The organism is Pseudomonas sp. B21-036, from assembly GCF_024748925.1.
Taxonomy (GTDB): domain Bacteria; phylum Pseudomonadota; class Gammaproteobacteria; order Pseudomonadales; family Pseudomonadaceae; genus Aquipseudomonas; species Aquipseudomonas palmensis.
Map to the genome: position 1 here is coordinate 352837 of NZ_CP087178.1, position 329664 is coordinate 682500.

A 329664-nucleotide genomic window follows, 5' to 3' on the forward strand; every position below is an offset into this window, starting at 1 on the left:
AGCGCCGCTGCGCATGCTGATGAACAACCTCGACCCGCAAGTTGCCGAGAACCCCAAGGAGCTGGTGGTGTACGGCGGCATCGGCCGCGCCGCGCGCAACTGGGAGTGCTACGACAAGATCGTCGAGAGCCTCACCCACCTGAATGACGACGAGACCCTGCTGGTGCAATCCGGCAAGCCGGTCGGCGTGTTCAAGACCCACAGCAACGCCCCGCGCGTACTGATCGCCAACTCCAACCTGGTGCCGCACTGGGCCAACTGGGAACATTTCAACGAACTCGATGCCAAGGGCCTGGCCATGTACGGCCAGATGACCGCCGGCAGCTGGATCTACATCGGCAGCCAGGGCATCGTGCAGGGCACCTACGAAACCTTCGTCGAAGCCGGCCGCCAGCACTACAACGGCAGCCTCAAGGGCAAGTGGGTGCTCACCGCGGGCCTGGGCGGCATGGGCGGCGCGCAGCCACTGGCCGCGACCCTGGCCGGCGCCTGCTCGCTGAACATCGAATGCCAGCAGAGCCGCATCGACTTCCGCCTGAGCAGCCGCTACGTGGATGAACAGGCCACCGACCTGGACGACGCCCTGGCGCGCATCGCCAGATACACGGGCGAAGGCAAGGCCATCTCCATCGCCCTGCTGGGCAATGCCGCCGAAATCCTGCCCGAGCTGGTCAAGCGCGGCGTGCGCCCCGACATGGTCACCGACCAGACCAGCGCCCACGACCCGCTCAATGGCTACCTGCCGGCCGGCTGGACCTGGGAGCAGTACCGCGACCGCGCGCAGACCGAACCGGCGGCGGTGGTCAAGGCTGCCAGGCAGTCGATGGCCGTGCACGTGCAGGCCATGCTCGACTTCCAGAAGCAGGGCATCCCGACCTTCGACTACGGCAACAACATTCGTCAGATGGCCAAGGAAGAGGGTGTGACCAACGCCTTCGACTTCCCCGGCTTCGTACCTGCCTATATCCGCCCGCTGTTCTGCCGCGGCGTGGGCCCGTTCCGCTGGGCCGCGCTGTCGGGCGACGCCCAGGACATCTACAAGACCGACGCCAAGGTCAAGGAGCTGATCCCCGACGACGCGCACCTGCACAACTGGCTGGACATGGCCCGCGAGCGCATCAGCTTCCAGGGCCTGCCGGCACGTATCTGCTGGGTCGGCCTGGGCCTGCGCGCCAAGCTGGGCCTGGCGTTCAACGAAATGGTGCGCAGCGGCGAGCTGTCGGCACCGATCGTGATCGGCCGCGACCACCTGGACTCCGGCTCCGTCTCCAGCCCCAACCGTGAAACCGAAGCCATGCAGGACGGCTCCGACGCCGTGTCCGACTGGCCGCTGCTCAATGCCCTGCTCAACACCGCCAGCGGCGCGACCTGGGTCTCGCTGCACCACGGCGGCGGGGTGGGCATGGGCTTCTCGCAGCACTCGGGCATGGTCATCGTGTGCGACGGCACCGACGAAGCCGCCGAGCGTATTGCCCGCGTTCTGCACAACGACCCGGCCACCGGCGTGATGCGCCATGCCGATGCCGGTTATCAGATCGCCATCGACTGCGCGAAAGAGCAGGGCCTGAACCTGCCGATGATCACGCGCTGAGCGGCGCCCTGGTCGATACTGAATTCATGACGGGCGTGAACGCCTTTCGAGACGGAGCAATAACGTGACCCAACTGACCCTGAAGCCTGGCACCCTGACCTTGGCTCAGCTGCGTGCGATCTACCAGCAACCGCTGACCCTGCAACTGGACGCCAGCGCCGACCAGCAGATCGAAGACAGCGTGGCCTGCGTCGAGCAGATCCTTGCCGAGGACCGCACCGCCTACGGCATCAATACCGGTTTCGGCCTGCTGGCCTCGACCCGCATCGCCAGCCACGACCTGGAGAACCTGCAGCGCTCGCTGGTGCTGTCCCACGCCGCCGGCGTCGGCGCGCCGCTGGACGACGCCCTGGTGCGCCTGATCATGGTGCTCAAGGTCAACAGCCTGAGCCGTGGTTTTTCCGGCATTCGGCGCAAGGTGATCGACGCGCTGATCGCCCTGATCAACGCCGAGGTCTACCCGCACATTCCGCTCAAGGGCTCGGTGGGCGCCTCCGGCGACCTCGCACCGCTGGCGCACATGTCGCTGGTGCTGCTGGGCGAAGGCAAGGCCCGCCACAAGGGCCAATGGCTGTCGGCCACCGAAGCGCTGGCGGTGGCCGGCCTCGAACCGCTGACCCTGGCTGCCAAGGAGGGCCTGGCCCTGCTCAACGGCACCCAGGCGTCCACTGCCTATGCGCTGCGCGGGCTGTTCGAAGGCGAAGACCTGTTCGCTGCCGCCGTCGCCTGCGGCAGCCTCACCGTCGAAGCGGTGCTGGGCTCGCGCTCGCCCTTCGATGACCGCATTCATCAGGCCCGCGGCCAGCGTGGCCAGATCGACTCGGCCGCCTGCTACCGCGACCTGCTGGGCGACGGCAGCGAAGTGTCGGCCTCGCACCAGAACTGCGGCAAGGTGCAGGACCCGTACTCCCTGCGTTGCCAGCCACAGGTGATGGGCGCCTGTCTGACCCAGTTGCGCCAGGCCGCCGAGGTACTGGTGGTGGAGGCCAACGCGGTGTCCGACAACCCGCTGGTATTCGCCAAGGAGGGTGACGTGATCTCCGGTGGCAACTTCCACGCCGAGCCGGTGGCCATGGCCGCCGACAACATGGCCCTGGCCATCGCCGAAATCGGTTCGCTGAGCGAGCGGCGCATCTCGCTGATGATGGACAAGCACATGTCGCAGTTGCCGCCGTTCCTGGTGGCCAATGGCGGGGTCAACTCCGGCTTCATGATCGCCCAGGTCACCGCCGCCGCGCTGGCCAGCGAGAACAAGGCGCTGGCGCATCCGCACAGCGTCGACAGCATTCCCACCTCGGCCAACCAGGAAGACCACGTGTCGATGGCCCCGGCCGCCGGCAAGCGCCTGTGGGAAATGGCCGAGAACACCCGCGGTGTGCTGGCCGTGGAATGGCTGGCCGCCTGCCAGGGCCTGGACCTGCGCACCGGCCTCAAGACCTCGCCCAAGCTGGAGCAGGCGCGCCAGGCCCTGCGCGGCCAGGTCGCGCACTACGACAAGGACCGTTTCTTCGCCCCCGACATCGAGGCGGCCATCGCCCTGCTGGCCGCGGGCACGCTGACCGGCCTGCTGCCGGCCAAGGTGCTGCCCAGCCTCTGACGCCACCGGCTGGCCGTGCAGGCCAGCCGTCTGCCGCGCGAACCCTGGCGGGTTCGCGCTGCTTTTCGCCTACAAAAAAAACAGGAACGCGAAATGCAATCTCAAGCACAAGGTCTCAAGCGCGGGCTTACGGCCCGGCACATTCGATTCATGGCACTGGGCTCGGCCATCGGCACCGGGCTGTTCTACGGTTCGGCCGCGGCCATCCAGATGGCCGGCCCGGCGGTGTTGCTGGCCTACCTGATCGGCGGCGCGGCGGTGTTCATGGTGATGCGTGCACTGGGTGAAATGGCCGTGCACAACCCGGTGTCCGGCTCGTTCGGCAAATACGCCAGCACCTACCTGGGGCCCATGGCCGGCTTCGTGCTGGGCTGGACCTACGCCTTTGAAATGATCATCGTGTGCCTGGCCGACGTCACGGCCTTCGGCATCTACATGGGCTTCTGGTTTCCCGAGGTGGCGCGCTGGGTGTGGGTGCTGGGCATCGTGTTCCTGATCGGCGGGCTCAACCTGTGCAACGTCAAGGTGTTCGGCGAGATGGAGTTCTGGCTGTCGTTGCTCAAGGTCGGCGCGATCGTGGCGATGATACTGGCCGGTTTCGGCATCATGGCCTTCGGCCTGGCCAATGCCGAGGCGGGCAACACGGTGGGCATCGGCAACCTGTTCGATCACGGCGGCTTCATGCCCAACGGTGTCGGCGGCCTGATCGCCTCGTTCGCGGTGGTGATGTTCGCCTTCGGCGGCATCGAGATCATCGGTATCACCGCCGGTGAAGCCAAGGACCCGCAGCGCGTGATCCCCAAGGCGATCAACGCCGTGCCGCTGCGCATCCTGCTGTTCTATGTGCTCACCCTGTTCGTGCTGATGTGCCTGTACCCCTGGCCGCAGATCGGCAGCCAGGGCAGCCCGTTCGTGCAGATCTTCAGCAACCTGGGGATCGGTTCGGCGGCCACGGTGCTCAACATCGTGGTGATCTCGGCGGCGGTGTCGGCCATCAACAGCGATATCTTCGGTGCCGGGCGCATGATGTACGGCCTGGCCGAGCAGGGCCACGCGCCCAAGGGCTTCTCGAAGATCTCGCGCCACGGCGTGCCGTGGATGACCGTGCTGGTGATGGGCGCTGCGCTGCTCGGTGGCGTGGTGCTCAACTACCTGATTCCGGAAAACGTGTTCCTGCTGATCGCCTCCATTGCCACCTTTGCTACGGTATGGGTGTGGCTGATGATCCTGGTGACCCAGGTGGCCATGCGCCGCAGCATGAGCCGCGAAGAGGTCGCGCAACTGAAGTTCCCGGTACCGTTCTGGCCGTATGGGCCGGCCGCAGCCATCGCCTTCATGCTGTTCGTGTTCGGCGTGCTGGGCTACTTCCCCGACACCCAGGCGGCGTTGATCGTCGGCGTGGTGTGGGTGGTGTTCCTGGTGGCCGCCTACTGGCTGTGGTGCAAGCCGCGTGGCACGGTCACGCAGCCGGTGTCGACGCCTCAATAGTTACGGAGACTGTGCATGAAAACCCTCTGGCAGCACTGCCATGTGGCAAGCATGGCGCACGGCGCCTACTCGATCATCGAGGACGCGGCCATTGTCACCTGCGCCGGGCGCATCGAATGGATCGGCCCGCGCCAGGCGCTGGCAGACCCGGTGCCTGACAGCACGGTCGACCTGGGCGGTGCCTGGGTCACCCCCGGGCTGATCGACTGCCACACCCACGCGGTGTTCGGCGGCAACCGCAGCGGCGAGTTCGAACAGCGCCTGCAAGGCGTGAGCTACGCCGAGATCGCCGCCCAGGGGGGTGGCATCGCCAGCACCGTGCGCGCCACCCGCGCCGCCAGCGAAGACGAGCTATATGCCAGCGCCCTGCGCCGGGTGCAGGCCCTGATGCGCGATGGTGTGACCACCCTGGAGATCAAGTCCGGCTATGGCCTGGACCTGGACAACGAGCGCAAGATGCTCAAGGTGGCGCGCCGGCTCGGCGAAACGCTGCCGCTGACCGTGCGCAGCACCTGCCTGGCGGCGCATGCCTTGCCGCCCGAGTACGCCGAGCGCGCCGACGACTACATCACTCACATCTGCGAGCAGATGCTCCCGGCGCTGGCTGGCGAAGGGCTGGTGGATGCGGTGGATGCGTTCTGCGAATACCTGGCGTTTTCGCCGGCGCAGGTCGAGCGGGTGTTTCTCAAGGCCCGCGAGCTGGGCCTGCCGGTCAAGCTGCATGCCGAGCAGCTGTCGTCGCTGCACGGTTCGAGCCTGGCGGCGCGCTACCAGGCACTGTCGGCCGATCACCTGGAGTTCATGGACGAGGCCGATGCCATCGCCATGGCCCAGGCCGGTACGGTGGCGGTGCTGCTGCCGGGGGCGTTCTACTTCTTGCGCGAAACCCAGCTGCCGCCGATGGACGCGCTGCGCAGGCACGGCGTGAAGATCGCGATTGCCAGCGACCTCAACCCCGGCACCTCGCCGGCCTTGTCGCTGCGCCTGATGCTGAACATGGCCTGCACCCTGTTTCGCATGACCCCCGAAGAAGCCCTGGCCGGTGTCACCGTGCATGCCGCCACGGCGTTGGGGCTGGGCGACAGCCATGGCTCGCTGGAGGTCGGCAAGGTGGCCGACTTCGTGGCCTGGGACATCGAACGGCCGGCAGACCTGGCCTACTGGCTGGGCGGCGACCTGCACAAGCGGGTGGTGCGCCACGGCGTTGAACTGACCGATAAAGGGGAGGCTGCATGGACAAGGTCGTGAGTTTTCACCAGGGTACGCTGCCGCTGCTGGTCAGCATTCCCCATGCCGGGCTCAGGCTGACCCCGGCGGTCGAGGCCGGGCTGGTGGACGAGGCCAGGGGCCTGCCGGACACCGACTGGCACATTCCGCGCCTGTACGCCTTTGCCCGTGAGCTGGGCGCCAGCGTGGTGGTGGGCGAGTATTCGCGCTTCGTCATCGACCTGAACCGGCCCGAGGATGACCAGCCACTGTATGCCGGCGCCACCACCGGGCTGTTCCCGGCCACGCTGTTCGAAGGGCAGCCGCTGTTCAAGGCGGGGCTGGAGCCGAGTGCGGCCGAGCGGGCGGGCTACCTGGAGGCCATCTGGCGGCCGTATCACGACACCCTCACCGGCGAGCTGGCGCGCCTGCGCGAGCAGTTCGGCTACGCGTTGCTGTGGGATGCACACTCGATCCGCTCGGTGATCCCTCACCTGTTCGACGGCACGTTGCCGGACTTCAACATCGGCACCTTCAATGGCGCGAGCTGCGACGCGGCGCTGGCCGAGCGGGTCAGGGCGGTGGCGGCCGGCGCGCAGGGCTACAGCCATGTGCTCAACGGGCGCTTCAAGGGCGGGCACATCACCCGTCACTATGGCGCCCCGGCCAACAACGTGCATGCGGTGCAGATGGAACTGGCGCAGTGCAACTACATGGAGGAGGTGGCGCCGTTCACCTACCGCGACGATCTGGCGCAGCCGACCCAGCGGGTGCTGGAGCAGATGCTGGTGGCGATGCTGGGGTGGGGGCGCGAGCGTTACCCGGCATAGGACCGCGGCGCTGCCTTCGCCGGCAAGGCCGGCTCCTGCAGACGGTTGCGAACCGTTAGGAGCCGGCCTTGCCGGCGAAGGGGCCCGAAAGCCGAACACAGGTACATGCTCAAAGCGCATTTCGGGTTTATGATGCCCAACGGCAGCCTATTTCCCCACACGGAGTGCGTAATGCAGACCTTGTACCCGCAGATCAAACCCTACGCCCGGCACGATCTGGCCGTGGAAGCACCGCATGTACTGTACGTCGATGAAAGCGGTTCCCCGGAAGGTCTGCCCGTGCTGTTCATTCATGGCGGCCCGGGCGCCGGCTGCGATGCGCAAAGCCGCTGCTATTTCGACCCCAACCTGTACCGCATCGTCACCTTCGACCAGCGCGGCTGCGGTCGCTCCACCCCGCACGCGAGCCTGGAGAACAACACCACCCAGGCCCTGATCGAAGACATCGAGCGTATCCGTGAGCACCTGAACATCGAAAAATGGGTGCTGTTCGGCGGTTCCTGGGGGTCGACCCTGGCCCTGGCCTACGCCCAGACCCACCCCGAGCGCGTGCACGGGCTGATCCTGCGCGGCATCTTCCTGTGCCGCCCGCAGGAAATCGAATGGTTCTACCAGGCGGGTGCCAGCCGACTGTTCCCCGACTACTGGCAGGATTACATCGCGCCGATCCCCGCCGACGAGCGCGACGACCTGGTCAAGGCCTTCCACAAGCGCCTTACCGGCAACGACCAGATCGCCCAGATGCATGCGGCCAAGGCCTGGTCCACCTGGGAGGGCCGCACCGCGACGCTGCGTCCCAACCCGCTGGTGGTCGACCGCTTCTCCGAGCCGCAACGCGCCCTGTCGATTGCCCGCATCGAATGCCACTACTTCATGAACAACGCGTTCCTGGAGCCCGACCAGCTGATCCGCGACATGCCGCGTATCGCCCACCTGCCGGCGGTGATCGTGCACGGTCGCTATGACGTGATCTGCCCGCTGGACAACGCCTGGGCGCTGCACCAGGCCTGGCCCAACAGCGAGCTGAAAGTGATTCGCGACGCCGGCCACGCCGCCTCCGAGCCCGGCATCACCGATGCGCTGGTGCGCGCCGCCGACCAGATGGCCCGGCGCCTGCTCGACCTGCCGCTGGAAGAAGCGTGAAGGGCCTGCTGCAACGCGCGCGTGGCGCGCGGGTAGAGGTCGACGGCGAGATCGTCGGGTCCATCGACCAGGGCCTGCTGGTGCTGGTCGCCGTCGAGCCCGGCGACACCCCGGCCCACGCCGACAAGCTGCTGCACAAGCTGCTCAACTACCGGGTGTTCAGCGACCCCCAGGGCAAGATGAACCTGTCGCTCAAGGACATCGACGGCGGCCTGCTGCTCGTATCGCAGTTCACCCTGGCTGCCGACACCCAGAGCGGCCTGCGTCCGAGCTTTTCCACCGCCGCGCCACCGGCACTCGGTGCCGAACTGTTCGATTACCTGCTGGCCCAGGCGAGGCTCAAGCACCCCACGGTGGCGAGCGGGCGTTTCGGTGCGGACATGCAGGTTCACCTGGTCAATGATGGCCCTGTGACATTTATGCTACAAATATGAAGGTGAAAAGGCCGCTGCTTGCATGAAAACAGCGGCTTTTCAGCATAAATAGTTGCTTGGCCCTGATGCGTTGTAACGCGGCCTGCTGGATAATCGCGCGAAATGTGGGCCTGCGTTCGCAGGCCCGTTTTACTCTGACTTGAGCATCGTCCGGAACCGTTTGGGGAATCATTGTGCCCTTTCGGAGTCCGAACAGTGCTCGCCAACCCGGCATACGTCGCTGGCCGTTGGTTCTTTGATCTGTTTTCGGCGAGGGTTGCTCGTGATTGTAAGTCCCTGTAATGCACCAAGAACTTCCGCCAATCGGCTGCGCAAGGCCTTCGTGGCAGCCTCTGCACTGGTCTGCCTGCTCAGCGCGGGCCAGCTCTGGGCGTTCAACCTCGACGACGTGGCAGCCAAGGCCAAAGACCTGGCCGGGCAGAAGTACGAAGCACCCAAGAGCAACCTGCCGGCCGTGTTCCGTGACATGAAGTACGGCGACTACCAGAAGATCCGCTTCCTGCAGGACAAGGCCGAGTGGGCCCAGGACAAGACCCCGTTCAAGCTGTCGTTCTACCACCAGGGCATGCACTTCGACACGCCGGTGCGCATCAACGAAGTCACCGCCAACAAGGTGCAGGAGATCAAGTACGACCCGAGCCGCTTCGACTTCGGCGACGTGCAGTTCGACCCCAAGGCCACCGACAAGCTCGGCTACGCCGGCTTTCGCGTGCTGTACCCGATCAACAAAGCCGACAAGCAGGATGAAATCATGACCCTGCTTGGCGCCAGCTATTTCCGCGTGGTCGGCAAGGGCCATGTGTATGGCCTGTCGGCCCGTGGCCTGGCCATCGACACCGCGCTGCCGTCGGGCGAGGAGTTCCCGCGCTTCACCGAGTTCTGGGTCGAGAAGCCCAAGCCGACCGACAAGCACCTGGTGATCTACGCGCTGCTCGATTCGCCGCGCTCCACCGGCGCCTACAAGCTGACCCTGCGCCCGGGCACCGACACCATCGTCGACGTCAAGTCCAGGGTGTACCTGCGTGACCACGTCAGCCGCCTGGGCATCGCCCCGCTGACCAGCATGTTCCTGTTCGGCGGCAACCAGCCGTCCAAGGTGCCCAACTACCGCCCTGCGCTGCACGACTCCGAAGGCCTGTCGATCCATGCGGCCAACGGCGAATGGCTGTGGCGCCCGCTCAACAACCCCAAGCACCTGGCCGTGAGCAACTTCAGCGTCGAGAACCCGCGTGGTTTCGGCCTGCTGCAGCGCCAGCGCGAGTTCAGCCAGTTCGAAGACCTCGACGACAACTACCAGAAGCGCCCGAGCGCCTGGATCGAGCCGAGCGGCGACTGGGGCAAGGGCACCGTCGACCTGGTCGAGATCCCGACCGCCGACGAGACCAACGACAACATCGTGGCCTTCTGGAGCCCGGAAAAACTGCCTGAGCCCGGTGTGGCATCCGAATTCAACTACCGCCTGCACTGGACCATCGACGAGTCCGAGTTCCACTCGCCGAACCTGGGCTGGGTCAAGCAGACCCTGCGCTCCACCGGTGACGTCAAGCAGTCCAACCTGATCCGCCAGCCCGATGGCAGCATCGCCTTCCTGGTCGACTTCGAGGGCCCGGTGCTGGCCGCCCTGCCGGAAGATGCCAACGTGCGCAGCCAGGTGACCACCGACGACAACGCCGAAGTGGTCGAGAACAACCTGCGCTACAACCCCGAGATCAAGGGCTGGCGCCTGACCCTGCGCCTGAAGGTCAAAGACCCGAGCAAGGCCACCGAAATGCGCGCCGCGCTGCTGCGCGACGTACCGGTCGAACAGCCCAAGCCGGCCAAGCCTGCCAAGCAGGACAAGGCCGCTGCCAAGCACGCCAAGCAGGAAAAACCTGCCCAGCCGCCAGCCGCCGATGCGGCGACCACCACCGGGGCACCGGCCACCACCGAACAGGTGTTGACCGAGACCTGGAGCTATCAGTTGCCTGCCGATGAGTAACTCTTCACAAAGGCCGGAATCGCTTGGCGAGTACCTGGCCCATCTGCCCCTGAGCGACGAGCAGCGCGCCGAACTGGCCAGCTGCAATTCGTTCAGTGAGCTGCACCGACGCCTGTCGGCGCAGCCGCCGGTGGGTGAAAACGGTTCGGTACAGGGTTCGGTGGGCAGCCGCCTGACCCTGGACAGCGCCGCGGAACTGGAAGAGGCCGAGATGCTCGCCCTCGACGCCAGTGGCCGGGTGTGCCTGAAGGCCACCCCGCCGATCCACCGCACCCGGGTGATCCCCGAGCCATGGCGCACCAACATCCTGGTGCGCGCCTGGCGCCGGGTCACCGGACGTACCAACGCGCCGGCGCCTGAACAGCGCGAGCTGCCCAAGGCGCGCTGGCGCTGGGTGGGTTCGATGCGCCGCTACATCCTGCTGGCGTTGATGCTCGGCCAGACCGTGGTCGCCGGCTGGTACATGAAGGGCATCCTGCCGTACCAGGGCTGGTCGTTCGTCGACCTCGACGAAATCATGCACCAGTCGTTCATGCAGACCGTCACCCAGGTTTGGCCATATGCGCTGCAGACCAGCATCCTGATCCTGTTCGGCATTCTGTTCTGCTGGGTGTCGGCCGGTTTCTGGACCGCGCTGATGGGCTTTCTGGAACTGCTCACCGGGCGTGACAAGTACCGGATCTCTGGCAGCAGCGCCGGCAACGAGCCGATCGAGGCCGGGGCGCGCACCGCACTGGTGATGCCGATCTGCAACGAAGACGTGGCCCGGGTGTTCGCCGGCCTGCGTGCGACCTTCGAGTCGGTGGCGGCCACGGGCAACCTGGACCGCTTCGACTTCTTCGTGCTCAGCGACACCAACGACACCGACATCGCCGTGGCCGAACAGCAGGCCTGGCTGGACGTATGCCGCGAGGCCAAGGGCTTCGGGCGCATCTTCTACCGTCGCCGTCGTCGCCGGGTCAAACGCAAGAGCGGCAACCTCGACGACTTCTGCCGTCGCTGGGGCGCGGACTACCGCTACATGGTGGTACTCGACGCCGACAGCGTGATGAGCGGCGAATGCCTCACCAGCCTGGTGCGGCTGATGGAAGCCAACCCCGACGCCGGGATCATCCAGACCGCGCCCAAGGCGTCGGGCATGGATACCCTGTATGCGCGCATGCAGCAGTTCGCCACCCGGGTGTACGGCCCGCTGTTCACCGCCGGCCTGCACTTCTGGCAGCTGGGCGAGTCGCACTACTGGGGCCACAACGCGATCATCCGCATGAAACCCTTCATCGAGCACTGCGCCCTGGCGCCGTTGCCGGGCAAGGGCGCCTTCGCCGGTGCGATCCTGTCCCACGACTTCGTCGAAGCCGCACTGATGCGCCGTGCCGGCTGGGGCGTGTGGATCGCCTATGACCTGCCGGGCAGCTATGAAGAGTTGCCGCCCAACCTGCTCGACGAGCTCAAGCGCGATCGGCGCTGGTGCCACGGCAACCTGATGAACTTCCGCCTGTTCCTGGTCAAGGGCATGCACCCGGTGCACCGTGCGGTGTTCCTCACCGGGGTGATGTCGTACCTGTCGGCGCCGCTGTGGTTCTTCTTCCTGGTGCTGTCGACCGCGCTGCTGGCGACCAACACCCTGATGGAGCCGCAGTACTTCCTCGAACCGCGTCAGCTCTACCCGCTGTGGCCGCAGTGGCACCCGGAAAAAGCCATCGCGCTGTTCTCCACCACCATCGTGCTGCTGTTCCTGCCCAAGCTGCTGAGCATCATCCTGATCTGGGCCAAGGGCGCCAAGGAGTTCGGCGGGCGCATCAAGGTCACCCTGTCGATGCTGCTGGAGATGCTGTTCTCCATGCTGCTGGCGCCGGTACGCATGATCTTCCACACCCGCTTCGTGCTGGCCGCGTTCCTGGGCTGGGCCGCGACCTGGAACTCGCCACAGCGTGACGACGACTCCACCCCGTGGAGCGAAGCGGTGCGCCGGCATGGCCCGCAGACCCTGCTGGGCGTGGCCTGGGCGCTGCTGGTGGCGTGGCTGAACCCAAGCTTTCTGTGGTGGCTGGTGCCGATCGTGGGCTCGCTGATGCTGTCGATCCCGGTGTCGGTGATTTCCAGCCGCACCAACCTGGGCCTGCGCGCCAAGGACGAGAAGCTGTTCCTGATCCCTGAGGAATACGCCACGCCGCAGGAGCTGCTGGCCACCGACCAGTACACCCACGAAAACCGCTGGCATGCGCTGAAGGACGGTTTTGTGCGGGCCGTGGTCGACCCGCAACAGAACGCCCTGGCCTGTGCCCTGGCGACCGCGCGCCATGGCGTGGCGGAGGTGGTCGAGCGCAACCGCGCCGAGCGCATCGCCAAGGCTCTGGAAGTCGGCCCGGCCGCGCTGGATGGCGCCACGCGCCTGGCGCTGCTCAGCGACCCGGTCGCCCTGGCACGGCTGCACAGCCGCGTGTGGGCCGAAGACAACCGCGCCTGGCTGGATGTGTGGCGTGAGTCGATTGCCAACGACCCGCACTCGCCGCTGTTGCCGCTGCACCCGCAGCACGAGGGGCAGGCCGCACTCGCCGGGGCCTGATCTGCGGGCCCCTTCGCCAGCAACGCTGGCTCCTACAGGTCATCCGTGCCGTTGTAGGAGCCGGCTTTGCCGGCGATGTTTCACTCCTTTTTCTGATACCAACAACGCCCCCCATGCGTTAGCATCCCCCCGATAATAAAACTCGAAGTTTTCCTGCTGGGGGATCTGGTGATGATGAAAAAGTATCTGTCGATGCTGATGATCGGCGTCGCGGCACTGATGACGGTGAACGCTGCACAGGCAGCCGGCGCCATCGATGACGCGGTCAAGCGCGGCACCTTGCGCGTAGGCATGGACCCTACCTACATGCCGTTCCAGATGACCAACAAGCGTGGCGAGATCATCGGCTTCGAAGTCGATATCCTCAAGGCCATGGCCAAGTCCATGGGCGTCAAGCTGGAAACCGTCTCCACCGCCTACGACGGCATCATCCCGGCCCTGATGACCGACAAGTTCGACATGATCGGCAGCGGCATGACCCTGACCCAGGAGCGCAACCTCAAGCTCAACTTCAGCGAACCCTTCATCGTGGTCGGTCAGACCCTGCTGATCCGCAAGGAGCTGGCCGGCGAGATCAAGACCTACAAGGACCTGAACAACGAGAAGTACCGCCTGACTTCCAAGCTCGGCACCACCGGTGAAATGGTCGCCAAGAAGCTGATCGGCAAGGCCAAGTACCACGGCTACGACAACGAGCAGGAAGCGGTGATGGACGTGGTCAACGGCAAGGCCGACGCCTTCGTCTACGACGCCCCGTACAACGTGGTGGCAGTGAACAAGGCCGGCGCCGGCAAGCTGCTGTTCCTCGACGAGCCGTTCACCTTCGAACCGCTGGCCTTCGGCCTGAAGAAGGGCGACTACGACAGCCTGAACTTCATCAACAACTTCCTGCACCAGATCAAGCACGACGGCACCTACGATCGAATCCACGACAAGTGGTTCAAGGACACCGCCTGGCTGAAGGACATGGAATAAGGCCGCGGCCCCACGCCCGGTTCGAAACCCGACGCGCAGGCTGGCCCTGCGCGTTCGCTTTTACGGAAGTACCCCCGTGATCAAACACAAGAAAGCCCAGTGGCCCTGGCATGGGCTGACGGCGCTGGTCCTGATCGGCCTGGCGCTGAGCCTGTATTACGCAACCTCGGTGATCTCCTACGAGTGGCGCTGGAACCGCGTGCCGCAGTACTTTGCCTATCAGGCCGAAGTTGCCCAGCGCGCCGCCGAAAACGGCGTGATCGAGGCGATCGAGCGCAAGGGCGACATGGCCCGCGTCACCTTGCGTGACGAGAGCGGCGCCGAACAGGTGCTGAACGTCGAGCAGGCCAGCCTGCAGATGGACCGTGGCGACGACGTGGCCGAGGGCGACCTGATCGGCGTGACCCACCAGTGGGCCGCCGGGCCGCTGGCCTGGGGCCTGTTCACCACCTTGTGGATCTCGGTGGCGGCGGGGGTGCTGGGGTTGGTGATCGGCCTGTTCGCCGGCCTGTGCCGGTTGTCCAGCAACCCGACCCTGCGCGACCTGTCGACGGTGTATGTGGAGCTGGTGCGCGGCACGCCGCTGCTGGTGCAGATCTTCATCTTCTACTTCTTCATCGGCACCGTGCTCAACCTGTCCCGCGAGTTTGCCGGGGTGGCGGCACTGGCGCTGTTCACCGGCGCCTATGTCGCCGAGATCGTGCGCGCCGGGGTGCAGTCGATTGCCCGCGGCCAGGGCGAGGCGGCCCGTTCGCTGGGCCTGAGCGCCGGCCAGTCGATGCGCCACGTGGTATTGCCGCAGGCGTTCAAGCGCGTGCTGCCGCCGCTGGCCGGGCAGTTCATCAGCCTGGTCAAGGACACCTCGCTGGTGTCGGTGATCGCCATCACCGAACTGACCAAGAGTGGCCGCGAGGCGATCACCACCTCGTTCTCCACGTTCGAGATCTGGTTCTGCGTCGCCGGGCTGTACCTGCTGATCAACCTGCCGCTGTCGCATTTCGCCAGCCGGCTCGAGCGGAGGCTTGCGCAAAGTGATTGAAGTCCGTGACCTGGTAAAAGTCTTCGACACCCGTGGGCAGGTGGTGCGTGCGGTGGATCACGTCAGTACCGACGTGGCCAAGGGCGAAGTGCTGGTGGTGCTGGGCCCGTCGGGCTCGGGCAAGTCGACCTTCCTGCGCTGCCTCAACGGCCTGGAAACCTTCGACGAGGGCACCGTGGCCATCGACGGCCTGCAACTGGCCGACCCGAAGACCGACGTGAATGCCTACCGGCGTGAAGTCGGCATGGTGTTCCAGCACTTCAACCTGTTCCCGCACATGACCGTGCTGGAGAACCTGTGCCTGGCGCAGAAGGTGGTGCGCAAGCGTGGCAAGGCCGAGCGTGAGGCCAAGGCGCGTGCGTTGCTGGAGAAGGTGGGCATTGCGCAGAAGGCCAACGAGTTTCCCTCGCGCCTGTCTGGTGGCCAGCAACAGCGCGTGGCGATTGCCCGTGCGCTGGCGATGGAGCCGAAGGTGATGCTGTTCGACGAGCCGACCTCGGCGCTGGACCCGGAGATGGTTGGCGAGGTGCTGGACGTGATGAAGACCCTGGCCCTGGAAGGCATGACCATGGTCTGTGTGACCCACGAAATGGGCTTTGCCCGGGAAGTGGCGGACCGCGTGCTGTTTTTCGACCACGGCAAGTTGCTGGAAGATTCGCCACCGGAGGCGTTCTTCACTGCGCCGAAGGACCCACGAGCCCAGGCGTTCCTGCGCCAGGTGCTGTAACCGCAGCGTGGCCTTCGCCAGCAAGGCTGGCTCCTGCAGGGTTTCGCCGTACCTGCAGGAGCCAGCCGTGCTGGCGAAGAGGCCGTTACAGGCTGAACCGCCCGACCAACGTCTGCAACTGCCCCCCCAGCCGCGCCAGCTCCACGCTCGACGCCGCAGTCTGCTGGCTCGCCGTGGTCGTCTGATCGGCAATATCCCTCACCGTCATCACATTGCGGTTGATCTCCTCGGCCACCGAGCTCTGCTCTTCACTGGCCGTGGCGATCTGCTGGTTCATGCCCTGGATGCTCGACACTGTCTCGGTGATCTGCCCCAGCGCCGCGCCCGCCCGCCGGCTCAGTTCGACGCTGTCGCGGCTCAGGTCGCGGCTGCTGTCGAGCAGGTGCACCACCTGCGCCGTACCACTGTGCAGGTTGCCGATCAGCTCCTCGATCTCCTCGGTGGACTGCTGGGTACGCTGGGCCAGGCCGCGCACTTCATCGGCCACCACCGCAAAACCACGCCCGGCCTCGCCCGCCCGCGCAGCCTCGATGGCGGCATTGAGCGCCAGCAGGTTGGTCTGCGACGAAACCGACTTGATCACATCCAGGATGCTGCCGATACGCTCGCTCTCCTGGGCCAGCTGCTGCATGGCCAGGATCGACTCCTCCACCTGCCTGGCCAACTGCTCGATCTGCCCGATGGCGTCGTTGACCACCTGGTTGCCTTCGCGCGCCTGGCTGTCTGCGGCAGTGGCTGCCGCCGAGGCGAACTCGGCGTTGCGCGCCACCTCCAGTACCGTGGCGGCCATCTCGTTCATCGCGGTGGCCACCTGGTCGGTCTCGTCCTTCTGGTTGCCGGTCATCACCTGGGTGCGCTCGGCGACACTCGACAGCTCGCCCACCGCAGCGGTCAGCTGGCCGGTGCCCTGGCCGATGCCACCGATCAGCTCGCGCAGGCTCAGGGCCATCTGCTGCATGCTGTTCTGCAACTGCCCCAGCTCATCCTGGCGTGATACCCGCAGGTCGCTGCGCAGGTCGCCCTTGGCGATGCATTGCGCCGCTTGCAGGGTGCGTCTGAGCGGTTCGGTGATCTGGCGCGTGATCAGCCACGCGGCCAGGCTGCCGAGTACCAGCGCCAGCAAGGCGATGACGCTGAGCATGCTGCGTGCCTCGAGGGCTTCTTCGTCGCGCAGCTGGATCTGGTGTCGGGTCAGTACGCGACTGGCATCGCGCAGCTGGTTGCCCATGGTCTCCAGCCCGCCCTGAAGCTGCTCTACCGCAATGGCGGCCTGGCGGTATCGGTCCAGCAACTGCACATAGCTGGCGAGCGCGGCGGTAGTGGCCTGCAGGTCGCTGGGCGGCAGGTTGCGCCTCAGATCGGCCAGGCTGGCCTGGGCGGCGCCGAGCGCGCTGGCACCCACCTGCTCGAAGGCACTCAGCGGGCTGAAGGTATAGGCCGGGGCGCGGCTTTGCTGGCCGGCGGTCTCGATGTGTCGTGCAAGCGTTGCGAACAGGCGCTGCTCCGAGGCCTGCCGTTCGCTGCCCTGGCGCTCGCCCAGCAGGGTCTTCTGCTCCAGCGTGTCGATGCCGTCGAGCAGGCGCTGCTCCTGTTCACGCAGGGCGGTTTCGTGCGTATGGCGCGTGCCGACGGCCTGCTGCAAGGTGTCGAAGTCGCGCACGAACTGGGCGACCACCTGCTGATTGGCCGTGATCACCTGGCGGTCGGCCGCATCGTCGAACTGCCCCAGCATGCTCTGCAGCAGGCGTTCCAGTTCGGTCAGGGTCGCGCTGATCCTGCGCCTGCTCTCGTCGTCCGCCAGCACCCGGTAGGTGATGCGCTCGGCACGCAGGTCCTTGCTCAGGTCGTTGATCGCGGCAATCTGGGTGAGGCGCTGCGAGCTGTCGATGGATTCGTTCAGTGCATGCCAGCCGCCCAGGGTGGTCGCCAGCGTCAGCAGCAGGACGCTGGCAAATCCCAGGGCCAGCTTGAGCCTGACGCTCAGGTTGCCAAGCATCCGGTACAAAGGTGCGAACATGACGGTTCTCCAGTGAAATGAGGGATGTAGCGCCTGGATAGGGTCGGGCGCAGCTACCTGTGCTCATCGGCCACTGGAGGCCAAGCTGGACCTGCAAATGCTGTAGGAAAATTCCCATCTTGCAGGCGGAAAATTCCACCTAGAGCTGAAAGCGCCCGACCAGCGCCTGCAATTGAACCCCCAGGCGTGCCAGCTCGATGCTGGAGGCCGCGGTCTCTTCGCTGGCGGCGCTGGTCTGGTCGGACACGTCGCGTACGTTGATCACGCTGCGGTTGATTTCCTCGGCCACTGCACTTTGCTGTTCGGCCGCGGCCGCAATCTGCTGGTTCATCGCCTGGATCGACGACACCGTGGTGCTGATGGTGGCCAGCGAGGTGCCGGCGCGCCGGGTCAGCTCGACGCTGCTCAGGGTCAGCTCGCGGCTGTTGTCCAGAATCCCGGCGACCTCGGAGGTGCCGCGGTGCAGGCCGGCGATCAGGCCTTCGATCTCTTCGGTGGATTGCTGGGTGCGTCGGGCCAGGCCGCGTACCTCGTCGGCGACCACGGCGAAGCCGCGCCCGGCCTCGCCGGCGCGGGCGGCCTCGATGGCCGCGTTGAGCGCCAGCAGGTTGGTCTGCTGGGCTACCGACTTGATCACGTCGAGCACGCTGCCGATCTTGTCGCTTTCGGCCTTGAGCTGGGCCATGGCTTCGCCGGAGTGGTCGACCGCCGCCGCCAGGCGCTCGATCTCGTCGATGGCCTCGCTGACCACCCGATCGCCTTCGCCGGCCTGCTGGTCGGCCAGGGTGGCGGCCTCGCTGGCCTGCTCGGCATTGCGCGCCACATCCTGCACGGTAGCGGCCATTTCATGCATGGCAGTGGCCACCTGGTCGGTTTCGACCTTCTGCGTGCTGACCCCGCTGCTGGTCTGCTCGGTCACGGCCGAGAGCTGCTCGGCGGCGCTGGCGATCTGGGTCACGCCCTCGCCGATGCCACCGACCAGCTCGCGCAGGCTCACGGTCATGCGCTGCATCGCACGCTGCAGCTCGCCCAGCTCGTCGCGTCGCTCGGCCACCAGGGTCTGGCTCAGGTCGCCGCCGGCCACCCGTTCGACCAGGCGCAGGGTCTGCTGCAGGGGCGTGGTGATCTGGCGGGTGATCACCCACGCGGCCGCGATGCCCAGCAGCAGCGCAATGGCGATCGCCAGGCCCAGGTTGTAGCGTGCCTGCAGGGCCTGTTGGTCGACCAGCTCGGTCTGCGACTGGGTCAGCTCGTCGCTCACCGCCAGCAGGCTGTCGCCCAGCTGTGCCAGGTGCTGCAGGGCCGAGTCGCTGGCGCTGCGCGCCGCGCTGAAGTCGAGCACGGCGGCGCGGTAGTCGGCCAGTGCCCCCGCGGCGGCACGCAAGGTGTCGCGATAGGTGCTCGGTAGCCTGTCGGGCAGTGCGTCAAGCTGGCTGGCCGCCTGGTCGATGGCGGCCAGTGCCGGTGCCTCGAATTCGGCGCGGCCGCTGTAGGTGTAGCCGCGCAGGTGAAAGCGGGCCTGCTGGATCTGCTGGTCCACCGTCACCAGGCTGGCGTAGGCGCTGAAGTCGGCACGCTCGCGCAGGGCCTGCCCGACTGGCGCCAGCAGCGCCACCGCACGTTCGGCGCTGCTGCCCAGGGCGTCGCGTGCCTGCTGGCGCGCCTGCACCGTGGTCTGCAGCTCGGCGAAGGTGCGCCGGTACTGGTCGAGGGTGTTTTCCTGGCGTTGTACCCGGGCAAGGTTGGCGGGCACGTTGAGGCGCCGCTGCAGGTAGGCCAGGCGCTTGGCCACGTCGTCCAGCTCCTTGTCCATCTGCTGGCCGACGGCAGGCTCAAGGTTGCGCTCGTAGACCAGCCGCTGGTTGCGCACATCCTGGATCTCCTTGTTCACCGCCCCGATGTCGGTGAGCTTGTCGCTACGGTCGGCAAGGTCTTCCAGGGTGGTCCAGCCGATCAGGGCGATACCCAGCGTCAGCAACAGAACCAGGGCAAAGCCCAGGGCCAGTTTCAGTTGAATGCTCAGGTTGCCCAGCATCCGATTCATCGTCACAAGCATGGTGGCTCTCCAGGTACGAGGTTCAGACGCACCCGTGGGTGCGCCAATGCGAACGCATCGGCTGGAGCGCCAAGGTCTGGACCTGCAAACGCTGTAGGACTTTTCGCTATTTGCTCGACGGCCACAGGGGGCCGGACACCGGCAGCGATCAACGCCGCTGCCGGCAGGGCGGGGGGTTACAGGCTGAAGCGGGCGACCAGGGTCTGCAGGTGGGTGCCCAGGCGCGCCAGCTCGACGCTGGAGGCGGCGGTCTCTTCGCTGGCGGCGCTGGTCTGGTCGGACACATCGCGCACCGTCATCACGCTGCGGTTGATCTCTTCGGCCACTGCGCTCTGCTGCTCGGCAGCGGCGGCGATCTGCTGGTTCATGGCCTGGATCGAGGACACGGTGCGGGTAATGGTTTCCAGCGAGGTGCCGGCGCGGCGGGTCAGCTCGACGCTGCTGCCGGTCAGGCTGCGGCTGTTGTCCATCACCGTGGCGACCTGCTGGGTGCCGTTCTGCAGGCCGGCGATCAGCTCCTCGATCTCTTCGGTCGATTGCTGTGTGCGCTGGGCCAGGCTGCGCACTTCATCGGCAACCACCGCGAAACCGCGCCCGGCCTCACCGGCACGAGCGGCCTCGATGGCGGCGTTGAGGGCCAGCAGGTTGGTCTGCTGGGCCACCGACTTGATCACGTCGAGCACGCTGCCGATCTTGGCGCTTTCGGCCTTGAGCTGACCCATGGCTTCGCTGGAGTGTTCCACCTCGGCGGCCAGGCGCTCGATCTGGTCGATGGCCTCGCCCACCACGCGGTCGCCTTCGCGGGCCTGCTGGTCGGCCATCTGCGCCGCCTCCGAGGCCTCTTCGGCGTTGCGCGCCACTTCCTGCACGGTGGCGGCCATCTCGTTCATGGCCGTGGCCACCTGGTCGGTCTCGACCTTTTGATTGTTGACCCCGGCGCTGGTCTGCTCGGTGACGGCCGAGAGCTGCTCGGCGGCGCTGGCGATCTGGGTGACACCATCGCCGATACCGCCGATCAGCTGGCGCAGGTTCACGGTCATGCGCTGCATGCTGTGCTGCAACTGGCCGAGTTCGTCGCTGCGCTCCACGCGCAGGTCGTGGCGCAGGTCGCCGCTGGCGATGCGGTCCACGGCGCCGAGGGTGTGGCGCAGGGGCACGACGATCTGGCGGGTGATGGCCCACGAGGCGAGGATGCCGAAGAACAGCGCCAGCGCCGTGGCCAGGGCCAGCATCGACTGGGCGTGCTGCGATTCGTCGTCGCGCAGCTGGGTGAGGCTGCGGCTCATCTGCTGGCTCAGGTCGATCAGCAGCGTGCCCTGTTCGGCCATGTGCTGCAGGGCCGCGTCATTGGCGGCCTGGGACTGGCTGAACTGCTCCACCGCGTTGCGGTAGGTGGCCAGCGCCTGGGTGGCGGCGGCCAGGGCATCGGCATGCTCGGCCGGCACCTTGGCCGGCAGGCTGCGGATGACGCTCAGGGCCTGGTCGATGGCCTGCAGGGCGGTCTGCTGCAGTTCGGCCTGCCCGCTGAAGATGTAGCCACGCACGTGGAAGCGGGCCTGCAGCATCAGCGCCTTGGCCTGCACGGCGCTGTTGAAGGTCTGGATATCGCCGCCTTGCAGCAGCCCGCGCTCTACTTGATCCAGCGATGCGGCGGTCTTTTCCGCGCTGCTGCTCATGGTCGCACGGCTGGCCTCGCGGGCCTGGGCCGCCTGCTTGAGGTCGGCGAAGGCGCGCTGGTACTGGGTAACCGCCTCGTTCTGGCGTTGCAGGCGGTCGCCGTTTTCGCTGGGCGGTATGTGCTGTTCCACGTTCTTGAGCTGGCGATCCAGCTCTACCAGGGCGTTCTCTACCGCGTCGGCGCTGGCGGCATCGCGTTTGTGCTCATAGGTCTGGCGGGCGATGCGCAGGTCCTGGGTGATCTGGTGAATCCGGGAAATCTCGCCCAGGGTGTCGCCGCGCTGGGTGACACCGTTGAGCCCCTGCCAACCGGTGAGTGCGATCAGCAGGGTCAGCAGCAACACGGTGCCGAAGCCGATGCCGAGTTTGAGCGTGACGCTAAAATTGCCCAGATGGTGGGCGAACCAACGGTACATGGGGTGACTCCATTGCGGTCAGGCGGGGGCGGATGCGTGGTCTGTGGCCAATGCATCGGCCTGGGGTCACAAAACTGAAGGTGTGTATGAAAGGCGTCGCCGGCAAGGCCGGCTCCTACGCACAGCAGCGGACGCGGTGCTAGAACAACCGCGCCAGCAGGGCGGTGACCGCCGTCTCCACGCGCAGGATGCGCTCGCCCAGCTGTACCGGGTTCAGCCCGGCCTTGCCCAGCAGCTCGACCTCATACGGGATCCAGCCACCTTCCGGGCCGATCGCCAGGGTCACTGGCTCGGTCAATGCGCGCGGGCAGGGCGGGTGGTTGCCAGGGTGGCCGACCAGGCCCAGGGTACCCTCGGCAATCGCTGGCAGGCGATCTTCGACGAAGGGCTTGAAGCGCTTCTCGATCACCACCTCGGGCAGCACGGTGTCGCGCGCCTGCTCCAGGCCCAGCACCAGTTGCTCGCGTATCGCCGCAGGCTCCAGGAAGGGGGTTTGCCAGAAGCTCTTCTCGACCCGGTAGCTGTTGACCAGGATGAGCTTGCCCACGCCCATGGTGGCCACGGTCTGGAACACCCGGCGCAGCATCTTCGGGCGCGGCAGGGCCAGCACCAGGGTCAGCGGCAGCTTGGCCGGCGGCGGCTGGGTGAACTCGACCGACAGTTCGGCTTCATGGCCCTCCAGGCGCAGCACCACGGCCTGCCCCATCAGCCCCCCCAGGCGCCCCACGCGCAGGGTGTCGCCCACCGCCACGCGGTGGATCTCCTGCATGTGGGTAAAGCGCCGGTCGCCCAGCACCACACGGTCGGCCGCGACGAAGTCGGCCTCCTCGAGCAGCAGCAGGTTCACGGCTGGGTGGCTGGCGGCTGGTCGTCAGGCTCGTCGGCCTGCACCGGGGCACTGCGCTTGCGGATCAGCCCGCCGAACAGCACGCCGACTTCGAACAGCAACCACATCGGCACGGCCAGCAGGGTCTGCGAGAAGATGTCCGGCGGGGTCAGCACCATGCCGACCACGAAGCAGCCGATGATGACGTAGGGGCGGATCTTCTTCAGGTACTTCACGTCGACCACGCCGATCCACACCAGCAGGATCACCGCCACCGGGATCTCGAAGGCCACGCCGAAGGCGAAGAACAGGGTCATGACGAAGTCGAGGTAGCTGGCGATGTCGGTCATCATCGACACGCCTTCGGGCGTGGCGCTGGCGAAGAAACCGAAGATCAGCGGGAATACCAGGAAGTACGCGAAGGCCATGCCGGCATAGAACAGGAAGATGCTCGACACCAGCAACGGCACTGCGATGCGTTTTTCATGGCGGTACAGGCCGGGGGCGATGAACCCCCAGATCTGGTGCAGGATCATCGGGATCGCCAGGAACAGCGAGACGATCATGGTCAGCTTGAATGGCGTGAGGAACGGCGAGGCCACGTCGGTGGCGATCATCGTGGCGTTGGCCGGCAGGTGGGCGCGCAACGGTGCCGAAACCAGGGTGTAGATCTGCTGGGCGAAGGCGAACAGGCCGGCGAAGATCACGAAGATGACCGCGACGCAGCGCAACAGGCGCGTGCGCAGCTCGGTAAGGTGCGAGACCAGCGGCATCGGCTGGTCGTTTTCCGGGATTTCGCTCATGGGGCTCGCGGCGGCTGTGTCGGTTCGGTGGGCGGTGCTGCTTCGACGGCAGGTGCAGGTGCAGGTGTCGGTGCAGTCACAGGTTCTGGTGCAGGCGCCGGCGCAGCCTCGGTGGCGGTGGCGGCTGGCTCCGCGCCGGGGGTGTGCGCCGGATCGGGCTGAACCGATTGCGGGTTGAGGATGCGCCGGGCTTCCTGCTCCATGGAGAGGATGTGCTCGTTGTGCAGCTGGCGCCGGATATCGTCGGCACCGATCTCGCGCTCCACCTCGTTCTTGATCGCGTTGAAGCTGCGTTTCAGTCGGCCGATCCACAGCCCGGCGGTACGTGCAGCGCCCGGCAGGCGCTCGGGGCCGAGCACCAGCAGGGCCACCAGGCCGACAAGCAACAACTCACTGAAGCTGATCCCGAACATGTGTTCACTCTTTCCTGGTCGGCTCTTCGACCTTGTGCGCCTGGCCATCGAAGGTCTGCGGCTGGTTCAGCGGTGCAGCGGCGGGCGGCGGGGTCGGCTGGGCAGGCTGTACGGTGGGCTGCTCCGGCTTGTCTTCCTCTTCGTTCATGGCCTTCTTGAAGCCCTTGATCGATTCGCCCAGGTCGCTGCCCAGGTTTTTCAGTTTCTTGGTACCGAACACCAGTACAACCACCACCAGCAGGACGATCCAGTGTTTCCAGTCAAAAATACCCATGGTGCAATCCTCGATTGAATTCGTTAGGCCGACGGCTGGCGGGCGGCCTTCTCGTCGTGCCCGGACAGGCCGAAGCGGCGGTCCAGTTCGTCCAGCACGGCCTGCGGGTGCTGGCCCAGGGCGGCGAGCATGACCATGCTATGGAACCACAGGTCGGCGGTCTCGTAGATGACATCGCTGCATTCGCCACTGACGGCGGCGTCCTTGGCGGCGATGATGGTCTCGACCGATTCCTCGCCGACCTTTTCCAGGATCTTGTTCAGGCCCTTGTGGTACAGGCTGGCCACGTACGAGGTGTCGGGGGCCGCGCCCTTGCGCGATTCGAGCACTTCGGCCAGGCGGATCAGGGTGTCGCTCATGTCAGTGTCCTGCGCTGTAGATGGCATGCGGGTCTTTGAGTACCGGGTCGACGGTCTTCCACGCGCCGTTCTCGTACACGCGGTAGAAGCAGCTTTCACGGCCGGTATGGCAGGCGATGTGGCCCAGTTGCTCGACCATCAGGATGATCACGTCGGCGTCGCAGTCCAGGCGCATTTCATGCAGCTTCTGCACGTGGCCGGACTCTTCGCCCTTGCGCCACAGTTTGCCACGCGAACGCGACCAGTAGATGGCACGCTGCTCGGCGGCAGTCAGGCTCAGGGCCTCGCGGTTCATCCAGGCCATCATCAGCACGCGCCCGGTCTTGTGGTCCTGGGCGATCGCCGGTACCAGGCCATCGCTGTTCCAGTTGATCTCGTCCAGCCAGTCTTTCATGTTCGACTCCAAAATAGGCCACGGTCCCGCACCGATGCCACCTGCTAGTGTGCCAGCCACGCAGCAGGCTGGCTATCGGCGCACGATCAGGTAAAGGCCCCCGGCCAGCATCAGCCAGGCCGGCCAGGCTGCCGGGGCGCTTAGGCTCACGGCGCCTGCGGCGAGGGTTGCGCCGCCCGCCAGCAGGCCGGCACCGAGCAGGCGCAGGGCCCAGCGATCGCGCTGCTGCCAGGGTGGCGGCGGGTCGTTCAGGTGCGGTTGCGACATGCGTTCGAGCAGGTCGCGGGTCATGCCGGCCAGGTGCGGCAGTTGCTCGACCTGGCTGTGCAGGTTCTGCAGCACGTTTTTCGGGCTGACCCGCTCGCGCATCCAGCGCTCCAGAAACGGCTGGGCGGTGCTCCACAGGTCCAGGTCAGGGTATAGCTGGCGGCCCAGGCCCTCGATGTTGAGCAGGGTCTTCTGCAGCAGCACCAGTTGCGGCTGCACTTCCATGTTGAAGCGCCGCGCGGTCTGGAACAGGCGCATCAGCACCTGGCCGAAGGAAATATCCTTTAACGGTTTTTCGAAGATCGGCTCGCACACGGTGCGGATCGCCGCCTCGAATTCGTTGAGCTTGGTCTGCGCCGGTACCCAGCCCGAGTCGATGTGCAACTGGGCCACGCGACGGTAGTCACGCTTGAAGAAGGCGAACAGGTTGCGTGCCAGGTAGTCCTGGTCCTCGGGGGTGAGGCTGCCCACGATGCCGCAGTCGATCGCGATGTACTGCGGGCTCCACGGCTTGACGGTGCTGACGAAGATGTTGCCCGGGTGCATGTCGGCGTGGAAGAAGCTGTCGCGAAACACCTGGGTGAAGAAGATCTCGACGCCGCGCTCGGCCAGCAGCTTCATGTCGGTGCGCTGGTCGGCCAGGGTGGCAAGGTCAGTGACCTGCACGCCATAGATGCGCTCCATCACCAGCACCTTGGGCCGGCACAGGTCCCAGTACACCTGGGGCACGTACATCATCTCCGAGCCTTCGAAGTTGCGTCGCAGCTGGCTGGCGTTGGCCGCCTCGCGCAGCAGGTCGAGCTCGTCGTAGATGGTCTTCTCGTAATCGTTGACCACCTCGACCGGGTGCAGCAGGCGGGCATCGGCCGACACCCGCTCGGCGCCGCGGGCGATCAGGAACAGCCAGGCCAGGTCCTGCGCGATGATCGGCTTGAGGCCTGGGCGCACCACCTTGACCACCACCTCCTCGCCGCTCTTGAGGCGCGCCGCGTGCACCTGGGCCACCGAGGCCGAGGCCAGCGGTTCGACGTCGAAGCGGCTGAAGATCTCGCCCACCTTGGCGCCGAGCTGCGATTCGATCAGCGCCACGGCCTTTTGCGGGTCGAAGGGCGGCACGCGGTCCTGCAACAGCATCAGCTCGTCGGCGATGTCGGCGGGCAGCAGGTCACGGCGGGTGGAGAGCAACTGGCCGAACTTGATGAAGATCGGGCCCAGGTCCTGCAGCGCCAGGCGCAGGCGCGCGCCACGGCTCAGGGGCGACGGCTTGCGCGGCAGCCAGCGCCAGGGCATGGCGAAACGCAGGGTCATCAGCCACCAGGGCAGGGGCAGGTCGAACAGCAGGTCATCGAGACGGTAGCGGATCACGACGCGCTGGATGCGCAACAGACGGCGGACGGCAAGCAGCTTCATGCGTTATCGCTGGATTCAAGGGATCGGGCAAGGCGCGCAATGCGTGCCTCGAGGCGTTCTACATCGATTTTCAGGGCATCGAGCTCGGCGAAGCGCGCTTCGGCTTCGCGCTGGCCGACCAGGGTGCGGGCCTCTTCGGCCAGGTATTCGCCAAGGTTCTGGTTGAGGCTGGCCAGGCCCTGGCGGGTCCAGCGCGCGCGGCTGCGCAGGTGGCCGCCGATCAGCTGGGTGGCGACCGGGCCGAGCCAGCGCGAGAGTTCGTACTCCCAGTCCAGCTCCAGGTCCTGCAGCACGCCGACCAGGTCGAGCAGCACCGCGCTGTCGCCTTCGAGTTCCACCTGCGGGCTGTGCAGCACCGCCGGCTTGTCCTGGCTCAGGGCCAGTTGCAGCAGGCTGCTGGCCGGCGCACGCAGGGTGCAGTCGGCCTCGGTTTCCCAGTGGCTGGCGAGCATCAGGCCTTCATCGCCGGGCAGGATGTACAGCTGCAGCGCCGGCTGGCGGCAGTCGATGGCAATGATCTTGCCCTCGAGCGCAGCCAGGCGCGGCAGCGCAGTGCTGTCCATGCGCAACACACGGTTGAGACCGTGTTCGACGCTGGCGAGCAGCCCGGCCAGCAACATCAGGGCTTGATACCGCGGTGCAGGGCCACGATACCGCTGGTCATGTTGTGGTAGGTGACACGGTCGAAACCGGCGTCGACCATCATGGCCTTGAGGGTTTCCTGGTCGGGGTGCATGCGGATCGATTCGGCGAGGTAGCGGTAGCTGTCCGCGTCGTTGGTGATCAGCTTGCCGGCCAGCGGCATGAAGGCGAACGAGTAGGCATCGTAGACCTTGGACATCAGCTTGTTGGTCGGCTTGGAGAACTCCAGCACCAGCAGGCGGCCGCCCGGCTTGAGCACGCGCAGCATCGAGCGGATCGCGTCGTCCTTGTGGGTCACGTTGCGCAGGCCGAAGGCAATGGTCACGCAGTCGAAATGGTTGTCGGGGAAGGGCAGCTTCTCGGCGTCGGCCTGGACGAACTCGATGTTGCCGGCCACGCCCTTGTCGAGCAGGCGGTCACGACCGACCTTGAGCATCGAGGCGTTGATGTCGGCCAGTACCACCTGGCCGGTGGGGCCGACCAGCTGCGAGAACTTGCGCGCCAGGTCGCCGGTGCCGCCGGCGATGTCGAGCACGCGGTTGCCAGGGCGCACGCCCGACAGCTCGATGGTGAAGCGCTTCCACAGGCGGTGCATGCCGCCGGAGAGCACATCGTTCATCAGGTCGTACTTGGCGGCCACCGAGTGAAAGACTTCGGCGACTTTCTCGGCCTTCTGGCTTTCGGGGACATCCTTGTAGCCGAAGTGGGTGGTGGGTTCGGCGTGTTCGCCTTTGCGCTGGTCGTTCATATCGCTTCACCGGAAAAAATTACTGGCCATTCTAGGGCGTGCGGCTGCATTTGTCTTGGCGGGGTGTGTCGCAGGCGGAGGCAGGGGCATAATGGGAGTATGCCCTTCTAGCCAGGATTGATTGAATGACCCAGATCAGCGTCGAACGCAAACACAGCCTGGGGCGCGCAGCGGCCCGGGAAAAGGCCGAAGCCCTGGTGGACAAGCTGACCCGCGAGTACGACCTCAAGGCGCAGTGGAACGGTGACCGGGTAGAGGTCAGGCGCAGCGGTGCCAATGGCAGCATCGATATCGGCGACGACAGCATCCGGGTGGAGTTGAAGCTGGGGATGATGCTGTCGATGATGGGCGGCACGATCAAGGCCGAGATCGAGCGGGCCCTGGACAAGGCCCTGGCCTGAAACCGCTGTAGCGGGTCAAGCGGCTTCCGCAGGTTCACTGCAGGCCCTGTGCGCGCGGGCTTGACCCGCGACAGGGGCCTTCACTGCACAGCAAATCCTGCCCTTAGGGTGAGGATTCTAATTTTTCCCCCTACCTTTGTGCCCAAGCCCAACTTTCACGGGCGTAACTCCATTTCCGTTCAAGCGTGAGGTGCAGAGCATGGCCAAAGTGACCCTGAAGAAAATCGACGACGCCCCGGGCAAGGCCCTGGGCGAGGTGCGCGGCTACGCGCGCAAGATCTGGCTGGCAGGCCTGGGGGCCTACACCCGGGTCGGGCAGGAGGGCGCCGAGTACCTCAAGGAGCTGGTCAAGGCCGGCGAAACCGTGGAGAAAAAAGGCAAGAAACGCCTCGACCACGAACTCGATGCCGCCAACAGCGAGATCCAGTCCGCCAGGCAGGAACTGGGCAGCGTGAAGGGCAAGGTCGAAGTTCAGCTGGATAAAATCGAAAAGGCTTTCGACACACGGGTCGCCAGCGCCTTGAATCGCATCGGCATTCCGTCTAAACATGACGTGGAGGCACTTTCTGCCAAGCTCGAAGAGCTGACGCTGTTGCTCGATCGTGTCGCACGCAAACAATAAGGAGAGCGGGATGGCTGGCAAAAAGACAACTGAGAAAGAGAGCAGCTCCTGGGTCGGGGGGATCGAAAAGTATTCCCGCAAGATCTGGCTGGCTGGTTTGGGTATCTACTCCAAGATCGATCAGGACGGCAGCAAGCTTTTCGAAACCCTGGTCAAGGACGGTGAGAAAGCTGAAAAGCAGGCCAAGGGCAGCGTCAACTCGGCCAAGGCCAGTGCCAAGTCTGCGACCTCGCGCGTAGGCGACGTGAAAGACCGCGCACTGGGCAAGTGGAGCGAACTCGAAGAGGCTTTCGACAAGCGCCTGAACAGTGCCATCTCGCGCCTGGGCGTGCCCAGCCGCAATGAGGTCAAGGCACTGCACCAGCAGGTCGACACCCTGACCAAGCAGATCGAGAAACTGACCGGTGCCTCGGTCAAGTCGGTCTCGGCCAAGGCGCCGGCCAAGCCACTGGCCAAGGCAGCACCTAAAGCGGCGGCCAAGCCTGCGGCCAAAACTGCGGCGGCCAAACCGGCAGCGGCCAAGCCAGCAGCCAAGCCGGCCGCGGCGAAAACCGCAGCCGCCAAGCCTGCAGCGAAAGCGGCGGCCAAACCTGCCGCAAAACCTGCCGCCAAGCCGGCAGCAGCGAAAAAGCCAGCGGTGAAGAAAGCCCCGGCCAAGCCTGCTGCAGCCAAGCCCGCAGCGGCCAAACCGGTAGCGCCAAGTGCCAGTGCGGCACCGGCGCCAAGCCCGGCGGCCACTGCGGCGCCAGCCGCGTCGGCAGCACCAGCACCTTCGAGCCCGGCCAGCCAGGCCTGACTCGAGGTAGCTGTACAGAAAACGCCCGGCCTGTGTGCCGGGCGTTTTTATGTGGGGTGCCTGTGCTGGCCTCATCGCGGGTCAAGCCCGCTCCCACAGGGATCACTGCCTTCCTTGCAGGCGCGGGCTTGTTCCGCGATGGGACCCTCAGCCCTCCAGGTACCTCAGGGCCAGTTGCTCCGCCGCCAGGCGTGACTCCACCTCCAGGTGCGGCGCCACCAGCATCATCACCTGGTACACCACGATCCCGACCTCGCCCTCGCGCGCCAGAATCCGCTGGTAGTCCAGCGAGAACAGCAAGGTCATGCTGATCTGCTCCACCAGTTGCCCCAGTGCGCGGGTATCGCTGGTCACCTGCCCATGCGCCTTGAGGCTCGCCAGCAATGCCGCCAGCGTGCGCTTGAGCGCATTGAGCAGGGTGCGCATGCCCCGCGCCAGCTTGGGCAGGCGCCCGGTAAGGTTGGACAGGTCCTGGAACAGAAAGCGGTACTGCGCCATGCGCTCCACGATCAGGTGCAGGAACAGCCAGTAGTCCTCGGCATCCAGGCGCACCTCCAGGGGCGGGTCGAGCAGGGGCGTCAGCTCCTCCTCGAAACGCTCGAACAGGCCCAGCACCAGCGGCTCCTTGCCGTGGAAGTGGTAGTACAGGTTGCCCGGGCTGATGCCCATCTCGTTGGCGATTTCCAGCGTCGAGACATTCGGCTCGCCCTGACGATTGAACAGGTGCAGGGCGCACTCCAGGATACGGTCGCGGGTCTTCATCCGTTCTTCTTGCTCAGCGCACCAGCACGTAGGTGCCGGGTGCGGGGTCCATGGGAGGGTAATTGGCGCTGCCCAGCGACAGGCGGGTTTCGCGCTGCGCACCGGAGCGCGCCTGTATCCAGTCGAGCCACTGCGGCCACCAGCTGCCCTCGACCTTCTGCGCATCGTGGTACCAGGCCCGCGGGTCGCTGCTCAGCCTGGGGTTCTCGACAAAATGCGCCTTGGGGTGGCCCGGCGGGTTGAGGATGCTCTGCACATGCCCGCTGTTGGCCAGCACGAAGCGCCGTTCGCCGCCCAGCAGCAGGGCCGAGCGGTACACCGCGTCCCACGGGGTGATGTGGTCGTTGCTGCCGGCCACGTGGAAGCTGTCCACCGTGACCTTGTGCAGGTCGATCGGCGTGCCGCACACCTCGAGGCCGTCGGCGTGCGTCAGCGGGTTGAATTTGAAGAAGTCCAGCAGATCGCCGTGCAGCGCGGCCGGCAGGCGGCTGTTGTCGTTGTTCCAGTACAGGATGTCGAATGCCGGGGGCGCCTTGCCCAGCAGGTAGTTGTTGACGAAGTAGTTCCAGATCAGGTCGTTGGGTCGCATCCAGGCGAACACCCGTGCCATCTCGCGGCCCTCCAGCACGCCCTGCTGGTAGGAGCGGCGCTTGGCCGCCTCCAGGGTCTGCTCGTCGGCGAACAGGCTGGCGGGGCTGTCGAACTGGCTGTCGAGCAGGCTGACCAGGTAAGTGGCGCTGTGCACCCGGCGCATCTGGCGCTTGGCCTGCAGGTGGCCCTGCAGGGCCGCGATGGTCAACCCGCCGGCACAGGCGCCAAGCAGGTTGACGTCGCGGCTGCCGGTGATCGAGCGGCACACGTTCATGGCTTCCTCGACCGCCGCCACGTAGCTCGACAGGCCCCATTCGCGATGCCGGGCGTCGGGGTTGCGCCAGCTGATCATGAAGGTCTGCAGGCCGTTCTTGAGGGCGTACTGCACAAAGCTGTTGGTCGGGCTGAGGTCGAAGATGTAGAACTTGTTGATCTGCGGCGGCACCACCAGCAGGGGCCGGGCGTACTGTTTTTCACTCATCGGGCGGTACTGGATCAGCTCCAGCAGCTCGTTGCGAAACACCACCGCGCCGGCGGTGCTGGCCAGGTTCCTGCCCACCTCGAAGGCGTCCGGGTTGACCTGGCGTGGCAGGCCGTCGTTGTGGCGCAGGTCGTCGAGCAGGTGGTTCAAGCCGCGCACCAGGCTCAGCCCGCCGGAGTTCAGCAGCTCCTTGACCGCCGCCGGGTTGAGCAGGGTGTTGCTGGGCGACATTGCATCGTTGAGCAGCGAGAACACGAAGTGCGCGCGGGCGCGGTCATCGTCGTCCAGCTGGCTCTCGTCGATCCACTGGCAGGTCTGCTGCTGCCAGGCCAGGTAGGCCTGCAGGCCGCGTCGGTACAGCGGGTTGAGCTGCCAGGCCGGGTCGTTGAAGCGGGTGTCGCGTGGCGAGGGCTGGTAGGGAGTATCGCCCAGCATCACGCGCCCCAGCTGGCCACCCAGCGCCAGCAGGTGGCGCGCCGTGTGCAGCGGGTGGCGCAGGCCGTGGCGCCCCAGCTGGTGCACCGTCGACAGCAGGTCGCGACCGCGCAGGCCACTGATGGCGCTGCGCACGTTGAGATAGGCAGCGGGGGTCGGTACCCCGGGCTTCGCGGGCTTGTCTTTCATCCAGGCAACACTCCGTCGTCAGGCCATCAACCAATGTTTCAATGCAAGAGCGACACCAACCCGAACTGGCGCTGACATGCCCCGGCGCTCCTGCCGGGGGTGCAAGCGATAGAGGTGCTCAAGCGCTCGGGGCGGGCCGTGGATGCATGACGGCGCGTTGGCGCTCCTGCTGCAGGAATTTCATGATGATCGGGGCAACGGCTTCGGCCCGGGTGATCAGGAACAAGTGACCGTCGTCGATTATGTGTAGCTGGGCATTGGGAATTCGCCAGGCCAGCAGGCGCATATTGATCAGCGGGATCAGCGGGTCGTCGTCGCCGGCCAGCACCAGGGTCGGCTGCTGGATCTTGTGCAGCCAGTGGATGCTGGTCCAGCCCATGCCGGCGAACAGCTGCCAGTAATAGCCCAGCTTGCCCGAGGAACGCACCTTGGCCGCATGCGACGCGGCCAGGTTCGGGTCGCGGCGAAAGGCCCCGCCGTAGATTTCCGGGGCGATGCGGATCACATGGGACGGCTGTATGTAGCGCCTGGGGCTGGCCATCAGCCACAGCACCCGCGGCTTGCCCGGCACCATCACCGCACCGGCGGCGGTGGCCGCCAGCACCAGCTTCTTGCAGCGCTCGGGGTAATCGTGGGCGAACTGCTGGGCCAGCGCTCCGCCCCACGACACGCCGATGGCATTGACCTGCCCGTAGTCGAGGTAGTCGAGCATGCGCGCCGTCAGCTTGGCCAGCCCGGGGAAGCGGTAGGGCCGGCGCGGTGTCGACGAACCGCCCACGCCGGGTACGTCGAAGGCGATCACCTCAAGGTCCGGGTCCAGCGCATCGATGAACGGGAACACCAGCTCCAGGTTGGCGCCGATACCGTTGAAGATCAGCAGCGGCGTGAGGTGCGGCTTGCCGGGGCGAACGGCCGTGCGGATGGACTGGCCATCGAGCTCGACGGTTCTGAAGAGGTACGGTTGCGGCATGCGCGAGCCCTGTCGTGAGTAGCAGCGCCGCCTTGCCTGCGGCGGCGCCGGGTGTTTTCAGCGTTCGTGGACGTAGGTGCCGGGCGACGCTTCGGCGCTCGGGTAGGCCTTGTTGCCCAGCTTGGCGGGTGCCGGCTTGAGTGCGCCGGAGCGCTCGGCCAGCCATGCCTGCCAGTACAGCCACCAGGAATCGGTGTGCTTGGTGGAGTTCTCCTGCCAGTCGTCGGCCTGGGCCGGCATCTCGCTGCTGGTCATGTAGCGCGACTTGGGGTTGCCCGGCGGGTTGAGGATGCTCTGGATATGCCCGCTGTTGGACAGCAGGAACTCGACCTTGCCGCCGAACAGCTGCGCCGACTTGTAGCAGGACTTCCATGGGGTGATGTGATCGTTGGTGCCGGCCACGCTGAAGATGTCGGTGGTGACCTGGCTCAGGTCGATCGGCGTGCCGCACACTTCCAGTGCACCGGGGCGCACCAGCGGGTTGTTCTTGAACATTTCGATCAGGTCGCCGTGGAAGGCGGCGGGCAGGCGCGTGGTGTCGTTGTTCCAGAACAGGATGTCGAACACCGGCGGCTCGTTGCCGAGCAGGTAGTTGTTGACCCAGTAGTTCCAGATCAGGTCGTTGGGGCGCATCCAGGCGAACACCTTGGCCATGTCGCGGCCTTCGAGCACACCGGCCTGGTAGGAATGGCGCTTGGCCGATTCCAGGGTCTGCTCGTCGACGAACAGCGCCACCTGGGTATCGAGGGTGGTGTCGAGCACGCTCACCAGCAGGGTCAGGGCATTGACCTTCTTCTCGCCCAGTGCCGCGTAGTGGCCCACCAGCGCGGTGCAGGTGATGCCGCCGGAGCAGGCACCGAGCATGTTCAGGTCCTTGCTGCCGGTGATTGCCAGCACCACGTCGACGGCCTCCTTGAGCGCATCGATGTAGGTCGACAGGCCCCACTCGCGCTGGGACTTGTTGGGGTTGCGCCAGCTCACGATGAAGGTCTGCACCGTGGAGCGCAGGCAGAAGCGCGCCAGGCTCTTTTCCGGGCTGAGGTCGAAGACGTAGAACTTGTTGATCTGCGGCGGTACCACCAGCAGCGGCTTTTCGTGCACCTGCTCGGTGATCGGGCGGTACTGGATCAGCTCCAGCACGTCGTTGCGAAACACCACGGCGCCCTCGGTGGTGGCCAGGTTCTTGCCCACCTCGAAGGCGTCCATGTTGACCTGGCTGGGCATGCCGCCGTTGTGCACCATGTCCTTGGCCAGGTGCGACAGGCCGTCGAGCAGGCTCTTGCCACCGGTTTCGAAGAACCGCTTGACCGCTGCCGGGTTGGCCGCGCTGTTGGTGGGGGCCATGGCCTCGGTCATCAGGTTGATGACGAAGTGCGCGCGGCTGATGTCCTGCTCCGACAGGTTGCTGTTGCCGATCCAGTCGTGCAGTTCCTTGCGCCAGGCCAGGTAGGTCTGCAGGTAGCGGCGGTACAGCGGGTTCTGGCTCCAGGCCGGGTCGCTGAAGCGGCGGTCGTCGCCCTCCGGCTGCAGGCCGGACTTGCCGAAGATCACGTCCTTGAGCTGCAGGCCGAAATGCGCGACGTGCTTGGCACTGTGCAGCGGTTGCTTGATGGCCTGACGCAGCACCATCCGGGCCGAAGACAGCAAATCCTTTCGGCGCAGGCCAATGATGGGGCTCAGGCCCAGGGTGTTTTCAGAGGCTTGGCGCTGCAGGTCATCGTTGTTCTTGTTACTCATCTACGACGCTCCGTTGTCCTGAGACGAGTACCGGCTGGGCTGTGGGCGTTGCACAGACGAATGCCCGGTACTACTGCTCGGGTGACCAGTGATAACGAACTGCGGTCCTGCGACCGGATGCGCGACGGTGATGAGCCCTGCGGGTTTATGCGTGTGAAGACAACCTGCTTTCGCTCGCGACCTCGGCATACCGGCCAGACCCTGCATCAACCCGCCCATGCAGGGTACTTGCCATATCCATTGGTTACCCGACTTTCATGGAATGCGCAAGCCGGCCAATCGCTGGCCGGCGCACGGGCATTCAAGCAAATAGAATTAGAAAATGCGCTCTAAAACGCCGGAGTGCCGGGCTAGAGCATCAGCTTGACGATCGACTCGGAAGGGTCGCGGGATTTGCCGGCCTTGGCCAGCTCGTCGAGGTACTCGGCCCACAGCTGGTCCTGGCGCAGGCACAGCTGTTCGAGGTATTCCCAGGTGAACAGGCCGCTGTCGTGGCCGTCGTCGAAGGTGAGCTTGAGCGCGTACTGCCCGGCGGGCTCGAGCTGGCTCAGGCCGACGCCGAGCTTGCCAAATTGTAAGATCGGATTGCCGTGGCCCTGGACCTCGGCGGAAGGGGAGTGCACGCGCAGAAATTCGGCGGGCAGGTGATACACCTCGTCGGGCCCGTAGGTCAGGCTCAGGGTCTTGGAGGCTTTGTGCAGATTGATGGCGGTAGGCAGACGGGGCATGGCTATAAGGCTCTTGGGCTTCAAGCTGCAAGCTACAAGCTGCAGGAGAAGGCGTCCAGCACCTCCGGCCTGCAGCTCGCCGCTTGGCGCTTGCCGCTGAGCTACAGAATGTAGCGCGACAGATCTTCGTTCTGTGCCAATTCGCCCAGGTGGCTGTTGACGTACTCGGCGTCGATGCGGATCGGCGCTTCGCTGTGGGCGCTGGCCAGGTCGCCGGCGCTGAACGACACCTCTTCGAGCAGGCGCTCGAGCAGGGTGTGCAGGCGACGGGCACCGATGTTCTCGGTCTTCTCGTTGACCTGCCAGGCGATCTCGGCCAGGCGCTTGATGCCGTCGGCAGCGAACTCGATGTTCAGCCCCTCGGTCTTGAGCAGCTCGCGGTACTGCTCGGTGAGCGAGGCATGCGGTTCGCTGAGGATGCGCTCGAAGTCTTCCGGGCTCAGGGCCTTGAGTTCGACACGGATCGGCAGACGACCCTGCAGCTCGGGCACCAGGTCGCTCGGCTTGCTCAGGTGGAACGCACCGGAGGCGATGAACAGGATGTGGTCGGTCTTGACCATGCCCAGCTTGGTATTGACCGTGCAACCTTCGATCAGCGGCAGCAGGTCGCGTTGCACGCCTTCACGGGACACATCGGCGCCACCGACGTTGCCGCGCTTGGCCACCTTGTCGATCTCGTCGATGAACACGATACCGTGCTGCTCGACCGCCTCGAGGGCCTTGGCCTTGAGTTCTTCCTCGTTGACCAGGCGCCCGGCTTCCTCGTCGCGCACCAGCTTGAGCGCTTCCTTGACCTTGAGCTTGCGGCTCTTCTTCTTGCCCTTGCCCATGTTGGCGAACAGGTTCTGCAGCTGGTTGGTCATCTCTTCCATGCCTGGCGGCGCGGAAATGTCGACGCCGACCGCTTCGGCCACCTCGATCTCGATTTCCTTGTCGTCCAGCTGGCCTTCACGCAGGCGCTTGCGGAACAGCTGGCGGGTGTTGGAATCGCTGCTGTTGACCGGGTCTTCGTTGAAGCCGGTGCGGGCCGGTGGCAGCAGCGCATCGAGGATGCGCTCTTCGGCGGCGTCTTCGGCACGGTGGCGCACGCGCACGATCTCCTGCTCGCGCAGCAGCTTGATCGCGGCGTCGGCCAGGTCGCGGATGATCGACTCGACGTCACGGCCCACATAGCCCACTTCAGTGAACTTGGTGGCTTCGACCTTGATGAACGGCGCGTTGGCCAGCTTGGCCAGGCGACGGGCGATTTCGGTCTTGCCCACGCCGGTGGGGCCGATCATCAGGATGTTCTTGGGGGTGACTTCCACGCGCAGCTCTTCGGGCAGCTGCATGCGGCGCCAGCGGTTGCGCAGGGCGATGGCGACGGCGCGCTTGGCATCGTCCTGGCCGATGATGTGGCGGTTGAGTTCGTGGACGATTTCGCGGGGGGTCATGGACATAATGGTCGATGGTCCTGTGGGCAAGTGTTCAGCGTGGAAAAGCCCGACCGTCGGGGTCGGGCGCCAGAACAGCTGAATTACTCGGCCAGGTCCTGCTCCTCGATGGTCAGGTTGTGGTTGGTGAACACGCAGATGTCGCCGGCGATGTTCAGTGCGGTCTCGGCGATTTCGCGAGCCGACAGGTCGGTTTTCTGCAGCAGGGCGCGGGCGGCGGCCTGGGCGTAGGCGCCGCCGGAACCCATGGCGATCAGGCCGTCTTCGGGTTCGACGACGTCACCGTTGCCGGTGATGATCAAGGAGGCGTCCTTGTTGGCCACGGCCAGCATGGCTTCCAGACGGCTCAGCGAGCGGTCGGTACGCCATTCCTTGGCCAGCTCGACGGCGGCGCGAATGAGGTGGCCCTGGTGTTTTTCGAGCTGGCCTTCGAAGCGCTCGAACAGGGTGAAGGCGTCGGCGGTGGCACCGGCGAAGCCGGCGATGACCTGGCCGTGGTACAGGCGACGAACCTTCTTGGCGTTGCCTTTCATCACGGTATTGCCGAGGGAAACCTGGCCGTCGCCGCCCATGACGACTTTGCCGTGGCGACGAACTGAAACGATGGTGGTCAAGGGAGAGTCTCCACGCAGCGAGGCGAAAATGCCTGATGCAGACTCATATGGGGGTGGGGGGAAAGATTTCAACCTTTGCGGCCCCTTCGCCGGCAAGGCCGGCTCCTACCGGTAGGAGCCGGCCTTGCCGGCGAAGGGTTTGACTCAGGCTTCGTGGCTGATGTGCCCGTCAACCAGGGTGTAACGCACCGCACCCGGCAGGCAGTGCCCGATGAACGGGCAGTTTTCGCCCTTGGAGCGCCATTGTTCGCCAGCCACGGTCGAGGCCTGCGGGTCGAACAGCACCAGGTCTGCCGCCGCACCCACCTGCAACTGCCCGGCCGGCAGGCGCAGGGCCGCCGCAGGGCCTGCAGACAAACGCTGCAACAAGGTCGCCAGGTCGAGCAGGCCGTCCTCGACCAGTGTCATCGCCAGCGGCAGCAGCAACTCGACGCTGCTGATGCCCGGTTCGGTGGCACCGAACGGCGCCAGCTTGGCGTCGCGCTCATGCGGCTGGTGATGGCTGGAAATCGCCTGGATCACGCCCCGCTTGACCGCATCACGCAGGCCGTCGCGGTCGGCGCGGGTGCGCAGCGGCGGTTGCACGTGGTACAGGCTGGAGAAGTCGCGCAGCGCCTCGTCGGTGAGGATCAACTGGTACAGCGCCACATCCGCCGTCACCTGCAGGCCGCGGGCCTGGGCCTGTTCGATCAGCTTGGCACCCCGGGCGCTGGTCAGCTGGCTGAAATGCGCACGCACGCCGGTCTGTTCCACCAGCAGCAGGTCGCGGGCCAGGGCCACGGTCTCGGCGGTTTCCGGAATGCCCGGCAGGCCGAGGAAACTGGCCATCGCGCCCTCGTGGGCGAGGCCGCCCTGGGCCAGGTCGCGGTCCTGGGAATGGAAGATCACCGTCAGGTCGAAGGTGGCCGCGTAGTCCAGCGCGCGGGCCAGGGTGCGGGTGTTGGTGAAGCTGTTCAGGCCGTTGCCGAAGGCCACGCAGCCGGCATCGCGCAGGGCGATCAGCTCGGCCAGTTGCTCGCCTTCCAGGCCCTTGCTCAAGGCGCCGATCGGGTACACCTTGCTGTGCCCGGCTTCACGGGCGCGGTCCAGGATCAGCTCGGTGACTGCCGAGGTGTCGAGCACCGGCCGGGTCTGCGGCGGGCAGCACAGGCTGGTCACGCCACCGGCGGCGGCGGCGCGGGTTTCGCTGGCGATGCTGCCCTTGCGGCTGTAGCCGGGCTCGCGCAGGGCAACGCTCAGGTCGACCAGGCCGGGCGCTGCCACCAGGCCGGTGGCGTCCAGGGTACGGGCGGGCTTGAAGCCGGCCGGGGCAGCGCCGATGGCGACGATCTTGCCGGCGTCGATGTGCAGGTCGCCGACCTGGTCCAGGCCGCTGGTTGGGTCGATGACACGGGCGCCGAGGATACTCAGGCTCACTGGGCGTTCTCCTGCTCGAATTGACGTTGCGCGGTCTGCCCGCTCATGGCCATGGACAGCACCGCCATGCGCACGGCGATGCCGTAGGTGACCTGGTTGAGGATCACCGAGTGGGCGCCGTCGGCCACGGCCGACTCGATTTCCACGCCACGGTTGATCGGGCCGGGGTGCATCACGATGGCATCGGGCTTGGCCCCGGCCAGGCGTGCGGTGGTCAGGCCGAACAGGCGGTAGAACTCGCCCTCGCTGGGCAGCAGGCCGCCGGTCATGCGCTCACGCTGCAGGCGCAGCATGATCACCACGTCGACGTCCTTCAGGCCTTGCTCCAGGTCGGTGTAGACCTTCACGCCATACTGTTCGATGCCGATCGGCAGCAGGGTCTTGGGGCCGATCACGCGGATGTCCGGGCAACCCAGGGTTTTCAGCGCGAGCATGTTCGAGCGCGCCACCCGCGAGTGCAGGATGTCGCCGACGATGGCCACCGAGAGGTTCTCGAAGCCGCCCTTGTGGCGACGAATGGTCAGCATGTCGAGCATGCCCTGGGTGGGGTGCGCGTGGCGCCCGTCGCCACCGTTGATGATCGCCACCTCCGGGCACACGTGCTCGGCGATGAAGTGCGCGGCGCCCGAGTCGGCGTGGCGCACTACGAACATGTCGGCGGCCATGGCTTCAAGGTTGCGCAGGGTGTCGAACAGGGTCTCGCCCTTGCTGGTGGAGGAGGTCGACACGTTCAGCGTGATCACGTCGGCCGACAGCCGCTGGGCGGCCAGTTCGAAGGTGGTGCGGGTACGCGTGGAGTTCTCGAAGAACACGTTGCACACGGTCTTGCCGCGCAGCAGCGGGACTTTCTTGACCGCACGCGCGCCGACTTCGAGAAACGAGTCGGCCGTGTCGAGAATTTCGGTCAGCAGTTCGCGGGGCAAACCGTCGAGCGAGAGGAAGTGGCGCAGCTGGCCCTGGTCATTGAGCTGCAGCGGGCGCTTGGCGTCGATTGGCGTCATCGCGGGGGACTCTTAAAGGGCGGAAGCGGAAGCGAGGTCCTGGCGCTCGAGTTCGAGCGGCGCGGGGCCGGACAATTTTACCCGTTCATGGGCTTGCAGCGACAGGGTGGCGCCCACCACGTTTGGCCGGATCGGCAGTTCGCCGGCATCCAGGTCCAGCAGACACACCAGGGTCACGCTGGCCGGGCGGCCATAGTCGAACAGTTCGTTGAGGGCGGCGCGGATGGTGCGCCCGCTCATCAGCACGTCGTCCACCAGTACCAGGTGCTGGCCTTCGATCTCGAACGGCAGCTCGGACGGGCGCACCTGCGGGTGCAGGCCGTTCTGGCTGAAGTCGTCGCGGTAGAACGACACGTCGAGGGTGCCCAGCGGCGAATCGCTGCCCAGCTCGGCCAGCAGCGCCTGGGCCACCCATACGCCGCCGGTGCGGATGCCGATGAAGCGCGGTTCGGCGATGGCGCGGCGTTGCAGGTGGGCGCGAAGGTCAACGGCCATCTGCCGGATCAGTTCGGCGGGGTTGGGTAGGCTCATGCTTGCTCCTCAAGAGGCCGGGGCAGAGAGCTGGCCCGGCGTGTAACCGATGGTCGGGTTCAGGCCTGTTCGGCGTGGGCGTCGAGCCAGCCTTGCAGCAGCAGGGCGGCGGCAATCGCGTCCACCGGGTTGTCGCGGTAGCTGCCACGCTGGCCGCCACGGGCCATGCGTTCGCCCTTGGCCTCGAAGGTGGTCAGGCGCTCGTCGTGGGTGTAGGCCGGCACGTTGAAGCGGCCGTTCAGGCGTCGGGCGAACTTCTCGGCGCGCGCGCTCATTTCGCTGGGCGTGCCGTCCATGTTCAGCGGCAGGCCGACGACTACCGCGTCGGGTTGCCATTCCTTGAACAGTTTTTCCACCTGGGCCCAGTCGGGTGCGCCGTTCTGCGCCTTCAGGGTGCACAGCTCGCGTGCCTGGCCGGTGATCACCTGGCCGACGGCGACGCCGATCTGCTTGGTGCCGTAGTCGAAGCCCAGCAGCAGTTTGAGCGCCGCCATCAGGCGTGCCCCGCCTGGCTGGTGAGCAGGCTGAGGTTGATGCCCAGGCTGGCTGCGGCGGCTTCGAGGCGTTGCTCGCAGGCCATGCCGAAGATGATCTCGGGGTCGAACGGGCAGTTGAGCCAGGCGTTGTCGGCCAGTTCCGCTTCCAGCTGCCCGGCTTCCCAGCCGGCGTAGCCCAGGGTGATCAGGCTCTGCGCCGGGCCCACGCCGTCGGCGATGGCGAACAGCACGTCCTGCGAGGTCGACAGGGCCAGCCCGTCGAGCTGGACGGTGGCCTGGAAGGTCTTGTCGTTGGTGTGCAGCACAAAACCGCGGTCGGTCTGTACCGGGCCGCCGATATGGATAGGCACGTGGATGCAGCGTGCCGGCGGCTCGGTGTCCGGGCGCAGCTGCTCGAGGATATCGGCCAGGTTCAGCTCCTGCGGGCGATTGACCACCAGCCCCATGGCACCGTTGGCATTGTGCTCGACGATGTAGGTCAGGGTGTGGGCAAAGTTCGGGTCGGCCATGTGCGGCATGGCAATCAGGAACTGATGCTTGAGGTAACTCGGGCTGAGGTTTTTCATGGGGGTTAGTGTGGCGGCGAGCGGCCACGCTGACAAGGTGCGTGTCGAGCCTGCGGGCCGATTATGCCTGTTTCTTGGCGGTGCTAATCGGCACGGGCTGCTGTGTGAGGCGCTAGTTAGGTGACCCTGCGGTTGCTGATGTCGCGGCACTGCGCTGCTTTTTGAAGCGGGTACATTTTTTTCGCGGCGACCTACAACTGGTAACTGTGTCAGGTGACAGGTGGTTTGGATCAACTCATAGTCTCACCGTAAACCGAGCATTTGGCTTATCTAAAGGAGAAGTGCAATGATCACTCGGATGTCTATCAACGAAGCAATCGGAAATTTCTTTACTAGTGAGGTAACGCTTACAGGACGCGGTGACCCCGAACGCGCTTATCTGGTCTGTGTCAGTGGGACCGGAGAATACTGCGGCGAAGGTAAGACGTACGAGAATGGGTGTTTCACAATTACCTTCAAGCCACCTGGCCCAAACCCTCACCATGGCTACCAATTTACGGTTAGGCATCTTGAAGACGATGGCACAGTAGGCAACAACCTGAACTGGTCTACTGCCGTCAACAACCCACTCGAAGGTTAATGATCTGACATGGCGAGTTGAAACTCTTCTCACTGTCTATCAGTTGAGGCATGCCTCGCAGTTATTGTAAGTGCTGGTCCTGCTTCAATTTCGCGACAACATTTTTTGTTGGCCAGCTTCGGTAGTTTTGATTACGAACACTCGTACTTACAGGTGTTGCTTGAGCCGCTTGACGATGTCAGGCGAGTACACCTTCGGCGATCAGTTGCTCGACAACCGATCCCCACGGGCGAAGCGCCACGTTCGAACAATTTCCAGCCGATCGATATCCGACAGGTCCCCGGTAAACGGCGCAAACGGCGCCGCCAGCCTCACGATGCGCTGCGCCGCCTGGTCCAGCAGCGGCTGCCCGGAAGATTCGAGCACCAGCACCTCGTACAGCGAACCGTCATGGTTGATCGACACCAACAGGCGCAAACTGCCATAGATCTGCTGGCGGCGGGCCTCGTCCGGGTAGTTGAGGTTGCCGATGCGCTCGACCTTCTTGCGCCATTCATCCTTGTACCAGGCACCCTTGTCGCGCATGGTCGAAGCCGCGCTCAGGCGGTGGATGCGCGGGCGCTTGGCATACAGCTGCTGTTCGTTGGCCAGCTCCGCCTCGAGGCTGGCGATCTGGCTGGACAGGTCGGCGCTGTCGAACGTCGGTGTGGCCGCCTTGGGTTGCACCTTGGGCTGCTGCTCCTTGGGGCGGGTCTCGACCTTCTGCGGCTTGGGCCTGGTGGTGGCCACCACCGCCTTGGGCGGGGCCGGCTGGGGCGCCACTTCGGGCTTCGCGGCCGGGGGCGGCGTCACCTTGTTGATCTTGCTGTCCTGGAACGGGGCGATCTCGGTGGTCTTGGGCACTGCCTTCTTGTCCAGCGTGCCGCTGCCCTGCTGGTTGTCCTGCGCCAGGTAATCGGCCTTCTTCGGTGGTGCCTCGCTCTTGAAGGTGGCCAGGGTGATTTCCATGGTGCGGCGGATTTCTTCAGGCTTGGCGAAGGTAAACCCCAGGCCCAGGATCAGCGCCAGGTGCAGCAGCGCCGCCAGGAACAGGGTAAAGCCCAGCCGGTCCGCCGCGCGGACACGGGGCGGGGCAAAATCGGCAGGAAGGTCGGCAGGAAGCGTCATCGATTATCCAGCAGCCGGGGCAGGGCCGGCGCAGCGGGGTGCCAGTCGAGAATGGACCGGCATGATACCCCACAACGCGGGCCCGCCACTTGTCGGCGGTCAGCGTGCCTTGAGCTTGCGATCAATGGCGTCCATCAACTGCGCGCCGATCTGCGTGCCGTAGGCGTTGTCGATTTCGCGGATGCAGGTGGGGCTGGTCACGTTGATTTCGGTCAGGTGCTCGCCGATCACGTCCAGGCCGACGAACAACAGGCCCTTCTCGCGCAGGGTCGGGCCCACCTGGGCGGCGATCCAACGGTCGCGCTCGGTCAGCTCGCGGGCCTCGCCACGACCGCCGGCGGCCAGGTTGCCGCGGGTTTCGCCGCTGGCCGGGATGCGCGCCAGGCAGTACGGCACCGGCTCGCCGTCGATCATCAGGATGCGCTTGTCGCCGTCCTTGATCGCCGGCAGGTAGGCCTGGGCCATGATCTGCTGGGTGCCCAGGGCGGTCAGGGTCTCGAGGATCACCGACAGGTTGGGGTCGCCCACGCGGTGGCGGAAGATCGAGGTGCCGCCCATGCCGTCCAGCGGCTTGAGGATCACGTCGCCGTGCTTGGCGGCGAATTCGCGGATGATGTCCGGGCGCCGGCTCACCAGGGTTGGCGGCGTGCACTGCGGGAACAGCGTGGCGAACAGCTTCTCGTTGCAGTCGCGCAGGCTCTGCGGACGGTTGACCACCAGCACCCCGGCGGCCTCGGCCTGCTCCAGCAGGTAGGTGCTGTAGACGAACTCCATGTCGAAGGGCGGGTCCTTGCGCATCAGGATCACGTCCAGCTCGCTCAGCGCGGCGTCGGTCTCGGCCTCCAGCTCGAACCAGTGCTCGGGGTCGGCGAACACCTTGAGCGGGCGCATGCGGGCACGGGCCACGCCTTCGCTCTGGTACAGGTCGTGCTGCTCCATGTAGAACAGCGACCAGCCACGGGCCTGGGCGGCCAGCAACATGGCCAGCGAGCTGTCCTTCTTGTAGGAGATCTGCGCGATGGGGTCCATGACAATCCCGAGGCGAACGCTCATGGGGTATTTCCTCTCGGCGGCGTGCTGCCGCAGTGGCTCGAATTGAAGTGCGTCAGGGTGGCGCCCGGCGGGCTGGCGGTCAAGGGGAAACGTCAGCCGGCAGGCATCGGCGCTGGGCGCGGCGAGGCTCGATGGAATGCACCCCCAGAGTGTGCTAAAAAGGCCTGGCACGTGGCCTGCAAGGCCCTTCCAGGCGATGGTAGAGCAATTATGGTACAGCCCGACACGGCGTTGAAGGTGATGGTGATCGATGACTCCAAGACGATTCGCAGCACTGCCGAAAAGCTGCTGGGCGAAGCCGGTTGCGAAGTCGTCACCGCGGTCGACGGTTTCGACGCCCTGGGCAAGATCGTCGACCACACCCCGGGGATCATCTTCGTCGATGTGCTGATGCCGCGCCTCGATGGCTACCAGACCTGCCTGCTGATCAAGCAGAACAGCGCGTTCAAGGACATCCCGGTGATCATGTTGTCGTCGCGCGACGGCCTGTTCGACAAGGCGCTCAGCCGCCAGGTGGGCTCTGATCAATTTCTGACCAAACCTTTCAGCAAGGAAGAACTGCTGGATGCGATCCGCGCCCATGTGCCGGGTTTCGCCGCAGAAGAACAACCCGCACCCTGACGCTGCCGCCCTCCTGGCTGCGGCGTCATGCCTTTATTGGGGAACAGCATGGCCCGAGTTCTGATCGTCGACGATTCGCCGACCGAAATGTACAAACTGACCGGAATGCTCGAAAAGCACGGGCACCAGGTGCTCAAGGCCGAGAACGGCGCCGATGGCGTGGCCCTGGCCCGCCAGGAAAAGCCCGATGCGGTGCTGATGGACATCGTGATGCCCGGCATGAACGGCTTCCAGGCGACCCGTCAGTTGAGCAAGGACGACGTCACCAAGGGCATCCCGGTGATCATCGTCACCACCAAGGACCAGGAAACCGACAAGGTCTGGGGCCAGCGCCAGGGCGCCAGCGACTACCTGACCAAGCCGGTGGACGAAGACACCCTGATCCAGGTCCTGAACAAAGTTCTCAAGGCTTGACCACGCGGCGCATGGGCGAATCGCTGACCGCCTTCGAGCTGTTGCTCGAAATCGACCGGCGCTGTCGCCTGCTGGCGGCCGACCTCCCATTGCAGGAAACCCGCCTGCAGACCTGGAGCGGCATCGGCTTTCGCATGGCCGAGCACTGGTTCGTGGCGCCCATGGGCGAGGTCGCCGAAGTGCTGCAGGAACCCCGGCTCAGCCGCATTCCCGGGGTCAAGCCATGGGTGGCGGGGGTGGCCAACCTGCGCGGGCGGCTGTTGCCGGTGATGGACCTGTGCGGTTTTCTCGGCCTGGGCCTGTCGGTGGTGCGCAAGCAGCGGCGGGTGCTGGTGCTGGACCACGAGGAGCTGTTCGCCGGGCTGCTGGTGGACGAAGTGGTGGGCCTGCAGCACTTTGCCCTGCACGGCCTGGAGCTGTCGCCGCCGGCGCCGCTGCTGCCGGCTGCGGCCCCCTTCGTGCAGGGGCACTTTCAGCGCGAGCACTGCTGGGGCATTTTCAGCCCCTTCGCCCTGGCCCAGGCGCCAGGCTTTCTCGATGTGGCGTTGTAAAGGGATGCCAGACCTGTGACCAAGTTCAAGACCCGCCCCTCGGTACAAGGCTCGCGCAGCAGCGCGCAGATCGCCGCACTGTTCATCGTGCTGATCCTGTCGATCATTCTGCTGTTCGCCAACTTCGCCTACCTCAATACCCAGGCCAACTACGACAAGCAGTACATCGGCCATGCCGGCGAGCTGCGCGTGCTGTCCCAGCGCATCGCCAAGAACGCCACCGAGGCCGCTGCCGGCAAGGCCGTGGCGTTCAAGCTGCTCAACGATGCGCGCAACGATTTCGAACAGCGCTGGGGTTACCTGAAAAAAGGCGACCCGGCCACCGGCCTGCCGTCGGCCCCGGTGGCGGTACGCGGCGAGATGGATGCAGTGCAACGCGACTGGGAGAGCCTGCGCAAGAGCACCGACGCGATCCTGGCCAGCGAGCAGACCGTGCTGTCGCTGCACCAGGTGGCCGCGACCCTGGCCGAGACCGTGCCGCAGTTGCAGGTCGAGTACGAAAAGGTGGTGGAGATCCTGCTGCAAAGTGGCGCCCCCGCCAGCCAGGTGGCGGTGGCCCAGCGCCAGTCACTGCTGGCCGAGCGCATCCTGGGCTCGGTCAACACCGTGCTGGCCGGCGACGACACCGCGGTGCAGGCCGCCGATGCCTTCGGCCGCGATGCCAGCCGCTTCGGCCAGGTGCTCGACGGCATGCTCGGCGGCGCGCCCTCGATCCAGGTCACCCGCGTCCAGGACCCGGATGCCCGTGCGCGCCTGGCCGAGATCGCCGAGCTGTTCCAGTTTGTCGCAGGCTCCGTCGACGAGATTCTTGAAACCTCGCCCGAGCTGTTTCGCGTGCGCGAGGCGGCCGGCAGCATCTTCAGCCTGTCGCAGACATTGCTCGACGAAGCCTCGCACCTGGCCAACGGCTTCGAGAACCTGGCCTCCGGCCGCACCCTGGATACCGTCGGCGGCTACGTGCTGGGCCTGCTGGCGCTGGCCTCGATCATCCTGATCGGGCTGGTGATGGTGCGCGAAACCAATCGCCAGCTCAGCGAAACCGCTGAAACCAACGAACGCAACCAGCAGGCGATCATGCGCCTGCTCAACGAGATCCAGGAACTGGCCGACGGCAACCTGACCGTCACCGCCTCGGTCACCGAGGACTTCACCGGGGCCATCGCCGACTCCATCAACTATTCCATCGACCAGTTGCGCGACCTGGTGGCGACCATCAACCTCAGCGCCGAGGAAGTCGCCAGCGCGGTGCAGGAGACCCAGACCACCGCACACCTGCTGGCCAAGGCCTCCGAGCACCAGGCCCAGCAGATCACCGATGCGTCGATTGCGGTGGGCGACATGGCCGAGTCGATCGACCGGGTGTCGGGGCACGCCTACGAGTCGGCCAAGGTGGCCGAGCGCTCGGTGGCCATTGCCAACAAGGGCAACGAGGTGGTGCACAACACCATCAACGGCATGGACAACATCCGCGAGCAGATCCAGGACACTGCCAAGCGCATCAAGCGCCTGGGCGAGTCGTCCCAGGAAATCGGCGACATCGTCAGCCTGATCGACGACATTGCCGACCAGACCAACATCCTCGCCCTCAACGCGGCGATCCAGGCGTCGATGGCCGGCGAGGCCGGGCGCGGCTTTGCGGTGGTGGCCGATGAGGTGCAGCGGCTGGCCGAGCGCTCATCCTCGGCCACGCGCCAGATCGAGGCGCTGGTGCGCGCGATCCAGGCCGACACCAACGAGGCGGTCATCTCCATGGAGCAGACCACCGCCGAAGTGGTGCGCGGGGCGCGTCTGGCGCAGGATGCCGGGGTGGCGCTGGCCGAAATCGAGGGTGTATCGCAGACCCTGGCCGAACTGATCCACAGCATTTCCGATGCCGCGCAGTTGCAGACCTCTTCGGCCGGGCAGATCTCCCACACCATGGCGGTGATCCAGCAGATCACCTCGCAGACCTCGTCCGGCTCGACCGCCACCGCCGAGAGCATCGGCAACCTGGCGCGCATGGCCAGCGAGATGCGCCGTTCGGTGTCGGGCTTCACCTTGCCGCCAACCACGGAGCCGCGCTGACCGGCGCGTGGGACTTTATGGCTACTAAAGTGCGTATCGCCGAGCGCCACGACAAGGTGGCCCTGGCCTGGGTCAAGGGCCCCATCGACGACTGCCTGGCCCAGGCCCGCCAGGCGTTGGAGCAGTTTGCCGGCGACGCTGGCGACAGCCAGGTGCTGGAGCGTTTCGACGCGCCGCTGCGCCAGGTGCGCGGCTGCCTGCAGATGCTCGAGCTGGAAGGCGCGGCCTTGCTGACCCGTGAAATGCAGCAGCTGGCCCAGGCCCTGGGCGAAGGCCGCGTGGCCTCTCGCGGTGACGCGCTGGGCGCGTTGTTCAGGGCACTGGAGCAGTTGCCGCAGTACCTGCAACGCCTGCGCGGCGCCCGGCACGAGCTGCCGTTGCTGGTGCTGCCACTGCTCAACCCGTTGCGTGCCGCGCGTGGCGCGCCGGCGCTGGCCCAGGCCAGCCTGCCGGGCGAGCAGGCCGTCGCCGAGCCCGCTGCGGGGCTAGGCCTGAGCCTCGGCGCGCTGCGGGACCCGCTTGAGGCGGTGCCGGGGCGCGATGCGATGCGTTCGGTGGTGCTGGCAGTGCGCGAAGACCTGGTGCGCATCAAGGAGCAACTGGACCTGTTCGTGCGCAGCGACCGCCAGCAGGTCGAGGCGCTGGCCCCGCTGCTGGCGCCGTTGCGCCAGATCGCCGATACCCTGGCGGTGCTCGGCTTCGGCCAGCCGCGCCGGGTGATCATCGACCAGGTGACGGTGCTTCAGGCCCTGGCCCAGGGCCAGCGGGTGCCCGAGGATGCGCTGCTGATGGATGTTGCCGGGGCGCTGCTGTATGTCGAGGCGACCCTGGGCGGCATGGTGGGCTCGATCGAGTCGGTCAGCCAGGCCAGCGTACCCGGCACCGACCTGGACGACATTCGCCGACTGGTGCTGGACGAGGCCCACGGCGTGCTGCTGCAGGCCAAGGACCTGATCGCCGATTGCCTGGAGGCCGGCTGGGATCGCCTGCGCCTGCAACCGCTGCCGGGGCTGTTCACGCAGATCCGCGGGGCGCTGGCGATGCTCATGCTGCCCCGGGCGGCGGCGCTGGTGCGGCGCTGCCATGATTACGTCGAGACCCACCTGCTGTACGCCGAGCGGCTGCCGGACAACGCCGCGCTGGATCACCTGGCCGATGCCCTGTGCAGCCTGGAGCTGTACCTGCAATGGCGTGCCATCGACCCCCAGGCCGACCTGGACGAATGGCTCGAGCGCACCCAGCAGGCCCTGGCCGCACTGGGGTTCCCGAGCCTGCCGCCGGCCCCGCCGGCACCCGCGCCTGCGCCCGAGATGCACGAGGCGCCGCTGGACGACGAGCTGCGCGAGGTGTTCCTGGAGGAAGCCGAGGAGGTGCTGCAGCAATTGCAGCAGCACTGGGCGATATGGCGGGGCAACCCGGCGGCACGTGACGCGCTGGTGGAAATGCGCCGCGCCTTCCACACCCTCAAGGGCAGCGGCCGCATGGTGCGCGCCCAGGTGCTGGCCGAGCTTGCCTGGGCCGCCGAGCACCTGCTCAACCGCATGCTCGAAGGCCGCGTCGAAGCCAGCGGCGATGTGCTGGCCGGGCTCGAGCAGAGCATTGCGCTGCTGACGCCGTTGCTGGACGAATTCGCCCAGGCCCAGGCTCTGCCCCATGCCGAGGTCGAGCGCCTGGCCACGCGCCTGCATGCGCTGGCGATGAACGAACCGCTGGGCGTGACAGCCCCGGAGCCGGCCTTCGACCCGCGCCTGCTGGAGATCTTCCGCAACGAGGCGCAGACCCACCTGGCCAGTGTCGACGAGTTCCTGCAGGCCGCCGAGGCGCAGTTGCCGGTGCCGGTCAGCGACAGCCTGCAACGGGCGCTGCATACCCTCAAGGGCAGCGCCGCGATGGCCGGGGTGGTGCCGATCGCCGAGCTGGCCAGCGCACTGGACCTGCTGGCCCGCGAATTCAAGGCCCACCAGCTGGGCCTGGACCTTGACGAGCTGTACCTGCTGCAGATGGCCGAACCGCTGCTGCGCCGCGGTCTGGCACAGCTCGACAGCACCCCGCTGGCACCCATCGGCGGTGCCCGGACCCTCATCGAACAGATCGACCAGGTGGTTGCTGCGCGCCTGCAGGCACTGCGCGATGCGCCGAGCCAGGGCCTGCGGGTCAAGCGCGACCCGCAACTGATCGCCAGCTTCCTGGCCCAGGGCATGGACATCCTGCTGGACGCCGAAACCCTGTTGCAACGCTGGCAGGAGCACCCCGGCGAGCGCCAGGAGCTGACTGCGCTGCTGGATGAACTGACCACCCTGGGGCAGAGCGCGCACCTGGCCGACCTGTGGCAGGTGGACGAACTGTGCGAGGCGCTGCTGGACCTGTACGGGGCGGTGGAGGAGAGCAGCCTGGCGGTCAGCGAGCGCTTCTTCGGCGAGGCGCAACGGGCCCATGAAGCCCTGATCGACATGCTCGACCAGATTGCCGCCGGCCAGGAAGTGGACCCGCAACCGCAACGCCTGCACGCATTGCGCGAGCTGCTCGAGCAAGGCCTGGCGCCGGATGCCATGGGCCTGGTGCGCAGCCAGGGCGAGCAGCCCGGACAGATCGCCGAACTGGGCGACGCCACCCGCGCGCTGCAACGCCAGGCGCACGACAGCGAGGTGGTCGAGCTGTTTCTGGAGGAGGCCCGCGACATCCTCGAAGGGGCCGACCAGGCCCTGGCGCGCTGGGCCGGCGACCCCGACAACGGCTCGGCGCTGTCGTCGCTGCAGCGCGACCTGCAGACCCTCAAGGGTGGCGCACAGCTGGCGCAGGTGGGTGCGGTCGAGGTGCTGGCCCAGGAGCTGGAGTTGCTCTACGAGGGCCTGGTCGATCGCCGTTACCAGCCCGGCAGCCTGTTGCCGGGCCTGCTGCGTGAAAGCCATGCGTTGCTCGGGCGTCTGCTCGAGCAGGTGCAGCAGGGTCAGGCAACGGAGCTGGTGGTGGAACAGCTGGCAGCCCTGCGCGAGTTCCGTCACACCGCACCGGCACCCGAGCCCCAAGGCAAGCCGGCGGAGCCCCAGCGTCACGAGGGCGACAAGGAACTGCTGGAGATCTTTCTCGAGGAAGGCTTCGACATCGCCGAAAGTGCCGGTGCCGCGCTGCTGCGCTGGCAGGCCGACCCGCGCAACGGGGTGGAGGTGGAGAACCTGCTGCGCGACCTGCACACCCTCAAGGGCGGTGCGCGCATGGTCGAGATCGCGCCCATCGGCGACCTGGCCCATGAACTCGAATTCCTCTATGAACACCTGGCGGCCGGGCAGTTGCAACCCAGCCCGGCGCTGTTCAGCCTGCTGCAGAACTGCCATGACCGCCTGGCGCACATGCTCGATGCGGTGCGCCTGCACCAGCCGCTGCACGCCGCCACGGCGCTGATCGACTATATCCGCAATTTCAGCAGTGCTGCCCTGAGCGACACCGCCGCCGCAACGCCCGGCGCCGAGGTTGCCCCGGTGGAAGTGGCGGCGCCGAGCCCGGAGCGTGCCCCGGCCGACATGGTCAAGGTGACGGCCGAGCTGCTCGACGACCTGGGCAACCTGGCGGGCGAGAACTCGATCATTCGCGGGCGCATCGAACAGCAGGTGAACGATGCACAGGTGGCCCTGGGCGAGATGGAAACCACGCTCGAGCGCATGCGCGACCAGCTGCGCCGGCTCGATACCGAGACCCAGGGGCGCATCCTCAGCCGCCAGCAGAGCGAAGGCGAGGCGCTGGGCTATGACGACTTCGACCCGTTGGAAATGGACCGTCATTCACAGTTGCAGCAGCTGTCGCGGGCCCTGTTCGAGTCGGCCTCCGATCTGCTGGACCTGAAGGAAACCCTGGCCGTGCGTGCCCATGACGCCTACAGCCTGCTGCAACAGCAGGCGCGGGTGAACAGCGAGTTGCAGGAAGGCCTGACGCGCACCCGCATGGTGCCGTTCGAGCGCCTGGTGCCGCGCCTGCAGCGGGTGGTGCGCCAGGTTGCCAGCGAGCTGGGCAAGCAGGTCGAGCTGGTGGTGGGCAATGCCGAGGGCGAGCTGGACCGCAGCGTGCTCGAACGCATGGTGGCGCCGCTGGAACACATGCTGCGCAACGCCGTCGACCACGGCATGGAAAACCGTGCGGCGCGCCTGGCGGCGGGCAAGCCGGAGCAGGGCACCATCGCCCTCAACCTGCTGCACGAAGGCGCCGATATCGTCATCGAAATGACCGACGATGGCGCCGGCGTGCCGCTGGAGGCGGTGCGGCAAAAGGCGATCAAGCGCGGCCTGCTGGACCCGGCCACCGAACTGAGCGACCACGAGGTGATGCAGTTCATCCTGCGGCCCGGGTTCTCCACTGCCGAGAAGATCACCCAGATTTCCGGGCGTGGCCTGGGCATGGACGTGGTGCACGAAGAGGTCAAGCAACTGGGTGGCTCGATGGTGATCAACTCGGTGCCGGGCAAGGGTGCGCGTTTTCTGATTCGCCTGCCGTTCACCGTGTCGGTCAATCGCGCACTGATGGTGAACTACGGCGAAGAACAGTACGCGGTGCCGCTGAACACCATCGAGGGCGTGGTCCGTGTACCGCCGGCCGAGCTCGAGGCCTGCTACCAGCTGGACCCGCCGTGCTACCGCTACGCCGGCCACCGTTATGAACTGCGCTACCTCGGCGAACTGCTGCAGGGCGAGGTGCAGCCGCGGCTGCTGGGGCAGAGCCTGCCGCTGCCGGTACTGCTGGTGCAGGCCCACGACCAGCAGTTCGCCGTGCAGGTGGACAGCCTGGCGGCCAGCCGTGAAATCGTGGTCAAGAGCCTTGGCCCGCAGTTTGCCGCAGTGCACGGGCTGGCCGGGGCGACCCTGCTGGGCGATGGCCGCGTGGTACTGATTCTCGACCTGCTGGCGCAACTGCGTGCGCTGCACCTGCAGTTGTCCAAGGTGGCCCAGGGCGCCGCACGCCTGCGCCTGGAGCACCCTGGCAATGCCGCCGCACGTCCGTTGCTGGTGCTGGTGGTGGACGATTCGGTCACGGTGCGCAAGGTGACCGGGCGCCTGCTGGAGCGCCATGGCATGAACGTGCTGACGGCCAAGGATGGGGTCGATGCCATGAGTGTGCTGGCCGAACACCGTCCCGACATCCTGCTGCTGGACATCGAGATGCCACGCATGGATGGCTTCGAGGTGGCCACCCAGGTGCGCCAGGACCCGCACCTGAAGGACCTGCCGATCATCATGATCACCTCGCGCACCGGCCAGAAGCACCGCGACCGGGCCATGGCCATTGGCGTCAACGACTACCTGGGCAAGCCCTACCAGGAGTCGGTGCTGCTGCAGAGCATTGCCCGCTGGAGTACCCCGCATGCTTGAACAGACCCCTCGCAACAATCGGCGCAACACCCTCACCGGGCTGTTGCTGCCGTTGAGCGACCGCAGCCTGGTGCTGCCCAACGTGGCGGTGGCCGAGCTGATCGGCTACCAGCCGTGCACGCCCTTGCCGCATCAGCCGGCCTGGTTGCTGGGCTGGATCGACTGGCGCAGCCAGCGCCTGCCGCTGCTGAGCTTCGAGGCGGCCTGCGGTGGCCAGACCCAGGTTGGCGAGCGCGCGCGCATCGTGGTGCTCAATGCCCTGGGCGATACGCCGCGGCGTTTCTTCGCCCTGCTGGTGCAGGGCATACCGCGCACGTGCAAGCTCGACAGCCAGCTCAACTACGTCGATGTGCCCCTGGCGCCGCTGGAGCTGGCGGCGGTGCAGGTGGGCGAGCAGGTGGCGCGGGTACCGGACCTGCCCGGGCTGGAACAGCTGTTGCAGACGGCCGGGGCCTAGTACCAACCGCGTAATGCACTTGATGCCGGGCTTGTGTAGGGTAGGGGAGCGAATCATTCTACGGAGGGCATCAATGCATGTACCACGGTGAACGTTTCAATGCCTGGACCCACCTGGTGGGCGCGGTTCTGGCCTGCATCGGCGCGATCTGGCTGCTGGTGGTGGCCGGGATGCAGGGCGACCCCTGGAAGATCGTCAGCCTGGCCATCTACGGCTTCACGCTGATGCTGCTGTACAGCACTTCGACCCTTTATCACAGCGTGCGCGGGCGGGCGAAGGTGATCATGCGCAAGCTCGATCACCTGTCGATCTACCTGCTGATTGCCGGCAGCTATACCCCGTTCTGCCTGGTGAGCCTGCGCGGTCCGTGGGGCTGGAGCCTGTTCGGGGTGGTGTGGGGGCTGGCGGTTATCGGCATGCTGCAGGAGATCAAGCCGCGCTCCGAGGCGCGCGTGCTGTCCATCGTGATCTACGCACTGATGGGCTGGATCGTGCTGGTGGCGGTCAAACCGCTGCTGGCCAGCCTGGGTACGGCGGGGTTCGCCTGGCTGGCGGCGGGGGGCGCGCTGTACACCATCGGCATCATCTTCTTTGCCTATGACAGCCGCTTCCGCCATTGGCATGGCATCTGGCACCTGTTCGTGATTGCCGGCAGCCTGCTGCACTTTATCGCGATATTTTTCTACGTGCTTTAGGGCCCCTTCGCCGGCAAGGCCGGCTCCTGCAGTAGGAGCCGGCCTTGCCGGCGAACGCCGCGACGCGATCTAGAAGTCGCCCCACAGCTGCTGCGCCACCGCCAGCGCCACCACTGGCGCGGTTTCGGTACGCAGCACCCGCGGGCCCAGGCGCGCGGCATGGAACCCCGCCGCCTTGGCCTGCTCCACTTCTACCTCCGACAAGCCGCCTTCCGGCCCGATCAGAAACGCCAGGCTCGCGGGCCTGGCATGGCTGGTCAAGGGTTCGGCCACCGGGTGCAGCACCAGTTTCAGCGCCTCGTCTCGCGCCTTGAGCCAGTCTGCCAGCAGCACCGGCGAATGGATCGTCGGCACTGTCGAGCGCCCGCATTGTTCGCAGGCACTGATCGCCACCTGGCGCCAGTGGGCCAGGCGCTTGTCGGCACGTTCGTCCTTCAGACGCACCTCGCAGCGTTCGCTGACGATCGGGGTGATCACGCTGGCGCCCAGTTCGGTGGCCTTCTGGATCGCCCAGTCCATGCGCTCGCCACGGGACAGGCCCTGGCCCAGGTGCACGTGCAGGGGGGATTCGGCCTGGCCGGGGAGGGCCTGGGCGAGCGTGACGCGCACGCTCTTCTTGCCGACCTCGAGCAGTTCGCCCAGGTATTCCTGGCCGCTGCCGTCGAACAGTTGCACCGCATCGCCCGGCGCCATGCGCAGCACGCGGCCGATGTAGTGGGCCTGGGCCTCGGGCAGGTCGTGCTCGCCCAGGCTCAGGGGGGCGTCGATGAAGAAGCGGGACAGTCTCATGGTTCTGCTCTGAGTAAGATGGAGGCAGTTCGGGCGCCATCGCGGGTCAAGCCTGCTCCTGCAGGGTCACAGGTGATCCCTGTGGGAGCGGGCTAGCCCCGCGATGCTGTTTAGCCCGGATCGCGGAAATCAGGATGGAAATCGGCCGGCACCGCCACGCTCACGCTGCTGCGCGTGGCGATATCGATGCCCTCGCTGGCCACCTCGGCCAGGAAGTCGATCTGTTCGGGGGTGATCACGTACGGCGGCAGGAAGTACACCACGCTGCCCAGCGGGCGCAGCAGCGCACCACGGGTCAGGGCATGCTCGAACACCTTCAGGCCACGCCGCTCCTGCCACGGGTAGGCGGTCTTGCTGGCCTTGTCCTGCACCATCTCGATGGCCAGGGCCATGCCGGTCTGGCGCACTTCGGCCACATGCGGGTGGTCGACCAGGTGCGCGGTGGCCGCGGCCATGCGTGTGGCCAGGGCCTTGTTGGCCTCGATCACGTTGTCCTGCTCGAAGATGTCCAGGGTCGCCAGCGCCGCAGCACAGGCCAGCGGGTTGCCGGTATAGCTGTGCGAGTGCAGGAACGCGCGCAGGGTCGGGTAATCGTCGTAGAACGCGCTGTACACCTCGTCGGTGGTCAGGCACGCGGCCAGCGGCAGGTAGCCGCCGGTGAGGGCCTTGGACAGGCACAGGAAGTCGGGGCGGATGCCGGCCTGCTCGCAGGCGAACATCGTGCCGGTGCGCCCGAAGCCTACGGCGATCTCGTCGTGGATCAGGTGCACGCCGTAGCGGTCGCACGCCTCGCGCAGCAGCCTGAGGTACACCGGGTGGTACATGCGCATGCCGCCGGCGCCCTGGATCAGCGGTTCGACGATCACGGCGGCGATGCTCTGATGGTGCTCGGCCAGGGTCTGTTCCATGGCGGCGAACATCGTGCGCGAATGGTCTTCCCAGCTCACGCCCTCGGGGCGCAGGTAGCAGTCGGGGCTGGGCACCTTGAGGGTGTCGAGCAGCAGTGCCTTGTAGGTCTCGGTGAACAGCGGCACGTCGCCCACCGACATCGCCGCGATGGTCTCGCCGTGGTAGCTGTTGCTCAGGGTGACGAAGCGCTTCTTGTCCGGCTGGCCCTTGTTGAGCCAGTAATGGAAGCTCATCTTCAGCGCCACTTCGATGCACGAGGAGCCATTGTCGGCGTAGAAGCAGCGGTTCAGGCCCTCGGGGGTGAGCTTGACCAGGCGCTCGGACAGCTCGATCACCGGCTGGTGGCTGAAGCCTGCGAGGATCACGTGTTCGAGCTGGTCGACCTGGTCCTTGATGCGCTGGTTGATCTTCGGGTTGGCGTGGCCGAACACGTTGACCCACCAGGAACTCACCGCGTCGAGGTAGCGCTTGCCTTCGAAGTCTTCGAGCCATACGCCTTCGCCACGCTTGATCGGGATCAGCGGCAGGTGCTCGTGGTCTTTCATCTGGGTGCAGGGATGCCACAGGACCTTGAGGTCACGTTCCATCCACTGTTGATTCAGGCCCATGGGCTCTCTCCTGGCGACGCGGGTTCGGGTAACCGCGCAAGCCTATGCAAAGCGCCGGGGCAGGACAACCCATAAGGCGCAAACGGTGCGGGCATTAGTGGCAGGCCCGGGCGGCCTGACGTATCCTTCACCGACGTTTTTCCCGGGGGGTTCACCCCGCATTTCCGCCTTTGATCCGGAGTTCGCCGAATGTCTGCTGGTTGGCTGCGCGCCTGCGCGCTGGTAATGATAGGGCTGTTCAGCGCGGGCGCCCTCGCGGCTGCCAAGCAGCCGACGGCCATCGTGGTCGGTGGCGGCCTGGCAGGCCTCACCGCCGCCTACGAACTGCAAAACAAGGGCTGGCAGGTGACCCTGCTGGAAGCCAAGCCGGGCATGGGCGGGCGTTCGGGCCTGGCCACCAGCGAGTGGATCGGCAACAGCAAGGCCCAGCCGACCCTCAACCGCTACCTCGACACCTTCAAGCTGGCCACCCTGCCGGCGCCGGAGTTCGTGCGCGTACCGAGCTACCTGATCGATGGCGAGTACTTCAGCGCCGCAGACCTGGCCACCAAGCAGCCGGCCACCGCCGAGGCACTCAAGCGCTACGAGAAGACCCTCGACGACCTGGCGCGCTCGATCAGCGACCCTGAAAACCCGGCGGCCAACAGCACCCTGTTCGCCCTCGACCAGCTCAACGTTTCCGGCTGGCTGGACAAGCTGCAACTGCCACCGACCGCGCGCCAGCTGGTCAACCAGCAGATCCGTACCCGCTATGACGAGCCTTCGCGCCTGTCGTTGCTGTATTTCGCGCAGCAGACCCGCGTGTACCGCGATGTGAGCGATCGCGACCTGCGCGCCGCCCGTCTGCCTGGCGGCAGCCCGGTGCTGGCGCAGGCTTTCGTCAAGCAACTGAAGACCATCAAGACCAGCGCACCGGTCAGCGCGATCATCCAGGACAAGGACGGCGTCACGGTCAAGGTCGGCGCGGTGGGCTACAGCGCCGACTACGTGGTGCTGGCGGTACCGTTGCGCGCCCTGGCCAAGATCCAGATGACCCCGGGCCTGGACAACCAGCACCTGGCGGCACTCAAGGGCACCAACTACGGCTGGCGCGACCAGCTGCTGCTCAAGTTCAAGACCCCGGTCTGGGAAAGCCGTGCGCGCATGTCGGGCGAAATCTACAGCAACACCGGCCTGGGCATGCTGTGGATCGAGCCGGCGCTCAAGGGTGGCGCCAACGTGGTGATCAACCTGTCCGGTGACAACGCGCGCCTGCTGCAGGCGTTCGGCGACAAGCAGATGGTCGACCAGGTGCTGATTCGCCTGCATGCGTTCTACCCGCAGGCGCGTGGCGCGTTCACCGGTTATGAAGTGCGTCGCTACAGCACCGATGCCGGTACGGGCGGTGCCTACCTCGCCTACGGGCCGGGGCAGATCAGCAAGTTCTGGCGCCTGTGGGAGCGTCCGGTGCAGCGCGTGGCGTTTGCCGGCGAACACACCGATGCGCTGTACCCCGGCACCCTGGAAGGCGCTCTGCGCAGCGGCCAGCGCGCGGCGGGCCAGGTGGTGGACATGTCCAATGGCAAGTCGTTCGACCCGGCCAAGCTGGCGCCGGTGGCGGCCGGGGCCGCAGCGGCAGCGGTGGCGGCCAAGGACAGCAAGCCTGGCTTCTTCTCGCGGTTGTTCGGTGGCGGTGACAAGCCGGTAGACAAAGCGCCGGCCAAGCCGGTTGATGCGGCGCCAGCTCCTGCGCCAGCCCCAGCCCCAGCCCCAGCCGCTGCACCTGCGCCGGCGCCAACGCCCGCTGCGGCTGCGCCAGTAGCCAGGCAGGCGCCGGCAAAGCCTGCGCCTGCTGCCAAGAAGGCCCCGGCGAAAGCTGCGCCAGCCAAGAAGCCTGCGGCCAAGCCGGTGGCGAAGAAGCCGGCGGCGGCTACCCAAGCCAAGACGCAGTAATGCAGTGACCGCATCGCGGGTCAAGCCCGCTCCCACAGGATCGCCGAAGACCCTGTGGGGGCGGGCTTGACCCGCGATGCGCGTCCAGCAGCACCAGAATTCCTTCCTGCCGAGTTAATGTTTCCTTAACCTGTTCGTCTCACACTAAAGATCATGTTTCTCGATCGTTCAAAGCGAAATTTTCCGCTTTAATTCGATAGATAACCGGTTAGTCTTGGGCACAGTTCTTACAGGGAAACACGGCAATGCAACTGCGCAATTCTCCTTCTCGCTATGGCGTGGTCAGTATCGTCCTGCACTGGGGCGTGGCCCTGGCGGTTTTCGGCCTGTTCGGCCTGGGGCTGTGGATGGTCGGCCTGGACTACTACAGTGCGTGGCGCAAAACGGCACCCGACCTGCACAAGAGTATCGGCCTGACCCTGCTGGCGATCATGCTCGGTCGCGTGCTGTGGCGCTTCATCAGCCCGCCACCACCGGCCCCGGTCAACCACGGCCCGCTTACCCGCTTCGCCGCCAAGGCCGGCCACGGCCTGCTGTACGTGGGCCTGTTCGGGGTGATGATCACCGGCTACCTGATCTCCACCGCCGACGGCGTGGGCATCCCGGTGTTCGGCCTGTTCGAGGTGCCGGCACTGGTCAGCGACCTGCCCAACCAGGCGGATGTCGCCGGGGAAATCCATTTCTACCTGGCCTGGGGGTTGGTGATCTTCGCCGGCCTGCATGGCTTGGCCGCCCTCAAGCACCACTTTATCGACCGTGACGCGACCCTCACCCGCATGCTGGGCCGCAAAGCTTGATGTTCAACCTCAACTCCAAAGGAATAGAAGTAATGTTGAAAAAGACTTTTGCCGCTCTGGCGCTCGGTACCGCCCTGTTCACCGCTGGCCAGGCCATGGCTGCCGACTACAAGATCGACAAGGAAGGCCAGCACGCCTTCATCGACTGGAAAGTCAGCCACCTGGGCTACAGCTTCATCCACGGCACCTTCAAGGACTGGGACGGTACCTTCAGCTGGGATTCCGCCAAGCCGCAGGACAGCAAGATCTCGGTAGACGTGAAGACCGCCAGCCTGTGGTCCAACCACGCCGAGCGTGACAAGCACATCGCCAGCAAGGACTTCCTGGACGTTTCGAAATTCGCCGACGCCAAGTTCGTCTCCACCGCCGTCAAGCCCACTGGCGACAAGACTGCCGACGTGACCGGCGACCTGACCTTCCACGGCGTGACCAAGCCAGTGACCTTCAAGGCCACCTTCAACGGTGAAGGCAAGGACCCATGGGGCGGCGAGCGCGCCGGTTTCAACGCCACCACCACCCTGGACCTGAAAGACTTCGGCATCAAGCTGCCTGGCGACGTGGCACAGACCGCCCAGCTGGACATCTCGCTGGAAGGCGTCAAGCAGAAGTAATTGCCTGGCCTGTAAACAAGAACGCCGCCCCTAGGGGCGGCGTTTTTGTGTGCGCAGTGGCGGGATCAGCGGTTGCGCGTCAGCAGCGCAGGCTTCTCGCCACGTGGGCGGCTTGGCAGCTGCTCGAGCTGTTCGGCGGTCGGGAACCGGTCGATCTTGGATTCCTTGTGCACGATCTTGGGCTGCGACTGGCCGTCACGCGGGTTGCGCACTGCCGGTTCCTGCGACGACTGATCGTCACGGGCCGGGCGACGGTTGCGGTTGTTGCTGCCGTCGCGGCGCGCCTGGCCATCGCGACCACCGCCACCGCTGCGTGCACCACCGCGCTTCTCGCCATTGCTGCCGGCGCCACCGCTACGTGCACCACCACCGGTGTTGCTGCGTGGCTGGCCACCGCGGGGTGCGCCGGTGCCGGTACCGGCGGCTGCCGGTGCGCCCGGGCGACGGTTGCGGCCCTGGCCGCCCTTGTTCTGGTACGGGCTGACGTAGTCGGCACGGTTGCCGAAGTTGTCCACTTCGTCGTCCAGGAAGGCTTCAGGGTCACGGTCGGCCGGGATTTTCGGAACTACTGCTGCCTGACCCGAGGGTGCCTGGCGGGTTTTGCTGTTGTCACGGGGCTTGCGCTCTTGGCGCCCGCCGGCGGCCTTCTCAGTGGCTCTGTCGCCTGCGGGCTTATCCTTTTCCTGGCCTTTGTCCTTGCCCTTGTCCTTGCGCCCGCCGGCATTGCTGCCGTCGGCACGCTGGCCACGGCCACCGCGCGGGTTCATCTGCGGACGTTCACGGGCTTCGGGTTTTTCGGCTTCGACCGTCGAGGCATCGAAGCCCATCAGGTCGCCGTCCTGGATTTTCTGGCGGGTGACGCGCTCGATGCTCTTGAGCAGCTTCTCTTCGTCCGGCGCCACCAGCGAGATGGCCTCGCCGGAACGGCCCGCACGGCCGGTACGGCCGATACGGTGCACGTAGTCTTCCTCGACGTTGGGCAGCTCGAAGTTGACCACGTGGGGCAACTGGTCGATGTCCAGGCCGCGGGCGGCGATGTCGGTGGCGACCATGATGCGCACGGTGCCGGCCTTGAAGTCGGCCAGGGCCTTGGTGCGCGCGTTCTGGCTCTTGTTGCCGTGAATCGCCGCGGCAGTCAGGCCGTGCTTCTCGAGGTACTCGGCCAGACGGTTGGCGCCGTGCTTGGTACGTGTGAAGACCAGCACCTGCTCCCAGGCACCCTGGGTAATCAGGTGGGCCAGCAGGGCACGCTTGTGGCTGGCGGGCAGGCGGTACACACGCTGCTCGATACGCTCGACCGTGGTGTTGGGCGGCGTGACCTCGATGCGCTCGGGGTTGTGCAGCAGCTTGTCGGCCAGGTTGGTGATGTCTTTTGAGAAGGTCGCCGAGAACAGCAGGTTCTGGCGCTTGGCAGGCAAGCGTGCGAGGACCTTCTTCACGTCATGGATGAAGCCCATGTCGAGCATGCGGTCGGCTTCGTCGAGCACCAGGATCTCAACGTGGCTCAGGTCGACGCTGCCCTGGCCGGCGAGGTCCAGCAGACGGCCGGGGCAGGCCACCAGCACGTCGACGCCGCGGGACATGGCCTGCACCTGCGGGTTCATGCCGACACCGCCGAAGATGCAGGCGCTGACGAACTTGAGGTCGCGGGCGTAGATCTTGAAGCTGTCGTGGACCTGGGCGGCGAGTTCGCGGGTGGGGGTCAGCACCAGTACCCGCGGCTGGCGTGGGCCATGGCGCTGGGACTTGTCGGGGTGGCCACCTGGAAACAGGCGTTCGAGAATCGGCAGTGCAAAGCCACCGGTTTTACCAGTACCTGTCTGCGCCGCGACCATCAGGTCGCGACCTTGCAACACGGCGGGAATGGCCCGCTGTTGCACCGGCGTAGGCTGGGTATAGCCCGCTGCCTCGATAGCGCGGACTAGAGCCTCGGAGAGACCGAGGGAAGCAAAGGACATGAGTAATCCTGTTCTAGTGGGGGCTAAGCCCTATGGGAAGTTCGTGCCTGGCGCGACGGGCATCAGGTGATGCTATCGCGTCCGGTCCTGCTGGGCCTTCAATGCGCATCCGGGGGGCGGCGGGCGGGCTCTGGGCGCGCTGTCCTGCCGATCGGGATGCCTTTTGCAAGGCCGAGCGTCCGGGCGTAAGCCTGGCGGGGTTGGCGGAGTATAACAGAGCAATCAGTGCGTGCTGCGTTCCTGCTGCTCAACGGTTTGCGGAATATTCACCTCGGCGCCTGCGTAGCGTGCGTTCAGCTCGGCATAGGCCGGCTCCTGCTTGAAGCGGCGCAGCTCGGCGGCGAAGCGTTGCGCCAGCAGGTCCATGCCGGCATTGCGACGTACTGCCAGGAACTGGGGCTGGCGGTCGATCACCAGCCCCAGTTCGCTGACCTGTTGCTCCAGGCCCAGGCTCTTGATCACATGCCGGCCAACCCGGCGATCGGTGACCAGCAGGTCGATGCGCCCCAGTTGCAGCTTGCCCAGGTTGGCTTCCAGGGTAGGTGCCGGCTCGCGCTTGAAGTCGGGTGAATCGGCAAACGCCGGGCCGTAGGTATAGCCGGGCGCGGTGCCCACGGTCAGCCCCTTGAGGTCTTCCAGGTGCCTGATGGCGTGGGGCCGGGCGTTGGCCTGGAACAGCACGAACTCCACGTGCGACAGCGGTTCGCTGGGGTAGAACAGCTGGGCGTCGCGCTGCTCGGTCTTGAAGATGTCGAGCACGCCATCGGCCAGCCCCTGTTCGACCATCGCCAGGCAGCGCTTCCATGGCAGGAACTGCCATTGCACCTCGATGCCCAGGCGCTTGAACACCTCGGCGGTGACCTCGTAGTCGATGCCCTTGGCCTCTCCGTTTTCCTGGTACACATAGGGCGGCCAGGGGTCGGTGACGATGCGCAGCCTCTCGCCATGAGCCAGGGTACTCAGGCAGGCGAGGAACAGGGCGGCGAACAGTCGGTAAAGATCGGGCATGGCTGGAGAGTACGATGGCTGCTCGAGAATGGCCAGCCTGGCTCGGCCAGCAGCTCAGCCAGGTGCGCAGGCCTGGAGGCGGGCGTCGACAAAAAAGGGCCTTGGCGTGTGCCAGAGCCCTTGTCGTCGGTGCAGCAGTCAGAGTGGCAGCTTGAGGTTGTTCCACACTGCCAGGCTGGGTTCGGCCTGGTTCAGGGTATAGAAGTGCAGCCCCGGTGCGCCGCCTTGCAGCAGTTTTTCGCACATTTCGGTGATGACCTGTTCGCCAAAGGCCTGGATGCTTTGCACATCGTCGCCATAGGCTTCCAGCTGCTTGCGGACCCAGCGCGGGATCTCGGCGCCGCACGCATCGGAGAAGCGCGCCAGCTTGCTGTAGTTGGTGATCGGCATGATGCCGGGTACCACCGGGATGTCCACGCCCAGCTTCTGCACGCGCTCGACGAAGTGGAAGTAGCAGTCGGCGTTGAAGAAGTACTGGGTGATGGCGCTGTCGGCGCCGGCCTTGGCCTTGCGCACGAAATTGATCAGGTCGTCTTCGAAGTGACGGGCCTGGGGGTGCATTTCCGGGTAGGCGGCCACTTCGATGTGAAAGTGATCACCGCTTTCCTGGCGAATGAATTCGACCAGCTCGTTGGCGTAGCGCAGCTCGCCACTGGCCATGCCCATGCCCGACGGCAGGTCGCCGCGCAGGGCCACGATACGCTTGATGCCGGCGGCCTTGTACTGGGCCAGCAGGCTGCGCAGGTCGTCCTTGCTGTCGCCCACGCACGACAGGTGCGGCGCGGCCGGTACCTTCACTTCGCTTTCCAGCTGCAGCACGGTGTTGAGCGTGCGGTCGCGGGTCGAGCCACCGGCACCATAGGTGCAGGAGAAGAAGTCCGGGTTGTAGCTGGCCAGGGTGCGAGCCGTGGCGAGCAGTTTTTCATGTCCAGCGTCGGTCTTGGTCGGGAAGAACTCGAAGCTGTAACGGCGTTCCTGAGACATGGCGAAATCCTGGTAAACCGATCGTGCTGGCCAGCCGTGAGGCTGGCCACAGAAAAAAGCCGGTGACGCTGTGGCAGCGTCACCGGCTTTGGCCCATCAGTAGCGGTAGGCGTCTGGTTTGAACGGGCCTTCAACAGTCACGCCGATGTAGTCGGCCTGTTGCTTGGTCAGTTGGGTTACCACGCCGCCGAAACCGCGGACCATTTCCAGGGCCACTTCTTCGTCGAGTTTTTTCGGCAGTACTTCAACGGTCAGGCGTTCGGCTTTCTGGGCCGGCGACAGGTCGGCGTACTTCTGGCCGAACAGGAAGATCTGTGCCAGCACCTGGTTGGCGAACGAACCGTCCATGATGCGGCTCGGGTGGCCGGTGGCGTTGCCCAGGTTCACCAGGCGGCCTTCGGCCAGCAGGATCAGGTAGTCGTCGTTCTGCGCGTCGAAATCGCCAGGGCCGGTACGGTGGATCTTGTGAACCTGTGGCTTGACCTCTTCCCATGCCCAGTTCTTGCGCATGAAGGCGGTGTCGATTTCGTTGTCGAAGTGACCGATGTTGCATACCACGGCGCGCTTTTTCAGGGCCTTGAGCATGTTGGCATCGCACACGTTGACGTTACCGGTGGTGGTCACGATCAGGTCGATCTTGCCCAGCAGGGCCTTGTCGACGCTGGCTTCGGTGCCGTTGTTGATACCGTCGATGAACGGCGAAACCAGCTCGAAGCCGTCCATGCAGGCTTGCATGGCGCAGATCGGGTCGACTTCCGAGACCTTGACGATCATGCCTTCCTGACGCAGCGACTGGGCCGAACCCTTGCCCACGTCACCGTAGCCGATCACCAGCGCCTGCTTGCCCGACAGCAGGTGGTCGGTGCCGCGCTTGATGGCGTCGTTGAGGCTGTGACGGCAGCCGTACTTGTTGTCGTTCTTGCTCTTGGTGACCGAGTCGTTGACGTTGATCGCCGGGATCTTCAGCTCGCCCTTGGCCAGCATGTCGAGCAGACGGTGCACACCGGTGGTGGTCTCTTCGGTCACGCCGTGAACGCGGTCCAGTACCTGCGGGTACTTCTTGTGCAGCAGCTCGGTGAGGTCGCCGCCGTCGTCGAGGATCATGTTGGCATCCCATGGCGCGCCATCCTTGAGGATGGTCTGCTCCAGGCACCACTCGTATTCCTGCTCGGTCTCGCCCTTCCAGGCGAACACCGGGATGCCGGCGGCGGCAATGGAGGCAGCGGCCTGATCCTGGGTGGAGAAGATGTTGCACGACGACCAGCGCACTTCGGCACCCAGCGCGACCAGGGTCTCGATCAGCACGGCGGTCTGGATGGTCATGTGGATGCAGCCGAGGATTTTTGCACCCTTGAGCGGCTGTTCAGCGGCGTACTTGCGGCGCAGACCCATCAGGGCCGGCATTTCGGACTCGGCGATGATGGTTTCGCGGCGGCCCCAGGCAGCCAGGGACATGTCGGCGACTTTGTAGTCGGTAAAATCTGCAGGCGTGTTTACAGCGCTCATCAAGAGCCTCCATTCGTAGTGTGCGAATGGGCGCCGTTGTGCGTTTAGTGCCCGTGCGGGGAACCCCGTGCAGGCAACGCCCCATCCGAGCCTGACAGGAGAACCTGCTGCAGCGCCCCTCGGACAGGTGGCGGGAACGGCATCGAGTGGTGATGACCGTCTGTGAAGCGTTGGCGATTATAGCTGCGCCCGCGCATCGGCCCAAGGCTTTCTGTCAATTAATCGAGACGATAGTCGATGTTCAATGGAGGCCGCCGGCAGGCTCTGCCATCATTGTCGGCATCGATTGGCAAGACGGTCAGGAGTACGCATGAACTTTCACACCCGCAAATGGGTAAAACCCGAAGACCTCAACCCCAACGGCACCCTGTTCGGTGGCAGCCTGTTGCGCTGGATCGACGAAGAGGCGGCGATCTACGCGATCGTGCAACTGGGCAACCAGCGTGTGGTGACCAAGTACATCTCGGAGATCAACTTCGTCAGCGCCTCGCGCCAGGGCGACATCATCGAGCTGGGCATCACCGCCACGGAATTCGGCCGCACCTCCATCACCCTCAAATGCGAAGTGCGCAACAAGATCACCCGCAAGAGCATCCTCACCGTCGACAAGATGGTCTTCGTCAACCTGGGTGAGGACGGCTTGCCGGCACCCCATGGGCGTACCGAGATCAAGTTCATCAAGGATCAGTTCGATACCTCGGTGGAATGACGGCGGTAGCTGCACAGTTCAAGCTTCAAGCTTCAAGTCGGGGGCAGCGGGGCTGGCGGGGGCGGTTTGGCCAGGTGCCTTGAGCTGGCCCTCCCAGCGTGCGATCACCAGTGGCGCCAGTGCGTTACCCAGCACGTTGAGTGCAGTGACCGGCATGTCCATCAGCCGATACACCCCGGCGATGATCGCCACGCCCTCGACCGGCAGCCCTGCCGCGGTCAGCGTGGCGGTGAGGATGATGAACATGAAGCCCGGCACCCCCGCCGCACCCTTGGAGGTCAGCACCATGATCAGCACCAGCATCGCCTGGTCAGCCAGGCCCAGGTCGATGCCATAGGCCTGGGCGATGAACAGCGTGCCAAGCGCTGCGAACAGCGACGCGCCATCGAGGTTGAATGAATACCCCAACGGAATGACCATGCTGGTGATCGGGCGTGGCGCGCCGTAGCGCTCCATCTTCTCGATCAGTTGCGGCATCACCGTGGCCGAGGCGGCGCTGCTGTAGGCCAGCAGCAACTCGCTGCGTATCTCGCGCAACAGGTGGAAGAACCGCACCCCCGCCAGCCTGGCCACCGCCCCCAGCACGCACAGCGCAAACAGCAGCACCGCGACGTAGGTAATGCCGATCAGCTTGGCCAGTGGCAGCAGTGCGCTCAGGCCGAAGCTGGCAACGGTGACGCCGATCAGCCCGAAGATGCCGATGGGTGAGTAGTGCATCACCAGGTGGGTGACCTTGAACATGGTGTCCGATACGCCCTGCATCACGCTGATCAACGGTGCCTTCTGCTGCTGGGGCAGCATCGACAGGGCGCAGCCGAACAGGATGGCGAAGAACAGCACCGACAGCAGCTTGCCCTCGGCCATGGCCAGCACGATGTTGTCCGGCACGATGGCCACCAGGGTGCGCCCCAGGTTCTGCGTTTCGGTGCTGGATGCCAGCGTGGTGACCGGTGCCTGCAGCGTGCTGCTGAAGTCCGCGCCGGCGCCGGGCTGGGACACGTTGCCGACCACCAGCCCGAACAGGATCGCGATGCTGGTGATGGTGAAGAAGTACACGAACGTCTTCATCCCGACCCGGCCCAGGGCGCGCGTGCTGCCGGCGCCGGCGATGCCGACGGTCATGCAGGCGAACACCAGCGGTACCACGATCATCTTCATCAGCTTGATGAACAGGTCGCCGGCCGGCTGCAGCAGGTTGTCGATGAACCAGACCTTGTGCTCGGGGAACTGGTTGAGAAGGATGCCGACGATCACGCCGGCGACCAGGCCGATAATGATGCGCGTGACCAGGCTGGAAGGTGTGCGAATGCCCATGGGGTGCCCCTTGTTGTTGTGGTTGTGGGGAGTGCGAAGGGTGCGTTACTGCGCGAACAGGCCGGCGAAATCCTTGAAGCCCTTGACCTCGATCGGATTGCCGCTGGGGTCGAGGAAGAACATCGTGCGTTGTTCGCCCGGCTCGCCCACAAAGCGCACCACCGGTGGGATCTCGAATGCCAGGCCGCGCCGGGTGAGGCGCACGGCCAGGGTCATCCACTCGTCCAGTGGCAGTACCACGCCGATATGCGGCATCAGTACCTTGTGCTCGCCAACCTGCCCGGTACGGGTGGTGGCGAACGGCGTGCCCAGGTGCAACGAGAGCTGGTTGCCGAAGAAGTCGAAGTCGACCCAGGTCGCGGTGCTGCGCCCTTCGGTGCAGCCCAGAACATCTCGATAAAAAGTACGCGCCTGTTCCAGGTCGCAAACGTGGTATGCAGCGTGAAAGGGTCTGTTCATGGCGTATCCCCCGTGTGGTTGAGCGTTGAGGGTAAGTAGGCCGTGTGACGGGGTAAAACGGCTTTGCCTTGCTCTGAGCGAAAGAAAAACTTATGGATGTGCGCTTTCTGAAAAGCCTGGTGGCAGTGGTGGAAACCGGCTCGATTGCCGCGGCCGCGCGTCGCGAGAACCGCACGGCAGCGGCGATCAGCCAGCGCGTGCAGGCGCTGGAACGCACACTGGGCTGCACCTTGCTGCTGCGTACTGCGCATGCCATCCGCCCCTCGGACCAGTGCCTGCTGCTGTTGCCCAGAATCCAGGCGATCATCGAGCAGGCGCGTGAACTGCAGCACGACCTGAGCCAGGACGGATTGACGGGGGACGTCAGGGTGGGCGCGGTGTCGACGGCGTTGACCGGGGTATTGCCGGGGCTTATCGAGCGTCTGGCGCGATCGGCGCCGGGGCTCAAGCTGCAGATCACCCCGGGTGATTCGCGCAGCCTGTACGAGAAGGTGCTCGGCGGCGAACTGGATGCCGCGATTCTGGTGCGCCCGCCCTTCACGCTGCCCAAGGCACTGGCGCTGCAGGTGCTCAAGGTCGAGCCGCTGATTCTGATCGCGCCGGCTGCACAGGCCGCGCTGGCCCCCGATACATTGCTGCGCGAGCACCCGTTCATTCGCTATGACGCACAGTCGTGGGGCGGGCAGATCGCCCAGCGCTACCTGGATGAGCAACTGATCACGCCGCAGTTGCTGTGCGAGCTGGATGCGCTGGAAACCATCGTGATGCTGGTGGCCCAGGGCATGGGGGTATCGTTGGTGCCGCAATGGGCCGGCATGCCCCATGAGGGCATCTGTGCCTGGCCGCTGGGCGATGACCCGCGCCACGCGCGGGCACTGGTGGTGCTGCACGGCTCGACGCCGCGCCGGCCAGTGGCCATGCGGCATCTGCTGGGGCTGCTGGGCAGCCCCTCGCCGGTCAAGGCTGCTCGGTAACCCCGCGCACCACGCGACCGATGCTCAGGCCCTGCAGCAGGATCGACGACAGCACCACGATGTAGGTGATGCTCAGCAGCAGGTCACGTTCGGGGCCCGATGGCAGCGACAGCGCCAGGGCCACGGACACACCGCCGCGCAGGCCGCCCCAGGTGAGCACGCGGATGGTGCCGCGCGGCACCGTTCTCCAGCGGCGCAGCATGACGATCGCCGGCGCCACGGTCAGCAGACGCGACAGCAGGATCGCCACTGCCAGCACCCCGGCCGCAGCCAGGTGCATCCACGAGAACGGCAGCAGCAACAGCTCCAGGCCGATCAGCGCGAACAGCAGCGCGTTGAGCATGTCGTCGATCAGTTCCCAGAAGCCGTCCATGTAGCGCCGGGTCATGTCGTTCATAGCCAGGTTGCGACCCAGGTTGCCGATGATCAGGCCCGCTACCACCATCGCGATGGGCGCCGAGACGTGCAGTTCGTAGGCTGCGGCCGAGCCGCCGATCACCAGCGCCAGGGTCAGCATGACCTCCACCTGGTACTGCTCGATGCTCTTGATCATGCGGTAGGTGACGTAGCCGATCACCGCGCCGAACAGCGCGCCGCCGATGGCCTCGCGGGCGAACAGGATCGCGGTGTCGCTCACGCTCGGGGTCTCGCCCAGTTGTGCGATGCCCAGCAGCACGGTGAACACCACGACCGCGGTGCCGTCGTTGAACAGCGACTCGCCGACGATGGTGGTCTTCAGCGGCTTGGACGCATTGGCGGTACGCAGGGCGCCGAGCACCGCAATCGGGTCGGTGGGCGAGATCAGTGCGCCGAACAGCAGGCAGTACAGCAGGTTCACGTGCCAGCCGAACAGGGCGAAGATCCAGTGCGCCAGGTAGCCGATCACCACGGTGGCGATCAGCACACCGACGGTGGCCAGGAGGCCGATCGGCCAGCGGTAGTCGCGCAGGTCGGCCAGGTTCACGTGCAGCGCCCCGGCGAACAGCAGGAACGCCAGCATCCAGTGCATCAGCAGGTCGTTGAAGTCGATCTGGCTCATCAGGCCCTGCACCCGTTCTTCCAGGCCCGGGTAGCCGATGACGCTCAGGCCCTGGAGGATCAGGGAAAACAGCAGTGCAGTGACCATCACGCCAATGGTCGGCGGCAGGCCGATAAAGCGGTAGTTCACATAGGTGAGGAGGGTGGTGAGGCAAATAAACGCGGCAACTAGCTCAAGCATCCTAGGTCCTGTAATGGCTTCCAAGTCAGTGCCCGAATGGCTCGGGCAGGGCTTGGATGCGCCGGCGCGAGGTTCAGGACACACTTTTTCGATCAACGTTGACCGCAGGCTGGCTGTTTTGTTGCGCCTGGTTGAAACTGCGCAGCCGTGCACTACCCAGGAACTCAACCGTGCTCGCCACTTCGCTGGTGCTGATCGCCGCCCTGCTGCATGCCACCTGGAACACCCTGATCAAGTTCAGCGGCGAGCGTCTGCTGGTGATTGCCAGCATGGACGTGGTGGCGCTGCTGTTCGCCCTGGCGATGGTGGCGTTCGTGCAGGTACCGCCGCCCGAGATCTGGCCGTGGATGCTGGCCTCGGCGGCGTTCGAGCTGTTGTACCGCTACCTGCTGATCAAGGCCTACCGGGTCGGCGACCTGGGCCTGGTCTACCCCCTGATGCGCGGGTTGTCGCCGCTGGTGGTGCTGGCGCTGACCCTGACCTTTGCCGGCGAGACGCTGAGCACCCAGCAGATCTTCGGCATTCTGCTGATCCCGTGCGGCATGGCCTGCCTGCTGTGGCAGGGCGGTGGCGGCGAACGTCTGCCCTGGTCGATGCTGCCGGTGGTGGCGCTGATCGGCCTGTGCATCGGCTGCTACACCTGGCTCGACGGCAGCGCGATCCGGCTGTGGTCGCAGCCGCTGGACTACCTGGTGTGGCTGACGCTGATCAGCGCCTGGCCGTTCCCGTTGCTGGCGACGGTGGCCCGGCGCGCGCCGTTTGTGCAGTTCTGGCGCAGCCAGTGGAAGCTGGGCCTGGCCGTGGGGTTGTGCGTGCTGTCCAGCTACGCGCTGGTACTGTGGGCCATGCAACTGGGCTCGGTGGCCGAGGCTGCGGCGCTGCGCGAGGTGAGCGTGATCCTGGTGGTGCTGATGGGCATGCGCTACCTCAAAGAACCTTTCGGCGGGCCGAGGCTCTTAGCTTGTGCACTGGTACTGATCGGCATGCTGATCATGAAACTCTGACCCCAACAACAAGGACCCCTGCCATGACCGTCGCTTTCTGGTGTGTATTGATCGCGTTGCTGCTGCCGTTCGTGTGCACCAGCATCGCCAAGTTCGGCAGTGGTCGCTTCAGCCTGCGACAGAACCATGACCCGCGCGGTTTTCTGGACAAGCTCGAAGGCCTGCCGCGCCGCGCCCATGCGGCGCAGCTCAACAGTTTCGAGTCGACTCCGGCGTTCGTCGCGGCGGTGGTGATCGCCGACATCGTCGGCAATGCCGAGCAGGTCACCCAGGACGTGCTGGCGGTGCTCTACATCACCAGCCGCCTGCTCTACATCATCTGCTACCTGGCCGACTGGGCAGCGCTGCGCTCGGTGGTGTGGTTCGCGGGCATCGGCCTGATCGTCAGCTTCTTCGTGGTCTCGGCCTGAGCTACTTGCCTTCCACCTGCGGCACCACCGGCAGTGCCGCGCCCTTGGGCCACAGCAGCCAGATCTGACCCTGCTGCTTCATGTCCCCGGCCAGAGCGCCGGCCTCGCTGCCGGTACCCCAGAACAGATCGGCGCGCACTTCGCCGGTGATGGCCCCGCCGGTGTCCTGCGCGGCCACCGGGCGTACCACCGGAGCGCCGTCCGGGCGGGTGGTCGACAGCCACAGCAGGCTGCCCAGCGGGATCACCTTGCGGTCGATGGCCACGCTGTAGCCGGCGGTCAGCGGCACGTTCAGCGAACCGCGCGGGCCTTCGTTGCTGTCCGGGCGAGTACTGAAGAACACGTAGCTGGGGTTGCTGGCCAGCAGCTCGGGCACGCGGCTCGGGTTGGCCTGGGCCCAGGCGTGGATGCTGCCCATGGTCACGTCTTCCTTCTTGAGCTGGCCCTGCTCGACCAGCCAGCGGCCCACCGGGCGATACGGGTGGCCGTTCTGGTCGGCATAGCCCACGCGCAGCTGCTGCCCACTTTCGAGCTGGATGCGCCCGGAGCCCTGGATCTGCAGAAACTGCAGGTCCATCGGGTCGGTCAGCCAGGCCAGCACCGGCGCCTTGACGCCTTGCTGCTGGATCACCCCGGCGGTGTCGTAGGGCTTGAGCACGCGCCCGTCCAGGCGACCGCGCAGGCGCTTGCCCTTGAGTTCGGGGTAGATACTGTCGAGCGCCACCACCACCAGGTCATCGGGGATGCCATACACCGGCACGTTGGCCGTGGCGGTACGGGTCATGCTGCCGGGGTACACCGGTTCGTAGTAGCCGGTGATCAGGCCGTTGGCGTTGTTTTCGGCCGAGCGCAGGCCGTACACCTCGAGCTGCGTCTGCAAGAAGCCACGCACCTGGGTGGCGTCGTCGGGCACCTGCACCGCAGCAGCGCAGGGGGTGGCCCAGACCGGATCGTTCTTGAGGCGCTCGCACGCGCTGCGCCAGGCATTGAAGCCGGCCAGCAGGTCGCTGTCGGAGACCTTGGGCAGGTCTTTCCAGGTGGCTGGGCTGTAGGTGGCGAGCGGGTGCGGTGCGGATTTATCCGGGGCGCTGCCGTTGCAGCCGACCAGCAGGGCCAGCAACGCGGCGGTCAGGCCAAGGCGGCTCAGGGCGGTTTTCATGCGGGGTAGTCCTCTACGGTGTGCCTGGCGTTCAGGGCGGCCAGGCAACCCTTGTTTTTGGTAGGGGTATTGGTGTTTGCCGGCAAGGCGGGGATACTGGCCGCCTTTTTCCGTGTGCCGAGCCAAGCATGATGTTCAAGCGAATGACTGTGATCCTGGTGGCCTGCCTGGCCCTGAGCGCCTGTGGCGGTGTCGACCCCAACTCGCCGTTGGGCCAGCGCAAGGCGATTTTCAAGCAGATGCTCAAGACCAGCGAAGACCTCGGCGGCATGCTGCGTGGCCGGCTGGCGTTCGACGGGCAGAAATTTGCCGATGGTGCGGTGAAGCTCGACGCGTTGTCGCACCAGCCGTGGCAGCATTTCCCGCAGGTGCGCGAGGAGGACAGCAGCGCCACGCCCGATGTGTGGCAAAAGCAGGCGCGCTTCCAGGAGCTGGCCCGGCAGATGGAGCAGGTGACCGGCGAGCTGGTCGCCCAGACCCGTACCCAGCCATTGGAGCCTGCGGCGGTCGCGGCCCCGATGGGCAAGGTGGAGGCGGCGTGCAAGGCCTGTCATACCGAGTTTCGCAATCATTGATGGGGTGAGCTGGCCGACCTTTTCGCCGCAGGGCCGGCTCCTACAGGTGGCGCGCTGTACGTAGGAGCCGGCCTTGCCGGCGAAGGGTTCAACGCGGACTACTTCTCCAGCTCATCCAGCGCCTGTTGCAGTTCCTTCTTCGACTCGGCCAGTTTGTCCTTGCGCTTGTTGATCTTGTCGGCGTCGCCTTTCTTCATGGCCTTGTCCAGGTCCTTGGTGCGCTGCGTCACTTCATGACGGGCATCCAGCACCTTCTGTTCACGCTGTTTCTTCAGGCCGGCATCGGTGCAGTGCTCGGTCACTTCGCTCAGGGCCTTCTCGAGGCCGGCCTGCTGGGCGCTGTTGCCGTGGGCGCGGGCCTGTTCGATCTGTTCGCTGATCGCCTGCTTCTTGGCAGCGCAGCCGGTCAGGCCGGGTTGTTCCTCGGCAGCCATCAGCGAAGTGGCGAGCAGCGAGCAGGCGGCGAACAGGGCAAGCGGGGAAAGCAGTTTCATAGTGGCTCCGTGGTCGCGGGCTTGGCAGAAACCCATGATGCTGCCCTGATCCGACAAATTTAGAAACCCTCGATTGTATGTTCACGTAACCGCGCCGCCAGGGCCTGCACCTGCGGGTGAGCGAAAAAGGCCAGCAACTGGCCGGCACGGTGGGCACCCACGCCGGGCTCGGCCTGCCATTGCGCCGCATCGCGGGCAGCCAGTGCGGCCCAGGTGTCCCCCGCTGCCAACGCACGCGGGGCCGGCATACCCAGGGCTCGCGCCCAGGTGGCAAAGGGTCGCTGACGGGCCTGTTCGAGGGCGGGGTACAACGGATGTTCGGCGGGCAGTTCCAGCACATCGGCCAGTGTGCGCAACTGGCCGGCGTCGACCAGGCGCTCCCAGCTGGCCGGCCCGGCACCTGGGAGTGCCAGGCCCTGCTTGCCGCCCAGCCATTGCAACCTGGCCAGGAACTGCTGACGACACCCGGCGCTCAGCTCCCAGCAGCTCAACGGATGAAACGCATCGGCCGCCGGTACCTTCATCTCACGCCGTTCGAGGGCGCGGTGCACCACGCCGTCCAGACGGGGAATGGTCAGGCCTGCCAGGCTGATCGCCACCTGATCGCCCGGGCGAATGTCCAGTTGCTGCCAGCGTCTTAGCGAGCCCACGCTGACCTGGCGCACCGTGCGGTCATCCAGCTGCACCGGTGCCAGTTGCAGCACCGGGGTGATGCGACCGGTGCGCCCCACGTTGAACTGCACGCGTCGCACCTCGGCCAGTACCTGGGCGAAGGGGTATTTCCATGCCGCTATCCAGTACGGCGCCCGGGCCTGCCAGCGCTCGCCGGGCGGACGCCGGCCCTGGCGCAGCACCACACCGTCGCTGGCGAATGGCAGTGGCGTGCGGTACCAGTGCTGGCGCCAGTGGGCGGCCTGGTCGAAGGTCTGCACCGGCTGGCTGAACGCCTCGCTGTAGGCAAAGCCCAGGGCGCTCAGGCGTGCCAGGCGCTCGCGCTGGTCCAGGGGGCCCTGCGGCCAGGCCCAGGCGAACAGCTCGACCACCGCGCCCTGCGCGGGGGTGAGCTGCTTGCGCGCCAGCAACCCGGCGACGTTGCCGCGGGCATTCCGGCTGCCCGCTGCGGCCTGCACATGCCCGTCCAGGCGCCAGAACAGCTCGCCTTGCAGTATCAGGTCCAGAGGTTCGGGCAACGTGTGGGGGAGGGCGCCCAGTGCCGGCAGGTGGCGGCTCCAGTCATGCCCGTAGGCGCCGTCGCCGCGGCTGATCAGGCGCACCAGCCGGCCCTTTGCATAGACCAGCGTGGCGGCCACGCCATCCACCTTGGGTTGTACCCAGAGGTCCTGCTTGCCGTGCATCCAGGCGCGCACGGCGGCTTCGTCGGGCAACTTGTTCAGGCCGGTGTGGGGGATGGGGTGGCGCAACGGGCCGGTGGCGGTTCCGAGCGGGTCTGCCGGGGGTGCACCGGTGCCGGGGAAGCAGGCTTGCAAGTGTTGCAGGCGCGCCCGGCTCTGGTCGTAGAGCTCGTCGCTGATCAACGCGACGCCCAGGCGATGGTAATGATCGTCCCAGTCGGCCAGGCGCTCGCCCAGCTGCTTGAGTTCGCTTTGCGCCACTGCCGGTGGCCAGTCGGGGCAGGGCCGGGCGAGGGCGGTGGTTGGGGTACAGGCGAGCGTGCTGGCGAACAGCAGGCCGGACAACAGCTTGAAGGGCATGGCGAGCGTCCTTGCTCGGCGGGTGGAACTTCAAGCCTAGGCAAGAAAAAGCCCCTGCCAGTCGCCTGGCAGGGGCTCTTGTTTACCGGGTGTTGCTTGTACCGGGTGTTGCTTACAGCCCGGCGGCCGCGCGCAGCGCGTCGACACGGTCGGTGCGTTCCCAGGTGAACGTGGTGAAGGTGTCGTCGCCCACGGTCTTGACCTGCGGGGTGCGGCCGAAGTGACCGTAGGCCGCGGTTTCCTGGTACATCGGGTGCAGCAGGTCGAGCATGGTGGTGATCGCATACGGACGCAGGTCGAAACACTCACGCACGATCTGGATGATCTTCTCGTCGGCAACCTTGCCGGTGCCGAAGGTGTTCAGCGAGATCGAGGTCGGCTGGGCCACGCCGATGGCGTACGACACCTGGATTTCGCAGCGCTCGGCCAGGCCTGCGGCAACGATGTTCTTGGCCACGTAGCGACCGGCGTAGGCGGCCGAACGGTCAACCTTGGACGGGTCCTTGCCGGAGAAAGCGCCACCCCCGTGACGGGCCATGCCGCCGTAGGTGTCGACGATGATCTTGCGGCCGGTCAGGCCGCAGTCGCCCACCGGGCCACCGATGATGAAGTTGCCGGTGGGGTTGATGTGGAACTGGGTGTCCTTGTGCAGCAGCTCGGCCGGCAGCACGTGCTTGACGATCAGCTCCATCACGCCTTCGCGCAGGTCGGCGTAGGACACGTCCGGGTTGTGCTGGGTGGACAGCACGATGGCGTCGATGCCCACCACCTTGCCGTCTTCGTAGCGGCAGGTGACCTGGGACTTGGCGTCCGGGCGCAGCCACGGCAACAGGCCGGACTTGCGCGCTTCGGCCTGACGCTGCACCAGCTGGTGCGAGAAGCTGATCGGGGCTGGCATCAGCTCCGGGGTTTCGTTGCTGGCGTAGCCGAACATCAGGCCCTGGTCGCCCGCGCCCTGGTCTTCAGGCTTGCTGCGGTCAACGCCCTGGGCGATGTCTACCGACTGCTTGCCGATGATGTTCATCACCGCGCAGGTGGCGCCGTCGAAACCGACGTCGGAGCTGTTGTAGCCGATGTCGACGATCACGTTGCGCACGATGTCTTCGAGGTCGACCCAGGCCGAAGTGGTCACTTCGCCGGCGATGATGGCCACACCGGTTTTCACCAGGGTCTCGCACGCCACGCGGGCGAACTTGTCTTCGGCGATGATGGCGTCGAGCACCGCATCCGAAATCTGGTCGGCGATTTTATCCGGATGCCCTTCAGACACGGACTCGGAGGTGAAAAGGGAGTATTCGCTCATCTCGACGGGTTCCTAAAATTTACCGATGGTGAGTGTCGCCAGGTGGTCGCTGAAAGTGGCGAACCTGAATCTGGAAACCATTACGTAAGCCCACATAGAGGCTGTCCTCGGGAACCAGCCCCGCGGCGCTGGCCCAACGGGCCAAATCATCCTGTTCAAAGCCCAGCCAGAGATCGCCGCACGCCTGGCGCGCCCAGCTCTGGTCGTGGCTGCACAGTTCTGTTACCAACAGGCTTCCGCCTGGTCTGACACGCTTGGCCAGGTGCCCGAGGGCCTGGGCAGGCTCGCTGAAATGGTGCAGCACCATGTTCAGCACCACGCAGTCGGCCTGTACATCCGTTGCATGCAGGGCATCGGCCAACAGCAGTGTTACGTTAGCCAGGCGCTCGCGCTGGCACACCTGGCGCGCCAGCTCGAGCATGGTCGGGCTGTTGTCCAGGGCGGTGACGTGGGTGAAGCGCCGCGCCAGTTCGGGCAGAAACTCGCCATCGCCGGGGCCGACCTCCAGGGCGCTGGCCAGCGGGTCGAAGCTGAGCTTGTCGAGCAGCGCCAGCAGGCTTTCGCGGTACTGCGCCAGGCCGGCGATCAGGTCCTGCTGGGCGCGGAATTTCTCTTCCACACGCAGGAAGAAGTCCTGGCTGGTGGCGGCCCGGCGCACCTGCACCTGGCCGATGCGCGCTTGCACCTCGGCCGGCAGTTCCAGCGCGTCGACCTCCTCCAGCAGCGCCCCGTGCAGCTTGCCGCCCAGGCGCTGGCTGTCGGGCAGTGCGCGGCGATAGAAGATCGCGTTGCCTTCGCGCCGGGTGGCCACCAGGTCGGCCTGGGCCAGTACCTTGAGATGGTGGCTCATGCCCGACTGGCCGATGGCGAAGATCTGCGCCAGCTCCAGCACCCCGAACGAATCGCTGGCCAGCGCGCGCAGCACGTTCAGCCGCAGCGGGTCGCCGCCGGCCTTGCACAGGGCAGCCAGCGCGTCGCTTTGCTCGGGGTCGATGGAGGGGGCGTGAAGGTTCATGGGCGGCAGTCTAGTCAGCGTGCAGCGGCCTCGCAAGTTCTATATCAAAAAGTTTTGATATTGCTCGATGGACGGGCCCGGCCCGGCATGGCAGGCGACAATTTCTGCCGTTTTGTCGGCGCAACACGGGATTAGTCGCTCAATCGCACTAAAAACGTCCCTCATCGACCATCCGTGATTGCCCCCGGGCACGTGCCTGGGCGAAAATGGCCGCCTTTTTCCGTTCGTTAATATTCAAGCCCCCCAGGAGACAAGCGATGCCCAGCCGTCGTGAGCGTGCCAACGCCATTCGTGCCCTCAGCATGGATGCCGTGCAAAAAGCCAACAGCGGCCATCCCGGTGCCCCGATGGGCATGGCGGATATCGCCGAGGTTCTTTGGCGTGACTTCTTGAAGCACAACCCGAGCAACCCGCACTTCGCCGACCGTGACCGCTTCGTGCTGTCCAACGGCCACGGCTCGATGCTGATCTACTCGCTGCTGCACCTGACCGGCTACGACCTGTCGATCGACGACCTCAAGGCGTTCCGTCAACTGCACAGCCGCACCCCGGGCCACCCGGAATTCGGCTACACCCCAGGCGTCGAGACCACCACCGGCCCGCTGGGCCAGGGTCTGGCCAACGCCGTGGGCTTTGCCCTGGCCGAAAAAGTGCTGGGCGCCCAGTTCAACCGTCCAGGCCACGACGTCGTCGACCACCACACCTATGTGTTCCTGGGTGATGGCTGCATGATGGAAGGCATTTCCCACGAAGTTGCTGCACTGGCCGGTACCCTGGGCCTGGGCAAGCTGATCGCCTTCTACGACGATAACGGTATCTCCATCGACGGCGAAGTCGAAGGCTGGTTCACCGACGACACGCCGAAGCGTTTCGAAGCCTACCACTGGCAGGTGATCCGCAATGTCGACGGTCACGACCCAGAAGAGATCAAGACCGCCATCGAGACCGCGCGCAAGAGCGCGCAGCCGACCCTGATCTGCTGCAAGACCACCATCGGCTTCGGTTCGCCGAACAAGGGCGGCAAGGAAGACTGCCACGGCGCGCCACTGGGCGATGCCGAAATCGCCCTGACCCGCCAGGCCCTGAACTGGAACCACGGCCCGTTCGAGATCCCGGCCGACATCTATGCCGAGTGGGATGCCAAGCAGGCCGGCGCCGCCGCCGAAGCCGCCTGGGACCAGCGCTTTGCTGCCTACGCCGCAGCCTTCCCTGAACTGGCCAGCGAACTCAAGCGTCGCCTGAGCGGCGAACTGCCAGCCGACTTCGCCGAGAAGGCTGCCGCCTACATCGCCGAAGTGGACGCCAAGGGCGAAAGCATCGCCAGCCGCAAGGCCAGCCAGAACACCCTGAACGCCTTCGGCCCGCTGCTGCCGGAGTTCCTCGGTGGCTCGGCGGACCTCGCCGGCTCCAACCTGACCCTGTGGAAAGGTTGCAAGGGCGTCAGCGCCGAAGATGCCAGCGGCAACTACATGTACTACGGCGTGCGCGAGTTCGGCATGACCGCCATCATGAACGGCGTTGCCCTGCACGGCGGCCTGGTGCCTTACGGCGCGACCTTCCTGATGTTCATGGAATACGCCCGCAATGCCGTGCGCATGTCGGCCCTGATGAAACAGCGCGTGATCCACGTCTACACCCACGACTCCATTGGCCTGGGCGAAGACGGCCCGACTCACCAGCCGATCGAGCAGCTGACCAGCCTGCGTACCACGCCGAACCTGGACACCTGGCGTCCGGCCGACGCGGTCGAATCGGCCGTGAGCTGGAAGCACGCCCTGGAGCGCAAGGACGGCCCTTCGGCGCTGATCTTCTCGCGTCAGAACCTGCAGCACCAAACCCGCGACGCCGGCCAGATCGCCGACATCAGCCGTGGTGGCTACGTGCTCAAGGACTGCGCAGGCGAGCCTGAGCTGATCCTGATCGCCACCGGTTCCGAAGTGGGCCTGGCGGTGCAGGCGTTCGACAAGCTGACCGAGCAGGGCCGCAAGGTGCGCGTGGTATCGATGCCATGCACCAGCGTGTTCGATGCCCAGGACGCCAGCTACAAGCAGTCGGTTCTGCCACTGCAGGTGGGCGCGCGGATTGCCATCGAAGCTGCCCACGCCGACTTCTGGTACAAGTACGTGGGCCTGGAAGGCCGCGTCATCGGCATGACCACCTACGGTGAGTCGGCGCCGGCTTCGGCACTGTTCGAAGAGTTCGGCTTCACCCTGGAAAACATCCTGGGTACGGCTGAAGAGCTGCTGGAAGACTGATAAAACCAGTTGGAGCGGCGTTGAACCCGTCGCGGGTCAAGCCCGCTCCCACAGGGATCACGAGTGTCCTTGTGGGAGCGGGCTTGACCCGCGATTGCCGCGACTCGGTTCCTGCAGGTTGCAGATAACATTCTGTTCCGTGAGCATCCCATGCCCCAACCGCGTCCCTACAAAGTTGCACTCAACGGCTACGGCCGCATCGGTCGTTGCGTCCTGCGCGCACTCTTTGAGCGGGGGGCCAGCGCGGGCTTCGAGATCGTTGCACTGAATGACCTGGCCGATCAGGCCAGCCTCGAATACCTGACACGCTTCGACTCCACCCACGGGCGCTTTCCCGGTGAGGTCAGGGTCGACGGCGATTGTCTGCATATCAATGGCGACTGCGTCAAAGTACTGCGCAGCGCCACCCCCGAAGGCATCGACTGGGCCGCGCTCGACGTCGACCTGGTGCTCGAATGCTCCGGGGCCTACAACACCCGCGCCGACGGCCAGCGTTTCCTCGACGCCGGCGCACCACGGGTGCTGTTTTCCCAGCCGATGGCCAGCGAGGCGGATGTCGACGCCACCGTTGTCTACGGCATCAACCAGGATTGCCTTGAAGGCGGCGAACGGCTGGTATCCAACGCCTCCTGCACCACCAACTGCGGCGTGCCGCTGCTGCGTGTGCTCGACCAGGCCTTCGGCATCGAGTACGTGCAGATCACCACCATCCACTCGGCAATGAACGACCAGCCGGTGATCGATGCCTACCACCACGAAGACCTGCGCCGCACCCGTTCGGCGTTCCAGTCGGTGATTCCGGTGTCTACCGGGCTCGCGCGGGGTATCGAACGCCTGCTGCCGGAACTTGCCGGGCGAATCCAGGCCAAAGCGGTACGCGTGCCGACGGTGAACGTGTCGTGCCTGGACATCACCCTGCAGACCGCCCGCGATACCACCGCGGCCGAAGTCAACCAGGTGCTGCGTGAAGCGGCCCTGAGTGGCCCGCTCAAGGGGTTGCTGGCCTACACCGAACTGCCCCACGCCAGCTGTGATTTCAACCATGACCCACATTCGGCCATCGTCGATGCCAGCCAGACCCGCGTTTGCGGCCCCCGCCTGGTGAACCTGCTGGCCTGGTTCGACAACGAATGGGGGTTCGCCAACCGCATGCTCGACGTCGCCGAACATTTTCTGCGCGTCGTGGACTCAACCAGCACCACTCGCAAACAGCCCTGAAGGACTGCATTCATGACCGTTTTGAAGATGACCGACCTCGATCTGCAAGGTAAGCGCGTACTGATCCGCGAAGACCTCAACGTGCCTGTGAAGGACGGTGTGGTCAGCAGCGACGCGCGCATCCTGGCCTCGCTGCCGACCATCAAGCTGGCCCTGGAGAAGGGCGCGGCCGTGATGGTCTGCTCGCACCTGGGGCGCCCGACCGAAGGCGAGTTCTCGGCCGAGAACAGCCTCAAGCCGGTGGCCGACTACCTGAGCAAGGCGCTGGGCCGTGAGGTGCCGCTGGTGGCCGACTACCTGGGCGGCGTGGACGTGAAGGCCGGCGACATCGTGCTGTTCGAGAACGTGCGCTTCAACAAGGGCGAGAAAAAGAACGCCGACGAACTGGCCCAGCAATACGCCGCCCTGTGCGACGTGTTCGTGATGGACGCCTTCGGTACCGCCCACCGTGCCGAGGGCTCGACCCACGGCGTGGCCAAGTTCGCCAAGGTCGCCGCTGCCGGTCCGCTGCTGGCCGCCGAGCTGGATGCACTGGGCAAGGCCCTGAAGGCCCCTGCCAAGCCGATGGCCGCCATCGTCGCCGGTTCCAAGGTATCGACCAAGCTGGACGTGCTCAACAGCCTGAGCCAGGTGTGCGACCTGCTGATCGTCGGTGGCGGCATCGCCAACACCTTCCTGGCCGCTGCCGGCCACCCGGTGGGCAAGTCGCTGTACGAAGCCGACCTGATCGACACCGCCAAGGCCATCGCGGCCAAGGTCAACGTGCCGCTGCCGGTGGACGTGGTGGTGGCCAAGGAATTTGCCGAAAGCGCCACGGCTACCGTCAAGCTGGTGGGCGAGGTGGCCGAGGACGACATGATCCTGGACATCGGCCCGCAGACCGCCGAACAGTTCGCCGAGCTGCTGAAGTCGTCCAAGACCATCCTGTGGAACGGCCCGGTGGGCGTGTTCGAGTTCGACCAGTTCGGCAACGGCACCAGGACCCTGGCCAAGGCCATCGCCGACAGCGCCGCGTTCTCGATTGCCGGCGGTGGCGACACCCTGGCGGCCATCGACAAGTATGGCGTGGCCAGCCAGATCTCCTACATTTCTACCGGTGGCGGTGCATTCCTCGAGTTCGTCGAGGGCAAGGTGCTGCCGGCGGTGGACGTGCTGGAACAACGGGCCAAGGCCTGACTCGCTCAGCCTGGCAAAGGGAGTGTGGCCTGATGGTCAAGCGGTTGCCTGTGTTTATCCTGGCCGGTCTGCTCAGCGCCTGTGCTGGCAGCCCGGAGCCTGCGGCGGATGCCCCCGGCAAGCCGAAGGGCGGTTGCTACCAGTCGCAGTGGCAGGCAGAGACCGTGCCGGTGATCAACAAGAGGCTCGGCCCGGACGGGCTGGAGAAGTATGACGAGGAACACCAGCGCCAGGCCCCGGGTTGCCCTTGATCGGTTCGAGGCAACCTGTTGGCCGGTTCGTGGTCTTCTAGAGGATATTCGATGAAAAGCGTTGTAGCCCTGATGGCCCTGGTTCTGATGGCAGGTTGCGCAAGCCTCAAGCCAACCCCGGCCCCGACCGACAACTGGACCCGCTGGGTCTGTGACAGTCAGGCCGAGGTACTGTGGCGGTTTGCCGATGCCAGCCAGGAAGAGGTGGATGTACGCCTTGGTGGCGGCGATCAGGTCTACCGGCTCAAGCCGGAGCCCGGTGCGTCGGGTGCGCTGTACAGCGATGGCGTGCTGGCCCTGCACACCAAGGGCGATGAAGGCCTGGTGTACTGGGTAGCGACCAACGATTTGATAGGGCGGGGCTGCAAGGCACCGTGACTGGCCGGGCCGACCGCTGTCGGCCCACACTACTTGAATAGCAACCGCCGCTGCGGCAGGCTTGCACGAAAAACGACGCTTGTCGGGAGAGAGATACACAATGGCACTCATTAGCATGCGCCAGATGCTGGACCACGCCGCCGAGTTCGGCTACGGCGTTCCGGCTTTCAACGTCAACAACCTCGAGCAAATGCGCGCCATCATGGAAGCCGCCGACAAGACCGACTCCCCGGTGATTGTCCAGGCCTCGGCCGGTGCCCGCAAATACGCCGGTGCGCCGTTCCTGCGCCACCTGATCCTGGCGGCGATCGAAGAATTCCCGCACATCCCGGTGTGCATGCACCAGGACCACGGCACCAGCCCTGACGTGTGCCAGCGTTCGATCCAGCTGGGCTTCAGCTCGGTGATGATGGACGGCTCCCTGGGCGAAGACGGCAAGACCCCGACCGACTACGACTACAACGTGCGTGTCACCCAGCAGACCGTGGCCATGGCCCACGCCTGCGGCGTTTCGGTAGAGGGCGAGCTGGGCTGCCTGGGTTCGCTGGAAACCGGCATGGCCGGTGAAGAAGACGGCATCGGCGCCGAAGGCGTGCTGGATCACAGCCAGATGCTGACCGACCCTGAAGAAGCTGCCGATTTCGTCAAGCGTACCCAGGTCGATGCCCTGGCCATCGCCATCGGCACCAGCCACGGCGCCTACAAGTTCACCAAGCCGCCTACCGGCGACGTGCTGGCGATCGACCGCATCAAGGAGATCCACAAGCGCATCCCCAACACTCACCTGGTGATGCACGGTTCGTCTTCGGTGCCGCAGGAGTGGCTGGCGATCATCAACCAGTACGGTGGCGACATCAAGGAAACCTACGGCGTACCGGTTGAAGAAATCGTCGAAGGCATCAAGTACGGCGTGCGCAAGGTCAACATCGACACCGACCTGCGCCTGGCGTCCACCGGTGCCATGCGCCGCCTGATGGCCACCAACCCGAGCGAGTTCGACCCGCGCAAGTTCTTCGGTGAAACCGTCAAGGCCATGCGCGACGTGTGCATCGCCCGCTACGAAGCCTTCGGCACCGCCGGCAACGCCTCGAAGATCAAGCCGATCTCCCTCGAAGCGATGTTCCAGCGCTATGCCAAGGGCGAGCTGGCCGCCAAGGTCAACTAAGCCTGGTTGGTTGTACGAAAAACCCGCAGCGATGCGGGTTTTTTTGTGCCCGTGCGGCCTGCTTCACCGGCCGGAACCGGGGGTTTTCGGCTGCGGGGCCGCCACGGACACCGGATCTGGCCCAACGCGACAGACCGTTAGTCGGGCAACACTTTGTTTATACCGATGATGCCAATGTGCTGACTTCAGATTTGTTTCAGCCAGGTCTAGAGTAAAGCCTCAAGTTCCATCCGGAATCTGGCGTCGTTACACAAGAGAAGCAGCATGGATTGCGCGCACCCTCACACTCACGACAGCGGTTCGGTTTTACTGATCGTCGATGACTACCCGGAAAACCTGATCAGCCTGCAAGCCTTGCTTGCGCGTGAGGACTGGCATGTGCTGACCGCAAGCTCCGGTACCGAAGCCCTGAGCACGCTGCTCGAGCATGAGGTGGACCTGGTGCTGCTGGATGTGCAGATGCCCGGTATGGACGGCTTCGAAGTCGCGCGCCTGATGCGCGGCAGCCAGCGCACCTGCCTGACCCCGATCATCTTCCTGACCGCCAACGAACAGTCCCAGGCGGCCGTGCTCAAGGGCTATGCCAGTGGCGCGGTGGACTACCTGTTCAAGCCATTCGACCCGCACATTCTCAAGCCCAAGGTCCAGGCCCTGCTCGACCAGCAGCGCAACCGGCGTGCCTTGCAGCGCCTGAGCCGCGACCTGGAGGCCGAGCGCGCATTCAACGCCTCGGTGCTGGACAACGCCGCCGAAGGCATCCTGGTGGTGGCCGAGGACGGTCGCATCCGCTTTGCCAACCCGGCCATCTCGCGCCTGCTCCAGGCCCCGGTGGAGCAATTGCAGGGCGCAGACCTGCTGGGCTTCGTGCAGTCGCCCGTGCCAACCCGGTGGCGCGACTCGGCGTTCTACCAGGCCTACCAGGAGCGCGATATCTACCGCCTGCACGACGCCGTGCTGCTCACCGCCTCCGGGTTGCCGCTGCCGGTGGCGCTGTCGTGCGCGGCGCTGCCCGGCGAGCAGCGGGCGATGGTGGTGACGGTGCTGGACATGTCGGTGGTGCGCAACCTGCACCAGCAGCTGGAGTTCCAGGCTGTTACCGACCCGCTGACCGGGCTGCTCAACCGCCGCGGGTTCTGCCAGGCCGCCGAAGCTGCGCTGCTGCGCAGCGAGCATTCCGACAAGGCCCAGGCCTTGATGTACATGGACCTTGACGGTTTCAAACGGATCAACGACTCGCTCGGCCATGCGGCCGGCGACCGCGTGCTGCACTGGGTGGGCGAACAGCTCAAGGAATGCCTGGGCGCCTACGCGATCCTCGGGCGTATGGGCGGCGACGAGTTCACGGCCTTGCTCGATACCCTGGAATACCCGGAGCAGGCGGCGCGCTTTGCCGAAAAGCTGATCGAGCGCATGTCCATCTGCCAGCAGATCGATGGCCTGGAGGTGACGCTTGGCGTGAGCATCGGCATCGCCACCTACTCCGACTGCGGGCCGCACCTGGACGGCCTGCTGCGTGCGGCGGACGCGGCCATGTATGCCGCCAAGCAGGCCGGCCGCCAGCAATACCGCTACTACGACCAGGAGCTCAACGGTCGTGCTCGCTCGCGCCTGATGCTCGAAGACAGTGTGCGCGACGCGATCGAGCGGCACGACTTCAGCCTGGTGTATCAGCCGCAGGTGGCGTTTGCCGATGGTCGCCTGCGCGGGTTCGAGGCGTTGTTGCGCTGGCAGCACCCCAGTGTCGGCGATGTGCCGCCGGGGTTGTTCCTGCCGTTGCTGGAGGAGGCCAGGCTGGTCTCGCGGCTGGCCAGCTGGATCTACACCCAGGGTGCGGCGCAGCGGCGCGCCTGGGAGGCTCGGTTCGAGCCGGACCTGGTGCTGAGCATCAGCCTCAGCCGCGTGCAGTTCGCCATGCCCAACCTGGTCGAGGAACTGGGGCGGGTGATCGCCAGCCATGGCCTGCGCCCGGCCCAGCTTGAGGTGGAGGTGGCGGAAACCTCGCTGGCCGCCAACCTCGACATCGCGCTGCGTCAGTTGCGCAGGCTGCGCGAGCTGGGCGTGCGGGTGGCGCTGGACGATTTCGGCGCCGGAGAGTGCTCGCTGCGCCTGCTGCGCGACCTGCCCATCGACACGCTCAAGCTCGACCGGCACCTGGTGGCGCGCCTGCCCGGTTCGGCGGCGGACGCGGCGCTGGTCCGCAGTGTCATCGGCCTGTGCCGCGACTATGGCGTGTGTGTGGTGGCCGAGGGCGTCGAGACGCGGGAGCAGGCGCAGTGGCTGCTGGCAAACGGTTGCGCCTATGCCCAGGGCTTTCTGGTGGCACGGCCCCTGACGGCGCAGCGCGCCGGTGATTTCCCGGCTTTTTTCGACTGGCGCAACGAGGCGGCCGGGGAATTGAGTACACTGACGCCTTTGCCTGCAATGCCCCGTGCCCATGACCGTACTCAAGTACCTGCAAGCCTATCCGCCTGCCCTGCAAGACCAGGTGCGCCAGATGATTGCCCAGAACCGTCTGGGTGACTACCTGCGCCAGCGCTACCCCGAGCGCCATGCGGTACAGAGCGACAAGGCGCTGTATGCCTATGCCCAGGCCCTGAAGCAGGAGCACCTGCGCAATGCGCCGAACCTGGACAAGGTGCTGTTCGACAATCGCCTTGATCTCACCCACCGTGCGCTGGGCCTGCACACCGCGGTATCGCGCGTGCAGGGCGGCAAGCTCAAGGCCAAGAAGGAAATTCGCATCGCCTCGCTGTTCAAGGACGCGGCGCCGCAGTTTCTGAAGATGATCGTGGTGCACGAACTGGCGCACCTCAAGGAGAGCGACCACAACAAGGCGTTCTACCAACTCTGCGAATACATGCAGCCGGGCTACCATCAACTGGAGTTCGACCTGCGCATCTACCTGACCTGGCGCGACCTGTCCGGCGCCCAGTGAGCGAAAGGGAATTGCCAATGGAAGTGAGCAAGACCAAGACCAGTTTCTATCGTCGCCTGTACGTGGCGTGGCTGATCGACAGCCGTACCGCCAGCAGCGTGCCGGCGCTGATGGAGGCCACCGGCATGCCGCGGCGCACGGCGCAGGACACCATCGCGGCGCTGGCCGACCTGGACATCGTGTGCGAGTTCGAGCAGCAGGAAGGCGCGCGCAACCATGCCGGGCATTACCGGATACGTGACTGGGGCGCGATCGACAAGCAGTGGATCACCCAGCATCTGCGCAGTATCCGCCAGGTGCTGGGCTACCCCTGAAGCCCCTCCGCCGGCAAGCCCGGCCCTGCACCTACCCCTGTAGGAGCCGGCCTTGCCGGCGAAGCGTCTAGCCCCGGCGCATGCCGATGTGCGGGATGCCATCCTCCAGATACGCCTCCCCGGCCACCTCGAACCCGTGCCGCGCATAGTAGGCCTGCAGGTGCGCCTGTGCGGACAGGTACACCGGCACCCCTGGCCAGTGCTTCTCGGCCTGCGCCAGCCCCTGCACCATCAGTGCATGCCCCAGCCCCTCGCCCCGCGCCGACGGCGCAATCACCACCCGCCCGATCACCACGTCGCCGCCCTGTGACTCGGGGTCCAGCAGGCGCAGGTACGCCACCAGCTCGCCATCGCGCCAGGCCATCAGGTGGCAGGTGTCGCCCTCTAGGTCCTGGCCATCGATTTCCAGGTACGGGCATTTCTGCTCCACCACGAACACCTCGATGCGCAGCGTCAGCAGCGCGTACAGCTGTTGCTTGCCAAGGTCGGTGTGATGCTTGCAGATCCAGTCGATGCTCATCGCGTTTCTCTCCTGTGTAATGCCCCGATCATAACCACGCCGAGCACCTCAGGGCGAAGGTCGCGAATTGCCATGGATCAAGTCGGCGCGGAATCGGCAAAAATAGAGGCAATTAGCTATCACCTGGCACTGCCCGATACCGGAATCTTTGTGTAATCTGGCCGTGCAGCCTAGCTTTGCGCCAACAGAAATCTCATGCCACTCAACAAGAACGCGGACCCGATCCGCTAAGGGATTTGAGCATGCGGCCACTGCTTCGAGCCTTGGGTTTGCTTGGATTGCTGCTCTGTGCCCAGTCGGCCCAGGCCGAAAAACTGCGGCTGGTGGCCGATGCCTGGCCCCCCTTCACCGACGCCCGCCTACCCAGGGGCGGGCTGGCCACCGCCCTTGTCACCACCGCCCTGGAGCGTGCCGGGTTTGCCAGCGAGTTCGAGCAGGCGCCGTGGGCACGCGCGCTGCTGGGCATCGGCGAGGGCCGCTACGATGTGCTGATCAACGCCTGGCAGAGCGATGCGCGTACCCGCATCGGGGCCTTCTCCCAAGGCTACCTGAGCAACCGCGTGCGGCTGCTCAAACGCAAGGGCGACGTGCTGCGTTTCGATACCCTGAGCGATCTCTACCCGCACGCCATCGCGGTGGTGCGCGACTATGCCTATGCGGCCGAATTCGACAATGACGGGCGTCTGCAGAAGGTGCCGGTGCGCGACTTTTCGGTGGCGGTGGGCATGCTGGCTGCCGGGCGGGTGCGCCTGACCCTGGAGGACGAATACGTGGCGCGCTACTACCTGCAGCGTGAAAGCGCGAACGTGCGCAACCGCGTGCAGTTCTTCGGCAAGCCGGTGAGCGAGAACAGCCTGCACATCCTGGTCAGCCTCAGGCATCCGCAGCATGCCCAGATCGTGGCCGGCTTCGACAAGGCCATCGCCGCCATGAAGGCCGATGGCAGCTATGCCCGGTTGCTCAAGGACTACGGCCTGTAGTCAGGCCGGGGTGTCCTTGATCAGGTGCGCGGCCAGGGTGCGCAGCGGGCCCAGCTGGCGGCAGATCAGTGCCAGCTGGGTCTGCACCAGGCGCTGGTTCTCGTCCATTTCCTCGGGCATCTGCTCAAGGCTCGCCGCCAGGGCTTCCTCGGCGTCGCTGTGGATCGCCACCGGGGTCTTGCTGGCAAGGCCAGTGGCGATTTCGTCGAGGCTCGCGGCCAGACTGGCACCCGCGCCGTCGATCAACTGCTCGTGGGCCTCGGGTGCCAGTGCGCTGTCACGGTGTGCACCCAGCCCGGAGAGGTAGCTGAGCAGGGTGTGCGAGAGCACCAGGAAGCGAAAGCCCACGTCGGCCTCTTTGCGAAAATGCCCCGGCTCCATGAGCATGTTGGCCAGCGTGGTCGACAGCGCCGCGTCGGCGTTGTGCGCGTTGCGCCGGGCCAGGCGGTAGGCCAGGTCGTCGCTCTTGCCCTGGGCGTACTGCTGCATGATCTGGCGCAGGTAGGTGCTGTTGCAGCTCAGGGTGTTGGCCAGCACCTTGTTCAACCGACGGCCCTGCCAGTCGGGCAGGAACAGGAACACCGCCAGGATCGCGATCAGGCTGCCCACCAGGGTGTCGAACAGGCGCGGCAGGAACAGGCCGTAGCCGTCGCCGATCTGGTTGAAGCAGAACAGCACCATCAGCGTGATCGCCGCCGTGGCCAGGGTGTAGCGGGTGGTGCGGTTGACGAAGAACACCACCCCGGCGGCCACCGCGAACAGCGACTGGATGATCGCGCTGGGGAACAGGTCGAACAGCGCCCAGCCCACGGTCAGGCCGATGGCGGTGCCGATGATCCGCTGCACCAGCTTGCGCCGGGTGGCGCCATAGCTGGGCTGGCACACGAACAACGTGGTGAGGATGATCCAGTAGCCCTGGGTGGGGTGGATCAGGTGCACCATGCCGTAGCCGATCGACAGCGCCAGCGGCAGGCGCAGGGCGTGGCGAAAGATCAGCGAGGTCGGCGTGAGGTGCTGGCGCAGGCGGCTCCACACATCCTTGAGGCTGCGCGGCGAGCGGTCGAGCAGGCTCGAGTCGCTGTTGTCGGCCAGGTTGTCGGGGTTGCTGGCATCGCCGAGCAGGCGGTCGAGGGTTGCCAGGTTCGCCGCCAGCGCCCGCAGCGAGCGCAGCAGGCCACGCCAGGCCGGGTTGCTCTGGATGCGCAGGTGCTCGAGCGAGGCGTGCAGGTCTTCCAGTGCGGCGGCGAAGCTGGTGTCGTAGACGAACGGCTGGCGCAGCTGGATCGACTCGGACAACTGCACGCACGCCTTGCCCTGCTGGCGCAGCAGGCGTTGGCAGCGAAACAGCACGTCGCTGTGGAAGAACGCCTCGGTGAGAGCGTTGTAGGGGTAGTGCGAGGAACTGGCGCGCTCGTGGATGTCCTGGGCCAGAAAGTACAGCTTCAGGTAGCGGCTCACCTTGGAGCCGGGGCGGCCATTGCCCACGCGGTGCAGGATGATTTCCTTGGCGGCGTTGAGGGCGGCCACCACCTTGCCGTTCTGCTGGGCCAGTTCCAGGCGGCGGGCCTCCACGTCCAGCTGGCGGATGGGCTCGAACAGGGTGGCCTTGAGCTTGAGGTAGCGGCCCAGTTCGCGAAACAGCCGCGCCAGGCTCTGCTGCACCGGCTGGTTGGAGAACAGCGCCTGCCACAGCACCGACAGCAATCCGTACCAGGCGGCGCCTGCCACCAGCAGCAAGGGCTCGTGCCAGAAGTCGGTGACCTGGCCGCCGCGCTGGTCCACGCCGATCATGGTGTACACCGACAGGATCAGTGTGGCCGAGGCGATGGCGCCGTAGCGCTCGCCCAGCGCGCCGAGCATGGTCAGCGCGAACGCCGCCAGCGCCAGGGCGCAGCCGAAGAGGATCGGGTAGGGGAACAGCAGCTCCACCGACAGCGCAGCGACGGTGAAGCACACCAGGGTCACGGCCAGGGCGTTGAGCCGGCCCTGCCAGCTGTCGTCGGTCTCGGCCAGGGCGCTGGCGATGATGCCCAGGAACAGCGGGATCAGCAGCCCCATCTCGTCCTGGTACCAGCACAGCGCCATGCTGCCGGTCAGCGCGATCAATACCCGGATGCTGTAGCTGAACTTGTCCAGGGCCCACAAACGACGCAGCGAGTGACGCAAGGAAGACGATGACATGATAGGGCGGCAGGCCTGCTTGGCGATGATCGAAATTGAGCCGGTCACGGTGGCAGCGAACTGTCACCGTGGTCACGTACCAGCAAAATTTGTTCCGTGATGCGCGATTCTAACGCGAAGGTTAGACGAACTGCGCGGCCGCGTAGGCCGATGCCCAGGCCCACTGGAAATTGAACCCGCCCAGGTGCCCGCTGACGTCCAGCACTTCGCCCACGAAATACAGGCCGGGGCTTTTCAGCGACTCCAGGGTCTTGGACGACACTTCGCGGGTGTCGACCCCGCCCAGGGTGACTTCGGCGGTGCGATAGCCCTCGGTGCCGGCCGGCACCACCTGCCAGGCCGCCAGTTTGTCGGCGACCTCGGCCAGTTCGGCCGGGGTGTACTGCTTCATCGGCCGGGACACGAACCAGTGCTCGGCCAGCAGGTTGGCCATCTTCTTGGTGAAGACCTCGCCAAGCAGGGTCTTGAGTTCGCTGTTGGGGCGTTCGGCCTGTTGCTGTTGCAGCCAGGCGAGGGCGTCATGCTCGGGCAGCAGGTTGATCTCGACGCTGTCGCCGCTGTGCCAGAACGACGACACCTGCAGGATCGCCGGGCCGCTGAGGCCACGGTGGGTGAACAGCAGGTTCTCGCGAAAGCTGGTGCCGTTGCAGCTGGCCACGCAGTCCACCGAGGTGCCCGACAGCTCGGTGCACATGGCCTTGAGCTGCGGCTCGGTGATGGTGAAGGGCACCAGCCCGGCGCGGGTCGGCAGCAGGGTGTGGCCGAACTGGCGGGCCACCTGGTAGCCGAAACCGGTGGCACCCAAAGTCGGGATCGACAGGCCGCCGGTGGCGATCACTAGCGACTGGCATTGCAGCGTGCCCATGCTGGTTTCGAGCAGGTAGCCATGCTCGAGCTTTTCGATCTGCTCGATGCGCGTGTCCATGCGCAGCTCGGCGCCGGCGCTCTGGAGCTCGCTGAGCAGCATGTCGAGGATGTCGCTGGACTTGTTGTCGCAGAACAGCTGGCCGAGTTTTTTCTCGTGATAGGGCACGGCGTGCTTGCCGACCATCTCGATGAAGTCCCACTGGGTGTAGCGGGCCAGGGCCGACTTGCAGAAGTGCGGGTTGTGCGAGAGGAAGTTGGCCGGCTCGGTGTACAGGTTGGTGAAGTTGCAGCGCCCGCCACCGGACATCAGGATCTTCTTGCCGGGCTTGTTGGCATGGTCCAGCAGCAGCACCTGGCGGCCGCGGTTGGCGGCGTGGATGGCGCACATCAGGCCGGCGGCGCCAGCGCCGATGATGATCACTTCGGTGGAACGCACTGCAAAATCCTCAAATAGGTGTTGAAGCTATCGCGGGTCAAGCCCGCTCCCACAGGAGGTACGCAAGTCCTTGTGGGAGCGGGCTTGACCCGCGATGAGGCCCTGATAGGCGATAAACGACTCAGACGATGCGAACCCGCAGCGAGCGCCCCTTGATCTTGCCGCTGTTGAGCCGCTGCAGCGCCTGCTTGGCCACGCCGCGTTCCACCGCCACGAAGGCCTGGAAATCGAAGATCGCGATCTTGCCCACCTGGGTGCCCGGGATGCCGGCATCACCGGTCAGCGCACCCAGGATGTCGCCCGGCCGCAGCTTGTCCTTGCGCCCGGCACCGATGCACAGCGTGCTCATGGTCGGCACCAGCGGGCCGCCGGCCTGGGGTTTGAGGCTGTCGATCTGCTCCCAGCGCAGGGGCGCCTTCTGCAGCTGCTCGATGGCCTGGGCGCGGTGCGCTTCGGACGGGGCCACCAGGCTCGCCGCCAGGCCCTTCTCGCCGGCACGCCCGGTGCGGCCCACGCGGTGCACGTGAATTTCCGAGTCCCGCGCCAGCTCCACGTTGATGACCATGTCCAGCGCGTCGATATCCAGCCCGCGCGCGGCCACGTCGGTGGCCACCAGCACCGAGGTGCTGCGGTTGGCGAACAGGGTCAGCACCTGGTCACGGTCGCGCTGCTCCAGGTCGCCATGCAGCGACTCGGCGGCGATGCCCTTGGCCTTGAGGTGATCGACCACTTCCTGGCACTGCTGCTTGGTGAAGCAGAACGCCACGCACGACTGCGGACGAAAGTGCGCCAGCAGGGTAGTCACCGCGTCCATGCGCTGCTCGGGCGAGATCTCGTAGAAGCGCTGCTCGATCTGCGTGTCGGCATGCAGCGACTCGGCCTTGACCTGCTGCGGGTTGCGCATGAATGCGGCCGACAGCTGCTTGATGCCGGCCGGGTAGGTGGCCGAGAACAGCAGGGTCTGGCGACGCTCCGGGGTTTGCCCGAGGATGTCGGCGATGGCGTCGTAGAAGCCCATGTCGAGCATGCGGTCGGCTTCGTCGAGCACCAGGGTGTTGAGCCCGTCGAGCACCAGGGTGCCCTTGCGCAGGTGCTGCTGCACGCGGCCCGGGGTGCCCACGATGATGTGCGCGCCGTGCTCCAGCGAGGCGATCTGCGGGCCCAGGGACACGCCGCCGCACAGGGTCAGGATCTTGATGTTGTCTTCGGAGCGGGCCAGACGGCGCAGCTCCTTGGCCACCTGGTCGGCCAGCTCGCGGGTGGGGCACAGCACCAGGGCCTGGCAGCCGAAGTAGCGCGGGTTGATCGGGTTGAGCAGGCCGATGCCGAACGCGGCGGTCTTGCCGCTGCCGGTCTTGGCCTGGGCGATCAGGTCCATGCCCTTGAGGATCACCGGCAGGCTCTGGGCCTGGATCGGGGTCATCTGGGCGTAGCCGAGGGCGTCCAGGTTGGCCAGCATGGCGGCGGACAGCGGCAAGGTGGCGAATTCGGTGGCAATGGTGGTCACGAGGCGGGCCTGCAAAACAAAATGTCGCGCAGTGTACCAGCCTCGTGGCCATTAGCCCTAAGCCTCGATCTCCGGTTCCGGACGACGGGCACGCCTTCCGTCCGCCCTGGACAGCTGCATGAAGATCGCCGCCGCCAGCATCGACATCAGGCCGATGGTCAGGAAGGTCAGCTGGAACGCGCCCAGCGTGGTCTCCACCCCATCGCCGCTGCCGGCGCCGGTAAAGCCGCCCAGCAGTGCGCCGGCGCAGGCCACACCCAGGCTCAGCGAGAGCTGCGCCACCACCGACAGCAGGCTGTTGCCGCTGCTGGCGCTCGCGTCGTCCAGGTCGATCAGGGTCACGGTGTTCATCGCCGTGAACTGCAGCGAGTTCACCGCCCCCAGCAGCCCCAGTTGCACCAGCAGCAGGGCATACGGGGTGTGTTCGTTGACCAGCCCCAGGCTGCACAGCAGCACGCCCAGCAGCAGGGTGTTGCCGGTGAGGATGGTGCGGTAGCCCAGGCGCTCGATCAGCGGCCGGGCGATGGACTTGGCGACCATCGCCGAGGCGGCCAGCGGGATCATGCTCATGCCGGCCTGGGACGGCGAATAGCCCAGCGCCACCTGCAGCAGCAACGGCACCAGAAACGGCAGTGCGCCGCTGCCCAGGCGGGCGAACAGGTTGCCGAGGATGCCCACCGAGAAGGTACGGGTGCGAAACAGCCGGGGCGAGAACAGCGGGTTGTCGATGCTGCCGGCGCGCAGCCAGTAGGCGGCCAGGCACGCCATGCCGGCGAACAGCAGCAGCATCACGCGCAGGTGCGGCAGGTGCAGCTCGCCCAGGCCCTCCATGGCGATGGTGATCAGCACCATCGCGGCGCCGAACAGCACAAAGCCCACGCCGTCGAAGCGTGTGCGCTCGGAGCCGCGCAGGTCGGGGATGAACTTCCACACCGCGTAGCAGCCCAGCGCGCCGACCGGCAGGTTGAGCAGGAAGATCCAGTGCCAGCTCAGGTACTCCACCAGCCAGCCGCCCATGGTCGGGCCCAGCAGCGGGCCGAGCAGGCCGGGGATGGTGATGAAGCTCATGATGCGCACCAGTTCGGTGCGCGGGTAGGCGCGCAGCACCACCAGGCGCCCCACCGGCAGCATCAGCGCGCCGCCCAGGCCCTGGATCACGCGGGCGCCGACCAGCATGCCGAGGCTGTTGGACAGTGCACACAGCAGCGAGCCGATGCTGAACAGCAGGATCGCGCTGAAGAAGATGCGCTTGGTGCCGAAGCGGTCGGCGATCCAGCCAGAGGCCGGGATCAGCAGGGCCACGGTGAGCATGTAGGCGATGATCACCGACTGCATGCGCAGCGGGTTTTCCGCCAGGTCGCGGGCCATGGCCGGCAGCGCGGTGTTGAGGATGGTGCCGTCCAGCGACTGCATGAAGAAGGCGATGGCCACTACCCAGGGAATCCAGCGGGCTGTGACGGGGTCCAGCGGGGTGCGGTTGGGCATGCTCTATGTCCTTGAGGGCCCCTTCGCGGGCAAGTCGAAGCGTCGAACCGCAGCTCCCACAGGGGCGGCGGTGATCCCTGTGGGAGCGGGCTTGACCCGCGATGGTGGCATCACAATGTCAGCGTCAGGCGTTTGACCAGCGCCCCCGGCAAATGACTCGAACTGGTCTGGCGCTGTCCGTAGGTGCTGGTCGACAGGATCAGCTCGCGCTCGGTCGTGAGCGCCTCCAGCTGCGAGCCGAGCAGGCTGTACACGCTGTCGTCGAAGCGCATGGTGCTGACCGGCGCCTGGATCTGACCGTCCTCGACCCAGAATGTCGCAAAGCGCGTCAGCCCGGTCATGCGCGCCGCCGGCAGGTCGGAGTAGTTCAGGTACCACAGGTTGCTGATGTACAGCCCCGTACCCAGCCTGGCGAGCACCTCATCCAGCGCCAGCTCGCCGGCGGCCAGGCTCAAGGCGCTCGGCCACTCGTGGGCCTCGGCGCCATTGGCGACCTGCTCGAACTCGGCGGCGCTGCGCGCATTGGTCAGCTGTTCGCGCGCCTGCCCTGCGTCCACCAGCTGCACGTCGCTGCGTGGGTAGCCTTCGCCGGAGAACGCCGGGCTCAGCGAGCCGCTGACCTGTTCGGTGATGTTCACCAGCGGGCTCAATGCCGCATCGCCGGCATACAGGCGTTGCAGCGGGCTGTCCTTGCTGGCGATGGCCTGCGCCGAAAAACCGCCCCAGCACAGCATGCCCATGATCTCGTCCATCGCTGCCGGTGCAAGGTAGGCGCGGTACTGGCCGGGGGCGAGGGTCTTGAGTGGGCGACCCAGGTACTCCAGCTGCTCGCGGGCCTGGGCCAGGCGCCGGGCGAACGCGGCGTTGTCCCACACCTGCCCGGCGTAGTTGGCCTTCACCGCCTGGCCATTGGCGTGGAACAGGCTGAAGTCGAAATTGAAGCTGTTGGCCTGATGCCAGCCAGAGGCGCCGAACGAACTGGCAAAGCCGCGACTGATCGGCCCGGCGGCATAGATGCCCACCAGGTCCAGCGCGCCGGCGCCGTGTTCGATCTGCTCGAGCACCCGTGCGGTATCCGGCAGCGGGCCGTCCTGTACCTGATGGCTGTGCCAGGCACTGTCGTTGAGCAACAGGTACGGGTCGGCAGGGATCAGCGGCAGGATCTGGCGCAGCTCGGCCAGTGCCTGGTGCAGGCGCTCGCGGTCCAGCGCCGGCTCGCCGCTGAGGGTCAGGTGCAGGTCGGCCTGGCGACCGTCGGCAATCAGCTTCAGGCTCGCGCCGGCCTGTTGCACGTCGCCGGCCTGGCGCACCCTGGCATGGTTGAAACGGATGAATTGCGACTGCTCGGCGCTGTAGCTCAGGGTGAACTGTTCGGGGGCGCGCACGTTGTCGCGCAGCCATGCGACCAGATCCTGGAAATTGTGCAAAGGGCTGGCGGCCATCAGGCGTCTCCTCCGAATACGTCGATCTGGCTGAACACGCAGGCCGGCGAGGCATGGCCCACGCGCACCACCTGGTTGGGTTCGCCCTTGCCGCAGTTGGGCGTGCCGAGCACCTGGAAGGTACTGGCGTCGCCCACGGCGCTGAGGTTGCGCCAGAAACCGGCGGAAATACCGCGGTAGTTGGGGTTCTTGACCACGCCCTTGAGTTCGCCGTGCTCGATCAACTGGCCCCATTCGCAGCCGAACTGGAACTTGTTGCGCGCATCGTCGATGGACCACGAGCGGTTGGTGCGCATCAGGATGCCGTGCTCGATGCCGCCGATCAGTTGCGCCAGGGACTTGTCGCCCGGCTCGATATTGAGGTTGGCCATACGGTCGATCGGTGCGCGGTTCCAGCCGCAGGCGCGGCTGTTGGCCACGCCGTCCAGGCCCGAGCGGAACTGTGACAGCGCACCGCCCAGCGGGCGCACCAGTACACCCTCGCGAATCAGGAACTGCTTGTGGGCCGGGGTGCCGTCGTCATCGTGCGCGTAGCTGGCCAGCTCTTCGGGGATGGCCGGGTCGAAGGTCACGTTGAGCAGTGCCGAGCCGTACTGCAGGTGGCCGAAGTCCTGGGCCTTGATGAAACTGGTGCCGGCGTAGTTGCGCTCGTCGCCCAGGATGCGGTCCATCTCCAGCGGGTGGCCGATGGACTCGTGGATCTGCAGCATCATCTGGTCGGGCATCAGCAGCAGGTCGCGTACCCCGCTCGGGGTATTGGGCGCCAGCAGCAGTTGCAGGGCCTGGTCGGCCACCTGGGCCCCGGCACCGAGCAGGCCGCAGCGCTCGATCACATCCACGCCGCCCTGCTGGCCGAAGTTCTCGCGGCCCAGGCTGCGGCTCTGGCTGTCGCTGCCGTCGAAGGCGGTGACGCTCATGCCGGGGAACACGAAGCGTTGCGCCTGGCGCAGTTCGGCGCCGGCACTGTTGAGGTAGATCTGCTCGACCGTGCTCAGGCCCAGGCTGGCCTGCCAGTTCACCAGGCGCGAATCGCCCGGCACGCTGGCCGATTCGCGGGCCAGCAGTTCATAGCAGTCGGCCAGGGCCGGGAAGGTGCTGTTGAGGTTGGGCGAGCAGTAGTCGGCGCGGGCGCTGGACACCGGTTGCTCGCGCAGGTCGAGCAGGGCGTGGCGCGCGATCTGGCGGGCCAGCGCCTCGGCCTGGTCAAGGGCGCGTTGCAGGCCGGCCTGGGATAGGTCGGCGGTGGCCGCGTAGGCCTCCACGCCGTTGACGCGCACGGTGAGCATCGCGCCCTGGTCGCGGGTCAGGCTGGGTGGTTCGGCGATGTTCTTGCGCACCGACAGGTGCTGGTGGGCTTCCTGCACATAGCGCAGGGAGAAAAACTCGGCGCCGCTGTTCAGGCCAGCGAAACGCTGGCGCAGCGGCGCGGTGAAATCGAACATGCGCGAACCTCCGGGTGACGGTGGTTCCCCCTCAGAACCACTCCTCGTGCATGCCCGGGCAGGTGTCGTCGCGGGCCTCGAGCAATGCGAGGTCATTATGGCAGGCCGGTACTTCCCAGGTGAGGAAAAACCGTGCGGCCTGCAACTTGCCCCGATAGAACCCGGTATCGGCCGGGTTGCCGCGGGCCAGGCCCTGTTCGGCGCGAATCGCCTGCTCCAGCCAGCGCCAGCCGATCACGCAGTGACCGAAGGCCTTGAGGTACAGCGCCGAGTTGGCCAGGGCGCTGTTGACCTGGCCTGTGGACAACTCGCCAAGCAGGCCCAGGGTCACGTGCTGCAGGCGGCTGAGCAGTTGTTCCAGCGGTTCGCGCAACGGGTCCAGGCGGGTGTAGGCCTGGGCCTGGGCGCAAGTGCCGGCGATCAGGCGTACCAGTTGCTTGAGGCCGGCGCCACCGTGCTGGGCCAGCTTGCGCCCGAGCAGGTCGAGTGACTGGATGCCGTGGGTGCCTTCGTGGATCGGGTTCAGGCGGTTGTCGCGGTAGTACTGCTCTACCGGGTAATCGCGGGTGTAGCCGTGGCCACCGAGGATCTGGATCGCCAGCTCATTGGCCTTGAGGCAGAACTCGGACGGCCACGACTTGACGATCGGGGTCAGCAGGTCGAGCAGTTGCTGGGCATGCTGGCGCTCGTCTTCGGTGGCGGCGGTATGGCTGTCGTCGAACAGCCGGGCGGCGTACAGGCCCAGGTCGAAAGCGCCTTCGACGTAGGCCTTCTGGGTCAGCAGCATGCGTTTCACATCGCTGTGCTGGATGATCGGCACGGCGGCGGTGGCGGGGTTCTTGTTGTCGGGCAGGCGGCCTTGCGGGCGCTGGCGGGCGTAGTCCAGCGAGTACAGGTAGCCGGCGTAGCCGAGCATCACCGCGCCCATGCCCACGCCGATGCGCGCCTCGTTCATCATCTGGAACATGCAGGCCAGGCCCTGGTGCGGCTGGCCGATCAGGTAGCCGACGCACTGGCCGTTGTCGCCGAAGTTGAGTGCGGTGGAGGTGGTGCCGCGCCAGCCCATCTTGTGGAACAGGCCGGCCAGCACCACATCGTTGCGCTGGCCCAGGCTGGCGTCCGGGTTGACCAGGAACTTGGGCACGATGAACAGCGAAATGCCCTTTACCCCGGGTGGTGCGTCGGGGAGTTTGGCCAGCACCAGGTGCACGATGTTCTCGGACAGCGTGTGATCGCCCCCGGAGATGAAGATCTTGTTGCCCTTGAGGCGGAAGCTGCCGTCGGCGGCGGGTTCGGCGCGGGTGCGGATATCGGCCAACGAGCTGCCGGCGTGGGGTTCGGTGAGGGCCATGGTGCCGAAGAAGCGGCCCTCGATCATCGGTTGCAGGAACAGGCGCTTTTGCTCGTCGGTGCCGAAGTTCTCGATCAGGTTGGCGGCGCCCATGGTCAGGAACGGGTAGGCGGTGGTGCCGGCGTTGGCGGCCTGAAAGTGGGCGAAGCAGGCTTGCGAGAGCAGGGTGGGCAACTGCATGCCGCCGGCCTCGAAGTCGCGGTTGGCGTTGAGAAATCCGGCGTCGAGGAAGGCGTCGACGGCAGGTTTGACCTCGGGAATCAGTATGGCCTGGCCGTTGTCGAAGCGTGGCTCGAGCTCGTCGCCCTTGCGGTTGTGCGGGGCGAAGTATTTTTCGGCCAGGGTGCGAGCGGTGTGCAGCGCGGCGTCGAAGGTTTCGCGGCTGTGCTCGGCGAAGCGTGGGCGTTGGGTGAGGGCCTCGGCGTCGAGCACTTCGTAGAGTTCGAAGGCCAGGTTGCGGGCGCTGAGCAGGGTGTCGGACATGGCGGCCATACCTTGGTGGGGATGGGGCCGAGTCTAGGCATGCGGGCGGGAGGTGGACAGGTTAATAGGTGGGGGTGATGAGGGGTCAGAACCGTTGTCAGGTGTGTGTCCGCAAAAAAAATCGCGGGCCAGGCCGTCCCCCACAAGAATCTGCATCGATCCTGTGGGGGCGGGCCTGACCCGCGATTGGCAACGCCTCGGTGGTTAGCCGATGGTCATCAGGCTGGCATTGCCGCCCGCTGCGGCGGTGTTCACGCTCAACGCACGCTCGATCACCAGGCGCTCCAGCGCAATCGCGGTTTCACCCGACGACAAGCCCTGCACACCCACGATCGCACCGGCACGCTTGGCCACCTGCTCGCACACTGCGCGCAGCTGGTCCGAATGGCCGTGATGCAGCACCGCGTCGAACACCACCTCGTCCTTGGCCCAGTCGCTCACCAGCTTGATGCGCGCCTGCACATCCTTCGGCAAGCGCCCACGCAAGGCCTTGCCCGGCTCGCCGTCGACGAACACTGCCGAGCTGCCCACCGCCAGTACCGCTGCCAGTTGAGTCAGCAGATCAGCCTCCGACTCGGCCAGGCACAGCACGTGCTCGCGCGGCAGGATGGTGTAGCTGTTGCGCTCGCCGGTCGGGCCGTTGAGCAGGCGGGTGACGCCGCTCTGCGACTGCTGCGCGAACTGCTCGCACAGCTGCGCCAGTTCGGCCTGCTGGTTGCTGCCGGCCCACGCCTTGAGCGATTGCAGCGGCTTGAGCAACTGCTCGCGCAGACGCACGTCCGGGGCAGTACCGGCGTCGCTGCGCTGGAACGACTGCTCGATGGCATCGGCCGGGCGCGTGGACAGCAAACGGTACAGGTACAGCGGGCCACCGGCCTTGGGGCCGGTACCCGACAGGCCTTCACCGCCGAACGGCTGCACGCCGACCACGGCGCCGACGATGTTGCGGTTGACGTAGACGTTGCCGGCATGGACGTTGTCGATCACCTTGGCGATGGTCTCGTCGATGCGGGTGTGCACGCCCAGGGTCAGGCCGTAGCCGGATGCATTGATCTGCTCGATCAGCTGGTCGAGGTGCTTGCGGTTGTAGCGCACCACGTGCAGGACGGGGCCGAAGATCTCACGCTGCAGTTCATCGAAGCTTTCCAGCTCGATCAGGGTCGGCATCACGAAGGTGCCGCGCTTGATCTCTTCACCGTCGGCAATGGCCACCTGATACACGTTGCGACCCTTGTCGCGCATGCCCTGGATGTGTTTTTCGATGCCAGCCTTGGCCTCGGCGTCGATCACCGGGCCGATGTCCACGCTCAGGCGCTCCGGGTTGCCCAGGCGGCTTTCGGCCATGGCGCCCTTGAGCATCTCGATCACGCGGTCGGCCGAGTCTTCCTGCAGGCACAGCACGCGCAGGGCCGAGCAACGCTGGCCGGCGCTGTCGAAGGCCGAGGAGACCACGTCGATGACCACCTGCTCGGTCAGCGCCGAGGAGTCGACGATCATCGCGTTCTGGCCACCGGTTTCGGCGATCAGCGGGATCGGACGGCCCTGGCTGTCCAGGCGGCCGGCAATGTTGCGTTGCAGCAGGCGCGCCACTTCGGTGGAACCGGTGAACATCACGCCCTTGACCCGGTCATCGCCTACCAGGCGCGCACCGACGGTCTCGCCACGGCCCGGCAGCAGTTGCACCACGCCTTGCGGGATGCCGGCCTCGAGCAGCAGGCGCACGGCCTGGGCGGCCACCAGCGGGGTCTGCTCGGCAGGCTTGGCCAGTACCGGGTTGCCGGCAGCGAGCGCTGCAGCCACCTGGCCACTGAAGATCGCCAGCGGGAAGTTCCACGGGCTGATGCACACCACCGGGCCCAGCGGGCGGTGGGCGTCGTTGCTGAAGTCGTTGCGTGCCTGCACCGCGTAGTAGCGCAGGAAGTCGACCGCTTCGCGCACCTCGGCGATGGCGTTGGCGTAGGTCTTGCCGGCTTCGCGGGCCAGCAGGCCCATCAGCGGCTGGATCTCGCCTTCCATCAGGTCGGCGGCACGTTCCAGGATCGCGGCACGCTCGGCCGGCGGGGTGGCCTGCCAGATCGGTGCGGCGTTGAGTGCGCACTGGATGGCGTTGTCGGCGTCCTCGACGGTGGCTTCCTGCACGTGGCCGACCACGTCACGGTGGTCGGACGGGTTCAGCACCGGTGCGGCAGCTTCGTCGCTGGACGCGCAACCGAGCATCGGCTCGGCTTTCCAGTCGTTGTGCGCGGTGGCCAGCAGGGCGCACGACAGCGAGGCCAGGCGGTGTTCGTTGGCCATGTCGATGCCGCTGGAGTTGGCGCGCTCGGCACCGTACAGGTCACGCGGCAATGGGATGCGCGGGTGCGGCAGGCCGAAGCCGCCTTCCTGGGTGGCCATGCGCTCGATGGTCGCGACCGGGTCGGCCACCAGTTCCTGGATCGAGATCGACTGGTCGGCGATGCGGTTGACGAACGAGGTGTTGGCGCCGTTTTCCAGCAGGCGACGCACCAGGTAGGCCAGCAGCGTTTCGTGGGTGCCGACCGGGGCGTACACGCGGCACGGACGGTTCAGCTTGCCGTCGGCCACCTTGCCCACCACCTGTTCGTACAGCGGCTCGCCCATGCCGTGCAGGCACTGGAACTCGTACTGGCCCGGGTAGTAGTTCTGCCCGGCGATATGGTAGATGGCCGACAGGGTGTGGGCGTTGTGGGTGGCGAACTGCGGGTAGATGGCTTCGGGCACCGACAGCAGCTTGCGGGCGCAGGCGATGTAGGAGACGTCGGTGTACACCTTGCGGGTGTACACCGGGTAGCCTTCCAGGCCTTCGACCTGGGCGCGCTTGATCTCGCTGTCCCAGTACGCGCCCTTTACCAGGCGGATCATCAGGCGGTGACGGCTGCGGCGTGCCAGGTCGATGACGTAGTCGATCACGTAAGGGCAGCGCTTCTGGTAGGCCTGGATCACGAAGCCGATGCCGTTCCAGCCGCTCAACTGCGGCTCGAAGCACAGGCGCTCGAGCAGGTCCAGCGACAGCTCCAGGCGGTCGGCCTCTTCGGCGTCGATGTTCAGGCCGATGTCGTACTGCTTGGCCAGCAGGGTCAGCGACAGCAGGCGCGGGTACAGCTCGTCCATCACGCGCTCGTACTGGGCGCGGCTGTAGCGCGGGTGCAGGGCCGAGAGCTTGATCGAGATGCCCGGGCCTTCATAGATGCCGCGGCCATGGGAGGCCTTGCCGATGGCGTGGATGGCCTGCTCGTAGGAGGCCAGGTATTTCTGCGCGTCGTGCTCGGTGAGCGCGGCTTCACCAAGCATGTCGTAGGAGTAGCGGAAACCCTTGGCTTCGAACTTGCTGGCATTGGCCAGGGCTTCGGCAATGGTCTCGCCGGTGACGAACTGCTCGCCCATCAGGCGCATGGCCATGTCGACGCCCTTGCGGATCATCGGCTCGCCGCTCTTGCCGATGATGCGGCTGAGCGAGGAGGTGAGGCCGGATTCGTTGTGCGTGGACACCAGTTTGCCGGTCAGCAGCAGGCCCCAGGTGGCGGCGTTGACGAACAGCGACGGGCTGTTGCCCAGGTGCGGCTGCCAGTTGCCGGTGCTGATCTTGTCGCGGATCAACGCATCGCGGGTGCCCTTGTCGGGAATGCGCAGCAGGGCCTCGGCCAGGCACATCAGCGCCACGCCTTCCTGGGACGACAGCGAGAACTCCTGCAGCAGGCCCTGGACGATGCCGGCGCGGCCGCTGGCGCTCTTCTGGTTGCGCAGCTTTTCGGCAATGCCGGCGGCCAGCTTGTGGGTGGCCTCGGCCATGGGCGCGGGCAGGCGTGCCTGCTCCAGCAGCATCGGCACCACTTCCGGTTCCGGACGACGGTAGGCGGCGGTGATCGAGGCGCGCAGCACCGACTGCGGCAGGATGCTTTCGGCGAACTCGAGGAAGCACTGGTGCGAGTGGTCGGCCTGCACATCGCCGGCGTCGTCGCCCTGATTGCCGGGCTGACCGCTGAGTTCGGTCAGGGTGGCGCCACCCTCGAGCTTCTCCAGGTAGTTGAAGATCGCCTGCTTGATCAACCAGTGCGGGGTGCGGTCGATGGACTGCGCAGCCGTTTTCAGTCGCTCGCGGGTAGGGTCGTCGAGTTTGACCCCAAGGGTGGTCGTCGCCATTTCTTATCCTCATTATTGCCACTGGGCCGTGGCTAAGCTGGCGCCAAGATTAGCCGGGCGCCCTTGTGGGTGCAACCTAGTGCAACCCAAATAATCGCGTTGAGGAGTGCAACTCGTCCGGTGGCTAAAACCCCACAGCATAAATGGCTGTTCAAGGTGCATTTGCTTATGTAAACGGCGGTTTTTGCTCCCAAATGGAGCAAAAACACGTTGTTATGCGAAATATCCGACCAGGTGCAACTTGACTGAAGAAACTGGTTGCACCTTGTTTGCGTTGTTGCATAGGATTCGCCGCCTGGGTGCAACCGTTAGCGGCTGTCACTACATAAAAACAAACGCCAGGGCGCAACAATGAGTTTTAGCAATCCAATCACGATCACGTTCGTGATCTATATCGCGGCAATGGTGCTGATCGGCTTCATGGCCTATCGCTCCACCAACAACCTTTCCGACTACATCCTCGGTGGCCGCAGCCTCGGCAGCGTGGTGACCGCGCTCTCGGCCGGTGCCTCGGACATGAGCGGCTGGTTGCTGATGGGCCTGCCGGGCGCCATCTACATGTCGGGCCTTTCCGAAGCCTGGATCGCCATCGGCCTGACCGTCGGTGCCTACCTGAACTGGCTGTTCGTGGCCGGCCGCCTGCGCGTGCAGACCGAGCACAACGGCGACGCGCTGACCCTGCCGGACTATTTCGCCAGCCGTTTCGAAGACCACAGCGGCCTGCTGCGCATCATTTCGGCAATCGTGATCCTGGTGTTCTTCACCATCTATTGCGCCTCCGGCATCGTGGCCGGTGCCCGCCTGTTCGAAAGCACCTTCGGCATGTCGTATGAAACGGCGCTGTGGGCCGGTGCTGCTGCCACCATCGCCTACACCTTCGTCGGTGGCTTCCTGGCGGTGAGCTGGACCGATACCGTGCAGGCCACGCTGATGATCTTCGCGCTGATCCTGACCCCGGTGATCGTGCTGATCGCCACCGGCGGCTTCGACACCACCTTCCTGGCCATCGAAGCCCAGGGCGCGGGCAACTTCGACATGTTCAAGGGCGCGACCTTCATCGGCATCATCTCGCTGATGGGCTGGGGCCTGGGCTACTTCGGCCAGCCGCACATCCTGGCGCGCTTCATGGCGGCAGACTCGGTGAAATCGATCGCCAATGCCCGTCGCATCTCCATGACCTGGATGATCCTGTGCCTGGCCGGTACCGTGGCCGTGGGCTTCTTCGGCATCGCCTACTTCTCGGCGCACCCTGAAGTGGCCGGCCCGGTCACCGAGAACCACGAGCGCGTGTTCATCGAACTGGCCAAGATCCTGTTCAACCCGTGGATTGCCGGTGTGCTGCTGTCGGCCATCCTGGCAGCAGTGATGAGTACCCTGAGCTGCCAGCTGCTGGTGTGCTCCAGCGCCCTGACCGAAGACTTCTACAAGACCTTCCTGCGCAAGAACGCCTCGCAGGTCGAGCTGGTATGGGTCGGTCGCCTGATGGTGCTGGCGGTTGCGCTGATCGCCATCGCGCTGGCCGCCAACCCGGACAACCGCGTGCTGGGCCTGGTGGCCTACGCCTGGGCCGGCTTCGGTGCCGCCTTCGGCCCGGTGGTGCTGATTTCGGTACTGTGGAAGGGCATGACCCGCGACGGCGCACTGGCCGGTATCGTGGTGGGCGCGGTGACCGTGATCCTGTGGAAGCAGTTCGACACCATGGGCCTGTACGAAATCATCCCGGGCTTCCTGTTCGCATCGCTGGCGATCTACTTCGTGAGCAAGGCGGGCAGCCCGTCGGCTGCGATGGTCAAGCGTTTCGAAACCGCTGAAGCGGCGTTCCACGCCGACAAGTAACACGGCTGCATCATGCTGCCCGGCAACGGCCCGGCCTCTTCTGGAGGTCGGGCCGTTGTCATTCTGGCGGCTGTCACCTGACGGCGCGGGCCTGACAGGGTAAACTTCCGGGCCTTGCAGGAGTTGCCATGAACTATCGTCACGCCTTTCACGCCGGCAACCACGCCGACGTGTTCAAACACCTCGTATTGACCCGGCTGATTGCGCTGATGTCGCGCAAGGAGCAGCCGTTCGCCTACCTCGACACCCACGCCGGCCTTGGCCTGTATGACCTGCAGGGCGACCAGGCGACCCGCACCGGTGAGTGGCTGGAAGGCATCGGCCGGCTCTGGGGGCGCGACGACCTGCCCGAGGTGACGGCCGATTACCTGCGCATCCTGCGAAAGATGAACCCCGACGGCGAGCTGCGCTACTACCCGGGGTCACCCGAGCTGGCACGGCGCCTGGCACGCCAGCAGGACCGCGTGCTGCTCAACGAGAAGCACCCCGAAGACGGGCGCCTGCTCAAGGAAAACATGAAGAAGGACCCACGCGTGGCGGTGCACCTGGGCGAGGGCTGGCACGTGCCGAGGGCTTTGCTGCCGGTGCAGGAGAAGCGTGCGGTGATGCTGATCGACCCGCCCTTCGAGCAGGCCGACGAGCTCAAGCGATGCACGGTGGCGATGAAGGAGACGATTGGCCGCATGCGCCAGACGGTCGCGGCCATCTGGTACCCGATCAAGGACCAGCGCCAGCTGGTGCGTTTCTATCAGGACCTGACCAGCACCGGTGCGCCGAAGCTGCTGCGGGTGGAGCTGTACGTGCACCCGCAGGACAGCCCGCAGGGCTTGAACGGCTCTGGCCTGGCGATCGCCAACCCGCCATGGGGCCTGGAAGAAGAGCTGCGCGCACTGCTGCCGTGGCTGGCCCAGGTGCTGGGGCAGACCCAGGGCAGCTGGCGCATGGACTGGCTGATTGCCGAGTAGGGTGTTGTGAATGTGTTGGCCTATCGCGGGTCAAGCCCGCTCCCACAGAGGCAATGATGTCCTTGTGGGAGCGGGCTTGACCCGCGATGGGTTCCACGCCAGCAGTGCGCCCTGCACTCCGTACCACGCTTTACGCTATAATCCCGCCCTTTCGCTGCCACCCGCCCATGAGGCCGGGGCGCACATCTACAGATTTGAAGAGGCTAGACCCTTGGCATTGACGATTCTTGGCCTGTCCGGCGCCCTTAGCCATGATCCTTCCGCGGCCCTGTACATCGACGGCAAGCTGATTGCCGCCGCTGAAGAAGAGCGCTTCGTGCGCGACAAACATGCAAAGAACCGCATGCCCTACGAATCGGCGAAGTTCTGCCTCGAACAGGCCGGCATCAAGCCGTCCGATGTCGATGTGGTAGCGATTCCGTTCGCCCCCATCAGCCTGTTCGGCAAGGCCCGCTGGCACTACGCCAAACGTTACTGGTACGCCCCGGATCGTGCCCTCGACGCGCTGCTGATGGGCAACCGTCGCTACAAGCGCTACCGCAACAAGATCGTCTGGTGCCTGGAGCAACTGGGCTTCGATCCGAAAAAGATCAAGATCGAACCGGTCGAGCACCACCTGGCCCACGCCTCCAGCGCCTACCATTGCTCGGGTTTCAAGGAAAAGACCGCGATCCTGGGCATCGACGGCAAGGGCGAGTACGCCACCACGTTCTTCGGCTACGGCGAAAACGGCAAGATCCACAAGATCAAGGAATTCTTCGACCCGGACTCCCTCGGCGGCCTGTATGGCGCGATCACCGAGTTCCTGGGCTTCGAAATGCTCGACGGCGAGTTCAAGGTCATGGGCATGGCGCCGTACGGCGACGCCAGCAAGTATGACTTCTCGCGCCTGGCCAGCTTCGAAAACGGCGAGCTGGAGATCAACACCGACTACGCCAACGTCATCGGCCTGCGCCGCTATAAAGAGAAGGGCAAGGGTTTCTACTTCTCGCCCAAGCTGATCGAGTGGCTGGGCCCCAAGCGCGAAGGCGACATCGCCGACGAGCCGTACATCCACTACGCGGCCAGCATGCAGGCGCTGTTCGAGAAGCTCGCGCTGCAGATGATCGACTACTACCTGGGTGACGTGCTCAAGGAAACCGGCAAGCTGGCCTTTGCCGGCGGCTGCGCGCTGAACGTCAAGCTGAACCAGAAGATCATCGCCCGTCCCGACGTGAAGGAGCTGTTCGTGCAGCCCGCCTCGGGCGACGCCGGCACCGCAGTCGGTGCTGCCGCCTATGTGTCCCACGCCCGTGGCGTACCGGTCGAGAAGATGGAACACGTCTACCTCGGCCCGGCGTACAGCAACGAGGACGTGATCGCCGCCTGCGCCCGTCACGAACACAAGCCGACCTGGCGCAAGCTGGACAACATGCCCGAGCAGATCGCCCGGATCATGGTCGACGGCAACCCGGTGGCCTGGTTCCAGGGCCGCATGGAGTTCGGCCCGCGGGCCTTGGGCGGACGTTCGATCATCGGCTGCCCGAGCGTGCCGGGCGTGGCCGACCGCATCAACCACCAGATCAAGTTCCGCGAGCGCTGGAGGCCTTTCTGCCCGTCGATGCTCGACACCGTGGCGCCGCAAATGATCAAGATCGATCACCCGGCCCCGTTCATGACCTTCACCTTCGAAGTGGCTGAAGAGTGGAAGACCCGCGTGCCGGAAGTGGTCCACGAAGATGGCACCTCGCGGGCCCAGGTGCTCAAGCGCGAGTACAACCCGCGCTACTACGACATGATGAAGGCGCTGGAGACCCTGACCGGCAACGGCGTGTCGCTCAATACCTCGCTCAACCGTCGTGGCGAACCGATGATCTGCTCGCCGACCGATGCCCTGAACATGTTCTTCGGCTCGGACCTGCAGTACCTGATCATGGAAGACATCCTGGTGGTCAAGGACGGCGCGAAAGCTTATGACAGCGTTGGCTGAACGGCACGTCCTGCAGTTTTGCCACGGCTATGACGGGCCGTTTCTCGATTGCGCCCGTCAGTACGCCAGCCTGTTCGCAGGCAAGGGCTACCGCGTCACCACGGTGTTTCTCACCGGCGCCGCCGATCCGCAGGTGGCGGCGGGCTGTGCGAGCGATGAAGTGCTGTTTCTCGAGTTCAGCTCCAAGGCCATTCGTGGCTTGAAGCTGGGCGCGATTCGCGAACTGCGCCGCATTGCCGCGTCGCGCCGATTCAGCTTCTGCATCGCCCACCGCTTCAAGCCGATCTACATCGCCCTGCTGGCCACCCGCCTGCCGGTGATCGGCGTGCACCACGCCTTTGGCGACTACCAGCGGCGTACCCGCCAGCTGTTCGCCAACCTGTTCAGCAAACGCCTGAGCCTGCTCGGGGTGTCGGACGCGGTGCGCGACGACATGCGCCAGTGCCTGCCCAAGTGGCCGGCCGAGCGTATCCAGACGCTGTACAACCGCATCGACATCGACGCCCTGCAGGCCAGCCTGGTGCCCGCCGCGCAGGCGCGCCAGGCCCTGGGCCTGGATGCGAAGGCATGGATCGTCGGCAACGTCGGCCGCCTGCACCCGGACAAGGACCAGGCCACCTTGCTGCGCGGGTTTGCCCAGGCACTGCCGGCACTGCCGGCAGGCGCCCGCCTGGCAGTGCTGGGCACCGGCCGCCTGGAGCACGCGCTCAAGGCGCAGGCCGAGGCGCTGGGGATTGCCGCACAGGTGGACTTTCTCGGCCAGGTACCGGATGCACGGCGCTATTTCAGTGCCTTCGACGTGTTTGCCCTGAGCTCGGACCACGAGCCTTTCGGCATGGTGCTGCTCGAAGCGATGGTGGCCGGCGTGCCGTTGCTGGCCACCGCCTGCGGTGGCGCCAAGGAAGTGGTCGAAGGTGTCGGCATCCTGTTCCCGCTCGGGGATGCCGAGCGTCTGGCGCAAGGCCTGCAACACCTGGCCGAGCTGGACCAGGCGCAACGCCAGGCCTGTGCCGAGCGCATGCTCGAGCGCCTGCGCGAACGCTTCTCCGACACGGCCGTGCGCGAGACTTTCTGGCACCTTCCCCAGGTTGTCGAACTGACGGGGCAGGCCTGATGCTCAATTATGTACAAGGCTGGCGTGAGCGCGGCTGGCGCGTGATCGATGCGCCGGCCTACGCCGACGCCTGGCAGCGCTTTGGCGGCAGTGTGGCGACCCACCCGCTGGTGCTCGCGCAACTGGCCGAGATGGCCGATATTCCGGTGCGTTACCTGGGCTGGTACCAGGGTGACGAACTGAAGGCGGCCATACCCACCTGGGACCGCTACCTAGCATTGTCCAAGGACGTGCTCAAGCGCCGGGGCAAGAAGGGCCTGTTCGACCTGGGCAATGCCGAGCTGATTCTGCCGGCCGCTGCCGATGCACAGGCGCCGCTGCGCCATGCCGGGCGCTACCTGTCCGAGCTCAACCAGGGCCGTTTCAGCGGCCTCAAGGCGCAGCCCGAAGCCCTGGCCATGGCACGCCAGCCCGAAGAACTGTCGAAGAAGTTTCGCTACAACCAGCGCCGCGAACTGCGTTTGCTGGAAGAGGCGGGCGGGCAGGTGCGGGCCATCACCGAGTTCACCAGTGCCGAGATCGCGTCGATGTATTGCGACCTGTTCCAGCGCCGCTGGGGCTTTGCGGCCACCGGTGCCGAGCGCATGGCCGAGATGGTCGAACGCCTGCGCGCGTTGCTGATCGGCTCGGTGCTGTTTCTGGAAGACAAGCCGATCGCGATCCAGCTGGTGTACCGCGTCGAGGCTCCCGAGTGGGTCAGCGTCGAGTACGTCAACGGCGGCGTCGACCCCGAGACGCGTGCGTTCAGCCCGGGCAGCGTGCTGAGCTTTCTCAACACCCAGAGCGCCTGGGAAGCCGCGCGTGCGCTGAACAAGCCGCTGCGGTTCTCCTTCGGCCGCGCCGATCGCGAGTACAAGGACCGATGGTGCAACCCCGTGCCGGTGTTTCAGGTGTGAGCCGCAAGCAGCAGTTGCTCAGGCGCCATCGGCAGCGCAAGCGCATGACGCTGGTCATTTTGCTGGTCATTCTGCTGGCCAGTGCCTGGCTCGCCTGGTGGCTGCCGCTGGTGCTCGGCGTACTGGCCTGGTCCGCTCACGAGGCCTGGTTCAGCGACCATCTGTTCTATGCGCCGGCCAGTGATTACGACTATCTCATCGACAGCGACCAGTCCCACCCCCTGCGCCTGACGCAAGGTCGATTGGGTGTGCCGGCCGAGTGCAGCCTCGAGGAGGGCGACACGCTGCTGCTCAAGGTCTGTCTGCGCGCTTCGCTGTTCGGGCGGCTGTTTGACCCGGCGGTGAGGATCGAAGGCGGCACATCCGATACACAGGTGTTCGAGCGCGGTGTGAAGGGGGTGCGTTACCTGAACCTGACCGGGCAGCACACCGCCCTTGTGGAGGGGCGACTACGTCTGCGCGGCCAGTACTGTCGGCTGGATGAACAGGTCGAGCTGTTGGTGTGCCGACATCCGGATTACCTCGCCGGGCCGTTGCTGGTGATCGCCCCGCATGCCGATGATGCCGAGCTGGCAGCCTTCGGCGCTTATGCCCAGGCCCGGGAAAGCTGGATCGTCACACTCACGGCCGGTGAAATCGAAACCGAACACTACCGGGCCATGGGCCTGGATGCAGTCGCCGCAGCTCGCCTCAAAGGCCAGTTGCGCAGCTGGGACAGCATCGCCGTGCCGCTGTGGGCCGGTGTACCGGCCGAGCGCTGCGTGCAGCTTGGCTATTTCTGCATGCAACTGGCGGCCATGCAGGCTGAGCCACTGATGGCGCAGGGGTCGCGCGAGGCGGACATGCTCGACACGCGCCTGTTCCGGCGTTTCAACCGTGTCGGCCTGGCCAGCGACGTCGATGGCGTCCCCTCCTGGCGCAACCTGGTGCAGGACCTGTGTGAACTGATCGAGCGTATTCGCCCGCAGACCATCGTGCTGCCTGAGCCGTTGCTCGATCCCCACCCCGATCATGTGTGCGCCCGCAACGCAGTGCTAGAGGCCCTTGCGCTGACGCACCATCAGCCGCGGACGCTGCTGCACTACGCCAATCACCTGCATGACAACGACCGTTGGCCAATGGGGGATGCGGGCAGCGGAGTGGCGCTGCCGCCCCACTTCCAGGGGCAGGTGGCGATGCGCCCCTGGGTGCTGGCGTTGAGCGAGGAAAAGCAATGGCACAAGGCTATGTCTTTGGGCATGATGCACGACCTGCAGCCCGGAACCCCCTTCAAGCGTCGCCTGCGCCGCTTTTTGCAGCGCGTCCTGGCAGGGCGGCGTTGGCCGACCACTGGTGAAAACGAGTTTTTCCGCAAGGCCGTGCGCCGGCACGAGCTGTTCTGGGTCGGTGCCGAAACCGACAAGAGAGAGCAACAGTGAAAGTCCTATTTCTGGTTCAGAAAGAGCAACGGGCCATTCTGGATCGCTTGTATGAAGGCGTAGGTGCAGCCTGCGACTGTGATATCCGTTGGCTGACCGACGCCGAGCAGGACAATCTGCGCGCTTATTTCAAGCAGCACGTCAATGTCGAACAGTACGACCGGATCGTGTTTTTCCTGCGCTTCAAGAAAGAGATACGTCAGGTCGGCTTTATCCGCACCGTGCCCAATCTGGTCATTCTCGAGCACGACGCTTATCAGAACTACATCCCGTGCAAGTACACGGGCAAGTTCAGCAAGCACTACCAGCAGATACCTTGGGCGCGGGTGATCACGTCGGGGGCGGTGGTAAGCCGGCGCCTGCGTGACGAGGGCTTCGACGCGGTGTTCGTGCCCAAAGGCTACGATCAGGCGCTGCTGCGCAATGAAGGGCGCGAGCGCGACATCGAACTGGCCTTTGTCGGCAGCCTTCGCAGCGTGGCCTACTCCGGGCGCAAGGCAATGCTCGACTCGCTCGCGAGTGTCGAGAACCTTGTCGTCACGCGCACCAAATCGGGTGAGGAGTACAGCCAGACCCTCAGCCGCATCCGCTTTTTCGTCAGTGCCGATGTCGGCATGGGCGAGTACATGATCAAGAATTTCGAAGCGATGGCCTGTGGCTGCGTCTTGTTTGCCTATGACCAGGGCGACGAGGAAAACCAGGCTCTGGGTTTTGTCGATATGCACAACATCGTGCTGTATCGCGACTTGGCAGAGCTGCGAGCCAAATTGAAACAGCTGCGTGAGCAGCCCGAGCTGGCCGACGAGATCTCCCGTCGCGGGCAGCAGTTGGCCGAGACGCGTTATACGTTTCACGCCTTGGGCAAGACCATTGTCGAGACCATGCGTGCGCCGCTGCGTGCGCATGCCCAGCCTGGCTGGTGGGCACGGCTGCGCAACGCGGTAGGCCGTTAAGGCCGTTCATCTGTCACTTATCGAGGAAGCAACATGCTCTTCAGCGAAAGCAGCGAAATCACCCTGATGGTGACCAGTTGCGGCCGGTTCGATCTACTCAAGCGCACGCTGGAAAGCTTCGACCGATTCAATACGGCGCCCATCCGGGAAGTTTTCATCACCGAAGACTCCGGTGACGAGGCAGTACGCGATTGCGTCCCTGTGCACTGGCGCGAGCACACCACCTGCATTGTCAACAACCCCAAGCTGGGCCAGTTGCGCTCGATCGATGCTGCCTACGCGCAGATCAAGACACGCTGGGTGTTCCATTGCGAGGACGACTGGGACTTCTATCGCCCAGGCTTCATCGAAGACTCCCAGGTGCTGCTGGAGGCCGATCCGCAGGCCTTGCAGGTGTGGTTGCGCAGCTTCAACCACGACCTGCAGGTGCACAGCCCTTACGTATTCCTCAACGAGCGCCAGGTGCTTCAGGGCATCGCGTTCTACCAGTTGGGCTCGCACAAGCCGGATTGGCAGGGCTTTTCCTTCAACCCCGGGTTGCGCCGCCTGGCCGACTATCAGCAGCACGCGCCGTATGCCGGGCACAGCGGTGAAAAGAGCCTTTCGCGTCTGTATGCCAGCGAAAACCGCTATGCATTGATACTGGAAAATGATGCCGTGCTGCACACGGGTTTCGGCGGACATGTCGAGTTGCCCCAGGAGAAACAGAACAAGTTGCGCCGTAAACAAAGGGATCGCTTCAAGCTGATTGGAGCGCTGGTAGTTGGAATGGTAATAGGCTGGATGTTGAATGTTATTTAGTGAGGTCCATTTGGAAAACAGCAACAGCCGTCGCTACTTTGGCGCGGCCATCATTCTGTTTCTGCTCAGCTTCATCCTGATGGACTCGTCCAAGTGGACGAACAACATCTTCTACGCGTTTATTGCTTTGCCCGGGTTGGTGTTTCTGCTCAAGGAACGGGGCGTCGGGCTGTTTCAGCACGGCCTGACCTGGGCCTGGCTGGCGTTCATGCTGTGGTTCCTCGTGCCTGCCGCCATTGCCGGCAATGGGCAGTTCTACAAGCACATCCTGTATGTCTGCGTGTTTGTGTTTGTGGTTGCCGGGCTGACGAGTCCGCAATTTTTCCGCTCGTCCGCGTTCACCCGCGCGCAGTTCTGGATCATTTTCGCCTACATCTTTGGCTACGCTACCTATGCCTACGCCACAGGCATCTTCCCCTTTGGCGAGCGTGTACGCTTGTTGCCTTCGCGCATGGAGAACATTATCTATGCCAGCATCTGGTTGCTCTGCGCCTTGGCGCTGGCCCTGCCTGCATGGGTCAGGGAGCGGCGCTGGATCGAGGCGATAGCTGCAGTGGCGCTGTCGCTGTTTGCGGTGGCGTTTGTGTTGCAAACACGTACCGCGCTGGTTGGCGCTGCCTTTCTGCTGGGCGTCTGGGCGCTGTACGGCATCCTGCGGTTCCCCAGGATTGGTTTGATCTGCGTGTCGGCGGCCGCTGCAGCCATGCTTCTGGTCTTGTGGCTGGTGCATGAGCAGCATTGGTTCCTGTCGCTGTTCGAGCGTGGCGATTCGTACCGTGTCGAACTGTTCCATATCATGGTCGGGGAATGGCGCAACTGTGGTTGGGCGCTGGGATGCGGGGTCGACTTCAAGACCGCCAAGACCCTTCAGGACGGCCTGCCTATCCAGCACCCGCACAACGTCTTCGTGGCGATGGGGCTGTATACCGGCGGTGTCTCGCTGGTGTTGCTGCTGGCGGTGATGGGCGCGACCCTGTGGCAGGCCTGGCGCAACCGGGATCCATGGGGCATGTACCTGGCGTGCGCGCTGGTTATGCTCAACTTCGACGGCAGCAAGCTGATAGGCAACCCTGACGAACTCTGGCCACTCGTGCTGCTGCCTGCGGCGCTGGTGCTGGGGCGCGTGGCGCAGCGTCCGAGGCGCGTGCGTCTGTGATCCAGTCGACCACCTTCGGGTGGTCGATTTGTTTCAGGCCAGTGCGGCGCTCAGTTCGGCGGCGCTGCAGGTGTGCTGGTGGGCAAGGTAGGCGCTGCTGAAGGCATCGCCACCGTTGTCCAGCAACCAGGCCCGGTCCTGCGGGTAGCGCAGCATGTGCTTGAAGTTGCGCAGGCGTAGACGCTTGGTCAGCGCCTGGCGGTAGATGCGCAGGTCGGCAATATCGATCAGGCCCAGTTCGCCTTCCGGTGTGAGCACCACGTTGCCCAGGTGCGCAGAACGGAAGTAGACGCCTTTCTCGTGCAGTTGCGCGATGAATGCACCCAATTGCGCGCGCCGTCGGTCATCACTGAGCGGGTCCTCGAGCAACTGGCGCAGGGTTTGCCCCGGCAGGGGGTCGTAATGCACGGCATCCCGGGCGATTTCGGCTATTCGATACACCTGGCGCACACGCGGGCAGGGGATGCCACGTTCGGCCAGGGTGCGGCAGTTATCGGCAAAACGCTTGGCGTAGGGGTACCACGCCGCGGACGTGATCAGGCGCTTGCGGCGGAACAGCTTCAGCATCGAGCCGTCGCCCAGACGCAGCACCTTGTCTCCCGTACCGTCAGCCTCCAGGACTTGGGCGCCTTCGCGCAGGGCAAGGTAACGGGCATGTTCAAGGGCTTGCATCGATACTCCGGTGTCTGGGGCCTGAGGCTTGTTTGGCCGGCTATATTACCCCAGCACCGAGTGGCGAAAACCGCTTGTGATACAATCCCGCTTCTTTTTGATACGACGGATTCTCATGACCGCCCCTGAATCGTCCGCGCCTTCGAGCTTGAAAATCTATTTTCGACTGCTCGGTTACGTGAAGCCCTACGTGGGCATGTTCCTGGTGAGTATCCTCGGCTTCGTGATATTCGCCTCGACCCAGCCCATGCTGGCAGGCATCCTCAAGTATTTCGTCGATGGCCTGAGCAACCCCGAAGCGGTGCTGTTCCCCACCGTGCCTTACTTGCGCGACCTCCAATTGTTGCAGGCTGTGCCGCTGCTGATCGTGCTGATCGCCGCGTGGCAGGGCCTGGGCTCGTTTCTGGGCAACTATTTCCTGGCCAAGGTTTCCCTGGGTCTGGTGCACGACCTGCGGGTCGAGTTGTTCAACAAGCTGCTGGTACTGCCCAACCGCTATTTCGACAGCCACAACTCCGGACACCTGATTTCGCGCATCACCTTCAATGTGACCATGGTCACCGGCGCCGCCACCGATGCAATCAAGGTGGTGATCCGCGAAGGCCTGACCGTGGTGTTCCTGTTCGGCTATCTACTGTGGATGAACTGGAAGCTGACCATCGTGATGCTGGCGATTCTGCCGCTGATCGCCTTCATGGTCAGCAGTTCGAGCAAGAAATTCCGCAAGCAGAGCAAGAAGATCCAGGTGGCCATGGGTGACGTGACGCATGTCGCGTCCGAAACCATCCAGGGCTATCGCGTGGTGCGCAGCTTCGGGGGCGAGAACTACGAAGAGCAGCGCTTCAACAACGCCAGCCAGAGCAACACCGAGAAGCAGCTGCGCATGACCAAGACCAGCGCGGTATACACACCGATGCTGCAATTGGTGATCTACTCGGCCATGGCCGTGCTGATGTTCCTGGTGCTGTACCTGCGCGGCGACTCCACCGCCGGCGACCTGGTGGCCTATATCACCGCGGCCGGCCTGCTGCCCAAGCCGATCCGCCAGCTGTCGGAAGTCAGCTCGACCATCCAGAAGGGTGTGTCGGGGGCCGAGAGCATCTTCGAGCAGCTGGATGTGGAGCCGGAAGTCGACCACGGCACCGTCGAGCGCGACCGGGTTACCGGGCGCCTGGATGTCCGCCACCTGAGCTTCACCTACCCGGGTAGCGAGCGCCGCGTGCTCGATGACATCAGCTTCACCGCCGAGCCGGGTCAGATGGTGGCGCTGGTTGGGCGTTCGGGCAGTGGCAAGTCGACCCTGGCCAGCCTGATACCGCGTTTCTATCCGCATGCCGAGGGCGAGATCCTGCTCGATGGCGTGGAGGTGGAGCAGTACCGCCTGCGTAACCTGCGTCGGCACATTGCCCAGGTGACCCAGCATGTGACCCTGTTCAACGACACCGTGGCCAACAACATCGCCTACGGTGACCTGGCCGGTGCGCCGCGCGAGCAGATCGAGGCTGCGGCAGCCGATGCCTATGCCAAGGAGTTCATCGATCAGTTGCCTCAAGGGCTGGACACCGAGGTCGGCGAGAACGGCGTGCTGCTGTCCGGCGGCCAGCGCCAGCGTCTGGCGATCGCCAGGGCCCTGCTCAAGAATGCACCGCTGCTGATTCTGGACGAGGCCACCTCGGCCCTCGACACCGAGTCGGAGCGGCACATCCAGGCCGCCCTGGACCAGGTGATGAAAGGCCGTACCACCCTGGTGATCGCGCACCGCCTGTCGACCATCGAGAAGGCCGACCTGATCCTGGTGATGGATCAGGGGCGCATCGTCGAGCGTGGCACGCATGGCCAGTTGCTGGCCGAAAACGGCTATTACGCGCGCCTGCACGCCATGGGCCTGGATGAGCCGGCCAAGGCCGACATCACCTGAGTCACCCTGCCAGGGCGCGTTCTGCGCCCTGGTTGTCACAGCAGGTTACCGGCGCCGAACAGGCCGGTGCCAGGGCTGTGCTAATATCCCGCCCCTGTTCATTTTGTCTATATGGGTTGCCCATGAAGTTGTCCATGCCGCGTTTCGATCAAGCTCCGGTACTGGTGGTCGGGGATGTCATGCTCGACCGCTACTGGCATGGCGGTACCTCTCGCATTTCACCTGAAGCCCCGGTACCGGTGGTCAAGGTCGAGCAGATCGAGGACCGTCCGGGTGGTGCAGCCAACGTTGCGCTGAACATTGCCGCGCTGGGTGCGCCGGCCTCGCTGGTGGGCGTCACCGGCCAGGACGAGGCCGCCGACAGCCTGGCCAACAGCCTGCAGGCAGCGGGGGTGCGTTCGATCTTCCAGCGCATCGCCCATCAGCCGACCATCGTCAAGCTGCGGGTCATGAGCCGTCACCAGCAATTGCTGCGCATCGATTTCGAAGAACCCTTTGCCACCGACCCGCTGTCGCTGGGCGCCGAAGTCGACGCCCTGCTCGAAGGGGTGAAGGTGCTGGTGCTGTCCGACTACGGCAAAGGCGCATTGAAGAACCACCAGAGCCTGATCCAGGCCGCGCGAGCCAAGGGCATTCCGGTGCTGGCCGACCCCAAGGGCAAGGATTTCTCGATCTACCGCGGCGCCAGCGTCATCACGCCGAATCTGGGCGAGTTCGAGGCCATCGTCGGGCATTGCGCCGACGAGACCGAACTGGTCAACAAGGGCGGCGAGCTGATGCGCGAGCTGGAACTGGGCGCCTTGCTGGTGACCCGAGGCGAGCACGGCATGACCTTGCTGCGCCCGGGCCATCCGGCCATGCACCTGCCGGCACGGGCGCGTGAAGTGTTCGATGTGACCGGTGCCGGCGATACCGTGATCTCCACCCTGGCGGCGGCGATCGCCGCCGGTGAGGAGCTGCCCCATGCGGTCGGTCTGGCCAACCTGGCCGCCGGCATCGTGGTCGGCAAGCTGGGTACGGCGGCCATCAGCGCGCCGGAACTGCGCCGCGCCATCCAGCGCGAAGAAGGCTCCGAGCGCGGGGTGCTGAGCCTTGAGCAGTTGCTGCTGGCCATCGACGATGCGCGGGCGCACAACGAGAAGATCGTGTTCACCAATGGCTGCTTCGACATTCTGCATGCCGGGCACGTGACCTACCTGGAGCAGGCGCGTGCGCAGGGCGACCGGTTGATCGTGGCGGTCAATGACGATGCTTCGGTCAGTCGCCTGAAGGGGCCGGGTCGCCCGATCAACAGTGTCGACCGGCGCATGGCGGTGCTGGCGGGGCTGGGGGCAGTGGACTGGGTCATCAGCTTCTCCGAAGGCACCCCGGAAAACCTGCTTGCCGAGGTCAAGCCCGACGTGCTGGTCAAGGGTGGCGACTACGGCATCGATCAGGTGGTGGGCGCCGATATCGTCAAGGCCTATGGCGGTACGGTGAAGGTGTTGGGGCTGGTGGAAAACAGCTCGACCACGGCGATCGTGGAGAAAATCCGCAAGAACTGAGTGGTTTGACCCGCGATTAGGGCCTGCAAAAACGTCCTACTTCTGCAAAGCCAGCCCCAACAGCTGGCGGGCCTTGCCCGTCAGCCTTTTAAGTTTCGAGTCCGGCCTGGGCGCCACCAGCCCCTGCTGCCTCAGCCAGTCCTTCCAGCGAATCCGCTCTTCACGCACCAGCCAGCCATCCTGTCGGGCAAAGCTTTCGGCCAGGTAGATACCACGTGTACTCGCCGGCACCAATCGGTCCTTCTTCAGGGTGTACAGCTCGGCCTGCGGCTGACCGTCTTCCAGCGGCATCAGGTACAAGTCTGGCCGGCTGCGGTTGAGGCGTGCCACCAGTTGGTCGCCCTCAAGGCGCTCGTCCACATGGAACAGGCTCAATGATTTGGCTTCCCTGGGCACTTGCAGGCGCAGGTCATAAATCAGTTGCAGTGACGCCGTGGGCAGGTGGACATAGGCTCGCGGTCGCTCGATCAGCGGCTGGTTGCCACAGCGCACCGGTCGCGCGGCCCCCGAGTGAGGGGTCAGCACGAAGGGCATCGCTTCACGGTAATGCAGCGCGTCGGCGTACGGCGCCGGCAACCAGGTGTCGTTGAAACGCCCCCCAAGCCAGCCTTCCGGGGTCTCCAGCAGGCATTCCTCGGCCACTTCCTGCACGGCCGTGTGCAAGGGCAGGTTCAGCTCCTGAGCGGGCACGTAACCGGAGATCAGCTTGAGCACCACATCACCGCGGTCCTGGCGGCGCTGGCGCACCAGTACCCAGTAGTCGCGGTTCTGCCACTGCAGGGTGAGGCGCACCGAAACGCCCAGGTTGGCCAGCTCCACGGCGAAACGCTCGGGGTCGGCCACTTGGATCGCCTTGCGCCGCTGCAGGGTCTGGGCAAAGTTCAGCGGCATGCCGATGCTCTGGTAGCTCAGGCCCTCGGGGCCGGCTTCCACATGCAGGGGCAGGGTCTTGAAGTTGCTGGGGTTCTTGCGGATCAGCGTGCGCGGCATCTCGGCTCCTTCTTGCGTTGGGGTCGGCCGCGACGGCGGCTCAGCGCTGGCTCAGGATCTTGGCAACCACGCCCACGTTGTGGGCCAGGTGCACGGGATTGATGGTGCCGACAATAGCACTGCTCACCCCGGGGTGGGCAAACAGCAGCTCGAAGCTGGCCCGCACCGGGTCGACGCCCGGGGCCAGGCAGGCATGACCACTGGCCAGGGCCTTTTTCACCAGGATGGCCTTGCCGTGTTCGGCAGCATAGTCCAGCACCGGGCGTTCGCCCTGCTCGTCGAGGTTGTAGGTAACCATCGCGCAATCGCCTGATTGCAGGGCCTGCAGCCCACCTTCGACGGTTTTGCCGGACAGCCCGAAGCCGCGAATCTTGCCTTCCTGCTTGAGTCGGGCCAGGGTTTCGTACACCGCTTCCTGCTGCAGAATGCGCAGATCGTTGCCGTCGGAATGCACCAGTACAAGATCGATACAATCTGTTTCAAGGCGCTGGAGGCTGCGTTCCACCGAGCGGCGCGTGTGGGCGGCGCTGAAGTCGAAGTGCGAGTGGCCGTCGTCGAACTCTTCGCCGACCTTGCTGACGATCACCCAGTCGTGGCGCTGGCCGCGCAGCAATGGGCCCAGCCGCTCTTCGCTGCGGCCATAGGCCGGTGCGGTGTCGATCAGGTTGATGCCCAGCTCACGGGCCTGGCGCAGCAGCAGGCGGGCCTCGTCGTCGTCGGGGATGGTGAAGCCGTTGGGGTATTTGACGCCCTGGTCGCGGCCCAGCTTGACCGTGCCCAGCCCCAGCGGGGAAACGCTCAGGCCGGTGCTGCCCAGCGGGCGGTGATAGGGGTGCAGGGTCGGCAGGCTCATGGCAGCAGTTGCTCCCATACCGGTTGTGCCAGGGGCGGTTTTGGCAGGGGCGGCAGGGCAGGCAGATTGCCTGGCTTGATATCGTCACGTTCCAGGCTGTTCAGCACGCGGTCAGCGAAGTCCGGTGCCAGGGCCAGCTTGGTCGGCCAGCCCACCAGCAGGCGCTGCTGGTCGGCGAGGAAGGCGTTGTCGGGGCGCACCAGGCCCGATTGCGCGGGTTCGGCGCGGTCGACACGCACGGTGGCCCACTGCACCTGGCTGAGGTCGACCCAGGGCAGCAGCCCCGCGACCTCCTTGCGGGCGGCAGCGATCTGCGCTTCGGGTTCGCGGGCAACGCCCTCGGCTTCGGCCAGGTCGCCGCCCAGGTACCACACCCACTGGCCGTCGGCGGCCGGGTGGGTGGTCACGGTGATGCGCGGCTTGGGCCCACCGCCCAGGCAGTGGGCGTACAGCGGCTTGAGGCTCGGGCCCTTGGCCATGACCATGTGCAGCGGTCGGCGCTGCATGGCCGGCTGGCTCAGGCCCAGGCTTTGCAGCAGCGCGGCATTGCCGGCACCGGCGCTGAGCACCACGCGCTGGGCGCGGATATCGCGGCCATCGACACGCAAGCCGACCAGTTCGTCACCTTCATGCAGCGGTTCGATATGTTCACCGGCCAGCAGGCTGTCGCCGGCCAGCTCTGCCAGGCGCTCGAGCAGGCTCGGCACGTCCACCACCAGTTCGGCCAGGCGGTACACCTTGCCCTTGAAGGCACGGTCCTGCAGGGCAGGGGGCAACTGGTCGCCCTTGACCTGGTCGACCCGGCCGCGTACCGCCTTGCTGGCGAAGAAGCTGGTGAGGTTGCCGGCCAGGGTGCCGGGCGACCACAGGTAGTGCGCCTCGGACAGCAGGCGCACGCCGCTCAGGTCCAGTTCGCCGTTGCCGGCCAGGGCCTCGCGCCAGCGCCGCGGCATGTCGGCAATGGCCTCGGAGGCGCCGGTGAGCGCACCGTGCAGGGCGTACTTGGCACCACCGTGGATGATCCCCTGGGACTTGAGGGTCTGCTCGCCACCGAGGCTGGCGCGTTCCACCAGCACCGTCGAGTAGCCCAGGCGGCGCAGGCGGGCATTGAGCCAGAGGCCTGCGACCCCTGCGCCGACGATCAGCACGTCGGTGGAAATAACGGATGACATGCACGCACCTCACAAGCAAAGACAGGAGCGCAGTATACAGCCTGTGAGGTTTCGTACCCTGTCGCTCATCAATGCCCGGTGGTTTTGGAGAACACCTGGATCACCACCACGCCGCCGACGATCATGGCCATGCCGAGCATGGCCGGCACATCCAGTTTCTGCCCATAGATCACCAGCGCCGCGATGCTGATCAGCACGATGCCCAGGCCCGACCAGATGGCGTAGGCAATGCCTACCGGAATGCTGCGCACCACCAGGGTCAGCATCCAGAACGCCACGATGTAGCCGCACACCATCAGAAGCAGGGGCAGCGGCGTACTCAGGCCCTTGACCGCCTTCATCGAGGCGGTGGCAATGACTTCGGCGCAGATGGCGATGGCCAGGTAGGTATAGGCGTTCATGGTAGTCCTCTGTTCTGGTCGCGCATTCTAGAGGATGGCGCAATGGGGTAAAGTCATTACCTATCTATTCTGGAGATAGGCTGGCATGCACGGTCAATGGAACCTCGAACAGCTTCGCACCTTCGTGCGGGTCGCCGAACTGCGCTCGTTTTCGGCGGTGGCGCGTGAGCAGCGCAAGGCCCAGTCGGCGGTCAGCAACGCCATCGCGTTGTTCGAGGCCGACCTTGGGGTCACGCTGTTCGAGCGTAGCAGCGGGCGTCAGCCGCGCCTGACCGATGCCGGCCAGGCGTTGCTCGATGAGGCACGCGAGTTGCTGCGCCAGTGCGAGCGCCTGGACGGCCGGGCGCAGGCGCTGATGCGCGGGCAGGAGGCGCAACTGCGCCTGGCGCAGGACGAGGCCATGCCCTTCCAGCCGGTGCTCGACAGCCTCGACGAGCTGGCCGTGCAGTACCCGCTGCTGGAAATCCAGGTGGCCAGCGGGGCCCAGGGCGATGTGGCGCGCAAGCTGCTGGAGCGCCGTGCCGACCTGGGCCTGATGTTCCACCACGAGCACATGCCTGCAGCGCTGGAGCGCCAGGCGCTGGGCAGCGTGGAGATGGTCACCGTGTGCGCGGTGCATCACCCGCTGGCGCAACTGGCCAGCGTCAACCGCCAGCAGCTGGCGCAGCACCGTCAGTTGCTGATCACGCCCCAGCAGAGTGGCTACCCTGGCGGCGAACCGATCAGCCCGCAGATCTGGCGCGCCGACAGCTTCTACGTGATGGCCGAGATGCTCATGCGCGGGCTGGGCTGGGCCTGGCTGCCGCGCCATGTGGTGCAGTACCCGGCCTACCAGCAGCAGATGGTGGAGCTTGCCAGCGAGTGGCGCCCGCCGGCGCTGGTGGTGGAGTTGGCGTGGCGCCGCGACGAGCCGCTGGGGCCGGCCGCGCGCTGGCTGGCCGAGCGCTTCGCAGTGCATTTGTGCGCCATTGGCTAGTACACTTCGGCGCCATGAACAGAACCCTATATACCCTGCTGTTTCACCTGGGCCTGCCGCTGGTCGCGCTGCGCCTGTACCTGCGCTCGCGCAAGGCGCCGGCCTATGCCCGGCGCATCGCCGAGCGCTTCGGCCTGAAGCTGCCGCCCCTGCAGCCGGGGGGCATCTGGGTGCATGCGGTGTCGGTGGGCGAGAGCATCGCCGCCGCGCCGATGGTGCGTGCCCTGCTGCAACGTTATCCACAGTTGCCGATCACCATCACCTGCATGACGCCCACCGGTTCCGAGCGCATCCAGGCGCTGTTCGCAAACGAGCCACGCATCCAGCACTGCTACCTGCCGTACGACCTGCCGTGGGCGGCGGCGCGGTTTCTGGAGCGTGCTCGCCCGCAACTGGCGGTGATCATGGAGACCGAGCTGTGGCCCAACCATATCCACCAGTGCGCCCGACGTGGCATACCGGTGGCGCTGGCCAATGCGCGGTTGTCGGCGCGTTCGGCCAAGGGCTATGCGCGTTTTGCCGGGTTGACCCGGCCGATGCTGGCCGAGATGAGCCTGATCGCGGTGCAGACCGAAACCGAGGCCGAGCGTTTTCGCCAGCTCGGTGCGCGGCCCGAGTGCGTGCAGGTGACCGGCTCGATCAAGTTCGACCTGACCATCGATGCGCAGCTGCCGGTGCGCGCCAGGGCACTGCGTGAAGAGTGGCAGGCGCTGCAACGGCCGGTGTGGATTGCCGCAAGCACCCATGAGGGCGAGGACGAGGTGATCCTGGCAGCGCATCGGCAGTTGCTGGCGCACCATTCGGACGCGCTGCTGATGCTGGTACCGCGCCATCCGGAGCGCTTCAACGCGGTGCATGGGTTGTGCGCAGCGCAGTTTTCCACGGTGCGCCGCTCTGGCGGGGCGCCGGTGACGGCGGATTGCCAGGTATTGCTGGGCGATACCATGGGCGAGCTGCTGTTTCTGTATGCGCTGGCGGACATCGCGTTCGTCGGCGGCAGCCTGGTGCCCAACGGCGGGCACAATCTGCTGGAGCCGGCTGCACTGGCCAGGCCAGTGCTGAGTGGGCCGCATCTGTTCAACTTTCTCGAGATCGCGGCAATGCTGCGCGAGGCGGGGGCGTTGTGCGAAGTGGATGATGCCCAGGGGCTGGCGGCCGAGGTGCGGCGCCTGATCGAGCTGCCCAGTGATGCACTGAAGATGGGCGAGGCGGGGGTCGGGGTGATGCGGGCCAATCAGGGGGCGTTGAAGCGCCTGCTGGATGGGCTGGGGAATCTGCTCAAGGCGTGAGGCCTGTTCGCCGGCAAGGCCGGCTCCTACACGGGGTGCGCAACACCTGTAGGAGCCGGCCTTGCCGGCGAAGCTGTTTCAGGGCCTTTCGAAATTGGCTTGCGCCGCCTTGGCCAGGTCCGGCGGCAGGAAGTCCTTGTCCGGGTTGTAGTCGGGCTTGAGGTAGCGACCCAGGTCATTCAGGTCTTGCGGGCTCAAGGTCCCGGCGGCCTGCTTCAGGCGCAGGTTGTCGAGGATGTAGTCATACCGGGTGTTGTTGTAGTCGCGCACCGAGGTGTACAGCTGGCGCTGTGCATCCAGCACGTCGACGATGTTGCGCGTACCCACCTGGTAACCGATTTCGGTCGCTTCCAGCGCACTCTGGTTGGAAATGATCGACTGCTTGCGCGCCTGCACCTGCTCTACGTCGGTGTTCACCGCGCGGTGCAGGTTGCGGGTGTTTTCCACCACCTGGCGACGCAGGCTCTCGCGCTGCTGTTCGCTCTGGCTCAGGCGCTGGTACGCCTCGCGCACCTGCGAGCTGGTCAGCCCGCCACTGTAGATCGGGATGTTCAGCTGCAGGCCGATGCTGGTCTGCTCCACGTCGCCGCGGTAGTTCTGGCCCGTCAGGTTGGGGTTGCTGAAGCCCAGGCTGTCGTTGTCACCCTTCTGGTAGCGCGCCACCGCGTCCACCGTCGGCGCGTGCCCGGCCTTGCGCTGGCGCAGGGTTTCCTCGGCCGCGTTGACCGCGTAGTTGGTGGCCTGCAGGTTCAGGTTCTGCTTTGCGGCGGTTTCTACCCAGGCCTTGGCGTCATTGGGCGTGGGTACCTGCACCGGCAGGGTGTGCACGATGCCCTGCACCGAGTTGTAGTCGCGGTTGGTCAGGGTCACCAGGGCCTCGAAGGCGTCGTCCACCTGGCGCTGCGCGACGATGCGGTTGGCCCGTGCGGTGTCGTAGCTGGCCTGGGACTGCAGCACGTCGGTCTTGTCCGACAGGCCCACGTCGAAGCGCTCGTTGCTCTGGTCGAGCTGGCGCTTGAACGCGGCTTCTTCGGCCTTGGTCGAGGCCAGGGTGTCCTGGGCGCGCAGCACGGCGAAGTAGTTCTCGGCACTTTGCAGAATCAGGTTCTGTTCGGTGGCCGACAGCTCCAGCGCCGCCTGTTCGTTCACCGCTTCGGCTGCCTGCAACTGGAACCAGCGGTCGGCGCGGAAGATCGGCTGGGCCAGGGTGGCCTGCCAGGAGTTGCCGCTGCGGTTGGCGGTGATCGAGGGGTGATCGATCTTCGTACGGCTGTTCATCATCTCGGCGCCGGCCGAGAGGTTGGGCAGCAGGCCGGCACGGGCCTGGGGCACCACTTCCTTGCGGGCGCCGTAGTCGGCGCGGGCAGCGGCCAGGTCGGCGTTGTTGTTCACCGCTTCCTGATACACGCTGACCAGATCGGTGCGTACCGACAGGGGCGGTTCTGCTGCCCAGGCCATTCCGTTGGTAGCACACGACACGGCGAGGGCCAGTGAAAGTTTGCGCAGCATAGGGCAGTCCTTGAACGGTTGAGTATTTCTGAACCGATGAGTGTAGTTGCGCAGGCATTTTGCAACAATCCGCTATTTGCGCCTTTTATCATGCTTGTGCTTGGACTGTTGGCGTTTCGCGTCGCACCGGTCTATGCTGGGCGCGTTCTTGTCGGGGTGCCTTGCGTTGAGGCTGAGATCGGATAATTCCGGATCCCGTTGAACCTGATCAGGTTAGCGCCTGCGTAGGGAACAAGATTGCTCGTCTCCCGCGAGCCCTCTTGTGTCGGCTGCGGGATTGTCATTTCAGCTTTTTGGCTGGTGTGGCATCTTCCGTTTTCGGCACAGCACCAGCCCTGGTGCGCCCGTGCCTTTCAGGTTCACTCCGACTGCCAACCCGTCTGGAGAGCCTGTGATGAGCCAAAAACAAAAATACCCCGCGCACCTGAGTGAATCGGCCAAGGTCGACGAGCAGTCCGTGCAGCCGTTCACCCGTTCGCGCAAGATCTACGTGCAGGGCTCGCGCCCCGATATCCAGGTGCCGATGCGCGAAATCAGCCTGGACGACACCCCCACCGATTTCGGCGGCGAAGCCAACGCGCCGGTGCTGGTGTACGACACCTCCGGCCCCTACACCGATCCCACCGTGCAGATCGACGTGCGCAAGGGCCTGGGCGATGTGCGCTCGGCCTGGATCGACGCGCGCGGCGACACCGAGCGCCTGGCCGGGCTGTCCTCCAGTTTCGGCCAGATGCGCCTGAACGACGTGGAACTGACCAAGCTGCGCTTTGCCCACGTGCGCAACCCGCGCCGGGCCAAGGCCGGCGCCAACGTCAGCCAGATGCACTACGCGCGCCAGGGCATCATCACCGCCGAGATGGAGTACGTGGCCATCCGCGAGAACATGAAGCTGCAGGAGGCCCGCGCCGCCGGCCTGCTCGACCAGCAGCACGCCGGGCACAGCTTCGGCGCAAGCATCCCCAAGGAGATCACCGCCGAATTCGTGCGCGAGGAAGTCGCTCGCGGCCGCGCGATCATTCCGGCCAACATCAACCATGTGGAGCTGGAGCCGATGATCATCGGCCGCAATTTCCTGGTGAAGGTCAACGGCAACATCGGCAACAGCGCGCTGGGCTCCTCCATCGAGGAAGAAGTGGCCAAGCTGACCTGGGGCATCCGCTGGGGCTCGGACACGGTAATGGACCTGTCCACCGGCAAGCACATCCATGAAACCCGCGAGTGGATCATCCGCAACTCGCCGGTGCCGATCGGTACGGTGCCGATCTACCAGGCACTGGAGAAGGTCAACGGCGTGGCCGAGGACCTGACCTGGGAGCTGTTTCGCGACACCCTGATCGAACAGGCAGAGCAGGGCGTGGACTACTTCACCATCCATGCCGGCGTGCTGCTGCGCTACGTGCCGCTGACCGCCAAGCGCGTGACCGGCATCGTCAGCCGCGGCGGCTCGATCATGGCCAAGTGGTGCCTGGCGCATCACAAGGAAAACTTCCTCTACACCCATTTCGACGAAATCTGCGAAATCATGAAGGCCTACGACGTCAGCTTTTCGCTGGGCGACGGCCTGCGCCCGGGCTCGATCGCCGACGCCAACGACGCGGCGCAGTTCGGCGAGCTGGAGACCCTGGGCGAGCTGACCAAGATCGCCTGGAAGCATGACGTGCAGTGCATGATCGAAGGCCCCGGCCACGTGCCGATGCAGTTGATCAAGGAGAACATGGACAAGCAGCTCGAGTGCTGCGACGAGGCGCCGTTCTACACCCTGGGCCCGCTGACCACCGACATCGCGCCGGGGTACGACCACATCACCTCGGGCATCGGTGCGGCGATGATCGGCTGGTTCGGTTGCGCGATGCTCTGCTACGTGACGCCCAAGGAGCACCTGGGGCTGCCGAACAAGGACGACGTCAAGACCGGCATCATCACCTACAAGATCGCCGCGCACGCGGCGGACCTGGCCAAGGGGCACCCGGGCGCGCAGATCCGCGACAACGCCTTGAGCAAGGCGCGGTTCGAGTTCCGCTGGGAAGACCAGTTCAACCTGGGCCTGGACCCGGACACCGCACGCTCGTTCCACGACGAGACCCTGCCCAAGGATTCGGCCAAGGTCGCGCACTTCTGCTCGATGTGCGGGCCCAAGTTCTGCTCGATGAAGATCACCCAGGAAGTGCGTGAGTACGCCGCCAACCAGCCGGTCGAGGTGGCGGTAGAAGAGGGCATGCGCGAGCAGGCCGAGCGGTTCCGCCAGGAAGGCAGCCAGTTGTACCAGAAGGTCTGAAAGCATCGCGGGTCAAGCCCGCTCCCACAGGTATGCCGCTGCCCTAGAGATCAGCGATACCCCGTGGGAGCGGGCTTGACCCGCGAAAGGGCCTTCCATCCAACCCACATTTCCTGCCGAGTCTTCATCGTGAGCACACCCAGCCACTACTCCCCCGATTCCCCCATTCCCGACAGCCAGCGCGTCTTCGGTGCGCGGGACCTGTTCTCCCTGTGGTTCTCCCTCGGCATCGGCCTGATGGTGCTGCAGACCGGCGCCTTGCTCGGCCCCGGCCTGGGCCTGTCCGGAGCGCTGCTGGCCATCACCCTCGGCACGCTGGTCGGCGTTCTGCTGCTGGCCGCCGCCGGCGTCATCGGCAGCGACACCGGCCTGTCGGCCATGGGCACCCTGCGCCTGAGCCTGGGCCGCCACGGCGTGGCGCTGCCGGCCATTCTCAACCTGCTGCAACTGGTTGGCTGGGGCGCGTTCGAAATCATCGTGATGCGCGACGCCGCCAGCCTGCTCGGTGCGCGGGCCTTCGGCGCCGATAGCCTGTGGGTCAGCCCGCTGCTGTGGGCACTGTGCTTCGGCGCCCTGGCCACCGCGCTGGCGGTGGCCGGCCCGCTGACCTTCGTGCGCCGCATTTTGCGCAAATGGGGCATCTGGCTGCTGCTGGGCGCCTGCCTGTGGCTGACCTGGAACCTGTTCGCCAAGGCCGACCTGGCTGCCCTGTGGGCGCGCGCCGGGGATGGCTCGATGTCGCTGGGGGTGGGCTTTGACATCGCCATCGCCATGCCGCTGTCGTGGCTGCCGCTGATTGCCGACTACTCGCGCTTCGGCAGGCATTCGGGGCAGGTGTTCGTGGGTACCGCACTGGGCTACTTCATCGGCAACCTGTGGATGATGAGCCTGGGGGTGGCCTACATCCTGGCCTTCGCCACCGATGGCGAAGCCAGCACCCTGCTGCTGGCGCTGGCCGGCGCAGGCTTTGGCATCCCGCTGTTGCTGGTGCTGCTCGACGAGTCGGAAAAGGCCTTTGCCGACATCCACTCGGCGGCGGTGTCCAGCAGCCTGCTGTCAGGCGTGAAGGTCGAGCACCTGGCACTGGTGATCGGCGTGGTGTGCACCCTGATCGCCTGCTTCGCGCCGCTGGGCCAGTACGAGAACTTCCTGCTGCTGATCGGCTCGGTGTTCGCGCCGCTGTTCGGTGTGGTGCTGAGCGACCACTACGTGCTGCGCCGGCGTCGCCTGCCGGGTGTGGTCGACGGCCTGCACTACGGGGCGCTGGTGGCGTGGGCCTGTGGCGTGGCGACCTACCATGTGCTGGCGCATTACGCCGCGGACGTTGGCGCCACCCTGCCAGCCTTGCTGCTGGCAGGGGCGCTGCATCTGTTGCTGGGCTTCAACCGCGGCCGGGAAACAGCTCGGGCCTGATCACGCCGTTCAGGCGCGGGTAGGGGATCTTGAGCTCGATGTGGCCCATGGAGTACGGGGCGATGGCATACACCTCGTACTTCACCACCACCGCGCCGTAGGTCAGGGCGACGTGCGGTGACTTCTGGAATGGCCAGTTCTTCACGAACTCGGCGTCCTTGTCCATGCCGGTGCTGATCAGCCAGCCCTTGTGGGCCTCTTCGACGGTCTTCCAGAAGGTCGCCTCCTGGCCCGGCACCAGCATGTCCTGCAGGGTCAGCACCTTGTCCTGCTGGCGAGAATAGTTGATGAAGCCGCGCCCCGGCATGCCGTGCGCGCCGCCGGTGTCCAGGTAGCTGGACAACTCGATGATCACCAAGCCGTCATGCTGCTCGCGTACCTTGGCCTGCAGGTAGCTGCTGTTGCGGCTCTGGGCCGATTGCAGGTAGCTGTCCTCGTAGGACTTGAGCGAGGCCGGCAACGGTGCGCCCTCGCCATCGCTGGTGAGCTTGAGCAGGCTGCGCTCGACGATCGCATCGAGCTTGGGGTTGGTGGGGAAGTGCACCGTGTCGATGTTCACCAGCGGGCAGTCGGCTGCGGTGCAGCCCGGCTTGATGTGCTCCCACCTGTCGCGCTTGACCTCGAGCGGCACGCGCATGTTGGGCTGGAACAGGCTCTGGCAGGCGCCCAGGGTCAAGGCCAGGGCGGTCACGCAGGCTAATTTCGCAAGTGACATGATGATCCTTGTAGTGCAACGGTAATCGGGCTTGGACCGTCGGCAATGCCGTCGGTTCGCCACTAAGCTGACAAGAAAGGCTGCGCCTATCCTCGCAGCCCGCACGATTGTTTTAAAGGGGTGAAACCGCGCAGTGTGCAGGTTAGGATGGCGCGACGTGGTAATGGGGTAACGAGGTATCCATGACAGACAAGCCAAAGGCCATGCCGACCGACGTACAGATCGTGCGGCGCGAAAACTGCTTCAAGGGCTTTTACCGGCTCGACCGGCTGCACCTGCGCCACGAGCTGTTTGCCGGCGGCATGGGCCGCGAGATCAGCCGTGAGCTGTTCGTGCGCCACGACGCAGTGTGCGTGCTGCCCTACGATCCGCAGCGTGACGAAGTGGTGCTGATCGAGCAGTTTCGTGTCGGCGCCATGGGCAAGGTCGACAACCCCTGGCTGGTGGAACTGGTCGCCGGTCTGATCGACAAGGACGAACAGCCCGAGGAGGTTGCGCACCGCGAGGCGCAGGAGGAAGCTGGGCTGACATTCAGTGCGCTGTGGCCGATGACCAAGTACTTTCCGTCGCCCGGCGGCAGCGATGAATTCGTGCACCTGTACCTGGGGCGTTGCCACAGCGACGGCGCGGGCGGCCTGCACGGGCTGGAAGAAGAGGGCGAAGACATTCGCGTGAAGGCCTGGGCGTTCGAGGATGCGTTGCAGGCCGTGCGCGATGGGCGCATTGCCAATGCCGCGAGCATCATCGCCCTGCAATGGCTGGCGTTGAACCGTGACGAAGTCAGGGGGCTGTGGTCGTGAATCTGTTGCGCGAGCGCTACCGGGTCGATCTGGTCGGCTTGCAGGCTGCCTGCGAGGCCAACTATGCGCGCCTGATGCGACTGTTGCCCGACATGCGCACCACCCAGAGCTCGCGCCGCATCGGCATGACCCAGGGTGACCAGATGCTCGGCGTGCTGGTGCTCGACGTGGTGCTGGCCTGCCCTTACACCACCACCCTGCGCGTGCGCCAGGAGCACAGCCTGCCGTGGCTGCCGGTGCCGCAGCTGGAGGTGCAGGTGTACCACGACGCGCGCATGGCCGAGGTGGTCAGTGCCGAGCATGCGCGGCGCTTTCGCAGTGTCTACCCATACCCCAATGCGGCCATGCACCAGCCGGACGAAAAGGCCCAGCTCAACCTGTTCCTGGGCGAGTGGCTGAGCCATTGCCTGGCCTGCGGCCACGAACTGGAAGCGGTTCGCTGAAAATGTGACCGGTGTCGTGGGCGCGGGGTTTGCCGTTGCCTGCATTCCCACCATAATCGTGCAGAATCCGCCCAAGGAGACGGCCTTGCCGCACTCGATCATCCCTTCCCGTGACGCCTCGGTGCTGCTGGTGCAGCTCTCCGACAGTCATCTGTTCGCCGAAGCCGAAGGCACGCTGCTGGGCATGAATACCCGCGACAGCCTGCGCCGTGTGGTCGAGCGGGTACTCGACGAACAGCCGGTGGTCGACCTGGTGCTGGCCACCGGCGACCTGTCGCAGGATGGCAGCGTCGAATCCTATCTGCAGTTTCTGGCCCTCAGCGGCAGGATTCCGGCCCCAGCCCGCTGGCTGGCCGGCAATCACGACGAACCGTTCCCCATGGCCCAGGTGGCACGCGGCAGCGCGCTGCTCGAGCCGGTGGTGGATGCCGGCGCCTGGCGGGTGATCATGCTCAACTCGGCCGTGTGCGGCTCGGTGCCGGGGCTGCTGGCAGACGATCAGCTGCAACTGCTCAGGCAGGCCCTGGAGGCCGCACCGCAGCGCCATTGCCTGATCTGCTTCCATCACCAGCCGGTTTCCATCGATTGCGCCTGGATGGCGCCCATCGGGCTGCGCAACGCCGATGTGCTGTTCGACCTGCTCAAGGGTTATCCACAGGTGCGCGCGCTGCTCTGGGGGCATATCCACCAGGAGTGGGACCAGCTGCGTGACGGTGTGCGTCTACTCGCTTCGCCGTCCACCTGCATTCAGTTCGAGCCGGGCAGTGAAGACTTCAAGGTGGGCGACCAGGCCCCGGGGTATCGCTGGCTGCGCCTGCATGACGACGGCAGGCTCGAGACCGGGGTCTCGCGCGTGACCGACTTTGCCTTCACCGTCGATTACGGCAGCAGTGGGTACTGAGCGCTGCAAGCTGCAAGTGAACGCGAATATCACCGCCCGGTTGTAACCTGATGTTTGAAAGTTGCCGCTCAAGGCTTCTCGAACAGGCTAAACTGCGCGTCTTTTGTGCTCGTTGCGACGGGCGTTGCATGGGCATCGGGGGCGATCATGTCGGGTTCGATTCTTTATATCCACGGGTTCAACAGTGCGCCCAGTTCGACCAAGGCCAGCCAGCTGAGCAGTGTGGTGCAGCAGCTGGGGCTGGCCGGGCAGCTGCGCGTGCCCCTGCTGGACAACCATCCGCGCCAGGCCGTGGCGCAGCTTGAACGTGCCATCGCCGAGCTGGGTTCGCCATTGCTGGTCGGCAGCTCGCTCGGGGGCTACTATGCCACCCACCTGGCCCAGCGCCACGGGCTCAAGGCCCTGCTGATCAACCCGGCCGTCAATCCGCACCAGCTGTTCGACGGCTACCTGGGCCCGCAGCAGAATTTCTACACCGGGGAAACCTGGGAGCTGACACTGGACCACGTGCAGGCCCTGGCCGAGCTGGAAGTGCCCGCACCGAGCGACCCCGAGCGCTTTCAGGTATGGCTGCAGACGGGCGATGAAACCCTGGACTACCGCCGTGCCCAGGCCTTCTATCGGGCCTGTGCGCTACGCATCGAGGCCGGTGGCGACCACAGCTTCCAGGGCTTCGCGCAGCACCTGCCGGCCATGCTGAGCTTCGCCGGCATTGCACCGCAGGTGTACCAGGCATTCGATTTTTCTGTACTTTGACTGATTATTTTCACCTACGACTGACGACGAGAACCCATGGCCAATCCCAGCGCTAGCGCCTATAACGCAGACGCCATCGAAGTCCTCTCCGGCCTTGACCCGGTGCGCAAGCGCCCGGGCATGTACACCGACACCAGCCGGCCCAATCACCTGGCCCAGGAAGTCATCGACAACAGCGTCGACGAAGCGCTGGCCGGCCACGCCCGCACCGTGCAGGTCATCCTGCATGCAGACCATTCGCTGGAAGTGTCCGACGACGGTCGCGGCATGCCCGTGGACATCCACCCCGAAGAGGGCGTGTCGGGGGTCGAGCTGATCCTCACCAAGCTGCACGCCGGCGGCAAGTTTTCCAACAAGAACTACCAGTTCTCCGGCGGCCTGCACGGGGTGGGCATCTCGGTGGTCAACGCCCTGTCCAACCAGGTACGGGTACGGGTCAAGCGCGACGGCAACGAGTACCAGATGACCTTCGCCGACGGCTTCAAGGCCACCGAGCTCGAAGTGATCGGTACCGTCGGCAAGCGCAACACCGGTACCAGCGTGTACTTCGCGCCCGATCCCAAGTATTTCGACTCGCCCAAGTTTTCCATCAGCCGCCTCAAGCATGTGCTCAAGGCCAAGGCCGTACTGTGCCCGGGGCTGCTGGTCAGCTTCGAGGACAAAGGCACCGGCGAGAAGGTCGAGTGGCATTACGAGGACGGCCTGCGCTCGTACCTCGAAGACTCGGTAAGCGAGTTCCTGCGCCTGCCCGACGCGCCGTTCTGCGGCAGCCTGGCGGGCAACAAGGAGGCCGTGGACTGGGCCTTGCTGTGGCTGCCCGAAGGCGGCGACAGCGTGCAGGAAAGCTACGTCAACCTGATCCCCACCGCCCAGGGCGGCACCCACGTCAACGGCCTGCGCCAGGGCCTGCTCGATGCCATGCGCGAGTTCTGCGAGTTCCGCAACCTGCTGCCGCGCGGGGTCAAGCTGGCCCCCGAGGACGTGTGGGAGCGCATCAGCTTCGTGCTCTCGATGAAGATGCAGGAGCCGCAGTTCTCCGGCCAGACCAAGGAGCGCCTGTCGTCCCGCGAGGCCGCCGCATTCGTTTCCGGCGTGGTCAAGGATGCCTTCAGCCTGTGGCTCAATGCCCACCCCGAAGTGGGCATGCAACTGGCGGAACTGGCGATCAACAACGCCGGGCGCCGGCTCAAGGCGAGCAAGAAGGTCGAGCGCAAGCGCGTGACCCAGGGCCCGGCACTGCCGGGCAAGCTGGCCGACTGCGCCGGGCAGGACCCGATGCGCGCCGAGCTGTTCCTGGTCGAGGGTGACTCGGCCGGTGGTTCGGCCAAGCAGGCGCGCGACAAGGAGTTCCAGGCCATCCTGCCGCTGCGCGGCAAGATCCTCAACACCTGGGAAGTCGACGGCGGCGAAGTGCTGGCCAGTCAGGAAGTGCACAACATCGCGGTGGCCATCGGCGTCGACCCCGGTGCCACCGACATGAGCCAGCTGCGCTACGGCAAGATCTGCATCCTGGCCGACGCCGACTCCGACGGCCTGCACATCGCCACCTTGCTCTGCGCCCTGTTCGTGCAGCACTTTCGCCCGCTGGTGGAGGCCGGCCACGTGTACGTGGCGATGCCGCCGCTGTACCGCATCGACCTGGGCAAGGAGATCTACTACGCCCTGGACGAGGCCGAACGCGACGGCATCCTCGACCGCCTGGTGGCCGAGAAGAAGCGCGGCAAGCCGCAGGTCACCCGATTCAAGGGCCTGGGCGAGATGAACCCGCCGCAGCTGCGTGAAACCACCATGGACCCGAACACCCGGCGCCTGGTGCAGTTGACCCTGGAAGACCTCGAAGGCACCCGCGAGATCATGGACATGCTGCTGGCCAAGAAACGTGCGGGCGACCGCAAGAGCTGGCTGGAGTCCAAAGGCAACCTGGCCGAGGTACTGGCTTGATCGCTCGGTGCCTGGCAGCGCTGTTGTCACTGCTGGGCGTGCCGGCGCTGGCCGAAACCTGGCCGGAGCTGGCGATGCAGAGCGAGCATCCGGTAGAGGGCATGCGTGGCGGCAACCTGTCGGGGCTGGCCCTGTGCAACGGCGAGCTCTGGACCGTCTCGGACCGCGACGACGACCTGCTGTACCGCCTGGACACCACCCAGACGGTGTGGCAGGCCGAAGGTATTCGCCTGGAGGTGCCGCCGGTGCCGGACAGCGGCCTGCCCTGGGGCCTGCGCTCGAGCAACTGGGCAATGTCCTACGTGCGCGGCGGCGAGCTGGATTTCGAAGGCATCAGTTGCGATGCCGCAGGCAATCACTACCTGGTAAGCGAAACCCATGTGGCGGTGCTCAAGGTACCAGTCGCAGGCGACCCCAGCTGGCTGAAGATCGACCCGAGCATGGTCCGCCAGGCGCGCGCCAGCGGCATGCTGCTGCACTTCAATGCATTGTTCGAAGGCATCGCCGTGAACCCGGCCGGCGATCGCCTGTGGCTGGCCGCCGAGCGCGAGCGCCGCGGGCTGATTTCGATCAATCGCCAGCAGACCACCTGGCACTGCGGTGATGGCTGCGTGCTGCTCAGCGAGGCCGGCACCGAGATGCAGCCTGCGCAGATGCCCAACGCCCGCGAGCGGCCCCGGGATTTTGCCGACCTGGCGCTGTTCGAAGGCAAGCTGTTCACCCTGGAGCGCAACGCCTACCGTATCTGCCGGCGTGATGCCGACACTGGAAGCGTGGAGCGCTGCTGGTCGTTCGCTGCCGATGCCCTGATCGAATCGCGGCAGTACTCGCAGCCGTTCGGCCTGGCCGAGGCCCTGGTGATCGATGCCAAAGGCGCCTGGATAGGCCTGGACAACAACGGCGGTCGCCGCGCCGATGGTGAAAACCGCCCGATCGTGTGGCGCTTTGCAGCGCCCCATGGCGGCTGGAGCGCCAAACCGTGAGCCAGGCACCGGGCAAGCGTGCCGGCCGGGTGATGCTGGTGCTGGCGTGGGCGGCCGGCCTGTTCCTGGCCACGCGCTTTTTCGGCGACTGGGAACAGCGCCAGGCCAACCCCAACAGCCAGATCAGCTCGCAGCACGGCGATGGCTATGTCGAGGTGCGGCTGCTGGGCAATGGCCAGGGGCATTTTGTGGCCGACGGTCTGATCAACGGCCAGGCCGTGCATTTTCTGCTGGATACTGGCGCCACCGACGTGGCGATCCCCGAGAGCCTGGCCCGGCAGTTCAGCCTGGAGCGTGGTGCGCCCGTGACCCTGAGTACCGCCAATGGTCGTACCGAGGGCTATCGCACCCGCCTCGACAGCCTGCAACTGGGCGATATTCTGCTGCGCGACGTACGCGCCCTGGTGGTGCCGGGGCTGGACGGCGAGCAGGTACTGCTGGGCATGAGTGCCCTGAAACAACTCGAATTTACCCAGCGCGGCGGCACCTTGCTGCTGCGCCAGACCTTGAAATGATGAGGCCCGCATGAGCGACTCCCTTGATCTCAGCCTCGATGGCGTAGAGCGCCGGTCACTGGCTGACTTCACCGAACAGGCCTACCTCAACTATTCCATGTACGTGATCATGGACCGTGCGCTGCCGCATATCGGCGACGGTTTGAAGCCGGTGCAGCGACGCATCGTCTACGCCATGAGCGAACTGGGCCTGGACGCCGATTCCAAGCACAAGAAATCGGCGCGTACCGTCGGTGACGTGCTCGGCAAGTTCCACCCGCATGGCGATTCGGCCTGCTATGAAGCCATGGTGCTGATGGCGCAGCCCTTCAGCTATCGCTACACCCTGGTCGACGGCCAGGGCAACTGGGGTGCGCCGGACGATCCCAAATCCTTCGCGGCCATGCGCTACACCGAAGCGCGCCTGTCGCGCTATTCCGAGGTGCTGCTCAGCGAGCTGGGCCAGGGCACTGCGGACTGGGGCCCGAACTTCGACGGTACCCTCGACGAGCCCCTGGTGTTGCCGGCACGTTTGCCGAACATCCTGCTCAATGGCACCACCGGTATCGCCGTGGGCATGGCCACCGACGTGCCGCCGCACAACCTGCGCGAAGTGGCCACCGCCTGCGTGCGCCTGCTCGACGAGCCCAAGGCCACGGTCGAACAGCTGTGCGAGCACATCCAGGGCCCGGACTACCCGACCGAAGCAGAGATCATCACCCCGCGCGCCGACCTGCTGAAAATCTACGAAACCGGCCGTGGCTCGGTGCGCATGCGCGCCGTGTACCACATCGAGGACGGCGACATCGTGGTCACCGCGCTGCCGCACCAGGTGTCGGGCGCCAAGGTGCTGGAACAGATCGCCGCGATGATGCAGGCCAAGCCGTCCAAGGCGCCGCAGGTGGCCGACCTACGTGACGAATCGGACCACGAGAACCCGTGCCGCATCGTGATCATCCCGGTGCACAGCCGCGTCGACCACGAAGCGCTGATGCAGCACCTGTTCGCCAGTACCGACCTTGAGTCCAGCTACCGGGTCAACATCAACATCATCGGCCTGGACGGCAAGCCCCAGTTGAAGAACCTGCGCACGCTGCTGGTCGAGTGGCTGCAGTTCCGCGTGCAGACCGTGCGCCGTCGCCTGCAGTTTCGCCTGGACAAGGTGGAGCGTCGCCTGCACCTGTTGGACGGCTTGCTGATCGCCTACCTCAACCTGGATGAAGTGATCCACATCATCCGTACCGAGGAGCACCCGCGGGCCAGGTTGATCGAGCGCTTTGCATTGAGCGAGATCCAGGCCGACTACATCCTCGACACGCGCCTGCGCCAGTTGGCCCGTCTGGAAGAGATGAAGCTGCGCAACGAGCAGGACGAACTGCTCAAGGAACAGGCCAAGTTGCTGGCGCTGCTGGGCAGCGAAGCCAAGCTCAAGAAACTGGTGCGCACCGAACTGCTGCAGGACGCCGAAACCTATGGCGACGACCGTCGTTCGCCGATCGTCGAGCGCGCCGAAGCCCGTGCGATGACCGAGCACGACCTGCTGCCCAACGAAAAGGTCACGGTGGTGCTGTCCGAGAAGGGCTGGGTACGTTCGGCCAAGGGCCACGACATCGATGCCACCGGGCTCTCGTACAAGGCCGGCGACGGCTTCAAGACCGCAGCCGCGGGGCGCTCGAACCAGTACGCGGTGTTCATCGACTCCACCGGCCGCAGCTACTCGGTGCCGGCGCATACGCTGCCGTCGGCACGGGGCCAGGGTGAACCGCTGACCGGTCGCCTGACCCCGCCGCCCGGTGCTTCGTTCGAGTGCGTGCTGATGCCCGAGGATGACGGCTTGTACGTGATTGCCTCCGATGCCGGCTACGGCTTCGTGGTCAAGGGCGAAGACCTGCAGGCCAAGAACAAGGCCGGCAAGGCCCTGTTGAGCCTGCCGAACAACGCCAAGGTGATCCTGCCGCGCCCGGTGGGCAACCGCGAGCAGGACTGGCTGGCGGCGGTGACCACCGAAGGGCGCCTGCTGGTGTTCAAGATCAGTGACCTGCCACAGCTGGGCAAGGGCAAGGGCAACAAGATCATCGGCATTCCGGGCGATCGCGTGGCCAGTCGTGAAGAATTTGTCACCGACCTGGCAGTGATTCCCGAAGGTTCGACCCTTGTATTGCAGGCCGGCAAGCGTACCCTGTCGCTCAAGGGCGATGACCTGGAGCACTACAAGGGCGAGCGTGGGCGGCGTGGCAACAAGCTGCCGCGCGGCTTCCAGCGGGTCGATGCGCTGCTGGTGGAAAACGTCGAATAAGCGACCTGGTGGCCGCAAACGGGTATTTTAGTGACCGTTTGCGGCTTAAACACTGGAGTCGCACGGAACTTTCGCGGATGATAGGCCCCTTGTGGTGCCAGCGTAGCTGCGTGCCCGACGTATTCATGAGTATCACTGCGGCAAGCCGTGTGGCGGCCGCCTGGATGGGATGATGACTTTTCTGCGCCTTCCATTTGTTCTACTGCTCAGTGGCGTGCTGGGCTTGGCCGGGTGCAGCATGCACCAGCCGGTAGCGCTGTATCAGCTCGACAGTGGCGAGCCGGGGCAACCTGGCCAGAGCAACGGCATGGCCGTGGTGCTGGGGCCGGTCTCGGTGGCCGACTACCTGCAACGCGAAACCCTGCTGCAACGCCAGCGTGACGGCAGCCTGACGGCAGCGACCGATGGTCGCTGGGCGGGCAGCCTGTCGGCCGACATCGACCAGTTGCTGGTGCGCCAGCTGGCCTGGCGCCTGGACAGCCAGCGTGTGGTGCTGGCACCGGCCAGTACCGGGTTCAACCCTGATGTGCAGGTGCTGCTGTCGATCACGCGCCTGGACTCGGGCGTTGGCCAGCCGGCGATCCTCGATGCCCAGTGGCGCTTGCTTGATCGTCGTGGCCAGGTGCGTGACAACCGCATCGTGCATTTCGAGCAGCCCCATGAAGGCAGCTCGGCGGCGCAGGTACAGGCGCAGGGGCAACTGCTGCAGCGTCTGGCCGAGCAGCTGAGCGTGGCGTTGAAGCCGTTGGCCAATCAGCCGCCGATCGTGCAGGAACAGCCGAAGAAGGCCACGCCGGTACAGCAGGTGCGCAAGGAGCCGGAGAAGCCGAAGATTCCGATGGCGACACCGATTCGTACCGAGATGGAAGTGTTCCGGTTTTAACCGTGTCTAGTCCTGAAATAGGTTTACACCTGTTCAGGTAGGCCGATAGGCCTCAAAACGCCCGATGCACCGCATCGGGCGTTTTGTTTTTCAGGGCCATATGGGGCCGTTCTGTGTTGTAGATCTGCACTGCCTCATCAACCATCTGCCTCGCTTGCTCCAGATCTTCAGGTCTGCTTAACAGCAGCTCCATCTTGAGGATTCCGTTGATTCGCTCAGCCAGCGCGTTCTGGTAGCAGTCATACCCATCAGTCATGGAGCACTGAACGCCGTGCCGTTGGTGCAGTGACTGGTATAGCGCCGAGCAATATTGGATGCCTCGATCCGAATGGTGGACTAATGGCTGGCGACGACGTCGCTTTCGTAAGGCCTGCTTGAAGGCTTGCGCTACTGACTCGGCATGCAGGCTTTCATGGACGTGGTGACCAACAATTTTCCTGGAGTACGCGTCCGTTACCAGGCTCAGGTACAGCGGGCCGTTACGTGCGGGCAGATAAGTAATGTCGGCAACCCAGACGTGCTCCGGCCTTGTCGGAACGACTTGGCTTGGACCGGGCTTGATTAAGTTGGGATGGCGGTAGAAGCGATGAAAGCTCTGTGTTGTCTTGTGGTATGCCCGCTTGGGCAGTACCAGCAAACGGCGCTCTCCCAAGACCTGAAACAGCCTATCTCGGCCGACCTGGAATCGTTTGTCAGGTTGGCAATGCAGCAAATAGTGCAGCTTACGGGTACCCAGACGGGGCTGGCGCAGCCGGACTTGCTGAACAAACTGAACCACCCGATCTGCCTGGCGCTCTTTGCCATCAGCAGCTCGGTTGCGCTTGTAGTAAGCCTGTCGACTGATGCCTAGAAACTGACAAGCCCTGGCAATGCTCAGTCCTGCGACTTGACCTTGCGAGAGGACTTGCCGGATCGCTTTTTTACGACCGAGACACCATAGTCATTTTTCAGAACATCAACGACCGTTTCAAAGAACTGGGCCTTCTGGCTCATCAGCTCAAGCTGCTGCTCAAGCTCTTTGATTCGCTGCTCTGGAGTGAGCATTTTGGGGTCAGACATCGCGCAGCTCCTCTCGTCGCGGATCGAGGCCCCCTGGCTCCAATCCTGCCGACCGTGCTTACGCAACCATACCAGAACCGTCGACCGTCCCTGGATGCCATACCGCACCTGGGCCTGCTTGTAGGTCAGTTCGCCTTTTTCAATCTGATCAACCACCGCCAATTTAAAAGACAGTGAGTAATCACGCTGTGTGCGCTTTACACCTTGCTCCATCTGACTCTCCGGAAATTCGGGATGGGAGGTGTAAACCTTATTCAGGACGGGACACCGGCCACAAAAAAGCCCGCATCGATGCGGGCTTTTTTGTGGCCGGTTAAAACCGGCTCCTACGGGGCCTCAGGTCTTGATCTGGCGCTCGTGCATCCGTGCCAGCTGGCGCTCCAGCATCGACGGATACGGCTCCATCAGGCGCTCCACACAGCACGCCCCTTCAGGGCTGGCAATCGGGCGGATGCGGGCACGCTGGCGAATCAGCGCATCATCACTGACCTTGCGCTCCACCAGCAGCAGGTTGCGGCTGTGTTGCGACAACGCCAGGGCATCCTGGGCCTTGTCGGTCAGCAGCAGGTCGATCTGGCTCAGGCCGTGCAGGTCTTCACCCAGCGCCAGGCCCAGCTGCAATTGCAGGGTAATCCCGCTGTCGGCCACTTCCACCTGCAACGCATGCCCCAGGGCACGCAGCAGTTCGCCACAGCAGATGGCGTTGGTCAGGTAGTCCTCGCCGCTTTCCGAGCTGTGGAACAGCAGCAGCGTGCTGCCATCGTTGAGTGTGTGCACTTCGCTTTCATACAGCGACGCGGCCTGGTCGAGGCAGTCGCGGTAGCGGTCCAGCAGTTCGGTCAGACGTGCCCGAGGCAGGCGGCGCAGTTGCTCCTGGGAGCCCAGTTGCACCGCCAGCACCGCACTGGCCTGCGGCTCGCGTGGCGCAGCGGGTACTACAGCCTGCGGCGCGGCATCGCTGTCGTCGCGCAGGTCGGCAAACGCCTCGTCGTCGTCTTCATCATGCGCTACTGGCCTGGGCAGCGCCGGCTTGGGCTCCAGCGCCGGCTCGCGCAGGTTGCGCACCTGCAAGGCCGGCTGCGCTTCGTGTTCCTCGTAGTCGTCTTCTTCCTCGGGCTCTGCTTCAGGCTCCGGCGGTGGCGGGGCAAAGCGCGAATGCAGCTGGCGCGCCAGGTCGCCGATCTCGTCCTGGCGGTCGGTGGCCGGGGTGTAGGCATCCAGGTCGCGCAGCCACACCCGCAGTTGCAGCAGCGGCGTCGAAATGAAGCGCCCCAGGCGCAGGCTCAAGGCCAGGGCCAGGGCCAGCAGGATCGCCGCCAGAATGCCCATGCTCTGCAGGCTGATGGTCAGCGGCTGCTGGAACTGGCTCATGTCCAGGCTGATGCGCAGTTGCCCGGCCGTCACGTCCTGGAAGGTGATCTTGGTCTGGTACAGGCCCTCGACCTCGCCCAGCAGGCCGTTTTTCGGGCGCTGGCCGGCTTCGGCGAGGATCCGGTTGTCGACGCTGTAGATGGCGGCATGGGCCACCAGCGGGTTCTTCACCAGGTTGCCGAGCAGCACGTTGAGGCTGAGGATGTCGTTGGACACCAGCAGTTCGGTGGCAGACGTGGCGGTCTGCGTGGTCAGGCTCTGACCCAGGGCGTCGGCCTGCTCGTGCATGGCCTGCTTGAACTGCAGGCCCATGACCCCGGCGTAGATGACCAGCGCCAGCGCTACCAGAAACACGTTGTGGCAGGCGATCCGCAAGGCCAACGGCACACGGCGCTGGCGCAGGGCACGGAAGATCAGCAGGAAGAAATTGTCGGTTTTAACTGGCGTGGGCCGGTTCACAGAGCGCGGCTCTTTATGTCGGAGAAGGTGCTGCGCAGTATAGCGACAGGGCATGGGCCGGCAAAGTATCGACTGCGCCCGATGGTCTGCGAAAGTGGGTAGAATGCGCGTTTTGTCACTGTGTCGGAGCCCGTTTTGCGCGAAATCGTTCTGATTAACATCACCGGCGAGGACCGTCCGGGTCTCACCGCGGCCATTACCGGCGTGCTCGCCCAGGGCGGGGTGAACATCCTCGACATCGGCCAGGCGGTCATCCACGACACGCTGTCGTTCGGCATCCTGGTGGAAATCCCCAGCACCGAGCAGGCCAGCGCCGTGCTCAAGGACATCCTCTTCACCGGGTACAAGCTGGACCAGCAGGTGCGCTTCACCCCGGTTTCCGAGCAGGACTACCAGCAGTGGGTCGACGGCCAGGGCAAGGCGCGCCACATCGTGACCCTGCTGACGCGCAAGGTCACTGCCGAGCAGTTGCAGCGGGTGAGCTCCATCACCGCCCAGTACGGGTTGAACATCGACCATATCGACCGTCTGTCGGGTCGTATCGCGTTGGACACCCCGGCCGACCAGGGCAAGGGCTGCATCGAGTTCTCCGTGCGTGGCGAGCCGGCCGACCCGCAGGCCCTGCGTGCCGAGTTCCTCAGCGTGGCGCAGGAGCTGAACGTCGACATCGCCTTCCAGCAGGACTCGCTGTTCCGCCGCAACCGTCGCCTGGCGGTGTTCGACATGGACTCCACCCTGATCGAGGCCGAGGTCATCGACGAGCTGGCCAAGGCGGCAGGCGTGGGCGAGCAGGTGTCGGAAATCACCGAGCGTGCCATGCGTGGCGAGCTGGATTTTCGTGCCAGCTTCAAGGAGCGCCTGGCGCTGCTCAAGGGCCTGGACGTCAACGTGCTGGACGAGATCGGTGCTTCGCTGCGCCTGACCGAGGGCGCCGAGGTGCTGTTCGCCGAGCTCAAGCGCCTGGGCTACAAGACCGCGATCCTGTCGGGTGGCTTCACCTACTTTGCCAAGCAGCTGCAGGCCAAGCTGGGCATCGACTATGTGTTTGCCAACGAGCTGGAAGTGGTGGACGGCAAGGTGACCGGCGTGGCCGTGGAGCCGATTGTCGACGCGCAGCGCAAGGCTGACCTGTTGACCGAGCTGGCACGCAAGGAAGGCTTGCAGATGGAGCAGACGATTGCCGTGGGCGACGGTGCGAACGACCTGCCGATGTTGGCGATTGCCGGCCTGGGCGTGGCGTTCCGGGCCAAGCCGCTGGTCAAGCAGTCGGCCAAGCAGGCGATCTCGACGCTGGGGCTGGATGGGGTGTTGTATCTGCTGGGCTTCAGGGATCGCGACGGTCGCGACTGAGAAAGCGGGGCCGCTGCGCGGCCCATCGCGGGTCAAGCCCGCTCCCACAGGTTTGCCATCGCTCCAGAAGGCCGTGCAGCCCCTGTGGGAGCGGGCTTGACCCGCGATGAGGCCCGACAGCCTGGCACAAAAAAGCCCGCATCGCTGCGGGCTTTTTGTTGGGTCAGGCGTGCTGCGCCGGCAACCCCAGGCATTCGCCCATGTTCACCACCGACCCCGCACCCAGCGATTCGGCCCACTTCACCTGCTCTGGCCCGAACAGCACCACAGCCGTCGAACCCAGCTTGAAGCGGCCCAGCTCGGCGCCTTTTTCCAGGTGGATCGGTGCACGCGCTGCCTCGTCGTAGCGGAAGGTCTTCAGCTCGCGCTTGGGCGGCGTGACCAGCCCGGCCCATACCGTCTCGACCGACGCCACGATCATCGCGCCCACCAGCACCACGGCCATCGGCCCGCGCTCGGTATCGAACAGGCACACCACTCGCTCGTTGCGCGCAAACAGCTCCGGCACGTTTTCGGCGGTGGTCTGGTTGACCGAGAACAGCCGCCCCGGCACGTAGATCATCTCGCGCAGGGTACCGGCCAGCGGCATGTGCACGCGGTGGTAGTCCTTGGGCGACAGGTAGATGGTGGCGAATTCGCCGCCCATGAACGGCGCAGCATTGGCCGGGTCGCCGCCCAGCAGCTCAAGGGCGCTGAAGCTGTGGCCCTTGGCCTGGAAGATGCGGCCATGCTCGATCGGGCCCAGCTGGCTGACAGCGCCGTCGGCCGGGCACAGGATCGCCCCCGGGGTCTGGTCCAGCGGGCGTGCATCCGGCTTGAGCGCGCGGGTGAAGAATGCGTTGAAGTGCTCGTAGGCGGTCAGGTCTTCGACCTGGGCCTGGGACATGTCGACCTGGTAGCGCTTGGCGAACCAGGCGGTGAAGGCATTCTTGAACCATTTCACGCGGCATTCGGCCACGCAGCCGGCCAGGCGCGACAGCAGGTGGTGGGGCAGCAGGTACTGGCTGATGATGAACAAGCGGGATTTCATTGAATTTCCTTAAACTTCTACAGGCGTGTCGGGGTGGTTGCCCCATTCGCCCCATGAGCCGGCATAGGCCTTGACCCGTGGGTAGCCCAGGTGTTTGGCCACAAGATAGGTGAAGCCGGAGCGGTGGTGGGTCTGGCAGTGGGTAATCACTTCCTTGTCGCGGGTGATGCCCAGCTGCTCGAGGATCTGGGGCATGTCCTTGCGGATGCGCAGGTGATCGTTCTGGTCCATGCCGGCCGTCCACTCGAAGTTGACCGCGCCCGGGACGTGTCCGCCCTTGGCGGCCAGCACTTTCTCACCCCGGTATTCCTGCGGGCTGCGCGCATCCCAGACCGCCAGGTCGGCAGCGCCCAGGCGGCTTTGCAGGTATTCGCGGGTGGCGGTGGGGGCTTCGTGCAGGGTCAGGCTGACGCTGCCGGCAGCGGGCGCGGGCACATCGGTCGAGAGCTCGCCGGTCCAGCCCAGCGCGCCACCGTCGAGGTAGTGGTAGCGGGTATGGCCGATCACATCCAGCAACCAGATGAAGCGCCCGGCCCAGCCGCCGCCTTCGTCGTCATACACCACATACACGGCGTCCGGGTTGTGCCCCAGCTCGCCGAACAGCTTTTCCAGGTCGCCTTGGCTCGGCAGCAGCCCGGGCGCCGGTGGCTGGCCCAGCTGGGTGCGCTTGGGGTCGACGAAGCGCGCACCGGGAATGTGCCCGCTGCCATAGCGTTTCGTGCTGGTCAGGTCGACCAGGATCAGCCCCGGCGCATCCAGGCGGGCTTGCAGGTCGGCGGGTTCAATCACCAGGGGCAAGCCGGAAAAGTCAGTCATCCAGAGTCTCCAGATCGGAACAGAGTGGGCGATTGTAGCGCATGGGTCAGGTGCTGCGGTTGCTGAAGGCGGTGAGGGCGCGCTCGATGCACTGGGCGGTCTTGCCGAGCGCCTGCACGCTGATCTCCGAGAACGGGCCGCCGCCCTGGTCGGCCAGCACCACCATCACCACCTTGCCGTTGCTCGACAGCGAGCGCAGCAGCAGGTGCTGGCCACGGAACAGCACGCGCAGGGTGCCGGGCAGCAGGGCACCGAACTGGGCATAGTTGTCCGGGGTCAGGCGCAGTTGTGCCGACTGGGTCAGCAGGCGTTGCAGCAGCTTGCTCTGGGCGAGCGGCACCACCAGGCCGCCGGCCTCGGCGGGCAGCCCGGCGATCTGGTGCACGCGCAGGTGGGTCATGCCCTTGTCGGCCATCAGCATCATCACCCGCTGCATGCCGCAGGCCACCAGGGCATCGCGGGCGTAGGTGGTCAGGTGCATGGCGTTGGTGAATGCACTGGGCTCCACCAGCAGGTCGGCGCAGTATTTGCGCCAGGCCCCCAGCGATTCGGTCGAGGGCACGTCGGCAGGCCGCAGGCGGCGGTGCACGTAGTGCGAGCCGGTCGGCCAGATCAGCGATTCGGCGGGGTGGTAGAGGTCGTCGTCGGCGTGCAGGCGCGCACTGTTGGCGGCCTGCTGGTGCACCTGTTGCTGCACGTCGCTCAGCGGCACCTGCAGGTACAGGCTGGTCAGGCGTTGCCAGCGCTGGCTGTGCGGGCAGTCCCAGGCGTGCTGCGCCGCCAGGGCCAGGCCGTTGGCCAGCAGTACGGTGTTGGCCGGCTGGTTGAGCCAGCGGCGCAGGGCCGGGTCGGCGTCCAGCAGCTGTTGCTGGCGCAGCGGGTTGTCGTGCAGGCGGGCGATGTGCATGACCTTGACCAGCAGGCGGCGTTCTTCGCTGAGCACGTGGTAGCCCTGGGTGACCCAGTTGGGCAGGCGCCAGTAGTCGGCCAGGGCGCGGCACAGCGCCAGCAGGGGTACACCGAACAGTTCGCGCTCCACGCGCAGGGCCGGCTCGCCGCGGTGCACCACGCGCACTTCCCATTCCTCGATCAGCTTGGGGTGCGCCAGGGCCAGGGTCCACAACGGCGAGAGGAACAGCAGGCTGCCCCAGTGGATCTCCTGCCACAGCCGTGCCAGTTGGCTGGCGAACAGGCCGCTGGCCTGCTGGCTGGCATGCAGGCTGATCATCTGCAGGTGGCGCAGGGCCTTGGGGATCTGCGCCGGCGGCGCGGTGGGCAGGCGCAGCAGCAGTTCTTCGGCGCGCTTGAGGCCAAGCCGGTTGAGGGCGATTTCCAGGCTTTCGGCCGGCTCGGCCATGCTGGCGTGGGTATGCCGGTTGGCTTCGCGCATCACGCTGAGCACCAGCGCGGGGCTGTCCTGCATCAGATCGGCGATGTCACGCAGCGAGCGGCGGCTGTCGCCGATGGCGGCTTTTACCCGCTCGTGACTGTCCAGCGGCACCGGCAGTTGCACGCTGTCGAGCAGTTTGATCCAGGCGTCTAGGGTCTTTGGAATTTGAGTTGGCACGTGAGTTCACTAGGCATGCTGGGAGGTGGCCGAACTGGCTTTTCGCCTTGACTGGCTATAGTCTGGCGCAGAACTGCCGATAAGTAGAAGAAGAGTTTTACGAACTTCCGCCCCCGACCCTGACCACGACAGTAAGTGCTTCCAATCTATGGCTAAAATTATCGGCATCATTGTCGTATTCGCGAGCGTGCTTGGCGGATACGTTCTTTCTCACGGCAAGATCGCGGCCCTGATTCAGCCTTTCGAAGTGCTGATCATCGGCGGTGCCGCCTTTGGTGCGTTCCTGCAGGCCAACCCCGGCTACATGACCATGCACGTGATCAAGAAGTCGCTGAGCATGTTCGGCTCGCGCTTCTCGCACACCTTCTATATAGAAGTGCTGGGGCTGATCTACGAGATCCTCAACAAGAGCCGGCGCGAAGGCATGATGGCGATCGAGGGCGATATCGAAGACGCCGCGGCCAGCCCGATCTTCGCCAAGTACCCGGCGGTACTCAAGGATGAGCGCATGACCGCTTACATCTGCGACTACCTGCGCATCATGTCCACCGGCAACATGGCCCCGCACGAGCTCGAAGGCCTGTTCGACATGGAACTGCTGAGCATGAAGGAAGAGCTCGACCACCCGTCCCATGCGGTGACCGGCATCGCCGACGGCATGCCAGGCTTCGGTATCGTGGCGGCGGTACTGGGTATCGTGGTGACCATGGCCTCGCTGGGCGAAGGCGACCAGAAGTCCATCGGCCTGCACGTGGGTGCGGCGCTGGTGGGTACCTTCTTCGGTATTCTGGCGGCCTACGGCTTCTTCGGCCCGCTGGCCACCTCCCTGGCCCACGACGCCAAGGAAGAGGTCAACGTGTACGAGGCGATCAAGGCCGCACTGGTGGCGTCGGCCTCCGGCATGCCGCCATCGCTGGCGGTGGAGTTCGGTCGCAAGGTGCTGTTCCCCAAGCACCGTCCAAGCTTTGCCGAGCTGGAACAAGCAGTTCGCGGTCGCTGATCCATGGAAAACAATCAGCCGATCATCATCAAGCGCGTAAAGCGCTTCGGCGGCGGCCATCACGGCGGCGCCTGGAAAATCGCGTTCGCCGACTTCGCCACGGCGATGATGGCGTTCTTCCTTGTGCTGTGGCTGCTGTCCACCGCCACGCCCGAGCAGAAGATCGCGATTGCCGGCTACTTCAAGGACCCGATCGGGTTCTCCGAGAGCGGCACCCCGTACATCATCGACCTGGGCGGCTCGCCAGAGCTGGCCCCGGAAAAGACCATCAACCCTGAAGTGCAGTCCGAGCCGACGCCTGACACCAGCATCCAGCTGGACAAGGACGCGGTTGAGAGCATGGCCGAGCAGGTCGAGAAAGACCGCTTGAACCTGGTGCTGCAGGAGCTGCAGAACAAGGTCGAAGAAAACCCGCAACTGCAGAAGTTCAAGGACCAGATCCTGTTCGAGATCACCCAGGACGGCCTGCGCATCCAGATCATGGACGCCGAGAACCGGCCTATGTTCGACCTGGGCAGTGCGCGCCTGCAGCCGTACTTCGAGGACATCCTGCTGGCGATGGCCGACACCATCAAGGCGGTGCCGAACAAGATCAGCATCAGCGGCCACACCGATGCCAAGCCCTACGCCGGCACCGGTGATTACGGCAACTGGGAGCTGTCGGCCAACCGTGCCAACGCGGCGCGTCGGGCGCTGGTGGCCGGTGGCTATCCGGATGCCCAGGTGGCGCGGGTGGTGGGGTATGCATCGTCGTCGCTGTTCGACCGCGAGAACCCGCTCAACCCGGTGAACCGTCGTATCGACATCATCGTGCTGACCAAGAAGGCCCAGCGCACTATCGAGGGCGAACAGACCTCGCCGACGCCGCCGGACGCAGCCCAGCCGGGCGCGGCACCTGCGCCGGGCGCTGCGGCACCGACGCCCGAGCCCGAGCCGATGCAGCCGCGTGAACTGCGCGAGAAGCTGAACATCTTCGAGGATGGCGTGTTGAAGATGGACGAGCCCAACAAGTCGCAGTGAGCCGGCAGCCGACAACGCCCGCATGGAGTGATCCGTGCGGGCGTTGTGCTGTGTGGGGTTCGGCATTTCAGTAGCCGCGACCGATGCTGGCCTTGAGCTCGGCCTGGAAGTGCTGGGCATTGCAGCGATTGTCGCCGGGTGCGGCCTGCGTGGGCAGGTTGAGGGCGCGGCCAAGGGTGTGTTCCAGGCGGTAAGCGCTGACGAACAGGTCCAGGTCGGCGGCTTGCGCCATGGCCGGCAGTTCGCCCAGGTAGGTGGGGCTGGCCGGCTCGCCCAGCTGGAACGTGGCGACCCGTCGGTCGGCCAGCGCTGCGGCGCCCAGGGCGAAGGGCACCCACCAGGCGCCGCAGGTGTTGCCCGACACCAGCACGATCAGGTGGGTGCAGCCGTGCAGGCTGCGGCTGATGAGGGTGGTGAGGGTGCAGGCATCGTCGGCCTGGGGGTCGATGGCCTCCAGGCAGGTGGCGAGGCCCTCGAGGCGCAGGTGCTCGCCGATGGCCATGGCGGCGGCCAGGTCGTTGCGGCAGTAGAGGAGTGAGACTGGCATCCGGAGGTCCCTGGTGGGCGCAAATCTGGTGCGGGATACCTTTGATGATTACGACGCGTGGTGCAAGGCGTGGGATTGAATCAGGAGGTGGACTACATGCCTGGGTGAAAAGGCCTACAAATGTGTTGCGACAACTGACGCCTTCGCCGGCAAGGCCGGCTCCTACAGGTGTCCGCGTAAGGCGAATCTTCGGAATTTCCCTATTCCATGTAGGCCCCTTCCCAATCATACTTTTGCCGCTTTCCCGCCATTGCGGTGGTCACGGTAGCGCTCTAGTCTGCGTCGCGTCGTTGGTGTTCAACGACCGGTTTTGACAGGCCGTATTTATCGTGGGCATGCGCAGCCTTTATGGCGACTGTGCGTGGGGCACATTCGTGTGCGCCGAGTCCCGGTGATCGGTCTGTCAACCCGCGTACAGTTGCCACCCATTTGTTTGACAGCAGATGTAGGCGACTCCACCACCGGAGGTCCCATGTTGAAAATCGTCCCCGATCCACCCCAATACGCCAATCTGCCCCTCGAAGACATCCTCTCGTGCACTGATCGCGAGCGCTGCGCGCTCGTTCGCCGGCAAGGCCGGCTCCTACAAAGGCTCGCAGTACCTGTAGGAGCCGGCCTTGCCGGCGAAGACGCCCGTAGAGCCAATTAAGAAAGTCGTCGGGAGATAACAGATGGAAAACAGCTCAGTCTTCAAGACACTAGGCGTCGGCACTTTCGGCGAAGGCGAGGGTGGCCCGAGCGCCGAGCGCCTGTTTCGCGTGCAAGCCGGCCACAACGCCGACTTCGCCCTGGAACAATCGGCCCTGCTGCTCAGTTGCGCCTACAAGCTCACCTTGCAAGCCGGCATCGAGCCGGATGGCACGCTTGTCTGGGCGGCACATTACCTGAGCGGCATGTCCAAGGCCCTGGTCGAGGATGTGGCGCACGCGATGTTCATCGAACAAACGCCTGCGCCATGACCGTCAGTAGCTGTCCTGCGGCAGGCTGGCAATGATCGAGCGATAGCTGTTCATGCGCTGCTGCTGCACGCGCCCGTCTTCCAGCGCCTTGAGCAGCGCACAGCCCGGCTCGCGGTCGTGCTTGCAGTCGCGGAAGCGGCAGGTGCCGATCAGGTCGTTGAACTCGATGAAGCCGGCCTCCACGTCCGCCCGGCTCACGTGCCCCAGGCCGAACTCGCGAATGCCCGGCGAGTCGATCAGCTCACCGCCACCCGGGAAGTGGTACAGCCGCGCGGTGGTGGTGGTGTGCTGGCCCTGGCCCGACCACTCCGACAGCTCGCCTACGCGGGTGTCGACATCGGGCAGCAGGCTGTTGACCAGCGACGACTTGCCCACCCCGGACTGGCCGACGAACACGCTGATGTGCCCATCGAGCAAGGTCTGCAACTGCTGCATGCCGTCGCCATGGTGCGCCGACACTTCCAGCAGCGGGTAACCCAGCTGACGGTACACCGCCAGCAGCGCATTCAGCGCCGGGGCGTTCTGCTCGTCGATCAGGTCGGCCTTGTTCAGCAGCAGCAGTGGGCGGATACCGGCATGCTCGGCGGCCACCAGGTAACGGTCGATCAGGTTGGCATGCGGCTCGGGGGCCGGGGCGAACACGATCACGATCAGGTCGACGTTGGCCGCCACCGGCTTGAGCTGGCCACGGCTGTCGGGGCGGCACAGCTCGGTGCTGCGCGGCATCTGCGCCACGATCACGCCGATACCCTGGTTGCCGGCGCGCCATACCACCTTGTCACCAGTGACCAGCGCCGGCAGGTTGGCGCGCAGGTGGCAACGAAACACCTGGCCGGCCACGTCGCCGTCCTGTGCTTCGACTTCCACCTGCACGCCGAAGTGTGCAATCACCAGGCCCAGTTGTTCAGGCCCCAGGTCGCCGCCTTCGAGGGTGTCCAGCGTGTGCTGTTCGCGTTTGGCAGCGCGGGCGGCGCGCTCACCCTGGATTTTTTCGATGCGCCAGTTCTGGCGGCGATTGAGCTGGCGTTTGGCCATGTAGGTCTCGTTTCGTCAAGCAAAGCATGTGAGGGTGCAACGGCGTCGAGTCTAGCACGCTCCACTAGGCTAAACTGCGCGCCTACCGAGGAGCAGAATCATGCAGAACCCACAGAACCTGATCTGGATCGATCTGGAAATGACCGGCCTGGATCCGGACAGCGACGTCATCATCGAGATGGCCACCATCGTCACCGACAGTGACCTGAACACCCTGGCCGAAGGCCCGGTGATCGCCATCCACCACAGTGACGAGGTGCTGGCGCGCATGGACGAGTGGAACACCCGTACCCACGGCAACTCCGGCCTGACCCAGCGCGTGCGCGAGAGCAAGGTGAGCATGGCCGAGGCCGAGGCCGAGACGATCCGCTTCCTGGAGCAGTGGGTGCCCAAGGGCAAGTCGCCGATCTGCGGCAACAGCATCTGCCAGGACCGTCGCTTCCTGTACCGCCACATGCGCGAGCTGGAGAATTTCTTCCACTACCGCAACCTGGACGTGTCCACCCTCAAGGAGCTGGCCGCACGCTGGGCTCCCGAGGTGCGCGACAGCTTCAAGAAGGGTGGCACGCACCTGGCGCTGGACGATATTCGCGAATCCATCGCCGAGCTGCGCCACTACCGCGAGCACTTCATCAAGTTCTGACCCGCACTGCGCCAACAATCGTTGGCGCGCCCCCTTTTGGTGCCTGGGGCAACTGGGTAGACTGCGCGCCTCTTTGCACGGACCTGCGCCATCATGCTGTTGATGCTCTATTTGATCGCCATTACCGCCGAAGCCATGACCGGGGCGCTGTCGGCCGGGCGGCGCGGCATGGACTGGTTCGGCGTGGTGCTGATCGCCTGCGTCACGGCCTTGGGCGGAGGCTCGGTGCGCGACGTGCTGCTGGGCCACTACCCGCTGACCTGGGTGAAGCACCCGGAGTACCTGGTGCTGACCAGCGTGGCGGCCTTGATCACCATTTTCATCGCGCCGCTGATGCGCCACCTGCGTTCGCTGTTTCTGGTGCTCGATGCGCTGGGGCTGGTGGCGTTCACCCTGATTGGCTGCATGACCGCGCTGGAAATGGGCCAGGGCATGCTGGTGGCGTCGATCAGCGGGGTGATCACCGGCGTGTTTGGCGGCATCCTGCGGGATATCTTCTGCAACGACATTCCGCTGATCTTCCGGCGTGAGCTGTATGCCAGCGTGTCGTTTCTGGCGGCGTGGTTCTACCTGGGGTGCGTGTACTTCAAGGTGCCGGGGGAGCAGGCGATTCTGCTGACGCTGTTTGGCGGGTTGCTGCTCAGGCTGCTGGCGATACGGTTTCGCTGGGAAATGCCCAAGTTCCAGTACAACGACGAGCATTGAGGGCCTGTTCGCCAGCAAGGCTGGCTCCTACAGACGGTACCGGCCTGTGTAGGAGCCGGCCTTGCCGGCGAAGGCCGCACCGCCTGCCTAGAGGCGTGCCTGATGCTGACGCAGCGCCCACTCCACATGCTCCCTCACCAGCTCCGACGGATACTCCCGCCGCGCCTGGAGCGCCTCCAGCACCGGTATGGTCGAGGGCGCATTGCCCAGCCCCACCGCCAGGTTGCGCAACCAGCGCTCATACCCCGCCCGGCGCAGCGGCGAGCCTTCGGTGCTGGCCAGAAACGTCTCTTCATCCCACATGAACAGCTCCGCCAGCCCGGCATTGTCCAGCCCGTGGCGCGGCTTGAAATCCGCTTCGCCGGTGGGCCGGGCAAAGCGGTTCCACGGGCACACGATCTGGCAATCGTCACAGCCGAACACCCGGTTGCCGATCAGCGGCCGCAGCTCTTCGGGGATCGCGCTCTTCAGTTCGATGGTCAGGTACGAAATGCAGCGCCGCGCATCCAGCACATACGGCCCCACGAAGGCCTGGGTGGGGCAGATGTCCAGGCATGCACTGCACCGCCCGCAATGCTCGGTGGCCTGTGCCTCGTCCACCGGTAGCGGCAGGTCGACGAACAGCTCGCTGAGGAAGAAGTAGCTGCCCGCCTTGCGGTTGAGCAACAAGGTGTTCTTGCCGATCCAGCCCAGCCCGGCCTGTTCGGCGATGGCCTTTTCCAGCACCGGCGCGCTGTCGACGAAGGCGCGGAAGCCGAACGGCCCGATGTCTTTCTGGATGCGCTCGGCCAGGTGCTGTACGCGCTTGCGGACCAGCTTGTGGTAGTCGCGCCCCAGCGCATAGCGCGAGATGTAGGCCTTTTCGGGCTGGGCGAGCATCTGCGCCATCTGCGTGTCGCCCGGCAGGTAGTCCATGCGCAGCGACACCACGCGCAAGGTGCCCGGCACCAGCTCGTCGGGGTGCGAGCGTTTGCTGCCATGGGCGCCCATGTACTCCATCTCGCCGTGATAGCCCTCGGCCAGCCAGCGTTCCAGGTGTTTTTCGTGTTGGCCCAGCTCCACACCGGCAATGCCGACGTGCGCAAAGCCCAGTTCACGGCCCCAATCCTTGATCGATTGGGCGAGGGCGAGTAGATCGAGGGGGGAAGCAGACATGCGAAATAGGGCAACGATGACTCAGGTGCGTATAATTCTGCCAGACATCGGAGCCGAACGACGCATGCCTCAGACCAAACACCCTGCAAATCAGCCATTGGTGCTCACCAGCGTCACCCTGGCGAGCCTCGCGCCGCGCTCGAATGCCGCACACAAGGGCGACTTCGGCCATGTGCTGGTGGTTGGTGGCGACCGTGGCACGGGCGGTGCGGTGCTGCTCAGTGCCGAGGCGGCGCTGCGCTGCGGCGCCGGCCTGGTGTCACTGGCCACCCGCAGCGAGCAACTGCCCGCCGCGCTGGCCCGCCTGCCCGAGGTGATGAGCCTGGGCGTGTATTCGGCCAACCAGTTGATGGCGTCGATTGAACGCGCCACCGTACTGGTGGTCGGACCCGGACTGGGGCAGGCCGCCTGGGGGCGCAGCCTGCTCTCGGCGGTGGTGCCGGCCAGGCACGCCCAGGTGTGGGATGCCGATGCGCTGAACCTGCTGGCGCAAGCACCCTTGCCGCTGGCGGCGGGCAGCATCATTACTCCGCATCCGGGGGAGGCGGCGCGCCTGCTGGGGATTTCCACCGAAGCGGTGCAGGCCGATCGCTCCTGGGCGGCGCTCAAGCTGGCGCGCAAGTACGCGGCGGTGTGTGTGCTTAAAGGCGCCGGCACGCTGGTGGCCGACCCGGCCGGGCAATTGGCACTGTGCCAGCGCGGTCACCCGACCATGGCCGGTGCCGGCCTGGGCGATGTGCTCAGCGGCGTGCTGGGTGCGCTGCTGGCCCAGGGCATGCCGGCCTGGGACGCCGCCTGCCTGGGGGTGTGGCTGCACGCCTGTGCCGGCGAGCGCCTGGGCGTACAAGGTCGCGGGCTGGCGGCCAGCGACCTGATACCGGTCATTCGTCAAGTTCTGGAGGAGCATTCAGCGTGTCAGGTGTAACCCTGTTTATGGCCGACGAAGCGGCCATGTGTGAGTTCGGTGCCCGTATCGCCCAGGTGACCAAGGGTCACGGCGTGATTTTCCTCGAGGGTGACCTGGGGGCCGGCAAGACCACCCTGTCACGGGGCATCATCCGTGGTCTGGGACACACCGGCGCGGTGAAAAGTCCTACCTTCACCGTGGTTGAGCCCTACGAGATTGGCGACATTCGTGCCTTCCATTTCGACCTGTATCGCCTGGTCGATCCGGAGGAGCTGGAGTTCATGGGCATTCGCGACTACTTCGAAGACGACGCCCTGTGCCTGTTCGAGTGGCCCCAGAAGGGGGCGGGCATTTTGCCAAAGCCCGACCTGACCATTACCATAAGCCCCCAGGCGGACGGGCGTTCGCTGAACCTGTTGCCGCAGGGCTCTCGCGGTGAAGCCTGGTGTGCCGCTCTGGCCTTGGAAATCAATTAGAAAATGGGGATAGGTATGCGCTTTCGCGCACTGTTTGGCGTTGTAGGACTGCTGCTGGCGGCAGTAACCGTCGATGCCTTCGCGATCACGCAAGTCAAGAGTGTCCGTTTATGGCGTGCGCCGGACAACACACGCCTGGTGTTCGACCTGTCCGGCCCGGTGCAGCACAGTGTGTTCACCCTGACGGCCCCGGATCGCCTGGTGATCGACATCAATGGCGCAACCCTGGGTGCGCCTTTGAACGTGTCCACCTCCAATACCCCGATCACCAGCGTGCGCTCGGCGCAGCGCACCCCTACCGACCTTCGCGTGGTCATCGACCTGAAAAAGTCGGTGACGCCCAAAAGCTTCACCCTGGCGCCCAACGCCCAGTACGGCAACCGTCTGGTGGTCGACCTGTTCGATCAGGAATCCGACGCCACGCCACCCACCCCGACCCCGTCGGTGGCCACCACGCCGGCCGTGCCGGTGACCCCGACGCAGCCGGCGATCAAGTTGACCCCGGTGCCCAGCGGCAAGCGTGACATCGTGATCGCCATCGACGCCGGTCACGGCGGCGAAGACCCGGGTGCGTCCGGCTCGCGTGGCCAGCATGAGAAAGACATCGTGCTGGCCATCGCCAAGGAACTGCAGCGCCAGATCAACAGCGAGAAGGGCTTTCGCGCCGAGCTGACGCGTACCGGCGACTACTTCATCCCGCTGCGCAAGCGTACCGAGATTGCGCGCAAGAAGGGCGCCGACCTGTTCATCTCGATCCACGCCGACGCCGCGCCGTCCAAGGCGGCCTTCGGTGCCTCGGTGTTCGCCCTGTCCGACCGTGGCGCCACGTCCGAGACGGCGCGCTGGCTGGCCGACAGCGAAAACCGCTCCGACCTGATCGGTGGTGCCGGCAACGTCAGCCTCGACGACAAGGACCGCATGCTTGCGGGCGTGCTGCTCGACCTGTCGATGACCGCCTCGCTCAGCTCCAGCCTCAACGTGGGACAGAAGGTGCTGGGCAATATCGGCCGGGTCACGCCGCTGCACAAGCGCCGCGTGGAACAGGCCGGGTTCATGGTGCTCAAGTCGCCGGACATCCCGTCGATCCTGGTGGAAACCGGGTTCATCTCCAACGCCAACGAGGCCTCCAAGCTGGCCACTGCCAGCCATCAGCAGGCCCTGGCGCGCTCGATCCACAGTGGCGTGCGCCAGTTCTTCCAGCAGAACCCGCCGCCGGGCACCTACATCGCCTTCCTGCGTGACAGCGGCAAGATCGCCCAGGGCCCGCGCGAGCACACCGTGCGTCCGGGCGAGACCCTGGCCATGATCGCCGTGCGCTACCAGGTCAGCGTGGCCAGCCTGCGCAGCACCAACGGCCTGAAAACCGATGAGCTGAAGGTTGGCCAGAACCTCGACGTACCGGCCACCACGCTGGCTGGCCAGCCATGAGCAGCGGCGCTCGCATCGAGCTGCTCAGCCCGCGGCTTGCCAACCAGATCGCCGCAGGCGAGGTGGTCGAACGCCCGGCCTCGGTGATCAAGGAGCTGCTGGAAAACAGCCTCGACTCCGGCGCCCGGCGCATCGACGTCGAGGTGGAGCAGGGCGGGGTCAAGCTGCTGCGGGTGCGCGATGATGGCAGCGGTATCGCTGCCGACGACCTGCCGTTGTCCCTGGCGCGGCACGCCACCAGCAAGATCCGCGACCTGGAAGACCTCGAGCGGGTAATGAGCCTGGGCTTTCGCGGCGAGGCACTGGCGTCGATCAGCTCGGTCGCGCGCCTGACCCTGACCTCGCGCACCCGCGACGCCGACCAGGCCTGGCAGGTTGAAACCGAAGGCCGCGACATGTCCCCGCGGGTGCAGCCGGCAGCGCATCCGGTGGGTACCTCGGTCGAGGTGCGCGACCTGTTCTTCAATACCCCGGCCCGGCGCAAGTTCCTCAAGACCGAAAAAACCGAATTCGACCATCTGCAGGAAGTCATCCGGCGCCTGGCGCTGGCGCGCTTCGACGTGGCCTTCCATTTGCGCCACAACGGCAAGAGCGTCCTCAGCCTGCATGAAGCCCATGACGACACGGCCCGCGCACGGCGCGTGGCCTCGATCTGCGGCCCGGGCTTTCTGGAGCAGGCGCTGCCGATCGAGGTGGAGCGCAACGGCCTGCATCTGTGGGGTTGGGTCGGCCTGCCGACCTTCTCGCGCAGCCAAGCCGACCTGCAGTATTTCTTCGTCAACGGCCGTGCCGTGCGCGACAAGCTGGTCGCCCACGCGGTGCGCCAGGCCTACCGCGACGTGCTGTTCAATGGCCGGCACCCGACCTTCGTGCTGTTTCTGGAGGTCGACCCCACCGGCGTGGACGTGAACGTGCACCCCACCAAGCACGAGGTGCGCTTTCGTGACGGGCGCATGGTGCACGACTTCCTGTACGGCACCCTGCACCGGGCGCTGGCCGATGTGCGCCCGCAGGATCACCAGCCGGGCGCAGCCGCTGCCCCCGAGGTGGAGCGCCCCAGTGGCCTGCAGGCCGGCGAGTTCGGCCCCCAGGGCGAGATGCGCCTGGCCGCCAACCTGCTCGAACAGCCCCCGGCGCAGCCGATGCTGAACACGGCAGGTAGCGCCGCGGGCAGTGGCTCGGGCGCCGGCTACCAGTACCAGTACACCCCGCGTCCGGCCCAGGCATTGCCCGCGGCCGAGGCCCAGGGGGTGTATCGCGAATTCTTCGCCCCGCTGCCCGGCAGCGAGCCGGCCAACCTGCCTCAGGGCCAGGGCGATATTCCGCCGCTGGGCTATGCGCTGGCGCAGCTCAAGGGCATCTATATTCTTGCCGAGAACGCCCAGGGCCTGGTGCTGGTGGACATGCATGCGGCCCACGAGCGGATCATGTACGAGCGGCTCAAGGTGGCCATGGCCAGCGAGGGCCTGAGCGGCCAGCCGCTGCTGGTGCCCGAGTCTCTGGCCCTGAGCCAGCGCGAGGCCGATTGCGCCGAAGAACACGCGGCGTGGTTCCAGCGCCTGGGCTTCGAACTGCAGCGCCTGGGCCCGGAAAGCCTGGCGATCCGGCAGATCCCTGCGTTGCTCAAGCAGGCCGAGGCCAATCGCCTGGTGCAGGACGTGTTGGCCGACCTGATGGAATACGGCACCAGCGACCGTATCCAGGCACACCTGAACGAGCTGCTCGGTACCATGGCCTGTCATGGCGCGATTCGCGCCAACCGGCGCCTGGCCCTGCCGGAAATGAACGGCCTGCTGCGCGACATGGAAAACACCGAGCGCAGCGGTCAATGCAACCATGGCCGACCGACCTGGACCCAGATGGGCCTGGACGATCTGGACAAACTGTTCCTGCGCGGTCGCTGATATGGCAGTTCGCAATCCCCCGGCCATCTTCCTGATGGGCCCCACCGCCGCCGGCAAGACCGACCTTGCCATCGAGCTGACCAAGGTGCTGCCGTGCGAGCTGATCAGCGTCGATTCGGCGCTGGTCTACCGCGGCATGGACATCGGCACCGCCAAGCCGTCCAAGGCGCTGCTGGCCGAGCACCCGCACCGGCTGATCGACATCCTCGACCCGGCCCAGAGCTATTCGGCAGCCGATTTTCGCCGCGATGCGCTGCAGGCCATGGCCGAGATCACCGCGCGCGGCAATATCCCGCTGCTGGTGGGCGGCACCATGCTGTATTTCAAGGCGCTGCTCGAAGGCCTGGCCGATATGCCTGCGGCCGATGCGCAGGTGCGTGCCGAGCTTGAAGCCGAGGCTGCACAGCTGGGCTGGCAGGCCTTGCACGCCCAGCTGGCGGCGGTCGACCCCGAATCAGCGGCGCGCATCCACCCCAACGATCCGCAGCGGTTGGTACGGGCGCTGGAGGTGTACCGGGTCAGCGGCATGACGATGACGTCACATCGCGAGCGTCAATCGGCGCAAAGTAGCGTCGCAGGCGCTTCGGGCCAGGAACAATTGCCCTATACTGTCGCCAGCCTGGCAATCGCCCCGCAGGATCGAAAGGTGCTGCACGAGCGAATTGCGCTACGATTTGGGCAAATGCTGGAACAGGGCTTCGTCGACGAGGTCCGATCACTGCGTGCCAGAAGTGACTTGCATGCAGGGCTGCCGTCTATACGGGCAGTCGGTTATCGCCAGGTCTGGGATCACCTTGATGGCAAGTTGAGTGCAGCTGAAATGCAGGAGCGCGGCATCATTGCCACTCGCCAATTGGCGAAGCGGCAGTTTACCTGGTTGCGCAGTTGGGCCGATCTGCACTGGTTGGACAGCCTGGCTTGCGACAATCTGCCACGCACCTTGAAATACCTGGGATCGGTCTCCATATTGGGCTGAGTCCCTGCAATTGCCGTCTACTCTTGGGGGTGGGGCGGCCTGAGCCATCATATTTCTTTGATTTTTTACTATTGATCCTTACAGGAGTGCGGCATATGTCGAAAGGGCATTCGCTACAAGACCCTTACTTGAATACTTTGAGAAAAGAGAAGGTCGGCGTTTCGATCTATCTGGTCAACGGCATCAAGCTGCAGGGCACGATCGAGTCGTTCGACCAGTTCGTGATTCTGCTGAAGAACACCGTCAGCCAGATGGTCTACAAGCACGCGATCTCGACAGTGGTGCCGGTTCGTCCGATTCGTCTGCCAAGCGCAGCCGACGCCGAACAGGGCGACGCTGAGCCAGGTAACGCCTGATAGGAGTCTGCTTTGTTCTTTGAGCGCCACGGTGGTGGTGAACGGGCAATCCTCGTTCACTTGGAAGGTCAGAGCCCTGAGGCGCGCGAAGACCCGCAGGAGTTCCGCGAGCTGGCCCTGTCGGCCGGTGCCGATATTGTCGCGTTCGCCAATGTGGCGCGACACCAGCCTACCGCCAAGTTCCTGATTGGCAGCGGCAAGGTCGAGGAATTTCGCGACCTGGTCAAAGCCGAACAGGCCGATTTGGTCATTTTCAATCACACCCTCACGCCCAGTCAGGAACGTAACCTCGAACGTGTCTTCGAGTGTCGCGTGCTTGACCGCACGGGTCTTATTCTCGACATCTTCGCCCAGCGGGCACGTACCCACGAAGGCAAGCTGCAGGTCGAACTGGCCCAGCTCGAGCACATGAGCACGCGCCTGGTGCGCGGTTGGACTCACCTCGAGCGGCAGAAGGGCGGTATTGGTCTGCGCGGGCCGGGTGAAACCCAGCTCGAAACCGACCGGCGCCTGCTGCGCATACGCCTGCGCCAGATCAAGGGCCGCCTGGAGAAGGTGCGCAGCCAGCGCGAGCAGGCACGGCGCGGGCGCAAGCGCGCGGATATCCCCTCGGTGTCGCTGGTGGGGTACACCAACGCCGGCAAGTCCACCCTGTTCAATGCGCTGACCCAGTCCGAGGTGTATGCGGCCGACCAGCTGTTCGCCACCCTCGACCCGACCCTGCGTCGGCTCGAGCTGGATGACGTCGGGCCGGTGGTGCTGGCCGACACCGTGGGCTTCATCCGTCACCTGCCGCACAAGCTGGTCGAGGCATTTCGGGCTACGCTCGAAGAGTCGAGCAACTCCGACCTGCTGCTGCACGTGATCGACGCCCATGAGCCGGAGCGCATGGAGCAGATCGAGCAGGTCATGGCGGTGCTCGGCGAGATCGGTGCCGAAGGCTTGCCGATCCTCGAGGTGTATAACAAACTCGACCTGCTCGAAGGGGTCGAGCCGCAGATCCAGCGCGATGCCGACGGCAAGCCGCAGCGGGTATGGGTATCGGCCCGTGACGGTCGTGGCCTGGAGCTGGTGGGGCAGGCGATTGCAGAACTGCTGGGGGATGACCTGTTCATCGGTACCCTGCGCCTGGAACAGCGTTTCGCGCGGTTGCGCGCGCTGTTCTTCGACCTGGGGGCGGTGCAGAGCGAAGACCATGACGAAGACGGCAACACCCTGCTGGCGGTACGCTTGTCCCGGGTCGAGTTCAATCGCCTGGTAAGCCGCGAGGGGATGAAACCGCTGGAGTTCATCGAGCAACACACTTTGCAATACAAGCCCGACCTCGCGGTCGGGCAGCCGTGACAGGCATTCTGTAGCATTGGACGGCGCGCCGTGGGCGCGTCTTTGCTTTATCAGATGGAGAGCGCTATGGCTTGGAATGAGCCGGGTGGCAACTCGAACAATCAGGATCCTTGGGGTGGGCGCCGTGGTGGCGGCGACAAGAAGGGACCACCGGATCTCGACGAGGCCTTCCGCAAGCTGCAGGATAGCCTGAACGGCATGTTCGGCAGTGGCAAGAAACGGGGCGGCGACAGCGGCTCCGGCAAGGGTGCCGGTTTCGGTCTGCTGGGTATCGGCCTGGCCGTACTGGCGGCCATATGGCTGTACAGCGCCGTGTACGTGGTGGACGAACAGGAGCAGGCCGTGGTGCTGCGCTTCGGCAAATACTACGAAACCGTAGGGCCGGGCCTGAACATCTACTTCCCGCCGATCGATCGCAAGTACATGGAGAACGTCACCCGCGAGCGTGCTTATACCAAGCAGGGCCAGATGCTGACCGAAGACGAGAACATCGTCGAAGTGCCGCTGACCGTGCAGTACAAGATCACCAACCTGCAGGATTTCGTGCTGAACGTCGATCAGCCTGAAGTCAGCCTGCAGCACGCGACCGACAGTGCCCTGCGCCACGTGGTGGGTTCCACCTCGATGGACAAGGTGCTGACCGAAGGTCGTGAGCAGATGGCCGTGGAAATCAAGGAGCGTCTGCAACGCTTCCTCGACACCTACCGCACCGGTATCACCGTGACCCAGGTCAACGTGCAGAGCGCGGCAGCCCCGCGTGAAGTGCAGGAAGCCTTCGACGACGTGATCCGTGCCCGTGAAGACGAGCAGCGTGCGCGCAACCAGGCCGAGTCCTACGCCAATGGCGTGGTGCCGGAAGCCCGTGGTCAGGCGCAGCGCATCATCGAGGATGCCAACGGCTACCGCGATGAAGTGGTCTCGCGTGCCAAGGGTGAGGCCGACCGCTTCACCAAGCTGGTCGCCGAGTACCGCAAGGCTCCAGAGGTGACCCGTCAGCGTCTGTACCTGGACACCATGCAGGAAGTGTATAGCAACACCAGCAAGGTCCTGGTATCCGGCAAGGACGGTCAGAGCAACCTGCTCTACCTGCCGCTGGACAAGATGATCGACAGCCGCCGCAGTGGCAGCACCCCGGTCACCAGCGTCACGCCGTCGGCCAATGACGCCGCCAACCGTGCCGCCGCAGACCTGCAACAGCAACAGCGCGAGACGCGCTCCAGGGAGAGCCGCTGATGAGCAATAAATCCCTGATCGCCGTGATCGTCGCCGTGGTGCTGGCGATCGTCGCCTGGAACAGCTTCTACATCGTGGCCCAGACCGAACGCGCCGTGCTGCTGCAATTCGGCCGTGTGGTACAGGCCGATGTGCAGCCTGGCCTGCATGTGAAGGTTCCCTACGTCAACCAGGTGCGCAAGTTCGACGCGCGGCTGATGACCCTTGACGCACCGACCCAGCGGTTCCTGACCCTGGAGAAGAAAGCGGTGATGGTCGATGCCTACGCCAAGTGGCGCGTGCAGGACGCCGAGCGTTTCTACACCGCGACTTCGGGCCTCAAGCAGATCGCCGACGAACGTCTGTCGCGCCGTCTGGAAAGCGGCCTGCGCGACCAGTTCGGCAAGCGCACCCTGCATGAGGTGGTATCCGGTGAACGTGACGCGCTGATGGCTGACATCACCGCTTCGCTGAACCGCATGGCCAGCAAGGAGCTGGGCATCGAAGTGGTCGACGTTCGCGTCAAGGCCATCGACCTGCCCAAGGAAGTGAACCGCAGCGTGTTCGAACGCATGAGCACCGAGCGTGAGCGTGAAGCTCGCGAGCACCGCGCCAAGGGTAACGAGCTGGCCGAAGGCATCCGTGCCGACGCCGATCGTCAACGCCGCGTGTTGCTGGCCGAAGCCTATCGCGAGTCGGAAGAAACCCGTGGTGATGGTGATGCCCAGGCAGCAGCCATCTACGCCAAGGCCTATGGCCAGGACCAGGAGTTCTACGCGTTCTATCGCAGCCTGAAGGCCTACCGCGAGAGCTTCGCCGACAAGAGCGACGTGCTGGTGCTGGACCCGAGCAGCGAGTTCTTCCGCTTCATGGGCAAGACCAAACCGTAAGCATGCACACCCCGCCCGGCGGCTAAAACGTCGGGCGGGGTGCCTCCCGCGAGAAAACGGGTGTATGATGCGGCAGCCGGGAAATTCCCGGCTTTTTTGCGTCTGCAAGATCGATTGGCCTTTATCGGGCCCGGGCTTGTGGCGCACTTCAGGTTTTACGAGGGTATCGGTACTGCGGTTTCGCTGGAATCAGCGCTGCCCGTCATTGTGTGCCGATAGCTGCTTCACTCAAGGCTCGCCCGCGGGCAGGCCGCCCGGACCATAGGGGAAATGGCGTAATGGCAACGGTAGACCGCTGGCTGCTGCCAGATGGCATCGAAGAAGTACTGCCACCTGAGGCGGCGCGCATCGAGATCGCGCGTCGTCAGGTGTTGGACCTGTTCCAGAGCTGGGGTTACGAGTTTGTCGTGACCCCGCATATCGAGTACCTGGAATCGCTGCTCACCGGTGCCGGCCAGGACCTGGATCTGCGCACCTTCAAGGTCATCGACCCGCAATCCGGGCGGCAGATGGGCTTTCGGGCCGACATCACGCCACAGGTGGCGCGCATCGACGCGCACACCCTGCGCCGTGAAGGGCCGAGCCGCCTGTGTTATGCCGGCAGCGTGCTGCACGCCTTGCCACGTGCTCTGTCGACCTCGCGCAGCCCGATTCAGCTGGGCGCCGAGCTGTACGGCGATGCCAGCCCGGTCAGCGACGTCGAGGTCATCAGCCTGATGCTGGCCATGCTGCAACTGGCCGACGTGCCGGATGTGCACATGGACCTCGGGCATGTCGGTATCTACCGCGGCCTGGCCCGTGCGGCCGGCCTGTCGGGCGCGGTCGAGCAGCAGTTGTTCGACGCCCTGCAGCGCAAGGCCATCGACGAAGTGATCGAGCTGACCGCCACGCTGCCGGCTGACCTGGCCGGCATGCTGCGTTCGCTGACCGAGCTGTGCGGTGGGCGCGAAGTGCTCGAGCAGGCACGTGTGCGCCTGGGCCGTGCCCCGGCCGCAGTGCTGGCGGCGCTGGATGACCTGATGGCGATCGCCGAGCGCCTCGCCACGCGTTACCCCGAGCTGCCGCTGTATTTCGACCTGGGCGAGTTGCGCGGCTACCACTACCACACCGGTGTGGTGTTTGCCGCCTTCGTGCCAGGCGTCGGCCAGTCGATCGCCCAGGGCGGTCGCTATGACGACATCGGAGCGGACTTTGGCCGGGCACGCCCGGCTACCGGTTTCTCCACGGATTTGAAGACCCTGGTCACACTGGGGCGAGCCGAGGTGGTGTTGCCGTCTGGCGGGATCTGGATGCCCGACAGCAGCGATGCAGCACTTTGGCAGTTGGTCTGCCAATTGCGCAGTGAGGGCCAGCGGGTGGTTCAGGCCTTGCCTGGGCAGCCGCTGACCGCCGCCGTCGAGGCGGATTGCGATCGGCAATTGATTCAGCAAAACGGGCTTTGGCAGGTTCTGCCGCTGGCCATTTGAGATTCCACGCCGGCACGAGCCGGCGCCAAGTTTGCGCGAATGAGGACAAGTGTTATGGGTAAGAATGTCGTAGTCCTGGGCACCCAGTGGGGTGATGAGGGCAAAGGCAAGATCGTCGATCTGCTGACCGAACATGCTGCCGCCGTAGTGCGCTACCAGGGTGGCCACAACGCCGGCCACACCCTGGTGATCGACGGTGAGAAGACCGTGCTGCACCTGATCCCTTCGGGCGTGCTGCGCGAAGGCGTGCAGTGCTTGATCGGCAACGGTGTGGTGGTTGCTCCCGACGCCCTGCTGCGCGAGATCACCAAGCTGGAAGAGAAGGGCGTACCGGTGCGCGAGCGCCTGCGCATCAGCCCGTCCTGCCCGCTGATCCTGTCCTTCCACGTGGCCCTGGACCAGGCCCGTGAAAAGGCCCGTGGCGAGCTGAAGATCGGCACCACCGGTCGCGGCATCGGCCCGGCCTACGAAGACAAGGTTGCGCGTCGTGGCCTGCGTGTGGGCGACCTGCTCAACATGCCACGCTTCGAAGACAAGCTGCGCGAGCTGGTGGACTACCACAACTTCATGCTGGTGGGTTACTACAAAGAGCCGGCCATCGAGTTCGAAAAGACCCTGGCCGAGTGCAAGGAATACGCCGAACTGCTCAAGCCGCTGATGCTGGACGTGACTGCCGAGCTGCACGACCTGCGTCGCGCCGGCAAGGACATCATGTTCGAAGGTGCCCAGGGTTCGCTGCTGGACATCGACCACGGTACCTACCCCTACGTGACCAGCTCCAACACCACCGCCGGTGGCGTTGCGACCGGTTCGGGCGTTGGTCCGATGTTCCTGGACTACATTCTGGGCATCACCAAGGCCTACACCACCCGCGTGGGTTCGGGCCCGTTCCCGACCGAGCTGTTTGACGACGTTGGTGCGCACCTGGCCAAGCAGGGCCACGAATTTGGCGCAACCACCGGTCGTGCCCGTCGTTGCGGCTGGTTCGACGCCGTCATCCTGCGTCGCGCCATCGACGTGAACAGCATCTCGGGCATCTGCCTGACCAAGCTGGACGTGCTCGATGGCCTGGAAACCATCAACATCTGCGTCGGCTACAAGGACGCAGAGGGCAAGGACGTTGCCCCTACCGACGCCGACAGCTACGTGGGCCTGCAGCCTGTGTACGAAGAAGTGCCGGGCTGGAGCGAGTCGACCGTGGGCGCCAAGACCCTGGAAGAACTGCCGGCCAACGCCCGTGCCTACATCAAGCGTGTGGAAGAACTGATCGGTGCGCCGATCGACATCGTCTCCACCGGCCCGGACCGCAACGAGACCATCGTGCTGCGCCATCCGTTTGCCTGATTCGCTGTAGGCAGTAAAGAACGCCGCTGTCCCTCCGGGCCAGCGGCGTTTTTTTTGGCCAGTTGGTGAAAGGGTCATAAAGGTCAGCCCTGGCTATGAATTTGACCGGTATGCCTGCTGCCCGGCACGGCCTTTGCTGTAAGAATCGTCCTATAAGGTGCCATCACTATAATGGCCCCGCGATACGGAGGGTTCTTGTGTGTCGGCCGTTCTCTCATTGTTACGAAGCCGCCTGTTGCGGCCTGTCTTTGTTGCGTTGGGTATCGCTCTTTTGGTGCAGGTGCTGGTTGCGGTCGCGCTGACGCGGAGCACGGTGACTGCGCTGGAGGCCGATCTGGGTAATCGCCTGGGTGCAGACAGCCAGAAACTGTCGGGTGAACTGGAACAGGCCGGGCGTGAGCTCAGCTCGGGCCTGGACAGCCTTTCGGCCAGTACCCGCCAGCGTTTGTCCGCCGGGCTATCCGCACGCCTTCAGGAGGAGCAGGCGCAACTGCGCGTCACCCTCGAAAAAAGCCTCAAGGAGTCGGCCAATCACATGGCCGAACTGCTGGCATCGGTTGCGCCGCGGGCCATCTGGGATGACGACATACCGGCACTGTCGGAGTTTTCCCGGCGCGCCCAGCGCAATGCCAACGTGCTCTTCGTGGTCTACGACGACGCCCAGGGCCAGCACCTGACCCGCTACCTGAACCGGCAGAACCCGATCAACCAGGCCCTGATGGAAAAGGGCCTGGGCGAACGGGCGCTCGACAAGGTGCTGGATGCGGCGCGCAACGACCCGGCGGTGTACATGATCGAAGCCTCGATCAACCCCAACGGCACCGAGATCGGCAAGGTGGTGATGGGCGTCTCCACGGCGTCGGTCGACAACGAGCTCAAGGCGCTGGACGCGCGGTTCTCGGCCCTGATCGCCAGCGGCGACCAGTTGGTCGGCGACAGCCTGGTGGGCGCTGCGGCCGACAGCAACAAGGCCCTGAGCGCCCGCCTGCAGGCGGCCCAGGCCAGTGCCGCGGCGATGCAGGCCAACACCTCGCAGACCGTGCAGCAAGCAGCGGCGACCCTGCGCTGGAACATCGGCCTGGGGCTGGTGGCGGTGGGCTTCGGCGTATTGCTGGTGGTGGCCGTGGTACTCGGCCGGCGCGTGCTGAGCAAGTTGCGCCTGCTGATTGCCGCGCTCAACGACCTGGCGGCCGGCGACGGCGACCTGACCAAGCGCGTGCCGATCGACAGCCGAGACGAGATCGGCGACATGGCTGCAGCGGTCAACCAGTTCGTCGACAAGCTGCAGCCCATCGTGCGCGAAGCGGGCGAGGTGGCGCAGCGCACCGGGGTCGAGATCGGCACCATGGCGCAGAACAACGCGGGCGCCGATGCGGCGGCCGCTTCGCAGCGCGATGAAGTGGCCGAGAGCCTGCGTGCCCTGTCGAGCATGGCCGATGAAGCCCAGGCCGAAAGCCAGGCCATGCAGGCAGCGTTGCAGCAGGTGGTGGACATTCGCCAGGCCACCGACGAGAACAGCCGTACCTCGGCCCAGGTGGCCAAGCTGATCGAAGCGTTGGCCGGGCAGGTGGGGGCGGGCTCCAAGGTGATCGAGCGGCTGGCCGAGCAGAGCCAGCAGATTGAGGTGGTGCTGGAGGTGATCCACGGGATTGCCGAGCAGACCAACCTGCTGGCGCTCAATGCCGCCATCGAGGCGGCGCGGGCTGGCGAGACCGGGCGCGGGTTTGCCGTGGTGGCCGACGAAGTGCGGGCGCTGGCGAGCAAGACCCAGAGCTCGACCGGCGATATCCAGGCGCACATCGGTGCCTTGCAGCAGGGCGCGCGAGAGGCGGTGGCAGCCATCAGCCAGGCCGGGCGTCAGGCCAGCGAAGGCTTGACCGTGCTCAAGGACAACGCGCGCCTGCAGCAGTCGGTGCAGGTGTCGGTGGAGCAGGTGCATGCGGCGATCGGCCTGGCCACCCGGGCGGCCGAGCAGCAGGCGCAGGGGGCGCAGGCGGTGCGTGGGCGGGTCGAGACGATTCATGCCCAGGCCGAGCGTGCAGCGCAGGTGGTGATGCAGACCACGGCCAGCAGCAAGGTGCTGGATGACCTGGCGGCGCAGTTGAAGGCCAGCCTGGGGCAGTTCAGGGCCTGAGATAGTGTCGTTTGTATCGCGGGTCAAGCCCGCTCCCACAAGGGCCTCATCGATCCTTGTGGGAGCGGGCTTGACCCGCGATGCCTTTCAGGCGCGGTTCAGGTACATCCGCGTCGTCAGCAGGTACACCGGCAACCCCGACACCACAATCAACAGCGCCGCGTAGGGCGCCGCCGCCGCGAATTCGACGTTGGCGGTATGCGCCCACACTTCGGTCGCCAGCGTGGTCATGCCGGTGGGGCTGAGCAGCAGGGTGGCGGTCAGCTCCTTCATCGCATCCAGGAACACCAGCGCAAACGCTGCCGCCAGGGCCGGGAAGATGATCGGCAGGGTCACCTTGCAGAACGCCTTGAACGGCGTCGCGCCCAGGGTGCGCGCCGCCTCTTCCAGCTGTGGTGCGGCCTTGGTCAGCGCGGTACGCACCGGCGCCTGCGCCAGCGGCAAGAACAGCAGCGCATAGGCCAGCAACAGCAGGCCGGTGGTCTGGTACAGCGCCGGCACATAGTGCAGGGCGAAATACACCAGGGTCAGCGCAATCACCAGCCCCGGCAGCGCGTGCAGCAAGTAGGGCAGGCGCTCGGCCCAGATCGCCAGGCGGCCCTTGTAGCGTACCACCAGAAAGCTCACCGGTAACGCCAGCAGCAGGCTCACCCCCGCGCCGCCCAGTGCCAGCGACAGCGACGAGAACAGCGCCCGGCTGATGTCGGCCACCGGGAAGGCCGCCGACGATCCCACGCTCAGCCAGTAGCCCAGCATGCCCAGCGGGATGCCGCTGCCCAGCACTGCCAGCAGCAGGCAGCTCAACTGCCCCAGTATGCTCCAGCCACCCAGGCGGATCGGCTTGGCGCGGCGTGCCACGCCCTGGCCGATGCGCACGTGCCGCGCCTTGCCGCGTACCCGCAGCTCGAACCACAGCAGCAACAGGCACATGAACAGCAGCACCGCCGAGAGCATCGCCGCATTGGCGTTGCTGAACTCCAGCTCGAACTGCTGGTAGATCGCGGTGGTGAAGGTCTGCAGGCCCAGGATCGACAGCGCGCCGAATTCCACCAGCATGTGCAAGGCAATCAGCAGGCTGCCGCCCAGGATCGATGGCCACAGCAGCGGCAGGGTGACCCGGCGGAACACACCCCAGCGGTTGTAGCCCAGGGTGCGGGCCGATTCTTCAAGCGAGGTGTCGAGGTTGCGCAGGGTCGCGGCCACCGGCAGGAACACCAGTGGATACTTGGACAGCGCCATCACCAGGATCGCCCCGCCCAGCCCCTCGAAGCGCGGGCTCAGCGAGACCCAGGTGAAGCCGCTGACGAACGCCGGCACGGCAAACGGCAGGCACAGGATCACGCCCCACAAACGCCGCCCGCGCAGGTCGCTGCGCTCCAGCAGCCAGGCCAGGGCCAGGCCGACCACGGCGCAGGCCACGGTCACCCCGGCCATCAGCAGCAGGGTGTTCTTCATCAGGCCCCAGACGAAGGGCCGCCACAGCAGGTACAACGCCTCGCGCCAGCCGGCCTGCCAGGCCTTGAGGCCCACGTACAGCAACGGCAGCAGGCTCAGGCCCACCAGCAGCAGCACCGGCAGCACCACCCAGATCGAGGGGCGCTTGCGGCGCGGAACATAACGCGCCACAGACGGCGCAGGCAGCACGGCTTCCATCAGAGCAGGCCGACCTCGCGCTCAAGTTCCAGGGCTTCCTCGGCATTGCCCAGGTCGGCCGGGGTGATCTTCGGCGGGCGCAGGTCTTCGAACGGCTTCAGGCCCTGGTCCGAGACCATGCCCTTGTGCAGCGGATACTCGGCGGTGGTCTGGGTGATCACGCGCTGGCCTTCTTCGCTGGCCATCCAGGCGAGCAGGGCCTGGGCTTCCTTGGGGTGCTTGCTGGCCTTGACCGCCGCGGCGCTGGAGATGGTTACCAGGCCACCGACGTCGCCGTCGGCCAGGTAGTAGAGCTTGGAGTCCAGTTGGCCGCGCTCTTTCTTGAGGGCGTACCAGTAGTAGTTGTTCACCAGTACGGCAGCCACTTCGCCGTTTTCCACGGCCTTGAGGGCAACCATGTTGTTGGTGTAGGTCTTGCCGAAGGCCTTGAGGCCGGTCAGCCATTCTTCGGCCGCTTCACGCCCGTGCAGCTTGAGGATGGCCACGGCCTGTTCCTGGAACGCGCCGCTGGTGGGCACGAAGCCGACCTTGCCGTCCCACTCGGGGTCGGCGAAGTCCATCACCGATTGGGGCAGGTCTTTTTCGTCGATCACCTTGGGGTTGAAGGCCACCACGCGGGTGCGAGCGGTCACGCCCATCCAGGTGCCGTTGCTGGCCACGTATTCCTTGGGCAGCACTTGCAGGGTCGAATCGTCGATCTTGGCCAGCAGGCCTTTCTCGCCCAGGTTGTTCAGCGGCGGCGATTCTTCGGTATAGATGACGTCGGCCGGGGAGCGTGCGCCTTCTTCCTCGATCTGGCTGGCCAGCTGGTTGCTGCTGCCCTTGCGGATATTGATGTGAATGCCGGTCTTGGCCTCGTAGGCCTTGGCGATGGCTTCGCCGATTTCCTTGTGCTGGCCGTTGTACAGGGTCAGCGTCACAGGGTCGGCGGCCATGGCGGCGGGTGCTGCGAGCACCAGGCTGAACACGGAAACGGCCAGGCCGCGCAAAATCGGGTTGATGCGGATCGTCATGCGGGTGGTTCCTCGCTTGCGGGCTACAAATCTTGAAACAATGATAAACGATATAGTTTCTCAAGTACGCCCATGAGGAAAAATTCATGAGCTGACTATCGGTTAACTCACTTGATTTGTTGGGCAGGGCGGGGTGGCAACGCAGCGTCCGAATGGGGGGGCAGTGGGGTGAGCTCGAATCGCAGGCATAAAAAAACCCGCTTTCGCGGGTTTCTCTAGAACATGGTGCCCAGAAGAAGACTCGAACTTCCACGACCGTAAGGTCACCAGCACCTGAAGCTGGCGTGTCTACCAATTTCACCATCTGGGCAAAGTTGAAGCATTGAAACATGAAACGGTGTAGCGTGTGTTGCGTAAATTCCAGACAGGCAAGCTAATCTGAAACTTGAAAATTGGTGCCCAGAAGAAGACTCGAACTTCCACGACCGTAAGGTCACCAGCACCTGAAGCTGGCGTGTCTACCAATTTCACCATCTGGGCATATCGTTGAGGCTTCATGATGCTTCACATCGCGCCGCTTCTCAACTATAACGACGCTGTCCGTCGTTGTGGTGCGCACTATACGGATGCCCTCGAAGGCTGTAAAGCCCCGTTCAGAAAAAATCTCAAAAATTTCAAGTCGTTGTTCCTTGGGCTGTTTTGGCATCACTCAAGGGCCCTGACGGGGCTGTCAAAGCCTCGGATTTCCGGTTTCAATACGGCTATGCCAAACTAACCCTATATAGACAAGGTGAACCCCTACTAATGGCCGATTGGCAGACCCTCGATCCCGAGGCCGCTCGTGAAGCGGAAAAATACGAAAACCCCATTCCTAGCCGTGAGCTGATCCTCCAGCGCCTTGACGAGCGCGGCTCTCCCGCCGCCCGCGAGCAACTGGTGGAAGAGTTCGGCCTGCAGACCGAGGACCAGATCGAGGCCTTGCGTCGCCGCCTGCGCGCCATGGAGCGCGACGGCCAGCTGATCTACACCCGGCGCGGCACCTATGCCCCGGTAGACAAGCTGGACCTGATCCTGGGTCGCATCTCGGGCCACCGCGACGGTTTCGGTTTTCTCGTCCCCGACGATGGCAGCGACGACCTGTTCCTGAGCCCGGCGCAGATGCGCCTGGTGTTCGATGGCGACCGAGCGCTGGCGCGCGTGTCCGGGCTTGACCGGCGCGGCCGGCGTGAAGGCGTGGTGGTCGAAGTGATCTCCCGTGCCCATGAAAGCATCGTGGGGCGCTACTTCGAGGAAGGCGGGGTGGGCTTCGTGACCCCCGACAACCCCAAGGTCCAGCAGGAAGTGCTGGTGACCCCGGGCCGCAATGCCGGCGCCAAGGTCGGCCAGTTCGTCGAGGTGAAGATCACCCACTGGCCGACCCAGCGCTTCCAGCCGCAGGGCGATATCGTCGAAGTGATCGGCAACTACATGGCGCCGGGCATGGAAATCGACGTGGCGCTGCGCAGCTACGACATTCCCCATGTATGGCCCGAGGCGGTCATCAAGGAAGCGCGCAAGCTCAAGCCTGAAGTCGAAGAGAAGGACAAGGAACACCGCATCGACCTGCGTCACCTGCCGTTCGTCACCATCGACGGCGAAGACGCACGGGACTTCGACGATGCCGTGTACTGCGAAAGCCTGGGCAAGTTGCGCCTGTTCTCCGGTGGCTGGCGCCTGTTCGTGGCGATTGCCGACGTGTCCAGCTACGTGCGCCTGGGCTCTGCCCTGGACAACGAAGCCCAGGTGCGCGGCAACTCGGTGTACTTCCCCGAGCGGGTGATCCCGATGCTGCCCGAGGAACTTTCCAACGGCCTGTGCTCGCTGAACCCGAACGTCGACCGGCTGGCGATGGTCTGTGAAATGACCATCAACAAGTCCGGCCAGATGGTCGATTACCAGTTCTACGAAGCGGTCATCCACTCCCACGCGCGCCTGACCTACAACAAGGTCAGCAGCATGCTCGAACATGCCCGTACCCGTGAAGGCAAGGCGCTGCGCGAGCAGTACAGCCACGTGGTGCCGGACCTCAAGCAGCTGTATGCGCTGTACAAGGTGTTGCTGGCGGCCCGTCACACCCGTGGCGCGATCGACTTCGAAACCCAGGAAACCCGCATCATCTTCGGTGCCGAGCGCAAGATCGCGGAAATTCGCCCGACCGTGCGCAACGATGCGCACAAGTTGATCGAAGAATGCATGCTCGCGGCCAACGTGGCGACGGCCGAGTTCCTCAAGAAGCACGAGATCCCTGCGTTGTACCGCGTGCACGACGGTCCGCCGCCGGAGCGCCTGGAAAAACTGCGCGCCTTCCTCGGCGAGCTGGGGCTTTCGCTGCACAAGGGCAAGGATGGTCCGTCGCCCAAGGACTACCAGGCGCTGCTGTCGCAGATCGCCGGTCGCCCGGACTTCCACCTGATCCAGACCGTGATGCTGCGCTCGCTGAGCCAGGCGGTGTACAGCGCCGACAACAACGGCCACTTCGGCCTGAACTACGAGGCGTACACCCACTTCACCTCGCCGATCCGGCGTTACCCCGACCTGCTGACCCACCGTGCCATCCGCAGCGTGATCCGTTCGCGCCAGGAAACCCCGCACGTCAAGCGGGCCGGCGCGATGAGCATTCCCAAGGCGCGCATCTACCCGTACGACGAGGCGGCCCTGGAGCAGCTGGGCGAGCAGTGCTCGATGAGCGAGCGACGCGCCGACGAAGCCACCCGCGACGTGACCAACTGGCTCAAGTGCGAGTACATGAAGGATCGCGTGGGCGAAAGCTTCCCGGGTGTGATCACCGCGGTGACCGGTTTCGGCCTGTTCATCGAACTGACCGACATCTACGTCGAAGGCATGGTGCACGTCAGTGCCTTGCCGGGTGACTACTACCACTTCGACCCGGTACACCACCGCCTGGCGGGCGAGCGCACCGGTCGCAGCTTCCGCCTGGGCGACACGGTCGAAGTGCGCGTGATGCGCGTGGACCTCGAACAGCGCAAGATCGATTTCGAGATGGCCGAAAACACCCTGAATGCGCCGATCGGTCGCAAGCAGCGTGGTGCCGAGCCTGCCGCCAAGGGCAAGACGGGCGCTGCCCCGGCCAAGTCCAATGGTGCCGCCAAGCCCTACAGCGCGCCGGCCAAGGCCGCCAAGGTCGAAGCGGCACCGGCCGAGCCGCCGCGCCGCAGCCGCAAGAACGAAACCTCCGAAGCCTATTTCCCGGCCGATGCCGCAGCCAAGAACGCCGAAGTGCGCAAGAGCCGGGAAATGAAGAAGGCGTTGCTGTCCGATGCCAAGAACGCCGTGGGCAAGCCTGCGGCCAAGGGCTCGAAGACGTCTTCGGAGAAACCGAGCAAGCACCGCAAGGGGCCGCCAAAAGCCGGTTCCGCTTCACGTAAACCCAAGGGCAAGTCATGAGTCAGCTGGAAAAGATCTACGGTGTGCATGCGGTGGAGGCCCTGTTGCGCCACCACCCCAAGCGGGTCAAGCAGATCTGGCTGGCCGACAGCCGCAGCGAGCCGCGGGTGCAGGCCCTGCTGGAGCTGGCCGCACAGAACCGAGTGACGGTCGGCCAGGCTGAACGCCGCGAGATGGACGCCTGGGTCGAGGGCGTGCACCAGGGCGTGGTCGCCGAGGTCAGCCCGAGCCAAGTGTGGGGCGAGGCGATGCTCGAAGAGCTGCTGGACCGCACCGAAGGCGCGCCGCTGATTCTGGTGCTGGACGGTGTGACCGACCCGCACAACCTGGGCGCCTGCCTGCGCACCGCCGATGCGGCCGGTGCGCTGGCGGTGGTGGTGCCCAAGGACAAGTCGGCGACCCTGACCCCGGCGGTACGCAAGGTGGCGTGTGGCGCTGCCGAGGTGATTCCGCTGGTGGCCGTGACCAACCTGGCGCGTACCCTGGAGAAACTCCAGCAGCGCGGCCTGTGGGTGGTGGGCACGGCGGGGGAGGCCGAACAGGAACTGTATCAGCAGGACCTGACCGGCCCGACCATCCTGATCATGGGCGCCGAGGGCAAGGGCATGCGCCGCCTGACCCGCGAGCACTGCGATTTTCTGGTGAAGCTGCCGATGGCCGGCAGCGTCAGCAGCCTGAACGTGTCGGTGGCCACGGGCGTGTGCCTGTTCGAGGCGGTGCGTCAGCGTCAGGCCAAGCGCAAGGCCTGATAAGGCGTTGCCACTTTCGCGGGTCAAGCCCGCTCCCACAGGGCTTTCGGTGGCCTGTGTGGGGGCGGGCCTGGCCCGCGATGCTTTCAAGGCTGTTCAAATAATCACCAATTGCCTTGCGTGCGCCCCGGCGCTTCTCTACAATTGCGCCCCTTGCCCCGCTGGCAGGCGCGCATGCGCCCACCGCACAAGGCAAGACAAACAGTGTCATTCACTCCTTGTCTGACCACCCTGGTGGCAGACTACAACCCGTAAGGAGCATTCATGCGTCATTACGAAATCATCTTTCTGGTCCACCCTGACCAGAGCGAGCAAGTCGGCGGCATGGTTGAGCGTTATACCAAGCTGATCGAAGAAGACGGCGGCAAGATCCACCGTCTGGAAGACTGGGGCCGTCGTCAACTGGCCTATGCAATCAACAATGTTCACAAGGCTCACTACGTGATGCTGAACGTTGAGTGCACCGGCAAGGCCCTGGCCGAGCTGGAAGACAACTTCCGCTACAACGATGCCGTGATCCGTAACCTGGTCATCCGTCGCGACGAAGCCGTTACCGGCCAGTCCGAGATGCTCAAGGCTGAAGAAAACCGCAGTGAGCGCCGTGAGCGTCGCGACCGTCCTGAGCACGCTGACAACGCCGAAGGCGATGACAGCGACAACAGCGACAACAGCGATAACGCTGACGAGTAATCCACGGACCTTTTGAGGAGCCTATTACATGGCACGTTTCTTCCGTCGTCGTAAATTCTGCCGCTTCACTGCTGAAGAAGTGAAAGAGATCGATTACAAAGATCTCAACACCCTGAAAGCTTATGTATCCGAAACCGGCAAGATCGTTCCAAGCCGTATCACCGGTACCAAAGCTCGTTATCAGCGTCAGCTGGCTACCGCTATCAAGCGCGCCCGCTTCCTGGCCCTGCTGGCCTACACCGACAGCCACGGCCGCTGAGACCGGGTCGTCGACAGGTAGCAAGGGATAAAGTGCATGCGAGCGTTAGCTGATTTCATCATGCGCGGTCGCGTGCAGGCCACTCTGGTAGTGGTCGGTTGTGCGGCATTGCCGCTGTTGTTCTGGTTGAGTGCCGCCGCCGGGAGCCTGGTGTTCCTGCGGCGCGGTTTCAAGGACGCCTCCGGGATCCTCGCCTGGGCATTGCTGCCCGCGCTGGTCTGGTGGTTCTTCGGTGAACCGCGCACCTTGATGGTGTTGCTGGGAACCTTCGGTCTGGCTGCGTTGCTACGCGCCGGACAGTCCTGGAGCCGGGTGCTGTTGTTCAGCATCGCCTGGGGCCTGGTGTATGGCGTCATCCTGGGTTCGGTGTTCCGCGAACCGATCGAAGCGCTGGCGCAGGTGCTTGAAAAAGCCCTGCCGCAGATGCTCGACGGTCTCTACCAGCAGTTGACGGTAGAAGAGCGGGCCCGACTGGGGAGCGTGATCGCACCGGTGCTTACCGGCCTGATTGCGGCATTGCTGCAGGCAGTCAGTCTGCTGGCCCTGATGTTGGGTCGCTACTGGCAAGCCGCGTTGTACAACCCGGGAGGCTTTGGCAGCGAGTTTCGCGCCATACGGCTCCCGCTGGTACCGGCGCTGTTGCTGCTGGTGTGCATGCTGATAGCGCCGAATTTCGGCAGCGAACTGGCGATGTTGACACCGTTGTGCAGCGTACCGCTGGTGTTCGCCGGGCTGGCCCTGATTCACGGGCTGGTCGCGCAGAAGCGCCTGGCCAGGTTCTGGCTGGTGGGGATGTACGTGACGCTGGTGCTGTTCATGCAGCTGATTTATCCGTTGCTCGTGGTTCTGGCCATTGTCGACAGCCTGATTGATTTTCGCGGTCGTTCTGCATCGAAAGATGCCGGTGACGCGAACGGTGAAGGTTAAAAGTTAAGAGGTTTATACCTAATGGAACTGATCCTGCTGGAAAAAGTCGCCAACCTGGGCAACCTGGGCGACAAGGTAAATGTTAAGGCCGGTTACGGTCGTAACTTCCTGCTGCCATTCGGCAAGGCTACCGCTGCGACCGCTGCCAACCTGGCTGCGTTCGAAGAGCGTCGCGCCGAGCTGGAAAAACTGGCTGCTGACAAGAAAGCTTCGGCTGAAACCCGCGCTGCCCAACTGGCCGAGCTGGAAGTGACCATCACTGCCACCGCCGGTGACGAAGGCAAGCTGTTCGGTTCGATCGGCACCCACGACATCGCTGACGCCCTGACCGCCTCCGGCGTTGAAGTGGCCAAGTCTGAAGTGCGTCTGCCGAACGGCACCATCCGCAACGTTGGCGAATTCGACGTAGCCGTGCACCTGCACAGCGACGTAGAAGCCACCGTTCGCGTGGTTGTCGTCGCAGCCTAAGCTGGACCAATCGACTGGCACCCTGGGTGCCAGCCGGTTAACATCGGGCACGATCCTGCATTGCAGGTCGTGCCCTTTGTCTTTTTCAACACCCTGATTCCCAAGTGGCCATGAACGAGATAACCGCCCCCGAGCAATATGATCTGCAAACCGCTGCCCTGAAGGTGCCGCCGCATTCCATCGAGGCCGAACAGGCCGTACTCGGTGGCCTGATGCTGGACAACAACGCCTGGGAGCGCGTGCTCGATCAAGTCTCCGACGGCGACTTCTACCGGCATGACCATCGCCTGATCTTCCGCGCCATCTACAAGCTCGCCGACCTCAACACCCCGTTCGACGTGGTGACGCTGCACGAGCAGCTCGACAAGGAAGGCCTGAGCTCCCAGGTCGGTGGCCTGGGTTACCTGGGCGAGCTGGCCAAGAACACCCCGTCGGTGGCCAACATCAAGGCCTATGCGCAGATCATTCGCGAGCGCGCCACACTGCGCCAGCTGATCAGCATCAGCAGCGAGATCGCCGACAGCGCGTTCAACCCCCAGGGCCGCAACGCCGCCGAGATTCTCGACGAGGCCGAACGGCAGATCTTCCAGATCGCCGAAGCACGGCCCAAGACCGGTGGCCCGGTAGGGGTCAACGAACTGCTGACCAAGGCCATCGACCGCATCGACACGCTGTTCAACTCCGACAGCGCCATCACCGGTATTTCCACCGGCTACACCGACCTGGACGAGAAGACCAGCGGCCTGCAACCGGCCGACCTGATCATCGTGGCCGGCCGTCCGTCGATGGGCAAGACCACCTTCGCCATGAACCTGGTGGAGAACGCCGTGTTGCGCAGTGACAAGGCGGTGCTGGTGTACTCCCTGGAGATGCCAGGCGAATCGCTGATCATGCGTATGCTCTCCTCGCTGGGGCGCATCGACCAGACCAAGGTGCGTTCCGGCCAGCTGGACGACGACGACTGGCCGCGCCTGACTTCGGCGGTCAACCTGCTCAATGACCGCAAGCTGTTCATCGACGACACCGCCGGCATCAGCCCGTCGGAAATGCGCGCACGTACCCGGCGCCTGGTGCGTGAGCATGGCGAGATCGCCATGATCATGATCGACTACCTGCAACTGATGCAGATCCCGGGCTCCAGCGGCGACAACCGTACCAACGAGATTTCCGAGATCTCGCGCTCGCTCAAGGCCCTGGCCAAGGAATTCAACTGCCCGGTCATCGCCCTGTCGCAGCTCAACCGCTCCCTCGAGCAGCGCCCCAACAAGCGCCCGGTGAACTCCGACTTGCGTGAATCGGGTGCGATCGAGCAGGACGCCGACGTGATCATGTTCGTGTACCGCGACGAGGTGTACCACCCCGAGACCGAGCACAAGGGCATCGCCGAGATCATCATCGGCAAGCAGCGTAACGGCCCCATCGGCTTCGTGCGCCTGGCGTTCATCGGCAAGTACACGCGCTTCGAGAACCTGGCACCGGGCAGCTACAACTTCGACGACGACGAATAAGGTGCCGATGGCCAATTCCGACTTCTGACGTCGGAATTGGTCAAAATTTGTGCTATATTCCGCGCCCGCGATTTCCCTGATACCAAGAACCGGTCACTGACATGCAAGCAGCCAAACCACTTTTCGACTATCCCAAGTACTGGGCCGAATGCTTCGGGCCAGCGCCATTCCTGCCGATGAGCAGGGAGGAGATGGATCAGCTCGGCTGGGATTCCTGCGACATCATCATCGTGACCGGTGACGCCTACGTCGACCACCCGTCGTTCGGCATGGCCATCATCGGCCGGCTGCTCGAAGCCCAGGGCTTCCGGGTGGGCATCATTGCCCAGCCGAACTGGCAGAGCAAAGACGACTTCATGAAGCTGGGCGAGCCGAACCTGTTCTTCGGTGTCGCGGCCGGCAACATGGACTCGATGATCAACCGCTACACTGCCGACAAGAAGATCCGCTCGGACGACGCCTACACCCCGGGCGGCCTGGCCGGCAAGCGACCCGACCGTGCCAGCCTGGTCTACAGCCAGCGCTGCAAGGAAGCCTACAAGCACGTGCCGATCGTGCTGGGTGGCATCGAGGCCTCGCTGCGCCGCATCGCGCACTACGACTACTGGCAGGACAAGGTGCGGCACTCGATCCTGATCGACGCCTGCGCCGACATCCTGCTGTACGGCAACGCCGAACGCGCGATCGTCGAAGTCGCCCAGCGCCTGTCCTACGGCCACAAGATCGAAGACATCACCGACATCCGCGGCACCGCCTTCGTGCGCCGCGACACCCCGCAGGGCTGGTACGAAGTGGACTCCACGCGTATCGACCGGCCGGGCAAGGTCGACAAGATCATCAACCCGTACGTGAACACCCAGGACACCCAGGCCTGCGCCATCGAGCAGGAGAAGGGCCCGGTCGAAGACCCGCAGGAAGCCAAGGTGGTGCAGATTCTGGCCAGCCCGCGCATGACCCGCGACAAGACCGTGATCCGCCTGCCGTCCTACGAGAAGGTGCGCAGCGATGCGGTGCTGTACGCCCACGCCAACCGCGTGCTGCACCTGGAAACCAACCCGGGCAACGCCCGTGCGCTGGTGCAGAAGCACGGCGAGGTGGACGTGTGGTTCAACCCGCCGCCCATCCCGATGACCACCGAAGAGATGGACTACGTGTTCGGCATGCCCTATGCGCGCGTCCCGCACCCGGCGTATGGCAAGGAGAAGATCCCGGCCTACGACATGATCCGCTTCTCGGTGAACATCATGCGTGGCTGCTTCGGTGGCTGCACCTTCTGCTCGATCACCGAGCACGAAGGCCGCATCATCCAGAACCGTTCCCACGACTCGATCATTCGCGAGATCGAAGAAATCCGCGACAAGGTGCCGGGCTTTACCGGGGTCATCTCCGACCTGGGCGGGCCGACCGCCAACATGTACCGCATTGCCTGCAAGAGCCCGGAAATCGAATCTGCGTGCCGCAAGCCGTCGTGCGTGTTCCCCGGCATCTGCCCCAACCTGAACACCGACCACTCGGCGCTGATCCAGCTGTACCGCAGTGCGCGTGACCTGCCGGGGGTGAAGAAGATCCTGATCGCCTCGGGCCTGCGCTACGACCTGGCAGTCGAGTCGCCGGAGTACGTCAAGGAGCTGGTCACCCACCACGTGGGCGGCTACCTCAAGATTGCCCCGGAGCATACCGAGGAAGGCCCGCTGAACCAGATGATGAAGCCTGGTATCGGCAGCTACGATCGCTTCAAGCGCATGTTCGAGAAGTACTCCAAGGAGGCGGGCAAGGAGCAGTACCTGATCCCGTACTTCATCGCGGCGCACCCGGGCACTACCGACGAAGACATGATGAACCTGGCCCTGTGGCTCAAGGGCAATGGCTTTCGCGCCGACCAGGTGCAGGCGTTCTACCCGTCGCCGATGGCCTCGGCCACTGCCATGTACCACTCGGGCAAGAACCCGCTGCGCAAGGTCACCTACAAGAGCGACGCGGTGACCATCGTCAAGAGCGAGGAGCAGCGCCGCCTGCACAAGGCGTTCCTGCGTTACCACGACCCCAAGGGCTGGCCGATGCTGCGCGAAGCCCTGCAGCGCATGGGGCGTGCCGACCTGATCGGGCCGGCCAAGCACCAGTTGATCCCGCTGCACCAGCCGGCGACCGACAGCTACCAGAGTGCGCGGCGCAAGAACTCGACGCCGGCGGGCAGCCACAAGGTGGCCAAGGAAACCAAGATCCTGACCCAGCACACCGGCTTGCCGCCGCGTGCCAGCGACGGTGCCAAGCCGTGGGACAAGCGCGAGCAGGCCAAGGCGGCCGCCTTTGCGCGTAACCAGGAAGCGGCCAAGGCACGCAAGGACGCCGCCAAGGGTGGCAAGGGCAAGGGCAAGAAGACCCGCGAGCCGGTGTTGCCACGCTGATACGCGTCGCGGCCATCGCGGGTCAAGCCCGCTCCCACAGGTACAGTGCAGATCCATAGGCCACTGACTATCCTGTGGGAGCGGGCTTGACCCGCGATGAGGCCCGCAAGGCCACATCCATCCTTCTCCCCATCCCCGCCACACGCTACCCTGCATCACCTGCCGTCACCGAGCACGCCCATGGCTGACCCGCTGGCCTCACCAAGCCCTGCCTCCTACCACGAGATGTTCGCGGCGGATGGCAGCGTGCGCCCGCATTGGCAGCGCCTGCACCAGCACCTGCAACGCAGCGGCCCCACCCAGCTGGCCCAGCGCCAGGCCCAACTGGCGCGCCATCTGCAGGAAAACGGCGTCACCTACAACATCTACGCCGACCCCGACGGCACCGATCGCCCGTGGGAGCTGGACCTGCTGCCGCAGCTGATCCCCGCGCAGGAGTGGCAGGCGCTGGCGGCGGGCATCGCCCAGCGCGCGCACCTGCTCAACGCGGTACTGGCCGACATCTATGGCCCGCAGCGCCTGATCGGCGAAGGCCTGCTGCCGTCCGAGCTGGTGTTCGGCCACAACAATTTTCTCTGGCCGTGCCAGGGCATCACGCCGCCCGGCTCGACCTTCCTGCATGTGTACGCTGCCGACCTTGCCCGCGGCCCCGATGGGCGCTGGTGGGTCACCGCCGACCGCACCCAGGCGCCCTCCGGGGCCGGCTTCGCGCTGGAGAACCGCACGCTGGTCACGCGCACCCTGCCGGACCTGTACCGCGACCTGCACGTGCAGCACCTGGCCGGCTTCTTTCGCAACCTGCAACAGAGCCTGCTGCGCCTGGCACCCAGCGGTCAGGAACCGCCACTGGTGGTGCTGCTGACCCCGGGGCGCTTCAACGAAAGCTATTTCGAGCACCTGTTCCTCGCCCGCCAGCTGGGTTACCCGCTGGTCGAAGGCAGCGACCTGACCGTGCGCGATGCCACGGTTTACCTCAAGACCCTGGGCGGGCTGCGCCGGGTGCACGCGATCATGCGCCGCCTGGACGACGATTTCTGCGACCCGCTGGAACTGCGTACCGACTCGGCCCTCGGCGTGCCCGGCCTGCTCGACGCGGTACGCCAGGGCCGCGTGCTGGTGGCCAATGCGCTGGGCAGCGGGGTGCTAGAATCTCCCGGCCTGCTCGGCTTTCTGCCGGCCATCAACCAGCACCTGTTCGGCGAGGCCCTGAGCCTGCCGTCGATCGCCACCTGGTGGTGCGGCGAGCCGCCTGCGCTGGAGCAGGCCCTGGCCAGGCTGCCGGAGCTGCTGATCAAGCCGGCGTTCCCCTCGCAGAGTTTCGCTGCGCTGTTCGGGCGCGACCTGGACGACGCGGCGCGCGATGCCTTGGCCGGGCGCATCCGTGCACGCCCGTATGCCTACGTGGCACAGGAACTGGCGCAGTTGTCCCAGGCGCCGGTATGGCAGGGCACGCTGCAGGCGCGGCCGATCGGCATGCGGGTGTATGCGGTGGCCACCGCCGATGGCTACCGGGTGCTGCCCGGCGGCTTGACCCGGGTGGCCGCCCTGGCCGATGCCGAGGTGGTGTCGATGCAGCGCGGCGGGGCCAGCAAGGACACCTGGGTACTCGGCGAGGCGGCCCCGGTCGGCGAACAGTGGCAGGCCAGCCGCACCCTTGGCGTGGCCGATCTGATCCGCCAGGACCCGTACCTGCCGTCGCGGGTCGTGGAAAACCTGTTCTGGTTCGGCCGCTATTGCGAGCGCTGCGACACCAGCGCGCGCCTGCTGCGCATCCTGCTCAGCCGCTACCTGGATGGCGAACATCCATCCACCTGGCAGGCGGCGGTGGCCCTGGCCGAAGAGCTTGAGCTGCTGCCCCCCGAGGGCACCCTGGCCGAACGCCTGCGCGCCGCCTTGCTCGATGCCGACTGGGCGTTCAGCCTGCGCGCCAACCTGCAGCGCCTGCAGTGGACCGCCGCCCAGGTGCGCGGCAAGCTCTCGCGGGAGAACTGGCAGGCGCTGGTGGAGTTGCAGCACGAAGCCCAGGCGCTGGGTGGGCAGACGGCGGACTTCGGCGAGCTGCTGGATTTTCTCAACCGCCTGGTGATGTCGCTGGCGGCGCTGTCCGGCTTTGCCCTGGACGACATGACCCGCGATGAAGGCTGGCGCTTTCTGATGATCGGGCGGCGCATCGAGCGCCTGCAGGGCTTGAGCCTGAGCCTGGCCAGTTTTCTGCGCGGCCCCGGCGCCTTCGACCAGGCGGGTTTGGAATGGCTGCTTGAACTGGGCAACAGCAGCATCACCTACCGCTCGCGCTACCTGGCGGTGGCGCAGTTGATCCCGGTGCTGGACCTGCTCCTGCTCGACCAGCAGAACCCCCATGCGGTGCTGTTCCAGCTCAAGCTGCTGGTGCGTGCCCTGGAGCGATCCAGCGATGAGTTCGGCAGCCCGCCAGACCCGACCCTGGCCCTGCTGGCCGAGCGCCTGTACCACTTCGACCTGGGCAGCCTGGAGCACGCGCTGTTCGGCAAGGCCAGCGTGCGCGCGGTGCTCGATGGCCTGGCCGAGTTGCTGGGCGAGATCGCCAAGGCCAGCCTGCAGGCCTCCGAGCGACTGGCGCTGCGCCACTTCGTGCATGTCGATGACATCAGCCAGCAGACGGTGTCGGCCTGATGAGCGCGCGCTACCAGGTACTGCACGACACCCATTACCGCTATGACAGCCCGGTGTCCCTGGCCCAGCAACTGGTGCATCTGTGGCCACGGGCCTGTGCCTGGCAGCAGTGCGAAGACCGGCAATTGCAGGTCGACCCGCTGCCGACCCGGCGGCGCGACGAGCTCGACGGCTTCGGCAACCCGCTGACCCGGCTGGCGCTGGAGCGCCAGCATGATCAACTGCGCGTGGTGACGCGGGTGCAGGTGAACGTGCTGTCGCGCGCCGCGCCGGTGTTGGCTGCCTCGCCGCCGTGGGAACAGGTGTGCCAGGCGCTGGCGTATTCGGGGCAGGCGCTGACTGCGGCCACGCTGGAGGCGTGCCGCTTTCGTTTCGAATCGCCGTATGTGCGGCTGAAGCAGCGTTTCGTCGCGTTTGCCGAGCCGTGTTTCGCCCCGGGCCAGCCGTTGCTGCTGTGCGTGCAGGCCCTGATGCAGCAGATTTTCAGCCAGTTCACCTTCGATGCCGGTGCCACCCAGGTGGCCACCCCGCTGGTTGAGGTGCTGCAGCGTCGCCGCGGCGTGTGCCAGGACTTCGCCCACCTGATGCTCGCGTGCCTGCGCTCGCGCGGGCTGGCGGCGCGCTATGTCAGCGGCTACCTGCTGACGCGCCCGCCGCCCGGGCAGGCCCGGCTGATCGGGGCCGATGCCTCGCATGCGTGGGTGTCGGTGTACTGCCCGGCCAACGGCTGGGTGGATTTCGACCCCACCAACAACCTGCTGCCGGCGCTGGAGCACATCACCCTGGCCTGGGGCCGGGATTTTTCCGATGTGTCACCGCTGCGTGGGGTGATTCTGGGCGGGGGCAGCCATGACCCGCAGGTGCAGGTGACGGTGTTGCCGCTGGATGAAGGCCCGGCGTGACGGCCCATTACTCCGGCCGCGCGAATTCGACGTTGCTGCCAGTGGCACCGCAGGCATAGGCAGCCAGCAGGCTGCGCATCAGACTACCAAGGGACATGTCCTGTACTCCTAATTGAGAGGTTGTCTCATCGTCCCTGAATGGCGCATGATGGTCCCGCGGATTTTGTGTATACAATCCATAGCGAAAATTTACTACCAGCGCGCCTAACCTGCCCCTTGACTCATATCAGGCCGGTGGGGGACGCTCTGGGGCAGTATAGAAACGGATAAAAAACCCCTGCCAAGGAGATTCACGATGTTTGCCAAAGCTGTTGCGGTATCCCTGCTGACCCTCGCCAGTGCCCAGGTCTTCGCTGCCGATTGCAAGGTCACGGTCGATTCCACCGACCAGATGTCCTTCAACACCAAGGCCATTGAGATCGACAAGAGCTGCAAGACTTTCACCGTCGAATTGACCCACTCGGGCAACCTGCCGAAGAACGTCATGGGCCACAACCTGGTGATCAGCAAAGAAGCTGACATGCAGCCAATCGCCACCGACGGCCTGAGCGCCGGTATCGACAAGGATTACCTGAAGGAAGGTGATGACCGCGTGATCGCCCACACCAAGGTGATCGGTGCTGGTGAGAAGGACTCGGTGACCTTCGATGTTTCCAAGCTCAAGGCTGACGAGAAGTACGGCTTCTTCTGCTCGTTCCCTGGCCACATCTCGATGATGAAAGGCACTGTTACCCTGAAGTAACCTTGCCTGGTCTGGCCTCTTCGCCGGCAAGGCCGGCTCCTACCGGGTTTCGTGGATACCCGTAGGAGCCGGCCTTGCCGGCGAAGTCGTTTCAAGGGGCGAATGGCATCTCGCGCTTGTGATGCGTCTTCTCGTACGTGCGCCTGATGATCTCGAACGCTTCCTCGCTCACTGCCTCGCCGTGCAGAAACGCATCGATCTGCGCATAGGTCACCCCATGCGATGCCTCGTCCGGCTTGCCCGGCGCCAGGTCTTCCAAGTCGGCGGTCGGCACCTTCTCCACCAGTGATTCCGGCGCGCCAAAGCTGCGTGCGATGTCGCGCACCTGATGTTTCACCAGCCCGCTCAACGGCGCCAGGTCGCAGGCCCCGTCACCGAACTTGGTAAAGAACCCCATCACCGCCTCGGCCGCGTGATCCGTGCCGATCACCAGCCCGCCACGTGCCCCGGCAATGGTGTACTGCGCCACCATGCGCATGCGCGCCTTGGTGTTGCCCACCACGAAATCCACCAGCGCCGGCTTGCCGTCCCTGAGCGCCTCGACCTCGGCCGCCAGCGCCTGCACCGCCGGCGCGATGTTCACCGTATGGCATTCGTCGGGCTGGATGAAATCGATGCACGCCTGGGCGTCATGCTCGTCATGCTGCACCTGGTACGGCAGGCGTACGGCGATGAAGCGGTAATGCACATCGCCCGTCTGTTCGCGCAGCTCGTTGATCGCGCGCTGGGCGAGCAGGGCGCCGGTCAGCGAGTCGACACCACCGCTGATGCCCAGCACCAGGGTCTTGAGCCCGGCGTTCTTCAGGCATTGCTGGATGAAGGCCACGCGCCGGACCTTCTCGGCCTCGAGCGCGGCCGCGTCGGCGAACGGCGGCTGAACCTTGAGCTGCTGCGCAATCTCTCGCTGGACGGCTTGCATGGGTTACTCCTTGGGCACTTTGAATACGTGGCGCAGGTAGGCGACGAAGTTGGCGTCGCGGCATTGGGTCTTGGCCGCTTCATCGGAAATCTTCGCCACCGGCTGGCCGTTGCAGTCGGTCATTTTAAGTACGATGCTCATCGGCGCCACCCCGGGAATGTCACAGGTGAGGTTGGTGCCGATGCCGAAGCTGACATTGATGCGCCCGCGCAAGGCGCGGAATATCTCCAGGGTCTTGGTCAGGTTCAGCCCGTCCGAGAACACCAGCGTCTTGGTCATCGGGTCGATCCCCAGCTTGCGGTAATGCGCGATGGCCTTCTCTGCCCATTGCACCGGATCGCCGGAGTCATGGCGCAGGCCGTCGAAGAGCTTGGCGAAGTACAGGTCGAAGTCGCCGAGGAATGCATCCATGGTGATGCAGTCGGTCAGTGCTATTCCCAACAGCCCGCGGTACTCGCGCACCCAGCAGTCCAGGGCGGCTATCTGGCTGTCGATCAGCCGCGGGCCGAGCTGCTGGTGGGCCATGATCCACTCGTGGGCCATGGTGCCCAGCGGTTTGATATCCAGTTTGCGTGCCAGGTGCACGTTGCTGGTGCCCACGAAGCGCGCCGGGAACTCCGCCGTCAGCACCTTCACCACCTGTTCCTGGACCTTGTAGGAGAAGCGTCGGCGGGTGCCGAAGTCGGCCACCTGCAGTTCGGCCAGCTCCTCGCTGCTGGCGTTGGCGCGCAGCCAGTCGAACTTGCGGTACAGCTGGTCGCGTGCATCCACCAGCTTGATCTGTGGATAACGGTGCTGGTTGCGCACCTCGCTGATGATCGCCAGCAGCGGCACCTCGAACAGGATCACGTGCAGCCACGGACCGTGCAGGCGCAATACCAGTTCATCGTGCTCGATGGCCAGGTGCAGGTAGCGCAGGTTGAAGCGAAACAGCCCCAGAAAGCGCAGGAAGTCCGGCTTCATGAAGCTGATCTGCTCCAGGAAGCCCAACTGCTCGGCACTGATGCTCAGCTCGCTGAGGCGCTCGATCTGTGCGCGGATCTGCGCCAGATAGGGGCGCAGGTCTTCGCCGTTTCGGCAGCGGAACTCCCACTCCACATCCACGTTGGGGTAGTTGTGCAGCACCGCCTGCATCATCGTCAGCTTGTAGAAATCGGTATCGAGCAGGCTCTGCACGATGCGGTTGGCGAAGGCACTTTCGCTCATAAAGGACTCCAGGTCGGGCGTGCGCCCATCCGGGGCCGCCAATGCAGCCCATTGTGCCAGTCTTTTTGCCGCTGAGGCCGGCGCCGACGGGGTAATTCGGTAGCAGGCTATGGGTAGCGGCGGTTTTCGCATTGGCCAGCTAGCCTCTTATGGTGCCCGCTGTAGCAGATGCGCACCAAGGATGTGCAGTTCGGTTACGTATCTTGTTACAGGCTGGTTGCACGTAAACACAGGTCAGGGTTGCAATGATGGCACTCAAGGGTTGCGCTTCAAGTGGTTCGTGGGTGGCGCCAGGTGCAGGGCAGGAGGTTGCACGGCCCGTGGAAAAGGCGCGAAAGCGGCGCCTGCCGAACCTGATCGCGAGTTTTTACAGAATAAAAATCCAATGGCACGGCCCTTGCTCATCGCAATTGCTGAACGTTGTAGTGCCAACCAAAAAAACTCAGGAGCACCACCTCATGTCGCAGACGTTTTACAAGAAAGGCTTTCTGGCCCTCGCCGTTGCCACGGCGATGGGCGTGTCTTCGTATGTACAGGCCGACGTCAAGATCGGTGTAGCGGGCCCGATGACCGGTGCCAACGCGGCGTTTGGCGAGCAATACATGAAAGGTGCGCAGGCGGCCACCGACAAGATCAATGCCGCGGGCGGCATCAACGGCGAGAAGATCGTGCTGGTCAAGGGCGACGATGCCTGCGAGCCCAAGCAGGCGGTGGCCGTGGCCAACCGCCTGGTCGACCAGGACAAGGTCATCGGCGTGGTCGGGCACTTCTGCTCGTCCAACACCATCCCGGCGTCGGAGGTGTACGACGAGGCCGGGGTCATCGCCATCACCCCCGGCTCGACCAACCCGCAGGTCACCGAACGTGGCCTGAGCGCCATGTTCCGCATGTGCGGGCGCGACGATCAGCAGGGCATCGTGGCCGGCGACTACATCGTCGATGTGCTCAAGGGCAAGAAGGTTGCCGTGCTGCACGACAAGGACACCTATGGCCAGGGCCTGGCCGACGCCACCAAGGCGCAGTTGACCAAGCGCGGCGTCACCCCGGTGCTGTACGAGGGCCTGACCCGTGGCGAGAAGGACTTCAGCGCCGTGGTCACCAAGATCCGCTCCACCGGTGCCGACGTGGTCTACTTCGGCGGCCTGCACCCCGAAGCCGGCCCGCTGGTACGCCAGTTGCGCGAGCAGGGGCTCAAGGACGTCAAGTTCATGTCCGACGACGGCATCGTCACCGACGAACTGGTGTCGACCGCCGGCGGCAAGCAGTACGTCGATGGCGTGTACATGACCTTTGGCGCCGACCCGCGCCTGCTGCCCGACAGCAAGGCGGTGGTGGACGAGTTCCGCAAGGCCGGTACCGAGCCCGAAGGCTACACCCTGTACGCCTACGCCTCGATCCAGGCCCTGGCCGCCGCGTTCAACGGTTCCAAGTCGAACAAGGGTGAAGACGCTGCCAAGTGGCTCAAGGCCAACCCGGTGCAGACCGTGATGGGCGAGAAGAAGTGGGACGCCAAGGGTGACCTGACCGTGTCCGACTACGTGGTCTACCAGTGGGACAAGGACGGCAAGTATCACCAACTGGAAAAACAAAAATAACAACGGCCGGCACCCCGGGCACTCGCTGCCCGGGGCGCGCCCCGGTTTTTGCCGTACCTGTCTTTTCTCGTAGATCTGCACAACCCGGCGCCGCTTGTACCGCCTCAACGGCGGTGCAACGTGGTCGGCGCTTGTGCAATCTCAAATACGTGAGATTGCGTTATGGATGGTATTTTCCTGCAGCAACTGATCAATGGTCTGACCCTGGGGTCGGTCTATGGTCTGATCGCCATCGGCTACACAATGGTCTATGGCATCATCGGCATGATCAACTTCGCGCACGGCGAGGTGTACATGATTTCCGCCTACCTGGCGGCTATCAGCCTGGCATTGCTGGCGTATTTCGGTATCGAGTCCTTTCCCCTGCTGATGCTCGGGACGCTGATCTTCACGGTGGTGGTCACCGGCGTGTATGGCTGGACCATCGAACGCATCGCCTACAAACCCCTGCGCAACTCCACCCGGCTGGCACCGCTGATCAGTGCCATCGGCATTTCGCTGATCCTGCAGAACTACGCGCAGATCAGCCAGGGCGCCCGCCAACAGGGCGTGCCGACCCTGCTCGAAGGCGCCTGGCGCCTTGAAGTGGGCACCGGCTTCGTGCAACTGACCTACACCAAGATCTTCATCCTGGTGGCAGCCTTCGTCGGCATGGCCGCGCTCACCTACATCATCAAGTTCACCAAGCTGGGGCGCATGTGCCGGGCCACCCAGCAGGACCGCAAGATGGCCTCGATTTTGGGCATCAACACCGACCGGGTGATCTCCTACGTGTTCGTCATCGGCGCGGTGATGGCCGCGCTGGCCGGCGTGCTGATCACCATGAACTACGGCACCTTCGACTTCTATGCCGGCTTCATCATCGGCATCAAGGCCTTCACCGCGGCGGTGCTGGGCGGTATCGGCTCGCTGCCGGGCGCGATGCTCGGGGGCATCATCCTGGGGATTTCCGAGTCGCTGTTCTCCGGGCTGATCAACTCCGACTACAAGGACGTGTTCAGCTTCTCGCTGCTGGTACTGATCCTGATCTTCCGTCCCCAAGGCCTGCTGGGTCGCCCACTCGTGGCCAAGGTGTAAGTATGTCTGCTGCCAAAAACGCTTCCATCGATATCAAGCGCAGCCTGGTCGATATGGTTCTCGCCGGGCTGATTTCCCTGATCGTGTTCGGCCCCATCGTCGGCGTGGTGCTCGACGGCTACAGCTTCAACATGCAGCCCGCGCGTGTCGCCTGGCTGGTGGCGGGGGTGATGCTGGGACGCTTCGTGCTCAGCCTGTTCCTGCAGACCAGCAAGGGCCAGGCCATCCTGCAGGGCTTCGAGAGCAGTGGCTCGGGTGTGCATGTGCTGGCGCCGGACTACAAGTCGCGCCTGCGCTGGATCATCCCGGCACTGATCGTGATTGCCATCGTGTTCCCGTTCTTCGCCAACAAGTACCTGCTTACCGTGGTCATCCTCGGGCTGATCTACGTGCTGCTGGGCCTGGGGCTGAACATCGTGGTGGGCCTGGCCGGGCTGCTCGACCTGGGCTACGTGGCGTTCTACGCCATCGGTGCCTATGGCCTGGCGCTGGGCTACCAGTACCTGGGGCTGGGCTTCTGGACGGTGCTGCCGCTGGCGGCGATCGCCGCGGCACTGGCCGGCTGCATACTGGGCTTTCCGGTGCTGAGGATGCACGGGGACTACCTGGCCATCGTGACCCTGGGCTTTGGCGAGATCATCCGCCTGGTGCTCAACAACTGGCTGTCGTTCACCGGCGGGCCCAACGGCATGCCGGTACCGTCGCCGACCTTCATGGGCCTGGAATTCGGGCGCCGGGCCAAGGACGGCGGGGTACCGTTCCACGAGTTCTTCGGCATCGACTACAACCCCAACGTGAAATTCCTGTTCATCTACATCGTGCTGTTCCTGGTGGTGCTGGCGGTGCTGTACATCAAGCACCGGCTCACCCGCATGCCGGTGGGGCGCGCCTGGGAAGCGCTGCGCGAGGACGAGATCGCCTGCCGCTCGATGGGCCTGAACCATGTGCTGGTCAAGCTCTCGGCGTTCACCCTGGGTGCGTCCACCGCAGGCCTGGCCGGGGTGTTCTTCGCCAGCTACCAGGGCTTCGTCAACCCGTCCTCGTTCACCTTCTTCGAGTCGGCGCTGATCCTGGCCATCGTGGTGCTCGGCGGCATGGGCTCGACGGTCGGGGTGGTGATCGCCGCCTTCGTGCTCACCGTGGCGCCGGAGTTGCTGCGCAGCTTCTCCGAGTACCGCGTGCTGCTGTTCGGCGTGCTGATGGTGTTGATGATGATCTGGCGACCGCGTGGGCTGATCCGCATCAGCCGCACCGGTGTGGTCCCGCGTAAAGGAGTGGCGCCATGAGCGACGAAGTGATTCTTTCGGTCGACAACCTGATGATGCAGTTCGGCGGCATCAAGGCGCTCAGCGACGTGAGCCTGAAGGTCCGGCGCAACGCCATCTTCGCGCTTATCGGCCCCAACGGCGCGGGCAAGACCACCGTGTTCAACTGCCTTACCGGGTTCTACAAGGCCAGCGGCGGCAAGATCGAGCTGAACCTGCGCGGCACTCGCACCAATGTCATCCAGCTGCTGGGCGAACGCTTCCAGGCGGCCGACTTCGTGTCGCCCAGAAGCTTTGCCAGCCGCCTGTACTACAAGATGTTCGGCGGCACCCACCTGGTCAACCGGGCGGGGCTGGCGCGTACCTTCCAGAACATTCGCCTGTTCAAGGAAATGTCGGTGGTGGAGAACCTGCTGGTGGCCCAGCACATGTGGGTGAACCGCAACCTGCTGGCTGGGGTGCTCAACACCAAGGCCTACCGTCAGGCCGAGAGCGACGCCCTGGACCATGCCTTCTACTGGCTGGAGGTGGTCGACCTGGTGGACTGCGCCAACCGCCTGGCCGGCGAGCTCTCGTATGGCCAGCAGCGCCGCCTGGAAATTGCCCGGGCCATGTGCACGCGCCCGCAGATCATCTGCCTGGACGAACCCGCCGCCGGCCTCAACCCGCAGGAAACCGAAGCGCTCAGCCGCATGATCCGCGTGCTGCGCGACGAGCATGACCTGACGGTGGTACTGATCGAACATGACATGGGCATGGTAATGAGCATTTCCGACCATATCGTGGTGCTGGACCACGGCAACGTGATCGCCGAGGGCGCGCCGCAGGAGATCCGCAACAACCCGACGGTGATCGCGGCCTACCTGGGCGCCGATGAAGAGGAGCTGGCATGAGCGTACCGATCCTCGAACTGAAGGACCTGGACGTGTTCTACGGCCCGATCCAGGCGCTGAAAAAGGTCTCGATGCACATCGACGAAGGCGAGACGGTAAGCCTGATCGGCTCCAACGGCGCGGGCAAGTCCACGCTGCTGATGTCGATCTTCGGCCAGCCGCGCGCGGCGTCGGGGCAGATCCTCTACCGGGGCACCGATATCACCCACAAGTCGTCCCACTACATCGCCTCCAACGGCATTGCGCAGTCGCCGGAGGGGCGCCGGGTGTTCCCGGACATGTCGGTGGAAGAGAACCTGATGATGGGCACCATCCCGATTGGCGACAAGTTCGCCGGCGAGGACATGCAGCGCATGTTCGAGCTGTTTCCGCGGCTCAAGGAACGGCGCAACCAGCGGGCGATGACCATGTCCGGTGGCGAGCAGCAGATGCTGGCGATTGCCCGGGCGCTGATGAGCCGGCCCAAGTTGCTGTTGCTGGATGAACCGTCGCTGGGGCTGGCGCCGATCGTGGTCAAGCAGATCTTCTCGACCTTGCGCGAGCTGGCCAAGACCGGCATGACCATCTTCCTGGTGGAACAGAACGCCAACCATGCGCTCAAGCTGTCGGACCGCGCCTACGTGATGGTCAACGGGCAGATCCGCATGACCGGCACCGGGCAGGAACTGCTGGTCAACGAGGAGGTGCGCAACGCGTATCTGGGTGGGCACTGACGGCGAACATTAAAGAAGACCCCGGCTTGCCGGGGTTTTTTTTGTGCGTATTACGACCCAATCGCGGGTCGAGCCCGCTCCCACAGGGGCAGCGGTGAACCTTGTGGGAGCGGGCTTGACCCGCGATCGGGCCGCAGATCGGCCTTGCGGCAGATTGTGGAAAAGTTATTTGAAGGTGTGCAGGTAACGCGACACAACGTCGCTCCAGGCACTTGTTTTCAAAGGCATTGAAGTTGTCCCCGATTCGTGTGGAACCGACTGTGGGTAACTTGGTAGTACATGGCTGAAGACCATGTAATACAAGGCTTACAGAGGTGTGGTTGTTTTTTGAGCAGCGGTTTTTCTGACGCTGCAGCGGGCATTTGTCAAGGCTTTTATGGCGAGGTCAATTGCCCCTCATTTCACCTGTGCAGCCTGTGGATAACTCTGTGGGCAAGCACTGGAAAGACTGGCGCAGGCAGCGAGATCAAAGGCCTCGGGCCATCACTGCAGTTATCCTTTTGCATCTCTGGCTGTCGCGTTGTTCAAGGGGCGGCCGCCAGGTCAAGCGAAATACTTCCCACGCCAGGCCGCAGCCCGCTCAAACCGTGGGCCGCAGCCTGTGCAGTTGCCCCCAGTCTGTGTGGAAGGGCCTGTGGATAACGTGCGTACAGCTCGCGCCGGGCCTTGCGGGGCAAGGCTTTCAGGGTTTTGATCGTTTTTTGTACAGTTGATTTTCGGCTTGCTGCGCAGCGCGGTGGCGGGGCATGCTGCACGCCCTGTCGATCAGTTGCCCGTGGGCACGTTTTCCCGAGGAGATTTTTCATGACTTCCACCGTATTCATCACGGGCGCCACCTCCGGTTTTGGCGAAGCCTGCGCACGTCGCTTCGCCGAGGCGGGCTGGTCGCTGGTGCTGACCGGTCGGCGCCAGGAGCGCCTGGAGGCGCTGTGTGCGGAGCTGTCCAAGCAGACCGAAGTGCATGGCCTGGTACTCGATGTGCGTGACCGCAAGGCCATGGAAGCGGCCATCGAAGGCTTGCCGCCGACCTTTGCCAAGCTGCGCGGGCTGATCAACAACGCCGGCCTGGCCCTGGGTGCCGACCCGGCGCCCAAGTGCGACCTGGACGACTGGGAGACCATGGTCGACACCAACATCAAGGGCCTGATGTACAGCACCCGCCTGCTGCTGCCGCGCCTGATCGCCCACGGGCGTGGCGCGACAATCCTCAACGTCGGGTCGGTGGCGGGCAACTATCCATACCCGGGCAGCCATGTGTATGGCGGTACCAAGGCGTTCGTCGGGCAGTTCTCGCTGAGCCTGCGCTGCGACCTGCAGGGCACGGGCGTGCGGGTCAGCAACATCGAGCCGGGGCTGTGCGAGAGCGAGTTCTCGCTGGTGCGCTTCGGGGGTGACAAGGCGCGCTACGACGCCACCTATGCCGGTGCCGAGCCGATCCAGCCGCAGGACATTGCCGAGACCATCTTCTGGATTCTCAACCAGCCGGCGCACATCAACATCAACAGCCTCGAGCTGATGCCGGTGAGCCAGGCGTGGGCGGGGTTCTCGATCGATCGTTCGAAGGCCTGAGTGCACTTTCGCCGGCAAGGCCGGCTCCTGCAACTCATGTAGGAGCCAGCGTTGCTGGCGAAGGCATCAGAGGGCGCGCTGCAACCCTTCCAGGCAGGTCGCCAGGTGGTACGGCGTGGTCGACGGCATATCGTGCCGGCTCACCGCGCCACTGGCGTCGCGGCATTCATGCCAGCCGCCGTCATGCAGAAAGTTCTGCTGCAATGCCTGCAGTTGCGCCAGCACCTTGCCCGCGCTGTCGGGCCGCAGCGCCAACGCACGCAGGTATTCGGCCTGGGCCCAGATGCGCTGGGTGGCGTCACGCACGCTGCCGTCGACATTGAGCATCGCCAGCACCGCACCGTCCTTTACCCCCTGTTGCTCGGCATAGCCGAATGCGCGGCTCAACGAGCCATGCAGCGCGCCGCCGCGCAGCAGCGGTGAGGATTCGAGCAGATAGAACCACTCGAACTGGTGCCCCGGTTCGAACCAGTTATCCACAGCCCCGCGCGGTTTCTCCAGCATCACCCCATGTGCCGGGTCGATGAAGTGCGCCTGCATGGCCTCGGTGAGGTTCACCAGCGCGTCCTGTACCACCGCGTCGTGACGCACCGACAGGGTGGCGAGGAAGGCTTCGGCCAGGTGCATCAGCGGGTTCTGCAACGGCCCGCTGCCCAGCGTCGACCAGTCTTCGGCCAGGCTCGCCTCGTACAGGCCGTGCTCGGTGGCAAAGCGCTCCAGCACCACTTCAAGGGCTGCATTCAAGGTCGACTCGGCCATTGCTTCGTTCACCTTGCCCCAGTAATGCGCGCAGGCGAACACGATGAAGGCGTGGGTGTAGAGGTCCTTGGTGCGGTCCAGCGGGTTGCCCTGGGCGTCGATGCTGTAGAACCAGCCACCGTGCTCGGCGTCGTGAAAGTGGCGTTGCAGGGTACGCAGCAGGGCGGCGGCACGTTCCGCGGCGCCGGGCTGCTCGATGCGGCTGCTGAACAGGTACAGCTGGCGCGCGCAGGCCATGGCACGGTAGCGCTGTACCGGCAGGGGCCGGTGCTGCGGGTCGAGGGCTTCGAATGGCAGGGCCATGTCCGCGTTCCAGCCCGGGCCTTGCCACAGCGGCACGATGCGCTGGGCGAAGTGCTGCTGGACGCTGTCGAGCAGGGCAGGGAGTTCAGGCTGGGCGGTACGAAGGTCGGGCATGGAGAGGCGTCGTCGCGGTGGGCGTTTGTGGCGCATGGTAGCAGGAATTGCGGTTCGGCTTGAGCACCCCTTCGCTGGCAAGCCAAGGGCTCAGCGCAGATCGCCGAGCCCTTGCCAGTACTTGGCCCCGACAAAGATGAAGCGCAACTGCTGGGTGATCTTCGCCTGCGCGCTCAACTGCCCCGGTACCGGCTCGGCCGGCGAGTCGATCAGCTCGGGCAGGGTGGCGAACACGGTCTTGACCACCAGGTCGGCCATCACCCCCAGGGCCGCGTCGTCCAGATGCCGCCAGCGCGGCATGCGTTTGAGGTCCGCCGCCAGGTCCGAGCTGATCCCTTCGCGCAGCTTGGCGATGGCCTGGCGCACCGGCTGCGAGCCACCGTACTGCTCGCGGGCCAGGAACAGGAACTGCGCCCGGTTGGCCGCCACCACATCGAGAAAGATGCGCACCGAAGCATCGGTGATGCCGCCCAGTTCGAATTCGTTGTGGCGCACCAGGCGGATGGTCTGGCGGAAGGTTTCGTCCACCTCGTTGACCAGTGCCAGCCCCAGCTGGTCCAGGTCGCAGAAGTGGCGGTAGAAGCCGGTGGGCACGATGCCGGCGGTCTTGGCTACCTCGCGCAGGCTGATGCTGCCGAAGCCTCGGCCGCTCTCCATCAGGTGGCGGGCGGCATCCAGCAGGGCCTGTCGGGTCTGTAGCTTTTGTTCGGCGCGCGGCAGCATGGCGAGTATCGGTTCACAGTCATACAGCCCTGCACTCTAGGGCCTGGGCCGCAAAAAACAAAGCCCGGTCGATGGACCGGGCTGTGGGCGCGGGCACTGGCGCATGGGCTCAGCTCGCGCGGCTGTTGCGTTCGATCAGACGGTCCGAGCCGCCTTCGGCGATGCGAGTGCTGCGTTCGACAAGGCGGTCGGAACCACCTTCGGCAACGCGGTTGCTGCGCTCGATCAGGCGGTCAGAACCGCCTTCGGCCAGGGTCTTGAGGGGCTGTGCAATGACGCTGTCGCTGTCGCGGGCTTCGGCCGAGAGGTTCTGTTCGGTGGCGGGTACGGCGAAGGCGTTGGCAGCCAGCAGGCTGAGGGCAAAACTGAGCAGCAATGGGCGTTTCATGATCTGGCGCTCCTTGGGAGGGCTGGTAAGTGGGTACGGCGCCAATGCTACGCTTGGGGGTCAGATAAAGAAGTTCATAAAGATAATGGTAACAATCGACGGCATTGATAGTCGGAAGTGTTAAGTGCCCTCAACGGGCATGGCTGTTCGCCATGCTGTCATCAGGAGATTCGTGCAATGACGCGCCCTGCCAAAATTCTCACCTGGACCTTCGCCACTGTGCTGTTGTTGCTGGCGGTCCTGATCATCGTCATCGCCACCTTCGACTGGAACCGCATCAAGCCCACCCTCAACGAAAAGGTCTCCGAGGCCTTGCACCGACCCTTTGCGATCAATGGCGACCTGGCCGTGCGCTGGCAGCGCGATCGCGACGAGGGCGGCTGGCGCGCCTGGGTGCCATGGCCGCGCTTCATCGCCCAGGACCTGACCCTGGGCAACCCCGAGTGGCTCAAGGCGCCGCAGATGGTCGGCCTGCAGCGCGTGGAGTTTCGCCTCTCGCCGCTGCCGCTGCTGGCCCAGCGCATCGTGATCCCGCGCATCGACCTGACCCTGCCGGTGGCCAGCCTCAAGCGCCTGGCCGATGGCCGCGCCAACTGGACCTTCGATTTCGGGCCCAAGGACGAGAACGCCGAGCCGTCCAAATGGGTGCTGGATATCGGCGCCATCGGCTTCGACAAAGGCGAGGTGGCCTTCGACGACCAGACCCTCAAGACCGTGGTGAAGGTGCAGGTCGACCCGCTGGGCAAGCCCATTCCGTTCACCGACATCGTCGGCAAGGCCAGCGCCGACAAGGCGGCGAGCCAGGGTTCGGCGCCCCAGGACTACGCCTTCGGCTTCAAGGTCGACGGCCGCTACAAGGGCCAGCCGTTGAATGGCAGCGGCAAGATCGGCGGGCTGCTGGCACTGCAGGACGCCACGCAGCCGTTTCCGCTGCAGGCTGACGTGCGCATCGCCGACACGCGCGTCGCGGTGGCCGGCACCCTGACCGACCCGCGCAACCTTGGCGCGCTCGACCTGCGCCTGCGCCTGTCGGGCGCAAGCCTGGGCAATCTGTACCCACTGACCGGCGTGACCCTGCCCGACTCGCCGGCCTATTCCACCGACGGCCACCTGATCGCCAAGCTGCACGAGCCGGGCGGGGCGGTGTTCCGCTACGAGGGCTTCAACGGCAAGATCGGCGACAGCGATATCCATGGCGACCTGGCCTTCGTCGCCAGCCAGCCGCGGCCAAAGCTCACCGGCAAGCTGGTGTCCAACCAACTGCTGTTCAAGGATCTTGGCCCGCTGATCGGCGCCGACTCCAACGCCGAACAGAAGGCCCGTGGTGGCGCGAGCAAGCAGCCGGCCGGCAAGGTGCTGCCGGTGGAGGAGTTTCGCACCGAGCGCTGGCGCACCATGGACGCCGACGTGAGCTTCAGCGGCAAGCGCATCGTGCACAGCGAAGAACTGCCCTTCAAGGACCTGGCCGCGCACTTCGTGCTCGATGACGGCGTGCTGCGCCTGGAGCCGCTGAGTTTCGGCGTGGCCGGCGGCAAGCTGGATGCGCAGATCCGCCTGGATGGCCGCGCGGTGCCGATGCAGGGGCGTGCGCGCCTGAGTGCGCGCAACTTCAAGCTCAAGCAGCTGTTCCCCACCTTCGAACCGATGAAGACCAGCTTCGGTGCGCTCAATGGCGATGCCGACATCAGTGGCCGCGGCAACTCGGTGGCGGCCTTGCTGGGCACCTCCAATGGCGACCTGCGGCTGCTGATCAACGACGGCGCGATCAGCCGTGGCCTGATGGAGATCGCCGGGCTCAACGTGGGCAACTACGTGGTGGGCAAGCTGTTTGGCGACAACGAGGTGAAGATCAACTGCGCGGCGGCGGACTTCGGCATCAAGGACGGCCTGGCCAGTACGCGCCTGTTCGTGTTCGACACCGAGAACGCGATCATCTACATCGATGGCACGGCCAACTTCGCCACCGAGCAACTGGACCTGAAGATCAACCCCGAGTCCAAGGGCCTGCGCCTGTTCTCGCTGCGCTCGCCGTTGTACGTGCGCGGGCCGTTCGCCAAGCCGAGTGCAGGCGTGCAGGCGATTCCGCTGGCGTTGCGCGGGGCGGGGATGGTGGCGTTGGGGGTGGCGGTAGCGCCGGCGGCGGCGTTGCTGGCGCTGGTGGCGCCCAGCGGCGGGGACGAGAACCAGTGCACGCCGTTGCTGGAGCAGATGCGTTCGGGCAAGGCGCCCAAGACCGTCAAGGCTGGCTAAACGCATCGCGGGTCAAGCCCGCTCCCGCAAGGATCACCACGGACCCTGTGGGAGCGGGCTTGACCCGCGATGAAGTCGCTGCGGTTTACAGCCCTTTGAGCAGATCCGCCATATCGTCCGCGTGCTCTTCTTCCTGGGCCAGGATGTCTTCGAAGATGCGCCGGGTGGTCGGGTCGCTGTCACCGATGTACTGGATGATCTCGCGGTAGCTGTCGATGGCGATGCGCTCGGCGACCAGGTCTTCGAGCACCATTTCCTTGAGGGTCTTGCCTGCCACGTACTGCGCGTGGGAGTTCTTGCTCAGGTTGTCGGGGTTGAAGTCCGGTTCGCCGCCCAGCTGCACGATGCGCTCGGCCAGCTTGTCGGCGTGCTCCATCTCCTGGTTGGCGTGCTCCAGGAACTCTTCGGCGGCCACGTTGGCCTTGATCCCCTCGGCCATGAAGTAGTGGCGTTTGTAGCGCAGTACGCACACCCACTCGGTGGCCAGCGACTCGTTCAGCAGGCGCAGGATCTTTTCGCGGTCGGCGGTGTAGCCTTCGGTCACCGCACCGTCTTCCACGTGCTGGCGGGCGCGGTGGCGCAGGGTTTGTACATCGGTCAGTTCAACGTTGCTCATCATGTTCTCCAAGCTGAAAACGGGGTTTCACGCTCTGACGGCGCGTCGGGTGCACAGTGTGTGATTGATTGGCGCGCTAAAAGTTTTACGCGCCGGGAAGGGCCTGTTCGTCCTTCTGGCGTTGCTCGCACGTCTTGAAGCCCTTGGCATCCACATGCCCGGTGGCATCGAAACGCACGTAGTAAGCCTGTTGCTTGCCTTCATGGTTTAGCACGTAGTTGTTGCATGTGCCGCCGTGGGGCAGGTCGATGACGGAGGAAGGGCTGCCGCCGATGGCGATCACCTGCTGCATGGTCATGCCGTTGCCCACCTGCTTGACCAGCGGTTGTTCGCGGTAGGTCACGTAGTCCACAGGGTTTTCAGGGCGGTTGCTGCCGCAGCCTACCAGGGTGGCGCTTGCCAGCAGGGCTGCCAGGGCGTGCTTGTACATGGTCTCGCTCCCTTGTGAAGGCCGTCATGGCCTGATAAGGGTTGGAACCGCAGCGCACGCCGGGAGTTCGATTGCAGTTGCCATTGTTGTGCCTGTAGGGTGGTGCGCACTGCCACGGATCGGGAGGGGCCGCCATGTCGCAAGCGCTTGCAACGCGTTATCCACTGGTACTGGTGCCGGGCATGCTCGGCTTCGTGCGCCTGGTGCTGTACCCGTACTGGTTCGGCATTGTCGCGGCCCTGCGCCGGGGCGGGGCTACGGTGTTCCCGGTGCAGGTCTCGCCGATCCACGGCAACGAGGTGCGCGGTGAACAGCTGCTGCGCATCATCGACGACCTGCGCCGCCGCACCGGCGCCGACAAGGTTCACCTGCTGGGCCACAGCCAGGGTGCGCTGACCGCCCGTTATGCGGCGGCCAGGCGCCCGGAATGGGTGGCCTCGGTCACCTCCATCGCGGGCCCCAACCACGGCTCCGAACTGGCCGACTACCTGGACAAGCACTACCCCGGCGATTCCGTCCGCGGGCGCCTTCTCAAACTGGTGCTGCACGGGCTGGCACGGCTGATGGGCTGGCTGGAAACCGGCTGGCGCGGGGCAGGCCTGCCCATCGACGTGCACGCCTCGCACCAGTCGCTGACGTTCGAGGGCGTGGCCCTGTTCAACCAGCGTTATCCACAGGGCCTGCCGATGACCTGGGGTGGCGAGGGGCCCGCGGAGGTCGACGGGGTGCGCTACTACTCATGGTCGGGCACCTTGCAGCCGGGCATCACCGACAGCGGGCGCAACCGCTTCGATGGCAGCAACCGCTTCTGCCGCCTGTTCGCGCGCACCTTCGTGCGTGAACCGGGCCAGTGCGACGGCATGGTCGGGCGGTTCAGCTCGCACCTGGGCCAGGTGATCGGCGACGACTACCCGCTGGATCACCTGGATATCGTCAACCAGTCACTCGGCGCGGTGGGCAAGGGCGCCGACCCGGTGCGGCTGTTTACCGAGCACGCGGCGCGTCTGAAGGCGGCGGGGCTTTGAGACGGCGCAGCGGGGTGGTCCAGCGTTCGGCCAGAATCACCCCGGCCAGGGTCAGCACGCCGCCCACCAGGTGATACGGCGCCAGGCGTTCGTCGAGCACCATTGCCGCAATCACCGCGGTCAGCGCCGGCAGCAGGTTGAAGAACAGCGTGGTGCGGCTGGGCCCCAGGCGCACCACCGCCTGCATCCACACCAGTGGCGCCACGATCGAGGCCAGCACGCAGGCATAGAGCACCAGGCCGATGTTGTCCGCGCTCAGCCCGGCCTTGGGCGAGAACAGGTACAGCGGCAACAGCACCACGATCGCCACCAGCACCTGCAGGTACAGCAGTTGCAGCGGCGGCAGGCGCAGTTGCCACTTTTTCAGCAGGGTGCTGTACACCGCATAGGCCAGGGTGGCGATCAGCATCATCGCGTCTCCCAGGTTCAGGCCGTGGGCCAGCAGCGCGGCCGGGTCGCCGCCGGACACCACCACCAGCACCCCGGCGAACGACACCAGTGCACCCAGCAGCGCGCCGGCGCTCAGGCGCTGGCCCAGGCCGGCGATGGCCAGGGCCAGCGACATCAGCGGCATCAGCGACAGGATGATGCCCATGTTGGTGGCGCTGGTGATGGCGGCGGCAAAGTACGCCAGGCTCTGGTAAACCGCCATGCCCAGCACCCCGAGGATGACGATCTTGCCCAGGTGCGGACGGATCGCCGCGCGGTTGCGCAGCACTGCCCGCAGCAGGAACGGGCTGAGCAGCAGGCCGGCGAGCACCCAGCGGTAGAAGCCGATCTCGGCAGGGAAGATGGCGCCGACGGCCAGCTTGTTGACCACGGTGTTGCCGGCCCAGATCAGAATGGCCAGCAGGGGGAACGCATAATTCATGCAACAGGGACTCTTTGAAGATGACGGCGGTCATTATCCGCCTGTCTGTCTGGATGTTTATACTGCGATCCAGACAACCCGCCCATTGATCCAGACAGCATTCGACCGACAGCATGGCACGCAAATACCTCGACATCCCGCAGCTGGACGCGCTACCGGCACCGGTGTACTTCCGCTATGACGAGTTCGGCGCCGACACCCACAGCGCCGCGCACCGTCACGCCTGGGGCCAGCTCAACTACACCGCCCACGGGGTGATGCAGCTGGAGATCGACGGCCGGCGCTTCTTCTCGCCGCCCAACTACGCGGTATGGGTGCCGCCGGACACCGAGCATGGTTGCTACAACCCCCAGGCCGTGGTTTACCGCTCGGTGTACATCACCCGCGAGCTGAGCCAGAGCCTGCCTGCGCAGCCGTGCAGCCTGGTGATCAGCGACATCCTCAAGGCCATCCTCGGCGATTTTGCCCGGCGCGACGTCAAGGTACCGCGCACCGATGCCGACCAGCGCCTGGCCCAGGTGCTGGTGGACCAGTTGCACTGCGCCCCGGTGCACACCGGCTACCTGCCGTACGCCCAGGGCCCGGGCCTGCGCAGCGTGCTGCAGGCCCTGCAACGCAACCCTGGGGACAACCGTCCGCTGGGCGACTGGGCCGCCAGCGTGCATGTGAGCGAGCGCACCCTGGCCCGCCAGTTCATCCGCGAGCTGGGTATCAGCTTTGGCGAATGGCGCCAGCGCCTGCGGTTTCTGCGGGCCATCGAGGCCCTGGAGGGCGAGCAGAGCATCCAGCAGATCGCCTTCGACCTGGGCTACGGCAGCCCATCGGCTTTTATCGCGATGTTCCAGCGCCAGGCCCAGTGCACCCCGGAGCAGTACCGACGCCAGGCGCGCCGCGGCTGACAGGGGTTTGTAAAAATTCTTGTCTACACTGGTGTCGAGGCTGCGCGGATGGCGTGGCGACCAGGAGAATGCCCCATGAAAATGTTGCGTGTGCCGTTGCTGCTGCTTGGCGTCCTGATGTGTTCGCAGGGGTTCGCCGCCACCGCACAGCAGGAGAAGATGAAGACCTGCAATGCCGACGCCACCTCCCAGGCGCTCAAGGGTGACGCGCGCAAGGCGTTCATGAGCACCTGCCTGAAAAAGGCCGAGCCCGCGACCCAGCAGGAGAAGATGAAGACCTGCAATGCCGACGCCACCACCCAGGCGCTCAAGGGCGACGAGCGCAAGGCGTTCATGAGTACCTGCCTGAAGAAGAAATGAGCCCCCGCTGAGGCTCAGTCGCGTGCCGGCAGGCCCACATACACCAGCCGGTCCACGCCCTCGCCAAAGAAGAACGAGAACGGCCGCCCCAGTGCGTCCATGCGCTGGTTGCACTCGGCGTACAGTTCCCGGGCACGCGCATGGGTCATCTCGGCCATCGGCGCCGATACCAGTGGCGGGCCGATCACGAAGTGCAGGTGAATGTTGTCGGGGTTCAGGTAGTCGAGCCAGTTGCGGGTGCTGAACGCCACCTGCAGGGTGCCGTTATCGACCAGTCGGCGCAGCGCCGCGTCCTCGAACTGCAGGTGCACTGGCACCTGTGCGGCCTGGAAGTCGCGGTTGCGCACGTGCAGCAGGCCCTGACGGCCCGAGCCGAGCTCGCCTGGCCCGGTGGCGAGCATGTAGAACGGCAGTGTCGGAGTCATGCCGGCCTCCAGGGTGCAGAGCATCTGGTCATCGGCCTGCGGCAGCACCTTGAGGTAGGGGTTGCTGTGCGGCGGGGTACCGATGTCCTGGCCAAGGGCAATGTGCAGGTTCTGCGGGGTCAGCACGGTGGTGTCGAAGTGACGCGGCGGCGCGCCGGTGCCCTGGCGCTGGCCGGTCAGCCCCTGGGCCTGGTCGGCGTCGAACCGCAGCTTCATGTTCAGGGTCACCGCATTGCGTGCCGGGATGATGGCTTCGAACACCTCGCGAATCTCGTCCAGCTGCTGTGGGCTCAGTGAGTCGTCCGTCAGGCGCAGGTGCACCACCTTGTCGTTGTACTCGTCCATCTCCATCACCAGGCTGTCGGTGGGGATGTGGTGCGCGGCCAGCAGCGCGAAGATCGATTCGCGGTAGCTGTAATGCACGTCCCGGCTGTAGTACAGGTCGCCCACCGGTGCCTGGAAGTGCAGCACCAGAAAGTCCTTGTCACAGCCTGTGAGCAACAGCGCGAGCGCGCACAGCAGTACCTTACGCATGGGGTTCCTTGGCCGTGTCGGCGTGTTCCTGCAGCGGCAGCAGGCGAGGCTGCCACAGGCGCAGGGTTTCGATGAGGGTGGGCCGACCATTGACGCTAAGAATGATGGCCACGCCCCGGCTGAACATCACCTCCACCTCGTTGTGCGGGTCGGTCTTTTCCTCGATGTCCTCCAGCGGCATGTGCACCGCGATGCCCTGGATGCGGTGGTGTATTTCGCCGAAGTGCTGCAGCGAGTAGCCCCAGGTGTCCAGCGGGCCTTGCAGGCGGTACACCGCGGCGCGCTTGCCGGTGACGTGGGCCAGTTTCTTCCAGGGCAGGTCGGTGGTGCCGACCAGCTTGCGCAGCATGTAGGCCGGGCCGCCGAGAAACGCCAGGGCCTCGCGCTCGCCGTCGTTCAGCTGGCGTATCGGGGTGGCGCGGCGCAGGTACCTGACGCGGTTGAGCCAGGTCATGAAGAACGTCCAGAAGATCGGCGTGATGCGCCAGACAATCAGCACGCAGAGAATCGGCACCAGTATTTCGAGGATATCTTTTTCGCGCATGCGCGCTCCTGCGATTGCGCATGGGCGCGCGGTCATTCCGTGAGGGCGGGCATCATAGAAAGATTGCCCTGGCAACGCCAGCGCGCCGCGCCCCGCGTGCCCCTATGCCTGCTCGTAGAAGGCTGGCAGACTGCCGTCTTTGTGGTCTTTCTGCCTCCGAGGTTGTATGACATTTACCCAGCGCCAGATCGTCCTGGCGAGTTGGCTCATCGTGTTCACCGGGTTGCTGCTGGCGCTGCCGCTCAAGCTGCTGCCCAGCCTGCTGGCCGGCCTGCTGGTGTTCGAGCTGGTCAACATGCTCACGCCCAAGCTGCAGCACCTGATTGCCGGGCAGCGTGCGCGCTGGGTGGCGGTGGCGTTGCTGGGCACGCTGATCGTGAGCGTGCTGAGCCTGCTGTTTGCCGGGGCCATCAGCTTTCTGCTGCACGAGGCGGAGAATCCCGGCGCGTCGCTGGACAAGTTCATGCTGCTGGTGGACCAGGCGCGCGGGCAGTTGCCGCCGTTCATCGACGCCTACCTGCCGGCCAGTGCGGCGGAGTTCAAGGTGGCCATCGGCGAATGGTTGCGCACCCACCTGGCCGACCTGCAACTGGTGGGCAAGGGCGCGGCGCACATGTTCGTGACCTTGCTGATCGGCATGATCCTGGGCGCCATCGTGGCCTTGCAGCGCATCCCCGACCTGACCCAGCGCAAACCGCTGGCCGCGGCCTTGTTCGAGCGCCTGTCGCTGCTGGTGCAGGCGTTTCGCAACATCGTGTTCGCGCAGATCAAGATCTCGCTGCTCAACACCGCCTTTACCGGGGTATTCCTGGCGGTGGTGCTGCCGCTGTTCGGGGTGCACCTGCCGCTGACCAAGACGCTGATCGTGCTGACCTTCCTGCTGGGGCTGCTGCCGGTGATCGGCAACCTGATGTCCAACACGCTGATCACCATCGTCGGCCTGTCGCTGTCGATCTGGGTGGCGGTGGCGGCGCTGGGCTACCTGATCGTGATCCACAAGGTCGAGTACTTTCTCAATGCGCGCATCGTGGGCGGGCAGATTCGCGCCAAGTCGTGGGAGCTGCTGCTGGCGATGCTGGTGTTCGAGGCGGCGTTCGGCTTGCCGGGCGTGGTCGCGGGGCCGATCTACTATGCGTACCTGAAGAGCGAGTTGCGCCGGGCCGAGCTGGTGTAAGGCCGACGGGCCTCTTCGCCAGCCTTGCTGGCGAAGAGGCCAACTCATTTCTGTGGATAAGTGACCGCTTCCACCCGATCCAGCCCCGCACCCATGAAGAAGGTGTACGGCCGCCCGAGCTTCATCTGCTCGGCGTAGCACTGGCTGTTCAGCGCCTTGACCCGATAGTCGATCTGGTAGGCACGCATCAGCTCGTGCTCGCCCAGGTCCGCCAGCTTGAACGCGATGCTCAGGCTCTTGCGGTTCTGCTCGTCAGCCGGCAGCAGCGCGAGTTCACCCTTGTCGACCTGCTGCTGCAGGCTGGCCTGCTTGAAGCGGTAGCGGGCACTCACCTTCCACAGGCTGAAGGCATTCGCTTCGCCTGTTTCGGCAAACTCCAGCACCACCCGCTGCGGGTCATCGCCCTTGGCCGCGTAGACGTCGGTCATGCCCGGGTAATACTGGCGCGGGCTGATGTACAGCAGGCAACTGACCTCGGCCTGCACCTGTTCGTTGACATCCATCGTGGTGCCCGGCCATTGCTCCGGCATCGCGGCCACCGTGCTCACTTCGTCGCCCGGTTCGGCGGGCAGGGTGAACGAGGCGGGCATCGCCTCCAGGGCCTGCAGCTGGCTTGGGGTCAGGCGCTGGCGCTCGGCGGCGGTGGGTTGCAGGGTGACTTCGATAGCGAAGGTGACAGCGTTGCGCGCCTGCACGATGTCCTCGAACAGCCCGCGCAAGGCGGCCTGCTGCTGTTCATCCAGCGGTTGCAGCAGCACCACATGCACCAGGCGCTTGTCCTCGGCATCCACGTCGAAACGCAGGCGCTTGGGGTCGACCTGGCGCTGTTCGAGGGCCTCGCCGATCATCTGCAGGTTGATCGGGTCCAGGCCCCAGCGGGCGGTGCCGACGTCGGTCTGAAAGCGCACGCTCATGAATGTTTCATCGCCGCAGCCGCCCAGCAGCAGCGCGCTCGACAGTGCCAGGGTTCTGGCCAGGTTCATTGGGTTTCTTCCTTGTAGGTCACCGATTCGAGCCGGTCCAGGCCGTCCCCGACCCGAAAGCTCAGGGGGCGTGGCAAGTGGTTGGCAGCGCTTTCGCACGAATGGATCAGCTGCGAAGCATTGGGTTGCAACGGAAAACTGCGGTACAGCCGCTGTTGCCCCAGGTCCGAAAAGCCCAGCATCACCACCAGTGGGTCCACCGACAGGTAGTTCGGCTCGACGAGCCACAGTTCGCCTTTGTCGATCCTGCCTTGCAGGCCGGCGTCGGTCAGCCGGTAATGCGCCGGGTAGTGCACTTCGCCCAGCTCGACGCTGACCTGATTGGCCGTGTCCAGCGTCATCTGCCACAGGCCGGTGATGCCTTCCGGCAACGGCTTTACCGGCAGCGCCTGCAGTTGGCAGGTGACCTTGGAGTTGATGCGTTCGGTCACGTCCCGCGGCACGTTGTCGTCGTCCCTGGGCATCAGCGCCATGGTCAGCACCGTCGGGCTGAGCTCCAGCGGGATCAACAGCGGTTGCGGCAACGCGTCGATCCGCTGGCGCTCTGCCGCGCTCAGGGCCTGGCGTTGCTCGGGGGTGATGTCCAGGGTGAGTTCGATCTGCAGCGTGTTCGCCGCGCGTGCCTGCAGGATCTCGTCGAACGGTTCGCGCAACGCCTTGCGCTGCGCCTCGCTCAGCGGCTGCAGTTCCCTCACGTACACCAGGTGTTGGTCTTCGAGGTCGACCCGCCAGCGCAGGCTTTTCGGGTCGATCTGGCGTTGCACCAGGGCCTCGTCGATCATCTGCTGCTTGCGCGCGTCCAGGCCGGTGCCCGAGGACCCGGCCGAGTCCTCGAAGCGCAGGGTCATCAGGTCGTCGTTGCAACCGGCCAGCAGCAAGGCGCTGATCAGCGCCAGGGGTTTGAAACTCATCTGTTCACGTCCTTGTGGGGCGGCGGGCTAGCCGTAACGCTTGCGGGCTTCGATCGCCAGGCCGCTACCGATGCTGCCGAAGATGTTGCCCTCGACGTGGCGCGCGTTGGGCAGCATGGCCGCCACGCTCTGGCGCAGTGCAGGGATGCCGCTGGAGCCGCCGGTGAAGAATACCGTGTCGACCTGCGCCACCCCTACACCGGCCTTGTTCAGCAGCTCGCCGACGCTGCCACGCACACGTTCGAGCAGGCTGTCGATGGACGCCTCGAACAGCGCACGGGTCAACTCCACACTCAGCTCGGGCTGCACGCGCTTGAGGTCGACCAGGCGGCTGTCGCTGTGGGTCAGCTCGATCTTGGTGGCTTCCACTTCCATCGCCAGCCAGTGGCCGGCGCGCTGTTCGATCAGCTTGAACAGACGGTCGATGCCGTCGGTGTCCTCGATGTCGTAGCGCATGCTGCCCAGCGCCAGCTGGGATTTCTGCGAGTACACCGAGTTGATGGTGTGCCAGGTGGCCAGGTTCATGTGGTGGCTGGTGGGCATGAAGGCACCGCTTTTCATGCGGCTGCCATAGCCGAACAGCGGCATCACGCCCTGCAGGCTCAGCTGCTTGTCGAAGTCGGTACCGCCGATGTGCACGCCACCGGTGGCCAGGATGTCGGCGTGGCGGTCATCGAGCATGTGGCGCTCGGGGGCCAGGCGTACCAGCGAGAAGTCCGAGGTACCACCGCCGATGTCGACGATCAGCACCAGCTCTTCGCCCTGGATGCTCGACTCGTAGTCGAAGGCTGCGGCGATGGGTTCGTACTGGAACGACACGTCCTTGAAGCCGATCTTCTTCGCCACCTCGGCCAGGGTGTCTTCGGCCTCCTGGTCGGCGGCCTGGTCGTCGTCGACGAAATGCACCGGGCGGCCCAGCACCACCTCGTCGAAGTCGCGCCCGGCATTGGCCTCGGCACGCTTCTTCAGCTCGCCGATGAACATGCCCAGCAGGTCCTTGAACGGCAGCGCGGTGCCCAGCACGCTGGTGTCGTGCTTGATCAGCTTGGAGCCCAGCAGGCTCTTGAGCGAGCGCATCAGGCGGCCTTCGTAGCCCTCCAGGTACTCGTGCAGGGCCAGCCGGCCATAGACCGGGCGCCGCTCCTCGATATTGAAGAACACCACCGAGGGCAAGGTGATCTTGCCGTCTTCCAGGGCAATCAGCGAATCCACGCCGGGACGGTGCCAGCCGACGGTGGAATTGGAGGTGCCGAAGTCGATACCGCAGGCGCGGGCCGGGGATGCGTGACTCATGGGTGTGCTTCCGGGGGAAAAACGGCCGCGCAGTTTATGCCAGCCATCGGCAGAATCAAGACCGAATATCTGCTCGACAGCAATCCTTTGTCCGACTTGAAAGGCTATGCTTGACCCCAATCTTCACAGCAGTGATGCATTCGATAACCGATGGTGAATCGTAAAGATGGACTTCAAAGACTATTACAAGATCCTTGGCGTAGAGCCCACGGCGGATGAAAAGGCGATCAAGACCGCCTACCGCAAGCTTGCGCGCAAGTATCACCCGGACGTCAGCAAAGAGCGCGACGCCGAAAACCACTTCAAGGAAGTGAACGAGGCCTATGAGGCCCTGAGCAGCCCTGAAAAGCGCGCCGAATACGACGAGCTGCGCAAGTACGGCCAGCACGGCCGGCCCTTCCAGGGCCCGCCGGGCTGGGAAAGCCGTGGCGGTGGCGGTGGCGGTGCCGACTTTGGCGGCGGCGACTTCTCGGACTTCTTCAGTTCCATTTTCGGCTCGGCCGGACGTGGCAACGGCAACCCCTTTGGCCGTGGCCAGCAACGCAGTGCCGGTCGGCGAGGGCAGGACGTGGAAATGGAACTGGCGATTTTCCTCGAGGAAACCCTGGCCAACGAGTCGAAGAAGATCAGCTTCCAGGTGCCGCAGTACAACGCGGCCGGGCAGCGCACGGGCGACACCACCAAGACCCTCAACGTCAAGATCCCTGCCGGGGTGACCGACGGCGAGCGCATCCGCCTCAAGGGCCAGGGTGCACCGGGCGTGGGCGGCGGCGCCAATGGCGACCTGTACCTGATCATTCGCCTGGCACCCCACCCGCTGTTCGATGTCGAAGGTCATGACCTGATCATCACCGTGCCGCTGGCACCGTGGGAGGCTGCGCTGGGCACCAAGGTCGAGATGCCGACCCTGACCGGCAAGGTCAACCTGACCATCCGCCCCGACAGCCAGAGCGGCCAGCGCCTGCGCATCAAGGGCATGGGCCTGAGCAACAAGCAGGGCCAGCGTGGCGACCTGTATGCGCAGCTGAAGGTGGTGATGCCGACGCAATCGAGCGCCGAAGCCCGCGAACTGTGGACCAAACTGTCGGAGAAGGCCGGGTTCAACCCGCGAACTCAATGGAGTAAGTGACCATGAGCAGTACCCTGATCGTTCAACTGGACATGCGAACCCTTTGTCAGGAGGCCGATGTACCGGCAGCCTACGTGATCGAGATCGTCGAGCACGGCATCGTTGAACCTTCGGGGCGAACGCCGGAGGAATGGGTGTTCGACGACCGTGCCCCGGTGCTGGCCAAGCGCGCGGCCAAGCTGCACCAGGAGCTGGAACTGGAGTGGGAAGGGGTGGCGCTGGCGCTGGAGCTGCTGGAGGAAGTGAAGCAGTTGCGCAGTGAGAATTCGATGTTGAAGCAGCGCCTGGGAAGGTTTGTGCAAGGCTGACCGGCCCAATCGCGGGTCAAGCCCGCTCCCACCGATACGCCGTTGGCCTCCAAGCCAGCGCTGTACCTGTTAGAGCGGGCTTGACCCGCGATGAGGCCCTCAGCCCTGTGGGGGCTGCGCGCCCGGTGCCAGCATCAGTTGCATGAAGGTCAGGTCCAGCCACTTGCCGAACTTCACCCCCACCTGCGGCATCTGTCCGTTCAGGGTGAAGCCCAGCCGCTCGTGCAGGCGGATCGACGCCGTATTGCCGCTCTCGATCGCCGCCACCATCACATGCTTGCCACAGCCCCTGGCACGCTCGATCAGCGCCTGCATCAGCAACGGCCCCAGGCCCTGGCCGCGCTGGTCGCTGCGGATGTACACCGAATGCTCCACGGTGTGGCGAAACCCCTCGAACGGGCGCCAGTCGCCGAACGAGGCATAGCCCAGCACGTCCCCTGCCTCATTCACCGCCACCAGAATCGGATAACCCTGCGCCTGGCGCGCCGCGAACCACGCCTGGCGATTGCCCAGGTCGACCGTCTGCTCGTTCCAGATCGCCAGGGTGTTGAGCACCGCATCGTTGTAGATATCACGGATGGCCGGCAGGTCGGCGTGCACGGCGTCGCGGATGTGATTCATGACAGGCTCTCGAAACGGGACAGGCGCACAGATTAAATCGTAACCAGGCCGCGTACACCTTCGGCCTCCATGTTTTCCCCGCGGCCCTGCTGCACGATCTCGCCGCGGGACATCACCAGGTACTGGTCGGCCAGCTCGGCGGCAAAGTCGTAGAACTGCTCCACCAGCAGAATCGCCATGTCGCCACGCGCGGCCAGTTGGCGGATCACCGCACCGATCTCCTTGATCACCGATGGCTGGATGCCTTCGGTGGGCTCGTCGAGGATCAGCAGGCGCGGGCGGCTGGCCAGGGCGCGGCCGATGGCCAGTTGCTGTTGCTGGCCACCGGACAGGTCGCCGCCGCGGCGGTGTTTCATCTGCAGCAGTACCGGGAACAGTTCGTAGATGAAGGCCGGCACCTCCCGCGCCTGGCTGGCGCCGAAGCGTGACAGGCCCATCAGCAGGTTCTCCTCCACCGTCAGGCGCGGGAAGATCTCGCGGCCCTGGGGCACGTAGGCGATTCCGGCGTGCACGCGCTGGTGCGGCTTGAGCGTGGTGATGGCCTGGCCCTCCCAGTGCACGCTGCCTTCGCGGGCGGGCAGCAGGCCCATCAGGCAGCGCAGCAGGGTGGTCTTGCCCACGCCGTTGCGGCCCAGCAGGCAGGTGACCTCACCGACCTTGGCCTGGAACGACAGGCCGCGCAGGATGTGGCTGCCGCCGTAGTACTGGTGCAGGGTGTCGATTTTCAGCATGTGCCTTGTCCTTTTTTGTCTGTACCGGCAACGCCGGCTCCTACAAGAGCCGCGGTGTCTCTGTAGGAGCCGGCGTTGCCGGCGAAGCTTTTCAGCGCCCCAGATAAACCTCGATCACCCGATCATCGGCCTGCACCTGTTCCAGCGAACCCTCTGCCAGCACGCTGCCCTGGTGCAGCACCGTCACATGGTCGGCAATGCTGCCGACAAACCCCATGTCGTGCTCCACCACCATCAGCGAATGCCGGCCGGCCAGGCTTTTGAACAGCTCGGCGGTGAATTCGGTCTCGGCGTCGGTCATGCCTGCCACCGGTTCGTCCAGCAGCAGCAACTGCGGGTCCTGCATCAGCAGCATGCCGATCTCCAGAAACTGCTTCTGCCCATGGGACAGCAACCCCGCCGGGCGCTGCGCCGACCCGGTCAGGCGAATGGTCTGCAGCACCTGGTCGATACGGTCGCGCTGTTCGCCGCCGAGTCTCGCGCACAGGCTGGCCCACACCGACTTGTCGGCCTTCTGCGCCAGTTCCAGGTTTTCGTACACGCTCAAGGCCTCGAACACCGTCGGCTTCTGGAACTTGCGCCCGATGCCGGCCTGGGCGATCTGCACCTCGCTCATGCGCGTCAGGTCCAGGGTCTCGCCGAACCAGGCCTTGCCGGTGGTGGGGCGGGTCTTGCCGGTGATCACGTCCATCAGCGTGGTCTTGCCCGCCCCGTTGGGCCCGATGATGCAGCGCAACTCGCCCACGCCGATGTACAGGTTCAGCGCATTCAGCGCCTTGAAGCCGTCGAAGCTCACGCTGATGTCCTCCAGCGTCAGCACCGTGCCGTGGCGCACGTCCAGCCCCGGCTGGCGTGCCTGGCCCAGGCCGATGGCATCGCGACCGCTGCCGGCGTCGATGATCGGTTCGAGCATGAACTCGGGGTGTACGGCAGGCAGCGGTACGCTTCTCATTGTTCACCCCTTTTCTTCAGCAGGCCGACCACGCCTCTGGGCAGGTAAAGCGTTACCAGAATGAACAGCGCACCGAGAAAGAACAGCCAGAACTCGGGGAACGCCACGGTGAACCAGCTCTTCATGCCATTGACCACGCCGGCGCCCAGCAGCGGCCCGATCAGCGTGCCGCGCCCGCCCAGGGCTACCCACACGGCGGCCTCGATGGAATTGGTGGGCGACATCTCGCTGGGGTTGATGATGCCCACCTGCGGCACGTACAGCGCACCCGCCAGGCCGCACAGCACGGCGCTCAGCACCCACACGAACAGCTTGAAGCCGCGCGGGTCGTAGCCGCAGAACATCAGGCGGTTCTCGGCGTCGCGCAGCGCCGTGAGCACGCGCCCGAACTTGCTGCGCGCCAGGCGCCAACCCAGGTACAGGCTGCCCGCCAGCAAGGCCACGGTGAGCAGGAACAGCACCGCGCGGGTGCCCTGGGCGGTGATCTCGAAACCCAGGATGCTGCGAAAGTTGGTGAAGCCGTTGTTGCCGCCAAAGCCGGTCTCGTTGCGAAAGAACAGCAGCATGCCGGCAAAGGTCAGGGCCTGGGTCATGATCGAGAAGTACACGCCCTTGATCCGCGAACGGAACGCGAAGTAGCCGAACACCAGCGCCAAAAGCCCCGGCGCCAGCACCACCAGGCACAGTGCCCAGGCAAAGTGCTGGGTGCCGGCCCAGTACCACGGCAGCTCGCTCCACGACAGAAAGGTCATGAACGCCGGCAGGCCGTCGCCGGCCGCTTCGCGCATCAGGTACATGCCCATGGCGTAGCCGCCCAGGGCGAAGAACAGGCCATGGCCCAGCGACAGCAACCCGGCGTAGCCCCACACCAGGTCCAGTGCCAGGGCTACGATGGCGTAGCACAGGATCTTGCCCACCAGGGTCAGGGTGTAGGCCGACACCTGCAGGCTGTGGCCGGCTGGCAGCAACGACAGCAGTGGCAGGGCGATCAGCACCAGCAGCACCAGGGCGCCGACGGCCAGGGTCAGGCGCGGGCCGGCCTTTTGTGTAGCAGTGACAAGCAGTGGCTGGTTCATCAGTCGATTACCCGTCCCTTGAGGGCGAACAGGCCTTGCGGACGCTTCTGGATGAACAGAATGATCAGCGCAAGGATGAGGATCTTGCCGAGCACCGCACCGATCTGCGGCTCCAGCAACTTGTTGGCTATGCCCAGGCCGAACGCGGCCCACAGGCTGCCGGCCAGTTGCCCGACGCCACCGAGCACCACCACCAGGAACGAGTCGATGATGTAGCTCTGGCCCAGGTCCGGGCCGACGTTGCCGATCTGGCTCAGGGCCACACCGCCAAGGCCGGCGATACCCGAACCCAGGCCGAAGGCGAGCATGTCCACGCGCCCGGTGGGCACGCCGCAGCAGGCGGCCATGTTGCGGTTCTGGGTGACGGCGCGCACGTTCAGGCCCAGGCGGGTGCGGTTGAGCAGCAGCCAGGTGAGCAGCACCACGCACAGGGCGAAACCGATGATCACCAGGCGGCTGTAGGGCAGCACCAGGTTGGGCATTACCTGCAGGCCGCCGGAGAGCCAGGCCGGGTTGGCCACCTCGACGTTCTGCGCGCCGAACAGCAGGCGGATGGCCTGGATCAGGATCAGACTGATGCCCCAGGTGGCCAGCAGGGTTTCCAGCGGGCGCCCGTACAGGTGGCGGATCACCGTGCGTTCGAGCAGCATGCCGACCCCGGCACTCACACCGAAGGCCACCGGCAGTGCAAGCAACGGGTAGAAGTCCAGCGCGCCGGGGGCGTAGCGCTGCACCAGCACTTGCACCACGTAGGTGCTGTAGGCGCCGAGCATCAGCATTTCGCCGTGGGCCATGTTGATCACCCCCAGCAGGCCGAAGGTGATTGCCAGGCCCAGGGCTGCCAGCAGCAGGATCGAACCCAGCGACAGCCCGCTGAAGGCCTGGCCGAGCAGCTCGCCGATCAGCAGCTTGCGCTTGACCTGGGCCAGGCTGGTTTCGGCGGCGGTGCGCACCGTGGGGTCGGTTTCCACACTGGGGTCGAGCAGGCTTTCGAGGCGGGTGCGGGCCATCGGGTCGCCGGTTTCGCCCAGCAGGCGCACGGCGGCCAGGCGTACGGCGGGGTCTGTCGCGACCAGTTGCAGGTTGGCCAGGGCCAGGCCCAGGGCTGCGTGCACGGCGGCGTCGGGCTCGCTGGCAAAGCGCCGGTCGAGGAAGGCGACCTGAGCGGGCTGCGCGCTTTTCTGCAGTTGCTGGGCGGCGGCCAGGCGGACCCTGGCGTCATCGCTGAGCAGTCGATGGCTGGCCAGGGCGTTGTCCACCAGGCCGCGCAGGCGGTTGTTCAGGCGCAGCTTGCGGCTGTCGTCCGGGCCCAGGCGGCCTTGCTGCAGCGAACTCAGCAGTTCGAGGCGCGCGGGGTCGGGTTGCGCCGCCCAGCCCTGCAGCAGACTGGCCTGCTCGTTGGGCTTGGCGGCGATGAAGTAGTCGGCGTCGCCAGCGGCCCGGGCTGCCAGAGGCAGCAGCAGGAGCAGGGCGAGCAACAGCGAGTGGAGTGCCTTGGGCATGGCGGCTTCCTCGAAAGGTTAGGTGACTGTCAGGGCCTCTTCGCGGGTCAAGCCCGCTCCTACAGAGTTCGGTGATCCCTGTGGGAGCGGGCTTGACCCGCGATGGGCCGCACGGCGGCCCCCTGCCTCAGTTGCCTTTCACGGCATAATCCGGCCGCTTGTCGTTGCCCGGAATGAACGGGCTCCACGGCTGCGCGCGCAGCGGCTGCTCGGTCTGCCACACCACGCTGAACTGCCCGTCATCCTGGATCTCGCCGATCATCACCGGCTTGTGCAGGTGGTGGTTGGTCTTGTCCATGGTCAGGGTGAAGCCCGACGGCGCCTTGAACGTCTGCCCAGCCAGCGCCTCGCGCACCTTGTCCACATCGGTGCTCTTGGCCTTTTCCACCGCCTGGGCCCACATATGGATGCCCACATAGGTGGCCTCCATCGGGTCGTTGGTCACCGCCTTGTCGGCGCCCGGCAGGTTCTTCGCCTTGGCATAGGCCTTCCAATCGGCCACGAACTGCGTGTTGACCGGGTTGTCCACCGACTCGAAGTAGTTCCATGCCGCCAGGTGCCCCACCAGCGGCTTGGTGTCGATGCCGCGAAGCTCCTCTTCACCCACCGAGAACGCCACCACCGGCACGTCGGTGGCCTTCAGGCCCTGGTTGGCCAGTTCCTTGTAGAACGGCACGTTGGAGTCGCCGTTGACGGTGGAGATCACCGCCGTCTTGCCCCCGGCCGAGAACTTCTTGATGTTGGCCACGATGGTCTGGTAATCGCTGTGGCCGAACGGGGTGTACACCTCCTCGATGTCCTTGTCGGCCACGCCCTTGCTGTGCAGGAACGCACGCAGAATCTTGTTGGTGGTGCGTGGGTACACGTAGTCGGTGCCCAGCAGGAAGAAGCGCTTGGCCGCGCCACCGTCCTCGCTCATCAGGTATTCCACCGCCGGTATCGCCTGCTGGTTGGGCGCTGCCCCGGTGTAGAACACGTTGGGCGACATCTCTTCACCTTCGTACTGCACCGGGTAGAACAGCAGCCCGTTGAGTTCCTCGAACACCGGCAGCACCGACTTGCGCGACACCGAGGTCCAGCAGCCGAACACCACCGCGACCTTGTCCTGGGTCAGCAACTGGCGGCTCTTCTCGGCGAACAGCGGCCAGTTGGAGGCCGGGTCGACCACCACCGGCTCCAGCAGCTTGCCGTTGACCCCGCCCTTGGCGTTGATCTGCTCGATGGTCATCAGGGCCATGTCCTTGAGCGAGGTCTCGGAGATCGCCATGGTGCCCGACAGCGAATGCAGGATGCCGACCTTGATGGTCTCGGCGGCCTGGACCGTCCAGCTCAGGCCCATCGCGGCAATCGACGCGCTGAGGGTGAATGCCTTGATCAGACTGCGACGCTTCATAGTGCTCTCTCCATGGGATCGAATGGTTCTGCTGGGCAGACGGCGACTTTGTGCAGAGAGCTTTAGCAAGGGCTGTGCCGATGTCGTACACAGGCTTGCCAGCGGCGTGTTCACAAGGTGCAGGGCAGGGTGGGTGCACCGGGATGGCGCTTGCCATGGTGCAGTACGCGCAAGGCTGCACAGCAATAGTTCACGGCGATGCCTTATGCTTGCGCCCTCACTTCAACTCGGCTCAAGGATTTTCGCCATGGAAGCGTCATCGCTGTACTTTCGCTGCAACATCACCCCGGCCCAGTACCAGGCCGCGGTGACCTCACCTGCGGCGGGCGCTGGCGAGTTCGATGACTGGCAGCAATGGCTGGACGCCGCCGAGGTGCACGGGGTACGTGATCTTGACCAGAAGGCGCCTGAAAATGCGGTGGCGCTGGGCGATTTGCTTCAGGGCTGGGTCGACTGCATGTACGGCAGCCTGATGCAGTACGACGAGGCGTCGCAGGTCTGGCAGTTCGCGTTGGTGGAGTTCACCAACAATTACGGCGAGATGATCCAGCTGCTGGCCCCTCTGCGTCAGATGGCGAAGTACGCCAAGCCGGAGTCGGACAGCTTCCTGCTGGTCTATTCGTATATCTGGGGTGATGGCGACAATGCGTTCCTCACCCTGGGCCAGCAGCGCAGCCAGTTTGCCAGCGGCCCTTCGCCCGAACAGCGGGCCGAGGCCGATGGCGTGCTGGAAGGGCTTGCCCAAGCCCTCCAGCAGCAGGAGTACGACTACGACTGACGCGGCGTGGTAGCGGGCACCGGCACACGCGCCTGGCGCTTGCGGCGCACGGTCTGGTAGGTCACGGCCAGCAGCACGAACCACAGCGGCGTCACCAGCAGGGCCTGGCGGGTATCGCTCTCCAGGCACAGCAACACCAGGATGAAGGCGAAGAACGTCAGGCATACCCAGCACATGAAGCGCCCGCCCGGCATCTTGTATTTCGAGGCCTGGTGCAGCGGCGCACGCTCCTTGCGGTAGGTGAGGTACGACAGCAGGATCAGCGTCCACACGAACATGAACAGGATCGCCGACACCGTGGTCACCAGGGTGAAGGCCTCGATCAGGTCGGGGATCACGTACATCAGGGCCGCGCCCAGCAGCAGGCAGGTGCACGAGAAGTACAGGCCGTTGGCCGGCACCTTGCGGCTGGACAGGGTCTCGAAGCTTTTCGGCGCATCGCCCTGCTGGGCCAGGCCGAACAGCATGCGGCTGGTGGAAAACACCCCGCTGTTGGCCGAGGAGGCCGCCGAGGTCAGCACCACGAAGTTGATGATGCTCGCCGCCGCCGGCAGCCCGGCCAGCACGAACAGCTCGACGAACGGGCTCTTGCCCGGCACCACGTCGCGCCACGGGGTGACGGCCATGATCGCGATCAGCGCCAGCACGTAGAACATGATGATGCGGATCGGGATCGAGTTGATCGCCCGCGGCAGGGTGCGCTCGGGGTTCTTCGCCTCGGCGGCGGTGGTGCCCACCAGTTCGATGCCGACGAAGGCGAACACGGCAATCTGGAAGCCCGCGAAAAAGCCCATCAGGCCATGGGGGAACATGCCCGCGTCATTCCACAGGTTGCTCAGCTGTGCACTGGTGCCGGTGGGTGACTGGAAGCCGACGAACACCATGTACAGGCCGGTGCACACCAGCGCCATGATCGCGATGATCTTGATCAGGGCGAACCAGAACTCGATTTCGCCGAACAGCTTCACCGTGATCAGGTTCAGCGACAGCAGCACGCCGACGCAGGCCAGGGCCGGCGCCCATTGCGGCAGGTCAGGGAACCAGAACTGCGAGTAGGCGGCGATTGCGATCACGTCGGCAATGCCGGTGATGATCCAGCAGAACCAGTAGGTCCAGCCGGTGAAGTAGCCGGCCCAGGGGCCGAGCAGGTCGGCGGAGAAATCGATGAACGACTTGTAGTTGAGGTTCGACAGCAGCAGTTCGCCCATGGCACGCATGACGAAGAACAGCATGAAACCGATGATCATATAGACGAAGATGATCGACGGGCCAGCCAGGCTGATGGTCTTGCCCGAGCCCATGAACAGGCCGGTGCCGATGGCCCCGCCAATCGCGATGAGCTGGATATGGCGGTTGGTGAGGTTGCGTTGCAGGTCGTGGGCCGGGGTGTCCGGCGGTTGCTGGTTGGTCATGGGTGGCATTCCATTGAGGAGTCAGTCTTCTTGTGCGTGAAGCGCTCGCTAGGCTATCACGGGCTTTTGCCCTGGCGAGGTGGCAATACGTCTCAAGTTGGTACGTTCGCACCGCTTTGTTGATCGCGGTCAAGGCAGGATTTCCCGGCCAGGCAAGGGCTCAGCGCCAGGCAGCAGTTCAGCGCCGGCGCATCATGCCGATGAAGAACAGCCCGCCGATGGCCGCCGTGGCGATGCCGATGGGCAGGTCTTCAGGGGCGATCAGGGTGCGTGCGGCCACATCCACCCAGATCAGGAACAGGCTGCCCAGCAGCAGCGACACCGGCAGCAGCCGGCGGTGCTCGGCGCCCACCAGACGCCGCGCAATGTGCGGCACCATCAGGCCGACAAAGCCGATGGAACCGCTGATCGCCACCAGCACGCCGGTCAGCAGCGAGCAGATCAGAAACGCCAGCAGGCGCACCGAGCGTGCGTTCAGGCCCAGGGTCACGGCGGTCTGCTCGCCGGCCATCAGCGCATTGAGCGCGCGTGCCATGCCCAGCAGCAGGCCCAGCCCCAGCAGCACGCTGGCTGCCGGCACCGCCAGCAGCTCCCAGCGCGCCAGGCCCAGGCCGCCGAGCATCCAGAACATCACCGCAGAGCTTGCACGATGATCGCCCATGAACAGCAGCAGGTTGGCCAGCGCCATCATCACGAAGGCCACGGCCACCCCGCACAGCAACAGGCGGTCGCTGTCCAGGCGGCCATGCCGGCTGGCAATCGCCAGCACCAGCAGCATGCTGCACAGCGCGCCGACAAAGGCTGCCAGCGGCAGGGTCAGCACGCCGATCAGTTCACCCACATGCAGCACCACCAACACCGCACCCAGCGTGGCGCCGGAGGTCACGCCGAGCAGGTGCGGGTCGGCCAGCGGGTTGCGCGTGACCGCCTGCAGCACCGCGCCGATCATCGCCAGGCCGCCGCCCACCAGCGCGCCCAGGAGCATGCGCGGCACCCGGATCAGCCACACGATATGTTCCTGGCCGGCGGTCCAGGCGGGCACCTCGGGGGCAATACCGAACACCTTGAACAGCAGCACCCGGGCGACCACCTCGACCGGCACCGGGGCCGAACCGAACCCCAGCGAGAGCACGCACGACACCAGCAGCAGGCCGCTCAGCGCCAGCAGCATCAGGCGATAGCGAGTGTTCATGCGCCGTGCAGGCCCTTGGCGATGGCCTCGATCGCCTCGACGTTTTCCAGGCTCGGCGTGGCGGCCACATAGGGGATGACCACGAAGCGCCGGTTACGCACCGCGTCGACCGATTGCAGGGCCGGGTGCTGTTCCAGAAACTGCTGCTTCTGCGCGGCGGTGATCTCGCCGTAGTCGACGATCACGATCACCTCGGGGTTGCGTTCGACCACGCTTTCCCAGTTCACGCGGGTCCAGCTGGCCTCGATGTCATCGAGGATGTTGCGCCCGCCGGCAGCGTTGATCAGCGCCTCGGGCATGCCCAGGCGCCCGGAGGTCATGGCGCGGTCTTCGCCGCTGTCATACAGGAACACCCGCGGGCGCTGCGCCGGCAGGTGCTGCTGCACGCTGGCCACGCGCTGCTGCATCTGCTCGATCAGCTGGCTGGCGCGGGCCTGCACGTCGAAGATCCGGCCCAGGTTGCGCAGGTCGGTGTAGGTGTCGTCCAGGCTCGCCGGCGGACGCTTCATCACGAACGCGCACGACTCGGTCAGCTCGTACACCGCGATGCCCAGCGGCGCCAGGCTCTGCGGGGTGAGGTCGCCGCCCACGCGCATGCCGTAGTCCCAGCCGGCGAAGAAGAAGTCGACGTTGGCGTTGAGCAGGGTTTCCACCGAAGGGTACTTGCTGGCCAGCTCCGGCAGGCCGTCGAGTTCCTTGCGCAGCGCCGGGGTCACTGCCTTCCAGCCGCTGACGCCGCTGTAGCCGACCATCTTCGTGCGCAGGCCCAGGGCGAGCATCATCTGGGTCATGTTGATGTCGTGGCTCAGGGCGCGTTCGGGGGCCTTGGCGAAGGTCACCTCGCGGTTGCAGCTGTGCACCGTGAGCGGGTAGCGCGTGGCCTCGGCCAGGGCCGGGCCGGCGACCAGCAGCAGCGCGGCAAGCAGGGCGGATCGAATCATTGGGGGGCTATCCAGGTGATGCGTGGATGGTCGGCCAGCGGGTGGCGGTCGATCAGCGCCTGAACGCCGAACACCTCGCGCAGCAGCTCGGCGGTGAGGACCTGGTGCGGCGTGCCGCTGGCCACGATGCGGCCGTGGTCGAGCACGTACAGGCGGTCGCAGAAGGCCGCGGCCAGGTTCAGGTCGTGGATGCTGGCCAGGGTGGCGATGCGCAGCTGGCGCACCTGGTGCAGCAGGGCCAGTTGGTAACGCGGGTCGAGGTGGTTGGTCGGTTCGTCGAGGATCAGTACGCGCGGTTGCTGCACCAGGGCGCGGGCCAGGATCACGCGCTGCTTTTCACCGCCCGAAAGGGTGGCGAAGGCGTGGTCGTCGAAGCCGTGCAGGCCGACGTCGAGCAGCGCCTGCTGCACACGCTGGCGGTCTTGGCTGCTGTCGCCGTCGAACAGGCCCTGGTGCGGAATGCGCCCCATGGCGACCACTTCGGCCACGCTCAGGCCAAACGCGTCGGGGAACTCCTGCAGCACCACCGCGATGCGCTGGGCACACCAGCGCGGCGATTGTTGCCAGAGGTTGTGGTCGTCGAGGGTGATGTGCCCGCGTTCGGGCGCGTTGAAGCGGTAGGCGCACCGCAGCAGGCTGGTCTTGCCGCTGCCGTTGGGGCCAATGAGGCCGACGAATTCGCCGGGGCGCACCTGCAGGTCGACGCCACGCAGCTGGAACTGGTGGTGGCAGTGGCCGTGGCCTTTGGGGGACCAGTGCAGGTTGTGGATATTCAGGGTGGTCATGTGTCGTCTATTCGGGCCCCTTCGCCGGCAAGGCCGGCTCCTGCAGGACCGGTGTGGTGTGTAGGAGCCGGCCTTGCCGGCGAATGGGGCGACGCGGTCAGAAGGTGTAGTCGGCCGTCACGAAGAACGAGCGCGGCTCACCCAGGATCCATTGCTGGCCGTCATTGTACTGACTTTGCGCGTACCGACGGTCGAACAGGTTGTTCAACTGCAGGCCCAGCGTGGTATCGCTGAGCACCTGCCATGCCACCGAGGCATCCACCACAGTGTAGCTCGGCAGCCGGGTAGTGTTGCCCATGTCGGCATAGCGCCCGTCCACATAGCGCACCCCGGCGCCGGCGCGCAGGCTGTCGGTCAGGCCCTTGCTCAGCCACAGGTTGGCGGTGCGCCCCGGTACGTCGGTGGGGCGGTTGCCGGCCCGCGATACCATCACGCCGTTCACCTCCTGCTCGAATTCGTCATAGCGTGCACGCACGAACGCGGCGTTGGCCTGTACCTGCCAGTCGTGCGGCAGCTGCAGGTCCAGGCTGGCCTCGATGCCGTCGGACGACTGCTTGCCCACCTGCAGTTGCCGGCCGGTGCCGATCTGCGACGGGTCGTCGGTGAGCAGGTCCTTCTTGACGATGTGGTATGCCGCCAGGGTCCATTCGCCACGCTGCTGCCAGAACTGCTGCTTGACCCCGACTTCGGTCTGGCGCGCCTTGGCCAGGCCGTACTGCTGCTGGTCGGGGCTCAGCGAGATCAAGCCGCCAACGCCATCGGTGCTGGTGGCGTGCTGGGCATACAGCGACGTTTCGGGAGTGAGGGCGAACACCAGCCCAGCCTTCCAGTTGTTGCCGTCCAGGCTGGTGTCGCTGCGTGTGTTGGCGGTCACTTCGCTGCGCAGGTCGTTGCGGTCCAGGTGCACCACGTCGCGGCGCACGCCCGTCACCAGCGACAGGCGCTCGGTGAGCTGCAGGCGGTTTTCGGCGAACAGCGCGAACTGGTGGGTCAGGCTGTCGAACTGCGGACGGTACGCCGAATCGCTGGCAAAGCCGCTGCGCTGCGGGTGGCGCAGGTCGATCGGCTCGCCGCCGACGATGCTGTCGTTGAACGGCGCGTTGCTGTTGAGCTGGAAGCGGATGCGGTTGTAGTCGGCGCCCACCAGGGTCTGGCTGTCGAGGCCGAACAGGCTGTGCCTGAAGGTGAAGGTCTGGCGATCACCCACCTGCTCCTGCTGGTGCTTGATGCCGAAGTTGCCACTGCGCAGCAGTTGCTGGCTGGCCGCATCCCAGGTGTAGTTCTCGGCGTTCTGCCAGCGGCGGTTGGCCTTGAGGTAGTACAGCTCGTTGGTGGAGCTGACGCTGTCGCTGATCTGCCACTCGGTGGTCAGGCGCGTCCACTGGTCGTTGTAGTGCTGCTTGTCGTTGCTGATGTTGTAGTTCTTGTCGCGCAGGCTCTCGCGCAGGTGGCCGTTGATCAGCGGCGTGCCGAAGTAGTTCATCGGCTTCTGGTCGCCATAGTCGTGCGCCAGGGTGAAGGCCAGGTCGTCATTGGCCTGCCAGCGCAGCGCCGCACTGATGGCGGTGCTGCTGGAGTCGCCGTGGTCGATCCAGCCGTTGCTGCGCAGCTGGTTGATGTTCAGGCGGTAGCTCAGGCTGTCGGTGAGCGAGCCGCCGCTGTCGAGGGCGGTCTGCTGGCTGTCGTGGTTGCCGTAGCCCAGGCGCAGGTGGTTGACGATCTCGCCCTCGAAGGGCTTTTTCGGCACCACGTTGACCACCGCACCGGTGGCGCCTTCGCCATACAGCACCGAGGCCGGGCCGCGCAGAACGTCGATGCGTTCCACCGACCAGGTGTCTACCGGGAAGGTCACGGTGCCCATGCCGGTGTACATGCGGTTGCCGTCGAACAGCTGCATCACCGAGCTCTGCCCGGTGAAGCCGCGGGCCTGCAGCGAGGTGCCGCCATCGCCCGGGGTGCCGGTGCGGCTGATGCCGGTACTGCGCGACACGCCGTCCTGTACGCTGCGATCGCCACGTGCGCGTACCTGCTCGCCGCTCAGGCTCTCGACGCTGCCCGGGGTTTGCAGGGCGTTCAGGTTCAGGCGCGAACCGGCGCTGGTCGGGGTATCGAGGCTGACCCGCTGTTCGGCGTCGGCCGTGGCGGTGATGGTGCCGGCAGGCAGGGTCAGGGTGTTGGCCAGGGCGCAATCGCACGCGGCCAGCAGGCTCAGGGAGCCGATCAGGTACTTGTTCATCGGAAGGGAAATCGCTTGTCCATAAGGCCCGGGCGCGTCGGTGCGCCGGGTTCGAGGCGGGTGTTTTTCGGGGCGTATAATGTAACATTTTGCCGATTGGCGGTAGCGCAGCGTGCTCATGTGCTGCATGAGCAGGGCTCAGGTTGGCGCCGCCGGTCTGCCAGAGGGCGCGGCCAGTGGCCGCGCCCGTGTGGTGCATCAGAAGCTCAGGTCGACCTTGGTCCAGAGGGTACGCCCTGGCTCGTTGATCGCCTGCGGATCACTGGCCGGGTAGCCGAAGCCGGCATTGCCCGCCAGGTTCAGGTGCTCGGCGTAGGCCTTGTCGAACAGGTTGTCGACGCCGGCACTGAGCTTGATGTTCTTGCTCACGCGGTAGGCGCCGTTGAGCGAGAACACGCCGAAGCCTGCGCTTTTCTCGTAGTCCTTGCCCACCACGTTGCCGGAACCCTCCGCGATGCGGTTCTGCGCCGAGACCAGGCGCCACAGCGCACCGGCGCTCCAGGCGTCGCGGCTGTAGGTCAGGCCCAGGCGGCTTTCCAGCGGCGGCATCTGCGGCAGCGCCTTGCCATCGCTGCTGTTCTTGCCCCAGGCGTAGGCCAGGGTGGCGTCGGCTTTCCAGTTGGGCGCGAACTGATAGGCCGCGCCCAGCTCGCCGCCCATGATACGGGCATCGATGTTCTGCGCCTGGGAGCTGAGCATGCCCATCATGCCGGGACGGTAGTCGAACAGGATGTAGTCGCGCACCTGGCCGACATAGCCCGAGGCCCAGGCTTCGAGCTGCTCGGTCTTGTACTGGATGCCCACGTCCAGCTGAGTGGTCTTCTCCGGCTTGATCGAGTCGAACGCATTGAGCGAGCCGGCCGGGCCCGACTTGGGCGAGAACAGCTCCCAGTAGTCGGGGAAGCGCTGGGCATGGCCCAGGCCCACATAGGTGGTGGCCGGGAGGTCGAGCAGGTCGTGCTCGTAGCGCACGAACCCGCTGGGCAGGGTGTCGGCGCGGGTGTTGCCGCGGGTGGCGCTGGCTTCACGAAAATCCTTGGCCGAGGCGCGGTCCAGGCGCGCGCCGCTGACCAGGCGGTCCTGGCTGGAGGTTTCCCAGGTCAGCTCGCCGAACACGCCGTAGTTGTGAAAGTCCGCGTCCTTGGTCCAGGGCTCGGCCTTGTGCGCATCCACGCCCATGCCGCCGCGCTGGCGATGTTCGTTGGTCTGCGCATCGACACCGCTGACCAGGGTCACGTCCTCCCAGCGCCAGGTGGCCTTGAGCCGCCCGCCGAGGGTACGGCGGTCGACGTTGCTGACCATCGGCCCGGCCATCATGCCGCTGGTGGGCGAGGTGCGCAGGCTGTAGTTGTCCATCACGTGGTCGGCGTAGTTGTAGTAGACCTGGGCTTCGAGCTTGTCGAGCACCCCGCCCAGGTTGGATTTCTCAAAGCGCAGGCCCAGGCTTTCGCGCTTGAACTGCGAACCGTCCATGCCGCGCCCGGCATAGCGCGCCTCGCCATCGCCCTTGCCGGCAGTGAGTTCGAGCAGGGTGTCGGCATCCGGGGTCCAGCCCAGGGCCACGTCACCGTTCCACTTGTCCCAGCGCGAGGGCACGGTGTCGCCGTTGCCGTCCTTGTAGTCGTCGGAGCGCGACTGGTTGCCGACAAAGCGTGCATAGCCCTGTGCGTTGCCTGCCGCAGCATCCAGCACCTTGTCGAAGCGCCCGTTGGAGCCGGCCAGCAGGCTTGCGTTGACGCGGCTGCCCAGCTCGCCGAACTGTTCGGGCTCGCGGTCGAAGAGGATGGTGCCGGCCGAGGCGCCGGGGCCCCACTGCACGCTCTGCGGGCCCTTGATCACGGTGAGGCGGTCGTAGGTTTCCGGCGAGATGTACGAGGTGGGTGCGTCCATGCGGTTGGGGCAGGCGCCGAGCATCACGCCGCCGTTGGTAAGGATGTTCAGGCGCGAGCCGAACATGCCGCGCAGCACCGGGTCGCCGTTGGTGCCACCGGCGCGGATGGCCGAGAAGCCCGGGATGGTCTTGAGGTAGTCGGCGCCGTCGCTGGCCGGTACCGGCTGGCGTGGGTCCTTGGGGTTGGTGACGATGGTCAGCGGCGAGCTGGGCGCCACGGCAGTGATCACCGTGGGGCTCAGTTCGGCGTGGTCGTGGCCTTCGTGGCCGCTGTCGGCGGCCAGGGCCACGTGGCTGAACAGGGTGCCGCACAGCAGGGCGATGGTGCCTTGCAGCGACAGGCGCAGGGTAACGGTAGAGCCGGACATAGTATTTCCAACATCGTGTGGTCGTGAGGGTGCGCAAGAGCCTCGGCAGCAAGCCGGGCCCTGGGGCGCATGCAAAGTGGGTTCAGACGACGATGTGGGCAGGTGGCGCGCGGCTGCGGGCGCCGGGGAAGATGGCCTGGCGAGCATGGCCCTGGCGCGGCTGGGCGCGCAGGGTGGTGTGGGGCGAGACGGCCTCGGTGTCGAGCAGGCTGAGCGTCTGCGGCAGCGCCGGGCAGTGGAAGAACAGGCTGCAGTAGCCGCACTTTTCCCAGATGACGTGCAGCGCTGCCGGGTTGTCGGCAGGGCTGCTGGCGTGGCTGCCTGAGTGGCAGTCCATGGCCATGTCCATGCCGGGCATGGAGGCACGGTGATCCATCGGCATCGACTGGGAGACCAGTGGGCCGATGAAGATCATCAACATGGCGAACAGGCTCAGCCAGCTGCCGCGTGCTCGTTGGAGGTCAGCGGGGCGGGCGAGCCTGCCACGGGGCAGGCGCATGGCGTGCAGCCGTCAGCGAATCAATGGCTGTGGGCGGTGCCCTCGGGGGCCTGTTTCTGCACGGCCACTTCGACCGTGATGTTGCCGGCCTTCTGGAAATGCAGGGTCAGCGGGAAGCGCTTGCCGTCGCTGAGCAGGCTGCGGTCCTTGGGCTGCATCAGCATCACGTGGTAGGCGCCGGGGGCGAACACCAGGTCGGCGCCGGCGGGGATGTCGACACCCTGCACCTGCTGCATCTTCATCAGGCCGTCCTTGTGCACATGCTCGTGCAGTTCGGCGTTGTCGGTGATCGGGCTGTCGACGCCGAGCAGGCGGTCGGCGCTCTTGCCGTTGTTGTGCACGATGAAATAGGCGGCCACGTTGGGGGCGTTGGGTGGCAGCTCCTGCGACCACGGGTGGGCGATATGCAGGTCGCCCACGGTGTATTCATGGGCGTTGGCAAAGGTGGCGGGCAGCAGCAGGGCGGCCAGCAGCAGGGCGTTCTTGAGCATGGTCAATCTCCGTTCGGGTCAGGTTCGCAACTGGTAGCGTAGTGAACTCAGGCCTGGGGGGAGGCGCGGGGATTGAGCGCGGGCCATTGCTGGCGTGGCGTGGGGTGGTAGCTGGCGAGTAGCGGTGACGGGGTGTTGAGGGTGTGCTCGGACGTCACCAGCCGTGGCGGGTGGCCGGGCAGGGCCAGCAGCGGGGCAGTGCCGGAGCAGCACCAGCAGTGCTGCATGGTGGAGTGGTCGTCGTTCTGCTGTTGGCCGTCGGGGGCATTCAGCGAGATGGCGATCATCTTGGTCACGCCGCTGGAGCAGAAGGTGCCCCACAGCAGTTGTTCGGGTTGGGCTTTTGCAGCGGCGGCGGACAACGGCATGGCCAGCAGATTGAACAGCACTGCGAAGCAGGCGATCCAGGCGTAGGCGAGCCGGTGTGCGGGCATGGGGAGATCCGGTCAGGAATCGAGTGGGGCTATTTAGCCAGATGTCGAAGTATATGTAAAAAAGCCGGGGTGTGATGGAGTGTCGCAGGTGGGGTAACTGCGTCGACAGCGCATCTATCCTTCCCCTGACCTTGTGTCAGCCTTTTTTGATCGACTCTGGAGCTGTGTGCACCCGTCAAAGCGCCGCCAGCACATCGGCGACGCCCACGAACTCCCGATCCACCCCCGCCAGCGCCGGCCGCTTCAGGATCAGTACCGGCACACCCCGCTCGCGCGCCACTTCGAGCTTGGGTTCGGTCGCGGCGCTGCCACTGTTCTTGCTGATCAGCACATCCACCCGGCAACGCTCGAACAACGCCCGTTCATCCTCCAGGCGAAACGGCCCCCGCGCGCCGATCACTTCGCATCGCGCATTCCCCTCGCACGCCTCCAGCGCGCGCAAGGTCCAGAACTGCTGCGCGGGTATCTCGTGCAGGTGCTGCAACGGCTCGCGCCCCAGGGTGAACAAGGGCCGGCGAAACGGTTTCAATGCCTCGATCAACTGCGTCCAGTCCGCCACTTCCCGCCAGTCGTCACCGGCCTGCGCCTGCCACGCCGGGCGCCGCAACGCCCAGCATTCAACCCCGGCCAGGCGCGCTGCCTGCGCCGCATTGCGGCTGATCTGCGCCGCATACGGGTGGGTCGCGTCGATCACCAGACCGATGCCTTCGGCCCGCAGGTAAGCGGCCAGGCCCTCGGCCCCACCATAGCCGCCCACCCGCACCTGGCACGCCAGGTCGCTGGGCACCCGGCCGATACCGGCCAGGCTGTAGACGTGCTGCGGGCCCAGCTGACGGGCTATCAACAGCGCCTCGGTCACGCCGCCCAGCAACAGGATGCGCCGGCTCATCGAACACCCGCCCGGCCGACGATGCCGCCCTGGCGGTCGATGGCGAACACCTCCACCTGTACCTGCGCCGGCACCACGCTACGGGCGAAAGCCAGCGCGTGCTCGCACACCGCATCCCCCAGCCCGACCCCCGCCGCACTGGCCAGGGCCAACGCCTGCTGGCTGGTGTTGGCGCCGATGATCGCTGCCTGCAACGCGGTGTCGGCACCTACCGCCGCTGCCCAGCCAGCCAGTTGTGGCAGGTCGATGCTCGAATGCCGGCTGTGCAGGTCCATGTGCCCGGCCGCCAGTTTGCTGATCTTGCCGAAGCCGCCGCAGATGCTCAGCTTGCCAACCGGCACCTTGCGCAGGTGCTTGAGCACCGCGCCGACAAAATCGCCCATCTCGATCAGGGCGATGTCGGGAATGCCGTAGACCCGGCGCATGGTGTCTTCGCTGGCATTGCCGGTACACGCGGCAATGTGTTCGTAGCCATTGGTCTTGGCCACGTCGATGCCCTGGTGGATCGAGGCAATGTAGGCCGCGCAGGAAAACGGCCGCACGATGCCACTGGTGCCCAGAATCGACAGCCCGCCGAGGATGCCCAGGCGCGGGTTCATGGTCTTGAGGGCCAGGCTGTCGCCGTCCTGCACGTTCACGGTGACCTCGAAGCCCCCCGCGTAATCGCACTCCAGCGCCAGACGCTGCAGGTGCTCGGTCATCATGCGCCGCGGCACCGGGTTGATCGCCGGCTCGCCCACCCCCAGCACCAGCCCGGGGCGGGTCACGGTGCCCACGCCGATGCCGGCGACAAAACGTACGCCCGGCTCGGCCAGCAGCCGCACCTGGCTGTAGAGCAGCGCGCCATGGGTCACGTCGGGGTCGTCGCCGGCATCCTTGAGGGTGCCGGCTTCGGCGCCTGGCCCGGCCAGCCGGCAGAACTCCAGGCGCATCTGCACCTGTCTGCCCTTGGGCAGGGTGATGTGCACCGCGTCGTCGCATTGCCCGCTCAACAGCAGGCGCGCCGCCGCCAGGCTGGTGGCAGTGGCGCAGCTGCCCGTGGTCAGGCCGCTGCGCAGCGGCGCCGGCTGTTCTGCGGTTTCGTCACGCATCGAGGGGCTTTACCAGATCAAGCAGGGTGATCGGCAGCGCCTGGCGCCAGGTGTCGAACTCGCCCAGCGGCTGCGCCTGGGCCACATGGATACGGGTGAGCTCGCCGCCATGACGTTCGCGCCAGCTCATCAGCAGGGTCTCGCTCTGCAGGGTCACGGCATTGGCCACCAGCCGGCCACCGGGGCGCAGGTGCGCCCAGCATTCGTCCAGCACGCCCTCGCGGGTCACGCCGCCACCGATGAAGATCGCGTGGGGCCGTTCCAGGCCCTGCAACGCCTGCGGGGCGCGCCCGCGCACCAGTTGCAGGCCAGGCACGCCCAGGGCGTCGCGGTTGTGTTCGATCAGTTGCTGGCGGCCGGCGTCGGCCTCGATGGCCAGTGCCCGGCAGCTGGGGTGGGCGCGCATCCATTCGATGCCGATCGAGCCGCTGCCGGCGCCCACGTCCCACAGCAGCTCGCCCGGCTGCGGGGCCAGGCGGGCGAGGGTGATGGCGCGCACGTCGCGCTTGGTGATCTGCCCGTCGTGCGCGAAGGCCGAATCGGGCAGGCCGGCCAGCGGCGACAGGCGCGGTGCATCGGCGCCGGCCCGGCAGTCGATGGCCACCAGGTTGAGGTCGGCGAAGTCGGCGTCCTGCCAGCCATCGGCACGGGCATCGATGCGCCGTTCGTCGGCGCCGCCCAGGTGCTCCAGCACGCTCAGGTGGCTGGGGCCGAAGCCGCGCTCGCACAACAGGGCGGCCAGGGCGGCGGGGCTGCTGCGGTCATTGCTCAGCACCAGCAGGCGCTGGCCGCTGTACAGGTGGGCGGCCACGGCGGCGACCGGGCGCGCTACCACCGACAGCGTGACCACGTCCTGCAGGGGCCAGCCCAGGCGGGCGGCGGCCAGCGAGTAGGAAGACGGGGCAGGCAGCACCCGCATGGCCTCGGCCGGCAGCTGGCGCGCCAGGCTGGCGCCTACGCCGTAGAGCATCGGGTCGCCGCTGGCCAGCACGCACACCGGCTCGCCACGTTCGGCCAGCAGCGGCGCCAGGGAAAACGGGCTGGGCCAGGCGACCCGTTCGGCGCGCGAGCAGTGGGGCAGCAGGGCCAGCTGGCGCGGGCTGCCGAACACCTTGGTGGCTCGCAGCAGGGCATGCCGTGCCTGTTTGCCCAGGCCCGTGAAGCCGTCTTCGCCAATACCTACTACCGTCAACCAGGGCGCCATGCCGTTCCTCTTCGCTTGCCTATCCGACCGGCTGGCTTAGCCTGCCGACGGACAAAGCAGGCATAATACCGCGCCTTTGTGCTACCAGCGCCTTTTGACGATTGCCGGGTGATCCCTTGCCGCAACCCCTGCCCACTCCAGCTCTTCGCCCCTCGGCCTGCCCGGGGTTGTGGCGTATCGTGCAGGCGCTGGACGGCGGAATTTCACGCATCAAGCTCGACGCCGGCACCCTGAGCGCGGCCCAGGCACACGCAGTGGCCGACGCCGCCGAGCGCTTTGCCGGCGGCGTGATCGAGGTAACCAACCGCAGCAACCTGCAGATTCGCGGCATCGGTGCCGACCACGCCGGGCTGGTGGCATGCCTGCTCGACGCCGGCCTGGGCCCGCGCCAGGCGGCGGGCGACGATGTGCGCAACCTGATGCTCAGCCCGGCGGCCGGTCTCGACCCGGCCATGCTGTTCGACAGCCGGGCGCTGGCGGGGCAGATCCTCGAATCGCTGCAGACCTGCGAGCGCTTTCATCAGTTGTCTGCCAAGTTCGCCGTGCAACTGGACGCTGGCGAAGACCTGGCCATGCTCACCCACCCCCACGACCTGTGGCTGTCGGCACTGCGCCTGGACGGCGAGGTGTGGCTGGCCTTCGGCCTGGCCGGCTGCCCGGCCGAGGAGGGTGCGCTGGGCGCGGTGCCGCTGGCCGATGGGCACGCGCTGGTGCTGGCGGTGTTGCAGCGGTTTCTCGACCTGGCCAGTGCGCAGCAGACGCGCATGCGCCAGTTGCTGGCCGAATGCGGCAGCGAGGCGTTCGTGCAGGGCCTTGGCGTGGCGCTGCGCCGCGACCACGCGGTGCTGGGCTGGCGCCGGCCGCGACGTGACCAGGCCCGCCATCTGGGTGTCTACCCACAGCGCCAGACGGGCAGGGTCGCGGTGGGCGCCGCCGCACCGCTGGGGCGCCTGAGCGCCGCGCAGTTGCGTGGCGCCGCGCACCTGGCCAGCAGCCTGGGCGACGCCAGCCTGCGCATGACGCCCTGGCAAAGCCTGCTTCTGCCCAATCTTGCCGCCAGCGACGCCGAGCAGGCGCTGGCCGGGCTGGCAGCGCTGGGCTTGCTGTGCGACCCGGCGCGGCCGCTGGCGCGCATGGTGGCCTGCACCGGTTCGGCCGGCTGCGCCAAGGCCCTGGCCGACACCAAGGCCGACGCCGTGCAGCTGGCGGCGCTGCTGCGCGAGCCGGGCCCGGTGGCCGGCATTCACCTGAGCGGCTGCGCGCGTTCCTGCGCGCTGGCCCACCGTGCACCGGCCACCCTGCTGGCGGTCGGGCCCGGGCATTACGACCTGTATTTTCACGACCCGGCGCAGCCGGGCCTGGGCGCCCCTGGCGGGCGCAACCTGACATTGAAAGAAGCGGGCGCGCAACTCGACGCCCGCCTACGGAGCAACCCCGATGATTGATTACATCCGCGACGGCCAGGAGATCTACCGCAACTCCTTCGCCATCATTCGCCAGGAGGCTCGCCTGGAGCGGATCCCGGCCGACCTGGAAAAACTCGCGGTGCGGGTCATCCATGCCTGCGGCATGGTCGAGGTGGTCGACAAGCTGCGCTTCAGCGAAGGCGCCGGCAAGGCCGGGCGCGAGGCGCTGGCCAACGGTGCGCCGATCCTGTGCGATGCGCGCATGGTCGCCGAAGGCATCACCCGTGCACGCCTGCCGGCCAACAACGAGGTGATCTGCACCCTGCGCGACGACAGCGTGCCGGGCCTGGCCAAGGAGCTGGGCAACACCCGCTCGGCGGTGGCCCTGGAGCTGTGGCGCCCGCACCTGGAAGGCAGCGTGGTGGTGATCGGCAATGCGCCGACCGCATTGTTCTACCTGCTCGAGATGATCGATGCAGGGGCGCCGAAGCCTGCGCTGATCCTCGGTTTCCCGGTCGGTTTCGTCGGCGCGGCCGAGTCCAAGGCGATGCTCGCGGCCGACAGCCGTGGCGTGCCGTTCGTGATCGTCGAGGGCCGCCTGGGCGGCAGCGCGATGGCAGCAGCGGCGGTCAATGCCCTGGCCACGGAGGTCGAATGATGCAGCCACGCGGACGACTGCTTGGCCTGGGCGTGGGCCCCGGCGACCCCGAACTGATCACGGTCAAGGCGCTGCGCCTGCTGCGCGAGGCGCCAGTGGTGGCGTATTTCGTGGCCAAGGGCAAGCGCGGCAATGCCTTCGGCATCATCGAGGCGCACCTGCAGCAGGCGCAGACATTGCTGCCGCTGGTGTACCCGGTGACCACCGAGGCACTGCCGGCGCCGCTGTCGTATGAACAGGTGATCAGCGACTTCTACGACGGCGCCAGCCTGGAAGTGGCCGCGCACCTGGATGCCGGCCGCGACGTGGCGGTGATCTGCGAAGGCGACCCGTTCTTCTATGGCTCCTACATGTACCTGCACGACCGCCTGGCCGAGCGCTACGAGGCCCAGGTGATCCCCGGCGTGTGCTCGATGCTCGGGGGCGCCTCGGTACTCGGCGCGCCACTGGTGTACCGCAACCAGAGCCTGTCGGTGCTGTCGGGCGTGCTGCCGGCCGACGAGCTCAAGCGCCGCCTGGCCGATGCCGACGCGGCGGTGATCATGAAGCTGGGGCGCAATTTCCCCAAGGTGCGCCAGGTGCTGGCCGAACTGGGCCTGGCCGAGCGAGCGCTGTACGTGGAGCGCGCGACCATGGCCAACCAGAAGATCGTGGCGCTGGATGCGGTCGACCCGCAGTCCTCGCCATACTTCTCGCTGATCATCGTGCCGGGTGAACGGTGGCAAGGGTGATGACATCTCACGCACCGGCCATCGTGATCCTGGGCAAGGGCAGCCTGGCCACTGCCCGCAGGCTCCAGCAGCTGTGCCCCGATGCATTGATCCACGGCCTGGCCGGGCGGGTCGAGGGCACGGACCGCAGCTACCAGGACTTCGGCGCCACCCTGCGCCAGTTGTACCAGCAGGACACCCCGATCATTGCCCTGTGCGCCGCCGGCATCGTGATTCGCAGCCTGGCCAGCGTGTTGCTGGAGAAGGGCGCCGAACCGCCGGTACTGGCCGTGGCCGAAGACGGCAGCGCCGTGGTGCCGCTGCTGGGCGGGCTGGGCGGGGTCAACGGGCTGGCCCGCGAGATCGCCGCCGGCCTCGGCGTGGCGCCGGCCATCACCACCAGCGGCGAGCTGCGCTTCGGCACCTGCCTGCTCAACCCGCCCAGTGGTTATGCGCTGGCCGACCTGGAGCTGGGCAAGCGTTTCGTGTCCGACCTGCTGGCCGGTGAAAGCGTGCGCATCGATGGCGCCGCGCCGTGGCTGGAACAGGCGCAACTGCCGCAGAGCGAGCAGGCGCAGCTGGCCATTCACGTGGGCTGCGATGCACGTGAGGCCGACGCCAACGAGCTGGTGATCTACCCGCGCTGCGTGCTGGTGGCCGTGAGTGCCCAGGTGCCGGAGCTGGCCGCGGCGGTGCGTGCGGCGCTGCACCGCGCGAAGATCGCCGAGCCGGCATTGGCCTGCCTGCTGGCGGCCGACAGCGAGATGGCCAGCCCGGCGTTGCACGCGGCAGCGGCCGAGCTGGGCGTGCCGTTGCGCTTCGCCCCGGCGGCCGGCAGCGTTGCCGAGCTGGCCGCGCAGGCCTGGCCGCAGTTGCTGGCGCCGCAGTGCGCAGGCGAGGGCGTGGCGATTGCGGTGGCCGGCCAGCCGATCGACCCGCAACGGATCGGGCGCGCCCGTGGCCGCCTGGCGGTGATCGGCCTGGGCCCGGGCGCCGCCGACCTGATGGTGCCGGCGGTCAAGGCCGAGCTGGCACGCGCCAATGACGTGCTGGGTTATGAAACCTATGTGCGCATGGCCGGCCCGTTCCGCGCCGATCAGGTGCTGCACTGCACCGACAACCGCGAAGAAATGCAGCGCGCACGGCATGCCTTCGAGCTGGCCGCGCAAGGCCGCTCGGTGGTGGTGGTATCGTCGGGCGACCCGGGCGTGTTCGCCATGGCAGCGGCGGTGCTCGAAGCCCTGCACGAGTCGACGGACCCGCAGTGGCACAGCGTCGAGCTGCAGGTGCTGCCGGGCGTCTCGGCCTCGCTGGCCACCGCCGCGCAGGCCGGTGCGCCGCTGGGGCATGACTTCTGCGTGCTGTCGCTGTCGGACAACCTCAAGCCCTGGGACATCATCGAGAAACGCCTGGACCTCGCCTGCCAGGCCGACCTGGCGCTGGCCTTCTACAACCCGATCTCGCGCTCGCGGCCCTGGCAGCTGGGGCGTGCCCTGGAGATCGTGCGCCAGCACCGCACGCCAGCCACCCCGGTGGTGCTGGGCCGTGACATCGGCCGCCCCGGCCAGACCCTGCGCACCCTGACCCTGGGCGAGCTGACGCCAGAGCAGGTGGACATGCGCACCATGGTGCTGGTGGGGTCGTCCACCACCTGCACCTTCGCGCGTGCCGACGGTGGCGAGTGGGTGTACACGCCGCGTTGGTATGGCGCCGGCCGCCCTGGATAGCCACAGGGTCTCGTAGGGAAAGAAAGGTGCGCCTGGAAACGGGCGCACCTTTTTTCATGCAGGCCCGGTGATAGTTTGCAGTGGCCTGGCTGTGCCGCGGCAAACCAAAACTGAACAAGGATGATGTTATGGATAACTCGACTGTGTTTCCCTGCGCGGAAAAAAGCGCTGAATTCTTCAGCAACCTGGAAGTACCGGATCTTCAGCATTCGCCGCTGTCCATGCGCGGGCTGCTGGCCAGTGAAGGGCTCGATGACGAAGCGGGCGAAGTGGCACTGATGACCAGCGAAGGCCCGACGATTCTGACCTTTGCCGACAAGCTGTCGGCGGACAAGCGCCAGATGGCCAAGGACGCCACCCTGTTCGCCGAGATGGTGGCCAACACCTCGGGCAGTATCCAGGAGCAGCCCCTGCAATGGCTGGCAGCCTACCGGGAGGCCATGCTGCACGCCGGCTGGTTCATGACCAGTTCGGACCGTCAGAGCTACAACACCAGCAAGCGCGACATCACCATGGACAGCGTGGTGCTGGAAATCGTCGCCTCGGTGGCCGGTGGCAACGCAGCCGCCATGATCCCGCTGGTTTCCAGGGCCCTCGACAAGCTCAAGGGCGACGAGGACATGATCACCCTGTTCAACAACAACAGCACCGGCGCGAGCAAGGACAGCTGCCGCATTCTGCCGTGCCTTGAAACGGATAACGGCGAAGCCGTGACACTGTTCATCGGGCTTGAATACAACAAGCGTACCGACAAGGGCGGCGCACTGTTCTGGAAGTGGGACAACGAAACCATGGACATCACTCAGGTGGCCACCATGGTCAACTGGAACGAACGTGTCTATCAGCGCAACAAAGACGACATCCACGACTACATGGGTATTTCCTCGGATAACTTCTTCAGGAAAATCAAGAAGAAGTAATTCTACCGGCACCGGTGTCAAGGCGCCGGTGCCGCTATCCTCAAGGAGTCGAGGCATGGCAATGCAGTACGAGACATGGGTCAATGGTGCGCAGCTGATTTCATTTCCCGGCGGGTTGAGCGCACCGGACAGGGATGATGTATTGAACTCCCACTTGCTGGCGCAGGTGTCGGCCAACCAGGACGGCCTGGTCACCGCCAACCCCCGGGCCTGGTTCAAGCGCAATGTGGACGGCCTGGGCCAGCTCATGTGGAGCACCCAGACCGTGCAGTCCGATGTATCCAGGTTCGCCGGCCTGGATGACCTGAGCATCGTCGCGCTGGTGACCAGGCACCTGAAGAAGAAGTTGCCTGCGGCCATCGTGCGGCAAATGACCGACATGCTGGAGCAGATTTGCGAACTGGCCTACGAGCACCCGGCGCGCCAGCTGTTTCGTGCCCAGGTGCTCGCGCACAGCCAGGCCAGCCAGCGCACGGCGATCAACTTCCAGCTCAGTGCGTGCACCGCGCCAGACCAGGTGTTCAGCCTGTTTGTGAGCCTGGCGCTGGTGGTGCCGCTTCAGCAGGACTTTCTGCACCAGACGTTCTGTGGGGTCGACAGCCCGGGCGACGCGCTGTTCTTCTACAGCCACAAGCAGTTGTCGGTTGCGCGCTATGCGCGACTGCGCGAGATGACGGTGGCAGCCCTGGAGGACGATGTCGTTGTGCTCAGGCGGGTGGTGCCGCAGGCCAAGGCCAAGGCCGACGGCTCGCTGCAAGGGGGCACCCATGACCTCCACTGAACGTTCGCAGGTAATCGGCGACAACCGGGTGTCGTTCGGTGAGGGCATGGACCCTGCCGACATGCAGGACATGATGGACCTGATGGTGTACGCCGAGATGTACGCCAGCAAAGCGGTTGGCCAGCATGCCTCGCCGCAGGCCTGGAATGAGTTCCACCATGCCTGCCTTTTGCGGCATGGTTGCCGCCTGATCAGCTTTCTGTCGTCGGTGTCCACGGCTGCCCACGACCTGGCGCAGGTGCGTGCCTTCGAGGTCACGGTGGTACAGCGGGACGCCGAGGTGCTGTTTCACCAGGTGATCAGCCAGTCGCTGCGCGACCTCGACCTGGAGACCAAGGCCCGGCGCCACTTCGAGTCTTCGGCCATGCCCAGGCGCGACGTGGAGAAGGCCATGCACTGCAAGGTCACGCCCTGTTTCACCGATCGACGCAACCAGCCCATGCTGTGTTTCTGCGGGCTGGTGATGCGCTTTGAAGTGGACGTCGAACACGGCTTTCTGACCGATACCTACCGGCGCTACGTGACCCTGACGCCCCATGGTGGCTGCTACCTGTTCGATCGCCAGGCGTACGCGAGCCATCGCACGTTCGTACTGGCCCAGACCCGGGCACTCTCGGAAGGTTTCTTCCAGGACCGGTAGGGGCTAGAGCACCAGGTAGCCCTTGATCCCGGTGAAGATGATCTGCGCCGCCAGGGCGCACACGAACAGGCCCATCAGCCGGCTGACGATCTGCAGGCCCTGGTCGCCAAGCAGCCGTTCGATGCGGTGCGACAGAAACAGCACCAGGCCAACGGTGAAGCTGGCCAGGGCGATACTCACGATGGCCAGCAGCTTGTCGTCCCAGTGCGGCTGGCTGACGCCCATCACCAGCAGCGCACCGATGGTGCCGGGGCCGACGGTCAGCGGGATGGTCAGCGGCACGATGGTCACGTCCTGCTGCACGTTGTCGGTGTTGACCGCCGACTTGCCCTGGGCCATGCCCAGCGCCGAGATGAACAGCACGCTGCCGGCGCCGATGCGAAACGCGTCGGGGGTGATGCCGAAGATGCCGAAGATTGCCCGCCCGAACAGGTACAGCAGCACGCTGGCGATCAGTACCGCCAGCGCCACGCGCCAGGCCAGCTGCTTGCGCTCCTTGCTGGAGTGGCCGCGGGTCAGGCTGATGAAGCAGGACAGGACGAAGAACGGGCTGTAGAGCACGAGCATCTTCAGGTAGACGCTGAACAACTCATGGAGCATGGCGTGGGCTCGCGGCAAAGGGGGCGTTGGGCAAGTGTATCAGTGGGGGACGGGCGCGTTGTCGGGCTGCTCGTGGGGCTTGCGGTGGGCCACCCAGTATTCGATCAGTTCGCGCAGTTGCGACAGCTCCACCGGCTTGGCCATGTGCCCGTCCATGCCGGCCTGGCGTGCGCGCTCCTTGTGCTCGGCCAGGATGTGCGCGGTCAGCGCCACCACCGGCGTGCGCGGGCGCAGGCTGACCGCCTCCCAGGCGCGCAGCTGCTGGGTGGCCGAGAAACCGTCCAGCACCGGCATCTCGCAGTCCATCAGCACCAGGTCGTAGCGCTGCGCCTTCATGGCCTGCAGGGCTTCCTCGCCGTTACTGGCGGTGTCGGGCTCCAGGTTGAGCTTGCCGAGCATGCCGCGGATCACCTTGGTGGAGATGTTGTTGTCTTCGGCCACCAGGATGCGGAAGTCGGCGGGCACGTCCAGCGGGGTGGCCAGGCTGGGCGGCTGCATGCCGAGCATCTGGCCCTTGCTGCGCTGGGCCAGTTCTTCGGCCAGGGTGGTTTTGAGGGTGTAGCCGGCCACGGGCTTGGCCAGGATGCGCTTGACCCCGGCGTTGCGGGCGATGACCTTGCTCGGCGCATTGGTGATGCCGGTGAGCATGATGATCAGGATGTCGTGGTTCAGGCTCGGATCTTCCTTGATCTTGGCGGCCAGTTGCATGCCGGTCATGCCGGGCATGTTCTGGTCGAGCAGCACGGCATCGAAGTAGTCGCGCAGGTGCGCCTTGGTGCGCAGCAGGGCCAGGGCTTCCTTGCCCGAGGGCACGGCGCTCACGTTCATGCCCCAGGCGCTGCACTGCTGCACCAGCACCTTGCGGCAGGTGTCGTTGTCGTCCACCACCAGCACCCGGGCATCGCGCAGCGGGCCGTCGAGGTCGGCGGCGGGCTGTTCGAGGCGCTGCGGGTCCAGCGGCAGGGTCATCCACAGGGTGTTGCCCTGGTTGTGGCTGGTCTTGATGCCGAACTCGCCCTGCATCAGGGCGATCAGTTGCTTGGCGATCACCAGGCCCAGCAGGCCGCCGAGCTTGTTGCTCGACAGCACGTGCTCGCTGTGCAACTCGGCCTGCAGCAGTGCCTCGCGCTCGCTGGGCGGGATCGGTTCGCCGCTGTCCTGCACGGCCAGGCGCAGGCGCGGGCTGCTGCCGCGCTGGTCCAGTGCCACCACCAGCAGGATCTCGCCCTGCTCGGTCTTTTTCAGGGCGTTTTCCAGCAGGCTCAGCAGGGCCTGGCGCAGGCGCGTGGGGTCACCGCTGATGACCCGCGGCACCTGCGGCTGGGTGAAGCTGATCAGTTCGATGTTCTGCTGTTCGGCCTTGGCCCTGAAGATGCTCAGGCAGTCCTCGATCAGGGCGTTGAGGTCGAACTGCACGTCATCCAGCTCGATCTGGCCGGACTCGAGCTTGGAGATGTCGAGGATCTCGTTGATCAGGGTCAGCAGCTCGTTGCCGGCACTGTGGATGGTCTGTACATAGTCGCGCTGCTTGACCGACAGCGGGGTGCCCAGCAGCAGTTCGGTCATGCCCAGCACACCGTTCATCGGGGTGCGGATCTCGTGGCTGATGCGTGCCAGAAACTCTGCCTTGGCGTTGATTTCGGCGGTGCTGGCGGCCAGCTCGCGGCTGGCGCTGAAGCGCGCCTCGCTGATGCTGCGCAGGCGCTCGCCCAGGGCCATGTTGAGCAGAAGGCCGGTGAAGGCGGTGAACCCCAGCAGGATGAACAGCAGCCATTCGGTGGGGGTGCGGGTAAGGCCCAGCAGCGCCGGCAGCACCACCAGGCAGCCCAGGTTGAACACCAGCATGGCCAGGCTGAACAGGCGCGCCGGGGCGAAGCCGCGCACCCAGTGGCAAACGGCCGTGATCAGCATGCTCAGGCTGGCCAGGGCCACCAGCGCGTAGGTGGCCAGGTTCAACGGCAAGGTGTCGACGAACAGCAGCAACAGGCCGCCGATGGCGATCAGCAGGATCTCGCCTTGCAGCAGGCGGGCCAGGCGCGGCTGCTGCAGGGGGGCGAAGAAGCGCAGGGTGAAGGCCAGCCCGCAGAGGCTGGCGAGCAGGGCGGTGAGGTAGGCGGCCGGGGTCTGCGAGGTCTGCCAGAGGTTCCACGGCCCGCTCAGGTTGAGCAGGATCAGCGCGCTGAGCAGCATCAGGCTGTGGTAGCCGGCCAGCCACAGGCTGCTGGTGGAGCGCGAATAGCCGAAGCGCACCAGGTTGTGCAGGATCAGCATGCCCATGCAGCCGAACAGCAACCCGAACAGCAGTGGCTGGCGCTGGTCGGCGGCGGCGCTCACGGCGGGCATCAGGCTGATGCCGGGCCGCAGCTGGTGCTCGGAGACCAGCCGCAGGTAGAGGTCCTGGGCCTGGTCGCTGCTCGGCACCGCCAGCAGGTGATCGTTGGTGGTCAGGCTCACCGGGCCGTTGGTGTCCGGGCGGCCGTTGTGGGACTGCTCGATCAGCCGGGCGCCGTCGACCACATACAGGTTCAGGTGCGACAGGTCCGGGGCGAACAGGCGCAGTACCTGTTCGGGCTGGTGTGGGGGCAGGTGGTAATGCAGCCAGAGCGCCTGCTGGGGCTCGGCGGCATCGAGCTGGTTGAGCTCGATGGGACTGAACTGGTTACGGTAACGCTCGGAACGGATGTCGCTCAGTTGCAGGTTGGCCTGATCGTCGAGCAATACCGACCACCCACTGCCCGAATCGGCCGTGGCCGGGAACAGGCAGAGCAGAGTCAGCAGGCTGACGGTGAGTCCAATGGCAATCCTGAGCCAACGCACGAGATATCCCTTCCTAGCCAAATGCCGGTTTGCAACTATGCGCGGCGTGCCAAGCCGAAGGCAAGGCCCCTTTGGAGCCTTGCCGTGTCAGCTTACTCCTGGTGCTCGCCACGTTCACGGGCGATGGCGCGGTAGCCGATGTCGGTGCGGTAGAAACTGCCGTCCCACTCGATTTCGGCGGCCAGACAGTAGGCCTGCTGCTGCGCGGCTTCGACGGTCTCACCCAGGGCAGTGGCACACAGTACGCGACCACCGCTGGTGACCACCTGGCCGTCCTTGAGGGCGGTACCGGCATGGAACACCTTGCCGGTGAGCCTGGCTGCGGCGTCCAGGCCGCTGATCGGTGCGCCCTTGGCGTAGTCGCCCGGGTAGCCGCCGGCGGCCAGTACAACGCCCAGGCTCGGCTGCGGGTTCCACTGCGCTTCGACCTTGTTCAGGGCCTTGGCGAACGCCGCTTCGATCAGCAGCACCAGGCTCGATTCCAGGCGCAGCATCACCGGCTGGGTTTCCGGGTCGCCGAAGCGGCAGTTGAACTCGATGACCTTGGGGTTGCCGGCCTTGTCGATCATCAGCCCGGCATACAGGAAGCCGGTGTACACGTTGCCTTCGGCAGCCATGCCGTTGACGGTCGGCCAGATCACCTGGTCCATCACGCGCTGGTGGACTTCGGCAGTGACCACCGGGGCTGGCGAGTAGGCGCCCATGCCGCCGGTGTTGGGGCCGGTGTCGGCGTTGCCGACGCGCTTGTGGTCCTGGCTGGTGGCCATCGGCAGCACGTTCTGCCCGTCGACCATGACGATGAAGCTGGCTTCCTCGCCGTCGAGGAACTCTTCGATGACCACGCGCGAACCGGCGTCGCCGAAGGCATTGCCGGCGAGCATGTCGCGTACCGCGTCCTCGGCTTCAGCCAGGGTCATGGCGACGATCACGCCCTTGCCCGCGGCCAGGCCGTCGGCCTTGATCACGATCGGTGCGCCTTTTTCGCGCAGGTAGGCCAGGGCCGGCTCCACTTCGGTGAAGTTCTGGTAGTCGGCGGTCGGAATCTTGTGACGGGCCAGAAAGTCCTTGGTGAAGGCCTTGGAGCCTTCCAGCTGCGCCGCGCCCTTGGTGGGGCCGAAGCAGTCCAGGCCGCGGCTGCGGAACAGGTCGACCACGCCGGCCACCAACGGGCCCTCGGGGCCGACGATGGTCAGGGCGACGTTCTTCTCGGCGAAGTCGGCCAGTTGGTCCAGGGCGGTGACGTCGATGTCGACGTTCTTGCACTTGGCTTCGGTGGCGGTGCCGGCGTTGCCGGGGGCGACGAAGACAGTCTCGACGCGAGGGTCCTGGGCAACTTTCCAGGCCAGGGCGTGTTCGCGGCCGCCGCTACCGATGATCAAAACGTTCATGTCAAAACCTCGATGACGCTAATTCGGAGAGTAACTGTAGGAGCCGGCGTTGCCGGCGAAGGTCGCACCGCGTTGACCGGGCGGGCCCATTCGCCGGCAACGCCGGCTCCTACACGCAGTGGATCAGTGACGGAAGTGGCGCATGCCGGTGAACACCATCGCGATGCCGGCTTCGTCCGCCGCAGCAATCACCTCGGCATCACGCATCGAACCGCCCGGCTGGATCACCGCAGTGATACCCACCTTGGCCGCGTTGTCGATACCGTCGCGGAACGGGAAGAACGCATCCGAGGCCATGACCGCACCCTGTACCTGCAGGCCGGCATGCTCGGCCTTGATCGCGGCGATGCGCGCCGAGTTCACGCGGCTCATCTGGCCGGCGCCGACACCGATGGTCTGGCGGTTCTTGGCGTAGACGATGGCGTTGGACTTGACGTACTTGGCCACTTTCCAGGCGAAGATCAGGTCGTGGATTTCCTGCTCGGTCGGCGCACGCTTGGTCACCACCTTCAGGTCGCCCTCGGTGATCATGCCGATGTCGCGGCTCTGTACCAGCAGGCCGCCGGTGACGCGCTTGTAGTCCCAGGCAGCGGCACGCTCGGCCGACCACTGGCCGCACGCCAGCAGGCGCACGTTGGCCTTGGCGGCCACCACGGCGCGGGCTTCTTCGCTCACGCTCGGGGCGATGATCACTTCGACGAACTGACGCTCGACGATGGCCTTGGCGGTTTCGGCATCCAGCTCGCGGTTGAACGCGATGATGCCGCCGAAGGCTGATTCGGTATCGGTGGCGTAGGCCAGCTCGTAGGCCTGGCGGATGCCGCCCTCGGCGTCCGGGCTGACGGCCACGCCGCACGGGTTGGCGTGCTTGACGATCACGCAGGCCGGCTTGACGAAGCTCTTGACGCATTCCAGCGCGGCGTCGGTGTCGGCCACGTTGTTGTACGACAGCTCCTTGCCCTGCAGCTGGGTGGCGGTGGCGATGCCGGCCTCGCTCGGCTTGGCCTCGACGTAGAACGCCGCGCTCTGGTGCGGGTTCTCGCCGTAGCGCATTTCCTGGGCCTTGACGAACTGGCTGTTGAAGGTGCGCGGGAACTGGCTGCGGTCTTCGGTGCTCAGGGTGTCGGCCGCCTGGTTCACGGTGCCCATGTAGTTGGCGATCATGCCGTCGTAGGCGGCGGTGTGCTCGAACGCCTTGAGCATCAGGTCGAAGCGCTGGGCGTAGGTCAGGCCACCGGCCTTGAGGCTCTCGAGTACCTGGCCGTAGTCGCTGGCGTTGACCACGATGGCCACGTCCTTGTGGTTCTTGGCCGCCGAGCGAACCATGGTCGGGCCGCCGATGTCGATGTTCTCGATGGCGGTCGGCAGGTCGCAGCCCGGCTTGGAGATGGTGGCTTCGAAGGGGTACAGGTTGACGGCGACCAGGTCGATCGGCTTGATCCCGTGCTCGGCCATGATGGCGTCATCGGTACCGCGACGGCCGAGGATGCCACCGTGGATCTTGGGGTGCAGGGTCTTGACCCGGCCGTCCATCATTTCGGCAAAGCCGGTGTAGTCGGCAACTTCCACCGCGGCGACGCCATTGTCCTGGAGCAACTTGAAGGTGCCACCGGTGGACAGGATCTCGACGCCGAGCTGTTGCAGCTCACGGGCGAATTCGAGGATTCCGGTCTTGTCGGAAACGCTGATCAAGGCGCGGCGGATCGGCAGGCGGGTAGTCTGGTCGGTCATTTCAGATTCCATAACGCGGTGGAGTCAGCAAAAAAGGCGACCTCATCGAATGGGAGCCGCCTTTTCTGGTGTGGATTCGTTGTTACAGCAGATCGTACTGCTTGAGCTTCTTGCGCAAGGTGCCCCGGTTGAGCCCCAGCAGCTCGCTGGCCTTGGTCTGGTTGCCCTTGACGTAGTTCATCACGCTTTCGAGCAAGGGTGCCTCGACTTCAGAGAGCACCAGGTTGTACACGTCCGTGACAGCAGCGCCCTCGAGGTGCGCAAAGTAGTTGTGCAGCGCCTTCTCCACGCTCCCGCGAAGGGTCTGGCCCTCTTCGCTCGGGGTGTTCAGGTGCTGTTTCAGGTTGACGTTGTCGCTCACGGGCGTTGTTCCACTCACTAAAGTCTCGGTCATCATCGTCATGCGGCCACCCCTTGTCCGTCCTCTGTCTCAAGGCTCTGTTCACGTTCGCGGAAAAACTCGCGAACGTCGGCGCACTGCGCGTGTGTTTCTTCCAAACCATTGAAGCGGGCGCGAAACTCCCTGGCGCCCGGTAACGTTGCCAGGTACCAGCCCACATGCTTGCGGGCGATACGCACACCCATCACATCGCCATAGAAGGCGTGCAGCGCGGCCAGGTGCTCCAGCAGAATTCGTTCCACTTCAGCCAACTGCGGTGCCGGCAACAGCTCGCCGGTGCGCAGGTAGTGCTCGACCTCGCGAAAGATCCACGGCCGCCCCTGGGCGGCGCGGCCGATCAGCAGGCCGTCGGCGCCGGTGGCGTCGAGCACCTGTCGGGCCTTTTGCGGCGACGTGATGTCGCCATTGGCAAATACCGGTATCGACACCGCCTGCTTGATGGCGGCGATGGTGTCGTACTCGGCGTCGCCGGTGTACAGGTCGGCACGGGTGCGGCCATGTACGGCCAGTGCCTGAATGCCTGCCTGCTCGGCGATCTTCGCCACGGTCAGGCCATTCTTGTTGTCCCGGTCCCAGCCGGTGCGGATCTTGAGGGTAACGGGTACGTCCACGGCGGCGACCACCGCCTGGAGGATCTCGTTGACCAGCACTTCATCCTTCAATAAAGCAGAGCCTGCAGCTTTGTTGCAGACTTTTTTTGCCGGGCAGCCCATGTTGATATCGATGATCTGCGCGCCGGCCTCGACATTGGCCCGGGCTGCGGCCGCGAGCATCTGCGCGTCACCGCCGGCGATCTGCACCGAGCGGGGCTCGGGATCGCCATCGTGAATCATGCGCAGGCGCGACTTGCGGCTGTTCCACAGGCTCATGTCGCTGCTGACCATTTCGGACACCACCAGGCCTGCGCCCATTCGTCGGCACAGCTGACGAAAAGGCTGGTCCGTGACCCCGGCCATCGGGGCAAGGATCAGGGCGTTCTGCAGTGTGTATGGGCCGATGCGTACCGCCGACATAGGAGTTCCCTGTTGTGGGGGCCGATCTTAGAGTTCGAAAAAGGGTGGGCATGATACCCGCTCTCGGTGACCGGATAAAGGTCGATCTGGATAAAATATGAACAGTTTGAGCGGCAAGCGACAAGCTTCAAGCCCCAGCCAAAAGCAGGAGTGGCGTGATACCGCGCTTTTCTCTTGCCGCCTGAAGCTTGCCGCTGGTCGCTGGGTTTACTCCGGCGAGCGGAAGCTCAGGCTGTAGTTGACCGCCTTCGGGCCCGGATCGAGGATGTCCAGGGCGATGTGGATCGGGGTCTGGCTGGGCATTTCGGCCTTGCCGGCCAGCTCGCCGCTCAGGTACTCGCCGGGCTTGAAGCGACGGCTGGCGATCAGTTGGCCGTTGAGGTCGGCAAACCGCAGCTCCAGCAGCGGGAATGGCTGCGAGAAGGGCGCACGATTGTAGATGATCGCGTCCACGATCAACGCGCCGGCAAAGTCCGGGTGGCTGCGGACCACCAGGTTGCTGCTCTTGATGCGGGCGATGTCGACCTTGGAAGGCACTTCGCAGCCCAGTTGCGGGCACAGCTGCTGGAACCAGGGGCGGTACTGGTCCTGGCGGGCCAGTTCGTCGAAGTGATAGGCGATGTACTGGCCAGCCAGTGCCGCGCCTGCCAGCAGAGTCAGCAGCGCCCACAGCAGGCGCCGGCCCCAGTGGCTGCGCGGCTTCTGCCAATCGAGCTGCAGCGGGTCGTCGACGATGTCGACCAGCGCCGGCTTGCGTGGCGAGCGTGCAGCCATCGGGCCAAGGTCGGGTTCGTGGCGGGTATTCGGGGCGTCGTCGAACGCCGGGTCCGGCGCGTCGGGCTCATCGCCCGGGTCGCGTGCCGACAGGTGCTCGGCCACCACGTCGGGGTCGTGGAGGGGCTGTTCGCGCAGCGGGGGCTCGTCATCCAGGCCGTCCAGGTCCAGCGACAGCGAGGGTTCGGTGCGCTCGCCCGGCAGCGCCACGGCAGCCGGGACGGGTTCGTCGACCAGCGGTGGCTGCGGCGTTGCCTGGGCTTCGCGTTCGTCGGCCGGGCTGCTGAACAGGCTGTCGGTGTACGAGGTGTCGTCCGGGCCGTCGCGCTGGGCGCTGAGGCTGTCCTCGCGGCGTGGCGCCAGGTCGAAGTCTTCGGCCTGGCTGCGCTTGAACTCGCTGATCGGCTGGATTTCGCGTTGCTCCAGGCGGGCGAGTTCCTGGTCGAGGTCCAGTTGGTCGAGGTCGACGTCCAGCGCGCTGGCCGTCCATTCGCGCTGGCTGATCGGCGCGGGGGCCGGCGGCGCTGGCTGCGGTGCATGTTCGGGTTCGGCCACCGGCGCAGGCAACGGCATTGCCGGCGGCAGCGCGGGGGCCACCTGCAGCGCCTGTTGCGCTGCACTCTGCTCCAGCAGCTGCTTGGCGGCGTTGAATACCTGCAGGCAATTGCCGCAGCGCACTACCCCGCGGGCCACACTCAATTGAGTGTGGCTGACGCGAAAGCTGGTCTGGCAATGCGGGCACTGGGTGACGAAACTGTCGGTCATGCGGCGGTCCGGGTTGTGCAGAGTTGTAGTCTAGGCGCAGTTAGCGCCGGCGACCACTGATGCGTACCCAGCCATCGCGCACGGCGATCGGGTCCAGGTCGAAGTCCTTGGCGTAGGCGGCGGCCACTTCATCGCCCTGTTCGGCGAGGATGCCCGACAGCGCCAGCAGGCCGCCGGGGCGTACCAGGCCGGACAGCTGCGGGGCCAGCGAGACCAGCGGGCCGGCGAGGATGTTGGCTACCAGCACGTCGGCCTGCATGGCCGGCATGTCCTGGGGCAGGTACAGGTCGAACAGCGCGTCGGCGATGCCGTTGCGCCCGGCATTGTCGCGCGAGGCCTCGATGGCCTGCACGTCGATGTCGGTGCCCACCGCCTTGCGTGCGCCCAGCAGCAGCGCGGCGATGGCGAGGATGCCCGAGCCGCAGCCGAAGTCGAGTACTTCAGTGCCGTTCAGGTCCTGGCCGTCGAGCCATTCCAGGCACAGGGCGGTGGTCGGGTGGGTGCCGGTGCCGAACGCCAGGCCCGGGTCGAGCAGCAGGTTGACGGCGTCCGGCTCGGGGGCGGCGTGCCAGCTGGGCACGATCCACAGGCGCTGGCCGAAGCGCATGGGCTGGAAGTTGTCCATCCAGCTGCGTTCCCAGTCCTGGTCTTCGATCACTTCGGCCTGGTGCTCGGGCAGGGCGGCCCCGGTCAGCAGTTGCAGGTGGGCAAACACTGCCTCGGGTTCGGCGTCGGCTTCGAACAGGGCCAGCAGGTGGGTGTGCGACCACAGCGGGGTGGTGTTGAGGTCCGGTTCGAAGATCGGCTGGTCTTCGGCGTCCATGAAGGTGACGGAGACGGCGCCGACTTCGAGCAGGGCATCTTCGTAGGTTTCGGCTTGTTCCGGGCTGATGGCCAGACGTACTTGCAGCCAGGGCATGGCGGGCACCTTTGGGTAATTCGTGGAGGGCAGCCGCTGGGGGCTGCGCGAAGCGCGCCAGTTTACTTGAGTGCGAGGGGTTTGTATCGGGGGCGCTGCGCGCCCTTCGCCGGCAACGCCGGCTCCTACAGGTTTCGCATGACCCTGCAGGAGCCGGTGAAGCGCTGGTCAGTGCCCGCGCAAAAACGCCAGCAGTCGCGCATTGACCTGCTCGGCCGCTTCCAGCTGCACCATGTGCCCCTGGCCCGGCAGTATCGCCACCTCGGCTGGCAGGCCGTCCACATGGGTGGCCGGGATGATCGCGTCATCGCTGCCCCACAGCACCAGCGTCGGCTGCTGCGCCACCACCGGGCGCAGATCGTGACGTTGCACGCCGTCGCTGGCCAGTGCGTCGGCCAGTTGTCGCAGGGCCTCGTCCACCCCCTCCAGGCGCTTGAACCTGAGCATGTCCTCGAGCATCTGCCGGGTCACCAGCCCGGGGTCGGAGAACAGCTGCGTCATCTGCGGCTTCAGGGCGTTGCGGTTGGCCGCCGCAACGATGCCCTGCAGGTAGCCGCCATTGATCTCGCGCCCCAGCCCGGCGCTGGCGATCAGGCTCAGCGACTGCACCCGCGCAGGTGCCAGCCGCGCCAGGTTCAAGGCCACCGCACCACCCATGGAGTGCCCGGCCAGGTGCACGCGCCCCAGGTCCAGGTGATCGAGCAGGGCCAGCACGCTCTGGCTCAGCTCATCCAGGTCGCCGCGTTGCAGGTGCTTGCCCGACTCGCCATGCCCGGGCAGGTCGAGGGCGATCACCCGGCGCTCGGCGGCCAGCGCCGGGTGGTTGAACATCCAGTTGTTAAGGTCGCCGCAGAAGCCGTGGATCAACACCAGCGGCGTACCGCCTTCGCCGAGGTCGAAGTAGCGCACCCGGTGCCCGTCCAGCTCGACTTTCTGCGGCGCCGGGCCGCTGTCCTGCTCGGCGCCGTCACCAGGCACGAAATCGGCCTGAAAGCGCTGCACCACCGCATCGATCTGCGCGTCGCTGGCCTCGCCCTCGACCACCACGGCCAGCAGCGCCCCCACTGCCAGGGTCTCGTCGGGCCTGGCGATCTGACGGCGCAGCACGCCGCTGAACGGGGCCTCGACGCTGCTGGAGATCTTGTCGGTCTCCACGTCCAGCACCTCGTCGCCCTTGCTGATGTGCTCGCCTTCCTGCTTGAGCCAGGTGTCGATGCGCCCCTCGGTCATCGACAGGCCCCACTTGGGCATGGTCAGGGTATGGATCTGGCTCATGCCGCGTTCCTCCCTTTCATCACTGTGTGCACGGCAGCCTCGATCTTGGCGGCGGTGGGGATGTAGAGGTCTTCCAGCGCGTCGGAGAACGGCACCGGGGTGTGTGGCGCAGTGACCATCTCGATCGGGCCCTTGAGTGCGCCGAAGGCTTTCTGCGCCACCAGCGCACTGATGTCGGTGGCCATCGAGCAGCGCGGGTTGGCTTCGTCGATCACCACCAGGCGGCCGGTCTTTTCCACGCTTTCGAGAATGCTGTCTTCATCCATCGGGCTGGTGGTGCGCAGGTCGAGCACCTCGCAGTCGATGCCCTGGCGCGCCAGGTTGGCCGCCGCCTCCATGGCCAGGTGGACCATGCGCCCGTAGGTCACCAGGGTGATGTCGTCGCCGTCACGCAAGAAGTTGGCCTCGCCGAACGGCACGGTGTAGACCTCTTCCGGCACTTCGCCCTGCAGGCTGTAGAGCAGCTTGTGCTCGCAGAAGATCACCGGGTCGTTGTCGCGGATCGCCTGGATCAGCAGGCCCTTGGCGTCATACGGCGACGACGGGCACACCACCTTCAGGCCCGGGATGTGGGTCCACAGCGAGGTGAGCATCTGCGAGTGCTGGGCGGCGGCGCGCAGGCCGGCGCCGACCATGGTGCGCATCACCAGCGGGGTGACCGCCTTGCCGCCGTACATGTAGCGAAACTTGGCTGCCTGGTTGAGGATCTGGTCCAGGCAGCAGCCGGCAAAGTCGACGAACATCAGTTCGCACACCGGGCGCAGGCCCTGGGTGGCGGCGCCGACCGCTGCGCCCACATAGCCGATTTCCGATAGCGGCGCGTCCAGTACGCGGCCGGGGAACTGCCCGTAAAGGCCCTTGGTGACGCCGAGCACACCGCCCCAGGCGTCATTCTCGCCCGGTGCACCGGCACCGCCGGCGACGTCCTCGCCAATGATGAACACCGTGGGGTCGCGGCGCATTTCCTGGGCCAGGGCTTCGTTGATGGCCTGCTGGTAGCTGATTTTTCTCGCCATGATGATTCTCCGATTGTTCTTGTTGTAAGGGCAGCGTGCTCAGGGGTAGGCGACGTACACGTCGCTGAGCAGGTCGGCAGGCTGGGGCTTGGGGTCGGACTTGGCGCGGCGCACGGCGTCTTCGATCAGGTCCTCGACCTGGGCATCCACCAGGTCCAGCTGGGCGTCGCCGAGCAGCCCGGCGCGGGTGGTGCGCTGGCGGAACTGCATCAGGCAGTCGCGGGTTTCGCGCAGGTTCTTCACCTCGTCCGGGGCGCGGTAGGTTTGCGCGTCGCCTTCGAAGTGGCCGTAGTAGCGGGTCAGCTTGACCTCCACCAGCGACGGGCCCTGGCCACTGCGGGCACGCTCGATGGCGGCGCCGGCCGCCTCGTGCACGGCAAAGAAGTCGTAGCCGTCGATGGTCACACCGGGCATGCCGAAGCCGGCGGCGCGGTCGGCGATGTGGTCGCACGCCACCGACCAGTTGGAGGCGGTGGCCTCGGCGTAGCCGTTGTTCTCGGCCACGAAGATGCACGGCAGGTTCATGATGGCGGCCAGGTTCATGGCCTCGAACACCGCACCCTCGTTGGAGCCGCCGTCGCCGAAGAACACCACGGCCACGTCATCGGTGCCCTTGAGCTTGGCCGCCAGGGCAGCGCCGGCCACCAGGGGCGCGCCGGCGCCGACGATGCCGTTGGCGCCGAGCATGCCCTTTTCCAGGTCGGCGATATGCATCGAGCCGCCCTTGCCGCCGCACACGCCGGTCTTCTTGCCGTAGATCTCGGCCATCATGCCGTGCACGTCCACGCCCTTGGCGATGCAGTGGCCATGGCCGCGGTGGTTGGAGGCGATGCAGTCGCTGTCGCGCAGGTGCGCCATGACCCCGGCGGCCGACGCCTCTTCGCCGGCATACAGGTGCACGAAGCCTGGGATCTCGCCGGTGGCGAACTCGATGTGCAGGCGCTCTTCGAAGGCGCGGATGGTGCGCATGACCCGGTAGGCATGCAGGAGTTGCTCGGTGTTCAGGTGAGTGGACATCTTGTTGTTCTCCAGGGTTGTCTCAGCACTGAGGGTGCGCAGGGTGTTGCGGGTGTTCGCGGCCTACCGCCAGCAGGCGATGGCGGGCGGCGAAGGCCAGTACGGCCTCCACGTCGATGCTCAGGGGGCCGTGGGCGTCGAGGGTGACGGTGGGGCGGTCGTGCTCGCTGAACTCGATCTCGCGCTCGCCGTCCAGCGCCAGGGTGCCGCTGGACAGGCTCAGGGAGTAGGCGACGCCCGGTGCCAGCGGGCCGGCGGCGGTGATGCCGCAGCCTTGCACCAGGCCAGGGGCCAGCGGCGCCAGCAGCGCCTGTTCGGCCTGGCCGTTAAGACGTACCCAGGCGCCTTCGGCGGCGTGGCGCGACACCGGGCACCACAGCCCGCACAGCGCCGAGAGGCCGATGGCATGGGGTTCGGCGAAGGTGGCGAAGACTTCGGCAAGGTCTTCGGCGCGGCTCAGGGCGCGGGCGCCGATGAAGCGCTGCGGCGACACCGCGACTTCCACCAGCGCCCATTCGCACAGCTCCCGCGCCGGGTCGCGCACCAGCAGGCGCTTGTTGCGGCGCAGGCCCACCTGGGCCGGGATGCGCCCGGCGGCGAACAGCCCGCCGGCCAGCCCGGCGCTGGTGGCCTCGCGCAATTCGGGGAAGGCGTTGTTGGTACCGGTGGAAAGGGTCAGCAGCGGAATGTCGCCGACCTCGGCGGCCACCGCCTTATGGGTGCCGTCGCCGCCGAGCACGGCGATCAGTGCGACCCCGCGGGCGAGCATCTGGCGCGCGGCCAGGCGGGTGTCCTCCACGGTCTGGCGCAGCGGCATGTCGAGGATGTCCAGTTGCGGCCAGCGCTGGCCGGCGGCCTGCGGGCCGTTGCTGGCCTTGAGCACGGCGGCGGCGATGCCGGTCATGTCCGGCGGCAGCAGCACGCGCCGGATGCCGGTGGCGGCGAAGGCGGCCAGCAGGCGTTGCACGGCCGAGGCCTTGTCGGTGCTGGAGTACAGGCCGGCGCTGGCGGTAAGCCTGCGCAGGTCGCGGCCCGAGGCCGGGTTGACGATGATGCCCACGGTGGGGGCGGGATGGCTCATGGCGCACCTCTGGTTCTTGTGTACCAGGGCTGGAGCAAGGGTGGTGCCAGGTTGGGTGAAAGGCTTGACCCAGAGCCTTTGTGCAGCATTGCAGGGGCGTACTCGCGGGGTGTCGGCAAGACGCTGCGTTGCAGTGCGGGCAGCGCAGCGGCGAGACACCGAGACGCTGCGTCTCACGGCGCCGCTTGCCCAGGCGGTGCTTGTCGGGGCCTGGCAAACGGCGCTTAATGGGCCGCATAACGACAAGAACACGAGAACCGGAGGCCCCATGCTTGCCGCGAACTCCAGAGCCCACGTCGACTGTGTCAGCCGTGTGCTCAAGAATGCCGACCGCCAGCCCCAGGCGCCGGTACCGCCGTTGATCCTCGATTCCTGGCGCCGCTCGATGGAGCAGCACCGCCTCGACCCTTCCTCGCAGCAAGGGCCGCGCATCCTGTCGCAAACCCTGCTCAACGAATGCCGCGAACGCGCCGAGCTGTTCATGCGCATTGCCAGCGATGCGGTGGCGCGCCTGCACGAGCGGGTGCGCGGGGCCGACTACTGCGTGCTGCTGACCGACGCGCAGGGTCGCACCATCGACTACCGCGTCGACGCCGCGCTGCGCAACGACTGCCGCAAGGCCGGCCTGTACCTGGGCACCTGCTGGTCGGAAGGCGAGGAGGGCACCTGCGGAGTGGCGGCGGTACTGACCAGCCAGGTGCCGGTCACGGTGCACAAGCGCGATCACTTTCGCGCCGCGTTCATCGGCCTGACCTGCTCGGCGGCGCCGGTGTTCGACCCGCAGGGCAAGCTGCTGGGGGTGGTCGACGTGTCGGCACTGCAGTCGCCGGACGACCGGCGCAGCCAGCACCTGATCCGCCAACTGGTGGTGCAGACCGCGCGGGAGATCGAGAACGCGTTTTTCATGCACAACGCCCAGGCGCATTGGGTGCTGCGGGCGCACAGCGCGCCGGGGTATGTGGACAGCCAGCCGGACTTTCTGCTGGCCTGGGATGCCGACGGACGCCTGCAGGCGCTCAACAGCCTGGCGCGCTCGGCATTGCTCTCGCGCTACGGCGAGCTGCCGGCGCATATCGGCCAGCTGTTCGACCTGGACCAGTTGCGCGCGGTGACCGACGAGTCGGCCCAGCGCCTGAGCTGGAGCGCCGATGGCGATGCGCTGCATGTGCGGGTCAGCTCGCCACAGCGTCCGGCGCGGGTGGTGCCGGTGCCGGGCGGGGTGGATGCACGGGTGGAGGAAAGCCTGCGCCTGGCGGTGCGGGTCAAGAACTGCAACCTGGCGGTGCTGGTGGTGGGCGAGACCGGTGCGGGCAAGGAGGTGTTCGCGCGCCAGCTGCATGAACGCAGCGCGCGGGCCGGCAAGCCGTTCGTGGCGCTCAACTGCGCGGCGATTCCCGAGAGCCTGATCGAGAGCGAGCTGTTCGGCTATGTGGCCGGGGCGTTTACCGGGGCCTCCAGCAAGGGCATGCGCGGGCTGCTGCAGCAGGCCGATGGCGGCACGCTGTTTCTCGACGAGATCGGCGACATGCCGCTGGCCTTGCAGACCCGCCTGCTGCGGGTGCTGGCCGAAGGCGAGGTGGCGCCGCTGGGTGCGGCCAGGCGCGAGCGTGTGGATATCCAGGTGATCTGCGCCACGCACCGCGACCTGGCGGCGCGGGTGGCCGACGGGCGCTTTCGCGAAGACCTGTACTTTCGCCTGGCCAATGCGCGCTTCGAGCTGCCGCCGCTGCGCGAGCGCAGTGACCGGCTGGCCTTGATCAACCGCTTGCTGGCCGAGGAGGCGGCCGGTTGCGGGGTGGACGTGGGCTTGAGCGAGGCAGCGCTGGAGTGCCTGCTGGGGTATCGCTGGCCGGGTAACCTGCGCCAGTTGCGCCAGGTGCTGCGTTACGCCTGCGCGGTGTGCGCCGGTGGCACGCTGCAGTTGCAGGACCTGCCGGCGGATGTGCGCGGGGCGCAGGTGCAGGGCCAGGTGCAGGCCAGCATGAGCCCGCAGCGCCAGGTGCTGCTGGAGGCGCTGGTACGCCATCGCTGGAAACCGGGGGAGGCGGCCAAGGCGCTGGGTATTTCGCGGGCCACCTTGTACCGGCGGGTGCATGCGCATGGCATCGAGATGCCGCGCATGGGGCAGCATTAGGCGGCGCGCCTTCGCCGGCAAGGCCGGCTCCTACAGATTCGACGTTCCCCTGTAGGAGCCGGCCTTGCCGGCGAAGAAGGCAACACAAAAAAAAGACCCCGGCACCAGGCCGGGGTCTTTTTCACATCACACCTGCATCACTCGTCGTTGGCGAGCTTGTGTTCCAGGTAGTGAATGTTCACGCCACCTTTGCAGAAACCTTCATCGCGCACCAGCTCGCGGTGCAGCGGGATGTTGGTCTTGATGCCGTCGACGACGATCTCGTCCAGCGCATTGCGCATGCGCGCCATGGCTTCGTCACGGTCCTTGCCGTAGGTGATCAGCTTGCCGATCAGCGAGTCGTAGTTCGGCGGTACCGCATAGCCACTGTACAGGTGCGAGTCGACGCGAACGCCGTTGCCGCCCGGTGCGTGGAAATGCTTGACGGTACCCGGGCTCGGAATGAACTTCTTCGGGTCTTCGGCGTTGATCCGGCACTCCAGCGAGTGACCGCGAATCACCACGTCATCCTGGGTGAACGACAGCTTGTTGCCAGCGGCGATGCTGAGCATCTCCTTGACGATGTCGATACCGGTGACCATCTCCGAAACCGGGTGCTCCACCTGAACACGGGTGTTCATTTCGATGAAGTAGAACGCGCCGTTCTCGTAGAGGAACTCGAAGGTGCCGGCACCACGGTAGCCGATGTCGATGCACGCCTTGACGCAGCGGGCGAAGACTTCCTGGCGGGCCTTTTCGTCGATACCCGGGGCTGGCGCTTCTTCCAGCACCTTCTGGTGGCGGCGCTGCAGCGAGCAGTCGCGGTCACCCAGGTGCACGGCGTTGCCCTGGCCGTCGGACAGTACCTGGACTTCCACGTGACGCGGGTTGGTCAGGAACTTCTCCAGGTACACCATCGGGTTGCCGAAGGCGGCGCCGGCTTCGCTGCGGGTCAGCTTGGCCGAGGCGATCAGGTCCTCTTCCTTGTGCACCACGCGCATGCCGCGACCACCACCGCCACCGGCGGCCTTGATGATCACCGGGTAGCCGACTTCACGGCCGATGCGCAGGGCTTCTTCCTCGTCTTCCGGCAGCGGGCCGTCGGAACCCGGAACGGTCGGTACGCCGGCCTTGATCATCGCGTCCTTGGCCGACACCTTGTCGCCCATCAGGCGGATGGTGTCGGCCTTGGGACCGATGAAGGCGAAGCCGGAGTTCTCGACCTGCTCGGCGAAATCGGCGTTTTCCGCGAGGAAACCGTAGCCTGGGTGAATGGCGGTGGCGCCGGTCACTTCAGCGGCTGCGATGATCGCCGGGATGTGCAGGTAGGAGTGGGTGGCCGAAGCCGGGCCAATGCATACCGATTCGTCGGCCAGGCCCAGGTGCATCAGCTCGCGGTCGGCGGTGGAGTGCACGGCGACGGTCTTGATGCCCATCTCTTTGCAGGCGCGCAGGATCCGCAGGGCAATTTCCCCGCGGTTGGCGATCAGGACTTTTTCCAACTTGGCTGGCATCGTTGGTTCTCCGCGGTTCAAACGATGGTGAACAGCGGCTGGTCGTACTCAACCGGCTGGCCGTCTTCTACCAGAATGGATTCGATCACACCGCTGGTTTCAGCTTCGATGTGGTTCATCATTTTCATGGCTTCGACGATGCACAGGGTGTCGCCTTTCTTCACGGTCTGGCCGACTTCGACGAAGGCAGGCGAGGTAGGCGAGGCTTTGCGGTAGAAGGTACCGACCATTGGCGAGCGGGCCACGGTGCCGTTGAGCTTCGGCGCGGCTGGCGCTTCGGCGGCAGCCGGGGCAGCGGCGGCCACAGGGGCGGCGGCCGGTGCGGCAGCCATCGGGGCTGGCGCGTAGTACTGCTGGGCCGGGGTCTTGCTGTGGCGGCTGATACGGACGGACTCTTCGCCTTCCTTGATCTCCAGCTCGTCGATGCCAGACTCTTCCAGCAGTTCGATCAGTTTCTTGACTTTACGGATATCCATTAATCATCAACTCCCAAGGGTCGGTCAGGGTCGTATAAACGTGAATGTTAACGTTCGTACACGGCCCGGCCTGCGGCCAGGCTTCGGTTATTCAGGGTTTGGCGTGCGCTGCCAGGTGTTCCAGGGCGGACTCCAGGGCCAGGCGATAGCCGGTGGCGCCCAGGCCGCAGATCACCCCTACGGCGACGTCTGAAAAGTAGGAGTGGTGGCGAAACGGCTCGCGCTTGTGCACGTTGGACAGATGCACTTCGATGAATGGGATGCTCACCGCCAGCAATGCGTCACGTAATGCGACGCTTGTGTGCGTGAAAGCCGCCGGATTGATCAGGATGAAGTCCACCCCTTCGTTGCGTGCGGCGTGGATGCGATCGATCAGTTCGTACTCGGCATTGCTTTGCAGGTATTGCAGATGGTGGCCGGCGGCGCGTGCACGCTGCTCCAGGTCCTGGTTGATCTGGGCCAGGGTCACGGCCCCGTAGACGCCCGGTTCGCGGGTGCCTAGCAGGTTCAGGTTGGGGCCATGCAGCACCAGTAGCGTTGCCATCTGCGGTTCCTTTTATTGTCGGGCAAAAACGTAGCGCGGCGACTATGCCGCAAACTGCCGAGCACTGTCCAGTTACCTGCAATAGCCAGCACGATGACCGAGATTCGCGCGAAATTTATGACTATCTTGCCAATTTCGGTCATCCGTGGCGCTTTTCAAGCGGCCCCAGCAGTTATAGACCCACTTCGCTGCGAATGCGCGCCAGGTGTTCGGCAAATTCGCCGGCTTTTACCTCGCCTATCACCCTGCTGTCGGTTTTTTCGCTGCCGTTCGCGGCAAACACCAGGAAGCCCGGCGGGCCGAACAGCTGGTAGCGGTCCAGCAGCGCGCGTTGCTCGGCGTTGCTTTGGGTGATGTCGAACCGTACCAGGCGGTAGCCCTGCAGTTGCGCCTGCACGGCCGGATTGCCGAGCACGTCATGCTCGATCACCTTGCAACTGATGCACCAGTCGGCGTACCAGTCCAGCAGCAGCGGTTGCCCGGCCGCCCTGGCTTCGGCCAGCAGGCCATCCAGGGCGGCGGGGGTGTTCACCGTCTGCCAGGCGCTGACCGGTGCGGCCGAGGGGGTGCTGGCGGGGGCGGGGAGTGGCCGCAGCGGGTCGGCCTGGCCACTGAAGGCGCCGTACCAGCAGGCCAGCGCGTAGGCCAGCAGCAACAGGCCGAGCAGCTGCGCCAGGCGCTGGCCGGTGGTCTTCACGCCGAATTCCAGGGCGCCGAGGAACAGCGCCACGCCGGCTGCCAGCAGACCGATCAGCAGCAGGGTGAGCGGGCCGGGCAGCACGCGGCTGAGCAGGCCGATGGCCAGGCCCAGCAGCAGCACGCCGATGGCGTTCTTCACCGTGACCAGCCACGGCCCGCTTTTGGGCAGCCAGGCCGCACCGCCGGTGGCCACCAGCAGCAGCGGCGCGCCCATGCCCAGGCCCAGCGCGAAGAGTTTCAGCGCCCCGCCGATCGCATCGCCGCTGGCGCTTATATAAAGCAGCGCACCGGCCAGTGGCGCCGACACGCAGGGCGAGACCAGCAGGCTGGAAACCACCCCGAGTACGGCGGCGCCCAGCAGCGAGCCGCCCTTGGTCTGCCCGGCCACGCGGTCCAGGCGGCTGCTGATGAACTGCGGCAGCTTCAATTCGAACAGGCCGAACATGGCCAGGGCGAATACCACGAAGAATGCCGCGAAGGGCACCAGCACCCAGGCCGATTGCAGGCGTGCCTGCAAATTGAGCTGGGCACCGAACAGGCCCATCAGCGCGCCGAGCAGGGCGAAGCAGGCGGCCATCGGCAGCACGTAGGCCAGCGACAGGGCCAGGCCGCGACCGCCGCCGACCTGGCCACGCAGCACCACCCCGGAAAGGATCGGCAGCATCGGCAGCACGCAAGGGGTGAAAGTCAGGCCGACGCCGGCAAGAAAGAACAGCAGCATTTCCTTCCAGCTCCAGGCATTGCTGCTGGCCGGCGCGGCGGCGGTGGACGGGGCGCCGACGCCGTCGATGCTCAGGCGCTCGGTTTCCGGCGGGTAGCACAGGCCCTTGTCGGCGCAGCCCTGATAGCTCACCACCAGGGTGAAGGGGCGCTGGTCGGCAGTGCGTGGCAGGTCGATGTCGAGGATGCCGTGGTACACCTCGACGTCGCCGAAGTACTCGTCGTGCTTGGCCTCGCCGGCAGGTAGCTGCGCGGTGCCCAGGGCGATGTCGGCAGGTTCGGTACGGAACTGGAAGCGGTGACGATAGAGGTAGTAGCCCTCGGTGGTGACGAAGCGCAGCTTGATGGCCTGGGCGTCGCCCTGGATCAGGTTGAGCTTGAAGGCTTCGCGCACGGGCAGGAAGTCGGCGCTGTTGTTCAGGCCCGGTGCGCCGAGGGTGGCGCTGGGGCGGTTGTCGAGCAGCCCGGCGCCCATGGCGGGCAGGGCCAGGACCAGAAGCAGGAGGCAAAGCAGGCGACGCATGAGCGGTCTCGCTGGGGGGAACGTGGGGGCAATGATAACGGAGTTTGAGCAGGAGCAATCGAGTTGAACCCATCGCGGGTCAAGCCCGCTCCCACAGACAATGCATCTGGCTCAATCAGGATGCATACCTGTGGGAGCGGGCTTGACCCGCGAGAGTCCCCTGGATCAGACCCGGAACGCCTGCACGGCGGTGTTCAGCTCCCCGCCCAGGCGCAGCAGATGCTCACCCTGCTCGCGCCCCTCGCCAATGCGCTCCAGGTTGTCCGCGCCCAGTTCGTGGATCCGTTCGCTATGGTCGCGAATCTCGCTCACCGCACCGCTCTGCTGCGCGGTCACGTCAGCGATGCGTACGGCGGTCTGCGCAATGGTCTGGATCGCCGCGACAATCTCGTCCAGCGCTCCATCGGCAGACTGCGCCTGCTGGGCAGTGGCCTCGGCGTGCTCCAGCTGCGCGCGCATGCCTTCCACCGATTCGCGTGCCGCCTGCTGCAGGCGCGCGATCAGGGTCTGGATCTCGCCGGTGGCTCCGGTGGTGCGCTGGGCCAGCGAACGCACCTCCTCGGCCACCACGGCAAAGCCGCGGCCCATCTCTCCGGCCCTTGCCGCCTCGATGGCCGCATTCAGGGCCAGCAGGTTGGTCTGTTCGGCAATCGAGCGGATCACCGTGAGCACGCCGCCAATGGTCGCCGACTCCTGGGCCAGGCCCTCGATCATCTGTGCATTGCCCTGCACCTCGTCCACCAGCAGGCGCAGCCCGCTCAGGCTCTGGCCGATCACCGCCTGGCCCTGTTCCACCGCCAGCCCCGCGTGGCGGCTGGCGTCGGCGGCCTGGCTGGCATCGCCGGCCACCTGGGTGATGGTGGCCTCCAGTTCGCCCAGCGCGTCGCGGATCTGCGCGGTGTCGCCGGCCTGGCGCTCGGCGCCGTCGTGCAGCGCGCTGCTCATGCCGGCCAGGGCGTGGCTGCTGCCGGCCACCTGCTCGGCGTTGCTGCGGATGGTGCCCACCAGGTCCACCAGGTAGGCACGCAGGCGGTTGAGCGAATCCTGGATGTCGTGCATTTCGCGGTTGCTGCGCCCCAGCGCAATGGCCTGGCTGAAGTCGCCGCCGGCCCACTGCGAGAGCGCCGGCGCCAGGTTGCCCAGCACCCGCGCCAGGCGCCGCTGCAAGGTGTCGATGAGCAGGGCGATCAGCAGGATCAACCCGATCATCAGGCCCTGGATCACCCGCACTTCGCCCTGGATCTGCCCATGCTGCGCGCGCACCCCCGGTTCCAGGTCGGCGATGGCCTGCTGCACGGCGGCCATGCGCGCCTGGGTGGTGGTGGCCAGTTCGGTACGGCGCTCGATCTGCGCGCGGGTGCGCTGCAGTTCTGCCGGGTAGCGCGCCAGCAAACTGCCCAGCTCGCGCTTGAGGGCCACGCCGACGTCTTCGGCGCTGGTGGTGGCCTCGCTCTGCAGGCCCATCATCGCGGCGAAGTCGTCGGCGCCGGATTCCACCGCCGCGGTCACGCCCAGCAATGGCAGGGCGTCGAGGGCTTTGGCCTGGGTGATGATCAGTTGCAGTTCGCGCTCCACCTCGTCGGCCAGCTCGCTGCGCCCGCTGCTCACCAGCTTGTCACGCGCCAGCGACAGGCGGCCCAGGTGCAGGCTGGCTTCCAGCAGTGCCGATTGGTAATGCGCCGCCTCGGGGTGGCCGCTGTCGTGGGCGTAGCGGGCGAGCTGTTCGAGGTTGGCGCCCAGTTCGCGTTCGGCCTGCAGCAACAGGGCCTGGGGGTCGCCAGCGAGCTTGCCGGCGGCCAGCAGCTCATTGGCGGTAAATGCCTGCAGGGTGTCGAGGCTGGGGCGCAGTTGCGCGGCCAGCTCATCGGGCAGCTGGGCCAGTTCCTGTTGCAGGTCCTGGGTGCTCTGCAGCGCGGTGGCGTGGCGCAGGGCATCGCCACTGTTCAGGTAGTCCTGGGTGTTGCGGGCCACCTGGTTCTGGAACTGCTGGGACAGCGCCAGGTAACGCTCCATCAACAGGTAGGGCTGTTCCAGGGCGCGTTGCGACCACCACAGGGTCGCCCCCAGGGCCAGGCACACGGTTACCAGCAGCAGGGTGTTCAGATTGGTCAGCAACTTCAGGCGCATGAGCGGGCTCTACCAACGGCGGGATGGCAAGTGCCTGAAGTTATTGCGTTTTTATGACGTGGTTATGACGATGGCAGGGGTGTTGCGAAATAAAGTGGCTATATGGTGGCCCTGTCGCCGGCAACGCCGGCTCCTACAGGGGCCGGGTTGCTGGCGAAAAGGCTCAGGCCTCGACCCGCTGTACGCAGTTGCGCCCCGCACCCTTGGCCAGGTACAGCGCCTCGTCCGCTGCGGTGGCCATGCTCAGCGCATCCAGCCCGTCGCTCAGTTGCACCACCCCGGCACTGAAGGTGCACGACAGGTCACGCGGCTGCGCCGGGTAGTGGATCTCGGCAAAGCGCCGGCGAATCTCGTCCAGCACCTTGTGCGCCGCGTGCAGGTCAGTGTTGGGCATCACGATGGCGAACTCTTCGCCGCCATAACGGCCGATGAAGTCGGTCTTGCGCAGGCGCTGCTTGAGAAACAGCGCCAGGCTCTTGATCACCCGGTCGCCCATGGGGTGGCCGTGGCTGTCGTTGACCTTCTTGAAGTGGTCGATGTCGAGCATGGCAAAGCTCAGCGGGCGGTCTTCGCGCCGCGCCCGGAAGCTGCAGTCTTCGAGCAGTTGCAGGATGTGCGTGTGGTTGTACAGCCCGGTGAGGCTGTCGCGCACCATGCGCGCCTTGAGGTTGCGCGCCCTGGCCGCACGGTTGCGCACGGTGGTGATCAGGTGGCGCGAACGGATCGGCTTGGTGAGGAAGTCGTCGCCACCCTCGCTCATGGCATCGAGCTGCTTGTCCAGGTCGTCCTCGGCCGACAGGTAGATGATCGGCACGCTCACATAGCGGTCGTTGTGGCGGATCACCTTGGCCAGCTCGGTGCCGGTGCAGGCGGGCATGTACATGTCGAGGATGATCAGGTCGGGCTGAAAGTCGGCCAGCTCGGCCATGGTCTGGATCGGATCGGTGAGGGTGCGGGTGACGATGCCGGCATTGTTGAGCAGGCGCTCGGTGTGCAGTGCCTGGGCCCGCGAGTCGTCGATCACCAGCACCTTGAACGGTTCGTACTGGGTCACGCTGGTGAGCAGCTCGACCTTTTCCAGCAGGCTGGAGGCCTCCAGGGTACCGGTGAGAAATTCCTGGCCGCCGGCGCGTACCGCGGCAAGCCGGGTGGGGGTATCGGTTTCGTGCAGGCTGAAGAACAGCAGCGGCACGCGCTGCTCCAGGCCCTGCTGGGCCTGGGCAGCCAGCTGCAGGCCCTGGCCCTGGCCGCCGAAGTCGACATCCATGACGATCGCCGCCGGCAGGCGCTCGGCCATCGAGGCCTGGAACGCCTCGGGGCTGTACAGCGGTTCGACCCCCAGGCCGAAGAACTCCAGCTGCTTGGCCAGGCGCTCGGCGCGCTCGTGGTCCTGCAGCATCACGTAGATGGGCTTGCGCAGCGGCGGCAGCGGGGTGCGCTCGAGCTGGTCGCCCTGGCGCAGGCCGGTACGCGACAGGCGCTGCATCAGGCGGTTGAGTTCGTTGATCAGGCTGCTGCTCAGGCGCGCGCTGTTGGCCTCCACCGCCGCCAGGGTCTGGCCGATGGCATCGGCCAGCAGGCTGTGCTCGGGCTGCTCGAAGCGTTCGGCGTAGCGCTGCAGGCGCAGGTTGGCCTCGCCCAGCTCGCTCAGGTCGCAGCTGGTCCACTCGCTGCGCTGCAGGCGCTGCCAGATCTCGAGAATTTGCCGGGCCTGGTGAATGACCCGCTGGGCAAAGTGTTGCTTGAGGCGCGCACGATTCGGGTCTTCTGGCTCGGTCATGTCCTGACTACTTGTAAGGGGTGAGGCAATTCGAGTGATGGCTCTATGCTAGCACCACTTTTCCGGCAATCGAGTGTGCTGCATCAATTAACTGGGGTGGCGCTAAATTCCTTTCCTGACCCGTTAGTCACTTATGCGAAGCGGCGCGCTTGATTTATAGTGCAGGCTTGGCTGGCGCCCCGGCCGCGCACGCTGGCACACAATGCTGGCCGGCGTGGGCACGAAGCGGGGGCCGCGCGGTCGAACCCTGGACACGACCTGACAGAAAGGACAACGCCATGCTGGACTGGAAAAACCGTACAGGCAAAGCCGAGGCACGCGAGCGGGTGGACGCCCGTGGCTCGGGCACCCGCAGCTACTTCGGCGGGCTGTTGTTCAGCCGGGCGCTGGGCACCCTGATCGGTCTGTACCTGCTGGTGACCATCGCCCTGGGCTGGTACTGGAGCCAGGAGCCCGACCTGTTCCCGGTGCAGCAGAACGCCCAGGCCGCCGCCGAGCGCAATGGCCAGCAGATGGTCGTCGGCTACACCACCGTCGAAACCCTCAAGACCGTGGTTGCCACCCTGCTCGACAAGCCAGGCGGCTACATCTCCAACGACCGCTTCCCGCCGGGCCTGTGGATGGACAACATGCCCAGCTGGGAATATGGCGTGCTGGTGCAGGTACGTGACCTCAGCCGTGCCCTGCGCAAGGACTTCGCCCGTTCGCAGTCGCAGTCGGCCGAAGACGCCGACCTTGCCAAGGCCGAGCCGCGCTTCAACTTCGACAACAAGAGCTGGATCCTGCCGTCGAGCGAGTCGGAGTACCAGGAAGGCATCAATTCGCTGAACCGCTACCAGAAGCGCCTGGCTTCGCCAGACCAGCAGGGCGCGCTGTTCTACACCCGTGCCGACAACCTCAACAACTGGCTGGGCGATGTGGCCACGCGCCTGGGCTCGCTGTCCCAGCGCCTGTCGGCCAGCGTGGGCCGGGTCAAGCTCAACACCACCCTCAAGACCGAATCGGTGGTGCCGGGCCAGGTGCCGCAGCTGGACGAGGAAGTGGTCGAGACGCCGTGGCTGCAGATCGACAACGTGTTCTATGAAGCCCGTGGCCAGGCCTGGGCGCTGTCGCACCTGCTGCGCGCCATCGAGGTCGACTTCGCCGACGTGCTGGCCAAGAAGAACGCCACCGTCAGCGTGCGCCAGATCATCCGTGAGCTGGAAGCCTCGCAGGAGCCGCTGTGGAGCCCGATGGTACTCAACGGCAGCGGCTTCGGCATGTGGGCCAACCACTCGCTGGTGATGGCCAACTACATTTCCCGCGCCAACGCCGCAGTGATCGACCTGCGCCAGCTGCTGTCCCAGGGCTGATGCTGTTCAGCCAGAGCGAGGCGGCGCACCGCGCCGCCTCGGATGCCGAGCGCATCGCCTGGGTCGACGAGCAGGACAACCTGCTCGGCGCCAAGCCGCGGGCCGAGCTGCGCGAGCAGGGGCTGATCGGGCGGGGTACCTACATCCTGCTGTTCAACAGTGCCGGCGAGCTGTGCGTGCACCAGCGTACCCTGAGCAAGGCGATCTACCCCGGCTACTGGGATGTGGCCGCCGGCGGCATGGTCGACGAGCACGAAAGCTACGAGCGCTGCGCCGCGCGCGAGCTGGCCGAGGAGCTGGGGGTGAGCGGCGTGTCGCTGAGCTTCCACGAGCGCTTCTTCTTCGACCAGCCTGGCAACCGGCTCTGGTGCGCGGTGTTCTCGGCGGTCTGGGACGGGCCTTTGCGCCTGCAGCCCGAGGAGGTCAGCCAGGCCCGCTTCATGCCCTTGCAGGCAGCCCTGGACGACAGCCTGAGCACCCCCTACTGCCCCGACTCGCTGGCGGCGCTGAACCGTTTCGTGGCGCAGCGCGGCTGACGTCGCGAAAGCCAAGCAAAATGGCGCAGTTTTGCACTTAGCATTCGGCGCAATTGTGGTTACACTGCGCGGCCTTTTCACCCTGCCACGGCTTGCCGCGGCAGGTGCGCTGCCCCTGCCAGAGTGGGGCTTCGCGGTCGGTACCTCGCCCCGGGGCATCGACCAGTTTTTGTCCTCAACGCAGAGGATCAAAAGTGGCCAAGAAAGCCGCATCATTCGCCGCCCTCGGTGGCCTGGTGTTCTCCACCGATGCAGGCCGGCATTGCCCGGACTGCAGCAAACCCGTCGATGCCTGCATCTGCAAGCAGACACTCATCCCCGAAGGCGACGGCATTGCCCGTGTGCGTCGTGAAAGCAAAGGCCGTGGCGGCAAGACGGTGACCACCATCAGTGGCGTACCGCTCCCCCTGGATCAACTCAAGGAACTGGCCACCACGCTCAAGCGGCGTTGTGGTACGGGCGGCGCGTTGAAAGACGGCGTCATCGAGATCCAGGGCGACCACGTCGAGTTGTTGCTGGCCGAGCTGATCAAGCAAGGCTTCAAGGCGAAAAAGTCCGGCGGCTGATGGCCGCTGCGAGGTTTTTCCTGCAGCACTTCTAAACTCGTTCCCTGGGCAGGGGTCTATGCCTGAACAGGGAGAATCGTCATCTTCATTTTCTACACTGGCCAGCACGCCCTGGCCGGTGTTCACGACTTTCTTTATAGGGGACTTCGATGTCCGTACGACGCACACGCAAAGACGATGGCAGCCAATGGACCGTGGCCGACAGCCGCAGTGTTTACGGCATTCGCCATTGGGGCGCGGGTTACTTCGCGATCAACGAGGCCGGGCGCGTCGAAGTACGCCCCAACGGGCCGGACAGTGCGCCGATCGACCTGTACGAGCAGGTCGACGAGCTGCGCCAGAGCGGCCTGTCGCTGCCGCTGCTGGTACGTTTCCCCGACATCCTGCAACACCGCGTGCGCCAGCTGACCGGCGCATTCGACGCCAACATCGCGCGCCTGGAGTACCAGAGCCAGTACACCGCGCTGTACCCGATCAAGGTCAACCAGCAGGAAGCGGTGGTGGAGAACATCATCGCCACGCAGAACGTGTCCATCGGCCTTGAGGCCGGTTCCAAGCCCGAGCTGCTGGCGGTGCTGGCGCTGGCGCCCAAGGGCGGCACCATCGTCTGCAACGGCTACAAGGACCGCGAGTTCATCCGCCTGGCGCTGATGGGGCAGAAACTGGGTCACAACGTGTTCATCGTGATCGAGAAAGAATCCGAAGTGGCACTGGTGATCGAGGAAGCCGCCGACCTCAAGGTCAAGCCGCAGGTCGGCCTGCGCGTGCGCCTGTCGTCGCTGGCTTCGAGCAAGTGGGCCGATACCGGCGGCGAGAAGTCCAAGTTCGGCCTGTCGGCTGCGCAGCTGATTTCGGTAGTGCAGCGCTTTCGCGATGCCGGCCTGGACCAGGGCATTCGCCTGCTGCACTTTCACATGGGCTCGCAGATCGCCAACCTGGCGGACTACCAGCACGGCTTCAAGGAAGCCATCCGCTACTACGGCGAGCTGCGTGCGCTGGGCCTGCCAGTGGACCACATCGACGTGGGCGGCGGCCTGGGCGTGGACTACGACGGCACCCACTCGCGCAATGCCAGCTCGATCAACTACGACATGGACGACTACGCCGGCGTGGTGGTGGGCATGCTCAAGGAGTTCTGCGACGCGCAGGGCCTGCCGCACCCGCACATCTTCTCCGAGAGCGGCCGCGCGCTGACCGCGCACCACGCGATGCTGGTGGTGCAGGTAACCGACGTCGAGAAGCACAACGACGAAGTACCCGAGATCGAGGACAAGCAGAGCCTGCCCGAAACCGTGCAGTGGCTGGCCGACCTGCTGGGCCCGACCGACATCGAGATGGTCACCGAGACCTACTGGCGTGCCACCCACTACATGAGCGACGTGGCCGCGCAATACGCCGACGGCAAGATCACCCTCGCGCAGAAGGCCCTGGCCGAGCAGTGCTACTTTGCCGTGTGCCGCCGGTTGCACAACTCGCTCAAGGCGCGCCAGCGCTCGCACCGCCAGGTGCTGGACGAGCTCAACGACAAGCTGGCCGACAAGTACATCTGCAACTTCTCGGTGTTCCAGAGCCTGCCCGACACCTGGGCCATCGGCCAGGTGTTGCCGATCCTGCCGCTGCATCGCCTGGGCGAAGAGCCGCTGCGCCGTGCGGTGCTGCAGGACCTGACCTGCGACTCGGACGGCAAGATCAACCAGTACGTCGACGAGCAGAGCATCGAGACCAGCCTGCCGGTACACGCCATCAACGAGGGCGAGGACTACCTGCTGGGGATCTTCCTGGTGGGCGCGTACCAGGAAATCCTCGGGGACATGCACAACCTGTTCGGTGACACCGACTCGGTGAACATCTACCAGAACCCCAACGGCAGCGTGTACCACGCCGGCATCGAGACCCACGACACCATCGAGGACATGCTGCGCTACGTGCACCTGTCGCCCGAAGAGCTGATGACCCACTACCGCGACAAATGCGCCAGCGCGAAGATCACGGCGCGTGAGCGTACCCAGTTCCTGGATGCCTTGCGTCTTGGGCTGACCCGCTCGTCCTACCTGTCCTCCTGACCGCTTTCGCCGGCAAGGCCGGCTCCTACAGGTTCATGCAATACCCTGTAGGAGCCGGCCTTGCCGGCGAAGAGGCCGTCATTCACGCCACAAACCACCCATCCCTACGCTGCAACCGCCACCCCATCACCCCCAGCGTCACCGCCCGCAGCCCCATGAACAGCAGAAAGCCCAGCCACAGCCCGTGGTTGCCCAGCCCGCTGGCCGCATAGGCGAACGGCAGTGCTATCGCCACGCTCAGCAGCATGCCGTTGCGCATCTCCCGTGCCCTTGTCGCGCCGATGAACAACCCGTCGAGCAGGTAGCTCCACACCGCCACCAGTGGCAGCAGCGCCAGGTATGGCAGGTACTCGAACGCCGTCTCGCGCACGCTGGGGATATCCGTCTGCAACTGGATGAACCAGTGCCCGCCCAGCAGGAACACCCCGGCAAACCCCAGGCTGACGATCAACGACCAGCCACACGCCACCGTCATCGAACGGCGCAATGCGCCGCGGTCCCCGGCGCCGATCGCATGCCCGCACAGTGCCTCCACCGCATGCGCCAGGCCGTCCAGTGCATACGCGGTCAGCAGCAGGCCGTTGAGCAGCAGCGCATTGGCCGCCACCGTCGCCTCGCCCAGGCGCGCACCCTGCACGGTGATCAGGAAGAACACCCCCTGCAACGCCAGGCTGCGAATGAAGATGTCGCGGTTCACGCTCAGCAGCGGGCGCCAGCTCTGCCAGCGCCTGAGCAGCGCCCAGGCCACCTGCCCGGGGTAGGCGCGCAGGGCCGGGCGCGTGAGCGCCAGGCCGAGCAGCGCGGCCGACCATTCGGCGATCACCGACGCCCGCGCCGAGCCCAGCACACCCCAGTCCAGCCCCAGCACGAACCACAGGTTGAGCACGATGTTGAGCAGGTTGGTGGTCAGCAGGATCGCCAGCGGGGCACGGGCGTTCTGCGTACCCAGAAACCACCCCACCAGGGCAAAGCTGGCCAGCGCTGCCGGCAGGCCGAGCAAGCGCGTGTGGAAGAACGCCAGGGTGTTTTCCTGCAGCGCGGCACTCGGTTGCATCAGGCCCAATGCCAGGTGGCTGAAGGGAATCGCCAGTGCCCCCAGCAGCACGGCGAACAGCAACGCCAGCAACAGCCCCTGCACCAGCACCTGGCGCAGCGCGGCGCCGTCGGCGCGTCCGGCCGCCTGGGCGGCAAAGCCGGTGGAGCCCATGCGCAGGAAGCCCATCAGAAACGCCAGGAAGGTATACAGGCTGGCGCCCACCGCCACGGCGCCGAGCTGGTGCGCGTGGGGCAGGTGGCCGATCACGGCGCTGTCCACCAGTGCCACCATGGGCACGGAAATGTTGGAAAGAATCATCGGCGCGGCCAGCGCCCAGACCCTGTGGTGGGTCGGGCGGTCGCGCCAGTCGCTGAGTAGTCGGGACATGCAGGCTCCTTGAGAACCGGCATTGTAGCCGCCCCCGGCACTAAAACTGGTGAACGCTGTCTCACGCCGGGCGCCTCGATCAGCGATGCCCGCGAGCTTGCTATATAGTGCTCGTCTCAGACCCTGCTACCGGAAGAGTTACCCTCCATGCTCAACAAAGGATTGTGGCTGGCGTGCGCCATGGCGCTGCTCAGTGCTTGCGACTCGTCTTCTGATAAACCGGCCCCGGCCCCCGCGCCAACGGAACAGGCCGCCCCGGTAGCCCCGGCGCCGGCCCCCGCCGAACCGGCCGCGCCCGCAGCTGCACCGGCCCCGGCGGCGACCCCGGCGCCCACCCAGGCGAGCCTGGGCGAGCGCTACGCCGGTCGCGAGCTGACGGTGGTAGACGTTTCCGAAGTGCAGGTCGACGGTGCCAGCGCCTTGTCGGTGACCTTCTCGGTGCCGCTGGACAAGGACCAGAACCTTGCCGAGCGCGTGCACCTGGTGGACACCACCCGGGGCAAGCTCGACGGCGCCTGGGAGCTCAGCGAAAACCAGATGGAGCTGCGCCTGCGTCACCTGGAGCCGCAGCGCAAGCTGGTGCTGACCGTGGATGCCGGCCTGCTCGGGGTAAACGGCAAGAAGCTCCCCAGCGAATACGTCAGCCGCCTCGAAACCCGCGACATGCAGCCCACCGTGGGCTTCGCCAGCCGCGGCTCGCTGCTGCCCACGCGCCTGGCCGAAGGCCTGCCGGTGATCGCGCTGAACATCGACAAGGTGGACGTCGAGTTCTTCCGCATCAAGCCCGAGTCGATGTCCAGCTTCCTGGCCAGCTGGGGCCGCAACACCTCGCTCGAGTACTACAACTCCGAAGAACTGTTGAGCAAGGCCGACCTGGTGTATGCCGGCCGCTTCGACCTGAACCCGGTGCGCAACACCCGCGAAACCCTGTTGCTGCCGATTGCCGGGATCAAGCCGTTGCAGGAGCCGGGGGTGTACCTGGCGGTGATGCGCGCCTCGGGCCGCTACAACTATTCGCAGCCGGCCACCCTGTTCACCCTGAGTGACATCGGGCTGTCGGCGCATCGCTACACCAACCGCCTGGACGTGTTCACCCAGGCGCTGGACGGCGGCAAGGCCCTGGACGGGGTCAACCTCGAACTGCTCGACCGCGAAGGCAAGCTGCTGGCTCAGGCCAAGACCGACGGCGATGGCCATGCGCAATTGCCGATGCCGCCCAAGGCCGACGTACTGCTGGCCAAGCAGGGCGTGCACACCACCTTGCTGCGCCTGAACAGCGCCGCGCTCGACCTCTCCGAATTCGCGCTGACCGGGCCGCAGGCCAACCCGCTGCAGTTTTTCGTGTTCGGCCCGCGCGACCTCTATCGCCCGGGTGAAACCGTGCTGCTCAACGGCCTGCTGCGCGACCAGGACGGCAAGCCGGTGAAGGCCCAGCCGGTCAGTGTCGAGGTGCGTCGTCCGGATGAACAGGTCAGCCGCAAGTTCGTGTGGGAGGCCGATGCCAATGGCTTCTACCAGTACCAGTTGCAACTGGCCAGCGAAGCCCCGACCGGGCGCTGGCAGCTGGTGTTCGACCTGGGCGGCGGCAAGAAGCAGGTGTTCGAGTTCCTTGTCGAAGACTTCATGCCCGAGCGCCTGGCCCTGGAACTCAAGGGCAGCGCGACCCCGCTGAGCCCGGGTGAAACCGCTGAAATCCATGTCAATGGCCGTTACCTCTACGGCGCCCCGGCCTCGGGCAACCGCCTCAGCGGCCAGGCCTACGTGCGCCCGCTGCGCGAAGCGGTGCCGGCCTTGCCGGGCTACCAGTTCGGCTCGATCACCGAGGAAGACCTGAGCCACGACCTGGAACTGGACGAAACCACCCTGGACGCGTCGGGCGATGCCACGCTGCAGATCGAAAGCCGCTGGTCCGAGGCGCATTCGCCGCTGCAACTGAGCGTGCAGGCCAGCCTGCAGGAGTCCGGTGGCCGGCCGATCACCCGGCGCCTGGAGCAGCCGATCTGGCCGGCCGAGCGCATGCCCGGCCTGCGTGGGCTGTTCGACGGCGAAGAGGTCGACGGCAACACCCCGGTCGAGTTCGAACTGCTGATGGCCGACCGTGACGGCCACAAGCTGGCCGCCGACAACCTCAAGGTGCGCCTGATTCAGGAGCGCCGCGACTACTACTGGAACTATTCCTCCAGCGATGGTTGGGATTACAACTACAACGAGAAATTCCTGCTGCAGTCCGAGCAGCCGGTCAGCATCAAGGCCGGCAGCACTGCCAAGCTGAGCTTCCCGGTGGAATGGGGCCCGTACCGTGTCGAGGTCGAAGACCCGAGCACCGGCGTGACCAGCAGCGTGCGCTTCTGGGCTGGCTGGCGTGCCCAGGACAACACCGACGGCGGCGCCGTGCGCCCCGACCAGGTCAAGCTGGCGCTGGACAAGCCGGCCTACGCCGATGGCGCCACCGCGCAGATCACCGTGACCCCGCCGGCTGCCGGCAAGGGCTACCTGATCGTCGAGGGCAATGACGGCCCGCTGTGGTGGGAAGAAATCGACGTGCCTGCCGAGGGCAAGACCTACGCGGTCAAGCTCGACCCCAAATGGGCCCGCCACGACCTGTACGTCAGCGCCCTGGTGATCCGCCCTGGCGAGCGCAAGGCCAATGCCACGCCCAAACGTGCCGTGGGCGTGCTGCACCTGCCGCTGGATCGCGCCGAGCGCAAGCTGGCGCTGACCCTCAAGGCCCCGGAAAAGATGCGTCCCAAGCAGCCGCTCACCGTCAAGGTGCAGGCGCGCAATGCCGATGGCAGCATCCCCAAGCAGGTGCAGGTGCTGCTGGCCGCGGTGGACGTGGGCATTCTCAACATCACCAGCTACGCCACCCCCGACCCGTTCACCGGCATGTTCGGCCGCAAGGCCTACGGCGCCGACCAGCTGGATATCTACGGCCAGCTGATCGAAGCCGGGCAGGGCCGCCTGGCCAGCCTGGCATTCGGCGGTGACGCGGCCATGGCCAAGGGCGGCAAGCGTCCCAGCACCAGCGTGACCATCGTGGCCCTGCAGAGCGCCCCGGTGACCCTGGACGCCAAGGGCGAAGGTCAGGCGACGGTGGACATCCCCGACTTCAACGGCGAGCTTCGGGTGATGGCCCAGGCCTGGACCGACGAGCGCTTCGGCATGGCCGAGGCCAAGACCGTGGTCGCCGCGCCGCTGATCGCCGAACTGTCGGCCCCGCGTTTTCTGGCCGGCGGCGACCGTACCGAGCTGGCGCTGGACCTGTCCAACCTGTCGGGCAAGGCGCAGAAGTTCACGGTCAAGGTGACCACCGAGGGCCAGTTGAACCTGCTGACCCCGTCCGAGCAGCCACTGAGCCTGCGTGACGGCCAGCGCGTGACCTCGCTGCTGGGCGTGCAGGCCGTGGGTGGCCTGGGCCAGGGCAAGGTCAAGGTGCAGGTCAGCGGCCTGGTGCTGCCGGGCGAACCGAACACCGCCTTCACCCGCGAGTGGACCCTGGGCATTCGCCCGGCCTACCCGGCGCAGCTCAGGCACTACCGCGCCGCGCTCAAGGACCAGCCATGGACCTTGCCCGCCGAGGACCTGGCCGCGTTCGAACCCCAGGGCCTGGAGGCGATGCTGTCGCTGTCGAGCCGCCCGCCGCTGAACATCGCCGAGCAGATCCGTGCCCTCGAGGCCTACCCCTATGGCTGCCTGGAGCAGACCACCAGCGGGCTGTACCCGTCGCTGTACGCCGATGCCGAGACGCTCGAGCGCCTGGGCATCAAGGGTGAAGAGCCCAAGGTGCGCCAGCGCAAGATCGAGATGGGCATCGAGCACCTGCTCGGCATGCAGCGCTACAACGGCAGCTTCGGCCTGTGGAGCGCGGACGACAGCGAGGAGTACTGGCTGACTGCCTATGTCACCGACTTCCTGCAGCGTGCCCGCGAGCAAGGCTATGCGGTGCCGCCCGAGGCGCTGAAAAAGGCCAACGAACGCCTGCTGCGCTACCTGCAGGAACGCAACCTGATCGAGCCGTACTACACCAGCAACGCCGAGCACAGCCGCTTCGCGGTACAGGCGTATGCGGCGCTGGTGCTGGCGCGTACCCAGCAGGCCCCGCTGGGTGCCCTGCGCAGCCTGTTCGAGCGCCGCGCCGATGCACGCTCGGGCCTGCCGCTGGTACAGCTGTCGATCGCACTGGACAAGATGGGCGACAAGCCGCGCTCGGCGCAGGCCCTGCAGGCGGGCCTGGCGGTCAAGCGCCAGGACGTGTGGCTGAGCGACTATGGCAGCCCGGTACGTGACGAGGCGCTGATCCTGGCCCTGCTCGAAGAGAACAAGCTGGCCACCGACCAGCTCGACCAGCGGCTGTTCGAGCTGTCGGACAAGATGGCCAGCAGCTCGTACCTGTCCACCCAGGAGCGCAATGCGCTGTTCATGGCCGGGCGTGGCATGCTCAAGCAGCCTGAAGGCCGCTGGAGTGCACGCCTGGACAGCGCGGGCGAGCTGCGCGACCTGGGCCCGACCCAGGCCGGGCTCAAGCTGGAGGGGCCGTTGCTGGCCTCGCCGCTGACCGTGACCAACACCAGCGACAAGACCGTGTACCAGCAGTTGACCGTGTCGGGTTACCCGCGCTTCGCACCCCGTGCGGTGGGCACCAACATGAGCATCTACCGCGAGTACCTGGGCATGAATGGCCGGGCACTGAACATCAAGTCGCTCAAGAGTGGCGACCTGGTGCTGGTGCACATTGGTATCCGCGCCAACGAGCGGGTGCCGGACGCGCTGATCGTCGACCTGCTGCCGGCGGGCCTGGAGCTGGAAAACCAGAACCTGGCGCAAAGTGCCGCCAGCCTGGACAACGCCAGCAGTGCAGTGAAGGAATGGCGTGAAGCAATGCAGAACGCCAACGTGGTGCACCAGGAGTTTCGCGATGACCGCTACGTGGCGGCGATGAACGTCGACCCGTACGGCGTGACGCACCTGCTGTACCTGGCCCGTGCGGTCACGCCGGGCACCTATCGCGTGCCGCCGGTGCAGGTGGAGTCGATGTACCGGCCCAACTGGCAGGCGGTGGGCGAGAGCCCGGGTGACATGGTGATTCTGGGACGCTAATCAGGCCCCATCGCGGGTCAAGCCCGCTCCCACAAGGGTCGCAGTAATCCCTGTGGGAGCGGGCTTGACCCGCGATGCTGTCACCGCACCACCCAGCTCAACACCCACAACCCCAGCATCAGCCAGATGATCCCCATGATGATCGAGGCGCGCATGAACGCGCGCACCGCCGAGTACAGCAACAGCAGGCCGATCACCAGCATCAGGATGCTGACCAGCGAGGTGTCCATGCCCAGTGTGCGTGCCAGGCCGTCGATGAAGTTGCCGCCGGCATTGGCCAGCAGATTGAACAACCCGCTCAGGGCATCCACCACGAAGCGGATCACCGCGCCGAGCGCTTGCCCCAGCCATTCGAAAAAACCTTCTACATGCATAATCGCTTCCTGATCGACGCTACGGCGCAGTCGCCGTGCCCAGAGCTTTGGCCATCATCCTGCCGGCTCGGTTCCTCACCCACGCAAAAAGGTGTCCGCGCCTGATGTTCAGCTTAGCCCGACCCCGCTCGCGCATCGCCCGGCTGCTGTGCGCCGCCTTTGCCTGCGTGCTGTTGCTGTGGCTGGCTGATCGCCTGTGGCCATTGCCGATGCCGGCCGACGATCTGGCGCGGGTGGTGCTGGCCGAAGACGGCACGCCGCTGTGGCGCTTTGCCGATGCCGAGGGCGTGTGGCGCTACCCGGTCACCCTTGATCAGGTGTCGCCTTACTACCTCGAAGCCTTGCTCACCTACGAGGACCGCTGGTTCTACCGGCACCCCGGGGTCAACCCGCTGGCCCTGGGCCGTGCCGCCTGGCAGAACCTCACGGGCGGGCGCGTGCTGTCGGGCGGCAGCACGCTGTCGATGCAGGTGGCGCGCCTGCTCGACCCGCACTCGCGCACGCTGCCGGGCAAGTTGCGCCAGGTGTGGCGCACCGCGCAGCTGGAATGGCACCTGTCCAAACGCCAGATCCTGGAGCTGTACCTCAACCGCGCACCGTTCGGCGGCACCCTGCAGGGTGTGGCGGCGGCCAGCTGGGCGTACCTGGGCAAGTCGCCCTTGCAACTGACCCCGGCCGAGGCTGCGCTGCTGGCGGTGCTGCCCCAGGCGCCCAGCCGTCTGCGCCCCGACCGCCACCCGGAGCGCGCGCGCCTGGCCCGGGACAAGGTGCTGCAACGCCTGGGCGAGTACCAGGTGTGGCCGCAGCAGCGCATCGCCGAAGCGCAGGAAGAACCGCTGCTGCTGGCACCACGCCAGGAGCCGGCGTTGGCTCCGCTGCTGGCTCGCCGGCTGAACCGTGCCGACAGCCCGCCGCTGATCCACACCACCCTCGACGCTGCGCTGCAACGGCGCCTGGAAGACCTGCTGCTGGGTTGGCGCGCACGCCTGCCCGAGCGCACTTCGGCGGCGATCCTGGTGGTGGAGTCGCAGACCATGGCAGTGCGCGCCTACCTGGGGTCGGTGGACCTTGGCGATGAGCGCCGTTTCGGCCACGTCGACATGATCACTGCCCTGCGTTCGCCGGGCTCGACCCTCAAGCCGTTTCTGTACGGCATGGCCATGGATGACGGCCTGATCCATTCGGAGTCGTTGCTGCAGGATGTGCCACGCCGCTATGGCGACTATCGCCCCGGCAATTTCTCGATGGGTTTCAGTGGCCCGGTGGCGGCCAGCTCGGCATTGGCGTTGTCGCTCAACCTGCCGGCGGTGCAGTTGCTCGAAGCCTACGGGCCCAAGCGCTTTGCCGCGCAGATGCGCATGGGCGGCATGCCGCTGAGCCTGCCGACGGCGGCCGAGCCGAACCTGTCGCTGATCCTGGGCGGCGCCGGCAGCCGCCTCGAAGACCTGGTCAGTGGCTACAGTGCGTTCGCCCGCGACGGCATGAGCGCGCCGCTGCGCCTGCAACCGGATGCGCCGCTGGTCGAGCGCCGGCTGCTGTCGCCGGGCTCGGCGTGGATCATCCGGCGCATCCTCAGTGGCCAGGCGCGTCCCGACCGCGACCCGCACGCCGAACTGGTGCAGCGCCCGCAGCTGGCCTGGAAGACCGGCACCAGCTACGGCTTTCGCGATGCCTGGTCGATCGGCGTGGGGCCGCGCTACCTGATCGGCATCTGGATCGGCCGCCCCGACGGCACCCCGGTGCCGGGGCAGTTCGGCCTGGCCTCGGCCGCGCCGCTGATGCTGCAGGTGCATGACGTGCTGAGCAACCGCGACAGCCAGCGCGGCATTGCCGCCCCGGTGCCGGCAGTGCCGGGCAACGTCGGGGTGGCCGCGATCTGCTGGCCGCTGGGCCAGCCGATGGCACGCACCGACCCCAACTGCCGGCGCCAGCGCTTTGCCTGGACCCTGGGCAACACCACGCCGCCGACCCTGCTCGCGCAGGACCAGCCCCTGGGTGTCGGCCTGCTGGAGAAGGTGTGGGTGAATGCCCGGGGCCTGCGGGTGGATGCAGCCTGTGCGGGGGCCGCGCCGCGCGACATCGCGCTGTGGCCGGCACCACTGGACCCGTGGTTGCCGCGCCTGGAGCGGCGCGAGGCGCGTTTGCCGGCCATCGACCCGAACTGCCCGCCGCAGGTACCGGCCAGTGCCGCGCCGTTGTCGGTGGTGGGGATACGCCCGGGCGACCAGTTGCGTCGTCCCGCCACCAGCCGCGATGCCCTGCACCTGAGCGTTTCGGCGCTGGGTGGCGAAGGCCAGCGCTGGTGGTTCCTCAACGGCGCACCCCTGGGCGAGACCACAGCCCAGGCGGCGCTGGCCGTGAACCTGGAGGAGGTGGGGCGCTACGAGCTCAGCGTGCTGGATGCCAGCGGGCAGACCGCGCGGGTCGAGTTCCAGGTCAACGACTGACCGTGCACCCGTAAGATGGATATAACGCGAAAGGGGAAGGGCTGCCAAAGCACCTTCCCCTTGCTTTCAAGTGCCTGAAGCAAAAGGGCTTTTGCTGGTGCTGCGACTGTATATATCGGGTTAATACCAAGCTCAGAATTGTTCCCCTTGCGCCTGCGCGCTCAGATAGCTGCAACGGACGTGGAGTGGCCGGAAACCCGGTGCTTCACACCTATAAAAGCAGCGGCAGCAGTAGCAGGGAGTCGCCATGAAAACTCAAGCGTGGATCAAAGCAAGTACGGCAGTGATGTTGATCTTGACCGTGAGCCTGGCCGGTTGCAGCAGCGGCGGTGGCGGTCACAAGAGTCACGTAAGCAGTTCCACACCCGATTCGGGTACCGATGGCGGCAGTGGTGGTGGCGGTACCGGCGGCGGTACTGACGGTGGTGGCGGCACAGGTGGTGGCGGTACGGACGGCGGCGGTGGTACTGGCGGTGGCGGTACGGACGGCGGCGGCGGTACTGGCGGTGGCGGTACGGACGGCGGCGGTGGTACTGGCGGTGGCGGTACGGACGGCGGTGGTGGCACCGGCGGTGGCGGTACGGATGGCGGCGGTGGCAACAACGGCGGTGGCGGTAACAATGGCGGCGGTGGCAACAATGGTGGTGGCGGCAACAACGGTGGTGGCACGACCTCGACCACGGTCGTCGGCCAGGTGGTGGCCCAGGTTGGCAGCGGCGTGTCGGGCGTGGGCACGGGCGTGTCCGGCGTGGGCAACGCCGTCAGCGGCGTACCGGTAGTGGGCAGCACCGGTGCCGGCGACCTGGTGACGGCCACCGGCAACGCCGTCACCAGCATCGGCGATGGCCTGGGCAAGGGCTTGGGTACGCTTGGCACTGGCAGCAATGCCCTGGGCGAGACGGTCAAGGGCGTGGGCAACGGGGTGTCGGATATCGGCGGCGGGGTCAAGTCGGTGGCCAGCAGCCAGTTGATCGAACAGATACCCGTGGTCAACGGTGTGGTGGACAAGGTCGGCGACGTGGTGGTGATGCTTGGCGATACCCTCAGCACCCAGAGCACCACCGGCAAGCTGGGCAACCTGAACCAGCAATTGAGCAACCAGGTGGTCAAGGTGGTGTCGCTGGTGGAAGGCGCCACCGGCAAGGTGGGTGATGCCACCGGGGTGGGTGCACCGGTCAGCGGCCTGTTGAACAAGGTTGGCAGCGCAGTCGACGGGGTGGGCGACAAGGTCGCCAGTGCCGGCAACGGCAACCCGCTGACCACCGCCGTCGGCGGGCTGGTAAGCCATGTCGGCACGGCGGTCGGCACCAGCGGTGGCCTGGTCAACACCGGCACCGGCAGCGGTGGCAGCGCCCCCGGTGCGGGGCTGCTGGAAACCGCCGGTGGCGCCGTGGCGGGCCTGGGCAGCGGGCTCGGCGCCGGCAGCAGCAACGGCCTGCTCGACGCCGCAGGCAGCACGGTCAACAAGGTGGGCCAGACCGTGGCCTCGCTGGGGCCGGTACTGGGCGGCAATGGCGTGGCCAGCGTGCCGGCCGGGGTGCCCACCGCTGCGTTGGGCAACAGCGTGGGCGCCGGCCTCACCCCGGTGGTGAGCGGTGTGACCAGCGTTACCCAGCAGGTAGGCGCGGCAACCGGCATCGGTGCGCCGGTCAACGGCCTGGTCACCCAGGTGGGCAGCGCAGTCAGCGGGGTGGGCAATCAGATTGCCGCGGCCGGCAACAACCCGGTCACCACCCAGCTGGGTGCGACGGTCAATGCCGTGGGCGGCACCGTGGGCCAGGTCGGTACCCTGGTCAACGGCAACGGGCAAGGGGGCGGCGGCGTGGGCGGTCTGCTCAATGGCCTGACCACCGGCCTGAAAGGCGGCCTCGGGGGTAACAAGTAACTAAATGGCCATCATCGATTAGACGATTTTACGGGCAACACCTACGCTTGAGGCTGACGAGGGAACCGTCTTTGGTTCCCTCGTATTTTTCAGGATCATGGAGTGTCCTATGCGATCGATGTTCGTCGCGTTATTGGGTCTGTCCTGGGTGGCTTCGCTGCATGCCGAGCCCCTGCCGAGCTTCCTCAACAGCAACGAGACCGAGCGCAAGCTGCCAGCGCCCAACCTGCCCGCCGATGCCTTTCGCCCCGTCACTCCCCAACTGAACCTGCCCGCACCGGATGCCGGCCAGCAGCCACAGCCGCTGCTGATGGGCACGCGGGTGCGCGTGCAGCGGGTGCGCATCGAAGGCGGCACCATCTACCCGCTCAGCGAACTGCGCGACAACTACCAGGGCCTGCTCGACCGCGAGGTGACCCTGGGCGAGCTGATCGAGGCCACCCGCCGCCTCACCCAGCGCTACCAGCAGGATGGCTACCTGTTGTCGTATGCCTACCTGCCGCCGCAGGACTTCGCCGAAGGCCGTCTGCGCGTGGTGCTGGTGGAAGGCTACATACGTGATTACGAACTGCAGGGCGATGTGGGGCCGGTGTCGGCCTACCTCGACAAGCTGGTGGGCAAGCTCAAGGCCGAGCGCCCGCTCACCCGCAAGACCTTCGAACGCTACACCGCGCTGATGAGCCGGGTGCCGGGCCTGACCTTGCAGGCCCAGGTGCCGCCGCCGGGTACCACCGACGGCGCCACGCGGCTGATCGCGCAGGCCTCGCGCAAGCCGTTCACCAGTACCTTGAGCCTTACCGACGGCAGCCGCGACGACACCCAGGCGCTGCTCGGCCTGAACAGCAACGCCCAGACCGCGGTGGCCGAGCAGTTGAGCTTCAGCGCGCTGTTCCCGCCGGGGCAGGATGACGAACGCTACTACCGTCTTGACTACTCGCAGTACGTGGACGCCGAAGGCACCCAGCTCAATCTTTCGGCCTCGACCTACCGCAGCAACCCGGCGGCGCGGGTGCGCCTGGAGAACGGCATCGACCTCAAGCAGCACCGCGAGAACGACCGTTACTCCATCGGCCTGAGCCAGGCGCTGATCGCCTCGAGCAACGAATGGCTGAACGTGGCAGCGCGCTTCTATGCGGTGAACGACAGCACCGACTACCGGGTGATCGGCCTGCCATTGAAGGTCAGTACCCGCACCGATGTGCGCGCCTTTGCCTTCGAGGCAGACTGGAGCAAGTCGGACGCGCAGCAGCTGCGCATCCTCAGTGCCGGTGTGTACCAGGGCCTCGATCACTTCGGTGCCAAGACCGACAGCGACTACGACCTGGACTTCCTGCGCCTGCGCCTGTCGGGGGTGCAGAGCGACCGGTTCTTGCAGAACTGGCAGGGGGTGGCATCGGCGGCGCTGTACTGGACCGACGACAGCCTGCCCGACAGCGAGCGCGCGGTGTTCGGCGGGCAGAATTTCGGCCGCGGCTACCCCAGCGATCAGGCTTCCGGCGACAAGGGCTGGGGTGCGGCATACGAGGTCAACTACAGTTTCAAGCGCGATGGCAGCTGGCTCAAGGTACTGCAGCCGTACGTGGTGGTGGACGCCGCGCGTACCTGGTTCAACGAGTTGGCGGTGCGTGATTCACGATTGTCGTCGGCGGCGCTGGGGCTGCGCTTTGGCGATGCGCGCTACTACAACATCTCGCTGGAGGCGGCCAAGCCGATGTCGGATATCGCGCTGGACAGCTTCAATCGGCGGCCACGGTACACGTTGAGTTTCAGTTACCAGCTGTGACGACCGATCGCGGGTCAAGCCCGCTCCCACAAGGTATGCGCACTACCTGTGGGAGCGGGCTTGACCCGCGATGGCCGCGTGGCGGCCAGGCGTTACTGAACCAGTTGCAGGCGGGGCTTGGGGAACAGGTTGTCCAGGGTTTCCAGCAGACGCAGGTGGTAGATCGGCTTGCGGAACAGGTCGAGTACCTGCAGGCGCAGCAGGTCGCTGACCGCATCCATGTCGGCATGCCCCGAGGTGACGATCACCGGCAGGTGCTGACGCGCCGTGTGCTCGCGCAGGCGCCTGATCAGCGAGATGCCGCTCTCCTCCGGCATGTTCAGGTCGGTGATCACCAGGGCAATGTCGGGATGTCGCGTCAACTGCTGCAGGGCGAGCTTGACCGAGGTTGCCGTGTGACAACAGAAGCCCTCGCCCTCCAGCAGCTCGGCCAGCTCCAGCAGTGCGTCTTCTTCGTCATCCACCAGCAGCAGCTGTTGACGTGAGTGGGAAGCCGGCATGTTCAGTTCCTGTCATCAGGCTGAGGGCAGGGCGGCGACGATGTCGTCGAAGACCTTTTTCACCCCGCCCCCCACATCGGTCGAGACCCCGATGATCACCACGGCCACCATGGCGGCCACGATGGCATATTCGATACCGGACGCGCCGTCCTTGCGATGGAAGAACAGCTTGCAGTGCTTGAGGATGCGGGAAAGGACCATGGTACTTCTCCTTGCGCCACAGGCGCGGGTAATGGGGCCCGGAAACGGTGATTCCCCTTTGCCATCACAGCATCGTCAAGCGGTTCGAAACCGGCAAATGTAAGAAGGCATTAATACCAAAGTAAGGGTGTCAACGCTGGCGCCAATAAGCTGTTGTTTTCAGGGGGTGTCGGGTTTCGGACCGAAAAAAAACTGACGGGTAATGGCGTTTTGTCCTAGCTGCGCTACCGTCAAATAGCGAAATAGTTACTTGCAACTTCATGTTTGCGGGCCAGTTCGCACACCGCGCGGCCGAAGGGATGTTCAGGCAGAGGGAGCGCCGACATGAGCAGTCGCATCACCATGATCCTTGCCGTGCTGTTCCTGATCGGTGCCGTGCTGGCAGGTTACTGGGGGCTGGTGCTCAGCCGTGCATCCGAGGCACCCGAGCCGCCGCAAGCGGCGGCGCCAGGGCCGGCCGACCCGGCTCAGCCGGGGGACCAGGCCACGGAGGCTGGCACCGATGCATTGCGCAAGCCCGTGCTGGTGCTGCGCCGCGACGTACCCGCCTACACCGTGCTGACAGCCGAGGATCTGAGTGTCGAGCGCCTGCTGGTGGCCCCGGCCGGCAGCTTCCAGCGCCCCGAGCAGGTGCTGGGCCGCACCAGCTGGCGGGCCCTGCCTGCAGGTACCTGGCTGGAGGAGAGCAGTTTCGAGGCCGGTGGGCCGCTGGCGCGCATGATCCACCCCGGCGAGCGCGCCCTGGCGGTGGCGGTGGACGAAGTGGTCGGCGCCGCCGGACAACTGCGCCCCGGCGACTACGTGGATGTGCTGCTGTACCTGCGCGAAGACAACCTCAACCCGCAGGCCTCGGCCCAGGTGGCCGTGCCGGCCTTGCGCCTGCTCAGCGTGGGCGAGCAACTGGGGCTGGCCAACGATGGCCGCCCGCCGGAGGCCGACACCGATGCCAAGGCGGCCCAGGAACAGCGTCGCGCCATGGCGCGCACCGTGGTGCTGGCGGTACCTGAAGCCCTGGCCAGCCGCCTGTTGCTGGCCGCCCAGGCAGGCAGCCTGCGCCTGGCGGTACGCAGTGCCGAAGAGAAACGCCTGGCCAGCTACTGGGCCGACCCGCAGGCCGCTGCACCGCAACTGGACAACGCCAACCGCGATCTCTTTCGCTTCAGTCAACTGGCCATGACCCCGGCCGCCGCCCCGGTTGCAGGCCAGGCGCCCAGGCACCAGATGCAGATCATTCGAGGCCCCCAGGCTTCAACGCCCACCCCCTGATCGAAGCAAGGATGCCCGTTGATGAGCAGTCGTTCCGAGCTGATGTTCAAGCGTTCCATCCTGACCCTGTTGTTGCTGGGGGGGCCGGCTGCCCATGCCCTGGCGGCGCCGTCGGGTTGTGCCGGGTTGAGCCCGGTGCCGGCCAGCATCGAGCTGGACCAGGGCCTGCAGCAGGAGATCCGCCTGCCGGTGCCGATCACCCGGGCGGCGGTTGGCGACCCCAACATCGCCGATGTGCAGGCCAGTGGCGAGCGCGGCGTGGTGGTCAGCGCCGTGGGCCCCGGCGCCACCAGCCTGATGCTGTGGACCGCATGCGCCAGCGTGCCGCGCCAGAGCATGCTGTTCATCAAGGGCCGGGCCACTGCCGAGATGGCCGACAGCGCCTTGCCGCCCAGCCTCGACCCCTTGCTGCCGAGCCAGGTGCAGGCCGATATCCGCTTTGTCGAGGTCAGCCGCACCAAACTCAAGGAGGCCGGTACGCGGCTGTTCTTCAAGGGCTCCAACAACTCGCTGTTCGGCTCGCCGGGCAGCGTGCCCAACACCACGGTGTCGCCGGGCTACGTGCCGGGTGCGGTGACCAGCCCCGATGGTGGCGGCGTTGGCGGGCTGGTCAAGGTGCGCCCGAGCATCCCGCTGAACAACGATGTGTTCAATATCGTGTGGGGCGGCGGCAGCAGCCGCTTCCTGGCGGCCATCGATGCGCTGGAGAGCAGCGGCTTCGCCTACACCCTGGCGCGCCCCAGCCTGGTGGTACTCAGCGGCCTGACCGCGAGCTTTCTGGCCGGCGGCGAAATCCCCATTCCGGTGCCCAGCACCGGCAGCGACACGGTGACCATCGAGTACAAGGAGTTCGGCATTCGCCTGGCGTTGTCACCCACGGTGGTCAGCCGCGACCGCATTACCCTCAAGGTGGCGCCGGAGGTCAGCGAGCTGGACTACAACAACGCAGTGCGCATCGCCGGCGTCACCGTGCCGGGCCTGACGGTGCGGCGCACCGACACCAGCGTGTCGCTGGCCGATGGCGAGAGCTTCATCATCAGCGGCCTGATCAGCAGCAGTGCGCGCTCGGCGGTGGACAAGTTTCCGGGCCTGGGCGACGTGCCGATCCTGGGCGCGTTCTTTCGCCAGTCGTCGATCAGCCGTGAGGAGACCGAGCTGCTGATGATCGTGACCCCGCGCCTGGTGCAGCCGCTGGCGGCCAATGCCAAGTTGCCCGAGTTGCCCGGCGAGCGCCTGCGCACCTACGACCCGAGCTGGGGGCGCCTGTTCTTTCTCGAGAACGGCAATTTCGAACAGCGCAGTGGATTGAGCCAATGAGCCAGAGCCTGAGCCAGACCTTCCTTGCGATCACCCGTGACGACGGTGACCTGCAGTGGCTGAAAACCGCCCTGGCGCCGCTGGGCCAGGTGGTGGGGGCCGGCAGCGGCAGCCTCGACGAACTGCTCGCACTGGTGGATGTGACCTTCGCCAACCTGGTGTTCGTGGGCCTGGACCGCGAGCAGGTGGTGAGCCAGTGCGCGCTGATCGAAGGGGTGCTGGAGGCCAAGCCGATGCTGGCGATCGTTGCCCTGGGCGATGGCATGGACAACCAGCTGGTGCTCAATGCGATGCGCGCCGGTGCGCGGGACTTCGTCGCCTATGGCTCGCGCTCAAGCGAAGTGGCCGGGTTGGTGCGCCGCCTGAGCAAGCGCCTGCCACCGGTGACCAGCAACCCGCACCTGGGCGGCCTGACGGTGCTGTACGGCACCCAGTGCGCCAGCGACGGCGCCCTGCTCACCAGTCACCTGGCGCGGGTGGTGCAGGGCAGTGGTCAGCAGACCCTGTTGCTGGACCTGGGCCTGCCCCGTGGCGACAGCCTGGCGCTGCTGGGGCTGGAGGCCTCGTTTCACTTCGGTGATGCGCTGCGCCACCTGCGCCGCCTGGATGCCACCCTGATCGACAGCGCGTTCGCCCGCGAACCCTCGGGCCTGCGCCTGCTGGCCTATACCGACAGCGACGAGGCACTGGAGCGCACCAGCGCGGCCGAGCTGTACATGCTGCTCAGCGCGCTGCGCCAGCACTTCCAGCACATCGTGGTGAACCTGGCCGGGCAGCCCGACAGTGAGCCCTTGCGCACCTTCGTCAGCCATTGCGACAAGCTGATCTGGTACACCGACCAGAACGTGCTGGACTGCCGGCGCAACCTGGAGGTGCTGACCCTATGGCGCGAAAAGGGCATGAAACTGGAACACGCGAGCCTGCTGGTGGACCGCTACCTGCGCAGCGTGGCGCCCGACTCTGACGCGCTGGGCAAGCGCTATGGCCTGCCGGTGCTGGTGGTGCTGCCCTACAGCCCCGAGGTGCGCCTGAACGCCAAGAACCAGGGGCTGTCGCTGTTCGAGGTGGCCCCGCGCGAGGCCTTGACCCAGGCGCTCAAGGCCTTGGGCGAGCGGCTGGCACGACGTTCGGAAAGCCTGCAACCGAAGGCGGGCAACTGGATGAAGCGCCTGTGGGGGCACAAGTAGATGAGCGGCGACGAGCTGTTCGGCGGCCCACGGCAAAACCCGGGCAGCGACCCGCAGGGGCTCAAGCGGGCCTTGCACCGGCACATCATCGATGCCATCGAGGACACCGGCCTCAACCTGCTGGAGGGCGCCCGCCCGGCGCTGGCGCAGTTCGTGGTGGAGCAGGTGGGCGACTACATCGCGCGCCAGCACCTGGCCGTGTCGCGCTACGAGATGGAGCGCCTGGCCGAGGAGATCGTCGACGAGCTCACCGGCTTCGGCCCGCTTGAGGTACTGCTGCGCGATGCGGGCGTCACCGAGATCCTGGTCAACGGCCCGCACCGGGTGTTCATCGAGCGCGCGGGCGTGCTGCAGCAGACCGACCTGCGCTTTATCGACGCGCATCACGTGGAGCGTGTGATGCAGCGCATCCTCGCGCCGTTGGGGCGGCGCCTGGACGAGTCGTCGCCGATGGTCGATGCGCGCATGCCCGACGGCAGCCGGGTGAATGCGATCATCCCGCCGGTGGCGCTGGACGGGCCGTGCCTGTCGATCCGCAAGTTTCGCAAGGACATGCTCAAGAGCGCCGACCTGCTGGCCACCCGGGCCATCGACCAGGCGATCCTCGACTTTCTGCAACGAGCCGTGGGCAAGCGCTGCAACATCCTGGTCAGTGGCGGCACCGGCACCGGCAAGACCACCTTGCTGAACATCCTCAGCCAGTTGATCAGCCCCCGTGAACGCCTGGTGACCATCGAGGACGTGGCCGAGCTGCAGCTGGATCACCCGCACGTGGTACGCCTGGAAACCCGCCCGCCCAATGCCGAGGGGCATGGCGAGATCAAGGCCAGCGAGCTTATTCGCAACGCCCTGCGCATGCGTCCGGACCGCATCATCCTGGGCGAGATCCGCGGGGTCGAGGTGCTCGATGTACTGACCGCGATGAACACCGGCCACGACGGTTCGATGAGCACGGTGCACGCCAACAACGCGCAGGACGCGCTGCTGCGCCTGGAGACCCTGGTGGGCCTGACCGGTCGCCAGGTGGCCGAGAAGACCTTGCGCCAGATGATCTGCGCCGCGCTCGACGTGGTGATCCAGCTGGCCCGCCTGCCCGATGGCCGTCGCTGCGTGAGCGAGGTGCTGGAGGTGGTGGGGGTGCGCGACGACGTGTATGTCACCAACACGCTGTTTCGCCTCGACCGGCGCGGCGGCGACACCTTCCTGCGCGAGGCGGTCAACCCGGCCAGCGACAAGCTGCGTCGTGACCTCAACGATGCGGAGCCCGGGCCGTGAGCGGCGCGGTGTGGTTGTGGCTGGGGGGCGTGGTCATGTTCGGCATCTCGATGCGCCTGTTCTATACCAGCCTGCACCGCTCGGGCAACGAACGCATTCTGCAGCGCCTGGGCCAGCACCAGCAGGCCGCCGACAACAGCGGGCCACGTGGCCCTGACTGGCTCGAGCTGATGCTGTTGCGTGCAGGTTTCGACCGCCGCAATGACCGGCTGATGGCATGGGGGGCAGGCTGGCTGCTGCTGGCCGTGTGCGCCGGGCTGTACGGCGGCTGGCCTGGCCTGCTGCTGGTGCTGCTGGCGGGGCCGTTGCTGTTGCGCCTGTTCCTGGCCTGGCGGTACCAGCACCGGGTACGCCGCCTTATCGAACAGTTGCCGGTGCTGCTTGATCATTGCGTGCGCAGCCTGAAGGCCGGGCGCACGCTGAGCGATGCGGTGCTGGGGGCCATCGATGCCTCGCGCGAGCCGTTGCTGGGGGCCATGCAGCGGGTCAAGCGCAACGTGCAGTTGGGGGTGAGCCTGGACGATGCGATGTCGGATCTGGCCGAACTGTATGCGCGCGAAGAGCTGCGCCTGTTCGCCCTGGGCCTGCGCATCAACCACCGCTATGGCGGCAATGCCAGCGAGTTGCTGGAGAACCTGATCAAGGTGATTCGCGAGCGCGAGCAGGGCGCGCGGCAGCTGCGCGCGATGACCGGTGAAACCCGCATCACTGCCGTGGTGCTGGCGGTGCTGCCGGTCAGCGTGGCCGGCTACTTCATGTTCAGCAACCCCAATTACCTGCTGACCATGTGGCATGACAGTGTCGGCCAGCGCCTGCTGTTCAGTGCCTTCGTGCTGCAGGCGCTGGGGTGTCTGGCGCTGTGGCGCATGTTGCGGAGTATCTGAGATGGCCTTGTTGCTCAGTGCGGTGTTGTTGTTTGGCGCGTTCGCCCTGCTGCTGGGTCAGTGGCTGCGTCAGCGGCGCAGTCAGCGCCTGGTGGAGCAACGCCTGCAGGGGCGTGCGCCGGACGAGCCGGCACTGCGCGGCTGGTTGCAGCGCATGGGCGACAGCCGGCTGGGGCAGCGTTCGCTGAACCTGGACGGCGAGACCCGCCAGTTGCTCGACCGGGTGGGTTGGCGGCGTTCGCGCCAGCGCTCGCTGTTCGCGGCCTGCCAGGTGGGCTTGCCGCTATGCCTGATGGGGGCGGCGGTGCTGGTGCAGGAGGTGTTCTTTCGCGAGAGCCGTTCGCCCTGGTTGTTCCCGCTGATGGGGCTGGGGTTGGGCTACCTGCTGCCCAAGCGGTTGCTGGCGCTGCTGGCGGCACGCCGTCAGCGCCAGGTGGCGCAGGAGGTGTCGACCTTCATACCGCTGCTGCGCATCATGTTCGAGTCGGGCCTGGCGGTGGAGCAGAGCCTGCGCCTGCTGAGCCTGGAGGGGCAGCGCCTGCTGCCGGTGCTGAGCGAGGAGTTGCGGCTGTTGTTGGCACGGGTCGATTCGGGGTTGGCGCTGGCGCCGGAGCTGGACAAGAGCGCGCAGTTGCTGGGGGTGGAGGCGTTCAGCGACACCTGCATCATCCTGCGCCAGTTGCTGACCCAGGGGGGCGGGGCGATGAAGTCGCTGCTGGCACTCAAGCAACTGCTCGATGACCGGCGCCTGACCACCTTGCAGGAACGGATTTCGAAGATGTCGGGAAAGATGTCGGCAGTGATGATGCTGTTTCTGTTCCCGGCGTTGCTGATCGTACTCGCCGGCCCGGGCTTCACCGCCCTGGCCAGGGCATTCGGGGCTTGAGAGGAGTGGACGCAATGAAGGCATGCATCGCGGCGCTGGGGTTGTTGTTGCTCGGTGGTTGCGCCACGGATGGCTCGGCGCCGTGGCTGGCCATGCCGGGCTCGACGGCCAGTTGTGCCAAGCCCGATTCGAGCCAGGAGCTGTCGCTGAACATGGCCGACGAGATGCTTGCCGACGGGCGCCCGCATGCCAGCCTTGCGCACCTGGAGGCGCTGCCGGCCGATCTGGCCCAGGTGCGGGTGCGCAAGGCCAAGGTGCTGCGCCTGCTTGGACGCAGCGAGGCCGAGCCGCTGTACCGCAGCCTGCTCGGCGGGTGCCTGGCGGCCCAGGGTGAGCATGGGCTGGGGCAGATGGCGGCGGCCCGTGGCGACAACGCGCAGGCGCTGCAGCATCTGCAACGGGCCATGCAACTGGCCCCCACCGACGAGAAGATCCGCAACGACCTGGGGGTGGTGTACCTGAACCAGGGCAAGCTGGAGCAGGCGCGCTTCGAGTTTCTGACCGCAATCGAACTCAAGGACAGCGACCGTCTGGCGGCGGTCAACCTGGTGACCTTGCTGCTGTACCAGGACAAGTGGCAGCAGGCGGCCGACCTGGTGAGCCGGCTGGGCCTGAGTGCGGCGCAATTCAACGAAGCGCAGGCGCGCGCCCAACAACTCAAACCTGGCAGTGTGGCTGCCGTGCAGAGGTCGTCATGAACAGTCGGATACTGGTGATGCTGGTAGTGCTGCCGGGCCTGGCCCAGGCGATCGAGCCCGGGCCTTCGTCCAAGGCGCAGTCGGCCACCGAGGCGTGGTTGCAGTTGCAGGCCAGCGGCGCGCAGGCCTCCAAGACCCCGCAGAGCGCCACGCCCAAGGAGCGCGACCAGAGCATGCAACGCTGGCTGGATACCTACAAATACGTGATTCCGGATTTCTTCCGGTGGGAGAAGACCAGCAATAGCGACAAGTGAGTCATGCCCAAGAAAAAGCCCAGCGTCGGCTGGGCTTCATTCACGATTTGGGCTTGGCGGAGAAGTTTCTGAGCACCATGCTCTTGAGGGCTTCCCGGGTTTGCTCGGAGGAGCGCTTGCTGGGGCTCTCTTCCTTGTATCTGGTTTTTAGTACTTTTAGGGAGGTCATCTACGGCTCCTGAAAGTAATGGAAATATACGCTGAGTGTCATGTTTCAGGTTCTATTTGCGCTAGGGATACTAGCATTTTCCCGAAATGATAGCAAATCGGCTCCAGAAGTTGAGCAAAGTTCATCGCGCTGTCTTCATCGCGGAAAATCCCCTTTTTGTTGCGGTATATATTCATTACGGCGATGGTTTCATAGACAGGGAGTTGTTCCGCATCCGCCTCGCGTCGAACCTGAATGGGAATGGAGAGTATCGACTGGGCTTCTTCTATATCGTTGTAATACTCCAGTACATCATGTTTGAAGCGATTGCAGAACTCGCGGTTCTTGTACGCAAGATTGTCCAGAAACAGAGATATTTCGCTTTGGGTATGGTGCAGGTATTGCGCCATACCGAAACTGGCGCACATGGGGGCGCCGGGGATGATGGGTTGCGTTGTGACACCGGCATAACCCTGTTCGACATAAGGGAAGCAAATCGGCTCTTTTATGAAGTCGTCCCGCTCGCCGAACTCGACTTTGGTAGACACCGTGAAAGTCGTATCTTCAAGCACCAGGATGCCACTGCACTTTGCCAGTTTGCCAAGTGTTGAGTTGTTGTACAGAAATAGCTTGCTGGAATCGATGATGCGGGCAATGTTGTCCATGCTGCCGTCGGCAAGCGTTACCGTATCGAGAAAACCCGATGGCACCAGGGTCATGATGTTGGCTCGATAGACCGACGACTTGCCTTCATTGCCATCCCAGTCCTTGGCCAGCGACAACACACCGTGCAGGCACTCGCGCATCAGCTTGTGGACCACGTCGGGTTTGGGCGCCTCGCTGTTGAGTTCCGCTTTGATTTCCAGACGCCGGGCGCCGAGGATACGCATGTAGGCAGAGTAGTTTCCGAGAAACGACTTTGACGGAGTGCTTTTTATGTAACTGTGCAGTTGGCTGCGCGCCGAGTTGTTTTCCCGGTTGACGGCTATTTCCCGTATCAACAGGAACAGGCCGAGGTAGAGCAACAGCCTGAATGCCGTGGACGCTTCATTCAGCGGCGCCCCCTCGCAGGTGGGTAACAGCCCAAGGCACAGGTTGTTGAACTGTCCTGTTATTGCCGAGCTGTAAAGGGAGATGTAAGCACCCACCAGAACGGTAGCGAAAATGGCAATAGAGCCGAAGAACGCACCGCTGGGGGCACACAGCCCTTTGAGAAATGAAGTCATGCTTGAGCAGGCCACACATCGACGAGAAGTGGCCCGGATTCTTGCATAGCCCAAGGGGGCTGGCATATCCAATTTGTTTCAGGTTTCACCGCTGCCTTCGAAGGCTCGAAGGCAGCGGCGACCTGTTCAATGCGCCGTGATGCGCTGACGCAGCGCCGAGGGGTTGGGCGCCAGCGCCAGGGCCAGCTGGGTGCGGTTGTGCATGTGGGTCAGGCGCAGCACCTGCGACACATACAGCTTCACCGTGTTCTCGGTAATGCCCAGCTCGCAGGCGATCTGATAGTTGGTCTGGCCCTTGCCCACCAGCCGCGCGACGTCCAGCTGGCGCGGTGACAGCTGGTCGAAGATCGCCGGCATGCTCTCGGCTGCCGTTGCATCCTCGCCACCCTGGCCCGTGCCCACCACCTGCTCGCGGGCCTTGCCCAGGTCCTGGTAGAGGTCGTCGATGGATTCGGCCAGGTACTGCAGCTTCTGGTTGAGGTGGCCCAGGTGCTGGAAGTTCTTCTGCCGCTCCAGCAACGCGGTCTCCTGGCGCTTGAGCCCCTCGAGCAATTCGGGGAGGTCCACCGGCTTCTGGTAGTAGTCGGCGAACCCCTCGCGCAGCGCCTTGATCACATCCTGCTTCTCGGCCCGCCCGGTGAGCATGATTGCCTCGAAGATCCGCTGCTTGCCGGCAATGGCCTTGAGCGCCTTGACCAGCTCGATGCCGTCACGCTCGGGCATGTGCAGGTCGCACAGCACCAGGCCGATTGCCGGGTCTTCGGTAAACCGCTCGATGGCCTGCTGGCTGCTGTGGCACGGTACGCACCGGTACCCGCTGCCCTCGATGAATTCACACAGCTCTTCGACGATCAACGGCTGGTCGTCGACGATCAACACCTTGAATGGACTCACTGGCTTGTTCACACGCAACTCCCTGCTGACGTGCCCTTCCTGGTACGGCCATGACGCTTGTGGTATCGAGGGGCAGTGACTAGAAAAATAGACGCAGTTGGCGGCTATGTACAACGTATGTACAGCAGGTTAGACGGGTTGTTCGATCAATGGATCCATACCGCAGCCAATAAAAAACCGGCCAGCACGAAGGGGGCGAAGGGCTGTTTTTTTGACGCTTCTTCGATCACCTGCCTGAAGCGTTGCTTAACCTTCTGACTCAGAAGGGACCACAGCCAACGGCGGCTGAGCAACCAGATCACCACCGCCACCCCGGCACCGATGAAGGTGCCCAGCAGGTACATCCGATCAGTGGCAAGCGCCAGCGCACCCAGCAGTTTCACATCGGCGGCGCCCAGGCGCCCGAGCATGTAGCCGGGCAGGGTCAGCAGCATCACGATCAGCAGCGCCCAGCCGCCCTCGCTGGCATCGGCGCCGATCCAGGTGTGTCCGGTGATGAAGAGGTAGGCCAGGGCGCAGGCTGCGGCGCCAAGGGTCAAGGTGTTGTTGATCTGCCTTTCTCGGGCATCCTGTTCGGCACACAATGCGAGCCACAGCAGCAGGACGATGCTTTGCATAGGCGAAATGCCATCCCTTGGTCGTGATTGATTCTATGCTTGATTGCGGGTGTCATTGTCAGGGTAGACGCGATCATGAAAGCAGGCCTTGCAAGACGGCAAAAAGGTGCGGCGGCGATCGAATTCGCCGCCGTGTTCGTGGTGTTCTTCGCGGTGTTCTACGGGGTGGTCAGCTACGCCCTGCCACTGCTGATGCTGCAGTCGTTCCACCAGGCCAGCAGCGAGGCGGTGCGCCGCTGCATGGCGCTGGACCCGACCAGCGCCACCTACCGCACCGATGTGCCGGCACTGGCCCGCGAGGTACTGGCCCAGCAGCTGGCGTGGATGCCGGGAACGCTGAAGTTCCAGCCCGGCACCGACGCGGTCGTGACCCTGAGCAACACCAACCTGCTGACCGTGCGCATCAACTACGCCAAGGCCCGGCTCACGACGGTGCTGCCGGTGCTCGACCTGCCGGTGGTGGGCGAGGTGCCACGCCTGCCGGCAACCCTTGGCGCCACCGCGAGCCTTCAGCTTTGAGCGGTGGCCACGGCCTGTTCGATCGCTGGCGCGGGCGCCCGGCCGCCGCGGTGGCCGCACCGCAGGCCCCGGTACCGGCGGCGGTGGGCCTGCAGCTGTGGCTCGATGACAAGGGCCGCGTGCTGCGCCTGGGCGGCCCGCTGCGCAGCGCCCTGGCGCTGCCCGCGCAGGCTGCTGCGCGGGTGCAGGATTACGTGCAGGCGCACAGCCTGCTGGTGCTCGAAGGCGAGCCCGCCGACTGGCAGGCACAACCGCTGGACCTGGACTTCAGAACCGCCAATGGCAGTACCCTTCACACCCGCGGCTGGTTGCTGGCCCAGGGCGAGGACTGGCTGTTGCAGTTATTCGATGTGGGCGATCTGCTGCAGCAGCGTCAGCAGGGCCAGGATGCCCGGCGCCAGCAGCAACTGGCCCGCCAGGTCGGCGCAGCACTGCGCGATTGCAGCCTGGAGCGCCTGCCCCAGGTGGCCGCCGAGCAGTTGCAGCGCCTGGCCTGGCACTGGCGCATGGGCTGGGCGGCGCTGCTGCTGCGCACCCCCGGCGGCTGGCAGACCTTCGCGCGGGACGCATCGAGCGTGCCCTGGGCCGACGATGCACGCCTGAGCGCGGTACTCGACCGCCTGCCGTCGGGGCGCGTGCTGTGCAGTGCCGAGTTTCCGGCCTTGCAGGTGCTCTGCCCGACTCACCCGATGTATGTGGTGGGCCATGCGCAGCAGCATCAGGCCCAGGCCTGGCTGCTGTGCGCGGACGAGGGTGGGCAGGCCCGGCCCGAGGCGGCCCCCCTGCTGCTCGATGCCATGGCCGAGCCGCTGCTGGCGCGCCTGGCCGGCGACCGGCTGCAGGCCAGCCAGCAGCGCCTGGACAATGTACAGGGGTTGCTCGGTGCGGGCTGGTGGGAGTGGTCGCTGCACGAGCCCTACCTGCACCTGGCACCGGGGCTGGCGGCCAGTTTCGGCGTGAGTGCGCAACTGGCGCTGCCGGCCTGGTGGGCGCTGCTGCACCCGGCCGACCGGGAGGCGGCGCAACTGGCGTTCGAGGCGCTGCAGCGCGAGGGCTGCAGCCTGCAACTGTGCGTGCGCCTGCAGGCCGCGTCGCTGCGCTGGTACCGCATCTGTGGCGATGTGCACGGGCAGGGGCAGCAGCGACGTCTGCAGGGTTTCATGCTCGACATCAGCGATATCAAGGCCCAGGAGCAGCAGGCCAGGGCCGCGCACGCACGGCTGGACAACCTGATCGCCAGTTCGCCGGCAGTGATCTATATCCAGCGCTATGACGCCGGTGCGCTGCAGGCCGAATTCTTCAGTGCCAGCCTGCAGCCGCTGCTTGGCTGGACGCCCGCTGCCGACCTGCAACCGGCGCACTGGGTACACCCCGACGACCAGGCGCTGTGGCTGCAACGTACCCGCGACCTGCTGCGCGAGGGCCAGGTGCGCAGCCGCTACCGCCTGCGCGATGCGCAGGGCATCTACCACTGGGTGCTGGATGAAGCGCGCCTGCTGCGTGACGACCTGGGCCTGCCGGTGGAAGCCGTGGGTATCTGGCTCGACGTGACCGAGGCGACCCTGGCCGCCGAGCGGGTGCGCGAGAGCGAGGAACGTTACCGGGTGCTGGTGGAGGACTCGCCGGCGATGATCTGCCGCTACCGGCCCGACCTGACTGTGTTGTTCGGCAACCGCCCGCTGGCCGACTACCTGGAGTGCCTACCTGACCAGTTGCCCGGGAGCGACCTGGGGCAGTGGATGTCGCCGGCCCAGCGCGAGGCGTTCGTGCAGCGCCTGGCCGGCCTGACCCCGCAGCAGCCGGTGAGCAGTGCCGAAATCTGCCTGCAACTGCCGGGGCGCGAACATGCCTGGTGGGTGTGGTCCGACCGCGGCCTGTTCGATGAGCAGGGCCGTCTGCTGGAGGTACAGGCGGTGGGGCGCGACAACACGGCGCTGCGGCGCAGCCAGCAGCAGCTGTTGCAGAGCGCGAAGATGGCCACCCTGGGCGAAATGGCCACCGGCCTCGCCCACGAGATCAATCAGCCGTTGAACGTGATGCGCATGGCGGTGGTCAACGCGCTCAAGCGCCTGGAGAACGGCGACGTGCAGGTGGAATACCTGCAGGACAAGCTCAGGCGCATCGATGCGCAGGTGCTGCGGGCCTCGAAGGTGGTGGACCACATGCGCGTGTTCGGGCGGCGTTCGGAGGTCGAACAGCAACTGTTCGAGCCCTGGCAGGCGGTTGAGGGTGCCGTGTCGTTGCTGGCCGACGGCCTGGCTGGCAAGGGCGTGGCGCTGAACCTGGGCCCGGCGCTGAGCGGCTGCCATGTGCGCGGCCATGCCGATCAGCTCGAGCAGGTGCTGATCAACCTGGTGGTGAATGCCCGCGACGCCTTGCTGGGCCGGCGTGAGGCCGACCCGCAGTTGCGCCCCTGGATCGCGGTGGAGGCCGAGCCGGTGGCGGGTGGGGTGCGCCTGCAGGTGCGCGACAATGCCGGCGGCATCGACCCGCGGCTGCTGGAGCGGATTTTCGAGCCGTTCTTCACCACCAAGCCCAGCGGCGTGGGTACCGGGCTGGGCCTGTCGGTGAGTGGCGGAATCATCGAGGGCATGGGCGGGTTGCTCAGCGCACACAATGGCGCCGAGGGTGCGTGTTTCGTGATCGAGCTGCCGGTTCAGAGCATCAGCTGAGCGCGGTTGCCGTCACAGGTGAGGTTGGCACCGACCTCGACGTTCACCAGGTCCAGCCCCAGTGCCTTGAGCAGTGCGTTGACCAGCGGATCGACCAACTTGCCGAGCAGGTTCCTGATCACTGGCTGCAGCAGCGCCTTGACGTCATCGAGCAGGTTGCCGGCCACCACCAGCACGTTGCCGAGCAGGTTGCCGTTGAGCGGGCGGTACACCTGCAGCTCGATGCCATTGATGGTGTTGTTCAGGCTCTGCACGATATCGCTGGCCGAGGTGGCCATGTAGGCCGGTGGCAGGTCGATGTCCGGTGGCGCGCTGGCGTTGCGAAACAGCAGGTCGGTGGCAGGCCCGGTGGAGTTGCTGCCCAGCAGCGGCGCATTGACCTTGAGCCCTACGCCACCGCCAGCGAAGGCGGTGCGCGCGCCGCAGGTGGACGGCAGTATCAGGAAGCGCGTGCAGTATTTGCTGCCGATGTCGATCAGCGGCAGCGGCGAAATGGCGGTGTTGCCCGTGCTGAAAAAGGCCTGGGGATCGCTGAACATGCCCACCGAAACGTTGAGCGCCGAACTGCGGGTGCTGGCGGTCAGGGTCTTGTCCGGCTTGCAGCTGTAGCGGGTGACCTGGCTGCTGGCGCTGGCGACTTCCAGGCCGATGTCCAGGTGTACCACCCCAGGCAGCAAACGGACGTCGCTGACCTTGCACGGGATCGCCAGCAGGCAGAACACCGACTCCAGCGTGGCCACCAGATTGAGGCTGAGCAGGTTGCTGACCACGTTGGTCAGCGGTTCGGCCAGGTCGAGCACGGCGTTGAGCAGGCCGGTGATGCTGTTGAGCAGCGGCAGCTCCAGGCTGACCAGCGCACGGACCTGAGCGGTGTGCACCTTGATGGTGTCGTACTGCGGGTTGCCCACGGCGGAGATCTGTTCGGGTTCTATGACCTTGAGGCGCAGGTTGGCCTTGACCAGCGGCGGGATGTTGAGCGGCACCTCGGCGGTGGCCGCAGTGTTCTTGTTGGCCAGCATCACCGAGGCCTTGAGCAGTTGCAGCAGTTGCATCTGGGCATCCAGGCCGGACTGGACCGCGCCGTTCTGGATGTCGAGGATATCGCCCAGCTTGACCAGCGGGTTGTTGCCGGCACCGAGTACCAGCTTGCCGAGGTCGGTCACCACCTGGGCCGCCGCGCCGCCGCGCCGGGCGAGATCGACGGCGACATCGAGCAGGTCGGTCAGGTGCAGCTGTTTGCCCAGCAGTTCATCGTAATTGCCGACCTGCACCCCGGCCTTGATGGCCAGGGCATCGAGAAAGCTCAGCAGGTCGACGTTGACGTCGGCGATGCCCTGCCAGCCCAGTACGTCGAGGTTGACGTTGCCGCCAAGGGCCTTGAACAGGGCGTTGAGCACATCGGACTTGCGTGTGTCGATGGTCAGCAGGGTGCTCTTGAGACGCAGCATCGCCTGCGGTGGCTTGGGCAGCGAGGCCACCGCACTGGCGTGCAGGGTGGTGGTGGCCGGCACGGCGACGCCGCTCAGCAGGGCCTGTACACCGGCGGCAATGCTGGTGGCCACGGCGCTGCTGGCACTGACCCGGATCGCTTCGCTCTTGCTCGGGTTGACGGTATAGGTGCGCCGGCTGCCGGCACCGGTCTGCAAGGTGCCGCAGGTGGTGGCCAGGGTATGCTTGGCGCCGGGCGCGAAGCCGTTGCGTGCGGCGCTGGCCTGGGCCACGGTCGCCGCCTGCGGGCCGCTGCCGGTGCACACCGCACTTTGCCCAGCCGCCTCGAGGGCGGCCATGTCGACCACCCGCTGCAGCGAACGCTGTTCCAGATAGAGCCGTCCGCTATCGATCACCAACAGGGCGAACACCAGCGCCAGGGCCAGTGTCAGGGCGGCCATCAGGCCGATCGCGCCACGCTGCCGGGTTGGGAATCGGGTAGCCACGAGCACTCCTTTGCCGGCACCAGGCCGTGCGCGAACGCATGCGTCAAAGAAGTGTAGTCAAGATAATGGCCAGTCGCCTTGAGGTGGCGACCGGCCATCGCCGGCTCAGTGGGGCGGGTAGTTGGCCAGTACCTTGGCCACGGTATTCTGGATCGCGGTGTTGCGCTCGGCGGGGCCGGGCGGGTAGTTGTTCATGATCTGCTCGGCGCTGCCGCGCCATACCAGCTTGCCGTCGCGGCTGTCGAACAGGTCGACCTGGATGGTGGCGACCTTGTAGTCGACGCTGCGGGTCTCGTTGTAGGCCGGGCCGCCCCAGTAGCCACCCCAGTAACCGCCCCAGGCACCGCCGTAGTTGGTGGTGATCTGCTGCTGGCGGTTTTCGACGATCAGGTAGGTCTGCACCTTGAGGTCACCCCTGGCGTTGCCCTGGGCCGGGCGCAGGCCACGCTGGTCGAGCTGTTCGCTGACGGCCTGGCGGATGCGCTGCTCGGTGAGGTCGCTCTTGATTCGCGGGTCGTCCGGGCGATATTGCAGGGCCGGCTCCTGCCAGCTCCAGCTGCGGTAGGCCGCAAAGTCGCGGCTGGCATCGAAGTCCTGGGTGACGTTGTTGCTCTGGCAGGCGCCGAGCAGCGCCAGCAGGGCCAACAGGGGGAGTAGAGCGAGACGGCGCAGCATGATGATTCTCCGGTTGCCTTCAGCTTGGGGGGTAGCCATCCAGGGCCTTATGCACGGCATCGCGCAGGGCGCGGGCGCGCTCGCTCGGTGAGCCCTGGCTGGTGGTTTCTGCGCTGGCGCTCCAGACCGGCTGGCCGCTGCCGGCATCGAACAGGTCCAGGCGCACCACCATCACGTCGACCTGGTAGGTGCGTATGATCGGCACGCTGCCATACACACCATAGCCGTTGCGATAGCCGCCGTAGCGGTTGTAGCCGATGCCCCCGTAGCCGTAGTTGTCATAGGGGTAGTAATCGTCGCGCACCTGGCGCAGGCGCCGTTCCATGCGCAGGTCGGCACTGACCAGCAGGTCGCTGCGGGTGCTGCGCGCAGGCCGCAGGCCGCGCTGGTCGAGGGCGGCGCTGACTGCGTCGGCAAGCTCGGCCGGGTCGCTGGAGGCGCTGCCGGCCGGGAGCTGGCCGTTGCGCCATGACCAGCTGCGGTAACGGCCATAGTCACGGGCTGGTGCCGGGTAGGCGCTGGCGTCGAAGGTGGTGGCCGCCTGGGGCGGGGCGGGCGGCAGCGGTCGGGAGCTGGCCACATACGGGTTGCTGCCCTGGCAGGCGGCCAGGGCCAGGCACAGCAGGCCCAGGATCAAACGGTACGGCATGGCAGTCTCCCGGCAGACACGGCTCGGTACTCAGCGTGGGTGGCACATCCAGTGCAGGTAGCGGCCCAGGCCGGCGAAGGCCGGGTGGCGGCGGTGCGCCAGTTCCATTTCGAGCAGGTCGAGCAGTTCTGCCTTGGCCTGGAACTCGACGGGCATGTAGTCGTGGAACACCCGTACACCGCTCTCGCTGTGTATATCCCACAGACCTTCAAGGTGCGCCCGGAGTTCGCGCGGATCAAGTGGTTTTTGCGGGGTCAGGCTCTGCTTTTCACCGGCCAGGCTGGCCCCGCGCAGTTTGCGGAAATGGCCCTTGAGCAGGTTGCGATACACCAGTGCGTCGCGGTTGTAGAAGGCCAGCGACAACAGGCCGTCGGTGCGGGTGAGCTGGTGCAGCACCGGCAGGATGGTCTCGGGTTCGGCCAGCCATTCGAGCACGGCGTGGCACAGCACCAGGTCGTAGGGTTCGGTGAGCTGGCCGAGCAGTTCCTGCCAGGGCGCCTGGATGAAGGTGGCCGACTGGCCGGCGGCGGCGAAGCGTTCGCGGGCGCCCTCGAGCATCGGCGCGGCGGGTTCGGCCAGGGTCACCTGGTGGCCACGCTCGGCCAGCCACAGGGCCATGTGGCCCAGGCCCGCGCCGATGTCGAGCACGCGCAGGGGGCGGTCGGGCAGGGCTTCGGCGAGGTCGGCCTGGAGCACCGCGAGGCGGATGGCGCCCTTGGCGCCGCCGTAGATCTTTTCGGCGAAGCGGGTCGCCAGGGCGTCGAAGTGGCGGTCTTTCATCGGGCGAAGCGCCGTTCGCTGTCGGCCAGCTTGCTGCGCACCACCTGGTCCATGTCCAGGCCCAGTTCGCTGCACAGCAGCAACAGGTAGAGCACCACGTCGCCGACTTCCTGGCCGGCGTGTTCGAGCTGCTCGGGGGACAGCTGGCGCGACTGGTCCTCGCTGAGCCACTGGAAGATCTCCACCAGCTCGGCCATTTCCACGCTGGCGGCCATGGCCAGGTTCTTGGGGCTGTGGAAGCCGCGCCAGTCGTTGTTGTCGCGGATGGTGTGCAGGCGGGTGGTGAGTTCTTGCAGGTTCATGGGTGGGGGCTCTCCTCGTGCGGCGTAGCTTAGCGCGGGTCGGCGGGTTTTTCAGGGGATTGTGCTGGCCTGTTCGCCGGCAACGCCGGCTCCTACAAGCCCTGTGTCAGGTGCATGGGGCCTTACTGCCAGAGGCTGGCCCAGGCCGACACCAGCAATAGCAGCGCCAGCCCCTGGTTGACCCGGCGCAGCACCACCGGCGAACCGCTCAGGCGCCGCGCCCCGCTGCCGAGCAAGGCCCAGCCACCCAGGCACGGCAGCGCGATCACGAAGAACACCAGGCTCAGGTGCGTCACCTGCAGCAGGCGGTCGCTGGCTGCGGCATCGATGAACACGCTGGCCACCGCCAGCGCCATCATCCACGTCTTGGGGTTGATCACCTGCAACGCCGCCGCGCCCCACAGGCCCAGCCTTGCCGACGTCGCGCCCGATTGCTGCACCTGCACTGGGCTGCGAAAGATCTTCCAGGCCAGCCAGGTCAGCCAGGCCACGCCCAGCCCGTTGAGCAGCGGCTGCACCGCCGGGGCCCGGAACAGTGCCTCGCCCATGCCACTGCCCACCAGCCAGACGATCAGCGCGGCCCCTGCACCGGCCCCCAGGATGATTGGCAATGCAGCGCGCAGGCCATGGCTGGCGCTGTTGCTCAGTACCAGGAAATTGGTCGGCCCGGGGGTGATGGACGCAACGAAGGCAAACAGCATGAAGGCCAGCATGGGCAGGCTCCTTGGTAGAGGGGCTTGCATGCTCGCGTGTTGGCGCGCGTCAGTCTGGAAGCTTTGTGCAGCGCCTGCGGTACTGTGCCGGGGTCATGCCATAGGCGCGCAGGAACCAGCGCCCCAGGTGGCTCTGGTCGGCAAAGCCCAGCGCTGGCGCCACCTGTGCCGGGCTCGACCCTGCCGCCAGCAGCCGGCGTGCATGGGCCAGGCGCAGTTGCACCAGGTAGGCGTGGGGCGCCAGGCCGAACGCGGCCTTGAAGGCGCGGCTCAGGCGAAAGCGGTCGATGTTGCACGCCGCCGCCAGTTGCTCGAGGCCGATGTCGTGGTGCAGGTGTGCATGCAGGTAGTCGCGCGCCCTTTGTGCCACCAGCGGCAGGCGCGGGTCGGGGTCGAGCCGGCGGCGCCATTGCAGATGCCCGCTCAGGTGCTCCAGCAACTGGTCCAGTGCCGCCTGGCGCACCATGCGCAGCTCCGGTTCGTGCAGCGACTGGAAGGCGCACGCGGTGGCCGCTGCCAGGCGCGGGTCGCTGGCCAGGGTGTGGGCAAAACCGGGTTGGCTGGCGGGCGGGGCATGCTCGGTAAAGCCGCGCAGCTCGCGCTCCAGCCATTGCGGGTCGAGGTAGAGCATGCGGTAGGTGAAGCCCTCGGGGCTGGGCGCATCGCCGTCGTGCAACTCGCCGGGTTCGAGCAGAAACACCTTGCCCGGTGTGCTCTGGTGGCGGGCGCGGCGACAGGTGAACTGCTGGACGCCCTGTTCGGTCACGCCCACCAGGTAGCTGTCGTGCCAATGCGGATCATAGGCATGCCCGCGAAAATGCGCGCGCAAGGTCTCGATGCCGGTATCGGGCTCCTGGCGCAGATCTATCCAGTTGCTGTTCATCGTGTGCTACCGGCAAAGAAAACCGTTATCGCCCGGTCCGTCAGGCAGGTCTAGAAGATTCGTGCAGCGTGTGCCAACTGCCGGTCATGTGCACCAGGTCGCCATGGCCTACCAGGCGGAACTGGCCGTCGGGTGCGACTGCGCTGCCCTCCAGCACCACTTCGCTGGGCAGGCGCACAGGCTTGTGAAAGGCCACGTCCACCTCGTAGCCGCTGAGCGGCAGGTGCCCGCGCAGCGCGGCCAGCGCCATGGCCTTGCTCCACATGCCATGGGCGATGGCCTGGGGAAACCCGAACAGGCGAGCGCTGAGCGCACTCAGGTGGATGGGGTTGTAGTCGCCGCAGACCTTGGCGTAGCGCCGGCCGATGTCGCTGTCGGCATACCAGCGGGTCAGCTCGCCCAGAGGCAGCGGTTCAGGGGTGTCGACGGCGGGTGGCTCGCCTTCGAGCTTGACGCCGCGACACAGCATGCGGCTGCGCTCGTGCCAGAGCAGCCCCAGGCTGTCTTCGGCTTCGGTCATCAGGTCGAAGGTCGCGCCCTTGGCGTGGGGCTGCAGGTTGTCGACGAACACGCTGAAGCGCAGCGTGCCGATGCCACCCAGCGGGCGCACCACGCGGATGCGGTTGTTCAGGTGCACCAGGCCCAGCAGCGGGAACGGGAAGTCGTCGGCGGTCAGCAGTTGCAGTTGCAGGGCGAACGCCATCACATGGGGGAAGGTCGGCGGCAGGTGGCTGTCGTCGCCGAAGTGGCAGAGCTTGCGGTAGGCCTGCAGGCGCTGTGGATTCACGCCGATGGCGCAGTGCAGGCCGCTGGCGGGCAGGCTGTCGCCGGTGATGCTGCGCTTGCGCGCAGCCTTCAGGTACAGCCCGCTCAGCCCTTGCGTGCGGTGCAGATCGTGCCAGTGTCGGTCCATGCTCATGCCCCCATCACGGCCTGGCCGCATACGCGCAGCACCTGGCCGTTGACCGCGCCACTGCCGGGCTGTCCCAGCCAGGCCACGGCTTCGGCAACGTCCTGCGGCAGGCCGCCCTGGCCCAGGGAACTCATGCGTCGCCCGGCTTCGCGCAGGGCGAAGGGGATGGCCGCCGTCATGCGTGTTTCGATGAAGCCGGGGGCCACCGCATTGATGCTGGCACCCCGCTTGGCCAGCAGCGGCGCCCAGGCCTGGGCCAGGCCGATCAGGCCGGCCTTGCTGGCGGCATAGTTGGCTTGCCCGCGGTTGCCGGCGATACCGCTGATCGAGGCCAGCAGCACGATGCGTGCGTTGTCGTGCAGCGCGCCGCCGTCGAGCAGCGCCTGGGTCAGCACCTGGGGGGCCTTGAGGTTGACCGCGAGCACGGCGTCCCAGTATTCGGGGGTCATGTTGGCCAGGGTCTTGTCGCGGGTGATGCCGGCGTTGTGCACGACGATGTCGATGCCCTCGGGGAGCGCTTCGAGCAGGTGCGCCGATGCATCGCTGGCGCAGATGTCCAGCGCCACGCTGCGCCCACCCAGGCGCGCGGCCAGGGCGTCGAGGTCGGCCTTGGCCTGGGGCACGTCGAGCAGCACCACCTCGGCGCCGTCACGGGCCAGGGTTTCGGCAATGGCGGCGCCGATGCCGCGGGCCGCACCGGTGACCAGCGCCTTGCGCCCGGCCAGCGGGCGCGACCAGTCCTGTACCTGGGTGGCGCAGGCGGTCAGGCGCAGCACCTGGCCGCTGATGAAGGCACTCTTGGGCGAGAGGAAGAAGCGCAGCGCGCCTTCGAGCTGGTCCTGCGCGGCCGGGTCCACATACAGCAGTTGCAGGGTGGCGCCGTTGCGCAGTTCCTTGGCCAGCGAACGGCTGAAACCTTCCAGGGCCCGCTGCGCCACGCTGGCCAGCGGGTCGTCCAGCGATTCGGGCGCGCGCCCCAGGATCACGATGTGCGCACTGGCAGCCAGGCTGCGCAGCAGCGGCTGGAAGAACTCGCGCAGTTGCTTGAGCTGGTCGCTGTCGCTCAGGTGGCTGGCGTCGAACACCACGGCCTTGAGCTTGGGCCCCAGGCCCGCGACCCAGGCCGGCAGTTCGAGGCTTTCATCGGCATAGCTGTAGACCTCGTCGGTCAGGCGCCTGGCAAAGGCGGCCACGTTCGTCACCAGCGGCCCGCCGCCGAGCAGCAGGGCGCCTTCGACCGGGCGCAGCCTGCCGGCTTCCCAGCGCTCCAGGCGGGCGGGGGTGGGCAGGCCGACGGCACCGGCCACGCGCCGACCGAATGAAGAGTTGGCGAAGTCGATATAGCGGTCGCTCATGTGAACGTCTCCCGGAAATTAAGCACCAAAGTGTGGACCATGTTTCGCCTTCGGTCGTTCGACTGGCGAAAAAACACCTACGCTATAGCGGGTCTATCCCGTCTCGGAATAAGGAAGTCTGTGCATGCGCGCTTTACGTCGGGTCGCGATCATCGGCGGCAATCGAATCCCGTTCGCCCGCTCCAACGGGCCCTACGCCACGGCCAGCAACCAGGCGATGCTGACTGCGGCAATCGAAGGGCTGGTGGAGCGTTTCGGCCTGCATGGCCTGCAACTGGGCGAAGTGGCGGCGGGCGCGGTGCTCAAGCACTCGCGCGACATGAACCTGACCCGCGAATGCGTGCTGGGCTCGCGGCTGTCGCCGCAGACCCCGGCCTATGACCTGCAGCAGGCCTGCGCCACGGGGCTGGAAACCGCGCTGATGGTGGCCAACAAGATCGCCCTGGGGCAGATCGACAGCGGCATTGCCGGCGGTGTGGACACCACCTCCGATGCGCCGATTGCGGTCAACGAGGGGCTGCGCAAGTTGCTGCTGCAGGCCAATCGGGCCAAGACCACGGGCGACAAGCTAAAGGTGTTCCTGCAACTGAGGCCCTGGCACCTCAAGCCCGAGCTGCCGCGCAATGGCGAGCCGCGTACCGGGCTGTCGATGGGCGAGCACTGCGAGCTGATGGCGCAGACCTGGCAGATAGGGCGTGCCGAGCAGGACGAGCTGGCCTTGCGCAGCCACCAGAACCTGGCCCGGGCGTTTGCCGAAGGCTGGCAGGACGACCTGCTCACGCCCTTTCTGGGCCTGACCCGCGATCACAACCTGCGCCCGGACCTGACCCTGGAGAAACTTGCCAGCCTCAAGCCGGTGTTCGAGCGCAGCGCCAAGGGCACGCTGACGGCGGGCAACTCCACGCCACTGACCGATGGCGCTTCGGTGGTACTGCTGGCCAGCGAAGAGTGGGCCCGCGAGCGCGGGCTGCCGATCAAGGCGTATTTTCTCGATGGTCAGAATGCTGCGGTGGATTTCGTCAAAGGCCAGGAGGGGCTGCTGATGGCGCCGGCCTATGCGGTACCTCGACTGCTGGAGCGCAACGGCCTGACCCTGCAGGACTTCGACTTCTACGAGATCCACGAAGCCTTCGCCGCCCAGGTGCTGTGCACGCTGAAGGCCTGGGAAGACGCCGACTACTGCCAGAGCCGGCTGGGCCTGAGCGAGCCGTTGGGCGCCATCGACCGCGACAGGCTCAACGTTAAGGGCAGTTCGCTGGCAGCAGGGCACCCGTTCGCCGCCACCGGCGGGCGCATTCTGGCCAACCTGGCCAAGCTGCTGGACGAGGCCGGCCAGGGCCGCGGGCTGATTTCGATCTGCGCCGCGGGCGGGCAGGGCGTGACCGCGATCATCGAGCGCTGACCAGCGGCGCCTCCTTGGCCAGGGGCGCCGGGCGGTTGGCGTAGTGTTCGGCCATGATCGAGCACACGATCAACTGCAGCGGGTGATAGATCATGATCGGCAGCAGAATCAGCCCCAGCCCGGGATGGGCGCCGAAGATCAATGCGGCCATCGGTGCGCCGGCGGCCAGGGATTTCTTGCTGGCGCAGAACACTGCGGCGATCTCGTCGGCCGGGCTGAACCTGAGCAGCCGCGCGCTGCGGGTGGTCAGCCACAGGATCAGCGCCAGCAGCAACGCGCTGCCCAGAACGGCGGTGAGCAGTACCGAGCCACCCTGCTGCTGCCACAGCCCCGAGATCATCGAGTTGCAGAACGCCGCGTACACCAGTAGCAGGATCACCACCTTGTCCATCACGTTGGTGTAGCGCTTGTGGCGGGCAAAGAAGCGGCCCAGCCACGGGCGCAGCAACTGCCCCAGCACCAGCGGCAGCAGGAGCATGGCGCACAGGTCGAGCAGGGTGGCGCCCAGGTCGATGCCATCGCTGCCGTTGCCCACCACCAGGCTCACCAGCCACGGGGTCAGGAAGATGCCCAGCACGCTGGACAGGCTGGCGTTGAGGATCGCGGCGGGCACGTTGCCGCCGGCGCTGCCGGTCAGCGCCACCGACGAGGAGATGGTCGAGGGCAGGGCGCACAGGTACAGAAAGCCCAGCATCAGCAGCGCCGGCACATGGCTGCCCAGCACGCTGTTGCCCAGCCACCACAGCAGCGGGAACACCACGAAGGTGAAGCCCTGCACCATCAGGTGCAGGCGCCAGTTCTTCAGGCCATGGCGGATCTGTTCGCTGGACAGGTTGATGCCGTGCAGGAAGAACACCACGAACACGCCGATGTTGATCACGTATTCGGCGTGCATCGAGCCGCCGCTGGCACCGAAGTGCGGGAACAGCCAGGCGAGGAAGGTGGCGAGAAACATGCCGCACAGAAACCAGTCGGTTACCACGCGCTTGAGGTGAGCTTGCATAGGCGGGCCTGCGAATCATCTTGTAATAACGAAGCGGCAGGCTAACCTGTGGCCATTCTTCCGTCTCGCGACACAAGGCCAAGCGATGCCGAGTAACGGACAAAATCTGCTGCCACGCCCAATCCCGCTGCTCGATGCCCTGCCGCGGCCACTGTATGCGCGTGCCGAAAGCCTGGGGGCTGGCTCGTGGACGCCGCGTCATCGACACGACTGGATACAGTTTTCCTATGCGATCAGCGGGGTGCTGGGGGTGTACACCGCCGAGGGCAGTTTTTTTGCGCCGCCGCAGTGGGGCGTGTGGATACCGGCCGGGGTGGAGCATGAGGTGATTACCTCGACTCGTGCCGAAATGCGCAGCCTGTATGTGCGTCAGGCCGATGCGGCGTGGGCCGGGCCGCGCTGCCGGGTGCTGGAGGTGACGCCGCTGGCCCGTGAGCTGATCAAGCAGTTCTGCCTGTTCCCGGTGGATTACGCCGAAGGCGAGAGCCCCGAGGCCCATCTGGTGCAGGTGCTGCTGGAGCAGTTGCAGGGGCTGCCGGAGGTGGGTTTTTCGTTGCCGCTGCCGCAGCACCCGCGCCTGCTCGAGGTGTGCAATGCATTGTTGGCGCACCCGGAGCAGGACGCCGGCCTGGCCTACTGGGCCGAGCGCCTGGGGCGTTCGCAGAAGACCCTGATGCGGTTGTTTCAGCGCGAGACGGGGCTGAGCTTTCGCGGCTGGCGCCAGCGCATGCGCCTGCTGTCGTCGCTGCAGGCGCTGGAGCAGGGGCAGAGCGTGACCCAGGCGGCGCTGGGTTGCGGCTATGAGTCGACGTCGGCGTTCATCGTGGCGTTCAAGGGCTTGTTCGGGGCAACGCCGGGGGAACTGTTCAGGCAGTGAGTGTCTGCCATGTCCGGGAAGCCAGGGGGCACTCGGTGCAGGCGGGATTAAATTATTTGGACATTATCGGGTCCACTTCCTTTGAGGGCCTTGTTGTATCGTGAGCGCGCATCTGGCTCATGGCTGTGAGACGATGGCCGGCAACCCGTGATACCCGTGTGTTTGGCAAAACAGGACCCAGAACAAAAGCCGATGAAGACTCCAAAACGCATAGAACCACTGATAGAAGACGGGCTGGTCGATGAAGTCATCCGACCCCTGATGAGTGGCAAGGAAGCCGCGGTGTACGTGGTGCGGTGCGGTACCGAGCTGCGCTGCGCCAAGGTCTACAAAGAGGCCAACAAGCGCAGCTTCCGTCAGGCCGCCGAATACCAGGAGGGCCGCAAGGTGCGCAACAGCCGCCAGGCGCGGGCCATGGCCAAGGGCTCCAAGTATGGGCGCAAAGAGGCCGAGGAGGCCTGGCAGAATGCCGAGGTGGCAGCCCTGTTTCGCCTGGCCAGTGCCGGCGTGCGGGTACCCAAGCCGTTCGATTTTCTCGATGGGGTGCTGTTGATGGAGCTGGTGTCCGATGCCCATGGCGATGCGGCGCCACGCCTGAACGACGTGCACCTGGAGGCCGATCAGGCCCGCGAGTACCACGACTTCGTGATCCGCCAGATCGTGCTGATGCTGTGCACCGGCCTGGTGCATGGCGACCTGTCGGAATTCAACGTGCTGCTCGGCCCTGACGGCCCGGTGATCATCGACCTGCCCCAGGCGGTGGATGCGGCCGGCAACAACCATGCGTTCAGCATGCTCGAGCGCGATGTGGGGAACATGGCCGGGTACTTCGGCCAGTTTGCCCCGGAGCTCAAGGCCACCCGCTACGCCAAGGAAATGTGGGCGTTGTACGAGGCCGGCGAGCTTACTCCGGAAAGCCCGCTGAGCGGGCAGTTCGCGGAGGACGAGCACAGCGCCGATGTCGACGGGGTGATGCGCGAGATCGAAGCGGCACGCCTGGACGAGGCGCGCCGGCAGGCTGCACGCGCCGAGGCGGAGAACGGCCCGGCCAAGGCCGAGGAACCGCCACCGCCGTGGATGCAGTAACGCGCTAGTGACAGCAGCTGCCGGCTGCCAGGTCCTTGAGGATCGGGCAGTCGGGGCGATCGTCCCCCTGGCAGTGGGCGACCAGCTCGCTCAGCGTATCGCGCAGGCTCACCAGTTCGTCGATGCGCCGGTTCAGGTCGGCTATATGCTCGTTGGCCAGGGCTTTCACATCGGCGCTGGCGCGCTGGCGGTCCTGCCACAAGGTCAGCAGTTTGGCCACTTCCTCCAATGAAAACCCCAGGTCTCGCGAGCGCTTGATGAATGCCAGCGCGTGCAGGTCGTCCTGCTGGTAGAGGCGGTAGCCACTGTCGCTTCGCGAGGCCGGCTTGAGCAGGCCGATGGACTCGTAGTAGCGGATCATCTTGGCGCTCAGGCCGGTACGTTTGGCGGCTTGTCCGATGTTCATGTGGCATCGTCCTGTGGCGGCGTTTGCGGTTTCCAGGTTTTGAGCAGCAAGGCGTTGCTGACCACGCTGACGCTCGACAGGGCCATGGCCGCACCGGCCAGCACCGGGTTGAGCAGGCCGAAGGCCGCCAGCGGAATACCGATCAGGTTATAGATGAAGGCCCAGAACAGGTTCTGGCGGATCTTGGCGTAGGTCTTGCGGCTGATCTCCAGGGCGGCTGGTACCAGGCGCGGGTCGCCGCGCATCAGGGTGATGCCGGCGGCCTGCATGGCCACATCGGTGCCGCCACCCATGGCGATGCCGATGTCGGCGGCGGCCAGGGCCGGCGCGTCGTTGATGCCATCACCCACCATCGCTACCACACCCGATTTCTTCAGTTCGAGAACAGTGGCGGCCTTGTCGGCCGGCAGCACCTCGGCGTATACGTCATTGATGCCAAGGGCCTGGGCCACCACCTTGGCGCTACCGCGGTTGTCGCCGGTCAGCAGGTGGCTGCTGATGCCCTGTTGGCTCAGCTGGCGTACGGCGGCGTCTGCGCCAGGTTTGAGGCTGTCGCCGAAGGCGAACAGGCCCAGCACCCGTGGTTGCGCACCGCGCTCGATCAGCCACGACAAGGTGCGCCCCTCGGCCTCCCAGGCCTGGGCGCTGGTGGCGAGTTCACCCGGTTGCAGGCCGCTTTCTTCCAGCAGGCGACGGTTGCCCAGGGCCAGATCGCGGCCATTGAGGTGGCCGGCGATGCCGCGGCCGGTCAGCGATTGGCTGTCGTCGATGTCGGGTACGGTCAGGCCCTGCTCCTGGCAGGCATCCAGTACCGCCTTGGCCAGCGGGTGTTCGCTGCCGCGTTGCAGGGCGCCGGCCAGTTGCAGCAGTTCGCCTGCCTCGATGCCCTGGGCCTTGCTGTGAACGATGCGCGGGCTGCCGGAAGTGAGGGTGCCGGTTTTGTCGAACACCACGCGGTTGACTGCATGGGCACGCTCCAGCGCTTCGGCGTCCTTGATCAGGATGCCGTGGCGCGCGGCCACGCCGGTACCGGCCATGATCGCGGTGGGTGTGGCCAGGCCCAGGGCACAGGGGCAGGCGATGACCAGCACGGCCACGGCATTGATCAGCGCGGTTTCGATTGGCGCGCCGGCCAGCCACCAGCCGACCAGGGTTGCCAGGGCCAGCACCAGCACGGCTGGCACGAACACCTGGCTGACCCGGTCGACCAGTTTCTGGATGGGGGCCTTGGCGGCCTGGGCGTCTTCGACCAGGCGGATGATGCGCGCCAGCACGGTTTCAGTACCCAGGGCCAGCACACTTACCAGCAGGCGGCCTTCGCCGTTGATGGCGCCGCCGGTCACGCGGTCGCCCGGCTGCTTGGGCACGGGCAGGCTTTCGCCGCTGATCAGGGCTTCGTCGGCATGGCTCTGGCCCTCGATCACCTCACCGTCCACCGGGAAGCGTTCGCCAGGCAGCACGCGCACCAGGTCATGCAGGCGCAGGGCGCTGATGGGTACGTCGCGCTCCTGGCCGTCGATCACCTGCAGGGCGCGCTCAGGGCGCAGGGCTTCGAGGGCGCGGATGGCACTGGCGGTCTGGCGCTTGGCGCGGCTTTCCAGGTACTTGCCCAGCAGCACCAGGGCGATGACCACCGCCGAGGCTTCGAAATACAGGTGCGGCATGCTGCCTGCGGTGGCCCGCGCCCATTCGTACAGGCTCAGGCCGTAACCGGCGCTGGTGCCCAGGGCTACCAGCAGGTCCATGTTGCCGGCCCCGGCGCGTACCGCCTTCCAGGCCGCGACATAGAAGCGTGCGCCCAGGATGAACTGCACGGGGGTGGCCAGTACGAACTGTGCCCAGGCCGGCAGCATCCAGTGGATGCCGAAGGGCTGCAGCAGCATCGGCAGCACCAGCGGCAGGGCCAGCAGTATGGCCAGGCCGACCGACCAGCGCTCCTTGCGCAGGCGTCGCTCGGCGTCGGCCTGGTCGGCCTTGCCCGCTTGCGGCAGGCTGGCCGTGTAACCTGCCTGGGTCACCGCGTCGATCAGCAGCGCGCTGTCGACCTGCCCCAGCAGCTCGATGTGCGCGCGCTCGTTGGCCAGGTTGACGCTGACCCGCTGTACGCCGGGCACCTTGTTCAAGGCCCGCTCCACGCGCCCGGCACAGCTGGCGCAGGTCATGCCGCCAATCTGCAGTTCGAGGCTCTGGGCGGGCACGCTGTAACCGGCCTGGCTGACAGCGTCGACCAGTGCCGGCAGGGCGCCGGCAGGGGCTTGCACCCGGGCGTGTTCGGTGGCGAGGTTGACGCTGACGTGTTCGGCGCCGGCGACTTTGCGCAGGGCGCGCTCGACACGACCGGCGCAGCTGGCGCAGGTCATGCCTTGAATCGGCAGATCGAAGGTGGTTGATGCGGACATGGGGCTCTCCTCCTTGGACAGGCGCCAAGCATCAACCTTACCCCATTGGCAAGGTCAATAGCCCAGAGCGGCCTTCTTCAGGCTGAGGCCATTGTTGTCCATGACGATGCGGTACTTGTTGACCTGGCCCGCCAGTACGTTGATTCGCGTGCTGCGCTGGTTCTCGATGCCGTTGTTGCAACCCGGTGCCTGCCCGGGAAGCAGGCGCAGGCGCACGTTCACCGGGCCGCCCGGCAGGTTGAACGAGGTGGAGTGTTCCTGGAACAGTCGCGCCGACAGCTGGTCGTTGAGATAGATGCCGATCTCGCAGGACGTGGCGACCTCCAGACGCTCGCGGGAAATGATCAACACGCTGTAGTCCGACGGCCCTTCGGCGCTGGCCAGGGGCACGATGCTGCACAACCCGAGCAAACCGATAAGGCCCAATGCTGCCCTGCCCATGAATGAATCTCCTGCTGATCGTTCGACAAGGGCGCAGCTTGGCCGAGCTTGGCGCGGATTTCCAGTTCGGCATGCACTTGACCTTGCCCCGATGGCAAGCTTGAGACTGCGCTCAAATCCCAAGGAGGTAGTTCCCATGCAAGTATTCACTGTTCAAGGCATGACCTGTGGCCACTGTGTGAAGGCCGTGACCCGTGCGGTACAGAGCCAGGATGCACAGGCCATCGTAGAGGTGGACCTGGCCAGCAAGCAGGTGCGCGTCGACAGTTCGCTGCAGGCGCCGCAGATCGTGCAGGCGATTGTCGATGAGGGTTACAAGGCCGAGCTTGTGGCCTGAACAAGCCGGTAGCCGCTTCGCCTGTAGGAGCCAGCCTTGCTGGCGAACCGGCGCGAAGCGGCTACCGACCCTGCATGGGCGGTGTGTCTGCTGCACTGTGCATTCCGGTGTGCGAGCGCTGCGCGCTCGATTGCCGGCAAGGCCGGCTCCAACAAGGGGCGCACGTGCCAGCGAATTCGGCAAAAGATTCGCGGCTTATCCATGGCAGCCCGGTTAGACTAAGGCACTTGCTTAGCCTGCTATGGATTCCCGATGAACCTGCGCACCATCCTGATCCTCGGCGCACTCAGTGCGTTCGGGCCGTTGGCGATCGATTTCTACTTGCCCGGCTTCCCGGCAATGGCCCTGGCCTTTGCGACCGACGAAAAACACATCCAGACCACCCTGGCGGCCTATTTCCTGGGCCTGTCGCTGGGGCAGCTGGCCTATGGCCCGGTGGCCGACCGCTTCGGTCGACGCATTCCGCTGCTGGTCGGGGTGACCCTGTTTACCCTGGCGTCGCTGGCCTGTGCCTTTGCACCGAGCCTGGACGCCCTGATCGCCGCGCGTTTTGTACAGGCCCTGGGTGGTTGCGCAGGCATGGTGCTGTCGCGGGCCATCGTCAGCGACAAGTGTGATGCAGTGGCTTCGGCCAAGGTGTTCTCGCAACTGATGCTGGTGATGGGCCTGGCGCCGATCCTTGCCCCGATGCTGGGCGGGGTGCTGGTCAACCTGTATGGCTGGCAGTCGATCTTCCTCGCGCTCACCCTGTTCAGCGCCGGCTGTACGCTGGCCGTTGCCCTGGGCCTGCCGGAGAGCCTGCCTTCCAACCAACCACGCCAGCCGCTGTCGGGGGCGTTGCGCCAATACGGGCGCCTGCTCAAGGACCGCGTGTTCATGGGGCATGCACTGACCGGCGGCATCGCGATTGCCGGCATGTTCGCCTATATCGCCGGGTCGCCCTTCGTGTTCATCAAGCTTTATGGCGTACCGGCCGAACATTACGGCTGGCTGTTCGGCAGCAATGCGGCGGGCTTCATCCTGGTGGCGCAGGTGAATGCGCGATTGCTGGCCAAGCGTGGGCCTGCCTTTTTGCTGGCCCGCACGGTGTGGGTATACCTGGCGGCCGGGCTGGTGCTGCTGGGAATCAGCGCGCTGCATACGCAGGCGCTGTGGCCGTTGCTGGTGCCGCTGTTCGTGTGCATTGCCAGCCTTGGCTGCATCATCCCCAACGCCTCGGCCTGCGCCATGAGCGGGCAGGGTGCCCACGCCGGCAGTGCCTCGGCGTTGCTGGGGTGCGTGCAGTTCAGCGTGGCGGCGGGTGCGGCTGCCCTGGTGGGAGTGCTGCATGACGGCAGCGCGCTGCCGATGGCGCTGGTCATCAGCCTGTGCGGTGCGGCGGCGGTGGGCGTGGCGATGTTGACCCGACGCCTGCAGCTCAGCCGACCTGCTTGAGCGGGTGCGGGGCCCGCAAGCGTTGTTGCAGGGTGTCGACAAAGGCGCGAGCCTCGGCCTCGCTGCGAAAGCTGACCACATGCTGGTCGAGCTGAACCTGCCACGGGCACCCGGGTTTGCGGGCTGATGCACTGACGATAATCTTCATCGCTGCCTACCTGTGTGGTTGGGTAAATGCAGCAGCATTGTAGCGCCGCGACCGGGCCCCGGCATGACCGGCGTCAGTGTACTGACTGACGGTCATGCCGGGGCCCGGAGGGGCTCAGAACCCTTCCAGCACGATCTTGCCCTTGGCTGCACCGCTTTCGAGCAGCGCGTGGGCCCGGCGCAGGTTGGCTGCATTGATCGGGCCGAAATGCTCGCCCAGGGTGGTCTTGAGGGTGCCTGCGTCGATCAGCTCGGCCACGCGGTTGAGCAGCGTGTGTTGTGCCTGCATGTCGGCGGTTTCGAACAGCGAGCGGGTGTACATGAATTCCCAGTGCAGCGACAGGCTCTTGCGCTTGAGCTTGGTCACGTCCAACTGCTTGGGGTCGTCGATCAGCGCCAGTTTGCCCTGCGGGGCGAGTGCCTCGACCAGCTGATCCAGGTGCTGGTCGGTCTGGGTGAGGCTGGCAACGTGGGTAACGCTATCGATACCCTGCGCCTTCAGGGCCTGGGCCAGGGGCTGACGGTGATCGACTACCACATCGGCGCCCAGCTCCCTTACCCAGGCCTGGGTTTCGGGGCGTGAAGCGCTGGCGATGACCTTGAGCCCGGTCAGTTGGCTGGCCAGTTGAGTCAGGATCGAACCGACGCCGCCGGCGCCACCGACGATCAGCAGGCTCTGGCCCAGGTCGGCCTTGCCTTCGGCGATCTGCAGGCGTTCGAACAGCAGCTCCCAGGCGGTAATGGCGGTCAGCGGCAATGCGGCGGCTTCGGCGAAACCCAGGGTTCGGGGCATGTGCCCGACGATGCGCTCGTCGACCACGTGCAGCTCGCTGTTGCCCCCGGCGCGGGCGATGGAGCCTGCGTAGTAGACCTTGTCGCCAGGTTGGAACAGGCTGACCTCGCTGCCCACCGCCTTGACCACACCGGCAACGTCCCACCCCAGCACCTTGGCCACGCCGGCCTCGGGTTGCACGTTCTGGCGCACCTTGGTGTCGACCGGGTTGACCGAGATGGCGTGCACCTGCACCAGCAGGTCGCGCGGGCCAGGCTGCGGGGCGGGCAGCTCGATGTCCTGCAGCGCGGCGGGGTCGGCGATCGGCAACGATTGATAGTAGGCAATGGCTTTCATGAAGAGGTCCTTGAGGGGGGGAGTGCCGCCATCATCAGTGCTTTCACTTGGGGTTAAAACCCGATAAAACGGCAGATACTTTCAATTTTTTTTTGATAATGAGGCCGACAAGTGCTGCGTACCGATGATCTGCAACTGTTCGTGCGCGCCGCGGAACTGGGCAGCCTGTCGGCCGCTGCGCGCCAGCTCGACCTTTCGCCGGCAGTGGCGAGCGCAGCGCTCAAGCGCCTTGAGGCGCAATTGAAGGTGCGGCTGCTGGCCCGTTCGACGCGCAGTCTGCGCCTGACCGCTGAAGGCGAGGGGTTCCTCAACCACGCCCGGGTAGCCTTGGCCAGCCTCGAGGAGGGACGGCGAGCGTTGGCTCAGGGCCAGGCCGAGGTGAGCGGCGTGCTGCAGTTGTCGGCACCGTCGGATTTCGGACGCAATGTGCTGTTGCCCTGGTTGGACCAGTTGCAGCAGGCGCACCCATTGCTGAACGTGCGCCTGCTGCTGGGCGATCGCAATGCCGACCTGTTTCGCCAGCCGGTGGATGTGGCGCTGCGCTACGGCACCCCCGAAGACTCGAGCCTGGTGGCGTTGCCCCTGTGCCCCGACAACCGCCGGGTGCTGTGCGCCGCACCTGATTATCTGGCGCGCCATGGCCAACCGGCGACGGTTGCACAGCTGGCCGAGCACAACTGCCTGCTGTACCAGTTGGGTGGCCGTGTGCATGACCAGTGGCGCTTCAGTGACGGGGCCGCGACACAGACGGTGCTGGTGCGTGGCGACCGCTTTTGCGACGACGCCGACGTGGTACGGCGCTGGGCCGTGGCAGGTGTGGGCATTGCCTACAAGTCATGGCTGGATGTGGCAGCCGATGTGAAGGCCGGGCGCCTCGAAGTGCTGCTGCCCGGGGTGCGGGGTGAAGCTGCGCCGCTGAATCTGCTGTGCACCCACCGGGCGCAGCTCGGCAAGCCGGTGCAGTTGCTGCGCGACGAACTCAAGGCCAGATGCCGGCACCTGCTGGAGCCGCTGCTGGCGATGACCGGCTAGGCAGGGCCGGCTGTCGGGCGCTGGATCAGGGTCATACATTTCATTTTAGGTTGAGTGACTTGTTTACCTTGGATGTAGGGCGTTGCGCGCTCATCGGCCCTTGAGCGCAACCCTCGCTCTGCAGGGAAAGCCGCCCCCATGCGGCTGTGGTGCCAGGGGCGGAAGGCCCGCCACCCGAAAGTGACCTTTGCAGAAGGCCACATGGTTGCCCAAAACGGGCAATTTTGCCGGAGATAGAGGCCGTTTAAGTGCTTACAGGCCGGCATATACTTGCCCCCGCAGTCGTTACCAGCAAGAGACGTTTCCATTGCAGGGGCGGGCAAGTTACGTCTTCGGAATCCGCAGGGAGTGCAGATATGAAACCTGTAGCAAGTATCAGTGTGATCGCCAGCCTGCTGGCTGACCCCAAGCGCAGCGCCATGCTGTGGGCCTTGATCGACGGTCTGGCCCGCCCCTCCGACGAGTTGGCCAGGATGACCGGCCTGACACCTTCTTCCACCTGCGCTCACCTTGGGCGCCTGCTGGCAGGGGGGCTGCTGAAGATAGAGGCGCGCGGGCGCAAACGGTATTTTCGGCTGGCAGCCCCGGAGGTGGGCGCCGCTGTGGAGGCGCTGGCCAGTGTGCCGGTGCGCGAGCATTTTCGTCAGGGCGTGCGTGTCAGCCGGGAGGCGCCGGGGATCCCGCTGGCGATGCGCCGCGCACGCTTGTGCCGTGACCACCTGGGCGGTGAGCTGGCGGCCGACCTTTACCAGCGCTTGCAGGAGGCCAAGTGGCTGGAGCTCTGCGACCGCCAGTTGGAGGTCAGCTCGCTGGGGCGCCTGCACTTTGCCGACTTTGGCATCTTCGTCGAGGCATTGGCACTGCGCGAGGGCAGAGCCTGCAGCGCGTGCAGTTGCTGCAGCGAGTGGAGCGAGCAGCGCCCGCACCTGGGCGGGGCTCTGGGCAGCAGCCTGCTCAGGCTTTTCGTTCAGTCGGGCTGGGTGCGCATGAACGGTGACTCGCGCGCCTTGCACGTCACCCCCGCCGGGTTGCGTGAAATCCCGCTGATTGCACAGTCGCCCATGCCGTTGGCGGTGGGGGAGTAGCCGCAGGTGGCGGGCAAGGCCGACCCACCGGTGATGGGTCGACCTGCCCGCGCAGAGGTCAGGGCTTGAGCAGGCGCGCATCCAGACTGTTCTGCGCCAGACGCCTGGCCTGGTCCTGGGTCATGCCGAGGTGGGTATGCAGGGCATGGAAGTTCTCGGTCACGTAGCCACCGAAATAGGCTGGGTCGTCCGAGTTCACCGTGACCTTCACGCCACGTTCGAGCATCTCGAGGATGTTGTGTTCGCGCATGTGGTCGAACACGCACAGCTTGGTGTTGGACAGAGGGCAGACGGTCAGCGGGATCTGTTCGTCGATGATGCGCTGCATCAGGCGCTCGTCCTCGATGGCGCGCACGCCGTGGTCGATACGCTGGATCTTGAGCAGGTCCAGGGCTTCCCAGATGTACTCGGGCGGGCCTTCCTCGCCGGCGTGCGCGACGGTCAGGAAACCTTCGCTACGGGCGCGGTCGAACACGCGCTGGAACTTGCTGGGCGGGTGGCCTTGCTCCGAGCTGTCCAGCCCCACGGCGATGAAGGCATCGCGAAAGGGCAGGGCCTGATCGAGGGTGGCGTGGGCCTCGTCTTCGCTCAGGTGGCGCAGGAAGCTCAGGATCAGGCCACTGCTGATGCCCAGCTTGCGCTGGCCATCCTTGAGGGCTGCGCTGATGCCGGCCAGTACCACCTCGAACGGGATGCCCCGGTCGGTATGGGTCTGGGGGTCGAAGAACGGTTCGGTGTGGATCACGTTCTGTGCCTTGCAGCGCAGCAGGTAGGCCCAGGTAAGATCGTAGAAGTCCTGCTCGGTGCGCAGCACGTCGGCGCCCTGGTAGTACAGGTCGAGGAACTCCTGCAGGTTGTTGAACGCATAGGCCGCGCGCAGGGCCTCCACATCGTTCCAGGGCAGGGCGATGCCATTGCGTTCGGCCAGAGCGAACAGCAGTTCGGGCTCGAGCGATCCCTCCAGGTGCAGGTGCAATTCTGCCTTGGGCAGCGCGTTAAGCCAGTCGTACATAGCGTGTTCTCATCAAGGTGCGGTTGCGCGCCATTCTACAGCGGTTGAAGAGGGGCGGCGCGAAACCTGGCCGGATGGTCCGGCAGCAGGAAACCTTCCACAGCAGCTACAGTCTCTAGCCACACCCCTTCTGCTCAAGGCCGCCGATGCTCAAGCTACTGACCCAGGAAAAGCTCTTGCTGCTGGCCGTGGTGACCGCCCTGCTGGCCTGGCCATTGGAGCCGTTGTTGCTGGGGCACGGCCATGGCGTGGCGTTGTTGGCCGGGTTCGCGCTGGTGGGGGCGATCGTGTGCGCCTCGATGCGGGTTGCACAGCATGCCGAGCTGCTGGCGGAAAAGGTCGGCGACCCCTACGGCACCATGATCCTGACCCTGTCGGCGGTCTTGGTGGAGGTGGTGATCCTGGCCATCATGATGAGCAATGAGGCCTCGCCGACGCTGGTGCGCGATACCATCTACTCGGCGGTGATGCTCGATATCAACGGGATCCTGGGCCTGGCCGCGTTGATGGGCGGGCTCAAGCACGGCGAGCAGAGCTACAACGACGATTCGGCACGCACCTACAGCGTGATGATCATGACCGCGATGGGCGTATCGATGGTGGTGCCCGAGTTCATCCCCGAAGCCCAGTGGCATCTGTATTCGGCCTTCACCATCGGCGCGATGGTGGTGCTGTATACGCTGTTTCTGCGCATGCAGGTGGGGCCGCACAGCTACTTTTTCAGCTACAGCTACCCGCAGAAGAAACGCCGCGACCCGGTGGCAGGGACGCCGGGCGGCCACAAGGCGCGATCGATCGCGATTCTGATTTCGGGGGTGGTGGTGATCGGCCTGCTGGCCGAAGTCATGTCCAAGACCCTGGACTATGGCCTGGAGGGCAGCGGAGCACCGCCGGTACTGACGGCAATCGTGGTAGCGGCCATCTCTGCCGCGCCCGAGATTCTCACCGCATTGCGCGCGGCGCTGGCCAACCGCATGCAATCGGTGGTCAACATCGCCCTGGGGGCCTCGCTGTCGACGGTGATCCTCACCGTGCCGCTGATGGAGGCCATGGCCCTGTACACCGGTCAGCCGTTCCAGATGGCCATGACCCCGGTGCAGACGGTGATGATCTTCATCACGCTGATCGTCAGCGCCATCAACCTGAACGATGGCGAAACCAACGCGATCGAGGGCATGACCCACTTCGTGCTGTTCGCCACGTTCATCATGCTGGCGCTGCTGGGCCTTTAGCTGCCTAGCCGGCGATCAGTTGCGCGGCGGCCTGGCGGTGATCGGCGATCAGGCCCTTCACGTCCAGCCCTTCGATCTGGCCATCGATCACTCGCCACCGGCCGCCGACCATCACCCGGTCGGCTCGGTCGGCACCGCACAGCAGCAGGGCCGAGAGCGGATCATGGCTGCCGGAAAAACGCAGTTCATCCAGCTTGAACAGGGCCAGGTCGGCCTGCTTGCCCACGGCCAGCTCGCCGATGTCGTTGCGCCCAAGCAGTTGCGCCGAACCTCGTGTGGCCCAGCCCAGCACGCGCTCGGGGGTGATGGCCTCGGCACCGTAGCGCAGGCGCTGCAGGTACAGGGCCTGGCGGGTTTCGAGGATCATGTTGGACGCATCGTTGGAGGCCGAGCCATCCACACCCAGGCCCACTGGCGCACCCGCGTCGGTCAGATCCACGGTGGGGCAGATGCCCGATGCCAGGCGCATGTTGGAGCTGGGGCAATGGCAGATGCCGGTGCCGGCAGCGCCCAGGCGGGCAATCTCGTCGGGGTTGAAGTGGATGCCGTGGGCCAGCCAGGTGCGCGGGCCGAGCCAGCCGACACTGTCCAGATAGTCGACGGTACGCAGGCCAAAGCGCTGCAGGCAGAAGTCCTCCTCGTCGAGGGTTTCGGCCAGGTGCGTGTGCAGGCGCACGTCCAGCTCTTGGGCCAGGGTCGCGCTGGCGCGCATGATTTCGGGCGTGACCGAGAACGGTGAGCAGGGGGCCAGGGCGATCTGGATCTGCGCGCCCGCGTCACGCTCGTGGTAACTGTGGATAAGTCGTTGGCTGTCGGCCAGGATCACCTCGCCCTGCTGCACCGTCTGCTGCGGTGGCAGGCCACCATCGGCTTCACCCAGGCTCATGGAACCGCGGGTGAGCATGGCGCGCATGCCGAGTTTGCGCACACTCTCCACTTGTACGTCGATGGCGTTTTCCAGGCCGTCGGGGAACAGGTAGTGGTGGTCGGCAGCGGTGGTGCAGCCCGACAGCAGCAGTTCGGCCAGGGCTACCTGGGTCGCCAGCTCCAGCTTGGCCGGGGTGAGCCGGGCCCACACCGGGTACAGCGTCTTGAGCCAGGGGAACAGCGGCTGGTTGACCACCGGAGCCCAGGCACGGGTAAGGGTCTGGTAGAAGTGGTGGTGGGTGTTGATCAGGCCTGGCAGTACCACGTGCTCACGGGCATCGAAGGTTTGCTGGCAAGGTGTGGCGGGGGTTTGGCCGAGGCCGAGGACTTCGCGGATGATGCCGCCTTCGAGCACCAGGCCTCCACGGGCGTCGAGGGTGTTGGCGGTAAAGATGGCAAGCGGGTTTTTCAACCAGATACGGGTCGCAGGCATGGTGCCGGCTCCTCTGAAAGTGGGTTCAGGTTAGCCAGCTCAGTGTTGCCCTGTCTGCTGATCCAGGTCCGCCGCGGTGGGCGAAGGGCCGAGTCTACACCCACCGCGCGTCAGATCACCAGATCAGTTTTTCGCCCTTGTAGTTGATGAAATGCAGGCCACCCTTGCCGCTGTTGAGGGTGACCTGTTCAACCATCCCGCCTGTGCTGGTAGGCACGTCGATTTCAGCGCCTTCGCCGCCCATGTCGGTCTGGACCCAGCCCGGGTGCATGGCCAGCACGGTCAGGCCGGTGTCGCCCAGCTGCACGACGAAGCTGTTGATCATGGAATTGAGTGCCGCCTTGCTGGCCTTGTACAGGGCCAGGTCGGGCGCGTCGGGGATGCTCACGCTGCCCAGCACCGAGCTCATGAAGGCGATGACCCCACCCTTGTCGTTGAGCTGCGGGCTCAAGCGCTGCGCCACGCGAATCGGCGCGACGCTGTTGGTCATGAACAGTTCGCCGATATCCGCCAGTTGTACCCGCTCCGGGTTCTGGTCATCAGGGCCCTTGACCCCCGCATTGACGAACAGCAGGTCGAAGGTCTGACCCTTGAGGCGCGCCTGCAGTGCATCGAGCTGATCGGTGCTGTTCATTTCCAGGGTCTCGACCTGTACGCCCGGCACCGCGGCCAGCGCAGGGGCCCTGGCAGGGTCCCGAACGGTGGCGGTCACGTTCCAGCCCTGCTCGCGCAGGCGCTGCACAAGGCCAAGGCCCAGGCCACGGGATGCGCCAATGATCAGTGCGGTTTTGGGGGCGGTCATGGGATAACTCCGTACAGGTGGGCAGAGGATACGCAGCGTAGCATGGCCTGGAGGCTGCTCATAAAATGATCAATCGACGCTGAGCATTGGCCGGCAGGCCTTTGGCGCAGGCGCTCACGGTTTATCCACAGCTTGCTCCACAGTATTTGTGTGCAAGCGCCAGGCACGGTTTTGTGGACATGGAGCCGGCCCTCGAGGGCACCTGGCTGGGGATAAGTCACTGATTCGACGCCGCTTGATGGCCTGTCATCAAATCTTGATCAAAATATGATCGTTTCTCTGTGAGCCTTGATCCAGAAGGGCTGCAGCCGAGTGCTAAGAGGTTATCCACAGCCGGGCCCACAGTGGATGTGGGCAAGTGTCAGCGCCGTTCGAGCAGAATGCGCCCGCGGCTCAGGTCGGCCAGTTGTCGTTGCACCGGTTCGATCTGCTCCTCGCCAAGCGCCAGCAACAGGTCGACACCGTTGGCGGTGAACTGCTCGTCCATCACCAGGCCGTCGGCTTCGGCGACGCGTAGCTTGAGCAGGGCCAGTTCGCTGAATGCGCAACTGCAGTGCAGCTCGACACGGCTTACCAGCAGGCGCTTTTCGGCCTGTTGCAGGCACTTGTTGGCGCCACCGCCATAGGCCCGGGCCAGGCCACCGGTGCCCAGCTGAATGCCGCCGTACCAGCGAATCACCAGCACCACTACCTGGTCGCAGTCCTGCGCCTCGATGGCCGCCAGGATCGGGCGCCCGGCCGTACCGCCGGGTTCGCCGTCGTCGCTGCTGCGGTACTGCGCCCCCAGTTTCCAGGCCCAGCAGTTGTGGGTGGCGGCCAGGTCGCTGTGCCGTTCGATGAAGGCCTGGGCCTCGGCCGGGCTGCTGATGGGGCCGGCCAGGGTGATGAAGCGGCTCTTGCGGATCTCTTCGCGAAACTCGCAAGTGTCCAACAGGGTAAAAGGCATAAGCAGGGTTCAGTTCGGTGGGGTCAGGCCACAGCCTTTGAGGATGATGTGGATAAGGTTGTTGCTGGCGTCTTCCATGTCCTGCTTGGTCAGGCGGCTGCGGCCGGTTACCTGGCAGATCTGTGTGGAGAAGTCGGCATAGTGCTGGGTGCTGCCCCAGAGCAGGAAGATCAGGTGTACCGGGTCGAGGCGGTCCATCTTGCCGGCATTCATCCAGCTTTCGAACACGGCGGCCCGGCCCTTGAACCAGTCGCGGTAGTCCTGGCTGAAGTAGTCGGTCAGGCACTGGCCGCCGCTGATGATCTCCATGGCGAAGATCCGCGAGGCCTGCGGGTTGCGCCGCGAGAATTCCATCTTGGCGCGAATGTAGCGGCTCAGCGCCTCGGCCGGGTCGTCGTCGGCACTCAGGGTGTTGAAGGTGCTGTCCCACAACTCGATGATGTTGCTCAGCACCGCCACGTACAGGCCCAGCTTGTTGGTGAAGTAATAGTGCAGGTTGGCCTTGGGTAGCCCGGCGTTCAGCGCGATGGTGTTCATGCTGGTGCCCTTGAAGCCGTGACGGGCGAACTCGTCTTCGGCAGCCTGGATGATGGCCTGCTCGTTCTTCTGGCGGATACGGCCGGCAGGCCTGGCAGCCTGGAGGCGGTGTGCGGGGACTTCGAAGGTCATGGGCGATTCCGGACAGAGCGGGGTAGTGTGGCACATGCACTGATAACCCAGCCGTGGCAGGCGGGCAAGCGCTCATCGGCGAAAAAGCCGATAAACCGCATCAGCGGGTGGCCGCCAGGCTGTCCAGGAAGCTCTCGAGCACCAGGTGCGGGCGCCGTCCCTTGCGGGTAACCCAGCACAGGCTCAGGTCATAGAAGCGTTCGTCGGGTTTGAGGGCGCGCAGGCGCCCCTGCTGTACCCAGGCGTTGGCGTAGTGGTCGGGCAGGTAGCCGATGTAGCGCCCGGTAAGAATCAGGAACGCCATGCCTTCGCGGTCCGAGGCGCTGGCGGTGCAGTGCAGGTCCTGATACTGGGCCTGGATCTCGGCCGGCAGGCGGAAGGTGGGGGCGATCGCGTCCTGGCTGTTGAGGCGGTCGTCGTCCAGCTGGCGGTCATCGGCATAGAACAGCGGGTGCCCGACCGCGCAATAGAGCAGTGAGCGCTCACTGTACAGTGGCTGGTACTCGAGCCCCGACAGCGGGCTGGTCTGGGGGACCACGCCGACGTGCAGGCTGCCGTCGAGCACGCCCTGTTCGACCTGGCTGGGAGCGATCATGCGGATCTGGATGCGTACCTCCGGCCCCCGGTCCTTGAGCTGCGCCAGGGCATGGGTGATGCGCATGTGCGGCAGGGTCACCAGGTTGTCGGTGAGGCCGATGTTCAGCTCGCCGCGCAAGTGCTGGTGCAGGCCGTTGACCTCGGTGCGAAAGCTTTCCAGCGCGCCGAGCAGTTGCAGGGCGCTCTGGTACACCTCGCGGCCCTCTTCGGTCAGCGAGAACCCGGCACGGCCGCGCTGACACAGGCGCAGGCCCAGGCGTTGCTCCAGGTCGCTCATCTGCTGGCTGATGGCCGAGCGGCCGATGCCCAGCACGTTCTCGGCTGCGGAGAAGCCGCCGCATTCCACCACGCTGCGGTAGATTTTCAACAGGCGGATGTCGAAATCACTGACCTGCGCAAGCGGCTCCGGGCGACGGCTCATAGTTTAGTGTCCAGCTAACTGAAGATTAGAAAAGTAGGCTTTTTCAGACTTTATCCCCGTGACAACTTAGCTGCAACAACGTTTGCCTCCCTCATGTTGCTCATTGCCTTGCGAGGTTTGTCCCATGAATCTGCCTGAAAACGCTCCCCTCGGCCTTGCCAGCCAGCTCAAGCTGGATGCGCACTGGATGCCCTATACCGCCAACCGCAACTTTCAGCGCGACCCGCGCCTGATCGTCGCCGCCGAAGGCAGCTACCTGACGGATGACAAGGGGCGCAAGATCTATGATGCGCTGTCGGGGCTGTGGACCTGCGGCGCCGGGCATACCCGCAAGCAGATTCAGGAAGCGGTGTCGCGCCAGCTGGGTGTGCTGGATTATTCGCCGGCCTTCCAGTTCGGCCACCCGCTGTCGTTCCAGCTGGCCGAGAAGATCACCGACCTGACCCCGGGCAACCTGAACCACGTCTTCTATACCAACTCCGGTTCCGAATGCGCCGATACCGCGCTGAAGATGGTGCGTGCCTACTGGCGCCTCAAAGGCCAGGCGACCAAGACCAAGCTGATCGGCCGTGCCCGTGGCTACCACGGTGTGAACATCGCCGGCACCAGCCTGGGCGGCGTCAACGGCAACCGCAAGATGTTCGGCCAGTTGCTGGATGTGGACCATATTCCGCACACCCTGCTGCCGGGCAACGCGTTCAGCAAGGGGATGCCGGAGGAGGGCGGTATCGCCCTGGCCGATGAGATGCTCAAGCTGATCGAGCTGCACGATGCGTCGAACATCGCGGCACTGATCGTCGAGCCGCTGGCCGGCTCCGCCGGTGTACTGCCGCCGCCCAAGGGCTACCTCAAGCGCCTGCGCGAGATCTGCGACCAGCACAACATTCTGCTGATCTTCGACGAAGTGATCACCGGTTTTGGCCGTATGGGTGCCATGTTCGGTGCAGACGCCTTTGGTGTGACGCCCGACCTGATGTGTATCGCCAAGCAGGTTACCAACGGCGCCATCCCGATGGGCGCGGTGATCGCCAGCAGCGAGATCTACCAGACCTTCATGAACCAGCCGACCCCGGAATACGCGGTCGAATTCCCGCACGGCTACACCTACTCCGCGCACCCGGTTGCCTGCGCTGCCGGCCTGGCTGCACTCGACCTGCTGGAGAAGGAGAACCTGGTGCAGTCGGCTGCCGACCTGGCACCGCATTTCGAACGTGTGCTGCACGGAGTCAAGGGCGCGAAGAACATCGTCGACATTCGCAACTACGGCCTGGCCGGTTCCATCCAGATTGCCGCGCGGGACGGGGATGCCATCGTGCGTCCGTTCGAGATCGCCATGAAGCTGTGGAACGCCGGCTTCTATGTTCGCTACGGCGGCGACACCCTGCAGTTCGGCCCGACTTTCAACACCACCCCGCAAGAACTGGATCGCCTGTTCGATGCGGTGGGCGAAGCGATCAACCAGGTCGGCTGATCCCTCTCTTTATATAAGCAGGCGCGCGGTGCCGCGCCTGAACCCCCTTTCTGGAGTTCTGCATGAGCATTGTTCAGCATCTGATCCACGGTGAAATGGTTTCCAGCGGTGAGCGCACCGCCGATGTGTTCAACCCGTCCACCGGCCAGGCGGTACGCAAGGTGGCGCTGGCCAGCCGGGAAACCGTGCAGCAGGCCATCGATTCGGCCAAGTCGGCATTCCCGGCCTGGCGCAATACCCCGCCGGCCAAGCGGGCCCAGGTGATGTTTCGCTTCAAGCAACTGCTTGAGCAGAACGAGTCGCGCATTGCGCAGATGATCAGCGAAGAGCATGGCAAGACCCTCGAGGATGCGGCGGGTGAACTCAAGCGCGGTATCGAGAACGTCGAGTTCGCCTGCGCTGCCCCCGAAGTGCTCAAAGGCGAATACAGCCGCAACGTGGGCCCGAACATCGATGCATGGTCCGACTTCCAGCCGCTGGGCATCGTTGCGGGGATCACCCCGTTCAACTTCCCGGCCATGGTGCCGCTGTGGATGTACCCGCTGGCGATTGCCTGTGGCAACTGCTTCATTCTCAAACCGTCCGAGCGCGATCCGAGCTCGTCGCTGTTCATTGCCCAGCTGTTGCTGGAAGCCGGCTTGCCCAAGGGCGTGCTGAACGTGGTGCATGGCGACAAGGTGGCGGTGGACGCGCTGATCGAAGCCCCAGAGGTCAAGGCGCTGAGCTTTGTGGGCTCCACGCCGATTGCCGAGTACATCTATGCCGAGGGCACTCGTCGTGGCAAGCGTGTGCAGGCGCTGGGTGGTGCGAAGAACCACGCGGTGCTGATGCCCGATGCCGACCTGGACAATGCGGTCAGCGCACTGATGGGCGCGGCGTACGGTTCGTGCGGTGAACGCTGCATGGCAATCTCGGTAGCGGTGTGCGTGGGTGACCAGGTAGCCGATGCACTGGTGGCCAAGCTGGTGCCGCAGATCAAGGCGCTGAAGATCGGTGCCGGTACCAGTTGCGGTCTGGACATGGGGCCGCTGGTGACTGCGGCTGCGCGCGACAAGGTGGTTGGCTATATCGATGACGGCCTGGCCGCCGGTGCCGAATTGGTGGTGGACGGCCGCGGCTACAGTGTTGCGGGGCATGAGCAAGGTTACTTCGTGGGCGGTACGCTGTTCGATCGGGTCAGCCCCGAGATGCGTATCTATAAGGAAGAGATCTTCGGCCCGGTGCTGTGTGTGGTACGGGTGAACAGCCTCGAGCAGGCCATGCAGTTGATCAACGATCATGAATACGGCAACGGCACCTGCATCTTCACCCGTGATGGGGAGGCGGCGCGTCTGTTCTGCGACGAGATCGAAGTGGGCATGGTGGGGGTCAACGTTCCGTTGCCGGTGCCGGTGGCCTATCACAGCTTCGGTGGCTGGAAGCGCTCGCTGTTTGGCGACCTGCATGCCTACGGCCCGGATGGCGTGCGCTTCTATACCCGGCGCAAGGCGATCACCCAGCGTTGGCCGCAGCGCGCCAGCCATGAAGCATCGCAGTTCGCATTCCCAAGCCTTTGAGGTCGGGCTGAAAGGAGGGAGGCCGCAAGGCCTCCCTCTTTTGTTTTTCAGCGTTTTTGACCGATGTGACAGATTTATTGCGAATAGCGCTTGACGGGTTTCCAGAAGTCTTTATACTTCGCCCCACTTCCAGCGTAGCAGGAACGAAAAACTCCTTGAATATCAGTGAGTTGGACGTTTCAGGTCAGGCTGGAGGTGCTTCGATCGAAAGATCGGCAGCGGTGAAAAAGGTGGTTGACAGCAGGTTGTAACGCTGTAGAATTCGCCTCCCGCTACGAGAGATCGAAGCGAGTCAAGTGTTTGAAGTGAAACGAAAAACTTCAAAATAAACGCTTGACAGGCTCTGAGGAAAGCGTAGAATGCGCGCCTCGGTTGAGACGAAAAGTTCTTGACCAACCGCTCTTTAACAACTGAATCAAGCAATTCGTGTGGGTGCTTGTGAGCTCAGACTGATAGTCAGAAAGATTATCAGCATCACAAGTGACTGCACGAAAATCGAAAGATTTGAAAGTAAGTCATTTGAGAATGCTGAGCCAAGTTTAGGGTTTTCTCAAAACCCAAGCAGTATTGAACTGAAGAGTTTGATCATGGCTCAGATTGAACGCTGGCGGCAGGCCTAACACATGCAAGTCGAGCGGATGAGAGGAGCTTGCTCTTCGATTCAGCGGCGGACGGGTGAGTAATACCTAGGAATCTGCCTGGTAGTGGGGGACAACGTTTCGAAAGGAACGCTAATACCGCATACGTCCTACGGGAGAAAGCAGGGGACCTTCGGGCCTTGCGCTATCAGATGAGCCTAGGTCGGATTAGCTAGTTGGTGAGGTAATGGCTCACCAAGGCTACGATCCGTAACTGGTCTGAGAGGATGATCAGTCACACTGGAACTGAGACACGGTCCAGACTCCTACGGGAGGCAGCAGTGGGGAATATTGGACAATGGGCGAAAGCCTGATCCAGCCATGCCGCGTGTGTGAAGAAGGTCTTCGGATTGTAAAGCACTTTAAGTTGGGAGGAAGGGCAGTAAGCGAATACCTTGCTGTTTTGACGTTACCGACAGAATAAGCACCGGCTAACTCTGTGCCAGCAGCCGCGGTAATACAGAGGGTGCAAGCGTTAATCGGAATTACTGGGCGTAAAGCGCGCGTAGGTGGTTCGTTAAGTTGGATGTGAAATCCCCGGGCTCAACCTGGGAACTGCATCCAAAACTGGCGAGCTAGAGTAGGGCAGAGGGTGGTGGAATTTCCTGTGTAGCGGTGAAATGCGTAGATATAGGAAGGA

At 65.6% G+C, this 329664-nt stretch carries 285 protein-coding genes, 2 tRNA genes, 1 rRNA gene, 3 pseudogenes and 2 riboswitches (2 of these 293 cut by a window edge); of the genes and pseudogenes, 144 read left to right on the forward strand and 147 right to left on the reverse strand.

Annotated features, from left to right (window positions below):
- From hutU to LOY33_RS01695, 12 genes are all read left to right on the forward strand, one after another.
- Positions 1-1591: the 3' portion of a urocanate hydratase gene (gene hutU / locus LOY33_RS01640; RefSeq protein ID WP_043862179.1), read on the forward strand. Its footprint begins 86 nt before the window's first position; the window shows 1591 of its 1677 coding nt (coding positions 87-1677); its start codon lies off the left edge, out of view; the stop codon is at positions 1589-1591.
- A 64-nt stretch (positions 1592-1655) separates the two neighbouring features.
- Entirely contained in the window at positions 1656-3188 is a 1533-nt protein-coding gene (gene hutH, locus LOY33_RS01645; protein ID WP_213606779.1) for a histidine ammonia-lyase, read from the forward strand.
- Between the two features lie 93 nt (positions 3189-3281).
- Complete coding sequence (locus LOY33_RS01650; RefSeq protein ID WP_123753321.1) at positions 3282-4676, forward strand: amino acid permease; 1395 nt, start codon at positions 3282-3284, stop codon at positions 4674-4676.
- A gap of 15 nt (positions 4677-4691) precedes the next feature.
- Entirely contained in the window at positions 4692-5924 is a 1233-nt protein-coding gene (gene hutI, locus LOY33_RS01655) for an imidazolonepropionase (protein WP_054915777.1), read from the forward strand.
- Positions 5909-6712 (forward strand): N-formylglutamate deformylase, encoded by an 804-nt coding sequence (hutG, locus tag LOY33_RS01660; RefSeq protein ID WP_054915776.1) that lies wholly within the window; start codon positions 5909-5911, stop codon positions 6710-6712. The genes hutI and hutG overlap by 16 nt, the downstream gene beginning before the upstream one ends.
- A gap of 171 nt (positions 6713-6883) precedes the next feature.
- Complete coding sequence (gene pip, locus LOY33_RS01665; protein WP_058541644.1) at positions 6884-7855, forward strand: prolyl aminopeptidase; 972 nt, start codon at positions 6884-6886, stop codon at positions 7853-7855.
- Positions 7852-8289 carry a D-aminoacyl-tRNA deacylase gene (gene dtd / locus LOY33_RS01670; RefSeq protein ID WP_088514678.1) on the forward strand — a complete coding sequence of 146 codons (438 nt, stop codon included), beginning with the start codon at positions 7852-7854 and terminating at the stop codon, positions 8287-8289. Before pip ends, dtd begins: the two co-directional genes overlap by 4 nt.
- Before the next feature lie 262 nt (positions 8290-8551).
- A complete protein-coding gene (locus LOY33_RS01675; RefSeq protein WP_080922881.1) occupies positions 8552-10267 on the forward strand; it encodes a glucan biosynthesis protein G in 1716 nt (571 codons plus the stop codon).
- Positions 10260-12833 carry a glucans biosynthesis glucosyltransferase MdoH gene (gene mdoH, locus LOY33_RS01680; protein WP_043862171.1) on the forward strand — a complete coding sequence of 858 codons (2574 nt, stop codon included), beginning with the start codon at positions 10260-10262 and terminating at the stop codon, positions 12831-12833. Before LOY33_RS01675 ends, mdoH begins: the two co-directional genes overlap by 8 nt.
- Before the next feature lie 174 nt (positions 12834-13007).
- Entirely contained in the window at positions 13008-13808 is an 801-nt protein-coding gene (locus tag LOY33_RS01685) for a transporter substrate-binding domain-containing protein (protein ID WP_043862230.1), read from the forward strand.
- 76 nt (positions 13809-13884) lie between these two features.
- The gene (locus tag LOY33_RS01690) at positions 13885-14847 is read left to right on the forward strand and encodes an amino acid ABC transporter permease (protein ID WP_043862170.1); all 963 of its coding nucleotides are present in this window, start codon (positions 13885-13887) and stop codon (positions 14845-14847) included.
- On the forward strand, positions 14840-15574 hold the full coding sequence (locus LOY33_RS01695; RefSeq protein ID WP_043862229.1) for an amino acid ABC transporter ATP-binding protein: 735 nt from the start codon (positions 14840-14842) through the stop codon (positions 15572-15574). Before LOY33_RS01690 ends, LOY33_RS01695 begins: the two co-directional genes overlap by 8 nt.
- An 85-nt stretch (positions 15575-15659) precedes the next feature.
- Here LOY33_RS01695 and LOY33_RS25960 read toward each other — a convergent pair whose 3' ends face one another.
- The 13 genes and pseudogenes from LOY33_RS25960 to ubiE form a co-directional block, all read right to left on the reverse strand.
- Entirely contained in the window at positions 15660-16532 is an 873-nt protein-coding gene (locus LOY33_RS25960; protein WP_373874881.1) for a methyl-accepting chemotaxis protein, read from the reverse strand.
- Positions 16515-17591, reverse strand: a pseudogene (locus LOY33_RS25965) (methyl-accepting chemotaxis protein); the annotation flags it as partial. The gene LOY33_RS25960 and the pseudogene LOY33_RS25965, both read right to left, overlap by 18 nt.
- Positions 17592-17730: 139 nt before the next feature.
- Positions 17731-19647 carry a methyl-accepting chemotaxis protein gene (locus tag LOY33_RS01705; RefSeq protein WP_258660901.1) on the reverse strand — a complete coding sequence of 639 codons (1917 nt, stop codon included), beginning with the start codon at positions 19645-19647 and terminating at the stop codon, positions 17731-17733.
- 176 nt (positions 19648-19823) lie between these two features.
- Entirely contained in the window at positions 19824-21740 is a 1917-nt protein-coding gene (locus LOY33_RS01710; RefSeq protein ID WP_253086492.1) for a methyl-accepting chemotaxis protein, read from the reverse strand.
- Positions 21741-21879: 139 nt separating this feature from the next.
- On the reverse strand, positions 21880-22587 hold the full coding sequence (locus LOY33_RS01715; protein ID WP_043862166.1) for a 16S rRNA (uracil(1498)-N(3))-methyltransferase: 708 nt from the start codon (positions 22585-22587) through the stop codon (positions 21880-21882).
- On the reverse strand, positions 22584-23369 hold the full coding sequence (tatC, locus tag LOY33_RS01720) for a twin-arginine translocase subunit TatC (RefSeq protein WP_258660915.1): 786 nt from the start codon (positions 23367-23369) through the stop codon (positions 22584-22586). Before tatC ends, LOY33_RS01715 begins: the two co-directional genes overlap by 4 nt.
- Positions 23366-23782 carry a Sec-independent protein translocase protein TatB gene (tatB, locus tag LOY33_RS01725; protein WP_043862164.1) on the reverse strand — a complete coding sequence of 139 codons (417 nt, stop codon included), beginning with the start codon at positions 23780-23782 and terminating at the stop codon, positions 23366-23368. The genes tatC and tatB overlap by 4 nt, the downstream gene beginning before the upstream one ends.
- A gap of 4 nt (positions 23783-23786) precedes the next feature.
- Positions 23787-24056, reverse strand: a complete 270-nt coding sequence (locus LOY33_RS01730) for a twin-arginine translocase TatA/TatE family subunit (protein WP_043862163.1) — start codon at positions 24054-24056, stop codon at positions 23787-23789.
- Between the two features lie 23 nt (positions 24057-24079).
- Positions 24080-24415 (reverse strand): phosphoribosyl-ATP diphosphatase, encoded by a 336-nt coding sequence (locus tag LOY33_RS01735; protein ID WP_043862162.1) that lies wholly within the window; start codon positions 24413-24415, stop codon positions 24080-24082.
- Between the two features lies 1 nt (position 24416).
- Positions 24417-24809: a phosphoribosyl-AMP cyclohydrolase gene (gene hisI, locus LOY33_RS01740; protein ID WP_043862161.1), complete on the reverse strand. Its 393-nt coding sequence runs from the start codon at positions 24807-24809 to the stop codon at positions 24417-24419.
- A gap of 72 nt (positions 24810-24881) precedes the next feature.
- Positions 24882-26486 (reverse strand): ubiquinone biosynthesis regulatory protein kinase UbiB, encoded by a 1605-nt coding sequence (gene ubiB, locus LOY33_RS01745; protein ID WP_043862160.1) that lies wholly within the window; start codon positions 26484-26486, stop codon positions 24882-24884.
- Complete coding sequence (locus LOY33_RS01750) at positions 26483-27106, reverse strand: SCP2 domain-containing protein (RefSeq protein ID WP_043862159.1); 624 nt, start codon at positions 27104-27106, stop codon at positions 26483-26485. Before LOY33_RS01750 ends, ubiB begins: the two co-directional genes overlap by 4 nt.
- Positions 27106-27876, reverse strand: coding sequence for a bifunctional demethylmenaquinone methyltransferase/2-methoxy-6-polyprenyl-1,4-benzoquinol methylase UbiE (ubiE, locus tag LOY33_RS01755; protein ID WP_043862158.1), 771 nt, complete (start codon positions 27874-27876; stop codon positions 27106-27108). The genes LOY33_RS01750 and ubiE overlap by 1 nt, the downstream gene beginning before the upstream one ends.
- A 125-nt stretch (positions 27877-28001) precedes the next feature.
- Here ubiE and LOY33_RS01760 point away from each other — a divergent pair, with 125 nt between their 5' ends.
- The 3 genes from LOY33_RS01760 (at position 28002) to LOY33_RS01770 (ending at position 29695) form a co-directional block, all read left to right on the forward strand.
- On the forward strand, positions 28002-28277 hold the full coding sequence (locus LOY33_RS01760) for a polyhydroxyalkanoic acid system family protein (RefSeq protein WP_043862157.1): 276 nt from the start codon (positions 28002-28004) through the stop codon (positions 28275-28277).
- A gap of 199 nt (positions 28278-28476) precedes the next feature.
- A complete protein-coding gene (locus tag LOY33_RS01765) occupies positions 28477-28899 on the forward strand; it encodes a phasin family protein (RefSeq protein WP_043862156.1) in 423 nt (140 codons plus the stop codon).
- 10 nt (positions 28900-28909) lie between these two features.
- Positions 28910-29695, forward strand: a complete 786-nt coding sequence (locus LOY33_RS01770; protein WP_258660921.1) for a phasin family protein — start codon at positions 28910-28912, stop codon at positions 29693-29695.
- A gap of 147 nt (positions 29696-29842) precedes the next feature.
- Here the strand turns inward: LOY33_RS01770 and LOY33_RS01775 are convergent, their stop codons facing one another.
- The 14 genes from LOY33_RS01775 to gshB form a co-directional block, all read right to left on the reverse strand.
- Positions 29843-30457, reverse strand: coding sequence for a TetR/AcrR family transcriptional regulator (locus LOY33_RS01775; RefSeq protein WP_043862154.1), 615 nt, complete (start codon positions 30455-30457; stop codon positions 29843-29845).
- A gap of 13 nt (positions 30458-30470) precedes the next feature.
- Positions 30471-32153 (reverse strand): class II poly(R)-hydroxyalkanoic acid synthase, encoded by a 1683-nt coding sequence (phaC, locus tag LOY33_RS01780; protein ID WP_078479839.1) that lies wholly within the window; start codon positions 32151-32153, stop codon positions 30471-30473.
- A 118-nt stretch (positions 32154-32271) separates the two neighbouring features.
- Positions 32272-33123 (reverse strand): poly(3-hydroxyalkanoate) depolymerase, encoded by an 852-nt coding sequence (gene phaZ, locus LOY33_RS01785; protein WP_043862152.1) that lies wholly within the window; start codon positions 33121-33123, stop codon positions 32272-32274.
- A 57-nt stretch (positions 33124-33180) separates the two neighbouring features.
- Positions 33181-34860, reverse strand: coding sequence for a class II poly(R)-hydroxyalkanoic acid synthase (phaC, locus tag LOY33_RS01790; protein ID WP_043862151.1), 1680 nt, complete (start codon positions 34858-34860; stop codon positions 33181-33183).
- 350 nt (positions 34861-35210) lie between these two features.
- Positions 35211-35588 carry a gamma-butyrobetaine hydroxylase-like domain-containing protein gene (locus tag LOY33_RS01795; protein ID WP_043862150.1) on the reverse strand — a complete coding sequence of 126 codons (378 nt, stop codon included), beginning with the start codon at positions 35586-35588 and terminating at the stop codon, positions 35211-35213.
- Between the two features lie 101 nt (positions 35589-35689).
- Positions 35690-37027: an ATP-dependent protease ATPase subunit HslU gene (gene hslU / locus LOY33_RS01800; protein ID WP_054915767.1), complete on the reverse strand. Its 1338-nt coding sequence runs from the start codon at positions 37025-37027 to the stop codon at positions 35690-35692.
- A gap of 77 nt (positions 37028-37104) precedes the next feature.
- Positions 37105-37635 carry an ATP-dependent protease subunit HslV gene (gene hslV / locus LOY33_RS01805; RefSeq protein WP_028945572.1) on the reverse strand — a complete coding sequence of 177 codons (531 nt, stop codon included), beginning with the start codon at positions 37633-37635 and terminating at the stop codon, positions 37105-37107.
- A 144-nt stretch (positions 37636-37779) separates the two neighbouring features.
- Positions 37780-39051, reverse strand: a complete 1272-nt coding sequence (locus LOY33_RS01810) for a dihydroorotase (RefSeq protein ID WP_258660930.1) — start codon at positions 39049-39051, stop codon at positions 37780-37782.
- Positions 39048-40052: an aspartate carbamoyltransferase catalytic subunit gene (locus LOY33_RS01815; RefSeq protein ID WP_043862147.1), complete on the reverse strand. Its 1005-nt coding sequence runs from the start codon at positions 40050-40052 to the stop codon at positions 39048-39050. Before LOY33_RS01815 ends, LOY33_RS01810 begins: the two co-directional genes overlap by 4 nt.
- 12 nt (positions 40053-40064) lie before the next feature.
- Positions 40065-40583, reverse strand: a complete 519-nt coding sequence (gene pyrR, locus LOY33_RS01820) for a bifunctional pyr operon transcriptional regulator/uracil phosphoribosyltransferase PyrR (protein ID WP_054915766.1) — start codon at positions 40581-40583, stop codon at positions 40065-40067.
- A 59-nt stretch (positions 40584-40642) separates the two neighbouring features.
- Complete coding sequence (gene ruvX, locus LOY33_RS01825) at positions 40643-41077, reverse strand: Holliday junction resolvase RuvX (RefSeq protein ID WP_043862145.1); 435 nt, start codon at positions 41075-41077, stop codon at positions 40643-40645.
- Entirely contained in the window at positions 41077-41646 is a 570-nt protein-coding gene (locus LOY33_RS01830) for a YqgE/AlgH family protein (protein ID WP_043862144.1), read from the reverse strand. The genes ruvX and LOY33_RS01830 overlap by 1 nt, the downstream gene beginning before the upstream one ends.
- Before the next feature lie 781 nt (positions 41647-42427).
- Positions 42428-43333: an energy transducer TonB gene (locus LOY33_RS01835; RefSeq protein WP_043862143.1), complete on the reverse strand. Its 906-nt coding sequence runs from the start codon at positions 43331-43333 to the stop codon at positions 42428-42430.
- Between the two features lie 99 nt (positions 43334-43432).
- Entirely contained in the window at positions 43433-44386 is a 954-nt protein-coding gene (gshB, locus tag LOY33_RS01840) for a glutathione synthase (RefSeq protein WP_043862142.1), read from the reverse strand.
- Positions 44387-44596: 210 nt separating this feature from the next.
- Between gshB and pilG the strand changes: the two genes are divergently transcribed.
- From pilG to LOY33_RS01875, 7 genes are all read left to right on the forward strand, one after another.
- A complete protein-coding gene (pilG, locus tag LOY33_RS01845) occupies positions 44597-45007 on the forward strand; it encodes a twitching motility response regulator PilG (protein ID WP_043862141.1) in 411 nt (136 codons plus the stop codon).
- Positions 45008-45055: 48 nt separating this feature from the next.
- Positions 45056-45421 (forward strand): twitching motility response regulator PilH, encoded by a 366-nt coding sequence (gene pilH / locus LOY33_RS01850; protein WP_043862140.1) that lies wholly within the window; start codon positions 45056-45058, stop codon positions 45419-45421.
- Positions 45418-45972, forward strand: a complete 555-nt coding sequence (locus tag LOY33_RS01855) for a chemotaxis protein CheW (protein ID WP_078479846.1) — start codon at positions 45418-45420, stop codon at positions 45970-45972. The genes pilH and LOY33_RS01855 overlap by 4 nt, the downstream gene beginning before the upstream one ends.
- Positions 45973-45987: 15 nt before the next feature.
- Positions 45988-48036, forward strand: coding sequence for a methyl-accepting chemotaxis protein (locus LOY33_RS01860; RefSeq protein WP_043862138.1), 2049 nt, complete (start codon positions 45988-45990; stop codon positions 48034-48036).
- Between the two features lie 17 nt (positions 48037-48053).
- The gene (locus LOY33_RS01865) at positions 48054-53390 is read left to right on the forward strand and encodes an Hpt domain-containing protein (protein ID WP_408980673.1); all 5337 of its coding nucleotides are present in this window, start codon (positions 48054-48056) and stop codon (positions 53388-53390) included.
- Positions 53383-53847: a chemotaxis protein CheW gene (locus tag LOY33_RS01870; protein WP_043862137.1), complete on the forward strand. Its 465-nt coding sequence runs from the start codon at positions 53383-53385 to the stop codon at positions 53845-53847. The genes LOY33_RS01865 and LOY33_RS01870 overlap by 8 nt, the downstream gene beginning before the upstream one ends.
- A 77-nt stretch (positions 53848-53924) precedes the next feature.
- Complete coding sequence (locus LOY33_RS01875) at positions 53925-54542, forward strand: PAQR family membrane homeostasis protein TrhA (RefSeq protein ID WP_043862136.1); 618 nt, start codon at positions 53925-53927, stop codon at positions 54540-54542.
- Positions 54543-54611: 69 nt separating this feature from the next.
- On the opposite strand, the gene LOY33_RS01880 is transcribed toward LOY33_RS01875, so the two are convergent.
- Positions 54612-55331, reverse strand: a complete 720-nt coding sequence (locus LOY33_RS01880; protein WP_043859631.1) for a 16S rRNA (uracil(1498)-N(3))-methyltransferase — start codon at positions 55329-55331, stop codon at positions 54612-54614.
- Between the two features lie 110 nt (positions 55332-55441).
- On the reverse strand, positions 55442-56848 hold the full coding sequence (locus LOY33_RS01885; protein ID WP_123753314.1) for an adenosylmethionine--8-amino-7-oxononanoate transaminase: 1407 nt from the start codon (positions 56846-56848) through the stop codon (positions 55442-55444).
- Between the two features lie 189 nt (positions 56849-57037).
- Between LOY33_RS01885 and LOY33_RS01890 the strand changes: the two genes are divergently transcribed.
- The 3 genes from LOY33_RS01890 (at position 57038) to LOY33_RS01900 (ending at position 60188) form a co-directional block, all read left to right on the forward strand.
- Positions 57038-58780: a flavin monoamine oxidase family protein gene (locus LOY33_RS01890; RefSeq protein WP_258660945.1), complete on the forward strand. Its 1743-nt coding sequence runs from the start codon at positions 57038-57040 to the stop codon at positions 58778-58780.
- Between the two features lie 245 nt (positions 58781-59025).
- Complete coding sequence (locus tag LOY33_RS01895; protein WP_258660946.1) at positions 59026-59577, forward strand: cytochrome b; 552 nt, start codon at positions 59026-59028, stop codon at positions 59575-59577.
- A 32-nt stretch (positions 59578-59609) separates the two neighbouring features.
- Positions 59610-60188 carry a YceI family protein gene (locus LOY33_RS01900; protein WP_043863617.1) on the forward strand — a complete coding sequence of 193 codons (579 nt, stop codon included), beginning with the start codon at positions 59610-59612 and terminating at the stop codon, positions 60186-60188.
- Between the two features lie 65 nt (positions 60189-60253).
- Here LOY33_RS01900 and LOY33_RS01905 read toward each other — a convergent pair whose 3' ends face one another.
- The 4 genes from LOY33_RS01905 to ahcY form a co-directional block, all read right to left on the reverse strand.
- Entirely contained in the window at positions 60254-62146 is a 1893-nt protein-coding gene (locus LOY33_RS01905) for a DEAD/DEAH box helicase (protein WP_043863616.1), read from the reverse strand.
- Between the two features lie 222 nt (positions 62147-62368).
- On the reverse strand, positions 62369-63154 hold the full coding sequence (locus LOY33_RS01910) for an ABC transporter substrate-binding protein (protein ID WP_043863615.1): 786 nt from the start codon (positions 63152-63154) through the stop codon (positions 62369-62371).
- A gap of 138 nt (positions 63155-63292) precedes the next feature.
- The gene (gene metF, locus LOY33_RS01915) at positions 63293-64138 is read right to left on the reverse strand and encodes a methylenetetrahydrofolate reductase [NAD(P)H] (protein ID WP_258660955.1); all 846 of its coding nucleotides are present in this window, start codon (positions 64136-64138) and stop codon (positions 63293-63295) included.
- A gap of 96 nt (positions 64139-64234) precedes the next feature.
- On the reverse strand, positions 64235-65644 hold the full coding sequence (ahcY, locus tag LOY33_RS01920) for an adenosylhomocysteinase (protein ID WP_054915763.1): 1410 nt from the start codon (positions 65642-65644) through the stop codon (positions 64235-64237).
- Between the two features lie 21 nt (positions 65645-65665).
- A riboswitch (S-adenosyl-L-homocysteine riboswitch) is annotated at positions 65666-65771 on the reverse strand.
- 183 nt (positions 65772-65954) lie between these two features.
- Here ahcY and LOY33_RS01925 point away from each other — a divergent pair.
- Entirely contained in the window at positions 65955-66353 is a 399-nt protein-coding gene (locus tag LOY33_RS01925) for an acyl-CoA thioesterase (RefSeq protein ID WP_043863612.1), read from the forward strand.
- Between the two features lie 18 nt (positions 66354-66371).
- Here the strand turns inward: LOY33_RS01925 and LOY33_RS01930 are convergent, their stop codons facing one another.
- Together LOY33_RS01930 and LOY33_RS01935 are read right to left on the reverse strand one after the other, a co-directional pair.
- Complete coding sequence (locus LOY33_RS01930; RefSeq protein ID WP_258660957.1) at positions 66372-67667, reverse strand: cation:dicarboxylate symporter family transporter; 1296 nt, start codon at positions 67665-67667, stop codon at positions 66372-66374.
- Between the two features lie 45 nt (positions 67668-67712).
- On the reverse strand, positions 67713-68126 hold the full coding sequence (locus LOY33_RS01935; protein WP_116052532.1) for a VOC family protein: 414 nt from the start codon (positions 68124-68126) through the stop codon (positions 67713-67715).
- A gap of 92 nt (positions 68127-68218) precedes the next feature.
- On the opposite strand from LOY33_RS01935, the gene LOY33_RS01940 reads away from it, so the two are divergent.
- Complete coding sequence (locus LOY33_RS01940; RefSeq protein ID WP_054915762.1) at positions 68219-69100, forward strand: LysR family transcriptional regulator; 882 nt, start codon at positions 68219-68221, stop codon at positions 69098-69100.
- Here LOY33_RS01940 and LOY33_RS01945 read toward each other — a convergent pair.
- Complete coding sequence (locus tag LOY33_RS01945) at positions 69084-70319, reverse strand: sodium:proton antiporter (protein WP_043863609.1); 1236 nt, start codon at positions 70317-70319, stop codon at positions 69084-69086. The two genes, LOY33_RS01940 and LOY33_RS01945, sit on opposite strands and share 17 nt — an antisense overlap.
- 170 nt (positions 70320-70489) lie before the next feature.
- On the opposite strand from LOY33_RS01945, the gene LOY33_RS01950 reads away from it, so the two are divergent.
- On the forward strand, positions 70490-71323 hold the full coding sequence (locus tag LOY33_RS01950; protein WP_104573011.1) for a DMT family transporter: 834 nt from the start codon (positions 70490-70492) through the stop codon (positions 71321-71323).
- A gap of 23 nt (positions 71324-71346) precedes the next feature.
- Positions 71347-71733, forward strand: a complete 387-nt coding sequence (locus LOY33_RS01955; protein ID WP_258660970.1) for an MAPEG family protein — start codon at positions 71347-71349, stop codon at positions 71731-71733.
- Between the two features lies 1 nt (position 71734).
- On the opposite strand, the gene LOY33_RS01960 is transcribed toward LOY33_RS01955, so the two are convergent.
- Complete coding sequence (locus LOY33_RS01960) at positions 71735-72892, reverse strand: murein transglycosylase A (RefSeq protein WP_054915759.1); 1158 nt, start codon at positions 72890-72892, stop codon at positions 71735-71737.
- Between the two features lie 131 nt (positions 72893-73023).
- On the opposite strand from LOY33_RS01960, the gene LOY33_RS01965 reads away from it, so the two are divergent.
- Complete coding sequence (locus LOY33_RS01965; protein WP_173925103.1) at positions 73024-73467, forward strand: cytochrome c; 444 nt, start codon at positions 73024-73026, stop codon at positions 73465-73467.
- Between the two features lie 98 nt (positions 73468-73565).
- Here the strand turns inward: LOY33_RS01965 and LOY33_RS01970 are convergent, their stop codons facing one another.
- From LOY33_RS01970 to LOY33_RS01985, 4 genes are all read right to left on the reverse strand, one after another.
- Positions 73566-73961 carry a DUF1090 domain-containing protein gene (locus LOY33_RS01970; protein WP_043863604.1) on the reverse strand — a complete coding sequence of 132 codons (396 nt, stop codon included), beginning with the start codon at positions 73959-73961 and terminating at the stop codon, positions 73566-73568.
- Positions 73962-74020: 59 nt separating this feature from the next.
- The gene (ligB, locus tag LOY33_RS01975; RefSeq protein ID WP_104573009.1) at positions 74021-75673 is read right to left on the reverse strand and encodes an NAD-dependent DNA ligase LigB; all 1653 of its coding nucleotides are present in this window, start codon (positions 75671-75673) and stop codon (positions 74021-74023) included.
- A 112-nt stretch (positions 75674-75785) separates the two neighbouring features.
- Positions 75786-76976 (reverse strand): methionine adenosyltransferase, encoded by a 1191-nt coding sequence (gene metK / locus LOY33_RS01980; protein ID WP_058541623.1) that lies wholly within the window; start codon positions 76974-76976, stop codon positions 75786-75788.
- A 19-nt stretch (positions 76977-76995) separates the two neighbouring features.
- Positions 76996-77991, reverse strand: coding sequence for a metalloregulator ArsR/SmtB family transcription factor (locus LOY33_RS01985; RefSeq protein WP_043863601.1), 996 nt, complete (start codon positions 77989-77991; stop codon positions 76996-76998).
- Positions 77992-78248: 257 nt separating this feature from the next.
- Between LOY33_RS01985 and tkt the strand changes: the two genes are divergently transcribed.
- The 9 genes and pseudogenes from tkt to LOY33_RS02030 all read left to right on the forward strand — a co-directional run bounded on the left by tkt (position 78249) and on the right by LOY33_RS02030 (position 87683).
- The gene (gene tkt / locus LOY33_RS01990; RefSeq protein ID WP_043863600.1) at positions 78249-80246 is read left to right on the forward strand and encodes a transketolase; all 1998 of its coding nucleotides are present in this window, start codon (positions 78249-78251) and stop codon (positions 80244-80246) included.
- 150 nt (positions 80247-80396) lie between these two features.
- Positions 80397-81464, forward strand: a complete 1068-nt coding sequence (gene epd / locus LOY33_RS01995) for an erythrose-4-phosphate dehydrogenase (protein ID WP_043863599.1) — start codon at positions 80397-80399, stop codon at positions 81462-81464.
- A gap of 12 nt (positions 81465-81476) precedes the next feature.
- The gene (locus tag LOY33_RS02000; RefSeq protein ID WP_043863598.1) at positions 81477-82640 is read left to right on the forward strand and encodes a phosphoglycerate kinase; all 1164 of its coding nucleotides are present in this window, start codon (positions 81477-81479) and stop codon (positions 82638-82640) included.
- 32 nt (positions 82641-82672) lie between these two features.
- Positions 82673-82891 (forward strand): hypothetical protein, encoded by a 219-nt coding sequence (locus tag LOY33_RS02005; RefSeq protein WP_043863597.1) that lies wholly within the window; start codon positions 82673-82675, stop codon positions 82889-82891.
- 51 nt (positions 82892-82942) lie between these two features.
- Positions 82943-83269: an MliC family protein gene (locus tag LOY33_RS02010; protein ID WP_043863596.1), complete on the forward strand. Its 327-nt coding sequence runs from the start codon at positions 82943-82945 to the stop codon at positions 83267-83269.
- Positions 83270-83369: 100 nt separating this feature from the next.
- A complete protein-coding gene (gene fba / locus LOY33_RS02015) occupies positions 83370-84434 on the forward strand; it encodes a class II fructose-bisphosphate aldolase (RefSeq protein ID WP_043863595.1) in 1065 nt (354 codons plus the stop codon).
- 264 nt (positions 84435-84698) lie between these two features.
- Positions 84699-86807: pseudogene (locus tag LOY33_RS02020) on the forward strand (putative bifunctional diguanylate cyclase/phosphodiesterase); the annotation flags it as partial.
- A 61-nt stretch (positions 86808-86868) separates the two neighbouring features.
- Complete coding sequence (locus LOY33_RS02025) at positions 86869-87369, forward strand: YgjP-like metallopeptidase domain-containing protein (RefSeq protein WP_043863594.1); 501 nt, start codon at positions 86869-86871, stop codon at positions 87367-87369.
- Between the two features lie 17 nt (positions 87370-87386).
- Positions 87387-87683: a helix-turn-helix domain-containing protein gene (locus LOY33_RS02030; RefSeq protein WP_043863593.1), complete on the forward strand. Its 297-nt coding sequence runs from the start codon at positions 87387-87389 to the stop codon at positions 87681-87683.
- A 67-nt stretch (positions 87684-87750) separates the two neighbouring features.
- Here LOY33_RS02030 and LOY33_RS02035 read toward each other — a convergent pair whose 3' ends face one another.
- On the reverse strand, positions 87751-88203 hold the full coding sequence (locus LOY33_RS02035; protein WP_043863592.1) for a GNAT family N-acetyltransferase: 453 nt from the start codon (positions 88201-88203) through the stop codon (positions 87751-87753).
- Positions 88204-88445: 242 nt separating this feature from the next.
- On the opposite strand from LOY33_RS02035, the gene LOY33_RS02040 reads away from it, so the two are divergent.
- Positions 88446-89183, forward strand: coding sequence for an ABC transporter substrate-binding protein (locus tag LOY33_RS02040; protein ID WP_043863591.1), 738 nt, complete (start codon positions 88446-88448; stop codon positions 89181-89183).
- Here the strand turns inward: LOY33_RS02040 and yccS are convergent, their stop codons facing one another.
- The 8 genes from yccS to putA form a co-directional block, all read right to left on the reverse strand.
- Positions 89184-91364 carry a YccS family putative transporter gene (gene yccS, locus LOY33_RS02045; RefSeq protein WP_043863622.1) on the reverse strand — a complete coding sequence of 727 codons (2181 nt, stop codon included), beginning with the start codon at positions 91362-91364 and terminating at the stop codon, positions 89184-89186.
- Positions 91365-91485: 121 nt separating this feature from the next.
- Positions 91486-92667, reverse strand: coding sequence for an NAD(P)/FAD-dependent oxidoreductase (locus LOY33_RS02050; RefSeq protein WP_043863590.1), 1182 nt, complete (start codon positions 92665-92667; stop codon positions 91486-91488).
- A gap of 121 nt (positions 92668-92788) precedes the next feature.
- Positions 92789-94126 (reverse strand): ATP-dependent RNA helicase DbpA, encoded by a 1338-nt coding sequence (gene dbpA / locus LOY33_RS02055; protein ID WP_229589801.1) that lies wholly within the window; start codon positions 94124-94126, stop codon positions 92789-92791.
- A 105-nt stretch (positions 94127-94231) separates the two neighbouring features.
- Entirely contained in the window at positions 94232-95659 is a 1428-nt protein-coding gene (gene mdtD, locus LOY33_RS02060) for a multidrug transporter subunit MdtD (protein ID WP_043863589.1), read from the reverse strand.
- 110 nt (positions 95660-95769) lie between these two features.
- Positions 95770-97101 carry a TldD/PmbA family protein gene (locus LOY33_RS02065; protein WP_054915755.1) on the reverse strand — a complete coding sequence of 444 codons (1332 nt, stop codon included), beginning with the start codon at positions 97099-97101 and terminating at the stop codon, positions 95770-95772.
- Positions 97101-98543 carry a TldD/PmbA family protein gene (locus tag LOY33_RS02070; RefSeq protein WP_196933008.1) on the reverse strand — a complete coding sequence of 481 codons (1443 nt, stop codon included), beginning with the start codon at positions 98541-98543 and terminating at the stop codon, positions 97101-97103. The genes LOY33_RS02065 and LOY33_RS02070 overlap by 1 nt, the downstream gene beginning before the upstream one ends.
- A 31-nt stretch (positions 98544-98574) precedes the next feature.
- The gene (locus LOY33_RS02075; protein WP_258660986.1) at positions 98575-100377 is read right to left on the reverse strand and encodes an acyl-CoA dehydrogenase; all 1803 of its coding nucleotides are present in this window, start codon (positions 100375-100377) and stop codon (positions 98575-98577) included.
- A gap of 204 nt (positions 100378-100581) precedes the next feature.
- The gene (gene putA, locus LOY33_RS02080) at positions 100582-104535 is read right to left on the reverse strand and encodes a trifunctional transcriptional regulator/proline dehydrogenase/L-glutamate gamma-semialdehyde dehydrogenase (protein ID WP_054915752.1); all 3954 of its coding nucleotides are present in this window, start codon (positions 104533-104535) and stop codon (positions 100582-100584) included.
- A gap of 351 nt (positions 104536-104886) precedes the next feature.
- Here putA and putP point away from each other — a divergent pair, with 351 nt between their 5' ends.
- From putP to LOY33_RS02125, 9 genes are all read left to right on the forward strand, one after another.
- A complete protein-coding gene (gene putP, locus LOY33_RS02085; protein WP_210013885.1) occupies positions 104887-106371 on the forward strand; it encodes a sodium/proline symporter PutP in 1485 nt (494 codons plus the stop codon).
- Between the two features lie 128 nt (positions 106372-106499).
- Complete coding sequence (locus tag LOY33_RS02090; RefSeq protein ID WP_043863583.1) at positions 106500-107336, forward strand: 23S rRNA (adenine(2030)-N(6))-methyltransferase RlmJ; 837 nt, start codon at positions 106500-106502, stop codon at positions 107334-107336.
- A 211-nt stretch (positions 107337-107547) separates the two neighbouring features.
- Entirely contained in the window at positions 107548-109305 is a 1758-nt protein-coding gene (locus tag LOY33_RS02095) for a carbamoyltransferase (RefSeq protein ID WP_043863582.1), read from the forward strand.
- Complete coding sequence (locus tag LOY33_RS02100; protein WP_054915750.1) at positions 109289-110419, forward strand: glycosyltransferase; 1131 nt, start codon at positions 109289-109291, stop codon at positions 110417-110419. Before LOY33_RS02095 ends, LOY33_RS02100 begins: the two co-directional genes overlap by 17 nt.
- Positions 110419-111315 carry an antimicrobial resistance protein Mig-14 gene (locus LOY33_RS02105; RefSeq protein WP_043863580.1) on the forward strand — a complete coding sequence of 299 codons (897 nt, stop codon included), beginning with the start codon at positions 110419-110421 and terminating at the stop codon, positions 111313-111315. Before LOY33_RS02100 ends, LOY33_RS02105 begins: the two co-directional genes overlap by 1 nt.
- Positions 111282-112733 carry a PIG-L deacetylase family protein gene (locus LOY33_RS02110; protein ID WP_258661000.1) on the forward strand — a complete coding sequence of 484 codons (1452 nt, stop codon included), beginning with the start codon at positions 111282-111284 and terminating at the stop codon, positions 112731-112733. The genes LOY33_RS02105 and LOY33_RS02110 overlap by 34 nt, the downstream gene beginning before the upstream one ends.
- The gene (locus LOY33_RS02115) at positions 112730-113686 is read left to right on the forward strand and encodes a glycosyltransferase (RefSeq protein ID WP_043863578.1); all 957 of its coding nucleotides are present in this window, start codon (positions 112730-112732) and stop codon (positions 113684-113686) included. The genes LOY33_RS02110 and LOY33_RS02115 overlap by 4 nt, the downstream gene beginning before the upstream one ends.
- A 33-nt stretch (positions 113687-113719) precedes the next feature.
- Positions 113720-114487 carry a glycosyltransferase family 2 protein gene (locus LOY33_RS02120; protein WP_043863577.1) on the forward strand — a complete coding sequence of 256 codons (768 nt, stop codon included), beginning with the start codon at positions 113720-113722 and terminating at the stop codon, positions 114485-114487.
- Positions 114477-115643 (forward strand): hypothetical protein, encoded by a 1167-nt coding sequence (locus LOY33_RS02125; RefSeq protein WP_054915746.1) that lies wholly within the window; start codon positions 114477-114479, stop codon positions 115641-115643. Before LOY33_RS02120 ends, LOY33_RS02125 begins: the two co-directional genes overlap by 11 nt.
- A 33-nt stretch (positions 115644-115676) precedes the next feature.
- Here LOY33_RS02125 and LOY33_RS02130 read toward each other — a convergent pair whose 3' ends face one another.
- A complete protein-coding gene (locus LOY33_RS02130; protein ID WP_043863575.1) occupies positions 115677-116315 on the reverse strand; it encodes a phosphotransferase in 639 nt (212 codons plus the stop codon).
- A gap of 115 nt (positions 116316-116430) precedes the next feature.
- Here LOY33_RS02130 and msbA point away from each other — a divergent pair, with 115 nt between their 5' ends.
- Together msbA and hldE are read left to right on the forward strand one after the other, a co-directional pair.
- Positions 116431-118233, forward strand: a complete 1803-nt coding sequence (gene msbA / locus LOY33_RS02135; RefSeq protein ID WP_043863574.1) for a lipid A export permease/ATP-binding protein MsbA — start codon at positions 116431-116433, stop codon at positions 118231-118233.
- 122 nt (positions 118234-118355) lie between these two features.
- The gene (gene hldE, locus LOY33_RS02140; protein ID WP_058541610.1) at positions 118356-119777 is read left to right on the forward strand and encodes a bifunctional D-glycero-beta-D-manno-heptose-7-phosphate kinase/D-glycero-beta-D-manno-heptose 1-phosphate adenylyltransferase HldE; all 1422 of its coding nucleotides are present in this window, start codon (positions 118356-118358) and stop codon (positions 119775-119777) included.
- Positions 119778-119813: 36 nt separating this feature from the next.
- On the opposite strand, the gene LOY33_RS02145 is transcribed toward hldE, so the two are convergent.
- From LOY33_RS02145 to LOY33_RS02160, 4 genes are all read right to left on the reverse strand, one after another.
- Positions 119814-120767 carry a hypothetical protein gene (locus LOY33_RS02145; protein ID WP_043863572.1) on the reverse strand — a complete coding sequence of 318 codons (954 nt, stop codon included), beginning with the start codon at positions 120765-120767 and terminating at the stop codon, positions 119814-119816.
- A gap of 40 nt (positions 120768-120807) precedes the next feature.
- Positions 120808-121620 (reverse strand): aldo/keto reductase, encoded by an 813-nt coding sequence (locus tag LOY33_RS02150; RefSeq protein WP_058541609.1) that lies wholly within the window; start codon positions 121618-121620, stop codon positions 120808-120810.
- Positions 121617-122792 (reverse strand): FAD-binding oxidoreductase, encoded by a 1176-nt coding sequence (locus LOY33_RS02155; protein ID WP_258661008.1) that lies wholly within the window; start codon positions 122790-122792, stop codon positions 121617-121619. Before LOY33_RS02155 ends, LOY33_RS02150 begins: the two co-directional genes overlap by 4 nt.
- Before the next feature lie 68 nt (positions 122793-122860).
- A complete protein-coding gene (locus tag LOY33_RS02160; protein WP_043863569.1) occupies positions 122861-123193 on the reverse strand; it encodes a multidrug efflux SMR transporter in 333 nt (110 codons plus the stop codon).
- A gap of 85 nt (positions 123194-123278) precedes the next feature.
- Between LOY33_RS02160 and LOY33_RS02165 the strand changes: the two genes are divergently transcribed.
- Complete coding sequence (locus LOY33_RS02165; protein ID WP_258661011.1) at positions 123279-124169, forward strand: LysR family transcriptional regulator; 891 nt, start codon at positions 123279-123281, stop codon at positions 124167-124169.
- 14 nt (positions 124170-124183) lie between these two features.
- On the forward strand, positions 124184-125458 hold the full coding sequence (gene waaA, locus LOY33_RS02170; RefSeq protein ID WP_100632907.1) for a lipid IV(A) 3-deoxy-D-manno-octulosonic acid transferase: 1275 nt from the start codon (positions 124184-124186) through the stop codon (positions 125456-125458).
- Positions 125459-125536: 78 nt separating this feature from the next.
- Here waaA and LOY33_RS02175 read toward each other — a convergent pair whose 3' ends face one another.
- Positions 125537-126967, reverse strand: coding sequence for a TolC family outer membrane protein (locus LOY33_RS02175; protein WP_043863566.1), 1431 nt, complete (start codon positions 126965-126967; stop codon positions 125537-125539).
- A gap of 142 nt (positions 126968-127109) precedes the next feature.
- A riboswitch (TPP riboswitch) is annotated at positions 127110-127215 on the forward strand.
- A 146-nt stretch (positions 127216-127361) separates the two neighbouring features.
- Between LOY33_RS02175 and thiC the strand changes: the two genes are divergently transcribed.
- Entirely contained in the window at positions 127362-129242 is a 1881-nt protein-coding gene (gene thiC / locus LOY33_RS02180) for a phosphomethylpyrimidine synthase ThiC (RefSeq protein WP_054915742.1), read from the forward strand.
- A gap of 129 nt (positions 129243-129371) precedes the next feature.
- Complete coding sequence (cytX, locus tag LOY33_RS02185; protein WP_054915741.1) at positions 129372-130655, forward strand: putative hydroxymethylpyrimidine transporter CytX; 1284 nt, start codon at positions 129372-129374, stop codon at positions 130653-130655.
- On the opposite strand, the gene LOY33_RS02190 is transcribed toward cytX, so the two are convergent.
- Positions 130624-131370 carry an RsiV family protein gene (locus LOY33_RS02190; protein ID WP_043863563.1) on the reverse strand — a complete coding sequence of 249 codons (747 nt, stop codon included), beginning with the start codon at positions 131368-131370 and terminating at the stop codon, positions 130624-130626. The two genes, cytX and LOY33_RS02190, sit on opposite strands and share 32 nt — an antisense overlap.
- Before the next feature lie 182 nt (positions 131371-131552).
- Here LOY33_RS02190 and LOY33_RS02195 point away from each other — a divergent pair, with 182 nt between their 5' ends.
- The 9 genes from LOY33_RS02195 to LOY33_RS02235 all read left to right on the forward strand — a co-directional run bounded on the left by LOY33_RS02195 (position 131553) and on the right by LOY33_RS02235 (position 140867).
- Positions 131553-132170 (forward strand): NUDIX domain-containing protein, encoded by a 618-nt coding sequence (locus tag LOY33_RS02195; RefSeq protein ID WP_043863562.1) that lies wholly within the window; start codon positions 131553-131555, stop codon positions 132168-132170.
- Entirely contained in the window at positions 132161-132613 is a 453-nt protein-coding gene (locus tag LOY33_RS02200) for a DUF1249 domain-containing protein (RefSeq protein WP_043863561.1), read from the forward strand. Before LOY33_RS02195 ends, LOY33_RS02200 begins: the two co-directional genes overlap by 10 nt.
- An 85-nt stretch (positions 132614-132698) precedes the next feature.
- The gene (gene cpdA / locus LOY33_RS02205; protein WP_255000650.1) at positions 132699-133514 is read left to right on the forward strand and encodes a 3',5'-cyclic-AMP phosphodiesterase; all 816 of its coding nucleotides are present in this window, start codon (positions 132699-132701) and stop codon (positions 133512-133514) included.
- Positions 133515-133661: 147 nt separating this feature from the next.
- Positions 133662-134270, forward strand: coding sequence for a YqiA/YcfP family alpha/beta fold hydrolase (locus LOY33_RS02210; protein ID WP_255000653.1), 609 nt, complete (start codon positions 133662-133664; stop codon positions 134268-134270).
- 36 nt (positions 134271-134306) lie between these two features.
- Entirely contained in the window at positions 134307-136211 is a 1905-nt protein-coding gene (parE, locus tag LOY33_RS02215) for a DNA topoisomerase IV subunit B (RefSeq protein WP_043863558.1), read from the forward strand.
- A complete protein-coding gene (locus LOY33_RS02220) occupies positions 136208-137194 on the forward strand; it encodes an esterase-like activity of phytase family protein (protein ID WP_213606809.1) in 987 nt (328 codons plus the stop codon). Before parE ends, LOY33_RS02220 begins: the two co-directional genes overlap by 4 nt.
- A complete protein-coding gene (locus tag LOY33_RS02225) occupies positions 137191-137709 on the forward strand; it encodes a TIGR02281 family clan AA aspartic protease (RefSeq protein WP_078479871.1) in 519 nt (172 codons plus the stop codon). Before LOY33_RS02220 ends, LOY33_RS02225 begins: the two co-directional genes overlap by 4 nt.
- A gap of 10 nt (positions 137710-137719) precedes the next feature.
- The gene (parC, locus tag LOY33_RS02230) at positions 137720-139984 is read left to right on the forward strand and encodes a DNA topoisomerase IV subunit A (protein ID WP_054915737.1); all 2265 of its coding nucleotides are present in this window, start codon (positions 137720-137722) and stop codon (positions 139982-139984) included.
- Positions 139985-140156: 172 nt separating this feature from the next.
- Positions 140157-140867 (forward strand): membrane integrity-associated transporter subunit PqiC, encoded by a 711-nt coding sequence (locus LOY33_RS02235; protein ID WP_043863554.1) that lies wholly within the window; start codon positions 140157-140159, stop codon positions 140865-140867.
- A gap of 52 nt (positions 140868-140919) precedes the next feature.
- On the opposite strand, the gene LOY33_RS02240 is transcribed toward LOY33_RS02235, so the two are convergent.
- Together LOY33_RS02240 and LOY33_RS02245 are read right to left on the reverse strand one after the other, a co-directional pair.
- A protein-coding gene (locus tag LOY33_RS02240; RefSeq protein WP_104571780.1) for an IS3 family transposase occupies positions 140920-142139 on the reverse strand; the annotation gives its coding sequence in 2 pieces (ribosomal slippage) (positions 140920-141791 and positions 141791-142139; 1221 coding nt in all).
- A 123-nt stretch (positions 142140-142262) separates the two neighbouring features.
- Positions 142263-143756, reverse strand: coding sequence for a HAMP domain-containing protein (locus LOY33_RS02245; RefSeq protein WP_100632904.1), 1494 nt, complete (start codon positions 143754-143756; stop codon positions 142263-142265).
- 135 nt (positions 143757-143891) lie between these two features.
- Between LOY33_RS02245 and serB the strand changes: the two genes are divergently transcribed.
- Positions 143892-145106: a phosphoserine phosphatase SerB gene (serB, locus tag LOY33_RS02250; protein WP_043863552.1), complete on the forward strand. Its 1215-nt coding sequence runs from the start codon at positions 143892-143894 to the stop codon at positions 145104-145106.
- 163 nt (positions 145107-145269) lie between these two features.
- Here the strand turns inward: serB and asd are convergent, their stop codons facing one another.
- The 3 genes from asd to LOY33_RS02265 are packed head-to-tail and all read right to left on the reverse strand — an operon-like array spanning position 145270 to position 148519.
- Positions 145270-146136, reverse strand: a complete 867-nt coding sequence (gene asd, locus LOY33_RS02255) for an archaetidylserine decarboxylase (RefSeq protein WP_043863551.1) — start codon at positions 146134-146136, stop codon at positions 145270-145272.
- 9 nt (positions 146137-146145) lie between these two features.
- Positions 146146-146952: a rhodanese-like domain-containing protein gene (locus LOY33_RS02260; protein ID WP_043863550.1), complete on the reverse strand. Its 807-nt coding sequence runs from the start codon at positions 146950-146952 to the stop codon at positions 146146-146148.
- 46 nt (positions 146953-146998) lie between these two features.
- Positions 146999-148519 (reverse strand): HDOD domain-containing protein, encoded by a 1521-nt coding sequence (locus tag LOY33_RS02265; protein WP_258661033.1) that lies wholly within the window; start codon positions 148517-148519, stop codon positions 146999-147001.
- A gap of 148 nt (positions 148520-148667) precedes the next feature.
- On the opposite strand from LOY33_RS02265, the gene motA reads away from it, so the two are divergent.
- Positions 148668-149519, forward strand: coding sequence for a flagellar motor stator protein MotA (gene motA / locus LOY33_RS02270; protein WP_043863548.1), 852 nt, complete (start codon positions 148668-148670; stop codon positions 149517-149519).
- A 3-nt stretch (positions 149520-149522) separates the two neighbouring features.
- Positions 149523-150539 carry a flagellar motor protein MotB gene (gene motB / locus LOY33_RS02275; RefSeq protein ID WP_229589719.1) on the forward strand — a complete coding sequence of 339 codons (1017 nt, stop codon included), beginning with the start codon at positions 149523-149525 and terminating at the stop codon, positions 150537-150539.
- Between the two features lie 67 nt (positions 150540-150606).
- Here motB and LOY33_RS02280 read toward each other — a convergent pair whose 3' ends face one another.
- Positions 150607-151086, reverse strand: a complete 480-nt coding sequence (locus tag LOY33_RS02280) for a toll/interleukin-1 receptor domain-containing protein (protein ID WP_054916177.1) — start codon at positions 151084-151086, stop codon at positions 150607-150609.
- Positions 151087-151757: 671 nt separating this feature from the next.
- On the opposite strand from LOY33_RS02280, the gene LOY33_RS02285 reads away from it, so the two are divergent.
- Entirely contained in the window at positions 151758-152045 is a 288-nt protein-coding gene (locus LOY33_RS02285; RefSeq protein ID WP_058541598.1) for a DUF3077 domain-containing protein, read from the forward strand.
- Between the two features lie 3 nt (positions 152046-152048).
- Here the strand turns inward: LOY33_RS02285 and rsgA are convergent, their stop codons facing one another.
- On the reverse strand, positions 152049-153080 hold the full coding sequence (gene rsgA / locus LOY33_RS02290) for a small ribosomal subunit biogenesis GTPase RsgA (protein WP_043863544.1): 1032 nt from the start codon (positions 153078-153080) through the stop codon (positions 152049-152051).
- Between the two features lie 100 nt (positions 153081-153180).
- Here rsgA and orn point away from each other — a divergent pair, with 100 nt between their 5' ends.
- Positions 153181-153723: an oligoribonuclease gene (gene orn / locus LOY33_RS02295; RefSeq protein WP_043863543.1), complete on the forward strand. Its 543-nt coding sequence runs from the start codon at positions 153181-153183 to the stop codon at positions 153721-153723.
- Positions 153724-153813: 90 nt separating this feature from the next.
- Entirely contained in the window at positions 153814-154428 is a 615-nt protein-coding gene (locus LOY33_RS02300; RefSeq protein ID WP_173925102.1) for a trimeric intracellular cation channel family protein, read from the forward strand.
- Between the two features lie 87 nt (positions 154429-154515).
- Here LOY33_RS02300 and queG read toward each other — a convergent pair whose 3' ends face one another.
- Positions 154516-155583 (reverse strand): tRNA epoxyqueuosine(34) reductase QueG, encoded by a 1068-nt coding sequence (queG, locus tag LOY33_RS02305; protein ID WP_258661037.1) that lies wholly within the window; start codon positions 155581-155583, stop codon positions 154516-154518.
- A 64-nt stretch (positions 155584-155647) separates the two neighbouring features.
- On the opposite strand from queG, the gene LOY33_RS02310 reads away from it, so the two are divergent.
- The 12 genes from LOY33_RS02310 to LOY33_RS02365 all read left to right on the forward strand — a co-directional run bounded on the left by LOY33_RS02310 (position 155648) and on the right by LOY33_RS02365 (position 170020).
- A complete protein-coding gene (locus LOY33_RS02310) occupies positions 155648-156508 on the forward strand; it encodes an NAD(P)H-hydrate dehydratase (RefSeq protein ID WP_258661047.1) in 861 nt (286 codons plus the stop codon).
- A complete protein-coding gene (gene tsaE, locus LOY33_RS02315; protein WP_054916175.1) occupies positions 156496-156966 on the forward strand; it encodes a tRNA (adenosine(37)-N6)-threonylcarbamoyltransferase complex ATPase subunit type 1 TsaE in 471 nt (156 codons plus the stop codon). The genes LOY33_RS02310 and tsaE overlap by 13 nt, the downstream gene beginning before the upstream one ends.
- Positions 156967-156969: 3 nt before the next feature.
- Positions 156970-158394 (forward strand): N-acetylmuramoyl-L-alanine amidase, encoded by a 1425-nt coding sequence (locus LOY33_RS02320; RefSeq protein WP_196932996.1) that lies wholly within the window; start codon positions 156970-156972, stop codon positions 158392-158394.
- On the forward strand, positions 158391-160298 hold the full coding sequence (mutL, locus tag LOY33_RS02325) for a DNA mismatch repair endonuclease MutL (RefSeq protein WP_043863537.1): 1908 nt from the start codon (positions 158391-158393) through the stop codon (positions 160296-160298). Before LOY33_RS02320 ends, mutL begins: the two co-directional genes overlap by 4 nt.
- A 1-nt stretch (position 160299) precedes the next feature.
- The gene (gene miaA, locus LOY33_RS02330) at positions 160300-161274 is read left to right on the forward strand and encodes a tRNA (adenosine(37)-N6)-dimethylallyltransferase MiaA (RefSeq protein ID WP_043863536.1); all 975 of its coding nucleotides are present in this window, start codon (positions 160300-160302) and stop codon (positions 161272-161274) included.
- 95 nt (positions 161275-161369) lie between these two features.
- Positions 161370-161630: an RNA chaperone Hfq gene (gene hfq / locus LOY33_RS02335; RefSeq protein ID WP_043863535.1), complete on the forward strand. Its 261-nt coding sequence runs from the start codon at positions 161370-161372 to the stop codon at positions 161628-161630.
- Positions 161631-161642: 12 nt separating this feature from the next.
- On the forward strand, positions 161643-162974 hold the full coding sequence (gene hflX, locus LOY33_RS02340) for a ribosome rescue GTPase HflX (protein ID WP_043863534.1): 1332 nt from the start codon (positions 161643-161645) through the stop codon (positions 162972-162974).
- Positions 162975-163040: 66 nt separating this feature from the next.
- Entirely contained in the window at positions 163041-164207 is a 1167-nt protein-coding gene (gene hflK / locus LOY33_RS02345; RefSeq protein ID WP_043863533.1) for an FtsH protease activity modulator HflK, read from the forward strand.
- Positions 164207-165076, forward strand: coding sequence for a protease modulator HflC (gene hflC / locus LOY33_RS02350; protein WP_043863532.1), 870 nt, complete (start codon positions 164207-164209; stop codon positions 165074-165076). Before hflK ends, hflC begins: the two co-directional genes overlap by 1 nt.
- A 278-nt stretch (positions 165077-165354) precedes the next feature.
- Positions 165355-166542, forward strand: coding sequence for an ATP phosphoribosyltransferase regulatory subunit (locus LOY33_RS02355; protein WP_043863531.1), 1188 nt, complete (start codon positions 165355-165357; stop codon positions 166540-166542).
- Positions 166543-166596: 54 nt separating this feature from the next.
- Positions 166597-167886: an adenylosuccinate synthase gene (locus LOY33_RS02360; RefSeq protein ID WP_058541589.1), complete on the forward strand. Its 1290-nt coding sequence runs from the start codon at positions 166597-166599 to the stop codon at positions 167884-167886.
- 199 nt (positions 167887-168085) lie between these two features.
- Positions 168086-170020, forward strand: coding sequence for a methyl-accepting chemotaxis protein (locus tag LOY33_RS02365; protein WP_258661068.1), 1935 nt, complete (start codon positions 168086-168088; stop codon positions 170018-170020).
- Positions 170021-170107: 87 nt separating this feature from the next.
- Here LOY33_RS02365 and LOY33_RS02370 read toward each other — a convergent pair whose 3' ends face one another.
- The 4 genes from LOY33_RS02370 to LOY33_RS02385 form a co-directional block, all read right to left on the reverse strand.
- Positions 170108-171673, reverse strand: coding sequence for an iron ABC transporter permease (locus LOY33_RS02370; RefSeq protein WP_088514718.1), 1566 nt, complete (start codon positions 171671-171673; stop codon positions 170108-170110).
- On the reverse strand, positions 171673-172686 hold the full coding sequence (locus LOY33_RS02375; protein WP_043863527.1) for an extracellular solute-binding protein: 1014 nt from the start codon (positions 172684-172686) through the stop codon (positions 171673-171675). The genes LOY33_RS02370 and LOY33_RS02375 overlap by 1 nt, the downstream gene beginning before the upstream one ends.
- Positions 172687-172909: 223 nt before the next feature.
- Positions 172910-172996: transfer RNA gene (locus tag LOY33_RS02380), tRNA-Leu, on the reverse strand.
- An 83-nt stretch (positions 172997-173079) separates the two neighbouring features.
- Positions 173080-173166: transfer RNA gene (locus LOY33_RS02385), tRNA-Leu, on the reverse strand.
- Between the two features lie 264 nt (positions 173167-173430).
- Here LOY33_RS02385 and rnr point away from each other — a divergent pair.
- The 11 genes from rnr to azu all read left to right on the forward strand — a co-directional run bounded on the left by rnr (position 173431) and on the right by azu (position 187372).
- Positions 173431-176070, forward strand: coding sequence for a ribonuclease R (gene rnr / locus LOY33_RS02390; protein WP_058541588.1), 2640 nt, complete (start codon positions 173431-173433; stop codon positions 176068-176070).
- Complete coding sequence (gene rlmB / locus LOY33_RS02395) at positions 176067-176819, forward strand: 23S rRNA (guanosine(2251)-2'-O)-methyltransferase RlmB (RefSeq protein ID WP_043863525.1); 753 nt, start codon at positions 176067-176069, stop codon at positions 176817-176819. The genes rnr and rlmB overlap by 4 nt, the downstream gene beginning before the upstream one ends.
- A 264-nt stretch (positions 176820-177083) precedes the next feature.
- On the forward strand, positions 177084-177509 hold the full coding sequence (gene rpsF, locus LOY33_RS02400; RefSeq protein WP_043863524.1) for a 30S ribosomal protein S6: 426 nt from the start codon (positions 177084-177086) through the stop codon (positions 177507-177509).
- Positions 177510-177537: 28 nt separating this feature from the next.
- Complete coding sequence (gene rpsR / locus LOY33_RS02405) at positions 177538-177768, forward strand: 30S ribosomal protein S18 (protein WP_003171373.1); 231 nt, start codon at positions 177538-177540, stop codon at positions 177766-177768.
- 36 nt (positions 177769-177804) lie between these two features.
- Complete coding sequence (locus LOY33_RS02410; RefSeq protein WP_043863523.1) at positions 177805-178695, forward strand: hypothetical protein; 891 nt, start codon at positions 177805-177807, stop codon at positions 178693-178695.
- 21 nt (positions 178696-178716) lie between these two features.
- Positions 178717-179163, forward strand: coding sequence for a 50S ribosomal protein L9 (gene rplI, locus LOY33_RS02415; RefSeq protein WP_043863522.1), 447 nt, complete (start codon positions 178717-178719; stop codon positions 179161-179163).
- Between the two features lie 110 nt (positions 179164-179273).
- Positions 179274-180671 (forward strand): replicative DNA helicase, encoded by a 1398-nt coding sequence (dnaB, locus tag LOY33_RS02420; RefSeq protein WP_043863521.1) that lies wholly within the window; start codon positions 179274-179276, stop codon positions 180669-180671.
- Positions 180672-180772: 101 nt separating this feature from the next.
- Positions 180773-183076 carry a YgiQ family radical SAM protein gene (locus tag LOY33_RS02425; protein WP_043863520.1) on the forward strand — a complete coding sequence of 768 codons (2304 nt, stop codon included), beginning with the start codon at positions 180773-180775 and terminating at the stop codon, positions 183074-183076.
- Positions 183077-183256: 180 nt separating this feature from the next.
- Positions 183257-185728: a circularly permuted type 2 ATP-grasp protein gene (locus tag LOY33_RS02430; protein ID WP_058541586.1), complete on the forward strand. Its 2472-nt coding sequence runs from the start codon at positions 183257-183259 to the stop codon at positions 185726-185728.
- A complete protein-coding gene (locus tag LOY33_RS02435; RefSeq protein ID WP_258661085.1) occupies positions 185728-186630 on the forward strand; it encodes a transglutaminase family protein in 903 nt (300 codons plus the stop codon). The genes LOY33_RS02430 and LOY33_RS02435 overlap by 1 nt, the downstream gene beginning before the upstream one ends.
- A 295-nt stretch (positions 186631-186925) precedes the next feature.
- Complete coding sequence (gene azu, locus LOY33_RS02440; protein ID WP_043863517.1) at positions 186926-187372, forward strand: azurin; 447 nt, start codon at positions 186926-186928, stop codon at positions 187370-187372.
- A 91-nt stretch (positions 187373-187463) separates the two neighbouring features.
- On the opposite strand, the gene nadE is transcribed toward azu, so the two are convergent.
- Complete coding sequence (nadE, locus tag LOY33_RS02445) at positions 187464-188291, reverse strand: ammonia-dependent NAD(+) synthetase (RefSeq protein WP_258661110.1); 828 nt, start codon at positions 188289-188291, stop codon at positions 187464-187466.
- A gap of 3 nt (positions 188292-188294) precedes the next feature.
- Positions 188295-189497, reverse strand: a complete 1203-nt coding sequence (gene pncB / locus LOY33_RS02450; protein WP_043863515.1) for a nicotinate phosphoribosyltransferase — start codon at positions 189495-189497, stop codon at positions 188295-188297.
- A 458-nt stretch (positions 189498-189955) separates the two neighbouring features.
- Between pncB and LOY33_RS02455 the strand changes: the two genes are divergently transcribed.
- The 6 genes from LOY33_RS02455 (at position 189956) to LOY33_RS02480 (ending at position 196609) form a co-directional block, all read left to right on the forward strand.
- The gene (locus tag LOY33_RS02455; protein ID WP_043863514.1) at positions 189956-191092 is read left to right on the forward strand and encodes a branched-chain amino acid ABC transporter substrate-binding protein; all 1137 of its coding nucleotides are present in this window, start codon (positions 189956-189958) and stop codon (positions 191090-191092) included.
- 162 nt (positions 191093-191254) lie between these two features.
- Positions 191255-192169 (forward strand): ABC transporter permease subunit, encoded by a 915-nt coding sequence (locus tag LOY33_RS02460; RefSeq protein ID WP_043863513.1) that lies wholly within the window; start codon positions 191255-191257, stop codon positions 192167-192169.
- Positions 192170-192171: 2 nt separating this feature from the next.
- Complete coding sequence (livM, locus tag LOY33_RS02465; RefSeq protein ID WP_043863512.1) at positions 192172-193455, forward strand: high-affinity branched-chain amino acid ABC transporter permease LivM; 1284 nt, start codon at positions 192172-192174, stop codon at positions 193453-193455.
- Positions 193452-194327 (forward strand): ATP-binding cassette domain-containing protein, encoded by an 876-nt coding sequence (locus LOY33_RS02470; protein WP_054916169.1) that lies wholly within the window; start codon positions 193452-193454, stop codon positions 194325-194327. The genes livM and LOY33_RS02470 overlap by 4 nt, the downstream gene beginning before the upstream one ends.
- Positions 194324-195040, forward strand: coding sequence for an ABC transporter ATP-binding protein (locus LOY33_RS02475; protein WP_043863511.1), 717 nt, complete (start codon positions 194324-194326; stop codon positions 195038-195040). Before LOY33_RS02470 ends, LOY33_RS02475 begins: the two co-directional genes overlap by 4 nt.
- 804 nt (positions 195041-195844) lie before the next feature.
- A complete protein-coding gene (locus LOY33_RS02480) occupies positions 195845-196609 on the forward strand; it encodes an SDR family oxidoreductase (protein ID WP_043863510.1) in 765 nt (254 codons plus the stop codon).
- A gap of 66 nt (positions 196610-196675) precedes the next feature.
- Here the strand turns inward: LOY33_RS02480 and LOY33_RS02485 are convergent, their stop codons facing one another.
- The 3 genes and pseudogenes from LOY33_RS02485 to LOY33_RS02495 form a co-directional block, all read right to left on the reverse strand.
- Positions 196676-197785: an AGE family epimerase/isomerase gene (locus LOY33_RS02485; protein ID WP_043863509.1), complete on the reverse strand. Its 1110-nt coding sequence runs from the start codon at positions 197783-197785 to the stop codon at positions 196676-196678.
- 90 nt (positions 197786-197875) lie between these two features.
- Positions 197876-198508, reverse strand: a complete 633-nt coding sequence (locus tag LOY33_RS02490; RefSeq protein ID WP_043863508.1) for a TetR family transcriptional regulator — start codon at positions 198506-198508, stop codon at positions 197876-197878.
- Between the two features lie 112 nt (positions 198509-198620).
- Positions 198621-198896: pseudogene (locus LOY33_RS02495) on the reverse strand (phage infection protein); the annotation flags it as partial.
- A 177-nt stretch (positions 198897-199073) separates the two neighbouring features.
- On the opposite strand from LOY33_RS02495, the gene LOY33_RS02500 reads away from it, so the two are divergent.
- Positions 199074-201146 carry an AsmA family protein gene (locus LOY33_RS02500; RefSeq protein WP_043863507.1) on the forward strand — a complete coding sequence of 691 codons (2073 nt, stop codon included), beginning with the start codon at positions 199074-199076 and terminating at the stop codon, positions 201144-201146.
- An 85-nt stretch (positions 201147-201231) separates the two neighbouring features.
- On the opposite strand, the gene LOY33_RS02505 is transcribed toward LOY33_RS02500, so the two are convergent.
- Both LOY33_RS02505 and osmE read right to left on the reverse strand, forming a co-directional pair.
- Positions 201232-201762: a bacterioferritin gene (locus tag LOY33_RS02505; RefSeq protein WP_043863506.1), complete on the reverse strand. Its 531-nt coding sequence runs from the start codon at positions 201760-201762 to the stop codon at positions 201232-201234.
- A gap of 85 nt (positions 201763-201847) precedes the next feature.
- On the reverse strand, positions 201848-202192 hold the full coding sequence (osmE, locus tag LOY33_RS02510; protein ID WP_043863505.1) for an osmotically-inducible lipoprotein OsmE: 345 nt from the start codon (positions 202190-202192) through the stop codon (positions 201848-201850).
- Between the two features lie 134 nt (positions 202193-202326).
- On the opposite strand from osmE, the gene LOY33_RS02515 reads away from it, so the two are divergent.
- On the forward strand, positions 202327-203217 hold the full coding sequence (locus LOY33_RS02515) for a triacylglycerol lipase (protein ID WP_258661121.1): 891 nt from the start codon (positions 202327-202329) through the stop codon (positions 203215-203217).
- Here the strand turns inward: LOY33_RS02515 and LOY33_RS02520 are convergent.
- Positions 203177-204088, reverse strand: a complete 912-nt coding sequence (locus tag LOY33_RS02520) for a DMT family transporter (RefSeq protein ID WP_258661124.1) — start codon at positions 204086-204088, stop codon at positions 203177-203179. The genes LOY33_RS02515 and LOY33_RS02520 overlap by 41 nt on opposite strands.
- 113 nt (positions 204089-204201) lie before the next feature.
- On the opposite strand from LOY33_RS02520, the gene LOY33_RS02525 reads away from it, so the two are divergent.
- Together LOY33_RS02525 and LOY33_RS02530 are read left to right on the forward strand one after the other, a co-directional pair.
- On the forward strand, positions 204202-204987 hold the full coding sequence (locus tag LOY33_RS02525) for a helix-turn-helix domain-containing protein (RefSeq protein ID WP_043863502.1): 786 nt from the start codon (positions 204202-204204) through the stop codon (positions 204985-204987).
- Between the two features lie 75 nt (positions 204988-205062).
- Complete coding sequence (locus LOY33_RS02530) at positions 205063-205347, forward strand: PsiF family protein (RefSeq protein ID WP_043863501.1); 285 nt, start codon at positions 205063-205065, stop codon at positions 205345-205347.
- Between the two features lie 14 nt (positions 205348-205361).
- On the opposite strand, the gene LOY33_RS02535 is transcribed toward LOY33_RS02530, so the two are convergent.
- Positions 205362-206306: a hypothetical protein gene (locus tag LOY33_RS02535; RefSeq protein ID WP_258661126.1), complete on the reverse strand. Its 945-nt coding sequence runs from the start codon at positions 206304-206306 to the stop codon at positions 205362-205364.
- Positions 206299-206850, reverse strand: a complete 552-nt coding sequence (locus LOY33_RS02540) for a hypothetical protein (protein ID WP_043863499.1) — start codon at positions 206848-206850, stop codon at positions 206299-206301. Before LOY33_RS02540 ends, LOY33_RS02535 begins: the two co-directional genes overlap by 8 nt.
- A 166-nt stretch (positions 206851-207016) precedes the next feature.
- Between LOY33_RS02540 and LOY33_RS02545 the strand changes: the two genes are divergently transcribed.
- A complete protein-coding gene (locus LOY33_RS02545) occupies positions 207017-208024 on the forward strand; it encodes an AI-2E family transporter (protein ID WP_054916161.1) in 1008 nt (335 codons plus the stop codon).
- A gap of 44 nt (positions 208025-208068) precedes the next feature.
- On the opposite strand, the gene LOY33_RS02550 is transcribed toward LOY33_RS02545, so the two are convergent.
- The 3 genes from LOY33_RS02550 to LOY33_RS02560 are packed head-to-tail and all read right to left on the reverse strand — an operon-like array spanning position 208069 to position 211211.
- On the reverse strand, positions 208069-209007 hold the full coding sequence (locus LOY33_RS02550; RefSeq protein WP_078479884.1) for a hypothetical protein: 939 nt from the start codon (positions 209005-209007) through the stop codon (positions 208069-208071).
- Positions 209004-209918 (reverse strand): hypothetical protein, encoded by a 915-nt coding sequence (locus LOY33_RS02555; protein ID WP_258661127.1) that lies wholly within the window; start codon positions 209916-209918, stop codon positions 209004-209006. The genes LOY33_RS02550 and LOY33_RS02555 overlap by 4 nt, the downstream gene beginning before the upstream one ends.
- 27 nt (positions 209919-209945) lie before the next feature.
- The gene (locus LOY33_RS02560) at positions 209946-211211 is read right to left on the reverse strand and encodes an Hsp70 family protein (protein ID WP_043863495.1); all 1266 of its coding nucleotides are present in this window, start codon (positions 211209-211211) and stop codon (positions 209946-209948) included.
- A 166-nt stretch (positions 211212-211377) separates the two neighbouring features.
- On the opposite strand from LOY33_RS02560, the gene cbpA reads away from it, so the two are divergent.
- Entirely contained in the window at positions 211378-212340 is a 963-nt protein-coding gene (cbpA, locus tag LOY33_RS02565) for a curved DNA-binding protein (RefSeq protein WP_043863494.1), read from the forward strand.
- Between the two features lie 2 nt (positions 212341-212342).
- On the forward strand, positions 212343-212648 hold the full coding sequence (locus tag LOY33_RS02570) for a chaperone modulator CbpM (protein WP_043863493.1): 306 nt from the start codon (positions 212343-212345) through the stop codon (positions 212646-212648).
- Between the two features lie 99 nt (positions 212649-212747).
- Here the strand turns inward: LOY33_RS02570 and LOY33_RS02575 are convergent, their stop codons facing one another.
- The 6 genes from LOY33_RS02575 to urtA form a co-directional block, all read right to left on the reverse strand.
- Positions 212748-213269 carry a GNAT family N-acetyltransferase gene (locus LOY33_RS02575; protein WP_058541576.1) on the reverse strand — a complete coding sequence of 174 codons (522 nt, stop codon included), beginning with the start codon at positions 213267-213269 and terminating at the stop codon, positions 212748-212750.
- 32 nt (positions 213270-213301) lie between these two features.
- Entirely contained in the window at positions 213302-214000 is a 699-nt protein-coding gene (urtE, locus tag LOY33_RS02580; RefSeq protein ID WP_043863491.1) for an urea ABC transporter ATP-binding subunit UrtE, read from the reverse strand.
- 91 nt (positions 214001-214091) lie between these two features.
- On the reverse strand, positions 214092-214952 hold the full coding sequence (gene urtD / locus LOY33_RS02585; RefSeq protein ID WP_167400197.1) for an urea ABC transporter ATP-binding protein UrtD: 861 nt from the start codon (positions 214950-214952) through the stop codon (positions 214092-214094).
- Positions 214949-216028: an urea ABC transporter permease subunit UrtC gene (gene urtC / locus LOY33_RS02590; protein WP_043863489.1), complete on the reverse strand. Its 1080-nt coding sequence runs from the start codon at positions 216026-216028 to the stop codon at positions 214949-214951. Before urtC ends, urtD begins: the two co-directional genes overlap by 4 nt.
- A complete protein-coding gene (gene urtB, locus LOY33_RS02595) occupies positions 216028-217530 on the reverse strand; it encodes an urea ABC transporter permease subunit UrtB (RefSeq protein ID WP_258661140.1) in 1503 nt (500 codons plus the stop codon). The genes urtC and urtB overlap by 1 nt, the downstream gene beginning before the upstream one ends.
- A 127-nt stretch (positions 217531-217657) precedes the next feature.
- The gene (gene urtA, locus LOY33_RS02600; RefSeq protein ID WP_043863487.1) at positions 217658-218923 is read right to left on the reverse strand and encodes an urea ABC transporter substrate-binding protein; all 1266 of its coding nucleotides are present in this window, start codon (positions 218921-218923) and stop codon (positions 217658-217660) included.
- A gap of 247 nt (positions 218924-219170) precedes the next feature.
- Here urtA and LOY33_RS02605 point away from each other — a divergent pair, with 247 nt between their 5' ends.
- Entirely contained in the window at positions 219171-219701 is a 531-nt protein-coding gene (locus LOY33_RS02605) for a hypothetical protein (RefSeq protein ID WP_043863486.1), read from the forward strand.
- Here LOY33_RS02605 and cycA read toward each other — a convergent pair.
- From cycA to cbiE, 12 genes are all read right to left on the reverse strand, one after another.
- Positions 219692-221113: a D-serine/D-alanine/glycine transporter gene (gene cycA / locus LOY33_RS02610; protein WP_054916158.1), complete on the reverse strand. Its 1422-nt coding sequence runs from the start codon at positions 221111-221113 to the stop codon at positions 219692-219694. The genes LOY33_RS02605 and cycA overlap by 10 nt on opposite strands.
- A 178-nt stretch (positions 221114-221291) precedes the next feature.
- On the reverse strand, positions 221292-222305 hold the full coding sequence (locus LOY33_RS02615) for an iron ABC transporter permease (protein WP_043863484.1): 1014 nt from the start codon (positions 222303-222305) through the stop codon (positions 221292-221294).
- A complete protein-coding gene (locus LOY33_RS02620) occupies positions 222302-223246 on the reverse strand; it encodes an ABC transporter substrate-binding protein (RefSeq protein WP_058541574.1) in 945 nt (314 codons plus the stop codon). The genes LOY33_RS02615 and LOY33_RS02620 overlap by 4 nt, the downstream gene beginning before the upstream one ends.
- Positions 223243-224031, reverse strand: a complete 789-nt coding sequence (locus tag LOY33_RS02625; protein WP_100632896.1) for an ABC transporter ATP-binding protein — start codon at positions 224029-224031, stop codon at positions 223243-223245. Before LOY33_RS02625 ends, LOY33_RS02620 begins: the two co-directional genes overlap by 4 nt.
- Before the next feature lie 97 nt (positions 224032-224128).
- Positions 224129-226267: a TonB-dependent siderophore receptor gene (locus LOY33_RS02630; protein WP_258661155.1), complete on the reverse strand. Its 2139-nt coding sequence runs from the start codon at positions 226265-226267 to the stop codon at positions 224129-224131.
- 198 nt (positions 226268-226465) lie between these two features.
- Positions 226466-228526, reverse strand: coding sequence for a TonB-dependent copper receptor (locus tag LOY33_RS02635; protein ID WP_043863480.1), 2061 nt, complete (start codon positions 228524-228526; stop codon positions 226466-226468).
- Between the two features lie 82 nt (positions 228527-228608).
- The gene (locus LOY33_RS02640; RefSeq protein WP_054916154.1) at positions 228609-229025 is read right to left on the reverse strand and encodes a DUF2946 domain-containing protein; all 417 of its coding nucleotides are present in this window, start codon (positions 229023-229025) and stop codon (positions 228609-228611) included.
- A gap of 20 nt (positions 229026-229045) precedes the next feature.
- Positions 229046-229516: a copper chaperone PCu(A)C gene (locus LOY33_RS02645; protein WP_043863478.1), complete on the reverse strand. Its 471-nt coding sequence runs from the start codon at positions 229514-229516 to the stop codon at positions 229046-229048.
- A 47-nt stretch (positions 229517-229563) separates the two neighbouring features.
- Complete coding sequence (locus tag LOY33_RS02650; RefSeq protein WP_054916153.1) at positions 229564-229950, reverse strand: DUF2946 domain-containing protein; 387 nt, start codon at positions 229948-229950, stop codon at positions 229564-229566.
- A 175-nt stretch (positions 229951-230125) separates the two neighbouring features.
- Entirely contained in the window at positions 230126-230839 is a 714-nt protein-coding gene (locus tag LOY33_RS02655) for a cobalt-precorrin-6A reductase (protein ID WP_054916152.1), read from the reverse strand.
- Complete coding sequence (locus tag LOY33_RS02660; RefSeq protein WP_258661163.1) at positions 230836-231930, reverse strand: cobalt-precorrin-5B (C(1))-methyltransferase; 1095 nt, start codon at positions 231928-231930, stop codon at positions 230836-230838. The genes LOY33_RS02655 and LOY33_RS02660 overlap by 4 nt, the downstream gene beginning before the upstream one ends.
- The gene (cbiE, locus tag LOY33_RS02665) at positions 231923-233134 is read right to left on the reverse strand and encodes a precorrin-6y C5,15-methyltransferase (decarboxylating) subunit CbiE (RefSeq protein WP_258661165.1); all 1212 of its coding nucleotides are present in this window, start codon (positions 233132-233134) and stop codon (positions 231923-231925) included. The genes LOY33_RS02660 and cbiE overlap by 8 nt, the downstream gene beginning before the upstream one ends.
- Before the next feature lie 101 nt (positions 233135-233235).
- Between cbiE and cobG the strand changes: the two genes are divergently transcribed.
- The 7 genes from cobG to LOY33_RS02700 all read left to right on the forward strand — a co-directional run bounded on the left by cobG (position 233236) and on the right by LOY33_RS02700 (position 239976).
- A complete protein-coding gene (cobG, locus tag LOY33_RS02670; RefSeq protein WP_258661177.1) occupies positions 233236-234579 on the forward strand; it encodes a precorrin-3B synthase in 1344 nt (447 codons plus the stop codon).
- Complete coding sequence (locus LOY33_RS02675; RefSeq protein ID WP_054916150.1) at positions 234572-235198, forward strand: precorrin-8X methylmutase; 627 nt, start codon at positions 234572-234574, stop codon at positions 235196-235198. Before cobG ends, LOY33_RS02675 begins: the two co-directional genes overlap by 8 nt.
- Complete coding sequence (locus LOY33_RS02680) at positions 235198-235929, forward strand: precorrin-2 C(20)-methyltransferase (RefSeq protein WP_054916149.1); 732 nt, start codon at positions 235198-235200, stop codon at positions 235927-235929. The genes LOY33_RS02675 and LOY33_RS02680 overlap by 1 nt, the downstream gene beginning before the upstream one ends.
- Positions 235929-237635, forward strand: coding sequence for a precorrin-3B C(17)-methyltransferase (cobJ, locus tag LOY33_RS02685; RefSeq protein WP_258661200.1), 1707 nt, complete (start codon positions 235929-235931; stop codon positions 237633-237635). Before LOY33_RS02680 ends, cobJ begins: the two co-directional genes overlap by 1 nt.
- A 128-nt stretch (positions 237636-237763) precedes the next feature.
- Entirely contained in the window at positions 237764-238555 is a 792-nt protein-coding gene (locus tag LOY33_RS02690; RefSeq protein ID WP_058541565.1) for a hypothetical protein, read from the forward strand.
- A gap of 55 nt (positions 238556-238610) precedes the next feature.
- Positions 238611-239336, forward strand: a complete 726-nt coding sequence (locus LOY33_RS02695) for a hypothetical protein (RefSeq protein WP_258661206.1) — start codon at positions 238611-238613, stop codon at positions 239334-239336.
- Positions 239323-239976, forward strand: coding sequence for a hypothetical protein (locus tag LOY33_RS02700; protein ID WP_043860476.1), 654 nt, complete (start codon positions 239323-239325; stop codon positions 239974-239976). The genes LOY33_RS02695 and LOY33_RS02700 overlap by 14 nt, the downstream gene beginning before the upstream one ends.
- A gap of 3 nt (positions 239977-239979) precedes the next feature.
- On the opposite strand, the gene LOY33_RS02705 is transcribed toward LOY33_RS02700, so the two are convergent.
- The 12 genes from LOY33_RS02705 to LOY33_RS02760 all read right to left on the reverse strand — a co-directional run bounded on the left by LOY33_RS02705 (position 239980) and on the right by LOY33_RS02760 (position 254772).
- Entirely contained in the window at positions 239980-240576 is a 597-nt protein-coding gene (locus tag LOY33_RS02705) for a MarC family protein (RefSeq protein WP_043860475.1), read from the reverse strand.
- A gap of 39 nt (positions 240577-240615) precedes the next feature.
- Positions 240616-243393: a hybrid sensor histidine kinase/response regulator gene (locus LOY33_RS02710; protein ID WP_043860474.1), complete on the reverse strand. Its 2778-nt coding sequence runs from the start codon at positions 243391-243393 to the stop codon at positions 240616-240618.
- Positions 243394-243485: 92 nt separating this feature from the next.
- Entirely contained in the window at positions 243486-244781 is a 1296-nt protein-coding gene (gene purD, locus LOY33_RS02715; RefSeq protein ID WP_258661213.1) for a phosphoribosylamine--glycine ligase, read from the reverse strand.
- A 123-nt stretch (positions 244782-244904) separates the two neighbouring features.
- Positions 244905-246512, reverse strand: coding sequence for a bifunctional phosphoribosylaminoimidazolecarboxamide formyltransferase/IMP cyclohydrolase (gene purH / locus LOY33_RS02720; RefSeq protein ID WP_123753279.1), 1608 nt, complete (start codon positions 246510-246512; stop codon positions 244905-244907).
- Between the two features lie 82 nt (positions 246513-246594).
- A complete protein-coding gene (gene fis / locus LOY33_RS02725) occupies positions 246595-246915 on the reverse strand; it encodes a DNA-binding transcriptional regulator Fis (RefSeq protein WP_003186237.1) in 321 nt (106 codons plus the stop codon).
- Entirely contained in the window at positions 246912-247925 is a 1014-nt protein-coding gene (gene dusB / locus LOY33_RS02730; RefSeq protein WP_043860471.1) for a tRNA dihydrouridine synthase DusB, read from the reverse strand. The genes fis and dusB overlap by 4 nt, the downstream gene beginning before the upstream one ends.
- Positions 247926-248132: 207 nt before the next feature.
- The gene (locus tag LOY33_RS02735; RefSeq protein WP_258661217.1) at positions 248133-249464 is read right to left on the reverse strand and encodes a DUF3426 domain-containing protein; all 1332 of its coding nucleotides are present in this window, start codon (positions 249462-249464) and stop codon (positions 248133-248135) included.
- 40 nt (positions 249465-249504) lie between these two features.
- Positions 249505-250383 (reverse strand): 50S ribosomal protein L11 methyltransferase, encoded by an 879-nt coding sequence (gene prmA / locus LOY33_RS02740; RefSeq protein WP_043860469.1) that lies wholly within the window; start codon positions 250381-250383, stop codon positions 249505-249507.
- Positions 250384-250551: 168 nt separating this feature from the next.
- Positions 250552-251658 (reverse strand): acetoin dehydrogenase dihydrolipoyllysine-residue acetyltransferase subunit, encoded by a 1107-nt coding sequence (locus LOY33_RS02745; RefSeq protein WP_054916142.1) that lies wholly within the window; start codon positions 251656-251658, stop codon positions 250552-250554.
- A complete protein-coding gene (locus LOY33_RS02750; protein ID WP_088514167.1) occupies positions 251655-252674 on the reverse strand; it encodes an alpha-ketoacid dehydrogenase subunit beta in 1020 nt (339 codons plus the stop codon). The genes LOY33_RS02745 and LOY33_RS02750 overlap by 4 nt, the downstream gene beginning before the upstream one ends.
- A gap of 39 nt (positions 252675-252713) precedes the next feature.
- On the reverse strand, positions 252714-253691 hold the full coding sequence (locus LOY33_RS02755) for a thiamine pyrophosphate-dependent dehydrogenase E1 component subunit alpha (RefSeq protein ID WP_043860466.1): 978 nt from the start codon (positions 253689-253691) through the stop codon (positions 252714-252716).
- A gap of 22 nt (positions 253692-253713) precedes the next feature.
- Positions 253714-254772 carry an ATP-NAD kinase family protein gene (locus tag LOY33_RS02760; protein ID WP_043860465.1) on the reverse strand — a complete coding sequence of 353 codons (1059 nt, stop codon included), beginning with the start codon at positions 254770-254772 and terminating at the stop codon, positions 253714-253716.
- A 268-nt stretch (positions 254773-255040) separates the two neighbouring features.
- Between LOY33_RS02760 and LOY33_RS02765 the strand changes: the two genes are divergently transcribed.
- Positions 255041-256906 carry a sigma-54-dependent Fis family transcriptional regulator gene (locus tag LOY33_RS02765; RefSeq protein ID WP_100632887.1) on the forward strand — a complete coding sequence of 622 codons (1866 nt, stop codon included), beginning with the start codon at positions 255041-255043 and terminating at the stop codon, positions 256904-256906.
- 137 nt (positions 256907-257043) lie between these two features.
- Here LOY33_RS02765 and accC read toward each other — a convergent pair whose 3' ends face one another.
- The 6 genes from accC to LOY33_RS02795 all read right to left on the reverse strand — a co-directional run bounded on the left by accC (position 257044) and on the right by LOY33_RS02795 (position 265268).
- Positions 257044-258399, reverse strand: a complete 1356-nt coding sequence (gene accC, locus LOY33_RS02770; protein WP_043860463.1) for an acetyl-CoA carboxylase biotin carboxylase subunit — start codon at positions 258397-258399, stop codon at positions 257044-257046.
- Between the two features lie 17 nt (positions 258400-258416).
- Positions 258417-258875, reverse strand: a complete 459-nt coding sequence (gene accB, locus LOY33_RS02775; RefSeq protein ID WP_043860462.1) for an acetyl-CoA carboxylase biotin carboxyl carrier protein — start codon at positions 258873-258875, stop codon at positions 258417-258419.
- A gap of 91 nt (positions 258876-258966) precedes the next feature.
- Positions 258967-259419 carry a type II 3-dehydroquinate dehydratase gene (gene aroQ / locus LOY33_RS02780; RefSeq protein ID WP_043860461.1) on the reverse strand — a complete coding sequence of 151 codons (453 nt, stop codon included), beginning with the start codon at positions 259417-259419 and terminating at the stop codon, positions 258967-258969.
- 172 nt (positions 259420-259591) lie between these two features.
- Positions 259592-261361 (reverse strand): protein-disulfide reductase DsbD, encoded by a 1770-nt coding sequence (locus tag LOY33_RS02785; RefSeq protein WP_258661245.1) that lies wholly within the window; start codon positions 261359-261361, stop codon positions 259592-259594.
- Positions 261362-261526: 165 nt separating this feature from the next.
- Entirely contained in the window at positions 261527-263488 is a 1962-nt protein-coding gene (locus tag LOY33_RS02790; protein ID WP_054916139.1) for a methyl-accepting chemotaxis protein, read from the reverse strand.
- A gap of 163 nt (positions 263489-263651) precedes the next feature.
- Positions 263652-265268: a PleD family two-component system response regulator gene (locus LOY33_RS02795; RefSeq protein ID WP_043860458.1), complete on the reverse strand. Its 1617-nt coding sequence runs from the start codon at positions 265266-265268 to the stop codon at positions 263652-263654.
- A 278-nt stretch (positions 265269-265546) separates the two neighbouring features.
- Here LOY33_RS02795 and LOY33_RS02800 point away from each other — a divergent pair, with 278 nt between their 5' ends.
- The 4 genes from LOY33_RS02800 to speA all read left to right on the forward strand — a co-directional run bounded on the left by LOY33_RS02800 (position 265547) and on the right by speA (position 269785).
- Positions 265547-266620, forward strand: coding sequence for a DUF2333 family protein (locus LOY33_RS02800; protein WP_043860457.1), 1074 nt, complete (start codon positions 265547-265549; stop codon positions 266618-266620).
- Positions 266620-267156 (forward strand): NUDIX hydrolase, encoded by a 537-nt coding sequence (locus LOY33_RS02805; protein ID WP_258661250.1) that lies wholly within the window; start codon positions 266620-266622, stop codon positions 267154-267156. Before LOY33_RS02800 ends, LOY33_RS02805 begins: the two co-directional genes overlap by 1 nt.
- A 194-nt stretch (positions 267157-267350) precedes the next feature.
- Complete coding sequence (locus LOY33_RS02810; protein WP_043860455.1) at positions 267351-267722, forward strand: translation initiation factor Sui1; 372 nt, start codon at positions 267351-267353, stop codon at positions 267720-267722.
- A gap of 149 nt (positions 267723-267871) precedes the next feature.
- Positions 267872-269785 carry an arginine decarboxylase gene (speA, locus tag LOY33_RS02815; protein ID WP_043860454.1) on the forward strand — a complete coding sequence of 638 codons (1914 nt, stop codon included), beginning with the start codon at positions 267872-267874 and terminating at the stop codon, positions 269783-269785.
- An 82-nt stretch (positions 269786-269867) separates the two neighbouring features.
- Here the strand turns inward: speA and LOY33_RS02820 are convergent, their stop codons facing one another.
- Entirely contained in the window at positions 269868-271208 is a 1341-nt protein-coding gene (locus LOY33_RS02820) for an MATE family efflux transporter (RefSeq protein ID WP_078481555.1), read from the reverse strand.
- A gap of 147 nt (positions 271209-271355) precedes the next feature.
- On the opposite strand from LOY33_RS02820, the gene LOY33_RS02825 reads away from it, so the two are divergent.
- Positions 271356-276305 carry an alpha-2-macroglobulin gene (locus LOY33_RS02825; protein WP_258661260.1) on the forward strand — a complete coding sequence of 1650 codons (4950 nt, stop codon included), beginning with the start codon at positions 271356-271358 and terminating at the stop codon, positions 276303-276305.
- An 80-nt stretch (positions 276306-276385) separates the two neighbouring features.
- On the opposite strand, the gene LOY33_RS02830 is transcribed toward LOY33_RS02825, so the two are convergent.
- Positions 276386-276679, reverse strand: a complete 294-nt coding sequence (locus LOY33_RS02830) for a hypothetical protein (protein ID WP_043860925.1) — start codon at positions 276677-276679, stop codon at positions 276386-276388.
- A gap of 104 nt (positions 276680-276783) precedes the next feature.
- On the opposite strand from LOY33_RS02830, the gene pbpC reads away from it, so the two are divergent.
- From pbpC to LOY33_RS02845, 3 genes are all read left to right on the forward strand, one after another.
- A complete protein-coding gene (gene pbpC / locus LOY33_RS02835; RefSeq protein WP_258661271.1) occupies positions 276784-279126 on the forward strand; it encodes a peptidoglycan glycosyltransferase PbpC in 2343 nt (780 codons plus the stop codon).
- Positions 279127-279412: 286 nt separating this feature from the next.
- Entirely contained in the window at positions 279413-281011 is a 1599-nt protein-coding gene (locus LOY33_RS02840; RefSeq protein WP_309475761.1) for a collagen-like triple helix repeat-containing protein, read from the forward strand.
- Positions 281012-281120: 109 nt separating this feature from the next.
- Positions 281121-282794 (forward strand): ShlB/FhaC/HecB family hemolysin secretion/activation protein, encoded by a 1674-nt coding sequence (locus tag LOY33_RS02845; RefSeq protein WP_058540792.1) that lies wholly within the window; start codon positions 281121-281123, stop codon positions 282792-282794.
- Positions 282795-282886: 92 nt separating this feature from the next.
- Here the strand turns inward: LOY33_RS02845 and LOY33_RS02850 are convergent, their stop codons facing one another.
- Together LOY33_RS02850 and LOY33_RS02855 are read right to left on the reverse strand one after the other, a co-directional pair.
- On the reverse strand, positions 282887-283294 hold the full coding sequence (locus LOY33_RS02850; RefSeq protein ID WP_043860929.1) for a response regulator: 408 nt from the start codon (positions 283292-283294) through the stop codon (positions 282887-282889).
- Between the two features lie 15 nt (positions 283295-283309).
- Complete coding sequence (locus tag LOY33_RS02855; RefSeq protein ID WP_043860930.1) at positions 283310-283495, reverse strand: Flp family type IVb pilin; 186 nt, start codon at positions 283493-283495, stop codon at positions 283310-283312.
- 324 nt (positions 283496-283819) lie between these two features.
- Between LOY33_RS02855 and cpaB the strand changes: the two genes are divergently transcribed.
- From cpaB to LOY33_RS02895, 8 genes are read left to right on the forward strand one after another with little or no spacing between them, the layout of a single operon-like run.
- Positions 283820-284761, forward strand: coding sequence for a Flp pilus assembly protein CpaB (gene cpaB / locus LOY33_RS02860; protein ID WP_258661280.1), 942 nt, complete (start codon positions 283820-283822; stop codon positions 284759-284761).
- 21 nt (positions 284762-284782) lie between these two features.
- Positions 284783-286078: a type II and III secretion system protein family protein gene (locus tag LOY33_RS02865; RefSeq protein ID WP_054916708.1), complete on the forward strand. Its 1296-nt coding sequence runs from the start codon at positions 284783-284785 to the stop codon at positions 286076-286078.
- A complete protein-coding gene (locus LOY33_RS02870; RefSeq protein ID WP_043860933.1) occupies positions 286075-287265 on the forward strand; it encodes a pilus assembly protein in 1191 nt (396 codons plus the stop codon). Before LOY33_RS02865 ends, LOY33_RS02870 begins: the two co-directional genes overlap by 4 nt.
- A complete protein-coding gene (locus LOY33_RS02875; RefSeq protein WP_043860934.1) occupies positions 287266-288540 on the forward strand; it encodes a CpaF family protein in 1275 nt (424 codons plus the stop codon). It begins immediately after the preceding gene.
- A gap of 35 nt (positions 288541-288575) precedes the next feature.
- A complete protein-coding gene (locus LOY33_RS02880; protein ID WP_258662859.1) occupies positions 288576-289424 on the forward strand; it encodes a type II secretion system F family protein in 849 nt (282 codons plus the stop codon).
- Between the two features lies 1 nt (position 289425).
- Positions 289426-290310 carry a type II secretion system F family protein gene (locus tag LOY33_RS02885; protein ID WP_258661290.1) on the forward strand — a complete coding sequence of 295 codons (885 nt, stop codon included), beginning with the start codon at positions 289426-289428 and terminating at the stop codon, positions 290308-290310.
- A gap of 14 nt (positions 290311-290324) precedes the next feature.
- Entirely contained in the window at positions 290325-291008 is a 684-nt protein-coding gene (locus LOY33_RS02890; protein ID WP_258661293.1) for a tetratricopeptide repeat protein, read from the forward strand.
- Positions 291005-291262 (forward strand): DUF3613 domain-containing protein, encoded by a 258-nt coding sequence (locus LOY33_RS02895; protein ID WP_258661304.1) that lies wholly within the window; start codon positions 291005-291007, stop codon positions 291260-291262. Before LOY33_RS02890 ends, LOY33_RS02895 begins: the two co-directional genes overlap by 4 nt.
- Positions 291263-291302: 40 nt before the next feature.
- On the opposite strand, the gene LOY33_RS02900 is transcribed toward LOY33_RS02895, so the two are convergent.
- The 4 genes from LOY33_RS02900 to LOY33_RS02915 all read right to left on the reverse strand — a co-directional run bounded on the left by LOY33_RS02900 (position 291303) and on the right by LOY33_RS02915 (position 294147).
- Positions 291303-291431, reverse strand: coding sequence for a hypothetical protein (locus LOY33_RS02900; protein ID WP_256582768.1), 129 nt, complete (start codon positions 291429-291431; stop codon positions 291303-291305).
- Positions 291432-291469: 38 nt separating this feature from the next.
- Positions 291470-292636, reverse strand: coding sequence for a hypothetical protein (locus tag LOY33_RS02905; RefSeq protein ID WP_258661306.1), 1167 nt, complete (start codon positions 292634-292636; stop codon positions 291470-291472).
- Positions 292637-292762: 126 nt separating this feature from the next.
- Positions 292763-293542, reverse strand: coding sequence for a response regulator transcription factor (locus tag LOY33_RS02910; RefSeq protein WP_258661309.1), 780 nt, complete (start codon positions 293540-293542; stop codon positions 292763-292765).
- A 134-nt stretch (positions 293543-293676) separates the two neighbouring features.
- Positions 293677-294147: an A24 family peptidase gene (locus LOY33_RS02915; protein ID WP_043860939.1), complete on the reverse strand. Its 471-nt coding sequence runs from the start codon at positions 294145-294147 to the stop codon at positions 293677-293679.
- A gap of 75 nt (positions 294148-294222) precedes the next feature.
- Between LOY33_RS02915 and LOY33_RS02920 the strand changes: the two genes are divergently transcribed.
- Positions 294223-294666, forward strand: coding sequence for a TadE/TadG family type IV pilus assembly protein (locus LOY33_RS02920; RefSeq protein ID WP_043860940.1), 444 nt, complete (start codon positions 294223-294225; stop codon positions 294664-294666).
- On the forward strand, positions 294663-297338 hold the full coding sequence (locus tag LOY33_RS02925) for an ATP-binding protein (RefSeq protein ID WP_258661322.1): 2676 nt from the start codon (positions 294663-294665) through the stop codon (positions 297336-297338). The genes LOY33_RS02920 and LOY33_RS02925 overlap by 4 nt, the downstream gene beginning before the upstream one ends.
- On the opposite strand, the gene LOY33_RS02930 is transcribed toward LOY33_RS02925, so the two are convergent.
- From LOY33_RS02930 to LOY33_RS02970, 9 genes are all read right to left on the reverse strand, one after another.
- Positions 297323-299272, reverse strand: coding sequence for a pilus assembly protein TadG-related protein (locus LOY33_RS02930; RefSeq protein WP_236176664.1), 1950 nt, complete (start codon positions 299270-299272; stop codon positions 297323-297325). The two genes, LOY33_RS02925 and LOY33_RS02930, sit on opposite strands and share 16 nt — an antisense overlap.
- Before the next feature lie 105 nt (positions 299273-299377).
- Positions 299378-299947, reverse strand: coding sequence for a DUF4136 domain-containing protein (locus tag LOY33_RS02935; protein WP_054916641.1), 570 nt, complete (start codon positions 299945-299947; stop codon positions 299378-299380).
- A 19-nt stretch (positions 299948-299966) separates the two neighbouring features.
- The gene (locus LOY33_RS02940) at positions 299967-300596 is read right to left on the reverse strand and encodes a DUF4136 domain-containing protein (protein WP_258661334.1); all 630 of its coding nucleotides are present in this window, start codon (positions 300594-300596) and stop codon (positions 299967-299969) included.
- 30 nt (positions 300597-300626) lie between these two features.
- Positions 300627-301376, reverse strand: coding sequence for a methyltransferase domain-containing protein (locus tag LOY33_RS02945; RefSeq protein WP_104572956.1), 750 nt, complete (start codon positions 301374-301376; stop codon positions 300627-300629).
- Positions 301373-301678 (reverse strand): MazG-like family protein, encoded by a 306-nt coding sequence (locus LOY33_RS02950; protein WP_043860945.1) that lies wholly within the window; start codon positions 301676-301678, stop codon positions 301373-301375. Before LOY33_RS02950 ends, LOY33_RS02945 begins: the two co-directional genes overlap by 4 nt.
- A 122-nt stretch (positions 301679-301800) precedes the next feature.
- A complete protein-coding gene (locus LOY33_RS02955; protein WP_104572955.1) occupies positions 301801-302391 on the reverse strand; it encodes a LysE family translocator in 591 nt (196 codons plus the stop codon).
- A gap of 49 nt (positions 302392-302440) precedes the next feature.
- Positions 302441-303274, reverse strand: coding sequence for an AraC family transcriptional regulator (locus LOY33_RS02960; RefSeq protein WP_043860947.1), 834 nt, complete (start codon positions 303272-303274; stop codon positions 302441-302443).
- 40 nt (positions 303275-303314) lie between these two features.
- The gene (locus LOY33_RS02965; protein WP_088514183.1) at positions 303315-304187 is read right to left on the reverse strand and encodes a MaoC/PaaZ C-terminal domain-containing protein; all 873 of its coding nucleotides are present in this window, start codon (positions 304185-304187) and stop codon (positions 303315-303317) included.
- A gap of 2 nt (positions 304188-304189) precedes the next feature.
- On the reverse strand, positions 304190-305542 hold the full coding sequence (locus tag LOY33_RS02970; RefSeq protein ID WP_054916637.1) for a 3-oxoacyl-ACP reductase: 1353 nt from the start codon (positions 305540-305542) through the stop codon (positions 304190-304192).
- 124 nt (positions 305543-305666) lie between these two features.
- Here LOY33_RS02970 and LOY33_RS02975 point away from each other — a divergent pair, with 124 nt between their 5' ends.
- On the forward strand, positions 305667-306944 hold the full coding sequence (locus tag LOY33_RS02975) for an acetyl-CoA C-acetyltransferase (RefSeq protein WP_043860950.1): 1278 nt from the start codon (positions 305667-305669) through the stop codon (positions 306942-306944).
- Here the strand turns inward: LOY33_RS02975 and LOY33_RS02980 are convergent.
- Positions 306931-307947 (reverse strand): bile acid:sodium symporter family protein, encoded by a 1017-nt coding sequence (locus LOY33_RS02980; RefSeq protein ID WP_043860951.1) that lies wholly within the window; start codon positions 307945-307947, stop codon positions 306931-306933. The two genes, LOY33_RS02975 and LOY33_RS02980, sit on opposite strands and share 14 nt — an antisense overlap.
- A gap of 85 nt (positions 307948-308032) precedes the next feature.
- On the opposite strand from LOY33_RS02980, the gene LOY33_RS02985 reads away from it, so the two are divergent.
- Positions 308033-308824, forward strand: coding sequence for a helix-turn-helix domain-containing protein (locus LOY33_RS02985; RefSeq protein WP_088514185.1), 792 nt, complete (start codon positions 308033-308035; stop codon positions 308822-308824).
- Positions 308825-309016: 192 nt separating this feature from the next.
- Positions 309017-309910 (forward strand): PA4780 family RIO1-like protein kinase, encoded by an 894-nt coding sequence (locus LOY33_RS02990; RefSeq protein WP_043860953.1) that lies wholly within the window; start codon positions 309017-309019, stop codon positions 309908-309910.
- 4 nt (positions 309911-309914) lie between these two features.
- On the opposite strand, the gene cueR is transcribed toward LOY33_RS02990, so the two are convergent.
- From cueR to LOY33_RS03005, 3 genes are read right to left on the reverse strand one after another with little or no spacing between them, the layout of a single operon-like run.
- Positions 309915-310316 (reverse strand): Cu(I)-responsive transcriptional regulator, encoded by a 402-nt coding sequence (gene cueR, locus LOY33_RS02995; RefSeq protein ID WP_043860954.1) that lies wholly within the window; start codon positions 310314-310316, stop codon positions 309915-309917.
- The gene (locus tag LOY33_RS03000; RefSeq protein WP_258661346.1) at positions 310313-312715 is read right to left on the reverse strand and encodes a heavy metal translocating P-type ATPase; all 2403 of its coding nucleotides are present in this window, start codon (positions 312713-312715) and stop codon (positions 310313-310315) included. The genes cueR and LOY33_RS03000 overlap by 4 nt, the downstream gene beginning before the upstream one ends.
- Before the next feature lie 54 nt (positions 312716-312769).
- Positions 312770-313156 carry a hypothetical protein gene (locus LOY33_RS03005; protein WP_054916634.1) on the reverse strand — a complete coding sequence of 129 codons (387 nt, stop codon included), beginning with the start codon at positions 313154-313156 and terminating at the stop codon, positions 312770-312772.
- A gap of 136 nt (positions 313157-313292) precedes the next feature.
- Here LOY33_RS03005 and LOY33_RS03010 point away from each other — a divergent pair, with 136 nt between their 5' ends.
- Together LOY33_RS03010 and LOY33_RS03015 are read left to right on the forward strand one after the other, a co-directional pair.
- On the forward strand, positions 313293-313493 hold the full coding sequence (locus tag LOY33_RS03010) for a heavy-metal-associated domain-containing protein (RefSeq protein WP_043860957.1): 201 nt from the start codon (positions 313293-313295) through the stop codon (positions 313491-313493).
- A gap of 252 nt (positions 313494-313745) precedes the next feature.
- Positions 313746-314927 (forward strand): multidrug effflux MFS transporter, encoded by a 1182-nt coding sequence (locus LOY33_RS03015; RefSeq protein WP_258661349.1) that lies wholly within the window; start codon positions 313746-313748, stop codon positions 314925-314927.
- On the opposite strand, the gene LOY33_RS03020 is transcribed toward LOY33_RS03015, so the two are convergent.
- Positions 314911-315075 (reverse strand): sensor domain-containing protein, encoded by a 165-nt coding sequence (locus tag LOY33_RS03020; RefSeq protein WP_116052671.1) that lies wholly within the window; start codon positions 315073-315075, stop codon positions 314911-314913. The two genes, LOY33_RS03015 and LOY33_RS03020, sit on opposite strands and share 17 nt — an antisense overlap.
- A gap of 114 nt (positions 315076-315189) precedes the next feature.
- Positions 315190-316203 (reverse strand): zinc-binding alcohol dehydrogenase family protein, encoded by a 1014-nt coding sequence (locus LOY33_RS03025; RefSeq protein ID WP_043860959.1) that lies wholly within the window; start codon positions 316201-316203, stop codon positions 315190-315192.
- A 111-nt stretch (positions 316204-316314) separates the two neighbouring features.
- On the opposite strand from LOY33_RS03025, the gene LOY33_RS03030 reads away from it, so the two are divergent.
- Both LOY33_RS03030 and LOY33_RS03035 read left to right on the forward strand, forming a co-directional pair.
- Positions 316315-317235, forward strand: a complete 921-nt coding sequence (locus LOY33_RS03030; RefSeq protein WP_043860960.1) for a LysR family transcriptional regulator — start codon at positions 316315-316317, stop codon at positions 317233-317235.
- 356 nt (positions 317236-317591) lie between these two features.
- On the forward strand, positions 317592-318320 hold the full coding sequence (locus LOY33_RS03035; RefSeq protein ID WP_043860961.1) for a helix-turn-helix transcriptional regulator: 729 nt from the start codon (positions 317592-317594) through the stop codon (positions 318318-318320).
- A gap of 58 nt (positions 318321-318378) precedes the next feature.
- Here the strand turns inward: LOY33_RS03035 and LOY33_RS03040 are convergent, their stop codons facing one another.
- On the reverse strand, positions 318379-319332 hold the full coding sequence (locus LOY33_RS03040) for an adenosine deaminase (RefSeq protein ID WP_054916632.1): 954 nt from the start codon (positions 319330-319332) through the stop codon (positions 318379-318381).
- A gap of 146 nt (positions 319333-319478) precedes the next feature.
- Between LOY33_RS03040 and LOY33_RS03045 the strand changes: the two genes are divergently transcribed.
- Complete coding sequence (locus LOY33_RS03045; protein WP_043860963.1) at positions 319479-320564, forward strand: calcium:proton antiporter; 1086 nt, start codon at positions 319479-319481, stop codon at positions 320562-320564.
- A 4-nt stretch (positions 320565-320568) separates the two neighbouring features.
- On the opposite strand, the gene LOY33_RS03050 is transcribed toward LOY33_RS03045, so the two are convergent.
- The 5 genes from LOY33_RS03050 to LOY33_RS03070 form a co-directional block, all read right to left on the reverse strand.
- Positions 320569-321924 carry an 8-oxoguanine deaminase gene (locus LOY33_RS03050; RefSeq protein ID WP_236176661.1) on the reverse strand — a complete coding sequence of 452 codons (1356 nt, stop codon included), beginning with the start codon at positions 321922-321924 and terminating at the stop codon, positions 320569-320571.
- Between the two features lie 115 nt (positions 321925-322039).
- The gene (locus LOY33_RS03055) at positions 322040-322726 is read right to left on the reverse strand and encodes an SDR family oxidoreductase (protein ID WP_043860965.1); all 687 of its coding nucleotides are present in this window, start codon (positions 322724-322726) and stop codon (positions 322040-322042) included.
- Positions 322727-323087: 361 nt separating this feature from the next.
- Positions 323088-323672 (reverse strand): YigZ family protein, encoded by a 585-nt coding sequence (locus LOY33_RS03060; protein WP_043860966.1) that lies wholly within the window; start codon positions 323670-323672, stop codon positions 323088-323090.
- A gap of 9 nt (positions 323673-323681) precedes the next feature.
- The gene (locus LOY33_RS03065) at positions 323682-324341 is read right to left on the reverse strand and encodes a TetR/AcrR family transcriptional regulator (RefSeq protein ID WP_043860967.1); all 660 of its coding nucleotides are present in this window, start codon (positions 324339-324341) and stop codon (positions 323682-323684) included.
- Between the two features lie 100 nt (positions 324342-324441).
- Entirely contained in the window at positions 324442-325359 is a 918-nt protein-coding gene (locus tag LOY33_RS03070; protein ID WP_043860968.1) for a LysR family transcriptional regulator, read from the reverse strand.
- 124 nt (positions 325360-325483) lie between these two features.
- Between LOY33_RS03070 and LOY33_RS03075 the strand changes: the two genes are divergently transcribed.
- From LOY33_RS03075 to LOY33_RS03085, 3 genes are all read left to right on the forward strand, one after another.
- Positions 325484-326830: an aspartate aminotransferase family protein gene (locus tag LOY33_RS03075; RefSeq protein WP_258661360.1), complete on the forward strand. Its 1347-nt coding sequence runs from the start codon at positions 325484-325486 to the stop codon at positions 326828-326830.
- Between the two features lie 62 nt (positions 326831-326892).
- The gene (locus LOY33_RS03080; protein WP_043860970.1) at positions 326893-328386 is read left to right on the forward strand and encodes a CoA-acylating methylmalonate-semialdehyde dehydrogenase; all 1494 of its coding nucleotides are present in this window, start codon (positions 326893-326895) and stop codon (positions 328384-328386) included.
- A 569-nt stretch (positions 328387-328955) separates the two neighbouring features.
- Positions 328956-329664, forward strand: a 16S ribosomal RNA gene (locus LOY33_RS03085) (it continues 828 nt past the right edge of the window).

Excerpts from the sequence above, each read along its gene's own strand:
- LOY33_RS02700 (WP_043860476.1), top strand. The coding sequence starts at position 239,323 with ATGACCTCCACTGAACGTTCGCAGGTAATCGGCGACAACCGGGTGTCG.
- speA (WP_043860454.1), top strand. The coding sequence starts at position 267,872 with ATGTCCGTACGACGCACACGCAAAGACGATGGCAGCCAATGGACCGTG.
- LOY33_RS02825 (WP_258661260.1), top strand. The coding sequence starts at position 271,356 with ATGCTCAACAAAGGATTGTGGCTGGCGTGCGCCATGGCGCTGCTCAGT.
- LOY33_RS02425 (WP_043863520.1), top strand. The coding sequence starts at position 180,773 with ATGCAAGCAGCCAAACCACTTTTCGACTATCCCAAGTACTGGGCCGAA.
- LOY33_RS02025 (WP_043863594.1), top strand. The coding sequence starts at position 86,869 with ATGACCGTACTCAAGTACCTGCAAGCCTATCCGCCTGCCCTGCAAGAC.
- LOY33_RS02560 (WP_043863495.1), bottom strand. The coding sequence starts at position 211,211 with ATGAGTCACGCATCCCCGGCCCGCGCCTGCGGTATCGACTTCGGCACC.
- hldE (WP_058541610.1), top strand. The coding sequence starts at position 118,356 with ATGAAGTTGTCCATGCCGCGTTTCGATCAAGCTCCGGTACTGGTGGTC.
- LOY33_RS02455 (WP_043863514.1), top strand. The coding sequence starts at position 189,956 with ATGTCGCAGACGTTTTACAAGAAAGGCTTTCTGGCCCTCGCCGTTGCC.
- LOY33_RS02280 (WP_054916177.1), bottom strand. The coding sequence starts at position 151,086 with ATGCCAGTCTCACTCCTCTACTGCCGCAACGACCTGGCCGCCGCCATG.
- LOY33_RS02430 (WP_058541586.1), top strand. The coding sequence starts at position 183,257 with ATGGCTGACCCGCTGGCCTCACCAAGCCCTGCCTCCTACCACGAGATG.
- LOY33_RS02375 (WP_043863527.1), bottom strand. The coding sequence starts at position 172,686 with ATGACGATCCGCATCAACCCGATTTTGCGCGGCCTGGCCGTTTCCGTG.
- metF (WP_258660955.1), bottom strand. The coding sequence starts at position 64,138 with ATGTCTCAGGAACGCCGTTACAGCTTCGAGTTCTTCCCGACCAAGACC.
- LOY33_RS03080 (WP_043860970.1), top strand. The coding sequence starts at position 326,893 with ATGAGCATTGTTCAGCATCTGATCCACGGTGAAATGGTTTCCAGCGGT.
- LOY33_RS02065 (WP_054915755.1), bottom strand. The coding sequence starts at position 97,101 with ATGGCCGCCAGCCCTTTGCACAATTTCCAGGATCTGGTCGCATGGCTG.
- LOY33_RS25960 (WP_373874881.1), bottom strand. The coding sequence starts at position 16,532 with ATGCAGCAGATGGCCCTGAGCCTGCGCGAGCTGATCGGTGGCATCGGC.
- metK (WP_058541623.1), bottom strand. The coding sequence starts at position 76,976 with ATGAGCGAATACTCCCTTTTCACCTCCGAGTCCGTGTCTGAAGGGCAT.
- LOY33_RS02165 (WP_258661011.1), top strand. The coding sequence starts at position 123,279 with ATGCACGGTCAATGGAACCTCGAACAGCTTCGCACCTTCGTGCGGGTC.
- LOY33_RS02605 (WP_043863486.1), top strand. The coding sequence starts at position 219,171 with ATGGAAGCGTCATCGCTGTACTTTCGCTGCAACATCACCCCGGCCCAG.
- LOY33_RS02680 (WP_054916149.1), top strand. The coding sequence starts at position 235,198 with ATGCAGCCACGCGGACGACTGCTTGGCCTGGGCGTGGGCCCCGGCGAC.
- LOY33_RS02850 (WP_043860929.1), bottom strand. The coding sequence starts at position 283,294 with ATGCCGGCTTCCCACTCACGTCAACAGCTGCTGCTGGTGGATGACGAA.
- LOY33_RS02100 (WP_054915750.1), top strand. The coding sequence starts at position 109,289 with ATGACAGCGTTGGCTGAACGGCACGTCCTGCAGTTTTGCCACGGCTAT.
- LOY33_RS02075 (WP_258660986.1), bottom strand. The coding sequence starts at position 100,377 with ATGTCCGACACCCTGCTCAGCGCCCGCAACCTGGCCTTCGAACTCTAC.
- LOY33_RS02955 (WP_104572955.1), bottom strand. The coding sequence starts at position 302,391 with ATGCTGGCCTTCATGCTGTTTGCCTTCGTTGCGTCCATCACCCCCGGG.
- LOY33_RS03005 (WP_054916634.1), bottom strand. The coding sequence starts at position 313,156 with ATGGGCAGGGCAGCATTGGGCCTTATCGGTTTGCTCGGGTTGTGCAGC.
- rsgA (WP_043863544.1), bottom strand. The coding sequence starts at position 153,080 with ATGGCCAAACGCCAGCTCAATCGCCGCCAGAACTGGCGCATCGAAAAA.
- phaZ (WP_043862152.1), bottom strand. The coding sequence starts at position 33,123 with ATGCCGCAACCGTACCTCTTCAGAACCGTCGAGCTCGATGGCCAGTCC.
- LOY33_RS03060 (WP_043860966.1), bottom strand. The coding sequence starts at position 323,672 with ATGCCTTTTACCCTGTTGGACACTTGCGAGTTTCGCGAAGAGATCCGC.
- hutI (WP_054915777.1), top strand. The coding sequence starts at position 4,692 with ATGAAAACCCTCTGGCAGCACTGCCATGTGGCAAGCATGGCGCACGGC.
- accB (WP_043860462.1), bottom strand. The coding sequence starts at position 258,875 with ATGGATATCCGTAAAGTCAAGAAACTGATCGAACTGCTGGAAGAGTCT.
- LOY33_RS02160 (WP_043863569.1), bottom strand. The coding sequence starts at position 123,193 with ATGAACGCCTATACCTACCTGGCCATCGCCATCTGCGCCGAAGTCATT.
- LOY33_RS02550 (WP_078479884.1), bottom strand. The coding sequence starts at position 209,007 with ATGAACCTGGCCAGAACCCTGGCACTGTCGAGCGCGCTGCTGCTGGGC.
- LOY33_RS02070 (WP_196933008.1), bottom strand. The coding sequence starts at position 98,543 with ATGTTCGATTTCACCGCGCCGCTGCGCCAGCGTTTCGCTGGCCTGAAC.
- gshB (WP_043862142.1), bottom strand. The coding sequence starts at position 44,386 with ATGAGCGTTCGCCTCGGGATTGTCATGGACCCCATCGCGCAGATCTCC.
- LOY33_RS02885 (WP_258661290.1), top strand. The coding sequence starts at position 289,426 with ATGGCCTTGTTGCTCAGTGCGGTGTTGTTGTTTGGCGCGTTCGCCCTG.
- hutG (WP_054915776.1), top strand. The coding sequence starts at position 5,909 with ATGGACAAGGTCGTGAGTTTTCACCAGGGTACGCTGCCGCTGCTGGTC.
- LOY33_RS03025 (WP_043860959.1), bottom strand. The coding sequence starts at position 316,203 with ATGAAAGCCATTGCCTACTATCAATCGTTGCCGATCGCCGACCCCGCC.
- LOY33_RS01730 (WP_043862163.1), bottom strand. The coding sequence starts at position 24,056 with ATGGGTATTTTTGACTGGAAACACTGGATCGTCCTGCTGGTGGTGGTT.
- pbpC (WP_258661271.1), top strand. The coding sequence starts at position 276,784 with ATGTTCAGCTTAGCCCGACCCCGCTCGCGCATCGCCCGGCTGCTGTGC.
- LOY33_RS01900 (WP_043863617.1), top strand. The coding sequence starts at position 59,610 with ATGTTGAAAAAGACTTTTGCCGCTCTGGCGCTCGGTACCGCCCTGTTC.
- LOY33_RS02800 (WP_043860457.1), top strand. The coding sequence starts at position 265,547 with ATGCTGGACTGGAAAAACCGTACAGGCAAAGCCGAGGCACGCGAGCGG.
- LOY33_RS02545 (WP_054916161.1), top strand. The coding sequence starts at position 207,017 with ATGACATTTACCCAGCGCCAGATCGTCCTGGCGAGTTGGCTCATCGTG.
- LOY33_RS02090 (WP_043863583.1), top strand. The coding sequence starts at position 106,500 with ATGAACTATCGTCACGCCTTTCACGCCGGCAACCACGCCGACGTGTTC.
- LOY33_RS02635 (WP_043863480.1), bottom strand. The coding sequence starts at position 228,526 with ATGTCCGGCTCTACCGTTACCCTGCGCCTGTCGCTGCAAGGCACCATC.
- LOY33_RS01940 (WP_054915762.1), top strand. The coding sequence starts at position 68,219 with ATGGATGTGCGCTTTCTGAAAAGCCTGGTGGCAGTGGTGGAAACCGGC.
- LOY33_RS02145 (WP_043863572.1), bottom strand. The coding sequence starts at position 120,767 with ATGCCGCGCACGCTGATCCGCAAGAACCCCAGCAACTTCAAGACCCTG.
- LOY33_RS02625 (WP_100632896.1), bottom strand. The coding sequence starts at position 224,031 with ATGACCACCCTGAATATCCACAACCTGCACTGGTCCCCCAAAGGCCAC.
- LOY33_RS02035 (WP_043863592.1), bottom strand. The coding sequence starts at position 88,203 with ATGAGCATCGACTGGATCTGCAAGCATCACACCGACCTTGGCAAGCAA.
- LOY33_RS03070 (WP_043860968.1), bottom strand. The coding sequence starts at position 325,359 with ATGAGCCGTCGCCCGGAGCCGCTTGCGCAGGTCAGTGATTTCGACATC.
- LOY33_RS02285 (WP_058541598.1), top strand. The coding sequence starts at position 151,758 with ATGGAAAACAGCTCAGTCTTCAAGACACTAGGCGTCGGCACTTTCGGC.
- hflC (WP_043863532.1), top strand. The coding sequence starts at position 164,207 with ATGAGCAATAAATCCCTGATCGCCGTGATCGTCGCCGTGGTGCTGGCG.
- LOY33_RS02535 (WP_258661126.1), bottom strand. The coding sequence starts at position 206,306 with ATGCGTAAGGTACTGCTGTGCGCGCTCGCGCTGTTGCTCACAGGCTGT.
- LOY33_RS02470 (WP_054916169.1), top strand. The coding sequence starts at position 193,452 with ATGAGCGACGAAGTGATTCTTTCGGTCGACAACCTGATGATGCAGTTC.
- LOY33_RS02505 (WP_043863506.1), bottom strand. The coding sequence starts at position 201,762 with ATGAGCAACGTTGAACTGACCGATGTACAAACCCTGCGCCACCGCGCC.
- LOY33_RS01910 (WP_043863615.1), bottom strand. The coding sequence starts at position 63,154 with ATGCCCGATCTTTACCGACTGTTCGCCGCCCTGTTCCTCGCCTGCCTG.
- ruvX (WP_043862145.1), bottom strand. The coding sequence starts at position 41,077 with ATGGCGGCGCTCAAACTGCTGCTGGGCTTCGACTACGGCACCAAGCAG.
- LOY33_RS02490 (WP_043863508.1), bottom strand. The coding sequence starts at position 198,508 with ATGCTGCCGCGCGCCGAACAAAAGCTACAGACCCGACAGGCCCTGCTG.
- hslU (WP_054915767.1), bottom strand. The coding sequence starts at position 37,027 with ATGTCCATGACCCCCCGCGAAATCGTCCACGAACTCAACCGCCACATC.
- LOY33_RS02130 (WP_043863575.1), bottom strand. The coding sequence starts at position 116,315 with ATGCAAGCCCTTGAACATGCCCGTTACCTTGCCCTGCGCGAAGGCGCC.
- urtA (WP_043863487.1), bottom strand. The coding sequence starts at position 218,923 with ATGAAGCGTCGCAGTCTGATCAAGGCATTCACCCTCAGCGCGTCGATT.
- LOY33_RS01765 (WP_043862156.1), top strand. The coding sequence starts at position 28,477 with ATGGCCAAAGTGACCCTGAAGAAAATCGACGACGCCCCGGGCAAGGCC.
- ahcY (WP_054915763.1), bottom strand. The coding sequence starts at position 65,644 with ATGAGCGCTGTAAACACGCCTGCAGATTTTACCGACTACAAAGTCGCC.
- LOY33_RS02895 (WP_258661304.1), top strand. The coding sequence starts at position 291,005 with ATGAACAGTCGGATACTGGTGATGCTGGTAGTGCTGCCGGGCCTGGCC.
- hfq (WP_043863535.1), top strand. The coding sequence starts at position 161,370 with ATGTCGAAAGGGCATTCGCTACAAGACCCTTACTTGAATACTTTGAGA.
- LOY33_RS01750 (WP_043862159.1), bottom strand. The coding sequence starts at position 27,106 with ATGTTGCTGGCCGGGCTGCTCGCCAGCGTCGAACACGGTCTCAACCGT.
- LOY33_RS02460 (WP_043863513.1), top strand. The coding sequence starts at position 191,255 with ATGGATGGTATTTTCCTGCAGCAACTGATCAATGGTCTGACCCTGGGG.
- dusB (WP_043860471.1), bottom strand. The coding sequence starts at position 247,925 with ATGTCGGCGGTACGCATCGGCCCATACACACTGCAGAACGCCCTGATC.
- LOY33_RS02480 (WP_043863510.1), top strand. The coding sequence starts at position 195,845 with ATGACTTCCACCGTATTCATCACGGGCGCCACCTCCGGTTTTGGCGAA.
- LOY33_RS02865 (WP_054916708.1), top strand. The coding sequence starts at position 284,783 with ATGAGCAGTCGTTCCGAGCTGATGTTCAAGCGTTCCATCCTGACCCTG.
- LOY33_RS02945 (WP_104572956.1), bottom strand. The coding sequence starts at position 301,376 with ATGAAAGACCGCCACTTCGACGCCCTGGCGACCCGCTTCGCCGAAAAG.
- LOY33_RS02640 (WP_054916154.1), bottom strand. The coding sequence starts at position 229,025 with ATGCGCCTGCCCCGTGGCAGGCTCGCCCGCCCCGCTGACCTCCAACGA.
- epd (WP_043863599.1), top strand. The coding sequence starts at position 80,397 with ATGCCCCAACCGCGTCCCTACAAAGTTGCACTCAACGGCTACGGCCGC.
- LOY33_RS01650 (WP_123753321.1), top strand. The coding sequence starts at position 3,282 with ATGCAATCTCAAGCACAAGGTCTCAAGCGCGGGCTTACGGCCCGGCAC.
- LOY33_RS02875 (WP_043860934.1), top strand. The coding sequence starts at position 287,266 with ATGAGCGGCGACGAGCTGTTCGGCGGCCCACGGCAAAACCCGGGCAGC.
- purD (WP_258661213.1), bottom strand. The coding sequence starts at position 244,781 with ATGAACGTTTTGATCATCGGTAGCGGCGGCCGCGAACACGCCCTGGCC.
- LOY33_RS02570 (WP_043863493.1), top strand. The coding sequence starts at position 212,343 with ATGAGCAGTACCCTGATCGTTCAACTGGACATGCGAACCCTTTGTCAG.
- LOY33_RS02190 (WP_043863563.1), bottom strand. The coding sequence starts at position 131,370 with ATGTCACTTGCGAAATTAGCCTGCGTGACCGCCCTGGCCTTGACCCTG.
- urtE (WP_043863491.1), bottom strand. The coding sequence starts at position 214,000 with ATGCTGAAAATCGACACCCTGCACCAGTACTACGGCGGCAGCCACATC.
- rpsF (WP_043863524.1), top strand. The coding sequence starts at position 177,084 with ATGCGTCATTACGAAATCATCTTTCTGGTCCACCCTGACCAGAGCGAG.
- ubiB (WP_043862160.1), bottom strand. The coding sequence starts at position 26,486 with ATGAAGCTGCTTGCCGTCCGCCGTCTGTTGCGCATCCAGCGCGTCGTG.
- parE (WP_043863558.1), top strand. The coding sequence starts at position 134,307 with ATGGCCAATCCCAGCGCTAGCGCCTATAACGCAGACGCCATCGAAGTC.
- LOY33_RS02435 (WP_258661085.1), top strand. The coding sequence starts at position 185,728 with ATGAGCGCGCGCTACCAGGTACTGCACGACACCCATTACCGCTATGAC.
- LOY33_RS02905 (WP_258661306.1), bottom strand. The coding sequence starts at position 292,636 with ATGACTTCATTTCTCAAAGGGCTGTGTGCCCCCAGCGGTGCGTTCTTC.
- LOY33_RS02260 (WP_043863550.1), bottom strand. The coding sequence starts at position 146,952 with ATGACTGACTTTTCCGGCTTGCCCCTGGTGATTGAACCCGCCGACCTG.
- LOY33_RS02520 (WP_258661124.1), bottom strand. The coding sequence starts at position 204,088 with ATGAATTATGCGTTCCCCCTGCTGGCCATTCTGATCTGGGCCGGCAAC.
- LOY33_RS01925 (WP_043863612.1), top strand. The coding sequence starts at position 65,955 with ATGAACTTTCACACCCGCAAATGGGTAAAACCCGAAGACCTCAACCCC.
- asd (WP_043863551.1), bottom strand. The coding sequence starts at position 146,136 with ATGAAATCCCGCTTGTTCATCATCAGCCAGTACCTGCTGCCCCACCAC.
- LOY33_RS03075 (WP_258661360.1), top strand. The coding sequence starts at position 325,484 with ATGAATCTGCCTGAAAACGCTCCCCTCGGCCTTGCCAGCCAGCTCAAG.
- thiC (WP_054915742.1), top strand. The coding sequence starts at position 127,362 with ATGAGCCAAAAACAAAAATACCCCGCGCACCTGAGTGAATCGGCCAAG.
- LOY33_RS01945 (WP_043863609.1), bottom strand. The coding sequence starts at position 70,319 with ATGCTTGAGCTAGTTGCCGCGTTTATTTGCCTCACCACCCTCCTCACC.
- LOY33_RS02355 (WP_043863531.1), top strand. The coding sequence starts at position 165,355 with ATGGCAACGGTAGACCGCTGGCTGCTGCCAGATGGCATCGAAGAAGTA.
- LOY33_RS01865 (WP_408980673.1), top strand. The coding sequence starts at position 48,054 with ATGGCTACTAAAGTGCGTATCGCCGAGCGCCACGACAAGGTGGCCCTG.
- pncB (WP_043863515.1), bottom strand. The coding sequence starts at position 189,497 with ATGAGCGAAAGTGCCTTCGCCAACCGCATCGTGCAGAGCCTGCTCGAT.
- miaA (WP_043863536.1), top strand. The coding sequence starts at position 160,300 with ATGGCAGTTCGCAATCCCCCGGCCATCTTCCTGATGGGCCCCACCGCC.
- LOY33_RS01870 (WP_043862137.1), top strand. The coding sequence starts at position 53,383 with ATGCTTGAACAGACCCCTCGCAACAATCGGCGCAACACCCTCACCGGG.
- LOY33_RS01710 (WP_253086492.1), bottom strand. The coding sequence starts at position 21,740 with ATGTACCGTTGGTTCGCCCACCATCTGGGCAATTTTAGCGTCACGCTC.
- LOY33_RS02920 (WP_043860940.1), top strand. The coding sequence starts at position 294,223 with ATGAAAGCAGGCCTTGCAAGACGGCAAAAAGGTGCGGCGGCGATCGAA.
- mutL (WP_043863537.1), top strand. The coding sequence starts at position 158,391 with ATGAGCAGCGGCGCTCGCATCGAGCTGCTCAGCCCGCGGCTTGCCAAC.
- cpaB (WP_258661280.1), top strand. The coding sequence starts at position 283,820 with ATGAGCAGTCGCATCACCATGATCCTTGCCGTGCTGTTCCTGATCGGT.
- LOY33_RS01735 (WP_043862162.1), bottom strand. The coding sequence starts at position 24,415 with ATGAGCGACACCCTGATCCGCCTGGCCGAAGTGCTCGAATCGCGCAAG.
- LOY33_RS02830 (WP_043860925.1), bottom strand. The coding sequence starts at position 276,679 with ATGCATGTAGAAGGTTTTTTCGAATGGCTGGGGCAAGCGCTCGGCGCG.
- LOY33_RS02655 (WP_054916152.1), bottom strand. The coding sequence starts at position 230,839 with ATGAGCCGGCGCATCCTGTTGCTGGGCGGCGTGACCGAGGCGCTGTTG.
- mdtD (WP_043863589.1), bottom strand. The coding sequence starts at position 95,659 with ATGCCCAACCGCACCCCGCTGGACCCCGTCACAGCCCGCTGGATTCCC.
- LOY33_RS03020 (WP_116052671.1), bottom strand. The coding sequence starts at position 315,075 with ATGAAGATTATCGTCAGTGCATCAGCCCGCAAACCCGGGTGCCCGTGG.
- putA (WP_054915752.1), bottom strand. The coding sequence starts at position 104,535 with ATGGCGACGACCACCCTTGGGGTCAAACTCGACGACCCTACCCGCGAG.
- LOY33_RS01935 (WP_116052532.1), bottom strand. The coding sequence starts at position 68,126 with ATGAACAGACCCTTTCACGCTGCATACCACGTTTGCGACCTGGAACAG.
- LOY33_RS02785 (WP_258661245.1), bottom strand. The coding sequence starts at position 261,361 with ATGCGTCGCCTGCTTTGCCTCCTGCTTCTGGTCCTGGCCCTGCCCGCC.
- ubiE (WP_043862158.1), bottom strand. The coding sequence starts at position 27,876 with ATGAACGACCAGCGCAAAGGCGAACACGCCGAACCCACCACCCACTTC.
- cobJ (WP_258661200.1), top strand. The coding sequence starts at position 235,929 with ATGACATCTCACGCACCGGCCATCGTGATCCTGGGCAAGGGCAGCCTG.
- LOY33_RS02575 (WP_058541576.1), bottom strand. The coding sequence starts at position 213,269 with ATGAATCACATCCGCGACGCCGTGCACGCCGACCTGCCGGCCATCCGT.
- tkt (WP_043863600.1), top strand. The coding sequence starts at position 78,249 with ATGCCCAGCCGTCGTGAGCGTGCCAACGCCATTCGTGCCCTCAGCATG.
- LOY33_RS02675 (WP_054916150.1), top strand. The coding sequence starts at position 234,572 with ATGATTGATTACATCCGCGACGGCCAGGAGATCTACCGCAACTCCTTC.
- LOY33_RS02105 (WP_043863580.1), top strand. The coding sequence starts at position 110,419 with ATGCTCAATTATGTACAAGGCTGGCGTGAGCGCGGCTGGCGCGTGATC.
- LOY33_RS03035 (WP_043860961.1), top strand. The coding sequence starts at position 317,592 with ATGAAACCTGTAGCAAGTATCAGTGTGATCGCCAGCCTGCTGGCTGAC.
- LOY33_RS02735 (WP_258661217.1), bottom strand. The coding sequence starts at position 249,464 with ATGACCGACAGTTTCGTCACCCAGTGCCCGCATTGCCAGACCAGCTTT.
- LOY33_RS01930 (WP_258660957.1), bottom strand. The coding sequence starts at position 67,667 with ATGGGCATTCGCACACCTTCCAGCCTGGTCACGCGCATCATTATCGGC.
- LOY33_RS01890 (WP_258660945.1), top strand. The coding sequence starts at position 57,038 with ATGTCTGCTGGTTGGCTGCGCGCCTGCGCGCTGGTAATGATAGGGCTG.
- LOY33_RS02485 (WP_043863509.1), bottom strand. The coding sequence starts at position 197,785 with ATGCCCGACCTTCGTACCGCCCAGCCTGAACTCCCTGCCCTGCTCGAC.
- pilG (WP_043862141.1), top strand. The coding sequence starts at position 44,597 with ATGGTACAGCCCGACACGGCGTTGAAGGTGATGGTGATCGATGACTCC.
- LOY33_RS02500 (WP_043863507.1), top strand. The coding sequence starts at position 199,074 with ATGACGCGCCCTGCCAAAATTCTCACCTGGACCTTCGCCACTGTGCTG.
- LOY33_RS01965 (WP_173925103.1), top strand. The coding sequence starts at position 73,024 with ATGTTCAAGCGAATGACTGTGATCCTGGTGGCCTGCCTGGCCCTGAGC.
- LOY33_RS02650 (WP_054916153.1), bottom strand. The coding sequence starts at position 229,950 with ATGCCCGCACACCGGCTCGCCTACGCCTGGATCGCCTGCTTCGCAGTG.
- LOY33_RS02755 (WP_043860466.1), bottom strand. The coding sequence starts at position 253,691 with ATGTCCACTCACCTGAACACCGAGCAACTCCTGCATGCCTACCGGGTC.
- LOY33_RS02615 (WP_043863484.1), bottom strand. The coding sequence starts at position 222,305 with ATGAACACTCGCTATCGCCTGATGCTGCTGGCGCTGAGCGGCCTGCTG.
- LOY33_RS03065 (WP_043860967.1), bottom strand. The coding sequence starts at position 324,341 with ATGACCTTCGAAGTCCCCGCACACCGCCTCCAGGCTGCCAGGCCTGCC.
- mdoH (WP_043862171.1), top strand. The coding sequence starts at position 10,260 with ATGAGTAACTCTTCACAAAGGCCGGAATCGCTTGGCGAGTACCTGGCC.
- aroQ (WP_043860461.1), bottom strand. The coding sequence starts at position 259,419 with ATGGCAACGCTACTGGTGCTGCATGGCCCCAACCTGAACCTGCTAGGC.
- motA (WP_043863548.1), top strand. The coding sequence starts at position 148,668 with ATGGCTAAAATTATCGGCATCATTGTCGTATTCGCGAGCGTGCTTGGC.
- rnr (WP_058541588.1), top strand. The coding sequence starts at position 173,431 with ATGGCCGATTGGCAGACCCTCGATCCCGAGGCCGCTCGTGAAGCGGAA.
- LOY33_RS03000 (WP_258661346.1), bottom strand. The coding sequence starts at position 312,715 with ATGTCCGCATCAACCACCTTCGATCTGCCGATTCAAGGCATGACCTGC.
- dbpA (WP_229589801.1), bottom strand. The coding sequence starts at position 94,126 with ATGCTGGCCAACCTGGACGCCCTCGGCTACGCCCAGATGACCCCGATC.
- putP (WP_210013885.1), top strand. The coding sequence starts at position 104,887 with ATGAGTTTTAGCAATCCAATCACGATCACGTTCGTGATCTATATCGCG.
- LOY33_RS02555 (WP_258661127.1), bottom strand. The coding sequence starts at position 209,918 with ATGAGTTTCAAACCCCTGGCGCTGATCAGCGCCTTGCTGCTGGCCGGT.
- LOY33_RS02985 (WP_088514185.1), top strand. The coding sequence starts at position 308,033 with ATGCCGAGTAACGGACAAAATCTGCTGCCACGCCCAATCCCGCTGCTC.
- LOY33_RS02195 (WP_043863562.1), top strand. The coding sequence starts at position 131,553 with ATGACAGACAAGCCAAAGGCCATGCCGACCGACGTACAGATCGTGCGG.
- LOY33_RS01835 (WP_043862143.1), bottom strand. The coding sequence starts at position 43,333 with ATGACGCTTCCTGCCGACCTTCCTGCCGATTTTGCCCCGCCCCGTGTC.
- LOY33_RS02645 (WP_043863478.1), bottom strand. The coding sequence starts at position 229,516 with ATGCTCAAGAACGCCCTGCTGCTGGCCGCCCTGCTGCTGCCCGCCACC.
- LOY33_RS02150 (WP_058541609.1), bottom strand. The coding sequence starts at position 121,620 with ATGAGCCTGCCGACCCTGCACCCCTATCACCGCCCGCTGGGCAGCACC.
- LOY33_RS02175 (WP_043863566.1), bottom strand. The coding sequence starts at position 126,967 with ATGCTGCGCAAACTTTCACTGGCCCTCGCCGTGTCGTGTGCTACCAAC.
- fba (WP_043863595.1), top strand. The coding sequence starts at position 83,370 with ATGGCACTCATTAGCATGCGCCAGATGCTGGACCACGCCGCCGAGTTC.
- rplI (WP_043863522.1), top strand. The coding sequence starts at position 178,717 with ATGGAACTGATCCTGCTGGAAAAAGTCGCCAACCTGGGCAACCTGGGC.
- LOY33_RS02125 (WP_054915746.1), top strand. The coding sequence starts at position 114,477 with ATGTTATTTAGTGAGGTCCATTTGGAAAACAGCAACAGCCGTCGCTAC.
- LOY33_RS02235 (WP_043863554.1), top strand. The coding sequence starts at position 140,157 with ATGACTTTTCTGCGCCTTCCATTTGTTCTACTGCTCAGTGGCGTGCTG.
- waaA (WP_100632907.1), top strand. The coding sequence starts at position 124,184 with ATGAACAGAACCCTATATACCCTGCTGTTTCACCTGGGCCTGCCGCTG.
- osmE (WP_043863505.1), bottom strand. The coding sequence starts at position 202,192 with ATGTACAAGCACGCCCTGGCAGCCCTGCTGGCAAGCGCCACCCTGGTA.
- LOY33_RS01955 (WP_258660970.1), top strand. The coding sequence starts at position 71,347 with ATGACCGTCGCTTTCTGGTGTGTATTGATCGCGTTGCTGCTGCCGTTC.
- pilH (WP_043862140.1), top strand. The coding sequence starts at position 45,056 with ATGGCCCGAGTTCTGATCGTCGACGATTCGCCGACCGAAATGTACAAA.
- LOY33_RS03040 (WP_054916632.1), bottom strand. The coding sequence starts at position 319,332 with ATGTACGACTGGCTTAACGCGCTGCCCAAGGCAGAATTGCACCTGCAC.
- LOY33_RS02745 (WP_054916142.1), bottom strand. The coding sequence starts at position 251,658 with ATGAGCCAGATCCATACCCTGACCATGCCCAAGTGGGGCCTGTCGATG.
- yccS (WP_043863622.1), bottom strand. The coding sequence starts at position 91,364 with ATGTCATCGTCTTCCTTGCGTCACTCGCTGCGTCGTTTGTGGGCCCTG.
- LOY33_RS03050 (WP_236176661.1), bottom strand. The coding sequence starts at position 321,924 with ATGCCTGCGACCCGTATCTGGTTGAAAAACCCGCTTGCCATCTTTACC.
- LOY33_RS01830 (WP_043862144.1), bottom strand. The coding sequence starts at position 41,646 with ATGAAAAACCTCAGCCCGAGTTACCTCAAGCATCAGTTCCTGATTGCC.
- LOY33_RS02980 (WP_043860951.1), bottom strand. The coding sequence starts at position 307,947 with ATGCAAGCTCACCTCAAGCGCGTGGTAACCGACTGGTTTCTGTGCGGC.
- queG (WP_258661037.1), bottom strand. The coding sequence starts at position 155,583 with ATGTCTGCTTCCCCCCTCGATCTACTCGCCCTCGCCCAATCGATCAAG.
- LOY33_RS02120 (WP_043863577.1), top strand. The coding sequence starts at position 113,720 with ATGCTCTTCAGCGAAAGCAGCGAAATCACCCTGATGGTGACCAGTTGC.
- LOY33_RS02630 (WP_258661155.1), bottom strand. The coding sequence starts at position 226,267 with ATGAACAAGTACCTGATCGGCTCCCTGAGCCTGCTGGCCGCGTGCGAT.
- tatC (WP_258660915.1), bottom strand. The coding sequence starts at position 23,369 with ATGAGCGAAATCCCGGAAAACGACCAGCCGATGCCGCTGGTCTCGCAC.
- LOY33_RS02475 (WP_043863511.1), top strand. The coding sequence starts at position 194,324 with ATGAGCGTACCGATCCTCGAACTGAAGGACCTGGACGTGTTCTACGGC.
- LOY33_RS02310 (WP_258661047.1), top strand. The coding sequence starts at position 155,648 with ATGCCTCAGACCAAACACCCTGCAAATCAGCCATTGGTGCTCACCAGC.
- parC (WP_054915737.1), top strand. The coding sequence starts at position 137,720 with ATGAGCGACTCCCTTGATCTCAGCCTCGATGGCGTAGAGCGCCGGTCA.
- LOY33_RS02790 (WP_054916139.1), bottom strand. The coding sequence starts at position 263,488 with ATGCGCCTGAAGTTGCTGACCAATCTGAACACCCTGCTGCTGGTAACC.
- cycA (WP_054916158.1), bottom strand. The coding sequence starts at position 221,113 with ATGACCAACCAGCAACCGCCGGACACCCCGGCCCACGACCTGCAACGC.
- LOY33_RS02370 (WP_088514718.1), bottom strand. The coding sequence starts at position 171,673 with ATGGAAGCCGTGCTGCCTGCGCCGTCTGTGGCGCGTTATGTTCCGCGC.
- cbiE (WP_258661165.1), bottom strand. The coding sequence starts at position 233,134 with ATGGCGCCCTGGTTGACGGTAGTAGGTATTGGCGAAGACGGCTTCACG.
- urtB (WP_258661140.1), bottom strand. The coding sequence starts at position 217,530 with ATGCCCAAGGCACTCCACTCGCTGTTGCTCGCCCTGCTCCTGCTGCTG.
- livM (WP_043863512.1), top strand. The coding sequence starts at position 192,172 with ATGTCTGCTGCCAAAAACGCTTCCATCGATATCAAGCGCAGCCTGGTC.
- orn (WP_043863543.1), top strand. The coding sequence starts at position 153,181 with ATGCAGAACCCACAGAACCTGATCTGGATCGATCTGGAAATGACCGGC.
- LOY33_RS02620 (WP_058541574.1), bottom strand. The coding sequence starts at position 223,246 with ATGATTCGATCCGCCCTGCTTGCCGCGCTGCTGCTGGTCGCCGGCCCG.
- pyrR (WP_054915766.1), bottom strand. The coding sequence starts at position 40,583 with ATGAGCCTACCCAACCCCGCCGAACTGATCCGGCAGATGGCCGTTGAC.
- LOY33_RS02320 (WP_196932996.1), top strand. The coding sequence starts at position 156,970 with ATGGGGATAGGTATGCGCTTTCGCGCACTGTTTGGCGTTGTAGGACTG.
- LOY33_RS02695 (WP_258661206.1), top strand. The coding sequence starts at position 238,611 with ATGGCAATGCAGTACGAGACATGGGTCAATGGTGCGCAGCTGATTTCA.
- LOY33_RS02940 (WP_258661334.1), bottom strand. The coding sequence starts at position 300,596 with ATGCCGTACCGTTTGATCCTGGGCCTGCTGTGCCTGGCCCTGGCCGCC.
- LOY33_RS01960 (WP_054915759.1), bottom strand. The coding sequence starts at position 72,892 with ATGAAAACCGCCCTGAGCCGCCTTGGCCTGACCGCCGCGTTGCTGGCC.
- LOY33_RS03055 (WP_043860965.1), bottom strand. The coding sequence starts at position 322,726 with ATGACCGCCCCCAAAACCGCACTGATCATTGGCGCATCCCGTGGCCTG.
- LOY33_RS02110 (WP_258661000.1), top strand. The coding sequence starts at position 111,282 with ATGGTGCAACCCCGTGCCGGTGTTTCAGGTGTGAGCCGCAAGCAGCAG.
- LOY33_RS02750 (WP_088514167.1), bottom strand. The coding sequence starts at position 252,674 with ATGGCGAGAAAAATCAGCTACCAGCAGGCCATCAACGAAGCCCTGGCC.
- accC (WP_043860463.1), bottom strand. The coding sequence starts at position 258,399 with ATGCCAGCCAAGTTGGAAAAAGTCCTGATCGCCAACCGCGGGGAAATT.
- LOY33_RS02795 (WP_043860458.1), bottom strand. The coding sequence starts at position 265,268 with ATGACCGAGCCAGAAGACCCGAATCGTGCGCGCCTCAAGCAACACTTT.
- LOY33_RS02900 (WP_256582768.1), bottom strand. The coding sequence starts at position 291,431 with ATGACCTCCCTAAAAGTACTAAAAACCAGATACAAGGAAGAGAGCCCC.
- rlmB (WP_043863525.1), top strand. The coding sequence starts at position 176,067 with ATGAGTCAGCTGGAAAAGATCTACGGTGTGCATGCGGTGGAGGCCCTG.
- LOY33_RS02360 (WP_058541589.1), top strand. The coding sequence starts at position 166,597 with ATGGGTAAGAATGTCGTAGTCCTGGGCACCCAGTGGGGTGATGAGGGC.
- LOY33_RS02030 (WP_043863593.1), top strand. The coding sequence starts at position 87,387 with ATGGAAGTGAGCAAGACCAAGACCAGTTTCTATCGTCGCCTGTACGTG.
- LOY33_RS01685 (WP_043862230.1), top strand. The coding sequence starts at position 13,008 with ATGAAAAAGTATCTGTCGATGCTGATGATCGGCGTCGCGGCACTGATG.
- LOY33_RS01970 (WP_043863604.1), bottom strand. The coding sequence starts at position 73,961 with ATGAAACTGCTTTCCCCGCTTGCCCTGTTCGCCGCCTGCTCGCTGCTC.
- LOY33_RS02155 (WP_258661008.1), bottom strand. The coding sequence starts at position 122,792 with ATGTCATCCGTTATTTCCACCGACGTGCTGATCGTCGGCGCAGGGGTC.
- ligB (WP_104573009.1), bottom strand. The coding sequence starts at position 75,673 with ATGCCCTTCAAGCTGTTGTCCGGCCTGCTGTTCGCCAGCACGCTCGCC.
- LOY33_RS02760 (WP_043860465.1), bottom strand. The coding sequence starts at position 254,772 with ATGAGCCATCCCGCCCCCACCGTGGGCATCATCGTCAACCCGGCCTCG.
- rpsR (WP_003171373.1), top strand. The coding sequence starts at position 177,538 with ATGGCACGTTTCTTCCGTCGTCGTAAATTCTGCCGCTTCACTGCTGAA.
- LOY33_RS02960 (WP_043860947.1), bottom strand. The coding sequence starts at position 303,274 with ATGAACAGCAACTGGATAGATCTGCGCCAGGAGCCCGATACCGGCATC.
- phaC (WP_043862151.1), bottom strand. The coding sequence starts at position 34,860 with ATGAGTAACAAGAACAACGATGACCTGCAGCGCCAAGCCTCTGAAAAC.
- LOY33_RS02540 (WP_043863499.1), bottom strand. The coding sequence starts at position 206,850 with ATGCGCGAAAAAGATATCCTCGAAATACTGGTGCCGATTCTCTGCGTG.
- LOY33_RS02525 (WP_043863502.1), top strand. The coding sequence starts at position 204,202 with ATGGCACGCAAATACCTCGACATCCCGCAGCTGGACGCGCTACCGGCA.
- LOY33_RS01705 (WP_258660901.1), bottom strand. The coding sequence starts at position 19,647 with ATGCTTGTGACGATGAATCGGATGCTGGGCAACCTGAGCATTCAACTG.
- tatB (WP_043862164.1), bottom strand. The coding sequence starts at position 23,782 with ATGTTCGGGATCAGCTTCAGTGAGTTGTTGCTTGTCGGCCTGGTGGCC.
- phaC (WP_078479839.1), bottom strand. The coding sequence starts at position 32,153 with ATGAAAGACAAGCCCGCGAAGCCCGGGGTACCGACCCCCGCTGCCTAT.
- urtC (WP_043863489.1), bottom strand. The coding sequence starts at position 216,028 with ATGAACCAGCCACTGCTTGTCACTGCTACACAAAAGGCCGGCCCGCGC.
- LOY33_RS01815 (WP_043862147.1), bottom strand. The coding sequence starts at position 40,052 with ATGACGCCAATCGACGCCAAGCGCCCGCTGCAGCTCAATGACCAGGGC.
- cbpA (WP_043863494.1), top strand. The coding sequence starts at position 211,378 with ATGGACTTCAAAGACTATTACAAGATCCTTGGCGTAGAGCCCACGGCG.
- LOY33_RS02915 (WP_043860939.1), bottom strand. The coding sequence starts at position 294,147 with ATGCAAAGCATCGTCCTGCTGCTGTGGCTCGCATTGTGTGCCGAACAG.
- LOY33_RS02040 (WP_043863591.1), top strand. The coding sequence starts at position 88,446 with ATGCGGCCACTGCTTCGAGCCTTGGGTTTGCTTGGATTGCTGCTCTGT.
- LOY33_RS02970 (WP_054916637.1), bottom strand. The coding sequence starts at position 305,542 with ATGAGCGACCGCTATATCGACTTCGCCAACTCTTCATTCGGTCGGCGC.
- LOY33_RS02880 (WP_258662859.1), top strand. The coding sequence starts at position 288,576 with ATGTTCGGCATCTCGATGCGCCTGTTCTATACCAGCCTGCACCGCTCG.
- LOY33_RS02935 (WP_054916641.1), bottom strand. The coding sequence starts at position 299,947 with ATGCTGCGCCGTCTCGCTCTACTCCCCCTGTTGGCCCTGCTGGCGCTG.
- LOY33_RS02820 (WP_078481555.1), bottom strand. The coding sequence starts at position 271,208 with ATGTCCCGACTACTCAGCGACTGGCGCGACCGCCCGACCCACCACAGG.
- LOY33_RS02990 (WP_043860953.1), top strand. The coding sequence starts at position 309,017 with ATGAAGACTCCAAAACGCATAGAACCACTGATAGAAGACGGGCTGGTC.
- pip (WP_058541644.1), top strand. The coding sequence starts at position 6,884 with ATGCAGACCTTGTACCCGCAGATCAAACCCTACGCCCGGCACGATCTG.
- purH (WP_123753279.1), bottom strand. The coding sequence starts at position 246,512 with ATGACCGACCAGACTACCCGCCTGCCGATCCGCCGCGCCTTGATCAGC.
- LOY33_RS02845 (WP_058540792.1), top strand. The coding sequence starts at position 281,121 with ATGCGATCGATGTTCGTCGCGTTATTGGGTCTGTCCTGGGTGGCTTCG.
- LOY33_RS02210 (WP_255000653.1), top strand. The coding sequence starts at position 133,662 with ATGTCGGGTTCGATTCTTTATATCCACGGGTTCAACAGTGCGCCCAGT.
- motB (WP_229589719.1), top strand. The coding sequence starts at position 149,523 with ATGGAAAACAATCAGCCGATCATCATCAAGCGCGTAAAGCGCTTCGGC.
- LOY33_RS01760 (WP_043862157.1), top strand. The coding sequence starts at position 28,002 with ATGACCCAGATCAGCGTCGAACGCAAACACAGCCTGGGGCGCGCAGCG.
- LOY33_RS03015 (WP_258661349.1), top strand. The coding sequence starts at position 313,746 with ATGAACCTGCGCACCATCCTGATCCTCGGCGCACTCAGTGCGTTCGGG.
- LOY33_RS02855 (WP_043860930.1), bottom strand. The coding sequence starts at position 283,495 with ATGGTCCTTTCCCGCATCCTCAAGCACTGCAAGCTGTTCTTCCATCGC.
- nadE (WP_258661110.1), bottom strand. The coding sequence starts at position 188,291 with ATGCAAGCCGTCCAGCGAGAGATTGCGCAGCAGCTCAAGGTTCAGCCG.
- LOY33_RS02805 (WP_258661250.1), top strand. The coding sequence starts at position 266,620 with ATGCTGTTCAGCCAGAGCGAGGCGGCGCACCGCGCCGCCTCGGATGCC.
- dnaB (WP_043863521.1), top strand. The coding sequence starts at position 179,274 with ATGAACGAGATAACCGCCCCCGAGCAATATGATCTGCAAACCGCTGCC.
- azu (WP_043863517.1), top strand. The coding sequence starts at position 186,926 with ATGTTTGCCAAAGCTGTTGCGGTATCCCTGCTGACCCTCGCCAGTGCC.
- LOY33_RS02410 (WP_043863523.1), top strand. The coding sequence starts at position 177,805 with ATGCGAGCGTTAGCTGATTTCATCATGCGCGGTCGCGTGCAGGCCACT.
- LOY33_RS02010 (WP_043863596.1), top strand. The coding sequence starts at position 82,943 with ATGAAAAGCGTTGTAGCCCTGATGGCCCTGGTTCTGATGGCAGGTTGC.
- urtD (WP_167400197.1), bottom strand. The coding sequence starts at position 214,952 with ATGAGAAGCGTACCGCTGCCTGCCGTACACCCCGAGTTCATGCTCGAA.
- LOY33_RS01895 (WP_258660946.1), top strand. The coding sequence starts at position 59,026 with ATGCAACTGCGCAATTCTCCTTCTCGCTATGGCGTGGTCAGTATCGTC.
- LOY33_RS01880 (WP_043859631.1), bottom strand. The coding sequence starts at position 55,331 with ATGAGACTGTCCCGCTTCTTCATCGACGCCCCCCTGAGCCTGGGCGAG.
- cueR (WP_043860954.1), bottom strand. The coding sequence starts at position 310,316 with ATGAACATCGGACAAGCCGCCAAACGTACCGGCCTGAGCGCCAAGATG.
- LOY33_RS02530 (WP_043863501.1), top strand. The coding sequence starts at position 205,063 with ATGAAAATGTTGCGTGTGCCGTTGCTGCTGCTTGGCGTCCTGATGTGT.
- LOY33_RS03045 (WP_043860963.1), top strand. The coding sequence starts at position 319,479 with ATGCTCAAGCTACTGACCCAGGAAAAGCTCTTGCTGCTGGCCGTGGTG.
- msbA (WP_043863574.1), top strand. The coding sequence starts at position 116,431 with ATGACCGCCCCTGAATCGTCCGCGCCTTCGAGCTTGAAAATCTATTTT.
- hisI (WP_043862161.1), bottom strand. The coding sequence starts at position 24,809 with ATGAAAGACTGGCTGGACGAGATCAACTGGAACAGCGATGGCCTGGTA.
- LOY33_RS01775 (WP_043862154.1), bottom strand. The coding sequence starts at position 30,457 with ATGAAGACCCGCGACCGTATCCTGGAGTGCGCCCTGCACCTGTTCAAT.
- LOY33_RS02705 (WP_043860475.1), bottom strand. The coding sequence starts at position 240,576 with ATGCTCCATGAGTTGTTCAGCGTCTACCTGAAGATGCTCGTGCTCTAC.
- LOY33_RS01795 (WP_043862150.1), bottom strand. The coding sequence starts at position 35,588 with ATGCCCCGTCTGCCTACCGCCATCAATCTGCACAAAGCCTCCAAGACC.
- LOY33_RS02765 (WP_100632887.1), top strand. The coding sequence starts at position 255,041 with ATGCTTGCCGCGAACTCCAGAGCCCACGTCGACTGTGTCAGCCGTGTG.
- prmA (WP_043860469.1), bottom strand. The coding sequence starts at position 250,383 with ATGCCCTGGCTGCAAGTACGTCTGGCCATCAGCCCGGAACAAGCCGAA.
- hflK (WP_043863533.1), top strand. The coding sequence starts at position 163,041 with ATGGCTTGGAATGAGCCGGGTGGCAACTCGAACAATCAGGATCCTTGG.
- LOY33_RS01875 (WP_043862136.1), top strand. The coding sequence starts at position 53,925 with ATGTACCACGGTGAACGTTTCAATGCCTGGACCCACCTGGTGGGCGCG.
- LOY33_RS01905 (WP_043863616.1), bottom strand. The coding sequence starts at position 62,146 with ATGTCCTTTGCTTCCCTCGGTCTCTCCGAGGCTCTAGTCCGCGCTATC.
- LOY33_RS02515 (WP_258661121.1), top strand. The coding sequence starts at position 202,327 with ATGTCGCAAGCGCTTGCAACGCGTTATCCACTGGTACTGGTGCCGGGC.
- LOY33_RS01985 (WP_043863601.1), bottom strand. The coding sequence starts at position 77,991 with ATGAACCTTCACGCCCCCTCCATCGACCCCGAGCAAAGCGACGCGCTG.
- LOY33_RS02870 (WP_043860933.1), top strand. The coding sequence starts at position 286,075 with ATGAGCCAGAGCCTGAGCCAGACCTTCCTTGCGATCACCCGTGACGAC.
- LOY33_RS01770 (WP_258660921.1), top strand. The coding sequence starts at position 28,910 with ATGGCTGGCAAAAAGACAACTGAGAAAGAGAGCAGCTCCTGGGTCGGG.
- LOY33_RS02950 (WP_043860945.1), bottom strand. The coding sequence starts at position 301,678 with ATGAACCTGCAAGAACTCACCACCCGCCTGCACACCATCCGCGACAAC.
- LOY33_RS01885 (WP_123753314.1), bottom strand. The coding sequence starts at position 56,848 with ATGGGCCTGAATCAACAGTGGATGGAACGTGACCTCAAGGTCCTGTGG.
- LOY33_RS02000 (WP_043863598.1), top strand. The coding sequence starts at position 81,477 with ATGACCGTTTTGAAGATGACCGACCTCGATCTGCAAGGTAAGCGCGTA.
- LOY33_RS02660 (WP_258661163.1), bottom strand. The coding sequence starts at position 231,930 with ATGCGTGACGAAACCGCAGAACAGCCGGCGCCGCTGCGCAGCGGCCTG.
- fis (WP_003186237.1), bottom strand. The coding sequence starts at position 246,915 with ATGACGATGATGACCGAGACTTTAGTGAGTGGAACAACGCCCGTGAGC.
- LOY33_RS02965 (WP_088514183.1), bottom strand. The coding sequence starts at position 304,187 with ATGGACCGACACTGGCACGATCTGCACCGCACGCAAGGGCTGAGCGGG.
- LOY33_RS02840 (WP_309475761.1), top strand. The coding sequence starts at position 279,413 with ATGTTGATCTTGACCGTGAGCCTGGCCGGTTGCAGCAGCGGCGGTGGC.
- LOY33_RS02975 (WP_043860950.1), top strand. The coding sequence starts at position 305,667 with ATGCGCGCTTTACGTCGGGTCGCGATCATCGGCGGCAATCGAATCCCG.
- LOY33_RS02005 (WP_043863597.1), top strand. The coding sequence starts at position 82,673 with ATGGTCAAGCGGTTGCCTGTGTTTATCCTGGCCGGTCTGCTCAGCGCC.
- LOY33_RS03010 (WP_043860957.1), top strand. The coding sequence starts at position 313,293 with ATGCAAGTATTCACTGTTCAAGGCATGACCTGTGGCCACTGTGTGAAG.
- LOY33_RS02690 (WP_058541565.1), top strand. The coding sequence starts at position 237,764 with ATGGATAACTCGACTGTGTTTCCCTGCGCGGAAAAAAGCGCTGAATTC.
- LOY33_RS02890 (WP_258661293.1), top strand. The coding sequence starts at position 290,325 with ATGAAGGCATGCATCGCGGCGCTGGGGTTGTTGTTGCTCGGTGGTTGC.